Below are 461,373 nucleotides of genomic sequence, written 5' to 3'. Positions count from 1 at the left end.
ATGATCGGCGGCTACGCGCAGCTCTCTTACAGTTTTAACTACTACGGCACCGTCGGCTCAAATCGCGATGAGTTCGTGTTAGTGCGCAAGATGAAACACGTTGACTGGCTGGATGGTGAAGGCAATGACAGTGTTCAGAAGAACAGTGCTCAGGAGGCCGTGAAATGAAAATTCGTTCCCAGGTAGGCATGGTTCTCAACCTTGATAAGTGTATTGGTTGCCACACCTGTTCAGTGACCTGCAAAAATGTCTGGACCAGTCGCGAAGGTATGGAGTACGCCTGGTTCAACAATGTCGAGACCAAGCCCGGTATCGGCTATCCCAAAGAGTGGGAGAACCAGGCCAAGTGGAAGGGCGGCTGGATGCGCCGTAACGATGGTCGGATTGAACCGCGTATTGGTGGCAAATGGCGGGTGCTGGCGAACATTTTCGCCAACCCCGACCTGCCCGAGATGGATGACTACTATGAGCCGTTCACTTTCGACTACCAACACCTGCATACCGCCAAGATCGGTGAGCACCAGCCGGTGGCGCGTCCGCGCTCGCTGATTTCCGGTCAGCGTATGAAAAAGATCGAATGGGGCCCGAACTGGGAAGAGATTCTTGGCACCGAGTTCGCCAAGCGGCGCAAAGACGCCAACTTCGACAAGGTGCAGGCAGATATTTACGGCCAGTTCGAAAACACCTTCATGATGTATCTGCCGCGCCTGTGCGAGCACTGCTTGAACCCAACCTGTGTAGCGGCTTGCCCCAGTGGTGCGATCTACAAGCGGGAAGAGGACGGTATCGTTCTAATCGACCAGGACAAGTGCCGTGGCTGGCGTATGTGTATCTCTGGCTGCCCCTACAAGAAGATCTACTACAACTGGAAAAGCGGTAAGTCCGAGAAGTGTATTTTCTGCTACCCGCGTATCGAGGCCGGTCAGCCGACCATCTGCTCCGAGACCTGTGTGGGCCGCATTCGCTATCTCGGCGTGCTGCTGTATGACGCTGATCGGATCGAGGAAGTGGCAAGCTCCCCTGACGAGCGTGATCTCTACCACCGCCAGTGCGAGATTTTCCTAGATCCCAACGATCCGGAAGTGATTGCCCAGGCCAAGCGGGATGGCATCCAGGATAACGTCATCAAAGCCGCCCAGGCCTCACCGGTTTACAAGATGGCTATCGACTGGGGATTGGCGCTGCCGCTGCACCCGGAATACCGCACGCTGCCGATGGTGTGGTACGTGCCGCCGCTGTCGCCGATTCAGTCCGCCGCTGAGGCGGGGCATGTAGAGTTCGATGGCATCCTGCCCAAGATCGAATCACTGCGTATCCCGGTGAAGTACCTGGCTAACCTGTTGACAGCCGGTGAAGAGGAGCCCGTAGTATTGGCACTCAAGCGCTTGATGGCGATGCGTGTCTACATGCGCAGCAAGCACGTGGATGGCGCCCCTAATGCCGAGGTGCTCGACGCCGTAGGTCTGAGCGTAGCCCAGGTGGAAGAAATGTACCGCTACCTGGCCATTGCCAACTACGAGGATCGTTTCGTGATCCCCACCAGCCATCGTGAGATGGCAACCGAAGCTTTCCCCGAGCGGGGTGGATGTGGCTTTACCTTTGGTGATGGTTGCCACGGTGAGAGCCAGCCCAACCTATTTAACGGCCGTAAGCAGACCAGCGTTTTGGTAAAACCGGTAGAGGTCTTCGACCCGCAGCCACAACTTGAGGAGTCTCGTCATGACTGAAGCCGCTACCCAAGCGCCGACCCCGGTAGAGCCGTCGTTCGAACCGCTACAGGGTATGCGTAGCCTACGCGTACTGGCCCGCCTGCTCGATTACCCGACCCAGGAACTGCAGGATGCCAGCGGTGAACTCATCGAAATTCTCAATGCCGAGCGCCGCCTGGGGGCGGCTCTCAAATCGTCGCTAATGGAGTGGTGTCAGCGTCTCCAAGAGGGCGACCTGCTTGAGCTGCAGGCCGAGTACGTCGCCATGTTCGATAAGGGGCGGGCCACGTCGCTGCTGCTATTCGAGCACGTTCACGGTGAATCACGTGACCGTGGCCAGGCCATGGTGGACCTCATGGCCGAATACAGCGCGGCCGGTTTTGAGCTGGATGCCCGTGAACTGCCCGATCATCTACCGGTGTTTCTTGAATATCTTTCGCTGTGCGATGAAGCCGAGATCGGCCGCTGGTTGGGCGAAATACGCCATATTCTGGCGTTGCTGACGGCACGGCTGGAGGAGCGGGGGGCGGATCACGCGCTGGTACCGTTTTCACTATTGGCGTTAATCGGCGCCGAGGGTGATGTCGAAGAGCATCGGCCCCAGGTCAAGAAAGAAGTGCCTGATAACACCCCCGAAGCCTTGGACGCCGTATGGGAAGAAGAAGCGGTGCGTTTCTCGGCAACCTCTGACGAAGATTGCGCGCTGCAGTCTGCCGAAGGGCGTCGCTTGGCCGAGCGCAAACACACCGTTCAGAGCCAGCCGGTACGCATTATGCCTGCTCCGTCTTTAAATGCCTCTTCCGCTCCTTCCGCCGATCGTTAATAGGAGAATCACCATGTATGACGCGATTGCGCATTACTTAACCCATCTGATCTACGGTTACTACCCCTATCTCGCGGGCACGGTGTTTCTGCTTGGCAGCCTGCTCCGTTTTGATCATGGTCAGTACACCTGGAAGACCGGTTCTAGCCAGATGCTCTCTTCAAAGAATATGCGCCTGGGCAGCAACCTGTTTCATATCGGTATTATCGTGATTTTCTTCGGCCATCTGGTGGGCATGCTCACACCGCACTGGGTCTATGAACCGTTCCTGCACGCCGGTACTAAACAGCTAGTGGCTATCGTGGTGGGCGGTATTGCCGGTGCCATGTGCGTGGTGGGCGGCGCCATGTTGCTCTATCGTCGCCTGGCCAACCCACGCGTAAAGGCGTCGTCGAGCATGATGGATACCTTGATTCTGGGCTTGATCGTCTTACAGGCGTGCCTGGGTATGGTGACCATCATCTTCTCGTTGGGCCATATGGACGGCGAGATGATGCTGACACTCTCCAGCTGGGCGCAGTCGATTGTCTTCTTCAGCGGCGGTGCGGCGGACTACATGCAGGAAGTGTCATGGATCTACAAACTGCATATCTTTATCGGCTTAACCATCATCCTGCTGTTCCCGTTTTCGCGGCTGGTGCATGTGTGGAGCGCGCCGTTCGGCTATGTAACCCGGCGCTATCAGCTTGTCCGCCGTCGTGGCTAAAAACTGGCTTGTGCTCGGCCAGGCCTAGAGGAGAAATAACATGCAGATGATTGATATCGAACAGCTACCTGGGGGCGTCGCTGCGCCTCCGGTACGTGTCGGTGACACCCCTATCGATGAAGCAACGATTGCGTTGGAGATGCAGTACCACCCCGCCGAAACGTCGGGGGAGGCCCAGCTTCAGGCGGCCCGCGCCCTGGTGGTCAGGGAACTGCTGCGCCAGCGAGCCAACGTCCTGGGCCTATTGTCGAGGCAGGAAACTAACGAAGCACAGGAAGATGCGGCGATTGCTGCCTTGCTCGAACAGGAGCTTGAGGTGCCGGAACCGGGGGAAACAGATTGCCAGCGCTTTTTTGACACCCACCGCGAGCGCTTCAGCGAACCAGTGCAGTTACGCGTTAGGCATATCCTGCTCGCGGCCGCACCCGATGACTCCCAGGGCCGCGACGACGCTTACCAGCTTGGTGAAAAGCTACTCGAACAGCTTAAGCAGATACCCGAACGGTTTGCCGAATTTGCTCAACACCACTCCGCGTGCCCTTCAAAAGAGCTGGATGGTGATTTGGGCTGGCTGGTGTCAGGGCAGACTGTTCCGGAGTTGGATCGCGCTTTGCAGCACTTACCCGAAGGTCTACACGAGCGCCCCTTGGCGTCTCGCTATGGCTGGCATGTGGTGAGTATTGACGAGCGGCGAGACGGTAGGGCGTTACCTTTCGATCAAGTGATTGACCGGGTGCGCCATAGCCTACGGGAACAGGCAACTCGACGTGCGCTGCGTCACTATTTGCTGGCGTTAGAGAGCGAAATAGGCGTCGAAGGGATTGTTCTGGATGACGATGCTGGCGGCAGCTTGATGCAATAGCTTGAAGCAATAGCAAAGCTAATAGGAGAGGCTTGATGTCCCATGTTCCTGTAGATGCTCTTTTCACTCCGCTCGGCATCGCGGTGCTAACGGTTTCCGATACCCGTGGTTTCGACGAGGATGGTAGCGGTGACCTGCTGGTTGAACATCTGAGCGAAAGCGGCCATATCCTGGTCGAGAGGCGCATCGTTTCTGATGATATCTACCAGGTTCGTGCCGTGGTCTCGGATTGGATTGCTCGAACGGATGTCCACGCGATTCTGGTTAATGGCGGCACTGGCTTTACCTCCCGGGATACCACTCCCGAGGCGTTGATACCGCTGTTCGACAAAGCGATTGAGGGGTATGGCGAGCTGTTCCGCCACTACTCCCTGAAAACAATCGGCACAGCGACGATCCAGTCTCGCGCCGTAGCGGGGGTGGCCAACCGAACGCTGATATTTGCGATGCCCGGTTCGCCCAAAGCGTGTGCCTTGGCGTGGGACAGGATTATTGCTTTGCAGCTGGACTCCCGCACTCGGCCCTGCAACTTCGCCGCCATGGTGCTGCCTTCAGCGACCCCGTGTAGTGGACGTCACACAGCGACTTCTTCCAATGAGGTGGAGCGCTTATGAACTGTCACTGCGCAGAAATAGTCACGCCCGGCTTGTTAGATCTGTTTGATGCGCGCCAACGGCTTATCGACGCAGCCACGCCCATTAATGCAGTAGAAACCATCACCCTAGAACAATCGACAGGGCGAGTGCTGGCAGAAACGCTGGTCGCTCCTCTCGATATGCCGGGCGTGGACAATAGTGCTATGGATGGTTACGCGCTGTGTCTGGCTGATTACCAAGCGGCACCTCGCGGCGCAGGCTTACCCATTCTCCAACGCGTACCAGCTGGCGCAGGCGTCATGCTGCTACCGGAAGGAGGCTGCGCGCGTATTTTTACCGGCGCGCCGGTGCCCATGGGGGCAGATATTGTGGTGCCTCAAGAGCGGGTGACTCTTGATCCGCGCGGGCATATACACCTCGAGGGTAGCTTGGTGCTAGGCGCTAACATTCGTCGCCAAGGCGAGGAGACTCGCATAGGCACCCCGCTGCTCGCTGCGGGTAAGCTTCTTGATGCCGCGTCGATTGCGCTGCTGGCAAGCCATGGAATCAATGCCGTGACTGTCAAACGGCGTCTGAGGGTGGCGCTGCTTTCCACCGGCGATGAGCTGATTGCCCCAGGTACAGTGCGATCACCGGGACAGGTATACGACAGCAACCGCGCCATGCTTAACGCACTGCTAGCGCAAGCTCAGTGCGACGTGCTGGATTTGGGCATCATCGCTGATTCACCGCAGTCATTGCATCAGGCCTTTGAGCACGCACAAACCGTTGCGGATGTGGTGATGTGCACCGGAGGCGTTTCGGTAGGCGAGGAGGATCATGTACGCCCAGTGATCGAGCAGCGCGGTGGCTTACATTTTCATGGTGTCGCCATGAAGCCAGGGAAGCCCTTTGCGTTCGGTTATCTGGGCGCGGAGCCTGCCTCTTCCACACCGTTAATGGCGCTGCCGGGTAATCCTGTGGCCTCCCTGGTGGGCTGGCAGCTGCTGGCGCTGCCGTTTATCCATGCCATGCAAGGTAGAGCCGTAGCGGCTCTACAGCGTTATCCGGTAAAAGCGGGCTTTTCTCAGCGTGGCCCCCAGGGGCGCTGCGAGCTACTACGGGTGGTGATGGATTGGTCACAGGGGGCTCCCGTGGCGCAGCTAGCGGGCGGGCAGGGCTCACATATGCTCAGCGCGGCTAGCCAGGCCCATGGTTATTTAATGATTAACCCCGCCACGGAGGTAACTGAAGGGGCCACCTATCACTATTACCCCATCAATCAGTTCGCCGCTTGAACAGTTTTTCCTATCGTGGCCACTGACCTCGTTTTTTTCATAGGAGAGGGTATGTCTTCACAACACAAACCCCGCACACTGATTTATGCCTGCTCCGGCTGCTCTGATGTGGCGCAACTTGCCAATAGCGTTGCCCTGCGTCTTGACCATGCAGGAGAGGCAGAAATGTCCTGCATTGCTGGTGTGGGCGGTGGTGTGCCCGGTCTGGTGCGCATTGCCCGCTCCGGGCGCCCTATTGTAGCCATTGACGGGTGCCAGATGCACTGCGCCAGCCACTGTCTCGCCAAAGCGGATGTGATACCCACAGAGCACGTAAAGCTATATGAAAACGGCCTGCGCAAGCGGCGGGGCCAGTTTTATGATGAGCAAACAATCATCGACGTCACCGCAGAAGTAAAAGAACTCATTGCACGGCTGCCCGTTAATGCCAATACCCAAGAGGAACCCATGGAATGAGTGCGCTAGTCGATGGGTATGGCCGTACGGTGCGTTACCTGCGTATATCGGTAACTGATCGTTGTGATTTTCGCTGTGTGTACTGCATGGCTGAGGAAATGACCTTTCTGCCACGCGCCCAACTGCTTACCCTTGAGGAGATAGCCGCGCTTTCACAGGCATTTGTCGAGCTGGGCGTGGAGAAAATCCGTCTAACTGGCGGTGAGCCGCTGGTACGCCAGGGCGTACTCACGCTAGTGCAAAAACTCGGTGCATTGGAAGGTCTGCGCGAGCTGGCGATGACCACCAACGGCTCAGGGTTGGTCAAGCATGCCAATGCTTTGCGGCAAGGCGGGCTACATCGGCTCAATATTAGCCTCGACTCGCTCAAGCCCGAACGCTTTAAAGCATTAACCCGGACGGGGGATCTTGATCAGGTGATCGCGGGTATCCGTGCAGCGCGCCGCGCTGGCTTTCAGTCGATTAAGCTCAACGCCGTATTGCTCAAGGGGCGCAATGACGACGAAATTATCGACTTGGTAAACTTTGCCCGGGATGAACAAGTCGATATAAGCTTTATTGAGGAGATGCCGCTGGGCGCTATCAGCGAGCATAACCGTGGTGAAACCTTTCTTTCCACCGATGCGGTACGCGAGACCATAGAAAACCACTATCAACTCTTACCCACCACCGAGACCACCCTAGGGCCATCCCGTTATTACCGCATGGTAGACAGCCAGTCGAGGATTGGCTTTATTTCTCCCCATAGCCACAATTTCTGCGCTGCCTGTAATCGTGTTCGGGTGACGGCTGAAGGGCGACTACTCCTTTGCTTGGGCAATGAGCACTCGGTAGATTTACGCGCCGTAATGCGACGTTATCCGGGTGATACCCAGCGGCTTAAATCGAGCATTGTGGAGGCAATGAAGAAAAAACCTGAGCGCCATCACTTCACGACGGATGGTGAAGTTCAAATAGTGAGGTTTATGAATGCAACAGGCGGGTAATACGATTCGGTCAGCGTTCAAAGCTAGCAGGGGCTAGTGGTGAATAGCGCTTTCCGTTAAGCTCCTCGACAATTTTTTATTTTTGGTTGCGTTGAGGTGATTGTATGTGGAGCCTGCTAAGGCTGTCTGCAATATCACTATCAGTACTCATGATAGCTGGTTGCTCAGATCCCAAAATTGATACTAGCTCCATGCCTGCGTCGGTTGTCTCGGTTGAGAAAGTGCGTAACTCCTTGCCCACCTACAAGCGCGATGAGTTTGATCAAGGCTTGATCATTATCGCCACGTCGACGTCGTTTAGTGGTATCGATATTCTCAACCCCCACCGCATGAATGCCGCTGAGATTGCCGAAACTGCCAATGTGCAAATGCATGGGTTAACGGGGGATCAGGTGATTCAGCGTGCCGATCAAATTCTGCGCGAGCGTCGGGCACGCGAACGCGAACAGGCTATTCGCACCTTAAAGCGGCTGGAAGAGAAGCGTGCAAAAGCCACCAGTGATCAGCAGCAGTTAGCGCGGTTTACCATTGACAGTGCTCGCTATTACATTGGCTCAAGCCCTTATGGCGCTCCGGAACCTGTGATTGATCTTACAGTGACCAATGACACGGATCAGGCCATTTCTGAGCTTCTGTTGAGGGGCGTGGTGACGAGCCCTGATCACTCAGCAGCTTGGGTAGACGAAACGTTTTACTACGTTGTTCCTGGTGGCATTGAGCCTGGTGAAACACTGGAGTGGAGCCTTGCGCCTAACCGCTTTGGCCCATGGGGGAATGCTCAAATACCCAGCGATGCAGAGCTGACGGTCACCTTGCAAGGGTTGAAAGGGCTTGATGAGCAGCCATTATGGGACTCCCCTGAGCTAACGGAACACGAACTGGCCAGGCTTGAGCAACTGCAGAAGGAGTATGGTGGCATTGCTTTCTCCCGTTTGGAGTGAGTCTCGTGTGGACTAAGCTCTTTGTGGGGTAAGCGATGCAAAAACCACAGCGCCCTAGCGGTTATCCGATAGGGCGCAAACATTTCTACCAATTATCTTTTCGCCAAACGGGGTTACTTACTCTTTGGCTTCATGGTCGGCGAGGGCGGCAACAATTGCCTCTTCCCACTGCCCTTCGGTTAACCCCCAATGCTCCATTTCTGACTGATCGGCGCTGCCTGCCGACGCCTCTCGTAGTTTATCGACGCTGCTGCTTTCATAGCAGTGCTTGGCGAAATCTTTGGTTTTGACATCTTTTAGCTGATTAATCATCGACATGTTGAGTTCCTTTCAAGGTCAATAGTGAGGTAATGCTCACTCAGTGTAGCTATTCTGGCCGCTTTTACCTGACTTGGTTCTCAACACTGCTTAGCTGAAGTGAGAAAAAAAGCGTAGAAAAGGTTTTCCGTGGGCTAGCCAGCCATCAGCGTATCGATAAAAATTTTAACGGCGATACTTGCCAGCAACAGCATAACCAAATTATCAAACCAGCGGTGGGGCAGCCGATTGCCCAGGCGGGCGCCTAGGGGCATAGCGGCGAGTATCACCACAAGGGCAAGAATACTAAACAAAAAGCGTTCCAGAGTTAAAATGCCCGCGTTTAAAAGCGCCGGTATTTGAACACTGGTAATAGCGACGAAGAAGACCGAGATGGAGCCAATAAATACGCTTCGTTTCAACTGCATCGCATTGAAAAACGTAACCGAGGCTGGCGCCGACATGCCTGCAGCGCCTTGAAGCACGCCAGCGAGTAGGCCAATAGGGATCACTAGTCGCGCAGCGATATTAAAAGGCAGGGCGATACGACGTTTCATCACTTTGATGATCAGGTAAAGCACGATCACACCCGCGACACCCAGTGACAGTATTTCGGGAGATAAAACGACTAATCCCCAAGTGCCCAGAACGATGCCTAGCCCGCCAGCAATGGAGAAAGCTGCCAAGAAGCGCAAGGGTAATAGGTGGCGTCGATATTGCCATACCTGTAAAGCATTACTAAATAGGTTAGGCGCGACTAATAGAGCGATAGCGAGTTGAACGTCGTACAGCATGGTGAGAATGGGTACGACAATAACCGGGACACCTGAACCGATGGCGCCTTTGACGATACCTGCAACGAGTAGCGCTATAAACGCAATTAACAGCATAAGGTTACCGGCCCTTTTTAGCGCACAGCCGCCACGCAACCGGCAGCTGTGCGTATTGATTTCCTTCAGGATTAGGTTTTGTCTGAAAAGTCGGCGAGCGAAGGCCAGACAAGGCAAAAATCGGCGAAAAGACGGAGTTTACGTTGTGTAAATGAGTACTTTGAGCCGATTTTTAACGCCGTATGGTCGAGCGCAGCCAGTTTTCAGGCAGAGCCTAAACGCTGTTATTTCAGCACATAGCAGGGCACATAGTGCTGGCCGTCGAGTTTCATGCGCCCTTGGGCTACAAACGAGGTGAGTAGCTCGTCAAGGCGTTGCATTAGTTCGGGCTCTGCGGTCAGTACAAAGGGGCCATGAGCTTCAATGGCTCGAATGCCAGCCTCTTTGACGTTGCCTGCGACGATCCCCGAGAAAGCGCGGCGCAGATTAGCAGCGAGCTCATGGGTAGGCTGCTGGCGGTGGAGCGCTAAGCCACGCATGGCGTCGTGTGTCGGTTCAAAGGTTGCCTGGAAGTCGCGCGCAATGGTCAATCGCCAGTTGTAGTAGAAAGCATCCTGATGGGTGCGCCGGAATTCAGCGATCTCATCGATGCCGTGGCGCATGGTGCGTGCAACCGAGACCGGATCGCCGGTAATGATGGTGTAGTAACGGCGGATATCCTCACCGAGGGTATAGACCAGAAATTCATCAATTTTCTGAAAGTAGGCCGCAGAATCAGCAGGGCCAGTGAAAATTAACGGAAAAGGAATATCCTGGTTGCTAGGGTGCAGCAGAATGCCCAGCAGATAGAGAATCTCTTCTGCGGTGCCCACTCCGCCAGGAAACACAATAATGCCATGGCCCAGGCGCACAAAGGCTTCCAAGCGTTTTTCAATGTCTGGCATGACAACCAGTTCATTGACGATGGGGTTAGGCGCTTCGGCAGCGATAATGCCGGGCTCTGAAACACCCAAATAGCGGCCTTCTTTACGCCGCTGCTTGGCATGGGCAACGTTCGCGCCTTTCATGGGGCCTTTCATTGCGCCAGGGCCACAGCCGGTACAAATATCTAAATCGCGCAGACCCAAGTGATAGCCCACATCTTTGGTATATTCGTACTCTTCCCGGGAGATAGAGTGACCGCCCCAGCACACCACCAGGCTAGGGTCGCGGCCGGGTTTGAGCGTGCCCGCTTTGCGCAGAATATGGAAGACCGCATTGGTGGTGCCTTCTCCCGTACTCAGGTCAAAACGATTGTGGTGCTGAATCTCATTGTAGACGTAAACGATGTCGCGAATGATCGAGGATAGATGCTCGCGGATACCGCGAATCATGCGGCCATCTACAAAGGCTTCGGCGGGGGCGTTAGTGAGCTTTAAGCGAATGCCGCGGTCTTGCTGCAGCACTTCAATATCGAAATCTTTATAGGCTTCTAAAATCGCCAGGCTATCGTCGCTGGGATTACCGCAATTGAGTACTGCCAACGCACAGCGCCGAAGAAGGTCGTGCAGACCGCTTTGAGAAGTTTTATGCAGTCGATTAACTTCATGCTGAGAGAGTACTTCGAGGCTCCCCTCGGGGGAAATGATGCTGGAAAGAGTGGCGCGAGGTTGAACGTTTTCGGTCATTAGCGGGGCTGTCCCTAATCGTTTGATGTCTCTTGGCATATTACCACGCCCAAGCGGTGGGTACAGCGCAGCGGCTGGCTCGCCGGGGTGTGCTATTATGAGGTCTATTTTATAGGGCGGCGGCAATAGCGTTTTTTGTTAGTTACTAAACTGTTGCCTAAAGCGGGTTCTCAAAGAGAGCTGCTAAAGACCGTTATCAAAGACCATGGCGCTTCACTATGTTCAATGCCCACTATTTTCGTACCTTTATTACGCTTGTTGAAACAGGCAGTTTTACCCGTACGGCGCAACGTTTAGAAATGACCCAGCCGGGCGTAAGCCAGCATGTACGCAAGTTAGAAGACTATTTAAATAAAGAGCTGCTAGAGCGCAAGGGGCGTAGCTTTACATTAACCGAATCGGGGCGGCGTGCTTACGATTACGCTTTAAAGTTATTTGCTGAGCATGAACAGTTCCGTCACGGGCTAGACGATGACTCTTTGGATAGCGGTGACTGCCGCATTGCCTCGCCGGGTAGCGTTGGCCTGATGTTCTATCCGTATATATTGGGGCAGCAGCAAATGCACCCCAATTTAACGGTCAACTATAGCTTTGCGTTCAACCACGAAATCGTCAATGACCTGCTTGAAGGGCGTTATGACATCGGGATAGTCACCGAGGCAATGCGGCACCCTGAGCTTAGCTGCAGCATTTGGCATGAAGAACCGCTCTGCTTGGTGGTGCCTGCAGATTTTGCGGGCAGCACGTTATCAGATTTAATGGGCATCGGCTTTCTCAATTATTACGACGGCATTAACCATGCCAATGCACTGCTGCGAGCCAATTACCCCGACGAGTTTCGCTCAATGACCCATTTCCGCCATCAAGGCTTTACCAATGAAGTCAGCATGGTGCTGGATGCAGTGGCCAGGGGATTGGGCTTTAGCGTGGTATCGCGATTGGTATTGGAAACTTCGCCTTGGCAGCGCCAGGTAAAAGCGTTGAACCTGCCCAATGCGGTCAATGAAGTGCTCTATTTGCTGCGCCGCCGCGACTCGGTGCTGCCTAAGCGCTACGCGAAGCTGTTAGACGGTTTTCACGCTCAGCGTCTGCAAGAAAAAACGCCCTTGATGCCGTCTAATTGATTAGGCACCAAGGGCGTTTTCGTTACTTAGAGCGCTATCGCTTCACATCTTGCCAGCTTTGCCGCTAGTTGCGATATTCGTCGATGCTAGGGCAGGAGCAGATTAACTGACGGTCACCGAAAACGTTATCGACGCGGTTAACGGCGGGCCAGTATTTAGCGGCTTGAACAGCCGCGGTCGGGAAGGCGGCCAACTGGCGGTCATAAGGCCGCTGCCAGTCGCTATCCATTAGATCCGCCTGGGTATGTGGCGCATTGACCAGCGGATTATTATCCAACGGCCATTCGCCGCTCTCCACTCGGGCGATCTCGTCACGAATGGCAATCATCGCATCGCAGAAACGGTCGATTTCATACAGCGACTCAGACTCAGTCGGCTCGATCATCAGCGTGCCCGGCACTGGGAACGACATGGTTGGTGCGTGAAAACCGTAATCCATCAAACGCTTGGCGATATCCTCCTCGCTAATCCCAGAGGCCGCTTTGAGCGGACGAATATCGATTATGCATTCGTGGGCAACGGTACCGTTCTGACCGCGGTATAGAATCGGGAATGCCGCTTCCAATCGTTTGGCAATGTAATTGGCGTTTAGGATGGCAAGCTCGGTAGCTTCCCGCAGCCCGCGGGCACCCATCATCTTAATGTAGGCCCAGGAAATGGGCAGAATGGAAGCACTGCCGAAGGCAGCCGCGGAGACTGCACCGCTATCAGTGTTGACGCCGTTGATAGGTGTTACCACATGGTTTGAAACGTAGGGCACCAAGTGGGCTTTCACGCCGATAGGGCCCATGCCCGGGCCGCCGCCACCGTGGGGAATACAGAACGTTTTGTGCAGGTTAAGGTGAGACACATCGCCGCCAAAATCGCCAGGACGGGTTAACCCTACCTGGGCGTTCATATTGGCGCCATCGATATACACCTGACCACCGTTGTCGTGAACGATCTTGCACGCTTCGCGTACGCTGGTTTCAAACACCCCGTGTGTGGATGGGTAGGTCAGCATAATGGCGGAGAGCTTATCGCTATGCTGTTCAGCTTTAGCGCGTAAATCCGCTATGTCGATATTGCCGTTTTGATCGCACTCGACCACCACCACCTTCATTTGCACCATGGCTGCCGAGGCAGGGTTGGTACCGTGGGCAGAGCTTGGAATCAAGCAGACATCGCGATGACCTTCGCCTTGGGCCGCTTGGTAACGACGAATTGCCACAAGGCCAGCATATTCACCCTGAGCGCCGGAGTTAGGCTGCATCGAGAGGTGATCGTAACCGGTGACTTCGACCAGGAAGGCCGAGAGCTCGTCGATCATTTGATGATAGCCAGCCACCTGGTCGCGAGGTGCAAAGGGGTGAAGGTGCGCAAACGAGGGCCAGGAGACGGGGATCATTTCGCTGGTGGCGTTGAGCTTCATGGTGCAGGAGCCGAGCGGGATCATTGCATGGGCAAGCGACAGATCCTTATTCTCCAGACGCTTTAAGTAGCGCAGCATTTCGGTTTCGCTGCGGTAGCGGTTAAAGGTGGGATGGCTCAAGAAGTCGCTTTCGCGCTGGCATGCCGTGGGAATGCCGGAAGCGCCGCTAGCTACCACTTGCTCGTCCAATACTGCAACGGCAAGGCCGTGCTCATCGCCCAGCAGCACATCAAACAATGTGGCTACATCGTGGGCGGTGGTGGTTTCATCCAGGCTAATACCGACATCGCCATTGCCGAAGTAGTGCAGATTAATATCATGGGTCATGGCTCGGCCATGGATCTTACCTGCATCAACACCTGTCAGACGTAGCGTATCAAACCAGCTGTCATGAGCGAGCGATACGCCTGCCTGCTTAAGGCCTTCGGCAAGCAGGGTGGCTAGGCGATGAACGCGGCCGGCAATTTTGCGCAACCCTTCTGCACCGTGATAGGTGGCATAAAAGCCTGCGATGTTGGCCAGAAGCGCCTGGGCGGTACAGATATTGGACGTCGCTTTCTCGCGGCGGATATGCTGCTCGCGGGTCTGCATTGCCATGCGCAGGGCGGTGTTACCACGGCTATCTTTTGATACGCCGATGATACGCCCAGGAATCGAGCGCTTGAGCTTGTCGGATGTAGCAAAGAACGCCGCGTGAGGGCCACCAAAGCCCATGGGTACGCCAAAGCGTTGGGAGTTGCCCACCACAATATCCGCGCCCAGCTGGCCGGGTTCTTTAAGCAGCACCAGACTCAAAAGATCGCTGGCCACGCAGGTCATTATATTGCGCTCAGCCGCGGCGCTTAATAGCGGTGCCAGATCGCGCACTTCACCACTGGCAGAGGGGTACTGAACCAGGGCTCCAAACACATCGTGGCTGGCCAACTCTTCTGCAGGGCCGGTGATCAGCTCAAAGCCAAAGAACTCGGCACGGGTTTTAACGACATCCAGCGTTTGCGGGAAAACATCGTCGGCGACGAAAAAAGCGTTGGATTTGCTTTTCTTATTACCACGCTTACACAGCGCCATGGCTTCGGCGGCAGCGGTGGCTTCGTCGAGCAGCGACGCATTAGCCAGCTCCATGCCGGTTAAATCCATGACCACCTGCTGGAAGTTAAGCAAGCCTTCCAGGCGTCCTTGAGAAATCTCCGGCTGGTAGGGGGTGTAGGCCGTGTACCAGCCTGGGTTTTCCAATACGTTGCGCTGAATCACCGCGGGCATATGGGTGCCGTAATAGCCCTGACCAATATAGCTCTTAGCCACGCGGTTCTGCCGCGCGAGGTGCGCTAGGTACTCTAGCGCCTCTGATTCGCTGCGCGGTTCATCAAGCGCTAGCTCACGGCCAAGACGGATATCGCTCGGCACGGTCTGTTCAATCAGATCTTCCATGTGCTGCATGTTGAGCGCTTTTAACATGGTGGCCACGTCATCTTGACTTGGACCATTATGACGTTTGATAAAAGCATCGTGATCGGCCAGCTCGGCCAGACGGCGTGTTTCAAGAGACATGAAGAAGATTCCGGACGTTAAGAGAGAACCGTGCAGGGCGTTAAGCGAAGAGCCTGCGATAAAGGATAAAGGCAGGCCCTAATATATGATTCAGCTACCGCCTTTAGTCGTCGGCGCTTAGCGTTGATTGATAGGCATCTGCGTCGAGCAGGCCATCAAGTGAGTCGCTGTCTAAACGCACTTTCATAATCCAGCCGCCTTCGTAAGGCGCTTCATTGACTGTTTCAGGGGCGTCTTCAAGAGCGTCATTGACCTCAATGACTTCGCCAACAACCGGTGAGTAGAGATCAGAAGCAGCTTTTACCGATTCGATAACGCCAAACTCTTGCCCTTTGTTCAGCGCTGTTCCCACTTCAGGCAGTTCAACAAACACGACATCGCCGAGCGCCTGCTGGGCGTGATCAGTTATACCCACGGTCACGGTGCCGTCCTTATTATCCAGCACCCACTCGTGGCTTTCTGCGTAACGAAGATTGGTAGGAAGATTGCTCATGGTGTTTTCCTATATGAAACAGTTTTCTGGGCCCGAGCATACTAGCGGTTGCCGTTCGCCTTGGCGACTAGTGACTGGGGTAGATCGAGCGAATAAGCAAGCATGTTAACGTGTTTCCAATCGGAAACAAATTTCTTCGTTGCTTCAAAGCTTGCTTGGTAGCGTTATAGGTTCAGCTACTTTTCGCCGGGTTTGTGCAGAAGATCGGGTTATGAAAAAAGCGGTATCCTCTATGCACAAGCGACATCACCCTAGATGCTAGCTAAGTTTATGGTGTAAAACATTCAAATCGTGCGCTAACCAACAATAGCGTCGTTAGGACTAGCCCGTAATCGCAACAAGCCAATAATACACACCAATATTGCATACCAACAAAGCGAGGAGATGAACATGGAAGCATTAACTAGCCTCTTAGGGGCGATCAACGGCGTGGTCTGGGGGCCCGTCATGTTGATTCTGCTACTCGGTGTGGGGATCTACCTGCAGCTTGGCTTGAAACTGATGCCGATTAGAAAGCTCGGCATGGGCTTCAAGCTAATGTGGGCGGGGCGTGATGCGAAACCTGGGGTGGGTAAAGCGGCAGTTGCCAAAGAGGGAGACGAAGGGGAAATATCTCCTTTTAATGCCTTGATGACCGCACTCTCTGCGACCATCGGTACCGGTAATATTGCCGGTGTCGCCACAGCCATTGCGTTAGGTGGCCCTGGCGCTGTGTTTTGGATGTGGATTACCGCACTGGTGGGTATGGCCACTAAATTTGCTGAAGCGGTGCTGGCCGTGCGCTATCGTGAAACCGATAGCACTGGCTACCACGTGGGCGGGCCGATGTTTTACATCAAGAATGGCCTGGGTAAAAAGTGGCTATGGTTGGGCGGCCTGTTCTCATTTTTTGGCGCTGTCGCAGCCTTCGGGATCGGCAATACCGTTCAGTCCAACTCCGTTGCTGACGCCATGGACGCCACCTTCGGCGTGCCGCACTGGCTCACGGGGGTGGTCATTATGGTGCTGGCTGGCGCGGTGATTCTGGGCGGTATCAAGCGTATTGCTAAAGTGGCGGGCAAGTTGGTGCCGATTATGGGCATTGCCTACGTAGTGGCTGGCTTGTTGGTATTGATCGTCAATGCCGGGCAGATCGGTGAAGCTTTTGGTTTGATCTTCTACTATGCCTTCAACCCCATGGCGGCCGCAGGTGGTTTCGCGGGCGCCGCCGTCATGGCGGCGATTCGTTTTGGTGTGGCACGCGGGATCTTCTCCAACGAAGCGGGTTTGGGTAGTGCGCCGATCGCGCATGCGGCGGCCAAAACCAAAAATCCAGTGCGCCAAGGCTTAATCGCGATGTTGGGCACTTTTATCGATACCATTCTTGTGTGCACGATTACCGCGTTGGTGATTTTGACCTCAACGGTTTGGCAAGAGGGTGAAGCGGGGGCGTCGCTGACCGCGCTTTCGTTTGACGCTGCACTGCCTGGCTTTGGCAATCAGATTGTCGCCATTGCGTTGGCGATTTTTGCCTTTACCACCATCCTAGGCTGGTCATTTTACGGTGAGAAGTGCTGCCAGTTCCTGTTTGGCACTCGCTCTATTATGATCTATCGGGTGCTGTTCGTACTGGCCATCCCGCTGGGCGCCATCGCTCAACTGGGCTTTATCTGGCTCATGGCGGATACCTTCAACGCCATGATGGCGATCCCGAACCTGATTGCCTTGGCACTGCTTTCGCCGGTAGTCTTTAAGCTAACCAAGGACTATTTCGACGGCAAAGACGTATTGCCGGGTGAAGCACTGGATCACGACCAATAATACCCGCAGCGCGTTCATCGGCGCTGTAGGTGAACGTGAATAACAGGAGAGTCGGGAAGGCACTTAATCAGTGGCTTCCCGTTCTCTTTTTTGAGCGAACACTTTTAAGTGAGGAAAGCCCCTATGTCTGAATTAAAGCAAACGCCACTGCATGCGCTGCACCTCAAGCTAGGCGCCAAGATGGTACCTTTTGCTGGCTACGATATGCCGGTGCAGTATCCGCTGGGGGTCAAAAAAGAACATGAACACACCCGTCAAAAGTGCGGGCTGTTCGATGTCTCCCATATGGGGCAAATCAGCGTTTCCGGTGACGGCGTGGCCGAAGCCCTGGAAACCTTGATTCCTGCCGATTTGATGAGCCTTGAGAAAGGTGCCCAACGTTACGGGCTGTTCACCAACACAGAAGGCGGCATTATTGACGACCTGATGGTGGTCAATGCGGGTGATCACTTCTATCTGGTAGTGAATGCCGCCTGTAAAGATCAGGACTTGACTCACCTGCGCCTCAATTTGGCGTCAACCCATACCATTGAACCTTTGGATCGTGGCTTACTGGCGCTCCAAGGGCCTCAGGCGCGGGATGTCATGCAGCGGCTTTGCCCTGAAGCCTGTGAGCTTGTGTTTATGCAGCATGGCCGCTTCACCATTGCTGGGCAGGAGGTTTGGGTGAGCCGCAGCGGCTATACCGGTGAAGATGGTTTTGAAATTTCCGTCGCCGCCGATGCTTGCGAAGCCTTCGCTGAGCAACTGCTAGCTGAGCCTGAAGTCGAAGCGATTGGCCTGGGAGCGCGGGACTCGCTGCGTTTGGAAGCGGGTTTATGCCTGTATGGCCACGATATGGATGAGCAAACCACCCCGATAGAAGCAGGTCTAATTTGGGCGATTGGCAAGCCCCGTCGTCGTGGCGGTGATCGGCCGGGAGGTTTTCCAGGCGCCGATGTGATTCTTCATCAGGTCGATGCCAAAGATCACACCCGCAAGCGTGTTGGGCTGTTAGCTGAAGGTCGCGCGCCGGTGCGTGAGGGTGCGCCGCTTGTGGATGAGGCAGGCAATGAGATTGGAATCGTTACCTCCGGCAGCTTTGGTCCCAGCGTCGGTAAGCCTGTGGCGATGGGTTATGTCACTCGCGAGCAGGAAGCACCGCAAAGCACTGTATTCGCGGTGGTACGCGGTAAACAGTTACCTATGGTGGTAACTCCCACGCCGTTTGTAAAGCCGGGCTACTATCGCGGCTAGAAGCGTGTCCATCTACCCGCGGCCCCTGCTTAAGCTAGGGGCCGTTGCTTTATAAAAGACAGTATTACGAGGGATGGTTTCAAGCGAGTGTTTTAGCGCAGAACCTGCTTGGGATCGATGGGTTTGCCGCCTTGGCGCAGATCAAAGAGTAGATCATAGCGTTGGGTGGCACTGCTTTGACCTACCTCACAAAGTGGGTCTCCCGCGCTAACCTGTTTGCCTACCTCGACCAAAATGCGCTCGCAAAGGGCGTATACGGTTTGGAGGTTATTGGCATGGTGCACAATCACCACTTCACCCAACTGACGCATACCGTCGGCAAAGCGTACTTCGCCAGGGGCGACGGCTTTAGCCTGAGCGCCAGCTTGAGTAGCCAGCAGCATGGGCTGCAGGGTGCCTCGGCTGTCTGGCCCGAAGCGGCGAACCACTCGATAATCCTCCAGCGGCCAGGGCCAGCGCCTGGCTGATGAGGGTAGCGCCTGACTGGGAGCGCTGCTGGTAGGTGCAGCGGCAGGCTTGTTAGCGCTTGAAGAGCTGCTACTGTTTGCTGAGCTTCTAGATGAACTTCGCGCCGCTGAACCGCTAAGGGGGAGGCTGACTATTTGGCCAATTCTCAAATTAGTGGGAGAGGCACTAGGGTTGGCACTCTGAATGCGGCCACTGGTAGTGCCAAAATGTCGGGCGATGCTCGAGAACGTATCACCAGGACGGATTTGATAGCGGTAGGGGCCACCTGAAGGTGCCCGCTCCTGCTGGGTAGGAATTAATAGACGTTGCCCAATTTCCAGGCGCCGCGTATCGGCACCTGGGTTAAAGCGCTCCAAGCGTTCCAGTGGCACGTTAGCCCGGGCCGCCAGCTTACCCAGCGTGTCGCCACGCTGTACTTGCACCCAGTTGCCACTGATCTGGCTGGCGCTAGGAGCGGCTGCTCGCTGGGATGACGATGGAGGAGCGCTGGAACAGCCGGTCAGTAGTCCCGCTAACAGCCAAACAGTGAGCCAGCCGGCTAGGCGTGATCGGTTCGGCTGTCCAGCATGCCATCTTTTTCCAACCAGAGTGCATTGATCCATGTGTGGAAGCGTTCCTTATGCTGCTTTTCTTCGTGGTTTTCTGATGCGTACATCCACTCAGGAATGCTGAGTTGCCGTGCCTGTAATGTTATGGGCGCTTCCCTGCCGCATAAAAAGCCCCAAAACGTCGGCGAGGGGTTAGCGTAGCTGATCGTCACATCCAGGATACCATCCAATTGGTTGCCTAGCAGACTAAGTACTTGGGCAATGCCGCCCGCTTTAGGGCGTAATAAGTGGCGGTAGGGGCTCTGCTGGGCATCGCGTTTGGCAACCGAAAAGCGGGTGCCCTCGACAAAATTAAAAATCGCAATGGGCGAGAGCCTTGCCTGCTGGCACATCCGTTCGGTAGCTGCTCGATCAATGGTGGCCAGCTTAGGATTTTTAGCGACTTGTTCGCGGCTAAAGCGGCGCATAAAAGGAAATTCTAGCGCCCAAAAAGCCAACCCTACGATGGGGATCCAGATCAATTGACGTTTTAAGAAAAAACGTGGCATGGGGATACGCCGATGCAACGCCATCAACAGCATAAAGATATCCGTCCAACTGCGGTGGTTGGATATCACCAACCACCACTGCTGTGGACTCAAATTATCAGGTACGCTGGCGTGTAGCACGGGTTTGAGCCAGTGCCGCATCCACCAAAGATTAACGCCTATCCAGTTAAGCGCAACGCCATTCAGCCCCTGCAACACTAACTGTTTAAGCCGCTGCCCTGGGGCAATGACTTTAAGTAGCGTCAGCAGAATGAGAGGTACGCCCCAGAACAGCGTGTTGAGCGTTAGCAGCAGAGCGCTAATCAGCCCCTTTAAAATAGGCATACCACGTTTCCTTACCGTCAGACCAATAACGTAATACTGAATGCTAAATGATCCTAGCCACGCTGCCCAGCAGAAACCTACAGCAATTCATTAGCTTGATGATGCTTTAGACGAGCGGCAGTGAAGGGGCTTGGACGGTGTTCAAGAGAACGGTGCGCAGTGCATGGGCGGCTACGGAGAGCTCTTGGTGAGTCAAAATGCCGACCCGGCAGGAGATAGCGGGCGCTGTCAGCGGTATGCAGCGAGCGCCCAGTTCATGCATTTGACGAATGCACATGGAAGGCACAGCGCTGACGCCCAGGCCGTCGGCAACCATCCGCCCCACGGTGGAGAGCTGGTGGCTTTCAAAGGCCACAGTGAACTCCATATCCTGTTTGCTCAGCTCCTGTTCCAATAAACGACGTACCATGGAGGGGCGCTGAAGAGTAATGAAATCGTGGCTTAGCAGCGTCGACCAGGCGAGCTGGGTGCTCTGGGTTAACGGAGAGCCAGTCGGCACGACCGCCACAAAATGGTCTTCAAACAGCGGCGTAAAGAGCAGGCTGCCGGTACCCTCCGGAGAAAAAGCGACCCCCATCTCTACCTGTCGGGAGCGCACCATGGCGGTAACCTCTTCGTTGATGACATCGTGCACGGTTATGTTGATTTTGGGGTACTGTTGGCGAAATTTAACCAGCGCCGCAGGGAGTAAGTTACCGGCAAAGGCGGGCATCGCCGCCACGCTAAGGCGCCCCAGCTGGAGGGTGAAGCGCTGGCGCAAACGCTCCTCGGTATTGTCCCACTGGGCCAGCAGATGTTTGGCTAGCGGTAGTAGCGACTCGCCTTCTGGGGTTAATCTGACGCTGCGGGTGCTACGAATCAGCAGTTTGCCACCCAGGGACTCTTCCAGGCCTTTAATCGCCAGGCTTAGCGCTGGTTGGGATAAATGCAGGCGCTCGCAGGCTTGAGTAAAGCTGAGGGTTTGGGCGACCGCCAGAAAGGCGCGCAGCTGTTTGACGGTCATAAAGTACCTTTTATAAGTTTAAAAAATAAATTGATAAGAAAAACAAACTTAACAAATATATCATCTCGCACAACACTGGCACTATCGTAAGCTTCAGTTCGCGAATTTTTGACAGCACTCATCTACGATAATACTGATCATCAACAACAATGTGAGGCACAACAATGGCAGGATTCGATAAGCGTGTAGCTTCCTACGAAGAGGCTATGGAAGGCATCGAAAGCGGTATGACCGTCATCGCCGGTGGCTTCGGGCTCTGCGGTATTCCCGAAAACCTGATTGCCGAGATCAAGCGACGCGGCGTCACTGACCTTACCGTGGTGTCCAATAATTGCGGTGTCGATGGTTTTGGCTTGGGAATACTGCTTGAAGACCGCCAAATCAGTAAGATTCTGGCCTCTTACGTAGGTGAGAATGCCTTGTTCGAGAAGCAAATGCTCAACGATGAGATAGAGGTGGTGTTAACGCCTCAAGGCACATTGGCGGAAAAAATGCGCGCAGGCGGCGCTGGTATTCCCGCCTTTTACACCGCTACCGGTTACGGCACGCCGATTGGTGAGGGGAAAGAGGTTCGCGAGTTTAATGGCCGACACTGTATTTTAGAAGAAGCCATTGTAGGTGATTTTGCCATAGTGAAAGGCTGGAAGGCGGATCGCTATGGCAATGTAATGTATCGCCATACGGCGCAGAATTTTAACCCCATGGCCGCCACGGCGGGGAAAATTACCGTGGTGGAAGTTGAAGAGATCGTTGAACCGGGTGAGCTTGAGCCTAGCCAGATCCATACCCCAGGAATTTATGTGGATCGGATTATTCAAGGCACGTTTGAAAAGCGGATAGAGAAACGCACGGTGCGCAGCTAATACGCCGCGCCTTCAAACGCAACACTAGCTTCTCATTTAACGATTCAACAAGAGGAAGTCACCATGGCTTTAACACGAGAACAGATGGCTCAGCGTGTCGCCCGCGAACTTCAAGATGGTTTTTACGTCAACCTGGGCATTGGTATTCCCACCCTGGTTGCCAACTATATTCCGGATGGCATCGATGTCATGCTGCAATCCGAGAACGGTCTGCTGGGGATGGGCCGCTACCCCACCGAAGACGAACTTGATCCAGATATGATTAATGCGGGTAAAGAGACGGTGACGGCGCGCCCAGGCGCAGCGATTTTTTCTTCCGCAGAATCATTTGCGATGATTCGTGGTGGCCACGTGGATCTCACCGTGCTGGGGGCTTTCGAGGTGGATCAGCAGGGCAATATCGCGTCCTGGATGATTCCAGGGAAGTTGATCAAAGGCATGGGCGGTGCCATGGATCTCGTTGCCGGTGCCGACAATATCATTTGCACTATGACCCATGCCTCTAAGCACGGCGAATCCAAGCTATTGGAAAAATGCGAACTACCGCTGACCGGCGCAGGCTGCATTAACCGCGTGTTGACAGATTTAGCTTATCTTGAAATCAAAGACGGTGCCTTTATTCTCAAGGAGCGCGCTCCGGGCGTAAGCGTTGAGGAAATCGTCGAGAAGACGGCGGGCAAACTGATTGTGCCTGACCATGTTCCCGAAATGACGTTTGATGCCGAGTAAGTACGCTCCCATTAGCCCGAATGATAAACAGCCGAAGGTTAGAGGGTTAAATAAACTGCACAGTGAGACGCTAGCGCCATTACTGCTAGCGTCTCAGGCCATTTCACAGCGCGTATGGTGGGGTAGCAGTAAATCGGCAATACGCTCGTGATTATCTTCAACGTGCTTTTGGGCTAACGCCAGGCCGCCTAGGCAGAGGCGATGTTCATCGCCATTGGCGAAGACTGTTTTCTGTGGTGTGGTGGGGTAGAAGCGGTGATCAAGCAGTGATGATACCGTGAAGACACCGTTTTGCTGGCCCTCAAGGCTTGGCATGCCCACTTCACTTAGGCGTTGATCCAGCGTTTTCAAGGGCTCCCCCAACTGCCCACAATCAAAGCCAGCGTGATGCAATCGAGGGCCCATCACCGCTATCCAGGCAGCCAAGGGGTGAGCTTGCTGTAGCTGTTGATAAAGCGCCCAGCTAGGCATCGGCCAGGGGCGACCGCGGCAGAGCAAATTATGCCCCTTGCAATCCTGAGGGTGAGATTGTTGCACCAGCCCTTCAATGGCTTCCCGGGGCGCCTTGGACAATGTGCCTATTTGCAGTTCTGCCAGCACCAGCCAACTACTGCCGTCGCTTGGCGCGAGTAGTTGCACTAATAGGCCTTTATCGGCCATGGCGTAATGGCCCATGACGCGATAGCCCATATGAGCTAAATTGCCGGTAAGCGCGGCAGCGGCAAAGGGCCCGTAATTGAGCGTTACCAGCGTTAAATATTCAGCCGCCGTTGATAGTGGCCAAAGTCTAAGGGCGCCGATGTCGGGATGGGTATGTACATAGTCAAGCCACAGCTGCTGAACGAACTCCTGACGCTGCATGGTGAACTCCTTGCCTAAAGTGGCACACCTAGCGTGAGCCATTAAATAACTGCTCAGTATAGGCAAGCGGGGTAAGCAAGGGTTCAACGGCTATTAACGAGCGGTTAAACGGCAAGTAGCTGTTGATCGCGGACAAACTGATCAAATTCAGTAAAGCCGCCTACATGGGTTTGATCGACAAATACCTGCGGGACAGTGTGAATGGGTTTACCCGCTGTTTTGGCGATATCTTCTTTAGTGACGCCTTCAGAGGGCATATCCACATAGCGATAGCCTTCAATTTTTCCGACTTTTTCCAAATGCTCGGCCAGCTGTTTTGCGCGTACGCAGAAAGGACATGACATCCGACCAAAAATAACCACGAACATAGGTGGTGCTCCTTTACGATAAACTGAGTAAGTTATCAGGTAGACAGTAACTGAAGGGTAAATAGCCGTTTGGCTAAGCGATAAATTCGCGCCCATTGTGGCTGAGCAGAGCTCGTTTCGCCAATAGTAGCTCGCTACACGAACCATTAATGTCCGTTATCACCTGGGAAAACCAACAAGCCTATGCAAACGCTCACCGCTGACCAATACACCTTTCTTACTGATCTGTCGAAAGCGTACCGAGATAGGCACTTGCCATCCATTAAACGAAAAAGTGACTGGAACCCGCGTTTAGGGGTTGATGCGCTATGCTTCCAGCATCATGGCGCTAAGCACATGGTGGGGGCGTTGATTACGCCCTGCGAGCTGTGGCTGGTTGCAGTGCCTGACCACTCCCTGCTGACCGAGACTCTGGCGGATACGCTTACGCTTTCTCTGCCTTCAGGCACATACCCACTATCTCTTGAGCGCTTGCCAGGCGGCTACGGACTCTATAAGCGCGCCATTTTGCGAGATTTAAGCGAGCTGGAGAGCATGCAGGAGGCCGCGAGGCTGGCGCAGCAAATGATGGCGCGTTTAATGCAACCCGATGAAGGGCTCAACGCCTAAGTGCAGCCAGCTATACTGTCAGGATTTCTACAAACAGTATCTTCCATCCACGCAGTGAAAAAGGAAATTACCCATGACTTCCCAAGCCGTTACAACACCGCGAGTTGCGCTGGTAACCGGTACTAGCAGCGGGATCGGTGCCGCTGTGGTTAAGCACTTTTGCGAATTAGGTCATCAAGTGCTTGCCGTCGATTTTAATCCGGCGGGTAAGGCGGTCGCTGAAAAATCCGGCGCGGCGTTCTTTGAGGCGGATCTAACCGATCCCGACGCCTGCCGTGCGGCGGTGGCGGATGCGGTCAAGCGCTTTGGCGGTGTTGATATATTGGTCAATAACGCTGGGATTCAGCACGTTGCCCCGATTGAGACCTTCCCCGAGGAAAAGTGGCGTCAGATTATGGACTTGATGCTAACGGCGCCTTTCTTACTAACACAGGCGGCTTGGCCGCATATGCGTGAAAAGGGTTGGGGACGCATCGTTAACGTGGCCTCGATACACGCTCAGGTGGCTTCACCAGGGAAGGCGGCGTACATCAGTGCCAAACACGGCATGATTGGTTTGACCAAAACGGCGGCGCTAGAGGGCGGTGAACAAGGCATCACCGCGAATGCGGTATGTCCTGCCTATGTGAAAACCCCGTTAGTGGACAACCAAATCGCCGACCAAGCTAAATTGCACGGTATGGATGAGCAGGAGGTCATCGAGAAAGTCATGCTCAAACAGGCGGCCATCAAGCGCTTGATCGAACCTGAAGAGGTGGCGCAATTAGTCGCTTATCTGGCATCCGACGCAGCCGGTGCTGTGACTGGCTCAAGCTTTAATATCGATTTAGGCTGGACGGCGCATTAATTAATCAGTTTGGCCCCGCCAGTGACCTTGATGTGGTTGGCGGGGTGTTTTGTTGCAGGCTTTAACGACGTACGGGGCGTTTTTGTAGTTTGCGCTGCAGGGTGCGGCGGTGCATGCCCAGCGCTCGTGCGGTGGCGGATATATTGCCGTCGTGCTCCTGCAGCACTTTCTGAATATGCTCCCAGGTGATGCGGTTAATCGATGGCGGATTGTCTGCAAGCTCAATATCCGGGTCACCGCTTTGGCGCTCGAATGCGGTTAATACATCGTCGGCATCCACCGGCTTACACAGGTAGTTAACCGCGCCGAGCTTAATCGCCTCCACTGCGGTGGCAATGCTGGAGTAGCCGGTCAGCACCACAATGCGACACTGGGGCACGGTGGCAAGCAGCTCCGGAAGCAGTTTTAAACCTGAGCTGTTTTCCAGTTTTAAATCAAGGGTCGCCATGGTGGGTGAATGCTGCGCGGCCATGGTCAGGGCCTGCTCGGCATCGTGGGCAACTATAACGTCGTAACCGCGGCGCGTAAGGGCACGGTTCAGCACATGACAAAACATTTCATCGTCATCTATGATTATCAGGCGTTGCTCTCGCGTTTGCATGTTGTCCTCAATCCATAACTGGCGGTGCTTGGGGCGGGCGCGATTAAGTTGGCGCTGCGCAGCGGGGCAGCGTGACTTCCGTTAGCGTACCCCCTTCCGGGTGATTATACAGGCTTACACCACCACCAAAGCGATTGATGGTGGCATGGGTTAAAAACAAGCCGATGCCCATGCCTTTGCTTTTAGTCGAAATAAACGTCTCACCCAACTGGTCGGCGATCGACATGGCGACACCTGGGCCATGGTCACGAATATCGATCACCACGCTCTCACTCTGCCAGTCTAAGCGTATGGCAATGTGCTCAGGATTGGCGTCAGCGGCGTTATTGAGCAAATTGGTCAATGCTTGGTCGAGCGTGGCATCGACGGCCAGCCAAGGTCTTCCGCGTTTCTCTGCCACATCGAACTGATGGCTCACATCAGGACGGAGCACCAACCAGCGCTGAACAACCCCCGCTAACCACACTTCTGCATCGAGCACTTCGGGTTCTGCCATACGCCGCCGGTCAGCATTGGAGACCAAATTTTGTAGACGTGATTTGCATACGTCGACCTGCTGGCGCAATAAGTTAATGTCCTGATCAAGCGTCGAATCGGCGGGGGCATCGGCCTGCATCTCTTTGAGGAGGACTGCCATGGTAGAGAGTGGTGTGCCCAGTTCGTGGGCAGTGCCCGCGGCCTGGGTTGCGACCGCCAACACCTGCTCATTGCGCAGGGCCGCTTCCCGAGTGCGGGAGAGCGCCTGATCACGGCTACGCAGCGCGTGAGCCATTTTGTAGATAAAAAAGGTTACCAGCCCCGCAGAGAGGCCAAAGTTAAGCCACATGCCTAGTATATGCAGGCTCAAGGGGCTATCACTGTTGATATGGCCCAGTTGCGGGATGGGGTGGTAGGAGAACATTAAAAAGGTATAGCCCGCCATGGAGCATGCCGCGATGATCCAGGCATGGCGCCAGGGCAGTGTGGCGGCGGCGATGGTAACCGGCACCAGGTAGTAGGTAATAAAAGGGTTGGTGGAACCTCCCGAGAAATAGAACAGTAGTGTTAAGCCGGTGATATCGGCAAGTAAATGCAGCAAATACTCAAGGTGCGTCACCGCGCGGGGACGGCCCAGGCGCCACCAGGTGGCAATATTGAGTACGCCCATTGAAATGACCACGCTCACCACGGCGGTCACCGGTAAATCGAAGGCGAGCAGTTCAACGCCCACCACAATCGCCAGTAAAAAACCCGTCCAGGTGATGCCGCGCACAATAGTCAGTCGCACCAAGTTACGGTTGGGTGTAGAAAGCGGGAGGGGTAGGGCAGTCGGCATGATGGGCTTACTTGGTTTTGGCTTTAAAGCCATGAATGACAGATTTAATCAACAGGGTCATCACGTAGGTTGTCCAGCCAGCCGACGCCAATATATTGAACAGCAGCATTTTAGGCGGCAACCAGGCGCTACCCAATAACGCTTCAAGCATGATGTGGAGGAACATCGCCAGCAGCAACGGCAGAGCCAGGGTATGGATCCACATATCGGTGCGTCGCTTGCGAATATGGTAGCGGCGCAACAGGTAACGCAGTGGCCGATGAGCCCAGCAGAAAACCACTAGAGCACCAATCACCAATAAGCTAGCAAGAGTGGGTTCTGTGCTGCCGATATGAACGGAGAGCGAAATCGACCAAGCGAGGCTTAGCCACATCAATCCTTCCAGGCTGGCAATAATATCCGCATAGCGGCGCACGTTCTGCATAAACAACCGAATCCTTAGCGTCAAAAACTAACTTTTATAAACGACTGCAAAAACTAACCGTTAGATCTGGATCTTGAAAGAGCTGTGTCTCTAAAACAGCGCCGCCATAATACGATACTTGGGCTGGGGTGTGGGCACTTGAGGAGCGGATTTATCCCATCGCGCAATTGCGTATACTGTACATGGCGTATTTTACCCGACTTAACACCACTACAGGACATGCCGTGGACACTGTAACACTGACCCGCCCCGATGACTGGCACCTTCACTTGCGCGACGATGAGGCGCTCAACGCGGTGGTAGGCCATACCGCAGCGCAGATGGGGCGGGCGATCATTATGCCCAATCTCACCCCGCCGGTTACGACTACGGCTCAGGCGCTTGAGTATCGTCAGCGTATTCTTGCTGCCTTGCCAGCGGGCAGTACCTTCGAGCCCTTAATGGTGCTCTATCTCACCGATACAACTCCACCGGAAGAGATCGAGCGCGCGGCACAAAGTGGCATTGTCAAAGCGGTGAAGCTTTACCCGGCGGGTGCCACGACTAACTCCGATTCAGGGGTGACCGATTTGGCCCACTGTGACGCCACTATCGAAATGATGGCTAAGGTTGGCATGCCACTTTTGGTGCACGGTGAAGTCACCCATGCTGAGATCGATATTTTTGATCGCGAAGCGGTGTTTATTGAAACAGTGCTAAAACCGCTGCTGGAACGCCATCCGGCGCTGAGAGTAGTGTGTGAGCATATCACCACCCAGCAAGCCGCAGAGTTTGTTGCCCAGGCACCGGATAATGTGGCCGCCACCATTACTGCGCATCACCTGCTGTTTAACCGCAATAAGATGCTGGTGGGTGGGATTCGTCCTCACTACTACTGCCTGCCCATTCTAAAGCGTGAGCAGCATCGCCAGGCGCTGCTTAAAGCAGCCACCAGCGGTAGCCATAAGTTCTTTTTGGGCACCGATAGCGCGCCCCACTCCCAGGGGGCTAAAGAGTCAAGCTGCGGCTGTGCCGGTGCCTATACTGCCCCCGTGGCCATTGAGCTTTACGCCACCGCCTTCGATGAAATGGGTGCCCTGGATAAGTTGGAAGCCTTCGCCAGCCTGAATGGGCCGCGTTTTTATGGGTTATCGGCTAACGCAGACACCATTACGCTAGAGCGACGGGGTTGGACACTGCCGGAGAGTTATCCTTACGCTCAGGGAGAGAACATTATTCCATTGCTGGCGGGGGAGACGCTTAACTGGGCGGTTAGGTCTTAACAAGCCAGGTCTTAACAAGCGCCGTCGACGCTTTAACGGTCGACGGCTCCAAGCGCTTAGTAAGCCCTGTTAGACGTTGCCAAGTTGCTTAAGCATTTGGTCAACCATGCGCGATGAGTGGTCGGCGGCCACTTCCAGAAATTCATCGAAGGAGAGGTGGTTGTCGCCACTGCCAGGAATGTCAGAGAGCGCGCGGATCACCACGAAGGGGCACTGGTAGAGGTGGCACGTTTGAGCAATGGCTGCGCCCTCCATCTCTACCGCAAGCATGCTAGGGAACTGGGCACGGGTAGCGTCTACCCTTGCAGGGTCAGCCATAAAGGCGTCACCGGTGGCGATCAAGCCTTCGCGTACCTGGACTTCACCTAACGAGGCGATGGCATTACGCGCCACCTCTCGCAGCGATTTGTCGGCCAAGTAGGCGGCGGGCATCCCTGGCACTTGGCCTATCTCGTAGCCAAATACCACGGCGTCGACGTCGTGATGGCGTACTTCGTCTGAAATGATTACATCGCCAATGGCTAAATCGGCGGCAAAGCCACCGGCGGAACCGGTATTGATAATGGCATCGGGCTGATGGCGCTCTAATAAAATAGCCGTGCCTACTGCGGCATTGACCTTACCAATCCCTGACTGCAGCACAATGACCTCAAGGCCGTAACGCGTGCCGGTATGGAAGACAAAACCCGCGTGCTCGTAGCGTTGGGGATTGTCCAACTGACTCACCAAGGTGCTCACTTCCTGCGCCATTGCGCCAATAATACCAATACGCTTCACTGCGCCATGCTCCTACATTAAAAGTGGTGTTGTTTAACTCAGGCGTGCTCTAGGGGAGCTAAATCGTGCTTCTCGGCGGCTTCAAGGGTATTTTCCAGCAGAGTAGCTACGGTCATCGGCCCCACGCCGCCAGGTACGGGGGTGATAAAGCTGGCGCGTTCGGCGGCGGTGGCAAAATCAAGATCGCCTTTTAACGTGCCATCCTCCTGACGATTGATGCCTACGTCGATCACGATAGCGCCCGGCTTAATCCATTCGCCTTTCACGATACCCGGCTTGCCGACGGCCACGACCAGGATGTCGGCGCGGCTTACGTGATCTTCAAGGTTGCGGGTAAAACGGTGACATACGGTGGTGGTACAGCCTGCCAGCATCAGTTCCAGCGCCATAGGGCGGCCTACAATGTTAGAGGCGCCCACAACGGTGGCATCTAAGCCGCGTAGCGCAATATCGCTCTGTGCCAGTAGGGTCATGATTCCTTTCGGCGTGCAGGGGCGTAGGGCGGGCATACGCTGCGCTAAGCGGCCAATGTTGTAGGGGTGAAACCCATCGACGTCTTTGCCAGGCAGAATACGCTCTAAAATGGGCTCGGCATCGAGATGCTTGGGCAGTGGCAGTTGAACCAAGATGCCATCAACGGTCGGGTCGCTGTTGAGCTGATCAACCAGGGCTTCCAGTTCATGCTGTGAGGTTGTAGCGGGTAGGGCATGCTGAAAGGAGAGAATGCCAGCTTGTTCGCAGGCGCGGTGCTTATTGCTGACATACACATGAGAGGCGGGATCGTCCCCGACCACAACCACGGCTAGTCCCGGTGCCCGTCCGCCGGTTTGACGGCGTGCAGCGATCTTTTCGGCAACCTGTTGGCGGACAGTAGCAGCGATGGCTTTGCCATCGATTAGTTGGGCGGTCATGTAATGGAGTCCCTGTGAATGTTAAAAATAGCCTAGGCATTAAAGCGCTCAAGCCACAGCGCTTTAAAGGCGGTAATTTTCGCACGCTGGAGCATCCAGGCAAAGCGCCTTCACGAACAATCACTTTAATGGTTGACTTTAAAATTAAAAATAGTAATATATGCCTCGCTTGAGACGGGCAGCACGGTAGCGTCTAAGGTGATAAAAATCGGGATGTAGCGCAGTCTGGTAGCGCGCCTGCTTTGGGAGCAGGATGTCGGGGGTTCGAATCCCTCCATCCCGACCAATCACTTAGCATGAAAGGTAGTAGTTTGCTTTTCCAAGCTGCAGTTGTGGTCTAGTGCTCATCGGTATTCGTATTATATGAATACTATATGTGCGCCCATAGCTCAACCGGATAGAGCAACGGCCTTCTAAGCCGTAGGTTGCGGGTTCGATTCCTGCTGGGCGTGCCACCTAATTCAGTGGTAACAACCTGTCAGAATCATATCTTCAAGCGCATGCTATTTGTTCTACGTAAGATTGTCTTTGGTGGGTGTAGCTCAGGGGTAGAGCCCCGGATTGTGACTCCGGTGGTCGTGGGTTCAAATCCCATCATCCACCCCAGTGACAATATTTGCGTTTCCAGTTTTAGGTTGTGGTGGGTGTAGCTCAGTGGTAGAGCCCCGGATTGTGACTCCGGTGGTCGTGGGTTCAAGTCCCATCATCCACCCCATTACCCCAGCATATATCGCTTCTGCTATTTTTAATTTCCTTTTAGTTTACCCCTTCTTTTAGAGAGTATGCCCTTAACTGGGGTTTTTGTGTTTCTGGCTTTTAGACTCCCCCTTTATTGTAGCTAGCGCGGCATCACCTTAATGCGGTTACCCGCCATATGGGTGAGCGGCTCAGGCCTGCCCAGCAAATACCCCTGCGCGTAGTTGATTCCCATGTGGTGCAAAATATCCAGCGTTGCCTGGGTTTCCACAAATTCAGCAATGGTTTCAATTCCTAACGCCTTGCCGACGGCATGAATCGCCTCAACCATCGCCCGATCAATCGGATCCTGATGCACATTGCGGATAAAATTACCGTCAATTTTCAAATAATCGACGGGCAACTGCTTCAAATAACTAAAAGAGGAGAGGCCGGTACCAAAGTCATCCAGTGCAAAGCGACAGCCGTACTCTTTAAGGGTGACAATTATTTCACTCACGCTTGAGAGTTGGGCAATGGCGGTGCTTTCGGTAATTTCAAAGCAGAGCGTGCCGTGGGGCAGGCCTGCCATGGCGACCTGAGTAATAAGGTCGTGACAAAAATCCGCATCGGAAAGCGACGCACCTGAAAGATTGATCCCCCATAAGCTGTGAGGTGGCAGCGTCGCATGGCGGTTTTGATCCCCTAGCCAGGCTAGGGTGTTACGAATCACCCAGCGGTCAATGCGCTCCATAAAGTGATAACGCTCGGCAGCGGGTAGAAAGCTACCTGGCGCGATGATCTCTCCATGCTCTTCAAGTCGCAGCAGAATTTCCCGGTAGCCAGGGCCAGTGGCGCAAATGGCTGCAATGGGTTGGGCGAAAAGACGGAAGGTGTCGTTATCCAAGCCATTTTGCAAGCGTTGTACCCACTGCAGTTCGCCGTGTTTCTCCAGTAATGCATGATCGTCAGGCTGATAGCAGTGGATGCGATTGCGGCCTGCCTCTTTCGCGGCGTAGCACGCAGCGTCAGAGGCGTGGAGAGCCTGGCTCAACTGCATGGGCTGAGCGGCGTTGAGTTCAACCAAACCAATGCTTACGCCGATACCAAAGGTATGGCCCTGCCAAGAAAAACGATACTGCTCAATATCGCAGCGTAACGCTTCCGCAATCGTCAATGCTCGCTCTATACCGCAATCGGGTAGCAACAAAGCGAATTCATCGCCACCCAGGCGGGCGGCGATATCGCTGCTGCGCACATGGTCTTTAAATTTTAACGCCAATTGGCGCAGCAGCTCATCTCCAGCGAGATGGCCGCAGGTGTCATTGACGATTTTGAACTGATCGAGATCCAGGTAACACAGCACATGGTGGCCATCGTCGCGATTAAGTAGCGCAGTCAGTGCTGATTCGAAGGCGCGGCGGTTGAGCAGGTCGGTCAGGTTGTCATGGCTGACCTGATAGCTCAGCTGTTCGGTCAACTGGCGAGTGAGGCTAACATCCTGAAAAACGACCACTGCACCTAAGGTAATGCCGCTGCGCGAACGTATTGGTGAAGCGCTGTGTTGGATGGGGGTATGCGAGTGATCACGACTGACCAGTAGGCAGTGCTCGGTGGAGTGCACCGGAGTTAGTTGAGTGAGCACTTGCCGGGCCGGGTTGTTTAGCGGTTGGCCACTGGCTTCATCGAGTAGTTGATACACCACGTAAATGGGTTTATCCATGGCCTCTTCGAGTGTCCATCCGGTCAAGCGCTTAGCTTCCGCATTGATAAACGTTACGTTGCCACTAGCGTCGCAGGTAATAACGCCATCACCGATCGATGCCAGGGTAGTACGGGCAAGGTCGCGTTCGCGGTTTAACTGCTCCTGCAGCTGTTTGCGCTCGGTAATATCGCGCACCATCCCTGAGCGCTCTGACGCGGAACCGCTGGCTCCTTCGCTGACTTGTATTTCCAGGTGGCGCACCTGCATATCTGCGCAGCGGCGTTTAATTTCATGGCGTGCTCCGGGGCTGAGGGAGCGGGTTGGCAATAGCTGCGAGACAGGTTGGCCAATAATCTGTTTGGCGTCGACCTCGAAGAGTTGCTCCGCTCCAGGGTTAAGGCTGGTCAGGGTGCCGTCTGCCTGCCAGGTAATCACGCCATCGCGGAGATTGCGAAGCATCACGCGGGTATGTCCAACGGCGCTTTCAAGGGCAGCGGTTACGCGATTATAGCTCGCCGCTATTTCGCCCACTTCGGTAAACGGGTCGGCGTCAATTCGCTGGCGCATATCACCCTGCTGTTCATGCTGGCGCATATGCTCAAGCAGTTGGTTCAACTCATTTTTGGCGCCATGCTCGGCGAGATTGAGGCCCATCTTTTCTGCTTCAGGTGAGACGCGTATGGGCAGGAAGCGCCGGGTAATGCGGAACAGTAGCCAGGCGCTGCCAAAGCTCCAAACGCCGCACACCACAACACCGATCAACTGAACGCCAAACTGAGCGGATCGCGACAAGCCACTATCCATCAGTGTTAAGTCAGCGACCCAGGGCAGTGCTAGCGTACCCCATACGCCCGCGACGAGGTGCGAGGGTATGGCGCTGACTGCATCATCAATATGTTTGCTTATCAGCCATTCGCTGGTCAGTACCATCAGTACGCCACTAACCGCACCCAGCCCAAATGCCGCCGATAAGGAGATCACATGAGCGCTGGCGGTGACGGCGACCAAGCCCGCAATGGCGCCATTAATCGCATACATAACGTCGGCGTAGCGCCGAGTGCGTAGCCCCATCAGCATGCCCGAAAGGATGCCGCCGACGGCGCCCAAAACAGTATTGGCTATTATGCTGGGTATTTGCTCGGTAACGGCCAGGGTGCTACCGCCGTTAAAGCCAAACCAGCCTAAGATCATAAACAGTGCGCCTAACATGGCGAGGGGTAAGTTGCCTGAAGGGAAGGCAGTAGGTGGTTTACCGTGGCTGAAGCGTCCGCTGCGTGGCCCAATACACAGTACCGCTGCCAGGGCGACCCCAACCGCCTACGCTATGTACGACCGTGGAGCCCGCAAAGTCGACAAACCCTAGCGCCCCTAACCAGCCTTCCGCGCCATCCAAAAGCCCGCCCCATGCCCAATGCCCAAAAACCGGATAGATAACCAAGGCTATCCAGAGGGCCGTCCAGGTATAGGCTAAAAAGGGCATACGTTCTGCCACTGCGCCCGACACAATGGTAGCGGCGGTGGCGCAGAACATTGCTTGGAAAATAAAAACGGTAATCACCCAGTGGCTGGAGGCTTCTAATTGCCAACCAAACAGCGTTGTGCCGATTAAGCCGTGGTGAGAGTCGCCAAACATGAGACCAAAACCGACTAACCAAAAAATACTGACGGCAATGGCAAAGTCCGCTACGTTTTTCATAGCGACGTTGATAGCATTCTTGGTGCGCGTAGTGCCCGCTTCCAGGCAGAGAAAGCCAGCTTGCATCACAAATACCAGAGCAGCGGCCCAGAGCACCCAGAGCATATCGAGCAACGAGCTGTCCAAATTTAGCGTGGTAGGCATGGTGTTTTCCTTAGTATCTTTTGGTGCAAGTGCGCTTCTTTTTGGTGCTTTGTTTGTTTTAAGCGGAAGGAGGGGGAACCGTTGCACCGGTGCTAACTGACTGCTATTCAGGTTTCCTAATAGAAACTAAGCAATTGTTATGCCGCTAATAGTGAAGTCATCCTTTTTAACGCTAATGGCAGCATTAATTACTGATTTTTAGAAATAAAATAGCGTTTTCTACTGTGTTAATGCGCATTGATTGGTGATATTTTTCAATTAGTTATAGATCTTCAATTGTGGTTCATAAACGCTGAAAAGGGAGTGCATCAAGATGGCGCGTCAAACGGTAGTTTTGGGAGCAGGCATGGTCGGTGTCAGCATTGCCTGGCATCTGCGCCAGCGTGGGCATGAGGTGACCCTGGTAGATCGCCTTCAGCCTGGCCGCGAAACCTCGTTTGGCAATGCGGGTATCATTCAGCGGGAAGCGGTAAGGCCTTACCCTTTTCCCCGCGACGTTAAAACGCTCCTCAGCGTTTTACCTAACCGTCGGGTAGATATTCGTTACCGCCCCGCGGGTATGGTCAACGCCGCCTCCCCGCTATTGCGCTACTGGATGAACTCAGCGCCGAAGACTTACCAGAAAATCGTGCCGGAATACGCCTCACTGATTCAGCTTTCGCTAAAAACCCACGGCCCGATGATTGAAGCCGCAGGCGCTGATCACTTGGTGCGCAGGCAGGGGTGGCTTGAGCTATATCGCACGCCTGAAAAACTTGCTGCGCGGATAACCGAGGCCGAAGAAGCACGGCGCCTTTATGGCGTGCAGTTTGAGCAACTGGATAAGGCGGCTCTTGCGCAGAAAGAGCCCTCTTTGAGTGACACCATTATCGGCGCAATTCACTGGCTTGATCCCTGGACGGTTGCTGATCCAGGTGGATTGGTCGCGGCTTACGCCCAAGCGTTTAGTAATGATGGCGGGCGTATTTTGCAGTCGGATATCAAGTCGGTTCAGCAAATGGGTGATCGCTGGCAGGTCAATACCGCTGCTGAAGCGTTAGAAGTAGATGACGTCGTCGTGGCGCTAGGGCCCTGGGCGGGAAGCTGGCTAAAAGAATTGGGCTACCACTTTCCTACCTTTGTAAAACGTGGCTACCACATGCACTACGCGCCTCAAGCGCCAGCCAAGCTAAATTTCTGGGTTATGGATGCCGAGGTGGGCTACCTGCTGGCGCCGATGAACGCAGGGGTTCGCTTGACTACCGGCGCTGAGCTGGATCGCTTGGATGCGCCTGCTGATGTCAATCAACTGGGCGCCGCCGAGAAAGTGGCACGCAGCGTGTTCCCCTTGGGCGAGCGACGCGATGACGCCCCTTGGAAAGGCGCGCGCCCCTGTTTGCCCGATATGAAGCCAGTGATTGGGCCTGCGCCAAGGCATCCAGGGTTGTGGCTTGCCTTTGGCCATGGCCATCAGGGGTTCACTCTGGGGCCCGCCACTGGTCATCTAATGGCGGATATGATGGAGGGGCAGCCCACGGCCATCGATATGGCACCATTTCGTGCTGATAGGTTCTAACTAGCGCTTTATTTATTAATGATCAGGCGAGTTAGGCCGATAGTAATAGACGCTAGCACCAGTAATAGAGACGGTATCTTTGCGCGTGATCTAATGCTTTGCTAGTTTATAAGTACATTTGCACACCATGAGGTGGATATATGGATGTAGGCATCAGCAGTTCAGTCAGTGCATCGCTGTATATGAATCAGGCGCAAACCGCCGAACAGGCTCAAATGCAGGTTTTCAAAGAAGCTTTGGATACGCAAGCTGATCAAGTAACTGAAATAATGGCCTCTGCCGATACTGGCGCGCAACCAGATTTAGCTAAAGAGGGCACCCTAGGTACGCAGGTAAATACCTTCGCCTAGCCCCCGGCTTTGGTGGTGGTTAACATCGGCCTTGTGCCACTTTGTAAGATTAAAACGCTGACTTGTTCAGCGTTTTTTTTGGCCTTTTTCAAGAGCGTCACATTTGACGCCACCCGCGACAAAAGCCGCCTCCAAGCGTTACAATTGTCGCAATGGACATGGCTCAACGCGCGGTGGCCAGTTAGCGAAAGCTGCTGAGTGAGTGCTGCGAATGAGACCCTATATTTGAAGAGGCACAATGAAAGAGACTCAATTAGCCCGTGAAGCCGAGCTTCGCAGGACATTCGCTATTATTTCGCACCCCGACGCCGGTAAAACCACCATTACCGAAAAAATGCTGCTATTTGGGAATGCCATCCAGTTAGCCGGCTCGGTGAAGAGCAAGCGTAACGATCGCCATGCAACGTCAGACTGGATGAAGATGGAGCAGGAGCGGGGGATCTCGGTAACGACCTCGGTGATGCAGTTCCCCTACGGCGGCCGCATCGTCAATCTGCTGGATACACCGGGTCACGAAGACTTCTCTGAAGATACCTACCGTACGCTTACGGCGGTTGACTCTGCCTTGATGGTGATCGACGGCGCCAAAGGTGTTGAGGATCGCACCATTAAATTGATGGAAGTGTGTCGTCTGCGCACCACGCCGATCCTCACTTTCATCAACAAAATGGATCGCGATATCCGTGATCCCATTGAGGTGATGGATGAAGTTGAAACGGTACTGAATATCCAGTGTGCGCCGATGACCTGGCCGATTGGCATGGGTCGCCACTTTAAGGGCGTTTATCACCTTTATAACGACGTGATTCATCTTTATACCCAGGGGCAGGGTAGCCGCATTCCCGAGGATAAGCGCATTGAGGGTTTGGATAATCCCGAAGTGGATGCTGTGCTTGGAGAAGAGCAGGCCGAAGAGCTGCGCATGGAAGTCGAGCTGGTGCGCGGTGCCTCCCATGAGTTTGATCTGGATGCTTACCGGAGGGGTGAGCTTTCACCGGTCTATTTCGGTACCGCCATGGGTAACTTTGGTGTGCGTGAAATGCTTGACGGTTTTGTCGAGTACGCGCCGCCGCCCCAGGCCCACGAAACCGATACGCGGGTAGTCACATCTGATGATGAGCGCTTCACCGGCTTCGTGTTTAAAATCCAGGCCAATATGGATCCCAATCACCGCGACCGCATCGCTTTTTTGCGCGTCTGCTCGGGTAAGTACGAAAAGAACATGAAGATGCGCCATGTGCGTATCGGCAAGGACGTTAAGATTGCCGACGCCTTGACCTTTATGGCCTCCGACCGCTCCCAGGTAGAAGAGGCTTGGCCCGGCGATATTATTGGCCTGCATAATCACGGCACGATTCAGATCGGCGATACCTTTACCGTGGGCGAAGATATGCGCTTTACCGGCATACCCCACTTTGCGCCTGAACTCTTTAAGCGTGTGCGGCTGAAAGACCCGCTGAAAATGAAGGCGCTACAAAAAGGCTTGCAGCAGCTCTCCGAAGAGGGCGCTACCCAGGTCTTTATGCCCATGGACAACAACGACCTGATTCTCGGCGCCGTAGGTACCCTGCAGTTCGATGTGGTCGCCCACCGTCTCAAGGAGGAGTACAAGGTCGACTGCCTCTATGAAGGTGTCAATGTCCAGACAGCTCGCTGGGTCTACTGTGAAGATGCCAAAAAGCTGGAAGAGTTCAAGCGCAAGGCCAGTGCCAACCTGGCGATCGATGGTGGTGGTTATCTCACCTACATTGCGCCTACCCGGGTGAACCTGCAGATGACTCAGGAGCGTTGGCCGGATATTCGCTTCCAGCCGACCCGTGAGCACTAACATGTATAGGTAGTCCCATGCTGGTTGATGCCCACTGTCATCTCGATTTTACCCAGTTTGATAAGGATCGAGCGGAGGTGTTTGAGAGTGCCAAGGCAGTGGGTGTGGCGCACTTGGTGGTGCCGGGCACTACCCGTACCCGCTGGCAGCAGGTGCTGGCGCTTGGCGCACGATCGGATACCGCGGTATGCCTGGGGTTACACCCTTACTTTGTCGATGAGCATCAAACCGAGGATATTAACGCGCTTGATTCTCTGCTTGGCGAGCATCCTGAAGTGGTTGCCGTGGGTGAGTGCGGTATTGATGGTCGTTTTACCGATACCCTTGAAGCTCAGTGGTACTACTTTGATGTCCAGCTAAGATTGGCCAAACAGCATGCACTCCCAGTGGTGATTCACTGCGTCCACGCCAATGACAAGGTCGCGAAGCGCCTTCGCCAGCTTGCGCTTCCCAAAGCGGGGTTGATTCACGCCTTCTCAGGTTCCATTGAGCAAGCTAACAAGTTTCTCGACTTGGGTTTCAAGCTGGGATTGGGTGGCGTAGTCACCTACGAGCGCGCCAAGCGCTTACGTCGAACCGTTGCGGCGCTACCTGATGGTGCCTTTGTGCTGGAAACCGACAGCCCCGATATGCCGCTTAGCGGCTATCAGGGCATGCGTAATGAGCCATGTCGAGTGGCTGAGGTATGCAGCGTTGTTGCCGCACTGCGCGGGCAAACAGAGGAGCAGGTCGCAGCTCAGAGCAGTAATACCGCCGCGACGCTGTTTGGCTTGCCTTCAACCTAAATAACCTAGCAAGAAACGCCTAGCCCTAGAGAAAGCCTAGCCGTTAAGGCTAACCGCTAGCTGTTCCGGGTCAACGCGCTCAATTGCATAGGGCAATGGGAGAAGGGTAGCTGGCACCCCATCTAAATAAAGTTGCATAGTTTCTTCGGCGACTTTGGTGCTCATGACTGCCAGTAATTCGACGCCGCCTTGATGATTAAACGCACTGACCACCACTTCACCTACCGCTTTATCGTCACTATTAACCACGCTAGCACCTGCTGCGGGCAGTGAGTCGGCTTCTAAGCTAATACGCATCAAGCGCTTTTTCACCTGACCACGGAAGTGTGCTCGGGCGACGACTTCCTGGCCGGTGTAACAGCCTTTTTTAAAGCTAATGCCGCCCAGCGCTTCCCAGTTCAGCATTTGGGGCAGGAAGTGATCCTGTTGGGTATCGGTTAGCCACGCCAAACCGCTACGAATATCCTCAAGCTGCCAAGCGTTACGGCCCGCTTGGTCATCCTGAGCCGACGCTAAATCGACCTTGCTGTCGTTTGCGAAACACAATAGCCAGCGCGGTGTCTCACCAGGGTAGCGGATTGCGCAGGCCTGATCGTTGCTGGTATGGGTGCCTACTTGATCAGCTAGCGTCAGGCCCAGCTGATTCGCAAGCGATTGGGCCTCATCGCTGGCACCAATGAATACTAGGTCGCGTTGGCTGGTTAGTTCAGCACGGTAAAAAGCGGCGAATTTTTTAAGATGACTCTCTAGGCTATCCAATAGGGTATTACTGAGCAGTAGCCGATAATGCTCTTCGCCCAAGCGCATTAGCTGGGCGTTGGCCAGCATGCGGCCCTTAGGCGTGCAGAAACAGGTGAGCGGCGCAAAGTGCCCGTCGGCCAAGCTGACTTGGGCGCTGGTCTGGCCCTGTAGGAACTTTTCTGCATCCGCCCCCTTCACATCCAGCGCGGCTAAGTGGTTAAGGCGGACGCTGCCAAGGGCGGGGGTGCTAGCGGTAACGGTCGCCATAAAAACTCCTGCAAAAGTGGGAAAGCGTTCGATAGTGATGCATTCAGTACGTAAAAGTAAAAGTGCCTTGAATGCTATTAGGTGTGGGCAGTCGTCACTGATTGCAAGGCACCATTAGCGTGCTAGACTCTTTCTCTTGTATCAGTTTTGCACAGGGCAACAGGTAGGGAAACGCTATGGCACAGCAGTCGTTGACATTCCAGGGTGTTAAATCGGTCGATCAGGTGAACAAAATCACCACGGCGCTCATGATGCTTGATGGCGTTGATAGTGCCGAAGTGGGGCGCCATGGTGCCGATGTGGACGGTCGGGCAAAACGCGAGACGCTGATTAATGCCATTGAAAAACTCAAGCTAGGCGTAAAGGTATCCTAATGCACCCTCCCATTACCGTGATCAGTGAACGCAACCATGTCTTTAGGCAGCGAGTTGAAGTCAATGGCTTGGAAGATCTATATGCCGATGTGCCACCGATAGTAGGTGGCGAGGGCAGTGCCCCTGATCCCCACGACTATTTCGATATTGCTCTGGGTACCTGCAAGGCGGTTACCGTGCAGATGTACGCCAAGCGTAAAGAGTGGCCGCTTGAGGGTATTACCGTCACCGTGCAGCGGGACGATAGTCAGGAAAAAAAGGGCATCTACAAGCTAGACGTGGCATTAACACTGCACGGTATTGAAGACCCCGAACAGCGCGCCCGGCTGGAAGATATTAGCCACCGCTGCCCGATTCAACGCCTGATGACCCAGTCTACGGTCGAGATCGCCACCCGGTTAGTTTAAATTATATCTTTTATAGGAGCACCGATGAGCAAAGCCTTTCGATTGCAGTCAAAATTTCAGCCCGCTGGCGACCAGCCTGCTGCTATTAAAGGGCTGATTAGTGGCCTGGAATCTGGGCTTGCTCACCAAACGCTGCTTGGCGTGACCGGGTCGGGCAAAACCTTCACCATGGCCAATGTGGTGGAACAACAGCAGCGCCCGACCATCGTGATGGCGCCGAACAAGACCCTGGCTGCCCAGTTGTATGGCGAATTCAAGGCGTTTTTCCCGGATAACGCCGTAGAGTATTTCGTCTCCTACTACGACTACTACCAGCCGGAAGCCTATGTGCCTTCCTCGGATACCTTTATCGAGAAAGATGCCTCGATAAACGACCATATCGAGCAGATGCGGCTTTCGGCCACCAAGGCACTGCTAGAAAGGCGCGATGCGCTGATTGTGGTATCAGTGTCAGCGATTTACGGCTTGGGTGACCCCGACCAATACTTAAAGATGCGTCTGCACTTCACTCGCGGCGAGTTGATTGACCAGCGCGCTTTCCTGCGGCGCTTGGCAGAGCTTCAGTACACTCGTAATGATATGGATTTCCGCCGCGGTACTTACCGGGTGCGCGGCGATGTGATCGATATCTTTCCTGCCGACTCTGACGAGGAGGCGGTGCGGGTAGAGCTGTTTGACAGCGAAATCGACACTATCCGACTGTTTGATCCGCTCACTGGCGCTGTCCGCGGGGAGGTGCCAAGGATGACTATCTATCCAAAATCGCACTACGTCACCCCCCGGGAAACGATTCTGGGCGCCATTGATGCCATTAAAGAGGAGCTCAAAGAGCGACTGGAGTGGATGCGTAAGCATGAACGGCTGGTAGAAGCACAGCGTCTTGAGCAGCGCACACTTTACGATATTGAGATGATGCTGGAGCTGGGTTACTGCAACGGTATCGAAAACTACTCCCGCTACCTCTCTGGGCGTGCCCCCGGCGAGCCACCGCCTACTTTCTTTGATTACCTGCCCGATGACGCACTGCTATTTATCGACGAGTCCCACGTCAGCGTGCCCCAGGTAGGTGGTATGTACAAAGGCGACCGTTCGCGTAAAGAGACCCTAGTCGAGTATGGTTTCCGGTTGCCTTCGGCGTTGGATAACCGGCCCATGAAGTTTGAAGAGTGGGAGGCCATTTCACCACAAACCATCTTTGTTTCCGCCACTCCAGGCCGCTATGAGGGCGAACACGCTAGCCAGACCGTTGAGCAGGTGGTGCGTCCCACCGGGCTGCTGGATCCTGAAATTGAAGTGCGTCCGGCCAGTACCCAAGTAGACGATCTGCTATCGGAAATTGGACTGCGCACTGCAGTAGGTGAGCGGGTGCTGGTGACCACGCTAACCAAGCGTATGGCGGAAGACCTGACCGAGTATTTTGACGAGCACGGCATTCGAGTGCGCTATTTACATTCGGATATCGACACCGTCGAGCGGGTTGAGATTATTCGTGACTTACGCCTGGGCAAGTTTGATGTGTTAGTGGGCATCAACCTGCTACGTGAAGGCCTGGATATTCCCGAAGTATCGTTGGTGGCAATTCTCGACGCCGATAAAGAGGGCTTTCTGCGTGCCGAGCGCTCGCTGATACAGACTATTGGCCGTGCTGCCCGTAACGCCCACGGCAAGGCGATTCTTTACGGTGATCGGATTACTGACTCGATGCGCAAGGCGATTGATGAAACCGAGCGTCGTCGCGCCAAGCAGACTGCTCATAATGAAGAACACGGTATTACGCCAACAACGGTTACCCGCTCAGTGGCCGATATCCTTGAAGCCGCCCAGGCACCAGGCAAAAAGAGCAGTCGCCGCCGTGGCAATGAGCGCAAGGTGGCGGAAAGCGCCGCCGAGTATGATGTCACCACGATGAGCAAGCAAGATCTGCTGGGCGCTATCAGTAAGCTCGAAGACGCCATGTTTGAGGCAGCACAAAATCTGGAGTTCGAAGAGGCGGCCCGGCTTCGCGACCAGCTCCATCAAATGAAAGACAAACAGCTGGCGCTGGGCTAGCGGTATGCCAGAAGGCCCAGAAATTCGCCGCGCGGCGGATCGTATTGAGCAGCAGATAGGTGGACGGGTGATCGACGATGCCTGGTTCGCTTTTCCAGAACTTGCCGAGCAGGCAGCCTCATTTATTGGTGTTCGGGTTGCCCGAGTAGATACCTGGGGTAAAGCAATGCTGGTCCGGTTTGCCGATCAGCGCGTGCTTTATTCCCACAACCAACTTTATGGTGTTTGGAAGCTGCATAGCGAGGATAAGCCGCCTAATACCAAGCGAGCGCTGCGGGTTCGATTGAGCGCAGAAGGGCACTGCGCCAGCCTCTATAGCGCCTCCGATATTTCCCTCTGGCACGCAGAAACTCTCACCGAGCATCCTTTCTTAGCCCGCCTGGGCCCTGATTTGTTGAGTCAAGACGTGGCTCCCTCCGATGTGCAGCAGCGGCTGAATTTAAAGCAGTTTCATAAACGCAGCCTGGGGGCACTGCTGCTCGATCAGGGGTTGGTCGCCGGGATGGGCAACTATTTGCGCTCTGAAATCCTTTTTTTCTCCCAGCTTCCGCCAAGCGCTCGACCGGTGGATTTAACCCCAGAACAGCAGCAAACTCTGGCTGACTGCATCATTGATGTTACCCGGCAAGCATACCAAGCCGCAGGCGTTACTAATCGTGAGGCCTGGATTGTTCAGGCCAAAGCAGCGGGTGAGCCGCGCAGGCAGTGGCGTTTTGCGGTTTTCGAGCGGGCAGGGCTTGAATGCCACCGCTGTGGAACGGTGATTGAGCGTACAATGGTTGGGTCGCGAAGGCTCTATTTATGCCCATATTGTCAGTCGGCGTGAGTAGGGTTATACCGTTATCTTGCTTAAGAGATACCATCGACTAAAGCCCTAACCATAGTAGTCAGATAGGTGCCAGGGATTGCTGCTGCGTAAGTGCCAATACGGTATACTGGTAGCACGCTAAGACGGCACCTCCGCGGGCGCGGAGGGGAAGCCGCTGACTAGACGATAACCTAGGAGCTATTAGTCCATGACCGTGATTCGCCAGGACGACGTTATTCAAAGCGTTGCCGATGCTCTGCAGTACATCTCTTACTACCATCCTAAAGATTTCATCGACGCCATGGCCGCCGCCTATGAGCGCGAAGAGAACCCTGCCGCCAAAGACGCCATCGCACAGATTTTGATTAACTCACGCATGTGCGCCACCGGGCACCGTCCAATCTGTCAGGACACTGGCATCGTCACCGTATTCGTTCACGTGGGCATGAACGTTACCTGGGAAGCGGACATGAGCCTGGACGACATGATTAACGAAGGTGTTCGTCGCGCTTATTTGCTCCCCGATAATATCCTGCGCGCCTCGGTGCTGGCGGATCCCGACGGCAAGCGTGCCAATACCAAAGACAACACCCCGGCGATTATTCACCACTCGATTGTGCCCGGCGATACGGTCGATATTCACGTAGCGGCGAAGGGCGGTGGTAGCGAAGCAAAATCCAAGTTCGCCATGCTGAATCCCTCCGACAGTGTGGTTGATTGGGTGATGGAGCAGCTTCCGAAGATGGGCGCTGGCTGGTGTCCACCCGGGATGCTGGGGATTGGCATCGGCGGCACCGCCGAAAAGGCCATGCTGATTGCCAAAGAAGCGCTACTCGATCCTATCAATATTCAGGATCTACAGGCCCGTGGCCCCAGCAACCGTGCCGAAGAGCTGCGTTTAGAGCTGTTTGACAAGGTCAATAAGAGCGGTATCGGTGCCCAGGGATTAGGCGGCTTAACCACCGTGCTGGATATTAAAGTCAAAGACTATCCAACCCATGCGGCCAACAAGCCCGTAGCAATTATTCCCAACTGCGCGGCGACCCGTCATGCCCACTTTACCCTGGACGGTTCTGGCCCCGCGGTACTTGAAGCGCCGAAGCTTGAGGATTGGCCGGAAATCACTCGCGAGGCGGGTGAAAACGTCAAACGTGTCAACCTTGATACGGTGACACCTGAAGAGGTTAAAACCTGGCAGCCTGGTGATACGCTACTATTGAACGGTAAGCTGCTCACTGGCCGCGATGCTGCTCATAAGCGCATGGTCGATATGCTGGCCAAAGGCGAGCCACTGCCGGTGGATATGAAAGGTCGCTTTATCTACTACGTGGGCCCGGTTGACCCCATTGGTGACGAAGTCGTTGGCCCCGCAGGTCCAACCACCGCCACACGGATGGATAAATTCACCCGCACCATGCTGGAAGAGACTGGCCTGTTAGGTATGGTCGGCAAAGCAGAGCGTGGCCAAGCCGCCATTGATGCTATCCGTGACAATGAAGCAGTGTACTTAATGGCGGTCGGTGGGTCGGCTTATCTGGTCGCTCAAGCGATTAAGAAATCGCGGGTAGTGGGCTTCGAAGACTTAGGCATGGAGGCAATCTACGAATTTGAGGTTGAAGATATGCCGGTGACCGTAGCCGTTGATAGCCTAGGCACATCGGTACATCAAACCGGGCCTGCGAAGTGGAAAGAGATTATTGCCCAATCGGCGTAATGGAGTGGTAAGGTTGATTAGGCTTTAGACGCATAAGGGGCCTCGCTGACGGCGAGGCCTTGTTCTTTGTAAGGGCTTTATAAGGACGTGGCTATGACCTCCTGGTTGCTAGGGACCAGCATCTTACTGATACATCTGCTTGGTATCGTTTCAGCCATTATGGCGCTGATGTCTAGTCGCACCTCTCAGGGGGCCGTGGCATGGATCATCTCGCTACTGACGTTCCCTTATGTCGCGCTTCCAGCGTACTGGTTTTTCGGGCGTCCGAGGTTTTATGGCTATGTGTCTGCCCGCGGCCAGCGGGACACCGTGCTACGCCGGGTGCTAGTACACTACCGGGCTAACGTTCAACCTTACGTTGCGCCCTCTACCAACGCCGATATTCAGGCGGTCGAGCAGCTTGCCATGATGCCGTTAACCCATGGCAATCAAGCGACACTGCTCATTGACGGGCCAGCAACGTTTGAAAGCCTGTTCGATGGTATTGACCGTGCGGAACAGTATGCCTTGGTGCAGTTCTTCATTGTTCGCGACGACGCTCTCGGGCAACGTTTGAAGCACCATTTACAGCGTGCTGCCCGGCGCGGCGTGCGGGTCTATTTTCTTTATGATGAAGTGGGTAGCCGCAAGTTAGCCGATAGCTACCTCAATGATTTAATCAGCGATGGGGTGGCCGTCAGTGCCTTTCGCTCATCGCGAGGCTTTAAACACCGTTTTCAGCTTAACTTCCGCAACCATCGTAAAGTAACGGTAATAGACGGCAAGGAGGGCTGGATAGGGGGCTTTAATGTCGGCGTCGAATATCTCGGCGAAAATCCACGGCACGGGCCTTGGCGGGATACTCATCTCAAGCTTGCAGGACCCAGCGTACTGGGCTTGCAGGAGGCATTTTGGGAGGATTGGCACTGGGCGACGGATGAAGTGATTAGCCTGAACTGGATGGCCGATACGTGTTCCTCAGTGACCGACCACCATGTGGTGATCGTGCCTTCTGGGCCCGCCGACCGTCAGGACACCGCCAGCCTGCTCGTCCAGCAGGTCATTCATAGTGCCAAGCAGCGCCTGTGGGTGACCAGCCCCTATTTCGTCCCTGACCAGGGAGTTCAGGATGCGCTCCGGCTTGCAGCGATGCGCGGCGTCGACGTTCGGGTGATGATTCCGGAACGCCCCGACCACTTGTTGGTTTTCCTCTCTGCGTTCTCATTTCTACCCGATATGTTAAGGGCGGGTGTTAAAATATACCGTTATCTTCCTGGTTTTTTACATCAAAAAGTCATGCTGGTAGACGACGAAGCAGCCACTGTAGGGACAGTCAATTTGGATAATCGCTCGTTTCGGTTAAATTTTGAGATTACCGCGTTTATTCCTAGCCGCGATTTTGCTACCAGCGTCGAGGCGATGCTGGAAAAAGACTTTGCTCACTGTCGGCGTATCACCATCGATGAAATTAACCAGCGCCCGGTATGGATGAAAGTCGTTTCGCGGGCGGCCTATTTAATGGCCCCGGTTCAATAGATACGTCAGCCTAAAAGGAAAATCGAGATGCTCAAACGCAGGGTGAGACAAGGAGTCATGGGGTGAATCTTGAAACAAAATGGCTGGAAGATTTTGTAGCGCTAGCCAATACGCGCAGCTTCTCTGCGTCAGCACGCCAGCGACACGTGACCCAGCCGGCCTTTAGTCGCCGTATTCGCGCGTTGGAGCAGGCCGTTGATGTCACCTTGGTAGATCGTTCAACTACCCCCGTGGGGTTAACGCCCGAAGGGCAGCTGTTTTTGGTTACTGCGCGCAATCTGGTCGAACAGTTAAACGAATCGCTTAGCCATTTGCGTGGTCTCTCTATCGCCAATGAGGCGCTGGATATTGTCGCGGCGCACTCCCTGGCATTGAGTTTTTATCCGCCTTGGATCTCCCGCCTGCAGCAGGGCTTGGGCGAGTTGCCGACCCGCTTGGTCGCCATGAATGTGGGCGAAGCGATTCATGTGCTGCGGGAGGGCAACTGCGATCTGATGCTCGCTTATTACGACCCCTTTGCGACGATGCAGCTGGATGCTGAAGTGTTTCCCTCTTTTTCGATTGGTAAGGTTAATATGCTGCCCGTTTCGTTGCCAGACGAGCATGGGAAAGCAAAGTTTTCACTCCAGCACGACACCTCCATTCCCTATCTTTCGTACACCCAGGGGGCCTTTTTAGGGCGCAGTGTGCGCATGCTGCTGAAAAATGACCCGCTGCGTATGAAGCTGCGTACGGTATATGAAACGGCCATGGCTGAAGGCCTGAAGGGAATGGTATTACAAGGCGTTGGCGTCGCATGGATCCCCGACTTTTGTATTCGTGAAGAGCTGAAAAGTGGCCGTTTGGTGAGGGCAGGCGACCCTAGCTGGGATATCCCCCTGGAAATCCGCTTATATCGCTGCTCGATGGTGCATAAGCCCGGCGTAGAGCGTTTATGGCGGCAGATGATGAAGCTGCCGCGGGATTTCCTACAAGCCTAGGGCCTGTTGACGTTTAGCTACTGCCAAAATCTGCGGGTAGCCCTAAAAAGTTCTGAATGATGAAGAAGTGATCTTCAAACAGGCTGTCGGGCTCGAGATCTGCAAGTGCTACCCAGCGCGCATGATCACCGCCTTTAACGGGCTTTAGGCGTGGCAACTGCTGATCGGGGCGTAGCGCAAAATAGAAAGCTTCCGCCAAGGTGCGCCCGCGCCAGCTGCGATGGGGTTCATCAAACAGGCGTTGCCCACGCAGCGAGCCTTTGAGTACAGGCTCAGGAATCTTTAAGCGAATGCGTTCGCGAAGTTCACGCAAGCAAGCATCCAGCAGCCGTTCATGGGGGTTAATAAACCCTCCCGGCAGGGCATAAAGGCCTTTGCCCGGTGCCGCCGTGCGTCGTACCAGCAGCACATGGCCTGACTGCACGACCACTGCGTTGACCGTGACAAAAATAGGCGGGTAGGGCGCGTGAGCCCAGGCCTGACGGTACTGATCCAACAACTGCTGCTCTTCGATCAGGCGCTGATAGGCGCCCTCATTGCAAAAGTGTTTGACGCTCTCCACCACCCCTGGCGGTAAATCGTGGTAAGCGCCGGTACTCAGGTAGTCATTCGTTGAGCTCGTCGAGCGAAACAGTCGCTCACGTATTTGGCTGGCTGAAATCCCCTCCACCGACGGCACGCTGACAGACTCCCACTGAGGAAACAGTGAAAGGTAGTAGCTTGACTGGCCGCGGCTGGCTCCGATCAAGCCAATACGTGGTAGGCGAGCATTGGCAGGTGCAGCTAAATCGCGCACTTTGCGCTGCACATCGCGCACCCAAACATCGTCGTTATAGAGGGCGTCGAGTAGCGGGGTGATCTCCAAGCGTTGATTATCGGCGTCGTCAAATCCCGCGCGAAGCATGGCTTGTCGTTCGTCGAATCGCCAGGGGTTACGCAGTGAGCGAGCCTGCCAAGAAGAGCCTACCAACACAATGACCTGCCGTGCGCGTTTGAGCGCTTCACGAATGACCGCGAGATGCCCCAGATGTGGCGGCTGAAAACGGCCAATAAACACCAAACAGTCGAAATCGCAGGCAGTCGCAGAGCGCGAAGTATCAGTGGCCATCCAAGCTTCCTTTTTCGTTTGGTGAACTCAGAGATGCAACCTACCAGAAAACTGCGCTAAACGCTGTGGTTAGGTATGCTAGAAAAATAGGATGTTGATAACGCTTATAAAAAGCCCCGTTACCCAGAGCACAGGGAGTGAATATGATTAAACGCGCCGCTATCTTTTGGTGGAAAGTAGTCCAAGACGCCACGTCACTATGGTTGGAGCGTAATGCCTTTAGCTACGCAGGTTCGCTAGCGTTCTATACACTTTTCTCATTGGCGCCTACCATTATTATCGCTGTCACAGTTATCGGTGTCGTGATGGGAGAAGAGGCGGCTCAGGGACAAATTGTAGCGCAACTGCAAGGTACCTTAGGGGTTGACGCAGCTGTCGCTATTCAAGACGCCGTCGCTCAATCCAGGATTGAGGAGTCGGGTATCCTGCCAACGCTATTGGGCGTAGGAGCCCTGGTGATTGGTGCAACAACCGTTTTCGCCCAGATGCAATTTTCGCTCAATACCATTTGGGGCGTAACGGCAAAGCCCACTTCTAATAGCGCTTTACGCTTTCTTAAAAGTCGATTGCTATCGTTAACAGTGGTGCTCTCCATCGGATTCATACTGATGGTATCGCTGGTATTAGGTGTCGTTTTGCGCGGTATGCTCCAGGCCGCCGATAATTTGGTGCCTTATGCCAGCTTGCTGACAACGTCAGTTGAGTCGCTGGTCTCGCTGGCTGTCGTTACCTTACTATTTGCCACCATTTTTAAAGTACTTCCCGACGTTGTGTTGCGCTGGCAAGATGTGTTGATTGGTGCTGTCGTCACTGCCGTACTGTTTACTATTGGGCGCAGTGTAATCGCGATTTACCTGGCGTATACGGCTACAGCATCTACCTATGGTGCCGCCGGGTCGGTGGTCATGATTTTGCTCTGGGTCTACTACAGTTCACTAATATTGCTGTTTGGGGCGGCGTTCACCCGCTCACTGCTGTTACGCCGTGGCCGCCCGCTGATTCCGCGCAACAGCGCAGTGATTGTCAAACGCGAGTTTGTTTAACACTCCGTTAAGAAGCGCCAAGGTAAGGAGATAAGTATGAGTGATTGCTGTGTACGTGCCCTTGTGACCGGTAAGGTGCAGGGTGTCTGGTATCGCCGTGCCACCCAAGAGAAAGCTCTTCAGCACAGTATCACCGGCTATGCCAAAAACTTGCCCGATGGCCGGGTTGAAGTGTTGATGTGTGGTCACTCCGACGCAGTCAAGCTGCTAAGCGAATGGCTATGGCAGGGCTCAGAAGGTGCACAAGTTACCCATGTAGAGCTCGAGGTGCTGGATAACTGCCGCGCCCCGAGCCACTTTGCCACCCAGTAAAGCCTATTGGGAGCCTCTAATGAGACGGCAGGTCTCTATTGGGCACCTTTCCATTCAAGGATATTGTTAGCTGTCAGGCTAACAATATTCTGGCGCGCTTCTGGTGTAATCCAGGCGTTGTGAGGCGTGACGATTAAGTTTAGCGGCTCGCTGAGCGCATCCAGCAGTGGGTGCCCATCTCTGGGTGGTTCAGCGGGCAGCACATCAACGCCTAATCCACCCAGCTTGCCGCTGCGCAACGCCTCTAACGCTGCCACTTCATCGATAACCCCGCCGCGGGCGCAGTTGACCAGTAGTAGTGAGTTCTTGGCGCGCGCTAAGCGCTCCCGGTTGATCAAGTGCTTGGTGGCCTCGCTCAACGGGCAGTGCAGGCTGATAACATCGGCATCGGGAAGCAGGTCGTCCAGGGCAGGCCGCTTATCATTAGCTTCGTTGCCGGGGCGGGCGGCAAAGGTGACCTGCATGCCAAAGGCCTCCGCCAAGCGTGCTACTTCGGTACCTAGCTCGCCTTGCCCGACCATGACGAGCTGTTTGCCTGCCAGTTGGAGCGTTGGGTAATCCTGCAAGCAGAAGAAAGCGCTACGCTGCCACTCGCCTGCGGCAACATCGCGCTGATATTGGGGAAGACGATTGGCTAACGCGAGCATGAGCATCAAAGTGTGTTGGGAAACGCTAGCGGTGCCGTAAGCCGCCACGTTTTTAACGTCAATGTCGTGTTCTTTTGCACTTTCAAGATCGATATTATTGAGGCCTGTCGCCAATACGCATATCAGCCGCAGTTTTGGCAGTTGCTGCAGCGTTTCGGCGTCCAGCACGACCTTGTTCACGATCGCTATATCGGCGTTAGCAAGGCGTTCCCGCGCTTGTTGCGTGGTACTCTGCTCAAACACCTCAAGGTTTGAAACCGTCTCTTTAATGGCGGCCAAATTGATCTCGGGGCCGAGACTTTGCGCATCCAGTATCACCGCATGGGGCATTTTCTTCTCTCCATTAACCGCAGGGGGCTGTATAACCTTGCTCGTCAGGGGGCACAAAAGGGTATAATGGCGGCGCTTTATCAACCGCAGCCTTGGAATTTACCCCGACTGGCCACATATTGCAGCCTGGCAGCGTTTGTGTTCGCCATTGTTCTTTCTTTTCAGAACGAGTCTTTTAGATAGAACTGGATTTGTCAGAGCTGTTTCCTTAGAGCTGAGTCGTTAGAATCAGTTCTGTCAGAACTAAGCTTGTCAGGGTTGAGCTTATTAGGAGTCATTAAGATGCCCATCTATGAATATGAGTGCAAGGCCTGCGGCCATCGCATGGAAAAATTGCAGAAGATTAGCGCCGATCCTCTCAAGGATTGCCCTGCATGCCAAAGTGATGGCTTGGAACGGCTTGTCTCGGCAGCGGGATTCCGTTTGGCCGGCGGCGGTTGGTACGAAACTGATTTCAAAACGGGTAGCAAAAAGAACCTGGCCGCTGATGGCAAAACTGCCTCTGCAGATGCCGGTAAATCAAGCGATTCCAGCGCTACCGCTAAGAGCGACACTCCCAAAGACAAGGGCGCCGCGGCATAGCCGCGGCAGTCAGGGTCGGGACGCCCGCGACACACTCATTGCCACGTAACAGAACAGGATTTGACATGCGCAGCCATTATTGCGGCCAGCTAAACGAAACTTTGGTGGATCAAACGGTTACGGTATGCGGATGGGTTCATCGCCGCCGTGACCACGGTGGGGTAATTTTCCTCGATATGCGCGATCGCGACGGCATCGCACAGTTCGTGGTCGACCCTGATACCGCCGAGGCATTCGCTAATGCCGACCGTGCCCGCAGTGAATTTGTCCTGCGTATCACTGGTCGCGTTCGGCTGCGCCCAGAAGGCACCCAAAACGCCAACATGCCGACGGGTATGATTGAAGTGTTGGCAAAAGACGTTGAAGTGCTCAACACCGCCGTTACCCCGCCATTCCAGCTGGATGAGCATGGCAAGGTCGGCGAAGAAGTGCGCTTAAAGCATCGCTATATCGATCTGCGTCGCCCGGATATGATCGAGAAGCTGCGTCTGCGCTCGCGTATTTCGCATAACGTGCGCGCGTACCTCGAAAACCAAGGCTTCCTGGATATCGAAACGCCGGTACTCACCCGCGCTACGCCAGAGGGTGCTCGTGATTACCTGGTGCCTAGCCGTACCCACGCGGGTAGTTTCTTTGCACTGCCTCAGTCGCCGCAACTGTTTAAGCAGCTGTTGATGGTGGCGGGTTTTGACCGCTACTACCAAATTGCCAAGTGCTTCCGCGATGAAGACCTGCGCGCTGACCGTCAGCCTGAGTTCACCCAGATTGATATCGAGGCGTCGTTTGTGGAAGAGAACGACATCATGGGCATTACCGAAGCCATGATTCGTCAGCTTTTCCAGGACGTGCTAAAAGCCGAACTCCCTGAGTTCCCGCGCATGACCTGGCAGGAAGCGATGGATCGCTTCGGTTCCGATAAACCGGATCTGCGTATCCCGCTGGAACTGACCGATGTGGACGACCTGATGCAGCAAGTCGACTTCAAGGTCTTCTCTGGCCCTGCCAGCGCTGATGATGGTCGCGTCGCGGCGCTGAAAGTGCCCGGCGGTGCCAAGTTGTCGCGTAAAGAGATCGACGAGTACACCAAGTTTGTCGGCATCTACGGTGCCAAAGGGTTGGCGTGGATCAAGGTCAACGAGCGTGCTAAAGGGCTTGAGGGTCTGCAGTCGCCGATCGTCAAGTTTATGGAAAACATCGTTGAAGAGCTGCTCGACCGCGTGGGTGCAGAAGATGGTGACATCATCTTCTTCGGTGCCGATAAAGCCCGTATCGTTAACGAAGCCATTGGCGCGCTGCGCGTCAAGCTCGGTGCTGATCTGGAGCTCTATACTCAAGAGTGGGCGCCACTGTGGGTAGTCGACTTCCCAATGTTTGAAGCCGACGACAGTGGTCGCCTGAGCCCGCTGCACCACCCCTTTACCGCGCCTTCCTGCACACCGGAAGAGCTCAAGGCAGACCCCGCCAATGCGCTTTCACGCGCTTACGATATGGTGCTCAACGGTACCGAATTGGGCGGCGGCTCTATTCGTATCCACGATCAGACCATGCAGAGCACGGTGTTTGAGATTCTAGGCATCGGTGAAGAAGAAGCCCAAGAGAAATTTGGCTTCCTGCTGGATGCACTTCAGTATGGTGCACCGCCTCATGGTGGCTTAGCCTTTGGCTTGGATCGCTTGGTCATGCTGATGGTCGGTGCCAAAACTATTCGTGAAGTCATCGCCTTCCCGAAAACCCAAAGCGCTGCCTGTTTGATGACCAATGCACCGGGCGAAGTCAGCCCCGAGCAGTTGAAAGATTTGAACATCCGCCTACGTCAGAAAGTCAAAGCGGAACCCGCCGCCGAATAAATCGGTTTGGATGGCTGCTCAACACCGACGCCACGGCGTCGGTGTTTTTGTATGTTCTAGTCACACGAGTATCGACGCCATGGAAGAGCAAAAGCCCGTCGTACCCATTCGCATTTTGGGCATAGACCCTGGCTCCCGGGTAACCGGTTACGGGGTGATCGACATTATTGGCGTTAAACCCTGCTACGTAGCGAGTGGCTGTATCCGCACGGCAGAAGGGGCCTTGGAGCAGCGCTTGGCGCAAATTTACGCCGGTCTTAGCGAAGTCGTCGGCCTGCATCGACCCTCCCAGGTGGCCATTGAGCGGGTATTTATGGCCAAAAATCCCGATTCAGCGCTGAAGCTTGGCCAGGCTCGGGGGGCGGCAATGGTGTGTATGGCCAATCATGGCTTGAGCCTTGCCGAGTACGCCGCGCGGCAGATCAAGCAGGCGGTGACCGGCCAGGGCGGCGCGGACAAAGAGCAGGTGCAGCATATGGTGACCGCCATTCTGCAGCTCTCCGCTACTCCCCAGGCCGATGCCGCCGACGCGTTAGCCATTGCGTTAACCCATGCTTATAACGGCTCTGTGTTTAGCAGCCATGGCTTGCCCGCTGCGCCATCTCGGGGCCGCCGTCGCTCAACTGGACGCTGGCGGCTTTAATTCCCGCTGTACCGCTGGCTGAACTACTGGTCACCTGTACAGAGTCGCTTTATAGTAATCACCTGTTTTTCACTCTATTTTTTTCATTCCGGTGCGAGCGTATTTATGATTGGACGTCTGAGTGGTCAGCTAGTGGCAAAGCAACCTCCCTGGATTGTGATCGACGTTCATGGCGTAGGTTACGAACTGGAAACCTCAATGAATACGCTGGTCGCACTTCCTGCAATTAACGAGAGCGTCTCATTATTCACCCATTTAACCATTCGTGATGATGCCCACTTACTCTATGGCTTCGGCCGTGAGCATGAACGTGCTCTGTTCCGCGCCTTGATCAAGGTCAATGGCGTAGGGCCCAAGCTTGCACTCGCCATCCTGTCGGGTATGGACGAAGACGCCTTTATGCGCTGCGTCCGTGATGACGACAGCAAAGCGCTGACAACCCTGCCAGGAGTGGGTAAGAAAACCGCAGAGCGGCTGATTATTGAAATGCGCGACCGTTTTCCCGAGTGGGAAGATGGCAGCGACGCGCTACTGCCCCTTGAAGCCACCAATGGCCGTGCTTCTACCCGCGATAGTCTTGCCGATGCGGAAGCCGCGTTAGTTAGCTTGGGGTATAAACTGACTGAGGCGTCGAAAATGCTCGCCGATATCGACCCCAATCAGTCTACCGAAGCGCTGATTAAAGCCGCGCTCACCCAGCGCATGGGTGGCTAAGCAGGCAGCGGTGTGAGTACGAAATTGTGAGTAGTGGATAGACCTTTGTGAATAGACCTTTTGAATCGCCATAAAGAAGAGCACCTATGTTAGAGCACGATCGGCTGATCGCCGCTGAGCCTGAACAGGGGGAGGGGCGCATTGATTACGCGATTCGCCCCAAGCGGCTGGATGACTATATTGGCCAGCCGCGTGTGCGTGAACAACTGGAAATCTTTATCGGCGCCGCACGGCTGCGTGAAGAGAGCCTGGATCACACTCTGGTATTTGGCCCCCCAGGGTTAGGTAAAACGACCCTTGCGCATATTATTGCCACCGAGATGGGCGTCGGTATGAAGTCGACTTCCGGGCCGGTACTCGAGCGGGCAGGCGATCTAGCCGCCATGCTGACTAATTTAGAGCCTGGCGACGTACTCTTTATCGATGAAATTCATCGCCTGTCACCGGTGGTCGAAGAAGTGCTCTACCCGGCCATGGAAGATTTTCAGCTTGATATTATGATTGGCGAAGGGCCTGCGGCACGTTCGATTAAACTGGATCTTCCCCGCTTCACCCTGGTGGGCGCGACTACCCGGGCAGGATTATTGACCTCCCCGCTGCGTGACCGATTTGGTATCGTCCAGCGGCTTGAGTTTTATAACCTGGAAGAGCTAACAGAAATTGTCTCGCGTTCGGCGCGCTTGTTAGGCGTTGAAACCAGCCACGATGGCGCCATTGAAGTGGCCAAGCGTTCAAGGGGCACGCCGCGAATTGCCAACCGACTGCTACGCCGTGTGCGGGATTACGCCGAAATGAAAGGCAACGGCGTCGTCGATGTCGCCATGGCTGATGCGGCTCTCAATATGCTTAATGTGGATCACCACGGCTTGGATCATATGGATCGGCGGCTACTGCTGGCCATGATCGATAAATTTGACGGTGGGCCGGTGGGGATTGACTCACTCGCTGCGGCGATCAGTGAAGAACGTGACACGATCGAAGACGTTATTGAGCCCTATCTTATTCAGCAGGGCTTGATGATGCGCACTCCCCGCGGTCGGGTGGCCACCCGCCAGGCGTGGCTGCACTTTGAGCGCGTGCCCCACGAACAGGCAACCGATATGGAAGGAGAACGCCGTCCGTGAGTAGTTGCACAAGAGAAGGTTACCGACTGCCGCTGCGCGTTTATATGGAAGATACTGACGCAGGCGGCATTGTCTACTACGTTAACTACTTGAAGTTTATGGAGCGTGCGCGCAGTGAATGGCTCCGCCAGTTGGGCCTGAATCAGCAAACGCTGCTAGACGAAGGTACTCAGCTAGTGGTATACCGCTTGGCCTGTCACTACGCGAAACCGGCTTGCTTGGATGACGCGTTGGAAATTAGTGCTCATGTTACCGATGTTGGGCGCTGTCGGATGACATTTGAACAGCAGGTTTGGCGTAATGAGGAACTCCTATGCTCTGCCACAGTCGAGATAGCCTGCTTAAGCACCGAACGTTTACGGCCAAAAGCATGGCCAGCATCGCTTAAAGTTTTGACCCAGGCCTCTTAACCAAGAGGTCACTCACTGCGTCGGCAATCCCGACCCTAATAGATTGATGAGGGCACCTGTGAACGATAACACCATGTCCATTCCCCATTTGATAATGAATGCCAGTACTGTAGTGCAACTGGTAATGCTGCTGCTACTGGTGGGGTCGATCCTCTCTTGGGTAGTGATTTTTCAGCGCAGTATTGCGCTGGGCCGCGCCAAGAAAGAGTACAACCAATTTGAGGAGTCTTTTTGGTCAGGTGTCGACTTAAACGAACTCTATCGTGAGATTCCCGCCGATGACCCGCGCCACGGCGCCGAGCATATTTTTCAAGCCGGTTTTCGTGAATTTAACCGTTTGATGCCTAAAACCCGTGACCCGGATACCGTGCTGGAAGGCGTTCAGCGTAGCATGCGCGTAGCGTGGTCTCGGGAAGAGGATCGCTTAACCCAGCATTTAGTGTTTCTTGCCACGGTAGCCTCAGCTAGCCCCTATATCGGCTTGTTCGGCACTGTATGGGGCATCATGGGGTCGTTTCAGGCACTATCACTGACTCAGCAAGCGACCCTTGCTACGGTGGCTCCCTGGATTGCTGAAGCGCTCATTGCCACAGCCATGGGTCTATTTGCGGCGATTCCAGCGGTGATTTTCTATAACCGACTATCCAACTCGTCTTCTCGCCTGCTGGGCAAATATGAAGACTTTGCCGAAGAGTTTCACGCTATCCTGCACCGCAATTTGCAAGGTCGTGACGGCAAACCGAGCGCCAGCTAAGGGAGAGAGCCATGCAAGGACCATTCAATCGTAGCGGCAAAAGCAAGCCAATGGCGGAGATTAACGTCGTCCCTTTCATTGACATCATGCTGGTACTGCTGGTGGTCTTTATGATCACCGCGCCCATGTTGACCCAGGGCGTACAAGTTGAGTTGCCGCAAGTCACCTCTCAGCCCATTGATATCCAGGAGGATAATGATCCGATCATTATCTCGGTTGATAGCGACGGTGGGTACTTCATCACGCTTGGGGAAGACTCCACGTCGGTGTCGCTGGATGAGATGTCCTCACGAGTGACAACGATTATAGAGCGTCGCCCAGGCACACCGGTAATGGTACGCGGCGACCGTAATGTGGCCTACGGTCAGATTGTCGTCTTGATGAGCACTCTGCAAGGCGCTGGCGTGGCTAATGTGGGGCTGCTATCTGAGCCGTCAAAAGATGGGTAAGGGCAAGGCGCAGCACATGGCACTGAAATCCCCGCGCGATCCTCAAGACGTCGGCTATAAGTGGCCGACTGTTCTGGCGATAGGTGTGCACGTAGCGATTGTAGCGTTTAGCTTGATCAGCCTGCCTAATCGAGACGCAGAACCTGACAGCTCCTCGATCGTACAGGCAACGCTGGTAAGCACCGAAACCTTTACCGACCAGGCGCAGCAAGCAACGGAAGAGCAGGCGGCGATGAATGCGCCTGCTGAAGCCCCCACCGAGCCTGATGCACCGGAAGAGCCTTCAGCTAGTGAACAGCAGGCCGCAGAAGAAGCCGCCCAACAGGCGGCGGAAGCCGAGGCGCAGGCGCTAGAAGAAGCACGTGCGGCTGCGGAAGCTGAGGCCCAACGTAGAGCTGAAGAAGCGGCTGAGCAGGCCGAACAGCAGGCTGCTGAAGCGGCTGAACGTGAAGCCGAAGCGGAAGCTGCCGCAAAGCGCCAGCGTGAAGTGGAAGAGGCACAACGCCAGCAGGAAGCCGCCGAGCAGCAGCAACGCGAAGAGGCAGAAGCAGAACGCCAGCGCGAAGCCGAAGAACAGCAGCGCCGTGAAGCGGAAGAAGCCGAGCGTCAGCGCGAAGCTGAAGAGCAGCAGCGCCGTGAAGCGGAGGAGGCTGAACGCCAACGCGAAGCTGAAGAACAGCGATTGCGTGAGCAAGAGGAGGCTCAGCGAGAGCGAGAGGCCGAAGCACAGCGTCAGCGTGAAGCCGAAGAGCAGCAGCGTCGTGAAGCAGAAGCTGAGCGCCAACGCCAAGCCGCAGAAGCTGCCGAGGCGGCTATGCAGCGCCAACTGGACGGTGAGGCCGAAGCAGCTGCCAATGCCCAGCAGGCTGAGCAGGCTGCAAATAATTTCAGCAACATAATGAAACGAGCTATTGAACAAGCCTGGATAATTCCTGGTGGATCAAGTGATAGTATGCGGGCTTCTGTCAATGTGCGTCTGGGGCCTTCGGGGGAGGTATTATTAGTAAACGTAACATCATCGAGTGGCGATAGTGCCTTTGATCAATCCATTATTCAGGCGGTTGAGCAAGCGGCACCGTTTTCTGAGCTACTACAATTATCAGAAGATCAACAGCGTGAAATCCGACGCAATATCACTTTGAACTTTTCCCCAGGGGGAGTCCGTTGATGCAAACTCAAGTGTTAAAGAAATTTTGGTTATTGTGCTTGCTGTTCACTTTTAGCAGTGTGGCAAGTGCTAACTTAACCATTGAGATCACGCGGGGCAGCGATCAAGCGCTGCCGATTGGTGTCGTGCCGTTTGCCGGTTCAGACGGCCTGCCCGAAGATGTAGCACAGATTGTTCAAGATGACCTTGAACGCAGTGGCTATTTTGCCCCCTTGGCGCGCAGCGCTATGTTTGAGCAGCCTAGCCAATCTGACGATGTGCAGTTCGGTACCTGGCGTTCGCTGGACGTGCGCTATCTGGTCGTCGGCCAGGCAGAACAAACTGACGGTGGCTTTGAACTACAGTTTGAACTGATGGATATCAGTGGTCAGCGTCGAATGATCGGTGAAACCGTGACAGTGAGGGGTAATGACCTGCGCGGTGCTGCACACTATATCAGCGATCAAATTTTTGAAGAGATTACTGATATCCGCGGCGCGTTCTCCACCAAAATTGCTTATGTCACGGCCCAAGGTATCGGTGACGATATGCAGTTTGGTCTGTACGTTGCAGACGCCGATGGCCGCCGTAGTGAGCAGGTATTGACCTCTGATGAACCGATCATGTCACCGGCGTGGTCGCCCGACGGCACCAAGCTCGCCTATGTCTCCTTTGAGACTGAGCGTCCGGCGATCTATATCCAGGATGTGGCGACGGGCCAGCGCGTGCAGGCGACCTCCTTCGATGGCATTAACGGCGCGCCAGCATGGTCACCGGATGGGCGGCGTATCGCCATGTCACTGTCTAAAGATGGCCAGCCTGAAATTTACATTATGGATGTTGCCAACCGTTCAGTAGAACGTATTACCAATAACAACAGTATTGATACGGAGCCCGCTTGGGCGCCGGATGGACGCAGCCTGTTGTTTACCTCTGATCGTAGCGGCGGCCCCCAGCTCTATCAATATACACTGGGTGGCGGAGAGTCCCAGCGCCTGACATTTACCGGTAATTATAATGCGCGTGGCCGCTTCTCGCCGGATGGCGAGCAAATATTCTTGATCCATCGCTCTAGCCGTGGTTATCAAGTAGCAAGGCAAGACCTAAGCGGTGACCGCTTAGTGGTATTGAGTGAATCAACAAGAGATGAATCTCCTAGTGTTGCGCCGAACGGGACCATGGTAATCTTCGCTACCCAGCAGGGTAACAGTGGGGTACTAAGTGCTGTTTCTGCCGATGGTCGCTCTTCATTCAGGCTGCCGTCAGCACAAGGCGATGTTCGTGATCCAGCTTGGTCACCCTTCTTAAATTGATTAACATCAAAATTTCAGTTTTCAGGCAAGGAGTCTGATTATGCAACTTAAACCGTTGGCTCGCTCATTAGCAGCAGCGCTATCTATCGTGGTAATCGCTGGCTGTTCCAGCACCGGCGGAACCCAAGACGGTGACTCGTACGGTAGCCAGGATGGCAGCACGACTGGGTCTAGCACCTCGGGTACAGGCACGGGTAGTCAGTATGGTTCCACCTCTGGTTCAGGCGCTGGTCAGCAGGCTGATTCACGCATCCCAGAAGTACGCACCATCTATTTCGATTACGACCGCGATACAATTAAGAGCGAGTACGAATCCGTGGTAATGGCTCATGCGCGCTATCTGCGTGCTAACCCGAACGCTCAAGTGGTACTCCACGGGCATACTGATGAACGCGGTACCCGTGAATACAACATGGCGCTAGGGGAGCGTCGTGCGAATGCGGTAGAACGCTTCTTGAATATTCAGGGCGTCTCTCCTTCACAAATGAGCGTGGTTAGCTATGGTGAAGAGCGTCCGGCTGTCAATGGCCAAGACGAGAGCGCTTACGCTCAGAACCGCCGTGTTGTATTTAACTACTGAGCATTTAACGATTGAATGCTTAACCACTGATGAATTCGGCGTGCGGCTTATCGCACGCCGTTTACGTCTACGGAGTCATCATGAATCACAGTCTCAAGCGTTACGTTGAGAGGCTGTGCGGTGCGGGAGCCATAGTGCTCCCGCTGTCCGTATTGCCCCTAACGGCCACCGCTCAACAGCCGCTCGTTCAAGATCTTTCCAACTCTTCCAACAGCAGCTTTTACCAGCAAACGCAGCGCCAGGAAGCGTCCAGCGGTAACCTGGTATTGTTTAACCAGGTGCAGGAGCACCAGCAGGAGATCCAGCAGCTGCGTGGTCAAATTGAAGAGTTACGCCACCAGTTGGAACAGCTGCGTCGTCAATCCCAGCAGCAGTATCTCGATATTGAAGACCGCCTGATGAGCAGCGGCCCAACTCAGATTGAGCAGTCAACACCAGCAGTCGAGCCTGAGGCCGCTGAAGAAGTTGTCAACGCGCCTTCGAGCCGCAATGTCAGTGAGGACGCCCAGGCCGATTACCAAGCGGCTTTTGCGCATGTTCAAGCGCGCCGTTTTGATGAGGCGATTGCGGCCTTTGAGGCTTTTGTTAGCGACCATCCTGATACTAGTCTAACGGCTAATGGTCACTACTGGCTGGGCGAGCTATATGCTGCAGAAGGCGAGCTGGATGCCGCCGACCAGGCATTTAGCCGTGTGATCGAGGAGTACAGCGGCAGCAGTAAAGTGCCGGATGCGATCTATAAGCTAGGCTTAGTGAAAGCACGTAAAGGCGAAGCAGAGCGCAGCCGTGAGCTACTCGAGCAAGTGCGCGATGACTACCCGCAAAGCAGTGCCGCGGGCCTTGCCAATGACTTTTTACGCCAATCAGCAAGTTAATATCTTTTGCTTCAAGGAATCAGCATGAGCTGCAAGATCGACTATCAACCAGCGCCCAACCTATTGGAAAATCGCATCGTGTTGGTAACCGGCGCAGGGGACGGGATTGGCCGTGCGGCAGCTTTGAGCTATGCCCAACACGGAGCCACCGTGATTCTATTGGGGCGCACTATTGCCAAGTTAGAGCGCGTTTATGATGAAATCGAAGCGGCCGGCGGCCCCCAGCCAGCGATTTTTCCGCTCAACTTTGAGGGCGCTACGCTAAAAGATTTTCATGATATGGCGGAAACGCTGGATAAAGAGTTTGGCCGTTTGGACGGTGTGTTGCATAACGCTGGGTTGTTGGGTCGCATCACGCCTTTCGAGCAGTATAACCCTGAGCTTTGGCAGCAGGTGATGCAGGTGAATATCAATGGGCCCATCTGGATGACCCAGGCACTATTGCCGCTACTGCAGGCGTCTGACGATGCATCGGTGATATTCACCTCCTCCAGCGTTGGCCGTAAAGGCCGCGCCTACTGGGGAGCGTACTCGGTCTCTAAGTTTGCCACCGAAGGGTTTGTCGAGGTGTTGGCCGACGAATTGGATAGCCAGTCCACTGTACGCGTTAATTCACTCAATCCGGGTGCCACACGGACTCAAATGCGGCGTACCGCGTTCCCCGGTGAGGATCCCTTCACACTACGCACCCCGGAAGACATCATGCCTACCTACTTATGGCTTATGGGGCCAGACAGTGCAGGCACCAACGGTCAAAAGCTTGATGCCCAGCCGCCACGGGTATAGCGCTTACTTTTAAACCCCTTATCAGCACGTCGATGCCCGCCGGTACTTACGCTTGAAATTGTCGCTAGCGTCTGAAACCGTTAAGGGCATCGACCAGCGCGTGACACTCTCCAAACCATAAGTCAGCAGGCCACTGTTGATAGTCATCCTCTGCGCTGATATAGCCGTAGCCAACGGCCACGGCCGTCATCCCCGCAGCGACGGCGGCCTCGATATCCCGTGCATGGTCGCCGATATACCAGCACTGACCCGGCTCAACGCCTAGCCGCCGGGCAGCTTCCCAGAGCGGCTCAGGGGCTGGCTTTTTAACACTCAGGTCATCTGCACATAGTAGGGCGCCCGGCTGAAGCGCCAATGCGTCCAATAACGGTAGCGTATAGCGACGCGGTTTATTGGTCACAATCCCCCAGGGTCGTTGGTTGCCATGCCACTCTTTCAGCCATACATCGAGCGGCGAGAAGACCTGGCTGTGCACCGCGACCGCCTGCTCGTAGGCATCCAGCAAGAACTGGCGTGCTTGAGTATGTCCATCCGCTGTCGCTTCTAACCCTAGCGCCAGCGTCACCAGCGCACTACCGCCGTTAGAGACCTGGCGGCGGATCACTTCAAAGGGAAGTGGCTCTAAGTCGTGGTGAATACGTAGCGCATTGGTTGCGTGGGCTAAATCTGGAGCGGTATCGACCAGGGTGCCGTCTAGATCGAAGAGAATCGCTTGGGGCGCTTGCATCGGCATTTAATCGCTCACCTTACGGCAGTACATCATGTAGTTGACCGAAACATCATGGCTTACCAAACGATAGTGCCGGGTTAGCGGATTGTAGGTAAGCCCCGTCTGCTCACGCACTTCTAAGCCACAGTCGCGAGACCAGGCGGCCATTTCTGAAGGGCGAATAAATTTCGCGTAGTTATGCGTACCCCGGGGGAGCAGTCTAAGCACGTACTCGGCGCCTAGAATGGCAAACGCATAGGACTTGGCGGTGCGATTCAGCGTAGAGAAAAACACATAGCCGCCAGGGCGAACCAGGGCGCTGCAGGCACGAATGACGGAGGCGGGGTCGGGTACGTGCTCAAGCATCTCCATGCAGGTCACTGCATCGTAAAAACCGGGCTTTTGAGCCGCCATGGCTTCCACACTGATGTGCTGATAATCGATCTCGACACCGCGATCTTCCGCGTGCAGCCTAGCCACCGCTAAAGGTGCTTCACCGAGATCAATACCAGTTACTTTAGCCCCGCGGTTGGCCATTGATTCGCTCAAAATGCCGCCGCCACAGCCCACATCCAGCACTTTTTTTCCTGCCAAGCCCGCACGCGCATCAATAAAATCGAGCCGCAAAGGGTTAATCTCGTGGAGTGGTTTAAATTCACCCTGCGGATCCCACCAGCGGCTAGCAAGCGCTTCAAATTTGGCGACTTCTGCTGCATCGACATTGCCTTGATAGTGACCAGCAGTGCTATCCTGTGGTGTCGCTTGCATGTTGTGACTCCCATTGTCGTTACGCATTAAGCGAAGAGTTGACGCTTAGTTACTGGTTATTATCCATTTGCACTGGTTATCGTCCATTGGCGAGGTGGCATCCATCCACGCCTTCAGTATTATGGACATTCTAACCACTCCTGTGTCGGAACGCATGAAAAGGACCTCTTTATGATTCGCAAGGCCGTACTTCCTGTTGCTGGGTTTGGCACCCGCTGCTTACCGGCTTCGAAGGCTATTCCCAAGGAGATGATTACGATTGTCGATAGGCCGGTTATTCAATATGTGGTCGAAGAAGCCATTGCCGCGGGTATTCGTGAGATTGTGCTGGTCACCAGTAGTAATAAAAGCGCTATTGAAAACCACTTTGACACCCACGCCGAGCTAGAAGCCAGCCTGGAAGCGAAAGGTAAACACGAGCTTTTGGCGATGTTGCGCAATTTGGTGCCTGATGATGTCAGCATTATCAGTATTCGTCAGGGTGTACCGCTGGGGTTAGGCCATGCGGTGCTATGCGCTCGCCCGATCATCGGCGACGACGAACCTTTTGCAGTGCTGCTTCCCGATGTGCTGGTCGACAACAGCGCCAACCAAACGACCGACTTGGCCGGCATGTTGGCAGCTTATGATCAACAGCAAACGGCGCAGCTAATGGTGGAAGAGGTGGCTTGGGAGCAAGTTGAGAAGTATGGCATCGTGGCACCCGCTGGCGATGTGCCTGCACCTAACCAATCGGCAGATCTTGTGGGAATGGTGGAAAAGCCAAAGCGCGATGCAGCGCCTTCAAACCTAGCCGTGATTGGTCGCTACGCGCTGCCAGGCCATATTTTCTCCATTTTAGAAGCCACCAAGCCCGGTGCCGGTGGCGAAATTCAGCTCACTGATGCGCTGGAGACCCTGCGCGAACAGTCGGGGGTGCAGGCATACCGTATGCAGGGCACGACCTACGATTGTGGCCAGCCGCTGGGTTATCTTGAAGCCACACTTGCCTACGCGCGTCGTCACCCCGAGTTTGGTGAGGGTTTCCAAGCCCTGTTATCACGTTACCAACAAGGAGAGTAACCCATGCGGGTGTTGCTTTACGGTAGCGAATTGAGCGCAGCGACGGCCGCCGCTGCGTTGGCCTGGGTCGGGCATCAGGTGCAGTGGTTGCCGCACGCTGACGCCCCCTGGTCAGCACTTTCCCGAGTGGACTGGCTGCGCAGCGAACCTCAGCTGATGGCTCATCTGGAGCAGGGTTTGGCGGATGGGACACTGGAGGTCATTGAGCAGCTTAAAGAGGCGCGCACGCCTGAAGTGATCTGGCTGGCGTTATCTCCTGCGCAGCGTAGTTCAGCCAGTGCGTTGGTTGAAGACCCGCTATTGGTCGATCAGCAGGGCATAGTGCTTATCAATAATTCAACGTTTCCGGTCGGCGAGACCGAGCGCCTGCATGCACTGATGGGCATGCAGCACACCAGCGTGGCACTCCCAGATACGTTGGAAGAGGGGCGGGCGTGGGAGTCGTTTACCCGCCCCACTAGGCGGCTGCTAGGTTGCGATGATGCCACTGGTGAGCAGGTGACCAGGGAACTATTACGCGCCTTTAATCGCCGCAGCGAAGTATTTCAGTGTATGCCGCGCCGCGCTGCAGAGCTCACCAAGCTGGCAATTAACGGCATGCTGGCTACCCGTATCAGTTATATGAATGAAATTGCTGGCTTGGCTGATACCCTGGGGGTGGATGTTGAACATGTCCGCCAGGGAATGGGCGCTGACTCACGGATCGGGTTTGAGTATCTCTACCCCGGATGTGGGTTTGGCGGGCCGAATTTCTCCCGGGATTTGATGCGCTTGGCCGATGTGCAACTGCAAAGTGGTCGCTATTCAGCACTGCTTGAGCAGGTAATGGATATTAACGAGCAGAAGAAAGAGACCCTGTTTCGCAAACTGTGGGCTCACTTTGCAGGTGAGCTGGCGGGTAAAACCGTGGCGATATGGGGTGCGGCGTTTAAGCCCGGCACAGCGCGTATTGACCACGCCCCGGTATTAACGCTGCTAGAGGCGCTTTGGGCGCAAGGAATTAAAGTTCAGCTCCACGACCCAGCAGCAGTGCCAGCTCTTCATGCCTTGGTGGGCGAACGTGACGACCTGCGCACCTATACGCATGACCCTTACCAAGCCTGTGAGGGGGCCGATGTACTGATGCTGGTGACTGAATGGAAAACGTATTGGAACCCGGACTGGCACCGACTCGGCTCGCTTTTAAACGCTAAGCTCGTACTAGACGGACGCAATATTTACGACCCTGAGTTCGTTGCCAGCTGTGGATTAATGTACCGAGGTATTGGCCGCCGTGCCGACCCGAAGACTCTTTGAGGAAATGTCATGCCAGACGCTACCGCATCCTCTCGTATTGTGCCCGATGTGGATCAAAGCTTGACGGCGCAACACTTGCGTCACCGAAAGGGGCCCACGCTATGGCCACTATGGCTATGTTTGCTACTGATCATTGCGCTTATGGGCGCGGCGGCGGCTGGACTTTGGTATGAACGTGAACGACTGCTGGGTGAGCTACACCGGGTAAGTGGGGAAGTCTCCAATGTGCACGCTCGGTTGGATTCGGATGACACGGATGTACAAGATACGATAACCTTTGTACAAGCTCAGATGTCGACGCTTTTCCAAGAGCAGGAGCAGCTGTCAGTGTCGTTGGCCGCTACTCGGGAAGAGTTGTACGGTTTTCTCACTTCTAGCGAGGATACTGTCTCTAGTGATTCCATCAATACACTGTTGCGGCAGTTGTCTCAACTTAGAGAGCAAGCCGAACTGCGCGACAGTCAATTAATGGCGGTGAGGGAATCTCTTGACGCCTTGGAACAAACGGGTTCCTCGGGTCGTCAAAATCTTGTTGAGGAAGTCTCCCATCTGGAGCAATTGACCGAACGGCGCATCAATGGCCTGGATAGTCAGCTCAACAGTGTCAGTAGCGCTTGGGAAGAGCAGCTATCAGCACAAAGAGCAGCGTTCGAGGCACGCTTTAATGAGCTGGAAACATCCGTTGCAGAGATAGAAGCACCCGCAGATCAAGCAGCCCTGGAAGCATTGGAGCAGGAGTGGTCTCAACGGCTGAATTCGCTGGAAAGCGATGTGCGCCAAGTACGCCAGGCGCAGCTTGCTTTCAGTGCCCAGCTAGAGATGTTGCGTTAATAAGGCGCGACGGAAGTATGAGTGTGATTGCTTAATCTTTAACATGCTAATGCGTTGAAATGCTTAGGCGATGAAGCCGCTGATTTAGGTTGGGATAAAAATGTATGGGAAGACAACGGCGATGGACATCAGCCACAAAGCGCACCGTTACTGTTGTGCTACCGCTGTTATGCGTATCACCTAGCGCATGGGCATTAGAAGCGACTGTCACGGGTGTTACCGATGAGGTCGAAGGCAACATCCAAGCCTACTTACAGAATATCGATGCGGCACAATATACCGAGGTGCGTTTAGAGGGTGAGATCCGCCGACGCACCGAGGAAGCAATGCGTGTTTACGGCTATTACGAACCCGAGATAACCCTTGAGCGCGCCACTGATAAACGTGCGTGGCTGGAAATCGAGCCCGGCCCTCAGGTTGAAATTGAAATTCTGTCAATCAATGTGGAAGGCGATGCGAGTGAAGACCCACCTTTCCAACAGGCCGTAGAGGACTTTCCCTTGGAAGAAGGGGATGTGTTGCGGCACGCCCCCTGGGATCGATTAAGCAGCCAGTTTTCGGGGCTGGCTATTGAGCGCGGTTACTTTGACTGGGGGTTTACCGATCGACGCATGGAAGTGCGTCCGTATCTGCAAAGTGCGCGCCTGTATATGGATTTTGACAGTGGCCCACGCTACCAATTTGGTGAATCCTCCATTACCGGAAGCCATATTGAGCTTGATCGATTGCGTCGCATGCAGCCCTTCGAGCCGGGCGACCCCTATTTGGCGCAGACCCTGGCAGACTATAATCGGTCGCTTGCGGAAACCGGCTGGTTTAGCTCGGTCTCGGTGCGTCCGCGCCTTGAGACCGCCCAAGAGTTGGTTATTTCTCCTCCTGGCGGTGGTGCCCCCTGGTGGAGTGAAGCCACCGCCTCTCAGCCGGAGCGCCCGAGAGTCACCAGTGCTGCTTTGGCCAGCGCGCTAAGTCTTAATAAGCCCAGTGATACCCAATTGCCTATCGATGTCAGTGTTGAACCTGCTGATCGCCATCAGTTTGAAGTGGGTATTGGTTACGCCACCGATGTAGGGCCACGGCTGCGCTTTGGTTGGGATCAACCATGGATTAACCGCTTTGGTCATAGCCTTGATCACGACCTCTATTTATCTGCCCCAGAGCAGCGTTTTACCGGGGTATATAATGTGCCACTGGAAGACCCGCTTCGCGACAGCTATCGGCTTCAGTACGGGGTTCGTAATGTCGATGACAGCGACACCAAGTCGTTAGAAGGCACTGTCGAGCTAGCCCGGCGTTGGGAGTTTGATAACGATTGGGTGCAAACGATCTATTTCCGCACTACTTATGAAGACTTTGAACAGGGCGGCGAAGCGGATCAAGTATGGCTGTTTTATCCAGGTATTCAGTGGTCGCGTACGCGGACACGCCCTCAGCGCTTTCCGTTATGGGGTGATCGCCAGCAGCTCTCGTTAGAGTATTCGGATACCGTTTGGGGTTCGGATGCGACATTCGCTCGTATCACGGGGGATACGGAGTGGATCCGCATGATTGGCAACGATAACCGCTTCTTGGCACGTATTAGCTTAGGCGCCATTGAAACCGATGATTTTGCCAAAATACCGCCATCGCTGCGCTTTTTCGCGGGTGGCGACCGCAGTGTGCGTGGTTACTCCTATGAGAGCTTATCTCCCCGCAACGACGAGGGCCGACTGCGAGGTGGGCAGCAAATGCTCACCTCGACCCTGGAGTATCAGCGTCGCGTGACGGGGGATTGGTGGGGGGCCACGTTTATAGATAACGGCAATGCGTTTGATAACTGGGGGCCTAATGATTTGAAAACGGGCGCCGGGGTCGGGGTACGTTGGGTCTCGCCGGTGGGGCCAATTCGTTTTGACATCGCCCACCCTTTTGACCACGAAGACGATTGGCGTTTGCACTTTTCTATCGGACCGGAATTCTAGGAGAGAGACTTGTCTCAGGTTGAACCAGCTGCGTCTGATAAACGCCGTATGTTGTCTCCAAAGTATCGTGCCTGGCTACTGTTCTGGAGCCTTGTGCGTCTTGTAATCGTGTTGCCTATTTGGCTGTTCGGTATTGTGGCGCTGATTGTCGGGGTGGCGTTATCACCCTGGGGCACTGGGGTGCTGCTCTCGCAGGGGGAGCAGCGTGATTTTTTCTCCTACACGCATCATGAAGGCGGCTTGCTCGACCATTTCCAGCTCGAAGATTTCCAGCTACAGCTAGGCGAAACCCGTATAACCGTGGATGAGTTCGAACTCCAGTGGGCAGATGACTGTGTTCTGTCAGGGCGCCTATGCATCGACACACTGCGTGTGGTGGGCGCCGACATCCAGCTAGGCCCATCCAGTGAGCAAGCGCCACCTCCCGAAGAGGAAGAGAGCCCGCTGACTATTCGTTTTCCTTTCCCCATCGAACTACGTTCTTTGTTGCTGGACGATGTTAACCTCAGGCTTGCCGATGGTACCGAAGTAGCGTGGCGCTCGTTAAGCTCGGCAGCCACCGCTGAAGGAAACACAGTACGCCTCTCGCCAACCCATTTGGAGCAGCCTCGTGTCTATTTGCCACCTTCCCCAGGTGTTCTGCTAACCCAGGGCATTGAAACGCCGCTTTATGCTGAAGCCATCGATGCCGCTATCTTGCTCAACCAACCACCCCAAGAAGCCGTGGCGTCGGTGGAATCTCCAGAGCAGCAGCTTGAAGAACGCGAACGCCTGGAACTACCAGAGATCACGCTACCGGTTGATATCCAGATACCTGAATTCACGCTCAACGATTTTCGATTGGAAGGGGCTACCGAGTACCGCGTCGAGCGACTGCGGCTTGGGCTGTTAACCGAAGGTGATAACGTCGAAGTAACTGAGCTTTCCGTTGTTACCCCGGATGCTGAGGCGGAATTAACCGCGAACGCCACTCTAACCGGCAACTACCCACTCGAAGCTCGCTTGGGCGTCGAACTATTTTTACCTGAGATATACCCTGAGCTAAGTGGCGAAGCTTTAACCTTAACGCTGTCTGGTCCACTGGATGCGCTTGAAGCGCAGTTGGATGCCTCTGGCGCGGTCAATGCGTCCTTGAGGGGGCAAGTCGATGCACTCGCCCCGACGCTGCCGTTTCAACTGCAGCTACAAAGTGACCAAGTTCAGTGGCCGCTGCCTGTCAGCGCAGATGAGAGTAGCAATGAAAGCGTCGATGACAGCACTGAAGAAGAGACAGCCCAAGCCTATATAGTCGATGACCTGGATCTACAGGTCACCGGCAGCCTGAGCGATTATAGTGCTCAATTGGCTCTGGCGGTTGAGGGCCCGAGCCTGCCGCGCACTCAAATTAACGTTACCGGAGAGGGCGATCTCGAGCAGTTTAGCTGGCAACCGCTCACCCTCGCAGTCGACGAAAGCTCCCTGCGCAGCGAAGGGAACATCAGTTGGGTTGCACCGCTACAGGTCAACACCACTATTCGTCTGGATCAGTTTAACCCTGCCCACTTCGTGGATCAGCTTGAGGGTAATTTAAACGGCGACATCGAGCTTACGCTGAGGCAGCAAGAGGATCAGTGGGCAGTTAGCGTACCCAACTTAGCGATTGACGGTGAACTGCGCGACTACCCGCTAACCCTGCAAGCGGCCTTTGATGCTAACAGCAACCTGGAGCTGGAGATTGACGAGTTGCTGTTTACCCAGGGGGAGAATCGCTTAACAGCAGAGGGGCAAATTAGCGAACAGGCCATGTCGTTAAACGCGGACATTGCACTACGCCAGTTGCAGACACTATCGCCAGACTTGGCGGGCACTATCGTCGGTACGCTAGAGGCCAGCGGTAGTTTTAATCAACCGCAATTACTCGCCAGTTTACAGGGTGATGGCGTGCGTTTTGGTCAGAATCGTATTGAACGGCTTGTCCTGGATGCTGATGTACAGGGCATTGATGATCCTTCCCTCGACGTACAGCTCGCACTACAAAACGTCAATGCTGGGGGGCAGGCCCTTGCAAATATAGAGGCCAATTTGGCCGGGCGCCTCTCTGAGCATCAGCTTGAACTGACCGCCCAGGGCACAGATAACAGCGCTTTAAGCCGTGCGCTGATTGCCCTGGAAGGCCGCTTTGACCAGCAAGGCCAACTTTACCAAGCCCGCGTAACGCCACTGGAAGTTGATTCTGAGGCGGGGGATATTCGTCTTGAGGCGCCTCTGGACTTGCGCTACAACCTAGCCAATGGTCAGGCGCGCCTATCGCCGTTCTGCCTGCGCCGGGAGCAAGGTGGGCTAGTCTGTTCTGAAGAGGAGATCACTGCCTCTGCGCAACAGGGCAACGCCGTGCTTTCGGTACGTGAAGTGCCAATGGAAATGCTGGAGCCCTTTTTGCCTGAAGAGTGGCAGTTAGAGGGGGATACAACCGCGGATCTTGTTGCCAACTGGCGTCAAGGGGGTGCCCAGTGGCAGGCAGATCTACAAATTCTTAGCGAACTCGCCATTACCGCCGTTAATGATTATGGCCAGCCGGTGCAACTGCCAGAAGTCAGTTTAGACGCTCAGATCGAGGCCAACCAAGCCCAGGCGAATGCCAATGTGTCACTTTCGCTTGCCGAAGCAGGCGATATCAACTTGGACCTAGCGGTTAATGATCCCTTGGGGGCCGGCGCGTTAACTGGCGAGCTGCGTGCAGAAGATGTTTCGCTGCAACCCTATCGACCTATGTTGGTAGGAATGGAGCGACTGGAGGGCGATTTAACGGGCAGCGTCCAAATTACCGGCACCACCGCCGCGCCTGACTTGCAAGGCCAGCTTGGACTGCGCGGCATAGGGGTAAGTGGTCCGGATATTCCTGTCGATATTCAGGGTGGCGAACTGGTGGTCTCTTTCGACGGTGAACAGGGGGATATTGACGGCTACTTGGCCGCTGAGCGCGGGCGTTTGGAAATCACCGGTGATGCATATTGGCCAAGCGGTGATGATTGGCGGATTGGCGTCGATCTGAATGCTGTGCAGGAGCCTATCCTGGTCGTTTTGCCCCAGTTTGGACGTCTTGAAGTAGCGCCTGATATCCGTATCCGGGTCACGCCGGAAAGGCTGCAAGTGAGGGGGGATGTGAATTTACCCTGGGCACGGCTTGAAATTGGCGATATGCCCTCATCAGCAGTCACCCCAAGTGGCGATGAAGTGATTATTACCGAGCGCGACGATCGCCAGGCCGAAATTGAGGCTCAGCGAGCGGCTGCCAATGAGGATGATCCAAGTGCCGCGGACGAGCTTGCCGCCACCGGTATGGCCATTGACGTACTGGTGACCTTAACGTTGGGTAGCGATATGCAAATTTCAGCCTACGGCTTGGAATCTGGCTTGGGAGGCGCGCTGGAAATTCGCCAAAGCAGCGGCGCGTTACAGTTATTCGGCGACGTTAATTTGGTCGATGGTCGTTTCCAGGCTTTCGGCCAAGACCTGGTTATCCGCCGCGGTGAACTGCTGTTTAGTGGGCCACCCGGTCTACCTACGCTCGACTTCGAGGCCATTCGCAACCCTGACATTACCGAAGATGACGTTATTGCGGGCTTGCGGGTAACAGGTAGTGCCGAATCTCCGAACGTACTGATCTTTTCTGAACCGGCGATGGATGAATCCCGTGCGCTCTCTTACCTGTTACGGGGTCGCGCACCTGATGCTTCTGGGGGCGGTGTGGATAGCGCACTGACTACCGCGCTGATAGGCATGTCGTTAGGGCGCACCGGTGGGGCGGTTGGTTCCATTGGTGAAGCCTTCGGCATTGATGACTTAACTCTGGACACCACTGGGGCTGGCGATGATAGCCAAGTCGCTGTCAGTGGCCAACTCACCGATGATCTTAGAATTAGTTACGGTGTGGGAATTTTCTCACCAATTGCCGAACTAACACTACGCTACACGCTGTGGCGTAACCTTTATGTACAGGCCGTCTCGGGTACCAACCAAGCGGTGGACTTAATCTACATCTTTACCCGTTCCGGTAATCCTGAAATCATTCAGCAGCAATAAGTGAGGGTGATATGTCACTATTTTCAAACGCTAGCTCAGGTTCAGGCCGTGTACTGCCTGGACGTGATACGCCCATAGAAACCAGTCAGGTGCATACCATTAATGGGCACTCGATACATCCTCCGTTTCCCGAAGGCCACGAGGAGATCGTGCTAGGCATGGGGTGTTTCTGGGGCGTTGAACGCCTGTTTTGGCAGTTGCCAGGAGTCTATGTCACTGCGGCGGGGTATGCCGGTGGTGAGACACCTAACCCCACCTACGACGAGACATGCACGGGGCGTACTGGCCACACCGAAGTGGTACGGGTGGTTTATGACCCACAGCAAGTCGAGCTGGAAACGTTGTTGCAGGTTTTCTGGGAAGGGCACGACCCGACCCAGGGCAATCGCCAGGGGAACGATATTGGCTCGCAGTATCGCTCCGCCATTTTTACCACCAGCCAAGCGCAGCAAACGGTAGCCGAGCAGAGTGCGGCAGCGTACCAACAGGCGCTCGACAAAGCGGGCAGAGGGGCAATCACTACTGAGATTAAGCCGCTAGAAACATTTTATTACGCAGAGGCTTACCATCAGCAGTACCTGGATAAAAACCCTCATGGCTACTGCGGCTTAAAAGGTACGGGTGTCACCTGCCCGATAGGTTAAAACGTGCGCACTAAACCTTTGACTACCGAATCATCGACAGGAAGCCATTATGCAGCAACGCCATTACCTGAAGTGGGCTTCCCCCCGCGGCACGGCAGCCAGCGCTTTAGCATTAATGCTCTGCACGCCGCTGGCTTGGGCAGGCGAGGAAACGAGCGCTCTGGCCCTGCCCCAAGCCGTCAGCGACACGCCATTCGCAAGTGAGCGCGAAGCCGTGGTTTGGCGCCGAGAAGAGCTTAAAGATATTGAAAGTCTGGTGCGTCAGCTGCGCTTTGATCTAATCAATAATCAAGATCTTGAGGCTGCAATGCCGCGGTTACTTGAGCTGCAAGAGCGTGCCAGCGCTGATCGTTTGCTACCTGCGTTTATTGAGGGCACCCACGGCAGTGGTTCTGAAGCGCGGGCATCCATATGGGAAGAGTGGGGTGAGTTCGCCGCCGGTTTTAGCGATCTGGAGGATAAAATCGCTAATTTAATTGATGTAGCCGAGCAAGAGGATACTCGAAACACTGCCCGAGCGCTTTCAGAAGTGGGCGCGAGCTGTAAGAGTTGCCATCGTGCCTACCGCTACGACTAAGCGTAGCGGTAGGCATTGGGGGAGTGCTTAATCGCCTTGCTGGATGCGGTCAATACGGTAAAGTGTTTCCACTTGTTCTAAACCACTTACGGTGCAGTTAAGATCTTTAACGCGGCCATCGCTTAATCCGTAGACCCAGCCATGCACCGAAATCTGCTGACCTCGCTGCCAAGCGCGCTGCAAAATTTTGGTGCGGCACAAACTGTTTACCTGGGCTTTCACGTTGAGCTCGCACATGCGATCGATTTGATCTTCCAGTGGGAGGTGGTCAAGCGAATTCCTGTGATGGTTGTACTGTTCGCGCACTGAGTGCAGCCAGTAATCCACCACGCCACATTCGCCTCCCATCATGGCGGCCTTAATGCCCCCGCAGCCATAGTGACCGACAATCATGATATGGCTGACTTTAAGAACATCCACCGCGAACTGAACCACCGAGAGGGCATTCATATCGGTGTGGTGTAGCAAGTTGGCGACGTTGCGGTGTACGAAAACTTCCCCAGGCGGGAGTGCAATAATTTGATTCGCCGGTACTCGACTGTCGGAGCAGCCAATCCATAAATAATCGGGGTTCTGCTGGTTCGAAAGGCGCTTAAAGTAGTCGGGGTCTTCTTCGCACATACGCTCAGCCCAGGCGCGATTATTGTCGAGTAGCGTCGCAATAGGGTCAGACATAGCGTCTCCAGAAAAGTTAAAGGGCGTTAAGTCGCTGGTAGATAAGCGGGTTATCAAAGCCCTACTCAGGGTGGAATTAGGCCTTGTATAACCTAGGCCAGTACAAAATAGCAGCAGAAGGTTTTAACCTTCCCGGGTAGTCAGGTCAACCACTGCACTTGACCAATGGGCAACCCGATATTGATTCATACGAATTCTAACTCCCCAGGAGCAAATCATGGCAGACGTTTCTGAATACGAATATGACCTTCTGGTTATTGGCGCAGGCTCTGGTGGTGTACGCACCGCGCGTATGGCCGCGGCTACCGGCGCCAAAGTGGCCATTGCCGAAGATCGCTACCTGGGCGGAACCTGTGTCAACGTTGGCTGTGTGCCCAAGAAGCTTTACTCCTACGCTGCCCATTTCCATGACAGTTTTGATGATGCGGCAGGTTTTGGCTGGCAGCTGCCTGGCCCCGCCAGCTTCGATTGGGCCACACTGCGCGACAACAAAATCAGTGAAATCAAGCGCCTGAATGGCATTTATCAGCGCATGCTGGAAGGCGCTGGAGTAACGCTCTTCAATGCACGAGCACGCTTGGCCGATGCACACACGGTGACCTTAAGCGGCGAGCATGGCGATATATCGGTGACTGCACAAAAAATCGTTCTGGCTACTGGTGGATGGCCCTGGGTACCCGATTTTCCTGGCAGTGAACACGCACTGGATTCCAATCAGATTTTTGATCTAGATACTTTTCCTAAGCGCTTTTTAGTGCTTGGCGGTGGCTATATTGCGGTGGAATTTTCGAGTATCTTTAATGGTCTGGGCAGCGAGACGCACCTCATCTACCGTGGCGAGCTGTTTTTAAAAGGCTTTGATCAACAGGTTCGCGAGTTCACCTGCGCGGAAATGGAAAGAAAGGGAGTCAACCTCCATTTCAACACTAACATCGAGCGTATTGAGCGCAGCCAAGACGGCTACAATGTTCACCTTACCAACGGCAACGTGCTTGAAGTCGATGTGGTGCTCGCAGCCACAGGGCGCAAGGCGAATATCCGTGAGCTAGGGCTTGAAGCGTTGGGCCTATGCCTGGATGAGGCGGGTAAAATCCCCGTAAACGAGCGGTTTGAAACAGCGCTGCCTTCAATTTTAGCCTTGGGCGACCTGACGGCTGGGCCGGAATTAACACCGGTAGCACTGGCTGAGGCGATGCAGCTTGTCGACGCCCACTTTGCCGATACGGTTCCCAAGCCGTTGGACTACACTACGATCCCTACCGCCGTTTTTTGCCATCCCAACATCGGTACCGTGGGTCTTTCCGAGGAGGCCGCGCGGGAAAAATTCACCCATATTCGTGTGTATAGCACCGATTTTCGCGCCATGAAGCACACCCTATCAGGTAGCCAAGAGCGCACCTTAATGAAGCTGGTCGTGGACGATGCTACCGATGTAGTCGTAGGGGCCCATATGGTCGGAGATGACGCGGGTGAAATTATTCAGGGAATTGCTATCGCGGTAAGAGCTGGCCTTACCAAGCAGGACTTTGACCGCACCGTAGGCATCCACCCAACGGGGGCCGAGGAGTTCGTCACGCTGCGTACGCTGACACGCAGATAAGCATATTAAAAGTGAAGGCGTGCCCATGGGCGCGCCTTTTTTTGTAGGCTACTTGCACTATTCTAAAAGAGATAGCGGTGAGCGGTGGTTATGCTACTCGATCATAACAAAAAATTATGGAAAGCGAGGTGTAGAATAATATGATTTTTGAATTGCTCATAATCAGCTGTTATAATGAACATCAAATTCGCTACAGCGAAGCATAACTATGAGTACGCCGACACAACCTTTTACCCCCTCTGCTGACCTTGCTAGGCCAACGGTGGCTGATGCTGTTGTGGGTCATGCGGAGATGCCGCTGTTTATTCGCAAACCCAATGCGGATGATGGCTGGGGAGTTTACGAGCTGGTCAAAGCTTGCCCTCCGCTGGATGTGAATTCAGCCTACGCTTACTTGCTACTGGCGACTCAGTTTCGTGATACCTGCGCAGTGGCTACCAATGAAGAGGGCGAAATCGTTGGTTTTGTTTCTGGCTATGTTAAGGATAATGCTCCAGACACCTACTTTTTATGGCAAGTGGCTGTCGGTGAAAAAGCACGTGGTACAGGGCTAGCGCGACGCTTGGTCGAGGCTATTATGTCCCGCCCTGAGCTTGATGATGTGCATCACCTTGAAACCACCATCACCCCTGACAATCTAGCCTCTTGGGGCTTATTCCGTCGCTTGGCGGCACGCTGGCATGCGCCGCTCAATAGCCGCGAATACTTCTCTACCGAACAGCTCGGAGGAGAGCATGACCCGGAAAACCTGGTTCGTATCGGCCCGTTCCAAACAGATCGCATCTAATACGTCGTTTTGCTAGATACACGTATCGGACTTACCGTTTTTCCCGCTCATGTTGCTTCGGGCAAGTAATGCCTAAAGTTAAAATGATCAACCAAGGAGGTCGCTAATGCAGACCCAGACGCTTGAACGCATGGAATCCAATGTACGTACTTATTCTCGTTCGTTTCCGGTGGTGTTTACCAAAGCGCAAAATGCGCGTCTAACCGATGAGAATGGCCGTGAGTACATTGATTTCCTCGCCGGCGCGGGCACGCTGAACTACGGCCACAATAATCCGCACATGAAACAGGCGATGATTGATTACCTGTCGACTGACGGTGTTGTTCACGGTTTGGATATGTGGACCAATGCCAAGCGTGATTATCTTGAAACGCTGGAAGAAGTTATTTTCAAGCCACGCGGGCTGGATTATAAAGTGCATCTGCCTGGCCCAACCGGTACCAATGCCGTAGAGGCCGCTATCCGCTTGGCTCGTGTGGCTAAAGGCCGTCACAACATTGTCACCTTCACCAATGGTTTCCACGGCGTCACCATGGGGGCTTTGGCGACCACGGGTAATCGTAAATTCCGTGAAGCCACGGGTGGCATACCCACCCAGGGCGCTAGCTTCCTGCCTTACGATGGCTACATGGGTGAGCATACCGATACCCTGGATTATTTTGAAAAGCTGCTCAGCGACAAATCTGGCGGTTTGGATATTCCAGCGGGTGTCATCATTGAAACCGTGCAAGGCGAGGGCGGTATTAACGTTGCAGGCTTGGAGTGGTTGAAGCGTCTCGAAGGGATCTGCCGTGCCCACGACATTCTGCTGATTATCGATGATATTCAGGCAGGTTGTGGCCGTACAGGTAAGTTCTTTAGCTTCGAACACGCGGGTATTACGCCCGACATTATTACCAACTCGAAATCGCTTTCCGGTTTTGGCCTGCCATTTGCCCATGTGTTGATGCGCCCAGAGCTGGATAAATGGAAACCGGGTCAATATAACGGCACTTTCCGTGGTTTCAGCCTGGCGATGGTGACCGCCACCGCTGCGTTGAAAAAATACTGGACTAATGACACCTTTGAGCGTGATGTTCAGCGCAAAGGGCGTATTGTAGAAGAGCGCTTCCAGAAGTTAGCAGCGCTGTTAACGGAGCACGGCATGCCTGCCACTGAACGTGGTCGTGGCTTGATGCGCGGTATTGACGTTGTGTCGGGTGATATTGCCGATAAAATTACCAGTAAAGCCTTTGAGCATGGTCTGGTAATTGAAACCAGTGGTCAAGATGGTGAAGTGGTTAAGTGCCTATGCCCGCTAACCATTAGCGATGATGACCTGCTGGAAGGTTTGGATATTCTCGAAATGTGCGTTAAAGCTGTTGCTAGCGAATAACCTGGCGGTAGTATTAAGCGTTACGCTGAAGCAGTAGCTCACAGTTTTTTAGTTAGGGATATAGCGGCTGGTAGTCGCCAGTCGTTTTGCAACGGAGTACTCCTATGATCGTTCGTAATCTTGATGAAGCGCGTAAAACAGATCGCCTAGTGACCGCTGAAAATGGTAACTGGGACAGTACGCGCCTTGTTCTGGCCAACGATAATGCAGGTTTTTCGTTCCATATTACCCGCATTTTCCCAGGCACCGAGACACATATCCATTACAAAAATCACTACGAAGCAGTGTTTTGCTACGAAGGTGAAGGCGAAGTTGAAACCCTGGCTGACGGTAAAATCTGGCCGATCAAAGCAGGCGACATTTATCTACTCGACCAGCATGATGAACACTTGCTGCGTGGCAAAGAGAAGGGCATGACGGTTGCCTGTGTCTTTACTCCACCGATCACAGGTAATGAAGTTCACCAGGAAGATGGCTCGTACGCAGCCCCAGAGTAAATCGTGCTAGCGTGAGATAGACTACGTGATAGATCAGAAGGCAGCCTGCTAAATATGCGGGCTGCCTTTTTTGATCTGAATGGACGAGCGCAATTTTACCCATAGCGGCCTCACTGGTTCGCTTAATATATATTATGTTAAATTAGATAAAATAGGTGCTCCAAAAGCGATGATGGCGTTGGACACTAGACCCCCATCTCCTTATCATTCCCCAACCTATTGTCCAAGGATATCTCTCGTTATGCGCCCAGGTGTTTTGTGGCTTATCGCTGGCTTGTCGCTTTCGATCGCAGGCTGTGCAGCAACCCAGCCGGAAACGAATCAACCGCCCCCTTTAAGCGAAGCCTCATTCAATTCTCGTATCCTGGAGTTAGAGAGCCAGCTAACGCAACAATGTGACACCCGCATTAATTTGCAGCAACGCCAGCTTGATCACCAGCAGGCATTGACCGCTGATATGCGTGAAGTGGGCAGTTTATTGCGTTACCTCCGCCAAGACGTACAGCAATTGGAAGCTCGCGGTGAAGAGCCGGTCATCATACGTGAAGAGTGTGAGATTGATGAGAGCTTGACCACTAAAACGTTACTGGGCCGCAGCGAATGGGTTGGCTTACCAAGCCTTGGCACCTACCTCAAAGCGCGAGTCGATTCAGGAGCCAACACCTCGTCCCTTTCTGCTGCCGAGATCACTCGCTTCGAGCGTGACGGTGAAGATTGGGTGCGCTTCAAGTTGGCGCTGAACGACGACGACGTGGCGGTTGAGTCGCAGCGCGATGAGTGGGTTGAAGCGCCTATCGTGCGCCGAGTGCGCATTGTTCAAGCCTCTGGCGAAGAGTCACGTCCCGTCATTTCTCTGTTAATGACTCTAGGGCCGATTCGTGAAAATGTCGAATTTACCCTCAATGACCGCTCTCATCTCGATTATCCAGTGCTGCTAGGACGGCGCTTTTTGATGGATATTGCGGTAATTGATGTAGCCGATACTTACTTGCATGAGCGCCCCGAATTTCCTGGTGGCGAACCAGCGGACCAAGCTGCTGAAGATGAAGCAGTTGACGAAGACGATAGCGAAGAGTAACCGCTCTGACGCTTCACGAGGAAAGGAATCTCCATGTCACGGTTAATGTTCTATATTATTGTCGGCCTGTTGCTAGTCGCGGGCGTAGCGACCAGTGTGCACCGCCATGTGCAGTTTGAAATTCCATGGTTGCCTGGTGAACAGCGCCAGGTGTGGGAGATTGAGGCGGGCATTACCTTTAATGCTCAGGATGGCCCCGTCCAGGTCGACTTGGCGTTGCCTTCCCATCAGGCAGGCTACCGTGTACTGACTGAAAACACCGCATCATCAGGGTATGGGCTTGCTTATCAGGCGGATGATTTAGGCCGCACCGCCCGCTGGACTATTCGTGAAGCAGTGGGTAGCCAAACATTATACTACTCGGTTCAGATGCTGGTATCTCAAGATGCTCGCTCGCCGGTGCAGACACCCCCTGAAATCCCCGTCACAACGCCTTGGGAAAGCCCCTATGACACTGCGGCTAATCAGCTTATCGAACAAGCCTGGGCGCGCAGTGCCAATAACGCCACCTTCGCCCGTGAGTTAATACGTGATATTAACGGCGAGCGTCAATCTGAAAATGCTCGTCTGCTGCTGACGCAAGAGAATCCGGCGGCCTTGGTGGTGCGGTTGCTAAACCAGGCAGGCGTATTAGCGCGTGAAGTGAGCGGCCTGCTTCTGGAAGATGGTCGTCGTCGCCAAACGCTTAGCAGTTGGATTCAGGTATTTAACGAGTCAGGTGAAGAATGGTCAATTTTCCATCCACTGACGGGTGAGCAAGGTAAGCCTGACAACCTGCTGCTATGGGAAACCGGTGGTCGAGCGGTATTAGAAGTTCAGGGCGGCACCAACTCTCGGGTTTCTTTCTCAATGATGACCCATGACCAGCCTGCTTCGGCGGCGGTGCGCAACCACTACTCTGAAGATACGCTGCTGAACTTCTCCATTCACAGCCTGCCACTGGAGGAGCAAGCGCTATTCCAAACTATCTTGCTGATTCCCATTGGTGCGTTAATGGTGGTGTTTTTGCGTGTGCTGGTGGGCATCAAAACGTCCGGTACCTTTATGCCGGTGCTGATCGCCCTCGCCTTCATTCAAACCACCCTTCCTACGGGTTTGATTGGCTTCCTGCTTATCGTTGCCGTCGGTCTGATTATTCGTAACTATCTCTCCTACTTGAATTTATTACTGGTGGCCAGGGTCTCGGCGGTGATCATAACGGTGATTGCGATTATCTCGATCTTCACCGTATTGGCCTACCGCATGGGGCTCAGTGCTGGCTTAACGATCACCTTCTTCCCGATGATCATCCTGGCCTGGACCATCGAGCGGATGTCGATACTTTGGGAAGAGGAAGGCCCTAAGCAGGTGCTAATCCAAGGCGGCGGCAGTTTGATCACGGCTATCCTTGCCTACCTGGCGATGAATAACCCCTGGGTACGTCATATCACCTTCAACTTCCTGGGCGTTCAGTTGATATTGATGGCGTTGATCTTGCTGCTGGGCAATTACACCGGCTACCGTTTATTGGAGCTGCGTCGCTTCAAGCCGATCACTGACGATGAGAAGCCCTCATGAGTTGGCTGAAGAATTGGACGTGGCCCACGCGCCTGCGGGATAAAGGTATTATCGGCATGAATCGGCGTAATATTCGCTACATTGGCCGATATAATAGCCGCCGTCTCTATCCCCTTGTCGATGACAAGCTTAAAACCAAACTACTGGCTCAGCAGTATGGGATTACCACGCCCGAGCTGATTGGCACCGTAACAACCCAATTTGGCGTTAAGCATATTGGCGCCATGCTCACGGGGCACGCGGGCTTCGTCATCAAGCCTGCTAAGGGAAGCGGCGGTAAGGGCATCCTGGTGATTGAAAAGGTCGAAGATAACGCCTTTATCAAGCCTAGTGGTACCACGCTCTCTCTTACCGACGTTGAGCGACATGTGTCGAATATTCTGTCAGGGCTCTACTCATTGGGCGGCTCGCCTGATGTGGCGGTGATTGAAACACTGATTAATTTCGATGAAAGCCTGATGGATTACACCTATGAAGGTGTTCCTGATATCCGGGTTATCGTCTTCAAGGGTTACCCGGTGATGGCCATGATGCGCCTTTCCACCGCAGCATCCGACGGCAAAGCAAACCTGCACCAAGGGGCGGTAGGCGTTGGCTTGAACATCGCTACCGGGGCTGCCCTGCGCGCCGTTCAGTTTGACCGCCCTTGCTTTAGTCATCCGGACACGGGGCACGATCTGGCAAGTTTGGTCGTTCCCCAGTGGGAAACGCTGCTTAACTTAGCGGCGGGTTGTTATGAAATGACCGGTCTAGGTTACCTGGGTACTGATATGGTGCTGGATCGTAAATACGGGCCGATGCTGCTTGAGCTCAACGCCAGGCCTGGCTTGGCTATTCAAATGACCAATGGTGAAGGTTTGCGCCGTCGCCTCGATCTGATTGAACGTCAACCCGATGGCGTGCCCGCTAAACAACGGGTAGCTTTTGCCCAGCACCATTTTGCGCGACAAAGTGAGCTGGTAGACAGCGAATCGGTAGAAAGCTCTGACACCGCTTCCACCGGCGCGTAGACTACTAACGAGAGCCTAGGCTAACAACGTTCAACGAGTTGCCCATGACCCAAGCGAGTACACTACTACAGCAGGCGGAGTCTCAGTGCCATATCCGCGGCGTCCGCTTCACCCCTATTCGCCGACGCGTGCTGGAGATGATCGCCGAAAATGGCGGCGGGCTAAAAGCCTATGACCTGCTCGATAAGCTCTCTACTGAGCATGCGGCTGCCCGCCCCCCGACGGTTTATCGGGCGCTTGAGTTCTTGATTGATCAAGGCTTGGTGCATCGCATTGAGTCACAGAACTCCTACGTGGCCTGCGCTTGCCCAGAGCATGCGCATGGTTTTCAACTACTGATTTGCCGTCACTGCGGCTATGTCGAAGAGCTGCACTTGGACGAGATAAGCGATCAACTGGCGGCACTGGCAAAACGCCAGGGCTTTAACGTTGAGCGCCAAACCATTGAGCTTCAAGGGCTTTGTCAGGACTGCCGAACAGTTAGCGAGTAAATTTATGTCCCGTTTTGATCACGTCGCGCCGGATGCTCTGTTTAAGCAACTCGAGCGTGCTGCCCCAGAAGATAGTCTTCCCGCTGTGGCCACTTTGCTAGCCGCGGTGCGTTTTAATGCTGATGGTTTGATCCCTGCCATTGCTCAGCAGCACGATACTAACGAAGTGTTGATGATGGCCTGGATGAACCGTGAGGCGCTGGAAGAGACGTTAACCACCCAGCGTGTTTGCTACTATTCGCGCTCGCGGGGAAAACTGTGGCGCAAGGGTGAGTCATCGGGCCAGCAGCAGCAGCTTGTTTCTGCTGCGTTGGATTGCGATGGTGATACGCTGTTGTTGCAAGTTGAACAAACAGGGCCTGCTTGCCACACCGGGCGGCGCAGCTGTTTCTATATTGCCGTGGATGGAGAGCAGGCCTCGATTACCAGCAATCCGCTGATTGATCCTGACGACCTGTACGGCAAAAAAACCTAGTTCTGCCTATGCAAGCTATGACTCGGTTAATATCAGCCCTGCGCTCAGGCCCGCGTTGGGTATTGATGAAGGTGGTGATTGGCTGCGTTAGAGTCTATCAATATACGCTCAGCCCCCTTTTAGGCCCGCGCTGCCGCTTCTGGCCGAGCTGTTCGTCCTACACGATTGAAGCGATTCAGGTGCATGGGCCCATCAAGGGCGGCTGGATGGCCGTTAAGCGGATCGTTAAGTGCCACCCGGGCAATCCTGGCGGTATGGATCCGGTGCCCGGTGGCCGCAGCGAACAGCTTTGCCGCGAGGATGACGAAAAGGGATCGCCGCCCTCTTGCTGTGACCATCACCCTCGCTAGCTTGTTTTCCTACTTCTGCTGCGCTACCGCGTAGATCCTCTCCAGCATGGCATGCAGGCCGTTGCTGCGCGTAGGTGAAAGGTGCTTATCCAATCCCAGATCCGCCAAAAAGTGTGGCTCGGTAGCACGAATCTCAGCGGCGGTGCGTTCGCTGTAAATGCGCAGCAATACGGCAATCAGGCCGGATACGATGGCGGCATCGGAGGTCGCTTTGAACACCAGCTTATCGCCCTCCTCCTCATGGCGCATCCACACGTTTGACTGGCAGCCCTGTATCTTAAACTCTTCGAGTTTCCACTCTTCGGGAAAGTCAGGCAGTTGCTTGCCCATATCGATAATGTACTGATAACGATCCATCCAGTTATCAAATATTTCGAAATCTTCGATTAGCTCTTGCTGGGCCTGTTCGGCGCCGGAAGTGCTCATGCTATTTCCTTCTCTATTGGAATTGGCTGAATATTGGCGACTGACATTTTGCGTCATAGGGTTACTCATTGTGGCCATTATAACGGCTCGAAGGTGTCTTGAGGGAGGTTGTGTCGGAAACAGTCAATCGATGTCGCTGCTGTTCAAGATGCCACTCGTTGTCTTCGCTATGGAGATAGCGTGAGGTAGTGTCGAGGCGCGTGTGTCGGGCGCTTTCGGCCAGATGGCGCAGACTAATGCCCGATTGAGCCTGATGAGTAATCGATGTGTGCCGTAACCAGTGCGGCGTTGCCAGGTTAAGCGCGGTCACATGTTCCGGTGCTCCATCGATATCTTCAAGTGCTTGTGCCGCCTGCTGAAACGTAGTGCGAATAAGCCGATAAAGTTGGTTATGGCCCAGGCCACGCTGTCCATCTAGAGCGCGAAGCACCGGTGTTTCAGCTTCAAACTGCTCAGGGTGTTCAGGCAATCCCAGCGTATGGCGCCACTGGCGCAAACAATCAAGCATATCGTCAGGCAACGGAATGCGCGCCATCTTGTTTCCCTTGCCCACCACATGCCACCACCAGCGCCCTTCGCTGCGCTGGAAATCCCCCGTACGTGCATCGGCCATCTCGCTAATGCGCGGTGCCAGCAAATAGGCAAAGCCAAAGATAAAGCGCCGTCGTGCATGTTCAAAACGGGCACGACTGCCCTCCCCAGCCTCCAGCGGGCTATTCAGCCACTCCCACAGCCACGCCCACAAATCACTTTCCAAATAGCGCTCAACACGCGGCGTTTGATTATTCAGGCGCCGCGATTTATCGCGCATCAAGCGAAACGGATTGTGGTGAACCCAGCCTGCTTCCACCAACCAGGCAAACATCCCTTGCAGTATCACCAGGCTTTGGCGTTGGCTGGCGGGTGATAAACCGCCACGAAATGGCCGCCACGACGGGTGCGCGCGGGGTTTGGAGGGCCCTACCCATTGCTCGCTTGGCTGTGGGTCGGCGAGAAAGGCTTCAAAGCGGCGCAGGTTTTCGCGGTTGATGTCGGCCAGCGTGTGCCCTTGGCTGGCGAGCCAGAGCAGCAGCCGCTCCGCTTCGCGACGGTACGCTTTCCAGGTTTGTGGGCTATCCACGTACTCTTCAAGCCATGCTGTCACTGCCTGGGCATCGTTTTGGGCGCTAATACGTCCGCCATTCGGCGAATCTTTCAATATCTGTAGTTGACCAGTGGGTGTAATAACCTCGTTCGCCATGCCCGTCGCCACTCTCTTCTTTTTAGCCGATGTTTATATTATCTGGCCTTAAGTGTGCTCCTGTAGCCCTATAAATTCAAGATAAGACGGGTAATCTTGAATTTATGCACATTATCATAAATAAAATTACGTATTACATAATACGTAATTGTTGCCTTTTATAAGACAAGTCCCGACAATGGTGGTTACAGAAGCTCTCATCAAGGAAGGATCATTTCATGGCCCGCAACGGCATTCAGTACAGCGATGTTCAACAAGCCATTGATGCCCTGTTGGCCCGGGGCGACACGCCCAGTGTGCAGCGTATTCGCGATGTGCTGGGCACCGGCAGCTTCACGACGATTAGTGATCACTTCCGCTTGTGGCGCAGTGAGCGGGAGCAAAATCGCGACGTGCCGCCGCCCAAGGGTGTGCCGGAAGTCGTGGTGACCATGGCCAGCGAGCTATGGCGCGAGGCCCAGGAGGTAGCGAATCAAGCGCTGCTCCATTATCGCGAAGATGCCAATCGCCAAGTGGCAGAGGCCCAGCAGCTCGCGGAGGACGCTAAACAGCAGGCCGCTAACGCCGAACAGCGCGAAAGCGCCCTCGCCGAGCACTTGCGTCATATGGAGCAGCGCATGGAAGCGTTAAACCGGGAATTAGCCGCCAGTCAAACCAGCGAACATCACTGGCATCAACAAGCCGAAGCATCCCAAGAAGAAGTAACTCAACTGAAGCAGGTACAGCAGCAGCTAGAGAGCCAGGCAGATGCACAGCGCGATGCGCATAGCAATGCCCTCAGCGAGCAGCAGGTAGCGTGGGAGCAGCGTTTAGCACAAGAGGAGCAGCGCCATGAGGCGGCTGAAGGAAGACTGATGGCGATGCTGGATAGCGCTCAGCAGACGCGCGCCCAGGAAGAGAAGACTTTCCAAAAACGTCTGCAGCAGTCTGAGCAGCGTATTGAGGCATTGAGTCAGGGGCTAAAGGCAAAGCAGCAGGCCCTGCACACTCTGCAGCTGGAGGCTAGCCAGCGCGAACAACAGCTTGGTGAGCAGACGCAGCAAATTACATCGCTGGAGAAGCAGCAACAAGTGTTAACCGAGCAGCTAGATGAGGCGAAGGCAGCATTAGATCGCCAAGCCCAGCAGCATGCCGAGCGCGAAGCTGCGCTACAGCAAGCGTGGCAAGAGAAGCTTTGGAGCCGCATGGAAGCGCTGCAAACACAGCTAACGGCGCTACCCGATGCGCTTTCAAAACAGGGCAGTGAGCCAGGCCAGTAATCAACCTGGAGACGTAGTAAAAAAGCCCAGCGATTCAAGCTGGGCTTTTTGAGCCTTACTATCGCTTATTCAGCGGTAGTAAGCGTTGGTGGTGTCGCTGTGATCGGTAACGTCGCGAATACCGGCAAGCTCTGGAATGCGCTCCATCAGGGTTTTCTCAACGCCATCTTTCAGGGTTAAATCAACCGCTGCACAACCCTGGCAGCCGCCGCCAAAGGCTAAGACGGCGTACTGCTGTTCGGTGAGCTCAACCAGTTTGATTTCGCCGCCGTGGGCCGCCAGCCCAGGATTGATCTCGCTGTAAAGCACGTAATTGATACGGTCTTCCAGCGGGCTATCCGCATTGACCTTGGGCATCTTGGCGTTGGGCGCTTTGATCGTCAGCTGGCCACCCATGCGGTCGGCGTTGAAATCTACCACCGCCTCTTCCAAAAACGCCAGGCTGTTTTTATCGAGAAAGACGTTGATTTTCTCGAGTTCAAGCAGCACATCGGTGGGTTCTTCTTCGCCGGGGCGGCAGTAGGCTAGACACGTTTCCGCGTAGGGTGTGCCCGGCTGGGTAATGAAAATGCGTACGGCAATACCCTCAACGTTCTGCTTTTCCAGCAGTTCTGCCAAGTATTCTTGCGCACTGTTTGTAATATCAATACCTTGGGTATCGACACTGGTTTCTTTTTCGCTAGTCGTGGTCATGAGGGCTGTCTTCCTCCCGTGGTAGTGGCGGCGCCACTTCACATGTCATTTGTGTCTATGGTAAGCAAAACAGCGCGCTGACACAATCCCGACTGTTTTAGTCGGCTATTTTAAACAGCTCTTTTTACGAGCGACTATTAATTATCTTTCCTTATCTTGCGTATAGCCTCCGTAGGGGCGCCTTTTGCCATCCCTTTTGTTATCATTATGCGCCTTATAACGACAGATGCTGCTTTTCCGACGATAACAACATCCCCTTTGACGACTGTGACGCTGGAGAACTCCCCCTGCCATGGCTGATAGTGCTTTGATCGCGACCCTCACCCAACGCCTTGCCCAACGTATCCTGATTCTGGATGGCGGCATGGGCACCATGCTGCAGAATGCCCAGTTGAGCGAGGAAGATTTTCGCGGCGAACGGTTTAGCGACTGGCCCTCGGATCTCAAAGGCAATAATGATCTGCTCGCGCTAACCTGCCCCGAAGTGGTCACGCGGATTCACCGTGACTACCTGGAAGCCGGTGCCGACATTATTGAGACCAACACCTTTAATAGCACTCAGCTGTCACAGTCTGATTACGGCATGGAATCGCTGGTGGTTGAACTCAACCGTGAATCAGCGCGCCTGGCTCGTGAGGTCTGCGACGCAGTGGCCGCTGAAACCGGCGTGCCCCGCTATGTTGCCGGTGTGTTAGGCCCCACCTCGCGCACCGCGTCGCTATCGCCGGATGTGAATGATCCCGCCAAGCGTAACGTCACCTTCGATGAGCTGCGTGAGAACTACTATGAAGCCGCTGAAGCGCTGATTGCAGGCGGTGCCGATCTGATCATGATCGAAACCATCTTCGATACGCTTAACGCCAAGGCCGCGATCTATGCCCTGGAAGAGCTGTTCGATGACCGCGGCGAGCGCTTGCCGGTAATGATCTCCGGCACCATTACCGATGCCTCGGGGCGTACGCTTTCAGGTCAAACCACCGAAGCCTTCTGGAACTCGGTACGCCATGCTCAGCCGCTGTCGGTAGGCTTGAACTGTGCCTTGGGTGCCGAGGAGCTGCGCCCCTATCTGGAAGAGCTCGCTACCAAAGCCGATACCTTTGTCTCCGCCCACCCCAATGCGGGCCTGCCCAACGAGTTTGGTGAGTACGACCAAACGCCGGAAGAGATGTCGGAGATTGTCAGCGAGTTTGCTGCCAGCGGGTTGGTGAATATTATCGGCGGCTGCTGCGGCTCAACACCCGAGCACATTCGCGCCATTGCTGATTCGGTTCGCGATATGACGCCGCGGGTAATTCCTGAGCGCAGCCGCGCCTGCCGTCTATCAGGCCTAGAGCCGTTCAACATTGAGGCTGACTCGCTGTTCGTCAACGTCGGCGAGCGCACCAATGTTACCGGCTCGGCGCGCTTTAAGCGCTTGATTGTGGAAGAGGACTTCACCACCGCCTTGGAAGTCGCCCTGGAGCAGGTCGAAAGCGGTGCTCAGGTCATCGATATCAATATGGACGAGGGCATGCTCGAGTCCAAGGAAGCCATGGAGCGCTTCCTTAACTTGATCGCCGGCGAGCCGGATATCGCCCGGGTGCCGATTATGATCGACTCCTCCAAGTGGGAGATCATCGAAGCGGGCCTGAAGTGCGTCCAGGGCAAGGCGGTGGTGAACTCCATTTCACTCAAGGAGGGCGAAGCCGCCTTCCGCGAGCAGGCCACCAAGTGCCGCCGCTTTGGTGCCGCCATTGTCGTTATGGCCTTTGATGAAGAGGGCCAGGCAGACACCTTCGCCCGCAAAACTGAAATTTGTCAGCGCGCTTACCGCCTGCTGGTAGATGAAATCGGCTTCCCCGCGGAAGACATTATCTTTGACCCCAATATCTTTGCCATCGCCACAGGTATTGAGGAGCACAACAACTACGCGGTCGACTTTATCGAAGCGACCCAGTGGATTCGCGAAAACCTGCCCCACGCGATGATTTCTGGCGGGGTGTCTAACGTCTCTTTCTCGTTCCGTGGCAACAACCCGGTGCGCGAAGCGATTCACTCGGCTTTTCTCTATCACGCCATCCGCGCAGGACTCTCCATGGGTATCGTCAACGCGGGCCAGCTCGCTGTTTACGACGACCTCCCCGCCGAGCTACGCGACGCAGTAGAGGATGTGGTGCTCAATCGCCGCAGCGACGGCACCGAGCGCTTGCTGGATATTGCCGATAAGTATAAAGGCGACGGCAGCGGTGCCGCTAAAAAAGAGGATCTTGAGTGGCGCAGCTGGCCGGTTAACAAGCGTATCGAACACGCGCTGGTTAAAGGCATTACGGTGTATATCGAGGATGACACCGAACAGGCCCGCGCCGAGGCCGAACGCCCTATTGAGGTGATCGAAGGCCCGCTGATGGACGGCATGAACGTGGTGGGCGACCTGTTTGGCGACGGCAAAATGTTTCTGCCTCAGGTGGTTAAGTCCGCGCGGGTGATGAAGCAGGCCGTCGCCTACTTGATTCCCTATATCGAAGCCGAAAAGAGCGAAGAGACCAAAGCCAAAGGCAAGATCGTCATGGCCACGGTCAAAGGCGATGTCCACGATATCGGTAAAAATATCGTCGGCGTGGTCTTGCAGTGTAATAACTATGAGGTGATTGACCTTGGCGTCATGGTGCCTGCCGACAAAATCCTTCAGGCAGCCAAGGAGCATAACGCCGATATTATCGGTCTTTCCGGGCTGATTACCCCCTCTCTGGATGAAATGGTGCACGTTGCCAAAGAGATGCAGCGCAGGGGTATGGATCTACCGCTGCTGATTGGCGGTGCCACCACGTCAAAAGCGCACACTGCCGTCAAAATCGAGCCCCAGTATGAGCACCCGGTGATTTACGTGACCGACGCCTCCCGGGCCGTTGGTGTAGCGGGAAAATTATTGACGCCTGCTTTAAAAACACCTTACGTCGCCGAAATCCGTGAAGAGTACGAGAAGGTTCGCGAACGTAACGCCAAGCGCCGCCCAAAAGCGGCAGATCTTGACTACACCCAGGCGCGCAAGCGGCGTTTTCGCACCGACTGGAGTGTCCACACCCCTGCCAAGCCCAATATGCTGGGGCTGAAAACCTTCGATGATTACGACCTGGAAGAACTGATCGAACGCATCGACTGGACGCCGTTCTTTATGAGCTGGCAGCTAGCGGGCAAGTACCCCAAAATTCTCGACGATAAGGTCGTGGGGGAAGCCGCTCGCAACCTGTTTGAAGACGCCAAGATCATGCTGCGCAAGCTGGTCGATGAGAAACGCGTTCAGGCCCGCGGTGTTATCGGCCTGTGGCCCGCCAATAGCGTGGATGATGATGTCATCGAGGTGTACGCCGATGAGTCACGTAGTGAAGTCGTCGAACGTCTCTTCCATATCCGTCAACAGACCACCAAAGGCCGTGACGGTATCTGCTACAGTCTGGCCGATTTTATTGCCCCCAAAGAGAGTGGCAAAGCCGACTGGATTGGCGGCTTTGCGGTCACCACAGGGCACGGTGTCGATGAGCTCACCAAAGCTTATGAGGCGGCAGGCGACGACTACAATGCGATTATGGTGCAGGCGTTGACGGATCGCCTTGCGGAGGCCTTTGCCGAGCGCATGCATGAACGGGTACGCAAAGAGTTTTGGGGCTATGTACCGGAAGAAACGCTGGACAACGATGCCCTGATCGCTGAGAAGTATCAGGGCATCCGCCCTGCCCCCGGCTACCCTGCCTGCCCGGATCATACCGAAAAAGCCACGCTATTCCGGTTGCTCGATGCCACCGAAAATACCGGTTTGGCGTTGACCGAGAACTTCGCCATGTGGCCTGCGGCAGCGGTTTCCGGCTGGTACTTTGCCCATCCCCAGTCGAAATACTTCTCCACTGGTAAGATTACCCGGGATCAGGTCGAGGCCATTGCCGAGCGTAAACAGATGCCCCTTGAGGAGATGGAGCGCTGGCTCTCACCAGTACTCTCCTACGACCCGAGCTAATTAATGCTGTTTGTCCCCGGTCGCCATGGCAAGGTCATGCGCTTAGCTTTTCCGATCATGTTGGGCATGCTCTCCCAGAGCATGCTTAACTTGATCGATGCCGTCCTGGTGGGGCATTTAGGTGAGGTAGCGCTTGCGGGTGTTGGCGTGGGCGGTTACGCCATGTTTATGCTCAGTGCTCTTGTGTTTGGCCTCTCCTCCAGCGTGCAGTCACAAACCGCCCAGCGCGAGGGGGCTGCCCACGCGGATATTGCCCATCCGCTTAACTCGGGGCTGGTGATTGGGCTTGTGGTTGGCCTGCCGCTATCCGTCTGGGCTTGGTGGCAAGCACCGCTGCTGATTGGTTTGATTAGCCAAGCCGATGATGTTCAAAGCGTCGCCGTTGACTATTTTCGTTGGCGGGTGGTGTCACTAATGGCCATTGCGCTAACGCTCTGCTTTCGTGGCTACTGGAACGGTCGCCAGCAAACGCATCTCTACTTGCGTATCATCGTGGCGGTTCACTTGATTAATGTGGTGGCCAGTGCGGGGTTGATCTATGGATTCGCCGGGCTACCCAAAATGGGCGCGAGCGGTGCGGGTGCTGGCACAACACTATCGCTGTTTATTGGCTTGATTGTTTGGTGTTGGGTGAGCATAAAAAGCCCATTTACCCAACATTTTTTGACACGCATGCCTTGTTTAGCCACCCTGCGCACGACCCTGGTACTTGCCGCTCCTCACTCTTTGCAGCAGTTTTTATTTGCAGCGGGTTATGCGGTACTCATTTGGTTACTTAGCCAGCTAGGCACGGCCAGTGTCGCGGTTGGCCATGTGTTGATTAATCTTTCACTGCTGCTAATTTTGCCGGGGGTGGGGATTGGCGTTGCGGCGATGAGCTTAGTGGGTGAGGCATTAGGCCGAGATGCTCAGCACGAAGCCCACCGCTGGGGTCTGGATGCGCTGCGGGTCGCATGGCTACTGCTACTTGTGCTGGCGCTGCCGATGTTAGTGATACCCGAACAGGTACTTGGGATATTTTTCAGCAGTAGCGAGCTAGTAGCGCTGGGTAAACTCCCGTTGCAGATAACCGGCGTGATGATTGTGCTGGATGCCGCAGCTTTAGTGCTCGCCCAGGCCTTAATGGGCGCGGGCGCTCAACGCACGGTGATGATGTTGACCCTGGGGATGCAGTGGCTACTTTTTTTACCCCTGGCCTGGTGGGTCGGGATTGGTTTAGACCAGGGCTTATTAGGTATCTGGCTTATGCAACTGCTCTACCGGTTGATAAACTCAGTCGGCTTTTTATGGGTATGGCAACGACGCCGCTGGCTGGCCCCTGCTTTCTAACCGTCTGCCTGACCCGTAATTGGTGTTCTAAATAGCTTTTAGAGATAAAAAGATAATTATATATTCTTTTGAAGAATATGACGCCCGCGTTAAGGTGGCGCTACATTAACGTCCGTCTCAACGTGACCATTTCGCTTTTTAGCAGGATCGTGCCACATGTACCGTTATGATATTCACGACCAAACCCTGGTTGACGAGCGTGTCGCTCAGTTCCGCGACCAAATGGAACGCTACCGCGCCGGGCGTTTGGGAGAAGAGGAGTTTCGCCCTTTACGGTTGCAGAACGGCCTCTATATTCAACGCCATGCGCCTATGCTGCGTATTGCGATTCCTTACGGCATGCTGGCGGGTAGCCAGCTGCGTGCCCTGGCTGAGATCACCCGCCGCTATGACCGCGGCTACGGCCACTTTACCACCCGGCAAAATTTACAGCTCAACTGGCCTGCCCTTGAAGACGTGCCGGATATTTTGGCAGATCTCGCCAAAGTACAAATGCACGCGATTCAAACCAGTGGTAACTGCATTCGTAACACCACCAGCGACCAGTTTGCCGGCATCGCTAACGATGAAGTGGAAGATCCACGCCCCTGGTGCGAATTAATCCGCCAGTGGTCGACTCTGCACCCGGAATTCGCCTATCTGCCGCGTAAGTTTAAAATCGCGGTCAGCGGTGCTGCTCAAGACCGTGCGGCGATTCAAGTACACGATATTGGCCTGCGCCTATGGCACAACGCCGACGGCGAGCTGCGTGTTAAAGTGCTAGCCGGTGGCGGCCTTGGCCGTACTCCAATGATTGCAGACGTGGTACGTGAAGATCTGCCCTGGCAGCATCTGCTCACCTACCTGGAAGCCTGTGTACGGGTATACAACCAGTTTGGTCGCCGGGATAACAAGTTCAAGGCGCGGATTAAAATCCTGGTAAAAGCCCTGGGCATTGAGGAATTCCGTCGCCGGGTCGAGGAAGAGTGGGTGCATTTGAAAGACGGCCCGCAAACGCTTAACCAAGCAGCCGTCGATGCAGCCAAAGTTCACTTTCCCGAGCCTGATCGTCGCCCGGTTGCAGAGAGCGCTAACGAAGATTTTGACCGCTTGCGCGCTGAAAACCGCAGCTTCGCGCGCTTTGTCACCAACAACGTGACCGACCACAAAGTGCCCGGCTATAAGGCCGTAACGCTGTCACTGAAACGCCGCGAGCACGCGCCTGGGGATGTCACCGCTGACCAAATGGAAGCGGTCGCAGATTTAGCCGATCGCTACAGCTTTGGTGAAGTGCGTGTTACCCACGAACAGAACCTGGTGCTTTCTGACGTACCGGTCGATGAACTGGAAGCGCTGTGGGAAGAGCTTGAAGCGTTGGGTATGGCGAACCCCACCGTGGGCACGCTCAACGACATTATCTGCTGCCCTGGAGGCGACTACTGCAGCTTGGCTAATGCGGTCTCCATTCCCATTGCCCAGGCGCTGCAGGAACGTTTTGAAGACCTCGACTTCTTGTATGACCTTGGCCCGCTGGATCTGAATATCTCCGGCTGCATGAATGCTTGTGGCCACCACCACGTGGGTCATATCGGCATCCTGGGCGTGGATAAAAAAGGCGAAGAGTTCTATCAGATATCGATTGGCGGCAACTCCACCGACGATGCCTCGCTTGGTAAGATTTTAGGCCCGTCCTTTTTCCGCTCAGACGTGCCGGATGTGGTCGAAAAAGTATTGGAAGTCTATGTGTCACAGCGCCATGAGGACGAACGCTTCTTGGATACTTACCGCCGTATTGGCTTAAAACCCTTTAAGGAGCGTGTCTATGCCTAATAGCCCTGCGCCTAATAAACCTGATGAGACGCAAGCTGAAGCGGTTGAACAGACACCGGTTCATGTCGATCACTTAATTTTCAATGGCGAGCTTGCGGCGGAAAACGCTTGGTGTGTTTCCTACGATGTAGATACCCTTCCCGAGCAGCGCCCGGCGTTTGTGCCGCTGGCATTGTGGCAGGCCAATCAGGACGACGCTGAGCTGGCACCGCTACTCACCAGCGATACCGAGCTTAATGTTGAGTTAGGCCAACAGCTGAGTAGTGCTAGCGCAATCGCAGTTGATTTCCCTGCGTTTACGGATGGCCGGGGTTACACCATCGCCCGCCTGCTACGCGAGCGGTACGGCTATAGTGGCGAAGTGCGCGCGGTGGGTGATGTTCTGGTGGATCAGTTGGAGTATATGCGCCGCTGTGGTTTTACTGCCATGGCGCTGCGCGACGACCAGCATCCCGAGGATGCCCTGCGCGCGCTAAGCTTTATCAGCGTTCGCTACCAACCCGATGTTGAAGAGCGTCAGGCGCTGTTTGAGCGCCGTTTAGCCGATAATAAGTAGACGCAGAGCGTGAATGTTATAAACCCAAAAGGGCAGCTTAGGCTGCCCTTTTTATTTGTGACTGGCTCTATTATTAAACTGTTACCCTCGCCGCTTCTGCTGGCGCTCGCGGTTATTGGCTTTGGCGCGATCGCTTTTACGTAGCATTACCCAGGTCGCGCCCAACCCTCCTTCCGAAGCCTGTGCGGAGACGTATGCCTGCACTTCCTCAAACTGGCAGAGCCACTTGGCCAGGTATGAGCGCAGTACGTTGGCGGGGCTATCGATCTCTCGCCCGCGGCCATGTACGATCATAACGGAGCGTAAATCGTGGGCGTAGGCTTCTTGAATAAAGGGAAACAGCATACGGCGGCACTCTGTTAATGGACGCCGAAGCAAGTGGAGCTGCGACTGAACGCTATAGCCCCCGTGCTTTAATTTATCGACTACGCCCTGCTGAATGCCCTCGCGGCGATACTCCATGGGATCAAAGGGGGGCAGCAGATCGACAAAGTCGTCGGACAGAAAATTGCGCGCCCCCATTTCTTCCTCTGCCCACTCCCGCCGAGCCAACTGGGATTCAGAGGGGCTTTTGCGATTAGCACCTGGGTCAGCACGATTTCTCGGTGGCAGCGGTTTCACATCCCCTACGAGAGCACGAAAATCCAGATCATCACGAAGCGGCTGATTCATTGCAGGCTCCTACGGCAGGTTCTAATGAACACCCATTTTACATGCAGACTTTACCAGCATAGCCTAGCAAACCTGGGTAGTTTGCTTAAGCAGATTCAAACAGTCGATAACATAGAACTTGTCATCCTCTGTCTGTAGCGACAAGCTAAGCATCCGTTTTTTATCGCCCCATTCACATTCTTATCCTACATTGCGAGGCACCCTGGTGTGATTAAAATGGTTTGGCTAAAACGCCTTTTGATTTTAAGCGGTGTGGGGCTGCTTAGCTTAGCCGGGTGGCTCTGGTTAACCATGCTGAGCCCATGGTTTTATGACCGACCTGACGACCTTCCTACTATCGAACAGCGCACCCATCAGGTCTTTGTGTATGGCACGCTACGCTATGCCCCCGTTCGCTTAGTGGTCATGGGAAGTTTTGGTGCACCTAAAGATGCGGTTTTAGAGGGTTATCAACGTAACGGCCTTGACCTTTCACCCCAGCCAGGGAGCAACGTTGAGGGGCTACTGTTACGAGTAGATGCCGACGAGCTGTCTCGTCTTGATCGCTACGAACGACTGGGGATTCGTTACGAGCGCAGGACAATAACCCTCGACGATGGTACCCGGGCCTGGGTCTACCTGCGTTTACCTGAGCAACAAAATACGTTTGTACAGCACGCGGACTTCCCGTTCGCTCTGATACCATAGACACCATGCTGTGCCCTATTTTGCAAAACCCTCATGCAAAGCCCTATTGCCAGGACAACTTTTATGAACCCATTCAGGAATAGTGATGAGTGAAATGACACCGTACGTTTTGGTTCTGTACTACTCGCGCACTGGCGCGACCGCCACCATGGCACAGCAAATTGCGGCTGGTGTAGAAAGCGTGCCGGGTATTCAAGCGCGTTTACGCACAGTGGCGCCGGTTTCAACGACCTGTGAAGCCGTTGAGCCAGAAATACCTGCAGAGGGCGCTGTTTACGTTGAGCTAGACGACCTGCGCAACTGCAGTGCGTTAGCACTGGGTAGCCCCACCCGGTTTGGCAACATGGCCGCTCCGCTTAAGTATTTTATCGACTCCACCAGCAGTCTGTGGATGAACGGTGCCTTGATCGACAAACCTGCCAGTGCCTTCACTTCGACTTCCAGCCTGCACGGTGGGCAAGAGAGCACCCTGCTCACAATGCTGGTGCCGCTACTGCATCATGGCATGGTCTACGCAGGGGTTCCTTACAGCGAAACCACCTTGCTGGAAACGCGTACTGGTGGCACGCCCTATGGTGCAAGCCACTTAGCAGGAACGCGCAGTGACCGCTCTGTTGATGAGCACGAACGCGCGCTGTGTGTTGCCCAGGGCAAACGACTGGCACGACTCGCTCTAGCGCTGCACGCCATGCGTCAGGAGGCATTATGAGGCAGTGGCTGGAGGATGTAGAAGCACGCCATGGGCTTGATAAACTGACCCTTCGAAGCCGACAGGTGGTATTAGCCAGCTTTGCCATACTGCTGCTACTGGTTGTTTACCGTGGACTTGTACTTCAAGGCGACGAATTTAATTGGCGCCCTGTGGTCGCGTTCGTGCTTCCCCTGGTGCTGTTTTTACCCTCCATCATTGGTAAACGCGCACGCGGGCACGCATGGCTCGCTTTTGTCAGCCTGCTTTACTTCACCCAAGGCGTGATGTTAATAACCCTGCCTGGGCAAGGTCTGCGCGGAATCCTAGAGGCGGTTGTCGCGCTGGTGCTTTTTGCTGGCTGCATGGGCTATGCACGCTTTCGCAGTCGACAGTTGCGTCAACAGAAAACGAGGCAATAAAAACAAGTGCTTTAAAACCACAGCCATAGGACGACGCCAGCAGCAATAAATAAACTGCCGATGGCACGTAAACGCAGCGTGGCAGCATTATACGGTTCGTTACGCGCATCGACTGGCTGCTGGCGAAAGCGCTTGGTACCTACCAGCATTGCTGCTACTAGCGGTTCACCTAGCAGCCGATGTGCGATCAAGCCAGCCAGGTGCAGACCGATTAGAATGATGAGTAGATCACTATTGAGTTGATGCAGGGTTCTAAGCTGGCCACCTACCCCATCGCCAAATACGCCATAGAGCGGCGCCTGAAAAAAGATATCGTCACTTAAAAACAGGCCGCTCACTGCTTGGAAACTAAGCGAAAGCAGCATCAGCAGTACCATCCACCCGCCTAGCGGATTATGGCTGGCATAAGCGCCGGGCCGACGCTTTAGCAGCAATTGGGAATAAGCAACTGTTTCAACGGGTGGATATAAAAACGTTTTAAATCTCGCATACACGCTCCCCAGTAGGCCCCACAGCCATCGGAAAACGAGTAATCCGATTATGAGGTAGCCCGCTTGGGCATGCACTTCAATTGGAAATAGGAAAGGCGCTCCGCTAGTCTTGGTGGTATAAAATGAAATCAACACCGCCGCCACTAACCCCCAGTGAAACAGGCGAAGCCAGCCATCCCATACCTCAATCGCTACCTTGTCGCGCATAACATGTCCTCTCTCAGCAGTGATGAGCCCCCAGTGGTGAGATAGCTTCGCATTAATTGAGTCTTTCTCATAGAATGCGAGACAGTTAGCCGCAATCGTCAGTCGTAACGGTTAGTCGCAACACCGCCGAAAATATAAGCAGTGAGTCAACGCATTAAACATCCATTGATGTCGGTCACTTGAGCTTTAAAGACAGACCGGCGAACATGGATGAAACTCCAGGGAGAAGTATTCGATGACACGTAACATAGCCGATATCAGGCGTGATTATGAAGGCGGCAGGCTTGATGAGTCCCAGACACCCGACGATCCATTCGTGCTATTCGATGAGTGGTTTAGCCTTGCCCTGGAAAAAGAGGGCAAAGATGGCAACGCCATGACACTAGCCACCGTAGATAGCCAAGGCCGCCCTCACGCTCGGGTGGTCCTGTTAAAGGGATTTGATGAGCGCGGCATGGTTTTTTACACCAATTACCATAGTCATAAGGGGAGCGAGCTGAGCAATGTGCCCTTCGCGGCCATGACCTTCTGGTGGCCTTCGCTTTCACGACAGGTACGTATTGAAGGGCCTGTTGAGCAGGTTTCAGCCGATGAGTCTGATGAGTACTTTGCCAGCCGACCACGGGGTAGCCAATTGGGCGCATGGATTGCGACTCAAAGTGTGGTGATTCCCGACCGCAACTGGATCGAAGAGCGCCAAAAGCGCTTTGAGCAAGCCTATGATGGCCAGGATATTCCCCGCCCGATCCACTGGGGTGGCTATCGTGTCACGCCGGAAATGATCGAGTTTTGGCAGGGTCAGCCTAGCCGCCTCCATGACCGCCTACGCTTTGAGCGTCGTGACGGCGGTGAATGGGGCCGTTTCCGCATGGCGCCATAACGTCAGCAACAAGTTCACAATTTAGGCCTGCGTTTTATACGCAGGTCTTATCGTTTTTAAAGCTTTTCAAATGCCTAATCTGGTAGGCTCTCAAGGCGGTGCCGCTGCCATTCACTTTCGGGTTCGTTGAGGCGTAACACCGCATCAATCACCTGCTCTTCCATGTTATAGCGGCATTTAAAGCCTAAGTGCTTCATCAGCGCCCGCATCGGATGGTTGTCGACCATAATTTTGCCGATCATTTCCAGGGTGCCAATATTAGTGCAGTAATCGATCATCTTCTTCATCAACAGGCTACCAATGCCCAGACCTTGAAGGTCATCGCGAATAATGACCGAAAACTCGGTACGAATATTGTCCGGATCGTTCCATACCCGCACCACCCCTAGCATCTCTTTGCTGCCCTCATCGCCTAAATATTCCGCGATAAACGCCATCTGACGGTCGTAATTGATATGCGACAGGATCGACAAGTCACGCTGGGTCAGGTTGGACTTATTGTGGAAATAGCGGAAACGGATGCTCTCTTCCGAGAGCTGGCGATGGAAGGTGGTAATTAAGTGGGCATCTTCGGCACGAATGGGCCTCACCTCGACCTGCCAGCCGTTTTTCAACGTCACCCATTCACGTAGTTCTTCGGGGTACGGCATAATCGCAAAGCGCGATGGCGTACCGAGATCCATGGCAAAATCGACGGCGACCATACCGTCACGATTCAGCAGCAGTGGATTCACCTCTAAACCCCGCAGGTCGCTCAGATCGGAGGCCATTTGCGATAGCTTGACCAGCATTTGGCATAAGTGCTGAATGTCACGCTCTGGGTCGGCGGAGTGTTCACGAATTAATGAGGCGGCGTGGGTTCTCCCTACTACATCGGCAGCCAGGCTCATATTGAGCGGCGGCAGCGCGACCTGGCGGTCAGCCAGCACGTTGACCTTATAACCACCGATGCCAAAGACGATAAGTGGGCCGAACACCGGATCACGGGTAATGCCCGCGCAAATCTGCATCGAGTGCTTGCCACGCTGCATGGGCTGTAAACAGTACTCGCGGATCGCATACTCGGGAAATTTTTCAGCGACTTTTTCACCTAGCTGGCGAACGCCTTCCGCTACCTGTTCGGGTGTGTCCAAGTCCTGTAGCAAGCCTGCTGAAATTTTATGCGGGTGCTTGCGGTAGCGATAAGGACGACAATTGCCTTCATGAACCACTTTCAGCGCCTTGGTGCCAGGTATCTCTGCAGCGCGAGCAAGCGCCTCATCGGGGTTGGCCAAATACACGCTGGGTGCCGTGGGGATACCGTAGGCCTCGAGCACTTGGGCGGTTTCAGAGTGGGTCAAGGTTTGCCTGCCCTGCTCTTTTGCCTGCTTAATCAGTGTACGGCACTGGGCGCGTATTTCTGGACTGGTGGAAAATGGCAGGCTGGGTGGGATCTCTTGCAACAGCGCTTGAACGCGCTGATAAATCACCATATGCATAAACGCCTTAACGGCCTTTTCGGGTGAAATATAAGTCGGAATCCCGGCTAAATTACAGATGTGGCGCGCATTAAGCGCCTCTTTTAAGCCCATCCAACTGGTGAGCAGGTTGCGGCGAAATTTCTTGCGGTTATCGATCAGCGCCTGGGCAGTCACCAGCGATGGCGCCATCCGGGTGGGTGCATGCACCACCAATACAGCATCCACGTTGGCGTCAGCAGCGACAATCTCCAGCGCTTGGACAAACCGCTCGGGCGAGGCGTTGCCGCCCAGATCCACCGGGTTCTCGCCCGGCTTGCTCATATCGACCTCGCTACGGTGCAGCGCTGCCTGGGTTTCGTCGCTAAATTCAGCCAATTTACCGCCCGCGCTAATCAGCTTATCGATCGCCAGCATGGCGGGCCCTAAACCGTTAGAGACAATGGCCAGACGATCGCCCTTCAGGGGTTTCATGCGCGACAGGGTTTCCAGCGCATCAAGCAGCTCATCGGAATCATTTACCCGCACCACCCCTGCCCGAGCAAAAGCGGCATCAAACACCACGTCACGGTTAGCAATCCCAGGCGTGGGTGACATGCCGGATATATCCGATTCTGGGGTGCGGCCGCTTTTTATTGCCAGTACCAGACGATTACGTGATGCATCACGCACGGCGGTCATAAAGTGCTGGGCGTCGCTGATTCGCTCAAGGTGCAGCATAATGGCCTGAGCGGGCGAGAATTGATTAACATAATCGATCAGGTCTGGCAATAGCACATCGACACTGTCGCCAACGGTTATCAAGTGCGAAAAGCCCACATCACGCCCGGCGGCCCAATCAATCATCGCATTGGCCAGCATGCCGGACTGACCCAGGTAAGCGACGCGGCCCGCTTTCACCGGCTGACTGGCGTAAGAGGCGTTAAGCTTTTTGCCCGGTACAATTAGCCCCATGCACTCGGGGCCGAGTACACGAATACCCGAGACGCGTGCCGCACTCAACATTCGTTCGCGAATGGAACCCTGATTGCCTTTATCTCGATCCAGGTAAGCCCCGCCAGAGAGCACCAGGGCCGCTTTGACACCGTATTGCCCAAGCTTTTTAATCAGGCTGGGCACACCTTCAATCGGCGAGCAGACCACGGCTAAGTCGGGCACTTCGGGTAGCTCGCTTACGCGGCTGACGCACGGCACACCGAAGACTTGGGAGTAGCCTTTTAGATTGACTGCCCAGAGCGGCCCTTTAAAGCCACCCTCCTGAATATTTCTCAGCACTAGACCGCCCAACGACGCGGGTTTTTCAGAGGCGCCAAACACCGCTAGTGTGCGAGGTTCGAAAAAATGGTGTAAAAAGCGCGTACTCAAAATGCGTCTCCCCTGACATGAATCGCGGCTGTACGACTTATTGACACTGTCGCCCAGGCCCTGAAGGCGATTAAGGTGGCATCAATGATAATGGAGCGTTGGAATGATTACCGCCTACCTTACCCACCCAGACTGCTTATTGCACCACATGGGGCCGGAGCATCCTGAAAGCCCTCAGCGTCTGGAGGCTATTCGCGCTCGCCTATCGCTTGTTGGGTTATTACAGCAAACCATGCAGGCCGATGCCAAGGCAGCCTGCGAGGAGTCTCTTGCCAGAGTACACCCCTTGCGCCATTTGCGCTCCCTAGAGAAGTGCTTGCCCACCGAAGGCATCGTTACGCTAGATAGCGATACCATGATGAATCCTGACAGCTTACAAGCCGCACGGGTTGCAGCGGGAGCGGTTATTCGTGGGGTAGATCAGGTATTTAAGCGTCAGGCGGATAACGTCTTTTGTGCGGTTAGACCACCAGGCCACCATGCGGAAGCCAGCGACGCGATGGGATTCTGTTTTTACAATAATATCGCCGTGGGGGCGGCCCATGCGCGAGCCAAATATGGTGCCAAGCGTATCGCTATACTGGATTTTGATGTTCACCAGTGTAATGGCACCATCGATATCTTTAAAAATGATCCTGAGATACTGATCTGCACCAGTTTCCAGTATCCGTTTTACCCCTGGCGTTATTTGCGCAGCGAGTGGCAAAACGTTGTGAATACCCCGCTTGAAGTGGGCACCGATGGTCCAGAGTTTCGGCGCATCATCGAAAACCACTGGCTACCTGCCCTGCACGCCTTTAAACCTGACTTGGTGATGCTCTCCGCGGGTTTCGACGCTCACCGTGATGACCCCATGGGGGATATCTGTTTAGAGGATGAAGACTTCTACTGGATTACCCATCTAGCCATGGAGATCGCCACCCTGTATGCCGATAATCGCATTGTATCGGTGCTTGAAGGCGGCTATAACCCGAAGTCGCTGGCAAGTGGCGTTGAGGCACATCTAAAAGCGCTGTTGGGGCTGCCGTTTGCTGAAGTGCCCTAAGCAAGCGTCAGCGCTCTTGCTTCTGCCAGCCGTTCTTAGCCGCTTCTTTGCTGTGATATGATGTTCGTTTACGCGCGCCTATAGACACGCACCGTTAGACAACGCAGCCAATGTGACGACCTATGACCGCTACGACTGAAGAGCATGCCGCGCTGCGTATTGCATCGGGAAGCAAACCCTTTGTTGAGCCGTTGCGTTTAGGCGAGCGGCTCAAACAAATTCGTCTCGCTAATCAGTGGACGTTGGAAGAGGTTAGCCAGCGCACTGGGCTGGCCCGCTCAACGCTGTCTAAAATTGAGAACGATCAAGTCTCCCCCACCTTTAGCGTGGTGCAAAAACTCACTACCGGGCTCAACATCGACTTGCCTCAATTGCTCACGCCCCCCAAGCGGGAACGTTATACCATGGGGCGGCGCGATCTAACTCGTAAAGGCAAAGGGCAACTGCACCCCACGCCCACGTACGAGCACGAATTATTGGGCCATCAACTCGCCCAAAAACGTATGATTCCCTTCAAAACCATCGTACGTGCACGCAGCTTTGACGAGTATCACCAGTGGGTACGCCATGATGGCGAAGAGTTTTTGATGGTGCTGCATGGCGATATTATGCTCTACACCGAATTTTACGCCCCGTTAGTGCTAGCTGAGGGCGACAGCATCTATTTTGATAGTGATATGGGCCATGCACTGGTATCCACCAGTCCAGACGATGCCGTTGTTTTGTCGGTCTGTACGCGCGGTGATGTGGCTTAAGCTGTTCGAAAACCAGCGAGCCATTCACACGGGTTATAGGCAGTTGGTAGGCTTCGGCAAACCGGCCAGGCGGGCAATTCGCTTTGCCGGGCTGCCGGGGAAAAGCTGCATCAGGTAAATAGAACGCCCTTTCTCTTCACCCAGTGCGTTTTTGGTTGCTTTCACAAGCGGTCGCATCGCCGGAGCCATTTCGTAACGCTGATAAAATGCTCGCACGACTTTGATAACTTCCCAGTGTTCAGCGGTAAGTGTTAAACCCTCTTCTTCAGCCATTAAATGAGCGACAGATTCGTCCCACTCTGACTGGTTAACGAGATATCCTTCTGGGTCTAGCGGATATTTTTTTTGCGAATCAAGATAACGGTATATTTTCGTGTCAGACATCTTAGTACCAGGTAACTGTCTTTTCATACTGCTCGGTGAGCGCCACAAAGCCATCCATCTCTAGTGTGGGCAGCTCATTATCCGTGGCAATGCTGGCAAGCCCGCGGCTTATAAGGTCTTCCGATAGAAGGAATATGCGCGACTGACACTGCTGCCATGCCTGCCAGGAGGGATCAAGGGCAGCTGTTACCGCTTCTTCGATCAGCAGCACGGCATCCTGCCCCCCTATCGCTTGCTGCATTTGAGTAGCGACAATGCTATCAGGCGCTTTGGTGAGGATGTGTAAGATCATAATTCTCTCACTAGGCCTAAAAGTTAAGTATCTGGGTGTGCTGCTGTAACAGCCCTGGTATTTCCTGATCCGCTATCAGGGTGATGCCCTCTACCAGTGAATCGGCGGATAGATGCATCCCTTGCAGCGCTTCTTCGGTCACCCAAAGCTTGTCAATATCATACATTTCCAACATATCAATGGTGGGCAGCGTGGCTTTTTGCCCCGGCGCACCACTGCCCTGTTCTTTCAGCAGTGCCATTATACCCTGCCCCATAAACAGCAAATGCACGGGTTGTCCAAAGGCCGCCGCCACCAGTGCGGCATCTAACCCTTCACGTAACCAGTTTGAGCTGTGGGGCGCGTGGCGAATTATCACTAATAGCGCATCAGGTGTCGCCATTGGCTCTCCTTCAAGCAAAGGTAATCAGGCGATCAGCGCGTTGCTGTAGCTCAAGCAGTTGCCCTAGCCCTGTCAACTCGAAAGGAGGTGCTACATTAAAGGCCTGCTTGCCATGTCGCTGTGCTTCCGATTCACTCATCAATCCTCGCCGCAACGCAGCGGCAATACAGACATCTAACTGAATCGCATGCTGCTGATGCAGCTCAATCCAGGCTTCTCTGAGGTTGAGTTCATCCTGGGGAGGAGCCATCAGCGATGATGCATTATGAACGCCGTCGTGATAGAAAAAAACACCGGCAATCTGATGCCCTCGCGCTAGAACGGCATGGGCAAAACGCAATGCAGAGTGCGGTGCTGGGCTGCTATACGGCGCCCCCATCACCAATAAGCCGTACTGCATCATGATAATACCTGGTAACGGTTACCCTAAAAAAAGACAGGCCCTAGCAATAGGGCCTGTCATATCGTCTATCGTTTGCTTAGATCAATCGCTGCTCATAATACCCAAAATCGACAACAGGCTAACAAACAGGTTGTAGATGGATACGTAGAGCGTCACCGTAGCGAGAATGTAGTTCGTTTCACCAGCGCGATGAATGATCTCACTGGTTTGATACAGAATGGCTGCTGAAGCAAACAGCACAAAGCCAGCTGACACCATCAATGAAAGCGCCGGGATGTTAAAGAAGAACCCAGCCACCATGGCCAGAATCAACACGATGGCGCCCGCCATCAAGAAGTTGCTCAAAAAGCTAAAGTCTTTCTTGGTGGTTAGCGCTACCGCGGAAAGACCAACAAACGTCAGACCGGTCATGGCCAACGCGTTCATAATCAACGCACCGCCATTAGGCAGAGTCAGATAGGCAGAAAGAATCGGCCCAAGCGTGAACCCCATAAAGCCGGTAAAGGCGAACGTTGCCAATAAGCCGGCCGCAGAATTTGCGGTTTTATGTACCAGGAACATTAAGCCGTAGGCACCAATGAAGAACACGAAGATGTTCATCTGTTGGATGCCGAGGGCTACAGCAGCACCCGCGGTGACTGCTGAGAACAGCAGCGTCATTGCCAGTAGCGCGTAGGTGTTACGCAATACCTTGTTAGTGCTAACACTATTGGCAACGCCACTCGACTGAGGACGTGCCGTACGTAAATCGTTGTAAGCCATGTGTTCATGCTCCCTAATGGTATTTCCAACAACTGACAAGCATGCCGTTACCGAGTTCCAGACGCAAGCCTTTGTCTGTCTCGAGAACACCCCTTCACCAATGGTGATTCAACGTTGAAACCGCTTTGTAAACGTTGTCTATGCTGGTTAAGCACTTCGTTTGGACACCAAAATGATGAAAAAATTCTACTTACTGATCGTTTAAACCGCCCCTTTGGCGACGCCCAGCGCCGCCAAAGGGTTGCTAGCAAGGCTAGGTTATAGCTTCACCGGCTTCAAAAACCGGATCGAGGGTAACCACAGCTTAGCTTTGCACCTCTTCTTCGTCTTCTTTTTCATCTTTATGTGGTGTAACGGAGGTTACCGCCGTTTGACGCGCATCTTGAGGAGAATTATAGATACGAGCATCAATCACGTGCAGTACCGCCAATTGCGCAAACAATACCGCAAAACAGACGATCAAACCTTTTAACATGGCGGCATATCCAGAGATGGTGGGACTAACATCCGCATATTAGCCGATCACTAGCCAAACACAATCTATTTTGTACGCCTGAAAATCCTCTGTTTGAAAGCGTTGAATAGCGCGCAAAGCAGCTGTTCAGAACACGCCGCGGCTACTCCTTAACGGATACTTTGCGCAGATCCTCAACCATTACCCCCTCGGGTAAATCTGATTCCTCCGCGGGCAGCCATACGGGAGAGAGAGCGCTATCTTCCCGGCCATCTTCATACTGATGACCGGGAATGCGGTAAACGATCTGACTATGGTGGTGATCCCATGCAAATACACGATCCATATGCTTATCCTAAAAAATAAAACTTCAGCTATGACATTCAGGTTAAGCACGATGTTCCCTCGCATTACATCGACACATGCAACGCCTATAAGGTTAAATGTCGAATGGATTATTTGCTGACAAGGAGTCATCAATGAAAGCACTCATCGCCCTTTGCCAGGTTACCTTTATACTTGCAGGCTGCAGTTCAGGCCCCACTTCATCAAGAACCGCAGACTGTCGCCAACTGGCAGAGAAGGCTGGCGACACCATGGTCTACGGTGACGGCATACGCGGCACCCAAGTGAATAAGGCAGGATTTTAATACCACATTATTTTCACGTTGATTTTGCTGGATTAATGTCAGGTGATGGCTTGAAAGAACCTCATGGCGGTAAAGACCCACAAGAGGCCCTGCGTGCCAGGCTAACGAAAAGCTTACAAGAACGCAGGGCCTCGGCCCATCGCCGTAGAATCGGCGCCCGAGCGACTCGTCAACAGTTTTTAGAGGCGACTCGCAACGTTGGGGTCATTGTGGTCGCTACTTGCTTCACTGCTGGCTGGGTAGTCACTAACCCCAACCTGAATACCGATAACGTTTGGCTCGGTGTGGGGCTAGGTATAATCTTGATCTTTGTAGGGTCTTTCGGCTATGGTTACGTTGAGCGTGATAAAACCTCAGATGAGGATGATAAGCCATGAATGAACTTATCCTTGCTGGCATGTTGATGAGCCTAGCGGTCGTGTCAGGTGGCATGGTATGGAGCCAGCACCGAGAACACCACGGTAAAAAATCGCTAACCGATAGCGCATTTTCCTGGATTGCCAAACACTTTGCTTAATAAATCCAGTTAGCAAATATGAAAGGGTCGCGAATAGCGGCCCTTTTGTTTATTACGAGTACGCTAGCAGGCGCGTATTGTTTCGCTTCAACAGCTCATTTTTATTTTAAAGGTGATGATAGGGCCAGCGACAGCGAAGGAACCGGGCCACTCTTTTATCATCACTCAATTCTCATGCCGAAAACTGGGCTGACACACCATCACCGTAAGAGACCACCATGCCTGTTATTCAGCGACTGCTCCGCGTTCTTAAAGCCTCTACGCTACAAATTTCGTGGACATTTTTGCTTCTTATTGTGCTCGCCCATATGGGCACCACCTGGATGCTTTTCTCACTGGTCGGCGAATCGGTGGCCGACTCCGCTACCAACTGGGTTTATTTTTATGTCGTTGTTTCTAGCACCGTAGGTTTCGGGGATTTCAGCCCGACAACCGTGGCCGGGAAGTGGATCGCTACGATCTATCTCATTCCAGGCGGCATTTCACTGTTCGCTGCCTTGATCGGGAAAGCCACCGTCACACTTTCAAATTTTTGGAGATTACAGATGCAAGGTAAAGGCGATTTCAGCCACTTATCCGATCACACCCTTGTCATTGGCTGGCACGGCGAAACTACCGAGCGCATTTTGGACATTCTTAAAGCCGATAAGGGCCTGCCGGATGAAGTCGTGCTCTGTGTTACCAAAGAGATGAGTAACCCACGCCCTGCGGATTTAAAGTTTATTAAAGGGGAAAGTTTCTCCAATGCCGAGCTTCTCAAGCGAGCGGGTGTCGAAAGCGCCAGCCGCATCATCATTTACGACACCAGCGATGACCGGGTGGCCACCGTAGCGCTAAGTGCCTACAGCCTTAAAGCAAAAAACGCTCATATCGTTGCCCACTGCGCCAATCCCGACACCGCAGCGATGTTACGGCGCACTTTGCCCGGCATCGAATGCACCCAGGCCTTAGCGTTGGAAATGCTGGTACGCTCAGCCTCTGATGCGGGAATTTCGCGAGTCGTTAACGAACTACTCGCGGTTGATCGTGGCGCTACCCAGTACCAAACCAGGTTAAGCCAACCGCCTGCCGGCGCCACCTTTGGCGATCTATTTATGCAAGCAAAAAAGGTTTATAACGCCACCGTACTGGGGCTAGCCAATAGCAGTGGCGACGGCGAAGGTAATATGCTCAATCCCGCCAACGACCGCCCACTCAAAGATGGTGACATACTCTACTACATGGCTGATAGACGCCTTTCTCAGCAGCAACTGAGCGAGCTCCTCAGCGTGGAAATTTGCTTATGATAGTTCTGATCCACCGCTTACCTACTCATCCGGCGCTAACTCCTCACGTCTGGGCGGGCGCCCCACCTGCACTTCGCTAAGATCTTCTTGGGACAGGCCGCGGTATAACGCAAACATCATTGCAAACACCAAAATGAACATCGGTAGGCCAACAACGGTAATCACCTCCTGCAAAGCAGTAAGCCCGGCCTCGCCAGCAAGCACAATCAGCATCGCTGCCAGCATACCCTCCGAAACACCCCAGAAAACACGCTGATGCCATGGTCCGGGATCCGCACTGCCGGTACACAGCATATCGACAACCAGGGACGCAGAGTCTGATGACGTGGCAAAGAAGATCGCAACGATCACAACAGCCAAGCCCTGGATTAACGTAGCGGCCGGGAAGCTCTCGAAGAATGCGAACATAGCGAGGGGGATGCTTTCACCTACGGCGGCAGACAAGATACCTGCTTGCTCTCCCAGTGCTTCTCGAGCATCGGGCCCAATCCCGTCGATCTCCATTGCCGACCAACCAAAAATTGCAAACCAAACCAGTGTGAAGATAGAGGGGGCAAAAAGCACACCAAGGACGAATTCGCGGATTGTGCGCCCGCGTGAAATTCGCGCCACAAAGATCCCGATGAAAGGCGACCACGTCACTGTCCAGGCCCAATAGAATACCGTCCAGCTACCCTGCCACCCCCAGGCGCCGCCATCCCTGGAATAGCTTGCCAGCGTGTCATTCCAGAAAGCCATGGGCAGCAGGTTCGTTATGTAGAGACCAAAGGTTTCGACCACAGCGCGCAAAAGGAAAACGGTCGACCCGGTAAAGAGCACAAACAGCAACAGGCCGACGGCCATGGCGATATTGATATTAGAAAGCCGTTTCACGCCTGAATCCAGCCCCGCCACAATCGATCCCACAGCGACAGCCGTCAGCATGGCAATGATGAACACCTTGGTGATAACGGCATCTGGAATACCAAACAACTCCGTTAGCCCCGCATTGATCTGTTGGGTGCCCAGGCCAATAGAGACCGCTACGCCAAACAGGGTGCCAAGTATGGCGAAGACATCCAGAGATTTGCCGAGAGGGCCATAAATGCGCTCGCCTAACAGCGGATAGAATACTGAACTAAAACGCATCGGCAGATTATAGCGATAAATAAAGTAAGCAAAAGCCAGTCCGGGCATAGCGAAAATCGCCCAGGTATGTAGCCCCAGATGGTAGATCGAAAAACTCATGGCATCGTCGGCGGCTTCCACAGAGAAAGGCACAACATCCGGCCTGGGTGGATTAGAAAAGTGGGAAATGGGTTCGGCCACGCCCCAGAACATCAGCACCGTTCCGATGCCGCCTGCGAACAGCATGGTGAACCAGGAGATATTATTGTAGGCAGGTTTTGCATCATTGCCCCCCAAGCGGATCGCCCCGAACCGGCTAAGCGCCACCCACAGCAGAAACGCTACCCAACTCGTCACCCCTAAAATAAAAAACCAGCCAAGATTGGTAACAATCCATTCCCGCCCGGCACCAAAGGCTGCCCCGATGGGGCCCGGCGCAATCAGTAGCACCACAAGAAAAAGGATCATGATCCCTGCGGACGTGAAAAAAATGATGGGATCCGTCTTGAGGCCCAGTTTTCTCGCTAGTGCATCCATTATTATTCCTCCCGTGTCTTTCCACCAACATAGGAGTCATTGACCGATAACGCCAAGGGGTCAGCAAACCGTGATATTTTCCCAGGAGAAACTACGTATGAATAACCACTTACCTGATAGACGATAATCGATTATCTCAGCCGATAACCCACTCCAGTCAACGTCTCTATCCGCGCAGACTGGCTGCCAAGTTTGCGGCGCAAGGTGCGTACAATGGCATCAACCACATTGCTGCCTCCTTGATATCGGGTACCCCAGACATGCTGCAACAGCTCACGACGGGACACTGCCTTACCCTGGTGTTCGACCAAATAGCGCATGACACCGAACTCAAGGGGCGTCAGCGCAACGAAGCCTTCCGCCAACATCAGTTGCCGGGCTTCGACATCTAACAAGGCAGGATCACGCTTTATGCCCAGCTCGGCCGCGGCAAGCTCCGCCAGCCAGCCATCCACAGACTCCGGCCCGAAATCGAGCACCGCACTCGGATAGCAAACGCCATCCAGCTCCACCTCCCATCCGCCAAGGACTTCAAACCCCAGCCGCTGCGCCACTTGCCGGTAAGCGCCAAGATCGGTCGCCGTAAGATAGACCCGCCGCAGCCCAGGGCGCAGCTCCATATAGCTTCGCTTAAGATCCAGCCAGATAGCCGCCTGTATTTCACTGGGTGAATCGCCTTCCTTGAGACTTAGCCAGCGGCGACAAAATAACGCCACCTCGCCCGACCGCATAGGCGACTGTTCAAGATGGGAATACCACTGGGCGGTCACCGGGTCATTGAGCAACCAACTGGGTTCAACCTGGTCGGAGCGCAGTTTGCAATACAGTCCTTCTACTTCCCCGGTCACGCCCCGCACGATGGAAAACGCCTGGGGCATACGCCGCCACCATTGCAGCAGAAGCTCGCTGGCCTGACGGCCATCACGGGCGCGGACAATCCCGGTAAGGGCTTCATCGTCTTGAGGCTGTGCCGCTTCCACGCTGTGAAGCGTCGTCACGGTGGGGAAAAATGCCTCACGCACCACGGGGTTTTCAATCAGGTAGAGCATGTCCGCCGTATAGCGCCAGAGATCGTCGCTGGCCGCGAATTGCGACTCGCTAACCAGCTGTCGCCAGGCCGACCGACGATAGTCCAGGTAGCGGCTAGGGTCGCTGGCATGCAGGGAGCGGGCAAGCGGATCACGCACGGCCTCATGAATAATCAGCCCGTCATGCATGCCATCCACAAAAGGCAACCTGCGCAGCCGCTCGTAGGCATCCTGGGGATCTAGTTCCGGAAACAATGCCTGTAACAGAGAGACCGTCACCCGGCGTAGCACCACGGCGCCCTCCAGCACATGTCGGCTCGCTGAATCTTCCACATCGGCAAGAAACATCCGACTCAGCTCATCAACCGCGTGCTGTAGCACTGTCTCTTGCGGCCACGAACGGGCGTGGTTTTCCCGGCTGGCGGTGGCCGCCAGTTTCAGCGCCAGCGGATGACCATGGGCGGCCCGGATCAGGGATGCCGCATCTTCCTCCTGTATGCCATGCAAATTAAGGAGCACTTGAGCCTCCGTCGGGCTCAACGGCTGTACCGGCACACTCTGAACCAGGCGCCCCCAGTCCGGCGCCGCAAACCAGACATCCAGAGGGCGTTGGCGACTGAAAAAGACGATGCGTACGTTATCCGGCAACAACGGGACAAATACCTGACGCAGCCAGGTATCGAGCAGCCTGAACACTTCGTAGGTATCCAGCGCAAGAAGAACTGTGGGGCCCAGCAGGCCCAATCGCTCCACCAGCGTATCCACCCCCGATCCGCCATCCCCAATGGCGACACCTAGCGCATGTAAAAATCCAGGTTCGGTGGGCTCTATGTGGCGACAGTCCAGTCGGATGACGCTAGCACCTGCGTCCTCCGCCTCGGCCGCCAATATGTCCAGCAGCGCCGTCTTACCAATGCCGGTAATACCGTAGACATGCGCCACCCGAGGCCCTGCCGTCGCAAGCACACCGCGAAGAGTATCAAGCTCATTAGTGCGGCCAACGAAACCCTGATAGGCCCGGTTGGTCGTCAAATCCGACGTCCATTGCCACATGGCTGGTTTCTCTACGTGTCAGGCTTAGCTGATACCTGAGTTCAGCATAGCTACAAATACCACCCGACACAGTAGTTGCGCGCCGAACGATGACACTCAGATGCAATTCTCACGTAATTCTCATCAGTTCCTCACATCCCGCGAGCGATTCAGCGCTATAACAAGAGATACCCAAAAAGAAATATCACAAAAGCCATCCAACGACGTTAGGAGGAGACGACATGAATCCCCAATGGAGCCTGAAAGGCGACTACCTCGAAAGCTGCAATTGCAAAGGTGCCTGCCCGTGTATCTACCTCGGCAGCCCTACCGAGGGTGAATGTACCGCCCTGGTGGGCTGGCACATTACTCAAGGCCAGTTCGAGGCAGTGGATCTCGGCGACAGGAATGTGGCCATCGCCCTGCATTCCCCCGGCCCCATGGCCGAGGGCAACTGGAAAGTCGTGCTGTATATCGACCAGCGAGCAGACGAGGCCCAACAGGAAGCACTAAGTAGCATATTCGGCGGCCAGGCCGGTGGCCACCCGGCGCTGTTGGCCACCTTTATTGGCGAGGTACTCGCGGTAGAGCACCTTCCCATCCAGTTTGAAGTGGAAAAGGGGCGTCGACATTTGAAACTTGGCCAATCCGCCAACACGGAAATTACCGCTCTGGAAGGCCAGAACGGCGCTGAGGTGACCATTCATCATCACCCATTTGCGGTGGCGCCGGGCGAGTCTCTAGTGGTGGCCAAGTCGCAATCGTTGCTGCACCGCGCTTACGGTATCAACTTTGATCTCAGCGAACGCAGTGCATCTTATTCAACCTTCGCTTACAGCGGGTCTTGAGGGGGCATTGGCGATGGAACTGACGATGAGCACTCTCCATGCCCGGGAACGCTTACTGACCTGGTTAGCGCTGATAACCCTGTCAATACTGGCGTGGGGTTACCTGATTATGCATGGCATGCACGCGCAAATGCCGATGAATGGGGAGATGGCCAGCACAGGCGACGACGGCATGAGTTTACTGGTCACGGTCACGCTGATGTGGAGCGTGATGATGGTGGCCATGATGCTACCCAGCGCTAGCCCCATGCTGCTTACTTTTCTGCGCATCCACCAGCAGCGCGAACGCGAGGCAGGTGCCAGCGCAGCCACCTGGGTTTTCATAGCAGGTTACCTTGCCGTGTGGCTGGCGTTTGCGGTGGCAGCCGCCATCATGCAATGGGCATTGCAGCAGAGTGCGCTGTTAAGCTCATCCATGGGCCACGTCACCCCACTGTTGGGAGGCGCCCTGCTGGTAACCGCAGGTGCTTTCCAGTTCAGTGATCTTAAACAGGCCTGCCTGAACAAGTGTCGTTCGCCCTTAAGCTTTCTGATGACCGAATGGCGCGAAGGCAACGGCGGAGCGCTGATCATGGGGCTCCGCCATGGCGCCTACTGCACCGGCTGCTGCTGGGCCTTGATGCTGCTGATGTTTGTCGGCGGCGTTATGAGCCTAGTTTGGATGGCGGGGCTAGCCCTTTATTTTCTAGCAGAGAAGCTACTCCCCCAAGCAGAACGGATTAGCCAAATCAGCGGGTTCCTGCTTGTTGGTGTAGGCGTCATTATTTTGCTGTCTGCTGCCTATTAAATCGTGCCTGGGATAATTACCTTGGCCTTTTGGTGGAGCCACTCCCGCAACGTTGGCAAAATAAAGGGCGCCTATATCAGTATCGGGATTATGGAGTACTCCTGACACTTATATACGCGCCCATAACTCAGCGTATTGCGCTATCGAACGTTAGACGTAAAAGTCCAGATCCTCTTGGGCTTTTAGCAGATCGCGCATCTTGATGGGATCGTCGCCAAAGAAGAAGATGAGCCCCCAATGAGTCCCGAAAGCAGACCGGTCAGGCACTGTCTCTTCTGCCGGTGCGACCAGTTCGTGTGACTCGAAGTACGGGTGATTAATCGTCTCTTCAGGCATTTCCAGCTTGCTGACAACACGACGGCGTGGGTACACACCGAAACAACCTGCGTAACCCTTCGCATCGACTACTTCGCGGGGGAAGAACGCCGCTACTTCTTCTTTCGTGCTTTTCGGGTCGAACACCAACATTGACGCTTGATAGGCGTTGAAACCGTAGGCTTTTTCGATCAGCTCGAAAGCTTTGAAGCCGGGTGGGCGGTAGGCAACTTCGCCAAAGTACATCTCACCGTCAGCTGTCACGAAGTACTCGGGGTGAATCAAGCCGAACTGGATGTCGAAGGTTTTGATCAACAGCTCGATCTGTTTGGTGATCGCATTGCGCCAGCTCTCAAGCTCCTGGGTAGCAGGCACGAACACCGAGTAGCCTAACGTCACGTATTCCGAAATATTCAGGAACTGAATTTTGCCATCGTGTATCCAGGCTTCAACGGCAAACTCCCAGCCGCTCAAGTGACTCTCCATCAGCAGCGGATACTCTTCATCCGGAATGTTATCAATTTCTTCTAACGTGCGGATCATCCGGTGGCCAAGACAACCGGCTTTATCGAATGCTTTGACGTGTATCGGGTCATCCGGATCACCATCAAGCTTGAGCAGCGTTTGATTGACGCGCTTCATAAAGCGGACGATGTCTTCTTTTTCGTGCGCCTCTTCAAATATCCCAACGCGGATACCGCCAAGCTGGGCACGGCGCTTCATCAAGGCCTTATCACGGAATAGAATTGACTGACCAAACATGCGTGGGCTGTCGAGAAGCACGGAGTTGATGGCACCTGACCACTCAACGGTTTCTTCAAACAGTGGGATGGCGACGTCGACGCCTTCAGCCTTCAACTTTTCGGCAATCTCCATGGAGCGATCATTCAAGCGAATAAAATCCCAGGAGATGAACGGTATATTGTTCGCGGCACAGAAATCCTCAGCCCATTCAGGAGCAACGACGATATAGCGACGGTCAAACTTTTGCGCCGCCTTAATCGCGTTAATACTCCATCCAAGTAAGGCAATGTAACCTTTGTTCGGATCTTTGGGGGTCTCGGTACCTTTCACCGAGTCCATTTCCGGATCACGCCAGGCCGCTACTGCTTCGGGTAATTGCTTTTCTGATGTTATCGACATTTGATGTCCTCCTTGCTGGTTAACCCAAATTGACTGGGCTGAAACTGGAGCGCACCAAGTGAGCCAAGCCGCAGTCAGTGGTGTTCAGAAACGATTGAGTAAGCCAGCATTAGGGTTTTTTTAGCGCACCCGTCGTAACTAAGCTAGTCGATACGGTTACAAATGGCAATTAAACTGTAAAACTTCTGTTAAATTTCTGTAGAAGTTATCTTGCTAAAAAGATGGGGATAATTTCTAAGAGAAAGGTTAAATAGCAGTTCACAGCCAGCCAATAGCCTGTAGTTACCCAGCTGGTGCTTAGCGACCTATCTCAGTTATTCTACACGCAGTGTTTGCGTTCCATGACCGAAGGATAGCCGTATCTATGTTGGGATTCCTGCAGGGATTTTCCTATGGCCTGTTTATGACCTGCCTGCCCTGGCTACTGGTCGGCCTCTTCAATCCTGGCCTGGCGCTTCCAGTATCGACTACCAGTCGTCTCCAGGTAATCGCCCGCTATTGCCTAGTGGTTCCCTTCATCAGCATGCTGCTATGGCTGACCTCCCTATGGGGTGGTTTCAGCCCCAGCCTGTTTGGCTGGTTGACAGGCATCGTCGCCATTCCTGTAGCACTTCCTATCGAGCGAACGCTACGCGGCTGGCTGGCCCGCCGCCGCGTGCGTCGCCATGAGGCTCAACGAGAGGCCGCAGCACAGCAGCGCCGTGCTCAAGAGGAGCGCAACGCCTATGAAACGGGTGTGTCGGTGCTCGACCCCGCAAGGCCACCCGTGGGGGCCGACGATCTAGTCTTGGCCATGTGCCGGGCCAAGCAGAACTTGCTCGATGTGCACCGTCCCGACTTGGCAATCCTGACAGACCGCCTATACAGCCGCTACCGCCATGTGATGGACGTACTAGGCGACCGATTCCATACTGGCGAGCTGGCTTTCGAGCGCTCGCAAGGCTTGGTCACTCAAGTCTGTTTCGGCGCGGTGGATACGTTGACGACCATGGCCTCCCAAGCACGTGGTGTGGTTAGCGTGGACGGTAATTACGTACGAGGTCGACTGGAGCGGGAAGGCAAACGATTAAGCGATGAAGAGCGTGCTGCCCTGGTGCGTCGCCTCGATTTGCTAGTGGAAACCGAGCACCGGCTGAACAAGCTCTCTGCCCGAATCGAATCCGCCTTGACAGTGCTCGACGATACCGCTGTTTCCATGGCGCGCATCGAGACGGCTCGCCCCCAGGCGTCGGTCACCACCGAAAAAGCGCTGGAAGATCTGCGCCGCTTCGTCGAAGGGGCCGATCGTTATGGCCGCAAGGATTAAGCTGACAGGCAATGCTAATGTGCAATTTTCACTCTGTTGTATTTAAACCGTTTTATTTCATTGCATTTTTAATAGCTTTATAGCCCAGGAGATCTCTATGGCTCAGCAATCCGATGACAAACGACGCCTCTCCCTGCCACCGGTGGACGAGATCGCTGACCAGTTGGGAGCTAGTCGATTGGGTGCAAGTCAGGCTGAATCGGTAACCCCCGATGAGCGTGATATCGACCCTGAGCTTGAGGCGATGGCCGACCGCTTTGTCGAGGATATCCTCGCCGAAGGTGATGAGGAGTCAGTAGTTCGCCAGCGCCGTGCCGTGGATGAGATGGGCCTTGAACTGCAGCAGCAGGCTGCCCATCGCAGCGCCATGCTGCAAACACCGCTGCGTAAGTTGGCCCACCAAGGCGACGAAGGTGGGCCGGTTGCCAAGGCACTGACCGATCTGCGTGGGCGCATGGAAGGGCTCGACCCTGCACGCCATCGCCTGGCGCCGACTACATTGGATCGCGTTCTGGCGGTCATTCCCGGCTTGGATAGCCGCTTGCAGCGCTACTTTCGTAAGTTCGAGAATACCCAGCAGGCCTTGGATGCGATCATCGAGGATCTGGAAAGCGGACGAGACATGCTGCATCGTGACAACCTCACCCTGAACGATGACCAGCAGGCGTTAACTAAAATCCTTGGCGAGCTGAACCGCCAAATTGCGCTGGGCCGCATGATCGACCACCGCCTGCAAGATGAAATAGCCGCTCGCGATGGCGATGATCCGCGACGTCAATTTCTTGAGGAAGAGCTGCTCTTTCCTCTTCGCCAGCGCATTGTCGACCTACAGCAGCAACTGGCGGTAAGTCAGCAAGGTATACTGGCGCTAGAGGTGATCATCCGCAACAACCGGGAATTAATGCGCGGTGTGGACAGGGCCATTAACGTCACCGTCTCGGCGCTCACCGTTGCGGTCACGGTGGCCATGGCAATGGCTAATCAGCGCCTGGTGCTGGATCGCATCGAAGCCCTCAATACGACCACATCGCAGATGATTGGCGGCACTGCCAAGGCTCTGCGACAGCAAGGCGTGGACATCCAGAAGCGTGCCTCCTCCGCAATGCTCGACATGCAAGTGCTTGAGGAGGCTTTCAGCGAGGTGATGGGCGCCATCGACGATCTATCAAGCTATCGGCAAGAGGCCCTACCCCGCCTGGATGAGCAGATCGACCGCCTGGCGACCCTGGCAAAGCAGGGAAATGCGTCCATCGCGCGTCTTCAAGAAGGCAGCGAATCGCAACCACAAAATGGCCGCGACCCCAGCTAACTGTTCAGACTTGGGGTAACTGATAAGCTACTTGAAACGAGAAGAGGCATCCCGGAAGGCTTTACGCATCAACTCCCACGAGTCTTCCATACCTTGGCGGACAGTCTCCCAGGCCGCTTCGCTGGCATGCTGAAGCTCATCGAGCCTTTGCTGAGTCTCCGCCTGGCGCTTCTTGAGTCGCTCGATGTCCTCTTGGTACTTGACCCTCGCTTCGTCGCTCGCCTGACGAGCCTTGGCAGTCAGCTTATCGATATCAGCATTCCACTCGTCGAGCCTGGCTTTCATTTCTTCAACGAATTCGTCACGCTGTCTCATTGTGATATCTCCCCTTCAGTAACGGGCTCCAGTTCGAAGCGGATATCCCCCTGCTTCCAATCCGAGTCATATGTCAGCCCTCTTAGCAGTTGGTATACCCTCGCTATGAATCACTCAGGCGAAACAGGGCTCTAGGACTCGCATCAAGAATGTACTGACGATCATCAGCATCTCTAACCCAGTCATTGAGCCATCCGTAAGTATCGCGGTAAGTGTGTTTATTCTCATGGCGCGTCCATGGCCAGTCACTGCCCCACACTAACCGATCACGTCCAAGATGATGCAACAATGCCTGGACATGCGGTCTGAGGTCAAACACAGGGGAACGATAGGGGGCTGAGAGCTTCACCCAGGTTCGTTCTGCCTGTCCTGACTCAAGCAGAAGACGACAGCCTGGGTCTTGCATAGGAACGTCGTCGACTGGCAGCCCAATATGATCAATGACTAACTTCACGCCATGCTCATGTAATGCTGGAAAAATTTCAGGTAACCGGTTCCCTTCCAGATGCAGCTCAAGATGCCAGTCCATAGCTTTAAGATTATCTAGAAAGTCTATCCATTGAGGATCCTTGAGGTTTGGCAATGCGCTGCGCCCCTCAATGAGATTCCATCGCACCCCTACAATACCTGCAGCATCAAGGGCGGCTATCTCCTCTAGCGTCGTCTCCTTGGCTAGCTGAACGACCCCGCGATACGCATGATTAAGCCTGGAGAGAATTTCGAGCAGCTGCCGGTTGTCGTTTCCCAAAAAGCTCGGTTGCACCAGTACCCCGCCTCTTAATTTGCAGCTTTCTAGGTTTTCTTGCCAATTCAAAAGTGGTGCAGGACGGGATGGACTGTAGTTAGACCCGTTGGCTTCCTTAACAGCCCCGTAGACATGAGCATGACAATCAAAACCTAATTTCACTTTTGGCACCTCATTACGTTCTGACTGGGGATTTCGTATCCCTAAGTTGTTATACATAAGTCTAGTTCTCTAGAGAACTGGTTGACTGGAAGTATACACGGGTCTTCAATGACCTCAAGAAATCAAGATAACCACTGGGTGACCCTATGCAAGCCAAGTTCTCTGCTAATACGGACGGAAGATTACCCCTGTACGCCAAACTCCGTGATCAATTAGGCTCAAGGATCGCCAATGGTGAGTGGAAACCAGGCGACATGATTCCCTCGGAGAACCGTTTAGCCGAAGAGTATGGCGTTGCTTTAGCAACTATGCGGATGGCCCTGAAGCAGCTGGTTGATGAGGGGCTGCTGGATCGGCGGCGAGGTACCGGCACTTTCGTTAAGCAACCCGCCTTCCGAGCCGATCTGTTTCGTTTTTTCCATGTACATGATGTGGAAGATCCCGATGTACCCGTTATTCCGGAAAGTCGAATTCTCAGTCATCAGGAAGTCGCCCTTCCCGCCGACGTAAAGCAGGCCTTCGGCGAAGAATCAGTCAGCCACTGTATAAAGCTGGAACGTGTACGCCTTTGGTCAGGCGACCCACTGCTGTTTGAAGAAATTTATCTACGCTTACCCGATTTCAACGGGCTCATGTCGCTGAATCCAAAAGCGATGGGTCCTTTGTTGTATCCCGTATTTCTGGAGGAATTCGGGATTTTGATCTCGTCGGCAACCGACGAGCTGTCGTTCGGCACCGCCACCAAGGCCAGTGCAAAGCATCTAGAACTAGCCACTGGGGCACCGGTCGCCGCCATCCAACGCATTGCCCGTAATCCTGCAGGCAGAGTCATCGAGTTTCGACGAGTACACGGAAGGCCAGAGCGGTTCCGCTACCGTGTCACGCTCGGTGATCAACCTGCTTGAGATCGCATTAAATGCACACCTCATCACCCTGCATTTCAAAGAAAGGTAACTAACAATGAAAACATTACAGCTTACGTCTTTAGTTGCGCTATCAGCGTTTACCGCTATGCCTGTCATGGCTGACGACTATCCGAATCGTCCCATCGAAATAATCGTACCGGCACCAGCCGGCGGCGGCACTGACAACGTTGCGCGCATGCTCAATCAGTACCTGCAAGAAGAGCTAGGAGAGTCACTTGCTGTGCTTAATGTCGCTGGTGGAGGTGGTGCTATTGGGGTCAACCAGATTGCCCGTGCCAAGCCCGATGGCTACACGCTGCTTTCTACCTGGAATAGTCCTATCACTACCGTACCGCACATGCAGCGTGTTCAGTACTCTTACGAGACATTGACCCCGATCACCAGCACTTCGCAGAGTGCCTACACCATGTGTGTATCCCCCGGCTTTCCAGCTGAAACAGGAGAGGAATTCCTTGCCGAGCTGCAGAATAACCCCGGTCAGTACACCTACGGCAATGACGGGGTCGGTGGAACCATGCGCTTGGCAGCAGAGCGTATCTTTGAAGCCTATGACATTGAGGCCCGCCCTATTCCTTTTGGCGGCGCTGGTGAGACCCTCCAAAACTTCCTGGGTGGACACGTGGATATCTACGGTGGCTCCATCACACCCGCACTTCCCTATGTAGAGGATGGCAAGGCGAAGTGCCTACTCGTGACCTCAGCCGATGATAACGAAGCACTACCCCAGGCATCAGGCCTAGCAGCACTCGGTCATCCCGAACTGGAAACAGTGCTATGGCGCATGATGCTGGCACCAGAGGGTATGGATGAGCAGCGCGTTAACGTCATCGCCGATGCCGTAGCTAGCGCCGTCGAGCATCCTGAGTTCCAAGCGTTCCTGACAGCTCAAGGAGAGACGCTGAATCTCGTACGAGGTGAAGAGCTCCGTGAGCGTCTGCATCAGGAAACCGTAGCGATTGGTGAGACACTCGAAAAGCTTGGGCTTAAGAAAAACTAATTCATGACTGAATGGACGGTAACTTGCTCATGAACTTCAGAGATATTATCTCTGGCATCGCCTTCCTCATCTTTGGCTGCACGGTGGTCTGGGTGGGGAGTGGCTTTGATGCCGGCGCCGCTTACGTGCCCATGGGAGTTGGCATTCTGATGTGTCTTTTCTCACTTCCTCTGATCGTTAAGGGCGTGGTGCAAACGCAGCAAAATGGCGGTTTGAGCAGCGCCGCCGCCTTAATCGATCATCCGGGAAGGTTTATGGCGACAGTCGCCTGTTGCCTGATCTACTACTTAGCCATGCCAACCGTGGGTTTCTACTCCACTAGCACCCTTTTCATCATCCTGCTGGCTCTGGTACTGGGTGAAAGGCGCCCCATCGTAGTTTTAGGTATTACGGTGGGCTTCATCATCCTCTTATACGGGCTTTTTGCGATGGTGCTAAAACGACCCTTGCCCGTCGAATTTTTCCTGGTTTCCTAAATAGGGTTACACGATATGTTTGATTCCCTGTTCAACGCACTACCTGTGGCCTTGCAATTTGGCTCCGTAGTCAGCCTTTTCGTCGGCACCTTGGTGGGTATCTTGATCGGAGCCCTACCAGGGCTCAACCCGGTCATGGCCATCGCTCTCATGCTCCCACTGACGTATGGGTTCGATCCTGTAATTGCTCTAGGGTTGGTAGCAGGTATCTATAATGGCTCAATGTACGGTGGAGCTATTCCCGCCATCTTACTAAAAATCCCAGGAACGCCAGCTGCAATCGCGACAACATTCGACGGTTACCCTATGACACGTAACGGCCAGGGCGGGCTGGCTCTCAAGACTGCGTGCTGGTCGTCCGCCATCGGTGGAATTATTAGCGCCATAGCGTTGATGACGCTAGCCCCCCTTTTGGCACAGGTCACGCTTGCCTTTGGGCCGACTGAGTATTTCTGGGTGGCCGTTTTCGGACTTGTAAGCATCGCCGTATTGGTGGGCAGTGATATCAGCAAAGGCATGCTCAGCGCCCTGTTGGGCGTTATCATCGGCCTTGTAGGCGTTGACACAATCAGTGGAGCGGAACGCTATACGTTCGATTCGCTTTATTTAAGTGGGGGGTTCGACCTGATCATTGTGCTCATCGGCCTCTACGCGATACCGCCAGTACTGGAGATGGCGGAGAAAAGCAACGCGACTTACTATGATGCAGGAAGCTTCAAGGTTGATGCTAGCGGCAACGCACTCGGACTGATACGTCAGCACTGGCGCACTTGGACTCGCTCGTCGCTGATAGGCGTTAGTGTAGGTATCTTGCCAGGTGCCGGTGGCAATCTGGCAGCATTGCTGAGTTATAACGAAGCGAAGCGCAAGTCCACGAACCCCGAATCTTTCGGCACGGGTAATCCTGTGGGGGTTGCAGCAGCTGAATCAGGTAATAGTGCCGACAATGCTTCTGCGATGATTCCATCCCTAACATTAGGGATTCCTGGCAATTTGGTTGCAGCCTTAGTGCTCGGCGCGCTGATGATTCATGGACTTCAGCCCGGCCCACAACTGTTTACGAAGTCGCCTGATGTGGTCTTCGGTTTCATGTGGCAAATGCTGTTTACTGCGATGCTACTCCTGTTACTAGGAGGCATGGTGGCCACCCGCCTATTCGCTCAGGTCTTGCGCATGCCCACCGCACTCTTGGTACCAACGACGTTGGTGCTCATGGCCGTGGGTGTTTATACCGTCAAAGGGAACATGACAGACCTCTATGTAATGCTAGCCTTTGGGTTGCTCGGTTATTTACTCCATCGACTAGCCTTCCCGCTTGCACCAGTAGTGCTGGGTGTACTGTTAGGTCCAATGGCGGAACAAAACTTACGTTTGGCAATGCTGATTTCCCAGGATAACTGGGGATCTCTATTTACTCGCCCTATTTCGCAGGGAATCATCGCACTACTGTTGATGGTGTTATTCACCCAGGCCTGGAAAATACTAAAAAAAGGGCGTCAGAATTAACAACGCGATGAAAGTAATCCCACAGATTTATTGACGAAGGTTGTGCATGGCAGTCAGGCAGCATTCCTGCCTGGCTGCTCTGTATCAGCCAGAAGCGGTCATGGATTTACTGCATATTCAAAGACAGCATTAACTAGCTAACAACTTCGACATCGATAGGGTCACAACTTAAGGATCGAGTTGCCAGAAGTGTGCACATCAATGCACCAAGCAGCGATTTCTTTAAGCTGCCGCCCTCGTGAACACCACGAATAAATCCCATCGTGAACGTCAGGATGGCCACCAAAGTGATGGGCAAGAAATCCAGCAGCCCTTGCCAGAAGTTGGGGTCTCTGCCATTCATAGGGCGTTTCTCTTTTCGTCTTGGATTCATGGCACACCTCTCGGGCGGACCTCGTCAGTTAATCGATGGAAATGCCGCCAGCCGCTTCATAAACACTCAGCAGCTCATCTGTCGCCAGTTCTCGTTGGCCATAGTCAGCACCTAGCAGGCTCGCCCAGATTTTGCGGCAAGCATGGATGTGGCATCACGGATACGGCCGTCATGGATCAATGCAAGCGCTTTGCACTGGCGGATAAGGTTAACGGCGCCTAGGATCTTGGCTAGCAGGCGTGAAGTCAGGCAAATGGCACCGCTCGACCAGGTCATCCCATGTACGCATAAGGAACTGGTAGCGCCCCGCTGCGCTTGAGTGGATTTGATAAGCAGGAAGCCAAACAAGCTGGCGCGGATGATCGTCGTAGCTGTTGAATGTCTTGCCGCCAACAATCACATTTAAACCGTCCTGATCTCCAAAGCGTGGCGTACCTTCGGCAAAGACCAATGTGTCGAGGAAGGCGGCCACGTTGCCGGCGCGTGTATCGTTTGGCGGTGCTGGCTCAACGCGCAGTAATTCCGCCTCCTCAAGCCAATGAGTAGGAGAATGAGCAGACATGACGACCTCACGAATGGAAAGCCAGAAACGTAAAAGCCCCACCGGGTGGCCGGCAGGGCTTCAAGAAGTGATGGCTAATCGCGCAGCTAGCGCAGCCTAGATAAAATAGTGCCCGATTCACGACACTGAATCAAATAATTTATTTACCCAGCTATTTCGTTGGAAGCAGTGACGAATTTGAGTTTCCCAATGCGCCAAATGAAGCCTATATTAATTAATACTCAGAGGCCGTTACCGATCCAAAACAACCATGCTGGGAAATACTGCAGGCGCGCGAGTTTTGGCTATACGGCCTAATGGGAAATAATAGCCCGAAGGATCATAGGCTTGGGAGAATCGGGAAGGCTGCATTTGCTGGAAAAAAGTGCCAGCACGTTCATTCGATCATAGAACGCGCCGCCTCATATGCTGTTATGCAGCGAGACCATACTGCAGGAGGGGAATATGGAAATCGAAATTGGGTCGGTGATACTTGAAGGGTTTAAAACCATTAAGGATATCCCCGGTGTCTTAGAGAAATATCAAAGACTATTTGATCGACTGACAGGGAATGTTGCTTCAGGTAATACAGTGATCACTGCGCCAGCTTTGATAGGTAGGGTAGTTAAAGGTGAAAGTGATAAACTCCTGAGCCTTATAAACAAATACTATGCTATTGACTCGGACGATAAATACTATGATATTGAGAAAGATGCTTTCAGAAAGAAAATAGCGGCACAAATATGCGCAATATTAACGGCGATAGATCCAATTAAAGATCAGATTCCAGACTATGATAATTTGGTTGAGCTGTTTTGTAACTCATTCCCTAGTCTATTTGCAACAGCATAACAATTGCGGTCAAGGGACGCTCCTGACGTCGCGCCCCTGCCGCTGGCGTTGTTAAAGCGCTATAACAATGGCTGCTAAAAAGCTGCTTATGGCCGAAAACAGCCCTTTCTATCCCACTTAGAAAAGGCATTAAGATAGTAAGCGCGTTGGCCATTATTCTTGGCCAACGCAATCCAATCTATGCCTGTCCGACCTCCCCCACCGCCAACGTCTGCCACAACCGCTTACGCTTACCCGCCAGTTGAAACGCCTCCACACTCTCACAGTGCCTAACAGCCTCATTTAACCCCACTGCCCTGAGCAACACCTCCTGCCGCTTAACCCTCTGCCTGGCAGTTACCATCCAAATGCTATGACTCATCTTCTCCGGAAGGATCCGGGCGGCCTGCATCAGCAAAGCCGCGGCCTGGCGTTTGGGCAGTTGATCGAGCAGTAAACCGCAGGCTTTATGCCACTCGCTTTGAGGGGAGTAGCGCAGGGCGGCAAGAATGGCCTGGTCACTGCACCCACCGCATCCAGGTACCTCACCTGCTAGAGCAGTCACACTGAGCGGCTGGAAACCAGGGTTATCGTGACGGTAAAGGAGAGTGAGCAGACATAGAAGCCTCAGAAATTGGTGACGTGAAGTAAACGGGCAGAAAGGATCAAACAAACAGGAATGGTGAGGAGTCAGCAGCGCCGAATAATGTTACAAGGGCTAGTCAGTCTTGGATGTCTGGGCTATAGCCTAATGGTAAGACGCACATACACCTCTCAAATGGAACCAGGAGGATCGCATGAAAAAATGGATTATGATGGCGGCCGCAAATTGGCTGCGTAAGCCAGAAAATCAGCAGAAATCTAAATCGGCATGGAACGCGTTTCGAGATCGCAAACCTTCGGAACAGACACCACAATCCCAGCCCACGTCGCGCAATACCACTGAGCGCCGACCTAGCGAGCACCCTGATAGGCAGCCTTAACCCCTACTGCCCAGGCGGTGCCAACCTAGATGCGGCGAAAAAATGAAACCTAGATACGCAAAAGCCCCACCGGGTAACCGGCAGGGCTTCAAAAAGTGATGGCTAATCTCGCAACTAGCGCATACCAAATGAAACACTGCCTCAACCACGACACTTAGGCAAATAATTTTTTACAAAGATCTTTCGATGCAAGCAGTGGCGAATCTGAGTTTACCAATACGTCGAATTGATCTTATATTGAGTTAACTGATAGTCTGTTACCGATCCCAAAGTAGACGTAAAGACAAAGGCCTTATGCACGCCTATCAGGCATATGCAGCTTGCACGATGTTTGGTCTTATATTGCCGAAAAATATTATATTACCAGCCATTTCAATTAGTTAATACTTGGATTTCACGCTAGATAACATGTTTTATCATGCTGGCACGTTCATCCTGTATAACAGCGCTCCACCTACTCATTGTTAGCAAAAGATATTAAAGGAAAATAAGATATGAAAGTAGTAACTGAAGAGCATGAAAGAGTCAAACATGGTGAATCCAAAGCAGGAATCGTAATGCACAACTTTTTAACTTCTTTTGATGAGACTTTCAATAAATCTAGCCATACCTTATTCTCTGACTTCTTCAAAAAAAATGAGGATGTATCAAAATGGATGATCTTTAGCGACTACGTATTAAACGACAGAAACAAGCCAAATGATGTAATCACATTTTCTATAATTCCATACTCAGAGGATTTTAAAAGGCTTGGAGAAAAAATAAATGATTTATCTTTTAAGGATATTAAAAATTTATCAAGAGTAAATACAGAGTTTTTAGAGTTTATCAACGAAAGTGAGATTTTGAATATATCCATACTCTTAGATAAAAATATGGTATTGGATCCAATTAATGAGCGTGAGGCACTAAAGACATGTTACAAAACGGCGATTAATCAAGTAAATTACTGGATAAAAAATGAGAGTAAAAACGAAAATTATTCACGTATAAAAAAAGCTTACAACGTCATGCTCCAAGAGGTTTCAAAGCAAGGAGTAAATTTAAGAAATATAAGAAACATTGAAATAGTGTCGAATTTTATTGCATATATAACATTTCAGGTTTGCCTTTTATTAAAGGTGGATATTATTGGTTGGTTTTCGGATAGAGATTCTATGCTAACCCATAAGGCCGGAAGATTCTCTATACCAGTAATCTTTGACTTAGCATATAATTTATTTCATACTCTGATGTTATCAAAAGATAAAGATTACGTCGAGAACTTTGTTTTTGGACTGCCTGAACAGACAGGTGATCTATGGTATGAATCATTCAATAGAATACCAGATTTAATTGCTGCAACGCTTGCAGACTATGACTATGAAAACAACATTTCTAGCCATAGCAAGTTTTTTCCCGTAATTGAGAATATCATTACCAATAAAGAAAAGAATTTAATATATAAGATTTCCACTTTGGAAAATGGCTTTGAAGCTGCATATTTAACTTTTACTCGACAGGAAGCCAAGATGCCGTTGTCGGAATGTGATTTCGCTGCACTCTGTTGGCATCCTTTATCATTGGCTTTAATAAGATCTTACTCAAAGTTCGCTCCTTGGCCGAAAAGCAGCACCTAATGCACACTTCGCCAATACATTAACATATTTACAAAAAGAACATATACCCGCTAACAATGTGATTAACAGGACAATAACACCGCTCCGCTGCCGCCAAATACCACTAGCTTTAAATAAAAGGAACTTACATGAGAGAGCCAGACCTGAGAAAGAAGTACTTAGAATCGAAGCTAGGCGATTTAGCTGCCTATGCCGGCATGATTGGTAGTGAGTTCTCTTCAAAGCTTGATCGTTTGTCTCAAATCATCGGAACATCTCATTAGCTAAGTGTAGGAGAGTATAAAGAGTCGCCACTAAAAAGTTGTTTGAGTAATTTTCTGCCAAAAAGGTACTTTGTCGGGACAGGATTTATCGTTTTCATTAATGATAATCATGATCTAAAAGGTCTACACCCAAATAATACTGAATTTCTAAACCTGAAAAGCCACTCAACATCGCACCAACTAGATATTGTCATTTATGATAATACTAACTATGCGCCTATATTTAGAGATGGTGATTTTGTAGTCTTAAGACCCGAATCCGTCAGATCGATTATTGAAGTAAAAGGTTTTTTAAGCGACTCAAATGTAAGTGAATGCGCAACTAAATTTATTTCGCTTGGTCGGCTTTGGAAAGAATATTCGGATCGCTATGACTTATACGAGAGCTATTTCGACGAAGGTAGAAAGCTTCATAAGCCGGGCTTATTCATTATGGGATGGAATGTCGCCGTAGACAAAAATGAAAAACCGCGATGCACAGGTAAATCCTTGCGAAGGAAAATAGTTTCGACATATCGTAAAGAATTCTCGAAGGATGAACAAATTGATCAAAAAATACCGATGATTAATACCGCGTGTATTTATGACGACTGTGTCGTATCTGCGATTACTTATATCGATGAAGACGAAGTTGGCCATGGATACATTACTATGAGGGGCCGCTTTGTAAGGTATGATGAAAAAGGAAGCCCATTTTTAGATAGAGACTGTACCGTTTGGAGCTTGCTATCTTCAATTTACGTACATTTGGATTCTCCTTTCAATCCGGACTATGTATATTTTGATCAAAGTATGACGCTTTCCGTTCTGCCTCATGAGCATTGCGGTACAACGGATCTACTTACTGGGAAGGATAAGAATGATTAGGCTTAACAAGGTGCAGTAGTTCGCGACCAATGGTCGCCTCTGTGCTTCGTGTTATATCAGTGTCGCCTAAAAGACAGCGCCTTACCAAAAGCAGTCCTTAATGCACTACTTTGCTAGGGCATCGAGGTAGTAAGTGCGTTTACCATTATTTTTTGGCCAACGCAATTCAATCTATGTCTCCCCTACCTCACCCACCGCCAACACCTGCCACAGCCGCTTACGCGCACGCTTACCCGCCACCTGCAACGCCTCCACACTCTCAAAATGCCTAACGCCCTCATTCAGCCCCAGCGCCCTAAGCAACACCTCCTGCCGCTCAACCATCTGCCTGGCAGTCACCATCCAAATGCTATGGCCCATCTTCTCCGGACGGATGCGGGCGGCCTGCATCAGCATCGCTGCAGCCTGGCGTTTGGGTAGCTGATCCAACAACCAACCACAGGTCTTATGCCATTGGCTTTGAGGGTGGTAGCGCAACGCAGCTAGCATGGCCTGGTCACTACGCCCACCGCCTCCAGGTATCTCTCCCGCCAGGGCCGTCACACTGAACGGCTGGAAACCAGGGTTATCGTGACGGTAATCCAGCTGCAGTTCCAGCATGGTGTCTATGATGCGTGATACTGCAGCATCACGCGCTCGTTCATCACTCTTCGCAGCCTCTACGACACGCCAGGGGTTTGCTACCCGCTTCCAATCATCAAACTGCATCTGGCTCCCCTTCTGCTGTGTCATTACCCCTTCCTCCACTCGGTACCACTCTCCAGCGCCAGCCGCTTACCACCTATTTGCGTTCGGGGCCAACTGGCGTATTCCCTGAGCACTTCCTTGGCCTCCTCAAGCCCTAGCGCCAGCACCGCGCAATAACCTTCGTACTCGCTGTCTTCCAGCCACTCGAATTGGCTATCGGCTAACGGCGCATCCTTGGGCGGGGTGGCCTTGAATTCCAGGTACAGGCCAAACCAGCCTCCGCGGGCCTGACGCACGGGAAGATCGCTCACGCCTGCCTTTACACCCTGGCGCTTGAGGTCGATCGCGGTTTTCTTATTGCGGTGGCCACCGTTGGGCACATGGAAGGTGGCGTCGAACAACTCGCCTACCGGATGGCCGCGCATCTTCTCGCCATACAGCCAACGGATCAGAACGGTTTGCTCCTGCCCTTCCCAATCAACGGGCTTTGCCCGGGGCGCGCCGCTTTTGGTCAGCGCTCGAGGACGGCGTAGCTTTTTGGCCGTGGTTTGCTGGCGCCAGCTCATGCCAACACCTCCCGGGCATTGATCAACGTCAACCGGCCCGTATTAAAGGCACCGGTGTCGATATAGAACACATTGCCCAGCCAAGTAGGCTGCTCAACAATGGTGTGCCCGACCACTACAGCATCGATGCCGACCACTGGCGCCGTGTCCCTACGCTTTATACGAGTCCGGCCCCATATCATTTCCACTTTGCCTGCATCATCCGCCATCTCAACCTGCGACCAGTCCGCAGGCGGCTCGGCATGAACGATGCCAACCTGCTGCCCCAAAACATCTATCTGGCGGGCGTAAGGCAGATACTTCAGCGCCTCACGAAGAATTTGCCGGACTTCGATCATATTCTCAGTGATCGCCCAAGTGCCACCGTTGATCATCCAAAGGTCTTCCGCGTCTCCACCATGCTCAAGCGCATTAATGGCCAACATCTCGTGATTGCCACGCACGCCAAAAAACCAAGACTCAAAGGCTAGCGACAAGCACTCGAAAGAATCCATACCCCGGTCGATCAAGTCACCCACACAAAACAACCGATCCTTTGACTTATCGAAGTCAACGCGCGCCATGGACTCAAGCAGCAGGTCGTACTGCCCATGAATGTCACCAACGATAAAATCTCTTCCATCCATGTTCTGGCCGTGCTTTTGAATCAAGCTCATAGCCCTAGCTCCTGATCGAGTTCCCAATCCACAAAACGATGATAAATCACCTTCCAAACCCTTCCGCCTTCACGCCATCCCTCCAGCGATCTGATCGAGCATTCGTTGCTGGCGCTCCCAGCGTTGGTAATCAGCCACTATCCGCTCCAGCATGGCACGCGCCGTATCGTTATGATCCAGCTCGGCGCGTCTTTGGATGCGACACGAATGACGGATGAAATCAGCGCAATCCTCCAGGCTGTGGGTACCATCGGGCAATTGCTGATATTCAAGCGCCTTTGCCTGACGGCGACGGCAATCGAGGTACAAACCGAATCGCACGTTTTGGTACAGCGCCTGCTGCCCACCTTTCTCGGTCATAGAGCACCTCCGGCCACAAACATTAGGCGGTTTTTTAAAACCAGTCCTAAACTAGAAATGACCACTCCCTCCTTAACATTCTGTAACGGAGAGAAACAATGAAATTTCAAAAGAGATGCCAAGCAGGAGAATGGGATCCTCCGGGCCAAATCCCATGTGTTCCACCGATAAGGATTCCCAGACCAGAACCTCGTTTTCCTGATGATCCAGACTTTCCTGAAGACGAAGTCTGCATACGCTCCTAGTAGGGATTTAATGACATGAAAGATGTAAGCCTTCCCAGTATTCCTGAAAGGCACGACCCAATGTCGTTCGAGGAGGCTATTGATGGCACCTGTTACATGGTTAGGTATATGCAACTACAGCAAAGGCTTTTTAGCAGGATGGCCAACGTGTTCACGTTCACCAGTCTTTTTGGCGGTAGTGCTGCTTTTGCAGGAGTCATCACTGAGCACACGGTTTTGACCGCTACCAGTGGTGTCATTGTTGCAGTAAGTACCATGCTGGATTTTGTAATAGATCCCAAAAAGCACGCAGCTCAATGTCGCAAGGCAAGGAGACGCTTTCAGAAGCTCTACATGAAGAAAGCGGCTTACAGCTTTGAAGAATACGAATGTGAAACGTGCAGGATCGCTTTGATCGACTTCCCCGATATAGAAGGCCTTCGTAGGCCTGCTTTTAACGATACCTGTGTGCAGCTCGGGCGCACAAAAGGAGTGGTTGTTCTCAACAAGTGGGAACGCTTATTGAAGCTGATCACTTAGAGCTTGATTTAAAACGAACATTACCCTCCATCGCTTGGGGAGCATTGCATTACTTCCCATGTGATATTGGTGAATAGGCGGAGCCTTTATCATAGCAATTCCCAGAAATAGAAAGCCCAGCCTCAGGCCAAAGAAGAATTGAGCAAAGTCACCCAATATCGCTATATTGGTGGCTTCTAAACTAGGGATGATAAGGGGAAAGCGTTGGACAAGGCCGCCTACCACAAGCGCTGGGATCAGCTCGAGCAGATGCAGCGGGAATACAGCAATCTGCCAGAGTCGGGCGTCGAAAACCTCGAAGCACTGCACAAAATGCTGGTTAACACTTTCCGAGAGTTTGTCGTTGCTTGTTATTGCGACCACTGGCGTGACGCCTACCAGGGCGCTGCGTTCCCCCTCGGCTCTGATCGAGATGTACTAATAGCCCGCGCCATCAAAGCTCACCACTGGACACCGGGGATTGCCACCAGCCTCTCCAGCTACGACCTTGCCCTTTCTCTCATTGATGAGCTGGCGACATTCACACTGACAGAAATGGCCGTTCACGTGTCGTATATGAACCTGCAGGCACTGCCCAAGGCGGATTACCAAGCACTCATTCAACCGCATGAATGACAGTTGATCTGCATCAGTCCCTCGGACGCTTGCTCGGGAATAGAAAGCCACGCCAGTGCCCGTTACAGTGGTAATTGCCGCACCACCCACCCATAGAAAAACATCGACATATGCTGATCAACGGCAACTCTCGGGTCATTGATTAGCTCCACCTCTTCAAAATACCAAAGCCTAGACATTGGTCTTAATCCCATTGATTCGTTTTCAAATAGAGAATAGCTTTAGAAATGTTGACGTCAACATAAAGGATTTCAGTCCACTCGGCATGTGCCTTGGAGATGAATCAGGGACGAGTAAGCACAAAAGTTGATCCTGCTCATCAGATACACCTCGGGATCATTCACAAGCCACTCCAGAAACCAAACGGCCTCGTCAATCGAGGAACCTGAATATAGGAGATTATAAGATGACCAATGAACTCACTGGAAAAGTTGCTGCCGTTACTGGCGCAGCATCAGGTATCGGGCTTGCCACTACCAAGGCCATGATTGACGCTGGTGCCAAAGTGGTCATGATTGATAGAGATGAGGCTGCGCTGAAAACCATCTGTGAAGAACTTGGCGAAGCTGCATTTCCCCTAGTTATTGACCTACTTGACCCACAGGACTGCGACACTCTCCTCTCACAAATCTTAGAGAAGGCAGGACAGTTAGATATCTTTTATGCTAATGCGGGTAGTTATATCGGCGGCGATTTGATCGACACCTCCCCTGCCGCCATCGACAGAATGCTGAACCTCAATGTTAATGTGGTGATTAAAAATGTCCATAACGTCTTACCCTACATGATCGAACGTCGCACGGGCGATATTATGGTGACAAGCTCCGTTGCGGGGCACTTTCCGGTTCCCTGGGAGCCAGTCTATGCTTCCTCCAAGTGGGCCATCAATAGCTTCGTTCAGACTACTCGTCGTCAGATCAACAAGCACGGTATCCGCATGGCGTCGGTGTCTCCCGGGCCTGTAAATAGTGCATTGCTCGCCGATTGGCCAGAAGAAAATCTACGCAAGGCAAAAGAATCCGGCAGCATTATCGAACCAACGGATGTATCTGATGCGATTATGTTCATGCTTACTCGCCCCCGAAATGTAACCATCCGAGATATGGTTGTTTTGCCTAGCAACTTTGATATGTAGGAAGTATTCAATCCAGCAACTATTAAGGTGTTTCTTTAGCTTAATCAGATCAACCAGCCTTACAACCTCTTACAGTTTTGAATAAACACTTCGCATGAACGCTTTGATCATTTGTAAAATCCTAGAGGAATAGACATTGGTCGTATGACCGTTGACCAACCTCTAAAGGGCACATAGTCTTCAAATTGTTGACGTTAACATTAAGAGCTTTGTCAACATTGAAAAACCTTTAAGAGAAACAATAACAATCACGGAGTTAACAATGAAAATTAATAAGATCACCGCAAATTTTCGCAAAACGGCTCTTGTCGCCGCCTGCGCAGCCGCCTTTGTAGCAGGAACCGCAGCAGCCGATGAGCATACTCTGACAATCGGCATGTCCTTCCAGGAGCTCAACAACGAGTATTTTGTGACCATGCAGGAGGCACTCGAGACCGCCGCAGAGAGCCTGGGGGCTGAGGTGATTGTCACCGATGCACGCCACGATGTCTCCAAGCAGGTCAGCGACGTAGAGGACATGATCCAACGTGGCATCGATATCCTGCTGCTCAACCCTGCCGACTCCGTCGGGGTTGAAACGGCGGTGTTGTCTGCCCGAGAAGCAGGCGTCACCACGGTCGCGATCGATGCCCAGGCAGAGGGCCCAGTGGATGGCTTCGTGGGTTCCAAGAACTATGACGCCGGCTACTTAGCCTGCGAATACCTCGCCCAACAACTCGATGGTGAAGGTCAGGTAGCCCTACTGGATGGCATTCCGGTTGTGCCGATCCTGCAACGTATTGAAGGCTGCTCCGACGCGCTTAATGAGTACGATGGCATCGAGATCGTAACCAAACAGAATGGCCGTCAGGAGCGTACCCATGCGATGACAGTCACCGAGAACATCATCCAGGCAAACCCGGATCTAAATGGTCTCTTCAGCGTCAACGATATCGGCGCGCTGGGCGCTCTGATAGCCATTGAGGCCAGTGGTCAGGACATCAAGCTGGTCAGCGTCGACGGTCATCCCGAGGCAGTAGCGGAGATCCAGAAGGCTGATTCCTCGTTCATTGCCACCTCAGCGCAATATCCCGCAGACATGGTGCGTGTAGGGCTCGGCCTGGCGCTGGCTAAGCACTGGGGTGCAGAAACTGCGCCCGCGGAAATTCCCATCGACGTACAACTGATCGACCGCGACAAGGCCGCTGACTTTAGCTGGTAACCCCTCCCACCGACGATGATGACGTGTGCTGCCCCCGACGGGCAGCGCACGAGGGTATCCCTATGACTCCATTACTTTCCCTGAGACACATCTCGAAGTCATTTCCCGGGGTGAGGGCCCTCACGGATGTATCGCTCGATGTCCATGCTGGCGAGGTGCATGCCCTGCTTGGCGAAAACGGGGCCGGCAAGTCGACTCTGATGAAAATTCTCTGCGGCATCTACCGACAAGATGAAGGTGAGATCAACATCAATGGCGAGGTATGCAATTTCCATGGCTACCAAGACGCCCTCAACGCGGGCATCGGTATCATCTTCCAGGAATTCAGCCTGATCCCCGACCTGGACGCCGTGGATAATATCTTCCTTGGGCGTGAATTGCGTAACAGGTTCGGGCTGCGAGACCGGCGCAGCATGATCGCCGAGGCGCAGCACCTGCTAGACCGCCTCAAGGTCTCGATCCCCTTAGACCGCCCCATCGCCGACTTGAGTGTCGCCGACCAGCAGTTCATCGAGATCGCCAAGGCCCTGTCACTGAAAGCGCGCATCCTGATCCTCGACGAGCCGACAGCAACCCTCACGCCTAGCGAAGCAGATCACCTGTTCACCATCATGCGAAAACTGCGCGAGCAACAGGTCGGCATGGTATTCATATCACACCACATGGAAGAGATATTCACCATCTGTGATCGTGTCACCGTGATGCGTGACGGTGAGAAGGTCGACGACTGCGACGTCGTCTCGACTACCCCCGACGACCTAATCGAGAAAATGGTCGGCCGCCGTGTTGAGAACCTTTATCCCGAACAGCGTAGCGATGCCGATTATAACGATGTGGTACTAGACATTGAATCCCTGCGCCTTGATGTCAATGGCCCCGAACACTCATTGAAGCTCTACCGCGGCGAGATCCTGGGCTTTGCTGGCTTAGTGGGGTCGGGCCGCACAGAACTGGCTATGGGGCTGATCGGTGCGACGCGCCCCGTGCATGCCAAAATCCTTATGGAGGGCAAGCCAACTAAACTCCTACACCCCGCCACCGCCCTGAAGCAGGGGATCGGCCTCCTACCGGAAAGCCGAAAGATCCAGGGATTGATCCTGCCGTTCTCGTGTCGCGAAAACATCACCCTGAACAATCTGACACAATTTCAGAGTGCTTTGCCACTGATCAAGCGCCGCCAAGAGTCCAGTACTGCCGCCGATCTGATGAAGGCAGTCCGCGTCAAGGCTCCCAGCCCCGAAACCCCAGTGGGCAATCTCAGCGGCGGCAACCAGCAGAAGGTTGTTATCGCCCGCTGGCTGGGCCACCAGTGTAAGGTGCTGATCTTCGATGAGCCCACCCGCGGCATTGACGTCGGCGCCAAGTCAGAGATCTACGCCTTAATGAAAGAGCTCACTGCCCGAGGCGTGTCGATCATCATGATTTCGTCCGAACTCCCGGAAATTCTTGGCCTATGCGATCGCGCAGCGGTCTTCTACCAGGGACAGATCGCCGCCGAACTACAAGGCAACGATCTCAATTCACAATCCATCATGCATCACGCCACGGGGGGACTCAGCTCATGAGCCAGCTCGACTCAATACCCGGCAACACCCACCAGCCCCTCAAGATGCGGCTGGCCAGTTGGCGCCGTACTCCAATCTTCTACCCGCTGATCGGTTTCATCGTCGTTTTCATTGCCATGTCGACCATCAACGACAACTTTCTAACCATAAGCAACCAAGCCAATCTGGTGCGTCAGACCTCGATCATCGCCATCATAGCTGTGGGGATGAGCCTAGCTATTCTCACCGGCGGCATCGACCTCTCCGTGGGCCCGGTAATGGCCTTGTCGGGAACGGTAATGGCTGGGCTGATGGTGGCGGGGGTTCCTCCGTCGCTAGCCATCCTGCTAGGCGTATTGGTAGGTGCAGGTTTCGGAGCTTTCAATGGTTTTTTTGTTGCTTTTGCCGGCATGCCACCCATCATCGTCACCTTGGCCACCATGGGGATTGCCCGCGGGCTTGGCTTGATATACACCGGAGGCTACCCAATTTCCGGCCTCCCCCCGGAATTTGCCTTCTTTGGTCGTGGCAGTTTGGCCGGCATCGAAACCCCGATACTGATCATGATCAGCGTCTACGCACTCGGCTTTTTGCTGCTCCACCATACTGCGATCGGACGCTACCTGTATGCTATTGGCGGCAATGAGGAGGCGACTCGGCTATCCGGTATCCGAGTGTCCCGCTACAAGTTGCTGGTCTACACCCTGAGTGGCACGACTGCGGCCATTGCCGGGTTGATCTTGACCTCTCGGTTGATGAGCGGCCAACCCAACGCCGGGATCGGCTTCGAGCTCGACGCCATCGCCGCCGTAGTACTGGGCGGCGCCGCTATCACTGGTGGGCGAGGAATGATTCTAGGCACACTGGTAGGCGCCATGCTGCTTGGCGTGCTCAACAACGGCCTTAACCTGATGGGGGTATCGCCCTACCTCCAAAACGTCATCAAGGGCCTGATTATCCTGTTGGCGATCTATATTAGCCGCAAGCGGACTCCCTGAGACCCTGCTCATGCCGATCATGCATCGGCTAAATGCCAATCACAAATCGAGCGAGTGACGCCACATCATGAACTTCGAACTCCACAACCAACGTATCCTCGTTACGGGAGCGACCAGCGGCATCGGCCTCGATATCGCGCGGTCTCTGGCTGAACTCGGTGCCGAACTGGTGCTGTTTGGTCGCAACCGGGATCAGCTAGCCACACTCGAGAAAGAGTTGGGGGCACGCACCCTGGCCGTCGACATCACCGATGAAGCCGCAGTTGTCGCGGCCTTCGCCGAGATGCCCGTCCTCGATGGCCTGGTCAATTGTGCCGGTATCTCGATCCTCGACGATGTCTTGGATTTCAAGGCGAAGGATATCGAGAACATTATGAACACGAACGTCACTGCCAGTGCCGTGGTGACACGGGAAGCGGCTCGCCACATGATCGCGCACGGCCGTCAGGGCAGCATTGTCAACGTCTCAAGCCAAGCATCCATGGCCGCTCTGCCCGGCCACCTAGGCTATTGCGCGTCTAAAGCAGCCATGGATGCCATGACTCGTGTGCTGTGCCTCGAGCTGGGTTCCAAAGGCATCCGCGTCAACAGTGTCAACCCGACGGTGACCCTGACCCCCATGGCCGAACGTGCCTGGGCCGATCCCGCCAAGCGCAACCCGATGCTGGCCGCCATTCCCCTAGGGCGCTTTGCCACTCCCAGGGAAGTCGCCCTTCCGGTTGCCTTCCTTCTCAGCCCGGCCGCGTCGATGATCAGCGGAGCCTGCCTGCCGGTCGATGGTGGCTTCACGTCTCACTAGCCCCTTGTGTTAAAAGGAACCTGACATGCATATCGGTGTGGACTGTGGTGCTCAGAGCCTATTGACGAGAACTCCAAACCCGACCGCATCGCTGCCTATGACCAGGCTTATGCCCATTACTGTCAGGCCTTGGCCAATCATTACGGCTGAACACCCATCCCTATGCCTTACATAACCGACCACTTATTCTAGGAAGATACTTCATGACCCAACGACTCGACGCCCTTCGTCAGCACTCCATGGTGGTCGCAGACACCGGCGACCTTGACGCCATCAAACGCTATCAACCCCATGATGCCACCACCAATCCCTCGCTAATCCTCAAGGCTTTCGATCTGCCGGCCTACCAAGCACTGATCGATCAGGAACTCGCGGCGGTCAAGTCCGAGGATAACGGCCGGCGAGAAGCGCATGCCGTAGATCGCCTTGCCGTGGCCATGGGTAGCGAGATCGCCAAGCTGGTGCCCGGCCGTGTTTCCACCGAGGTAGCCGCCAAGCTGTCCTTCGACACCCAGGCCAGCATACGCAAGGCCCATGAGCTGATCGAGCTCTACGAGCAACGCGGCGTGTCCAAGGATCGAGTGCTGATCAAGCTGGCATCAACCTGGGAAGGCATCTGCGCCGCCGAGGTGCTGGAGAAAGAGGGCATCAACTGCAACCTGACGCTGCTGTTCAGCGACGCCCAGGCCAAAGCTTGTTTCGATGCTGGTGTTTTCCTCGTCTCACCGTTCGTCGGCCGTGTCACTGACTGGTACAAAAAGGAGACTGGCCAGGATTTTCCCCCCGAGAACGACCCTGGAGTGCAATTCGTACGCGGCGTCTGCGAACGGGTCAGCCAGGGCGGCTTCGACACCGTGGTGATGGGCGCGAGCTTTCGCACTGTCGACCAGGTGCTGGCACTCGCCGGCTGTCCCCGACTAACCATCTCACCTACGCTGCTTGAGGAACTCGCTACCGCAACGGGCGCGGTGGAACCCAAGGTGTTAATGACACGCAACGGTGGCCCCCGTCCTACCCCACTCTCAGAGTCCGCCTTCCGTTGGGATCACAACAAGGATGCCATGGCCAATGACAAACTGGCCGAGGGGATACGGCGCTTCGCCGATGATCAGGAACGCCTGGAGGAACTGATCGCCGACCGTTTGGCGACTCTCTAAGCTCGTAACCTGAACTGCAACTAGCCGCCGATTGGGAATCCTTACGCCAAGTCCGGCCAACCCGCTATGGGCCAACCGCGACCGCTTCGTGCTCTCCGAGGGTATGATGCAAGACGAAAGCTGATGACTATCAGTTACCGCCGGAGGATATAAGTGTGGCGGAGATCACGACCTCACGACTGGCGGCCATGGGATCCTCAATCTGTTCAAAGAGTATGCGAAATGCCTCGTGCCCTAATCGGTAGGTGTCATGCGCAGCACAAGGCACTGACACCTCGAAGATATCAGCATAAGGCAAACGGTCAACACCCAATACCATCACATCGTCCCGAGACACACGTGCATCATGCAGGGCACGCATGGCGCCCAAAGTAATCAGCTGATTGAACCCAAACACGGCTTCGGGGAGTTTTCCCTGACGTAGGTAATCGGCCATATCGCGATAGGCCGGTTGCAAGGTGTAGTCTCCGGGGCGCTGCTCCACCACTAAGGAGACGCCCGCCACGTCAAAGGCTGTCTTCAGGCCGATCAGCCGGTCTTGGGTGATCCGCGAGTCACGCGGCCCCGTCAACGCAAGCACCCGGCGGATGTCCTTCTTCACAAGCAGTTCACCAAGCAGACTTCCGGCAAGATGGTTGTCCAGTACCACACGGCTGAAGTCGGATACATTCAAGGTACGATCTAGCATAACCACTGGTAAGCGGGTAGCACGCAAGCGATCAAGGTAAGCGGGGCGATAGGCGGCAGCGTCGGAGACGGGCGAAAGGATGATGCCGGCTACCTGATAGCTGAGCAGGGTTTCGATCGCCACTTCCTCGCGCTGCGGCGAGCCATCTGTATCAATCAGAATGATGGTGTAGTCACGCTCCTCAGCCGCACGAGAAACTGCCTTGATCACCTCGCTATAAAAGGGATTATCCACGCTTGCCGTGACCAAGCCAATCAGTCGGTTCTTACGACTCCGAAGATGGCTCGCAAAAGCATTAGGGACATACCCCAGTTCCTTCGCAGCGGCGAGGATCTTCTCCCGAGTCGCTACTTTCACCTTGTCAGGATTATTCAAGGCACGCGACACCGTCATATTGGTCATGCCCACATGTTCGGCGATGTCGGTGATAGTAACCTTGTGGCGACTTACCATACTTTACTCTGTTGTGAATTTTGTCGTTTTGATATGCCCTCTCGCTGTACCCAACGAAGTAGCACCAGCGTCGTAAGGATACTACGCAAGGTCTGCTCACGAAAATGGAGATGATTTATGGATATAACCTACCGACAGGGATCCGAACCCTGGATAGGCTATTAACCTATGCCGGTTTTCAACACACCGAGGCTATGCTGCCACTTAATCTAACCAACTGATAATTTAATGTTTATCCGTTTGGTGCAACGTGACTCAATGGCATAAAAGGCACATTTCGCTCGCGCTTGTGGCGATGTCGTCAGGCGAACAAATCGACCTTGACGACCCAACGCGTAGATTTATTCATCCTATGCTCCCTTCCGTAATGGGATCAGCCAGTGGTGCTGCTCGCTTGCTGCCACGCATGCAGCAGGCCCAGCGAATAAACCCCACGATCAAATAACGTTAGAGAATAGTCAGGCGCACTGGCCATCAGGTCTGTCGTCAACTCCATTTGACACACCATCCGCACGGCCAAACAAAAGAACGCCTAGCAGCCGCTGCCGAGCTAAATGAGCCCGAGTGGATAGGCGCGGATCGAGCTCAAGAGCCGGAAACGGTCACCATAAGCCGCGCTGAATACGACCAGCTGCTAGCCGATCAAGCCAAGCTGCGCGCCCTGGAAGCCATGGGCGTCGATAACTGGTCTGGCTATAGCGATGCCATGGAGCAATTGGCCGCTTAAGTGTTTCCTTGTTTAATACTGTTTTATTGAGGCAATTCGCATGCAAGCAGTAAATTAAGCTATTCTTAGCCCTCCCCCTTTTACATAACTGGAGAGAAATATGCTACGGAAGAGCCTAATTGCCACACTGCTGGTAACAGCTTCGCTGCCTGCTTGGGCTTTTGAATTGAAGCCAGGTCTATGGGAACAGACCATTGAAAGCAATGCTCTTGGTGGTGAGACGCCGCAGGAAATGACCGATCAGCAATGTATTACAGAAGAGGAAGCTAAAAACCCTGAAGCGGCATTTCGCAATGACTTCAGTGAGGCTGGATTTACTGATATTGAGTTCACGCAGAGCGGCAACACAGTTCATGCTTCTGCGTCTAACTCATACGGTGATCAAGATGTTGAGATTAATATCACCATTACGCAGCATAGCGAAGAGCACACTACCTCCAAGACCGAGCTGATTAGTAGCGAAACAATTACAACGACCCAAGAAAACCATTGGATTTCAGAAGACTGCTAACGCAGCATTATCGTTTAATTCGCGCTGAAGAAAGGCCATCCATTGAGGTGGCCTTTTTAATGCCTGCAATTCACACCCATCCACTCTAAGAGTACTCCCATGTCACACCCAACCGATGTGATCAAGTTCCTAGAGGACTTGGACGGCGGCGTATTGGCTGAACGCCTGGGTAAAGTCCTTAGCCATGCAGCAGCGTCGGCAACGGACAACCCGAAAAAGAAAGCCAAAGTGTCGATTGGCCTGACAGTCGAGAACATTGGCTCAGGTGCCCGGGTCGGCGTTACTCATAAGCTTGCCTTCAAGATTCCGACCGAACACGGCACACAGTCGGAAGAACACACCACCGAAACGGTCATGTGCGTGAACACCGGTGGAGAAATGACGCTGGAACCCAAAAACCAGCTCGACATGATCGGCCACCCACACCGCGATAAAGACCCGTACCAGGAGAAACACTAATGTTTTTGACCAAAGAAGCCCTGCAGCACACATTGAAGCTAGCCATAAAACCGGTACCGAAGCCGCCGAAGGTCACGCGCTGATCGTCGGCGTGGTGGATATGGAGAAGTACCAAGACCAGCGCCGCCGCTTTCGCGGGCAATTCAAAACAAAGGGGCTGAAAGACTTTATTGCCTATGTGGCGGGTCGCCAGAGTGAAGCCCCTGTATTCATCGACCGCGACGCCATGGCGGCATGCTCTTATATGGATATCGGCATTACTGAGCGCCCTGGCCACTGCGATCATTCCGCTATTTTGAACCTGCCCAAAACACCAGAGTTCACTGCCTACCTAAATGCCGAAGGCAGCACCTTCGACCAGGAGGAAATGGTCGAGCTGGTAGAAGATTGGGGCCACCTGCTGGCGTTTGAAAACAGCAAAGGCGAAGCGCTGGAGCGTAGCAAGGTGATTCATGCCTTCCGCAAAGTCAGCCTAGAAGATCTCACCAACATTGAGAGCGAATAGCAGGAGCATTCCAGCCGTGTTGGCGTCATGAACAGCGTCACCGTAAAGAACGCCGAACGCTTGCCTGCCATTATCTACTGGAAGCTAACTCCCTACGAGGGCTTAACAGAGCGCACGCTGGCAATGCGCGTATCCAGCAAGACCAAAGGCGGGCCATCGTTTGGATTACGCGCTATCGCGTTGGACGCAGCCAAAGAAGAGGTCGCCGCCGAGTTCGCCAAGCTGGTGACAGACGGCTTACCTGAGAGCGAATGCTTGCTTGGCACCTTCCAGCCCTAACAGCAGTACCCAACCATAGAGGACCTTCGGGCCCTTTTCATTTGGAGGTCACATGGCCCGAGGAATTAACAAAGTCATTTTGATTGGCAACCTGGGCCAAGACCCAGAAGTACTCTTCACCCAGGGCGGTACCGCTGTCGCCAATCTCAACATTGCTACCAGTGACAGCTGGCTAGACCGCAATAGCGGCCAGCGACAAGAGCGCACTGAGTGGCATCGCGTCATCTTATTCAAAAAAACAGCAGAAATTGCCCAGCAGTACCTACGCAAAGGCTCAAAGGTCTATATCGAAGGTCGACTGCAAACCCGTAAATGGCAAGATCAGAACGGTCAGGATCGCTATAGCACCGAGATTGTCGCTAACGACATGCAAATGCTGGATGGCTGCACCGGTGATTATCAAGGCGGCCAGCAAGGCGGCTACCCCCAGCAAAACCAGAATTCACAGCAGAATCGCCCACCCCAAACCCAGCAGAACGCCCCGCAAAATAACTACGGCGCTCCTGATCCAGGCAACTTCAACGACTTTGACGACGAGATACCGTTCTGAAGCCGACCGGTCGGTATATTTCAAATCTGAAATATTTCTCACAAAAAGTCCAAAAATATCCACCAAATGTCCATTAAAATTTACAGACATTAGCTAGTGTTAATGTTTGCACTAGAGATAATTGGCAGGCGCATCAACTGGATGCGCGTAGAAGCGCGACATGCAGCGTGCTGTTCGCTGGACTATGCGTCTCATCAACTTATGAGGCGATATATGCCAGTACTAAGAAACCAAAACGTTCACGCAATGATGTCCAAGCCGATGACGTTTACTCCCGTTAATAACGAAAAAGCTAAAGGGAGCGAGCCAACTGTTAGCAAGCTGCTTAATCAAATCGCTAATTCACAACGGACAATGAGCGTCGCTGACCGTCAGAAGCTGTACACAGGATGGATAAACGACAAGGAGATCTCAGCGTACATTAATGACAATCCAGCGCTGCAGGAGGCATTAGAGAAAGATGATGCGTGGCTGAAGGCCCTAGAAGAGGCAAAGAACGGAAAATTAAGAATAACAGCACGCTCTAACCTTTCGACAGCGCTCAATAACCTCAATAAGTTCACCCAAGTAAACGGCCAATCTGTTTCCAATGGTGGATCAGGGACTTATACAAGCAATGGCACCATCCACTTCGACCTCAATCCGTTGAAAAAGCCGGGGTCTAGCGGATCTATCATAGTCAATCTCAACGGCTCCGTTAGCGTTAGAGCTTAGAGACACAAATTAAACAGGAGGAGGCCACCCAAGCGGTGGCCTTTTTCATATCTGACGCCCCAGCGATGTTTTTTTATTGGGAGAGAATGATACAGAGCTATAAAGATTCACTGCCCCGCCCAGGCAGCCCCAACGCTCTTTGGGCCAAGCATGGCTACACGGTAGAGCGGCAGCCTCGCCTCTTGGGTAGGTCAACAATACGCACGATACGCCACCCGGCGGGAGAGGTTGTTCTGCATGACGTCAGTCTCTCCGAGGAGTTTGCGTGGATTTGAGTTCATTTGCAGGCTGATAAAACCGGCTCGTCTATCGTGGGCCCGAGCGCAGACAGATACATAATTACTGGAGAGTCACATGGAACGAAATGCTGAATGCTTGGAGCAGATTATCGACAAGCTTGCTGACCGAAACGAAGAGCTTGAAAAAGAAAAGCTGGAGCGTCTGAACGATTACGATGAAAGGCTAGTGAATTGAATCGCTGATTTGAATAACGAACCAGAGAAGAGAATATGCGCCTGCTATTGGCCCCTGCCAGAAACGCAGTGTTAATTTTTCCCACCGATCCACCGATAAGTAGACCGCCAAATGGCGGTTTTTTTGTGCCCACAGGCCCTACCTGGGCCTCGCTGTCCACCAAGGGAGACGCCATCATGGACCTGTTATTAACGCTAGGTGAGATAGAAACCCTGACTGGCCGCAAGCGAACCAAGGAGCAATGCGCCGCGCTTGATGCCATGGGGTGCGCTGGAAGGTCAACGCTAGCGGCGCGCTGATCGTGGGTCGCCGGCACGTTGAGCAAGTGCTGTGCGGCGAGAATGTCAGCCAAACACCAGAAACCAAGCGACCTAATTTCGAGGCCTTACACGCATGACGCTAGAAAACCCAGGCATACCCCGGGTGTATTGGAAAAGTGGCGCATGGCGCTATAAATGCAATGCCCGCCAGAAGGCGCTGGTGGGCAAAAGCTGGATACGCTTGGGAGAAACAGCCAAAGAAGCCCAAGTCGCCTATGAACAGTGGCAGGAGCGGCTTTTCCCCAAAGCGGGCATGGGCTGCATATTCGACCGCTATGAAGCTGAGATCATCCCCGCCAAACCTGCTGAAGCGACACGACGATCCAACCTGCAGGAGCTTAAAAAGCTGCGTTCTGTGTTTGCCGAGTGTGAGCCAAGCGATATAACGGTTCACGACATTTATCGTTATATGGACGCCCGCGGCGTCCAGTCCAAAACTCAGGCCAACCATGAGTTGGCTTTGCTCAAGCACATCTTCCGGTATGCCCAGCGCTGGGGAATTGTCGAGCACAACCCCGCCGATCCGGTGACCAAGTTCAAACTTAAGCCACGTGATCGCTATATCACTCACGCTGAGTTTAGCCGCTTCCTGAAATTTACTTCCCCCTGGGTGCGCCGCTATGCCCTGCTGAAGTATAAAACCGGCCTACGCCAACGCGATCTTCTCACCCTGCGCCTAGACCAACTTACTCCAGACGGCATCGTTTTACGCAGCAGCAAAGCAGGCAAACAAGCTGTGATCCCCTGGGATGATGAGCTGAGGCGTTTAGTGCAGGAAATAAAGGCCGACAATCTCGGCCGGGGTAAGCAAGGCCCTACGCTGTTCTGTAAGCGGGACGGCATGCCTTACAACAAGGATAAGTTTCACAGCCGTTGGCAGTACGGGATGCGTAAGGCGATGCATGAGGGCCAGGTTTACCGAACATGATATACGCGCCAAGCACGCAACCGATGCAGATGACCAAGGCTATGACGCCATGACCAATTTGCAGCACAGCGACCGGCGAACGACTGAGGTCTATCTACGCGCTAAGCGAGTGCTGACGGTAAGCACGCTGGGGGCGGGAGAGTTCTTAGAAGATTAGACATTAGTCTATTATGCACTAGTCTGGCTGGAGCAGTATAACGGTAGGTGTTCCCCTCGTTATATTTTCGCCCTTTTCCGATGCCCAGACATAAAAAAAGGAACCAGCTAAGTAGCTGATTCCCTTGAATAAGTGGCGGAGGGACAGGGATTCGAACCCTGGATAGGCTATTAACCTATGCCGGTTTTCAAGACCGGTGCATTCAACCGCTCTGCCATCCCTCCGGCTTATGGGTGCGTATACTAACAGCTTTTCCTTGGAAGTCAACGCCTTTTAGTACAAACGTAACCCGACGCGGGTAATCTTTCCACCTTCTATATCGCTGACCACCCAATGAATGCCGTGCCAATCTACGTCGTCCCCGATAACCGGGTGGCCACCCACGCGCAGGGCGATAAATTCCGCCAGTGTCATGTCCTGTTCACCGGGGCTGAGCGTTAGGCCATAGGCTTGGGCGATATCCTGCATTTGCGCGCTGCCATCCAGAGTAAAGGTACCGAAGAAGGCACGCTCCTGCTTGAGCTTGGCATCGCCATTGAATAGTCGGTTAAGCGCGTACAAGTCCTCTGAGCGACCGATCACACAAATCACATCACCCAGCTTCAAGCGTGTGCTGCCCTTGGGGTGCAACATGGCGTGGTCGCGGAACAGCGCCGAAATCAAAGCACCTGATGGAAAACGCAGCAGCCGAATGGGCACGTCCTCTAAATCCTGGTTCTCGACCCCGTACACAAACAGCTCAAAGTCGTTTTCCGGCAGGATGCCCAGCGGGCCGCGCCGGTTAGGCACGGTGCCTACCGGCACTTCCACCTTCAACCACTTGGCCATCAGCGTCAGTGAGCCGCCCTGAATCAGTAGCGACATCAATACCACGGCGAAGGCCACATTAAAGTAGAGCGAGGCGTTTTCTACCCCACCGATAACCGGGAAAATAGCCAGCACGATAGGCACCGCCCCTCTCAAGCCCACCCAGGCAATGAAGAAGGTTTCCCGCCAACGGAATTTGAAGAACGGTTTGATGGTGATCAGCACCGCCAGCGGGCGGGCAATAAAGATAAGCGCCAGTGCCACCAAACCCGCGGGGAGCGCGACGTCCCATAGTTCACTGGGCGTCACCAGCAGGCCAAGCACCAGGAACAGGCCGATTTGACTTAACCACGCCAAGCCGTCGTGCACCGGCAGAATAAAGTTAAGGTGGCGCCCAGGCTGATTACCAATCATCAAACCAGCAAGGTAGATCGCCAAAAATCCGCTACCGCCCAGCACGCTGGTTAAACCGAATACGCTGAACCCCAGCGCCAGCGCCAGCATGGCGTAAAGACCCGGTGCTAAATCGAGCCAGCGCAGCAGCTTGGCACTCAGCCAACCGCCCCCTAGGCCGACAACCAAACCAATACCAAACTGGGAAAGGAAAAACAGCAGGGTTTCAACGGGGCCGCCAATATCACCAACAAGCAGCTCAACCAGCATCAGGGTCAGGAAAATTGCCATCGGGTCGTTGGTACCCGACTCGATCTCCAGCGTCGCCCCTACCCGTTCGTTGAGATTAACGCCGCGACCGCTAAGCATGGAGAAAACCGCAGCGGCATCGGTTGAACCTACGATGGCGCCAACCAGCAGGCCCTGTACTATCGTTAGGTCAAAAATCCACATCGCGATAACGCCAACAATGGCGCTGGTGATAAAGACGCCAAAGGTCGCGAGGGAAAGCGCGGGTTTAAAACCCACTCGGAAGGTTTTGAGGCGAGTACGTAAGCCACCGTCTAACAAAATCATGGCCAGCGCGAGGTGGCCGATGGCAAAGGCCATGGAGTAATCGTCAAACACTACGCCCAGTACGCCCTCTTCACCTGCTAGCATGCCTAGCCCAAGGAAGATCAGCAGCAGCGGCACACCCATCATCGACGATAAGCGGCTGGCCAAAATGCTGAGGGCCATAAGAGAACCGCCTACCAAAAAGAACGTATAAATTGTGTCCATGACTCTCCGTCTCTACATCAATACAGCGCTATTATTGCATGTAACCGTTGAATTTACTGTCTCTTCTCAGCGCCCCCTTATGCTCAAGGGGCTGGTCAGAAGCTTTCCCAGGCGGCTACACTTCGCCGTTACAACCCCTGGAGTTACTGACTATGTTGCGTTGCCTCTTACGCTGTTGGCACCCTATCCTGTTGAGTCTTATCGTCACCTTATTGTTTTCTAATTCAGTTATTTACGCAAATGAAGAGCGCGAAGAAAGCCCTTCAGAAACGGCCCCGCTGACGCTAGATACAGATGTTGAGGTGCCGGAAGCATTTTGGCGAAACATTGACAGCGAAAGCGTCGAGGAAGTGCCCACCACGGCGCAAACCCCGGCACCGCCGCTCGAACCACCGCCGGTTAAACACATCACGCTAATGCTGGATTGGTACTTGAGCCCGCAGCACGCAGCCTTGGTGATTGCTAAAGAGCGAGGGCTGTACGCTGCCCAAGGACTTGAAGTGGAGATTCAGTCACCGGCCGACCCCTCCATCGCTATCAAGCTGCTAACCGCAGGTGAAGTCGATTTGGCGCTGACCCGCCAGCCGCTGCTTCATATGCAGGCTCATAACGGCGCGCCAATCGTCCGCATCGCGACACTGATCGAAACCTCGCTGACGGCGGTCATTGTGGCGGGCGAGGAGCAGGCGGAAACCGAAAATACCTTGGCAGGGTTACACTATGGTTATACCACCGGAGAAGGTCGCGACCTGAGCATCCCGCGTTTACTCCCCCGCTCGGTACAGCAAACCGATGATTTCACCCCGCCCATCAACCTGCACTTCGCCCCCATTCGAGCAATGCGGGAGGGTCAGATTGACGCGGTCGCCGATGGCTTTTACCACTACCTTCCTCAGCAGTTGGCGACTGAAGGCATTAACACCCACGTCATTCGCTTCGATGAGTTAGATATCCCCCGTAATGACGGCCTGGTGGTATTGGCCAATAGCGATACGCTTGCGCGCCGCGCTGATACCTGGTCTCGGTTTGTGCTTGCCGTTGAGCAAGCGAGCCACTGGATTATCGACAACCCTGACGCCGCCTGGGAACTGCTGATTAGCGCGCACCCTGTGCTCGATAATGACATTAACGCCAACGCCTGGGAGGACATCCTGCGCCGCATGGCGCTGAGCCCCGCGGCGTTAGATAGCCGCCGTTACGCTGACTTTGAAACCTTTCTACACAAAATGGGCCTTACTGACGAGACGCTGCCCGTATCGCGTTTAGCAGTAGATCCACACACTTTATAACCAAGTATTAATAGCTCTCCATCCACTACCATGGCGGCCCATGAGCGAAACAGCTTTAATTTTTGCAAAAGGTAAGGGGCGTTGTTTTGCCAATCAGGTGGGCAAGTGCCGTGGCGCGTGCAATGGTCAGGAGTCGATAGCAGCGCATACCCAGGGGGCGCAGGAAGCGCTCACCCAGCTTCAGGTCAATGTTTGGCCGTGGCCGGGCAGCATTGCTATTGAGGGGCAGTCAGCGGGCGCTACAGCAGCGCCCGCAAGCGTTGATGTGGATAGCTACCGAATTTTGAACCGCTTCTTGCGTTACCCAGAGCAGCACGGTTTAACGGTCACACCACTGTGATAAAACAGCGCTTCTTAAGTTATCTACTAAACACGCATCTACTGCGCGTCTAGAAACGCCGTCACTGCCTGCTGGAAGGCTTCCGGCTGGTCGGCGTGTAGCCAGTGGCCGGCATTTTTGAGCGTTACCACACGAGCGCGGGGTAACACTTCACGCAGCGCGGGGATCATATCGTCAGCCACATAGTGAGAATCGCCGCCGCGTAGCACCAACGCCGGGCCTTCAAAAGGCTGCTCGCCATCGGGCACGCCGATAATGTCGCTATAACCGCGCTTGATCTGATCTAAGCCCACCCGTATCGCCATCACGTTATCGTCATTGCGCACCAGATTAGTGGCCAAGAACAGCCGTGTGGGTCGCGACTCAACATGCTCGCCCAGCAGATCATCGGCTTCACGACGACTTTTGGGTTGACCTTCCCGCACATTATCGAGCGCGGCAAACACATCATCGTGGCCATGCTCATAAGCCACCGGGGCAATATCCGCCACAATCAACGACGCCACCCGCTCAGGCGCCAAGCGCGCCAAACTGATCGCCACTTTGCCACCCATGGAGTGGCCCAGCACATGAGCGCGCTCGATCGAGAGCTTGTCCAATAGCGCTATCACGTCATCCGCCATGGTGGCGTAACGCATTCCCTCTGCATGGGGTGAGCGGCCATGGTTACGCAGATCCAGCGCAATCACCCGGCGGCTGCCCTGCCACACTTTTAAGTGCGAACGCCAATTATCGGCACTCCCCAGCAAACCATGAATCACCACCAGCGGAGGTGTATCTGCGGCGGCTTCGTCGGCGGGCATATCGATAAAGTGGAGATCAACGGTGGCAACGTCAGTCATGCTAGCTCCTCAGCCTTGCGGACTCTGTGTGTTTACGCGATTACGCCGTACGGGGCTCGGCATCCACCTGGCCTGTCCAAACCACCAAGCGGCGCGTTAGCCAGGCAAGCAGCAAGCCATACAGCGGAAGGAAAAACAGCAGGCTGATAGCGAGCTTAATGGCATAGTCAACGGCGGCGATTTCTATCCAATTGGCGGCCATAAAGGGGTCTGGGCTGTTATAGAACGCCGCCGAGAAGAATGCAAAGGTGTCAGCCAGGTTACCCAACACCGTTGAGCAAACGGGTGCTACCCACCATGCCCACTGGCGCAAGCGGTCAAACACTTGTACATCCAGCAACTGGCCAATCACATAGGCCAGGAAGCTGGCGAGGGCGATACGGGCGACAAACAGGTTCCACTCCGAAAGTGCCTCAATCCCGGCAAAGCTGCCGCGGGGAAATACCACGGATACCACATAGGAGACCAGCAGTGCGGGAAGCATAACGCGCAGAATAATCGATCGCGCCGGCCCTTTGCCAAACAGACGTACCGTTAGGTCGGTGGCTAGAAAAATAAACGGGAAGCTAAACGCGCCCCAGGTGGTATGAAAGCCAAACAGCGTAAACGGCAACTGAACGAGATAGTTACTGGCGGCAATAATGCCGATATGGAAAGCCACCATCACCATTAGGCAACGGCGGTGTTGAGTCTCACTCAATGCAAACATGCGGGTAGACCTTTTTTTAATAGATAAGAGGGGTTAGGGAACCCTCGGGGTAGTATGCGCATCGCCAAATCAACGTTGATAAAACTGGCGCTGTTCTGGGGAGCGCATTATACGGCTTATACATGATATTAAAAGCCAAGGGATGGAAGCCGCCACCCCTTGGCAATCTGCATGCCCTCGCACTTGGCTAATAAAAAGTAGCCGCATCAATCCAGCGGTGTGGCTCTATCAGCGGCACCTACCGAGCGTTCACGCATGACGGCGTGAACATCGGTCAGGCTGGTGGGGTCATCAATGGTGGAGGGAATACCAAACTCTTTGCCATCGGCAATCGTGCGCAGTAGCTTGCGCAGAATTTTACCCGAACGGGTTTTGGGTAAGCGGTCGACCACTAACACCTGCTTGAAGCAGGCAATTGGGCCAATATGCTCGCGAACCCGCGCAATGAGCTCGGCCTCCAGTGTCGCTTCATCGCCATTAAAACCATCTTTAGGAATCACCAGGCCAATCGGCAATTGCCCTTTAAGATCGTCATGAATCCCAATCACCGCGCACTCGGCCACCGCGGGATGGGCGCCAACCACCTCTTCCATTTCACCGGTCGAGAGTCTGTGCCCTGCCACGTTAATGACGTCATCGGTACGGCCCATAATGAACAGATAACCCTGCTCATCAAAATAACCGCCATCGCCGGTCAAATAATAACCGGGGAACGCCGCCATATAAGCGCTATGAAAACGCTTCTCGTCGCGCCAAACGCCGGTCAAACAACCTGGCGGCATGGGCTGTTTGATCACTACACTGCCCTGCTCCATGGGTTTGGCCTGTTCACCATCACGGTTGAGCACCTGCACATTGAAGCCAGGAACGGGGAACGTTGCGGATCCCGCTTTGGTGGGCACGGCCTCTATGCCGGGCAAGTTGGCGGCGATGGGCCAGCCGGTTTCAGTTTGCCACCAGTGATCAATCACCGGCACGTCCAAAAGGTCATCCAGCCAGTGAAACGTGGGTGGATCGAGGCGTTCTCCGGCCACATAGAGGTGCTTTAGGCTGCTGATATCGTAGTTCAGTAACAGTTTAGCATCAGGATCCTCTTTCTTAATCGCACGGAAGGCCGTGGGCGCAGTGAAGAAACTCTTCACCCGGTACTCCTCGATCAAGCGCCAGAAGCTGCCCGCATCGGGAGTTTTTACCGGCTTCCCTTCGTATACCACCGTGGTGCAACCAAGTAGCAAGGGGGCGTAAACAATGTAGGAATGCCCAACGACCCAGCCCACATCCGAGGCGGTAAAGAACACTTCACCGGGCTCCATGGCGTAGATCGCCTGCATCGAATAGGCCAGCGCTACCGCGTAGCCACCCGTATCGCGCATAACACCTTTGGGTTTTCCGGTGGTGCCTGAGGTATAGAGGATATACAGCGGGTCGGTTCCCTTCACCGGCACGCATTCAGCAAACGGCGCCTTCGCAACCAACTCTTCCCAGTCGTAATCGCCCTCCTCCAGTTCAGCCCGGTGCGCTTCACGCTGATAAACGACGCAGGCATCCGGCTTATGGGCGCTTAATTCAACGGCTTGGTCTACCATTGGCTTATAGGGCAACACCTTGCCCAGCTCGATACCGCAGGAAGCGGCAACCACCACTTTAGGCTCGGCGTCTTCAATCCGCGCCGCCAGCTCATGGGGGGCGAAGCCACCAAATACCACCGAGTGAATAGCGCCAAGCCGCGCGCAGGCGTACATGGCCACCAGCGCTTCGGGGATCATCGGCATATAAATCACCACGCGATCCCCCTTAGTGATGCCTAGTTGCGTTAGCGCCCCCGCGAAATACGCCACTTTATCGCGCATTTCGCGGTAGCTAAGGGTGAGCTTGGCTTGTGCGGCAGGCGAATCCCAGAAAATCGCCGCCTGATCACCGCGCCCATTTTCGACATGATAATCCAGTGCAGCGTAGCTAAGATTCATTTCACCGTCGCTGAACCAACGAGCATGCTCTTTCCCAGGGCTCTGCTCATCGTAGCTGAGAATGGTTTTGGGCGGCGTATACCAGGGAATACGTTTGGCCTGCTCGGCCCAGAACGATTCAGGGTGTTCGATGGAGCGTTGGAAGGTGTGTTGGTAGCGGTTCATGGTATCCCTATCTTTTTTGTAGTAACGATCAAGGAGAATTGTTGACACTTTATAAAGGAAACCGATATTTCGCCCTCATACTATGGGCTAAATAGCGACCAAAGCGGTAGACAGGCACCAACATTGTCGACAAGATGTCGAATGACTACCATTGATTAACCGTTAAACAGAAGTTTGGACAAAACTCGCTAAATTACTGATCATTAAACAACATGGTCCTCGCGACGCGACGATGCCTCGACAACGTACAGCAATGCCTTTAAAACGACGCCTTTAAAACAATGCTTATAAAACGCTGATGTAACAGTGTAGGCAAGGAGATCATTATGTCTGCTTCTACAAGCGCCGCTACACGCCTGCTTGAACATAACTGTCGCGCTATTGAGGCGGGAACCAACCTGCTAAAAGCGTTGGCCAATGAAAAACGGCTGCAAATCCTCTGCCTTCTTGCCGAGAAAGAGCTGTCAGTGACGCAAATTAATCAACAGCTTGCGTTAAGTCAGTCGGCACTTTCGCAACATCTGGCTATTTTGCGGCGTGATGAGCTCGTCGATACCCGACGGGAGTCACAAACCATCTATTATTCGTTAAGCAGCGAAAGCGCCAAGGCCGTGATTGACACCTTGGCACACCATTACGCTGCATAACGCTTCAGGGTTTAATCTCAGCGCCGCTGCCACCCAGCGGCGTCGATTAGACCAAGCGCTTTCAGCGCTGCTTTTTCAACACCTTCTGAAATGGCCAACCCCAGTTTACGACTGACGGTTTTAGGGGCTTCTAGCTTCACTGTGAATACTTGCGCCTCGGTCATACGTTCTACCAGATAGGCTTCGCTAGTCCCTACGCTGTCGACAAGCTGTAAAGATAGCGCCTCGCTACCGTACCAAATCTCGCCTGTGGCGAGGGTGTCAATATCCATGCTGGGACGCCGTTCTGCCACATAGCCTTTAAACAAGCGGTGCGTATTCTCTAAATCCTCCAAGAACTTCGCTTTACCCTCTTCGGTATTTTCACCCAGCACGGTTAAGGTACGTTTGTATTTACCGGCGGTAAGCAGTTCGACGTCAACATCATGGCGCTTAAGCAGGCGATGAATATTGGGAACTTGTGCCACCACGCCGATGGAACCAATCACTGCGAAAGGCGCGGCCTTGATGTGCTGTGCAGTACAGGCCATCAGGTAACCACCGCTTGCCGCCACCTTGTCGATACAGACGGTTGTGTTTAACCCCGCCGTACGCAGCCGGTCTAACTGCGCCGCTGCCAACCCATAGGCATGCACCAGGCCACCCGCGGACTCAAGACGCACCACTACCTCGTCTTCCTTAGCGGCGACACCGATGATGGCCGATACCTCTTGAGCAAAATGCTCGGTTTGCGAGGCTTTCAGATCGCCATGGAAGTCGAGCACCCAAACCCTTGGCGCTGAGGCGCCGTCTTGCTCCGTTTTGTGCTCCTTGTGACGCTTTTTATCTTCACTGCGAAATAGTTTCAGCAGTTTTTTGCGCGCACCAGGGAGCGTGGCAGCCAGCCGCAAACGCCGGACACGGCGGCGTCGTTGATCGTTAAGTGGCTCGATCGTGAGTTTCAGCTCGCTCTCTTTGTCCTGCTTGGTTCGTGCAATCAGCAGCAGGCCAAAGCCTATCAGCGCCATCACGATGGTGGTTTGCACAACAAAGGTGCCTATCTCTGCTACCCATTCACTCATTGACGTTCTCCATTAGAGGATTAATTCCTTTATAGCTCGTACGTTGTATATGCGTATGCTGATAGTGACTAGCGCGCTTGATTGGAACGCCCGTATGAAATAACCTCGCTTGCCTTTACGATTGTTTCTTTTGGCTCTGGTCGCTAGCCTTAGCCTGATCTACTTAACCGAGAGATATGTTATGTCAAACAACACCCTTGAGAAGTTAAAAGCGCGTTTTAATCCGGAAGCGGCAAAGGGCATGGATGAAGTTTTCCAGTTTCACTTTACCGATGCGGGCAGCTACTACTTAAATATCCAAGATGGCACGCTGGACGTACAAGAGGGTGAGCACGACGATCCTTCTGTCAGCTTAAGCCTAACCACTGACACGCTAAAAGGCATTATGAGCGGTGAGATCAATGGTATGACGGCCTTTATGACCGGTAAGCTAAAAGCGACTGGTAATGTCATGCTGGCCACTAAGCTGACTAGCTTATTCCCTAGCGAGTAATCGTCATATCGGCACGCGGCGCCGCTTACTCTTCGCGCCAGCGTGCCAAATGGGTTTCGATTAGTTCGCGGGATATCGAGTAAGGCGGCGGCAGAGAGGGCAACTGACGAGGTGAAAACCACGCCGCATCGCTAATTTCCACCCCATCGATGCGAATGCGCCGGGTGGTGGCTTCGGCGAAGTAACCAAACATCAACGAGTGCGGGAATGGCCACGCCTGACTTTGGTGATAACGCAGTTGATCGATATGCACGCCCACTTCCTCAAACACTTCACGATGCACCGCCTCTTCCGCTGACTCCCCAGGCTCGATAAAACCCGCCAAGGTGGAGTAGTGCCCGGGTGGAAAGCGCGGACTGCGGGCAAGCAGCATCGCCTCCCCGCTGGTCACCAGCGTGATAATACACGGTGAGATACGCGGATAGTTGCGGTGCCCACAGGCGTGGCAGTGCATAGCAAATTCCGCAGTTAGCTTGGTGGCCGGTGCACCACAGCGGCCGCAGAAACGGTGATTCTCTAACCAAGCACCTACCTGCAGCGCCGTGGAAAGCAGGCTAAACCAAACGGTTGAAAGCTCGCTCATCCATTGACGACCATCAATCCAATCGTTTCCAGCTTGGGATTCCACAAGCAGCGCCACCGGTTCATCATCCCAGTAACACAGCGGCTGCATCTGCTCTGTCCAGGGTTGATAGGGCTGCAGCGGGGTCAACTCTTCACTACCGTTTAACGGTGCGGGCGCCAATAGGCTACGCGACAGCCGAATAACCCGACCAGCTTGTTCGTGATGGGGGATTTCTCGCCTAAGCATCGCTGGCCGCACCCTCCTCAAACCAGTTCAATTGATGCGCCTCGCACTTGGCCTGATGGGCCGCTCGCTCTTCGTCTGTTGGCCGCACCACGCGCAACTGGCCCGGCGTTAAAGAAAGCCGCTGAATCGACATTCCTTCATTGGAGGTATCCGCCTGCTCCTGTTCCGCTGCGGAGGCCGCGTCCAAGGTCAGCGCGGTCTGTCCACCGGTCATCGCCAGGTAGACTTCGGCGAGGATTTCAGAATCTAACAGTGCGCCGTGCAGTACCCGGTGGCCATTGTCGATATCGTAGCGTTTGCACAATGCATCAAGACTGTTGCGCTGACCGGGGTGCATCTTCCGCGCCATGGTCAGCGTATCTAATACGCCACAATGATCGCTTACCGGCCCCAACACAGGGGATTTACGCTGCCGATTCAACATGCCCAGCTCGTGGTCAATAAAGCCCACATCGAAGGGGGCGTTATGAATCACCAGCTCTGCGCCTTCAATAAATGCCCAAAACTCATCGGCAATTGCCGCGAAGACCGGCTCGTCAGCGACTTTGGCGTCATCAATCCCGTGAACGGCGACTACTTCAGCATCGATATGCCGCTCAGGATTGATGTATTGGTGATAAGTGCGACCAGTGAAGCGTCGATTGACCATCTCAATAGCACCAATTTCGACTAGGCGATGGCCATCTTTGGGGTCAATACCCGTGGTTTCAGTATCCAAGATCACCTGACGCATCATGCTCTCCTCTTTTGGTGCTCATCAATCGCTTCATTGGCCAGCGCATCGGCGCGCTCGTTGCCAGGGTGGCCGCTATGCCCTTTTACCCAGTGCCACTCGACTTGGTGGCGCTGGGTCTCTTCGTGCAGGGTCTTCCACAGTTCGGCATTTTTGACCGGCTGCTTGGCAGCGGTTTTCCAGCCGCGCTTGATCCAGTTATGAATCCACTGGGTAATCCCCTGGCGTACATATTGGGAGTCAGTCCAAAGCGCCACTTCACAAGGGGTATTGAGGGTGCGTAGCGCCATAATCGCAGCCATTAACTCCATGCGATTATTAGTGGTATCTGCTTCATAGCCTTTCAAGGTTTTCTCATGCTCGCCACTCGCCAGCACGACGCCCCATCCGCCGGGCCCTGGGTTGCCCCTACAAGCCCCATCGGTATACACCGTTACCCGAGGTAGATCTCCCGCCGCCTCTTTAGTCAATCTCCTGATCCCCCGGTCTATGTAAAACAGATTTATGTAAAACAGGCTTCTGTGGATCAGCTTTATTTGAATCAGCTGTGTGCCTATCCGTTTGCCGTGTTTTGGCTTGCGATGTTCTAGCGGGAGGCGTTTGATAAGCTTGGTAGTGGGTGGATGAGCCTGAGCGGGTAACTCCCAACGACGCCGGGGACACTGGCGCCTTCAAACCAAATTTCAAACGCTGCACTGGCGCTTGGCGCTGCTGTCGGCGTGCTTGAATCATATAACTTTCGCCCAGCGGCAGGTTATGCCGCCGCCCTAACGACTCCCAATACTCACCGCACTTGGCGTTCATCCGCCCCCTGAAACAGCAATAGTCTACCCGCTCCACCTCAAAGTCGACAAACGCCAACCAGTCCCGCAGGCGGCTAGCCGAGCGCCAGGTACCGCTCAAGGGAAACGTCTGTTGGCGCTTTCGCAACTGCCGGGTAAGACCACTCACACCGACAGGGTTAAAACCAAACAGCACCATAATGCCGTTGTCAGCAGTGACACGCGCAGCCTCCTGAAGCGTAAAGTGGGCATCGGTTAAGTGCTCAAGCCAGTGGTGGATGACCATCACATCTAAACAGCGATCCGGCAGCGCAAGCTGATCCGGTGGGCATACCAAGGTGCTATCGTTTTCGGCTAACTGACGCGTAGGCAACCAGCGTATGGGGTGCGCAATGGCCGACATGGTCATCAGTGCCGGCCCCATGCTCATTTCCAAGCTGTGGCCGCCCACACGCGATTCCACAACGGGCCCTAAGCAGGCACGCTGTGTTTCCCACAGCGAACGCCCCGCCTCTGTTTGCCAATAAGGCTGGCTACTTTGTAAGCGCTTAGCCAGTGTCGTGGCCATCGTCGAATTTGACATGAACAGCGCTTCCCTCCACAGTAACGGCTTTTTAACGCCTTTTACGCACCGATTTAGCGCTAATAAGCGCAATGTTTGATGTGTTTTTTCGTAACTTAAAGGATCTCGCCGATGATGAGCGTGACACCGATCCCCGCCCTTAGCGACAACTATATTTGGCTATTAAGACAAGATACCAGTCAAAGCGTTTGTGTGGTGGATCCCGGTGAAGCTGCCCCGGTGATCGAGTTTCTTGAGCGTGAGTCGCTCACCCTAAGCTGCATTCTGATTACTCACCATCATCATGATCATACCGGTGGTTTAGCAGAATTAATTAAACGCTACTCTCCGCACGTTATCGGCCCCGACAATCCCAAGATTGAAGGCATCGATGAAACCGTGGGTGATGGCGACGAAGTCCGCATTATGGGTCGCTTGTTTGACGTCATGGCGACCCCCGGCCATACGCTGGATCATATCAGCTACTTCACAGCGGGTATCCCTGCACTACTGTTCTGCGGTGATACCCTTTTTTGCGCGGGTTGCGGTCGTTTATTCGAGGGTACCCCGGAGCAAATGTACACCGCGCTGAAAAAATTTGCGGAACTCCCTGAAGATACACTGGTCTTTGCAGCCCATGAGTACACTCAGGCAAACCTAACGTTTGCCCGTGCTGCGGATCCTGAAAACGAAGACGTCAAACACGCCTTGCAGGAGTGTGAAAAGGCGCGGGCATTGGATCGCCCCACCTTACCCAGCACGATAGGACGCGAGCTGAAAATTAATCCCTACCTCCGTGTGGGCACTGATAGCGTGCGCCAAGCGGCAGGCACCCAGGGTGTTAATAATGATGATCTCGCTACGTTCACCACTCTACGCGAGTGGAAGAACCGTTTTTAAGAACGCTATCGAAACCAAACGAATGCAACTATGACCTATCGAACGATTCGCCAGCGCTTGATGCTGAGCGCTGGCAGTACCGTAATAATGGGCCTAATGTTAGCCGCTGCGGCAAGCTCACAAGCCTCTGCGACAGCCTATGAAGGATCTACGGCATCAACCAGTAAATCAGTAGACGCTACAAAACCACGCCCCACGCCGTTCCGAATCCATTTTTGGGAGGCGCTGGAGCTGGAACCTCAGGACGCTTGGACAACGCTGCGTAAAAGCTTTCAGTGGCAAGAGAAGTCACTGCCAGACGAGGCCCAAGCACGGGTAGACGAATGGGTTGAGCACTACCGTTCCAGCCCCGAAAACATTGCTACTATCACCGAACGCGCCTCTCCCTGGCTTGCCTGGATTACCCAGCAAGTTAGCGAGCGTGGCCTGCCTGGTGAAGTCGCGTTAATACCCTTCGTCGAGAGCTCCTTTGACCCAGGCGCGCGAAGTCATCGCGGCGCTGCTGGGCTATGGCAGTTTATGCCCGGCACTGGTGATGCATTGGGTTTGGTACGCAACGGAAACTACGATGGCCGGTTAGACGTTTTAACCTCCACCGAAGCGGCGCTGGACTACTTGGAAATGCAGGCCGATCAGTGGTATGAAGGCGATCTGATGCTTTCATTAGCGGCTTATAACGCCGGCGCAGGCACCGTTAACCGCGCTCGACGCCAGGCCCAAAGCCAAGGCCTAAACGGTGATTACTGGGATCTCTCGCTGCCCTATGAAACCATGCAGTATGTGCCCAAACTGAAAGCCATCGCGACCATCATTAACGACCCTGAGCAGTACGGTGTCAGCTTGCCGGAAATACATGTTGATCCGGCCTTCGCTAAAGTTAAGTTGGCCCAAGCAGTGACGCTCTCAGAAGCCTCTCAACTGCTGGGTGTCAGCCAAACCGCGTTAGCCGAATTAAACCCTGGCTTGCTCAATGGCAGCATTGACCCCCGTAGTGCTCAGACACTGCTGGTACCTGAAGAAGTGGATACCCAGATGCTAGCGCAGCTTTCTCAAGGCGGCAGTCAAACACAAGACAGCAACCAAGCGCTTGCGCAAAACAGCCGTGGCAATACCCACCGCGTTGAAAGAGGCGACAGTCTCTCTGCGATTGCGGCCCGGTATAATATTGACCAGCAAGACCTTATACGCTGGAATGCGATTGACCGCCCCAGCACTCTGCAACCAGGCCAACTGCTGACACTTTCAGGGCGTTAAACCGGGTTAACTAGTTGGCTTTGTTCACATGGGATGTCTCAAATGCCGCGTGGTTTGTTTTTTGCGAAAACGCTTCTACTCATCAGTGGCCTGCTGTCCAACGTTTCAATACTGGCTTCAGACGCCGAAACAATAGCGTCAGAGTCGACGTCTATCACCGCCACCAACACTAATGTGGTGGGTGATTTGAACACCGACGCAAACAACGTGGTTCCTATTGAAACAGTTCATGGGTTATCGCTTTACGATAGCCCCGAGCTGCCAGCCGACTTCCCCTACTTCCCTCACGTAAACCCACAGGCCCCCAAAGGCGGCACCATTACCCATACCGCCGTGGGGAGCAGCTTTGACTCGACCAATCCGTTTATTATTCGCGGCACGCCAGTTACCGGCATTTCACAAATTTATGACACCCTTATGGCCAGCAACCCCAATGAGCCCTTTAGCCTCTACGGCTTGCTGGCCGAAGGCGTGCGCCTTGACCCTGACAGGGAGTGGATTGAGTTCGACCTGCGCCCTGAAGCGCGTTTTCAAGATGGGGAACCTGTCACGGCCTACGATGTGGTGTTCTCGCTTAATCTGCTCCGCGAAGAGGGAAATCCGTTTTACGCCAGTTACTACGCGGGAGTGGAAGAAGCCATCGCCCTCAATGAGCATCAGGTACGGTTCACCTTCAACGACACTCAATCCCGAGAGCTGCCGTTAATCGTCGCCCAGTTACCCATACTCCCCCGCCACTACTGGGAGCCCCGCGAATTCACCTCCCCCACCCTTGCGGCACACCCAGGCTCCGGGCCCTATCGCATTAGCGAAGTAGACCCAGGTAGGCGAATTGTTTATCAGCGCGATGAAGATTATTGGGGTAAAGATTTGCCGGTCAACGTTGGCCGATACAATATTGATCGCATCATTTACGACTACTACCGTGACCGCGATATTGCCTGGGAAGCTTTTAAAGCGGGACTGACGGACTTCCGTACCGATGCACGCGCCGCCACCTGGGCGATTGGCTATAATTTTCCAGCCTATGAAGAGGGCTTGGTTAAGCGGCTAACAGTGCCTGATGTTAACCCCTCTATGATGCAGGCGTTTGTCTTCAACCTGCGTAAAGAGAAATTTCAGGATCCGAGGGTGCGGGAAGCACTGAGCCTGACCTTTGATTTTCCGTGGCTCAACACCAATATTTTTTACGGCACTTACCAGCGCACCAAGAGTTTTTTCCAAAACTCTGAAATGGAAGCCACCGGCTTACCCTCTGAAGAAGAACTGGCACTATTGGAGCCTTTTCACGAAGCGTTAATAGCCTCTCACGGCTCTGACCGTCTCTTTACCGAGCCGCTGCCCATTGAGCAGCCCACTGATTTGCGCGAGAGGCTGCGCAAAGCGCTCGACCTGCTGCGTGAGGCAGGTTATCGCGTAGAGGACGGCGTGCTAGTCAATCAGGAGACTGGACGGCCGTTAAGCCTCGAAGTATTGCTCTATGACTCAGGCCTTGAACGGGTCGTTCAACCCATGCTTCGCAACATGGCCCGCTTGGGGGTGCAGACATCGCTGCGTATCGTTGATATTAATCAATATTTAAACCGGCAGCGTAATTATGACTATGACATAGTGATCAGTCATTTCCCTCAGTCGAACAACCCGGGCAATGAACAGCGCGACTTCTGGACCAGCGCCGCCGCCGAGGCACCGCAAAGCCGTAATCGGATGGCGCTGGCACATCCGGCGGTCGATGCGTTGGTGGAGGAGATCATTAGTGCTGGTGGCCGTGAAGAGTTGGATACCGCCACGCGCGCGCTGGATCGGGTGCTGCGCTGGGGGTTTTATGTGATTCCCCACTACCACTCTGGGGAGACACGCATCGCCATTTGGGATAAGTTCGGCTACCCCGAACCCTTCCCTAAATACGCCATGGATCTGGATGCGTGGTGGGTAGACACCGACCGTGAAGCAGAGCTGCAGCGCCGCCAGCGCGGCCGTTAACTTTGGTCCAATTATAGCTGCTTAAGCGCAACGGCTTGTCCTCAACGGATTCATCGTCATAAACCTCGGAGTGCTCTGTGGCCCGTTATACCCTACGCCGACTGCTGCTAATGATTCCGACCCTTTTCGGGATCATGCTACTCAATTTTATTATTGTTCAGGCGGCGCCGGGCGGGCCAATTGATCAGATGCTGGCGCGTTTTGAAGGCGCCGACGCCATGGCCAGCACTCGCTTGGATATGGGGGGCGCCGATGTCCAAGTCAGCGATGACTCCCGGGGAGCCCGAGGTATTGACCCACGCTTTATCGAACAGCTAGAGCAGCAGTTTGGTTTTGACAAACCCGCCCATGAACGCTTTATCGGCATGATGGCGGATTACCTCACCCTCGATTTTGGCACCAGTTTCTTCCGCGACCGCCCGGTCACCGAGCTGATGATTGAGCGTCTGCCGGTATCCATATCTCTAGGGCTCTGGACGACACTGCTGGTCTACTTAATCTCCATCCCGTTAGGCATTAAAAAAGCGCTACGCCACGGCTCCCGGTTTGACGTCTGGTCTTCGGGGTTAGTGATTGTCGGCTATGCCATTCCGGGCTTCCTGTTTGCCATCCTGCTTATTGTGCTGTTTGCCGGAGGCACCTACTGGGACTTATTCCCTTTACGCGGTTTGACCTCACCCGACTTCGACCAGCTTTCAGCCTGGGGCAAGGTCAAAGACTACTTCTGGCATATCACACTGCCGGTTATCGCCGCCTCGATTGGCAGCTTTGCCACGCTGACGATGCTAACCAAAAACAGCTTTCTCGATGAGATTCACAAGCAGTATGTAATTACCGCCCGCGCCAAGGGGGCCGACGAGCGGCGCGTGCTTTACGGCCATGTGTTTCGCAATGCCATGCTGATTATTATCGCGGGCCTACCCGCCGCCATGATCGGTATTTTCTTCACCGGCGCGCTGCTCATCGAAGTAATCTTCTCCCTAGATGGGCTAGGCCTGCTCGGTTTTGAAGCGGTCATGCAGCGGGATTATCCGGTGATATTTGGCACCCTCTTCCTGTATACCGTAATCGGCTTAATCCTCAAGCTGATTTCCGATTTGACTTACGTGTGGGTCGACCCGCGTATCGATTTTTCGACCCGGGAGTCGTGATAATGGCCTCGTTATCGTCACGTTTATCACCCATTACTCGCCGGCGACTGGCGGCTTTTAAAGCCAATCGTCGTGCCCGGGTGTCCCTCTGGCTATTTGCCGCGCTGTTTATCCTTAGCCTGTTTGCCGAGCTGATTGCCAACGACAAACCAATCATTATGCAGTACGACGACCAGTGGTACTTCCCCATGCTAGTGGACTATCCGGAAACCGAATTTGGTGGCTTCCTACCCACCCGCACGGACTATCTGGATCCCTTTGTGCAGCAACAGATTAAAGACCACGGCTGGGCGCTGTGGCCCATCATTCCTTTTTCCTATCAGACCCTGGATATGAATATGACCCGCCCCTCTCCGGCCCCGCCGGATAGCCGCCACTGGCTGGGCACCGATGACCAGGGGCGGGATGTAACCGCACGGGTGATTTATGGTTTCCGGCTTTCGGTGGCCTTTGCCCTGGTACTCACTGCCGGGTCATTAGTGATGGGTGTAGCAATAGGCGGTGTACAAGGCTACTTTGGCGGCAAAATTGATTTGATCGGTCAGCGGTTCACCGAAATTTGGTCTGGCTTGCCGGTGCTGTTCCTGCTGATTATTTTGGCCAGCTTTGTGCAACCGGGATTTTGGTGGTTGCTGGGGATTATGCTGCTCTTCTCGTGGTTGGGCCTGGTCGACATCGTACGTGCCGAGTTCCTGCGTGCGCGCAATCTGGAGTATGTGCGCGCGGCCAAAGCCATGGGTCTGCCGTCTCGCTTGATTATGTGGCGTCACGTGCTGCCCAATGCCATGGTGGCCACCCTGACGTTTATTCCATTTCTGTTTACCGGCGCCATTGGCACGCTCACCGCACTGGATTTCCTCGGTTTCGGCCTGCCCCCCGGCGCTCCCTCGCTAGGCGAACTGGCAGCCCAGGGCAAAAATAATCTTCATGCTCCGTGGCTGGGTATTACGGCGTTTATGACTCTGGCCATCATGCTCTCTCTGCTGGTCTTTATCGGCGAAGGCTTGCGCGATGCCTTTGATCCCCGTCACGTGCAGCAGCGCCAAGCGGGTACTGCCCAGGAGACTCAGCATGCCTAATCCCCTGCTGCGCATTGAACATCTTGATGTCGTTTTTGATGGCAACCCGGTGGTGCAGTCACTCTCGCTTACCCTCAATGCGGGCGAAACCCTGGCCATTGTCGGTGAGTCCGGCTCCGGCAAATCCGTATCGGCGTTGGGCATGGTAAATCTGCTACCCAGTAACGCTAGCGTTGAGGGTGAACGCTGGCTGGGTGATACCAATCTGGCCAATTTAACCGAAGCCCAGTGGAACGCTATACGCGGTAATCGCGTCGGCTTTATCTTTCAAGAACCGATGACCTCTCTTAACCCACTCCACCGCGTGGGTAAGCAAATTGGTGAAGCGCTCCGCCTTCATCAGGGGCTGCGTGGCGAGGCCGCCCGCCAACGCAGCAAAGCGCTATTGGAACAGGTGAAACTGCCGCGACCTGATGAGCTGTTGGATGCCTGGCCCCACCAGCTTTCGGGGGGGCAGCGCCAACGGGTGATGATTGCCATGGCGATTGCCAATAACCCATCGCTGCTGATTGCCGATGAGCCGACAACAGCGCTGGACGTCACCGTGCAACAGGACATTCTCGCCCTGCTGCGTGAACTACGCGATCACCATGGCATGGGTATGCTGTTTATCAGCCACGACTTGAATCTGGTGCGCCGTTATGCGGATCGTATCTGCGTCATGTATCAGGGCCGTATTAAGGAGATCGGCCCGGTGGAGCAGGTCTTTCAACACCCGCAAAGCGATTACACGAAGGCGCTGCTAGCCGCAGAACCGGAAGGTAGGCCCCAGCATATTGAGCAGACCGCCCCGCTACTAACAGCGCGTCAGTTGAGCGTCAGTTTCAAGCGGCCTAAAACCAGCCTGTTCAAGCGTCAGCCGCCCGCTTTCGTGGCACTTCAACCCACTGATTTCCACATTGCGCCGGGAGAAACCCTGGGCATTGTGGGTGAGTCCGGCTCGGGTAAAACCACGCTAGCGTCAGCGGTCATGCGGCTGGTCACTAGCCAAGGCGATGTTACCCTTGGCAAGGATAAACTAAGCGCCCTAACCGGCGATGCGTTACGCCGCCACCGCCATCGCCTGCAAATGGTGTTTCAAGACCCCTATGGCGCGCTTTCACCGCGTATGCCAGTGTTTGATATCGTCAGCGAGGGGCTGCGCTTTCACTACCCCCATCTCACCACTGAAGAAGTCACCCAGCGGGTTAATCAAACGCTGCACGAGGTAGGTTTGCCCGAGAGCTGTGCCGCGCGCTACCCCCACGAGTTCTCCGGCGGTCAGCGCCAGCGCATTGCCGTGGCAAGAGCGATTATCTTAGAACCGGAACTATTGGTGCTGGATGAGCCAACCTCGGCGTTAGACCGTACCGTGCAGAAGCAGCTAGTCGCCCTGTTGCGCGATTTGCAGGCACGCCGTCAGCTATGTTATTTATTCATAAGCCATGACTTAGCCGTTGTGCGTGCCATGGCACACCGTATTATGGTGCTCAAGGATGGCGAAGTGGTCGAACAAGGCCCCTGCCTAGAGGTGCTTTCAGCGCCACAGCACGCTTATACTCAAGCGTTGATTGCCGCTGCGCATCTGACTCACTAGTTCTGACTTACTAACTTTATCGAGTCACGATACTTGCTATTGTTGGTGGCAGAACTAAGATAACGGTATAAATATCCAGATAAAATAAAGCCGCTTACCCTTTTGGGAAGCGGCTAATAGAGACCTTAAGCAAGGACTCAGAAAAGCGCGATTTCGTCGGCGGTTAATTCTCGCCACTCGCCGGGCGCCAGGTTGGCATCCAAAGCCAAGTCACCGATAGAGCTGCGGTGCAGTGAGTTCACGTGATTACCCAAAGCGGCAAACATACGCTTCACTTGGTGATAGCGCCCTTCGGTAATGGTGAGTTCTGCCTGGGTGGGCGAAAGCAGCCTGAGTGTTGCGGGTTGTGTCGGGGTCTCCTCTCCATCCAGCATCAGGCCATCGGCGACTTGACCAATCGCCCACTCCGCCGTCGCACCTTCCATCGGTTCCGCTAGCTCGGCGATATACACCTTGGCGCAGCGATGGCGCGGTGACGTGACACGGTGCGACCACTGGCCATCATCGGTTAATAGCAGCAGTCCCGTGGTATCCACATCCAACCGCCCTACCGGCTGTAACCGATCGGCTTTGGGCAGATCTATCAGATCTATCGCGCGCTGATAGAGTCCGCGGCGGGCATTGCATTCAACGTCGACGGGCTTGTGCAGCATAATGTAGCGCAAGCCAACCAGCGCCAACCGCTCGCCGTTGAGCACCACCACATCGTTATCGGTATCGATCTGGGTCGCCGACTGCTTGATCGGCTCGCCGTTGAGGGTTACCTCACCATTTTTGAGTGCCCGCTTAGCCAGGCTACGGGTTAATGGCGTGGTTTCACTCAAAAAGCGATCAAGGCGCATCATTAACCCACTCCTGGCAGCAGTTGAAAGTGGTCGGCATCTTGCCAGGCAGGAAATTTTTCACGAAAAGCATCAAGGGCAGTTTTATCCAGCGTGCCCGTTTCTATAAACGGGGTATGGGCAGGTTGATCAATGAGCGGTTCGCCTTTGAAGTCCACCAACAGGGAATCGCCACTATAGGCAAGCCCTTTGGCATCTTCTCCAACGCGATTAACGCCAATCACATAGCTTAGGTTCTCGACCGCACGGGCCTGCAGCAGCGTGCGCCAAGGGTGACGACGGGGTGCTGGCCAGTTGGCGATACACAGCAGCGCATCATACTCGAAATGCTCCCCTTCTGCTGGCTGCTGGCGCATCCAGACCGGAAAACGCAGGTCGTAGCAAACGCTCAGCAGCAGCTTAAAGCCATTGAGCTCTACCACTTTACGCTCACTGCCCATACCGTAGCGCTCATGCTCACCGGCCATACGGAATAGGTGACGCTTATCGTAGTGGGTTAACACCCCCTCCGGCGTTGCCCAAATCAAGCGGTTATAAAACTCACCGTCCTCTTCGATCGCCACGCTGCCGGTCATCACACAGTTGCGTGCCTTCGCTTGGGCCTGTAGCCAGGCAACGCTTTGACTTTCCGCCATCGGCTGGGCCATTTCGCGGGAATTCATGGTAAAGCCAGTGGCAAACATCTCAGGCAATACAATAAGATCCGTGTCGCGGCTATCCAGCTCGCCCAGCAACTTCTCAAGATGAGCGTGGTTGGCCTGGGGATCTTCCCAGCGCAGATCACACTGCACTAGCGTGTTCCTAAGTTGACTCACTTAACACCTCCAATTCGTCAGTCTCAAGACAACGTTTATGCTAGATTAGCATCTTTAAATAATGAGGCTGCTATGCTTCCTACTCCAACACGCGACCCTGATGCCGTCAAAGGCGTTATGTATGGGCTAACCGCCTACACCATGTGGGGCTGCTTTCCGCTATTTTTTGCCCTGTTTGACGGCATTCCCGCCTTTGAAATATTGATTCACCGTATCATTTGGGCGTGTCTATTTCTGGTCGGCTTGATTACCCTTCTGCGCCGCTGGCCGCCCGTTGTCACCGCATTGGGGGAACCCAAGCGGCTTGGTCGGGTGTTGGCCTGTGCGCTATTGATTGCGTTTAACTGGGGTATCTATATTTATGCAGTGGAGTCGAAGCAGGTATTGCAGGCGAGCCTGGGCTACTTCTTAACGCCATTAGTGAACGTCGCGCTAGGCATGCTGGTACTTCGGGAAGTGATGGCCAAGCTGCAGCTGGTCGCCTTGGGCTTGGCCAGCGTGGCCATTGCCACGCAGTTTGTGATGCTGGGTGAACTGCCCTGGCTTAGTCTACTACTGGCGTTAAGCTTCGGCAGTTACGGCCTGTTTCGTAAGCAGGTGCCACTGGACGGATTATCGGGACTGTTTGTGGAAACCCTGTTGCTATTCCCACTCGCCCTGATCGCCTTGACCTGGTTAAGCTGGAACGGCAGCTCGCATTTTCTTCAAGATACGTCATCGACTGGCCTGCTGATCGCCAGTGGGGCTTTGACCGCGCTGCCGTTAATGGCCTTTGCCGGCGCGGCACGCCGGTTGCGTTTGGCAACCCTGGGCTTTTTGATGTACATCAACCCCAGCATTCAGTTTCTGATTGCCTTAACCGTGTTCGGCGAGCCCCTGGGCCTTATTCAGTTGGCAACGTTTGTGCTTATTTGGATCGGGCTCGCGCTCTACTCCTGGTCGGCGTGGCAGTCACGCCCGCGCTACGCTGCGGCTAGTTAGTGCAAGCGGTGGCACTGGGGCGGCCTCTGACTGCAACGCAGGGGGAGTCGCTATATCACGCTCAGGCTGGTAGCCAACCCGGAATCCGCCCCAGTGCTTACCCTGCACATACACCGGCACAGAGAGGTCGTGCATGATTTCGCCGGTATCGCGCTTGTAAGTTTGCAGTAGCAGCGGCTTTTCATGAGCCCCACATCGGCTGCCCGTCGGGTCATCGAAAATGCGTTTGTTGCGGCAGAACTTTAAATCGTGCGCGTAGTCACCGGTTGGTGCAAGACTGACCGCTTTGTTATGGGTCGGCACATAGCCTTTACGGTCACAGGCAATGGCATAGCTTAAGCTTAGCTGCGTGAGCAAAGGCTCTTGCAAATCGGGCAGGTACCTATCAGTGAAACTATCAAAGCCGGTTTTATATTGCGGCGGCTGCGTACCCGGAATCTGTTCATAATGAGGCTGGAACAGGTGGGTGTCTGAAAGCTCCCCGCGGGCAATCGCTTTTTCCAGCAGCTTACCCAACTTATCGGCGGTTAATCGTGCAGCGTGGAATACCTGCTGGTGGCGACCCTCCAAATGCTGTTGAGCCAGTTCACCATCGACCCCTTCGGCAGCCTCCATCAATGCCCGGGCCTGCTCGGCCAAATCATGCATATTACGATTGCCTTCATCGACATCATCTTCCAACTGGCTCAGGCTGTCCGCCACGGTTTGACTATGTTGGCGAGTGTTTTCCATGGCATCGGCAACACGGGTAATTTCCCTCTGCACTTGGTCGAATTCTTGAGTCATCGTACCCAGACTGTTGCCGACCACTTGTAGCCCCTTGGAGCGCTTGCTGATACGGGTCATTAACTGGCCCATAGTGGCGACGACCGACTGGCCGCTCTGATGCATATCCTTAACCAGCTCATCGACACTTTGCGTTGCGGTAGAGGTCTTGAGTGCCAGGTTGCGCACTTCGCCGGCGACGACTGCAAACCCTCGCCCGTGTTCACCCGCTCGGGCCGCTTCAATTGACGCATTGAGCGACAGCAGATGGGTTTGTTCGGCGATATCCTCAATCATGGAAGTAACGTTACGTACACGCTCAATTTTATCGTTCAGCGCGGTCAGCATTTCCAGCGCTTGGTTTGAGCGGTCGGCAACATCGCTCATGTCCTGAATAATATCGTCCAGTTCAGCATGGTTGTGATGACTGGCCTCCCGGGCGCTCTCTGCCAGCGCTGCCACTTGGCTGGCGCTGGCACTCACCTGCATAATGGCTGCATTAATGGCCGTCATGCTCGATGAAGCTTCACGAGCCATGGTTTCTTGCTTTGAGAGGCGCTGATCCATCAGATCGGCATAGTGCGACACTTCTGCCGAGGCAATCGCTGTGCTGCTAGCGCGGTTCATTAACCTGTAGGCCATGGCGCGAAGCGAACGGTAATCACGCAGCGGCTTAAAGCCAAGCCGATGCTGTTCCAGGCGACGTTGGTCGGCTCGGTAGACGCCTTCCAGTACGCTGAGTAGCATAGCGCCACCGCCTAGCGCGGCGAATAGAAGTGCCAGATAACGCCAGAGCCCTCCTTGTATGGCAAGCCCTATCGACAGCACTACAAACAGCACCGGAACACACAATCGCAGTAAGCGCATGAGCTGTACTCTTTTATTGATGTTATTGAGTATCGAAAATACTACTTCTGAGGGGTTCAACCCCCTTTGCGACTAAGCTTAGCGTGTAACGCTTATGAAAGAAGTAGCACTTTGGGGGAAGGAAGTAGCACTTTTGGAGAAGACACAAATCCTATAAGCGCTTGGTCATCATTGGGTTACCGCAGTAAAAATGAATATAAGCACTGCAATGAAATGGAATATCCCTTACTCTCTTGGTTCTGCCACTTCTACAACACCAGGACCCCATGCTAAAGCGCTACTTGCCGATCCTGACATGGCTCCCCCACTACCATAAACGCCTATTGGGGGCAGACCTTTTGGCGGGCTTGATCGTCACCGTGATGGTCATTCCCCAATCGCTGGCCTATGCGCTGCTGGCCGGGTTACCCGCGGTGGTAGGCCTGTACGCCAGCATCCTGCCTCAACTGATCTATACCCTGTTTGGCACCAGTAAAACCCTCGCGGTCGGGCCGGTGGCAATCATCGCGCTGATGACCGGTGCCGCGCTCTCCTCAGTAGCAGCCGCGGGTACGGAGACCTACTTACAGGCAGCGCTGATCCTGTCACTGCTTTCCGGTGGCATGCTGGTCGTGATGGGGCTGCTGAAAATGGGCTTTTTCAGCAACTTTTTAAGCCACCCGGTTATCTCCGGCTTCTTAACGGCGTCGGGTATTTTGATTGCGGCCAGCCAGCTTGGCAGCCTACTGGGGGTTGAGAGCAGTGGCTTTACCCTGGTGGAACGTCTTATCACCCTGGTACCAAACTTAACCACCTTTAACTTACCCACCCTACTGATTGGCAGTGGAACCCTGCTGTTTTTGATTGCCATGCGGCGCCACGGTAAAGCCGCCCTGCTCACGCTGGGCCTGCCACGCACTCTGGCGGACTTGATCGCCAAAGCGGGGCCAGTCTTTGCGGTCGTGATTACCACCCTGGTGACCTGGCATTGGCAGTTGGCCGATAAAGGCGTCTCCGTAGTAGGGCAAATTCCCGGTGGTTTACCCTCGTTAAGCTTTCCTTGGGCGGACTACTCGCTATGGCGGGCACTGCTAATCCCAGCGCTGCTGATTAGCCTGGTCGGCTTTGTGGAGTCGGTCTCCATGGGCCAGATGTTGGCCGCTAAACGGCGCCAGCGCATCTCTCCCAATCAGGAACTAGTGGGCCTGGGCGCCAGCAATTTAGCCGCCGGGTTTTCCAGTGGTATGCCGGTAACCGGTGGTCTGTCCCGCACCGTTATTAACTACGATGCGGGTGCGCAAACACCTGCCGCCGGTGCCTTTGCGGCGCTAGGTATTGCGCTGGTCACCATGTCGTTTACCGGTTGGCTCTACTATCTGCCCATCGCGACCCTGGCCGCAACAATCACCGTCTCGATTTTGACACTGGTAGACATCCCCATGCTGCGCCAAACCTGGCGCTACTCCCGCAGCGACTTTGCCGCCATGGCGGTGACGATTCTACTCACGCTGTGCGAAGGCGTTGAAGCCGGCATCATTAGCGGTGTGACACTTTCTATTGCGCTATTTTTGTACCGCACCAGCCGCCCCCATAGCGCCTTGGTAGGTCGTGTGCCCGGTACCGAACATTTTAGAAACACTACCCGCCACGATGTCGAAACGGTCAATACCGTTGCCCTCTTGCGCATCGATGAGAGCCTCTACTTTGCCAATGCACGCTATTTGGAAGACACCGTTTATAACCTGGTGGCGAGCCAACCCGAGCTTGAGCACGTTGTGCTGATCTGTTCGGCGGTCAACCTGATCGATGCCTCGGCGCTAGAGAGCCTGGATGCGATCAACGCCCGTTTAAAAGACTCCGATGTAAAACTGCATTTATCCGAGGTCAAAGGCCCGGTAATGGATCAGCTTAAGAAGAGTGACTTTCTGGATGCACTGACCGGACGGGTATTTCTAAGCACCTACGCCGCTTGGCGTGAGTTTTCTTAACAGTATTGCTCTCGCTACCGCTCTGAAAAACCAGGCTTTTGCCTGGTTTTTTTATGCCTGTTGTTTACTAACGGACACCTCTGATGACAACGGCATTGACAGCCACCCAGCGGCTTCTCTACTATCACCCGACCATTAAGCAAAATACAATACCGCACAGCAAAACACATTCAATCAAATAACCAGCAACTAAACGTCACCATCAACGTCACTACAACCACAATAAAGGAGCATCCCAATGCGTCCCTTCGCTCAACGCCTACTTATTGCCGCCTTACCTCTATCGCTACTCGGCGCAGCCGTCAGCCACGCCAACGAAATTGAACTGCCCGGCACCATGGCCTGGACGGCCTATGGCACCAACTCAAGCGGCTATGCCCAAGCCGTCGCCATCGGCAATATGTTGCAGAACAAATACGATTCGTCTGTACGTATTCTGCCGGGTGATAACGATGTATCACGCATGACGCCGCTCAAGCAGGGCCGCGTTGACCTTTGCGCCTGTGGGATCGCCAGCTACTACGGAGCGGAAGGTGTGATGATGTTTGCCGACCGTGACTGGGGCCCTCAGCCGCTGCGCGTGATTACCACTTCCACCGCCTCTTTTGGTCTTTCCCTTGCGGTCGCGGGCGACCTGGATGTTGAAACGCCCGCTGACTTGGCGGGCAAACGCATCGCCTATATCCGTGGCGACGATGCGCTCAATAAAGGCACAGAGGCGTACCTCGCCTTTGGCGGTTTAACCTGGGATGACGTAGAGCGGGTTGATTACCCCGGCTACGGCCGCTCGTTCGACGGCATTATCGCTGGCGATGTGGATGCCTCCTTTACCACAACGGTCACCCCGCCCGCCCAGCAGTTGGCCAGTAGCCCTCGCGGCATTAGCTGGCCAGTGCTAGACCCCAACGACGAAGCCGGCTGGGAGCGTATGGCTGCGGTGGCGCCCTACTTCCGTCCTCACGAAGTCACTTCCGGGGCAGGCGGCATCAGCGCCGAAAACCCGGTGCCTAGCGCTAGCTACCCTTACCCTATTGTTGTCGCCAACCAAGACCTGGACGACAACGTGGCTTATGGCCTGATCAAGGCCATGCAGGAAAACTTTGATGACTATAAAGACAACGCTCCAGGCGCACTTGGCTATGCACTAGAGCAACAAGATCTTCAATGGGTAGTGCCGTTCCACGATGCGGTCGTGGAGTACTACAAAGAAATCGATGTATGGACTGATGAAATGCAGGCTCATCAGGACAAGCTCGTTGAGCGTCAGAACGTGCTTTTAACCGCCTGGGAAAGCTTTATGCAGGACGCACCCAGTGAAGATGAGGCATTTACTACCGGCTGGATGGAAGCCCGTGCCACCGCGCTGAGCGATGCCGGTTTCGAACCGATCTTCGAGTGATACACCACGGGGCGGCACTTGCCGCCCCCTGCTGATTGACGGATGTCCCCCCCATGACCACAGATACCTCGCCTGCCAATAATCAGCAGGTTAAAGAAAAGATCAGCCAAATTCGTCAGCTTCCTACTGCACTGCGCTGGATTCCCGCCACGGTCACCGTCATTTTGATGGCGATGACGCTGGATTATCTTTTCAACGTTGGCTTACTGACGTTCGTAACCGGCTTGGAAACGCAGTTCTACTATGCCGTTGTGGCGCTGCTGCTACCGCTGGTGTTTTTGCTTTGGCCCATGCGCAGTCGCCAACAAGAGCAGCCTATTCCCTGGTACGACTACACATTGAGCGCCATCACGCTTATCGTTGGCGGCTATTTTGTTTACAACGCAGTACCTATTTTGGAGCGCGGCTGGGCCTTTTCAGCGCCCGAAATCGCCATTTATGCCAGCTACGCCTACTGGCTGCTGATTGTCGAAGCAGCACGCCGGGCGGGTGGTTTACCCATTGCGATTATTGCCGGGGTATTCTCGCTCTATCCGCTGGTGGCCGATATCGTCCCTGGCCCGATCCAGGCGTTTCCTTCCACCCTTGAACAAACCGCCATGTACCACACCATGAGCACCGAAAGCATCATGGGGGTGCCGCTGCAGGCGTTCGCGGGCCTGGTGATCGGCTTTTTGGTCTTTGGTGTCGTGCTGCAGAAAAGCGGCGGCGGTAAGTTTTTTATTAATCTGGCCTTTGCGCTCCTGGGTCATGTACGCGGCGGCCCTGCTAAGGTGTCGATTTTCTCCAGTGGCCTGATGGGCTCCATGAGCGGCAGCGTGATCAGTAATGTATTGACCACCGGCGTGCTATCGATTCCCGCCATGCGTCGTATCGGTATGAGCCGCTCCTTTGCGGGCGGTGTAGAAGCCTGCGCCTCAACCGGCGGTGTATTGATGCCCCCTGTTATGGGTGCCACCGCTTTTGTCATGGCGATGTTTTTGGACATTCCCTACTCCGCTGTGGCGCTGGCCGCCGTGATTCCTTCGATTCTGTATTTCCTGGGTCTGTTTATTCAGATTGATGCCTACGCGGCCCGCCAAGACATTAAAGGCTTGCCCGCCGTTGAGCTGCCTTCACTTTGGCAAACCCTCAAAGAGGGTTGGTATTTTATTTTTGTCTTCGCGTTATTAGTCTGGATGCTGCTGATTATGCAGCGCGAAGCCGTAGCGCCTTTTTACGCTACCGCGCTGCTGTTAGTGCTGAACCAGCTTTCCAAGCATAACCGCTGGGGTTGGAAGGATGTGGCCGACACGCTGTCATCTGCCGCCAAGCTGTTTGCCGAACTCATCGCTATTTTGGCCGGCGTGGGCATGCTGGTCGGTGCGCTTTCGATGACCGGCCTTTCCGGCACCATCGCTAACGACTTTATCAATATTGCCGGTGGCAGCGTGCCGCTGCTACTGATTATGGGCGCCGTGACCAGTTTCGTACTCGGCATTGGCATGACCGTGACTGCCGCCTATATTTTCCTTGCCGTTGCGCTAGCCCCCGCGCTGATTCAAGGCGGAGGGCTGGATCCCATGGCGGTGCATATGTTCATCCTTTACTGGGGCATGCTGAGTTTTATTACTCCGCCGGTCGCACTCGGTGCCTTTGCCGCCGCCACCGTGGCCGGTGCCCGGCCCATGGAAACGGGCCTGCAGGCCATGCGCCTGGGTAGCGTGATCTATTTTATCCCCTTCCTCTTTGTGCTTAATCCGGCGTTGATTATGCAGGGCGCACCGCTGGTGATCGTGGCCGTGTTTATCCAGGCCGTGCTCGGCATCATTCTGTTTGCCTCCGCCATGCAGGGCTACCTGATGGGCATTGGCCGATTGGGCTATGGGGCACTGCAGGAGATCATTATTCGCGCTCTGGTACTGATCGCAGGACTGTTGCTGGCGCTGCCTGGCGGTGGAATGGTACCCCTTAGCCAGTGGGAACTGATCGGCCTCGCGCTTGCCGCGCTAGTGCCCGGCGTGTTGATGGCACGCTTAAGCCAGCGCCACCATCGGCGATCGCATAGCGCCTCTGCTGCTTAGCAGATGGAACGCCAAGGTTATTTTTCAATTCACTATCATGCGAAATACGAGAGCCTAACTATGTCCGTTCACTACCAGCGCCACGGTGATATAGGCGTTATCCAAATTGCTAACCCGCCGGTTAATGCCTTGGGGCACGCCGTGCGCAGCGGCTTAGTCAACGCGCTCAAAGAGGGTATTGCCGACGCAGATGCTAAAGCGCTGGTCGTGCTCGCCGATGGCCGCACCTTTATTGCCGGGGCAGATATTCGTGAGTTTGGTAAGCCGCCTCAAGCCCCTCTGCTGCCCGATGTGATTAACCAACTGGAAGCCTGCCCAAAACCGCTGATTGCCGCCCTGCACGGCACGGCCCTGGGCGGCGGTTTGGAAGTGGCCCTCGGTTGCCACTACCGCGTCGCGCTGGCGGGAACCCGCGTAGGGCTTCCAGAGGTAAAGCTTGGCCTCCTGCCTGGCGCCGGTGGCACCCAGCGTTTACCACGCTTAGTGGGCGTTGAGCGCGCGTTAGAGATGATCACCAGCGGTCGCTTTGTGGAGGCTGAAGAAGCGCTTGAGGCAGGTATTATCGATGCTATCAGCAATGCCCAAACGCCTCTTGAAGCGGGTTTAGCGGCCGCCCAGGAAGTGCTGGCAGGCGCCCAAACGCCCCGTATCACCGGCCAACTTCCTGCCCCGGCGGCGAACCCCCAGGCCATCACTAAGACGTTGGATCAGCTTAACCAAAAGTCTTCCGAACTGTTCTCGCCGTTTCGCATTGTCGAAACGATTCAGGCCTGCGTGGATGCCGAGTCACTGGAGGCTGGGTTACGCCGCGAGCGGGAGCTGTTTCTAGCCTGTATGGACTCCCCCCAGCGCGCCGGGCTTATTCATCTGTTTTTTGCCGCACGCAGCCCGCACCTAGTGCCCGACGTTGAGAAAGCCAGTGCTTTTAAACACGTTGCGCTGATTGGTGAGCATCCGCTCTTTGAACGCCTGCAAAAGGCCGCGCAAAAGGCAGGCATTAGCTTAACCAACGCATCCAACGAGGCCACCGAGCTTTGCCTACTGGGGCCAAATACGACTCAGGATTCCCTCGCGAATTGCCCGGTTGTTGCACTGGAAGAGATTGGCAGTGCCTGCTCCACCGCTAGTGCACTAAGCCTGATCATTGCTGAAAATGGCCAAATAGGTGAGTTAGTCAATGTAAGCGCAGAGCCACTTACTCAGCAGCGAGCCGCACTGACCCTTAAAGCATTGCGGCTAAACATCGTGGTCAGCCAACAAAAAAGCATACTTCGCGCGATGCATGCTGCCATTCAGCAAGCTTCAGCCAGTGAAAAGCAGTCAGCGCTTGAACAGGCAAGTATCAATATAGCGGAACAGGGCTTCTGCTACCGGGAAAGTGACATCGATTTACTCGCGGTGGAAGCGTTTGGCTACCCGCGTCACCTAGGAGGGCCACACCGCCAGGCCACGCTCTCAACTGCTGCTAAGGATGTATAGCCCATGAACCTCACCTTTAGCCCCGAAGAGCAGGCATTTCGCGAACAGGTACGCCGCTTTCTAGCCGATGCACTGCCCAGCGATATCAGCCAGCGCGTGCGCTTGGGCCGCCATCTGCGCGCTGATGACTACCTGCGCTGGCAGAATATTCTTAGCGAACAGGGTTGGTTGGCGTCTAACTGGCCAAAAGAGTTTGGCGGCCCAGGCTGGGGGCCAGTACAGCGGCATATTTTCGACGAAGAGTGCGCCGCGGCCCATGCCCCTACGGTCGTTCCCTTCGGCGTTAATATGGTGGCCCCCGTCATCATGAAATTCGGCAGTGTCGAGCAGCAACAGCACTATCTGCCGCGCATTTTGAGCAACCAGGATTGGTGGTGCCAAGGCTACTCAGAGCCCGGCGCTGGCTCTGATTTAGCGGGTCTAAATACCCGCGCCGTTCGCAATGGCGACCACTATATCGTCAATGGTCAGAAAACCTGGACTACCCTGGGACAGCACGCCAACATGCTGTTCTGCCTGGTGCGCACCGACCCAGACGCCAAGAAGCAGGCGGGCATCAGCTTTCTACTCATTGATATGCAGACACCGGGTATCACCGTGCGGCCAATTATTACCCTTGATGGTGCCCACGAAGTTAACGAAATCTTTTTAGATAACGTGCGCGTACCCGTCGACAACCGCGTCGGTGAAGAGGGCCAGGGCTGGACCTGCGCTAAGTTCCTGCTCACCCACGAACGTACGGGGATTGCGGGGCTTGGTCACGCCAAGCAGGCGCTGCGCCACTTGAAGTCGCTGGCGAGCCGGATTCAGCATCGCGACAAACCGCTGCTGGAGCTACCCAGCTTCCGTCAGCGGGTGGTGAAAGCGGAACTCGAACTAATGGCGCTGGAAGTGACTAACCTGCGCGTGATTGCCGCTGCCCGAGATGGCGGTGTACCCGGCGCAGAGAGCTCGCTGCTAAAAGTACGCGGCTCGGAGCTTCGCCAGGAGCTAAGCGAGCTTACCCGGCGCGCCCTGGGCCCTGCTGCGCTGCCATTCTTTCCCGACTTCCTGCATGGCGACGACAGCCTGGATGAGGAACGCGCCCAAAACGCTTCCTCCAGCGCTCAGTATTTCAATCGTCGCAAGCTGTCGATTTATGGCGGCGCCAATGAAATACAAAAAAGTATCGTCGCCAAAACCATTCTAAATATGTGAGGTCACCATGGATTTTGCTTTAACCGACGAGCAGCGCATGCTCGAAGAGACGCTCACCCGTTTGGTGGCCGACCAGGTTTCCGCCGAGCAGCGCCGCGCTATGCTGGCCGCTGCTCCAAACCGCGATTCTGCACTATGGCGCACCTTTGCCGAGCTGGGTTTGCTGCATATGCCCTTCAGCGAAGACATGGGCGGGCTAGGGGGCGATGGCACCGACCTGATGATTATTATGCAGGCACTGGGACGAGGCTTAGTGCCCGAACCCTATCTGGCTGGCCTAGTGCTGCCCGGACAATTACTGGCGCTTACCGCCAACAGCGAACAACAAACCCGGTGGCTAGCCCCACTGCTTGAAGGTGAGCATCAGTTGGCGCTTGCTTGGCAGGAGATTGGCGCCCGCTACGACGCCTTTACGGTAGCTACCCAAGCTACCCAGCAAGGCGACCAATGGCAGTTAAATGGTAAAAAATACGTGGTACTTAACCTTGAAGCCGCTGCGGCTACGCTGGTCAGCGCTCAATTAGCCAGCGGCAAGCTAGGGTTATTTATTGTGCCAGCGGATGCACCGGGCACATCTACGCACCTATATCGCACTATCGACGACCAGCCCGCCGGCGATCTGACCCTGGACAGCGTCACGCTGCCGTTAACCAACTGCCTGAGTGAAGATGTTAGCGATGTGCTAGCGGAGGTACTGGCTGTTGGTCGCGCAGCGCTCTGCGCCCAAGCCATCGGCGCAATGGAGGAGGCCTGCGACCAAACGCTCGCTTATTTAAAAGAGCGCAAGCAGTTTGGCGTACCGCTTTCGACCTTTCAGGCCCTGCAGCACCGCATGGTGGATATGCACTTGCACCTGGAGCAGTCCCGCTCCATGGCGATTTTAGCCGCCACTAGCCTCGCGCTCCCTGCAAGCGAACGGGATTACAAAATTGCCGCGGCCAAAGCCTACTGTGGTGAATCAGCTCGCTTTATTGCCGAACAGGCGATCCAGCTGCATGGGGCGATGGGTATGACCGAAGAGTGCTATGTCGCTAACTACGCCAAGCATCTGGTGATGTTCGATCACTACCTGGGCGACAGCGACTACCATCTCGAAACGGTCAGCGAGCTGTTAAAGGTTGCCTGAGAACGTTGCCAGAAAAGTTAATTAGGGAGCGATACATGCCAGATTACGTCGGCAAGTTAGTGACTGTCAGCGCTATTGAAAACGGTATCGTCGAAGTCGCCATTGCACGTCCAGAAGTACGCAACGCTCTGAATGAAGCCACCGCCCTGGCCCTCAATGAGGCGCTGGCGGCGGTGGCAAACAATGAGCAAGTTCGCTGTGTGATTCTGCGAGGTGAAGGTAGTGCGTTTTGCGCCGGCGCTGACCTGGCAGAGTTTGTGAAGGCAACGTCTCAGCCTGCGAGCGAACGGCTGGAAACGCTCTTTCTGCCCGCTCTGCGCAGTTTAATGGCAATGAATAAACCGGTGATTGCAGCGGTTAGCGGTGCGGCTGCGGGCATCGGTGTTTCCTATGTTCTCGCCAGCGATATGGTGGTGATGGGCCGCTCCGCTTACCTGAAGCTTGCTTTTATCAATATTGGGCTCATTCCCGACGGCGGTGCCTGCTGGCATCTGGTGCGCAAGCTTGGCCATGCCCAGGCATTCGAGATGGCCGCCTTAGCGACCCCCATTTCGGCAGAGCGATGCGTGATGCTGGGCTTGGCCAATCGGGTTGTCGAAGATAACCAAGTACTAGACGAAGCTCGGTCGTTGGCGCAAGCACTGGTGAGTCAATCGCCCCAGGCGTTAAGCGCTACCAAACGCGCCTTACGGGAAGCTGCCCAGCGCCCGCTAAATGACACGATGCAATTAGAGGGCGAGCTTCAAGATCAGTGCAAGGCGTCGGAAGATTTTCACACCCGGGTGGCGGCGTTTCGTCAAAGCCGCCGTAAATGATCTAACGCTTTCTGGTAATCCTGGCGCAGCGTGGCCACTTCTTCGGCCACGCTGTGCATAGAGGCAATAGCGCCTACGCCCTGCCCCGCGCCCCAGATATCCCGCCACGCTTTTGCCTTACTGCTCCCCCCTGAGCCATAACGCATAGCGGTTTTATCACCTTCAGGCAGCGCATCAGGATCCAATCCCGCCTGCTCGATACTTTGCCGCAGATAGTTACCGTGCACGCCGGTAAACAGGTTGGTATAGACAATGTCGCCTGCCGCTGCGTCCAGCACCATCAGTTTATAGGCCGCTTGAGCGTTTGCCTCTTGGGTGGCGATAAAGCGCGTGCCCATATACACCAAGTCCACGCCTAGCGCCTGGGCGGCAACGATCTGTTCACCTTTGCTAATCGCCCCCGCCAGCACTAACGGGCCATCGTAAAAGCGGCGCACCTCCGCCACAAACGCAAAGGGGTTTAACCGCCCGGCATGGCCGCCCGCGCCGTGGCAGACCAGTATCAGCCCATCAACTCCCGCATCGATCGCTTTCTTGGCGTGCCTCAACGTGGTCACATCGTGAAACACCAGCCCGCCATAGGCATGCACCTTTCCCACCACTTGATTAGGCGCGTGCAGACTAGTGATGACCAGCGGCACCTTGAACTCGGCGCATAACGCGACATCGTGCTCTAGACGATCATTGGTGGGGTGCACAATTTGGTTCACCGCAAAGGGCGCTGAGGGTTGTTCGGGGTACTGCGCGTCATAGTCGGCCAGGGTTTGAGTGATCTGCTGTAACCACTCACGTAATACGTCAGCAGGTCGGGCGTTGAGCGCGGGGAAAGCACCCAGAATGCCCGCTTGGCACTGGGCAATCACCAGTTCTGGCCCGGAGACGATAAACATGGGTGAACCGATCACCGGCAGGTTTAATGAAGCGGTTAGACGCGTTAGCATGGGAAACTCGCTGGTTGTTATTGTGAGGCAATACTGCAAAAGGCTCCACTGAGCCTTTCAAGAAGATGTCACACTACAATGGCATGGTCGGAACAACCCTACGCGGGGGCGCTGTGAACCCATCCATGGGCGCTACTTTCGCCATCCCTGGCGAAAGACCCCCGCTACGGGTTGTTCCGACCAATACGTGGATGCCAGAAGCATTTACAGCTTGCTCTCAAGCTCGGGCAGGATCTCAAACAGATCCCCCACTAGGCCGTAATCCGCCACCTGGAAAATCGGTGCTTCGTCGTCTTTATTGATCGCGACGATCACCTTGGAGTCTTTCATGCCCGCCAGGTGCTGAATGGCACCGGAAATACCCACGGCGATATACAGATCTGGGGCAACGATCTTGCCGGTCTGGCCAACCTGCATATCGTTGGGCACAAAGCCTGCGTCTACCGCGGCCCGGGAAGCACCAATGGCAGCCCCCAGCTTGTCGGCAATGCCGTCGAGCAGCTTGAAGTTTTCGCCGTTGCCCATGCCGCGGCCGCCGGAGATCACCACCTTGGCTCCGCCCAATTCGGGACGATCTGACTGCGCCAGCTCCTCTTTGACAAAGCTGGACTGGCTGTTGTCCACCACTACGTCGACGGCTTCCACCGTCGCGCTGCCGCTGGTGCCAACCGCATCAAAGCCGGTGACGCGCACGGTGATGACCTTGAGGGCATCGTCACTTTTCACCGTCGCAATGGCGTTACCGGCGTAGATCGGACGCTTAAAGGTATCGGCGCTGTCCACGGCGATAACGTCCGACAGCTGGCTAACATCTTTTAGCGCGGCTAAACGTGGCAGCACGTTTTTGCCGGTAGTGGAGGCGCTGGCCAGCACGTGGGTGTAGCCATCGGCCAGTTCGACCAGCAGCGCGCCCATGGGCTCGGCGAGCTGGTGGGCGTAAACGGCGTTATCCGCGACGCGGACTTTGCTTACGCCGTCGAGCTTGGCGGCGGCCTCGGCGGCGGCTTGAACGCCTTCACCGGCCACCAGAACGTCAATATCGCCACCGATGGCTTGGGCGGCCGCCACGATGTGGGCGGTGGCGCCGGCCAGTTGGCCTTCGTGTAGATCCGCAAGTACCAGAATGCTCATGGCATCAACTCCTTTCAAAGCTCTTTTCTTAAAGTACGGTTTTCAAAGCACTTATCTTAAAGAGCTTATCTCAAAGAACTTTGGCTTCGTTTTTCAGTTTGTCGATCAGCTCGTCTACCGAGGCGACTTTGACGCCGCCTTTGCGCTCGGCGGGCGACTCTACTTTGAGCAGACTGACCTTGGAGGCGACCTCGATGCCGTAGTCGGCGGGGGTTTTCACATCCAGCGGCTTCTTCTTGGCCTTCATGATGTCGGGCAGCTTGGCGTAGCGAGGCTCATTCAAACGCAGGTCGGTGGTGACAATCGCCGGTAGCGTCAGTGCGATGGTTTGCAGACCACCGTCGATTTCACGCGTCACGTTCACCTTGTCACCGTCCACTGCAACTTCCGAGGCAAAAGTGCCTTGGGGCAGACCGGTCAGCGCGGCGAGCATTTGGCCGGTCTGGTTGTTGTCGGTGTCGATGGCCTGCTTGCCCAGCACCACCAACCCCGGCTGCTCCTCTTCGACCACTTTGGCCAGCAGCTTGGCCACGGCCAGGGATTCGGCGCGCTCGTCGGTTTCGATATGGATGGCGCGGTCAGCGCCCAGCGCCAATGCCGTACGCAGCTGCTCTTGGGCGGCTTTGGGCCCTACCGTGACGGCGACGACTTCTGTCGCCACGCCCTTCTCTTTCAAGCGTACCGCCTCTTCCACGGCAATTTCGCAGAAGGGGTTCATGGCCATTTTGACGTTGGTAAGATCGACATCCGAATGATCCGCCTTAACGCGGATTTTGACGTTATAGTCGATGACGCGTTTCACCGCGACGAGTACTTTCATAAGGCGTGCTCCTGGCGATTAAAAATATTTAATCTAGATAATTTCGCATAGCAGAATTATATTTCACTTTATAAAAAGAACAATAAAAAAACACTGCACAAAGGTCAAGCGCTTCCTCATTCTTACCCCCCTTTAAAAGGGTGCCCATACAAACCACGCTGCCAATAGCGGAATCGAGGCGACCAGAAATCTGCCGTTCCAGCGGTAGCCGATACGCGTGGCGGGTACACCGGTAAATCGGGACAAAATCAGCATTGATGCGGTCATCGGCGACGACATTAGCGCCAGCGCCCAGCCTACCATCAGCGATGCACCTATCAGCGCAGGCGTTAGCCCCTCAATGGCTAGCTGTGGTAGCAGCCCCACCAGCAGCGTTACCGTCACGATAGGATTAACGCCTACCTGGGCTAGCCCCACTACCATCAGCATCGCCAGCACGGCATTGAAGGCGCCCCACGGGTTCAACACCGTTAGTAGCGGCGCCAACTGCTGAGTGTCCACCAGCCCAACGCATAAATGCCCCAAATAGCCCGCCGCCCCTAGCACCACGATCTCATTGGCACTGGGCGAAAGCAGCCACGGCAACTGACGATGCACCGCGCTAACCGCTGCAGGCAGCCCGCCGAAGCCAAGCCTGCGCCGCTGCCAGGCAAGCCAAATCAGCGCCCCCGTGGGCGCACCTAACAGCGCGGCAATGGGTAAGCGCAGTGTTAATAGCCAGGCAAGGCTAAACACCAGCGCCACAATTCCCAGCAGCAACACGCTGAACTGAGCCAGCGGGCGTAACGAAGGAGCAGCTACCGGGGCTTTATTGGCAGGTGGATGCGGGCCGGTGAGAAAATCTACCGCCCATCCGGCCAGAAAAATTAGCACAGCGGCACCCAAAATATACGGCGCAAGCTCAAGCCAAGTGACCTGGGGAAGGCTCGACAGTACGACGGCAACGCCGATACCCATGGGCGAAATAAGCGGCGCCAGTGAAAACCCGCGCAGCAGCGCCAACATCATGCGCCGCTGACGAGCCTCTCGCACCCAGGCACGCCCCTGGGCCGCGCCTAGGGTGTTACTCTTCTCAATCATGGCAGCAAACAAGTTAAGCACGCCGATATTGAGAATAATGCCAAACAGTGCTGAACCGAGCGATAAAATTGGGTAGCGGCGGCTAGGCGGTTGAAGCAGCATGCTTTGCCCACAGCGGCGCACCAGGCGTGAACGGTAGGCAGGCAAACGTAGCATGCTCAACGCCACCACAAAGGTAGCAAAAAACGCAAAACGCCCACTGGCTTCAAACAGCAGTTGGCCTGGGTTCGACGAGTGCCAGAGCGCTAGCAGCGACACTATCCCCGCGGCTAGCAGTAACCCTTTGGCCATCCGCGTTAGCTTGCCAACAAGCGTTAATAGATAGAGCGCCAGCGCGGCAATGCCGACGGCTTGCCAAAACAGGCTGCCAACCACCAGATGAAACAGCGTTGCCAAGGTGACCAGCAGTAACAGAGAAACCCGCAGGCGGGCTGGGCTCACTCAGTTGGCTCCCGGGGTTTGTTTTCTGGAAATCCCTCTGTGGATTCACTGCCACTGCGACGCCGAAAGGAGCCTTCTCCCATGGCCACTAAGCTGCCCTGCTCATCGACTATCTCACCGCTGCTCATATAGGTTTTCTGTCCGCCGCCGCGAACCGTGCCGATTGCCTTCAACACACCTTGCCGGGCAGGGCCCACAAAGGTCGTGGTTAATGAGAGTGTCATTCCTCGGCGAATATTGCCCGGTACATCGCAGTGCAGACCGGCAAGGCTTAAAGCGCTATCCAACATGGAAGCTAATACACCGCCATGTACATTGCCGCTGCGGTTAAGATGTTTTGGCTCAATGGTCAGTTCAACGACTACTCGACCCTCTTCCCACTCAACGACGTGCATGCCCAGCAGTTCGTGGTAGCCCATTAACGCTTGCTGAGGTGAATGACTCATGAGCCGCTCTCCTGCTGGGCTAAATCGCGCAATCGTCCTTTAAGAATTTTGCCGCTGGCGGTGGAAGGTAGCGTATCCATCAATACAATTTGAGTAGGCCGTTTGTAAGGCGCCAACCGCTCGGCAATAAACGCCTTGAGCTCCGCCATATCAACGTCAACACCCGGCTCGCACTGCACAAACGCCACGACTTCTTCGTTTCCGGCGATTTGACGCCCCACTACGGCGGTAAGCGTTACCGCAGGGTGTTCGTTAATCACCGCTTCCACATCCGGCGGGTAGATATTGAAGCCGGAGCGGATAATCAGCTCTTTGCTACGCCCTACAATATAGAGTTGATCCTGGCGATCAAGCTTGGCGATATCGCCGGTATTGAGCCAACCATCGTCAGTTAGAGTGGCCCGAGTGGCTTCCGGCTGACGAAAGTAGCCTTTCATAATGTTAGGCCCGCGCACCCATAGCTCACCTACTTCATCTCCAGGCTGCTCGGTAGTTCCGCTGTCGCTAAGCGGTTCCAGGCGGTACTCAAGTAAAGGCAATACCCGGCCAACGGTGCTAGTTGCATGGTGGTCATCGATGCGGGTCTGGCTGATGGTAGGGCTGGCCTCGGTTAAACCGTAGCCGTTATGCAGCGTCAGCCCAAAGGCTGCCTCTACCCGCACTTTGGTGTCGCTATCTAACGGTGAACCTCCTGCTGACATATAAATTAGATCAGGCGCTTCTAACGGGCGCTGTTCACGTTTTAAAAACTCTAACGCCCGGGCATACATCGCCGGCACTCCCTGGAGAACGGTAATGTGCTCCTGCTTTAGCGTCGCCAACATATGGGCGGCATCGAAGCGCGGCACGGTATACAGGCAGGCGCCGTTATAGAGCGACCCCATACATACCGAAGAGAGGCCAAACACATGAGACATGGGCAGCACGCCGTAGACCCGCTGCCCTTCGCTTAAATGACGCATGCCCCCAGAGATTGAGGCAATATACAGAATGCCACGATGGGTCAGCATGACGCCTTTAGGTGTGCCAGTGGTGCCTGAGGTGTAGATCATCGCCGCCACCTGCTCGGCCCCGCTCGCGCAGACCGGCTCGGGCTCACTGTCATACAGCGGCGAAATGGCCAGCCCACCCAACTGAGGGTGTTGGTAGCGGTCAGCCGCGTGGCGCTCGGCGTGCTGGCACGCCTCTGGGGATGCTTCACAGGTATAGAAGACTCGCCGGGGCAGGCAGTTGCCCTGAATCAGGTCAACTTCCTGTACTGACAGGCGCGAGTTCACAATCGCTACCCAGACATCCAATTCACTGGCGGCCAGCAGCAGCACGACCAGAGCGCGACAGTTTTCACTCACCGTCATAATCCGGTCGCCAGGGCGAATGCCCAATGCGCTTAACCAGCCATAAGCGGCGTGTATTTCTTGACCAAGCTCCGCATAACTCCAGCGCACAGTGCCATCCACTATAGCCGGGTGCTCGCCAAGCAGCTTGGCATTTTCAAGCACGCGGGTACTGAGGCGCTCGGGAAGCTCGGCCACCAGCTCGCTGGCAAGGCGCCCAAAAATAGCCTCGTCCGGCGCTTGGTAGGAAACCGATAAAGCCATTAGGACGCCTCCCGCACCATGTTGCGAGCAATGACGATTTGTTGAATCTGGGTGGTGCCTTCGTAAATACGGAATAGCCGCACATCGCGGTAGAAACGCTCAACCGCGTATTCCGACATGTAACCCGCCCCACCGTGAACCTGCACCGCGCGGTCTGCGACACGGCCCACCATTTCGGCGCAGAACAGTTTGCAGCAGGAGGCCAGTGTCGAAACATTTTCGCCATTGTCTTTACGCCGTGCAGCGTCCATCACCATGGTTTTGCCTGCATAGGCTTCGGTTTTGCTATCCGCCAACATGGCTTGGATCAGCTGATGCTCGGCAAGCGCCGCGCCAAACTGCTTACGCTCCATGGTGTAGCGCAGCGACTCTTCCACTAAGCGCTCGGCCACGCCTACACAGACCGCCGAAATATGCAGCCGCCCACGATCCAGCACCTTCATCGCCGTTTTAAACCCTTGTCCCTCTTTCCCGCCAATAATATTTTCAGCGGGCACCCGGCAGTTGTCGAAAATAATATCGCAGGTATGGGCGCCCTTCTGGCCCATCTTGTTATCCGCAGGGCCGCGTACCAGCCCTGGCGTGTTACCTTCGACGATAAAGGCTGAGATCCCGCCCGCACCTTTATTCTCTGGGTCAGTACGCGCCATCACGGTAAACAGATCGGCTTCTGGGCCGTTGGTGATATAGCGCTTGGTGCCGTTCAAGATATAGTCATCGCCATCCCGCACCGCCGTCGTGCGCAGGCTGGCGGCGTCGGAGCCGGAATCGGGCTCGGTGAGACAAAACGAGCTAAGAATCTCGCCCGTGGCCAAGCGTGGCACATACTTGGCTTTCTGCTCATCAGTACCATCAATCAAAATACCCTGGGCGCCAATGCCATTATTAGTGCCAAACACCGAGCGAAAGGCAGGCGAGGTTTTACCAATCTCCATCGCCACCAGCGCTTCTTCCTCCATCGTCAGGCCTAGGCCGCCGTACTCTTCTGGAATCGATAGCCCGAAAAGCCCCATCTCTTTCATTTCCGCAAGAATTTCCGGGGGCACCGCATCCTCTTCGGCTAGGCGTGCCTCATTAGGAATTAAGCGCTCACGGACAAAGCGGGCGATGGTATCGACAAGCTGGTTAATCAATTCGGGATCGCGAATCATGACGGCTCCTGGTGGCAACGGGTTTTATGGTTAGAGTTATCATTCGAAGTAGCGCTGGGCGTGGACAGTACATGCATTTTGCATAGCAAAACTATTGTCCACTATTCTTGTCAGGCACTTTTGCATAGCCTAGGATGGCAGTCAATAATTGAAACACCATTTTGCAATGCAGAATAACAATGCTAAATATACACCCATTTGCAGAGAGGACTTAGCGTATGGCTAGCGAATCAACACCTTCCCCCTTTACCACGCTTGGCATCGTCGGCACCGGCGCCATGGGGCGTGGCATCGCACAGTTGGCTGCCCAGGCCGGTCTAGACGTCATGCTTTTTGACGTTAAAGAGGGTGCCGCACAAGAAGCGAAAGCCTTTATTAATGGCTTATGGCAGAGAAGTGTCGAAAAGCAGCGCATTAACGCAGAACAGGCGCAGCACTATAGTGAACGGTTGATTGAAGCCAGCGAGCTTGCCGCGCTCGCTCCCTGCGATATTGTGGTGGAAGCCATTGTCGAGAAGCTGGAGGCCAAGCAGGGGCTGTTTAGCGATTTAGAAGCAATCCTCAGCCAGCAGGCTGTGTTGGCGACCAATACCTCTTCACTCTCCGTCACGGCCATTGCCGCCGCCTGCCAGCACCCTGAGCGGGTTATTGGCTTTCACTTCTTTAATCCAGTGCCGCTGATGAAGATTGCCGAGGTCATCCCTGGCTTGCGTACCACCGATGAGGTGACTCAGCGGGTCAATGCTCTAGGACAAGCCATGGGCCACTTTACGGCCCAAACCACCGATACACCTGGGTTTCTGGTTAACCATGCCGGTCGTGCCTTCGGCACTGAAGCGCTGCGACTGCTAGGCGAAAGCGTCGCTGACCCGGCCACTATTGACCGTATTATGGTTGATCAGGGCGGATTCCGGATGGGGCCCTTTACCCTGCTTGATCTTACCGGGCTGGACGTTTCCCACGCCGTGATGGAGTCGGTGTATCACCAGTATTATGAAGAAGCGCGTTTTCGCCCTTCACCGTTAACCCGACAGCGCTTGGCCGCGGGCTTGCTGGGGCGTAAAACCGGCGAAGGCTTTTACCGCTATGTGGAAGGCAAACAGCAGATGCCGGATGAGCCGGTCATCAAGCCTGCCTCACCTTGCCCGGTATGGATTAGCCAGGAAGACCCCGAGAGTGCCAAGGCACTCACCGCGCTGGTGCATGCGGCGGGCTGGCCATTAGAAACTGACCCACTACCCACTGCCCAAGCGCTATGCCTGCTGACTCCCTTTGGAGAAGATGCCACTAGCTGCGCCCTGCGCCAGGGGCTAGACGCTGAGCAGTGTGTAGCGGTGGATATGCTCGCAGGGCTCGATAAACGCCGCAGCCTCATGGCCACGCCAATCACCCACTCCGCTTTCATTCAAGCAGCGCAAAGCCTGCTCAATCATGACGGCACGCCGGTAAGTACTCTGCAGGACAGCAACGGCTTCGTTCTTCAGCGCATTATTGCCTGCATCGTCAACGTCGGTGCCGACATTGCCCAGCAAGGCGTGGCAGAACCCACGACTATCGACCGAGCGGTTGAGCTGGGTTTGGGCTACCCTTTCGGCCCGCTACGCATGGGCGACCATTACGGAGCCACGCGCATCATGACGATATTGACCAACCTGCTTGAGGCCACCGGCGACCCACGCTATCGGCCTAGCCCCTGGCTGCGCCGCCGCGCCGCGCTGCAAATGTCGTTAACCGCCGCTTAACCCTACCAATAACAAGGAGCATCACCATGCAAGACGCCTATATTTACGACGGTTTACGTACCCCTTTTGGTCGCCACGGTGGCAGCTTAGCGGCTATTCGCCCAGATGAGCTGTTGGGGCTGACGCTTAAAACACTGGTAGCCCGCAACCCATTCGCGCCAGCAAGCTATGAAGAGGTGCTGGCAGGCTGCACCAACCAAGCGGGGGAAGACTCCCGAAACGTAGCCCGTCACGGCGCACTGTTGGCAGGTCTGCCCATCGAAGTGGCAGGGCAAACCGTTAACCGGCTTTGCGGCAGTGGCTTGGCAGCGATGATGGATGCGGCCCGGGCGGCACGGCTAGGTGAAGGCGAGCTGTTTTTAGCAGGCGGCGTTGAGTCCATGTCCCGTGCACCTTATGTGTTGGGTAAAGCGGACTCCCCCTATGCCCGCAACCAGCCGCTGTACGACACGGTGATTGGCTCACGCTTTCCCAACCCCTGGATTGCTAAGGAGTACGGCAGCCACAGCATGCCGGAAACTGCTGATAACATTGCCCACGACCTGAATATTAGCCGCGATGAAAGCGACACCTTTGCCGCCCGCTCTCAGGCCCGCTACGCCCAAGCGCTGGCCTCAGGTTTCTACGACGGCGAGATGTTTGGCGTAGAGGTGCCCCAAGGGCGTAAACAGCCGCCACTGTTGGTGGAAAAAGACGAACACCCCCGCCCACAAAGCAGCGAAGACAAACTGGCCCGACTGGGCTCGCTATTCGAGGGTGGCGTGGTCACCGCCGGAAATGCCTCGGGCCTGAATGACGGCGCCGCTGCCATGATTGTCGGCACCAAGGCTGCCGGTGAACGTGTGGGCCTAGCGCCGCGCGCGCGCATTGTCGCCAGCGCCGTTGCCGGTGTGGCTCCGCGGGTTATGGGGTTAGGGCCAGTACCCGCTTCACAAAAGGCGTTGGCGCGTGCAGGGCTTACCCTTGAGCAGATGGATGTGATTGAAATCAACGAAGCGTTTGCCGTTCAGGTGCTTGGCTGCGTGCAGCAGTTGGGTCTCTCCGTTGATGATCCACGCTTGAACGCCAACGGCGGCGCTATCGCCATTGGTCATCCTCTGGGGGCATCAGGAGCACGCTTGGCGCTTACGGCTCTCCGACAGCTTGAAGCGACCGGTGGGCGCTATGCGTTGGTTACCATGTGCATCGGCGTCGGTCAGGGCATTGCCACGATTATCGAGCGTCTGGACAGCTGATTTAGTGTCAAACAGCCGCTATTTCGTTGAGAGGCATGAACGCTGCGTCTAAGTAGATATGCGATACTGGGCGCCATAAGCCACCTATTGTTGGGATATTGAATGCACCCCACCGACACTGATGCTGACGACCCGCAGTTGCCAGGAAAAGATCGTAACTTTGTGACTGCCCTCGCGCGCGGTTTAGAGTTACTGCGCGCCTTTGGCGCAGGTGAAGAGTATTTAGGCAATGCTGAGCTCTCCAACCGTACGAGTATCCCTCGCCCGACGGTGTCACGTTTAACCTATACCCTGACGCAGTTGGGCTATCTCCAACACAATACCCACCTGGAAAAGTACCGCCTTGGGCCAGGTGTCTTAGCCTTGGGATATCGCTTTCTCGCCAATATGGGCATTCGCGAAATTGCTCGCCCGCATCTGCAGAAATTTGCTGATGCCACCGACTGTAACGTTAGCCTGGGCGGGGCCGACCGCAGTGACATGGTTTATTTGGAAACCTGCCACGGCCATGGCCCGCTAATCATTCGCCTGGACACGGGCTCCCGCCTGCCCATTGCCACTTCCGCCATTGGTCGTGCCTGGCTATGCGGTTTGTCTGACGAACGGCGCCAGCAGGTGCTCCAAGAGTTGGCCAGCGAGTATGGTAGCGACTGGCCGCGTTATGAAGCGGGTATACAACAGAGTTTCAAAGACTATGCACAGTACGGTTTTTGTCTCTCTGAGCAGGATTGGCAGCGCGATATTAGCGCGGTGGCGATGCCGCTAATTTTAGAAGATGGCGCCGAGGTCATGGCGATTAACTGCGGCGGCTCCAGCCTGCGCTTGGATCACGACCGCTTGGTTAATAACTTAGGCCCACGTCTCAAAGAAGTCGCTAATCAGATTAAGCAGGAACTAGCGCCAAGAAACCGCTCGGCAAGGTAAATTCAAGCTAGGGAGACTTTAACTAACGCCCGTTTGAATGCATCATAGACTTCTAAACAAGCGCAGCGATACCAAGAGCGCCGAGGAGTGGGGATGCCAAGCGAGTGGATAGCGCGTCATGATCAAACAGTCACCCTTAAAGGCGAGTGGACACTTGCCAATTACCGCTATATCAAAGCGGCGCTTAATCACAGTGAAACTCGAACCGAACTTGGCAAGCCAACGGGTGCGACGGTTTCGTTAGACGCAATAACTCGCCTTGATACCGCCGGTGCCATACTCATTGTAGAGCTGATTGGCGTTGAGAAAGCACAGGCGGTAGCGGATTGGGCAGCAGAACTGCCGAAAGAGCAGCAGGCGCTGCTGGTGCGTATTGCCGAAGCCATGGAAGCGCCGCTTGACGTTGATCCCCCCTCCTATTCGCGTATTAGCCAAGCGCTTGCCAGCGTGGGCCAACACATGGCGGGGCTTTGGTCTCAGCAGCGCCAGCTGCTGGCCTTTATTGGTCTCGTCGTGGCTACCCTATTCCATCTGGCATTGCGGCCACGCCACTGGCGCCTAACGGCCACCGTTGCCCATATTCAGCAGAGCGGTCTTAATGCCGTACCCATCGTCGCGCTACTCACCTTTATGGTGGGTGCCGTTGTGGCTTTCCTTGGCGCTACCGTTTTGCAGGATTTTGGCGCCACGATTTATACCATCGATCTTGTTGCGTTCTCATTCTTACGAGAGTTCGGCGTTCTGCTTGCTGCAATTTTATTAGCGGGACGAACCGCCAGCGCCTTTACTGCCCAGATCGGCGCCATGAAATCCAATGAAGAGATTGATGCCCTGCAGGCCCAAGGGCTAGATCCTATCGAGCTTTTGGTGCTGCCACGGGTAATGGCGATGTTAATTAGCCTGCCCATGCTAGCGTTTGTGGGCATGCTCAGCGGCTTAGCGGGTGGTGCCATGGTCACCTCTTTGTCACTGGATATTTCACTTACCCAGTTCATGGCCACGCTGCAAAAAGACGTATCGGTGACACACTTTTTGGTAGGGCTTAGCAAAGCACCGGTGTTTGCCTTTGTGATCGCCGTTATCGGCTGCCTTGAAGGCTTTAAGGTCAGCGGCAGTGCGCAGTCGGTGGGAGAACACACTACGTCAAGCGTCGTTCAGTCGATTTTTATGGTGATTCTGATTGATGCCGTCGCCGCGCTATTCTTTATGGAGATGGGCTGGTGATCAATTCAGATAAACCGACAGAGCAAAACGACCTACCGGTCATTAAGGTTCGAGGCTTGGTGAACCACTTTGGCGCTCATGTGGTTCACAAAAATTTAGATCTGACCCTTGAACGCGGGGAAATCCTCGGCGTTGTAGGCGGTTCTGGTACCGGCAAATCAGTGCTGTTACGCAGCATCGTTGGTTTGAAGCGCCCCAATGACGGCACGGTTGAAGTCCTAGGCACAACCCTTAACGAGCTTAACGAGGCACAGCGCAGTCAAATAGAGCGGCGCTTTGGTGTACTGTTTCAACGCGGTGCGCTGTTCAGCTCGTTGAACCTGCAAGAAAATATTGCCCTACCGCTAATTGAACACGCCAGGCTACCCCGTGAAGACGCCGAGCATCTTGCCAGGGTAAAGCTAGCGTTGGTCGGGCTGCCGCCACAGGCCGCGCTGCAGTTTCCTGAGTCGCTGTCTGGCGGCATGGTCAAGCGCGCCGCCCTTGCCCGTGCCTTAGCGCTTGATCCTGACATCCTGTTTCTTGATGAGCCCACGGCGGGGCTTGACCCTATTGGCGCTGCGGCCTTCGATCAGTTGCTGGTCACCCTTCGCGATGCGCTGGGTTTCAGCGTATTCCTGGTCACCCATGACTTGGATACGCTCTACGCCGCCTGCGACCGGGTAGCGGTACTCTCACAAAAACGCGTATTAGTCGTAGATACCATTGATAAAGTGGCGGACACCGACGACGAGTGGATTCAAGACTACTTTCACGGCCCGCGTGGTCGAGCCGCTCAGCGTGCTCATACCGGCTCTTCAAATAATGCAAACGTCCAGGAGTGACTGCACATGGAAACACGGGCGCATCACGTTTTAATCGGTCTCTTCACGCTGGCCACTGCCGCTGGCGCGCTGCTGTTTGCACTTTGGATGAGCTATGCAGCGGGCGAACGTAGCTACCAGCCTTATCGTATTCTATTTGAGCGCAGCGTTAGCGGCTTATCGGTCGGCAGCCGAGTGCAGTATAACGGTATTGAGGTGGGGGACGTCACCGAGCTTAACCTTAATCCTGATGACCCTCGGCAAGTGATTGCCCATATCCGCGTCTACGATGACGCACCGATTAAGACAGACACCCGGGCAAAACTTGCCTTTGCCAGTATCACCGGCAGCATGTCCGTGCAACTTCACGGCGGCACCCCTGAAGCCCCACTGCTAATTGACCAAACCAATATCGAAGCACCGTTTATAAACGCAGACCCTTCGCCCATCGCTACGCTGTTTGATGAGGGCGAAGATATGATCGAAAACATCAATTCAATCCTGCAAAACGTCAACGAACTGTTTGACGATAATAACCGTGACCAGGCAGGCAGTATTTTAACCAACATTGCTCAGATCACCGAAATGATTGCCGCCCAGCAGAACGCCCTAGACCAGAATATGGCGCTTTTCGGCGAAGCCACTCGCCAGGCAACTAACACGCTTAGCAGCATCGACGAACTTAGCCAGGAAGCGACACAGCTACTGCGTCAAGATGGCCGGCTGGTAATGGAGAGCGCCGCTGATGCGAGTCGCGATGTGGCCCGGGCAGCTCAACGCATTGAGCAGTTAGTGGAAACTAACGCTGGTGCCATCGAAGGCAGCCTGCAGGGCGCGCAAGATATTGCCCCAGCGCTCTCTTCGCTACGCTCCACGCTCGATACATTGGATCGTATTACCCGCCAGCTAGAGGAGAGCCCAACAGACTTTTTCCTGGGCCGTGATCAGGTAGAGGAGTTCCGCCCATGACATTACGCTCCACCGCCATCGCTTTAGTTAGCGCTGCGCTGCTACTCAGCAGTGGCTGTTCGATTCTGCCCGAAAGTAAGCCAGCGACGCTGTATCGTCTGCCCAGTAGCGATATACAGCCCGTCACATCAGATTCTATGACCACCCGCCAACGCCTGGCGGTGGCGGCCCCACAGGCGGGGCATTTACTGAGTAGCAACCGCATTTTAGTCTACCCGGAGGGCAATATTGTTAATGTCTACGAAGGTGCCCGCTGGCAAGAGAATGCCCCTGCTTTACTCCAATCGCGCTTGATCACTGGGTTACAGCAGAGCCGCCTATTCGCCAGCGTGGGTAGCGATAGCCTGCCTTCCGAGCTATTGCTACTGAGTGAACTACGTCACTTTCAGAGCGACTACGCTACCCGTCCGCCCACGGTGAAGGTTCAGCTCGATGTTCAGCTCGTCAGCACTCAAAACCGCGCTTCAATCGCTACTCAGAGCTTTACCACCAGCGCACAATCTATAAGCACCAATATTCCTGATGTGGTTGATTCATTTGGTGCTGCTAGCGACGAACTTACTGAGCAGCTGGTCAACTGGCTGGCCAATCAGCAGGAAGCCACCATTGACTAAGCTAGAACTGACTAAACCAGACCTAACTAAGCCATGTAATTAGGACGTTGTTGCCCTTCGGACATACTCCCGCGGGTCGCGGGGGTAGTAGCGCTCTGGCTGGCTTTCCAGGTGCGCAAAGTAGCGGGTATCCTTGTAGGGCATTTTCATGTAGCCCGAGACGCCTAGGCCCTCGATTTGGTCTACCGAGGCGAGAATGCGCGCCAGCAGCGTGCGGAACTCGCCCTCTCGAGCCGGATCCAGCAGACGATAGTAGCTATGTATTTTGAGGTGTTGTGGCAGCGCTTCAAAAATGATCATGCCGGTATGGTGAATGTCATTGAGCTGCTGCAGCACATGCATAATCGCCTCGGGCAGCACCAATAGCTCTTCTGGGTCGGGGCCATCTTCGAAGTAGCTGTGCTGACGGGTGCGATCCTCAAGCTCCGGTACTGCGCTCAACTCGTAGCCTATCGCCATGCTGGGTTCGCTTACGAAGGCTTCATCCACGGAAGTACGTTCTAAGTGCAGTGTTTGGCGGGCATTAAACAAGCAGCTTTTAAACACGCCCTGACGATGAATCGCCCGCGCCAAGTGCACCATATTATTGACCGCTTCAATAAAGGCGGGCTTCAGCGTCGGGTCGTGTAAATTTAACGACGAGTCGATATACACACCTTCCCGCTCCCAGCGTACCGCCAAGCCCCCCACTACCGGATATTTTCCCAGGCGGCTGACCGATGCCAAAAAGGCTTTTTCTGTTTCACCCATACCCTGCATAAACTGCTTGTAGTAGCGGTCTAACTGCACATCATTGACATCATTCAGGGTTTCCTGTGCATTCGCTTCGCGTAGAAAGGCTTTGCGCGAGCTATATACCACGGTATCGATCTCCTGATGCGCAGGACGCGCCCATACCGGTACCAGCGGGACACTGAGCGATGTGGGCAGATCGATCATTACTACCCTGGCCATTCGCGGCATGTTTTTTAAAAAGTAGTCGCCCGCTTTGCGCCGCACCTGAGGGTTAGGGTCGAGCATGCCATCCAGGGTGCGGGCAAACTCCATTGGCAACCCCAGCGAACTGGCGGGAATCGCCCGATGGCCAAATCGACACGACTGCGCCGACGCCAGCGCATACAGGGTACCCGCCGCGCCCTGCTCGTCGAATCGCGGCGATGACAGTGCGCCGTTCAACTGCTCTTCGCCGATAAAGTAAACATCACCCAGGCGGGCATTGGTTTGCTGCAAATTATCCGACATCAGCTCCATCACGTTGGCGCCCACAAACTGCAGCTGCGCGTCTAGTTGGGCAAATACCGATGAGCCCCAGTCGATTAGCGCAATAGACTCCTGCTCGGCGTCATACACCAAGTTAGAAGGCTTAATATCTCCATGCACCACCGGACGTGCCTGGGGGCCTGACTCCCGCCGCAAGGCAAGCAGGATGTCGGCCAACTGCTCCGCAATGCGCACAATCAAGCGTGGAGAGAGGCGCCCCTGCTTAAGCGATACCTGCTCTAAATTCCAGCCGGGGGCACGCTCCATTACCAGAATGGACTGCCCCCGGGAGCGCTGGTAAGCAATAAGACCTGGAATGCGTGGATGGGACACCTGTTCCAGCATAAACGCCTCTTCTTCGAGGCGCTCCTGCAAGTGCACAGGTAGGGTAATGCGGGAGAATTTAAAGACATAATGCGCTTTAGCGCCTTGGTGGACGGTGCTGCCGGCAAATACAAAACCGTAGGCGCCCTTGCCAATGAGCTCGATGCCCTGATAGCCCAACTGGGAGAGCTGCGCCTGGCATAGCGCCACCCAGTCTTTAAGCTTACGGGCATCGTGATGGCTCAGCAGATAGACCGACTGCTCTTCAGGTATATAAAACTGCTGAAGCGGTGCCTGGGACATAAGTCGCCTTGCTAGCCCAAGTGAAGCAGCATGGTTTCAGGGGCTTCGAGAAAGCCTTTCCAGACATTACAGAAACGCGCAATGGTACCACCGTCAATAAAGCGGTGATCGCCCGCCCAGGTGATAGTCATGATCGCCCGGCGCTGCACCGCACCCTGCTCATCAAAGCGCGGTAGCCACTGGGTTTTACCAATTGCCACAATGGCGGCCTCTGGCGCGTTAATGATCGGCGCGGCGTAGGTACCTCCCAACGCCCCAATATTGGAAATACTAATGGTGCCTCCTTTTAGATCCACCTGATCAACCCGCCCATCCCGCGCCGAGGTGGTTAGCCGGCCGACTTCCCGGGCAATTTCCAACAGGGTTAAGCGCTCAACGTTTTTAACATTGGGCACCATCAGGCCCGTCTTGCTATCCACCGCCATACCGATATTGCACTGAGGGTAGTAGTACAGCTCATCCCCCGCGGCATTTAACTGGGCATTAACGATGGGCTCTTCAGCGACGGCTAGCGCCATGGCTTTCATAAAAAACGGCATTAGCGTCAGCCGTTCGCCCTGAGCCTCGGCTAGCGGCTTTAAGCGCTCCCGCAGCGCCAACAGTGCAGTAACGTCGATCTCTTCACCGTAGTGAAAATGGGGAATGGTGCTGGCTGCCTCGACCATGCGCTTGGCCATGACCGCCCGCACACCGCGGAGGGGCTCCACTCTGGGTGCCTGAGTTTCAGCTTGGTTCTTAACAGTTTGGTTGTTAACAACGGTTTGGCTAAATGAAGCTTGGGGTGCTTGGTCGAGATGCGCCAACACGTCCTCTTTTAGCACCCGACCGTCTTTGCCGCTGCCAGCGATCTCCGTGAGCTGTAGAGAGTGTTCACGCACTAGGCGTCTAACGGCGGGGCTGGCTGGCACCTTGTCATATAAGCGGCCAGCAGCCGGAATACCTGTAGGGTTGGACGATTCTGTCGTCTGTGCCATTGGCTTTTCACTGGCGGCAGATTGCGCACCGTCTGGCTCAGCCTCACTATTATTGTTACTAGCCCCATCTACTTGATAGGCATACAGCGGCGCATGCACTTTGGCAATTTGGCCCTGGGCCACATACAGCTTGGTCACCACACCGGCTTCGGGGGCGGTAATCTCCACCAGCGCCTTGTCGGTCATGACTTCAACGATAGGCTGATCTTCTTCAATTTGATCGCCTTCAGCGACGCGCCATTCGACGACTTCGCACTCGACAATACCCTCGCCAATATCAGGCAATAAAAAATCGCTCATTGTTTTTCTCCCCATGCGTACTTAGGCATTAATAGCCACTAAAAGTTGACGCTTTCGCGAATCGCTTCAAAAATCTTCAGGTGATCAGGCAGATACTCTTTTTCCAGCACCAGTGGAAAAGGCGTATCCAGACCCGTCACCCGGGCAATGGGCGATTCCAGGTAGAGAAAACAACGCTCTTGAATAGTGGCAGCGATTTCACCGGCAAAGCCACCGGTTAACGGGGCTTCATGGCTCACCACCAGTCGGCCGGTTTTTAACACCGATTCAGCCACCGTATCCGCATCCCAGGGCAGCAGTGAGCGCAGGTCGATCACTTCACAGGCGATGCCCTGCTCTTCGGCTAGCTCGACCGCTTTGCCGATCACCTCCATCTGCGCGCCCCAGCCTACCACGGTAATATCCGTGCCCTCCTTGGTGATTTCGGCTTCGCCAATGGGAAGCTGGTAATCCTCTTCGGGCACTTCACCGACTGAAGCACGATAAAGACGCTTAGGCTCCAGAAAAAGCACCGGATCCGGGTCGCGAATAGCGGCAAGCAGTAGCCCTTTAGCCTGGTATGGGTTGCGCGGCACCACCACCTTTAATCCAGGTGTATGGGTGAAATAAGCTTCCGGTGATTGAGAGTGATAAAGGCCACCAGCGATACCGCCACCGTAAGGAGTGCGAATCGTCAAACCACCAACGTTAAACAGATCGCCTGAGCGGTACCGGAACTTGGCGGTTTCGTTAACGATCTGGTCAAACGCCGGAAAGATATAGTCGGCAAACTGTATTTCTGCCACAGGCACCGAGCCTTGGGCTGCCAAGCCGTTGGCAAAGCCGATAATGCCCTGTTCGACAAGTGGCGTATTGAAACAGCGCGCTTTGCCGTACTTCTCCTGCAGGTGACTGGTGGCCCGAAATACGCCGCCAAAAATACCCACATCTTCACCAAAGCAGATGACTTTTTCATCCTCTGCCATGGCGATATCCAGTGCATTATTAATTGCCTGGAGCATGTTCATGGTAGCCATGTTACGCCTCTCCCTGAGTATCAGTCTCGGTGCCCACGTCTAAATCCAACGACTGCGCCCCGCGGGGATAAGCCTCTGGGTAGCGACGGATATGGCGTTTTAACTGATCGAATTGGCGCTGCAGCGATGGGGTTATATCGGCATACACATCGCTGATCAGGCTCTCTAGCGGCGGCGATGAGCGCTTCTCAGCCCGCTTCATGGTTTCCAGTACTTCACGGCGCAGGGTTTCCTGCTGGGTAGCCTCCTCCTCTTCGCTCCACCACTGTTTCTTCAAGAGCCATTTTTGCAGCCGCAGCAGTGGGTCTTTGGCGCGCCACACCTCCTCCTCATCTTTCGAGCGATAGCCAGAGGGGTCGTCGGAAGAGGAGTGCGCGGCAAGGCGATAGCTCATGGCCTCGATCAATACCGGCTGATTTTTCTCAACCGCGATCTTGCGTGCCTGCCGCGTCGCTTCGTAGACCGCCAGCACATCGTTACCATCTACCCGGATCACGTGCATGTGGTAGCCAAAGGCTCGGGGGGCGATACCGTCGGCGGCAAACTGCTCGACGGCAGGCGTGGAAATGGCATAGCCATTGTTACGGCAGAAGAATATCACCGGCACCTGATGCACTGAGGCCATATTCAGCGCGGCGTGGAAGTCTCCCTCGGAGGCAGCGCCTTCACCAAAAAACGTTAACGTGCAGTGACCGTTACCAGCCAATTTTTGGCCGTAGGCGTAGCCCGTGGCCTGAGGAATCTGAGTCGCTAAGGGGGACGAGATGGTCATGTAGTGCAGCTTGCGCGACCCATAGTGAATCGGCATTTGGCGGCCTTTGCCGTAGTCCAGCTCGTTGCCGAACAGCTGATTCATGAATTCGTCGATCGAGAAGCCGCGATACATTAAAGCGCCCTGCTCGCGGTACTGCGCCATAATCATATCGGCGTCATTTAGCGCAGCAGTGGCGCCCACTACGGCGGCCTCTTCCCCGGTACACTGCATATAAAAGCTCAACCGCCCCTGGCGCTGAGCAGCCATCATACGTTCATCGAGAATACGCGTGGCCAGCATCGCCTGATAGATACGCCGGGCGTGATCACGCTCAAGCGCGGGCTCATCAGCGTCGCTATGCAGCTCACCTTCTGGGTTAAGCAGGCTGAAAGTAGGAATTGAAAATTCGTCGCCGGTCATGAAGTCCGGCTGGTGTACGTACTGTGTCATCATTATTGTCCTTGTTTTGCCCCTTTTGAGGGCAGTGTTGTTGGTATTGACCGTTTATGCCAGTGGATTTATCTGTCATAGGTCAACGCAACATCTATCTACCACAACATTTAGGACAATAACGCAGCGCAAGGACTTTAGGGATGCTACTTAAGATGCAGAGAGGTTAAAACGCAGAAAAATCAGTCATCAGAGATACGCGCACGTAGTTGACGCTGCAACACTTCGAACAAGCTATCAATCGTCAGGGCCAACAATGCAATGGTCAGCGCCCCTTGAACCACATAGGCCATATTGCCGTTCACGATGCCGGAGATAATCGGGTCACCAAGGTTACTTGCTCCCACGGTAGCCCCTAACGCGGCAGTGGCAATATTGATGGTCACCGAGGTTCGGATGCCCGCCAGAATGACCGGTGCTGCCAGAGGGAGCTCAACTTGACACAGGATTTGCGTTGGCTTCATGCCCATAGCGTGAGCAGCCGTTTTAATATCGCCTTCGACGCCCTGCAAACCAGCAAGAGTATTGCGCACGATAGGCAATAGCCCGTAGAGCATTAAAGCGACAATAATGGGCAAGGTGCCAAACCCCAGAACGGGTACCGCCAGCGCCAGAACCGCCACTGGAGGAAACGTTTGCCCTAGTGATGCCAACTGGGCCACCAGTGGTAGAAAATCACTCCCCCACCTGCGGGTAACGGCGATACCCGCCGCGACTCCCACGATAATGGTCACCACCGCTGCAATGCCGACGACAAAGAGGTGGCGGCCTAGCAAAGTGACAAAACCGGCGCGATCGTAGATGACTTGCCGGGCATCGGGCTCAATCCAGCGAAATAGGGGCTCGGCAGCCGACATGGCAAAGACGCTCATCATTAGCAGCGCCCCCCAAAGCAGTGGCCATAGCCATTGTGGGGCTTTTTTGTGGGGCTGGGCGACGCTTAGCGAGTTACTCACGCGGGTTTCCATTGTCCAGTTGAGCCTCCTTGATAATTCTCCGCAACGATAGCTCACCGACCGGCACATCATGTTGGTCAACAACGGTCAACCGGTCGCTATGATCGCGCAGCATCATGGAAAGCGCCTGACGTAGCGAGAAAGTCCCAGGGATGCGCGACTGCGCGGGCAAGGTAGGCCCCATAGAGGTCATATGATCTTTCACACGGGTTAACGCGGCTTGTTTAAGGCCTCTTTCCAGCCCACCTAAAAGCGACTCGACAAAAGGGTCGGCAGGGCTTTGTAATAGCGCCAGCGGTGAACCTTGTTGCACGATTCGACCTTCGCGCATCACCACTAAGTGATCCGCCAGCTTAAGCGCTTCATCCATATCATGGGTCACAAACACTACGGTTTTATGCAGCCGTGCTTGTAGCTTGGCCAGCTCATCCTGTAGCTTTTCACGGGTAATAGGATCAAGCGCGCCGAAGGGTTCATCCATCAACAAAATATCCGGGTCTGCCGCCAGGGCACGCGCAACACCCACTCGCTGCGCCTGCCCCCCTGAAAGCTGATGCGGGTATTTATGCCCAAACTCATCCACTGGCAAACCGAGCAAATGCATTAGCTCGGCCACCCGTGACTGGACGTCCGTTGCTGACCACTTCAATAACCGTGGCACCAGACCGATGTTGCGCGCAACGTTCCAGTGGGGAAACAGCCCGGTGTGCTGTATCACATAGCCAATCCGGCGACGTAGTTTTACAGGGTCATACGCGTCTATCGCCTGCCCATCGAGGATGATGTCGCCTTCGCTGTGCTCAATTAAGCGATTGATCATGCGCAAGGTGGTCGATTTACCACAGCCCGAGGTACCCACTAACGCACAGAATTTACCCTTCGCCACCCGTAGAGAAATATCGTCCACCGCGGTTTCATCCCCAAACCGCTTGGATACGTGGGATAGTTCGATCATCTTGTTCCTCCGGGGCGCAGCGCTTCTGCCAAGGCACCTAAGCCCGCATCCACCACCAGAGCCAGCATTAAAATAGGCAGTGCGCCAAGCAGCACCATATCCATGGCGGCCTGACCTAAGCCTTGAAAAATAAAAGTACCTAACCCGCCCGCACCAATCAGAGCGGCAACGGCGGTAAGCCCAATGGCCTGAACAGTGGTAATTCTCACCCCTTCCAACAGCACCGGCAGCGCCAGCGGTAACCGCACCTGCCAAAAACGCTGCCCGGCACGCATGCCCATGCCTTTGGCGGCTTCTAATGTATCGGGACTGACTTGTTCAAGCGCGGTATAGGTGTTGCGCACAATGGGCAGCAGGCTGTAGCCAATCAGTGCAATTAAGGCGGGCGTAGTGCCAATACCGCTAACGCCAAGCTGGGCTAAAAAAGGCACGTTGGTGGCAAGCCAGGCTAGCGGCGCCAGCAGTAGACCGAATAGCGCCAAACTGGGAATGGTTTGAAGAAAATTGAGCACAGCAAACGCGCCCTTCTGCAGCCGGGCATAGCGGCGCATCAGCATGGCAAGTGCCAGCCCAAGCACAATGCTGACACTGACGGCGATACTGACCAGCTTAATGTGCTGCGCGACGGCGCTTAGAAACTGTTGATCACGGGCTTTAAATTCTTGAACGAGGGCAAGCGTCTCCAGCCCAAAAGCTGCACAGAGCCACCACATCAGCGCGACACCACATAGCAATAGCGTGGGCCATACCCGCGTGAGGTTTAAGCGCAAGCGTAGTTCTACTAAACACAGCAGCAGTACAAACAGAACAACCCAATACGCCGCTCCCATGCCTAAACGCGCTTGAGGCATCTCAGGGTCAATCAGTAAATAGCTGCTCGCCATCAACCCCACTGGCATTAGCGCCATGATCACTATCACCGCCGCTAACAGCGCTCGGTAGTGACGATGGGTTGGCTGGCACGCGAGAATACCGATAAAGGAGAGCAATAGCGTTGCCAATAGCGCACCTGGCCAGCCAAAAGCCTCCAGTGCGCCATGCCCCGTCCCCAACACAATCCGGTTGGGGGCCATGCTGACCACATCAAGTAACCAGAATGCAGCCAGCATAATAAGGCTCAGGCTAACGAGCACAACGTTAGGGTGCCACCCTTCCCAACGAAGCCGCGGGGTGGGCAGTGCATCCATCAACGACATTAATTAGTTATCCCGAGCGTTAGCATTAAATTATAAGATTACCAGGCATTAATTATTAAGCGAATCGAGGTAGTCGCTGGCCACTTGGGATGGAGACAGCCCGTTAACGGCGACATCGGCATTGAGCGTTTGCAGAGTGACCAGATCAAGGCTAGTGAAAACCTCATTGAGCAACGCTTCTATTTCTGGATAGGCTTCAAGTACGCTTTCACGCACCACGGGGGCAGGCTGATACACCGGTTGCACGCCCTTGGTATCTTCCAGCACGACCAGCCCCAGCGCACTTAAGCCACCGTCCGTGCCATAGGTCATGGCGCCATTAACGCCGCTGGTCTGTTGGGCTGCAGCACGCATGGTAGCAGCGGTATTACCACCAGAGAGCACCAACAGTTGATCATCACTCAACTCAAAACCGTAGGCTTCCTGAAATGCGGGCAGTGCTTGTGAAGACTCGACAAACTCAGCGCTTGCAGCAAATTTGAACTCGCCGCCGTCAGCCAAATAGGCGGCTAGATCTTCTAGACTCACCAGCTCATTTTCCTCGGCAACATCCTCGCGGACGCTCATTGCCCAAGTGTTATTAGCGCTGGCAGGCTGCAGCCATATCAAGCCTTGCTGCGCATCACGCTCGCGCACTGTTTCATAAGCCTGATCTGCATTATTCCATACTGAACTGTCGGTCATATCGAAAAAGAACGCGCCATTACCCGTGTATTCTGGATAAAGGTCAATCTCGCCCGCTTCAAGCGCAGTGCGGACAACGCTAGTGCCGCCCAGCTGTAAGCGGTTTTCGGTCGCAATGTCATTGCGCTCCAGGGTCTGAATAATCAGCTCGCCCAGAACAGAGCCTTCTGTATCGATTTTGGATGACACCACCACAGGCTCGTTAGCGCTGACTTGCGAGAATGCCGCGAGGGATACGGCACAAGCAGCGATTAAGGGCTTAGCAATGAAAGAATTGGCTGAAAAGCGCATCTTTGAATTCCTTTTGAAGTGGGCTTTAAACGACCGAGGCTCTTATAGTCATTATAAGAGCCATCAGCGTTTAAGTTAGCGCATAAGCCACCAACGAGAGATGAAGGTTTTTGGGTTAAGGTGCTTCTAATACCCAAGACGTGCCTTCTCGGGAGTCCTTGAGAATAATCCCTAAAGAGGCAAGCTCATCGCGGATCGCATCCGCTTGGGCGAAGTCTTTATTCGCCTTAGCCTCAATGCGCTGAGCAATTTTCGCTTCGATCTCGCTCTCGCTGAGCGGCATACCCTGCTGCTGCGTGCCTTTTAAGAACGTTTGTGGCTCTTGCTGAAGAAGCCCCAAAACTGACCCAAGCTGCTTTAACTCGCCCGCCAGCTTGGCAGCTTCATTAGGCTGTTCTTGCTTGGCGCGATTGACCTCGCGAGCCAGCTCAAACATCACCGCCAAAGCTTCGGGGGTATTGAAGTCATCATCCATTACCTGAGTAAAGCGCTCACGGTAAGCCGAAGCGTCATCACTATTTGCCGCGCCTAGCTCAAGACCTTCCAGCGCGGTGTACAAGCGCGTTAGCGATTTACGCGCCTCGGTCAGTGAATCAACCGAGTAGTTGATCGGGCTACGGTAGTGACTCGCCACCAGCAGAAAACGCACCACTTCTGGGTCGTGCTCGGCCAGCACGTCGCGAATGGTGAAGAAGTTGCCCAGGGATTTGGACATCTTTTCCTGGTTCACCCGCACAGCGCCGGCATGCATCCAGGTATTGACGTAGGTTTTACCAGTGGCCGCCTCGGATTGAGCGATCTCATTTTCATGGTGCGGAAAGGTTAAATCCGGCCCGCCGCCATGAATGTCGAAAGTGTCACCCAGGCAGCAGGTCGACATCGCCGAGCACTCGATGTGCCAGCCAGGCCGGCCGTTACCCCAGGGCGACGCCCAGTGCGCCTCCCCCGGTTTGGCTGCCTTCCAGAGCACGAAATCGAGCGGGTCTTCTTTATGAACATCCACATCAACCCGGCTGCCTGCACGCATATCGTCTAACTGGCGGTTATTGAGCTTGCCGTAATCAGCGAATTTGCGCACCCGATAGTAGACATCACCGTTATCGGCCGCGTAGGCAAAGCCTTTTTCAATCAGCGTTTCAATCATTGCCACGATATCGTCGATATGGCCGGTGGCGCGGGGCTCATGGCTGGGCGGCAATACAAATAGGCGCGCCTCGTCTTCGTGCATGGCATCAATCATGCGCTCTGTCAGCGCAGTGATACTTTCGCCATTTTCGTCGGCACGCTTGAGTATCTTGTCGTCGATATCGGTAATGTTGCGCACGTAGTTAACGTCATAGCCGCGTTCTCGAAGATAGCGGGTGATGACATCAAAGGCGACCATTACGCGAGCGTGCCCTAGGTGGCAGTAGTCATACACCGTCATGCCGCAGACATACATGCTCACTTTACCCGCTTCCAGTGGGGTGAAAGGTTCTTTGCGGCGCGTCAGCGTATTGTAAATATGCATATGGCTATCCATGTTTGTTTTAGCCCTTCTGCTTGATTTTAGCCCAGCTATCTTTCAACCCCACGGTACGGTTAAACACCAAATGCTCTGGCGTAGAGTCGTGACGGTCAGCGCAGAAGTAGCCGACGCGCTCGAACTGGAAGCGTGACTCGGGCGTTGCGAAGGCTAAGCTTGGCTCTCCGATGGCTTGGCAAACGACCAGCGACTCCGGATTAAGATGCTCTAGAAAATCGACATCTTTATCGCGATCCGGCTGTTCAACGGTGAACAGATTGTCGTAAAGACGCACTTCCATCGGCACGCCGTGTGCAGCGCTAACCCAGTGAATAACACCTTTGACCTTACGTCCTTCGGGATTTTTACCCAGCGTATCGAAATCCACCGAACAGTGCAGTTCGCTGATCTCACCGGCGGCGTCTTTGATCACTTCGTCACAACGAATCACGTAGCTATTGCGCAGGCGTACTTCTTTACCTGGTGCCAAGCGGAAGAACTTTTTAGGCGCGTCTTCCATAAAGTCGTCTTGGTCGATATACAGCTCGCGGCTGAACGGCACCTGACGCACCGTCATATCTTCACGGGCGGGGTGACCAGGGACTTCGTACATCTCCTGGTGATCTTCCGGCACGTTGGTGAGCACGACTTTCAGCGGCTTTAACACACACATGGCGCGCGGGGCATTGTCTTCAAGATCCGAGCGAATGGCGTGGGTCAACATGGCGATATCCACCAAGCCACCGTCGGCACGAGTAACGCCAATCATCTCGCAGAATTTACGAATTGACGCTGGCGTATAGCCACGGCGACGCATGCCGGAGATCGTCGGCATACGTGGATCGTCCCAGCCATCGACAATTTTTTCGTCAACCAGCAGTTTCAGTTTGCGCTTGGAGGTCAGGGTGTAGTCGAGATTCAGCCGTGCAAACTCGATCTGGCGCGGTTTCGCGGGAACCGGCAGATTATTTAAAAACCACTCGTACAGCGGGCGGTGATCTTCGAATTCCAGGGTGCAGATCGAGTGGGTAATACCTTCAATAGCATCCGACTGACCATGGGTGAAGTCGTAAGAGGGATAGATTTTCCACTTGTCGCCAGTCTGGTGATGGCTGGCATGACGAATACGGTAAATAATCGGGTCGCGTAGATTGATATTGGGTGAGGCCATGTCAATCTTGGCGCGCACGACCTTTTCACTTTCGCCAAACTCACCTTCACGCATACGCGCGAGTAGATCCAGGTTCTCTTCGGCGCTGCGTTCGCGGTAAGGGCTAGGCTTACCCGGCGCTGTCAGGGTGCCGCGATACTCGCGGATTTCATCCGGCGACAGGTCGTCAACGTAGGCTTTGCCTTCTCGCATTAAGTGCTGCGCCCAGGCATAGAGCTGATCGAAGTAGTCAGACGCAAAACGCACCGGGCCTGCCCATTCAAAGCCTAGCCAGCTGACGTCCTCTTTGATCGCATCGATGTAAGCCTGCTCTTCTTTGGCAGGGTTGGTGTCGTCAAAACGTAGATGACACTCGCCACCCAGTTGCTCCGCCAACCCGAAATTTAGACAGATCGACTTCGCATGGCCGATATGCAGGAAGCCATTGGGCTCCGGGGGGAAGCGCGTCACGATTTTAGTGACCTGGCCGTCCTCGATTTCGTCGCGTACTTGGTTGCGAATGAAGTTCGGCGCTGGGGTGGTCTCGTTGGTCATGATGGTGTTGATAACCTCGTGGTGGATGGCGTGCTGCGCCGTGAGGACATAGGATACTCCTATGGCCCTTCGCGGTGCAGGGCAAAACCGCTATTATAACGTGACGCCGATGCACAGCGCCAAGGCGAACGCCTTTATTGAACAGGAATTTATCTATGATCGTATTACAAACGAACCACGGTGACATCACCATCGCTCTTAACCACGAAAAAGCGCCAATTAGTGCGGCGAATTTTGAACAGTATGTGCGCGACGGGTTTTATGATGGCACCCTGTTCCATCGCGTCATTGACGGCTTCATGGTGCAAGGGGGTGGTTTCGATAAGGAGTTCAACCAAAAGCCGACCCGCGACCCTATCGACAACGAAGCCGACAACGGCTTGAAAAATACCGTTGGCACCCTGGCCATGGCACGCACCCAGGATCCCCACTCTGCCACTGCGCAGTTTTTTATCAATGTGGGCGATAATAGTTTTCTTGATCACAGCGGTAAAAGCCTTCAAGGCTGGGGCTATGCGGTATTTGGCGAAGTCGTTGACGGGATGGATGTGGTCAATGAGATTAAAAACGTAGCCACGTCTCGCCGCGGCATGCACGCCGACGTCCCCTCCGAAGATGTCATTATCGAGCGCGCGTACGTCAAAGACGCGGAATAACGCCGGGAGCCTTATGCGCACACTGCTTGTTGCCGACCTTCATCTAAGTAGCGATACCCCCGAGATCAATCAGGGGTTTTACCGCTACTTAGAGCACACTGCTCCAGGAGCCGACGCGCTTTATATTCTTGGGGATCTTTTCGATGCCTGGATTGGCGATGATCTACTGGACGCCAATACACATCCGCTTAGCGTTGTTGCACATGAAGTAATTCGCCATTTGCGCAGACTTAGCAGCGACGGTACTGCGGTGTACCTAATGCACGGCAACCGAGACTTTCTGCTGGGCGAACGCTTTATAAATGCGTGCCAGGCATTTCTGCTACCGGATATTGAGGAAGTGGAAATCCAAGGCATTCCCGTTTTACTGCTACATGGCGATAGTTTGTGTACTCAGGATGAAGCGTATATGGCTTTCCGCAAGCAGTCGCGCAATCCAGAGTGGCAGGCGCAGATGCTTGCGCTACCTTTGGAACAACGTGTAGCACTTGCGCAAAGCTTGCGTACTCAATCTGGCGAAGCCAATGCTAATAAAGCTGAAGCGATTATGGATGTGACGCCACAAGAAGTCATTGCGCTGATGGAGCACCATGGCTTGACTACCATGATCCACGGTCACACCCACCGCCCCAGAGTACATGACTTGACGGTTGAAGACGTGCCTGCCAAGCGCTATGTACTAGGCGACTGGGATGCCCAGCACGGCTGGGATATTATCATTGAGCGCGCCGACCATACTGCGCCCCGACTACGTCAGTTCTCTTTAACGGAATTACCTGATTCCTGACCGCAATTTACGAGTATAAAAAAGCCGATCATGTGATCGGCTTTTTTGCTCTTGCTGTTTTTAACTTGGGCTTAAGCGACTCTAGCGCTCTATATCGGCATCGCTGCGCAGGTCATCAATCAATCCCTGCAATACCGATTGGGCACGCAACTGCTCGGCCATTTGCGCAACAAATGTCTCCATCTGCTCATCGACCTCACCTACACTGACGCTATCAAGCGCTACCACAGCCACTCCTTGCGGCAGTTCAACCGTGCGATAGACGCTCTCACCCTCTTCAGGGCGCTCCATGCGGAAGGCTTCCTGAACAATCAGCTGAGGCACAGTGCTATCGGCTTGGCGGCTTACGCTGTTGGCTTCTAGCCAAGCAACATCTGCCGACTGACCGTCTCGCAAACTTGCAACCAGTGCCTGTGCCTCTTCACGCAGCGCCTCTTGCTGCTGTTCTGCGGCCACTGACATTTCAACGTCCTCGCGCACTTCATCAAGCGGCAGCAGAGTCGCATCACGCTGCTCAGCAACCCGCAGTACCAGGCGACGATCCTGATCCAGCTCAATCACTTCGCTGTTGTAGCCCTCTTCAAATACGTCGTTGCTAAAGGCCGCCGACATTACCCCAGGCTCAGATAGCACTCCGTCAGCCTCATCATCACGAGCAAGCCAATCGCTCTCCTGCAGCGTTAGACCGAGCTCATCGGCAACGCTCTGCAAGTCGTCGGCAGCGAAGCTCTCGTCGATCAGTTGTTGAACCCGCTGGTTAAACTCATCATCAATGTCACGTAGTGCCACTTCCCGCGCTAGCTCATCGCGCTGCTCTTCAAAAGTAGGGCCCTGAATATCCGTCACCTGGATAATGTGGAAAGCGTTATCCAACTCAACAGGCTGGGATACATCACCCTCTTCGAGACCAAAGGCCGCTTCATCAAAGGCCTCACCAAAGAAGCCACGGCTGATCACACCAAGATCACCGCCCTCTTCTGCGCTGGCCGTGTCGTCAGAATAGCGCAAGGCGGTATCTGTAAACGAATCACCGCTGTCCAGTGCTTCCCGAGCGGTCTCGGCTAATTGCTGCGCTTCATCGCGGGTGCGCTCATTACCAAAGGTGATCATGATATGCGACACACGGCGGTCAGCATTGCGATTTTTCTCACGCCAGGCGTCACGCAGGGCCTCTTCATCCACGTCACGGCCCTCTGCCATGGCCTGACGGTCAATCAGCACATACTCAAGACGCACCTGTTCCGGGCGTTCATAGCGCTCCTGGTGGGCATCGTAATATGCTTGGAGATCGTCATCGCTAACGCTGATATCAGCGTCCACATCGTCGCCATCCAAAACTATATAGCGGAAACTACGCTGCTGGCGCTGTAATTCGGCCAGGCGCTCTTGCTCGTTCGGCAGGCTAAAATCACTGAAGGCTAAGCCTTGCTGTAAATGCTGGCGCTGGATATCGACGCGCAACTCTTCACGAAAGGAGATCGGCGTATAGCCAGCACCGGCGAGACGATTTCGGAACATCTCTGCAGAGAAACGGCCATCCTGATCATGAAATTCCGGCAGGCTGACAATTAACTGATCCAACTGCTGTTCAGAAACGGCAAAACCACCCTCTTCTGCATACTGGGACAGCAGTTGCTGCGTGATAAGCTGGTCAAGTATATCGTTGCGCAAGGCACGCTCTTGCTCAGGCGGCACTTGTCCTGAACGCAGCGCGCGCTGAACCTCTAGCTCAACTTGCTGACGCATAATCGGCTGTCCGTTGACGCTCGCCACTTCGTCCGGATCGCTGCCAAAAAGCCCAAACAGTGACTCAATCCCGAAAAGTGCCATGGCCGCGACCATGACACCGATAATAATTTTGGCACCCCAGCTCCTGGAGCCATCTCGAATACTTTGCAGCATGCTAGCCTCAGATAGTCACAGCCAAACAGATCGGCCCGCTCAACCCAAATAAAAAGTGGGCCAGAAAATAACATGGGCGCATCGCCAATGCGATGCGCCCATTAGGTTACAGCAAACGCGGTCAAATTAGTTGACGGCGTCTTTCAGCGCTTTACCTGCTTTGAAGCTGGGTACTTTGGCGGCACTGATCTGGATTGGCTGACCCGTTTGTGGGTTACGGCCAGTACGAGCAGCACGCTCTTTGATCGCGAAGGTACCAAAACCTACCAGAGATACGCTTTCGCCTTTCTTAAGGCTATCGGTGACAGACTCCACCATGGCATCCAATGCGCGGGTTGCCGCTGCTTTCGGAATATCTGCAGACGCGGCAATGGCTTCAATCAGCTCGGACTTATTCACTCTTCACCCCTTGACTGTTTCAAAAAATGGCTCTGAACGGCATGGTCACCGATGGATACGGCGATCAAAGCATAGCTGCGTTTTATAGCAATGCCTTGAAACATCTGTCAAGCAACCATGCCGCGAGATACCCGCTACCCAAAGCAGCGGGCACATATTAAGTAAAATTAAAGACCAGCGAGGACTTTAACAGCTTAATGGGTACTAGCAACAACGGTATTACTAAACGATGCTTCGGTACTTTTCAATGGCGCACCGTCTTCTACCTTATCAGCTAGCGCTACGGCTAAGACATCATCTATCCAACGTACCGGACGAATATCCAATGCACCTTTGATATTGTCAGGTACTTCCTTGAGATCACGGCGGTTTTCCTCAGGAATTAGCACTGTCTTTATACCACCGCGGCGGGCTGCCAGCAATTTCTCCTTCAATCCGCCTATCGGTAATACCTCACCGCGCAGATTGACTTCACCGGTCATTGCCACGTCGCAGCGTACCGCACGCTGGGTGTATGCGGAAACAATCGCCGTCACCATGGCAATACCTGCACTGGGCCCATCTTTAGGTGTTGCCCCTTCAGGAACGTGGATATGCAGGTCCTCTTTTTCGAACCGTTCGGGGTCAATGCCATACGCTTCTGCCCTGGCGCGCACTACCGTATGAGCGGCACTCACCGACTCTTTCATTACATCGCCAAGTGAACCGGTCTTGTTAATTCGCCCTTTACCCGGCGTCACGACAGACTCGATGTTGAGTAACTCGCCGCCCACCGATGTCCAGGCAAGGCCTGTCACTCGGCCGATCTGGTCGTCTTGCTCTGCCAAACCGTAACTATAGCGACGTACGCCCGCGTAGTGCTCAATTTGCTCAGCCGTTAAGCTCTGCCCTGTTTGGGCGGCTTGCGGGTCACGCTCTTTCTCAAGCCGCTCACGCAGTACCTTCCGCGACACTTTGGCAATCTGCCGCTCCAGCTCACGCACACCCGCTTCGCGGGTATAGTAGCGAATAAGCTCTAAAAGCGCGCTGTCTTCGAGCGTTAACTCATCGCCTTTTAAACCGTTCGCGGCTAGTTGCTTAGGCAATAAGTAGCGCTTAGCGATCGCCAGCTTCTCATCTTCGGTGTAACCCGGCAGACGAATAATCTCCATACGGTCAAGCAAGGCGCTGGGGATATTCATCGAGTTAGCGGTACAGATGAACAGCGTCTCGGAGAGATCGTAGTCAAGCTCCAGATAGTGATCGCTAAAGCTGTTGTTCTGCTCAGGATCAAGCACTTCGAGCAGCGCAGAGGCAGGGTCACCGCGATGATCCATGCCCAGTTTGTCGACCTCATCCAAAAGAAATAACGGGTTTTTAACCCCTGCTCTGCTCATCCGCTGCATCAACTTGCCTGGCAATGAACCAATATAGGTGCGCCGATGGCCGCGAATTTCCGACTCATCGCGTACCCCACCCAGGGCCAAACGCACATATTTGCGATTGGTGGCACGGGCAATGGACTGGCCAAGCGAGGTCTTGCCCACCCCGGGCGGCCCAACGAGACATAGCACTGGGCCTTTCATCTTGCGCACGCGCTTCTGTACGGCAAGATATTCCAGGATGCGCGCCTTAACCTCCTCCAGGCCGTAATGATCTTCATCGAGCACCTGCTGCGCTCTGACGAGATCATGCTTTACCCGGGTACGCTTTTTCCATGGAACAGCGACTAACCAATCCAGGTAGGAGCGCACTACGGTCGCTTCAGCGGAGTTTGAGGCCATCATTTTAAGCTTATTGAGCTCTTGAGTCGCTTTCTCGGACGCCTCTTTCGGCATACCGGACTCTTTAATCGCCAGCTCATACTTCTCAGCCTCGTTGGGCACATTATCCAGCTCACCCATCTCTTTCTGGATAGCTTTCATCTGCTCATTGAGGTAGTACTCGCGCTGAGTCTTCTCCATCTGCTCTTTGACCCGCGAGCGGATGCGCTTCTCTACTTGCAGTAGGTCGATTTCAGATTCGATCAGCGCCATCAGGTGCTCAATACGATCGCGCACCCGATCCATCTCAAGCAGCTCTTGCTTGTCGCCAATTTTAAGCGACAGGTGGGCACAAATGGTGTCCACCAAGCGGCTTGGATCTTCAATCCCCGACAGCGAATTAAGCACTTCGTTGGGGACTTTTTTGGAGAGTTTGACGTACTGCTCGAACTGATTGAGCAACACGCGTACCAGTGCTTCCTGCTCACGACTGGTCAGCGGTTCACTCTCTCGGGGCGTTAAATACGCCTGGGTGTAGCCTGCGGCATTCTCTTCGACATTGAGAACATCCGCTCGGAAATTCCCCTCAATGAGTACCTTGACCGTGCCATCAGGCAACTTAAGCAGTTGCATGATATCGGCCACGGTGCCCATAGCGTAAAGATCCGCATTGTCAGGCTCATCTTGAGACGCTTCACGCTGAGCCACCAGTAGCACACGTTTATCAGCCTCCATCGCCGCTTCGAGCGCCTGGATAGACTTTTCACGACCTACAAAAAGGGGGATGACCATTTGCGGATAAACAACCACATCGCGCAATGGCAAAAGGGGTAGACATTGTGTCTGTTCGGCGTTCTGCTGCATCGCAGACGTTCCTCGACAAATCGGATGAGTACTTAAAAGAGTACTTAGAAAAGTACTGCACACTTTTCAAAATGCTGGCGTTTAGACGTTAGCATTGAATAGGCTAGGCAGTAACACTTCACGAATTAGGCTTTATAACTCTCTCGCTAGATAACCAGGCTTCACAACACGCTTTATAAGGGCTCTCTACAGCAGAGCCCTAGAACATCTACAACAACAAGGGGTCGCCTTGGCGACCCCTTGATTTAGCGCAAGCGGTTGAAGCTGGGCCGCGATACTCGACTAGCCACTAACCATCAGTGCCGTCGACACGTGCATCTTCCTGCTGAGAGTAGATCAACAGAGGTTCGCTTTCTCCGGCTATCACAGATCCGTCGATGACGACCTTGCTAACACCTTCAAGCGAAGGAATTTCGTACATGGTATCCAACAGTACCGACTCTAGAATAGAGCGCAGTCCGCGAGCACCTGTCTTACGCTCCATGGCTTTTTCAGCCACTGCACGTAACGCTTCATCTCTGAACTCTAGCGTTACATCTTCCATTTCAAACAGCTTGGCGTACTGCTTAACTAGCGAATTCTTCGGTTCTGTAAGAATCTGCACCAGGGCGTCTTCAGTGAGCTCCATCAGTGTTGCGATGATGGGCAAACGACCCACAAACTCTGGAATCAAGCCAAATTTAACCAGATCATCAGGCTCTACGTCGGCCAGCAGTTCACCCACCCCACGGGAAGACTCTTTGCTTTTCACCGCCGCATTGAAGCCGATGCCGCCTTTCTCAGCACGGTCACGGATAACTTTATCCAGCCCTGCAAAAGCACCGCCTACGATAAACAGAATGTTGCCCGTATTGACTTGGACAAACTCCTGCTGGGGGTGTTTGCGTCCGCCTTGAGGCGGCACGGAAGCCGTCGTACCTTCAATAAGCTTCAGCAGTGCTTGCTGAACGCCTTCACCCGAGACATCACGGGTAATAGAAGGGTTATCCGACTTGCGTGAAATCTTGTCGATTTCATCGATGTAAACAATGCCACGCTCGGCTTTCTCGACGTCGTAGTCGCACTTCTGCAACAGCTTCTGGATGATGTTTTCGACATCTTCACCGACATAGCCGGCTTCCGTCAGCGTGGTTGCATCCGCAATGGTAAAAGGTACATTCAGTAACCGTGCCATGGTTTCCGCAAGCAGCGTTTTACCGCTACCGGTGGGGCCAATCAGCAGAATGTTTGATTTACCTAGCTCTACATCGCCGTCGCGTACATCTGTTTTCAAACGCTTGTAGTGGTTATATACCGCTACGGAAAGCACCATCTTGGCGCGATCCTGTCCGATAACGTAGTCATCAAGCGTATGACGTATTTCGCGTGGCGTAGGTAAACGCTCCTCATCGCTCTCGGCATCGGCTTCGAGAACTTCCTCGCGAATGATGTCATTACACAAGTCGACACACTCATCGCAGATATAGACGGATGGGCCCGCAATCAGCTTACGTACTTCGTTTTGGTTTTTGCCGCAAAACGAGCAGTAGAGCAGTTTGCCACCTTCGTCTTTGCCTTTGCCGTCGGCCATTCGCATACCTCTATCACTGCGGCGGCTTTCGCCGCCGGAAAAGCTCGTTAGAAAAGCAGAATCCTATCACGCTATCAGGATGTAGGCCGCTTATCCAGCACTGCATCAATCAGGCCATACTCTTTGGCTTGATTGGCGCTCATGAAATTATCCCGATCAGTATCACGTGAGACAGCTTCAATTTCCTGACCCGTGTGGTGGGCAAGAATTTGGTTCAGTTTCTCGCGAATACCCAGAATCTCACGGGTATGAATTTCAATGTCAGACGCTTGGCCTTGGTAACCACCCAGCGGCTGGTGAATCATGACGCGTGAGTTGGGAAGGCAATAACGCTTGCCAGCAGCACCCGCTGTCAATAACAGCGCACCCATGCTGGCCGCCTGACCAATACACACCGTAGAGACATCTGGTTTCACAAACTGCATAGTGTCATAAATCGACATACCCGCAGTGACCGATCCACCTGGCGAGTTAATATACAGGTGAATATCTTTATCGGGGTTTTCCGATTCCAGGAACAGCAGTTGGGCAACAACCAAATTAGCCATGTAGTCTTCTACAGGGCCTACCAAAAAGATCACACGCTCTTTTAACAGGCGTGAGTAAATGTCGTAGGCTCTTTCCCCTTTGGCGCTCTGCTCAACCACCATGGGCACTAAACCGCCGGCGTTTTGAATATCAAACTCACTCATTCAGGTGATTCCTTGCGTCCGGGAAGGGAAAGGCGCACCGACATATTAGGTGCGCCGCGTTCCAGGGTGTTAGGCGCTCGCTTGCTCGCCCTCTTCAGCACCCTCATCTTGCTCTGCCTGCTGTTGCGCAGCGGCAAGGGCTTGCTGATAAGACATTTCAACGTCTTTAATGTTCGTTTGTTCGAGCAGCTTAGCTACCGCTTTCTCTTCGAGAATGGCAGATTTTACTTGGGTTTTCATCTGCTCGTTACCCATGTAGTAGCTAACCACCTCATCAGGATCTTGGTACTGCTCAGCAAGCTCGGTCACTTTTGCTTTGATAGCATCATCGTCAGCATCGAGTTCGTTAGCTTTGATTACTTCAGCCAGCAACAAGCCGACCTGAACGCGGCCTTTGGCCTGCTCTTCAAACAGTTCGTTGGGCAACTGGCTGACATCAAAATCTTCGCCTAGACCAAACTGCTGCGCCGCTTGGCGCTTCATGCCGTCAGTCTCTTGTTGAACGAGCGCGCTAGGCACAGGAATTTCGTTAACCTTTTTCAGCGCATCGAGCACTTGCTGCTTAACCCGGTTATCAACGGCTTGCGACGCTTCACGGGTCATGTTCTTCTTGATTTCAGCGCGGAATTTTTCCTGATCGCCGCCTTCAACGCCAAAACGCTCGATAAACTCAGCGTCTACTTCGGGCAACTTCTGGCTGCTGACCTTATGTACGGTTACCTTGAAGGTGGCTTCTTTACCGGCTAAATGCTCGGCCTGGTAATCCTCAGGGAAGGTGACGTTAAGGGTCTTCTCTTCGCCCGCTTTGGCGCCAATTAACTGCTCTTCAAAACCAGGAATAAAGCTATTGGAACCAATGACCAGCGTGTGGCCTTCGGCGCTACCGCCTTCAAACGGCTCATCACCAATATAACCCTGGAAGTCAATAGTGACCTGATCGCCGTCAGCTGCAGCAGCGTCCACTTCTTCCCAGGCTGCATTTTGCTTACGCAGCGTATCGATCATCTCATCGACATCCGCATCACTCACCGAAACCACCGGGCGCTCAATCTCTGTACCTTCGATAGAGTTAAGCTCAACCTGCGGGTAGATCTCCATAACCGCAACGAACTCTAGGTCTTTACCAGACTCATTGACCGATGGCTCAATTTGCGGGAAGCCAGCAGGGTTCAACCCTTCTTCGGTAATAGCGCGCACATAACGCTCACGCATTACTTCGCTGACAACCTCGTTACGTACGTCTTGGCCGTAGCGCTGCTGGACTACTGCCATTGGCACCCGGCCTTGGCGAAAACCATTCAAGCGAACGTTCTTCGCAGTGTCTTTCAAGCGAGCGCTAACGGCCCCGTCAATTTCGGCCGCCGGCACTTGAATGGTAATGCGGCGTTCGATCTGGGAGGTCGTCTCGACAGAAACTTGCATGAATTGTCCTCTAACGGCTGGGCGTTGTGTTGATTGCATATAATAAGTTCAAGGGGGCAATTTTAAGAACCCCAACGCATAGTGGCAAGCGCCATGCTCGCAACATGGGGGCAGTGATTTTAAAAACAAGGCAATAAGCGAGCAATTAACCACTTTAAGGCGTGTTTAGCTTCATTATTCGCCCCACGTTGCGTAATTTTTACCATTCTACTGCTTTGTGCGTCTTGCAGCGACTTTTTCAATCACTACCGCAAAAAAAGCTAACCTGCATGACGCTCACCCGACCACCATAAGCTCAGCGCATGAAGAAGCACCCCAAGCGTAGCACCATGAGAAATGAATACCTGCCAACTGATCCAGTCCGTAAACAGCGCATGCCAGCCACCCATCACCACCATTCCCAGCAGCAGCATAACGACTAACCGTTTACATAGTTGTGGCAGACGACGACGCGCCTCCACGGCCAGTAAGCGCCACTGAACAATAGCCGCAAAAGCCACCAGCGCTAAGGCGAAGATAATCAGCGTCTGGCGGGTTTCATGCCCTCCCGCCATGTAGCGCGGCAAAGTTGCCAGCATAACGACACATAAGCCCAGCGCAACGCTGATGCGCTCAGGCGAGGTGGGGGCTCGCTGCATCGCTCAAGCCACCTCTAATTGCTGGGCAACGATCCACTCTTCCACCCAGGGCACAGCAGCATCGTCGGCCATAAAGGTCTCCATGGCATCGATCTCTAGGCGCTCCCCTAAACGCGTCGCGCCATGATCCGCCAGCAGCTCATCAAGCGCGCGGCCAGCGCCACAAAATGTATCACCATACGAGCTATCACCGAGTGCAATGAGTCCGTAGCGAAGTGTGGTAAGCGCAGGACTTTGGTCACGCAACTGCCGGACAAAGGGCACAAAGCTGCCGGGAAAATCACCACTACCAGTGGTCGATACACAAAAAAGCGCCAAATCGGCGTCACCGCTGACAATATCATCAACAGATGGCTGTTCAATAATCTCCACAGCGTAACCGGCCTGTTCAAATAGGGGTTTCACCTGCTCTGCCACATCAAGGGCACCGCCATACATGGTACCCACCAAAATATTTAGCTTCGGCATCGTCACTCCCCTGTCAAAGTGTCACAGTGCCAACCGTCAAGTCGACAAATACCTGATGAATTTGCTCAAATATTAACATGGCTGGTTAGAATGAGACACATCGCCCAAACGGGTGACCCACACGCAGCGCACAGGAGTGGCTATGCAGCAAACCTTCGAGGCTTGGATCACCCCGCTAATGATTAGCGGCCTGATCATATTTATGTGTTTTATTATCTGGGATTTGGCCAAAAAATCGAACGCAGGCAAATTTGGTACCATCATGCTGTTTGTGGTGCTCGGCGCAGGCATGCTTGGTTACGTCATTAAGGTGGTGATTACCTGGCTAATCGAAGGTGGCGGCATGCAGGGGTAGCAAAAGCCATCACTCCACAGGCGCGCTTATCACTATACTCATCACAACAACGCCCATCATAAAAGAGAAAAGGAGCGCCCGAAGGCACTCCTTTTTTATGAAGGGGAGTCTTGCATGACACGAGAGCAGCTACTGAACTGAGAGTACCAGCATTTCTCAAACCAAAAGACTATTCACCGCCTTCATAGTGTTCAACCTGCTGCTTAAGCTTTTGCCCTGGGCGAAACGTCACGACTCTTCGAGCAGAAATGGGAATTTCTTCACCGGTTTTGGGGTTACGCCCTGGTCGCTCGCGCTTATCTCGCAGATCAAAGTTACCAAAACCCGATAGTTTTACCTGTTCGTTCTCACGAAGGCAGGCTCTAATCTCTTCAAAAAAAGCTTCGACCATAGCCTTCGCTTCTCGTTTGGACAGGGCTAGCTCTGCATGCAAATGTTCGGCTAGCTCTGCTTTGGTCAACGCACCCATAAGGCTTCTCCTTATCCTTGAAGCAAACACAGCAACAAACGCTCTGTACCAAACGTACAGTAGCAAACGCATTGCCAAGAACGTGATAAGCATCGTGGCGTAGCCCAGGCACTCACATAGCTACTTAATTAGCCGCGCAGCTCAGCATCTAACTTGACACGCACTTGTGTCACAATTGAATCAACCAACTGATTGATTTCCTCGTCGTTTAGCGTGCGCGATGGATGCTGCCAGGTCAAGCCCAAAGCAATACTCTTGTGCTCTTCGGCCACACCTTTACCTGAATAGACGTCAAATAGCTTGATATCTTGCAGATACTCACCTGCTTGCTGCTTGGCGCAATCCAACAGCGCCTGCACAGGAGTCGCCTCTTTGAGTATAAACGCCAAATCACGGCGCACCTCAGGAAAGCGTGATAACGGTTCAAAGGCAGGAATACGGCCTTGGCTAAGCGCATCCAGACGCACTTCGAAGAGCACCGCATCCATCTTCAAGCCAAGCGTTGCGCGCACCTGAGGGTGCAGGGTACCGATCCAACCCGCAGGCTCTCCACGATGCAGCAGCTGCGCACACTGCCCCGGATGAAGGGCCGGGTGCTCTGCAGGCTCAAAGCGCCATGCGTCAGCGTCACCGCCCAAGGCCAGGACACTCTCCAAATCGCCCTTTAGATCGTAGAAATCCACCCGCCCTTTCGCATCACTCCAGCCCTCTGCTTCCCGCGCACCACAGACCAGAGCACCAAGCATCGGGACTTGTGACAACTCATCCAGTTCGCCGTTGAAAACCAGCCCGGTTTCAAACAGCCGCACGCGGGTTTGCTGACGGTTAAGATTATACTCCATGGCGCGCACCAAGCCGGGAAACAAACTAGCACGCATCACCGACAAATCAGCCGAGATAGGGTTAGCTAGTGCGGGGCTTACAGCATCGGGCAGCATGGTCGCTTGCAGCTCAGGAGCCACAAAGCTGTAGGTAATCGCCTCTTGGAAGCCGCGGGCAACCATCTGGCGGCGCAGCCGTGCCTGGGTAAGCGTTGCCTCGTCTGCTGAACGGAGCGCCAAGCGTGCCGCCGGCCGGCGCACCGGCAAATTATTGTAGCCATGGATACGCGCTACTTCTTCGATGAGATCCTCTTCGATGGCCAGATCAAAACGCCAACTCGGCGCAGTGACTGCCCAGCCGGCATCCTGCACGCTGACTTCAAGCCCTAGGCGTTGCAAGATATCAGTTACATCATCACTATCGAGAGCCTTGGAAAGCGCTTTTTCTAACCGTTCACTGCGCAAGAAAATAGCGCGCTCAGCAGGCATACGCTCAGCACTTTGCGCTTCAACAAGAGGCCCTGCTTGGCCGCCGCAGATATCAATCAAAAGCTGTGTGGCGCGCTCAACGGCAACTGGTGTCAATTGCGGATCGACGCCGCGCTCAAAACGGTGCGATGCATCTGTGTGTAGCCCGTAGGAGCGCGCCTGCCCCGCAATGGCAAGCGGAGTGAAGAACGCTGATTCAAGGAAAATAGTCTGGGTATTTTCATTAACGCCGGAGTTTTCCCCACCCATCACACCTGCCATGGCTAGCGGGCCTGAGCTGTCGGCAATGATCAACGTTTCGGGGCGCAGCGCCATATCACTACCATCAAGCAGTGTTAGCCGTTCGCCCGGCTTGGCCATGCGAACCACTATGCCCTCTTGCAGGTTGTGGCGGTCAAAGGCGTGCATCGGCTGGCCCAATTCCAGCATGACGTAGTTGGTAATATCCACCACTGGGTCAATCGAGCGCACGCCACTGCGGCGAAGACGTTCTACCATCCACAGCGGTGTTTCAGCCTTAACATTAACGCCCTTGATTACGCGACCAATATAGCGCGGGCACTGCTCTGGTGCCTCTACGCTCACCGCGAAGCTATCCTCAACCTCCGCGGCCACCGGTGCGATTACGGGCCCGTTAACCGGCAAACGGTTAAGCACGCCGACCTCTCGCGCCATCCCCTTAATACTCAGGCAGTCTCCCCGGTTGGGCGTCAGATCGACCTCAATCGTCATGTCATTAAGATGCATGAACTCTCTGAAATCGCCCCCCACCGGCGCAGATGACGACAGCACCAGGATGCCGGGCGAGGTCTCTTCTTCAAGCCCCAGCTCCGATGCAGAACAAATCATCCCGCGCGATTCAACGCCGCGTAGCTTGGCTTTTTTGATTTTAAAATCACCTGGCAGCACGCCACCCACCTGGGCAAAGGGGATTTTCTGACCAACATCAACATTGGGTGCACCGCAGACAACCTGCACAGGCTCGCCACTACCGTCATCAACGGTGCACACATTGAGCTTATCCGCGTCAGGGTGCTTCTCTTTACTCAGCACCTCAGCCACCACTACACCGCTGAATGCGGCGGCTACCGGCTCAATAGCGTCGACTTCCAAGCCCGCCATGGTGATTTGGTCGGCCATTGCCTGCGTTTCAAGCTGCGGCGAAACCCACTCACGCAGCCACTGTTCTGAAAATTTCATCGTTGATCCTGTATTCGGCGGCGGTCTTAAGCGAATTGACGTAAAAAACGCAGATCGTTTTCAAAGAACAGGCGTAAATCATTCACGCCGTAGCGCAGCATTGCCAAACGCTCAGCCCCCATTCCGAAGGCAAAACCGGTATAGCGCTCGGTATCAATACCCGAGTGACGAAAGACTTCAGGATGCACCATGCCGCATCCCATCACTTCCAGCCAGCCGCTGTGGGAACAGACACGACAACCTGATCCACTACACATCACACACTGAATATCCACTTCGGCGGAGGGCTCAGTGAATGGAAAGTAGGATGGACGGAAACGCACCGAAAGGTCGTCGCGCTCAAAAAATGCCTGCAGAAAGTCTTCGATCGTTCCTTTAAGGTCGGCAAAGCTAACCCCCTCATCGACCAGCAAGCCCTCCACTTGGTGGAACATGGGGGTGTGAGTCAAATCTGAATCGCTGCGATAGACCCGCCCCGGGCAAACGATACGGATAGGTGGCTCACTACTTTTCATAGTACGCACTTGCACCGGCGAGGTGTGAGTACGCAGCAAGCGCGTGGCGTCAAAATAGAAGGTATCAGCCATACCGCGAGCGGGATGGTGCGCGGGAATGTTGAGGGCTTCGAAGTTGTGATAATCGTCTTCAATTTCAGGCCCTACCGCCACGTCATAACCAATACGTGTGAACAGCCCCTCTATGCGCTCAAGCGTACGCGTGACGGGATGCAATCCACCGCTGGCCTGACCACGCCCTGGCAATGTGACATCGATACTTTCAGCGGCCAAACGGGCATTCAGCGCCTCACTTTCAAGCTGTTCGCGCTTAGCATCAATTTCGTCGGCCAGCGTTTGCTTGGCTTGATTAATACGCTCGCCTGCTGCCGGGCGTTCTTCGGCTGACAGCTTCCCCAGGCCCTTCAGCAAGGCAGTTACCTCACCTTTCTTACCTAAGTAGCGTACTCGTAACTCGTCTAGTGCGGCGACACTCTGCGCAGCCTGAATGGCGTCGCGAGCCTCAGATACCAGAGTAGGAAGGTGATCCATCCGTTTCACTCCGAATTAAGCGGTGTCCATCCGTGAAGATGGCGTGGCACGTTGAAGGTGACAAAAAAACAGGGGAAGAGCGGCTGCTCTTCCCCTGGATGGGTCACTCTGAAATGACCTCAGGCACGTAACACGGGCACAAGCCCTGTGCATATTACCTTATTGGGCAGCCTTGGCTTTTTCCACGATGGCAGCAAATGCAGCCTTCTCGTGTACTGCCAAATCGGCCAATACTTTACGGTCGATTTCAATACCGGCTTTCTTAAGACCGCCAACAAAGCGGCTGTAAGACATACCGTTAACACGCGCACCAGCGTTAATACGCTGGATCCATAGCGCGCGGAACTGGCGCTTACGATTGCGACGGTCACGGTAAGCGTACTGACCAGCTTTGATTACAGCTTGCTTGGCAACACGGAAAACGCGTGAACGGGCACCGTAGTAACCTTTGGCAAGCTTCAATACTTTTTTATGGCGACGACGCGCTACTACGCCACGTTTAACTCGAGTCATAACACACTCCTGACTTTAAGGCTGAGGCAAAAAAATTGTGCACTCAGAAAAACGAAAACCCGACTTATAGATTCGGCAGCATACGCTGGATGAGCGCTTTATCAGACGCGTGGATCTGCTTCATTCCACGCAATTGACGCTTACGCTTGGTCGATTTCTTGGTCAAGATGTGGCTACGGTGAGACTGCTTGTGCTTAAAGCCATTAGCAGTCTTCTTGAAGCGCTTGGCAGCGCCGCTGTTGCTTTTGATTTTCGGCATGAGGAAAACTCCGCTCGATATTTTTTAGAAAACCCAGGGCCGACCACCGGTTTAACGGTGGCCCGTTGACATCGCCGTTGGATCACTTCTTTTTCGGGGCAATAATCATGATCATCTGGCGGCCTTCCATTTTAGGAAAGGCCTCTACCACTCCGATCTCTTCCAGGTCTGCCGCGATCCTTTCCATCAGCTTACGGCCGATATCCTGGTGCGCCATTTCACGACCACGGAAGCGCAGTGTGACTTTGCCCTTGTCACCACCTTCCAAAAAGCGCGTCAGGTTTTTAAGCTTGACCTGATAATCGCCTTCATCGGTGCCAGGACGGAATTTGACTTCCTTAACCTGGATTTGCTTCTGCTTCTTCTTTTGAGCCGCTTTCTGCTTCTTGGTCTCAAAAACGAATTTGCCGTAATCCATAATCTTACAGACGATGGGATCGGCATTCGAAATTTGCACGAGATCTAAGCTTTCAGATTCAGCACGCTCTAGCGCTTCGGTGGTGGGCACAACGCCCAACTGCTCACCGTCGCTACCAATAAGGCGTACTTCTTCTTCGACAATTCGCTCGTTCATTGGTGGGCGTTTGTCTGCTGGACGCCCGCGCTGGTTGCTTCTCTTGATCGTTCCGTCTCCTTAGGCCATTGACGATGTCGCCAGGGCTGCTCTCTCGGCAGTATGGCGTTCAATAAATTCATCGACCGTCATTGTACCGAGGTTTTCGCCGCTGCGTGTTCGCACGGCCACTGAGTCAGCTTCGACTTCCTTATCTCCCACCACAAGGAGATAGGGAACTTTCTGTAATGTATGCTCACGGATTTTAAAGCCGATCTTCTCGTTCCTCAAGTCCGCTTTAACACGCAAGCCACTTTTTTGCAGACGTTTCTCCAATTCAAGCGCATATTCACGCTGCGAATCGGTGATAGTCATGACAACCGCCTGCTGAGGCGCAAGCCATAATGGCATAGCGCCCGCATAATGTTCAATCAAGATGCCAATGAAGCGCTCCATGGAGCCTACAATAGCACGATGCAGCATTACCGGCGACTTACGCTGACCTTCTTCAGTCACATACTGAGCCCCAAGCCGCTCTGGCATCATAAAATCGACCTGCATAGTGCCGACCTGCCATTCACGCCCCAGACAGTCTTTCATATGATATTCAATCTTGGGGCCGTAGAACGCGCCTTCGCCAGGAAGTTCCTGCCACTCGACGCCACAAGTTTTCAATGCGCTACGCAGCGCATCTTCTGCCCGATCCCAAACCTCATCACTTCCAATGCGCTTTTCCGGGCGAAGAGCAATTTTAATAGCTATATCTTCAAAGCCGAAATCACTATACACCTTTAGCGCTTGGCGATGAAAATCAGTCACTTCAGGCTCAACTTGAGCTTCAGTACAGAAAACATGGCCATCATCTTGCGTAAATGCCCGCACACGCATAATGCCGTGTAAAGCACCTGAAGGCTCGTTACGGTGGCATCCACCAAACTCACCAAAACGAACGGGCAATTCGCGATAGCTACGCAAACCAGAATTAAACACCTGAACATGTCCAGGGCAGTTCATCGGCTTAAGAGCATACTCACGCTTTTCGGATTCAGTAAAGAACATGCCGTCCGCGTAGTTATCCCAGTGCCCTGATTTTTTCCAAAGCGATACGTCCATAATCTGAGGACAGCGTATTTCTTGATAACCACCCTCTTTATAGACGCCCCGCATATATTGTTCGATCTGCTGCCATAGCGCCCAGCCGTTTGGATGCCAGAATATCATCCCCGGCGCCTCTTCCTGCATGTGGAAGAGATCCAACCGACGCGCCAACTTACGGTGATCGCGTTTCTCCGCCTCTTCGAGACGTTTGACGTAAGCCTTCAGCTGTTTTTTATCACCCCACGCGGTGCCGTAGATACGCGTCAACATAGTATTTGCAGCGTCACCGCGCCAATAAGCACCGGCCAACTTGGTCAACTTAAAGGCTTTTAAGTGGCGGGTATTTGGCACATGAGGCCCGCGGCACATATCGGTGTATTCTTCGTGATGATAAAGCCGGATGGTCGCGTCATCGGGAATATCGCGAACAATTTCCTGCTTATAAGGTTCATCGCGGTGTAAAAAAGTCAGCATTGCCTGGTCACGATCAACATACTCGCGTACCACATCGTACTCACGCTCTATCAGTGACTGCATACGCGCTTCGATGGCTTCCAGGTCTTCCGGTGTGACAGATTGACCAAACTCAATATCGTAGTAGAAACCATCTTCAATAACTGGCCCGATGGCCATTTTGGCCTCGGGGTACATCTGCTTAACCGCATGACCAATGAGGTGAGCGCAGGAGTGGCGAATAATTTCCAGCCCTTCAGCGTCACGGGCAGTAATTATCGCCACCGTTGCGTCTTGCTCGATCAGGTCAGCGGCATCTACCAGCACACCATCGATCTTTCCAGCGATACAGGCCTTAGCCAAACCAGGGCCAATGGATTCTGCGAGCTGCATAATGGTTAGCGGTGCTTCAAACGTCTTTTGACTGCCGTCAGGCAGAGTAACAATAGGCATTCAGATTCCTTGAGCGCAGTGGTGATCCATACCAAGGATCACATATCGCTATCAATGGTCTTGGGAGAGGTGTAAATGTACCAACATAAAACAGCAGCAAGACTAGCAGACTTGCCGACCGCTTAAAATAAAAACGGGAGGCATAAGCCTCCCGTTTCTTTACCTGTGGATTGCCGCTAGCACTTTATAACCAAACCGCAAACCTCAGATGATAAGTGAACTTAGTTCCACTCATCCAGTTCAACGCGACGGTTCTGGAAGCGACCTTCTTCAGTCTCGTTAGAGGCGACCGGACGCTCTTCACCGTAACCTACCGCACGCATGCGGTTAGCTTCTACGCCACGGCTCGCCAAGTAGTTAGCAACAGATTGAGCACGCTCTTGTGACAAGTTTTTGTTGTACTCGTCAGAACCGCGTGAATCAGTGTGGCCTTCGATGCTTACGCGAACATCAGGGTTGCTGACCAAGCGCTCTGCAACACCGTTAAGCACGCTCTGAGCGTTAGAGGTTAACTGAGCAGAATCAAACTCGAAGTTAACATCTTCCAGAACTACGCTATCCGGGCAACCCAGGGCGTTCACTTCTACACCAGCAGGAGTGTTCGGGCACTGATCACGGTAATCGGGCACACCGTCGTTATCGGAGTCAAGCGGGCAACCGTTGGCATTAACTTCAACGCCAGCGGGAGTGCCTGGGCACTGATCGCGGTAGTCCGGCACGCCATCACCGTCAGAATCTAACGGGCATCCCTCGGCGTCAACTGCGACACCAGCAGGCACTTCGCCATAGCTCGGGCACTGAGGTGCAACCGGCTCAGGCGTACGATCAGCACATAGCAGACCGCCGATAGCAGCACCAGCTGCGGCACCAGTAGCAGCACCGCTCTCTTCATCAGAACTACTGCTGGTGGCGTAGCCAATGCTGCCACCGATAACGCCGCCTGCCAGACCACATACCGCAGGGTGCTGGTACCAGCTGCGGTCGCTGCTAGCGCTTGCTTGGCCGGAAGACTGTGAGGCCGAGCTGGCACAGCCAGATAGACCTACTACCAGTGCGGAACCGATGAGCAAGCCAGTCGTTGATTTTTTCATGCAAGACTCCTTCTTGATCCAATGCTGAAATGGCCATAAGTGACCAAATCTATCCAATGCTTCTTATTGCGAGAGCATCCATTTTTCGCCTGCTCCATATCGCTGTTGATAGTATCAAGCTCCCAGTACCAATAATCACGTACTAATTACTCAACACCCAGTCGATATAGAGCGATGTGCCTATCATTCACGCTTAAGCGCAGGAAGGCAACAATGCCAAGATATCAACTTCTTGCCAATACCGACATCCTTCAGCATAGCAAAATTGCCGCAATGGGCACTAAAAATTAGCTTGCTATGCTTTTGGGCGGTTTAAACCGCTCAAAACCTGTCATTAATGCAGCGCTTTTCTGCCTTGGGCACGCCATTTCAGCACTGCCCGAGCTGCCTCCAATACGGCATCGCGCATATCATTTTCTACCATCAGCCGCTCTTTGTCTTCCTGCATACGCTCTCGGGGGGACAACTGTTGACGAGCGGTATGGGTATTCAGGTGTTGAGTGCGGCTGTAGTGCTCGGCAAATGCCTTAAATTCAGTTCGTTCCGTTAAACTAGGATCAATGATTTCCAGTAACACCTTGCACCGCCAGGCGCCTTCGGTAATATCGACCTGCTCCTGAACCAGTGCGCTTGCTACATAATCGAGGTTTTCTAAGCTATTTTGTTGGGCGCGAGCGTCTTCATCGCGACGATAAGCTTCTCGACGACTCACCTCTTTGCGTAACGACCATGCGTAGAAACACAACCCTACAATGACTGCAATCGCCACGGCGAGTAATACCAGCGCTACCGTTGAGCTCATGAAACTCCTCATTCAGCGGATAAATTGCTTGACGAAAATTGTACACCCTTATACCACTATTCTGCCAATAGCATCTAGGCTTGCTTCTCTTCTGACTGCATAGCTGTCCAACTCTTGTTTGGATCACCAAGCAAGCGCCGCAGCGTAGTGATCAAGTAATAGCGCCCCAAAAACACCTAATAAATAGCGAATTGAGAACCAGAATGCGCCGATAGGAGCAGCAGGATCCTGACCACGCCACACTCGCCAATTCCACACCATGAAGCGCGCATTCAGGCACAGCACGACCACTAGGTAGAGCGCGCCGCTCATGCCTATCATCACCGGCAGTAAGGTGGCTAACACCGTTAACCACCCATACAGCCAAATTTGCAGCCGCGTAAAAGGAATGCCGTGGGTAACGGGCAGCATAGGGATACCAGCCCGGGCATAATCATCGCGCTTGTGAATGGCCAGCGCCCAAAAATGGGGCGGCGTCCAGGCAAAAATAATCAGCATTAAAAGCAAAGGCTCGGGGGTAATTTGCCCAGTAATAGCGACCCACCCCAGCAGTGGCGGCGCAGCGCCAGCAACGCCTCCAATGACGATATTTTGCGGTGTCGCCCGCTTTAAAAAAGCGGTATAAATCAGCGCATAACCAATTAGGGAGGCAAAGGTTAGCGCAGCCGTTAAATGGTTAACCTGCCACACCAATAGCGCAACACCTGCGACTGAAAGCAAGCACGCCCAACCTAGAGCGATTGCCACGGGTAGACGTTTACTTGCCAAAGGACGACGAGACGTTCGTGTCATTACCGCGTCCAAGTGGCGGTCGATGACATGGTTAAAAGCCGCCGCACCGCAAGAGGCCAAGCCGATACCGGCTAGCCCAAGGACTACGTTCGTCAATGGTGGTAGGCCCGGGGTGGCTAATGCCATTCCTACGGCAGCACACACCAACATAACGGCAACAACTTTCATCTTGCACAGACCAAGGAGCTCTTTCCAGCCCCACACCATAGAAGGCACTGCCGTGGGTAGCGTCATTGTTATATTTCGCATGGCATGCTTCCCTTTTATTGAACGATAACGTTGTTATAAGGTGAATGAGTCGTCGTTGAGTAAACGCCAGCCTCATGATAGCGCCAACGCCACCAGGCCCAAACGAGCCCAACGGCCAACGCAATGGCGCCCGCTGTGTGCAGTAGCGCCAGCCAAAGCGGCAACCAAAGCACCACATTGGCCACCCCCAATGCAGCCTGCAGCACATACAAACCGACGACAATCGCTAGCGGCCTTACCACACTCTGCCACTGTCGATAACGCCACCAGAGCACTATTAGCCCGACACCAAGCAACAATGCCCCCAGGCGATGTACCACTTGAATCGCGGTACGTGCATCGGCATGTAAATGCCCATGTAGGTAATTGGGCCCCACGGTCTGGGTAAGATGGAAGCCCTCGCTGATATCCATCGCGGGCATCCACTGGCCATTACAAGTAGGAAAACCTTGGCAGGCAATACCGGCATAATTGCTGGACACCCACCCACCTAGAGCCAATTGCACTACCAGCAAACATGCCGCAATACCCCACCACGCATTCACTCGCCGAGGCTCACTTGTTGGCTTGGGCGCCACAGCGAGGCGTAAGCGAAGATGCAGCCAAAAGAGCAGCAGCAGCACACTCAACCCGCCCAGGAGGTGAAGGGTAACGACTTGAGGCCATAACTTGAGCGTAACGGTGAAGGCACCAAAGGCGCCCTGGAGCAAAATAACCACCAGCAGCATCAAGCTTAGGTGCCATGGGTAATCGCGACGATGACGCAACGGCCAGCCCAAGGCTACAACGCTAACGATCACCAATCCCAGCAGCGTCGCGATATAGCGATGTACCATTTCTACCCACGCTTTAAAGGGCTCCAACGGGACATCGGGATGATGAAGCGTGGCAAGATCATTATCAGGAACTAATAGCTTGCCGTAGCAACCCGGCCAGTCAGGGCAGCCTAAACCAGCATCGACTAAACGCGTCCAGGCGCCTACCAGCATCACTACGGCAGTAAATAGAGTACCTACCAGCGTTAATCGCACTAACCAGCGCAAGCGGCGCTCAAATGAATCGTGCATGGCGTTTCCTTAACAGCAGAGGCTAGCGCGCTTTATTGAGGATTCACTTTAAGTAGATGCTGGATATCCTCGAGCACATCCTCAGTGGCTACGTTGGCCTCAAAGGCCAGTGCTGGTCGCCCCATTGGATCAAGCAGCCAAGCCGAGTTGGCTTGACGCCACGGAGGTAAGTGCTGCCATTCGCTGGTCATTTCTCCTGGCAGCGATTTGGGATCCCCACCAATCCGTAAGCGAGTTAACCTCGGCGCTTCGCGCCCTAAAGCACGGTGTAAACGCCAAAACTCATCCTTACGCTGCTCACACTGCTGAGAGCAGTCAAAGGCCAAGACCCACTCCTCTTGGCTATTGACCGCAGCTATTGTTAAAGGCCACTCGTCAAGCATGGGCAATTCCAGCTCCACATTTCCGTGAGCAGTATGGCGATCGGGAATACCGATGCGTAACTCGACCATTCCCCAAGCAGCGACCATGGGCGCCGCAAAAACGACAAAAATAAGGATTAACTTGAGCCGCTGACGGCGAATATGTCTGGCGTCCTGCATACTTTTCACCTCTGTTTATTTTTATTAACTAAAGCTTTTTTATCAGCGCCATCGCGACGCAGTTTATATCCGCCAATAAACATCACCATCAAGGCCGCCAGTGCCAGCCCCCACCATTGAAAGGCATAGCCCATATGCCGACTGGGCGGCATCACATTGGCTTCCCACCATGGGATTAAGACCCCATCGCCTTCGCTGGCGTGCAACCAGCCTGGGTAACTAAACGCGCCTAGCGAAGCGTGCCAGGGTTCAAGGCTAAGCTGCTGCAGCCTTGCCCCTTCTCTATTTTCCCCATATAGCGGCCCGCCAGACTGTACCTCCTGCCACTCGCCAATCACTTCGACCGTACCGCTGGGTGTGGTTGTCTGCGGCGTTTCGCGACGCGGCCCGGTGGCTAAAAAGCCACGCTGTACCAGCCAAAGCTGCCCGAAACTATCACGCAGCGGGGTTAGTACGGCCACCCCCACTCTTCCGTCTACAACGCGATTATCCAAATAGAGCGTTTGCTCCGCCAAATACTGCCCACGCAACGTTACCTGGGCGCCTTGCGCTGGCTGCTCGGTAGGCTGCACTAAGGTAGGGGCTGCATCGCGAACGGCGATGGCCAACCGCTTGTCATCTGCCCGTTCCCACTGCCATAGTCCTAAACTAATACCTAACGCCACCAGCAAACTCCAAAACAGATACCAACTATAAAAACGCCATTGCCGAGAGGGATTCATCATGTGGTTACAACTACTCATTGCCGCCGTGTTTATTGCGATGGTTATCAGCTTGGCCGTAGGCGCCATTTTCCTGATTAGAGATAACGTCTCTTCCCGCCGCCTACTACTCTCTCTCAAATGGAGAATTGGATTAGCCTGTCTGCTCATGGCCCTCATTATTTTCGGCTATTGGTCGGGCCAGTTAGGCTAATGCGGTTATAAGACGTAGACAAAAATAAACAGCCCAACCCACACCACATCAACAAAGTGCCAGTACCAGCAAGAGGCTTCAAAACCAAAATGGTTTTCGTCGCCAAAGTGGCCCTTGATAATGCGTACCAGCATGGTGGCTAAAATCAGCGTGCCGATAATCACGTGCACACCATGAAAGCCGGTCAAAATAAAGAATGTTGCCCCGAAAATTCCGGCTTCCAAGGTAATGCCATAATGGGCGTAGGCCTCGTAGTATTCGACACCCTGGATCATGATAAAGCAGCAACCCAATAGCACCGTTCCCGTTAGCCAGTTGCGGCAAGTCTTCCGGTCACCCACTTTTAAAGCTTCGTGAGCAACGGTGAGCGTGATGCTGGAAGTTATCAAAATCAGCGTGTTGACGAGAGGCAGTTGCCACGGGCTAAAGACTTGTTCAGGGCCGGCAATGGATGAGTCCGGTGGATTCAACAACGGCCAAGTGGCGACAAAGTCAGGCCATAGTAATGCGGAAACACCTTTTGCCCCCTCTCCCCCTAACCATGGAATAGCAAACATGCGTACGTAAAACAGCGCGCCAAAAAAGGCGGCAAAAAACATTACTTCCGAAAAAATGAACCAGCCCATCCCCCAACGAAATGAGCGATCCATCTGCTCATCATAAAGCCCTCCCCGAGACTCACTAATGACGTCACGGAACCAGAGCCCCATCACCGCAAGAATGCCTACCACACCGATTAACACCAGCGGTAACCCGGTGTCATAAACGAGTTTAATGCCCGTGCCGACCATCATGGCGCCTAGGGCAACCGAGCCGAGAACAGGCCATCGGCTACTCGCCGGAACATAATAGCTACCACTGCTCATATCGCTTCTCCCGCCGCTTTATTGTTTTTAGGCGTGTTACTGAGATTGTTTATAGGGTCGTTTATAAGCTCGTTGTTAGCGCTGCTCTTAAGCGTATTATCCAATGCAGCATTTTGAATCACATGCTCTATCGGGTAGAGGGTATACACCAGCGTAATAGTATTAATATCGTCGGGCAGATCACGCGCTAGCTGGAATACCAACGGTATGGTTAACCGCTCATTACCCTGCAACTGCTGCTCCTGAAAGCAGAAACAGCTGATTTTACGTAGATGCGTCGTGGCAGTAGAGGGAGACACACTGGGCACTGCTCTCCCCCAGCTTTCGCTACTGCTATTATTGGTGAAGGTAAAATCGACTTCCGCCATTTGCCCGGGGTGCACACTCATCTGGCGCATTTCAACGCTCATTTGCCACGGCAGGCCGGGGCTGCCGCGGGTGATAAATTGCACATTTATATAGCGCGACTCATCGACTTCTTCGTGCACGACGCTCTTCGCAGTGGCGTCCACCTTGCCGTTAATACCAGTAATGCTACAAAAAACGTCATAAAGCGGCACTAGTGCAAAGGCAAAGCCAAACATGCCTATCAATACGGCGATTGTTCTAATAACCGTGCGGCGCACACCTACCCTTGCCTGCTCTTGGCTATCCATAACACCTCTTAGGCCAGTGACCCATGTGCTTTATGTCATTGCTAGTGGGACGTACGATGAAACACTGGCGGCGTTTCAAACGTATGCAGTGGTGCTGGACTAGGCACCGTCCATTCTAAATCCTCGGCCCCCTCCCAGGCTTTTGCTGGCGCTTTTTTGCCACCGCGCACGCACAGTATGACGCCCAATACAAAGAGCAGTTGAGATGCGCCAAAGAAGAAGGCACCGATGCTTGAGAGTAAATTAAAGTCCGCAAACTGAAGGGCGTAGTCAGGGATCCGCCGCGGCATTCCCGCCAAGCCTGCGAAGTGCATGGGGAAGAAGGTTAGATTGACACCAATAATCGAGAACCAGAAGTGCCACTGGGCCAGCTTCTCATTGGGGTAATGCCCGGTCCATTTAGGCAGCCAGTAATAGACCCCCGCCATAATCGCAAAGATTGCCCCCGGGACTAGCACATAGTGAAAGTGGGCAACGACGAAGTAGGTATCGTGATACTGAAAATCCGCCGGTGCAATCGCCAGCATAAGCCCTGAAAAACCACCAATGGTAAACAGCACCACGAAAGCCAGAGCAAACAGCATCGGCGATTCAAAACTAATCGAGCCGCGAAACAGCGTGGTTACCCAGTTAAATACCTTCACGCCGGTTGGCACGGCGATCAGCATGGTGGAATACATAAAGAACAACTCTGCCACCAAAGGTAGACCCACTATAAACATATGGTGGGCCCAGACTAAAAATGACAGCAGTGCAATGGCCGCAGTGGCGTACACCATGGAAGCGTAACCAAACAAAGGCTTACGCGCGAAGGTGGGGATAATCGCTGAGACAATACCAAAAGCTGGCAGAATCATAATGTATACTTCGGGATGCCCAAAGAACCAGAATAGATGCTGGAACAACACCGGATCCCCACCACCTGCCGCATCAAAGAAGCTGGTGCCAAAGTTGATATCCATCAACATCATCGTGATGACACCCGCTAGCACCGGCATTACCGCAATTAATAGGAAAGCGGTAATCAGCCATGTCCATACGAATAGCGGCATATCCATTAAACGCATACCCGGCGCACGCATATTTAAAATGGTCGCGATGATGTTGATGGCACCGAGAATAGAACTAATACCGGCAATATGTAGCGCAAGAATAAAGAAAGTTGTCGAAGGTGGAGCAAAATTCGTCGACAGCGGTGCATAAAACGTCCAACCAAAATTAGGGCCGCCGCCGGGCATTAGTAGCGTTGAAAGTAGCAGTGTGAATGAAACAGGAAGAAGCCAAAAACTGAAGTTATTCAACCGAGGTAACGCCATATCTGGCGCGCCAATCTGTAGCGGTATCATCCAGTTGGCTAAACCGGTAAAAGCAGGCATTACCGCACCAAACACCATGATCAAGCCATGCATGGTGGTCATCTGGTTGAAAAATTCAGGCTCGACCAGCTGCAGGCCGGGCTGGAAAAGTTCCGCCCTAACCACGAGGGCGAATATCCCCCCGATGAAAAACATCGTCAGCGAAAAAATCAAATAAAGGGAGCCAATCTCTTTATGATTGGTGGTCAGTAGCCAGCGAAAAATGCCTTTCGGCGGCGCAGCATGACCATGGGACTGCCCATCGGCGACGGCCGTGGTGCTATGTTGCAGCGGTGGCTGAGGAGGTAGTTTGGGCGCCATGTGTCTCTCCGAAATATTGTTGTCTAATTGAGTGGCAAACCAACATCACTGGGCAATTAACTCAGCTACTGCAGAGGGCTGCACGACATCACCCGTATCATTACCCCAGGCGTTACGCGTATAGGTGACCACAGCCGCTATCTCAACAGGGTTTAAGGTGCTACGGAAAGCAGGCATAGCAGCACCCGATACACCGTTGACGACCCTATCTAGATGCCAATCCACATCATTGATGAGCTGTTCGTTATTTGCCAACGCGGGAAAGGCGGGTGGAGAACCTTGGCCTTCGGCCTGATGACAAGAGGAGCAGATCGATTGATACACTGATTCGCCGCGCTCAACTAGCTCATCCATTGCCCATTCACGGTCAACCCCCATGGCTTCCTGCTCAGCAGCCTCTTTGCGCTCAGCTAGCCAGCCATCAAACTCCTCCTCCTCCACAGCGTGCACCACCACAGGCATAAAGCCGTGGTCGATACCGCACAGCTCAGCGCACTGCCCGCGGTAAATACCCGGCTCGTTGATCTTCACCCAATTCTCATTGATAAAGCCGGGAATCGTATCCTGCTTAACCGCTAAATCCGGCACCCACCAAGAGTGAATAACGTCATCTGAGGTCATTAGAAAGCGCACTTTACGATTTATCGGCAGCACCAGCGGCTCATCAACCTCTAATAGGTAGTGCTCTCCGCGAGTTTCTTCTCCGCTGATTTGCGTTCTCGGCGTACTCATATTGGAGGTGAATGCCACATCTTCCCCCAGGTATTCATAGCGCCAACGCCACTGCTGGCCGGTAATCATTACATCCAACTCGGCGTCTGATGAGTCATACATGTTTTTTAAAGTTGCGGTGGCGGGCACCGCCATACCTACCAGGATCAAGATAGGGATAGCTGTCCATAACACTTCCACACTAGTGTGCTCATGAAAGTGGGCGGCCTTTGCACCTTTGGAATGGCGATAGCGAAACAGGGAGTAGAACATTGCCCCAAATACCACCAATCCAATCACGACACATATCCAGAATATGGTCATGTGCAGGCCGTAAATATCGCTACTCACATCGGTAACGCCGACAGGCATGTTCCAACCGTTCGTTTGAGCCTGCGATCCACTTGCAGCAAGGGATACGGCCATTAGCCACCACCGTGAACGCATAGAGACCTCCAGTTTTATTGTTGTTATTTCTTATCGTTAGATTAGGGTAGGATGAAATTAGATATTAGCAGTATAGAAAATATGTGCGATTCGTCACGCTTTGCTTATTTAACGCTATCAACGCTTTTCAGCGGGCCGCAAACATGGCCAAAAAAACAAGCATCAAAACGAACAGTAGCGTGATCACCACCCCCGTAACGAGGTAGGCTGCGGGCCTGCCACTGCTAAAGTCCTCTTCCCGCTTTTGATTACTTTGAACGCCTAGTAGGGCTGCTAACACTGACTTGACTACAGACCACATACCACCTCCGGTTTTCTTTGGCTCTCGTATCAGTCTAAGGCTGAAGGGTTAGCCACTATTATCATAGACCTACATAAGCATTTACAGCCACGTAAATGACCACTTATAGTTTCTCAATGTGAGATACTCAGCCAATTCTCAGGATCAGCGCCACCCAATGGAGTGCCTTATGCTCAAGCGCCACCTCGCCTTACCCATCACACTGTTTTTGATCATTCCACTGCTGCTGGCAGGCTGCACGACTTACACTTGGCCGGATGGGTCTAAGGAAACCGTCATCGGCGTAGTGCCTGAAGAAGAGAATCAACGCTATGAGGAAGAACGCGTAGATGGCGTGCGCTATCGCATTCCCGATGAAATCCCGGAAAAGCGCAGCGAGTAATTATCGGAGTCGAAGCAGCGAAACCGGTCACGCCTTTCGCTTGGTATGCGCAGTGGCGGGTGCTGTCAGTGGGTCTTCAGGCCAGGGATGCTTTGGATAGCGACCGCGCATCTCTTTGCGTACTTCAGGATAACCCTTCTGCCAAAAGCTAACCAAGTCCTGGGTGACTTGCAACGGCCGACGCGCGGGAGAAAGCAGGTGAATCATTACGGCAACGGCACCATCGACAACGGTGGGCGTTACCCGCCAGCCAAAGGCCTCTTGCAGTTTCAACGCTAACACAGGCGGCCGCTGGGAGAGACACGGCAGGTAGTCTAAGCCAACCTGCTTGCCGCTAGGAACCTCAAGCGCTAATGGGACTAACTGCGCAAATTCACGTTGTGCTTCCCAGCTCAGTGAATTGAGCAAATAGCGCTCTAGCGGCAATTTCTCAATTTGGCTCAACCGTTTAATACCGATTAGGTAAGGGGCTAGCCAGCTCTCTAATGAGGCTAATAGCGTTGGCTCGGACCAGTCGGGCCACTCGTCCCCCTGGTACTTGCGAAGTAGCGCCATTCGCCCGCGCAACTGCTGTAAATTATCGCCAAATAACTGCTCGGGCCGCTGGCGTAGTGCATTCAATAGCGCCCCTTTCACCGCCTCCTCGGGTAAGTGTGCTAAAGGTCGTTTGGCAATGACGAGGCTGCCGTGTGCTTGTACCTCTTCACCGATTAAACGGCCCTGTTCTTGCGACCACGCCACTCGTGGCTGCCATTGGCGAATATCAGGATATAGCGAAAGCAGCGACTCAAGTGATAGCGGTTCGCCTGAAATGATCCGCGCCTGATCACCAGCCGCACTATTTAATGCGACAGCAACAACGTAGGCTTGATGCGCCAACGTATCGTTTAACGGCAGCGTAGCGGTTTTGCCATTGGCAAGCCGAAACTTACCCGGCTCAATTGACTGGCCAAGGCGCTCAGGGTACGCCAGCGCTAAGAGTGGCCCAAGCGGCACTAGCACGGCGTCATTAAGCGCCACTCCTGCTCGTTTAGCCAGCCTAAGTGCTTCACGCTGCCAACTGGGGAAGCGTTTAGGCTGACGCAGACGCAGTGCTAACGCATCGTGCAGGGATCGCTCGTTGCTGTCGCGCTCTTCAAGGAGCGCCGCTACCCCACAGGCTAGAGACATAGCATTGAAGTCTGAAGCCCGCTCTAGCATCACGGCAATTCTCGGTTCAACTGGCCACTTGGCACAGCGGCTACCTAGAGGGGTAAGCCTGTGCTCGTGATCTAACACGCCTAATTGCTCGAGCAGCGATTGGCCACTGCGCCAGGCACCCTCCGGCGGCGATGTTACCCAGCTTAGCGCTTGGGGTGATGCGACGCCCCAGCACGCCAGTTCGAGCACTAGTGATGAGAGATCCGCTTGCTGAATTTCAGGCTCACCATAAGGCGCCAACGGCTGCTCCTGGGCCCAGAGCCGAAAACAACTGCCTTCCCGCTGACGCCCTGCACGCCCCCGACGCTGATCGGCACTGGCGCGATTGATCCGCCGGGTCGTTAAACGGGTTAGCCCGGTACGCGGCTGAAAAAGTGGCACCCGCTCCAGGCCACCGTCAATCACCACATTCACACCATCCACGGTAATGCTCGATTCGGTGATGGCGGTGGAGACGATAATGCGCTGTTTCGATGTATTCGCCGCCAAGGCTGCCTGCTGTTCAGCAATGCTCATTCTGCCGTGCAGCGGCCGAATCGCCAGATGGGGCAGCTTTTTTTCCAGCGCCTGAACCAAGCGATTAATTTCGGCGACACCGGGCAAGATTACCAGTATGCCTTGAGTACCAGGCAGTGATAGCGCTTCCTCAACCACCCGAAGTGCGTGGCTAATGCTCTCCTCACCACTCAGGGAAGGACGATAAGCCGTCGCCACAGGATACTGACGCCCATGGCACTCAATAACAGGTACTTGCTCGCCCAACACCCGCTTGAGCGCTTCGACATCCAAGGTTGCAGACATCACCAGTAGGCGCAAATCATCGCGAATACTGGTCTGCACATCCAGCGTTAGCGCCAATCCCACATCAGCTTCTAAACTGCGTTCATGGAACTCATCAAAAATGATCCCGGCAACGCCTTCTAACAGCGGGTCATCTTGCAGCATGCGAGTGAGTACGCCCTGGGTCACTACTTCCAAGCGGGTTTGCGCGCTCACACAGCTATCACCGCGCATGCGATACCCCACCGTTTGGCCAACGTCTTCACCCAATTGCCGGGCCATAAAGCTGGCTGCCAAACGCGCAGCTACACGACGAGGCTCAAGTAACAGTAGTTTTTGCCCTTTGACCCACTCTTCTTCAAGTAAACAGAGCGGCACGCGGGTGGTTTTACCCGCCCCCGGCTGGGCAATCAGCATCAGCCGATTATGGGTAGTCAAGATGGTTTTAAGCGGATCAAGATACTGATCAATAGGCAAAGCGCTCATGTGAAGGTCACTTTTCCACACTGTGAGCGTCTGCACTGCTTTTAGGTGCAGAATTATTGGGCGCGGGTGAAGTAACGCCGCAGCCTTTTAGAATAACGTGCTCAAGAAAGCTGGAGATGGATTCAAGGTCATCCTCGGTTAACGCATCGCGGCCTAGAATACCGCTGACCTGGGCACTATATTCAGTGTAGTGCTGGGTGGCAGACCAAATCAGGAAAATAAGCCAGCGCGGATCGACAGCATCCATTTTTCCCTGGGCTGACCACTGGCGAATGATCGCGGCACGAGAGGAGACCCAATCGCGTAACTCACCGCCCAGATAATCACTTAAGAAGGGAGCACCGGCTAAAATTTCCGCCGCAAAAAGTTTTGAGCCTTCGGGATAGCGCTGCCCCAGCACCATTTTAGTGCGAATAAAGTCACTGAGTACCGTCGCGGGATCACTATCAGGAGTAATGTCTTCAAGCACTTCGTTCCAGCGGCGCATCATGCGGTTAAGCAGTCGCACATAAAGCGCTTGCTTACTGCCCATGTAGTACAAAATATTGGCTTTGGGGAGACCGACTCGATCAGCGATCATTTGCAAGCTCGCCCCGCGGTAGCCGTGCTGAGAGAACACCTCCTCAGCGGCCACCAGAATACTTGTTTCTATTCTTTCCCGGCTAGGGCTTTCATGAGTGGCAGAGACGGCGGTCATTAACAGTATTCCCCAATAGCGTGAGTGATTGTTAGCTTGAATGTTTAGTTACACATGAATGCTTAGCTGGGTGAGAAGATAGACTGGGCTGCCCCAAAAGTTAGCATTTCACACCAGCTTGCCCCACTCCTGTGCAGTGAGCAAATACTTGCAAGGTAGGGCGTTTTGTCCCAAGCTCAACCTATATTGACCGATCGGTCAAAAAATTCCGGTCTATACAATAACAGTGGAGTTCGGCATGGCAACGATGACGTTCCTGCTCAATGGTACCCCTCAGCGGTGTAACGTTTCACCCGACGCCAGTATTTTAACGCTACTGCGCGAGCATTTGGCCCTAACGGGCACCAAAGAGGGCTGCGCTTCCGGTGACTGTGGCGCCTGCACCGTGGCGATTGGCGAGTCAACGGCTGGTAGCCAAAAGTTTACCAGCGCTAACGCCTGTATTACGCCCGCTCACCAGCTACAGGGCAGGCACTTGGTCACCGTTGAAGGGTTATCGGAAAAAGGTCTCCTACACCCAGCCCAGGAAGCGATGATCGAATGCCATGGCAGTCAGTGTGGTTTTTGTACGCCAGGTATCGTTATGTCGCTTTTCACCTTGCATAGCGATCTTACTCAACGCCCTACTCCCCTTTTACAAGAACTATCACCTGAACGCCTAGAAGCCGCTCTGGGCGGTAATTTGTGCCGCTGCACCGGCTATCGCCCTATTCGAGATGCGGCGCTGCGTATGAATGATACGCCCTATGAGCGCCCTCAGTGGTTCGACGCGACGCTGCCAGCGCCAGAAAGCGACACTCAGACCGCCGATTCGGCAGGAACTGCGCCATTTTTTGCTCAGCCAGCGTCTTTGGAAGAGCTAACGCAATTGCGTCGCGCAACTCCCCAGGCGCGCTTGGTGGCAGGCGGTACTGATCTTTGGTTGGAGATCACTCAGCGCTTGGCGCCGCTTGATCAGTTGATTGACGTTTCCCGGGTTGCCGAGCTATTGACAGTTGAAGAGGCTACCCATGGACATCAAACCGGCTGGTGGATAGGCGCCGGGGTTACCTATACCCAGCTCGAACCGCTATTTGAAAAGCACTTTCCTGCGTTTGCTCACCTGCTGCACCGGCTTGGCTCCCAGCAAATTCGTAATCGGGGAACGCTGGGTGGCAATATTGCCAATGCCTCACCTATTGGTGATACGCCACCCGTGCTACTTGCCTTGGGAGCTCAGGTGGAACTTGCCAGCACAAACGGCAAGCGTTGCTTAGCGCTGGAGGATTTCTTCCTCGATTACAAAAAGACCGCTTTGGCGGCTGATGAAGTCGTTTCGCGGATTTTCATTCCGCAGCCGGTTGAGGACAGTCAATTACGCGTTTGGAAGTTATCCAAGCGTCGCGAAGATGATATCTCTGCGCTACTCAGTGCCTTTAGCTACCGCATTGAACAAGGCACCTTGCACGATGTACGCATCGCTTTTGGGGGAATGGCCGCTACTCCCAAACGCGCGAAAGCTGCTGAAGCAGCGCTGGAAGGGTGCACCATCAGCGTGGAAGCTTTTCGCGCCGCTCAGCAGGCACTTGATGACGACTTCCAGCCCATGAGTGATGTGCGGGGCAGTCAGCATTATCGCCGGCAAGCTGCCAAGAACCTGCTTGAACGTCTCTATCTTTCTCTCTTAGCGCCCGACCACGAGGTGATGCTCCATGCGTACGCTCACTAAACTGGACGGCGATAGTAGCCGTGCCCGCCGTGAACTACACGACCACATCCAAGGCTCTGGCCCCTTAGCGCGCCATACGGTGGACAGTAATGGCCAGCGACAGGCGGGAAGCGCAAGTTTTCACGAAAGTGCTGAAAAGCACGTCACCGGCAAGGCCGCTTATATTGACGACTTGGTACTCCCCGCAGACGCCCTGCATGTGGCGCTTGGCCTATCGCCCGTCGCCCACGGCACCTTAACGCAGCTTGATTTTAGCAAGGTGAAAGAGGCACCAGGGGTAGTCGATGTGATTACCTTTCATGAAGTGCCAGGGCATACCGATATCGGGCCGGTCTTTCCGGGCGATCCCATTTTTGTCGATCAAGCGATCAGCTACGCAGGCCAATGCCTCTTCGCCGTTGCCGCAACGTCGCTGCAGGCCGCACGTCGTGCCGTCAAGCTAGCCGCCATTAGCATAGACGAGCAACCTGCCAGTTTAGATCCGGTGGCCGCAACGGAGCGTGAGGAGTTTGTGCGCCCGACTCATGTGCAGACCCGTGGTGATTGGCAGCAGGCGCTTGATCAAGCGGAACAGCTGATTGAGGGTGAGCTATTCGTCGGTGGCCAAGAGCACTTCTATCTGGAAGGCCAGGCCTGCGTGGTTCACCCCACCGAGGATGAGGGCGTTGTCGTCCATACCTCCAACCAGCACCCCAGCGAAACCCAGAAGCTGGTGGCGGAGGTGCTCGATATTCCTTTTCATGCTGTGACCGTAGAAGTGCGCCGTATGGGTGGTGGCTTTGGTGGCAAAGAGACTCAGGCCTCCCCCTGGGCGTGTATCGCCGCGATTATTGCCCGCCGCACAGGCAAGACGGTGCGACTCCGCTTACCGCGCAGTGAAGATATGCGCGCCACGGGTAAACGCCACCCTTTCCATAACCGCTACCGACTCGCCATTGATGCTGAGGGCGTTATTCAGGGTGGTGAGATTACGGTGATCGGTGACTGCGGCTACTCGCCGGATCTTTCCGACGCTATCGTTGATCGCGCTATGTTCCACGCCGACAACGCCTACTCGCTGGGGGACGCCCAGGTAGTCGGTCATCGAGCAAAAACCCATACCGCCTCTAATACCGCATTTCGGGGCTTCGGTGGCCCCCAAGGAATGATGATTATCGAAGCGGCCATGGATGATATTGCCCGCCAGATTGGCGAAGACCCACTGACCGTACGTAAGCGCAACTTCTACCGCGATGGCCGCGAGGTGACCCATTACGGCCAGCAGGTCGACCAGCGACAACTCCTGCATACGCTCGTTGAAACCCTCGAAAGCGACAGCGATTACTGGACACGGCGCAAAGCGGTCAGTGACTTCAACGCCACCAGCCCTATCATTAAAAAAGGACTGGCACTTACCCCGGTTAAATTTGGCATTTCGTTTACCGCCCAGCACCTTAATCAGGCGGGTGCTCTTCTGCATGTTTACACTGACGGCAGCGTGATGATCAATCACGGCGGTACCGAGATGGGCCAAGGGCTACATACTAAAATTTGTCAGGTAGTGGCTCGGGAGCTGGGCCTGGATCTGGAGAAGGTACGCATTACCGCTACGCGAACCGATAAAGTCCCCAATACCTCCCCTACCGCTGCCTCTAGCGGTGCTGACTTAAACGGTATGGCCGCGCGGGATGCCGCCAGTAAACTGCGAGAACGCCTATTTGATTTTGCCGCCGAGCACTATTCAGAGGGCTTGGATCGCGAAGGGATGCGCCTGGAAGATGGCATGCTAGTGGCCGGGTTCGGCGAAAGCGAGCGCCGCATACCTTGGGGTGAGTTGGTGCAAACAGCTTACCTCAATCGCATATCGCTATCTGAAAAAGGCTTCTACGCCACACCGCTTATTCACTATGATCGTTCAGTTGGTCAAGGTCGGCCCTTCTACTACTACGCATTTGGCGCGGCAGTGGCAGAAGTAAGCGTGGATACCTTGAGTGGGGAGTATCAGGTCGATCGTGTCGATATCTTGCACGACGTGGGAGACTCACTAAACCCAGCCATTGATATTGGTCAGGTGGAGGGCGGTTTTATTCAAGGAATGGGCTGGTTGACCAGTGAAGAGCTTAAGTGGAACGACAAAGGCGTGCTTGTCAGCGATGGCCCGGCGACCTATAAAATCCCTACCTTTGGCGACCTACCGCCCGTCTTCAATGTCGCGCTAATGGAAGGCCATCCCAATTCGATGGCCAGTCTCTACCGTTCAAAAGCAGTCGGTGAGCCCCCTTTAATGCTCGGCATCAGTGTGTGGTCAGCGCTGCGTGATGCGCTATCCAGCCTTACTGGTTACGCCATCTCTCCTCACTTAGATACACCGGCCACACCAGAGCGGGTCATGCTGGCAGCCAACGCTATCAGGAAGAAAGTGCTGTGAGTTCTAGTCAAAACCCAGAAAGCTGGCATGCGGCGTTACACCGCCTACAGCGCGACGGCATACCGCATGTATTAGCCACTCAGGTAACCAGCGCAGGCTCCACTCCCCGGGAGCCTGGCGCACGCATGGTGATCACCAACGATGCGATCTTCGATACACTAGGTGGCGGTACCTTTGAGTGGCAAACCATTACCGCTGCACGTGCTTGTTTGACAGAAAAACGCTATGGCCTCAGTTTGGAAGCCTTCTCTTTGGGCGGACGAAGCGGCCAGTGCTGTGGTGGGTTCGTTAATATCCTATTGGAAGCCTTTCCAGGCACTACAACGCACATAGCGATCTTTGGTGCAGGGCACGTAGGGCAGCAACTGGTAAAGCTAAGTGCGCCGCTTCCCTGGCAATTACACTGGTACGATAGCCGAAGCGATGCGTTTGCCGAGCAGTACCATCAGCAGCAGCCGCGACTTAGCTGTTATTCACTCCAAGATGCACAGCAAAGTGTTGCCGCCTTACCTGCTGATAGCCACGCACTGGTATTGACGCACAACCATGACGAAGACTATGCGCTGATCAAAGCGCTGATCGCGCGCGATGGCATCGCGTCGATTGGGCTAATTGGTTCTGACAGCAAATGGGCAAGCTTTGAAGGACGCCTTAAGCGCGATGGTTACTCCGCCGATCAAATTGCGCAGGTGCGATGCCCTATCGGCCACATCCACGCCACTAAGCTGAGTAATAAAACGCCCTATGCGATTGCTTTAACGGTGGTGGCTGAACTGCTTTGGCTAACGGACACGCCCTCTTCGCAAGAAAACCGTGGCCTTGACCCCCAGGCAGTGCGAACGCTAATGACCGATTCTCCGACGACCCCGAGTTGATATGACTTCTTCTACCGATACGTTCATTCGTGCTGAATTGATTAGTTTTGCCCGTGACCCTGGCGATGGCAATACACCTGAACCGGGCAGCTTAGAGCATTACGGCGACGGACTGCTCTGGTTGAAAGGCCAGCATATTCATGCCGTCGGCCATTTCACCGAACTCTCACCTTTGCTACCCAAAGGGGCTGACGTTCTTGATTATCGTGACAAGCTGATTATGCCGGGGTTTATCGATACCCATGTGCACTATGTGCAGCTGGATATCATGGCTTCTTATGGCCGCCAACTGCTTGACTGGCTAAACGACTACACCTTTCCTGAAGAGTGTCGCTTTGCTAATCATGTCCATGCTGAAGCGCTGTCTAATGCTTTTTTGGATGAAATGCTACGTGCGGGCACTACCACTGCCCAGGTATTCGGCTCTAGCCACCCCGGCTCCGTAGATGCATTTTTCACCGCCTGCCAAAAACGCCAGCTGCGCATGCTGGTGGGTAAGGTATTGATGGATCGTAATGCGCCAGAGGCGCTGATGGACGGTGCATCTGGCATTGCTGACAGCGAGCGACTGATTGAAGACTGGCACGGCAATGACCGCCTGGGCTATAGCGTCACACCGCGTTTTGCGCCGACTTCAACTAAGACGCAAATGGACGCTGCCGGCGCTCTCTTACGTAATGATCCTAGCCTTTGGTTACAGACCCACTTAGCTGAAAACAGTGGCGAGTTAGACTGGGTAGCCGAACTTTTTCCTGGTAGCCGCGACTACTTGGCTGTGTATGAGGAGGCAGGCTTAGTCGGGCCCCGCAGCACCTTCGCTCATGGTATTCACCTCGATAACGGCATGCGCAAACGCTTGGCGGATCGAGGAGCCAATATTGCCTTTTGCCCCAGCTCCAATCTTTTTCTGGGTAGCGGGTTATTCGACCGCGAAGCAGCCAAACAGACGGGCATGGCATATACGTTTGCCAGCGATATCGGCGCAGGCACTGATTTATCAGGATTTGGAACGCTTAAAGCGGCCTATCAAGTGGGTCAACTAGGCGGACAGCCCCTTACCGCATGGCAGGGCTTTTATGGCTTAACCATGGGTAATGCAAAAGCTCTCTCGTTGGATAGCCACATCGGTCAGTTGGCGCCTACCCTTGAGGCTGACTTTGTGGTGATTGACACCCAGGCAACATCGCTACTCTCTCGACGAATCAATCACTGCACCACGCTTGGTGAGCGGCTGTTTGCACTCATGATGCTGGCGGACGACCGCGCTATTTATGAAACCTGGGCAGGCGGGCAGTGCCAGCATCGAAGGGATGTATAAAAGTGAGGCGTGAGGCGTGAGGCGTGAGGCGTGAGGCGTGAGGCGTGAGGCGGAACAGGATATTCGGGAGATAGCCATTCACCAACGTTTCCTACTCACGATTCACGACTTACCCTTTACTGCCCACCCTTTACCCCTCACACCTCACCATTTTCCCCTCACAACCTCCCCCACACGCAAAAAAATCCCCCAAGGCATCAGCCCTGGGGGATTTTTCATAATAAGTGCCTGACGATGACCTACTCTCGCATGGGGAGACCCCACACTACCATCGGCGCTAAGCGGTTTCACTTCTGAGTTCGGCAAGGGATCAGGTGGTTCACGCGTGCTATGGTCGTCAGGCGTAACTGTTAATGTACATCATGCTGACTCTAGCGTTGCTTGCTAATTGTGTGCGTCTCATCGCCTGTCGCCCTGGCGTTATGTCGCTTGGGCCACACGCTGCGTATCCGGTTTTCATTGACGTCATCATCGCGACCAGACCCCTTGGGTGTTATAGGGTCAAGCCTCACGGGCCATTAGTACACGTTAGCTCAACGCCTTGCAGCGCTTCCACACCGTGCCTATCAACCAGCTGGTCTCGCTGGGCCCTTCAGGAGGCTCTAGGCCTCAGGGATGTCTCATCTTGAAGGGGGCTTCCCGCTTAGATGCTTTCAGCGGTTATCCCGTCCGACCATAGCTACCCGGCAATGCCACTGGCGTGACAACCGGAACACCAGAGGGTCGTCCACTCCGGTCCTCTCGTACTAGGAGCAGCCCTTCTCAAACATCCAACGCCCACGGCAGATAGGGACCGAACTGTCTCACGACGTTCTAAACCCAGCTCGCGTACCACTTTAAATGGCGAACAGCCATACCCTTGGGACCGACTTCAGCCCCAGGATGTGATGAGCCGACATCGAGGTGCCAAACACCGCCGTCGATGTGAACTCTTGGGCGGTATCAGCCTGTTATCCCCGGAGTACCTTTTATCCGTTGAGCGATGGCCCTTCCATACAGAACCACCGGATCACTAGAACCTGCTTTCGCACCTGCTCGACGTGTCTGTCTCGCAGTCAAGCACCCTTATGCTCTTGCACTCATTGCACGATGTCCGACCGTGCTGAGGGTACCTTCGTGCTCCTCCGTTACTCTTTAGGAGGAGACCGCCCCAGTCAAACTACCCACCACACACTGTCCTCGATCCGGATAACGGACCTGAGTGAGAACGCCAATGATGCCAGGCTGGTATTTCAAGGTTGGCTCCCTCCGAACTGGCGTCCAGAGTTCTAAGCCTCCCAGCTATCCTACACAGGCAACATCAGCGTCCAGTGTGAAGCTATAGTAAAGGTTCACGGGGTCTTTCCGTCTAGCCGCGGGTACACCGCATCTTCACGGCGATTTCAATTTCACTGAGTCTCGGGTGGAGACAGCGTGGCCATCATTACGCCATTCGTGCAGGTCGGAACTTACCCGACAAGGAATTTCGCTACCTTAGGACCGTTATAGTTACGGCCGCCGTTTACCGGGGCTTCAATCAAGAGCTTCGCCTTGCGGCTAACACCATCATTTAACCTTCCGGCACCGGGCAGGCGTCACACCCTATACGTCCGCTTGCGCGTTAGCAGAGTGCTGTGTTTTTAATAAACAGTTGCAGCCACCTGGTATCTTCGACCGGTTCGGGCTAGGAGAGCAAGTCTCTTCACCCTACGCCGGCGTGCCTTCTCCCGAAGTTACGGCACCATTTTGCCTAGTTCCTTCACCCGAGTTCTCTCAAGCGCCTTGGGATTCTCACCCTGACCACCTGTGTCGGTTTGGGGTACGGTCGCACATGATCTGAAGCTTAGAGGCTTTTCCTGGAAGCGTGGCATCAGTGACTTCCTGACCGTGGTCAGTTCGTCTCGTGTCTCGGCTTTAAGACCCCGGATTTACCTAAGGTCTCGGCCTACTCACTTTCACCAGGACTACCAACGCCTGGCTCACCTAGCCTTCTTCGTCCCCCCATCGCAACCATGTCCGGTACGGGAATATTGACCCGTTTCCCATCGACTACGCCTTTCGGCCTCGCCTTAGGGGCCGACTCACTCTGCTCCGATTAGCGTCGAACAGAAACCCTTGGTCTTCCGGCGAGGGAGTTTTTCACTCCCTTTATCGTTACTCATGTCAGCATTCGCACTCGTGATACCTCCAGCGAACTTCTCAATTCACCTTCATTGGCTTACACGACGCTCCTCTACCGCGAATTCCTATCGAAATAGAAACTCACCCGTAGCTTCGGTACCTGGTTTAGCCCCGTTACATCTTCCGCGCAGGCCGACTCGACTAGTGAGCTATTACGCTTTCTTTAAAGGATGGCTGCTTCTAAGCCAACCTCCTAGCTGTCTGAGCCTTCCCACATCGTTTCCCACTTAACCAGGATTTCGGGACCTTAGCTGACGGTCTGGGTTGTTTCCCTTTTCACGACGGACGTTAGCACCCGCCGTGTGTCTCCCACGCTCTACTCACCGGTATTCGGAGTTTGCCTCGGGTTGGTAAGTCGGGATGACCCCCTAGCCGAAACAGTGCTCTACCCCCGGCGGTACTACGTGAGGCGCTACCTAAATAGCTTTCGAGGAGAACCAGCTATCTCCGAGCTTGATTAGCCTTTCACTCCGATCCACAAGTCATCCAAATCTTTTTCAACAGATCCTGGTTCGGGCCTCCAATTGATGTTACTCAATCTTCACCCTGCTCATGGATAGATCGCTCGGTTTCGGGTCTATATCCAGCGACTGTGTCGCCCAGTTAAGACTCGGTTTCCCTACGGCTCCCCTATACGGTTAACCTCGCCACTGAATATAAGTCGCTGACCCATTATACAAAAGGTACGCAGTCACAGAACAAGTCTGCTCCTACTGCTTGTACGCACACGGTTTCAGGATCTATTTCACTCCCCTCTCCGGGGTTCTTTTCGCCTTTCCCTCACGGTACTGGTTCACTATCGGTCAGCCAGGAGTATTTAGCCTTGGAGGATGGTCCCCCCGTCTTCAGTCAAGGTTTCTCGTGCCCCGACCTACTCGATTTCACATGATCAGATTTTCGACTACGGGGCTATCACCCGCTACGGCCACGCTTCCCAGCGTGTTCGCCTAATCAGTCTCATGCTTAAGGGCTGGTCCCCGTTCGCTCGCCGCTACTAGGGGAATCTCGGTTGATTTCTTTTCCTCAGGGTACTTAGATGTTTCAGTTCCCCTGGTTCGCCTCGTACACCTATGTATTCAGTGCACGATACTCATCTTATGATGAGTGGGTTTCCCCATTCAGAGATGTCCGGGTCACAGATTGTTGCCACCTCACCGAACCTTATCGCAGGCTACCACGTCTTTCATCGCCTCTGGCTGCCTAGGCATCCACCGTGTGCGCTTCATTGCTTGACCCTATAACCCGAAGGAGTCTGGTATCTCGCAATGATCACGTTTCATTTTGCCGGATACGCTGACGCGTATCACAATTTAAGAAGCACTTCTTACGAAGTGTTCTTGTCAGCATGATATACATTGTTAAAGAGCAGCTGTTCAATGAACAGTGATAAAGCAGTGTGCGATACCTAAAACAACAGCACAGTGACTTATCAGTGGTCACAAAACATTCACAAACGGTATTGAAGGTTAAACAGGGTAGTAACGTAATGGTGGAGCCAAGCGGGATCGAACCGCTGACCTCCTGCGTGCAAGGCAGGCGCTCTCCCAGCTGAGCTATGGCCCCAATACTAAATTCACGCAAATTTCTGTAAGACAAGGCAAAATGCGACGACGTATAGTCTGCTATACGAGGAGCATTTTAACGCAGTATTACAGGAATTTGGTGGGTCTGGGCAGACTTGAACTGCCGACCTCACCCTTATCAGGGGTGCGCTCTAACCAACTGAGCTACAGACCCATTTACTTACTACTCTTACGACCGCGTCGGCTGGCCGACCTCACCCTGCTTTCCATTTAAGGTCAGGGGGTGCGCTCTAACCAACTGAGCTACAGACCCAAGAGGGGATCGTGCTTTTACCGTTTGCTCTATATCTGATCAGGTAATTCATTGTGGACGCTTACCGACTGTGACGCATCGTTTAAGGAGGTGATCCAGCCGCAGGTTCCCCTACGGCTACCTTGTTACGACTTCACCCCAGTCATGAACCACACCGTGGTGATCGCCCTCTTGCGTTAGGCTAACCACTTCTGGTGCAGTCCACTCCCATGGTGTGACGGGCGGTGTGTACAAGGCCCGGGAACGTATTCACCGTGACATTCTGATTCACGATTACTAGCGATTCCGACTTCACGGAGTCGAGTTGCAGACTCCGATCCGGACTGAGACCGGCTTTAAGGGATTCGCTGACTCTCGCGAGCTCGCAGCCCTTTGTACCGGCCATTGTAGCACGTGTGTAGCCCTACCCGTAAGGGCCATGATGACTTGACGTCGTCCCCACCTTCCTCCGGTTTGTCACCGGCAGTCTCCTTAGAGTTCCCGACATTACTCGCTGGCAAATAAGGACAAGGGTTGCGCTCGTTACGGGACTTAACCCAACATTTCACAACACGAGCTGACGACAGCCATGCAGCACCTGTCTTACAGTTCCCGAAGGCACACCAGAATCTCTTCCGGCTTCTGTAGATGTCAAGGGTAGGTAAGGTTCTTCGCGTTGCATCGAATTAAACCACATGCTCCACCGCTTGTGCGGGCCCCCGTCAATTCATTTGAGTTTTAACCTTGCGGCCGTACTCCCCAGGCGGTCGACTTATCGCGTTAACTTCGCCACAAAGTGCTCTAGGCACCCAACGGCTGGTCGACATCGTTTACGGCGTGGACTACCAGGGTATCTAATCCTGTTTGCTACCCACGCTTTCGCACCTCAGTGTCAGTGTCAGTCCAGAAGGCCGCCTTCGCCACTGGTATTCCTCCCGATCTCTACGCATTTCACCGCTACACCGGGAATTCTACCTTCCTCTCCTGCACTCTAGCCTGACAGTTCCGGATGCCGTTCCCAGGTTGAGCCCGGGGCTTTCACAACCGGCTTATCAAGCCACCTACGCGCGCTTTACGCCCAGTAATTCCGATTAACGCTTGCACCCTCCGTATTACCGCGGCTGCTGGCACGGAGTTAGCCGGTGCTTCTTCTGCGAGTGATGTCTTTCCTACCGGGTATTAACCGATAGGCGTTCTTCCTCGCTGAAAGTGCTTTACAACCCGAGGGCCTTCTTCACACACGCGGCATGGCTGGATCAGGGTTGCCCCCATTGTCCAATATTCCCCACTGCTGCCTCCCGTAGGAGTTCGGGCCGTGTCTCAGTCCCGATGTGGCTGATCATCCTCTCAGACCAGCTACGGATCGTTGCCTTGGTAAGCCATTACCTTACCAACTAGCTAATCCGACATAGGCTCATCCAATAGCGGGAGCCGAAGCCCCCTTTCTCCCGTAGGACGTATGCGGTATTAGCCTGGGTTTCCCCAGGTTATCCCCCACTATCGGGCAGATTCCTATGCATTACTCACCCGTCCGCCGCTCGTCAGCGGGTAGCAAGCTACCCCTGTTACCGCTCGACTTGCATGTGTTAGGCCTGCCGCCAGCGTTCAATCTGAGCCATGATCAAACTCTTCAGTTTAAGATCTATGTGATCCTTACATGTCACCCGAAGGCAACAAAAGCGGATCAAACTTGGCTCAAGGTTCAAACGAATTCATTCAAAACAGATATCAAAGGACGAATCCTTTAAAACCTTAATTGCTTGAGTCGCTTGCCTTGATATTTGGTGATTTGTCACCAACATCAGCAAGCGCCCACATGAATTACCTGATCAAATTGTTAAAGAGCTAGTCGATGAGGCCGTGCCCCGTTGACGTGTGCGTATACTACCCGATTCACCGCCAGGGTCAACAGCGATTTGAATATTTATGAGTAAAAACCTAGCACTGCATCTGATTAAAACAGCGCCTAGTCTGTGTGACTAGGCGCTGTAATGCTATACCCCAGCTAAACGAGCGAGAAGTTCTTCGCGTCGGCCTGGGCTAGTAAAGGCTTCCTCAATGGCGTTGCGGGTTATCTGACGAAAAACCGCCTCATCCCAGTCAAACGCATCGGCGCAAGCAATGTGATTGGTCAACATACCGCCACCAAAATAGGCGGGGTCATCCGAACTAATGGTTACTTTGAGCCCTTCAGCCAAAAGCTTGGGCAGCGGATGATCACGCAAATCCTCTACTACCTTTAAGCTGACGTTTGAAAGTGGGCAAACCGTTAGAACAATCTGTTCACTGCGCAAACGCTCAACTAGCACATCACTTTCTAAACAGCGCACCCCGTGATCAATGCGCTGAACATCAAGGATATCCAGGGCTTCTTTAATATAGTCTGCGGGGCCTTCCTCCCCGGCATGGGCCACGCGCACAAGCCCAAGCTGCTTAGCGCGCTTAAACACCTCAACAAATTTTACCGGTGGGTTGTTTTGTTCAGCGCTATCCAGACCGATGGCATCTAGCATTTTCCAATAGGGAGCGGCTTGCTCAAGTACATGCAACGCCTCCTCTGCGGGACGGTCGCGGAGAAAAGCCATAATCATGCCGATAGAGAGGTCGAGGTTATCCTCTGCCTCCTGCTTAGCTTTTAATAGCCCAGCCATTACCACTTCAAGCGGCACACCACGCTGTAGGTGCGCCTGGGGGTCAAAGTGCATGTCGATATGCACAACACCCTCCTCCCGCGCGCGCTTGAAATAATCCATCGCCAGGTCGTAAAAATCTTCCTCGTTACGCAGCACGCTCATGCCCTGAAAATAGAGATTCAGGAACCCCTGCAGATCATTGAAGTGGTAAGCATCTTTGGCTTCTTGAACTGTCGTATAGGGCAGCTCAATCCCATTACGCTGTGCTAGTGCAAACATTAGCTCTGGTTCCAGCGAGCCTTCGATATGCAAATGGAGCTCTACTTTAGGAAGATTGCGTAAAAATTCGTGCATGGAGGGCTCCTGGCTATCTCTTATCAATTAATCAATATCGCTCATTACCGATTCTTTAAGTGCGAACTGGCTAAGTCTACCGGCATCTAAATGCCAGTGGTACTCGACCCCAGGCAATGGGTTCAGTGAACCAACTTGATGGACAAAGAATATAACCGTTCGATTAAGCAGCCATTGATCCAGGGAAGCCGCAAGGTGGTTTGCCGTCACCGCATCAACGCCTGCAAATGGCTCGTCAAGAATCACCACTTGAGGACTGCAAAGCATTAGCCGTGCTAATGCCAAACGCCGACCTTGACCACCCGATAGCTGCTGGCCTTTTTCGCCCACCGACGTGGCTAAGCCTTTCGGCAGTTGCTCAACCCAACCATCCAAGGCAACGGCCTTCAATACCTCCCAGAGGTTTTCATCGCTTGCGGTGGGGTTGGCAATACGCAGGTTCTCAGCAATAGAGGCATCAAACAGATCCACCTGCTGAGTGAGCATAGCAAAGTGATTAGCACGGCTTTCGACCGAGAGCTGCCACACTGGCACGCCACCCACCATCGCCTCACCCTGAGTTGCTTGTAAGCGTCCCATCAACACACTGGCTAAAGACGATTTTCCGGCACCAGAATTGCCGGTAATCACCGCTCGCTTTCCAGCGGGTAGTTGAAAATTAATACACCTTAGCGCGGGCTCTAATGTTTGCGCATAGCGCAGAGAGAGCTGATTAACCTGAACGCTGAGATCAACATCTTCAGGTAGCGTAACAACAGGGGCAGCCGACGATGAATCGCTGGTTAGCGCATTTAACCGACGCACCGCTGCATAGCTAGCGCCCAGCTTGATAAAGCTAGCAGGTAGTGCGATAAACGCCTCATTCACCCCCAGCACTATCAATGCAACCATCACCAAAACAGGGCCCGTGACCAGCTGCTGGCTAAATACCAGGCTAGCGAACCACATAACTGCCACTACCATTAATCCGCTTATGACACTCACCAGGCAGTTTATTAGCGCCGCTTTACGCCCCAAGCGGCGCTGATTGCCGAACGCTTGCTGCTCTTGAGTCGCGATCATCGTCCGGTGCCACTGGGTCGTTTGATAGCTCATCAACTCAGCCGAGGCCTGTACTTGGTCGACCACTAGGCGGCGCAACGACTGCTGGTCAACCACCTGCTGATAGCTTTGCGAAAATCCCCAGGCAGCCGCTAACAAGGTCGCTACCAGCCAGAGCAAGCCCAGCGTCACCGCCATCAGCACGGCAATGCTGGGTAACCAAATAGCCACAAAAAGCGACACAGCCAATACACCAAGCAGCGCCACCAATGGTGGCACCAAGAGTCGCAGATAAAAATTATCCAGGGTGTCGATATCAGCCGTTAAACGGCTCAGCCAGTCGCTGGCACGCTCACCCTGCAAGCGAGCGTCGTCGAAGCGTGTTAAATGGCCGAATACCCGATAACGCAAGTCGGCAAGCAGCGTTAACACCGTATTATGGTTATAGAGACGCTCGACATAGCGCGCGATAGTGCGCGCCAAGGCGAAGAAACGAATGCCACCACCGGGAACATAAACATCGAGCCGCGCAGGAATACCCAGCGCTAAAGCGATACCGGTCAAAGCACTAGCGGTAATAAACCAACCCGACAACCCCAGCAGCGCAAGCCCGGCCATCAGGGTGACCCAAACCAGCAAGGCGCCCACCAAAAAGCGCCTGCGGCGGCGCACTAAGAGCAGCAGCCAAGGGCGGAAGTCACGGTAAATAGCCATCATGAGTCCACCTCTACCAGTTCACCCTGTTCAAAAGCCAGATGGCGTTGAGCGGCGGCGATCACGGCCGGATGGTGGGTCGCTATGACCAGGGTGCGCCCCTCTTGGGCAAGCTCAAGCAAAGCAGCCATCACGAACTGCTCTGTCTCTTGATCTAAACTCGCCGTCGGCTCATCTAACAGCACCAACGGCGCATTGCTAAGATACACTCGCGCGAGGGCAAGGCGTTGAGCTTGGCCACCCGATAACCCTACCCCACGCTCGCCGATTAACGTATCCAGACCCTCGGGTAGCTGAGTTAACAGAGGCCCAAAACCAGCGCGATGGAGTGCGGCAAGCATTTCTCCACGGGAAGCTTCGGGCGCCGCCAACCGTAGGTTATCGATCAAACTGCCGTGCAAGAGACAGGGCTGCTGATCCAGCCAGGCATAGCGGCTACTTTCTTGTCGAAGGTACTTGCCAGCGCTTGGGGCGATAAAGCCCGCGAGCAGCGCTAACAGCGTTGACTTGCCGCTACCGGAGACACCGCTAAGCACCACTACCTCACCCTGCTGAATGGTGAGATCGATAGGGCCTATCACTTGCCCACGGCTAGGATAAGCAACGCAAGCAGCCTTTAACTCAATGGCCGACCTATCTGACCGCGGAGCCATATAGTGATGCCCACTCACCAAACTTGGCTGATTGAGGATATTCACCACGCTCTCGGCGGCACCGAGTGCCGCCGCGCGATCATGGTAATGCTGAGAAAGCGTGCGCAGCGGTTGGAAAAATTCAGGCGCGAGCAGTAACACCGCTAAGCCCGAAAAAAGCGTCAACGATGCTGCCGGCCCGTACTCGATGTAGCCCAGCAGGCCGAAACCGACATACATAGCCACAACCGCAATCGCGACCGAGGAAAAAAACTCCAGCACTGCCGATGAGAGAAAAGCCAACCGAAGGGTACGCATGCTAAGACGTCGATAACCATCCGTGGCATACCAAACATCCTGCTGTGCGGCTGACGTACGGCCAAAAAGCTGCAGTGTGGTCATACCGCGCACACGGTCAATAAAATGCGCTGACAATCGCGATACCGCAACGAACTGGTCGCGATTAAGGCGCTCAGCTCCCATGCCAACCAATGCCATAAAAAGTGGAATAAGCGGTGCAGAAAGCAGCAGGAACAGCGCCACCAGATAATCCAGCCAACCCGCCACCGCCAGAATCAATAGCGGCAAACAGAACGTAATGCGCAGTTGAGGGTAAAAACGCGCGAAATAACCTTCCAGCGCATCTATATGCTCAACCGCCTGATTTGCCAGCGAGCCGCTATGCTGATTGGTAAGCCACACCGGGCCCAAGGCAGACAGTTTATCCAACAGCTGAGCTCTGGCACGCTGTCGAATTCGCAGGCTCGCCTCCAGGCTTAATGTTTCATGCCCCCACTGAAAGGCAGCGCGTAACAGCACACTGCCCACCAGAAGGGAAAATATCGGTAATAGAGAAATGGGTGATCGATGATGCACCACTAGCTGATCAATAAGCCACGCAAGCCCAACCACCACGACTATCGTTTGACTACCTGCCAACACGCCACAAAGCGCTGAACCAAGTAGACGTTTACGCTCTCCCTTAGCCAACGCTTGCAGCCAACTGCGCGGCGTAAGAGAAAGCGTGTCTTCAGTTACCATGAATCAGTGGTATCCCTCGCCTACACGTACCTTGCCGCGGAACACCCAATAGGTCCAGGCGGTATAGGTCAATATAATCGGGATAACGAATACCATACCTACCAGCAGGAACAGCTGTGACTCCGGCGAAGAAGCCGCATCCCACAGCGTATAATCCGGCGGCACGATCACCGGCCATTTACTGACGATCAGGCCTAAATAGGTGAAGACATAAATGCCGATAGTGGCCAGGAAAGGCACCCCTTCACGCCGTTTTTGCACCGAACGGAAAACCACAAAAGCGCAAGCCAAGGCAGCAAATGGGAAAACCCAAATCAGTTGAATATTGCCGAACCAGCGCTCCCAGACCAAAGGATTCACAAACGGCGTCCAGAGGCTAATCACCGCAAAAACAAACAGCACCAGTGCCAGCAGCAGTGGAGTGATTTTATAGGCCCAATCCTGCACATGCCCCTCTGATTTCAGTATTAGCCAAGTTGCCCCTAACAGCGCGTAGCCTGCCATCAAGCCAAGCCCCGTTAGCACCGAGAAAGGCGTTAGCCAGTCAAAGGCACCGCCCACATAGGCAAAATCTTCAACCGGAAAGCCCTGGATATAGGCCCCTACCACGGCACCTTGCGCAAAGGCGGCAACCGCCGACCCCCAGCAAAAAGCGCGGTTCCACCAGCGGCGGTTACGGCGAGATTTAAAGCGAAACTCAAAGGCTACGCCACGGAAGATCAAGCCTGCTAACATTAAGAAAACGCCGATGTAAAGCGCAGGCAAGAACACCGAGTAGACCAGTGGGAAAGCGCCTAATAGCCCAGCCCCGCCGAGCACTAGCCATGTTTCATTGCCGTCCCAAATTGGCGCCACCGAATTCATCATCACATCCCGGGCATCTTCATCGGGAGCAAAGGGGTAGAGAATACCCAACCCCAAATCAAACCCATCCATAAGCACATACATCATGATGCCGAAACCGATGATGAAGGCCCAAACTAACGTTAGATCAAACATTTCCATGTCTAGCTCCTCACCGGGTCAACGTCATCATCAAAAGGTGTATGCGCCGCCGACATAGGCCGCATGGGGCGCTTGAAGTTCTCGTCGGTGGTTTCGCGTTCCTCTTCCGGCAGCATGCCGTTACGCACCACACGGGTGAGGTAATAAATGCCCGCGTAAAACACCACGCCGTAGACCAAGGCATAGCCAATCAGCGTAAACAGCGCCATAGGGCCGGTGAGCGACGGGGTTAAGCCCTCGGCATGGGTCATCATGCCGTACACCAACCAAGGAGAACGGCCTGACTCTGTGACGATCCAGCCCGCCAAAACAGCCACAAACGGCATGGGAATCATTGCCGTCAGGCCTTTTAAGAATAGACGTTTGTCATAGATACGCCCTTTGCGGCGCAACACCAGCCCCGTCAGCGCCACCGCAATCATTAGCAGACCAATCCCTACCATAACTCGGAAGCCCCAGAAGACGATCAGCACTGGCGGCTGCTCTTCAGGCGCCGCTTCATTAATCCCCGGCACCTCCCCATCAACAGAGTGAGTCAAGATAATGCTGGCCAAGTTCGGAATAGCCAGCTCAAAGTGGTTGGTTTGTGCTTCCTGATCAGGAATGGCAAACAGCAGCAGCGGCACATTGCCAGAGGTTTCCCAGTGCCCTTCCATGGCAGCCACTTTAGTCGGCTGGTGCTCCAGGGTGTTTATGCCATGAAAATCGCCGATGACGGCCTGAGTCGGTGCCAAAAAAAGCAGCAGCCAGAGGCACATAGAGAGAGCTCGGCGATTCGCTTCCGGGTCTCGATCGCGCAACAGAAACCAAGCACTCACCCCAGCGACAACGAAGCCACCGGTCAAGAATGAGGCAACGGCCATATGCATAAAGCGGTAAGGAAACGACGGATTAAAGATCGCCTCGCTCCAGGAGGTCACGTGGAAGCGGAAGTCAACTAACTCTACGCCCGCAGGGGTATGCAACCAGCTGTTAGCGGATAGAATCCAGAAAGAAGAAATAAAGGTGCCCACCGCCACCATAATGGCAGCAAATAAATGAACCCCTTGAGGCACCTTACCGCGGCCGAATAGCAGGACGCCCAGGAAGGCTGCCTCTAAGAAGAACGCGGTGACAACTTCATAGCTGAGCATGGGGCCGAGGAAATTCGAAGAGGCCTGGGAAAAGTTGCTCCAGTTAGTGCCAAACTGGAATGACATAACGATGCCTGACACCACCCCCATCCCAAAGACAACGGCAAACACCTTTGTCCAGAATAGCGAGAGGCGATCCCATGCAGGGTTCTTCGTTGTGAAGAACAGACCATGGAGCAGCGCAATATAAGACGCTAGACCAATCGTAAATACGGGGAAGATAGCGTGAAACGACACAACGAATGCAAATTGCAATCGCGATAAAACCAGCGGATCAAGTTCCATTTCACTCTCCTAAGACCTAATCGATATCCCATCAATGGGCTAACACAAGCTTAGTTGAGCCTTTATGGCAGTGCACTTTTAGTTATAAGCACTAAGCTTATTTCTTTACGCTAGTTTTTTACACTACTATTCCTGCGTTACTTTGCTTCACGCAACTTAGCTTCCGTCACTAGCGCCCCTCTTGGACAGCCATTGTATTACAGTAGCCGGATGTCCAAGATGGGTCGCATTGACGCACCAATTACCCTTGCGGTGCGGTATGGCAAAGTAGGCACTATCGCGACATAATAACGACGCTGACCATATAGCTGGTGTACGCGACAAACAGCGCCAGCAGAATCCCCCCCTCCAAGCGATTAATGCGCCGCGGACGACCACGCCAAGAAAACGCAAACAGGATCATCAGCAGCGTCATACCGGTCATCACGCTCCAGTCGCGCACGAGCACCTCTCGCCCTGCCTCAATCGGCGCAATGACACCGGCGAGGCCGACCACCGCCAAGCTATTAAACAGGTTAGACCCAACCACGTTGCCTAGCACCATATCGTGCTCTTTTCGACGCAGGGCAGTAATCGAGGAAGCAAGCTCAGGGAGCGACGTCCCGATGGCGACTACGGTCAAACCAATAATCAAATCGCTCACACCAAAGCGCAGTGCAATTTCAACGGCTCCCCACACCAGAAGCCGCGAACTAGCGATAAGCAGCACCAACCCCACCAACGTCCACATGATGGCTTTACCGCGAGACATCGGCTTGCTATCCAGGGTTTCAGCGACCTCAGACACCAGCGCATCGTCGGACTGATTGCGAGAACGCAGAATGCTCACAACGATAAAGACAACCAATGCCAGCAACAGGCCAACGGCCTCCCAACGCGCGACGAATCCATCCAGCAGCATTAGGCCCGTTGCTAACATGACCAGCATCAATATCGGCATCTCTTTACGGATAACGCTAGAGTGCACCGACAGTGGTGCAACAAGGGCTACCAAGCCGAGAATTAAACCGATATTGGCAATATTTGAGCCATAAGCATTCCCCACCGCCAAACCTGGATTTCCATCCAGCGCCGCCAGCACGGATACCATCATTTCCGGCGCCGAAGTACCAAACCCAATCACCAGCATACCGATCAATAGGGGTGACAAACCAAGCCAACGAGAGGTTGCCGCCGCGCCGTCGATAAATTTCTCGGCGCTCCAAACCAGTAAGATCAATCCAACTACAACTGCTAATGTGGGAAGCAACATTTCATTTCCTTCATGACATAATGATCGGTACTGTTTTATAGGTTGTGCTTCTGAGCAACACTTCATTGCAACGGCAGTAAGATGCTATTACTAGCAATGCCTGCCACTATATGGCGACACTAGCACGTAAACCTGACGCGGAAGTACGCGGCCAATCAGGTCGAATCTAACTGTTCGCCATTGCGCCGCAGCATCGTTGTCTAAACTAACCCATTGGTCAAGCGGCCAGACTATGTTTTTAAACATTATTTCAGTGACATAGACTTGCTAAAATGCGTGTTTGACATGCTTAATCCGCCACATCCTAGTAGTTTTGCTAGGGGTTCGCACTGAGAGTTTTGGTTTTTGCGCCCACAAAAATTGATTAAGCGCCGTCCACTGCCCGTCAACGCCCCCATTGTTGACAGCTTGCCGCCTGAGGTTAGAACTCAGCGACGGCGTTTGCGTGCCTGCCACGAATGCGATTGGGTATCCGCGCTACCGCCGTTAAATTCTGGCGAGAAAGCAAGCTGTCCACGCTGCTCACACGTGTTGGTTAAGCGCCATCGCTACCCCGCTCAGCGCAGTATGGCCCTGGCCATCGCCTCGCTTGTCGCACTAATGCTGGCAGTGTCGTTTCCGTTTATTAGCTTTACGGTCAGCGGAGTAAGCAACCGCATCGAGCTGACCCAGACCGCCACCACACTGATTGGCTTTCACCAACCCGTGGTGGCTATCGCCGTCATTATGACCATAGTGGTGCTGCCAGCCGTGTATTTGCTTGGCGTTCTTTGGCTTCAATTTGGACTACTTCGCGATCGCCCCCTGCCGTTTAGTCGCGATATTGCACGCTCACTGGCGCATTTAACGCCGTGGATGATGGCCGATGTCTTTATTATTGGCGCCTTGGTAAGCCTGATAAAAATAGCGGGCCTGGCCGATGTGGAAATAGGTATCTCCTTCTGGGCGTTTTGTGCATTTGCGCTGCTGCTGTTGATGACAAGCCAGTCCCTGGATGCCGATTGGATGTGGTTCTCGCTTGAGGGAGAACCACTGGCTCCCGAAGGTACCCGGACAGGCCTACCCGCTGGTGAACAAGGGCTGACCGGCTGCCCAACCTGCGGACTGATTAACCGCCTATCGCCCCAGGGCCATGGGCATTGCATTCGCTGCCATGAAAAGCTTCATCAGCGGCTTCCTAACAGCTTGCAACGCACCTGGGCACTGCTGGGCGCCTCTGCCATTATGTATATTCCAGCCAATATCTACCCCATTATGACTACTACTAGCCTAGGCAACTCCTCGCCTTCGACGATTATTGGTGGCGTTGTTCAACTGATCCAGATGGGCTCCTGGCCGATCGCAGCGGTTATCTTTATCGCCAGTGTTATCGTACCTGTAGGTAAACTCGTTGCGCTAACTTGGCTTTGTTTGGTGGTTAAGCGTAGCAGTGCGCTCAACGCTCAAAGTCGCACGCGGCTGTATCGTCTAACAGAATTTATTGGTCGCTGGTCAATGGTCGATGTCTTCGTGGTGGCTATCTTAGTGGCACTGATTCGCGCTGGCTCCCTGATGTCAATTACGCCAGGCCCTGCGTCGCTCGCCTTCGGCGCCGTGGTTGTGTTAACCATGCTTGCAGCAATGACCTTTGACCCGCGCTTAATTTGGGATACCCCTCTTCCACATCGTCACCCTCTTCTTCGCCGTAAAGCGGCCACCAAGGAACCTGTTGATGGCTAACGAAACAGAATCGTCAAACACTGACCCGATTAACGATCAGGAGCTAAATAAGGCCAAAATATCGCACCAGACCAGATTATCGCCCATTTGGGTGGTACCGATCGTCGCGATTGCTATTGGGTTATGGCTGGTTTACGACAATTACGCTAGTCGTGGAACCCAGGTGACGCTGACCATGGAGAGTGCTGAGGGCATTGAGGCGGGCAATACGCTGATTCGCAGCCGTAATGTTGAAGTAGGCCGCGTACAAAGCGTGCGCCTGTCTGACGACCTTTCCCATGCAGTGCTGACCGCTCGTATTCAGCCGGAAGTGGAGGACCTTCTGCGCGAAGATACCCGCTTTTGGGTGGTTAAACCGCGCATTGGCCGTGAAGGCATTAGTGGGTTGGGTACCGTGCTCTCTGGCGCTTATATACAGCTTGAGCCAGGCACAGAGGAAGCACCACGGCGAGAATTCCCCGTTAGCGATATCCCCCCTGTTGCACCCGCTGGCCAAGCGGGACTGCGTCTTAGCTTGACGAGCCAGTTAGGTAACTCACTACGCGTCGGTGACCCGGTCTCCTATCAGGGCTACACAGTGGGACGCATCGAAGAAAATAGTTTCGAGCCTGAGTCACGCACCATGCAACATCAGCTATTTATTGAGGAGCCATATACAGACTTAGTCACCGACAGCACTCGCTTCTGGACCTCTAGTGGTGTCGATTTCCGCTTAGACGCCGACGGCGTTCGGGTTAACGTTGAGTCATTGGAAGCGCTGCTGGGTGGCGGCGTTACTTTCGGCGTGCCCGAAGATCTGCCCATGGGTCAGCCGGTTGAAGCCAACACACGGTTCACTCTCTACGCTGATGAGGATGCCGCTCGGGAAGGAACCTTTAATCGTTATTTGGAGTATGTACTGCTGGTCGATGAAACGGTACGCGGACTCTCCAAAGGCGCACCGGTAGAGTTTCGCGGGGTACGCATGGGCACCGTTGCCGCCGTACCCTGGAACTTTACCGCTCCGCAGCCCGACTCACGGGCACGCTTTGCCATCCCCGTACTGATCAGAGTCGAACCTCAGCGCCTAGGGATCGAAAATAGCGATATTAACCTGGAAGAGTGGAAGGCGAGATTCCAACGCATGTTCGGCCTCGGACTACGCGCCTCGCTAAAAAGTGGCAGCCTGTTAACGGGCGCTCTGTTTGTAGACTTGAACTTCCACCGCGACCTTGCCGATGAGTATGTCGCCGAGCGCTTCTCAGATCGAGATGTCTTCCCCACCGTAGCAGGCGGCTTTGCTCAGATACAGGCCCAGGTAACCGATCTACTTGAGAAACTAAACGCCCTTGAGGTTGAACCGCTGTTAACCGGTTTGGATAGTAACCTTCAAGCTTCTGAGAGCATGCTGAATGAGGTTCGCGACGTGAGCGCCTCTCTTAATCAATTGCTCAATGATCCTGAAACCCAGGCTGTGGGCGGCAACCTCAACGCAACCCTGGAGGAATTGCGCAGCACGCTACAGGGGCTATCGCCGTCATCGCCGGCCTATCAAGAGCTGACAACCGCCATTGAGCGACTGGATCGCTTGATGCGTGACCTGCAGCCTTTGACTCGCACGCTCAACGACAATCCCAGAGCACTGTTGTTTGATAATCTGGATGCTCAAGACCCCATACCGCGTGCGCCACGTGATTAAGGAGCGAACGATGTTTACATGGATGAGATATTCACTGCTGCTGATCTGCTTGTTGCTATCCGCCTGCGCCAGCAGTGTCACGCCCCCCGCTCGCTATATGCTGCCAAGCGACCCATTGGCTAGCACACCCCGCCAGCCCGAGGGTACGCTTATAGTGAGCGCACCACGGCTAGCCCACTACCTGGATGTCGACGGCATTGTGATGCAGCTAGACGACATTACACTGAATGCCGCTCGGGAACACCAGTGGGCAGAAGGCTTAGGCAGGCAATTAGAGCGGAGAGTGCGCGCCAATCTATCCAAAGCGTTGCCAACACTTAGGGTTATGCGTGGTGAAGGTGATCAATCCAACGCCCTCACCCTGCGCCTGAACGTAGATCAATTCCAGGGCCGCTTTGATGGTATCGCCGTGGCTAGCGGCCAATGGCAATTGCTAAACGATGCCGGCGAGCTGTTAGAGATGGAAACTTTCTATGCCGAAACGCCTCTTTCAGAAGATGGCTATCCCGCCCTGGTGCGTGCATTAAGTGATAGCTGGGATCAAGCTGCCGAACTTATCGCCACTAAAATACGTCAGGGCGATTATTTTGATTAATCAGTCCTTTTCTAAACTGAGTTTGCTGCACTACGCTTAATGCTAACCCTCTCAGGGATGTCAATATGCCAGCTGAACCAAGCCAGACCACAGGTCTGCCCGCTGAACAACTACGCGATGCCATTAACGCCCTAATGCATACCGCAACGGCACTGCTTGAGGGCGAACCGACTCAAGGAGTCCTCGAGACGGCTTTAAATAGCCACGATGCCCTGCGCGATCAGTTAGCAGCCCAGGCTCACGATGCCACAACGCTAGCCGCGCTTCAGCGCATTGAGCAGTTTATTACTATTCAAGCTGGGCACTATTATCAAATGGCTAGCGTCGATTTTGATGAACAGCAAAACAGTCGTTTTATCACCCTCTTTGCGCGACAACTACTGGGGCTCGACGGCATAGGACCAGCCACGGCCCGCCAACTGTTTCAACTTGGTGTTTTCACCCCTGAGCACTTTTTTACATTAGCCCCCAAGGAAGTGGCCCAGCTTGATTTGCCTGCGGCTACTTTAGCGCGGTTAATCCCACTGCATGCCCAGGCCCCATCGCCGGAACGATTCAGCGAAACAAGCTGAGGCCCTATAACCGTGTTACACTACTCGGCTTATTACTGACACGTAGTTTTCTGGTGTGTCCGTGCACACCAGGATGATAGTGCTGCTTGGCGCTATAACCTTCACGTCTCCTGTCACGGTCATCCACGGCTACCCAACGACCATCGCGGCACACTGAATTATCTGGCACACTTCGCTGCCGCGAAGGTGAATCAACCTCGCTTTTTGAACATTACATCTAGTGATAACAGCCACTTACCGGTATTAACTCACTAGGTGACTGCGGAGAACGCATGAGCTTTTCTGAACTTGGCCTGCACGCCGATTTATTACGCGCTGTTACAGCGCAAGGTTACACCGAGCCTACCCCGATACAACGACAGGCTATCCCCGTCGTACTAGAAGGTCGTGACATGCTGGCCAGCGCCCAAACCGGCACGGGTAAAACCGCTGGTTTTACGCTGCCAATGCTGCAACGTCTAAATACTGGCAAACGACCTACAAAGCGTCAGGTACGTGCACTGGTGCTAACCCCTACCCGTGAGCTTGCCGCTCAAGTAGGCGAAAGCGTGTCGACCTACGGTCAACATCTGGCACTGCGCTCCCACATTATTTTTGGTGGCGTTGGCCAGCAGCCTCAAATCGATGCCCTAAAAGCCGGTTTGGATGTACTTGTAGCTACCCCTGGCCGCCTGCTGGATCTTCACCAGCAGGGGCATGTGGATCTCTCCTGCGTTGAGATTTTAGTGCTTGATGAAGCTGACCGTATGCTGGATATGGGCTTCATTCACGACATTAAGCGCCTGCTGCGCCTGGTGCCTAAAAAGCGCCAAAACCTGCTGTTCTCGGCGACATTCTCTAACGAGATCCAAACCCTGGCACAACAGTTGCTGGATAACCCGGCGATGATTGAGGTAGCGCCACGGAATGCCACAGCCGACAAAATTGAGCAGGCCATTTACCGTGTCGACCGCGAGAAGAAGCGCGAACTGCTGGCTCACTTAATTCAACAGAACGGCTGGTTCCAGGTTCTGGTATTTACGCGCACCAAACATGGCGCTAACCGCCTTGCAGAGCAGCTCTCCAAGCAGGACATCCCTTCCATGGCTATCCATGGCAATAAAAGCCAGGGAGCTCGCACTCGCGCGCTAACGGCATTTAAGAGCGGCGACCTGCAGGTACTCGTGGCCACCGATATCGCTGCTCGCGGCCTGGATATCAATGAGTTGCCCCACGTCGTCAATTTTGACCTACCCAACGTGGCGGAAGATTATGTCCACCGCATTGGCCGCACCGGCCGTGCGGGCAGCAATGGCGAAGCCGTTTCGTTGGTGTGTGTCGATGAAGATGCCCTGCTGGGCAATATTGAGCGGCTAATCAAGCAGAAGCTAACAAAGCACATTGAACCTGGCTTTGAGCCCGACCCCAGTATCAAACCTGAGCCCATCGAGAATGGTCGACGCAACCAACGTCAGCCTCGCGCCAAACGCAAGCCCGAAGGCCAGAGTGCCAATACCGGCGGCGAGCGTAAACGCCGCGCGCGGCGCTAGCTCAGAGCGCAGGAATATGCGAAGGTGTCGCCTTTGCATATTCCAAGCCGCTGTTTCCAGCAGCTATTTTAGCCAATACTTTTCACGGAGTGATTATGGCGTCTTCTCAACTGATGGCCGAGTATCGCCAATGGCTGACGTTCCAACGTCAAGAGCAGCTCAGCCGCGAACATCAAGGGATCGTGCAGCGTTTAGAGGACGCCCGTGCGTCAGCTAATCAGGTGCTTCAAGCCTACCGCAGTATGGCTGAAAAGGCCTCGATCGAAGGGGCCTGCTACCGCACGATTTTCTTGCGCCAACGGGATGACAACCACGCCCTCCCCTGCGAAGGCTGGCTTTTTGTACGCCGAGTACTGAGCGAAGGCAATAGCACCCGCGTACGTGTCACCCTGCTTGAAACTTTTACCCTTGAAGATGGCATCATGGCGCCGGGCGATAAACCTGCTCGCAAGCTTACTTTAGAAATATTTGACCAGTTGAATATGGATAAAGGCATGCGCACAAACGTCAGGGTCGACTGCCTGGATACTCCCCAGGATTACCACTTCATTACGCTACTCGATGCCGTTCGCGGAGACTTGCGTCCCCACCTCAAGTAAGCACTAGCATGGCAACGCGTCGCTCGGTTACGTTTATTTTGCTGATGGTCGTGGTGGGGCTTAATTTACGCCCCGCCATGTCTTCGGTTGCCCCACTGCTTACTCGCCTGCAAGAAAGCGCGGGGCTTTCCGCTACCGCTGCGGGGTTACTCACCACGCTCCCCGTGCTGTTTTTAGGCCTCTCCGCCCCGCTTGCCCCTGCCCTGGCTAGACGTATAGGCAGTGAACGGGCGCTAAGTTCGGCACTGGCACTACTGGCTGCGGGGTTGGTTTTACGTGGTTTACCTTTCCCCGGTGGGCTCTTTATTGGCTCGGCGATGGCAGGCTGTGCGATCGGCATTGGCGGCACCCTGCTACCGGCCCTGGTTAAGCGTGAACTTCCCGATAGTGCCGACCTGCTTACCGGTTTATACACCATGGCACTCTGCTTAGGTGGCGCCTTAGGGGCTGGATTTAGCGTCCCATTAACGCAACTGCTCGGCAGTTGGCAGGCGAGTTTGATGAGCTGGTCACTGCTGGCGCTGTTCGCACTGGTGCTTTGGCACTTCCAAATGCCCCGAACCACAATGGCCAACACGCCGACAGCGCCCAAAAGCGGTATTTTACGGCTTCTTAAGCAACCGCTTACCTGGCACGTCATGCTGTTCATGGGCATTCAGTCGTCCATGGCGTACATCGTATTTGGCTGGCTGCCTACTCTGCTGGTTGATCGCGGTTATAACGAGGCCGATGCGGGCTGGACAATGGCGGTTTCTATTATGTGCCAGCTAGCCTCCGCGCTAGGCGCCCCCTGGCTTGCACGTATGGGGCGTGACCAGCGTCCCGCGCTATTGGCTGTGCTGCTTAGCACCGCCATTGGCCTATGGATGCTACTTATTGCGCCATTAGTGTGGCAATGGCCAGGCGCCGCTTTACTGGGTATCGGTCAAGGTGGCAGCTTTAGCCTGGCACTGAGCCTACTCGTCTTACGCACGGCCAACTCCCGCCTTGCCGGTCAGCTTTCTGGGCTGGTTCAGGGCGGTGGTTATACACTGGCAGCACTTGGGCCTTTTGGTGTGGGAGTTATGCTGCAAACAGGCGCCAACACATCACAAATCGCTTGGTTATTGATTATTCTGATCACGGTTTGTTGTGGCTTTGCGCTACTGGCGGGCCGTAATCAGCGTCTAGATGACCAGAGCGGCGAACTTTTGATACAGCGCGTAAGACCCACTTAGCAGGTTTCGCACAAAGCCCCAGGAGATGGCGATGATCCCTCACTCCCCTCTTGCCAGCAGCGTTCCCGCCCAAGAGCGAATATTAGTCATTTACACCGGCGGCACCATCGGTATGCAACAGCATGCTGAAGGGCTTGCGCCTAGCGGTGACTTTGCCACTCGCATGGCAAAGGCCCTGAGCCAGCTACCGCTTGCCCAACAGCAATCCCTTCCACCTTATAAGGTCGTCAGCTACACCACGTTGATTGACTCAAGTGCGGCCACTCCTCTCACTTGGCAACAGCTCGCCCACGACATTAACGACCAGCTAACGGCCTTCGCCGGTTTCGTGATTATTCATGGCACTGACACACTCAGTTGGACCGCTGCCAGCCTTGCCTATCAACTCCAGGGGCTAGATCGGCCAGTAGTCGTCACGGGCTCGATGTTGCCACTAGAATCGCCCGACAGCGATGCCTTGCACAATTTGCACGGCGCGCTGCAGTTCGCTGACAAGCCTGAGCTCCAAGAAGTGGCGATTTACTTTGCAGGGCAATTGCTGCGGGGTGCCCGCGCCATTAAGCAGCACAGCGAAGCAGCCAACGCCTTCGCAAGCCCTAACTACCCACTGCTCGGCGAGCGGGTAGGCGACGATTTCGTTTATTACCCCAGCCGTGGGCTTGGCCTGCAGCAGCGTGGCGCGCCACGTTTCGAGCTCCCCGACTACCGCCTGGTCAATCAGGGAGAGATCGTGCGCATCGCTCTTTGGCCGGGCGTAGCAGCCTGGCAGCTGGATGCTTGGTTGAGTGATTCACGGGTAAAAGGGGCGTTACTTCAGCTCTGGGGCGCGGGCAACCTCCCCGACGATCCCCACTTGCTTAACGTACTTGCCAGAGCCACCGGCGAAGGCAAACTGCTTGCCGCCATTAGCCAGTGCCCGCAGGGCAGTGTCCACCTGGGTGCTTATGCGGCAGGTCACGGCCTGAGCGATGCAGGCGTTGTGGCAGGCGATGATATGACGCCGGAGGCGGCGTTCACCAAGCTAGCCCATTTACTGGCCCAGCCACTCGCGTTAGAAGATCAACGACAGCGCTTTTTAACACCACTGGTTGGCGAACGTTGATCAAACAAAGGCTTTTGTGTGCTGGCGCAGACTGAGAATCAAGCTATGTTATAGGGAGCATTCTAACCGTTTGAAGGAGCAACAGATTATGGAAAAGCCGGTACACCATTTCAGCGAACTATTCGAGCAGTTGGGATTGGCATCTGATGCAGCTTCAATCGAGCGCTTTATCCAGCGCAACGCCCCACTTCCGGAAACGATGCCATTGTCTGAAGCTCCCTGCTGGAACGAGGGCCAGGCAGAATTTCTGAAAGAAGCCGTAGATGAAGATGCCGACTGGGCAGAGGTCGTTGACCACCTTGACGCCTCAATGCATAAACCACAATAAGTCGGTGGCCTGATCACCAATGCGCTGCTAAGCGGCGCTACTGATTTAAACGTGCCTCAACGCGCTCAAGAATTTGTCGGCTGACTTTGCCGACTAGTGGCTTGGCCGCTTTGTTGACGGCTTTCTCCATTAAGCGGTTGCGAATTTCATAGCTCAACGTTAATGCCACTTCGGTACCTTCTGGCACCTCGCGAAGGCGATAACGTCCCTGGTTCTTCACACCATCCAAGGACTCCCAGGCAAGCACATAAGGCGGCTGAACCTCGGTAACCATGACATCAAACGCCCAGTCCATGCCCACGGCACGTACGTGCCAGCGGTAACGGTTTTCGCCCAGCGTTTCTATTGAGCGAATCAGATCCGAGTAATCGGCAAAATCCTCGACACGACGCAATAGTTCAAACACTCGTTCGGGCGGAGCGTTAATGATTTCACTATGTTCAATAGTTGCCATTGGTTCGCCTCTAACGACATGGATGGATAGCGTAGCATGTTGATATTCATGCTGCCCCGCCTACGCACTTTTTTTACTTCAATCAGGTACATGGTCAGCACTAGAACTGGTCAGACTAACGTCTATTGCGTAAACTGCCGCCCTTCCGGACCGGACCCCGGAACGCCGCGTCAGCTAAACGCTGCTCGCGATTAATAAATTCTCCGACAAAGAGTGTTTTCTCATGTCATCAATACCCCCAGTGGCGGCTGATACAGCCACCACAACCGTCGTTATCTATTCCGGTGGAATGGACTCTTTTACCGTGCTTCATCGCGCGCTGCGAGAAGGGCTTAGCGTACACGCGCTTTCGTTTGACTATGGTCAGCGGCATGCTCGCGAACTCGACACTGCACGCCAAGTGTGCGCCTCGCTGGGGCTACCCCATCAAGTAGTCGATATTCGCGCCATACACGGCCTGATTGATAATTCGGCGCTCACCAATCCAGACCAAGCAATGCCCAAGGGCGACTATGATGCGGACAACCTGCGCGCTACCGTCGTACCCAATCGCAATATGATCTTGCTCTCCCTGGCGATTGCCAAGGCTGTGAACATTGGCGCAGAACGAGTCGACTACGGCGCCCATGGCGGCGACCACATTCTCTACCCCGACTGCCGCCCCGAATTCGTCGAGGCAATGAACCATGTCGCGGGCATCGCCAACTTCGAGCCAGTGAAGCTACACGCCCCTTATCTCAAAGTAAGCAAGGCCGACATACTGCGTGAAGGCCTGGCAATGGGATTGGATTACCGCCATACCTGGACCTGCTACGAAGGCCGTGAACTTGCCTGCGGCGTATGCGGCAGCTGCCGCGAGCGGCTGGACGCCTTTGCCGCCAACGGTGTTACCGATCCATTGGCTTACAGCGTAGACAGCGCAGTAGGTCAGCGCTGATGTATCAGGTCAAAGAAGCCTTTTACACCCTCCAGGGGGAAGGTGCCCAAGCGGGCAGAGCGAGCGTTTTCTGTCGTTTCAGCGGCTGCAATCTGTGGTCGGGCCGTGAAATTGATCGGGCGACGGCTAAATGCACCTTTTGCGATACTGACTTTATTGGCACTAACGGCACCAATGGCGGCAAGTTTGCCACTGCCACCGCCCTCGCTGAACACATTGCCGGACTCTGGCCCAGCCAACTCGGTGACGCCAAGTCGCACGCGACGCCCTATGTGGTGTTTACCGGCGGCGAGCCACTGCTGCAGCTTGACACAGCGCTGATTGCCACACTGCATAGCCATGGGTTTGAGGTGGCCGTCGAGACCAACGGTACGCTGGCTCCGCCACCAGGTATTGACTGGCTATGTGTCAGCCCTAAGGGTAGCAATCCGCTAGCCATTACCCAAGGCGACGAGTTAAAGCTTGTCTACCCTCAGGTGGACGCTCCCCCGGAGCAGTTTTCAGGCCTAGGGTTTCGCCACTTCTTTCTACAGCCGATGGATCTTGCCCCTCTCAATCAGGATAAGACCACCGTTGCTGAAGCGACCGCCTACTGCATGGCTAACCCCCAGTGGCGCCTATCGCTACAAATGCACAAATTAGCAGGCTTTGATTAATGTCCCTATTCGTAAACCAACTGACCCATATTGACGTTTCCCTTTGGTGTTCCGAGCGCGGCTTAGTGGGCTGTAGCTGGCAGGTGGACGCAGTGCTGGATGGCGAGCTGGGTGAAGATGGCATGCTGTTCGATTTTGGGGAAGTCAAACCGTGGATCAAACGCACGCTAGACAGCGGCCTCGATCATACTCTGCTGGTACCTACTCAGGCGCCTGGGGTCACGGTGACGGAGTGCCCCGAAGGTGTGTGCGTGCGAACCACCACGCCCTATCCGATGGAAGTGCGCGGCCCCAAGGAGGCGTTTAGCCTGCTGCCGTGGCAAACCATTGAGCTTGACACGGTCGCGGAGCACTTAAGTCAGCAGCTGACTGAAGAACGGCCTGAGAATGTCCATCAGGTTACCCTTACGCTTAGCGACGAGGCCATCGATGGCGCTGCCTATGGCTACTCGCACGGCCTGAAGCGCCATTTAGGCAACTGCCAGCGTATCGCTCACGGCCACCGTTCACGGCTACACATCTTTCAGCAAGAGCTGCGTCAACCTACGCTCGAACAACAGTGGGCCGCATGGCTGGAAAATCGCTACCTGCTTGAAGAGGCGGATATCACCTCACGGGATAACGATTTCCTTACCTGCGGCTATCGCGCCGCCCAAGGTGATTTCTCCATTACGCTGCCACAGTCGCTATGCGCAGTCCTCCCCGGCCCCACCACGGTAGAAAATATCGCCGCCTGGCTGGCAAAAGAGGTTGCCACGCAAAGCGGCGTAACCACGCGTATCCAGGCCTTTGAGGGCATCAACAAGGGCGCGATTGCCGTATGTTCACCTAGTCCAAGTGCTAGGCTATGAGTGAAGGGTGTCGTGCGGGGTGTGGCGCCTGCTGCATCGCGCCTTCAATTAGCTCAGCTATTCCCGGCATGCCTGAGGGCAAGCCGGCGGGCGTTCGCTGCGTGCAGTTAGACGAGGATAACCTGTGCCGTTTGTTCGGGGATCCGAGCCGCCCCAGGGTCTGCGAGCGGTTTAACTTTGACGCTAGTGTGTGCGGCGAGAACCGGGAAGAGGCGCTCGCCACGTTGACGTGGCTGGAGCAGGACACCCGTTAAAGAGCACCCTGCTTTAGCTTATCAACCTTCAGCGCCTACCGGCCGAGGCAAACGGCGATCCAACAAGCTGATCCAACGGGTTAGCACCGGCGCATCGCTGTGGCTAACTTCGCTCAATAGCTGCCTAAAACTCTCTTTCGCCTGCTGGTCGTTGGGCTCAATACGCGTCAGCCATAGTTCAAGGGCCGCTAGCTCCTGGTGGCGATTGCCGTGCTCGCGGGACTGGTTTATCGCCATCTCAGCCAATGCCTTGACTTCATTGACGGGGTGTCCAAGCAGATCACGCACTTTAGCCAGTTGGGTGGCTAATTCGGGCAAAAATAGCGTGGTACGCTCACGGGCAATCACCAAGCACTGATCGAGGTACTCCTCTGCGGCATTTAACTCGCCTAGTTCAATGCAGGCATCCGAGTACCACAGCACCGGCCGCTGGTAGCGGTCACGGCCGTTCAGCTCCACCATCTGATCCAGGCTATCGCGTAACTGAGTCAACCCGGTAGTATCACCTGCCAGAGCTCGTTGCCAACCAAGAATACACTGGCTGGAGATTTGCCACAGCTGTAAATCGGGCGTTCCGGTCATTGCCGCCGCCCGCTCCGCATGCCGCGCGGCCAAATGGACGTGGCCCAGCTGACGATAGAGCGCAGCGGCAAATAGCAGCGCCAGCGCCAAGGTACCGGGGTGGGCAATCTTCTCCGCCAGCCGAATAGCCGCCGACACTTGCCGCTCGGCACGCTGATAATCACCACGCAGGCAGAGCGCCCAGCCCTGAAAGCAGGCGGCCGAAACTTGCGGATGATCGGAGAACGGTAGCCACTCGATCATCATTTGCGCATTGAGCGGATCGATTTCATCTAAATGGTCGTGAGCCTGCTGAATGCGACCCGCCCAGTACTCGCAGTTAGCGCGGGCATAGTCGGCCAAACGACGATAGCGAGGGTCTTCAAGGCGTGAAGCGAGATCAGCGAGCGTCGACGCCAGTGCAAAGGCATCGGCATGAGCATAGCGCTGACTACGCCCCACCCAAAGCCCCCATTTGACTAGGAATATCTGCTCAAGATCTTCTGGATCCTCCAATCTATCGGTACCCGATTCGCGCAGCAGTTCCCTCGCACGCACAAAGCTTTCGTGAGCGGTAGGCGAGCCGTGACCCTCAAGCGAGAACGCCGCCTGACCGCGCACGGTGAGCAGACTTACTTCACGCTCAATCTCATGCTCGACGTGGCGCAAGCTCGCCAAACCGAAATCGGCCATGCGTAGCGCGGTTCGGTTGGCACTCACCTTGAGCGCTTCACGGGCGGCCAATTCGAAATAGCGTGCACCACGGGCATAATGACCGCTCCGGCGCAGGTGAGTGGCAAAATCGCCGGGGTGGCGACTAATCCAGACAGGGAAGCGCTCCTCTATTAGGGTCACTACCTGTTGGTGCAGCTTGACCCGCACATCCCGCGGGCAAGAAAGGTAGGCAGCTTCTTGCAGCAACTGGTGGCTAAACTGATATTCGTGCTCGCCGCTCTCTTTATCGACCGGCTCGACAATCTCCAGCGCCCGCATATGTTCGAGCGCCTGGTTAAGTCGCCCTTTTTCCCAGCCGCTACACTCCAGTAGGAAATCCAACCGGAAACGCTTACCCAGCACTGCCGCTACGTGGGCAATTTCGCGGTCACCCTCAAGCTGATCAATACGGCTTGCCAGCAGCCCTAACAATCCTTTGGGCAGTTCATCGAACTGGACACTACGCCCTTCGCGACGATCCATATCCAGACGCCGACAAATTTCCTGCATATAGAGCGGCACGCCATCGCAGCGCTCAATAATCTGGTTACGTAACCGTGGGCTCAAATGAATGCGGTAGCGCCGTGACAGCTGTGACAATAGCCGTGAAGACTGCTGCGGATCCAGATTCCCCAAACTAATCTGTTGATCCCAATGCAGCTTCACCGGCAGCAGTTCTCGGCCGTGGTGGCTAGCCACCAACATGAAGGCGGTATTGATAGGTAAACGTGCCTGAAGCCCCGCGAGCACTTTAAACGACGGCTCATCAAGCCACTGTAAATCATCGACCATCAGCACCAGGGTATGAGTGGTCGCCTGGCGCTCGATTAAGCGGTGCAGCAACATCACCACCAATTCAACGGCTTCACCGCTTTGGGCAAGCTGGGTGATCTCCTGAACTTCGTGCACCCCAAGCGCCTCTTCCAACAGGTGCTGACGCTCGGGCGTGAGCTGGTCAAACTCAAGCGTTGCCTGTAGCTCGTGAATCGCCTCGATAGTCAGCGGTTGCTTGAGATACCAGCCCACCAGAGTCCGGGCAACGCCGTAGGGATCTAGCACCGACAGCCTCGTGGTGGGCTGCCAGCAAATTGCCGCATCGCGACTAAGTTCTAACTGGCGGAAACCGACCATCAGCGCCGATTTGCCCATGCCAGATGCCCCGCGAACTAACACGCTTTGACGCAAACCTATACCTGCCCGCGCCAACGCGTCGCGCAGCGTACGCAGCGAGGTTTCACGCCCGACCAGGCTAGGCGGCAGTGCATCGCGACCGCCTTCGTTTAGGCCCAGCACTAAAGCGCGCAGTCGAACGCGACCATCGCTAGCCACCAAACGCGATACCAAGCGTGGCTGTAGATCAAGCGCGGGCGGCATGTGCTGACTGGCTTCTTGTGAGATCACTAGCTCACTGCCTTCAGCTGCGCTCATTAGCTCCAGCGAGGTTTGGGTGACTTGCCCCAGCGGGTCCGCCAATTGCCGCTCGGGCAAGTAGACGACTTGCCCACTGTGCAAACCAGCAGCTAACTCAAATTGCGGCACTTCGCCTTCGCCAGACCAGTGGCGAGCACTCTCCTGGGGAAGCGCCTGACGGCAGTGCTCATAGAGCGCCACTAACTCAGCCAGTTGGTGAGCAGGCCCATGGGTACCGAAACACGCCAGCCCCAAGCCACCAGTGGCGCCAGGCAGCCAGAAGCCGCCCAAGTGATGGCACTGCTGCTCTAGCCATCGCAACAGCTCTAACTGCAGAGTGAGGCAATGTCGGGTCGCGGCTCGGTCTTGCCACTCCCCTTTCAGGCGCAGCCGGATAGCCATCACGGAAAGTTGGCGCAGCTCAATCTCATCTTCACGCAGCGGTTTACTGTCTGCCGCCAGCGCGCGGGAAAACGCGCCCTGGGGACTCATCATCCGGGGGTCATGGTGGCCGTCAGACCAGTAGCTTGCCAACTGTAAGAAGCTAGGTTCAGGCTGCTGGCCTGACAACGCCAGTAGCTGCAAGTAGCTATTATACTGCTCGTGCGCGGCGGCCATTTGATTCTGTTCAGCCAGTTGGCGAACCAAGCGCTCATGAAACGGGCCATAGCCGGAAAAGCGACTGACCAGTGTTTCCAGGATCAGGTCAGGCACATCGGTATGTGCTTCGAGTACTTGTTCAGCAAAACGAATGACGCGCTGGCGCCACTCATTCCGCACCTGGACTAACCAGCGCTGAAACTCACTACAGGTGGCCAATTGAAGTTCTTCAATCAGGTCACCTTGGTAACAGGTCATCAGTGCTTCCAGGGTATCCAAGTCGCGCGGCCCTTCAAGCAGTTGTTGCAGTGTATGCAGGTCGACTTTCCAATTGGCCGGAAGCTGGAAGGCAATCGTTTGCCGTGAGACGCTTAATACTTGGTCGGCGCTCTCCCCCAACGACTGGCGTAAGCAGTGCAGCGCGTGACGCAGGTTAGTTCTGCCTGAGGATAACCCTTGGTCAGGCCACAGCAGTTCCGCCAGCGCGGCGCGGTTAACCGGCTGACGATGCAGCAGCAGATAAACGAGCAGCGCCTTCACTTTGTCATAGCTAAAGTGGGTTAATACGTCTTCGCCCTGGGTAAGCGAAAAGTGACCAAAGAGAGTTAACTGGTCTGTCTCACGAGCATCGCGCATGATAAACATCCTGCCGGGCTAAGCGGGTTAAGCTGGCACACCGCTATGGAAACGAAAAGCCGTATCGGGCGTAGTAATCAGCTCCGCTTCACGCGCTACAAAAAAAGCGATCCGCTCATCAATAGAGCCCGATGTCTGCTGGCGAGCCAGTAATAGGTAGTCCTCAAAGTGACGGCCTTCTGACTTCACCAGGGTGCGATAAAACTTGGCGAGCTCTTCATCTAAATACGGAATCAAGCAAGCGAATCGTTCGCAACTACGCGCTTCGATAAGGGCGCCAATGATGAGCACATCGATTAACCGTTCGGGATCATTGCTGCGCAGGTGTCGCCTAAGGCCTTCCGCGTAGCGTGAAGCGGTCAAGTGTTGGTAGGTCACCCCACGCGCCTCCATGAGCGCAACCACTTGCTCGAAATGGAGCAACTCTTCGCGCGCCAATTGCGACATTTTGCTTAGCAGAAGTGGCTGATCGACGTAGCGATAGAGCAAACTCATGGCGGTGGAAGCGGCTTTTTTTTCACACTGAGCGTGGTCGACCAGCAGCGTTTCAGGATTCTCTAACGCCCATTGCAGCCACGCCTCAGGTGTTGCACAGGCCAAAAACTGGTGCAAACTTTCCGGCAGCAGATCATCCGCTTTCACCGCATGATCAGCCGTTTGTAAGGCATTCTTTTGTTTAGAGGGCGGAAGTGTACCGGGTTGTATCAACATAACACCATTACCGAGCTTATATCTCACTATTGTACAACATATAAGCGCGCAAGGCGCTTACAGTTCCCTGTTGAATTGCGTTCTTCATACCCTGAATCGCTTATTACTAATGTAGTTGCGCGCTTAAAAATGCTCCACACACTTTTAATCAGCTCGCTTACGTAAGTACCACAGCAGTTAGATAGCGCTAAGGTCATAAAGTGAGGACTATGGTAACGCGCTGTAACGACAATCACACCTGCACAACCTGTGGTTAGCCCGTAAATGGGGAAAAAACTTTCCTGTTTTTACGCCAATAGGCTAATAAAAAGCGTTTTTTTGATCCGTTTAAATCAAGGTATCAACATAAAGTACAAGAGTCGTCTTTGCTTGCCAGCTTAACATTGTCGACAGTTTGCCGTAGAATCGCAGCCATCCAACCACACGCTGTTTGTCAAGCGTATGTCATATGTGATCGGCTCCACTCTACACCCACTGCGCGGCCACCACCGTGCACCGTGCAGGCCATCACCATAAAGTAAATGAAACGTGAATGAGAGGGCCCCAACGTGCTTGAAGCTTACCGCCAACATGTCGAGGAACGTGCAGCTGAGGGCGTCCCGCCCAAACCCCTAAACGCCGAACAAGTAGCCTTACTGGTTGAGCTGCTGAAGACGCCACCGGCCGGTGAAGAGGAGTTTATCCTCGACTTAATCACCAACCGCGTTCCGCCGGGCGTTGACGAGGCAGCTTATGTAAAAGCAGGCTTTCTTACCGCCATTGCGAAAGGTGAAGCGAGCTCTCCGCTGATCGACAAGATTCACGCCGTCAAGCTACTGGGTACCATGCAGGGTGGCTACAACATCGTTTCAATGGTAGAGCTACTCGATAACGAGGAGCTTGCCCGAGAAGCAGGCGAGCAGCTCAAGCACACACTGCTGATGTTCGACGCCTTCCATGATGTGGAAAGCCGCGCCAAGAACGGCAACAGCGTCGCTAAAGAGGTTATTCAGTCCTGGGCAGACGCCGAGTGGTTCCTGTCTAAGCCGGCACTGGCTGAAAAAATCACCTTGAGCGTGTTTAAAGTCCCGGGCGAAACCAATACCGACGACCTGTCTCCCGCGCCGGATGCCTGGTCACGTCCGGATATTCCGCTCCATGCCAACGCCATGCTCAAAAACGAGCGCGACGGCATTGAGCCAGTGGTTCCAGGTACCACTGGCCCGCTCAAGCAGATCGAAGACGTTAAAGCCAAAGGCTTTCCCGTCGTTTATGTAGGCGACGTGGTCGGCACCGGCTCATCGCGTAAGTCAGCCACTAACTCGGTACTGTGGTTCTTCGGCGACGATATCCCCTACGCTCCTAACAAGCGCGCTGGCGGTTTCTGCTTTGGTAGTAAAATTGCGCCTATTTTCTTTAACACCATGGAAGATTCGGGCGCCTTGCCGATTGAGATGGACGTCACCAATCTGAATATGGGCGATGTCATCGATGTTTACCCCTACGCAGGTAAAGTGTGCAAGCACGATAGCGACGAGGTAATCACCACCTTCGAGCTTAAAACGCAGCTGATTCTGGATGAAGTACGCGCTGGCGGCCGTATTCCCCTGATCATTGGCCGTGGTTTGACTGGCAAGGCGCGTGAGTCACTGGGCCTGCCCACCTCTGACGTTTTCCGCCTACCTGACCAGCCTAAAGATACCAGCAAAGGCTTCACCTTAGCGCAGAAAATGGTCGGTAAAGCGTGCGGTTTAGAGGGCGTTCGTCCCGGCATGTACTGCGAGCCCAAGATGACTACCGTTGGCTCGCAAGACACCACCGGCCCGATGACCCGTGATGAGCTGAAAGACCTTGCCTGCCTGGGCTTCCAAGCCGACCTAGTCATGCAGTCGTTCTGCCACACCGCGGCTTATCCGAAGCCCGTAGATGTGGATACTCACCACACCCTGCCCGACTTCATCATGAACCGTGGCGGCGTTTCGCTGCGCCCCGGTGACGGTATCATCCACAGCTGGCTCAACCGCATGCTGCTGCCTGATACGGTGGGCACCGGCGGTGACTCGCACACCCGTTTCCCGCTCGGCATCTCATTCCCGGCGGGTTCAGGCCTGGTAGCGTTTGCCGCGGCCACCGGCGTTATGCCGCTGGATATGCCGGAGTCGGTACTGGTTCGCTTCAAGGGCAAGCGCCAGCCTGGTGTTACGCTACGCGATTTGGTTCACGCTATTCCGCTCTACGCCATCAAGCAAGGCTTGCTGACCGTTGATAAATCCAACAAGAAAAATGCCTTCTCCGGGCGTGTGTTGGAAATCGAAGGACTTGAAGATTTAACCGTTGAGCAAGCCTTCGAGCTTTCTGATGCATCCGCCGAGCGCTCCGCCGCTGGCTGTACCATTACGCTGTCTGAAGAGAGCGTTGCCGAGTACTTGAAGTCCAACATCACCCTGTTGAAGTGGATGATGGGCAACGGTTATGGCGATGAACGCACCATTAGCCGTCGTATTGAAGGCATGGAAGCGTGGCTGGCCAACCCCAGCTTGATGCGTGCCGACCAGGATGCCGAGTACACCGAAGTTATCGAAATTGATCTGGCTGAAATTAAAGAGCCGGTTCTTTGTGCACCGAATGACCCGGACGATGCGCGCCTGCTGTCTGAAGTCGCTGGCCAGACAATCGACGAAGTCTTTATCGGTTCATGCATGACCAACATCGGCCACTTCCGGGCTGCTGGCAAACTGCTTGAGAAGCAGCCTGCCGGTAGCTTAAAAACCCGGCTGTGGCTGGCACCACCGACGAAAATGGATCAGCATCAGCTGACCGAAGAGGGCTACTACGGTATTTATGGCCGTGCCGGTGCCCGTATGGAGATGCCGGGTTGTTCATTGTGTATGGGTAACCAGGCCCGCGTTGCCGCTAAGAGCACCGTGGTGTCTACGTCTACACGTAACTTCCCGAACCGTTTGGGTGACGGTGCCAATGTGTACCTCGCCTCTGCGGAACTGGCGGCCGTTGCCGCAGTAGAAGGACGCCTACCCAGCGTTGAAGAGTATCAACGCTATATGGGTGAGTTTGACGCTATGGCGGGCGAGATTTATCGTTATATGAACTTTCACGAGATTGAGGAGTATCAAAAGATAGCCTCAAACGTGATTCCGGTCGCTCAAGAAGCCTAACGCTTGTTAAGCACTTAAGATAGACCGCCCCATCGCCGATGCTCGCACCATCGCAGAAGATGTGACACGTTGCATTTTCTGAGTCGATGACCGAACGCCCCGCCACTGTTTTACAGGGCGGGGCGTTTTTTATGCTCTACCTTTCTAAACTGTCCGGTAATCCAACAGTGTTTACCCTTAGGAGCTTGTGATGACGAAGTCGATTGATATAGTGACGCCCGATCTCTGCGATGCGCATCCAGAAGTTGCGGTGCTTGACCCGTTATTTGCCAATTTTGGCGGGCTTGAAGCTTTCTATGGCCCTATTCGTACAATCAAATGCTTTGAAGATAACTCCATGGTGAAACAGGCCGTTGCCGAGCCGGGTAACGGCGCGGTGCTGGTGGTGGATGCGGGTGGTTCGCACCGCTGCGCCATGCTGGGGGATATGCTCGCCGAGCAGGCCGTCGCCAACGGCTGGGCAGGGATCGTTATGTACGGCTGCGTGCGCGATGTGGATATACTCGCCGCCCTGCCGATTGGCGTTCAGGCGCTAGGCAGCCATCCGCGCAAAAGCGAAAAACGCGGCGAAGGACAACGCGATATTGACGTCACCTTTGCTGGTGTTACTCTTCAGCCTGGACAGTGGCTGTATGCAGATAACAACGGCATTATTGTTGCCGAGCAAGAGCTGCCACTTTCCTAACAAAGACCTCCGTAGTCATTAAATTTGTCTTAAAAGAGCCTCTTGCCAGGTGTGGCGGTTACTGCCACCCTGGTGGCTCATTCTTACCGTTTAATAACGATGCAGCCTTTGACCTACCTTGGCTCTGCCTTACTACGCACGCTGCGCGATCATCTTCGCCCACTGATCGCCTACCACCTGTTTTTTACCCTGCTTGCCTCAGCCTTGCTGCTGCCAGCGATCACCTGGATGACACGCTGGCTGCTTGCCCAACTCAACCGTACAGTGGTCACCAACGATGAATTGATCGCACTACTGTTTAGCCCGCTGGGTTTGGTAGGCATGCTGGTAGGGCTTGGGTTCGCTTTTTTGATTATTTACTGGCAGCAGGCAGGCATGCTGCAGGTCGCCGTCAGGCCCCGTGACAATCACTATCGGCTGGCCCTTGAAGCACTCTGGCTAAGCACCCGTCGGCTACCTGCCCTCGCGGGTCTTGTCATACTCCAGGTAGGCACCCACTTACTACTGCTCGTGCCCTTTATGGCTGGGCTCGCGTGGCTTTACGATTTCTGGCTGAGTGGTATAGACCCCTACTATCTTCAGCGCGTGCGTCCCCCTGCACTGTGGTATTTCATGGCGTGCGCGCTGCCACTGATTATTGCCTGGGTATGGGTAGCGTCATGGCTCTACCTGCGCTGGCTATTGGCGCTCCCCCTCGTTGCGTTGGAAAGCTGTAACCCCTGGCAGGCACTTAAACGAAGCGTTAGCTTAACCCGCGGCTGGCGCCGCTCCATTGGCGCTGCGGTACTTCTGCTATTGGTCGTGATCGTTAGCCTGCCGCTACTGGTGACACTGCTCTTTGACCGCCTATTCACGCCACTTCTGTGGTGGCTGCCTGAGCATAATGCCGTGCTCATCCCAGCCATGCTGGCCTACTTACTCGGCTATGTGCTGATCACCCTGGCCATTACCTTCATCGGTATTGCCACCAATGCGCTGCTTTCCGCCTGCCTCTATATGCAGCTGGCCCACAGAGAAGCTCGACCCGCACCGCCACCTGAGGATTTTAATGCAGGCAAACTGGCCTGGGCGGTAGAGCTTAGCGTACTCATTTTTGCCGGCCTTCAAGCATGGTGGATACTCAATAGCTTTGAGATACATGACAACGTCGCGGTGATTGCCCACCGTGGAAGCTCCATGGTGGCCCCCGAAAATACCCTTGCCGCGCTGGAGCAGTCACTACTTGATGGCGCCGACTATATCGAAATAGACGTACGCTTGAGCCGTGACCAACAGGTTATGCTTTACCACGATCGCAGCATGGCGCGGCTAACCGGCGATCCTCGTGAGTTTGGCGAGCTAACCAGAGAAGAACTCAGCCAATTCGATGTAGGAAGCTGGTTTGGTGATGCTTATCAAGGTGAGAACATTCCAGGCTTGGATGAAGCGCTGCAAAGAGTGCGCGGAAAAGCCGGACTAATGATCGACATCAAGCCTCTGCCGGGGCAAGAACAGGCGCTAGCCGATGCCGTTATCGAGACTTTGAATGCAGAGAGTGACGTGCGCTATCGCTGCTGGGCAACCCAACAAAGCGCTTTTGACGGCTATACAGCGTGCGGTTTTCCCAATGCGCTAATGGATATGCGCATGGCTACCATGTCCCCATCATTACTTAAACATATCAAAGCCCAAGCACCTGAATTGCGCGTTACCTTACTGGCCCAGCTTATACTGCCCGGCACGCTAAACCGGCGTGACTTTGATGCCCTTGGGCTACGCCATAACCGCATCACGGAAGGGGAAGTTCGCTTAGCGCGACTATATGGTTACGAAATACACGCCTGGACCGTCAATGACCGAGCTCGTATGTCAACGCTGATTGATCTGGGGGTCGATGCGATTATCACCGACTACCCAGATCGTTTAAACGAACTTATTCAAGTCCGCCGCGAATTAAGCGACGGTGCACTAATGCTAGTGAAGCTGCGCAACTGGCTTCGCCAATAGAGGTTGGACTAATCGCCCATTACCACCCCTTCGCGCCGAGGGTCAGCACCACCAAACAGAGTGCCATCTTCAAGGCGCATAATGGCCTGAAGGCCGCTGGTTAGCTCCCGCTCGCTGACCGTATGACCACGCTCACGCAGTGATTCTATGGTTGCCTCAGGAAAACGCCCCTCTTCCACATAGACATCCCCACCCAAAGTAATAGCATGGGGAAGGTTGAGCGCCTCTTGAGCGCTTAACCCCCAGTCGCGCAGTGCGACTAATGTACGGGCGGTGTAATGAATAATGGCGGCGCCACCTGGGGAGCCCAAGCTGGCTACCAGCTCGCCGGTTTCTTGATCAAATACCAGGGTCGGGCTCATGCTGGAGCGGGGACGCTTGCCGGGCTCTACCCGGTTCGCTACGGGCTCGCCATCCACTTCAGGGGTAAATGAAAAATCGGTGAGCTCGTTATTGAGCAGGAAACCACCCGCTAGCCCCGTGCCACCGTCGGACATAATTCGCGAGCCAAACGCCTGCTCGATGGTGGTGGTCATAGCCACCGCGGTGCCCTCCTCATCGACAATACTGATATGGCTAGTACCGTACTCGGGCTGTTCGGGCTGGCTAGCCCAGCTCACGTCAAGCTCCCCAGGGTTACCCGGTTCAGCGCTGTCGCCCATGCTCATCTCTTCGATAAGTGCACTGCGCTGCTCCAAGTATTCCGGGGCTAGCATCAATGACCAATCGCCTCCCGGCGCCTCGACAAAGTCAGGATCGGCGATGTAACGGCCACGATCCGCAAAGGCCAGGCGTGAGGCTTCCAAGAATTGATGCAGCCACCCACTGCTTGCAGCACCACTGTCTAACGGGGCTTCAAGCAGTGGCTGCTGATCAAGCATGCCTAAAATCTGCATCACGGTCAGATGACCCGATGAGGGTGGCGGGAAACCACATACTTCCCACTGTTGCCAAGGCGTACACAGCGGTTCTCGGTTAAGCGCCTGGTAGCCACTCATATCCTCAAGCGTCAAACTGCCTGGACGCTCAGGGTGGTTCTGAACGCGCTCAACGATGTCTTGTGCCACGGCTCCTTCGTACAAGGCGACGCTGCCTTGCTCAGCGACGCGGCGAAGAACGGCTGCCAACGCTGGGTTTTTGAGCGTTTCACCAACGGCGATAGGCTCACCGTCTGAATCATAATAAAACTGGCTCGCTACCAGGTCTTGGCGCAGAAACTCATCACCAGCCAAGCTGGTATGCAACCGATTGCTAACCTCAAAGCCCTCCTCGGCCAGGGTGATTGCCGGGATAAACAGCTCTTCCCAGGCCAGCTCACCGTGCTCAGCGTGGGCTTTCTCAAGCATACGCAGCGTGCCTGGCACTCCCACTGAGAGGCCGCTAACCACTGCTTCATTAAACGCCAGCGGCTCGCCATCCTGCATAAACAGCTCACCGTTAACGCCTTGGGGCGCGGTTTCACGACCATCGTAGGCACGCACTTCATCACCATCGAAGTACATCAAAAAAGCACCACCACCAATACCACTGGACTGAGGCTCAACCAGGTTCAACACCATCTGCACCGCAATGGCCGCATCAATGGCGTTACCACCGGCTTTAAGTACTTGGTAACCGGCATCGGTGGCGAGCGGGTTAGCTGCTGCCACCGCAAATGACTCGGCTTCCCAGCCGGGCTTCTCTTCATAGCCCGATTCGCTTTCAGGGGAAATGGAGGGTGTCTCATAGCTAAACCCCCAACTATACAATGGCGCTACCAGCAGAACAGGTAGCGCATACTTAACCGATTTTGGTGACATCTCAGCGCTCTCCATGACAAGTTAAAAAACCACTCCAAAAGAGTAGCCTATTAAAACATCAACGCCCGGCACAATGGCCGGGCGTAAAGTAAAAACTAGGGTAGGCTCGATTAGTCGATTTTTTGCCCTGCCAGCATAAACCAGGTTTCCAGCACCGCATCGGGGTTGAGTGATACAGAATCGATACCCTGCTCCATCAACCATTTAGCCAAGTCAGGATGGTCTGACGGCCCCTGTCCGCAGATACCAACATATTTGCCCTTCGCCTTACAGGCTTGAATGGCCATGGCCAGGAGCTTTTTAACCGCCCCATTACGCTCGTCAAACAGATGCGCCACGATGCCGGAATCACGATCCAAACCTAACGTTAGCTGGGTCAGGTCGTTTGAACCAATGGAGAAACCATCAAAATACTCAAGGAACTCATCGGCCAGCAGTGCGTTGGCGGGCAGCTCGCACATCATAATCACTTTAAGCCCTGTGGGGCCGCCACGTTCGAGGCCATTAGCCGCCAACAGCTCTACCACCTCACGTGCTTCGTCGGTGGTACGCACAAAGGGCACCATGATTTCGATATTCTCGAAGCCCATCTCTTCACGCACCCGCTTGAGCGCTCGGCACTCGAGTTCAAAGCAGGGCCTGAACGCCTCTGAAATGTAGCGCGATGCCCCCCGGAAACCGAGCATGGGGTTCTCTTCCCCCGGCTCATAGAGTTTGCCGCCAATCAGGTTTTCGTATTCGTTGGATTTAAAGTCGGACAGCCGCACGATGACGCGCTGGGGATGAAACGCTGCCGCTAGCGTGGAGATACCTTCAACCAGTTTATCGACATAGAAGCTGACCGGGTCGGTGTAACCTGCAGTACGTAAATCGATCACCTGCTGTAAATCAACCGGCAGCGTGTCGTACTCCAACAGCGCTTTAGGGTGGACGCCGATCATGCGGTTAATGATAAATTCCAAACGCGCTAAACCCACGCCTGCGTGAGGCAGACTGGCAAACCCAAAGGCGCGGTCAGGGTTGCCCACATTCATCATAATTTTAAAGGGGATTTCCGGCATCGCATCGACGCTGGAGACTTTGCAATCAAACTCCAACAGCCCTTCATACACATTGCCGGTGTCGCCTTCCGCACAAGAAACCGTGACGTCGATACCCTCTTTTAACTGGGTAGTCGCATCACCACAGCCAACGACAGCGGGAATACCCAACTCACGGGCGATAATCGCCGCATGACAGGTACGCCCACCGCGATTGGTGACGATCGCGGAAGCACGTTTCATGATCGGCTCCCAATCCGGGTCGGTCATATCGGTGACCAGGATATCGCCATCATGGATCTTATCCATGTCATCAGGGCTGAGCACGACTTTGACGGTACCCCGGCCAATACGTTGACCAATCGCTCGGCCGGTTATTAACGTACGACCCTTTTCACGCAGCTGGAAGCGCTCGAGTTTACCGCCCTCCTGCTGAGAGATCACCGTTTCAGGACGCGCCTGGACGATGTAAAGCCGACCATCATCGCCATCCAACGCCCACTCAATATCCATGGGCCGCTGGTAGTGCTGCTCGATAGTCATCGCCTGTCGGGCCAGATCCATCACTTGCTGATCGTTGATACAGAAGCGGCCGCGGTCGGCATGGGGCACATCGACGGTCTCAACCGATTTACCGGCGCTGGCATCCTGCCCATAAACCATCTTGATCAGCTTGGAACCTAAATTACGGCGCAGCACCGCCGGGCGGCCCGCCGCCAGGGTCGGCTTGTGCACGTAGAACTCGTCGGGATTGACTGCACCCTGCACCACGGTTTCGCCCAAGCCCCAGGAGCCAGTGACAAAAACGGCGTCTTTAAAGCCGGATTCGGTGTCCAGGGTAAACATAACGCCTGCCGCACCGGTCTCTGAACGCACCATTTTCTGAACGCCCGCCGACAAGGCAACATTTTCGTGGGCGTAGCCACGGTGCACTCGGTAGGAGATCGCACGATCGTTAAACAGCGAGGCAAAAACCTCGTGCACTGCACGCTTGATATTGTCGAAGCCTTCGATATTCAGGAAGGTTTCCTGTTGGCCTGCAAAGGAAGCGTCGGGTAGATCTTCCGCGGTGGCTGAGCTGCGCACGGCTACTTTCAGTTGCGGGTGCTGTTGCTGCAGCTGGCCGTAGGCATCGCGCAGGGCCGATTCAAAGGTAGGAGGTAGCGGCGTATCGATGATCCATTGGCGTATATTGCGGCCCGCCTCAGCCAGCGCTTTAACGTCATCGACGTCCAGACGGGCCAGGGTGGCATTAATGCGCTCGTTTAATCCTTCGTGGGAGAGAAATTCACGATAAGCGTGGGCGGTGGTGGCAAAACCGCCAGGAACCGTCACGCCAGCACCGGACAGGTTAGAAATCATTTCACCCAGCGAGGCGTTTTTACCACCTACGCGTTCGACGTCCGCCATGCCCAGCTGATCGAACCACAGAATGTACTCTTCCACGTAACCCCCTCGCTCATAGATATCTGCATGACCTTGACGATCATGGATAATTGATTGAGACACCCTAGCACCACGCCAATATATTCGCCATTGGTCTAATAGCGAAGAGAGTGGAGGATTTTTACAACAGCAGGGCTTTTTGGGCTATTTATGTAGTCAGATACATTTGAGCCCGCCAAAACGCCCAATGATGACACGTTGTGCTGACAAACAGCTCGGCTCACAATAGCCGTATCACTCACCCGTGGACTTAGTTATGAAACGTACGGCTTTTTTTATTTCAGATGGTACCGGCATCACGGCGGAAAGTTTAGGACGTAGCTTGCTGGCCCAGTTCAGCGATGTTGAGATCGATATGCAGACCAAGCCCTATATCGATACGTTGGAAAAAGCGCAGGCGTTAGCAGCGATTATTGAGTCGACAGCCAACCGGGATGGTCATCGCCCCATTATCATTGACACCATTGTGGATCAACAAATACGCGACGTTATTCGTAAGGCGTCCGGCTTTAAGGTCGATATTTTTTCCACCTTTCTGGAGCCCTTAGAGCAAGAACTAGAGACCCACTCCTCCTACAGCGTTGGGCGCACTCACTCGATAGGCAGCGATGATGTCTACATGGATCGTATCCACTCCGTCCACTTCGCGCTGGATAATGATGACGGTGCACGCACCCACCAATACGATAAAGCGGATATCATCCTGGTTGGCGTCTCGCGCTGCGGCAAAACACCTACTTCGCTTTATCTGGCGCTGCAGTTTGGCATTCGGGCGGCTAACTACCCGCTGACGGAAGACGATTTAGACGAAGATGGCATGCTGAAGCTACCCAAGGCGCTCGTGCCCCATCGGCAAAAGCTGTTTGGGTTAACCATCGATGCGCGACGCTTGTCGGCAATTCGCAACGAGAGACGCCCCAATAGCCGCTATAGCTCGATGGATCAGTGCCTACAAGAAGTGGAACAGGCCGAGTCGCTCTACCGCACCATGCACATTCCCTTCATCGATGCGACGCGCTTCTCGGTGGAGGAGATTTCAACGCGGATGATTGCTGAAACCGGCTTAGCGAGGCGTTTCTCGCCCCGCTAATGTAAAAACTACTACAAAAACTACGCAAGCCCCCAGTGGATTACATGCCTTTGGGGGCAAAAATTCCCGGCGCGTTGCGCCAGTAGCCTTTGTAATCCATACCAAAGCCAAACACATAGCGGTCGGCAACTTCCAGGCTGCAGTAGTCGGCTTTCAACCCAGGCACTGCTTTGCGGTTGTGCTGTTTATCGACCAACACCGCGGTGGTAACGCTGGCGGCCTGGGCCTCTTCGCAGTAAGCCAAAATGGCCGCCAGGGTCGCCCCCTCATCCAGGATATCGTCAACAATCACTACGTGACGGCCCGCCATGGGCACTTCAGGGGAAACGCGCCAAAAAAGCTCACCGCCGCGCAGCTCGTTGCGGTAGCGAGTGGCATGCAAATAATCTACTTCCAACGGAAAGCCCAAGCGGGTAAGCAGATGACCGGTGGTAATCAAGCCACCATTCATTACGCAGTAAAAAACCGGCAGTTTATCGCCTAAATCCCGAGTAATCTCTTCCGCCATACGATCCAGCGCCCGCTCTACCTCTTGCTGAGAAATTAGGCAGTCGGCGTTATCCATCAGCTCACGCATCGAGTCCAGCGACTCTAATGCTTCTTTATCCAACTTTGACATCTACCAACTCCACGGCGGGTTAAAACTTCATTTATTTAAGTAAGAGATTTATTCAGCGCTGGGCTTACTCTGCTTCCGCACTGGGCTTACTCGGCTTCCGCGCTGAACTGGGGCTTATCCGCTAGCGCTTCCAGCTTAGCGTGGGTACGACGCCAACGGCCCAATGCACTCAGCGCATCTAGGTCTGGGCGCGCACGGCTATAGCGCAACTTAGCGGGGCGCTTAGAATTGATTCCGTGGCATGCCTCCATCACTTCAAGCGCGGAGGCTCGGTCATTACATACCAGCAGCATATCGCAGCCTGCTGCCAGCGCTGCCTGGGCACGCGCTTTGGGGTCTCCCGCCTCGTGGGCGCCGGCCATACTCAGGTCATCTGAAAAAATGCAGCCTTTGAAGCCTAGCGATTCCCGCAGCATGCCCAACCAGTTGGGTGAAAAGCCTGCTGGGCGCGTATCAAAAGCACTATAAATAACGTGTGCAGGCATAATCCCATCTAACTGTGAAGCTAACTGGGTAAAGGGCACAAGATCGTGCTGTTTCATCACTTCTAGCGGGCGATCGTCTATCGGCAATGCAACGTGTGAGTCCGCCGCGACACCACCGTGGCCGGGAAAGTGCTTACCCACAGCGGCCATACCGGCATCGTGAAGCCCCTGAATAAATGCATTGCCCAGCTGGGCTACGTGCTGTGGGTCACTGCTGAAACTACGATCACCAATAACGCTGGATAGACCGCTCTCCACATCAAGTACCGGGGCGAAGCTCAGATCCAGACCGCAGGCAGCCATCTCCATCCCTAACAACCAGCCGGCATCTTTAGCTAACGCCAGCCCCTCTCCCTGGGCAGCGCGGTAACACTCGCCGATACGCGCCATGGCAGGCAGGCGTGTTAACCCCTCTTTTATGCGCTGAACGCGACCGCCTTCTTGATCCACGGCAAGCAGTAAATCAGCACGCACACGGCGAATATCGCTGCAGAGCTTGCGAACCTGATAGCCATTTTCAACGTTGCGGGCAAACAAAATTACGCCCCCTACCGTCGGTTCTAGCAGCAAGCGTTTTTCTGCAGCCGTCAATTTTGGGCCTTCAAGGTCAAGCATGACCGGGCCTAACGGTTGAGTCATCGTGATAGGTCCATGAAAAGGGGCGATGATTCTAGACGATCGTCTAGCGGTGTCAAAATCTGATCAATCAAAGGACTGGCGGCCACCGTGCAACCAAACAGGGGTACCCGGCAACGCTAACGAAAAGATATAGAGCAGATCAGGATTGCGTAAACGAATACAGCCGTGGGACGCAGCAACGCCCATGGGCTCGTCAGGCGGCGTCCCGTGCAGGTAAATATAGCGCCGTTGCGAGTCCACCTGACCACCGCGGTTCACGCCCTTTTCCAAGCCACACAGCCACAGTATGCGGGTCAGAATCCAGTCACGCTCTGGATGCTCTTCGGCGAGTTCGGGCGAAAATGTCTCGCCCGTCCAGCGGCGACCTCGAAACACCGCATTTTCGGGCATATCACCGCCAATGGCCGCGCGCACATAGTGCCACCCGCGAGGGGTTTTACCACTGCCGTTGCGCTCCCCGCTTCCGGCAGCACCGGATGAAATAGAACACTCATGGAGCACTTTTGGCCCTCGCCAACAGCGCAGCAACTGTTCGGTAGTATCGATCTCCAGCCAGATATGTTCCGTTGGAGGTAGCTCAGCTAGCGTAGGAGTTCGCATGTTTTCCTTCTTCTGGCTTGGCACCGTCAAGGGCTATGGGTAACGGCGCATTCATAGCAGCCACCACTACCGGGAGCAATCGCCTGACCAAATCACGCACAGAGACCTGCTCGTGGTAATCCTTCTCCGCGATATCGCGTAGCGCATCGAGGCCAGACAGGGTAAAGATTACCGTGCCGAGCACAAAGTGTAGCCGCCAAAAACGCTCGGCGTCAGGCAGATCCGGCGTTGCTTTGCGCACAAGCTCGGTGAAGCGTGTAAACACATCGCCATACTCTTCCTGGATATAACGTCTTAGATGTCCCTGTGCTTGACTGTAGGCAAGACCCAGCAGGCGCATAAACACTTTCAAACTATTGCGCTCGGCGGGCACCGCGAGAACGGTAGTTGCCATGGTCTCGAGCAGTGTTTCCAGCGGGATAACGCGCCCGGCGTGTTGGCCCTCGAGCTCATCTAGAGCAGTATGAAAGCGCTGACTAAACGGATCCAGGTAGCGGGCAAAAACGGCCTGAATCAAGGCTTTTTTGGAACCAAAATGGTAATTAACAGCGGCTAAGTTAACCCGCGCTTTGCTAGTGATGTTGCGCAGCGAAGTTTCAGCAAAACCCCGCTCTGCAAACAGCACCTCGGCGGTGTCGAGTATACGGGTCACCGTATCAGATTGAGCCATGTCGCTCTCCAGGGAAACAGGTGTTTAAAACATAGCAAAATACTATGCCATAACGTAGGCGGGCTCAACGCTTGATTTATTGACAAAATGTGACGTATTAAATAAGCAGAAACTTAGTTTCAAACGATTAGAAAAATTGCATAGACATCGGCAATAGGCACTGACAAGCCATATACTGGACAGAGGAACATACTGTATACTTAAACACTTATTGATTAAGTCGACATTTAACTTGTTACTGTCTATTCACTATTTATGGAGTCTGGTATGTCGCGTCCGCTAACCGCTCGCCAACAGCACGTGTTTGATTTTATCGTTAAGACCATGGGCGAATTTGGCTACCCTCCTACCCGCGCCGAGATTGCCAAAGCACTTGGCTTCCGCTCACCCAATGCGGCTGAAGAGCACCTGCGCGCGCTGGAACGCAAAGGTGTTATTCGCATTATCCGCAACACCTCTCGCGGCATCCGCCTGCCCAACCAGGAACCTCAAGAAGTCCTGGATAGCGCAGTCACCGCCTTACCCACAACCAACGTGGAAGCCCCACCCACTGGCCTGCCTGTGATCGGGGAAGTAGCTGCCGGCAGCCCCATTTTGGCCGCCGAACATATTGATCGCTACTGCCCGCTACCGGCCGAGTACTTCACTCCCAAAGCTGACTATCTGCTGCGCGTACGCGGCCTTTCCATGAAGGATATTGGCATTTTGGAAGGTGATTTACTGGCGGTTCATCGCACTGACCGGGTTCGCGATGGCCAGATCGTGGTTGCCCGCCTGGACGATGAAGTAACGGTTAAACGCTTCAAACGCCAGGGGCACCAAGTGACGCTGTTTGCAGAGAACCCTGATTTTGCGCCCATTGAAATCGACCTGCGCTCTCAAGCGCTCGATATTGAAGGCGTTGGAGTCGGCGTAATTCGTGGTGGCAACGGCCAGGCACTCGGCTAATAAATCCGCTACTGCAGGTCGATATAGCGGTGGTCATTGAAGGTGGCCACCCAGTTTGGGTGATAGACCAGCAGGATGCTCAGCAGCATGCCAGTAATAAATGCCTCTGAAGGCATTAGCAGTGGTAAAAAACGCGCATACTCCTGGGCGAGATAGATCGCCTCAGGGTCTGTACCCGCGACGATAATCAGCACTACCGCCGCCAAGCCTCCTCCCAGCGTTGCCAGCGCCGCGCCAAAAAAGCCGCAGGCAAACAGAAATACCATCAAGTTATCCGGCAGGCGGCGATCTACCAGCCGCCATACCGTGCCAATAACGGCCGCCGGGACGATCCCGGTAACCAGCACATTTGCCCCCAGCAACATCCACTCATTGCGGCCAATCACCACCATGGCAATGTTGATCAGCACGTTGCTAATCAGCGCTAATGGCGCTTTAAAAACGAGTGTCATCAATACTGTAAAAACAAGGTGTAGCGTTAGCCAATCAACAGCCTGGGCACGAAGCTGCCACATCAGCATCACCGCCAGCGTAGCACCCAGCCAGCGGTGCTGAAGCGCTGAATCCGCTATCAACACCTGCCAGGGCCGCCCCCAAAGCGCCCATGCGATCACTGCTAACGAGAGTAGCCAGGTGAGCAGCAGCGCCCAGGGCGCTAATACACTTTGCGCAAATGACATGGCGGCCTCTCAGGTTGATGGGCGGGCATTATAGAGTACTTAGCTAAATACCACTGTCTTGTTGCCATGCACCAACACACGATCCTCTAAGTGCCAACGCAAACCTCGAGCGAGCACGGCTTTCTCCACATCACGACCAAAGCGGACTAGATCAGTAGGCGTATGACAGTGGCTAACGCGATGGATATCCTGTTCGATGATGGGGCCTGCGTCGAGTTCCTCGGTCACATAGTGGCAGGTAGCGCCAATCAGCTTAACCCCCCGCTGGTAGGCCTGGTGGTAGGGCTTAGCCCCGGCAAAAGAGGGCAAAAAGCTGTGGTGAATATTGATCACTCGCCCCGCATAGCGCGCGCACAGCTCAGGGGGCAGTATTTGCATATAGCGCGCCAGCACCACGCAGTCGGCGCGGGCACTGTCGATTTCGGCCTGAACCTTGGCAAACGATGCTTGCTTATTGTCGGGGTCGACCGGTACATGGTGATAAGGAATACCGTACCACTCCGTCAGCGAACGCATATCATCATGGTTGGAGATAACCCCGACAATGTCGCAATCCAGTTCCCCCGCCTGCCAGCGGTAAAGTAGATCTACCAAGCAATGTGACTCCCGCGACACCATCAGCACTACGCGCCTACGCTGCTGGGTATCCACCAGCGACCACTGCATATTGAATTCGCTGGCTATCGGTTCAAATGCCGCGCTCAGCGCTTCCGCCGACATACCTACCGAATCCGCCAGAATTTCGTAGCGCATAAAAAAGCAGCCGGTTTCTAAATCGGAGTGCTGGCTAGCTTCGGTAATGGAGCCACCCTGCTGGGCAATAAAGCTCGATACCCGTGCAACAATACCCACCCGGTCAGGACAGGAAACTACTAAACGATAATAATGAGACATGTGAGCTACTCTTGACCTATTGCTAAGTTAATTATGACAAACCAGCGGCTTAGGTCGCATAGTGTATCGGAAGGCCATGGATGATTGTTAGCTGCCCCTGCCTTCCCGTATAGTTAAGTCACTACTTTTTAGGTTTTTCATAACAGATGCATTCACCACGCGTTCAAATTCGTCCCCGTCGTCGTCCACCGCTGCGCATGTTGCCGCTGGGGGGATGCGGTGAGATTGGAATGAATCTAACGCTATACGGCTATGACGATCACTGGATAGCCGTGGACTGCGGCATGATGATCCGCCAGGATCTTCCCAACTCGCCACTGCAGGTACCCAATCTTGATACGCCGAAAGCACTAGGGATCATGCCCAAAGCGCTATTTATCACCCATGGTCACGAAGACCACATTGGTGCCGCAGCCTGGCTATGGCCGATGTGGAACTGCCCCATTTACGCCACCCCGCTGGCGGCAGGCCTGTTGCGGCTAAAATTTGCCGAGCATCAGCTTAGCAGTGCGGCTATCCATGTCATTGAACCTGGCGAGGCCCTAGAGAGCGGTCCATTCACGCTGCGCTATTTACTTTTAACCCACTCCATTCCCGAAAGCTGTGCGCTAATAATGATGGCCGGTGGCTATCGCGTTTTACATACCGGCGACTGGAAACTCGATCCTGAACCGATTATCGGCACGCCGATCAGTGCAGCCCTCTTCAAGTCCCTTGCCCCGGTTGACTTGGTAGTGGGCGATTCCACTAACGCCCCCATGCCCGGGCACTCCGGCAGCGAGGGGGACGTCGCCCGCGCCCTGACAAAAACCCTCAGCAACTGCCAGGGCCGGGTGGTGGTCTCCTGCTTTGCCAGTAACCTTGCCCGGGTGTTAGCGATAGGGCGCGCCGCTCAGAAGTGTGGCCGACGCATTAGCTTGATGGGCCGTTCAATGGAGCGCATGGTCAGCGTTGCCCGGGGGCTCGGCTATATGGATGATTTACCGCCTTTGGTGCCCAATCATGACTTAGGCTATCTTCCCCCGGATGAAGTGGTGATTATCGCCACCGGTAGCCAGGGTGAGCCCCGAGCTGCGCTACAGCGCCTCGCCCAGGGTCGCCACCCTTTTGTGGATCTTCAGCCGGGCGATAACGTTATTTTTTCGGCTAAAGCCATTCCTGGCAATGAACGCCCCATTGAACAGCTTAAAAAGCGTTTGGCGCACTTAGGTGTCAACCTCTACGACGAGTTCAACCACCCTGAACTGCACGCTACCGGGCACCCCGCTCAGGATGAACTGATCAAGCTGTATCAGTGGGTCAGGCCAAAACATCTCATACCGGTGCATGGCGAAGCCCGCCACCAACAGGCTCATCAGACTATTGCCAAACAGCTAGGCATTAGCGCTCCATTGACGCCGGTGAACGGCGATCTAATTTGCTTTGACAGTCACGGGCTGCGCTGTGAGTCGCGCTATCCGCAGCCGCCCTGCATAGTCAGTCAAAACAGCGTGGTGCCCCACCCTGGCCTTGAGGTGCACGACGCCAACAAGGCCCGTCGCGGCAGCTTATACTTAGCGCTGCCGGTGACAGCTACTGACACTGGATGGGCGCGTATTGGCCGTTTGATGCTGGATGCCTCGGGGGCCAGCCCGCTGGATGAAGATAGCTTTAATGATTGGCTGGATGATCAGCTTGAGGAGATTGCAGCAGAGACGCTTGCCGACTTGCGCCAAGCATTACAGCCTCGCATGGTGCAGTGGCTGGCGGAGCATATGCAGCACCTGCCCGATGTACATCTACAGATTATGGCCGCCGAAATGCCCGAACCTGCTGCGTATGAAAGTGCCGCTAACCGTTAGAGCGGCATCATTCAACGACGGCTATAAAACCCAGATTGCTTCACTGCGTTCGCAATGACAGTTTCGTGTCAGTGCAACGAGCACAGTGACGCGGCACTTCACTCCCACCGCGCTGCGTCCTGTTGATCAGAGTGACGCTCTTTGACCCAATACTCGCCCTGGGCAGAGTGCTCTTTCTTCCAGAAAGGCGCCTGGGTTTTCAGGTAATCCATAATAAAATCGCAGGCTTCGAACGCCTCACGCCGGTGTGCGCTGGCTACGAGTACGCGCACAATCGGATCGCCTGGCCCCAGGTAACCGACACGATGAATAATCCGCACCGCTTGGAGCGACCAGCGCTGCCAAGCCTGTTCACCAATCTCCGTCAGCGTACGCTCGGTCATTCCCGGATAGTGTTCCAGCGTTAACCCTGTGACGTCTGGCGTTTCATTAAAATCACGCACTAAGCCGGTAAAACACACCACCGCGCCAATATCACTACGCCCCGCCAAGGCATCGTCATAGCCGTAGTCCATTGGAAACGGGGCTGCTTGAATCGTTACTTTAATATCCAGCTTATTATCCACCCTCACCCCCCTGTTACTGGCGGGAAAAACGCCACTTCGTCATCATCGGTCACTAACGCCTCGTCATTGGCCATGACCTGATTAATCGCACACAGCGTACGCTGGTCGGTGAGTTGTTTAAAGCGACTATCCTGCTCGGCCAGCGCGGCTTTTAATCCACTAATGTCGCGGCTAGCCAGTTGATCGAGACTCACGACGGTCTCACTTTCGCCTACCCGCTCGCGCAGTTCGGCTAAAAACTTAACCCGCACGCAGGGTGAAGGGCAGCGCTCGCCCAAGCTGACTTCTCCGGCTACGCCGTCACCGGTAACAATCGGCGCCTGGGTGCTCATACGCTGGTAGTCGCCACGCTGACCACCTTGCTTGCTGTCGAGTTGTATAGCCTCGATACGCATACCTTTATCGACCGCTTTGCACATATCGTAAAGCGTCAAACAGGCTACCGAAACAGCGGTAAGGGCTTCCATTTCGACCCCAGTGCGTCCATTCAAGCGACACAGCGAGGTCACATGAACGCAGGATTCGGCCACATCAATATCGAACTCAACAGAAACCTTGGAGAGCGCCAGTGAGTGACAGAGAGGAATCAGCTCATGAGTACGTTTGGCCGCCTGAATACCAGCGATACGCGCGGTGGCCAGCACATCACCCTTGGGCAGTTCACCATCGCTAAGCAATTTCAGCGTTTCAGGCTGCATTATAATGCGCCCGGAGGCGACTGCTTCGCGGCGGGTTTCCAGCTTATCGCCGACGTCCACCATATTGGCTTCGCCACGGGTGTTAAGGTGGGTCAGATGCATGTTGTCACCATTGCTGTTTTGAAGACATACGTTTTGAAGACGTATTTTTTGAAGACATCGTATCGTTTTTAGCGCTTAACCAGGTCACTACCCATTGTGCAACCGCTTCGCTATCGTCTAGATCTAACTGAGCCACCGAAGCCGCCAGGTCGATAGGCGGTGGCGCACTGAGCGCGACTGCCTCAACCCATCGGCCGGTTAAAATAGCCGCATCGCCAATCCCATCGCGGTATAGCACCAGCTTGGGAATCGGCCAAGCCTTGAAGCCTTCGACAATCACCAAATCGGGATCGTGCGGCGCCATCATGGCAATTAGCTGGGCTAAATCAGGCTCTCCCTGGTCAGGGGTTTCCTGCATCAGCGCAAAGCGCTGACGGGAAGCCACCAGTATCGGTGCGGCACCTGCGCTACGCAGCTTATAGCTATCCTTGCCGGGCTGGTCGACATCAAACGAGTGGTGCGCATGCTTGATGACAGCGATGCTCAAGCCATACTCCCCTAATCGTGGCAACAGCTTCTCTAGCAGCGTCGTTTTTCCGGTACCGCTCCAGGCAGCAATCCCCAGTATGGGAAAAGGTGCGGTTAGTTCGTTTTCCATGCTGCCGAAACTCCTGATGATCACTCACGCTACCATTCTAACGATTCACACAGCGTTATAGAGGATGACTCTACTCGCCCTCTTGCTCACGGGGTAATAGCCAGTTCAACGCAATACCCACCAAAGCGGCCAGGCTAACGCCCTGCAGCGTAAACTGGCCTCCACCAAACTGCATGCCGCCAATCCCGAACACCAGTATCAGCGAAACCACGACCAAGTTGCGCGGCGCCGTCAGCGACTGTCCTGCACGTACCAGTGTGTTCATACCGACCACCGCAATGGAGCCAAACAACAGCGTCATTATACCGCCCATTACCGGGCCAGGAATGGTCTGCAGCAACGCGCCAAGCTTGGACACAAACGCCAGCACAATGGCAATAATCGCGGCAACAATCATGTACTTGGGATTAAATGCCCGAGTAAGCGTTACCGCCCCGGTGACTTCCGAGTAAGTAGTATTCGGCGGCCCGCCGAACAGCGCTGCTACGCTGGTCGCCAGCCCATCGCCTAACAGAGTTCGATGCAGGCCAGGCTTTTCCAGGTAGTTTTTGCGGGTCACCGAACCAATGGCCACCATATCACCAATGTGTTCTACCGCTGGGGCAATCGCGACCGGAATCATAAACAGAATGGCAGCCCAGTGAAAACTGGGTGCGGTAAAGCCGGGTATCGATAACCAAGCCGCCTCATGCACTGGCGTAAAGTCGACTACCCCCATCAGCAACGCTAAAAAATAGCCGGTGATAATGCCCCCCATAATCGGCACTAGGCGAAGTAGCCCGCGACCAAAAACGGCCAACACAAGAGTGACTAGCAAGCTGGTCATTGATAAGAAAATCGCCGCGCCATAGCCGATATTGTCGCTGGTTTCACCGGTCGCCATGCTTACTGCCACCGGCGCCAGCGCCAGGCCAATCACCATAATCACCGGGCCCACCACCACAGCGGGCAGCAAGCGATGCAGCCAAGCGGTGCCTTTTAAGCGCACAACCTGAGAGATCGCCACATAGACCAGCCCCGCTGCCATTAGCCCGCCCATGGTTGCCGAAACGCCAAAGCTCGCCACAGAGCCTTGAATAGGCGCTATAAAGGCAAACGATGAGGCTAAAAACACCGGCACGCTCTGCTTGGTGACCCCATGAAATACCAAGGTTCCCACCCCAGCCGTGAACAGCGCAACGCTTGGGTCGAGTCCTGTCAAAAGCGGTACTAACACCAAGGCGCCAAACGCCACAAATAGCATTTGTGCGCCGGTTAAAATGACTTTTGGCCACGACTCAGCCTGACTGGCAGCTTCACGCATAAGTGAATTCCTAGTGATTATTGATTTGATAGCAGGTATACAAAAAAATGCCCCTGACGCTGGGCGTAAGGGGCAATGTCAATAACGATGCTTAGCGCGTTCCGAAAATCTTATCGCCAGCGTCACCTAGTCCGGGGACGATGTAGCCATTTTCATCGAGGCGGTCATCGATTGAGGCGGTGTAAATTTCGATATCGGGGTAAGCGTCCTGCACCCGCTTGATACCTTCAGGTGCGGCAACGAGCACGATCACCTTCATATGCTCACAGCCACGCTCACGCAGCATATCCAGTGTTGCTACCATCGAACCGCCGGTAGCCAGCATGGGGTCTATCACGATCGCCATGCGCTCTTCGATATCGTTGGCAAACTTGGCAAAGTAAGGCACCGGCTGTAGCGTCTCTTCATCGCGATAAAGACCTACAACGCTTACCCGCGCACTCGGGATTAGATCCGTTACGCCTTCCAGCATGCCGAGCCCGGCACGCAGAATCGGTACGACGGTGACTTTTTTACCTTTTAATCGGCGCGTTGCAATCGGCTCACCGTTCCATCCCTGGATTTCATGATCTTCCAGCTCAAGACCTTTAGTTGCTTCATAGGTCAGCAGCTTGGCGACTTCACCTGCCAGTTCACGAAAGCTCTTAGTGCTCAGGTCAACTTCGCGCATCAGACCCAGCTTATGTTGTACAAGCGGATGGTTAATGGCGTAAACACTCATGGGACTTCCTCACTGCAGGGGATTCAGAATGGCAACCAAGGTTGCATCAGCTAGGCACAAAATTGCGCGTATTCTACCCGCAACCACTTACGAGGTTAAGGGGTTTCAGGCAATTGCCATTCGATAGGTGCTCGCCCTTGCGCCTGAAGAAATTGATTGGCTTGGGAAAAATGCCGGGTACCAAAAAAGCCCCGATGCGCAGAGAGCGGTGATGGGTGCGGGGCTTCCAGTATTAAATGGCGCCTTTGGTCGATTAACGCCTTCTTCTGGCGCGCATGACTACCCCACAGCAGAAACACACACGGCGGCGCGTGCTGGCTGACGGTTTCAATCGCGCGGTCAGTGAAGGGCTCCCATCCCTTACCGCGATGAGATGCCGCATTGCCCTGCTCCACAGTCAGCGAAGTGTTTAACAACAACACGCCCTGCTTGGCCCATGCTTCCAGATGGCCGTGGCGCACGGGGGTAAAACCAACATCAGTGGCCAACTCCTTGTAGATATTGACCAGCGACGGTGGCACGGGTACGCCGGGCTGCACGGAAAAGCATAAACCGTGAGCCTGATTGGGCCCGTGATAGGGATCCTGGCCTAAAATAACCACCTTCACTTCGTTCAACGGGGTCAGTTCAAAGGCACGAAACCACTGCGTTGAGTGGGGATATATGATCTTCTTCGCAGCTTTTTGCTGCGCCAAAAAATCTTTTAGCGCCAGCATATAGTCAGCCTGAAACTCATTACCCAGCCACTGACTCCAATCGTCGGGAAGTGGATTGGCCATTATTACCTCTTCATTTGATCAACAAGCGGCTCAACGTATGCAACACCCATATCCCAGGGGAACTGAATCCAGCACTGCTGGGCAACTTCGGTCAGGTATTGATCCACCAAGGGACGACCATCCGGCTTGGCATAGATAGTCACAAAGTGAGCTTTAGGCAGCATTTTACGTACTGCCCGCGCTGTTTTGCCAGTATCCACCAAGTCATCGACCAGCAACCAACCTTCACCGTCATGATCGACGCCCTTCATGATATCCAGACCGCCCTGATCCATATGGTCGTAGCTTTTAATACACACGGTATCGATCAGCCGGATATTAAGCTCCCGAGCAATCAGCGCGGCGGGAATTAAACCGCCGCGGGTAATCGCTACGATGCCTTTAAAATCACGCTCGATCATTTGATGGCATAGGGTGCGCACATCACGGTGCAACTGATCCCAGGAGACAGTGAAGTGTTGGTGGTAGCGATCGCTGCTCATGGGGCATTACTCGTCTTCGTTGAAAGAACAAACTGCGAATACACTGAAACCAGCATCGCGAATTTTCTGCGATCCGCCCAGCTCAGGCAGATCAATAATGGTGGCGGTCTCAACCACCTGACCACCGCTGCGCTGAATGAGGTTGGCCGCGGCCAGCATGGTGCCGCCGGTGGCGATGAGGTCATCCATCAGCAGGATACGGTCATCTTTCTGGAACGCATCGGAGTGCAGCTCCACTTCTGAATGTCCGTACTCCAGCTTATAAGTCTCGCTGATGGTCTTGAAAGGCAGCTTGCCCTTCTTACGCACCGGTACAAAGCTGCAACCCAACTCATAAGCGAGCGGCGCACCAATAATAAAGCCACGCGCATCAATGGCCGCGATGGCATCCAGGTTCATTTCCTGATAGCGGTGAACGAAGCTATCGATCAGCTTGCGAAAGGCCGCGCTATTTTGCAGCAACGGGGTGATGTCGCGAAAGTTCACGCCCTGTTCAGGCCAATCGGGAACCGTGCGAATGACGGACTTAATGTAGTCGCCGTAGATGCTCATCGCGTCTCTCATTGAGTAATAAAAAGTGGTAATGATCAATCAAACCAAGAAAAGGTATCTTGTCGCAAACAGCAACGCCAAAATAATCACCGCCGGATTCAGGTCGGCAAAACGGCCCGACAACGCCTTGATCGCTACATAGCTAATAAAGCCAAGCGCAATACCTTCGGCAATCGAGAACGTCAGCGGCATCGCCAGGGCGGCAATCAGTACCGGCGCGGCGTCGGTGGGGTCTTCCCAGTTCGCGTGAGCCAAACTTCCTGCCATCAATACCGCCACATACAGCAGCGCACCTGCGGTAGCGTAGGCCGGAATAGAACCCGCCAGCGGAGCGAAGAACAGGCTGATCAGGAACAGAACACCAACCACTACCGCCGTTAACCCAGTACGGCCACCCGAAGCGATACCCGCCGTCGATTCAATGTAGCTTGTGGTGGTGGAAGTACCCAAGGCGGCACCCGCCATTGACGCGGTGCTGTCGGCCATCATGGCGCGACCAATGCGCGGTAACTTGCCATCCGCGTCCAACAGCTTGCCGCGGTGAGCAACGCCTACCAGGGTGCCGGAGGTATCAAATAGATCCACAAACAGGAAGGCAAAGATCACGCTAAGCATCGCCACATCCAGCGCGCCCATCAAATCCATCGCCATAAAGGTAGGTGCAATAGAGGGTGGCATCGACATCAGGCCCCCATACTCATTATGGCCGAGCACCATTGCAACAATAGTAATCCCCAAAATCCCGATCATGACGGCACCAGTCACTCGCAAGTAAGAGAGCGCGGTAATCACAAAGAAGCCCAGCAGCGCATAAATAGCCGCGGGTTGGGAAAGATCACCTAAGGAAACAAAGGTCGCGGGGTTGGCAACCACGATACCGGCGTTCTTAAGCGCTATCATTGCCAGGAAAAGGCCAATACCAGCGGCGATCCCCAACCGTAACGTCATAGGAATGGAGTTAATGATCCACTCGCGAATTTTAAAAATACTCAACAAGAAGAACGTTAGACCTGAGAAGAACACCGCCCCCAGCGCAGCTTCCCAGGTATAGCCCATCCCCAGCACCACGCCGTAGGTGAAAAAGGCATTCAAACCCATGCCTGGCGCCTGAGCTATCGGGTAGTTAGCCCACATCCCCATGACGAAACAGCCAATCGCTGCCGCTAGGCAAGTGGCGACGAACACTGCGCCGTAGTCCATCCCCGCTTCAGACAAAATGCTCGGGTTGACAAAGATGATATAGGCCATCGTCAGGAAGGTGGTGATCCCGGCGATAACTTCTGTCTTCACGTTGGTTTTGTGCTCGGAGAGCTTGAAATAGTTATCCAGAAGTTTCATGAATCTTTTTATCCTTAGCGCTAACACCGCATGAGTATGCGTTCTGGTGCTGAGAAAAGCCGCACATACTACCGAAACGCTCGCTGTGATGCGAGCGCCTCAGCGTAGCGACCAATGTTGGCGGAAATCGCCCGCCGCCTAATGTCTAGCAATCTTTAGGCCATGAACTAACCGATCGGTCAACCCATTAACCAAAAAAGCTGATTATTGCCATTGCCGCGTCACTTACTAAACGCCGCTTTTTTGAGAAAGCACTCGCTCAACGGTTTCAACGATCACCTGGGTTTGCGGGTCAATTTCAATATTGACCTGATCCCCGGGGGCTCGATCCTGAAGCGTGGTACGCGACAGTGTCTCAGGAATTAAATTGACGCTGAACTCCACATCCCCACTTTCAGTGGGGCGTACATCCCCAATGGTCAAACTAATACCGTCCACCCCGATATAGCCCTTTTCAAACACGAATCGGCCTAGTCGTTCCGGCAGCGAAAACCATAGCCGACGGTTGTTGGGCGCCTCTTCGATGGCCACCACTTCTGCCATGGAAATGATGTGGCCTGACATGGAGTGTCCGCCTATCTCATCACCAAAGCGCGCCGCGCGCTCTATATTGACGCATTGCCCAGGGGTGATTGCACCAAGATTAGTCAATCGCAGCGTTTCACGCATCAAATCAAAACTAACGCTATCCCCCTCTATGGCCGTTACCGTCAAGCAAACGCCGTTATGAGCAACAGACGCTCCGACCTCAAGCCCTTCGCGCATCGCGGGGGGCATTTCCAACACATGCACGCGAAAATCATCCAGCTCGCGTACCGCCACAACCCTGGCTACCCCTTGCACAATGCCAGTAAACATAAGGCGCTTTCTCCTCATCTAATAAAAAAGCCGTATAATTCAAATAAGTCGTAAAGAGCAAGTAGCAAAAGCGCTCAATGAATGGCGCAAGCTTCCTACTGCTCCCTCACCGCCGTGCATTCTGCCTTGAGGGTTTCTTGATCCCGCCATTCTACGCCATTGACTTTTCTATGGCTGCTTTCAACTCAAGGTAACTTCATCCAGCTGCACATCTTTAAAAACGCACGCACAGAACTAAAAACTTAAATATTTATAAAAATCAGAAAATAATGCTGACTCGGCGACTTACAACATAAAATCAGATGGATAAAATTGACAAGGCAGCGACCTATCTCTAAAATTTTGCCGCAAATGTAATGACGCCGATTTGTACCCAGATTGCGGGCGTCCACCTAGTCTATGGCTTAGTATCTAGCCTAATGATTGAGTGAAGTGCAGCTAAACGGGTGTGTCCAGCGTTGATGGCCACCCATTGGGGTGGCCTTTTTTATTTTCTATTCGATACTGGCCCTCCCCCCAGCTCGCATCCCGCACTCCGTCTTCGGCCTACCTTTAAGGCAGACGCTATGATTGAACTTAGCAACGTCAGTAAAACCTATTTCAGTAACAACAAGGGCAGCGGCGCAAATGCCGTCCATGCACTCAAAAATGCCACTCTCAGTGTGCCCAAAGGCACTATTCACGGCGTCATCGGCCTCTCCGGCGCAGGTAAATCAACGCTAATTCGCTGCGTTAATCTCTTAGAGCGCCCCACGAGCGGCAGCGTCACGGTCGATGGTCAGGAAATGACCCAGCTGAGTAACGCCGCGCTTAATCGTGCGCGTCACCGTATTGGCATGATTTTTCAACACTTTAATCTATTGACCACACGCACGGTGTTCGACAACGTTGCCCTGCCTCTAGAACTAATGGGGCAAAAACGCCACACCGTCCGCGATCGCGTTATTCCGCTCCTGGAGATGGTAGGCCTGGCAGATAAGGCCAACCAGTACCCTGCTCAGCTTTCCGGCGGTCAAAAACAGCGTGTGGCGATCGCCCGGGCGCTAGCCAGCAAGCCGCAGGTGTTGCTCTGTGATGAGGCAACCTCTGCGCTAGACCCACAAACCACCAGTTCAATACTGGAACTGCTGCGCGATATTAACCACCAACTGGGCATTACCATCCTGCTGATCACCCACGAGATGGAAGTGGTCAAATCGATTTGCCACCGGGTGAGTTTGATCTCGGACGGCGAACTGGTGGAAGACGCTGAAGTCGGCGACTTCTTTACCGCTCCGCGTACCCAGCTTGGTCGTGAGTTTCTTAACGACTTCCTCCAGCTAACACCGCCCAAAGAGCTGATTGAGAGACTCCTTGATGCCCCAGGCGAAAACACCCACCCTGTGGTACGCCTAACCTTCTCTGGCGATGCAGTCTCGACGCCGCTGATTTCCCGCCTTGCTCGAGAGTGCGGGGTCGATGTCAGCATTTTACAAGCAAAAGTAGAGTCGATTCAGGAGCGCACCCTGGGCCTGATGATTGCGGAACTACTCGGCTCTCCGACGCAAACCCAGCAAGCCATGCACTATCTCGAATCTCATCAACTGCAAGTGGAGGTACTCGGCCATGTCCAGCGCAATGATTGATCTCATTTTACAGGCCACGCTGGATACCCTTTATATGGTGGCCGTTTCAGGGCTTATTTCTACCCTCGTCGGCTTGCCCCTTGGGGTAATGCTGTACGTTACACGCCCACGGCAAATATTGGCGAAGCCCGTACTTAATCAAGTACTGAGCATTATTACCAACGTTGGTCGCTCCATCCCGTTTATTATTTTGATGGTAGCGATCATTCCTTTTACGCGCATGTTGGTGGGCACCTCGATTGGCATTAATGCCGCGTCGGTACCGCTCACGATTGCCGCTATTCCGTTTGTCGCTCGGCTTATCGAGGCTGCACTTAATGAAATCTCGCCAGGATTAATTGAAGCCGCCCAAGCCATGGGCGCAACGCCTTGGCAAATTATTCGCAAGGTACTGATTCCGGAAGCTCGCGGCGGGATCATGACGGGCTTAACCATTACCGTTGTCACACTGGTAAGTTACTCCGCCATGGCCGGCGCAGTGGGCGGTGGCGGTCTCGGCGACTTAGGTATCCGCTATGGCTATAACCGCTTCAACCCAACCATCATGTTGATTACCGTGGTGATTTTGGTCGTCATGGTGCAGGGTTTTCAGAGCTTGGGCGACTACTTGGTACGCAAAAGCGATCGCAAGTAACCACTCGTTTATTTGCCATCCATTATAACCAAAATGCATTAGACAACAGTTTTTTATTGCCGCATCATTGCACCATCTATCAAAATGCCACTGGAGAGATTCATGCAAAAACTGATTATTGGCAGCCTTACCGCCCTGGCGCTTGCCGTTAACGTCGCCAATGCTGAAACGCGCAGCATCAAAATGGGCACCGTTGCGGGCCCTGAAACAGAAGTGATGGAAGTTGCGGCGCGCATTGCCAAAGAAGAGTACGACCTTGATGTAGAAATCATCGAGTTCACTGACTACGTTACCCCGAACGCAGCCCTTGCAGACGGCAGCCTAGATGCCAATGCCTACCAGCATGAACCCTATTTGCAGTCGATGGTCGACGATCGTGGCTATGACCTGGCAATCGCTGGTTACACCTTCGTGTACCCGATTGGCGCTTACTCAGAAAAATACGACAGTATCGACGACCTGCCTGACGGCGCACAAATTGCACTGCCCAATGATCCTTCAAATGAAGGTCGCGCGCTGATCCTGATGCACAACGAAGGCCTGATCACCCTTAACGATCCAGAATTTCTCGAATCAACACCGATCGATATCGCTGAAAACCCCCGCGACTTCCGTTTCCGCGAAATTGAAGCCGCCCAGCTCCCCCGCGTGCTGCCCGATGTCGACATGGCGTTCATCAACAACACCTTCGCTCAGCCTGCTGGCCTAAGCCTGGATGACGCCTTGATCAAAGAGGGCCCCGAGTCTCCTTACGTCAACCTGATCGCGGTTCGCGGCGGTGACGAAGAGCGTGAAGAGATTCGTCAACTGGTCGACGCCTATCAGCGTGATGAAGTGATCGAGAAAGCCGAAGAACTATTCAAAGGCGCAGCAGTTCCTGGCTGGATCGAGTAATACCGCAAGCCATCAATAGATGACGTCAGGCCGACACGCATAGGTAACCCCAAATGCAAAAGTGTCGGCCTGTTGCGTTTGTAGCAAAGGATCCCTCATGCAAAACAGTGTTGACTACCCTCTTCTCAATCGACAGCTTGAAGCGCTGCTCGATACACGTGATTGGCTCACCAACAGCGCGCAAACCTGTGCGTTTATTCACCAACAGCTTAGCGACTTAAACTGGGTAGGCTTTTACCTTCAACGCCAGCCTGATGTGTTAGGTCTAGGCCCTTTTCAGGGGCAGCCCGCCTGCCACCCGATTCCCTTTAGCAAAGGCGTATGCGGCGCGGCTGCTCGCCAACAAACTACCCAGCGAGTGGACGACGTACACGCGGTTGCCGACCATATTGCCTGCGACGCCAACTCTCGCTCTGAACTGGTGATTCCCATCGTAGTCGATGGCAACCTATGGGGCGTACTGGATTTGGATAGCCCGCTGGAGGCGCGCTTCACACAACAAGACCAAGCAGGCATTGAGGCCCTGGTAGCAACGTTTATGCGCCAAACTGACCTGCCCGACCTAATTCAAAGAGCTAGTTAAAAGCTATAGTCTACAAAATAAAAAACGCCATATAAAACCCACACAAAAACGCCCCAAGCATCACTGCCTGGGGCGTTTCTGATAAAAGCTGGTAGGACCAGGCGGATTTGAACCGCCGACCTCCACGATGTCAACGTGGCGCTCTAACCAACTGAGCTATGGTCCTGAAAAGAGGTGTGGCATAAGGCTGGTAGAACCAGGCGGATTTGAACCGCCGACCTCCACGATGTCAACGTGGCGCTCTAACCAACTGAGCTATGGTTCTATTGCGCTATCTGTTCTATTGCACTTTCTGAGATGGGCTATTGGATAGCCGCGCGCCTTGCAACGGATGCATATCTTACGCTCTTATCACTGAATTGCAAGTTCTTTTCCATTGCGCGCCCTCTCCCGCCAGCCTTAAACCCATTACGAATAGAGGCTCAATTCGACACCTGTGACCTTCTAGCGCTAGGCTTAGCGCTTCAAGGTGCTGGGTGTTCTATAGGGAGATAAACCATGCTGGGTATTTTGCTAGGAAGCATAGCGATCGTACTGTTATTGGCGACGCTGATTGCAAGAATACATTTACACTGGTGGTGGATCCGCAGTTTTGAATTTCCACGCCTGCAGATCGCTTGCCTAGCTTTAATCACTTGGCTATTAGCCGCTATCTTCGTTGAGCCTGGCCCTTGGCTATGGGTAGCCCTGCTCGCCTCAGGCATCACTTTACTGTTTCAAGTCTACTATATTCTGCCCTGGACACCGCTGTGGCCGGTGCAGGTCAAGGCGGCGAAGAGTAACGATTCAGATAAAACGATCACGCTACTGATCGCTAACGTACTGACCCCTAACCGGCAGGCCCAAGCGCTGATCGATATGATTAAACAGCATCAGCCCGACATAGTACTGACCCTGGAGTCAGACCAGTGGTGGCAAGATCAGTTAGATCCGGCTCTCGCAGAGCAGTGGCCGCACAGCGTTAAAATCCCGCTCGACAACCTTTACGGCATGCACCTTTACTCGCACCTGGAGCTCTCTAACACCTCGGTGGAGTGGCTAATTCAGGACGACATCCCGTCTATTCACACCCGAGTGACGCTTGCTAACGGCGATAGCATTCGCTTTTACGCGTTACATCCCCGTCCACCGGCCCCCAGTGAGAGTGAAAAATCCCTTTGGCGGGATGCTGAACTGCTATTGGTCGGCAAGAAAATTCATGAAGATCCCCAAGCAACGTTGGTCGCCGGGGATCTGAACGATGTAGCGTGGTCGCGCACTACGCGACTTTTCTGCCGCGTTGGCGGCATGCTCGACCCACGCCGGGGACGTGGTTTATTCAGCACCTTCCACGCCAAATATCCCGTGTTGCGCTGGCCCCTTGACCACATTTTTGTGACCGAACACTTCACCTTAGTCGGCATGCAGCGCCTGAGTTACTTCGGCTCCGACCACTTCCCGATACTGGCCACCTTTTGCTACCGCCCTTCGCGTCAAGACGAGCATGAAACGCCCGAAGCCGATGCTGAGGAGCGCAGTGAGGCCAGCGAAACGATTCAGGAAGGTAAAACCGAAAAGCAGGAAACCTGAACGCGGTTGGCCTAAAGATAGCTGACCTTAAACGTGTTACTCAGGAATGCCTCCGTGCGTTAACGCGACCGGATCCAGCAGCCGCTCTAGCGTCTCCCGGTCAAGGTCAGTTTTCTCCTCCGCCACATCAATAATTGGCCTCCCCGCCTGGTAAGCCTCTTTGGCGACAGCGGCGGCGGCGTTATAGCCAATCACGCCATTTAGCGCCGTTACCAAAATGGGATTTCTGGCCAGCGGGCCTTCCAGGTTATCTTCACGAACCTTAAAGGTGGCAATCGCACGATCAGCCAGCAATCGAGCGGTATTACTCATCAAGCTTATAGATGTTAATAAGTTGGAAGCCACCAACGGCAACATCACGTTCAGTTGAAAGTTACCACTCTGCCCGGCCACGGTAATCGCGGTATCCAGGCCAATAACCTGTGCAGCGGCCTGGGCGGCTGACTCAGGAATAACAGGATTAACCTTCCCAGGCATAATTGAGCTACCGGGCTGTAACGCCTCGAGCTCAATCTCGCCCAGCCCCGCCAGCGGCCCCGAATTCATCCAGCGCAGGTCGTTGGCTATTTTCATAATCACGCAGGCTAAGCCTTTCAACTGCCCCGAGAGCTCTACCGCCGCATCCTGAGACGAGAGGCTGGCAAAGAAGCTGTCATTAGGGGTAAACATCAACCCGGTCTGTTCGCTCAGCTCTTGGGCGACCTGCTCAGCAAAACCGATAGGAGCGTTAATGCCGGTCCCCACGGCCGTGCCACCTTGAGCTAATCGGCACAGCCGTTTCATGGCACTATCAAAGCGCTCAATGGCCTGACCTAGTTGGCTAGACCAAGCACCCAGCTCTTGATCCATACGCAGCGGCATGGCGTCCATGAGGTGAGTACGACCGGTTTTTACCACATGGCTCAGCTCACTGGCCCGCTTGTCGATAGTGTCACGCAGGTGGACAAGGGCTGGGCGCAACGATTCGTGCACCGCGATGGCAGCCGACAGGTGAATGGCCGTGGGAATCACATCATTGCTGGACTGCCCCATATTGACGTGATCGTTCGGGGTTACCTCAACGCCTTCACGGCTTGCCAATGTAGCCAACACCTCGTTGACATTCATATTGGTGGAGGTACCTGAGCCAGTTTGAAACACATCGATAGGAAAGTGCTGGTCATGCTTGCCCGTTAACACTTCCCGCGCCGCTTTTTGAATCGCTTCCCCCCGCGCACTATCAAGCCCTCCTAGCGATTGATTAGCCCGGGCTGCCGCTAGCTTGATACGCGTGACAGCGTGAATAAAGGCCGGGGGCATGGGCGAATGAGAGACAGGGAAGTTATTGATTGCCCGCTGGGTTTGTGCCCCATAAAGAGCCTCAGAAGGCACTTCCAACTCGCCCATGCTATCGCGTTCCATCCGTGTTGCCATTGCTCTTTCTCCCATCAGTAAGATTAATGGTGATGCTTATCTGAGCGCATAGCCGACCTATCGTTCACTCGCTAAAGCCACATCCACTGCCTTCAAGCTAGCTGGTTAGACCATAGGGGTAAACAGGCTCTTGCCCCGTGCACTTTAAAATGCCAAAAACCAAATGTTGCACTGCACAAAAACAATTGCTATGCTGCACTGCAAGATAGCTTATAAATAAAGCTACCCAATTAAATAAGCAGCGCCAACCTCTGGATAGCTGCTTTTGGTAAGACTAACCCCAGGAGGGTATGACGATGCGTACATTAAATACTAACGAAATGACTCAGCAGTTTGACAACATGTTCATGGCGCCAGTACGCGCTTACATGGCGCTGAGCATCGATTACAGCGAAAAAATGATTAACGCTCAGATGGACGCCAGCAAAGCTTATGCCGACACCGGCATTGCGCAAATGCGCCAAATGATGGAAGTAAAAGACGCAGAGGGCCTGCGTAGTTACATGGAAGGCCAGCAAAAGGTAGCTAAAGAGTTGGCTGAGCGTGTTAAAGGCGATACCGATAAAGTCGTATCTCTGCAGCAGGACTTTATCCAGAAAAGCCAGAAAATTACCGAAGACAACGTTAAGCAGGCGCAAACCGCTGCTAGCAAGTTGAACAAAACCGCTTAATCGCTTATTGAAACAGTAAGCTAGCAAGCATGTTTTATAAAACGCCCCTGTCGGCTCTTGCTGACAGGGGCGTTTTAGTCGTTGCCTTTAGCATTTCTGTACCAGCCGTTTCACCAACCGAGGGCGGATTTCACAAAGGGAATAGTAAGCTTGCGCTTGGCTGAGAGCGATGCTTTATCCAGAGTCTCCACCGCGCGACACAGCTCACCTAACTCGCGGGGGCCACGATGCAAGATATAGCGCCCAACATCATCGGGGAGCTGCATCCCTCTCACACTGGCGCGCAGCTTTAGCGCTGCCAAACGCTCTTCGTCATCCTCCAAAGGGTGAACATGAAACGTTACCCCCCAGGTCAGGCGCGAAGCCAAGTCCGGTAGCACCACGTTTAATTGACGCGGTGAAGCACTGGCGGCAATCACTAATTTCTTGCCAGCATCTCTTAGCCGGTTAAAAGCATGGAACAGCGCTTCCTCCCAGCGCTTGCGACCAATCACACACTCCAGGTCATCAATGGCGACCAGATCCAGGCGCTCGATGTCTTCCAGCATTAATGGCGGAAAGTGGCCCAAGTCATCCAGGGGGAGATACAGTGCTCGTTTATCTGCATCGGACGCCGCATGACACGCCGCCTGTAAAAGATGGCTACGCCCTACCCCTGGCGCGCCCCACAGATAGAGGAACTGCTCCCCCTCCGGGGTAAGCTGCTGGGTAAGGTGTTCTACCAGCGGCGTATTTGCACGCGCCACATAATAATTATCAAAGGTCGCGTCATCACGCAGACCAATTCCCAAGGGAAGCTGTGCCGGTGCTCGGCTCATGGTGACTCCCGTCCATCATGATGGCCCAGCTCATCGTTATGTGAAGAGCTGACCTCAATGATTGGCGTATGTTTATCAGTATTTTGTTCGTCGTATAACTCGCTATGCTGATAGCGAACTTTTACTTCTTTTAGCAGCACTAGAATCACCGCGGCAACAGGCAGAGCCAACAACACCCCTGTTAGGCCAAACAGATTCCCCCCCGCCAGTACGGCGAATATAACCGCGACCGGATGCAGGCCAATCTTATCGCCCAACAATTTAGGCTGGAGAATCACACTCTCGGCCATTTGGCCAATACTAAACACCAGGATAACGCCTAACACCGCCCACCAGGTGGCGTACTGGAACAGCGCCACAACAAGGGCAATCACCAAGCCGACAATAAAACCCAGGAACGGGACAATGCTCACCAGTCCGGACACAAAGCCGATCAATAGGCCAAAGTTGAGCCCCATCAACGTTAAGCCCACCGCATAAATAATCCCTAAACAGAGCATTACCAGCAGCTGGCCGCGTAGAAACGATGACAACACTTCATCACAGCGACGCGCCAACCGGAAGGTATCATCCGCCCACTGGCGTGGCACGAGATTGGCAATATTGGTCAGCAGGCGGTTCCAGTCCAAAAGCAAATAGAAGGTCACCACAGGAATAAGTGCCACATAGGTGATCCAAGAGGCAAACGCCATACCGGAGCGGCCAATTTGGCCTAGCGCCTGGGCTAGGTAGCCACCAGCATCGCGCCAGTTTTCGACCAGCGTCTCGCGCGCGTTGGTTAACTCCGCGGTCAAGTCATAACCTGTCCACTCTTGTACCTGAGGAGCAAGCGTATTTTCTACCCAATTGAAGATACCCGGAATAGCTTCGCCCAGCTGTTTAAGCTGCTGAACAAGCAGCGGGATCAATATCAACAGGCTCGCCACGAGGACGACCAACAGTACTAAAAACACACTGCTCACCGCGAACGGCCGATTCATGCCCCAGCGCTGGAAACGGTTAGCCAGCGGGTCAGCTAAGTAAGCGAGAATCATCCCAGCAATAAAAGGCATCAGCGCCGCGTCTAACAAATAAATTAAACCGCCTATTACCACCAAAAATAGGACGCCCCACCAAGAATTCCGCATAGTTCCCTCTCAAACGTGGATTTAATCCGCTAAATATCACTGATCGTTACTATGGCACTGATCACGACACACTTTACTTATCACTACTAACTTTCATCCGCCACTACTATGCCGCAAATGAACGAAAGTCGCGCGTCTGCTTTTCATCCTGCGCGACGGCGGTGCGGCCAGCGTCGCTGAGTGTTACAATCCGCCAAAGTTAAGCCCAGCACTGGCCAATTCGCCAGCACTACCAGCACCGCTATTTGCTTCACAGGATCTGTCATGACCGAGACCTCTTCTTCTTCGGCTACTCCTTCCCTCAGCTATAAGGATGCAGGCGTCGATATCGATGCCGGTAACGCCCTTGTTGACCGCATTAAACACGTTGCCAAACGCACGACTCGCCCCGAAGTCATGGGCGGGCTTGGCGGCTTTGGCGCGCTATGCGAGATCCCCGCGGGCTATCGGCAGCCCGTGCTCGTCTCAGGTACCGATGGCGTCGGCACCAAGCTGCGCCTGGCAATGGATCTTGGCAAGCACGACACCATTGGTATTGATTTGGTCGCCATGTGTGTCAACGACCTTATCGTGGCTGGCGCCGAACCGCTGCTATTTCTTGACTACTATGCCACGGGTAAGCTCGATGTGGATATTGCTGCTGACGTTGTCACCGGCATTGGCGCTGGTTGCGAATTGGCTGGCTGCGCCCTGGTAGGCGGCGAAACCGCCGAAATGCCGGGTATGTACGAAGGCAGCGACTACGATTTAGCGGGCTTTTGCGTGGGCGTGGTTGAAAAAGCAGATATTTTAGATGGCAGCAAAGTGGCCGAAGGCGACGTCATATTGGGGCTTGCCTCATCCGGGCCACACTCCAACGGCTACTCATTGATTCGTAAAATCCTTGAGGTCAGCGACGCTTCGCTAGAGACCGACATCGCCGGTAAAACCCTTGGCGATGCGCTGATGGCCCCCACCCGCATCTATGTCAAATCACTGCTCTCCTTGATGCGCGGTAGCGAGATTGCCGTGCATGCGTTATCACACATCACCGGTGGCGGTTTGCTTGAAAACATTCCTCGCGTACTGCCGGACAACCTCGCTGCGCATATTGATATTGCCAGTTGGCAGCGACCAGCCGTGTTTGATTGGCTACAGGCCAATGGAAACGTGAATGAAACTGAAATGCACCGCGTGCTCAATTGCGGTATTGGGATGGTCGTTGTGGTGCCGCAGCATCAAGCAAAACAGGCAATGGCTCACCTGGAAGCCGAAGGCGAATCCGTTTATCGTCTAGGGCAGATCGTTGAACGCCAAGGGGACGCCGTTATTTTGGAGAACCTCTCGGCATGACCAATACGGACTACCAGAGCGATACCATTAAAGACGTAACACCAGAGCCTCTCGGTGCACGCCGCATTGTCGTGCTTATCTCTGGCAGCGGTAGCAATCTTCAGGCGCTGATTGATGCTCAGTCCCACGACCGCTTAGGCGGCGGTGAGATTGTCGCAGTGATTTCCAATATTGCTGACGCCTATGGTTTGAAACGCGCACACGAAGCGGGCATTGAAGCGGTTGCCCTCCCCCACAGGGAGTATGATAGTCGCGAAGCCTACGACGGCGCCTTGATCAAAGTCATTGAGCGTCACGAGCCGGATCTGATTGTACTGGCGGGCTTTATGCGCATTTTGACGCCTCGCTTTGTGCAGCGCTTCCTGGGCCGTATGCTGAATATCCATCCTTCATTGCTGCCAGACTACCAAGGGCTCAACACTCACGCCCGCGCCCTGGCAGACGGTGTTGCCAGCCACGGCTGTAGCGTTCACTTCGTCACCGAAGAGCTAGACGGTGGCCCAGTGGTACTGCAAGCGGAGCTGCTGGTCAACGCGGACGACACGGCTGAAACACTGCAAGAGAAGGTTCGCTCCCGGGAACACCTAATCTACCCAATTGCAGTGCAGTGGTTTTTGGAAGGCAGGCTGCAGTTCAGTGCCGAAGGCGCCAAAATGGACGGTCATCTGCTACCGGAACACGGTATGCGGCTTTCCCACGCTGATGCTGCAGAAGAGCTTGATGAGGAGCTCGACGAAGAGTCGCAGGATTAGCATGAAAACGTCATCATAAGCATTGAAAAGCGCCTTACGTTTTTGCCGTAAGGCGCTTTTTTGTAGCAATGTACTTCGTATAACTAGGTACGCGGCAAGGTTACCCCACGCTGCCCCATATACTTTCCGCCCCGGTCTTTATACGAGGTTTCGCATACTTCGTCGGACTCTAAGAACAACATCTGGGCGACGCCCTCATGAGCGTAGATTTTTGCCGGCAGGTTGGTGGTGTTAGAGAATTCCAGCGTAACGTGGCCCTCCCACTCGGGCTCCAGCGGCGTCACGTTGACAATAATGCCGCAGCGCGCGTAGGTGGATTTCCCCAGGCAAATAGTCAGCACGTTACGGGGAATACGGAAATACTCCACCGTGCGCGCCAGCGCAAAAGAGTTCGGCGGAATAATACAGACATCGCCTTTAATATCGACGAAGCTGTTCGCGTCAAACGCTTTGGGATCAACAATCGCTGAGTGAATATTGGTGAAGACTTTGAATTCGTCTGAGCAGCGCACATCGTAACCGTAGCTTGAGGTGCCGTAGGAAATCACGCGCTGTTCGTTCACGTAGCGCACTTGCTCGGCTTCAAACGGCTCAATCATCGCGTCGCTTTTGGCCATGCGACGAATCCAATTATCAGATTTGATACTCATTTATGTCGTTATCACTCACTAAAGGAAATAGTTGGGCCGTCGCCTTGATTCGCGCTAACCGCTTCAGCGACTTTTTGGGCAATAGTCGCAAAGGTTTGACTCACCGCCCCGTCAGGTTCGGATACCACACTCGGGCGTCCCGAATCTGTCAGCTCTCGGATGGAGAGCGTCAGCGGCAGGCGTCCAAGTACTTGGGTATCGTACTCCTGGGCGATATTATCGCCACCACCTGTGCCGAAAATAGCCGCTTCATGTCCGCACTTTTCGCAGTGGTAGAGGCTCATATTTTCCACCACGCCAAGCACCGGCACGTTGACCTTGCGGAACATTTCGATCCCTTTACGGGCATCTAACAGCGCAATATCCTGTGGGGTGGTCACAATCACCGCCCCTGCCACCGGCACTTTCTGGGCCAGGGTCAGTTGGATATCGCCAGTACCTGGGGGCATGTCGATCAATAGAAAATCGAGATTATCCCATTGGGTTTGCGTCAGCATCTGCTGAAACGCGCCCACTACCATCGGCCCGCGCCACACCATTGGCTCACGGGTATTGACCATAAATGCCATCGACATAGCCTGAATGCCATGGGCCTGGAGCGGAAGGAATTTGTCATTACTTGCCGCCTGGGGGCGCGTACCCTCTTTAACACCGAGCATTTGTGCCTGGCTGGGTCCATAGATATCCGCATCCAGGACACCCACGCGATAGCCCTGTGCTGCCAGCGCTAATGCCAAATTCACGGTGACGGTGGATTTTCCCACGCCTCCCTTGCCCGATGCCACTGCAATAATATGTTTAACCCCATCCATTCAATGGCACTCCTCGTTTTAAGCTCTTAATAACTGAATTAACGTTGAGTGAATGATACGCCTCACAGCCAAAATCATAAACCAACAACAAGTGGGCGGATGCCGGTTCCCCGACATCCGCCCTTACTTTTCTAACGCGAAAGGTGCGTTACAGCATTACTATCCCGCCACTTATTAGCCAGCGTTTTGCTGCGACTCTTCACTGCCACCATCGCTGTCATTGGCACTCTCACTTGAAGAGTTCCCATCTGACGAGCCCCCATTCGACGAGCTATCAGAAGAGCTATCAGAAGAGCTGCTCGGGGAAGATGATGCAGCCTCACCCGCTGACTCTTCTGCATCGGCCAAACGGCTGTCTAACGTCGACAGCTCATCGCGCCATTCACTTAACTGGCTCTCTAAACGCTCTAGCTGGCTTTCACGCTTTTCGATATCACTCTCAACGCTGGCCACTTCTTCACGCCCAATATCCAGGGCAACCATGACGTCATCCAGCTCACTGCGCACCTGACTCAAGCTCTGCTCTTCTTCTTCGCGCAGCGCCGTTAGCGAATCAACATCACTTTGCAGCTCATCGCGTTCGCTGGCGAGTGAGTCACGCTCATTTTTTAGCTCACCAAGCTCGCTCTGGACACTCGAAATTTCCTCTTCTAAGCCACTTAGCTGTTCATTTGACTGGCTAATCTGATCTTCCAGCGAGGACAACTCATCTTCGGTATTGCCCAGCTCTTCGATCGCTTGCTGACGCTGCTGCTCCGCTTCCTGACGGGCAGCCTCAGCCTCCTGGCGGGCTTCTTCAGCACTAGAGCGCGCTTCTTCTACTTGCTGGAGGGCACTTTCCGCCTCATCCCGAGTGCTGGTGATTTGATCACGCTCTTCGCGCAACGCAGTCATCTCGCTTTCAGCGCTCTCTACCTGCTCATTAAGAGAGGCAATTTCTTCTTCCAGCGCATCGCGCTCGGACTCAAGCTCTTCTAAACGCGACTGCACATCGCTGACATTGCCTTGGGCACTCTCAAGCGACGAGCTGGCCTCTTGCTGTTGAGCCTCAAGGGACGCCATCTCCTCTTGCAGCGCGGCTAAATTGGTTTCAGCTTCCTCAATTTCGCTAATGCGCTGGCTCATTTGGCTATTTTCCTGCTCAGCGCTGGCGAGCTGCTCTTCTAAGCTATCGACACGATCCTGGCGAGAACCTGCATTAGACTGCGCCATAATGGCCCAGATAACGGCAATGGCGGCGATACCAGCAATCGCTTTTACCCGGTTATCTTGAAAGAGGGTTTTCATGTCCGACTTTTTAGCCGGTTCTGGCTTGTTGGCAGGCGACTGGTGATCCGAGTGGTTTGCTTCCGACATTATGCGTTCCTCTATGGTCTTAGCTAACGTTTGTCCAAGCTAACAAAAATCAGTTGCGCGATGATCAAGTACATAGGTAATGCGCTAACCGTGAATGCTCTCCCCCTTCAGCATACACAGCTCACTGTATCTAGCCAGTCTGTTTGCAAAATCGTGTACAAATGTTGCTACTGCGTTACCAGACATGTAGGAACGATTATTATTTTAGCCAGAAGGAGGATGCTTTCCCTCATGAAAACCAGAGGCCTCTCCGCTCAGCGCATCAAACCAATCCAGTGTGGTATGCAGTGACACTACGCTGCCCACTATTAGCAGCGTAGGCGGTTTAATGTGGCCCGCCAAGAAAGTATCTGGTAATCCAGATAACGTCCCCACGTGGGTACGCTGTCGGCGGGTCGTGCCCTGTTCAATCAGCGCCAGCGGTGTGTCTGGCGCTAAACCATGCTTAACCAGCGCCTGGCTGATCACCTTTACGGTGCCCAGCCCCATATAAAACACCAAGGTTTGCCCAGGCCGCGCTAACGCATCCCAATCAAGCTCACACTCCCCCTGCTGTAAATGCCCGGTGATGAAACGCACCGACTGGGCATGGTCGCGATGGGTCAAAGGAATGCCCGCATACGCCGCGCAGCCTGATGCCGCCGTCACCCCTGGGATGACTTCCACGCTCACTTGTGCTGCCACCAGCGCCTCAAGCTCCTCTCCGCCACGGCCAAAAATAAACGGATCACCCCCTTTAAGGCGCACGACACGCTTACCCTGCTGAGCCCACTTTACAAGCGCTTGATTAATCCCCTCTTGAGGGACGCTGTGCAGAGAGCGTGCTTTACCCACATAAAATCGCTGCGCCTGTGGCGGTATAAAGGCGACTATTTCACCGCTAACCAAGCGGTCGTACAGCACCACTTCAGCGGACTGCAGTCGCTTATACGCTTTTAGCGTCAATAACTCCGGGTCGCCAGGGCCCGCGCCCACTAGACTTACCAAGCCGTATGGCTGAGCCGTTTGCTCTCGTCCTGCTTCCAAGAATCCACCCCAGGAATAAAAAAGTTTTTTAATATGCAAAAAAGTAATTAATTTTACCACTAAATGCCAATAACACCTTGTCTATTGCTTATAATGCAATCGAATATATATAAATAGAACATATATATTCTAAAAAAATATAGATAATAGCCATTTTGTCTGCAATGGCTTACATCCTGATTACGTATTTAGGGCTAATCTTCACGATCGAATTTAAATTGGCATATGTTTGGAGATTCACGCATGCCCGTGAATGATATAGACGCACCAGAGCGAGTCAGTGCAGACCACCTCGTACCCCACATACCCGGCGTTATCTTTCAGTTTCATCGCGCGCGCAATGGCCATATGCGGTTCCCCTACTTGGAGGGCGGCGGCGTGGCTCTCAAACATATTGACCGGGAACTGCTCGCCGAAAATGCAGGGCAGCTAGTTGAGCAACTGACCGGCAACGACCACCCCAAGATAATGTCCGCTATCGAACGCTCAGCCCGCTGGATGTTGCCTCTCACCACACGCTTTAGGCTACCGTTTCCACAAGACAAACCACACTGGATTGCGGTTAGCGCCAAACCCAAGCCCGTCGTCGATGGCGTGCAGTGGAACGGCATAATGATGGATATTAGCGATCAAGTCAGCGAAGAGCAGCGGCTGCGCAAACTATGCGATACAGACCCCCTGACTCAACTCCCCAATCGACGCAAGCTCATGATGCACTTAACCCATGTTGCATCGCTTAGCGCCCGCCACGGCACACCGCTCTCCATCATGATGATCGATATTGATCACTTTAAGCGGCTTAATGATCGTTGGGGACATCTGCACGGGGATGATGTGCTTAAACAGTTGGCAACCTACGCCCAGTCGCTGCTGCGTTGCGAAGACATGGTGGCTCGGTTGGGAGGAGAAGAGTTTATGGTCGTGCTGCCGCTTACTCCGCTGCAGCAATGCCATGCACTTGCCGACCGCTTACGCCAGGCTATCAGTGTACGCGACTTCGGTATGGGGCCAGGCCAAGTGACGCTGAGTATTGGGGTTGCCGAATATCGCTGTGGCGAACCCCTCACGAGTCTGATCGAGCGGGCCGACCAGGCGCTGTATAGCGCCAAAGACGTTGGTCGTGACTGCGTTTGCCATCTACGCTGATAAAGCATACTCAATTGCAGGAGCCAAACAATGACAAGGCTAGCCGACGCCATTTGTGAACCGTGCAGCAAAGATGCTCAACCTTTAAGTAAAGATGAAGCCCAAGAGCGGCTAAAAAGCCTCAGCCAGTGGCAGATTGTCGAGCACGATGGCATCATGAAGCTGTCGCGAAGTTTTAAATTCCGTGACTTTGCCAGCGCATTGGCATTTACCCAAGGCGTTGGCGATATTGCAGAGCAGGCTGGCCATCACCCCGTTATCGTGACCGAGTGGGGCAAAGCCACCGTCACGTGGTGGTCTCACGCTATTAAAGGCCTGCATCTTAATGACTTCATTCTTGCCGCCAGAACCGACGAGGTAGCCGAATAAATGTTTGAGCATATTGAGCGAGTCCCAGGAGATGCCATTCTCGGGCTGATCGAAGCTTTCAAGAAAGATACCAATCCGCAAAAGGTGGATTTAGGTGTTGGTGTTTACCGCGATACCCAAGGCAATACGCCGGTAATGCGCGCCGTTAAGGAAGCAGAAGCTCGCCTGCTCAAGAATGAAACGACGAAAACCTATATCGGTTCTCACGGCGCGCCCAGCTATGGTGAAGTAGTACTTCCCATGGTATTTGGCGCTGAGTCACCGGTACTCAAAGCCAACCGTGCCAGCGCTACCCAGTCGCCTGGCGGCACCGGCGCCCTGCGCCTAGCAGCCGACTTCATTTCCACTCAGTTGCCGGGCAAAGGTATCTGGGTAAGCGACCCAACATGGCCCAACCACCACGGTATTTTTACCGCCGCGGGTATTGAGCTGCACAAGTACCCCTACGTTGACCCCGACAACCGTCTCGACTTCGACGGTATGCGTACAGCGCTAAAAAGCATTCCAGAAGGCGATGTAGTCGTACTCCACGCCTGCTGCCATAACCCGACCGGGTTTGACCTTTCCCACGACCAGTGGCAGGAAGTATTAGAGATCGTCCGTGAGCGCAAGCTGCTGCCGCTGATCGACTTTGCCTATCAGGGCTTTGGCGAAGGGCTGGACGAGGATGCTTACGGCGTTCGCTTACTGGCGGAAAACCTCGACGAAGCGATCATCACCAGCTCCTGCTCCAAGAACTTCGGTATTTATTGTGAGCGTACCGGCTGCTTGATCATGGTGGCAAAAGACAGCGAGCAGATGGACAACATTCGCTCACAGGTCGCGATCGTGGCACGGGAAAACTACTCAAACCCGCCTGCACACGGCGGCTCTATCGTCAGTGAGATCCTCCACGATCCAGAGCTGACTGCGCTATGGCGTGAAGAGCTCACCGAAATGCGTGACCGTATCAATACTCTGCGTCGCGATTTCGTTGAAGCACTGAAACCCTATGGCCTGGACGAGAAGTACGCCTGCGTAGCTGAACAGCGCGGTATGTTCTCCTACACAGGCTTAACGCCGGAACAGGTAGATCGGTTGCGCGATGAGTTTGGCATCTACATGGTACGCTCGGGTCGCGCTAACGTAGCGGGCTTCTCCCATGAGAACCTGCCCTACCTGGCCAAAGCGATTGCCGCTGTCAACGACTAGCTAGCAAGCATTGCCGCACTACAAACGCCCAGGCCTACCTGGGCGTTTTTGTGTGCTGAATACTTGACCGATTAGTCAACACTTCGGCACACTCAGCGTTGCCTTGTATACAACACACCATAATCAAGAGGCCTAACATGGCGGCTGCCAGCACCCACTACCCCTGGTACAAAAAAGAAGACACCGACGCGTTCTTCGCCCTGTTCCAAAACAATATTGCCAACTTTGTCATTATTGCCATCACCATGCTGGGCATGGGATTCCCCTCTTCCATTGTCTATGGGCAGGTGCTGCCAGGCGCGGCAGTAGCGGTAATGGTCGGTAATTTCTACTATGCCTGGAGCGCGGCAAGACTGGCCCGCAAGGAGAACCGTGCCGATGTAACGGCGCTCTCTTACGGTATCTCAACGCCGGTTATGTTTGTGTTTCTATTCGGCGTACTGCTACCCGCCAAACAGCTCACCGGTGATGCAGAAATGGCCTGGAAAGTAGCCGTCGCCGCCTGCTTTATCAGCGGCGCCATCGAAGCCGCAATCAGCATAATTGGCCGCTGGGTGCAGTACCACCTACCGCGCGCTGCCATGCTGGGCGCCGTTGCGGGTGTCGCACTGACGTTTATCGCCGGTGAAATGCTGTTCAAAACGCTGGAAATGCCGATTATTGGTCTACTGGTGCTAGCGATCATTATTGTTGGGCTGGTCGCACGAGTGAGTATGCCGTTTAAACTCCCCACCTCACTATTCGCCATTATCGTCGGTACCGCCATGGCCTATTTAATTGGCGACGCCGGCACCGAGCGCTTTAGCGATGCGTTCACGCACTTGGGCTTTTATCCATTACTTCCCAACCTAGCCTGGTTTGAAGGGCTGGGATTACTGCTGACCAGTATGCTGGCGGTACTCACCGTGGTGCTGCCGATTACGCTCTATAACGCCATTGAGACGATGAACAACGTCGAGGCGATGGAGGCCGCAGGCGATAAGTACGATGTGCGGGAGTGTCAGGCGGTTGATGGCGCAGGCACCATGATTGGCGCGCTGTTTGGCGGCGTCTTTCCTACCACGGTCTATATTGCCACCGTAGGGGCCAAGTGGATGGGCGCAGGCCGGGGCTACAGCCTGCTCAACGGCGCGGTATATGCGCTGGCTACCATGTTCGGCTTAATCGCTGCCCTAGCCGCAATCATTCCCGTTTCAGTGGTCGCACCGATTTTGGTCTTTGTCGGTATGTCGATGATTGCCACCGCGTTTCAGTCCAACGACACACGCTACTATCCTGCCGTGGCGTTGGCCATGCTACCCTACTTCGCCAACTACGTGATGACGCGCTTTAACCGCGGGGCTGGTGAGGTCGTCACCGATATATCCAGCGCCATTGTGGTGATGGGCCAAGGGGCTATGTTTATGGCCATTCTGTTGGGCGCTATGACGGTATCGGTGATTGATCACCAGTTCCGACGCGCGGCCGCCTTCGCTGCCATTGCCGCGGGCTTTTCCTTCGTTGGGCTGATGCACGCCCCCGAACTGTCATTCAATGCTGCCCCCGAGTTCGTGATGGGCTACTTAGGGATGGCGCTGCTGTTTATCTACTTCTCCTTTCAGGAAGCTGGGCGCCTGCGTTAATTAACGAATCCCGCCTGCCGATGCGGGCGGGAAAGAATGCGCCGCATGACTTGCCACGCCATCAATCCTGCCAGCAGGTTGCCTACGGCGGCGCCCGCCGCCAGCCCCCACCAACCGAAGAGCTGTGAACCTAACCACAGGCAGGGTAAATAGCAGATAAACAGCCGTGCGCTGGATAGCAGCATCGCTCGCAGCGGCCAACCTAGAGCATTGCCCGCCGAAACCACTAACATACAAACGCCCAGCGCTGCGTAGCTTGGCAGCAGAAAGCGAATCAGCAGGGTCAGCTCGTTTTGTACCTCTGGATTGCCTGCTAAGGCCATGGCTAGCCAGGGAGCCCCCAGGGCCAGTAGCACGCCCAGACTAAGCTGCCAAACCAGCGCGACCTTTACCGCCAAACGCATAAGCTGCTGAATTTGCCCCCAATCTCCGGCACCATAGCAGCGTCCTAACCACGGCGGTAGCGACATGGTCATAGCCAGAATAACCATCAGGGAAAGCGTTTCCAAACGGCTCGCCAACCCCCAGGCCGCTACTTCACTTTCACCCAGACCCGCCACCACTGAGATTGCCAGCATCGCAGCCAAGGGCGGCATCAGTTGGCTGACCATCGCGGGGGCGGCAATGCCAGTAAACGGCCGCCACGACTGCCTCGCCTCTAGCCATAGGCCTTGCTGCGATGCCCACTGGCGTTTGAGCAGTTTACGTGTAGTGACCAACAGACCCACTGAGAAGGCAATTGCAGTTGCCCAGGCAGCACCGGGCAATCCCCAACCCTCCCAATCGCCGACACCAAAAATCAGTAGTGGATCGAGCACCAGGTTCACAACACTACTGAGAACCATCATTTTACCTGGTAAACGGGTATCGCCATGGGCACGGAAAATGCTGTAGCTGAAATAGAGCAGTGCTCCCAGCCAGGCGGACAACAGTTGCGGCCCCCAGTAAATATGGATATAGGAAAGCGTCGTTTCATCGGCGCCAAGGAGCTGAAAAACGGGCACATGGAACACCCACAAGGCAAACGCCAACAGACCAATCACTCCGCCACCTGCCATTAATACCAGGCTGCTCAAGCGCCTCGCTCGCTCCCCTTCCCCTGCGCCGAGCGCCCGGGAAATAAGTGCCGCAATGGCGATACCCATACCCACTTGAATGCCGATAATCAGAAATGACAGCGGAAAGGTGAACGACTGCGCCGCTAGCTGTGCGGTACCCAAACGGGCAATAAAGGCGCTATCAACAAGTTGAAAACCCAATAGCGCCAACACCCCGATGGCCATTGGCCAGGTTTGCCGCCATAGGGTTATCGCCAACTCGCGTTGCTGCATCACAATTGCCAAGCCAACTCTCCTTTTATTCGCCTTAAACGCAAAAACGCCACCACCCCTAGCGGAGTGATGGCGCTTAACTAAAAGTACTCTTTACTGACGAATACCTTCAAACGTGACGTACAGCTCAAGCTCATGCATGGATTCTGGAAAATCGCTCATGTCGATTCCGTAATCACTCAACGTCAGCGTAGTGCTGCCTTCGAAACCAGCACGGTAGTTACCCCAAGGGTCATCACCCTCACCCATCAGTGTAACCGGCATTTCAATCTCTTGGGTTTCGCCATGCAGGGTCAGATCACCAGTCAAGACGCCTTCATTTTCACCCGTTGATTCAAAGCCTGTGGAGCTAAATGTGGCGGTAGGGAACTCACCGGCATTAAGGAAATCTTCGCTCAAGATATGGCGATCACGCTCGGCGTGATTGCTGGTCAGGCTATCAACCTGCACTTCGATTTCAGCAGAAGACGCGTCGAGATCTTCAGGATCATAGGCAAACTGACCATCGAACTCTTCAAAGCTGCCGAGAATGTAGGAGAAGCCCAGATGTGAAATTTTAAACTGGACAAAAGCGTGCTGACCTTCGGTATCAATCTGATAATCAGCTGCCTGCGCTTGGCTCAAAGGTACCAGCGCTACAGCGGCGATCGCGGATGCAAATGCTGTCTTCTTGAACATATTGAATTGCTCCTTGCTTTACTTAATAGGCACCGCGGGCAGTCAATTATCTTACCCGCAGTGTTTAGAAAAACGTGTATACAGACAACGTCATTAACTTGGTGCGTTTTAATTGCCAGCTTGGCTATGCGCTGGGTTTAACATGCGTACCAAGGTTTTATGCCGACCTAACCAATGGTGCTTAACAGCAGCAAGGGCGTGGCCCGCTGCCAGGATCATCAACGCCAGGGCGCTGTACCAGTGTACGGTGCCCGCCTGGTTTGCCTGATTGGGCAAGTCATATAGCAACGCCGGCACCTCAAACCAACCAAACACACTAATACCACGTCCATCAGCAGTAGAAATTAAATAACCGCTCACCATAACGACTATTAGAAGCACATAGAGCGCAATATGACCGAGATGGGCAGCAATAGTTTCTAATCGACTCCCCTCGGCGTAGGGCGTCGGCTGTACGAAGCGCCATACCAAACGCGCAAAGGTAGCAAACAATAGCAAGATGCCAATCGAGCGGTGTACCCACGGCCCCTGATTATACCAAGGGTCATAATAGCCCAGGTCAGTCATCCACCAGCCCAGTGCAAACAGACCAATAATGGCCAGCGCGCTTAGCCAATGAAACAGAATACTAATCAATCCCCAACCGTTGCGACTGTTACGCCACATTGTGCTATTCCTCATTTTATCTATGGCTGCTTCAACTTAGCCAACGCGCTTATCAGATCTTGGATTACGCTATTCGTCCACGCCCAGAACCTTACCGCTAGAAGCTAATAAAAACCGCTGAAAAAAGCAGGATATTTCATTCGTAAAAACCATTGAATAACCAGGTAACAATTTTTACGCAGTTCGTCTTTCTAAAAAGACAAAGCCAATCCATTCTATAAAATCGAACAAAAAAAGCAAATATAACCAATTTTATAATTTTGTTTGCACGCTTACTATTAATGCATGTCCTAAAGGACATCCAGCAATGACCGAAAAACGGTACATAAACTTTCTATTAGAGAGCGCCAATCATGAAAAAAATGACCCTTATCACCGCTATTGCCATGACATTGACTTCTACTGCCGTTCTAGCTGAACAGGGATCTGGCGAGCTTAACCAGATTATTCAGCCTAGCTCTTCAGCGAATTACAGCACTGACAGCGTGCACCTGACACCAGCTGATTTGCCTTTGGTCAACGGCGATGCAAAGAACAACACCGTTGTTGCTCCGAGCTCTCACATCAATCACTCTTCCAGCAATGAAGATCAGGTTGCGCTGTCAGACCTGCCTCACCGCAACGCTTCTTGAAACAAATAAGGGGGCTTTGTTTGCACAGCATATGACCCATTAGGTTTCAAAAGTACGAAAAACCCACCTTCAAAGGTGGGTTTTCGTGACTGTGTAGGATTGCTTAACATCAATTAGCCAGCCAGAACATCCAAGCCACGAGCAAGATCGCGCTGGATATCCTGCTGACTCTCAAGCCCTACCGCCACGCGGATCAGCCCTGGCGCAATACCCGCCGCTTCTTTCTGAGCATCAGACAAACGCCCATGGGTAGTGGTGGCCGGATGAGTAATAGTGGATTTAACGTCACCCAAATTCCCTGTTATCGAAAGCATTCGGGTTGCATCGATCACCTGCCACGCACCCTCTTGTCCTCCTTTCACTTCAAAACCCAGCACCGCGCCAAACCCTTTCTGCTGCTGTTTAGCCAAATCGTGCTGAGGATGATTCTCCAGGCCGCTATAAAACACATGCTTAACCGCCGAGTGGGCATCCAGCCAACGCGCCAGGGTCAAGGCGTTTTCACAGTGAGCTTTCATACGCAGCGACAGGGTTTCCAGGCCCTTGGTAAAAATCCACGCGTTGAAGGGGCTCAAGCAAGGCCCGCAGGTGCGCACCACGCCGAACACTTCCTCAAGCAGCGCATGACTACCTACCACGGCACCACCAACTGCACGGCCTTGGCCGTCCAAATACTTGGTCGCTGAGTGAATAACCAAGTCAGCACCTAACGCCAAGGGCTGCTGAAGTGCCGGGGTAAGGAAGCAGTTATCTATCGCCAGTAGCGCATCGTGACGTTTTGCCAACGCAGACAGGGCCGAAATATCGGCAATTTCTGACAGTGGATTTGAGGGCGTTTCGGCAAACAGTAGCCGCGTTTTGGGAGTAATCGCCGCTTCCCAGGCAGCAACGCTGGAAAGTTCCACATAGCGCGTGGTAATACCCAGCTTACCTAGATACTTATCGAACAGACTAACCGTCGAGCCAAATAGCGACCGGGAGGCCACAATCTCGTCCCCTGCGGAAAGCAGTGCCAGCGCAGTGGAGAGAATAGCGGACATACCCGAGCTGGTGGCCACACAACGCTCGCCACCTTCAAGGGCCGCCAGGCGGCGCTCAAAGGTATGCACTGTCGGGTTGGTAAAGCGCGAGTAGACGTTGCCCGGCTCCTGCCCACCAAATTTACGCGCCGCTTCTGCAGCGCTTTCGTAGACAAAGCTTGAGGTCGGAAAAATAGGCTCCGAGTGTTCTTGCTCGAAGGTGCGCTGATGGCCCGCACGGATAGCCAGCGTCTCTAATGACCACTCATCCTGGTGACCGTCTTCCTGATGATTATCATCATGCATAAGACTTCTCTCCTAATCGTCCAGGTCATCGTCCTGATTGTGCATATCGACCAGGGCATGATCACCGGCACTTTGATCCTTGGCGGAATCATTACGGCTAGCTTCCAAGGCGGCCAGGTAGGCGTCGTCGATATCACCAGTCACGTAATTGCCGTCAAACACCGAGCAATCAAACTCTTCCATTTCCGGGTTCACTTCGCGACAGGCCGCTTTTAGATCCTCTAGGTTTTGATAGAAGATACGGTCAGCGCCAATCAAATCCCCTACTTCCTCTTCGCTGCGGCCATGAGCAATCAGCTCAGACGCTGCAGGCATATCGATGCCATACACGTTGGGGAAACGTACCGGGGGCGCCGCCGAGGCAAAATAGACCTTGCGTGCCCCGGCATCGCGGGCCATTTGAATGATCTGCTTACAGGTCGTGCCGCGCACAATGGAGTCGTCCACCAACAAAACGTTTTTGCCTTTAAACTCAACGTCTATCGCATTGAGCTTTTGGCGTACCGATTTTTTACGCTGAGTTTGCCCCGGCATAATAAAGGTACGGCCAATATAGCGGTTCTTCATGAACCCTTCGCGGTAGGTCACCCCGAGGTGCTGCGCCATTTCAAGGGCGGAGGTACGCGACGTATCAGGGATCGGGATGACCACGTCGATATCGTGATCCGGCCACTCGTTGAGAATGCGATCCCCCAGCTTGCGACCCATCTGCATACGGGTGCCGTAAACATAGGCGCCGTCCAACAGTGAATCGGGACGCGCTAGATAAACGTGCTCAAAGATACACGAACGTAGCTCGGGGCGGTCAGCACATACCTGGGTGTGAATATTGCCTTCGATGTCGACAAAGATGGCTTCACCAGGCGATAGGTCACGCTCCAGTTCAAAACCGCCCACATCCAAGGCGACGGATTCGGAGGCGATCATCACCGCCTGCCCGTTCTCCTCTTCGCGGGTACCAAACACCACGGGGCGAATACCGAAGGGGTCACGAAATGCCACCATGCCAAAGCCATTAATAATCGCGACAGCGGCATAACCACCCTTGCAGCGACGGTGAACACGACGCACGGCGTCGAAGATATCTTCCGCTTCCAGGTGCAAACCCTGCTTGCCCAGCTCGTGAGCGAAGACGTTAAGCAGCACTTCAGAATCGGAGCTGGTGTTGATGTGACGCAGATCGGTAGAGAACAGCTCCTGCTTCAACTGCTCAGAGTTGGTCAGGTTACCGTTATGCGCCAGCGCAATGCCGTAAGGAGAGTTAACATAGAACGGCTGTGACTCAGCTTCACTTGAAGAGCCTGCCGTCGGGTAACGCACGTGACCAATGCCTAGGTTACCTTTTAGGCGGGCCATATGACGGGTGTGAAATACATCACGTACCAAGCCGTTACTCTTGCGCAGTAGGAAGCGTCCCTCGCTCCATGTCATCATGCCGGCAGCGTCCTGGCCACGATGCTGAAGTACGGTCAGGGCATCGTAGATTCCCTGATTTACCGCCTGCTTGCCCAGAAGGCCCACTATACCGCACATTCACGTTACCTCGCTTAATGCCATGGCTTACCTAAGTCACATACCTAAGAAAGCCCGAACGTTCGTAGAATCGACTTCAGTAGCAGGTCAATCACCTGCCGGGATAACCTCACGCTCCGTCGCACTAGGCAGACGCAGTTCAGGTAGAGAGATGTCGCGCAGCGACGATGGCGCCTCAGGCAGCTCACGATCCCACTGATCTAACTGGCTCACCGCCCAATCGCGCAGTTGAATAAAGGTCGGTCGCAGCTCGGCTTGTTGCCACGCCTGCAGTTCCGCCAGCGGTGTGAGGGTAATCAGCACGGTAGCAATAAGCAAAATAACCGCCCCACGAGCAACACCAAAAGCGGCCCCCGCCACACGGTTCAAAAGCCCCATGCCTACCCACTCAATCGCCGCATGCACCAAGCGAATGACTATGCCGCAAAGCAAAATAACGGCAAAGATCACCAGTATAAAAGCGAGCACTAGGCGGGCATCAAAGCTATCGATAAACCCGCTCATCAGTTCGGCCACCGGTTCGGCGAGGACTCGGGCAACCATTAAGGCAACGACCCAGGCGGCCAAACCCAATGCCTCGCGAACAAATCCCCGGACGAATCCGGCTAGCATTGATAGCGCCAGCACGGCCAAGAACACCGCATCAATCCAGGTTAATGCCATCGTTTAGTCTCTTACCCGAACAAGCAGGCCCTGCACATTGGCCCGCTCTTTAATCGAGGACATGGCAGACTCCCCCTCCTCAGAAGTGGCATAAGGGCCCACAAAGACAGTGGTCATATTGTTATCGCGCTCACGCTGATAAACAGTAAACCCTTCACCCGAAAGCTGCTCGCTAAGGCGCTGCGCATTACCGGGCTCTCCAAAGCTGCCGACTTGCACCGCCCACTCTCCCTGAGCACTTGCTGAGGGGGTGGATGAGCTAGATGAGGAGCTTTGCGATGAACGTTGTGAAGAGCCCTGTGAAGAGCCTTCACTGCTGTTTTGACCGCTGCCACTATTGCTGGCAATCAGGTCAGCAATAGGGTCGCTATCGGAGGTCGCCGGCTCTTCATCCGGTTCACTGGATCCCGCCGCCTCGGGACTCGAGGGCGACTGATTAGCAGCAGTAATTTGATCGGTTTCCGGCAACCTCGGATCGACGTCAATAGGCATATCGCCCTCTTCATTACGGGGCGCTGACGATAGAGACGGCTCGCCGATGGTTGAAGGCCTTTCCGGTACAGGAACGTCACGGCGCTCCACTTCAACGGGCTGCTCGATCACAAAGTTCGGCTGGGGACGTTCTTCCCTTGGTGCGGGGTCGCTCATTAGCCACGGCACAAAGATCGCCAGTAGCGCGAGCAGAATCACAATACCGCTAATGCGTTCCGTTTTACCGTATTTCATTTCCGTCTCCATCAAGCGACGCAGCGCCTGTTGGCAGTGGCCGAGCTAACAGTGCCGCTACTGTAAAGAACGACCCGGTGGCCAAGACACGATCATTGGGCGTTAACATTTGCGCGAGCCAATCGACGCCTGCTTGCGGCGAATCGGCGCGAAAATGCACCCGCCCTCCCTGAGCTATAATACGTTGCGACAACTCGCTTGCCTGGCAACCTCGCTCGCCACCAAGCGACACGCACACCCAATCATTAATGCGGGCCGCTAACACCTGTATGACACCGTCAATATCCTTATCATTCAACATGCCGATAAGACCCCACTGGCGACCACCTTCCGGCGGTGATGGCAAATGGCGCACGACATACTCGGCGGCATGAGGATTATGCCCCACATCCAGGCACCAGGGGCCAACCCATTGCAACCGTCCTGCCAACTGCACCGAACTAAGCGCTGCTTGCACACGTGATTTTTCTAACTCAAGCCCGGCAAGCACAAGCGACTGTAAAGCGCTGGCAGCGTTATCAACAGGCAGCCCAGGATCGGGAAGTTCCTCAATAACAATGGGTTGACCATCCAGATACTGCCCCTGCCAGCGCCATTGGGAGCGTTCACCCGCCATCGCCTGATAGGTAAATTGCTGGCCCAAACTAAACGTGGGCGCGGTAAGCGCCTGGGCACACTCAGCAACGCTTTCTGGCAACGTTTGACTACCTAACACAGCGGGCCGATTGGGCCGAAAAATACCGGCTTTTTCACGCCCTATCTGGGCTAAGTCGGTGCCCAAAAAGTTAGCGTGATCCTGAGCGATGGTGGTGACGATAGCCACATCCGCATCAACAATATTAACCGCATCTAGGCGCCCACCCAGCCCGACTTCCAGTACCGCAAGATCAAGCTCTGCATTGACCAGGCACCACAGACCACACAGCGTACCCGCTTCAAAATAGGTGAGGCTGATTTCACTATCCTGCAAGCGCGCACGCTCCACCTGCTCAAACCCCTGCACAAGCAGTTGGTCGTCGGCTTCCTGACCGTCGATTTTAACGCGTTCGTTGTAGCGCAATAAATGGGGGGAAGTATAGGTACCCACACGCCAACCATGGGCACGGGCAACGCTATCAATCATGGCAAGGGTTGAGCCCTTACCATTGGTGCCTGCTACCGTAATAACGCGAGGGGCGATGGGGCTTGCGAGCAGCCCCATACGTTTTGCCACCTCAGAGACCCGCTCCAGGCCCATATCAATCCCCACCGGGTGCAGGGATTCCAAATGCTGGAGCCACTGCTGTAAAGAGTATGGCTGTAGAGCGTGTGGTTCTAGAGAGTCAGGCATTGCGTGAATGATCATCACTCTTAGCGGAAGTGGTATCCTGCTTGGTCGCATCGACCTTTTCAAAAGTGACGTTAGCAGTATCCGCTAAGGTAGCTTCCTCGACGATCGGCTCAACAACGTCAGCATCATCAGGGGTTATCGAACTCACCGGGGTCGCATCGTGGTGCGTTAGCTTACGCAGCACACTGCCCACGCGAGCACGCATTTCATGGCGATGGACGATCATATCGACGGTGCCGTGTTCGAGCAGGAACTCACTGCGCTGGAAACCTTCCGGCAAGGTTTCACGCACCGTTTGTTCGATAACCCGCGGGCCAGCAAAACCAATCAAGGCATTGGGTTCGGCAATATTCAAATCACCCAGCATTGCCAACGAGGCTGAAACACCGCCAAAGACGGGATCAGTGAGCACCGAAATGTACGGCACACCCGCTTGCTTGAGCTTTTCGAGCGCGGCGGAGGTTTTAGCCATCTGCATCAACGAGAACAGCGCTTCCTGCATGCGCGCACCACCAGAGGCGGCAAAACACACCAGCGGGATATTCTCTTCCAGGGCCAGGGTAGCGGCGCGAATAAATTTCTCGCCGACCACCGCCCCCATTGAGCCACCCATAAAGGTGAACTCAAAGGCAACGGCGACCACCGGCAGACCATCCAACTCACCGCGCATAGCGACCAGCGCATCTTTCTCGCCAGTGTCTTTTTGCGCCGCGGTCAGGCGGTCTTTGTACTTTTTAGAGTCGCGGAACTTCAATCGATCAACAGGTTCGATTTCCGCCGCTATCTCTTCGCGTCCTGCTTTATCCAAGAACCAGTCCAAGCGTTTGCGTGCCGTCAAGCGCAGGTGATGATCGCACTTGGGGCATACGCTGTTATGTTTCTCTAGCTCAGGGAGATAGAGAACCGCTTCGCACTTGGGACATTTACGCCAGAGGCCGTCGGGCACGCTAGCGCGACGGTCTTTACGCTGGATACGACCCATGGAGGGTACGATCTTGTCTAACCAGCTCATATCAAAAAGGCTTCCGTTATACGTCAACGCCCGGCAAAACCAGGCTTGATGAGTGTCGTTAATCTATTCAGTATAGGCGATAAAGCGTGCTGCTTTAGGCATCCATCGCCGTACGCATCTCTGCTAATACACTTTTCAACTGGCCTGCAATGGTTTCCGGCGCATCGACACTTTCAGCAATGCGGTTAACCAAAGCGCTGCCTACAATCACACCATCGGCGACTTTAGCGACTTCCGCAGCAGTCACACCATCGCGGATGCCGAAACCAACACATAGCGGCAAATCGGTCATCCCCCGCAGCGGCGCCAGGTGCTCGGCTACATCGTCTGCGTTCAGGGTGGCGGCACCGGTCACGCCTTTCAGCGAAACATAGTAGAGGTAGCCTTCACCATGGGCGCATATTGTAGCGGCACGCTGGTGCGAAGTGGTAGGCGCAACGAGAAAAATCGCTGCTAAATGCCGAGATTTCAGCAGCGGCCCAATCTCTTCGGCCTCTTCCGGGGGCATATCCACTATTAGCACGCCGTCAACGCCTACGCTGGCGGCTTGATCGGCAAAGTTCTCGTAACCAATCCGCTCAATAGGATTCAAATACCCCATCAACACCACCGGCGTGGTGGTATCGGTTTGGCGGAATTCTTTGACCATTTGCATGAGGTCAACCAGCCGTGTGCCCTGCTTTAAAGCACGTTCACAGGCTTTTTGAATCACCGGGCCATCGGCCATGGGGTCGGAAAAAGGCACGCCTAGCTCAATCACATCGGCGCCTGCTTCCACCAATGCATGCATAAAGCCCACGGTGTACTGCGGCGCCGGATCCCCTGCGGTAATGTAAGGGATCAGGGCCTTGCGACCCTGCTGCTTAAGTTCACTGAAACGCTGATCAATACGGTTCATGCTCGCCCTTAAAATTCGATGCCATCAATCTTAGCAACTGTCATGATGTCTTTGTCGCCACGCCCGGAGAGGTTGACGACGATATGCTGGTCAGGACGCATGGTAGGCGCCAATACCTTGGCGTGAGCCAACGCGTGAGCTGACTCAAGGGCGGGCATAATACCCTCCATGTGGGTCAGCTCGCGGAACGCTTCGAGCACTTCTTTATCGTTAGCGGCCACATAGGAGACCCGACCCACGTCTTTCCAAAGCGCGTGTTCGGGGCCTACGCCAGGATAATCCAGGCCAGCTGAAATGGAGTGCGTATCCGACACCTGCCCGGCTTCATCTGACATTAAGTAGGTGCGATTGCCGTGGAGCACGCCACGCGGCGCATTGGATGCCAGCGGCGCCGCGTGGCGGCCGGTTTCGACGCCATCGCCACCGGCCTCCACGCCATACATGGCCACGTCGTCATCTTCCACAAAGGGGTAGAACAGACCCAAAGCATTAGAGCCACCGCCCACGCAGGCAATCAGCGCATCGGGAAGACGGCCGATCTGCTCCAGCGACTGGCGGCGCGCTTCACGCCCCACCACCGCGTTGAAATCGCGCACCAGCAGCGGATAAGGGTGCGGGCCCGCCACGGTACCGATGATATAGAAGGTGTTGTCAACGTTGGTGACCCAGTCACGCAGCGCTTCGTTCATGGCGTCTTTGAGGGTGCGGGTACCGGACTCTACCGGAATGACCCGAGCGCCCAGTAGGCGCATACGGTAAACGTTAAGCTTTTGACGCTGTACGTCTTCAGCCCCCATATACACGTCGCACTCAAGCCCTAGGCGAGCAGCAACGGTCGCCGAGGCAACGCCATGCTGGCCCGCTCCGGTTTCAGCGATAATGCGTGGTTTGCCGGTTTTTTTGGCCAGCAGTGCCTGACCAATGGTGTTGTTTACCTTGTGAGCGCCGGTATGATTCAGATCTTCCCGTTTCAACCAAATCTGTGCGCCCCCAAGACTCGCCGACCAGCGTTTGGCGTGGTAGAGCGGCGATGGACGTCCCACATAGTGGGCAAGATCGTAGTCAAACTCGGCCTGAAAGTCGGGGTCATCACGCAGGCTTAAGTACGTTTTCTCCAACTCTTCCAACGCAAAGCTCAGGGTTTCTGACACAAACCGACCGCCGTAAGGGCCAAAATGACCACGGGCATCCGGCATTCGGGTCAGATCGCTGAACTTGGTTTTTGGTGTAGGCGTCGCAGAAACAGTCACAGGGATACCTCACAAGATCGCCAGAGCAGGCAAACAATAAATGAATCGACGTAAACACGTAGCTCGATAAAATACCCATAAGCAATACGCATAAATTACACAAAAACTAGGCTTACATAAACTTATGCGGGGAACGCTAGTGGGTGTCGGCTAACGCCACATGACGCACGAAAGACGCCATTTTGTCAGCATCTTTACAGCCGTGAGAGGCTTCAATACCACCGGACACATCCACTGCATAAGGCGCTACCTGACGCACAGCGTCAGCAATGTTATCAGCACTCAGCCCACCGGCGAGGATAACAGGTTTTGCAAGATTTGCGGGAATTCTAGACCAATCAAAGGTCTCCCCCGTGCCCCCCGGCGTCCCCGGTCGATACGCGTCTAGCAGCAGCGCCTGAGCATGATGATAGCGCTCTGCCTCATGGGTAAGATCTATCTCATCGCGCATGCGCAGCGCTTTCATCCAGGGTAGCGAAAAGCGCTGGCAATCATCGGGCGTTTCATTGCCATGAAACTGAAGCATATCGAGATAAGGCAAGCACTGCTCAATGAGCTCAGCAGGCTGGTCGACAAACAGCCCCACACGGGTCACAAAGGGAGGCACACGGGCAGAGAGCGCCGCCAGTTGTTCGATATTCACGCTGCGCGCACTTTTTGGCCACATAACGAAACCCAAGGCATCCACGCCCAGCGCCACGGCGAGATCAATATCCTCACCACGCGTAAAACCACAGAACTTGATTCGGGTGCGGGTTTGCGGAGCAGCACTCATGACGACGCCTCCTGTTTAGGGGTAGCTGCCGGGTTACACAACGAGCGATTGCGTCGATAGGCCACCCGTGGCGTATCAGGAAGCTCGCGCTCTCCCGTCCACTCTCCAGTAAATGAGAGCAGATGCGGCCCCAACGGCTCTTTAGGCAGATCAAAGCGCTCATCGTAGACCGAATCGACAAAATGCAGCCCGCAGGCGGGTGCCGTCACATCCCCTTTGCGACGGTTTTTAAGCGCTAAAAGTTCACCAATATAAGCTTCATCTTGGGCACCGCGTCCGACGCTCACCAGCGCCCCGGCAATGTTGCGAATCATGTGGTGTAAGAACGCGTTGCCTTGAATATCGATCATCACCAACTGGCCGTAGCGCTTTACGTCCACAAAGTGCATATGTCGCCAGGGGGTTTTGGACTGACACCCAGCGGCCCGGAAGCTGGAAAAATCGTGCTCGCCTACCAGCGCCTGGGCAGCCCGGTGCATGGCATCGGCGTCTAACGGATCCCGGCACCAGGTCACATTGGCCCGCTCTAATACGGGGCGACTAATCTGGTTCAGCAGCACGTAGCGGTAACGGCGCCCCAGGGCACACAGGCGTGAGTGGAAGTCGTCGCCTACGGGCTTTACCCAGCGCACGGCGATATCGCGGGGCAACTGGGTATTAGCGCCAAAGATCCAGGCTTTTTCAGAGCGCCCCACCGGCGGGTCAAAATGAACGATTTGGCGCGTCGCGTGCACACCCGAATCTGTGCGCCCGCTAGCGTTCACCCGAATGGACTCATTGGCCACCTTGGACAGCGCATCCTCTAGCGACGCCTGAACCGATGCGGCGTGGTTTAAGCGCTGAAAACCGCAGTAGCGGGTACCGTCGTACTCGATACCCATTGCCAAGCGGCCAGTAAGCGGAATTTTCTCATCGAAGTGATAGAACAGCGTCATCAAGCCACATCATGTTGAAGAGTTTGAAGGATCACTATTATCCAGCCCTCGCGGCTTGAATGCTACCTCTTCAATTTCCCACTCCTCCTCGACCGGCCGACGCGGGTGTTTCGCCGGAGGCACCGGTTCCGCATGCGGCTCACTGGCAAACGCTACCGTGGGCTGCATTGGGGTCTCAATGCGAGGGCCATCCTGACTGCCTGAAAAGCTATTTGAAGGGCTATTGGAAGCGCTGTTTAAGATCGGCGGATGGTAATCGATAAAGCGATGGCTGGGATCCTCAGCGGCAACCGATGGCTTCTCGGTTGGCTGCGCAGCCACCGCTGGTTCAGACGCGGGTAAACCCGTACCGATAGAAGCCAGCCGCTGGCTCATAGGGACAGCACTCGGCGGAGGCGCCAATGCAACGCTTTCAGAGCTGTCAGTGGCCACGGCATGCAGCCCGAACCGTCGCTGACGCCCCTGCTCAGCCAGTCCCGACGCTTGGCTTTTTTCATAGCGTAGAGTGTCATCTTGCGCTGGCATCTGCGCTTGATCGTCGACCAGCCACTGGTCGATATCTAATGTCTGCTCGTCGTTAGTGGCCGGAGCATCGGCGGCCTCAGCCTGGGGCTCTGGTTCGTTGTCAGGCTGAGGCGCGGCGCTGGGCGACACCGTTGGCTTCACCACTGGCTCAACAAGCGGGACGTCATCCCAGGTCTCTTCCCGGCGTTTACGTAGCCACACTAATAGCGCTACCAGCAGTGCAATGGCCGCCAACGCCAGCGACCACTGGTAGCGTTCAATTAAAGCAGCGATACCCGGGCCATCCGTCTCGTCCCTGTCCACAACATTCAAAGTGGCAGCGAGTGGCTCTGGCGATGGCTCTTGAGCCGCCAATGCCTCGCTTAGCGCCTGGGTCAGCGAGGTGACCTCGCCACGCAGTTCGTTAAGCTCTGCGCGCATCAACTCACGCTCTTCGAGAACCTGCTGTAATGTCGCTTGGCTTAGGTGCAGTTGCTCGGTCAGTTCCGAACGAGATAATGCTTCAGGCTCGTCGACTTCTTCTTCAACCCCAGCTTGGTCGGCGGCTATGGAGGTAGCAGAAACAGGCGTGGCGGCTTCAACCTTCGGTAGCATTACTGTTTGCAATGAGCCAGGGCGGCGTTGCTGCCAGGCTTCATTCATCGCTTTGATGGCAGCATCGGCATCACCGTGAGAGCGCGCCAGAATGCGTTCAGAATTGGGCACCCGAAGTGTTTGCTCTGCACGCATGTCATTTATATTGCCCGATGGAAAGACCTCAGAGTTGGCCTCCAGCAGCGCCAGCATCATCTGCTGTACGCTCACCTCGTCAGGTTTAATACGCTCGGCAACGCTCCATAGGGTATCGCCGCTCCCCACATAGGCACTCGATGGCGGCGTCGAACTGGGCTGAGCAAGCGGAGACGTGACGGCACTGCTTACTGCTGACGAGCTGGGGGCAGCATTTTGAGCAAGCGCTTGATTCTGAGCATAGCCTCGGGGATCAAACAGTAGTGTTATGTCACGAAACTGCTGCCCGTCTGGCAACTCCACCGTTAACAGCAAATCAAGCCAGGGCTCCTGCATCGTTTTATCAGAGCTTAAGCGTACCTGTCGGCGCCCCTGCTGCTCTTGAATCTGGACGCGCACGCTGGCCGCTAATGGCGTCCATTCAAGGCCTGCTGAGGCAAAGGCTGGAGGCTCGGCAACGCTGATATGAATCTCGTCGAGGGCGTAATCACTGCTTTCGAGCAGAGGGATCGAAGCATCTAAAGGCGCATCCAGATATGAGCTGACACTCGCCTGCCCAAAACCAACGGCCAGCGCAATCGGACTTACTGCACTCAACGAGAGCCATGCAATCCATGTCAGTGATTTTTTCATGAATGTTCCCTGATCACCTACTTACTTTTAACGACTGATACCAAATAATTTTACTAAGTCTTTTTTGTCATAACTTAACGAAATAACGGTGTTATTCCCACTATCAAGATGACTAGCCGAAAAAAACGGGAAGCTGCGAACAGCTTCCCGTTTTCGACTGGCGTACAACAATAAACAATTACTGTTCGCGAAGAATCTTCAACATACGCTTCAGCGGCTCTGCGGCGCCCCACAGCAACTGGTCACCCACGCTAAATGCTGAGAGGTATTCGCCGCCCATTTGCAGTTTACGCAGTCGCCCAACCGGCACTTGCAGCGTGCCAGTGGCAGCCGCAGGCGTTAGACCAGCAATGGTGGCGTCTTTGTCATTAGGAATCAGCTTGACCCACTCATTGTGCTTGGCGATGCGATCTTCGATCTCATCAAGCGGCACATCGTGCTTCAGCTTGATAGTGAACGCCTGGCTGTGCGAGCGCATCGCGCCGATACGCACACACAGGCCATCGATGGGGATCGGGTTGTTGTCGAGCCCGAGAATCTTATTGGTCTCAACGCTGCCCTTCCACTCTTCGCGGCTCTGGCCGTTGTCTAGCTTGGTATCGATCCATGGCAGCAAGCTACCTGCCAGCGGCGCGGCAAAGTTATCGGTCGGGAAGTCACCGCTGCGCATGGCAGCCGTTACTTTGCGGTCGATATCCAGAATCGCGCTTGACGGATCTTTTAGCTCTTCGCCGACGCTGTCGCGTAGTTGGCCCATTTGGTTGAGCAGCTCACGCATGTGCTTAGCGCCCGAACCAGAAGCCGCCTGGTAGGTCATGGAGGTCATCCACTCGACCATATCGGCTTCAAACAGACCGCCCAAGCCCATCAGCATTAGGCTCACGGTACAGTTGCCGCCCACAAAGGTTTTAGCGCCCTTGGCTAGCTGGTCGTCGATAACCTTGCGGTTGACTGGATCCAGCACGATCGTCGCTTCATCTTCCATGCGCAGGGTACTGGCGGCGTCAATCCAGTAGCCCTTCCAACCTGCGCTGCGAAGATCTTTATAAACTGGCTTGGTGTAGTCACCGCCCTGGCAGGTGACAACAACATCCAACGCTTTGAGCGCTTCAATATCAAAGGCATCTTTCAGCGGAGGTACGTCGACACCGATGTCGGGGCCGGGCTGGCCTACCTGGGAGGTGGTGAAGAACACCGGCTCGATGCCGTTGAAATCACCATCTTCCTGCATGCGCTGCATCAGCACTGAGCCCACCATGCCACGCCATCCCACGAAACCGACTTTCAACATATGAAGTCCTCCTGCAAAGAATGAGTACTCACATTATACACACTTCTTTACGGTGATTTTGAAACCAGGAGATAGGTCAAGGGCTACCCCTGCGACAGGCCTATGAGGGGGCGCTGTGAACCCATCCCTGGGCGCTACATTTGCCATCCATGGCAAATGACCCCCTCTACGGCCTGCCCCAGGCGCCCTTAACACAGACGCATTACCAATACTTTACTGCTTAGCAAACGCCGCCAATACCGCATCGCCCATAGCGTCGGTGCCAATGGTCTGCATACCTTCAGAGGCAATATCCGCAGTGCGCAGGCCGTCATCCAGCACGCTGCCGACGGCGGCTTCAATGCGCTCTGCCATGGCCTGCTCGTTTAATGAGTAGCGCAACATCATGGCCACCGAAAGCATCATGGCCAGCGGGTTAGCCACGTTCTGGCCGGCAATATCCGGCGCGCTGCCGTGGCATGGCTCGTACATGCCCTGCCCGCTTTCGTTTAGCGAAGCAGAAGGCAGCATACCGATGGAGCCGGTCAGCATAGCGGCAGCGTCGGAAAGAATGTCGCCAAACATATTGCCAGTCACCACCACGTCAAACTGCTTGGGTGCGCGCACCAGTTGCATGGCGGCGTTATCGACGTACATATGGGAAAGCTCAACGTCCGGGTATTCGGGCGCTAAACGCTCCATCACTTCACGCCACAATATGGTTACTTCCAGCACGTTAGCTTTATCTACTGAGCAAAGTTTCTTGCCACGCTTCTGGGCCATTTCAAAGGCAACGCGGCCAATACGCTCAATTTCGCTTTCAGAATAGATATAGGTGTTAAAACCGACCCGCTCGCCATTTCGTACTTCAATGCCACGGGGCTGGCCGAAGTAAATGCCGCCGGTGAGTTCGCGAACGATCATAATATCCAGCCCGGCCACCAGTTCCGGCTTCAGGCTAGAGGCGCTGGCCAACTGCGGGTAGAGCATTGCCGGGCGCAGATTGCCGAACAATCCAAGGTTTTTACGCAGCCCCAGCAGGCCTTTTTCCGGACGCTTGGAGAGATCTTCAATTTTGTCCCACTTGGGGCCACCCACTGCGCCCAACAAAATCGCACTGGCTGCTTTAGCTTTTTCCAGGGTTTCTGCGGGCAGAGGCTCGCCGTGGACATCATAGGCAGAGCCGCCCACCAGCGCCTCTTCTACTTCAATATCCAAGCCCGCTTCCTGGCACGCCTTCAACAAGCGTGCCGCCTGTGCGGCAATCTCGGGGCCAATACCATCACCCGGCAGCAATAAAACTTTATGCGTCATGCTGAATCCTTAACGTGTTAAAGAGCGACTTTGGCCGCTTGGCGCATTGCAATGGGGTTGCAACGCGCTATCAAACTTACTGTGAGAACTGAAAACCCTTTAGGCTGACTGACGGAACAGCCAAGGGCGTGCGGCTTTATGCTTCTGCTCAAACGCACGAATGGCGTCTTCGTCTTTTAGCGTCAGACCAATATCGTCCAGCCCTTCCAGCAGGCAGTGTTTGCGGAACTCATCCACTTCAAACTCTAAAATCTCACCGCTCGGGGTAATGACCCGCTGGTTCTCCAAGTCCACATCCAACTGGTAGCCTTCATTGGCATCCACCTCGGCAAACAGGCGATCTATTACATCTTCTGGGAAGGTAATCAGCAAAATGCCGTTCTTGAACGAGTTGTTGTAGAAGATATCGGCAAAGCTAGGCGCAATCACTACCTTAAAACCGAAATCTTCCAGCGCCCAAGGCGCGTGCTCACGAGAGCTGCCGCAACCAAAGTTGCGCCGAGCAAGTAGCACTTCCGCGCCTTTGAAACGCGGCTGGTTCAAGACGAAATCAGGGTTCAGCGGGCGCTGTGAGCAGTCCTGCCCCGGCTGGCCTTCATCCAAGTAACGCAGTTCGTCAAACAGGTTAACGCCAAAGCCGGTGCGCTTGATCGACTTCAAAAACTGCTTCGGGATAATCAAGTCGGTGTCGACGTTGGCGCGGTCAAGGGGTGCTACCACGCCTTCAAAACGTTCAAATTTTTTCATGGTTTAGGCCTCCTGAGCGTGAGTGGCGTCGTTAGCGGGCAAGCTGCGAACATCAACAAAGTGACCGGCAATCGCCGCTGCCGCTGCCATGGCTGGACTGACCAAGTGCGTGCGGCCACCGTAACCCTGGCGCCCTTCAAAGTTTCGGTTAGAAGTAGAGGCGCAGTGTTCACCGGCACCCAGCTTATCCGCGTTCATGGCCAAACACATGGAGCAGCCCGGCTCGCGCCACTCAAAGCCTGCTTCAATAAAGATCTTATCCAAACCTTCCGCTTCAGCTTGGCGCTTCACCAAGCCAGAACCCGGCACCACCATGGCCAGCTTGATGGAATCAGCTACCTTTTTGCCCTTGGCGACTTTGGCGGCTTCACGTAAATCTTCAATACGCGAGTTGGTGCAGGAGCCGATAAAGATTTTATCCAGCTTGATATCAGTGATTTTCTGATTGGCGTGAAGGCCCATGTACTCTAAGGCACGAGTGTGGCTGCGCTGAACGGTTTCATCCAGCGCAGCGCTGGGATCGGGCACTTGGCCGGAAATACCGGTGACCATTTCCGGGCTGGTACCCCAGCTCACCTGTGGCTCGATCTCTTCAGCCTGCAAAGTAACCACTTTATCGAACTGCGCATCATCATCAGAGACCAGATTGCGCCAGTCGGCTACTGCGGCTTCCCACTGTTCTGCGGTCGGCGCAAAGGGGCGCTTACCAAGATAATCGATGGTGGTGTCGTCTACGGCGATCAGACCGACCCGTGCGCCCGCTTCAATGGCCATGTTGCACACGGTCATGCGCCCTTCCATAGAGAGCGAAGCAATCGCGCTACCGGCAAATTCAATGGCATAACCGGTGCCGCCAGCGGTACCGATCTTGCCGATAATCGCCAACACCACATCTTTTGCTGTTACACCCAGACCCAGCTCGCCCTCTACGCGCACCTGCATATTCTTCATTTTTTGCGCCAGCAAACACTGGGTCGCCATTACGTGCTCAACTTCCGAGGTACCGATACCGTGGGCCAAGGCGCCAAAGGCACCGTGGGTAGCGGTATGGGAGTCGCCGCATACCACGGTCATACCCGGCAGCGTTGCGCCCTGCTCTGGGCCGACCACGTGCACGATGCCCTGACGCGGATCGTTGATTTTGAACTCTTCGATGCCGTACTCAAGGCAGTTATCGTCCAGGGTTTGCACCTGAATCAGCGACACCGGGTCTTTAATACCGCTGTTGCCCTCGGCGCGCTCTTTAATGGTTGTCGGCACGTTATGGTCGGGCGTAGCCAAGTTGGCATCCAAACGCCACGGCTTACGATTAGCTAAACGCAGGCCTTCAAACGCTTGAGGCGAGGTCACTTCGTGAAGCAGCTGGCGGTCGATGTAGATCAACGCAGTGCCGTCATCGCGCTGCTTTACCAAGTGCTGATTCCAGAGTTTGTCGTAAAGGGTTTGACCTGACATGTGGCTCTCCTGGGCAGTGCCCTGCTAGTTCGGTATGGCAGCCTCTTCGTGCTGCTTATATGGCGATAGCACGAGTGTTACGCGACTCGCGCATAAAAGCAATTCATGTTATTCATAGATTAGATTCCAAACAGGAATACTTATTCAAGGATTCATAAGTGGATACCCAAAGCCTACAAGCCTTTCTGGCTGTCGCCGATACGCAAAGTTTCTCCCGCGCGGCGGAGCAGCTTTATCTTACCCAGCCCGCCGTTAGCAAACGCATCGCTACCTTGGAGTCTCAGGTAGGTGCACGGCTGTTTGACCGCATTGGTCGACGTATTGCGCTAACCGAAGCCGGTAATGTCTTACTGCCCCAAGCGAGGCGCATCCTGTTTACCGTTGAGGACAGCCGCCGGGCACTAGCCAACCTGTCTGGCCAAGTGGGCGGCAAGCTTACCCTGGCCACCAGCCACCATATTGGCCTGCACCGCTTACCACCACTATTAAAGCAGTACACTCAGCGCCATCCGGAAGTCGAACTCGACCTGCACTTTCTGGATTCTGAGCAGGCTTACCTGGGGGTGCTGGATGGCACTCTGGAAATGGCGGTGGTGACTCTCGCCCCCCACCCTCATGAACAACTGCAGGTCGTAGAGCTCTGGCGTGATCGGCTCTGTTTTACCTGTGCGATTGACCACCCACTTGCCAACCAAGACCCGGCACCTCAAAGCCTCCGGTCATTGGCCGACCTGTGTGAATTCAACTGCGTAATGCCGGGGGCGAAGACCTTTACAGGGTCACTTATTGCGAAACGTTTTAACGAAGCTGGTCTTCAATTGCCTGTAAGCATGGCGACCAACTATTTAGAAACGCTAAAAATGATGTGCAGCGTAGGATTAGGCTGGAGCCTGCTGCCGGAAAAGATGATCGACAGCGAACTGGTAGAGCTAAAGGTAGACACCCCGCCTATTTACCGACCGCTGGGCTATTTGGTGCATACCAATCGAACGCTTTCTAATGCAGCGCGCCGAATGATTGAGGAGCTGGAGAATACGCGGCGTGATAGTGCTATAAAATAAGCTCAAGTGCACCCGCGGCAGCGCAGCGGTGCTAAAGCTGCCCCCTACTAAGCAGAAGCAGCAGCCTCCACTCAGCTCTCATGCATGCGTCAGCTAAACAATTGGCGCTACAGCTAGTCTACTGGATCAATGGTTAAGCGTTGAGCCAGAGCTTGGTGGAGGGTATGCCGGGCTGCTTCGTCGAACAGCACAAAGCGGATCAGGCGCACTTTATGCAAGCTGGGCAGTATGGCTTCGAGGGTAGCCGCACACACCTGAGCGGCTTCTTCCGCCGGGTAGCCGAAAGCACCGGTAGACAGTGCCGGGAAAGCAAGCCGTTCAATACCGTGCTCGTCGGCCAGTTTCAGCGCATTGCGGTAACAGTCCGCCAGCAGTTGATCCTCCGGCTTGTCGACGCCGTATACCGGGCCCAGGCAGTGAATCACCCAGCGGTTGGGCAGATTATGACCGCCGGTGAGTACCGCTTGGCCCGGGTTGATGGGCGCCATTGACTGCCCCTCTTCGGCCAAGCCGGACCCAGCAGCGCGATGAAGTGCCCCGGCAACGCCCCCACCGGTTCTCAATTGTGCATTGGCGGCATTAACCACGGCATCTACATCGGACTGTCGAGCGATATCGCCCACCACGCACTGCAAGCTGATTCTGCTCTTGTCGCTCATAAGCTCCCCCGTCGATTACCACACATTACGTAGCGCCCGCTGATGAAGGCTCTCTCCTTGCCAAGTCAAGTGATGCCGGTTATAACCCTTATTTTGGCAAACCCAAGCTCCGGTTCAAGCCAGCATTAGTAAGAGAGTGGAATTGGTGCACCATGAACTGAGCCTCTACTGCTCCCCAAATTGAGCAAACACTTCTTCTCCCGTCAGTTGCTTGGTTTTTTCTGCTAGTGAATAGTAAGGGGGCTTTTGGTCGATAAATATCTGTTCGGTTATTTTCCAATCATCCGCGCTATCAAGAAGGCCAACGGGAAGCGCGTAATGTCCACCCTGCTTTAAGCGATAGAAAAGGTGGGTGCCACACTGTTGGCAGAAACCACGCTCAGCCCATTCTGAGGAACTGAAGGTAGTTATATGCTCCGAGCCGTTAAAATCCACATCACCGGCAAACTCCACCGCAAACAGCGGCCCCCCACCCCACTTTCTGCACATCGAGCAGTGACAAACGCCGACGTGGTTGCTTTTGGTGGTAACGGTGACGCTGACAATCCCGCAAAGACAAGCCCCATGAAGCTCTGTGTTGGTTACCATGTGTCTCTCCTTCAGTTCTGATCGTGTTTAACCGTCAAAAGCCAAAATAGCTACGAGGTTTCTCAGCAACATCCACCAAGATAGCTCAAAATTAGACTCTCCATTTAAGGCATGAGCGCACAGCTAGTTTGTTGGATCGATGGTTAAACGTTAAGCCAGGGCTTGGTGGAGGGGATATAGGCCCGCTGCATCGAACGCTTGTCGAGAAAGTAACTCTCGGTCTTCTCAAGATCGTTAACCACCAGCACATGTTGGGTTGCTTTTACCTCAAACACTTACGGCTCCTTTTAGCCAGATGGATACTTATAATGCCAAGCACTAAGGCGCGAGTTTAGAAGCGCTCGGAGGCTGCAAGCCACGTGCTGTTTCGCTTTATTAAGATTTGTTAAGCCTCGTCAGGCCATACTTCAAACTTATTATCATTTACGATAATTGCTTGTGCATTACTAATTGGACAAAGGCCTATTTTCTCTTTATAACTGGAGATGATGCTCTCAACGGATTCTTTGAATGGAAAATTGGTATGGTGTGGGACTGGATAAAAATCAACGAGACCTAGCGAGGAAAAAGAGCCTACGTTAGGTGCTGCCGTAAAATCATCCATGTCCTTCACATACTCAATATCGCGCGACACAACAATAGAACCGGCTGACTCACCTATATACATCTTCCCTGAATTTATTTGTTCTATTATGGCTTTATCTGCACCTGTTCTTTTTAGCTCTTGAAGTAAAAAGAAAGTGTTTCCACCAGTGATATAGATATAATTATTTTTTTGAAGCTTTCTCTCTATTTCATCTTTAGACGCCGTTGAAATTTCAAGTTCATCAACCATAACACCTAGCTTTTCGAGGGCTTCCTTGCCAGCGGACACATAAAACCTCACCTCTTCCACGAGGCTCGCCGTGGGAATGAAGGTAGCCGTTTTGCCAGCGCATTTCCCCCCGGTAAATTTTAAAAATAGATCCACCACATCCGCAAACGATGAAGTTAGAAACATTTTCTTCATTAACGATCCTTATTACCTGAAAACTGTGACTCTAGAAACTTAATTTGAAGCAAAGCGATGCTCTGTCAAAGACGCCCGTTGGCTGCAAGTGTGCACCGCTGCGCATTGTTATGATCAGAAGGTAGTATCCGCAACGGCGTACATTTTCCATCCATCGGCCGTCTTGGTGAAAGCATAGAACCCATGAACACTCTCAATTTTCGAACCATCTTTTCTGCATCTGACAGCAGAGGCAACTGCATGAGCTTCACTATCATTGACAGCTGTCACCTCAAACTTCCAGTCGACAGAATGATCCCAACCCTTTTCCTTTTTAAGGCTTTTGGGATCTATCGGATAGGAATCACACATTATCACCGAGCCATTTTTAATATATGCGATTGGGTATTTGACCATTTTATCGATCAGCGTTACGTCGTTGCTCTTAAATCCAGCAACATAGTATTCCATGTAGGTTTTATGCACTTCAGACCGTAACTCTTCGAACGACATACCACCTCCTCAACACGTACCATAACACCTGAATAAACGGATCCAGTCATGCTTGTATGGCGTTTAAGCATGCATATAGCGACACTTCAAAGCCTTGATCGACTAAGCCACGACGCTTTCCTCACTACGTGCGGGGTCGGCTCAACAGATAGTCGAGATGCGCACGCACCTCTGGCCATTCGCCCTTATGCAGGCTATACATCACCGTATCGCGAATAGTACCGTCTCGGCGCAACACGTTGCCACGGATCACGCCGTCCTTTTTCGCGCCTAGTCGCTCAATTGCACGCTGACTGGTAAAATTGAAGTTGTCAGTACGCCAGCCGACTACATTACATCCCAGCGTCTCGAAAGCGTGTGTCAATAGCAGCAGCTTGCAAGTGGTGTTGACATGCGTGTGCTGCACTCGCTTGGCGTACCACGTGTAGCCAATTTCCACTCTTTTTACGTCAGGCAAAATATCATGGTAACTAGTAGAGCCAAGCACCGTACCACTGGCCTCTTCAATGACGGTAAAGGCAAAGCGGTGGCCTTCCTCTCGGGCTTTCAAAGCAGTATCAATATAGCGGTGCGTCTCGTCAGGCGCTGGTACCGATGTAATGCGCAGGTTCCATAGCTCCCCGTCCGCTGCGGCAGCGCGCAGACCGGCTTCGTGGTTGAGTGTAAGCGGCACGATTTTTACGCTGCGCGCAGATAGGGTGACGGGTTCAATAAAGGCCATATGTGTACTCAAATATCTTCTGTAGGCGGTCAAGGGAGAAGCTGAACGATGAGCGTAAACAGCTGGATTTAAAGCAGCCAGGTCGCATTGACGTTTTTATTAACCAAAGAGGCCAAGCATTGGGAGGCCTTAAAGAATCCTCGTCTGCTTGTAGGATTACAGCTTGAGTTTCATTCCTTCGTGAGACGCTACAAAGCCAAAGCCCTCATAAAAGCGTAATGCATCCGGCCTCAACTTGTCAGTTGTGAGCTGAACCAGAACACACCCTCTTTCTTTAGCGCGATTTATGGCCCACTCAAACATAGCGCGACCAATTCCAGATGACCGGATTTCCTTGGATACGCGAACGCCCTCTATCAGTGCTCGCCATCCCCCCTGGTAGGTTAGATATGGAATGAAGGTAATTTGAAGCACGCCCACAATATGATGATCTGTAACTGCAACTACCAACTCATTGTTAGGATCAGCATCGATAGCTTCGAAGGCCATATGATAGGAACGAGACAGAGGACTTGAAGGATCTTCACGCTTTAGACCAAGGCTATCATCGGCTAGCATCTGAACGATAGCTTGCAGATCTTGGCGAGTGGCCACGCGAAACGAAACGCTTTTCTCTAGAGTCTCACACATCTCAATTCCTCCTTCCAATGGCTAAAGCTGAGTGTAAGGGCAGCCTGCAATGTGCAGTTTTTTTGTGCACAGCTAGGAGCACAGCGACCACACAAAAAATGTGCATGTTGTAAGCTGGCCTTCGGAATGAATGGTTAGATTACAACGCACCGGTCTTGCTTATGGTTCCAAGAGAAACCGCAACCAGCTTCTCCTCGCCATTTCCTTGCGAGTATACTTTACACTCACAAGTAGACTGGTGCTTACCTGAGTATAAAACTGTAGATCTAGCAACCAACCGATCTCCGACAGCAGGCCGAACATAGTTTACTTTGTATTCTGAGGTAACGCAGCTTCCTAGTACTGACGCGCCAGCAAAGGTGATGCAGTTATCAGCCAAATAGCTAACGATACCACCATGCGCAAAACCGTTGTTTTGCTTAAACTCTTCTCTCATTTTAAGGCTTATTTCAGCAAAGCCAGTTTCAAATACTTCCAAGTTTGCACCCAACAGCAAGCTGAAGGGCTGCTGGGATAGAATTTCTTTTCCTTTCTCTAACATGCTGGCCAAGTTGGTGCTCCTTAATTTCGCACACTGAACATTTTATACCCATGACCACAGCGTATTATTCATTCATAGCAATGAAGAGCAATTTTTCCGCGCCAGTATTTTTAATAATTCATCTGCACCTTTATTTGTTCTAATCATATAGATGTCAATATCTCTTCCTACTGAGTTCAAGGTTAGATCATCTTTAAACCCAAACACCTCATCATACATAAAAGACTAATAAAGCGATGAAAAATTAAGCTTATCTCGAATAGCTACTCGATAGACTCTTAGCCAACGTGGCGGCTTCATACATACAAGAACGGTAGCTCTAGATGCTCTATCCGAATAGGTTCTGGAGTTTCCTCCTTCAATGATCCATTGATGTTTTGATGCCCAGGACCTTACTGTGCAATCAATTTCAGAGTTTGGCCGAAGCTTCCCCTTCTCGTCATGAACGGCCTCATCAACACAATAAACAGCTATGTCAAGAACTCTCGACAGTCTAAGAGCCAACCTGGATTTACCTGCGCCAAGGCCTCCGAAGATCATTATTCGTGTCGCGCTCATCCCTTCTCTCTTTGTACCTAGCGCTGAATTAAACCGAACTGCTTTGCGGTGTCGGTTTAAATGAATTATTAAACCTTACCGCTCAGTCAGAGCGAGCTGTAAGCCTAATCCCGCGAACGCCGCTGAGAAGCTTCTGCGCAACCAATTCTGAATCTTCGGTGACTCAATAACGGCTGCTCTAAACGCATGGGCAAGCTGCCCGTAGATGACGAAGACAACAAAGGTCATCGCCATGAAAATAGCACTCAGTCCAAACAATTGTCCTAATGATGACTGGGCGTCAGTTGCAACGAACTGCGGCAAGAAGGCCAAGAAGAAAATGGTCAGCTTGGGGTTGAGGATATTCAGCAGAAACGCCTTGCTCATAAGCGAAACGGCATCACCCTTTCGCTTCACCTCATGAACAGAGAAAGCGCTTCGGTCACGCCAAGTAACAACGGCAAGGTAAAGAAGATACGCGACACCCGCATACTTGAGCACCTGAAATGCTATCGCGCTCGTATGCATGATGGCCGCAAGGCCCAGAACAGTAGCCAGTAGGTGCGGCACAATACCAAGTGTACAACCGAGAGAAGCATAGAGGCTTGCCAGACGCCCATACATTAAGCCAATGGAAACGGTAAAGATAACACCTGTGCCTGGAATAAGTACGACAACCAACGAGGTAAGCAAGAATTCAGCAGAGAACATGAATGACGACTCCTCTATCAGGTACGCCGCAGCCCAATGCAAAGCAGCGCAGTAGGATCCAAGTCCGCAGGCAATCTCAATACTTCCTTCACCCTTGGATCGTCGAAACCTGCCACTAAAACACAACCAACTCCGAGCGCTGTACTCTGAAGATGAACATTTTGTGCTAGAGCCCCCGTTTCCATATAGACATAGCGAGCGCCGCGCTCTCCCTGGGGTGGCTGAGCTTCAAAGTGCCGAACTGCCTCTCCCAGTTTCGCGGCAACTCCAATGACGAGAGCCGCTTCTTCCAACCATGGTTGCTCGCCAATCCCTAGCGCTTGCACTGCCCCTTCCGGAACACGGTTCCCAATTAACTTTAACGAATGGTTATCAACCTGATACTCATAGATACCGGGCTCAAGTTCCGATACCCGTTGCACCAAAATTTTTAGGTGCAGCGGGTATAACCCACCTGCCGATGGCGTTGCTCTTTTTTTATCCGGCCCTGTTACGCCCTGGGCCGACCAAAGCAATTGAGACAAAACACCGATAGGGAGCGGTGCATCCGTGTACTCCCTCACGCTGCGCCGAGCCGCAATACTGCCAACCAATGACTTGGAGCCTTGCTGTTCTGGTGCAGGTAAGTCGAAGACCATACGTTTACTCCCTATCTATAACAGTGATTATGCGATGCTAATCGACAACGAACAACGTAGCTCCCTGCTCCGTCGAAGAACGATGAAGTTCTGCATTGTCGGCAACTTGATAGCTCGAACCAGGCGTGAGAACAAACCACGCCCATCGTCTAGCTCAGTAAGAAGCTCACCTTCGAGGCAGAGCAATATGTGCCCTTTAGCACACCAATGATCCGCCAGATAGCCAGGACTGTACTCAACCATACGAACCCGGATATCCCCGAAATTTCGAGTCTTCCAATAAGCAACACCGTATTCTCCGGAGTGCTCAGTCCTCTCAACTTCAGACCAATCCGTGACCCCGAAAGATAAATCTGTAATGTTCAAATTACTTCTCCATCAGCACATACCGGAGCTTGAGCTGCGCAGAAGCGCGCAGTAATCAGTTCGAAGCGCTGGTTAGATTGCACTTTGTTTCACTTTTGGCATCAGGTGAAGCATATAATCTTTTTTACCGATCGGCACTCCGACACTGCGCAATATCGAGTAAGTCGTGACCAGGTGAAAGTAGAAGTTGGGCAGCAAGAAATCCGCGACATACTCCTCGCCTGTTAGGTCTGCGTATATTCCACCGCCCAATTCCAGGTGCTTGCGTTCGGAGGTGATTGAAGTGCAGCGTGAATTGCTCCGCTGCAGCCGATTGATGTGTGCTGAACCACATTCTTCAATACTGCATTTATCCTTGTTTTTGCGCATACTCCTGGAGTAATTCTGGGAATTTCTCCTGTGGTGGAAACTTAACGAAACTATGCTCTGCACCAGTAATCGCCCACTCCAGCTTTTCATCCGTGTAAGTTTCAATGAATGGCTTATAGGTTCGAGAATTCTCTAGCAACGTTGAGCGCACATTAACAAAGTCATCCATACCTTCAGGACGTGTGAATAGCCAGCTCATGCAATGCTCACAGAAAAAGTGGTGTGTATGACCGTGCAGCCCTCCGATAACGGGCTCTCCAGATGTAATCGAAAAGGCAGCGCTAGAAAATAGCGAACTAAGGCTAAACGCGCTTGAAGTCATTTGCTGACAGCCTGTGCAGTGACAAGCCATTGTGATCATGGGCTTTGAGCTAACCTCAAATTCAACCTGGCCACAACGACACCGACCTTTAATATTATGAGACGCACTGTTCACCGTATTCTATCTCCGAGTTTAATATTTTAGAGCTTTATCCGTTCCTTAGCCTGAGACTTGGCCACAAGCCAGTACAGGATAAGTAACAAGGCTCTAGTAAAACCAAATTTCGATCTACCTCATATTTCCTACTGTCTTAATTTATTTTCTGGACAGTCTGCCGCGGGCATTTCATTAGAATCAACCACATCGCACATCGAAATCAACATGCATCCAAAAGCTATTAGTTTGCCCGGCAACAAAGGTTCGAAAACTGGGGCCGCAGGTACTGAGATTTGTCAGATGCGAGTCGCCATAACCAAGCGAGATAGGCAGATCTTCACCGGCCGCAGCCTCAACTTTGTCCGCTAAACCGGAGTGTTGTGATCGAGTGCTAGGCGGTCGGCATGCGACAAGCTGAGATCATCAGCATGAGTGACAACTCACGTTTGCGGGGCTCGCGTCATACTCATCGTGGCGCCGAACCCAGTCCATGATTTCCTTCTCGTTGCGGCCTTTCGGCGTGATGTCGAGATAAACGAAGGCGCCAATGACCTCCTCATTGCCACGGGCGTAGCAGGAGTAGGTGTGGAACACGGCCCCGCTTTCGTCCCTATAGAAAACACTAAGACCGGGCAGCTCTTCGCTGAAGTATTTCGGATCCTTGATAGCTTGGTAATTGTAGTAGAGCCGACCAGCCTCAAGATCCTCCCGTGCGAAAGAGACCTGAAAGTCAAAATTGAAATCGCTGCCCTGGGAGGACACCCACGTGGCAGTCCAACCCATGCGCCTCCTGTAGGCTTCCAGCTTTTCCAGCGGCGCGCGGGATACACGAACGTAACTGACATCGTGATTGGCGAGGTGGACAATAGCGCCTTCGGCATGATCCGCCTCCAGCGAGCAGCTCGGGCAGCCCACATTCCAGTCAGGGCCGAACATGAAATGGTGAATGACCAGTTGACTGGTTGTGCCGAATAGTTCGGTAAGCGTCTTCTTCCCTTCCAGCGTGTCGAAGACGTATTCCTTCTCCATCTTGACCCATGGCAGCTCACGCCGTTCACGGGCGACCAGATCGCGCATGCGGGTGAGCGCCTTCTCGTTCTTTAGGTGGGCTTTGCGTGCCTGTAACCATTCCTCTTTGGAGACAACTCTAGGTGATTTAATCTGGCTCATGACGGACTTCCTCGCGTGGATTCAGCATTGTTCCGGGTTGCAGCACCGCAATAATGCGTTTTGCATAGAGTAGTCGTTCGCCACTGATCAAAATCGACAACACCGCCGCAATTAATGACAAGAAGCATCGCGACTAACATTTCTCTCCCCGAGAGAATGGGCCAGCCCCGAAGGGCCGATAACAGCCACTAGTTATGCATTAACTCGTGTGTCGTTAGCGATATCCGCCTGAACGCCTGCCAATGTTACTGCTTCTTGGAGAAAAGCTGATTGAAAAGTCGCTCTGATGCCTGAAGCCCCTCCTCTGTCAAAACGACTGACTTCGCTTTATTGACAGGATCAGCAATGAACCCCTTTTCGTGAAGCCTATTTAGCGACTCCCAATCAAAAGTCTTCCACGCGCGAGCACCGTCATGCAATGTCAGGTAGAGAAGAGCCAAAACAGTATCGTCGACCTTGTTTTCATCGATTTCCACGGTGTCACCCTCGCCCGGGCTACATCTCAGTGTCCAGTTTAGGAAACCACCTAACCTTCAGCTATATCTCTTTCGATTTATCGTAAAAGCTAGCCATCTTGGTGGAACCCTCTGGCTCATTCTCGCCAGCTTGGTAGCGCTGAATATTGATGAACTATGAACCAGGGAATAGTGAAGTATAGAACTTGATTGCCTGTTCGGCCTTCACGGCTTGCTCTCCTACAAACATCAGCGAGGTCGTAATGGACTTCATTTATACCTCCGTTCCAATTGATACACATAACGCTGAGTTTTGCGCCCTCGTAATGGAAGCGAAGCCACAATGAAAGGGCGTCTGGCGGCCATCGGCCGTACTATAGCGACTTGTTAATGTTAGTTTCGGGCCGTGCTGTAGCTCAGACTAACAACTCGCTAAACAGCGCTGCACGTAGATGTGCTTTACTAGGCTGCATCCGATGAAATCATGTACAGAGACGCTTCAATATCTATGCCAGTAGCCATATATGTTGGCACAACAGAATTGTTCATAGATATCAGCATACGCTGAAGGCAATTCTTTTAGCTTTGGCAAAAGTGGGCGGCGGGTCAAACATCGCCTATAGCGATTTGTTGGGCATCATGCCTTCAGCCCAGCAATTGGCCTAATCGACACAGCCAGCTCATATTCAGCTAATGCGACATCTGGCAACCCAGCACAAGCCAGACTAAGATCTTCACTAATGTTTTTCGCGACGATTACACCTCTAACACGCTGGCCTTCGTCAGCTTGGTTTATCTTAATCCAGTTCATGTACCGAAGGAGCTGGCCGACTACTCGATCATAGCCCTTAGACACCTTTAGTTCGATTACGACGTAATTTCCAGATGAATCAACTGCCAATAGATCGATGAATCGACCGCCGACGGGAAACTCTACACCAGTGATGCCCTCATCGGTGTACAAGGTAAGGCCCGGCTCAAGAAGTTGAAGGTTTCTCGCTAGGAAATCTCGAAGGTCATGCTCATAGGCAAACTCGCCAGTTCCGTCAGAGGGTGATTCAGGTGGCTCTTCAGGAGCAGGGGTGGATTCCGAGATCGGAGTGGGGTCTCTTCCTGGTTCGTACAGTCGAAAAGTGCTGCTATCGATCTTGTAGAAGTGATCATCCGATCCATCGGATCGCACGCTATACTGCAACCTCGTCGGCACGTTTGTAGAGAGGCGGATCAAATGCGCGGCAACGGTACCTTGTTTGATCTTTGGATAGTTTTCAGCGAACCAATGAACAGCTTGCTCCCGCGTGAACGTACCGCCAGGAGATATGCCAAGTGCGGGGATCATGTCCTGCATCAACATGCGAACGGGTTTGTCATACATCGTTGGCATTAAATTCTTCCCCTATGACACCCAACGCCGCCAACACGCGTGGCGTTGTAGTAAAGGCGAAGCCGCAACGGAAAAGCCGTCGCCGTGCCTAGCCTAGCCTAGCCTAGCCTTGATAAATTTTTATAGCGCCATATGTAGCAGCGGATAGGCTTTACCCTGCCCATCAACCGGAGAGCGCCCCGTCACTTTAAAGCCAATATGCTGGTAAAAACCTAGCGCCTGCTCATTCTGTTCATTAACGTCGACTTTTGTCGCTCCCTGCTCTTTGAGAGCATGGGCCGCTAACAATGAACCAATACCTTTTCCGCGCGCATCAGGTGAGATGAACAACATTTCAATATTACCGTCATGTACACCGCAGAAACCCAGTATTTCACCATTGCCGTTTTTAGCACACCTTAAATCAACAGCGTCAAAGTACTGTTCCAGAATTAAAGGCTTTAGCTCCTGTAGATCATCTTCAGCCAAAAAATCGTGGGTTGCTCTGACCGATGCTTCCCAAATTTCTATCAGCTTAAGGTGACCTGCTTTTTCAACAATCTCAATATTCATCACTTAACTCGATTGAAAATTTAACGCCGCTTGCACCGGTGCGAGCTTGCGAGTTTTTAGCCGCAAAATGGGCAGAAAGCCACGCTGATTCTTACAGACTCGATTATCTGTCCCTCGTACTCTAGATAATGGATCGCCTCAGAGTCTTCATCTCCTCTGTCACCACCCCATTCAGGTTGAGGTAAACATCGGAATCACCTTCTTCAAACCATACCTCAGCGAGTGAGCAAGAAGAGCAATCATGAATCAAAATCCGAACCTCTTTGAGCTCTCACGCCACCCTCGAACTGCCGAGTATGCTCAACACAGCTATTAAGATTATAATCACGGACTAAGACAAGCCCATTCGACTATTGAACGCCAAGCCTCAGGCCTATTACTGTGAACACCGTCCACCGAAGTGAAAATAGCCGAACCAAGCCTGTTCGCAAAGGCCTGCACCCGAAGAATCTACACAACCAAGGCTATGACTTCCCAGTGCTCGTAAAGAGCCACCCACCACTAGCCCCCTATGTGAAGCCGAACGCTTATGGCGAACTTTCCATCGATTTCGCAGACCCACTGGCAGTAAAAACGCTCAACGCCGCGTTATTAAACCGATACTACAATATTGTCGATTGGGATATTCCAGAGGGCGCGCTTTGCCCCCCGATCCCAGGCAGAGCCGACTATATTCATCACATGGCGGATTTATTGGAGTTTGGGCTTGGACATGAACAGCCCAGCATCAAGCTGCTCGATATAGGGACAGGAGCCAATGGCATCTACCCACTACTGGCCTGCCAAATTTACGGCTGGCAGTGTGTTGGTAGTGACATTAACCCTCAATCGCTTGAGAACGTCGCCACAATTATTACCAACAACCCCAAGCTCAAGGATCGCTTCACGCTACGCACACAGCACGATAAAAACCATATTTTTGAAGGGATCATTCAAGATGGGGAGTTTTTTGACGTCAGTGTATGCAACCCACCCTTTCACGCCTCGCTCGATGAAGCACTTAAAGGTAGCCAGCGTAAATTCAATAACCTTGCTCGTAGTCGCGGCGAACTAAAAGCCACAACCCAATCGCCTACGCTGAACTTTGGCGGGATGGGCGCAGAGCTCTGGTGTAAGGGGGGCGAACAGCTGTTTCTTAAAAAGCTAATAAGAGAAAGCCAGGAGTATGCAACTCAATGCCGCTGGTTTAGCAGCCTGGTTTCAAAAGCTGACAATGTTAAGCCTGCCAAGAAGCTGATTCGTAAGCTCGGTGGGGTTGATGTACGGGAAATAGAGATGAAGCAGGGAAATAAGATCACGAGGATATTGGCCTGGACATTCATGTGAGCCGTTCCCGAGATGGCGCATGATTATGCGAAGTCTACCGTGACATTGTGGGCTCTAGCTCAGGAATAGGCAGCTATGCTACGGCCGCTTTCAGATCCCACCGCCGCCACGAAAGGCGCTACCCGCCCTATGCAAGGGCGGTTTTGCTGACCAGCACGACACCGAAGGCGATCAGCATCAGCAACACCACTTTGCGGAAGGTGTCGGCATCCATCCGCTGGCGCACGATACCGCCGATCTTGGTGCCGACGTAGACGGGTATTAACCCCAACAGCGAGATCCAAATCGATTCGACCGTCATGAGTCCCAGCTTCGCCAGGCCCACGGCCATGATCAGGCTCGAAAGGGTAAAGGAGATATTGATCGCCTGGATAAACCGCTTGGGATCGAGTTGAAGCGCCAGCAGGAACGGCAAAACCGGCATGACTTGCGATCCGGTCATGCCATTCACCAGACCGGTGAGAAAACCGGAAACCGGCGCAAGTTTGCGGCCCAGGCTCTCCGACATCGGTTGGCCAGGGCGAAGCAGCGTGAAAGCGCCGTAGCCGATAAGCACCAGGCCCAGTATCGCGCCGGCGACCAGGCTACCGATCAGATCCAGCACGGCGAGGCCAATCAGCAGGCCGGGAATGGTGGCGAGAAACATCGGCCAGAAGCGCTGCACCGTCTCCCCAAAGTGCCCTGCCTGCATCATCACGATGGCGTTACTCACCAGCGAGGGAATGATGACCAGCGGTATGGCGGATTTGAGGCCCAGCCCAAGCGCGAGGATGGGTAGCGCGGATGTTGAGAACCCCAGACCGGTCGCCCCTTTGACGAAGGCAGCCACAAGATAGGCACAGGCGATGATCAGAATCGTCTCGAAATTCACGGTGCATCCATACGGTAACCCTCACAGATTGGTCTTAGGTCGACTTACGTCCAGAAACGAACGTTCAGCCAGAACAGATATAACGTAAAGCACAATGGCACGAGCTTGCGAGTGTCCGGCACCGAAGGTGCAGATTGGCGCGTCTTGTTATGAGCCTCCGCACTGGGCTATCGCGTCATCAAAACCAACCTCGGCAGTGAATGACTTATAGGTTTTTGGCATACCTTTTGGGAAGTTTAAATTGGGTTTGAGCATTGCGTGGAGAAGGCGCTCCAACGCACGAACAAACTTTCTACCTTTACCATTGGCGTCGATGAGCAGGATAGAATATTGGCCAATCTGAGATAGAGCGGTCACGTAGTGATCATATCCATTATCCGCGCTGGGCTTTAAGTTCAAACCGTTTACCACTCGTCGGAGAAATGTATTCATACCGTATTTCGGAGACATGCCAAAATGCCCCCCGATTCTGTGGGCAAAATGACTAGAGCTGCACATGCCCACGTATACGCACTCGCCTTCTTGGTTGAAGAATATATATACGCCGTGGCGTAGGGCCTGATTTGAACCATCAGTTAAGAGCAAATCAAACAGCCGGAGCTGTTCAAGACTCTTCTTGGGCGCCAAGTCGATAGATTCAATCACTTCGCCAATATCCATCGTTCGAAAACCATCAACTTTTATCACGTGACTCAACTGCTTTCCTCATATAACGTCCGCCATCACCGGTGACAAAACCATAGCGAAGCGGAGGGTTTGGCATCCGGTGCATGGTCTGGTTATAAGCCAATATATCGAAAGGCCACATCGGCTTCAGTATAATCTCGAATCGATTGAGAGCTAGAAATACGGTTTCCGACTGAGACAAAGTTGTAGCCCAGTGCTTCAGATGCTTTCTGATCCCAAGGCCCGTCTCCAAAATAGGTTATAGCGTCATAGTAGTCGTTACCCGCGCGCCTTTCGGCCAATCGCATAATCTCTATTCTGCTGTAGTGATCTGAGGACGAGGCCAGTGGTATAGATGGAAAGCTGAGACCTGCAGCAGCAAGCTTCATTCTCGCGGATTCACTCCAACCACCAGTGGCAAACGCGACCGCGATATTCTGACGTCCAGCGAGCTGCGACAAAAACTCATAGGCTCCGGAGATCGACGATACATCGTGACAAGAGATATAATCCGCTACTCGACACACGAACCGTTCTTTAACTTCCTCTGTGATTCGCTCGCTGTCACTTTGAAGACCCAATTCTTCAATCACCTCGGTGAGAATTCCAGAATCGGTCACGTGATGATAGCGGCTCCAGTCGGGGCCAATAGTCACACCCAATACATCCTTGGCAGCTGCTTGAAAGCATTCCGTATCGAAATCGTATGACTCGACCAGCGTTCCGTCTATGTCGAATAAAACTAGGTGCACAACCTACCCCTTGGCTTATAACGCCGCAATCACGCGCATTGCTTTGTTAGCATCTCCTTGCTTCATACACTGAGACGCTGAATGATTCTTGGGATATCACAATATTCTTTATACCAAACAGGATCAACACCAATAGCTCTAAGGCGCTTGGTTTGATTTATAACGTATTCTTCATTCTCCACTTTCATAAGAGCATAGTGCCAATTCAAAACGCCAGCTTCTCTTGCCTTTTTCAATAATCTAATGATATTCGGGTCTGTCATTGACATTCCCACGAATAACACAGTTTTTGCCATCAACATAGACAGCTGAATCAAGTTAGTTAAGCAGTAATGTTGATGATATAGATCCTCGTAGTCTGACTTAGACAAGATGATTTTGCTTCTCTGCTGCTCTTTCTTTGAGTCAAAGCGGCCTAAATATCCATGTGGGTGAAATATCGTTACATGGTCGTTATTAAGGTTAAATTTCTCGCCATTCAAGACCACTCTGTGTTGAATACATTCGGATTGATAAATTTCTTCCATAACGTCGTCAAAGTTGAAGCAAACCATGCTTCTTACGCCTGACTTTACTATAGCTAAAGCGCTTTCGCTTATTTCTAGTCCGTCTCTATATAAACAATCCGCCACAACGGAGTTAAAGCTCTCTGCAAAGACAGCTCGAGCCATATTAGCCACATCATCGTCATCAGCGTAGTGAGCTTCTCGAGCATCAGCAACTTCATGTAAGGAAGTTAGTAGGCCTCCCCAATCTGGTAACCCACAACTCACCGATATACCTGCTCCCAAAAAGATTGAAAGCTTACCTTTTCTATTTAGTCCCTTTAAATGTGGAGCTTGCTTCTCGATTGTGTAGGGCTGGATTCTTCTTTTCTTTTTCTTTGATTTTCTCATATGACCTCAAGTCAGATAATTTCTAACACAGAGTGCAGCTGCATTTTGGTTGGTGTGGAGTTTTGTGTAAAATGGCAAAGCCATACACAAAAGGAGCGCCGACCAAAATGTCAGCTGGCACGTGTTGTTAGGCAAAACCTGCACCAACAATCATTGTTATATGAGCAATCATATGTGCACCGATGGCACACTCTAAACCATACTTCCAATACAAGTAACCCGCTATAAAACCAAAAGCGGAATCACCTAAAATAATATAAGCAACAAGCGGAGTAGTAGTCTCAGGCGAGAGCGAAAAAGCTACAGGCAAATGAGCAAGGCCAAATATTAAAGCTGATATGATAATTGAAAAAATGTAGTTATGCGCACGAATATCCGAACCATTTTTTTGAGTCAAACGATATGACCCCCAAACGAAAAATGACATTAAGCCCCAACGAATGAGCAACTCTTCTGTGATACCACCGTATAACATTTTGGTATACCAAGGTGGTGCCAGCTTCTCACCAGCACTGAGAAACTCTTTTGGAAGATAACTAGACAATGCACCTAGAAATACAAGTATAAATATTCCACCGATGATCCCGCCGATCAGTGCGGGTATTATTTGTTGCTTTAATTCCTTTAAAGCACTTTCCGAGCGAGCTAAAGCAAAAATAACTGGCGCTGTTAAACCTACCTTTTTGGAAAAAACGGAACCAATCCAAACCATAAGCAGCAGCAAAACTGATGGCTGTGCCACTGATATTATTTGAATCATCTCTACTGATAAAGGTAATACCTCTGATTGGAACGATAATAATTGAGGTATTAAAGGAACAATAGAAATTATGCCCAAAAATCCGATAAAGAATAACAAAATGCTAGGTTTCAAATTCATTTTGATATTCATATACTCCGAAACTCCTTGGTTTTCCTAACGAGGCTGTAGAATAAATCTGACAGCCAAATTTAACTAAAAATCAAGCTCCTGAAATCTATCCTAAGAACTTTTAAGTCACTAGGTAATGCATTTTGCCCCCATAAAACAAGCTGTTTTTATTAAAAAAGAGTAATTCAACAGCCTCAACGAGGCTGTAGAAAAACCCGATTTCGAGCCGTTTCCACCGCCTGTTGTCCTTATTCATTTACCCAGCCGGTCATCTGGCTGGGTAATCTTAATATCGGCATTTAGCCACTTGAGCGCCCAGCTAAAGCCTGTTGAAGACGACCTTTTGCTCTTAAAAAGCAACTTACCCCGCTCTAAGCCCTTCATGACGCGGCCATGTGGCCATAATTCGCTAACTTCTCAATATTGTGCACCAGGCAGTAAAGCTGCCACTGGCCCTGTACTTTCTTCTTGCCCCGCAGACTAAAGCGGCTCAGCCTTTTCGTCGTGCAGAATTCGAATACCGGTTCTACAACTGACATGCGATGGCTGTAAATTTCTTTGCCCTGGGGGCTATCGACTCGGTGCTTCATCCAGTCAGTATAATTGGGTAAACGTTTGTTCTCGATGATAAAAGACACCTGTCGCCCAGCACCGTTGCGATGGTCAGCCGAGCTTGGGTTCTGCATGCATCGGTATTTCTTTGGGCAGTGCCGACATTGCAGCAAACGCCCTTCAAAGTGTACCCGGATCTTGCCATTGTCTGTTTCTCGTTGCCCGCGATAGGACAGCTTTTACCGGTGGGGCAGATACACGTTAGGTTTACAGGATCAAACTGGAACGCGCTGGCGGGCGTCGTCTCTCGCCAGCCTTTGTCCGGCAGGTTCTGGTGGCGCTTGCCGTATTTGTCTTTCTGGTCGGTGAATTTCGGATCTCGGCTGCGGAACTGATTATCGGGGATGTAGCCATTAATCCGTCGCTCGTGAAGGTACTTCATATTGGCTTCATTGGCGAAGCCGGTATCCGCGGTGACGACGGTGCCTTTCTGGTAGATGTTTTCCGCAATGCCCAGTTTCTTAAAACGGGCTTCGACCGTTTCCAGTACGGGCTGCAAGGTGTGATGTTCCTGGCCTTCGCCGAAGGCCTGAGCGTCAATGACGATCTGGTGCTTTTTATCCACCGTGGCGACGCCGTTATAGCCCTGGATCGTGCCCTTGCTTGTCGTCATTTTGGCACTTTCGTTATCGGTCAGATTGCTCTTCACTTCCTTGATTCGCTTCCCCCGGCCCATCCTTGAGCTGTGCGTCTTTAGGAAACGATCCACTTTGTTCATGGCGGCATCTAGCGAGAGAATCGTCTTGGCTCGTCGGATATCCCTATCCAGATCGGCTTCCGTCTCGGCCTCATCACGCGCGTAGTGCTCCAGTAGGTGATGCCGAATCAGGCCTCTAAGTTTCTCACGTTTCTCATCCAATTCTTTGAACGTGCCAGACCACTCTTTGGAGGCATCGGAGGACATCTTGCCGCCATCAATCGCAAAGAGCTCGTTACCCAACAAGCCTTGTTCGTGGCACACCAGCAGCACTTGTTCGAACAGCGCTTCAATCTCATCGGCATGCCGACTGACGAAGCTTGCCAGTGTGGTGAAGTGGGGCACGGTATCGCAGGAAAGGGCTTTGAAAATAATATTGGTCTCGCAGCTCCACTGCATCTCGCGACTGGAGGTGATGCCTTTTGAGTAAGCAAACAGGATAATCTTAAGCAGGATAGCCGGATCATAGGCCAGCCGACCGGTCGCATCGTTGCGGTACTTGGGATGGAAAACGGATAAGTCGGGCTTGTGCTCGATCAGGTAGTGCACCGCGTGTTCAAAGGTGCCTGGCTGGAGCTGATCCTGGTAGTTGATCACCACCATGGCGTTCTGATCGTAGTTATAAGCCTTGAAGCGCGGCATGCTGACCACTCCTCGTCTGTTTTTCCCGATCCTACCAAAGCCTAGCCGTCAAAAGGTTTTTTCTACAGCCTCAACGCTCGCGTAATAGGCGCGAGCTCGCGAGCGTCCTAATTGACGCGCTTGTTATACGATCATTCATCGATGACGAACTCTTGCTTTGCCTTTTGGATTGTTTTTGGGCCAACACCTGAAATTTTGGATAGAGACTCACAGTCTAGTGCTCCCTCTTTAACTCGATACTTAAATATTTCTTTGGCTATATTTCTATTCACACCCAAAAGAGCCTCTATCTCATCGATGGTTGCTAAATTAATATCTGGCTTGCCAGCTGACTCTGGTTTTTCTTCCATGTATTCCAGAATATCTGCAATCATTAAGTAAGTATGAAATACGGCCTTAGTAGCTTCGAACTGGCCTAACTCAGCATGCACACCCTTATTAGATAACTTATTGACCTTCTCTAACCATGAACCCAGAAAATCTACGTGAGCCTTTGCAAGCTCTTTATTACTTCGAGATTCAATCGACGCATCCATAAACGCCCAAATTCTATTTACATATTGGGTTTTTCCCAACGCTCTTCCATTGCCTTTTTCATTACTGGCTGGATAAAGTTGATCAGCTAATGCTTCTATTAGCCTGCGACAAGTCATTAGAGCTTGAGACCACTCCTCTTCTTTACTTGAGGATACAGATTTAAACGCAAGCATAAGTTGTTCAGATATAACAGGATTTAAATCTAGCAGTTTATCGTCAACTGCATCTTTCAATAAGTCAAAACAATTTCTAACAGTTCCAGAAAACTTGAGCTGCTTATACAAATCTGATGCAAGCTCATGCGCTTTCTTTTTTACGTAATTTAAGTGCTTATTTAGATGATTCTTGTAATATGTACCATCATTTCCTTTCTTAAGCCTTACAAGATCAGCGTAACGCTCCTCAACAAATCCAATGTTGACATATCCACCACCGCTAGCATCCAACTTTACGTTTAGCTCTTCATTCGTAAAGTGAACTTCATGGGTTAAACCAAGTTTTTCTAGGATTTTGATATGCTTCGAAAGCCCTTTCTGGTAAGCACTCGTTGAAGGGTCTTGATTCTCAACCAAGAAATCAGACAAATCTTTTAATGGTTGGATATAAGTAGGGTCACCGAGCTGAATTGAACACCAGAGCCTTTTTTCCTCATCTCCAACAATTGACGCAGATCTTTGTAACTTTTGAATAGCAGACAGGAGAGAACCTTTAGGTGACTCCAACTCCTTTAAAGATTCCTCAATTACTTGTAATGCTACTTTCTTTTCCTGCATATCGTTCTCGATCCACTAATTCGTATAACAGGTATTAGACGGCACGTCCTTGATTGGATGAACGCGTCAGCATGTTTACTTAGTAAATGTAGCCTACCTTTTCGTGCATAACCACATGATTTTAAAATAAATTATATTAATTAGGCTGCATTTTCAAAATTCGGATGCTTGCGCGTTTTGCCAAGCTCAATAATACTGTATGCATATCCATTATCAGGAGACAGACACCAAATGGATATGCAAAGCAGGCCTCCGAAACTAATGGATCGTGTGTAAAGCTGTTATGCTGGTAAAGCGCTATAGCCCGCGTACTGAAAAAACATACTGTTACTGGATACGTTACTTCATTCGTTATCATGGGGTGCGACACCCTGCCAGTATGGGCCCTTCTGAAGTCCAAGCTTTTCTGGAGCACCTTGCCGTAGAGCGATATGTGGCTGCGGCACAAAACCAAGCGCTTAATGCTTTAGTATTTCTGTATCACCATATCCTTGATATGCCATTAGGTGATATTGGTACCTTTTCACGAGCTAAACGCCCGCGTCGATTACCTGTCGTGCTTTCTCACGAAGAGGTTATGCACGTGTTAAATCGAGTGTGTGGGTCTATGAATTTGATAGCCACCCCCTGACCTGAGGAAGGAATTTGCAGGTGTGCGCAGCCCTTTAGGCTAATGAGCTAAAACGAAACCACGCTACCGCCACGGCACACCTGGGTTACGTTAAAACGCTCCAGTTGAGACCGAGTCTGACTAATTAACCATACCTTATTCATAAATTTGGATTAGGTCACGTATCGATGAAAAAAAGTGTTTCCTCTCTTAGGGCAACGGCTCGTTAGTTGCGTGGATCTGGCATCGCTGCGCGATGCTCCCGCGGGTGCCTCATTTGCTCGTTCCTCGCAGATTCGTTACCACGCGCTACGAAATGTGGCTACGCACGCAATGGTGCCAGTGTACGAAGTGCTCTTGCTTCATAACGCGTTGCTGCTGGCCTTCCTTTGCAAATCCGATTAGCCTGCTAATTCACTATTAAGGGTTTGGCATGCAAGAGACGACTTCTCGGCAGCGCTTGGCGGGCGTGCTGATTTTGCTTGGGCTTATCGCACAAATTATCGGTTTTACCAGTTGGTTGAGCACTGCGAATGCGGTGAGCTATTTGCTGTGGGCGGCGGTTGTGTTGCTGTGGCGGGATATTCCCCGTCGTTCGCGGATTCAGGCGGCCGTACTAATCGCACTCGGTGCGGGCATGCTGCTGGTGGCGTGGTTTGTGTATGGCGCCGAGGTGGATTGGCCCGCTATGTTGCAGGGCAATTCGTTTGTGGCGGCGATGCTGGTAGGCGTTAGTTTTATTTCGCTGATTGGTAAGCAAGGTAATAAGGGCGCGACGGGAAGTCGAGTGACCGGAGCGGGTGGCGTGCTGCGTACCTGGTTGGGCGTTCACTTCCTGGGTACGATTTTAAATCTCTCTACCGTGTTTATGGTCGGCGATAAGCTGGCCCGGCGTGGGCCGCTCACTACGCCGCAGCTGTTGGCGCTTAATCGCGGGCTCTCTAGCGCGGCGCTGTGGTCGCCTTTTTTTGCCTCCATGGGCGTAGTGATCGCGCTAGTACCCGACGTTGAGTACGCGCAAATTGCCGTGGTGGGTTTTCCCATGGCGATGCTGTCGGGGCTGTTAACCACGCTAGAGCTGCGGCGCCGGTTTGATCTCAGCGAGGTGGATGGCTACTCACTGGCACCACGTAGCCTATTGATGCCGGTAGGTATGGCAGCGTTGGTGATGCTTTTTCACTTTGTGCTCACCCCTGCCCTTACCATTGTCAGCATTATTACCTTTCTGCTGCCCAGCGTGGCGGTATTGAGCAACCTACCCCATGGGCCCCGTTTTACCCTGCGACGTATTCGCCAGCACACCACCACGCGGCTACCCGCCATGCGCGGGGAAATTTCGCTGTTTTTAGCCGCGGGGCTATTAACGATTGGGCTTTCAACACTGGTAACAGCCGCGGCAGGCAGCGACTGGACGCTATTCACCCGCTTTGGCACACCTCAGGCGATGCTTAGTTTTGCAGCGATTACCCTGAGCGCACTGGCAGGGCTTCATCCCATTATTGGGGTGTCGGTGCTGGCCTCGATACTGAACTTACAGAACGGTGAGCAAACCGTATTTGCATTTGTGGCATTAACGTCGTGGGCAGTGGGCACCAGCGTGGGCCCGCTTTCGGGGATCAACCTGTCACTGCAGGGGCGCTACGGGGTGAGCGGCTACCGCATGATGAAAAATAACCTGCTCTATGCAGCAGTCATGAGCCTGCTCTCGCTAGGGGCGATCGCAGGCGTCAGCTTACTGGTTTCCTAATCGATCAGGTCTCAATGATTTTATTGGGAAAACGGTAGAAGTAGCGATGGCCACACTGATGGCAAGGCTCCAGGCGCGCAACGGTAGGCAGCATCACCTGAGCATCGCAGTGGGTGCAGGCCATTAGGCCAGGCGCCGCCATCTCACCTTCGCAGTAGTCGGCGCGGGCAGCTTCTAAATCTTCCTCGAAGCGCTCGCGTTCGACCACGCTACGGTCAGCAATTGAAAGCAGCGACTCCGCCACGCGGCGCGAAAGGCCGTCAATGTCGATGCCCAGCCAGCTGGCTACCTGCTTGCCGGTGTCTGCCATGTAGTAGCGCATATCTTTCAGGTCACGCTCGACCCAGGCGCGCAGCAGGGCTAGCTCATCTTTGGTGTACTCCTCTAGCTCCGCTTCAAACTCGACCGCGTCGTCCAAATCCTTCTGCAGGTTTTCCCAGGTTAGCTCGTTGGCGCCCCCCTGCATCCGCTCCAGCAAGCGCTCATAGCCTTCGCGTAGGCGATTGTCATTTTGCTGTTCACTCATGGTGCCTCTCCTTTTATCGACGCGTGCAGTTACCTATCATCGGCTTACCGTTCAAGGATACACCTGCATAGGATACAATCGACCTCACTTATCTGACAGATGTCATCTAACATTCACTTTGCGCCCCTTTTGGGCGAATACGCCAAGGCATTAATAAACCGATGGACGCACACTACAGCCCTCGTGAAATCGAACGCGACGCCCAGCAGTACTGGGACAAACATCAGTGCTTCAAAGCCGTAGAGGACGCGAACCGCGAGAAGTTTTACTGCCTCTCCATGTTCCCCTACCCCAGCGGCAAGCTGCACATGGGGCACGTGCGTAATTACACTATCGGTGACGTTGTCTCACGTTTCCAGCGCATGCAGGGTAAAAATGTCATGCAGCCCATGGGCTGGGACGCTTTCGGCATGCCCGCGGAAAACGCCGCCATCCAGAATCAGGTGCCGCCCGCCAAGTGGACGTACCAAAATATCGACTACATGCGCAATCAGTTGAAGGCACTGGGTTTTGCCTATGACTGGAGCCGCGAGTTCGCCACCTGCGATACCAGCTACTACCGCTGGGAGCAGTGGTTCTTCACCAAGCTGGTAGAAAAAGGCTTGGTGTATAAGAAGATGTCGACGGTTAACTGGGATCCGGTGGATCAAACCGTCCTCGCCAATGAGCAAGTTATCGAAGGCCGCGGCTGGCGCTCTGGTGCCTTGGTTGAGCGTAAAGAGATCCCGTTGTGGTTCTTGAAGATTACCGATTACGCCGATGAACTGCTGGCTGACCTGGATAAAGTGGAGTGGCCAGAACAGGTCAAAACCATGCAGCGCAACTGGATTGGTAAATCCCGCGGTGTCGAGCTGACCTTTGATGTCAAAGGCGCTGATGGCCAAGCCAATGAGCCGCTGGCGGTTTATACCACTCGCCCGGATACGCTGCTGGGCGTTACTTATGTGGCGGTTGCAGCTGGCCACCCGCTGGCCAAGCAGGCGGCCGAGCAGAACAGCGAGCTAGCTGCATTTTGCGACGAGTGCGCCAGGGGTGGCACCTCCGAAGCAGAGATGGCCACCAAAGAGAAAAAAGGCATGCTCACCGGCCATAGGGCGGTTCACCCGCTAACCGGCGATGAAGTGCCCGTTTACGTGGCAAATTTCGTGCTCATGGAGTTTGGTACCGGTGCCGTCATGGCGGTACCTGGCCACGACCAGCGCGACTGGGAGTTTGCCACCAAGTACGGCATTGCCATCAAACCGGTCATCGCCGATGAAAGCGGCCAGCCTGCCGACGTTTCTGAGGCGGCCTACGCCGAATACGGCAAGCTGGTTAATTCAGGTCAGTTTGATGGCCTTGATTTTGAACAAGCCTTTGATGCCATTGCCGCCAAACTGGCGGAGCTTGGTCGTGGCGAAGTCAAAACCAACTACCGCCTGCGCGATTGGGGCGTTGCCCGCCAACGCTACTGGGGCGCACCGATTCCGGTGAAATACGGCCCGGAAGGTCAAACCGTTCCGCTCACCGATGATGAACTGCCGGTATCGCTACCCATGGAAGTCACCGTAGACGCCTCCGGCTCGCCGCTGAAAAAGATGCCGGCGTTTTCTGACCTGGGCGATGGCTGGACGCGCGAAACCGACACCTTCGACACCTTTATGGAGTCGTCTTGGTACTACGCGCGCTTCTGCTGTGCGGATAACACCGAAGCAATGCTGGATGAGCGCGCAAACTACTGGCTGCCGGTTGACCTCTACATTGGCGGTATCGAGCACGCCATCCTGCACCTGTTGTATGCGCGTTTCTTCCACAAGCTGATGCGTGACTTTGGCTTGGTGGATTCCGACGAGCCCTTCCAGCAGTTGCTGACCCAGGGCATGGTCATTGCGGAAACCTTCTACCGCTCTACCGATAACGGCGGTAAGCAGTGGTTTAACCCTGCCGATGTTGAAGTGAAGCGCGACGAGAAAGGCCGCCCGCTAAGCGCTATCCTTATGAGCGACGGCGAGCCGGTGGAAATGGGTGGCATCGAAAAGATGTCCAAATCGAAAAACAACGGCGTTGATCCGCAGTCGATGATCGACAAGTTTGGTGCCGATACCGTACGCCTGTTTATGATGTTTGCCGCCCCCCCCGAGCAGTCCCTGGAGTGGTCGGATTCAGGTGTAGAGGGCGCGCACCGCTTCTTGAAGCGCCTATGGCGTCAAGTCAATGAGCACTTGGCAGCGGGCACGCCCGGCACGCTGGACGTCAATGCACTTAACGACGATCAAAAGGCGCTGCGCCGGAAAACCCACGAGACTATCAAGAAAGCCAGCGACGATATCGGCCGCCGCACCACCTTCAATACCGCTATTGCCGCGGTGATGGAGCTGTCCAACGCTATCGGTAAGTTCGACGATAGCTCTGAACTTGGCCTGGCGGTTAGCCGTGAAGCGCTGGAAGCCTGCGTACTCTTGCTCTCGCCGATTACGCCGCACCTGTGCCATAGTCTCTGGGAAGCGTTTGGCCATTCAGGCCCGGCCATTGAAGCAACCTGGCCGGTAGTAGATGAATCCGCCCTTACCCGCGACAGCATCGAGCTGGTGGTACAGGTCAACGGTAAACTGCGTGCTCGCCTTGAAGTACCGGCAAGCGCAGATAAGGCGTCTATTGAAAAGCTGGCGATGGAGCATGAAAACGTTCAGCGCTTCCTCGAGGGCAACACCGTACGTAAAGTGATCGTGGTGCCCGGCAAACTGGTTAATATCGTGGTGAGTGGATGAACCGACGCACATTTTTAACCGCTAGCATCGCCGCCTCGGCGGCGGTGCTGGTCAGCGGCTGTGGGTTTCGGCTACGCGGCTCTGAATCGCTGCCTACGCTGCCCCCCCTTGCTTTAGAAGGCGACACCAACAGTGCCGTCGCTCAGCAGATCGCCTCTCGTCTTCAGCAGTTAGGCACCCAGGTAGCCGCTGGGGCGCCTTGGAGGGTCACGTTGGGCACGCCTGTTTTAACCGAGCGTCGACTCGGCGGTGATGGCAGAGCAAGCCGCGAGCACGAGCTAACGCTCAGCGCCAGACTCTCAGTTCAGGAGCGAGCATCGAATGCCTATCACATCAATAATGAAACGCTGTCGACGGATACCCGCATTCGCGTTAGCGATGACGACCTCCTTAACCGCGAAACGCTAATGATGGAAGCAGAACAGACGCTTGCACGCCAGTTGTCTCAGCAAATCATTGAGCGCCTTACTTACGTTGAGGGCATGCAGTGAAGGTATTTGCTGATCAGCTACCCGCTGCGTTAGCAAAAAAGCTACCCCGCGTAGTGATCGTAGCGGGGGATGAGCCCTTACAGCATCGCGACGCCTGCGATGCTGTAAGGGCCGCAGCTCGCCAGGGTGGTGTCGAGGAGCGTGAAGTACTCGATGTCGAGCCCAATTTTGCCTGGGGTCGCTTGATGGAAATGTCGAGCAACCTCTCGCTGTTTGCGACCAGCAAGCTACTGGAGTTGCGCTTAGGCAATCACAAGTTAGGGCAAGAAGGCAGTAAAGCGTTAGCGCAGTACGCCGAAACCCTGGATAACAGCGATGATGTTCTACTGATTGGTATGGGCAAGCTAGATGCCAAGCAGCAAAAAAGCGCCTGGTTCAAAGCGCTGGATAAGCACGGCCTGTTTGTTCCCGTGTGGCCCGTGGACGCTTCCCGCTTAGGCTACTGGCTACGGGATCGTGCTTCATTGCACGGTCTACAAATTGATCTGGAAGCCGCTCGCCTGCTGGGAGAGCGCACCGAAGGCAATCTTTTGGCCGCTGACCAAGAGTTGCAAAAGCTGGCGCTGATTCACCCCCAAGGCACCCGCTTGAACGTGGAAAGTATTGCCCAGGGAGTAGAAGACAGCACCCGCTTTGATGTCTTCAATTTGGCCGATGCCTGCCTGAAAGGCGAACCCAGCCGCGCTTCGCGCATTGTGAATGGCTTACGCAGTGAAGGCGTTGAGGCGCCTATCGTGCTGTGGGCGCTTAGCCGAGAGCTACGCACGCTGCTCTCGCTGCATCAGCACCTGGATCAAGGGCAGAGTTTTGAGCACGCCTGCAAAACCCAAAAGCCGATGATTTTTGATAAGCGCCGCCCCGCTTACCAGAAAGCCATTGGCCGCCTGCCCATGAAGCGCTTACATAAATTGCTATTAATGGCCCAGCGGCTCGACTTAGCCGTCAAGGGGGCAGCAGCGGTGCCACTATGGCCCGGCTTACACGATTTAGCCATGACCATGGCCGGGGGCCGCGGGCTGCTCTCAGAATCCGCCTGGACCTATCGCATTAGTGCAAATAATTAGCACTTTGCATATTACGCTTAAAAATCAAACCATTTGTTTCTATACTCATTCCTTACCACCCCGACTAGTCTATAAGGAAGAAGACGATGAAAACATTGCGTGCTTACCTCTCTACCCTACTGATTGCAGCGCTGGTTATTACCAGCTTACCCGTTGCCGCTGCACCCACTGCGCCCCAATCAATGGATTTAGTCTCCACCCAATCTGTTTTGGCAGCTGACCGTGCTGGCGCTGATCGCGAACGGATTAACGAGATCCTGGCCCGCGCCGATGTGCAAGATCAGCTGGTAAAACAGGGTGTTGATCTGGACGAAGTCGAGGCTCGCGTTGCATCACTCAGTGATGCTGAAGCACAGCAAATGGCCGATCAGCTTGAGCAACTGCCAGCCGGTGCCGGCGTTGTAGGCGCTTTATTTGCCGTTTTCATTATTTTGCTGGTAACCGACATTCTCGGCCTAACCGACGTTTACCCGTTTACTCGCTAATACAAGGCCGCTCATGACCTACCTGTTTTCCAACGCCCGCTTTGCGGGCGTTTTTATTATGCTACTACTGCTCAGCGGCTGTGCGCGAAATCCGGTATTACTGCAAAGCACCTATCAAGCCCTACCGCCCCATACAGAAATCACCAGCGTACCGTTTTACGCCCAAACAGAATTTCAGTGCGGCCCTGCCACGCTGGCAATGGTACTCAATCACCAGGGTGTCGACACCGACGTTGAGGAGCTGATTCCTCAAGTATTTCTGCCCGGACGCGATGGCAGTGTGCAGCCAGAAATGCTGGCAACGGTGAGACGGCATGAGCAGCTCGCGTTTCCTATTCGCGGCACCATGGACGCCCTATTAAACCATTTGGCAGCGGGCGACCCGGTGGTCGTTATGCAGAATTTGTCGCTGCCGATTTATCCAATGTGGCACTACGCTGTGGCCATTGGTTACGATTTGCCCAGTGAAACGCTTATTCTGCGCAGCGGCGAGATTGAGCGCCATACCATGTCGTTCAGCCGTTTCGATGCCACTTGGGCACGCACAGAGCGCTGGGGATTTGTGGTGGCCGAACCAGGTACTTTGCCTACAGGTATTACTGCCCGCAACGCCTTAGAAGCGCTTAGCGCCTACGAAGAGGCCCATGGGCCACGCGCCACGCTTTCAAGCTGGCAAGCGTTTGCAAAACGCCATCCCACTAACGCTATGGGGCAGTTTACGTTAGGCAATGCGCTTTACGCAGATCAACAACCCGACAACGCACGCAAGGCGTTTGAACGGGCAACCGAGCTGGATGAGTCAATGGGCGCTGCATGGCTAAATCTAGGCCTTTTACTACTGCAAAGCGATGCGCCTGAAGACGCGCGCGAAGCATTAACCCACGCTGCCTCCCTTGATGGTAGCTGGCGAGAAAAAGCAAGCTTAGCCTTAGACTCTCTAAATAACGATTAAATATCAATCACTAACAGCGTTATTAATAATAACGAGCACAAGTATGATCCTGCAATTAGTAAAGTTGTGGGATGGCAGACTCGGCGGGTGAGTGCTTAAGTTGCATAAGGATGAAGTCTTTAAGCTGTTCATTGGATTACCTACCCATTAACGGAGAGGTGCCATGCAGAACTGCCCTTTGCAACGGAAGCACTCTTTTGATGATTACGTGTTTTTACCAAACGTACTCTCGCCTGCTCGGCAGTATACAGAGAGGGGCGGCATCACTGCCTGCTTGCTGATTATCTCATGATGATGCGCCACTTTCTTCGTCAGCCCGGTGGGCGCTTAGCATCCATTTTTGCCGTCCTTCTTTGCGCTATGTCCGCAGTAATGGGCAGCTATGTTTACAGTGCGTGCCAAAAAGCTAGCGCCGATTACACCACGCTAGTGAGTGATATTGTTCTAGCCCAACAGGCCACGCCTCAGTTACGGGCCGCATTAGAGGAAGGCAGCCGCCAGCCTAGCAGCGAACACATTAAATACATCGATTATTTTATTTCACTTTCCAAACAGCATTTAAATAACATACAGAGCAGTATTGAACGCCACCGATATCTCATCTCGGACGTTGAATACCTGCATAATCACTTCAGCGAGCTTAACAATCGCCTTTCAGACTTAACCCAGCAGTCACAGCAAGCCCAACAGCGCCCAGAGCTGATTGATCCGTTACAACGGGTTGCCATGGAGGTAGGCGGCGCTCAGGCTTGGCTATACAACCAGCTGCTAGAAGAAGTGCGCGACACCTCTGTTCAGCAACGTTTGGTGATGCAGCGACTCTCGATTGCGGTGAGTGCGCTATTGGTGTTAATGGTCAGCGCTGCAATTACACTCTGCCTAGCGGTTATTCATCTCCACCGTCAGCGCAACGTCATGCATCAGCTAATGCTAACCGATGAACTGACCGGGCTATATAACCGGCGCCATTTGGTCAATATAGCATCCGCTGCGCTTACCCAAGCCCAGCGCGATCGAGCACCGCTTAGCCTGCTGCTGTTAGATCTTGATCACTTCAAGCAAATTAATGATACCTACGGGCACCCAACCGGCGATGAGGTACTTCGCCAGATCAGTAAGCAGCTTCGCGAGCTTAGCCGTCCATCGGATACATTAGCGAGGATTGGTGGAGAGGAGTTTTGTTTATTGATGCCCAACACCGCTACCCATGATGCACTTCAGGTAGCAGATCGGCTGCGCCGAGAGGTCGAAGTTAATACGCTGAGCGGTATAGAGCAGCAAACCAACCCGACTATTAGCATTGGCGTGACGACGTGCCAAGTCGGCTCGCTGACGTTTGAGCAGCTTTATTCGTTTGCCGATAAAGCGCTCTATCAAGCTAAAGCACTGGGGCGCAACCGCGTTGAAAAACTGTTGCCCCCCACTGAGCCGTCACCTGATAACAAACCACAAGCTTACGGCCATACGCTTATTCGCGAATCCAGTGACTCTTAAACGTCTACGACAAAGGCAACTTCTCGGATTAGACGCCTGACAAAGCCCTCGCTAAAGCTGTGGCTAGAAAACCCGGTTTAAACCATTCTGCGCAGCCACCCGGTACGCTTCTGCCATGGTCGGGTAATTAAACGTGGTATTTACAAAGTACTTGAGCGTGTTGGCATCGCCCTCTTGCTGCATGATCGCTTGGCCGATATGCAAAATCTCAGACGCCTGGTCGCCAAAACAATGAATACCGAGTATTTCCAGGGTGTCTTGGTGGAACAGAATTTTAAGCATACCCACAGTATCACCGGTAATTTGTGCCCTGGCGGTATCTTTGAAGAAAGCTTTGCCTACTTCATAGGGCACTTTGGCTTCGGTAAGTTCACGCTCATTGGGGCCGAACGAGCTAATCTCAGGGATGGTGTAGATTCCGGTAGGTACATCACTCACAAAGCGATACTCTTTATCGAGCAACTCATTGCACGAGTTCAAGCCTTGGTCGTAAGCCGCGCTCGCCAAACTCGGCCAGCCAATTACATCGCCCGCTGCGTAGATATGGGAAACCGCAGTGCGGTAGTGCTCATCAACGCTTAGCTGGCCACGCCCATTGGCGGTTAAGCCAATGTTCTCAAGGCCTAAGCTGTCGGTATTACCGGTTCGCCCATTGGCCCACAAAAATGCATCAGCGCGAATTTTCTTGCCTGACTTGAGACGCACGACGACGCCTGACTCATCGCCCTCAACGCTCTCGTATTCTTCATTATGGCGAACCAGCACACCGTGCTTACGCAAATGGTAGGAGAGTGCATCGCTAATCTCATCGTCCAGGAACGACAGCAGGCTGTCACGGTTATTAATGAGATCAACTTTGACGCCCAAGCCCGAAAAGATCGATGCATATTCACAGCCAATCACCCCGGCGCCAAAAATTACCAGCGTGCGCGGGGTATGCGAGAGGCTTAATATGGTGTCAGAGCAGTAAATACGCGGATGGCGGAAGTTAATATCCGCCGGGCGGTAAGGGCGAGAACCAGTGGCAATCACGATTTTCTTCGCCACCAGTTCTTCCATGCCTTCCTGGCGGTCACGCACCAACAAGGTGTGCTCATCTTTAAATCGGGCGACGCCATGAAACAGATCAATGCGGTTGCGCGCATAGAAGGTGGTACGCATCTCTACCTGTTTATCGATGGTACCCCTTGAGCGTTCCATCACTTTGGGGAAGGAGAACCAGCGCGGCTCACCAATATCGCGGAACATACGGTTGGTGTTGAACGCCATGATCTGTTTCACCTGATGGCGCAGCGCTTTGGAAGGAATGGTACCCCAGTGAGTACAATTGCCACCTACCTGAACCTGTTTCTCAATAATCGCTACACGCTTGCCATGCTTTGCAGCGTTGATAGCAGCGCTTTCTCCTGCAGGCCCCGTACCGATCACCACAACATCGTAATTGTGAACCGCCATGCTCTCTGCGTCCCCTTGCTATTTTTGGTCAATCATCCCGTTGCATACAACGCAGTCTTGTTAGCGACGTGTAGCATCATAGCCCAAATCGGCACCACGGCTTTCATCGCTACGGCGGCGCACACCTCCGCGCTTGCGGTTCTCTTCTTCACAAACCTCATCTTTGCCACCGCAAATATCACAGCCATCTTTCATGCCGATTTGATTCAAACCGCCGCAAGAACCGGCAATTGGTTTGCGGCCCATGATGACGCCCACAGCCATCGCACCCATAATCAGTGCCATGAAACCGAATACCAGTAGCCAAATAGTCATATCAACCTCCCCGCTTCACATTGCTTCGCTTTAAATTATTGGTCTTACCTGACGACAACAGTCGTCGTGATAAGTGCCTCACGGTCATTCATCATTAAAGTGATTATACCTTAGCCAAGCCCCTCTTATCAGCGCGGTGATAAGTCATTCCCTTCACAAGGTTATATAAACAAACGGGGCCAGCCCAAAAGGCCAGCCCCGCTTAACGCTACTATCGACTTACGCCGACCGTTTAGCCACCGAAATCATCCAACAGGATATTTTCCGGCTCAACGCCCATATCAAGCAACAACTTGATAACCGATGCGTTCATCATCGGCGGCCCACACATGTAGTACTCGCAATCTTCAGGTGCTGGGTGATCCTTCAGATAGTTTTCGTACAGCACATTATGGATAAAGCCTGTCGGCCCTTCCCAATTATCTTCCGGCTGAGGATCAGATAGCGCCAGGTGCCACTCAAAGTTAGGGAACTCTTCGGCTAACTGGTCGTACTCTTCGTTGTAGAAGGTTTCACGCCAGGAGCGAGCACCGTACCAGAAGGTAATCTTGCGATCAGACTTCAAGCGCTTCAACTGATCGAAGATGTGACTACGCATCGGTGCCATACCCGCACCACCACCGATAAAGATCATCTCGGCGTCAGTATCACGGGCAAAGAACTCACCGAACGGTCCCATTACGGTGACCTTATCGCCCTCTTTAAGGCTGAAGACATAAGTCGACATCAAGCCAGGCGGATGGTCAGTGCCGGGAGGCGGCGTGGCAATACGGATGTTAAACTTGAGGATACCCTTCTCGTCTGGGTAGTTCGCCATGGAGTATGCGCGAATCACTTCCTCGTTGTTCTTGTGGGAAATTTTGAACATATCAAATTTTTCCCAATCACCCCGATACTCCTCGTCGATATCAAAATCAGAGAACTTGATATCGTAAGGCGGTGCAACGAGCTGTACATAGCCACCGGCGCGGAAGGCGACTTCTTCGCCCTCTGGCAGTTTCAGGTTTAACTCTTTGATAAAGGTGGCAACGTTGGGGTTGGCAATAACCTCACATTCCCACTTCTTCACCCCAAAGACTTCTTCAGGCACTTCGACTTTCATGTCCTGCTTCACAGGTACCTGACAAGAGAGGCGCCAGCCCTCTTTTTTCTCACGCATCGTGAAGTGCGACTCTTCGGTCGGCAGAATAGAGCCGCCGCCCTCTTCAACCCGACACTTACACTGGGCACAAGAACCACCGCCACCGCAGGCGGACGAGAGGAAAATGCCGTTAGCGGCAAGCGTGTTTAGCAGCTTACCACCGGCCTGGGTCTTCAAAGTGTGCTCAGGGTCGCCGTTGACCTCAATGGTCACGTCCCCGCTACTCACAAGCTTGCTGCGCGCTGCCAGAATGATCGCCGTCAAGCTAATAACGATGACCGTGAACATGACAACACCGAGCAAGATGACTGTTGTATCAACCATGTCGGTTTCCTATTGCTGGAGGTTTTCTATTACCCGGCGATGTTTGCCACCGCCGGGAAAAACCGGCTCCGATTAAAGCTGAATGCCCGAGAAGGACATAAAGCCCAACGACATCAGCCCCACGGTGATGAAAGTAATGCCCAGCCCTTGAAGGCCACCCGGCACATCGCTGTACTTCAGCTTTTCACGAATACCCGCCAGGGCGGCAATGGCCAATGCCCAACCGGTGCCCGCGCCAAAGCCATAGACCACGGCTTCGCCAAAGTTATAGCTACGCTCCACCATAAACAGTACGCCACCCAGGATGGCGCAGTTAACGGTAATCAGCGGCAGGAAGACCCCTAGCGCGTTGTAGAGCGACGGTACGTACTTATCAAGGAACATTTCCATGATCTGTACCAGCGCCGCAATGACACCGATGTAGGAGAGCAACCCAAGGAAGGAGAGGTCGATGTTTTCAGCACCGCTAATACCGGTCCAGGTCAGCGCACCTTCCTGTAGCAAGAAGGTATAGACAAGGTTGTTAACCGGCACGGTGACGGTCAATACCACAATCACCGCAATGCCCAAGCCAATCGCTGAGGAGACCTTTTTGGACACCGCCAAGAAAGTACACATCCCCAGGAAGAAGGCCAGTGCCATGTTTTCAACAAACACCGAGGCAACAAAAAGACTCAGATAATGTTCCATGTTACACGGCCTCCTTGGGCTTGGTGTTTTCCTTCATTTTGAACTCATTATCTTCTACTTGCTCAGGGTTAACGGAACGCATTACCCAGATCAGTAGACCGATAATAAAGAACGCTGAAGGCGGTAGTAATAGCAAGCCGTTAGGCACGTACCAGCCACCATTTTGCACGGTCTGGAGGATGGTAATGCCAAATACGCTGCCCGAACCCAGCAGCTCACGGAAGAAACCCACCACCATGAGTACAAAGCCATAGCCTAGGCCGTTACCAATACCGTCTAAAAACGACATGCCCGGCGTATTGGACATCGCAAAGCCTTCAGCGCGGCCCATGACGATACAGTTAGTAATGATCAAACCCACAAATACCGAGAGCTGCTTAGACATCTCATAGGCATACGCCTTGAGAATCTGATCAACCACGATAACCAGCGAGGCAATAATGGTCATCTGCACGATGATACGGATCGAAGAGGGAATATGATTCCTGATCAACGATACGAACAGATTTGAGAATGCCGTTACGAAAATAACCGCCAGCGCCATAACGAGCGATACGCTCATACTGGTGGTTACCGCAAGTGCCGAACAGATCCCCAGAATTTGCAGCGCAATAGGGTTGTTCTGGAAAATCGGCGCTGTTAAAACGCCTTTTGCATTTACGTCCGCCATGATCAGGCCCCCTCAACGTCTTCGAAGTTGGTATCGGTCTCTTCGGCATCTTCCGGCTCAGTGCCACTGCGGAATTTAGCCAAATAGGGACCGAAAGCTTCTTCGCTCAACCAGAACTGCAGCATGTTAGTCACGCCGTTACTGGTCAGCGTAGCGCCAGATAGCGCATCGACTTCGTATTCGTCACTGGCGCCGCCTTTGGTCAGGTGAATCTCCGGTGAGAGGTCGCCCTCTTCATCGTAAATTTTCTTGCCTTCCCACTGGGCTTGCCAGCGCGGGTTGTTAACTTCTGCGCCCAAACCTGGCGTTTCACTGTGCTCGTAGTAGGTGATACTGACAATAGTATTGCCATCACCCTCTACGGCCAGGAAGCCACGCATCAAGCCCCAAAGCCCCTGACCACGAATCGGCAACACGATCTGTTCCGGATCGTCTTCACTGCCGACCAGATAAACAGTCGCGTAGTTTTCAACCCGTGAAAGGCCCGCGATGTCTTGATCGCCAGAAAGCGTGCGACCCGAGGCCGGGTCACGGGCAGCCTCAAAACTATCGTAGGTATCGGGATCGAACTCATCGGAGTACTCACCCGTATCCAGGTCAACGACCCGTGCGATGATCTCATCGCTAAACACCTCTTCAACGTCCATACCCGGCTCATAAAGCTTGGCAACGTTCAAGATGTTGGTTTTACGGTCGAGTTCCTGGTTAAGCTGCTGCATGGGTCGCAAGGCGACCGCCGCGGTCGAGACAATGACGGAGCACACGATACACAGTGCAAACGCCACAATCAGGACTTTCTTGATGGAGTTGTTACCTTGTGCCATTAGGCAGTCTCCTCGGCCGGTACGGCGGTTCGCTTCACGCGACGCTTGATGTTGGCCTGGACGAAGAAATGGTCAATCAGCGGTGCAAACAGGTTAGCGAACAGAATCGCCAGCATGATGCCTTCCGGGAAAGCCGGGTTCACAACGCGAATCAAAACAGTCATCACACCAATCAGCGCACCAAACAGCAGACGGCCTTGATTGGTCATCGACGCCGACACCGGATCGGTTGCCATGAAGACCATACCGAAAGCGAAACCGCCGATCACCAGATGCCAGTACCACGGCATGGCAAACATTGGGTTGGTATCAGAGCCGATTAGATTAAACAGCGTACTGGTCACCACCATGCCCAGGAGTACCCCCAGCATGATTCGCCAAGAGGCAATTCCCGTCCACAGCAACACAGCGCCGCCGATAAAGATGGCTAGTGTCGAGACTTCCCCGATCGAGCCAGGGATAAAACCGATGAAGGCATCCCACCAGCTAAAGGTGTCGGTCAACGCAGACATACCGTCCTGGAACGCTAGCGAGAGTGCCGTCGCACCAGTATAGCCATCAGCGGCAACCCATACAGAGTCACCAGAGATTTGCGCGGGATAGGCAAAGTAAAGGAATGCACGACCGGTCAGCGCGGGGTTCAAGAAGTTTTTCCCCGTGCCGCCGAAGATCTCTTTACCGATCACCACACCAAAGGTGATACCCAAGGCAACCTGCCAAAGGGGAATGGTGGCGGGCAGTACCAGCGCGAAGAGTACGGAAGTGACGAAGAAGCCTTCGTTGACTTCGTGACCGCGCTTGATAGCGAACAGCACCTCCCAGAAACCACCGACCACAAAGGTGACCAGGTAGATAGGTAGGAAGTAGGTAGCGCCAAGGACAAAGTTAGCCCATAGGCTATTCGCATCGTGACCGGACGACAGCGTCATCATAATCGCTTCGCGCCAGCCTCCCATAGAGGCATAGCCCGCATCAATTGCCGTGTTGGCCTGCCAACCAGCGCTCCACATGCCGAAAAACATCGCCGGGAAAGTACACATCCACACGGTAATCATGATGCGTTTAAGATCGATACCGTCACGCACATGCGCGGTGGTTTTAGCCACGCTCGGTGGCGTGTAAAAAATAGTATCTACCGCTTCAAACAGCGGATAGAACTTTTCGTACTTTCCGCCTTTGTGGAAATGCGGCTCGATATTTTGGAGTGTCTGTTGAATACCCATTATCAGGCCTCTTTCTCGATCATGGTGAGATTATCACGCAGGATGGGGCCATATTCGTATTTGCCAGGGCAAACATACGTGCACAGCGCCAGATCCTCTTCGTCCAGCTCCAAACACCCAAGCTGCATGGCAACCTCAATGTCGCCCACGATCAACGAACGCAATAGCTGAGTCGGCATGATATCTAGCGGCATCACCTGCTCATAGGCACCTACCGGCACCATAGCACGCTCGGAACCATTGGTAGAGGTCGTCGGAGCATAGTTGCTGAGCCCCTTAATCTTGGAGATATAAATACCCAAGACCGAGTGACGATTAGCACCAGGAGACAACCAACCCATAAACGTGCGCTTGTTGCCCTCTTCCAGCAAACTCACTTGATTGCTGAAGCGGCCAAGGTAGGTCAACTTACCTTCAGCGGCAAAGCCAGAGAATACCGAACCAGAAATTACGCGAGTGTCCTCGGGTTTGATGACTTCGTTGGTCAGGAGTTCATCTGTACTAGCGCCGACACGGGTACGAATCAGACGCGGATTTTCAGCACGCGGGCCACCAATGGCAACCACACGGTTCATATCCAGCTTCCCTTCTACAAACAACTTACCGAACGCAATAACGTCCTGGTAGCCGATATGCCACACTTTTTTGTGCAGTGCGACTGGAGAAAGGTAGTGAATATGCGTGCCGACAAGTCCCGCAGGATGAGGGCCGGCAAAGCTTTCGGTTTTTACGCCGTCAACATCGCCACCCGGGACTGAGGCATTTTCGCCCGTACATAAGAAGACGTTGCCCTCGGTCAGGCGCGCTAACACCTTGAGGCCATCCTCGAATGCCTGCGACTGCTCGTTAATGATCAACGCAGGGTCAGGGCTAAGTGGATGGGTATCCACGGCGGTTACAAAAATATCGGCCGGGGTGCTATCAATGGCCGGGGTGCGCGAGAAAGGACGAGTGCGCAATGCAGTCCAGAGTCCCGATTCTACCAGTTGGTCGACAACGACCTGACGTTCAAGCTGCGCTAAGGCATTACGATCATGAGCAGCGAATTCGACCGCTTCCTCAGTTTCGTCTACTTTAATTACGACAGACAGCAAACGACGTTTTTCGCCACGGTTTATTGCAAGCACTTCACCGGCAGCGGGCGCTGTATAGCGCACACCAGCAATTTTCTTATCGGTGAAGAGCAATTGGCCCAGTTTGACCTTATCCCCTTCCTGGACTTCCATCGTCGGCTTCATGCCAACGTAGTCGGTACCCAGGATTGCCACGTGGCGCACAGGCCGCGCATCTTCAATACGCTGCTCGGGCGCTCCCGTGATGGGGAGATCCAGGCCTTTTTTGACTTCGATCATAGTCTCGCCCAGTTGTTGGATCGGATATACGAAGGTATGGGGTTCGAATGCTTATTTTCTGCTCAGCGAATTGTTATTTTCTGCTCAGATTGTTACCAGTCCGGCCCAAGCAGCACTTGAACCACCCCGAAAAATCCATCGTATTATAAAGATAAGCGCGTCCAATGACCACATCCCTGATGACCACCAAAAGTGCTATATACATTGGCAAAAGATGAGATTGAGACCAAAAAAACGCCACCCGAAGGTGGCGTCAACGCATTCTCTTAGCTCTAACACCCGGCATGCGGGCTTTGCTAAGTTTAACTAGCGAGGAAGTTTTAAAAACCGTACGTTAGACATTTGCTGCAAAATACGTACAACCTGGCAGCTATAACCGAACTCATTGTCATACCACACATAAATGACCGCATGATGGCCGTTGGCGATGGTAGCTTTAGCATCCACGATACCGGCATGACGATTGCCCACAAAGTCTGACGACACCACTTCTGCTGAATCGACAAAGTCAATTTGCTTCTGGTAGGCGGACTCGATCGACATACGGCGCAAGTAGTCATTTAGCGCTACAGCATCTGTCGCTTTATCCAGGGTCAGATTGAGAATGGCCATAGAGACATTAGGGATTGGCACACGAATGGCGTTGCCGGTCAGCTTTCCCTCTAGCTCAGGTAGCGCTTTCGATACGGCCTTGGCTGCTCCTGTCTCGGTCAATACCATATTCAGCGCCGCACTACGGCCACGACGGTCACCTTTATGGTAGTTGTCGATCAAGTTCTGGTCGTTGGTATAGGCATGCACGGTTTCCACATGCCCGTTCACCACACCGTACTCGTCGTTGAGTACCTTCAATACCGGAACGATCGCATTGGTAGTGCAAGAGGCAGCAGAGACGATGAGATCGCTGTCGCCAATGGATTCATGGTTAATACCGTAAACGATGTTTTTAATATCGCCTTTACCCGGTGCCGTTAGCAGCGCTTTGGCAGCGCCTTTACACTTCAGGTGCTGGCCCAAGCCCTCTTCATCGCGCCAGATACCGGTATTATCAACAATCACCGCGTTATCGATATCATACTCAGTATAGTCAATCTCACTGGGCGAATCGGCGTAAATAACCTGAATAACATTGCCGTTGACCGTCAGCGTGCGGGCCTCTGCATCGACCATGATGGTGCCGTCAAAAGGCCCATGTACTGAGTCACGACGCAGCAGGCTGGCGCGCTTCTCAAGGTCTTTAGCCACATCGCCACGGCCACGCACCACAATAGCGCGCAAACGCAGCAGATTACCGCCCCCGGCCTTCTCTATCATCACTCGTGCCAGTAAACGACCAATACGACCAAAACCGTAGAGCACCACGTCTTGCGGCTCACCGGTGCTAGCCCCCGGCTGGTAGCCATCAATAATCTCTTGCAGCTCTTTACGCAGGAAGGCTTCGACATCGCCACCGCCTCGGTTCTTGAACATCACCGCCAGCTTACCTACATCCACATGGGCGGGGCCAAGGTTCAAGGCGACCATCCCCTTCACGATAGAGTAGGTATCCTCAACGGAGAGCTCAGTCCCTTCTATTTTACGCACGAAGCGATGGTCTTTAAGAATGCGGATGACCGACCGTTTAATAAGTGAACGCCCGAACATGGTGGCAACGACGTTATTCTGACGATAGAGCTGCCCTACTAACGGGATCATCTGCTCCGCCAAGGCTTCGTTGCCTTGCCATTCTTGAAAAACGTTTTCGAGCGCTTGCTGACTCACGTGCGGCCTCATCAGGTAGTGGGAACGGAGAGTGTATTATCCGGGGCAAGCGCAGCGGTCGCAATGACTGGATAGTCGCACAACATGTAGGGGTATTACAGAAATGCCAATCTCACTACAAAACCTCTTTCAGTACAGATTAACCCGCTACCTTAAGCCGCGGCACTCTAACTGAAACGGGTGATCGTGTATGATCTCCCTTCCGTTTCAGCGCAAAACGATATCTTGCTTATGCCGACATTCTCTCTGCTCGAACCGCCCCAGCCCCAAGGGACTCGCGATACGCTCTACTGGACATCGCCGCCGGGTAGCGCGACTGCGCTGGCACTCTCCCGCGTTGCTGCGAAAGCTCCGCTATTGGTGATCACTCCCAATACGGCCAGCGCGCAGCGTCTTGAACAAGATCTCTATTTTTATAGCGACGTACCGGTACTGTCCTTCCCCGACTGGGAAACGCTGCCCTACGACAGCTTTTCACCCCATCAGGATATTGTCTCGGCGAGACTGCGTACCCTGCGCCAACTGCAAGATGGCGTGCGCGGCATTGTGCTGGTGCCGATCAACACGTTGATGCAGCGCTTGCCCCCGGTTGAGTACATTGCCGGGCGGGTCATGACACTCAAAACTGGCGAGCGCTTGAATCGCGAAGCGTTTCGGGAATCGCTCTCCCGAGCGGGCTATCGCGCTGTCGAAACGGTCTATGAGCCCGGCGAATACGCCATGCGCGGCGCGCTGATTGACCTGTTTGCGATGGGTATGGATGAGCCGATCCGTATTGATCTGTTCGATGACGAGATCGATTCGCTGCGCCACTTCGACCCTGGCAGCCAGCGCTCGACTGATAAGCTTGAATCGCTAGAATTGCTACCCGCCCACGAGTACTCGCTAAGCCGCAGCGCGATTGCCTGTTTTCGTGAGCAGTTTGAAACCCTGTTCGACGTTGATCCGCGGCAATGCCCTCTTTATAACGATGCGTTGAAAGGCATTCCTTCACCGGGGCTTGAGCACTATTTACCACTGTTTTTTGAACACACCGCATCGCTGTTTGACCACCTGACCGACGATACACGAGTCGCACTGCTGCCGGGAGTTTTTGCTGCCGCCGAGCAGCACTGGCAGTCGATCGACGCTCGCTACGTAAACTTGGGCGTTGACCCAACCCGCCCGCTGCTGCCACCGCACCGAGCGTTTTTCCCGGTCAACGATGTATTCTCGGCAATCAAAGCCTGCCCGCGAATAGAGCTAACTGAGGATAGCGAGCAGCGCCATGCGCAACAGCCTGAAGCCGCACCGCTTCCCACACTCTCTATTAATGCCCGCGCCAAGCAGCCATTGGCGGAGCTGTCAGCATTTTTGCACTCCCATGCCCAAACCCGGGTGCTGTTTGTGGCGGAGTCGCGGGGGCGCCGGGAAGCCCTGGAAGAGATCCTGTCGCCACTTCAGCTCTCGCTTCCGCATACCGATAGCTTCCACGACTTTCTCGCTAGCGATCATACCTATGCAATTACGGAAGGTTTGGTCGACAGCGGCTTATGGCTAAATAATCCAAGTATTGCGGTAATTAGTGAAACCGAGCTGTTTGGTGACGTGGTACGTCAGAGCCGTCGGCGCGAAAAAGCCACGGATGACAATGAGCTTGCAGTACGCCACTTGTCGGAGCTGCGCGAAGGTGCGCCAGTGGTTCACCAGGCCCACGGCGTGGGCCGCTATTTAGGGCTGGAAACCTTAGAGGCCGGTGGCCAGGCAAATGAGTTCCTGGCGCTCTCCTACGCCGATGGTGCCAAGCTTTATGTGCCTGTCGACAGCCTGCATATGATCTCCCGTTACAGCGGGGCCGGTGACGAACTGGCCCCGCTGCATAAGCTCGGTTCGGACCAGTGGGAAAAAGCCCGCCGCAAAGCCGCCGAAAAAATTCGCGATACCGCTGCAGAGCTGCTGGATGTCTACGCCCGCCGGGAAGCCCAGCAAGGGGTGGTCTATGAGGCGCCAGGCGAGGAGTATCTGCGTTTTGCGGGTAACTTCCCATTTGAAGAGACCGCTGACCAGCACGCGGCGATTGAAGCGGTCATCAGCGATATGACCTCCCCGCAGCCCATGGATCGCGTGGTGTGCGGCGATGTCGGCTTCGGCAAAACCGAAGTGGCCATGCGCGCGGCATTTTTGGCCGTACAGTCTGGCCGCCAAGTGGTGGTATTGGTGCCCACTACGTTGTTGGCGCGCCAGCACTTCGAGAACTTCCGCGACCGCTTTGCTGACACCGCCGTCAATATTGGCCTGATCTCGCGCTTTACCAGCGGCAAAGAGGTCACCCAGACACTAGAGAGCATTAAAAGCGGCCAAACGGATATCGTCATCGGCACCCATAAACTGCTCGCCAAAAGCGTTGAGCTGCCCAAAATGGGCCTGCTGATCATCGATGAGGAGCACCGCTTCGGGGTGGCGCAAAAAGAGAAGCTCAAAACGCTGCGTGCCGAAGTCGATATTTTGACGCTGACCGCGACCCCTATTCCGCGCACGCTCAATATGGCCATGAGCGGCATCCGTGATCTGTCGATTATCGCTACGCCGCCCGCCCGCCGTCTGTCGGTTAAAACCTTTGTTCAGCAGCACGACACCAGTATCATCAAGGAAGCCCTGCTACGTGAAATACTGCGTGGTGGGCAGGTCTATGTACTGCATAACGAAGTCAAAACCATTGAAAACAGTGCCGAACAGATTCGTGAACTAATCCCCGAAGCGCGGGTAGCGGTTGCCCACGGCCAGCTTCCCGAGCGCAGCCTGGAACGCATTATGTCGGACTTCTACCACCGACGCTTTAACGTGCTGGTGTGTTCGACCATCATTGAAACCGGCATTGATGTACCCAGCGCCAACACCATTATTATCGAACGTGCTGATAAATTTGGCTTGGCCCAGCTGCACCAGCTGCGGGGCCGGGTCGGCCGTAGTCACCATCAGGCGTACGCCTACCTATTAACGCCACCGCCCAAAGCGATGACCCGTGATGCTATCAAGCGTCTGGAAGCAATTAGCGCTTCGGATGATCTAGGCGCTGGCTTTACCCTGGCCAGCCACGATATGGAAATCCGTGGCGCGGGTGAACTGCTGGGGGATGAACAGAGCGGCCAGATGGAAACCATCGGCTACACCCTCTATATGGAGATGCTGGATCGAGCGGTGAAGGCCATTCGCGCGGGTAAAACGCCCAATATCGATGCGCCCTTCAATACCGGCGTGGAAATCAACCTCAACCTGCCTGCGCTGATTCCAAGTGATTATATTCACGATGTTCAGCAGCGCCTGGTGATGTACAAGCGGATTGCCAACACCCAGAGCGATAGCGAACTTAAAGAGTTACAGGTTGAGCTGATCGACCGCTTTGGCTTGCTGCCCAACCCGGTGAAAAACCTGATTCGCCAGACCAAGCTGCGCCACCGTGCCGAGCAACTGGGAATCAGCAAAATCGAGGCTGGCGAGAGCCGCGGTAGAGTATTGTTTGATAGCAGCACCCAGGTGGATCCCTTAACCCTGGTGACCCTCATTCAGACGTCACCAAAGCACTATCGTTTAGATGGCTCTGACACCTTACGGTTTGAATTACCAATGGAAAGTGTCGACAAGCGCTTCCAGCAACTTGAAAACCTACTTAGCACCCTTAACCAAAAAGTAGCGGCGGCGTGAAGCTTGGGGCAAACTTGCCAGTAGCCATGGCCCAGTTGATCAACAGCCGTTTATTGATCCCAGTGGCCCAGCAACGCGCATCAGCAGTGAATTAACACATTAGGAACGATCATGAACATTCGCAATACCTTTACCCTTTGGGGCCCTACCAGCTTGGCCGTGCTACTCGCTGCTAGCCTGATGAGCCCCGCTTTTGCGCAACCAGCTAACGAGCAAGCCGACAGCCCAACACAGGCGCAAGAGCAGCAGACTCAAGAAAGCTCAGAAGAATCGCCAAAGGCGCAAGCACAGGAAATCAGCATAGACGCCGTCGATAGCGCCGCTCAGGTTGCTGATCAGGATGAGCTACCCCGTGGTCACTTCCGCCTACCCGAAGAAGGCGATGTCATTGGCGAGCGCTACACCGTCGTTGTCGAAGATCCCAAGCAGACGCTGATCGATATCGCCCGACGCCACAACATTGGCTATGAAGAGATTCGCATGGCCAACCCGGGTGTCAGCCTCTGGGTACCTGGCGTAGGTACCGAAGTGGTGATCCCCGCCCAATACATTCTTCCGCCTGCGCCGCGGGAAGGCGTTGTCATTAACCTTTCTGAGCTACGTCTCTACTACTACCCTGCCGACAAACCCGGCATCGTCGAAACCTACCCGGTTAGCGTGGGGCGTGAAGAGTTCGCTACCCCCGTAGGCATCACCCGCACCACGGTTAAGGTTAAAGACCCCGCCTGGGCTCCACCGGCATCTATGCGTCGCGAAGCAGCCGAACGCGGCGAACCAGCGCCTTCCGTGGTACCGCCCGGCCCTAACAACCCCTTGGGCGAGCACGCAATTCTGCTGGCCATGCCGAGCTATCTCATTCACGGTACCAACCGCCCTGATGGCGTCGGTATGCGCGTTAGCCGTGGCTGTATCCGCATGTACCCGGAAGATATCAAATCGCTCTACGAGCGTTTGCCTAGCGGTACTCAGGTCAACCTGATGGATGCACCGTTCAAAGCGGGCTTTGCAGCCGATGGCACGCTGTTTGTGCAATCTTTCCCACAGCTGGAAGAGAACGCGGAAGGCTTTGAGCCACTGCTTAATGCCCTTGAACGCGTCACTGAGCTAACTGGCAGTGACGTTGAAATAGACGCGGATCAGATTCAGCGCGCCGTAGAAGCTCCTGACGGCCAATTTATCGCGCTATATGGCCCTCAGGCTCCCGAGCCAGAACCAGAGCCTGTTGAGCTGATTGACGAGCTTAAGCTCAGCGCCGCCACTGACGATAAAGACGCTTAACCGAACACCTAGCAACAAAAAACCCCGCCTTGGCGGGGTTTTTGCGTAGCTAGTATCAAAACCTACTGGTCTGACGCTTTAACGTACAGCGCCTTACTACGGCATATTAACTAACTACAGCTTTCTTCCAGCAGCTGCTGAGAGAGTCAGACGACTCCCTCAGCAGCCCAAGCAGAATTACTTCTGCATGGAACGCTGGAACATACGGTTCATTTCTTCACGGTTCTGCTCAGACATCTGCAGAGCAGCCTGCGCGTCGCGCTGGGCTTGGTTTGCAGTGTTCATAGCTTGTGAAGCCATGCTGCGTGCTTCTGCAGCGTCAGCCTGTGCAGATTCTGCAGTCATGCGAACTTCTTCCAGCGCGCTGGTAGAAGCACAACCAGCAAGAATTGCCAGAGAAGCGGCAGCAGCAGTCATCTTCAGAGTAGTTTTCAGAGTCATAATGTTCTCCTTGAGTCGTCCTTGGGTACTACGTTAAGGGTATGACAAAGGTAAGGCTAGTCACTTAAATTAGAATAAGTTCTTAGCTTAAATTTGTCTACCTGCGGTGCAGGTTCTTTTCAGTGACTTGTGCTGCAAAGCACGCAAGTCAAACGCTGTTTTATAATAGACCACAGCGGTTGTCTATAGCCACTTGTTTAAAACCTCGAACTTCCATCAACGGCGTTAGCTTAACGGATCACTACCCGAGTGCCAACACCCACTAGCGCTGCCAGGCGATCGATTTGATCGTTGGTAACGGCAACACACCCCTGAGTCCAGTGATAGCGCCCATGAATATCGGGGTCTGCGCTACCCAGGCCATGAATTCCAATCGCCCCACCCAGTGCGGTATCTTGCGGGGGGCGACCGTAACGTCGATAGTAGTCGAAGTAGTCATCATAATCAGCTTGGGAATAAATCCCTTTTTCCAGCGCCATTCTAGCGTGCGCTGGGGTTGGGTAATCAATACCTATGAAGGTACGCCACTGGCTTTCGTAATTAAAACGGTTGACATGAAACTCCCCCATGGGAGTCACATTATCGCCGCGAACCCGTTGGGTTTTAGCCCCAGCACGGCCAAGTGATATGGGCGCAAACCGCTCCAGCAGCGCGTTACCCCGAAACACGCTAAGGGTGGCCTCTTTGTCGTCCACCAGCACCCACAGTTCGTTGCTATGACGCGGCACATGAGCGCGACTCAGTATCGTTTCTACGAGATCGGTGGCGGTATCCTGACTGGGCGCAGTAACAGCAGCACTGGCCACGGCTGGCAAGCTCAACACCATGGCTAAAAATCGACGGCGATTAACTAAAAACATGACAGCTCTCGAAACAAGTTAGCCCGCGATTGACCGACTCGGCGCATCTGGTGGCTGTTATACCCTATTCCCACATTCGCCGTTAGCAATTTCGTCATGTACACGACTGACGCCCCGAAGAGCAGTAACCGATAATCCACTAGTAGAGACCCCATCAAACGCCCTGAAACTCTTCCATACTCGCCATTATATTGCGTATCTCGGAATTATGTCCTTGAGCCAGGGCATTGAAAAACTCCTCTTCAGGCTCAATTTTCGCTCGTGCCGCGCGATGCTCGTAGAGCGCTTGAAGGCGCTGATGCGACGATGTGGCAGTTCTCATCGCATCCTCTATCGAGCCGGTGATGGTTTGTTCCGACAAGCGATCCAACTCAGGCGGCTGGGGGAAATCGCTGGAATCATCGAACCATAACTCCAGCACTTCTGAATGGTCAGAGCCATCGTGGAAGAGATCTTCAAGCCCCGTTTTCATTTTTAGCTCACGGCTGGCCAAGTAATTAAACGCCATCTCTAAGCGCTGATTCTCAGCATCCTCAGCGGCTTCGCTATACTGTCGCGCCATCCGGGCATGAAAACCCGCCGCCCATTCGATTAAATCTTTCACCTGGTTATAGCGCATCATGATCTCCTTTCTTAACGACTTGAGCGATGCATAACAATAAACACTACCACTCCAGGCTGGTTTCGCGCAGCGCGCCTATTTCACGCTTGGCCGCCTGAAGATTATCCAGTAACTGCTGGCGCAAACCGGCCTGGTTACCCACGGCAATCATAGCGGGGTTGTGAGTTTCGCGCCGCGCAGCACCTTCGTCACTATGTAGGCGCTCAAGTTGCCCCTCCAACCAGCTCAGCCAGCTTTCCGGCTGGGCTTTCAAGTCGCGCAGACGTTGCAGCTCGGCCAAGGCAGGGCCATCCTGGGCCAGCAATACAGTCCAGCGATGCTCCGACAGCCGAGCGTGTTCAGTAACTTCGCGCAGTAACGACTCAAGCGCCAGCTCAAAAAGCGCCAGCGCACTCTCTTCCAACGCCATCTGCCGCGCAGAAGCATGCTCATCACTTCCTGCGGGCAAGGTGACTAATAGCTCCGCCTGATAGAGCAGCTGGTTGGTTCGTGACCGTGCATTCACTTGCGTTTGTCCTCCACGTGCCATTTACCGGCATCAAACATGGCTTTCCAGCCTGTGGCCTTGCCCTCCTCGTCGGTCATCACGTACTGCTCTTTGCTCTTCCGCGAGTAGCGGATTTGCGCCGGGCGACCATCCGGATCTTCACTCGGCGCTTTAAGAATGAAGTGATACTTTTCGGGCAGCTCATCGGCGTGCGCTTTCAGCTCTTTCACCAGCGGCGGCCGTGTTTCACGATTTTTAGGGAACTTGCTGGCAGCCAAAAACAGCCCGCTTGCGCCATCACGCAGCACGTAATGGTCGTCAACTTTTTGGCAAGCCAGTTCCGGCATCGGGATCGGGTCCATTTTTGGCGGCGCCACTTCGCCGCTTTTCAATAGCTTACGGGTGTTTTTACATTCGCTATTGGTACAGCCAAAATACTTGCCAAAGCGGCCTGACTTCAACTGCATCTCAGAGCCGCACTTATCGCACTCGATGATCGGGCCGTCGTAGCCTTTGATCTTGAATTTGCCGCCTTCAACTTCGTAGCCGTCACAATCGGGGCTGTTACCACAGATGTGCAGCTTACGCGTTTCATCGATTAGGTAGTTGTCCATCGCCGTGCCACACTTGGGGCAGCGACGCTTGGCACGCAGCGCATTGGTTTCGGCCTCTTCTCCCGCGTCTTCGGCCACCGCCTCTTCACCAGGAATCAGGTCAATGGTGGTTTTACAACGCTCTTTGGGCGGCAAATTGTAGCCACTACAACCCAGGAAAACCCCGGTGGAAGCGGTACGAATTTGCATATGACGACCACAGCTTGGGCAGTCGATATCCGTTGGCACCGGCTGATTGGGGCGCATGCCATCTTCGCTCTCAGCCTTGGCCAGCTCTTCACGGAATTCTTCGTAGAAGGCATCCAGCAGCGCCTGCCAGTTGCGTTCGCCTTCGGCGACCTCATCCAGACTATCTTCCATGCGGGCAGTGAACGAGAAGTCCATCAAATCAGGGAAGGACTCTTTCAACCGCTCGGTGACGATATCGCCCAGCTTTTCGGCATAGAAACGACGGTTTTCCAGCTTCACATAGCCGCGATCCTGGATCGTTGAGATGATTGAAGCGTAGGTTGACGGTCGGCCAATGCCCTGCTTTTCAAGCTCTTTGACCAGGCTTGCTTCGGTGTAGCGTGGTGCTGGCTTGGTAAAGTGCTGCTGAGGATCGAGCGCTTCCAGTGCCATAGGCGTACCTTTTGGCAAGTCCGGTAAGCTCTGATCTTCATTTTTACCACTAGGCTTCATCACCCGGGTATAACCATCAAACTTCAGTACACGTCCTTTGGCACGTAGCTCGTAGCCATCGACTTCAACACTCAGCGTGCTTGAAAGGTACTCTGCAGGGGTCATTTGGCAGGCCACAAATTGACGCCAGATCAGCTCGTAGAGACGCTCGGCATCCCGCTCCATTCCGGCCAGATCGGAAGCCTTACGCTCGACACTGGAAGGGCGAATCGCCTCATGGGCCTCTTGAGCACTCTCTTTGCTGCTATAACGATTAGGTGCTTCGGGCAGGTAGCGTTCGCCGAACTCTTCACCGATATAGCTACGCACACCCTCAACCGCATCTTTCGATAAGTTGGTGGAGTCGGTACGCATATAGGTGATGTAACCCGCCTCATAGAGGCGCTGAGCCATGGTCATGGTTTTCTTCACAGAAAAACCTAACCGGCCACTCGCCGCTTGCTGCAGCGTAGAGGTAATAAAGGGTGCCGTGGGCTTTGAACTGGTGGGTTTGTCTTCCCGTGAGGTAATCGCCAGCTTGGCTTTTCTAAGCTGCTCAATACGCGCAAGGGTGTCTTTTTCGGAGGTAGGCTTAAAGGCCTTGCCATCCTGACGAACCAGGGCAAAACGCACCAGTTCACCCTCAGGAGAGGCCAAATCCGCGTGCACATCCCAAAACTCTTCAGGAATAAAGGCACGGATTTCGCGCTCGCGCTCAACAATTAGACGTACCGCGACTGACTGTACGCGGCCAGCCGACAGCCCGCGCGCTACTTTCGCCCACAGTAGAGGCGAAAGCATAAAGCCCACAACGCGATCCAGGAAACGCCTTGCCTGCTGCGCCTCTACCCGGGGGATATTGAGCGCGCCAGGCGCCTTGAAAGCGTCTTGAATCGCGTTTTTGGTGATTTCGTTGAACACCACGCGTTTGTAACGGCTGTCATCGCCACCGATGGTCTCGCGCAGGTGCCAAGCAATGGCTTCCCCTTCGCGATCCAAATCCGTTGCGAGGTAGACAGCGTCAGCCTTCTCAGCCAGCTTCTTTAGCTCGGCAACGACTTTCTCTTTTCCGGGCAGCACCTCATAGCGGGCTTCCCAGCCGTTGTTGGGGTCAATCCCCATCCGCCGAATCAGCTGATCTTGGCTTTTACGTTTTTTATATTCTTCTTTCTCTTCCGCCGACATCTTGCGTGTCGCTGCGGCCTGGCGCGCGCGCTCCTTGGGGTCGGAGGCTGCCTTACCTGAGCCGCTGGTCGGCAGGTCACGAATGTGGCCCACGCTCGACTTCACGATGAAATCGTTGCCGAGATATTTGTTAATCGTCTTCGCTTTCGCTGGCGACTCGACGATGACCAGTGACTTGCCCATAGTGCTCCACTTTCCTAATGCACGGACTGTCTAGCGCGTGCTCTGAATTCGGTGCCGTATCGACGGGCTGAAACTGCCCGTTAAAAAAGATACGGATGAAAAAATGCGCCTACCCTACCCCAGCCCTTAGCTAAGCGCCAGTGGCAACCAAGCCGTAGGGAGAATCCATAGACTTTAGACAACCAGGGTTATATTTCAGACAAATAGTAGCTAGACACTAGACTGCCACCGACATTACAGCAACCCAAAAGGTAATCAGGCAAACAAAGCGCCCCCACCAAATAGGCGGGGGCGCAATGAGCTAATGTACTGATTTAGCGTTTAGGCGGCGTCTTTTTACGTCTGGTAGTGCTGGTGGGTTTAGCCGCCGGCTCACTGGCCGACTCGCTAGTCGCAGCAGATTTAGACGATGACTCCTTAACCACAGACTCCTCATTCACCACGGGCTGCTCCTTGGCCACTGGCGCAGACGAAGTCGTTTGCGTTTCGGCCAGCTTAGCAGTAGCAGCTTTGGGCTTAGCAGTAGCAGCTTTGGGCTTAGCGGCAGGCTTAGTTGTCGCAGCCGCTTTGCTGGCCGTCGGCTTGCTCGCAGCCGGCTTATTCGCTACCGATTTGCGGGGTCTTGCCTTATCAAACAACACTTTAATTTGAGCAAAGCGCTCAGCAGCATGCTCTGAAAGATCGCCGCTGGCGGCAAACACATGCTCAAGGTGGCTAATATAGCCATCGACATCATCGTTGCTGCTACCTGCTAGCAAAGTAGGCAGCGAATTCAACGCCTGCTCACGATCCAGCTTCAAGATAAAGAACTGCTCGCGCACCAAGTTTTTAAAATCACTCAGTTCGATACCAGGCTCAAGCTCCGCACGGGAGGCGCGTAGCCGCTTAAAGTTACGCTCATCTGTAGCTGGGGCGCCACCGAGCACATAGATAAGCGAGCGCATAACCGCTTCATGGGCACTGCCCTTAGCAATTTTCTCTCGCAGTTCTTCCTGACGCTGTTCAATAAAGCGACGGTGCTCGGGCTCTGCCCCTGGACGGCGGCGGTGTACATGGGCATCGCCATACAGACCGACAGCAGCCTGCAATAGCGGCTGGCCGTAGATATCCATAAACATTTTTTCGGTGCTGCTATCCCGCAAATCGCGCATCGCATTGAGGCTGGCGACCAGTTGATCAGACCCCATGGTTTCAAGCGTTTTGAACAGATTATCTTTTGATACTGGGTGACGATTTTTGCGCACTGCTTCCGCCATTACCGGTAGCGGCACCGAAAGTGGATTACGATCAGAAAGCAGTTTGTAGCCCAAACGAATAGGGTGCATACGACGGATCAAGCGGGCAGCCTCCGGTGTCATGATGGCTTTTAGCCACGGCTGCAAAAAGAGCCGATACATCCCCAAATTGATTTCTGAGATCCGCGCCACGGTGGCAAAACGACGATCATCCTCTGGCTTGTGCATTACTGCCTGGTCTAACTCTTCAAAGTTACGCGGCATAAATTCGAGCAGATAATCCCGCTCGAACAGCTCAGCGTCTTCACCCTTCTCTGCCGGAGATATGGAGGTTTCGTACAGCCCAGGCGGCAGTACGTCGATGTAATCCATATTGGCGGTGAATTCGGTATGCTCTTTGCGCGATACGCTGCCCGAAACAAATATACCTAGATGGCCGGTCGTATCATGCTGGCAATAGACGATGGTTTGCTCATTGGCAATGATGTCATCGGTGTTTGTATATAAATCACGAATCCACCCCAATGCTTGAGGCGGCGGAGTAATGTCATCCCCACGCGAACAGAACACAACCACCGGCGAACGCACATTACGCAGGTCGATTCGGCGGCCATCATGGGTGACCAGCTGCGCGGTAGAGAGCCGATTACCGACAAATAGATTATCGACGATATACTGAATCTCTTCACCGCCTAATACGACGTGACCACCCCACCAACGCTCAAAATCGAGGTATCGGCCCGCTTCGGTATCGATATTGTCGTAAAGGTGATACTGCTTTTTCCAGTAGGTATTAGCCGGGTTGAGGCGCTCGAAGTTCTGCACCAGCCACGCCCCGTCAAACAGGCCGTCGCCAATATCACTGGTGAGTGCCGTAATCCAGCTGCCTCCCGCCATCCCGCCGGTATAGCGCATGGGGGCTTTGCCGTGTTCACCAGCCCAGTAGGAGAGTGGCGCGCCAGCAATCAGGATAGGGCCAAAAACGTCAGGCTCCAAGGCAGCCGCCATCATGATCTGCCAGCCCGCCTGGCAATTGCCCACCACCATCGGTTTTTCAGTCGTTTCGGGGTGCAGCTCAATCACATGGCGCAAAAAAGCGATCTCCGACTCGACCACATCCTCAACGGTTTGGCCTGGCTCAGGAAACGGCAAAAAACCAATAAAGTAGCAGGGGTGCCCCGCTTTAAGCGCCACGCCCAACTCACTGTCCGGCTTAAACCCTCCAATCCCTGGCCCATGCCCCGCACGTGGATCAACCACTACAAACGGGCGCTTTTGCAGATCAATTTCTGTCCCTTCGTGGGGCAACACACGCAACAGTTCGTAGTTGGTTGGCCGCGGCAGCGTCCGACCATCCATCAGCACTTCGGTATCAAACCCCAACACATTGGGCTTGGTTTGCTCCATATGCTCGAGGTACTGATTACCGCGTTCGCGCATAACGTCCAGATAGAGAACGCTGCGCTCCATGCTATCGCGCCAGTAACCAAAGGCTGCACGCCCAAACCCGAAAGGATCGAATAATGAAGCGATCGCCTCACTTCCAGGTATGGCTGTGGAATCATTTTGTTGCTTCAACCATGCGCTAGTGAAAGCGTTAGCAGGAAACATAGTCTTGGCGAGTGGGTTAGCAAGAAAGTTCATAGGGTCTCCCGTTGGGTTGATGCACAGGCATCAGACCCGAAAGCAATGATGCTGCAATGCAATATAGTCTAGGCCACTATGCGCACGGCGTCGATCTTTAACCCTGGCAATTACGCCTTATGTGACTAATGAAGTCCTGTTTAGGCAGTCTAAAAGATTCAGTGTTAGCATGCTTTGCCCTGGCGATGAAGCCTGATTTTGATATTAGTTAAAGGGTGCTCACTACGAGGTTTTTATGTCATCCCCCAATCTGCTCAATCGCCTAACATTTCGGCAACTCCAGGTCTTCCAGGCGGTGCACCGGCAGCGCTCCTACTCTCGTGCAGCTGAGCAACTGGGACTGACCCAGCCAGCAGTCAGCGCGCAAATACGGCAGCTTGAGTTGGCACTGGGTCAGCCTCTGTTTAATTATGCGGGTAAAACGCTTCACACGCTTCCCGCCGCCGATACCCTCGCCCACTCAGCGCGCGAAATTTTTGGCCAACTGTCACGGCTGGAAATGAACCTATCGGATATTAACGGCAAAATAAGCGGCGAACTCAACATCGCAGCGGTTTCCTCAGCCCAATATGTGGTGCCTTATTTACTTGCCCGCTTCCGTGCTCACTATCCCGAAGTACATGTCCGCTTAAAGGTATGCAATCGCTGCCAGGCACTCGATCGATTGGCTGAGCAGCAGGACGACTTGGTTATCATGGCCATGGTGCCTGAAGACGATCGCTTGGTAGTGATGCCGATTATTGATAACGAACTGATCGCCGTCGTCTGGCCCGAGCATCCGCTACTTTCGATGCCGCAACCCTCCTTAGCAGACTTTGCGCGCCATTACGTGCTAATGCGCGAACCCGGTTCCGGCGTACGCAACGCTTTTGAGCAGATGGCGGCCAGTCAGCAGGTCGCCCTTCCCCACTGTATTGAGTTAGGTACCAATGAAGCGATTAAAGGGGGCGTCATGGCTCACTTAGGTGTTGCCGTGCTGCCGCGTTTGGCGGTGCAGCTGGAGCTTGAGCAGGGGTTACTGTTTGAGCTGGGGTTGCCCGACTTTCCAATCCACCGCTCTTGGTGCACGGTCTATACGCGGGAGCGCTTACCCACTCCGGTCGCCGAGCTATTTTTGAGTTTCATCCGTGAACACTTACCCGACTATCGCCGTCACTTTCAGGCGCCCGCCAGCCCCTTACCCAGCCATGGGGTAGCCTGTTTGCCGATACTTCCCTCCTGAAGGCGAGTGATGGCTTACGGTGTCTTGTTGGCAGCGAGATATGTTACATTAGCCATCATTAGCACGATAAAATATTGAGCAAACTTCGTATTAACCAGGTATCAATAGGCAGGCTTGGAACAGGGTTAAACCTTTTTTACGCCTTCGGCCTACCGCACAGAAGAGAGGCTCTGTCACTATGAGCAATAACCCCTCGCAGCGCGTGTCCAGCGGTGAAAAATACCGTAATGAACATGGCATGTCGGTGATCAAGGATGGCATGAAGCAGCGCAAAGCGCAGCCAGAGGCCCCTTCTGTTGAGCTTGAGCGCAAACCCAAGTGGCTGCGAGCACAGATTCCAGGTGGCGAGCGTTTTGAAGCGGTCAAGAAAAACGTCGCGACCCATCGATTAAGCACTGTTTGCGCTGAATCCCACTGCCCCAATATGGGCGAGTGCTGGAGCAACGGCACGGCCACTATCATGCTGATGGGCTCGGTATGTACCCGCGCCTGTCGGTTCTGCGCAGTAGACACCGGCAACCCCCAGGGCTGGCTTGACCACGAAGAGCCTGAAAACACGGCCAAATCTGTAGAGCTCATGGGGCTGCGTTATATCGTACTGACTTCAGTTGACCGTGACGACCTCGACGATGGCGGCGCAACCCACTACGCCAACTGCATTCGCGCGATCAAAGCGCGCACACCCGAGGTGGTAGTCGAAGCCTTGACGCCCGACTTTGATGGTGACCTTGCCGCTATCGAACGCGTCGTCGATTCAGGCCTACAGGTATTTGCCCAAAATGTGGAGACCGTGGAACGCCTGACAGGCCGAGTGCGTGACCGGCGGGCAGGTTACCGCAAAACCCTCGATGTCCTTGCTCATGCCAAGCGCTACCGCCCAGATATCATCACCAAAACCAGCCTGATGCTGGGCTTGGGTGAAACCGACGAAGAGATTTTGCAAACGTTTGATGATTTACGTGAGATCGGCGTCGATATTGTCACGCTTGGCCAGTACCTTCGCCCGACCAAAAATCACCTGTCGGTGGAGCGCTGGGTAACGCCTGAAGAGTTTGATCGCTACCGCGTGATTGGCCTGGAAAAAGGCTTTATGGAAGTGCCCTCTGGCCCGCTGGTACGTTCAAGCTACCGCGCTGATCGCGTGTTTGAGAAAAACAACCTGGGGCTCGCCTCACCTGCCGCGATTCCCGGTCAGGAGCAAGAAGCAAACCCCAATATTATTCCAGCGCTCAACGTAGGATAGGCTTAAATTAAGCGTTCTACGGGGCTTGCTACTATGTATGGAGCGGGTTTTAAGACCCGCTTTATAAGCCTCGTTTTTTTGAACCGTTTTTTAATAACGGTGACCCAATTTTTACAGTGGCGTGTTCTCGACACTGACCAATTCGCGGTTTAGCCGTTTAGCTAGCGCCTCGGCCAGCTGCTCACCCACCCGATGATCCCCTGGCAACGAGACGAGGTCAGCCAACTTCGCCATGGGCATACCTGCATAGCCGCAGGGGTTAATGCGCAAAAAAGGCGTCAGGTCACCGTTTACATTCAGCGCCACGCCGTGAAAGCTCGCCCCCCGCCGAATACGCAGACCCAGTGAGGCAATCTTCGCCTCACCCGCTTCTGTCATCACATAAACCCCTGGAGCATCGGGCCGAGCTCGGGCGCTCACGCCATAGTGGCTCAAGACGTCAATCACGGCATTCTCCAATGCAGTGACTAAATCGCGCACGCCAATTTTTCCCCGCCGTACATCCAGCAGCGGGTACAGCACCACCTGCCCTGGCCCGTGATAAGTGACTTGCCCCCCCCGATCAACGTGCACCACCGGAATATCGCCGGGCAGCAGCAGGTGTTCGGGCTTGCCAGCCTGGCCTTGGGTAAACACCGGGTCATGCTCGACCAACCAGAACTGATCAGGGGTTTGCGCATCCCGTGTATCGGTTAGCGTGCGCATAGCTTCCCACACTGGCAGGTAGGCTTGGTGACCCAAATCGTGCAACTCAATCGGCACGGTGTTTTCCACGGTTACACCACCATATGCACACGGCCAGTAGCCTTGAGGTCGTCGAACAACTCTTTAATATGCTGCTCTCCGGTCGCTCTAATCACCACACGTACCGATTGAAAACGGCCATTGCGGCTATCGACCACCTGCATTGCCGTTGCATCGAAGTCAGGGTCATGGCGCACAATCACCTGGCACACACAGGCAGGAAAATCTTCGGCCGCATCGCCGACAACTTTTAACGAGTAATCACATGGGAAAGTGATTTTAGGCGGCTCCTGAGCCGCCGGTTGGCGCAAATCACGAAGTCCCGGAGCACCTTTTTTCATAACAAACCTATTTCGTAAAGACTGATTTTCACAAAGACTGGGTTCATCACAGATATACGCTAGAACCCATCAACCTACCGGCTGTAAGTCTATAATCAATCCGTAAAATTACTAATCAGATTACTAAAGAAGCGCTGCACCTGATCGAACAAGCGCTTAAAGAGACCACCCTCTTCGATGTTTTCCAGCGCCACTAAGCGGCGCTCACCGACCACTTCATCACCTAAATGCACTTCCAGCGTACCAACCTCGTCGCCAATGGCAATCGGTGCCTGTAGGTCTGGATTGAGGTTTAGGCGCGCACGCAGCTCTTCGTTGCGGTTGCGTGGCAGGGTCATAAAGACTTCTTCATCGACACCAACACGCAGCTCATTGATATCGCCGCCCCAAACCCGCGGCGTTGCCAATACGGCACCGCGCTCATAGAGCTTCATGGTTTCGAAAAAGCGGAAACCGTAGCTGAGCAGCTTTTGGGTTTCTTGAGCGCGTGCTTCATCAGAGTTGGTGCCCATCACTACGGAAATCAAGCGCATATCGTCACGCTTAGCTGAAGACACCAGACAGAACCCCGCCTCCGTTGTCCAGCCGGTTTTCAGGCCATCCACCGAAGGGTCACGCCACAGCAAACGGTTGCGGTTGGGCTGATCAATACCGCCATAGGAAAACGTACGATGGGAGTAGATTTCGTAGTGATCAGGGTAATCATTAATAATGTGCTGGGATAAACGCGCCAAGTCATGGGCCGTTGAGTAGTGATTGTCGGCGGGCAAGCCAGTGGCGTTCTGGAAGTTGGTGTTATTCATGCCCAACCGCGTGGCATGCTGATTCATCAGATCGGCAAAGGGCACCTCACCGCCCGCCAAATGCTCTGCCATGGCGACACTGGCATCGTTGCCCGACACAATTATGATACCGTGGAGTAAATCATCCACCGAAACCTGATCACCCACCTCAATAAACATTTTCGAGCCGCCGGTGCGCCAGGCATTCTCGCTAATATTAACCATATCAGTGAGCTTAATGGTGCCACGATTGAGCTCACGCTCTACCAAATAGGCGGTCATCAGCTTGGTTAAACTTGCTGGTGGCAAACGTTCATCGGAATTATGCTCGGCCAAGATACGGCCACTGTTAGCATCCATCAGAATCCACGAACTTGCCGCTAACTGAGGGGCTGAAGGGATAATGGTTTGCGGCTGCGGAATTACCGGCTGAGGCGTTGGCTGGGCACTGGCAGGCACAGCAACCGTCGCCATGGCAGCGAAGAGGCACAGGCGTGCAGAGCGACCAATGGATGTAAACACGTTCATAACGTCAGTCTCACTTACTTGAAAGCTTACTTGAAAAGCTTATTTTAAAAAACGGCGGCGCGTAAGGCGCGCCACCGGAAATAAACAGGGGGTGAATTATCGCACAACAAAGACCTGGGGGAACCCTGCTTGGCGCAGTGTTTCTCGCGCTTGAGGTTCTTGGCTCGGAGCGATGGGCCCCACTTGAACACGATAAACGTCAGCGTCGTTCATAATACGCACCGCATGGGGCTGCTCACCTTGTAAACGCTGCTGCAACTGCTGAGCGCCTTCCGGATTACCCAGTGCCGCGATCTGCAGATACACTGCGTCGCCAGCTTCCCCTTCGTTTGGCGGCTGCGCTGTTTGTGTCTGTGGTGAAGGATCAGCCGCAGATGCAGCAGACGCCGCCGGCGGAACGGGCATAGAAGAAGCATTTGCAGCAACCCGCTGTGCCTCGGCTACGCGAGGCTGGGGGGAAGCGCCGCCACCGCCCTTGCCGTGCTCGGCTAGCCACTGCTCAGGGTTGATCGCTTCCACTTTCACGGAACCGGTACCATTGTCGAGGAAGCCTAGCCGGGCGGCTGCCGCGTAGGAGAGATCGATCTCACGGTCACTGTGGAAGGGGCCACGGTCGTTCACTCGCACAATGACCGATCGCCCATTATCCAGGTTTGTGACTCGCGCAAAGGTGGGTAGAGGCAGCGAACGGTGTGCCGCCGACATCTTATACATGTCGTAGATTTCACCGTTTGAGGTCGCGTAGCCATGGAATTTTTCGCCATACCAGGAGGCCGTACCACGTTTCTCATAACCCGTTGCATCAGGCAGCACTTGATAGGTTTTCCCCCACACTTCATAGCTAGAGCGGTTGCCCGCTCTGGAAGGCTGCTCGATGCGGGGCTCTGCATCAGGCACCTTGGTAACATCCGGCGGCTCGAGCGGATAGGCATCACCACTCATGGCATAGCGGCCACCACTAGTGTTGGCCGCCGTTGAAGCGGGAGCCGCCGTTTGATTCGCGGAACCGGAGGCATCTACCCGCTGAGTGTCATTGCTGGCACAGCCGCTGACCAGCGCCAGTAAGGCAATCGCGCCAACCGCCCGCTGGCTAATCCTCAATTTGCTCTTCATCCCTCATCCTCGTGCAGCTCAGCAATCGCTTCTGCCAACTCGGCTACGGCCATGGCATAGAGGTGACTATGGTTGTAGCGGGTAATCACGTAAAAATTATACTCGCCAAACCGGTAACGGGTCTCTCCATTGGCGAACTCAAGCGCCAACGGCACCACTGGCAAATTATCATCAAGTGGCTCGCTGGGCTCAATCCCATGAGTGGCCAACTGAGCAATGCTCACTGCAGGAGGTGAGGTTTGGTTAAATGAGAGTTCCTGGAGTAACTCTACGGGCATTACGTCTGGCCCAGTGGCCTGGTGGTAGATATCGGCTCCCGGCTTCCAGTTATGCTCGGCAAAGTAATTCGCGACGCTGCCAATCGCATCAACCGGGTTCTCCCAAAGATCACGTCGTCCATCGCCATCAAAATCCACGGCATAGGCTTGATAACTGGTGGGAATAAACTGCGGGTAACCCATCGCACCGGCATAGGAACCGCGCAACTCGGTAGGGTCGACCTGCTGTTCGTAGGCAATACGTAAAAAGGCCGCTAGCTCACCGCGAAAAAAAGCCCCCCTTGCCGGATGATGAAACGCCAGTGTGGCTAGCGAATCCAGCACGCGATGCTGGCCTTTATGGCGACCATAGTAAGTTTCAACGCCAATAATAGCGGTAATGATTTCAGCGGGCACACCATAGGTGCTTTCCGCGCACGCCAAGGCGTCGGCATGAGCATCGATGAACTCCACGCCCTCTTCAATGCGCTGCTGGGTCAGAAAAATAGCACGATATTCGTACCATTTCAGACGCCGCTCAGCAGCTCCTTCCATGGCATCTAATACGCTTTGGGTATAGCTCGCCTGACCCAGCGCTTCTGCCAACCAGTCTTGCGGCAACCCTTGCTCGACCAGCTCTTCCACCAGCGCTTGGCTGTCAGCATTTTGCTGGGGAGCAAAGTGGTGAGGAGTCTCAAACTGAGCCTGCGGTGAAGGCTGATCAGCAAACGCCATAGGGGTCACCCAGCACATCAGCGCGGCCAACACATAGCTGCTCGTCTTCCCTTGAACCTTGTTCATTGGCTCTCCACTCCTGAGCTATTCAATCCTGAATTATCCATTACCGAGCAACATTAGCGTCTGAAGCAGACAGCGTCGCTAGCGCGACAGTAACCGACGATGCGCATGTATCGACATGAGAATACCGAAACCCGCTAACAAGGTCACGCTAGAGGTGCCGCCATAACTAACCAATGGCAGCGGCACCCCCACCACGGGCAAAATGCCACTCACCATGCCCATATTGACGAACACGTAGATAAAAAAAGTTAAAATGATGCTGCCTGCCACCAAACGCCCAAAGGTATCCTGCGCGGAGCTAGCCATCCACAAACCTCGGCTGACAATCAATAGATATAGGAACAGCAGCACAAGCATACCCACCAAACCAAACTCCTCGCCCAGGACGGCAATGATGAAATCGGTGTGTCGCTCAGGTAAAAACTCTAGTTGGGACTGGGTACCCTGCAGCCACCCCTTGCCCCATAGCCCGCCACTACCTATGGCCGTGGTCGACTGAATAATATTCCAGCCTGCCCCCAACGGATCGCTTTCAGGGTTGAGAAACGTCAATACCCGCTGACGCTGGTAGTTATGCATATTCATCCAGAGCAGCGGCACTGCGGCAGCCCCCAGCGCGGTAATAAATCCAATCAAACGCCACGACAAGCCCGCCAGTAGCACGACAATCAGGGCCGCGCTAGATACCAGCAGCGAAGTACCCAAATCAGGTTGGATCGCGGTTAGCACCACAGGCACGCCAATAATGACCCCGCACACGACAATATCGCGCAGGCGGGGCGGTAGTTCGCAGCGATTTAGATAGGCTGCAACCATTAACGGGGCTGCTAACTTCATCATTTCCGATGGCTGAAAACGTATCACACCAGGAATCACTAGCCAGCGCTTCGCTCCCATGCCCACATCACCCACTACATCAACGGCAATCAGCATGGCTACGCCAATGCAATAGGCCAATGGTGCAAAGCGCAAAAAGGTTGAGGGCGAGAACTGGGCAATAATTACCATGCCTACCAGCGCGATAAGAAAACGCATGCCTTGGCCAATCACTGCATCAATAGATTGTCCGGAAGCGCTGTAAAGAACGATTAAACCGCTCCCCATCAGCAGCAATAGCAAACCTAGCAGCCAAGGGTCGAGATGGATTCGCTCCCAGATACTTTTCCGCCGGGCGATACCACTCTCAGGCGGGCGAACAGGATGGCCACGCATCGAACGGGCTATATAATGCCAAGGCATGGCTTAGTTTCCCTCCACATTGGCATCATCTTCTTCCAACACTTCACGCACTTCCTCTACGTCGGGGGCCTCATCCTCAAGTAACCAGGCATCGGTCATTGCACGGGCCAGGTGCGCTGCGTGGGTACTGCCACCACCGGCATTCTCAACAATAACCGACACGGCAATCTGGGGGGCATCCAACGGCGCAAAGGCCACAAACAGAGCGTGGTCGCGCAGTCGTTCGGCCAGCTCATCGGCGTTGTAGCGCTGATCCTGCCCCAGCGAAAATACTTGTGCGGTGCCTGATTTGCCGCCCATGCGGTACTCAAGGCCCACACCGGTTCGCCGGGCAGTGCCTTCCGTGCCACTAACCACCTTTTCCATGCCGCTGAATACACGATCCCACCAGCTATCATTGGCGAGCACAATATCATCTAACGTATCCGGCAGATCACGCGGCACAGGGGTATCACCAATCTGTCGGGCCAGCCTTGGTTTCACCCAATGGCCCCGATTGGCCAGCGTTGCCGTAGCACTGGCTAGCTGGAGAGGTGTTACCTGCCAATAGCCTTGTCCAATCCCCACCGAGAGGGTTTCCCCAGGATACCAGGGCTGGTTAAAGCGGCCACGCTTCCAATCTCGCGAAGGCATCAAAGCACCACTCTCTCCCTGAACGTCATGGGCTACACGCCGGCCAAAGCCAAAATTACTCATTTGATCATGTAAATCATCAATGCCTAAATCGTGCGCAAGGGTATAAAAATAGGTGTTATTAGATACCGCTAAAGCTCGTTCTAAATCGACCCGCCCGTGCCCCCAACGCAGCCAGTTGCGATAGCGTCGGGAATCATTAGGCAATTGGTAGTAACCAGGGTCGTTTATGGTGCTGTCTGGAGTGATTACCCCTTCCACCAAACCCGCGAGCGCTAGAAAGGGCTTAATCGTAGAGCCGGGAGGATAGTGACCGCGAGTCGCGCGGTTAAACAGAGGGAGATCAAGGTCTTGCTGCAAAGCGCGATAAGACGCAACATCAATACCGGTGACAAACTGGTTACTGTCAAAACCCGGTGTCGATACCATGGCGAGGATCTCACCAGTGCCCGGCACGATAGCCACAATGGAGCCACGACGACCATCCAGCAATTCGTAAGCCAGTGTTTGCAGCGACTTATCCAGGGTTAGGGTTAGGTTCTTCCCAGGCACCGGATCGGTTCGCCCAAGCTCCCGCAAGACTCGCCCGCGAGCGTTTGTCTCAACTTTGCGCAAGCCTGCCTGACCGTGCAGCTCCTCTTCGTAAAAACGCTCAACCCCCGTCTTACCGATAAAATGAGTCCCTGCGTAGCGACCCGCGTCCAGGGTTTCCATCTCTTCGGCGTTAATCCGCCCAACGTAGCCCAGTGTGTGTGCCATGATTTCGGCATCGGGATAGTAGCGCAGCGGCTGAGCCTCTATTTCGACTCCAGGCAGACGATGACGATTAACCGCCAAACGGGCAATTTGTGCTTCGCTTAAGTCACTGGTAAGGAGGGCTGGCTGGAAAGGACGCTGGCGTTGGCGTGAACGCACATTGAACGCCTCGATCTCCTCTTCAGGCAGTTCAAGCAGGTCGACCAATAGTGCAAGGGTTTCATCTAGGTTATCGACACGCTCGCGAACCAGCGTGAGGTTGTAGGTGGGACGGTTTTCAGCCAGCAGCACCCCGTTACGGTCATAGATCAAACCGCGGTTCGGCGGCAGCGGCTCGACGCGAACACGGTTGTTTTCGGAGCGCGTGCTGTACATATCATGCTGGACGATCTGCAAATAAACCAAGCGACTCGTTAGCAAGCCTGCAAGCGTAAAAACCACTAACACCGCGAGTAGCGCTCTAACACGAAAAATACGCAGTTCTTGCTCGGAGTTTTTTAGCGTGTTGGGGCGCTTGAGCATGGTAACGATGACTCTCAAATCAAACAATCAAATCAAACAAAAGGCGCAGCGGGCCATAACAGTGATCGCTCACCATCTCAGTTAGCCGTCAGCGGTGATAAGGGTGACCTACCAGTAGTGTCCAGGCACGGTAGAGCTGCTCGGCCAGCATAATCCGCACCAGCGGGTGAGGCAGCGTCAGCGGGGAGATCGACCAGGTTTTGTCAGCCGTCGCAGAGAGTGAGGGCTCGAGACCGTCTGGCCCCCCCACAAGCAGGACAATATCTCGCCCGGCCATGCGCCAGGCATCGGCTTCTTGCGCTAACTGTTCGGTGGTCCAAGGCTTACCTTTGACTTCCAGCGCGACTAGATACTCGTCGCCACGCAACTTATCGCGAATTCGCTGCGCCTCTTGGGCACGCGCCTTCGCGATATCTGCATTTTTGCCACGCTGACCGAGGGCAATTTCTTCTATCTCGAGATTAAAATCTCTCGGTAGCCGCTTGCGGTAAGTATTGACGCCCTCTTCTACCCAGCCAGGCATTTTGCTTCCTACCGCTAACAGCCGGATCTTCATGACATGCCGGCTCGCTCTTGGAAGCGCTCAAGAGAGTCGCCAATGGCACCCGAGTCGCTGGGCAGATCGGCCCACAGCCGCTCTAAGTCATACAGGGTGCGTGCCTCGGGCATCATCACGTGGACAACGACATCCCCCAGGTCGACCAGTACCCAATCGGCGTTATCGCCACCTTCAACGCCCAGCGGGCCAAGCCCTGCAGCCTTGGCTTTTTCCACGACGTTTTGCGCCAGGGCAGCCACATGGCGGGTCGAAGTACCACTGGCAATCAGCATGAGGTCGGTAACCTCGGTTAATTTGGCAACATCCAACTGTGTAATGTCACGTGCTTTCAGTTCTTCTAGCGCGTCAACCGCTAGATTTTTCAATGTATCGATGTGCATGACTCCTAAAAGACAACCTTATTGGTTAATCGGTCAATAAAGCCGGCCATTGTAACGGCTTCTTTGATGACTGCCAGCGCTATTCGCGTTGTCGATAAAGTCCGTGCTGCGTAATGGCCAATTCAACGGCTTCTGGCAGTAAATAGCGCACGCTTTTCCCGGCCTCTAAACGCTCGCGGATATACGTCGCCGAGATCGCCATCAGTGATGGCAGTTCCAATGGCAGATAGCCGCCGCAAGGCCGCTGCATCAATGCGTCTACGCTATCGACTCTGCGATGCGCTACCAGTTCCATTAATGATGCCGGTAACGGATCGTCATAGCCCGGTCTGGCAATCACCACTAGATGGGCAAACTCAAACAAGCGCTCCGGCTGGTGCCACTGGGCGAGCCGCAAGAAGGCATCAAAACCAATCGCCATCACCAGACGGGCCTGTTCGCCAACTTCCCCTCGCAGCTCAGCCAGTGTATCGACGCTATAAGAGGGGCCGTCACGGCGCAGCTCGCGGTCATCGGCGATCAGCCCAGGCGTCGCACCGATACCCGCTTCTAATAGCGCTAACCTCTGTTTCGCCGAGACTTGGGGGCGCCCGCGTAGCGGTGGCTGTTGAGCCGGTATCATATGTAGCCGATCAAGCGACAGCGCCTCATGCAACTCTACCGCGCTGCGCAAATGCCCCAGATGAACAGGGTCAAAGGTGCCGCCCAACATGCCGATACGCTGCTCCGTTTGACTCATGCCACCCCTATTCACGCACCTGGCCATCGCCAAATACGACGTATTTCTGAGTGGTTAGCCCTTCCAAACCGACAGGCCCACGGGCGTGAAGCTTATCGGTTGAAATTCCGATCTCAGCGCCAAGCCCGTACTCAAAACCATCGGCAAACCGGGTAGAGGCATTCACAATCACCGAACTGGAGTCGACTTCCGCCATAAAGCGGCGTGCGAGTGAATAATCCTGGGTGACAATCGCATCAGTGTGGTGAGAGCCGTACTGTTCAATATGGGCAATCGCTTCATCGATACCATCGACCACTTTGATTGCCAGCACGGGGGCCAAATACTCGGCATACCAATCGGCTTCTTCAGCAGCTGCCGCCTGTGGCAACAATGCCTGCGTACGCTGGCAGCCACGCAGTTCAACTTCATGTTCGGCATAAGCGCGGGCCAGTTCCGGCAGCAGCAGGTCAGCAATCGGCGCATCAACCAGCAACGTTTCCATGGTGTTACAGGTGCCGTAGCGATGAGTTTTCGCATTGACGGCGATGGCTAGCGCTTTGGCGGGATCAGCGGTGGTATCGATATACACATGACAAACACCGTCGAGATGTTTGATAACCGGTACGCGGGCATCACGGCTGATACGCTCAATCAACGACTTTCCACCGCGGGGGATAATCACGTCGACATATTCCGGCATGCTAATCATTTCACCCACCGCCGCGCGATCAGTGGTGGCGACTACCTGCACACTACCCGCTGGCAGGCCTACATCAGCTAACCCCGTTTGGATACAGGCGCTAATGGCGGCATTTGACTGGCTGGCTTCCGACCCGCCGCGCAAAATACAGGCGTTGCCCGACTTCAAACATAGGCTGGCGGCTTCCAGGGTTACATTTGGGCGCGACTCGTAAATAATCCCGATGACGCCCAGCGGGACGCGCATTTTGCCCACTTGGATGCCGCTAGGCCGATAACGCATATCGCCAATTTCGCCCACCGGGTCAGGCAAGCCCGCTACCTGCTGTAGCCCTTCAATCATGGCGTCGATACGCGCGTCGTTCAGAGCTAAGCGATCCAGCAGCGCGCTTTCCAAACCGTTCTCGCGGCCACGCTGTAAATCCTCGGTGTTGGCATCCAGTATTTTGGCTCGCGCCTCGGTCAAGCGCTGCGCCATAGCCATTAGCGCACGGTTTTTCAACCCGGTATCCGCCCGCCGCAGTTCACTGGCGGCACGGCGCGCCGCTTGCCCCAAGGCCTGCATGTAGGCGGGCACATTCCCGGCAATTAAGTGCTGATGGGCCTCGTCTTGGAACGGTGTTGAAGCGCTCATAGTGTCTCCGTACGGAAGGATACTTTAATTTTTTAATTAACCATGTATCGCGTTTTACATGTTTTGCTTATGTTACGTCATTTCATCGTTATACTGGGGACGATTAAGGCACTAATATGTCTCGCGTACATTTATTATCCTACAATTACTTTACTTGATGAGATACATCTGGTCATTCAGGACGAATAGTAAGTCACCATGCAAAGCAAGTACAAAATCCGCCTGCTACGTGCCAATCTTTTAGCTGCTGCCGTCGCTTTGGCACTATGGACACCCGCTACACCCCCTGCTGCTGCCCTAGTGCTGTGGCTATCAGTCGGCTGGTTACTCATCACCGCACTGATGCTTGATTTTAGCCACCGTCGTTCGCGAGGATTGCCATGGCAAATTGTACCGGGTGCACTGCTATTGGGTTTAATTGCCACTGCTCCAGAACGACACGGCATTTTAATCTGGGCGTGGGCCGCAATGCTGATGCTGCCCCAAAACAATGGGGTCGCCGCTTTTAACCTCAGCGCTGCACTGATTAGCGCTGTAATGGTAGCACCTCAATTGGAGGCGTCAGCGCTTGTGCTGCTGATTTGTTCACTGCTGGTGCTTGGTCTGCTGGCCTTATCCAGAGCACAGCAGCTTATTGATATGAACGGTTCCATTCGCCAACGCCTGCGATTGATTCCCGGCCTTAACCTTTGGGCCGGTGAGCAGTTGCTGCGCGATATCGCCCGGGAACAAACGCGCTGCGAGCGTGAAGGCGTTCATGCGGAACTGTTTATTCTGCACGTAAAACGCCACCAACTGTGGCCAATGGCGCAAAAGCTGTGCGAATTAACCTATGATTTTGAAAACGTTTACCGCTTAAGCAGCACAACGCTGGTGACACTCATTCTTGCCCGCTCACCTAGAGAAGCCGCTCAACGACGCAGCCTACTACTCGCCGACTTACCCGACAATATTACCAGTGAACACCTTGAATTAATCGATATCGAACCGGCAACGCTTTCGGTGTTTGAGATCAGCAAACTTCCGGCTGAGCGGGTGCGGGAGACGGTATGATCGAGTACCTCCCCAAACGATTAATGACCCTGGCTTATACTTCCAGTATCGCGTTGATGGTGGGTTACGCGCTATGGCTGTATGCCATGGGTGACTACCGCGACCTGCTGATTCCCACCTTTATGACCCTGCTGCTAATGGCCGCCCTGCTGATGCATATAGGGCAGGGCGTAAAAAGCTACCTGCCGCGCATTATTTTACTCTGCAGTACCTACTCGGTAGTGCTCGGCGCTTTCTATTTTCAGCCGCAGGTATCACCTCTATGGTTAGGCCTGCCGATTACCGCCGCGTTTTTACTGCTACCGCTATGGGCTGCAATGCTGATTAATATTGCCATTGGGCCATTGTGGTGGCTGCTTCCTTCGGTCGCCTCCGCGCCACCGGCGATTATCGTGGGCTATGCTGCTTTAACACTGTTACTTGCCCTCCCCCGCTGGGAGCATGCTCGTCGCCGCGCACTCTTAAGAGCTACCGACCCCAACGACAGCGACTGCGAAGCTTTCCATATGGACACGCTAAAAGAGCGTTTACACAGCGAGTTCCAGCGCGCTGCCATGCTCAATCAGCAACTGGCAGTGCTGGTACTGCATTTACCGCAGTTGGATATGGCAGCAGAGCAGTTTGGCCATCGTGCGCAAACGGCGCTGCTGGGAGCGCTATGCGGTGAAGTGAATAGCCGTTGTCGCGATCATGATGTGCTGGGGCGCGCGGACAGCGCCACTTTTTGGCTGGTTCTACCTGACACTAGTGAAAGCGGCGCTCTGTTGGTACGCGAGCGTTTACAAAGAGCTCTTTCACAGCGTGTACTGGTAGAAACCGGTCAACTGGAAGCGCGCATTGCCGCCTGCTTACCCAGTCGCACCGAGCACTTTGCACACTATGTAAAGCGCCTGGAAACCCGCGGCGCCGCCCTCGCCAACCTCTAATCTGCCTTTTCAATGTCTCTTATCTGACGCTGGAGTACTCTCCTTGCCGCTAGCCGATCTGCTCCACTCATTAACGCCATCGCCTGCGTTGATCGTCTGTCTGGTGCTGGCGATTTCATTAGTAGAATCACTTGCCTTGATCGGGCTGCTGGTGCCGGGCGTGGTGTTAATCACTACCGCAGCCTCCCTGGCGGGACATCAGGATCTTGGCTTGGCATGGTTAATCGGTGCTGCCTTCATAGGCGCTATTTTAGGCGACGGCGTCAGTTTTTCGCTGGGCTTTAAACATCACGAGCAGGTCACTCAGAGATGGCCCCTTTCCCTGCATCCCGAATGGTTGGGCCGCGGGGCACGGTTCTTTGAGCGCTATGGCATTTGGTCAGTGTTTATCGGCCGCTTTGTCGGTCCGGTGCGACCGATTATTCCCTTGGTAGCAGGCATGATGCGTATGCCACCACGCACCTTTATTTGGGCTAACGTCACTTCTGCAGCACTGTGGGCGCCTGCCTATATACTGCCCGGCTATTTGTTGGGGCGTACCTGGCAGCACCATTTGAATCTACCGCCAGGCATAGAGGCTGCGCTGCTTATCCTCGCAGCGATCATTGTCGTGCTCGCGGTGATTTTCTCCTGGGGTCGGCATCAGGCGACACGGCATGGGCGACTTTACCGGGCTATTGCTGTCAGCGTTCGCCGTATGCCGCTACTACGCAGGCCATGGCTGGCCATGAGTCAAACCGGCGATGTTCCCTTGGCTTCACTACTGTTACTGGTCATAGCGCTAGGCAGTCTGTCTGGCTGGACACTGCTGGTCATCGCCCACCATGAACCGCTTGAGATTGATCTGTTCATTCAGCAACTGTTCTCCTGGCTGCAGAGCGATGTTTTGTACCGAGCGGGGAATGTTTTTGCACGCATTGGCGACACCCTAGGCATTATCGCTTTAACACTGCCTTGGGCAGCATGGATGCTGGTGAGCAAGAGATGGGAGGCTTTACTGCACTGGAGTGGCGCCTTTGCCAGCGTCGCCCTGCTAAACACAGTAGGCAAAGGGCTGTTTGGTCGTGCTCGCCCAGAGACACCGGACTACTTAATGGGCTCGTTCTCCTACCCCAGCGCCCACACTTCCACCGCCGTGGTGCTCGTTGGCCTTACAGCGGCGTTCGTTGCGGCCGAGATACCCCGTCAAAAACGCTTTTGGGTGTACTGGATAGCACTAGCGCTTGCACTGCCCATGGCGCTATCAAGACTGGTGGTGGGCGTGCACTGGTTCAGTGATCTGGTGGGAGGCGCGCTACTCGGCTTGGTCGTTTGCGCACTCACGCTACTTCATTGGCAGCAGCAGTCGCGCCCGTCGATGCGCCCCTGCCCGTGGCTTCTGCTCAGCCTGGCATCGCTAGTGCTTATCAGCGCTCGCGTCGGCTTCTTCCCACCGGTTTAGCTTTAAATCGACACCGCTTTACCCCAAGGCAAGCCACAGGCCTACCCCAATCATCAGTGTTCCGGCGATGCGATTCAGGAGCCGGACATTGCCGCTTTTACCGAGCACATTGCGTAGCGTTTTGCCGCCGGTGGCATAGACCAGCATGCTGACAAACTCAATGGTCAAAATGACCGCTATCAGCAGGCTGAGCTGCCCCGGCAATGGGCGACTACTATCCAAAAAAGGCGGCAGCAGCACCATAAAAAATGCCCACCCTTTAGGGTTTGCCACCGCGGTAACAAACCCTTGCATGGCTAACTGCAGGGGGCTAGCGGGTGGGCCCGCATCAAGCTCGTTAGGAATCGCCATGCGCCCACGGGAACGCCACATCATAATACCCAAATAACCCAGGTAAGCGCCGCCCACCCACTTAAACAGCACAAACAGCTCTGGCTGACGCAGCATTAACGCCGCCACGCCTGCGCCAGCGGCCGCCGCCACCAAGCCCACGCCGAGCAACTCGCCAATCATCATCCACAGCGTGCGTTTGACGCCTTGGGTCATGCCCAGCACCATGGCGAGGGTCATGCACATACCTGGGGTTAGCGAGACAAACAGAAACGTTGGCACAAAAACCGACAGCGTGGCCCACGACATCATAGATCACTCATCCTTATCTCCGACCTCTCCCCAGCGAGGCACCAGCGAATGCTCGATTCCCAACTGGTTGAGAATACGCGCGACAATAAAATCAATCAGATCATCAATGCTTTGCGGGCAGTGATAAAACCCAGGAGCCGCCGGCAAAATGACCACTCCCAAGCGACTCAATGCCAACATGTGCTCCAAGTGAATCGGTGAAAATGGGCTTTCCCGCGGCACCAGCACCAGCGTTCGGCGCTCTTTAATCGCCACGTCCGCCGCCCGCTCAATCAGATTATTGCTAGCCCCCGTTGCAACGGCAGAAAGCGTGCCGGTAGAGCACGGGCACACCACCATGGCGGAGGGCGCGCCAGAGCCTGATGCCACCGGCGCCATCCAGTCTTCGCGACCAAAGCAGCGAATCTGACCAGGCTGCGCCCCACTGCGCTCACTCAGCGCCTCGGCTAAACGCTGGGGCTGGGCGGGCAGCTCAATATCTGTTTCTGTGGCGATGACCATGTGGGCGGCTTTCGAAATCATGACCCACACTTCATGGCCTGCGGCGACTAGTACATCGATCAAGCGCAAACCGTATTGAGCCCCGGATGCGCCGGTGAGTGCCACGGTAATTGGCTTTTTGAACGATGCGTCGGCTCTATCTGTCACGCATTCCCCTCCTTGGCTGCGGCTAATGCGGCGAGCAAGCGTTCATGCACGCCCTCAAAGCCACCGTTGGACATCACCACAATGCGATCCAACGGTGACGCTTGAGTGACCACTGCTGCCACCAGCGTATCAATATCGCTAAACAGCTGGGCATGCGCACCTTGCGTGGCAACCAGCTCGTCCATCGACCAGTCGAGCCCGGCGGGCTGAAACCAAAAAACGCCATCAGCGTCAGCCACGCTCTCGAGTAACCGCTCGCGCAGAGCACCTAAACGCATGGTATTGGAGCGCGGCTCGATGACCGCCAGCAGGCGTCCTTTCGTGGTGGCCGCACGTAGACCTTTGAGCGTCGCGGCAATCGCCGTGGGGTGGTGGGCGAAATCATCGATCACCTGAATGCCATTGATTTCGCCGCGCACCTCCTGGCGCCTTCTGGGTGTTTCAAAACGCGCCAGCGCCGCACAGCCACGGGCTAAATCAACCCCACACAAATGCGCCGCCGCCAGCGCTGCCAACGCATTGCGGGCGTTATGCTCGCCGGTTAGCGCCCACTCGACGACCCCGTCCTCCTCTTGTCCATGGGTATCCTGACCAGACTCGCCAGCGCTATAAATCACCTGGAAACGACTGGCGTCGTCGCGCTCTAATTTCAGTTGCCACTCGCTCGCATCCCGATCACCAAAGTGCGCTACCGGCGTCCAGGCGCCCTGGCTCAGAACACGTTCAAGGGCGGGCTGCTCATCAGCAACTAATAGGTGCCCCTGGCTTGGGACGGTGCGCACCAGGTGATGGAACTGGCGCTCAATGGCTGCCAGGTCGGGGAAGATATCGGCGTGGTCAAACTCAAGGTTGTTGAGTATGGCGATATGCGGACGGTAGTGAACAAACTTGGAACGTTTATCAAAGAACGCCGTGTCGTACTCGTCAGCTTCCACCACAAACGGCGCTTGCGGATCACCCACGCGCGCCGACACGCCAAAATTACGCGGCACGCCACCAATCAAAAACCCCGGCGCTAAGCCGGCACTCTCTAAAAGCCAGGCTAATACACTGGCGGTGGTGGTTTTACCATGGGTACCTGCCACGGCAATGACGCGTCGGCCGGGCAGCACGTGCTCCGCCAACCACTGCGCCCCCGAGGTATACGGCAGGCCGCTATTGAGTAACGCTTCAACCTCTTCATTGCCCCGTGACAAGGCATTGCCCACCACGACAAGATCCGGCGCTGGCGACAGATGCTCGGCGTGGTAGCCCTCCATTAAGGTGATGCCCGCATCAACCAACTGGGTGCTCATGGGTGGGTAAACATTCTGATCGGAGCCACTCACCTGGTGCCCCATTTCACGCGCCAGCAGTGCCAGGCTACCCATAAAGGTGCCGCAGATACCCATAATATGCAGATGCATGGCTCTCGCCCCGTTAATCGCCCATAAACTAATTTACTAAAAGCCAAAAAATGGCGTAAAAATAGCCACCGGTTTAAAAAATAGCTAAGCAGCCTAGCATGTTGAGGCTATTTGCTCATCTATTCATCGCCATAAACGCTGACAAAGCACCACTCAAGTGACAAATCTCTTTAGTTGTTGCAGGATGCGGCCACTGTTTACTTATGATGACTACCCCTTTCTTCCCACTTGTCACGCTGATGTAAGCCAACATCTCAGCACAGGAGCCTTTTTCGATGCGCATTTTAATTCGCTATTTCTTTCGTGGTCTTCGCTTGGTGCTCGCCCCGGTCATGCTGATTTCCGAGAAGCTTTCCACGCCTAAGTCAGTAGAGCGTACGCCTGAAGAGCAAGCCAAGGTGGATCAAGCGTGCCAGAACCTTGCGCTGTACCAATTTCGCACCTGCCCTTTCTGCATCAAGGTGCGCAAAGAGATAGCGCGGCTGGGTTTAAACATTGAGGTACGTGATGCTCAACTTGATCCTGCCCATAAGCAGGCGCTCTTGGAAGGGGGTGGCAAAGTCAAAGTGCCCTGCTTGAGAATCACCCACGACGATGGGCGTGAAGAGTGGATGTACGAATCTGACACTATTAATGCCTGGCTGCACCAGCAGTTCGGTTAAGCGCTTTTGATGGACATGGATAGCCACTGAGGTCTTGTCACCAGGTCGGCAAACGTCGACCTGGGCATTAGAACTCTACTTTTTGCGCCTCTACATCGAACACCACGTCGATCTCAATGCCCTCTTCCTGGCTTGGCGGTTCACCTAGCTCGACTTGCAGTCCCAGCGCCCCCTCAATTTTCCCAGCTACGCGAACCGTTTGGCTGGTACGGTCATAGTGAGTCAGTGTTACTACTACTTCCCCCCCTTCAGAGGTGAACAGCGGCGGGGCAATAGAAGCCCCAATGGAATAAATAACCACTGCATTGATCAACTGCCCTTCGTGCACGGTCAGGCTAATAGAGAGCGCCTCCTCGCCGTCCCACTTCTCATCGTCAACAGAGCCAGCGATATCAATATTGATATCGTCGCCTAGCTCTACGAATGAGGCATTTGAGTCATTACCATGGCGTAAAATAAACCACTCCCGCAACTCATCATCCAACGACCCTGCTATTTCAGGCGCCGCGCGCTCAGAGCCACCTTGAGGAGGACTTTGCCCCACAGGCTCAGTGGCAAAACCAGTGATAGGTAGCCAAACCCCCATCAACGCTATCCCAATTTTTTTCCACATAAGATTTTCCGCCCTATTATGTGTCGCTTTTCGCTTACTACTTTCGTCTTAAAACAAGCCTTCAGCATGCCGCTATTAGCCCCATCATTCAGTAGACGAATGATGCCTGTCATTATTTCGATTGTATGACGCGATAGGCACTCTCTATGTTGTAAGCCTAGGTTGTGCGCTTGTGTTGTAAATAGGCTTAACAACTGACCGTGTCTGTTTTGCCGACGCTTTCCTGGCGGGAAGGGTGCTTCTAGCCAAGAAAACGGCGGTAAAACGAAAAATAAACAATGATTTAAGGGAACGATGATGACGCTCAAGAAAACCTTACTGGCTTCCGTTATTGGTGCAGTGGTTGCGGGTACGACGTTACTACCGATGACCGCAAGTGCTGAAACGCTGCGTATTGGCTACTCCGCCGACCCTGAAACCCTCGATATCCACGAGCAGCTTTCTGGCGGCGTCTTGCGCTTTTCTCATATGGCATTTGATCCGCTGGTGCGCTGGACAAAAGATTTTGAGTTTGAGCCGCGCTTAGCCACCGAGTGGGAGCAGGTCGACGAAACCACCATGCGCATGACCTTGCGTGAAGGCGTTACCTTCCACTCAGGTAACGAATTCACCGCCAAAGACGTGGTATGGACCATTGAGCGTCTGAAAGAGAGCCCTGACTATCGCGCTATTTTTGAGCCAGTGGCCAGCGCCGAAGCCGTTGATGACTACACCGTTGAAATTGTCACCACCGAACCTTACCCGCTGCTACTCAACCTGGCTACCTACATCTTCCCGATGGATAGCGAGTTCTATAGCGGTGAAACCGAGGGCGGCAACGACAAAGGTGAGATCGTTAAAGCTGGCAACTCCTTTGCTTCGCGCAATGTTTCCGGTACTGGTCCGTTCATGGTGACTGACCGCCGTCAGGGTGTACGGGTAGATTTTGAGCGTTTTGAAGATTACTGGGATACCGAAAGCGAAGGCAATGTCTCTAATATCGTGCTGACACCCATCGCTGAGAACGCCTCACGGGTTGCCGCCCTGCTCTCTGGCGGTGTCGACTTTATTGATGCCGTGCCTCCCAACGATTTGGATCGCGTACGCGAGGCCGACGGCGTTAATCTGGTTGAGGTTGACGGTACGCGTATCATTGGCTTCCAAATGAACGAAGACCGCGTTGAAGCCTTCCAGGATGCCCGCGTTCGCCAAGCGGTTGATCTGGCTATTAACCAGGAAGGCATTGCCGACCGCTTAATGCGCGGCTTCGCGACGCCCGCCGGACAGATATCACCCAAAGGTTACTCCGGTCACAACCCAGACTTAACGCCACGCTACGATATTGAACGCGCCAAAGAGCTAATGGCCGAAGCGGGCTACGCAGACGGCTTCAGCGTTGAAATGATTGCCCCCAACAATCGCTACGTAAACGATGCCCAGATCGCCCAAGCGGTCGCCAATATGCTGGCACAAATCAATATTGACGTTGACCTGCGTACCATGCCCCTGGCGCAGTACTGGCCTGAGTACGATACCCGCCAATCGGATATGGCGATGATCGGCTGGCACGCGGATACCGAAGATACCGCTAACTTCTTCCAGTATCTAACCTTCTGCTTCGATGAAGAGACCGGTGCTGGCCAATACAACTACGGTGGCTACTGCAACGAAGAGATCGACGCACTCGTCACCGAAGCCGATAGTGAAACCGATTTGGAAAAACGCAACGAAATGCTGCGCGAAGCCGAAGCCATGCTCTATGAAGACGTCGGCTATATCACACTGCACTGGCAGAACCTTGCTTACGCGGCCGCTGAAGGGGTTGAGATTGAGCCTGTAGTCAACGCCCTTGACTTCCCCTACCTGGGTGACTTGGTCATTAATCGCAGCGACGATTAAGCGCTCACAGCGCTGATTGATTAAATGCCTAGAAAAGAGTCACTACAGCGTTAACAGCCAACAAGTAAACCGCAAGGATGCTTCGCTCCCTAAGCGTTTAGGGGGCGAAGCCTTTTAGCTGGCAGTTCGCGTCTGTGAGAACTCTGCATAACATGCCCCTACTCCCTTTGATGAACCCCTCATATAGGTGGCGTACGCCATGATTGCCTTTTTAATCAAGCGGCTGATGCACGCGATTTTGGTGATGTTTGTCATCAGCGTGCTGGCCTTCGCCATTCAGGATAACCTGGGTGACCCCATACAGCAGATGGTTGGCCAGTCAGTGCCTGAGAGCGAGCGTGAAGAGATTCGCGAGCGCTTTGGCCTCAATGACCCCTTCCTGGTGCAGTACGCTCGTTTTGCTAAAAACGCCGTTCAAGGCGATTTCGGCTACTCGTACTTTTATCGCGAACCGGCGTTAGAAGTAATTGCTCGCCACTTACCCGCCACCCTGGAGCTGGTATTTGCCGCGACGCTGATTATTGTGCTGCTTTCGGTACCCATTGGGGTATATAGCGCCATCAAACCGCGCTCACCGATTTCACGCCTGTTTATGGGTATATCGATTATCGGTATCTCAATTCCAGTGTTCTTGACCGCGATCGTACTGATTCAAATCTTCGCCATCGGCGTCACTGTCACACTGTTCCCCGAAAGTACCGGCTGGGGCGCATGGCTGAATGACTTCTTCTCCACCGAAGGCAATATGCCCTCCTTCGGCCGTGGTTATGATCTCGTTAACGTGGTGGGCAACTGGGACACCAACCTGGCAACTTGGAACGGTTTACAGCATCTAGTGCTGCCGGCGGTTTCACTGGCCTCCATTATGCTACCGCTGTTTATCCGTCTGATTCGCGCCGAAATGATGGAAGTCCTGCAGTCGGAGTACGTCAAGTATGCCCGCGCTAAAGGCATCTCTATGCGCCGGGTGTATTTCGTTCACGCCCTTAAAAACACCATGCTACCAGTGATTACCGTGGGCGGCGTACAGATCGGCACCATGGTGGCCTACACCATTTTGACCGAGACCGTTTTCCAATGGCCCGGCATGGGTTTGATGTTTTTGGATGCGATCAACCGCGCCGATATACCGCTGATTGTGACCTACCTGATGATCGTCGGCGTGATCTTTGTCGTCACTAACACCATCGTGGATCTCATCTACGGCATGGTGAACCCCACCGTTAAACTGACTGGGAAGCCCGCATGAGCACCACCAACAATTCCTCCCCAGCGAGCGCCTCACCCAGCCGCTGGGAACGCCTGCGCGACTCCTATATATGGTACAGCTTCAAGCGTGACCGCACCGCCCAGCTCTGCCTGGCTGTGTTTATCTGCATGGTTATCGCCGCCTTTGCCTCACCGCTGCTGGCGCCCACGAACCCTTACGACCTATCCCAGATAGACATTATGTCATCTGAACTGCCGCCCTTCTGGATTGACGGTGCAGATGAGCGTTACGCGCTAGGTACCGATGCCCAGGGGCGCGACTTATGGTCGATTGTGCTATATGGCACCCGCGTATCGCTGCTGATTGGTTTCGGTGCGGTTATTTTGCAGGCGCTGCTAGGGGTCACCTTCGGCCTAATGGCGGGCTACCTGGGCGGCCGTGTCGATACGATTTTGATGCGCCTGGCAGACATTCAGCTGTCATTCTCGACACTTATGGTCGCTATCGTGGTGGGCGCTTTGGTCAAAGCGACCATGGGTAGCGCCTTCTATAGCCAGTACGCGGTGATGATGCTGATCCTGATTATCGGCCTGGCCGAATGGCCCCAGTATGCCCGTACCGTGCGCGCCTCAGTGTTGGCAGAGAAAAACAAAGAGTACGTTGATGCCGCCCGCGTGATGGGCCTACGCAGCAAACGGATTATGTTCCGCCACGTGCTGCCCAACACCATGTCACCGATATTCGTTATCTCTACCGTGCAGATCGCCAACGCGATTATCTCTGAAGCGGCGCTGTCGTTTCTGGGACTGGGGATGCCAGAGACCCACCCCTCGCTTGGCTCACTGATCAAATCGGGCTTTGACTACATCCAGTCCGGCTCCTGGTGGATCACCTTGATCCCGGGTGCAGTTCTGGTGGTACTGGTGCTGTCGATCAATCTACTAGGCGATTGGCTGCGTGATGTCATGAACCCACGACTCTACAAAGGCTGAGGACACCATGGCACTACTTGAAGTCAACAACCTCGATGTACGCTTTGCGCTGCGCCAGGGTGAAGTGCACGCCCTGCGCGATATCTGTTTCAGCCTTGAGCGCGGTGAGCGCCTGGGTATTGTCGGTGAGTCCGGCGCAGGCAAATCGGTTGCCGCGTTTTCGCTGCTCAACTTGATCGCCAAACCAGGCTTTATCGCCGGCGGTACGGTGACGTTTGACGGTCAGGTGCTTAACCGCATGTCTGAGCGTGGCCTGCGTAAAGTACGCGGCAACCGCGTTTCGATGATCTTCCAAGACCCAATGATGACGCTTAATCCGGTGCTCTCCATTGGCGAGCAGATGGTCGAGTGCTTAAAAGCCCACCGGCGCATCTCTTCCAAAGAAGCCCGTGCGATCGCCCTGGACAAACTCCAACAGGTGCAAATCCCTTCGCCGGAAACGCGCCTGGATCAGTACCCTCACGAGCTTTCAGGTGGTATGCGTCAGCGGATTATTATTGCCATTGCGCTGCTCCTCGACCCGGACATTATCATTGCCGACGAGCCTACTACGGCGCTTGATGTGACCATTCAGGCCGAGATCATGGCGCTGCTGCTTGACCTCTGCGAGCAGCACAATGTGGGGCTTATTCTGATCACCCACGACCTGGGCGTGGTCAGCCAGGTCACCCAGCGCATGCTGGTCATGTACGCTGGCCGAGTCATTGAGCAAGGGCCAACACGGGAGATTATCAACGACCCGCAGCACCCTTACACTCAGGGGTTAATCAACGCCCTGCCTCAGATGGCAACGCCGGGTGAAAAGCTCAATCAGATTCGCGGCAGCATGCCGTCACTCTCTAACCTGCCCAGCGGCTGCGCGTTTCATCCGCGCTGCGATTTTATCAATCGTGCCGATGGCCAGCCCCGCCCCGCCTGCACCCAGCAGGTGCCTGAATTTGTCGAATCCGGCAATTGCCGTGTGGCGTGTCATATGGTCGCTGAAATGCTCGAAGATCGCCGTTTGAAAGAGGAAACCTCATGAGTGCGCACGCTGAGGCTATAACGGACAGCCATACTCCTACTCCACGTCAGAACGAACAGAGCGCTGATTCGCTACTGCAGATTCGCGATCTAAAAAAGCGCTTCTCGCTCTCTGGGGATTTTCTCGATCAGCTGCGCTTTAAGGGCGGTAAGCTGGTTCGCCACCAAGAGCACGTTCACGCCATTAATGGTGTGAATCTGGATATCAAACGCGGTGAAGCGCTGTGCGTGGTCGGTGAGTCGGGCTGCGGTAAGTCCACCGTGGCGCGAACTGTCATGGGGCTGCTGACCCCCACAGAGGGTGAGATTCGCTACGACGGCAACCGCATCGATAACTTAAGCTCGCGCCAACTGCTGCCGTATCGCAAGCGGATGCAGATGATCTTCCAGAACCCTTATGCGTCGCTCAACCCGCGCATGACTATTCAGCAAACCCTGGAAGAACCGCTACGCCTGCACCACCCTGATTGGAAGCGACCGCAAATTCTCGACAAGGTAGAGGAAGTGATGCGCTCAGTGGGCATTGACCCGGACTGGGGCAAACGCTTTGGCCACGAGTTCTCCGGCGGCCAGCGGCAGCGTATTGCCATTGCCCGCGCCCTGGCCGTTGACCCTGAGTTCATCGTTGCCGACGAGCCTATCTCCGCACTGGACGTCTCGATTCAAGCCCAGGTGCTCAACCTGCTGATGGAAGCCCAGCAAGAGCGCAATCTGACCTACCTGTTCATTACCCACGACCTAGCCGTCGTGGAGCACTTTGGCACCCGCGTGGCGGTGATGTACTTAGGCACGGTGTGTGAAGTTGCCACCACCGCGACACTGTTCGATAAGCCGCGCCACCCCTATACCCAGGCGCTGCTCTCGGCCATTCCACGCTTGAAGGATGACCGGCCCCAGCATATTCGTCTCACCGGCGAAGTGCCGACCCCAGTTAACCTGCCTAGCGGCTGCGTGTTTCATGGCCGCTGCCCCCATGCCAATGCGCGCTGTAAGCAAGAGATCCCCTTGCTGCAAACACAGGATGACGGAACCCGAGTGGCGTGCCACGCTGTTGAGGAGGGACGCCTATGAAGCGGGCGTCGTATTCGATACAGCGACCCCAGGCGCTGAGAGGTAGAGCATGGAAATTCGCTGGCTAGAAGATTTTATCGCCCTGGCCAGAACGCGGCACTTCTCACGCGCAGCAGATGATCAAAACGTTACGCAACCCACCTTCTCCCGGCGGATTAAACTGCTTGAGGAGGAGATGGGCGTAACGCTGATTAATCGTCAAACGCTGCCGCTCTCACTCACCCCGGCCGGGGAGGAGTTTTTGACCCTGTGCGAACAGGTGACCGACCGGGTGCGGCTGACCCGTGACCGGGTGCGCGAAATTAACGCTGGCCAGCAGCGGCGCATTATGGTCGCAGCACCGCAGAGCCTATTGCCGCATTTTTTACCGGAATGGTTGGCGTCTACGGGGTGGCAAGATCGCGTACAGCCGTATTTGCGGGCGACCGGCTGGGTGGCCAATGACTACTTTCAAGCCTTAGCGCGTGCCGAGTGCGACCTGGCTATCTGTTACTGGCCAATTGGGCGCTGCGACCTGGAGATCGACACCAGCGCCTGCAATTATCGTGTGATTGGGCATGAACGGCTGATTCCAGTGACTGGGTTAAACCCAGAGGGAGAACCTCACGCACTGCTGCCTGGCTCGCGCCATCAACCGCTGCCTTGGCTTGCCTACCCCAAGCGTGGGTTGTTGGGGTCTGCGGTTAAAGCACACCTAGCCAGGCTCCCCCAAACCACCTATTTAACTGCACAGAGTGAAAATCTCTACGCGGCCGGTATTAAAGAGCTGGTGCTACTTGGCTACGGCATGAGTTGGCTGCCTGAACGCAACGTCGCGGCAGAGCTTGCTCAAGGCACGCTGGTAAGAGCGGGCGATAGTCGCTGGGATGTGCCCATGGAGCTACGGCTATACCGTCATCAAAATCATCGCCACGCTGAGCTGGATAGCCTGTGGAGCGAACTTGCGCCGCCCCGTGTATGACCCCCATTTGAGAAACCTTACTTAAGAGAGGGCACAGCTTTGTATGTCAACCACCCTATTTAACCTGCAACGCGAGCATATAGCGCACCTACAGCGTGCTTATTCGGATATTTTGACCGACCACGGGCTCGATAGCCTGGCAATTTACAGTGGCCATGCCAGCGACCATTTTGCAGATGACCACGCTCCTCCTTTTCAGGCTTACGGGCATTTTATGCACTGGGTGGGTTTAGCCGATGTGCAGCATAGCTGGCTGATTATTCAGCCGGGAGAGCGCCCCCAGCTCTACTTGTATGCGCCCGCAGACTTTTGGCACTTGCCCACTCAGCTACCCGATGAGCCCTGGGTAGAGACGTTTGATATCCACTTATGCAGCGAGAAAGTCTCCCCATCGCTTTCGGGAAATGCCGTCGTTATTGGAGATATCGAGCGTCTTCCCATCAGCATCCAACAGGCGCTAAAAGCTGAACATCACCCTGAACGCATAGTGCATGCCCTTGATGAATTACGGCTGTTTAAAACGCCCTATGAGATTGCCTGTCTCCGTGAAGCCAACCGTTTAGCGATAGCGGGCCATCAGGCATCCCAGGCCGCCTTTATCGGCGCCGCCGGTGAGCTGGATATTCAGCTGGCGTACTTAGCAGCGAGTCGCCAGCGCGAATCAAACGTGCCCTACCAAAATATTATTGGTTTAAATGAGCATGCTGGCGTGCTGCATTATCAACACTACGACCTTAACGCGCCTAAACAGCGCTATAGCTTGCTAGTGGATGCGGGTCGCCGCTTTCGAGGTTACTGCGCCGATATTACCCGCACATACGCTGGCCCCGATGCCCCCGTCGCGTTTGGCGAACTGGTCACCGCCATGCATGGGCTGAAAGATGAGTTAGTCAAAGGCGTAGCCCCTGGCGTTAACTTTTTAGCACTGCACGAGCAGATGCATCACCACCTGGGTGAAATATTGGTGGCTAATGATCTGTTTAAAGGCACCGCAGAACAAGCGGTTGCCGAGGGCGTTACGCGGGCATTCTGCCCTCATGGACTGGGGCACTCGCTGGGCCTTCAAGTGCATGATGTGGCCGGGTTACGCCACCCGGATGGCACGCCCGCCCCTGCGCCAGAGCAGCACCCAGCGCTACGGCTGACGCGCATGCTGCGCCCTGGCATGGTCGTTACCATTGAACCCGGGCTCTATTTTATCGCCATGCTGCTCGACCCGTTGCGCAACACCTCACTGCCCATTAACTGGCCGTTGGTCGACCAACTCTCATCCTGTGGCGGTATTCGTATCGAAGATAACGTAGCAGTGACAGAGAGCGGCTTTGATAACTTAACACCATAAGCCCTTTTTAACGTCTTGCTAATCGACTCTCTACAACGCACTACGCCCGGCTCAAGGCCGGGCGTAGTGATATTTCAGAAGACTTAACAAAGCTAAAACCTAGGCAAAGCTAAAATCCAGTAAAGCTAATGTCTAGTAAAACTTAGAAGCGGTAAGTAACACCACCGCCAATGGTGACGGGTTCGATGTCAACTTCACCACCGACGTTGATATCTGCGTTCACGTCAGCGTAGCTTGCGTAACCATTGAGCATAATATTATCAGTCACAGCCAGATCAACCCCTACTTGGCCGATCGCGCCGTAGCTTTCATCAACATTCACACCACTCGGCTCACCAGAGAAGCGTGTGTAGTTAAGGCCAGCACCAACGTAAGGCTGTACACGTGAATCCAGGCCACCCATCGGGTAGTAATTCACGAGTAGATTAACAGGTAGACGATCAACACTACCCACATCGCCTAAGGCAGAGGTGTTCAGATCGTGCTCGAACTTCTCAGAGCTGTTGAGTTCAACGCCAACCTTATCAGTAAACAGGTAACCAGCACCAAAAGTGAAGCCGCGAGCGCTCTGCACGTTCAGTGAATCACCATTCAGATTGCCATTACCTGACCCCGTATCCGTTTGGGCAACACCACCACGAACGAATACATCGCCAGCGTTATAAGCGAGAGCCGCTTGGCTTGCCAGTGCGAAACCGGCAGTGATTACAGCAGCAGAAATCAGTTTCATATTACTCATAAGGGTCATCCTCTATGCAGCGCGCAGTTCCTTGCGCTTGGGGATTGCGGTACTTGCTATCCAACTTACCTGTACAGGGTATAGTATACGAACACTGTTTCCAAATTGCTTGTAAAATATTGTTATAAGAAACTGCACCCTGATAGTTTTTCCTATGCGTAAAGTTCTGGCATAAAACTCAGGCATAAAATCCAGGCACAAAAAAAAAGTCCCCCGAAGGGGACCAGGTGGAGCACGCCAGCTCACTCGGTTTGTTGCTACCAGCCGGTAGCAACGTGGATGAAGAAGGAAAAGAAGCCAGATAGTTAATTACGCCTCTCTATTCACTCATCCTTTGCCATATACATTGCGATCTGCGTGCCACTTTTTTAAATATCATTAAAAATCATATAGTTAATAAAAAATCACTTCACTGACATCAACCTCCGACGCACTGCAGCAAACAAAATGCACCAGCATTGCGCACTTTGAGGCCTTTTTGCATCACAAAGCATCATATGCGTTTGTTTACGCTTCGGAATCCTCAGATTAGTGGTTGGGTGTCACGATGATTTTCACTTGAGCTTTGTCGTTTAGAAGCGCCTCAAAGCCCTCCTCCACGATATCCGCCAGTGGAATGCGCTGAGTCACCATGTCCTCGGCGCGGAAGTAGCCCCGCTGCATCAGTGCCATTACCGCTGGGTACACATGGCGATAGGCAATAATGCCCTTCATGGTGCGCTCTTTGATGACTAGGTCGTTAGGCTGGAAGCTGGCCTCGCCTTCCCAGATACTCACCACCACCACTTCGCCCCCTTCGTGGGTGCTGTGCAACGCCTGATTCAGCACGTCAGGAATGCCGGTGACTTCAAACGCCACGTCTACCCCGCCACCGCTCAAGGCTTGTAATTTCGCCACTGGATCCTCCTGTTGCGGATCAACCACAGTGGCCCCTAGCGCTTCAGCTTTGGCCTTACGAGATGGTGCCACTTCCACTGCATAAATCTGCGCAGCTCCTGCGGCCTTAAGAGCCTCAATAGTCATCAAACCGATTGGTCCAGCGCCAAATACTACCGCGCTATCCCCGGCTTTCAGGCAGCTTTGGCGCACCGCATGCAGCGCTACCGCCGCGGGCTCTACCAGTGCACCCTGCTCGAAGCTGAGGTCATCTGGCAGCTTGTGCACCATATGTTCCCCCATCACGGTGAACTCGGAAAAGCCGCCGCCACCGCCCGAAAGGCCGTGAAAGCCCAGCAAGGGCGTGAGGTTGTAGCGCTCCATCTGATAAGCGCCATCCTTGTTGGGGGAAAGGATCGGCTCAATCGCCACGCGGTCGCCTACCTTCACCCGCGTGACTTTCTCGCCGACCTCTACCACTTCCCCAGCGAACTCATGGCCCATAATGATCGGCGCCTGTTCGCCGCTAATGGGGTGCGGCTTGCCCACCGGAATAAAAATCGGCCCGGCAGCATACTCGTGTAAGTCACTGCCGCAAATACCACAGGCAGCCACTTTCACTTTCACTTCATGGGGGTCGCTGATAGAGGGAACCGAAACTTGCTCAACGCGTAAATCTTTTGCTGCGTACCAAACCGCTGCCTGCATGCTTGACTGACTCATGGGTTACCCTTCCTGTTAAGACGTATGATGAACCGGCTGCAGCCCATAGACAGGCGTTTCCAGCCCCTCCATGCGTGCCTTTAACTGCAGCGCTAAATAGTGTGAGTAGTGCCGCGACTGGTGCAGGTTGCCGCCGTGGAACCACAGCGCCTCTTGCTGGGTGGGTTTCCACATATTACGCAGTTCGCCCTCCCAAGGGCCGGGGTCTTTGGTGGTGTCAGAGCCCAGGCCCCAGCACTTGCCGACTTTATCCGCCACTTCCTGAGAGATAAGCCGCGCCGCCCAGCCATTCATGGAGCCATAGCCGGTGGCGTAGACGATCAAATCTGCCTCTAGCTCACTGCCATCGGTAAGTGTGATGGAGTGGGGGTTAATGCGCTCAATGCCCACACCGCTTCGCAACTTGATATCACCGTTAGCCACCAAGTCGCAGGCGCCTACGTCGATGTAATAACCTGAGCCCCGGCGTAGATACTTCAAAAACAGCCCCGAGTCATCGTCACCGAAATCGAGCAGAAAGCCCGCGTCTTCCAGCTTCTGATAAAACTCGGCGTCGCGCTGTTTGATTGCCTCAAACGCCGGGCGCTGAAAGTCCGGCAGCACCTTGTAGGGGATCGAGGCAAAAATCAGATCAGCCTTGTCGTGGGTTAAGCCATTGGCCACCGCCTCTTCGGAGTAGAGCGGCCCCAGCACTTCCTCCATCAAAGAGTCCGACTTCACAATATGGGTGGATGAACGCTGCAGCATGGTCACATCGGCGTCGTGCTCCCAGAGTGCCGCGGCAATATCGTGAGCAGAGTTATTCGAACCCACAATCACACACTTTTTACCCGCATAAGCATCTGGCCCTGGGTGTTGGCTGGAGTGCTGCTGCTCACCAGCGAAGCTCTCTGCGCCGGGAAATGTCGGCACATTGGGCATACCCGACATCCCGGTGGCCATCACCAGTTGCTTCGGGCGTAGCGTGATCTCTTCGCCGTTGCGCTTAACGTTAACCACCCACTCGCCTGCGGCTTCGTCATAACGTGCATTCTGACACTCAGTGGAACTCCAATAATTGAGCTCCATCACTTTTGTGTACATCTCCAGCCAATCGCCCACCTTGTCTTTGGGGGCAAACACCGGCCAGTTTTCAGGGAAAGGAATATAGGGAAGGTGGTCGTACCAGACTGGATCATGCAGGCAGAGGGATTTATAGCGCTTGCGCCAGGAGTCACCGGCTCGCTCGTTGCGCTCTATGATGATGGTCGGCACGTCCATCTGCTTCAGCCGCGCCCCAAGGCCAATCCCACCTTGGCCTCCGCCGATGATCACGCAGTAAGGCTGTTGGGTGTAGCCAAGCTCTGCCTCTTCGCGCTCCCGTGACTCTAACCAGGTTTCACGCTGTTTGTTGGCCCCGTGCTCAGCTCCTTTTGGGCGGTTGTGATTACGCGGCTCGGGGAAGTCGTGCAATGCCTGCATGGTGGTTAACAGCGTCCAGCATTTGCCCTCTTTAAGACGCAGATAGCCTTTACCGCTGGCGACCGCGGTCTCAAAGGTAAACCACGCCTCACTGATATCGCCGTTTTGGGTAGCTTCGCCTTCTAGCTGCCAGTTCGAAGGACGTGTGTTCTCCAGGGTGGCATTGAGCAAGGCCTGAATAGCATCTTTTCCCTCACAGGTTTTTAAATTCCAGGTAAAGGTTACAAAGTCGCGCCAGTAGCACTCCTCATTAAATAGCGACAAAACACGCTGAATATCCTGGGCTTGCAGCGCTTTATCAAAATCACTCAGCCACCCTTGGACAGTCGCCGTGGCGGTTTGATGTGTTTGTGTCGGTGTCTGTGACATAGCGAGAACTCCATCGTTTGTTATTGTTGAATTGCTTGTGAGACACCCAACTCCAAGCATCCGCCGTGCCAAAACACACAAAGCCACTACAACCAACTGAAAGATAACGTTATTTAATAAAACGAAGCGGCGATAAGACGTAGTGAGGAGGTGGACACCTGTCACACTGTTTACAGCTAGGTGTTACAGGTGTAACGCACGACTAACGGCGTAATAGCACTGCGTTGACACCCACGCCAGAGCGCATAGGCTGGAAGGACAATAACAATCCCTACGGTGAACTACGCCATGCCTACTCAATCGCCTCTGCCTGCACGGCTGCAATCCGTCCAGCGCCAGCATATTGAGCATATTTTCCAGCTCGGCGAAGGCCTGGAAGTTCCGCAGCTACCGGCCCAGCAAACCATTCGGCGTTCCTGGCTGCGCTGCCTAAACGAGTACCAGCTCGATCCCACCCAGCCACGCCCAGCCCGGGTAGTGCCCCAGCAAATCCTGATTGAGCACCGGGAATCCGTGGATGAACTCCTGCATGTGGCAAGAGCCGGGGTTGACCAGCTTTATCAGCAAATTGCGCAACTCGGCTACGTGCTACTGCTCACCGACCACCGCGGGATAACCGTTGAGTTTCGTGGCGATCCCAACCAAGACCAGCAACTGCGCAAAGCAGGCCTTTATCTCGGTGCTGACTGGGACGAACGCTTTGCGGGCACCTGTGCCGTAGGCACCTGCCTGCATGATCGCCAGGCGATTATCTGCCACCGCCAGGAGCACTTCGACGCCTCGCATATTTCGCTTACCTGTACTGCCGCCCCCATCGCCGACCCACAAGGCAACGTCATGGCCGTGCTGGATATCTCCGCGCTGCAATCGCCTACCCAGCATGAGAGTCAAAATTTCAGCCTCTCGCTGGTAACGCTCTACGCACGCATGATTGAGGACGCCTATTTTCTCCAGCGCTACCGTGACTGCCTGATGGTGCGGCTGGATACCTCGCGAGAGTTCGTGCATGTAAACGGGCGCGGACTCATCGCCATTGAAGAGAACGGGCAAGTGATTGCTGCCAACGCAGTGGGTCGTGATCTGATAAGTGAACACCAGCGCCGTTGGCCACCCTGGTCAGCCCATCACACCCCAATGCTGGGGGAGCTATTCGAGTGCGAGATCGCCGATGTACTCAGCATTAATAGCGCCACCGACGATCAACTGCGTGCTTTTCGCGCCAGGGTCGATAACACGATCTACTTTATTAGCCTGCTGGAGCCACGCCGCCCGCGCCCTGCTCAGCAAGCACAACCTCTCGCCTCCAGCCTGCCGGAACCACTGGTACGCCTCGGCGCCGACGACCCCGCCATGCGCAAAGTGCAGAAACTGGCTGAACGGTTGCGCAACGAAGCCAGCGTCAATGTGCTGATTAGCGGAGAAACCGGCACCGGCAAAGAGGTCGTTGCCCGTGCTCTGCATGACAGCGGCAACCGATCTAAAGGCCCCTTTATCGCAGTAAACTGTGCCGCCATTCCCGAAGCGCTGATCGAAAGCGAGCTGTTTGGTTACGAGCCCGGCGCCTTTACCGGCGGGCGCGCCAAAGGCATGCGCGGGCTGATTCCCCAAGCCCACGGCGGCACACTGTTTTTAGATGAAATCGGCGATATGCCGCTGGCCCTGCAAACCCGCCTACTGCGCGTACTGGCCGAGCGAGAAGTGATGCCTCTTGGGGCCAATAAGCCTGAAAAGGTTGATATTCGGGTGATTACCGCCACTCATCGCAATATCGATTCGATGATCCAGCAGGGTGAGTTCCGCGAAGACCTCTATTACCGCCTTAACGGGGCTCAACTGCGCCTGCCCGCGCTACGCGACCGCGCCGATAAGCTCTACGTTATCCGCCGCGTATTTGATGACATCATCCAGGAGCGAGCCTCCAGCCAATCACCGCGCCTGCGGGCCGATGCCATTAGCGCCCTACTAGCTTACGCCTGGCCCGGTAATATCCGTCAGCTAAAGAATGCGCTGGCCTTTGCACTGGCCACCTCAGAAAACGAAGAAATCACCGTTCATGACTTACCTGAGCAGTGCCTAAGTCAACGCATCACTCGGCAAGCAACTCCCCTGCCTGCAGACGCTGGTAGCGACAGCGATCACACATTGCTGGAAATGCTCAAGGAGCAGCACTGGAACATTAGCGCCGTGGCTCGCGCTCTCGGGGTTTCAAGGCCCACGATATACCGGCAAATGCAGCGCCAAGGCATAGTGCCGCCGAATTGGCAGGGGTGATAAAAAGCTACTTCAAAGCTTTTGATTGGGAAATAACTGCAACATATCTTGAGAACACGGTGCGAGGGCAGGTTGAAGCGAGGGTCTTTCGCAAGTCATCACTACCTCTTGGCCTTGAGGGTGACCCTCACGTACACTTGTTTGAATCCGTTTATCCTTTTATAAACCCGCTTTCGACAAGCCGAGGCCCTCCCATGGCGTTTGACTCCACTTCTTCCTATATCGCAACCGATGCGCTTAAGCAGGCGGTGAATGCTGCCGTGGTGCTCGAGCGGCCGCTGTTGATCAAAGGCGAGCCGGGTACCGGCAAAACCCTGCTGGCTGAAGAGCTGGCTGAATCTCTCGATACTCAGTTGATTACCTGGCATATCAAATCCAGCACCAAGGCGGCCCAGGGCTTATACGAGTACGATGCAGTCAGCCGCCTGCGGGATTCTCAGCTAGGCGTTGAAGGCGTGGAAAACGTCGCCAACTACATCAAACCCGGCAAGCTGTGGGAAGCCTTTACCGCCAATCAACGGGTGGTGCTACTGATCGACGAGATCGACAAGGCCGATATCGAATTCCCCAACGACCTCCTTCAAGAGCTGGATCGTATGGAATTCCACGTTTACGAAACCGGCGAAACCATTCGCGCCGAACAGCGCCCGATTATTGTTATTACCTCGAATAATGAAAAAGAGCTGCCAGACGCGTTCCTACGCCGCTGCTTTTTCCACTACATTGAGTTCCCTGACCGCGAGACCATGCAGGCGATTGTCGATGTGCACTTCCCGGATATCGCCCCCAAGCTGGTCAGCGAGGCCTTAGAGGTATTTTTCGAGCTACGTAAAGCGCCAGGCCTCAAGAAAAAGCCTTCCACATCTGAACTAGTCGACTGGCTCAAGCTACTGATGGCTGACAATATTGCTCAAGAGGCGCTCTACAACCGCGATCCGTCCAAAGCACTTCCACCCATGGCCGGCGCCTTGGTCAAAAACGAGCAGGACACCCAACTGCTGGAACGCCTGGCGTTTATGATCCGTCGCCAAAAAGGCACAGGCCGCTAAGCCATGTTTATTGGCCTATTCGAAACACTAAAGCGTGCGGGCGTTCCGGTATCGCTACGTGAGCTGCTGGATCTTCACGCCGTGGTGGAACGCGGTGTGGTGTTCGCCGATATGGAAGCCTTCTATCAAGTGGCCCGCACGGTGATGGTCAAAGACGAACGCCACTTTGACCGCTTTGATCGTGCCTTTGCCGCCTGGTTTAAAGGCCTGGAGGACATGGACGCCGCCATTGAAGCGCTGATCCCCGATGACTGGCTACGCCGGGAATTTGAGAAGCAGCTAACGGATGAAGAGAAAGCCAAGATCGAATCCCTGGGCGGCCTCGAAGAACTCATTGAGACGTTCAAAAAACGCCTGGAGGAGCAAAAAGAGCGCCACGCGGGCGGCAATAAATGGATCGGCACCGGCGGCACCAGCCCCTTTGGCGCCTACGGCTACAACCCGGAAGGCATTCGCATTGGTCAGGATGGCTCCCGCCACCGCCGCGCCACCAAGGTCTGGGACGAGCGACGCTTCCGCGATTACGATGATTCTCTGGAATTAGGCACGCGCAATATCAAAATGGCGCTGCGTCGCCTGCGCAAGTTTGCCCGCCAAGGGGCGCTAGATGAGTTTGACGTGGATAGCACTATTCGCGAAACTGCCAAGGACGCCGGGCTACTCAACGTTCAGATGCGCCCGGAGCGCCATAACGCCGTTAAAGTGCTGCTATTTTTGGATGTGGGCGGCTCGATGGATGATCATATTCGCGTCTGCGAAGAACTGTTCTCTGCCGCCCGTTCAGAGTTCAAGCATCTTGAGCACTACTACTTTCATAACTGCCTTTACGAAGGGGTTTGGCGAAACAATATGCGTCGGGGTAACGAGCGGATCCCGACCATGGATGTTTTGCACACCTACAGTGCGGATTACCAGGTCGTGATTGTCGGTGACGCGGCCATGTCGCCCTATGAGGTCACCCACCCCGGCGGTAGCGTAGAGCACTTTAACGACGAAGCGGGCGGCGTGTGGCTGAAGCGTTTATGCGAAACGTTTCCCCGCCTGGCGTGGCTTAACCCGATGCCACCCCGGGCATGGGAGTACACCTACTCTACTCAACTAATCCGCGAGATCATTGATGACCGCATGTACCCCATGACCATGGAGGGTTTGGAAACCGCCATGCGCGAGCTAGCAAAGAAGTAGTCTGATTATCTGGCCATGCGCGTCAGCACGTCGTGGTGAGTCAGCTTGCGATGCAAAATGGCCATCACGATGTGCCCTACGATCAACGCTAACAATGTCCAGCCTAGCTCACCGTGGAGCAAACCGCCCAGATCTGTCATCCAGGTGATTTCCTCGCCTTCAAAACCTGACATCAGCGTAAAGCCAAACACCTCAAGCGAGCGGCCCGAACCGTACTGGCGAATAAGCGCAATCGTCGGAATCACCATCATCAAGCCGTAGAGAACAAGATGGCCCAACTTTGCCATAACGCTCACCGATGGCGGACGGCGCGATGCATTGGCCAACGCCCATATCGCTCTCAGTACGACTAAGGTCAGTAGCAATACACCCACTGGGTAATGGGTTCCCCAGAAGAACTCTTCAAAGGGTGTGTCCGGAAAAAGCCAGTGCGCCGTGGCACTCGTAAACTGCCAAGCAAACAGTAGCGCCATCCCCCAATGCAACAAGCGGCTAATCGCACCGTAACGTTGACTGTTATCCATTATCGGTAATGCCATGCAGCTTCTCCCTTCTTTTAATAAGCTAGTCGTGATGCTTATTTTATCGGGGCAACACGTAAATAACATGGCAACAACGTGCAACTTGATTGCACAAACTGGAACGCAGCGTTTCCTAAGGGCTATTAAAGCGACTGCGGGAAATCGTTTAAGCCCTTCAAAAATGCCTGTTTGGCCGTTTCAAACGCCTTAGGGTCATGTTTAAAGCGACGCAGGATAAGCGCTTCATCCAACACTAGGGTAGGCGCTAATTCGCGAATACTCTTGGCAGGGTGGCGAGCGCCCAAGCCAATACGCTTTCCATCCACCCCGCCGAACCAGCGCTTAATGCCACTTTTTTGATAGAACGCTTCTCGTTCGGCGTTATCCACTTCGACCCGTAGCGGCGCTTTCAGAGTAAGCTCGCTGATCAAACGCTGCTGGGCATCTGTCTGGTCAAGTGCGCAGGCGTGGGTCACCGTCATACCCTCGCCTTCTTCGTCCAGCACTAGCAGCGCTAGCGCTTGGGGTTTACCCTGGCCGTCAACGACAGCAAACAGTCGCGCGGCTTCCTGAGGGAATAACACACTGCAGGTGCCGGTGAACACAACCAGCGGCGTTAGACCAGCCTGTTGCCCGTATACCTCAGCGCATAGTCGCGCCAGACAGGCGTTGCGCTGGGCCTCTGCGTTAACGTGTACGACCTTCATATGAATCATCCTCACCGACTAAAAAGCCGCAAGCCTAGAGTAATTATCACCGTTTTGACAGCGCGACATGCCTCACGCGTCCTCTATTCATTTTTACTGATACTGAACACTACTGTTAACAATCTGTCGAAAAGAATTGTAAGTGTGAACATCACCTAGAAGGAGCTAGTATGCCCACCTTTATGAATGACCCTACCATGCCCACACCAAGCTTCCCCGGTAGCCACATGGTAGTCGATGATCACTATGTGTTTATTTCAGGACTGACCGTTGACGATCTCTCCAACGGCCACGCAGTCAAAGGCGACGTTAAAGAAGAGACTCGCCTTGTGATGCGCGCACTCTCGCGCATGCTTGAAATGGAAGGCGGCAGCTTAGCGGATATAGTGCGGGTGGATATCCACCTCACGGATCTACACGCCATCCAAGACATGGACACTGTTTACGCGGAGTACTTTGAGCCTAGCCGCTACCCTACCCGCACCTGCACCGAATCCCCTAACCTCTACGGCGGAAGCAGTATTGAAATCACGGTGATGGCGAAGCGCCAGCTTCAAACAGAGCAATAACCGCCTCAATATCGATATGGGCTTCCAGCATATCGGCTAAACGGTCAAGCTCACGTTCTCGGTGAGCTTGATAATCGCTCTGCTCTCCATTAACGAGTCCCAACTGCTTCAGTAGGGCTTGGCAGGCCTCCGGGTGGTCAAATAACCCGTGCAGGTAAGTACCGATTATTTGGCCATCCTCACTGACGGCGCCTTCTGGTCGGCCTTCTATGTCAAATAATGGCGCGTTAAGCGCCTGCCCTTCACTTACGCCGTTATGAATTTCATATCCGGTGACGGTTACCCCTTCAGCAACGGTCACGCCGCGAACATTGCGTAGCTGTTTGCCTGCCACCATTCGGGTGGTCAGCGGCAACAAGCCCAAGCCCGCCACTTTTACTGGCTTACCCTCCAGGCCATCAGGGTCATCCACCCATGCGCCCAGCATTTGAAAGCCACCGCAAATACCTAACACCTTGCCGCCGTAGCGCAGGTGGCGCTGAATGGCGTTATCCCAGCCCTGTTGCTTTAACCACGCCAAATCGCTCGCGGTACTTTTACTACCGGGCAGAATGACCACATCGGCGGCGGGTATCGGCTGGCCGGGCCCCACAAAGGTCAGCGATACCTGTGGGTGCAACCTCAGCGGATCGAAGTCAGTATGGTTACTAATGCGCGGTAGCGCCGGAACGATCACGTTAAGTGTCTGGCTAGCCTTTTCGGCGTGGGTTAAACCAATGCTATCTTCAGCATCGAGTACTAGCCCCTGCAGATAAGGCAGTGTTCCGAATAGGGGTTTTCCCGTACGCTCCTCCAACCATTCAAGCCCCGGTTTAAGCAGCGCTATATCACCTCGAAAGCGGTTGATAATAAAACCCTTGGTGCGCGCCTGTTCGCTCTCGCTCAACAGCGCCAGCGTACCTACCAGTTGGGCAAATACACCACCGCGGTCAATATCACCCACCAGTAATACCGGGCAATCTACCGCTTCGGCAAATCCCATATTGGCGATATCGCCTTTACGCAAATTGATTTCAGCCGGGCTGCCCGCGCCTTCGGCAATAATCACATCAAAGCGGCTTTCTAACGCATGCCACGCGGCCATTACACTCTCTTTGGCGGTGCGTTTAAAAGCGTGGTAATCCAGCGCATCCATATGGCCATGCACTTTGCCGCGTAAAATCACCTGGGCGCCACGATCGGTTTCTGGCTTTAACAGTACCGGATTCATATCACTGTGGGGCGCTAAATAGCAGGCTTGGGCCTGTAACGCAGTGGAACGGCCAATCTCGCCGCCATCCTCGGTCACGGCGCTATTCAGCGCCATATTCTGGGGTTTAAATGGCGCCACTGATACCCCACGCCTTGCCAGCGCGCGGCAAAGGGCTGCCACCACGGTGCTTTTACCCGCATCCGAGGTGGTGCCTTGAATCATCAGTGTGGCCATAAAGAAGTCTCGTCCAGGTGAACAAGAGCGAGACTTTAGCGGGAGGGGCTAAGCGGTGCAATGTGTTCGATCTCCGCTTAAGCACGCTGCTACCCTTAATAATCAAAAATACTTTTTATTGCCATCAATTCGTCATACGCCATCTCTAGGCTGATACCTAATAAATGAGATCGATCTCATTGCATTCATAACAGGTATTTCCATGGCAGATTTACTTAGTGTGGCCAAACTCGCAGGAGTCTCTCGGGCAACCGCGGCGCGGGCTTTTTCAAACCCCGATTTGGTACGCCCAGCTACCCGAGAACGCGTTTTTAACGCTGCCCGGCAGTTGGCGTTTAGGCCTAATAAAATCGCCCAACAGCTTCGCTCTCAAGCGACGCAGATGATTGGCGTGATGGTGCCCAGTCTCGATAACCCAGTGTTTGCCGAGCAGCTACAAGCCATGGAAGTAGCAGCCAGAGCGGCTGGTTACTCACTGATCGTTACCACCAGTGAATACTCACCCAGCCGCGAGGGTGACATTGTTGAGGAGATGCTGCGCCAGCGCGTGGATGGCTTGGTGCTGACCGTGGCTGAAGCGGATAACAGTGCCGTGCTGAACACGCTGCGCTTGGAAACCACCCCGTGCTTACTAGTTTACAACCCGCCAGGGAAAAGTGGTTTTCCCTCTATTGGCGTCGATAACCGCGCTGCCAGCGCTGATGCCACCCGCCATTTAATCACCCTGGGTCATGAGCGAATTGGCATGGTTGCTGGCCCACTGCTGCAATCAGACCGCGCTCGACAGCGTTTTGACGGTTACTGCCACGCTATGGGCGAGGCAGGCCTGATCGCCCGCTCATTGGTTGAGATGACCCGCCACACCCAAGCTGACCTGAAAAGCCTGATACCTGCACTGCAAGGCCCAGAGGCTCTCAGCGCAGTGATTTGTACCAATGACCTGCTTGCCATCAGCCTGATGGGCGAACTGCAACGCGCAGGCTTTAGCGTGCCTGGCGAACTTTCCGTGATGGGCTTTGATGGTATTGCCTTGGGCAAGCATCTATATCCATCGCTCTGCACCATTGAACAGCCTCGCGCCGAGATCGGGCGCGCGACGGTTCACACCTTGCTAGCCATGATTCGGGGAGAAAAATGCACACCCGCTCCCCTGCCCCACGCACTGCGTAAGGGCGAAAGTGTCGGAACCCCGACATCCCGCAAGTCCACGTTAAGCACTTTATAGAGGAACTTGGTATGAGTCTTAAACGCATGAACCTTAAGCGTCTGTATCAAGCGTTACTGGCCACGGCGGTTATCAGTGCGTCAGGGGTCGCTACTGCCCAGTCAAGCGACAACGCTATCTGCTACAACTGCCCGCCTGAGTGGGCGGACTGGGGCACTCAGTTGCGTTTGATCGAACAGGAGACCGGCATTCGCGTGCCGCAGGACAATAAAAATTCCGGCCAGTCATTAGCTCAGTTAGTTGCCGAAGCCAGTAGCCCGGTGGCCGATGTCGTTTACTACGGGGTGACCTTCGGCATTCAAGCCATGGAAGAGGACGTAGTGACGCCCTACCAGCCCGAACACTGGGATGAGATTCCTGAAGGTCTAAAAGACCCCGAAGGCAACTGGTTTGCCATTCACTCTGGCACCCTCGGTTTTATGGTCAACGTTGATGCCTTGGATGGCGCGCCGGTGCCCACTTCCTGGGAAGATCTGCTCAAGCCCGAGTATCGCGGCATGGTGGGTTACCTTGACCCGGCCAGCGCCTTTGTTGGCTACGTCGGTGCTGTGGCGGTCAACCTAGCCATGGGTGGCGATCTTAATGACTTCACTCCGGCGATCGACTACTTCAATCAGCTCGCCGACAACGACCCGATTGTGCCCAAGCAAACCAGCTACGCTCGAGTACTTTCTGGTGAGATCCCGATTCTTCTCGATTACGACTTCAACGCTTACCGCGCACGCCATAGCGATGGTGCCAACGTAGAGTTTGTGATTCCCGAGGAGGGCAGCGTGGTAGTGCCCTATGTTATGAGCCTGGTAAAAGATGGCCCTAAACCCGAAAACGGTCAGCAAGTGCTTGATTTCGTGCTCTCTGACCAAGGCCAAGCGGTATGGGCAGATGCTTATCTACGTCCCGTGCGCGCCAGCGCCATTTCCCCTGAAGCACGCGAAGTCTTTCTGCCCGATAGCGAGTATGCCCGCGCCGAAGCACTTGACTACCCCGCTATGGCGGCTGCTCAACGTAGCTTCTCTGAGCGGTATCTGTCGGAGGTTCGTTAATCATGACAGCGGCATCCAAGCAGCCCTCCGGGGCTGCTTCTTACCTAAGTCGACCATCGACGATGGTAGGCCCAGCCCGGCGTAAACGCCTTATCGCGTTGTTCGCCTTACTGCCTGCCCTGGTGATTTTCTGCGCCTTTTGGCTACTGCCTTTTTCGCGTCTGATCATGATGGGCGCCGAGGCTGATCCAAGCAGCGGTATTAGCGCTTACCTGACTATTCTTACCCACCGTCAGTACTTAATCAGCCTGGCGACCACCGTTGGTCTTTCGCTGGTAGTGTCACTGGTAGCGGTTGCTATTGCGGGCGTTGCCGGATTTTTTCTCGCCCGCCAGCGTTTTTTTGGCAAGTCCATACTAGTGGCTATCCTCACCTTTCCGCTGGCTTTCCCAGGCGTGGTGGTGGGCTTTTTGGTCATCATGCTGGGAGGGCGTCAAGGTGCCTTGGCGCAGACCAGCCTGTGGCTGTTTGGCGAGCGCTGGATGTTCGCCTACTCACTGGCCGGGCTATTTATTGGTTACCTTTACTTCTCCATTCCTCGCGTTATCACCACTGTGATGGCTGCCTGCGACAACCTGGATAGAAGCCTTGAAGAGGCAGCTCGCTCGTTAGGTGCTAACACCTGGCAGGTCACCAAAGACGTCATCGTACCCGGCATTGCTCCCGCGCTGCTCTCAACCGGTGCCATCTGCTTTGCCACCAGTATGGGCGCCTTTGGTACGGCGTTTACCCTGGGCACGCAGTTGAGCATTCTACCGCTCAATATCTACGGCGAATTCACCAACTACGCTAACTTCGCCATGGCAGCCGCGCTTTCAGTGGTATTGGGCGTGATCACCTGGATGGCATTGAGTCTTGCCCGCAGGCTGGCTGGCGGCAACTTGGGAGCCTCGGTATGAAATCTCGCCTACGCTTCACGCTGCAATTGGGCTTCACCCTGCTGGTGTGCCTGTTCATGATCGTGCCCGTCGCCATGTCGGTCATGGCGGGGCTGACCGAAAACTACTTTGTCGGCCTTGAGAGTGGCCTGACCCTGCGCTGGGTGGATGAGGTGTGGCAGCTCTACGCCGATACCATCTGGCTCTCAATTAAACTGGCGCTGGCCTGCTTATTGATCACTATCCTGATTGGCGTACCCGCCGCCTATGGCCTGCTGCGCAGCCGTCGCCGCTGGGCCAATGCGCTTGAAGAACTCCTACTGCTACCAGTTGCCGTGCCTGGGCTGGCCACCGCGCTTGCCCTACTGCTTGCCTATGGCAGCTACCGTGAATTTCGTGGCAGCTGGCTATTTATTCTTGTTGGCCATGTGCTGTTTACCCTGCCCTTTATGGTGCGCGCGGTGCTCTCCGTGATGCAAACCGCCAAGCTTCCCCAACTGGAAGAAGCCGCCGCCAGCTTAGGCGCCAGTTTTCGGCAACGCTTTTTCGGGGTGGTCATCCCCAACTGTATGAGCGGTATTTTGGCGGGGGCGCTGATGGTGGTCACCCTATCGATCGGTGAATTCAACATTACCTGGATGCTGCATACCCCATTAACCAAAACGCTACCGGTCGGCTTAGCCGACAGCTATGCCTCGATGCGCCTTGAAATCGGCTCAGCCTACACGCTGATATTTCTGGTGATGGTGGTGCCCTTGCTAGTGGCGATTCAGTGGGCAGGCCGACTCACCGAGCAGCGCCGCTAAGTTTTATTATTTGAGAATCCGTTATGAGTTCATCTGTCAGCATTACGCTACACCAATGCAGCCGCACCTTCGCTGGCGGCAACACAGCGCTCCAGCCGCTTGATTTACAGGTCGATGCGGGCGAAACCCTGGTACTGCTGGGCCCTTCCGGCTGCGGTAAAACCACCACCCTGCGCATTATTAGCGGCCTGGAAAGCCCCGACAAAGGCGGGCAAGTAATGTTTGGCGAGCGTGATGTCACCGCTCTGCCGATTGAGCAGCGCGACGTGGGAATGGTGTTTCAAAACTACGCGCTATTTCCCAACATGAGCGTTGCCGACAATATTGCCTACGGCTTGAAAATACAGCGTTTGCCACGTGCCGAGATCGCCCATCGGCTTGACGAAGTCATGCATATGGTCGACTTACAAGGCTTTGGTGATCGGCGCATCGACGCCCTCTCCGGCGGCCAAAAGCAGCGCGTCGCTCTCGCCCGTGCGATTGCTGTTCGCCCCAAGGTACTGCTGTTTGATGAGCCGTTGGCAGCTCTAGACGCGAAACTGCGCGACCGCTTACGCATCGAGATTGGCCAGCTTCTACGGGAGCTAGGCACCACGGCGGTCTACGTCACCCACGATCAAGATGAGGCGATGGCCTTGGGTGACCACATCGCGGTAATGCAAGCCGGACGCATTGCGCAGTTGGGCACCCCCCAAGAGATTTATCATCAGCCGGCCAACGCCTTTGTGGCCGATTTTATTGGTGCGGTTAACTGCCTGGAGGTGATCAGCACACGCGCCGATGGAGGATTGGTCGTCCATGGAGGTGAACTCATCGCTGCCCATTTGCAGGGAGTATCCACTGTCTACTGCCGTCCAGAAGATATCCAGGTGGTTTCCGTTGACCAAGCCGATGTAAAGGGGAAAGTGGTACAAAGCATTTTCCTGGGCCAGACCCAGCGCCTGATGGTGGACACCGGCGGCGCTTCGCCGCTCCAGATTGAGGCACCCTCTCGCCAGCGCTGGCCAAACGGTACCGCGATTGGTTTGTCCCTCGCTTCTAACGTGCTTTTTCATCCAGATAAGCCCACTGCCCCTGTTAATGCCAAGGAGATGGCCAATGGCTGATCAAGGTTTAAACATTCAGAAAGCCCCTCATGCCCAGCAATGCCTTATCGCCCAGATTAGCGATCCGCATATCAAGGCGGGCGGGAAACTCTCTTACCGCCAGGTAGATACCGCCAATGCGCTGCGGCAAGCAATCAGCACGCTCAATCAGCTAGCGCCGCGGCCCGACCTGGTACTGATTAGCGGTGACTTGGTCGATTTTGGCCACCCTGACGAATACGCCACCTTTAAGCAGCTTCTGGCTGAGTTAACGCTGCCCGTGTACTTAATTCCTGGCAATCATGATGACCGCCAGCACCTGCGCGCCGCCTTTCCTGAGCACCGTTACCTGTTTCAGCATGAACACTATCTGCAATGGGTGGTGGATGACTACCCGGTACGCATTGTAGGGCTCGACTCGTCGGTACCCGGCAAGCCTCATGGTGAACTAAGCAATGAAAGTCTGCAGTGGTTAGACACCACCCTGGCAGAACAACCCGAGAAACCAACCTTGGTCTTGGTGCATCATCACCCTTTTGTTAGTGGCATCGACCATATGGATCGCCAGCCGCTGAAGCGACCAGACGCGCTAGCCGACGTCATTGGCAGACATGCCCAGGTCGAGCGCGTGCTTTGCGGGCATCTGCACCGTTCGATCCAGGCCCGCTTTGCTAACACTTTGGCGATTAGCTGCCCTGGGGTTTCCCATCAGGTAAGTTTGGATCTCACCCCAGACGGCCCCGCCCACTTTCAGCTAGAGCCCCCCGGTTACCTGCTACACCAGTGGTCGGCAACTAACGGCATGGTGACTCACCAAGGGTTTATCGAGCGCTACCCTGGCCCTTTCCCATTTTATGATGCTAATGGGCTGATTGATTAGGTCGTTAAACTGGGGGCGTGCGCTGTGTTATCTGTGTGAGCCAGCGCCAGCTCCCAGGCTTGTACCATCTGCTTTTTCTCTAATCCCCAGCGGTAACCACCGAGTGCACCGCTTTGTTGAATCACCCGGTGGCAGGGGATCCATAACGCGATGGGGTTAGCGCCCACTGCATTGCCCACTGCTCGGGACGATTTAGGTGATCCCAGCGCCTGAGCAATATGGGAATAGCTGGCAAATTGCCCCTCGGGGATCGTTAACAGCGCTCGCCAAACCGCTATTTGGAAGTTGGTGCCAGTGACGTGTAGCGAGACAGCGGTAGCCCCCTCTTCAGGCTCAGTAAACAGCCTTTCCACCGCATAGCGAGTGGACTCAGTGTTATGTTGAAAGGTGCTGCGCGGCCACTCCTTGGCCAACCTTGCCAGTAACTCCTCTGAATTAGTCGTATCGACAAACCCCATTCGGCAGATACCCCGGGGCGTTACCGCGACGAATAGGCGACCTAAAGGTGTTTCGTGAACGCCATAAGCGATCTCCACTCCTTCACCCTGGCGCTTATACTCGCCGGGCGTGACCGCCTCTAACTGAACAAAGTGGTCGTAAAGCCGCGAGCCACCGCTCAGCCCCAGGGTATGGGCGATATCCAGCAAAGAAGTGGACGAATGCATCAACTGCTTACCGCGCTCTAAGGTGAGTGCCTGCAAAAAGCGTTTGGGACTAATCCCCGCATAACGACAAAACAGCCGCTGGAAGTGGAAGGCACTCAAATGAACATGAGCAGCCACCGTTTCCAGATTGGGCTGTTCCGCCGCATGAGCCACCATATAGGCCATGGCTTTTTCGATACGCTCATAGTCATTCATTGGGTTATCTCTCTGGCCGTCGGGGTCGGGGCTGCTTAGTTCCTTTCAGCCTAAGCCTTCACGGGCGAGCTGCCGACCCGAATCTTGCGCACCGGCGGGTGATCAGACAGTTTATGTTTAAAAGAGGCGTTATGTTTAACAGACATTTCCACCAGTTTTCGCTAGGGTAATGCCCCGCCTCCATTGACGGTACACGATACGCCCATGCAAGACTTGATCAATGACATTGCAGCAGCCATGGCAAACGCCGAAGAACGCGGTAAGGTCGCAGACTATATTCCCGAGCTTGGCCATGTTGACCCACAGCAGTTTGCCATTTCGCTCGCCACGGTGGATGGCAAAGTGTACTCGGCAGGTTGTGCTACCACGCCCTTCTCGATTCAAAGTATCTCTAAAGTATTTACGCTGACCATTGCACTTGGGCAAGTGGGTGATTCGCTGTGGTCAAAAGTAGGCCGCGAGCCCTCAGGGGATCCCTTCAACTCCATCGTGCAACTAGAGCATGAAAGCGGCAAACCGCGTAACCCGTTTATCAATGCCGGGGCCATTGCGGTAGTCGATGCGATCATGATGGGCCACGAGCCCAAAGAGACACTTGGCGAGATTCTTAGCTTTGTGCGCTATATCGCCGATGACGACAGCATTTACTTCGACCACGCGGTGGCCGCTTCAGAAATGGCCCACCGCGACCGCAACGCCTCACTGGCGCACTTTATGAAAGCCTTTGGCCGCCTACGCCATGATGTCGATAAGGTGCTAGGCACCTATTTTCACCAGTGCGCTATCGCCATGAGCTGTGAGCAGTTGGCCCATGCCGGGCTATTTTTGGCCTCGGATGGTATCAACAAACCCAGTGGCATTCGCGTGGTAGCCCCCCAGCGCGCACGGCGTATCAATTCACTAATGATGATGTGCGGGCACTACGACGCCTCGGGAGAGTTCGCATTTCGCGTCGGCCTGCCTGGCAAAAGTGGCGTGGGCGGTGGCATTCTGGCGATTGCACCCGGCCATGGCTCCATCGCAGTTTGGTCGCCGGGGCTGGATGCCTACGGCAACAGTTTTCTGGGCACCCAGGCGCTCGAAATGTTTGTGCAGCACACCGGCTGGTCGGTTTTTGGGCATTAGCAGGGCAACGCTTTAAGCAACGATCTCAATTTTGTTCAATACCGCCCACAAGCGCTACTGCATTCTCCTTGCATTATCTGAGGAGAATGACAATGAGCGCTTCACCCCTGCTATCTTTGCTGCTACCCATGTCCGCCTTTGCCCTCGCAGCGTCTATTTCGCCGGGGCCGGTCAACATCGTTTGTTTGAGTAGCGGTACGCACTACCCTATTGCTAAAGGGCTTGTTTTTGTAACCGGCGCCACGCTCGGGTTTATCGCGCTATTTTTAGCCATCGGCGCGGGGCTTTACTCCGTGCTGAATGTGCTGCCGCTGCTGGAAGAGTTTTTGCGCTGGGCAGGCATTCTGTTTTTACTCTATCTCAGCTATCAACTTTTACAGCACGATGGGCGCTTGCAGGAGCGAGGCGGCGTCAAAGCGCCAGGGTTTATGACAGGTGCCATGATGCAGTGGCTCAACCCCAAGGCGTGGCTGGCGTCTGCCGCTGGCATTGGCGCCTACACCACTGCTAATGAGCCCCATCTGCTATGGCTGTTCGCCGGCCTCTATCTGCCTATTTGCTGGCTATCGCTGGCCAGTTGGGTATATGCAGGCGCTTTTCTGAAACGCTATGTTCATCGTCCGATTGTCTTACTGACGATTAACCGCGCACTCGCTATCTGCCTGGCGGCTAGCGCTATTGTCTTACTGGTTGAGTAGCGGGTAGCGGTACTGGTTGGGTGTCGCTGCTACCAGCCGCTTGAACGTCCTTTGAAAGTGGGGCTGGTCATTAAAGCCAGCGTTCAAAGCCGCCTCAACGATAGGTTGCCCTTGTTTTAACGCTTGCTGCCCCAGCTGAATGCGCTGATTAATCAGGTAAGCATGGGGTGTTAGTCCGAAGTGCTGTTTAAAGGCGCGAATCAGGTGCCCAGCACTATAGCCGGACTGCTCACATAGGCGTTCTAGCGATATATCAGCGCTACAATTGGCACGCAAATAGGCCGCGACCTGTTCTAGCGCACTGGGCGCTTGGGGCAATACCGCGGGGGATTCCTGAGCAAGCACTTGCATCATGATGGACAAGTATTCGACTAGCGCCGTTTGCTTATCGCTAATCTCGCGATGTTCATCCAGCAAACAAGCAGCCATATCGCAGTACCCGGCATAAAGCGCTGGCTGGGTAATGACGGCGGTGGCGATATCTTGCCAATACGGCGTATTCAACAGGCCCAATTGGTAACGCAATTCACTCAGCCACTCGGTATCGACGTAGAGCATCATGTACGCCCAGGGCTGGTTCTCGATGGGGTTGCAGGCATGCACCCAGTAGGGGTTCATCATAACGATGTCACCCGCACTAATCTGATGCGTCGCATCGCGATAGCAAAAAGTGCTTTTACCTGCGGTAATGGCCCCCAGCGACCAATGCGTATGGCTGTGCGGCGCATAGCAAACTTGTCGCGCGTCGCTAATCTTGCGCAGCTCCACATAGGGCATACGCGCATCGCGCCAGAAGATAGGTGACGAAATGGTACTCATGCTCTGCTCGCAATAGTTAAAAATAGCGATTCATTACCTACGCTGAACAATAGCACAGCACAAGCACAGTATGGGCCGCTATACTGCTCTATACGCTAGATTGCATAGGAATGCGCAACGCCATATTAGTCAGGAGGACGCCATGGCCAACAGTATGAAAAACCGCAACCACAGGGATGCAATTACCCTTTATGCCCGCATGGGTTATGCCTCCCGCGGCATTGTGTATGTATTAGTGGGTAGCCTAGCAGCGCTGGCAGCATTTGGACAAGGCGGCCAAACAGAAGGCAGTCGTGGCGCCTTAGAACGTTTGCTCACCGCTCCCTTCGGTAAAGTCTTGTTAGCCATTATGGCCATCGGCTTGGTGGGCTACGCTATGTGGCGAATCATCCAGGCGGTTAAAGACACTGACCATCACGGCAACGGCGCCAAGGGGCTGGCAATTCGTGCGGGCTTATTGGCGAGCGCCATTACCCACACGTTGTTGTCTTTTTTTGCCGCCACGCTCATCTTTCAATTTGCGGGCTCTTCAGGTGATTCTGGTGGCGGTTCGCAAGGTGTCGCGGGCTGGCTGATGCAGCAGCCTTTCGGGCGCTGGCTGGTCGCTGGGGTTGGCCTCATCATGATAGGGGTAGGTATGGCCCACGCGCTTAAAGGCTACAAGGCCAAATTCGACAAACACTTCGCTATGCCACCACAAACGCAACAATGGGCCTACCCTATTTGCCGTTTCGGCTTAGTGATTCGTGGTGCTGTGTTTGTGATCGTGGGTAGCTTTTTTATCATCGCCGCTTATCAAATCAATCCCAATCAAGCAGGCGGTATGAGCGAGGTGTTTAGCACCCTGCGAAGCCAGCCCTTCGGTCAGTGGTTGCTTGGTTTTGTCGCGCTGGGACTTTTTGCGTTTGGCCTTTACAGCCTATTAGCGGCTGTCTATCGCCGCATTAATCCCGAAGTGTAAGACCTGCATGGCCATAACATCCAAATGCACTAAGTAGTGGTTTGAGCGCATTAACCGCTCGAAGAATATGCTGTGTCTACTCGCCACCCTCTCCTTTCTGGAGACTATTCTTCTGTCCATTCCTATTGAACTGGTATTGACACCCCTGTTGCTGGTGGTGTAAGCCGTGAATCGGTGGCAACCAGCTAAATACCGTAATCTCGCTCGACTTTGGCGAATACGGGTTTTGAAGTGCTGGTACCACTGCTGATGGCCTAGCCGCTGAGCTTCTTGATGCTCAGCATGGGCTTTCCACGCTTTAATAGATGCCAAATCGGCCCAGTAAGAAACTGTTACACCCACCTCATTACGGGCAGACTCCACCCCTAAAAACCCCGGCTGCTGTGCTGCAAGCTCAACCATTCTTGCGGCCATTGCGTCATAGCCGTTATCGACCTCGGTGCGTAGTGAAGTGAAAATAACGGCGTAGTAAGGCGGTTCAAGGGTAGTGGCAATCAGGGACATGGCATCACCGGGATCCTTGGATCAGAGGCTTCGAAGCATATCCCATGAAACAAAAAATGTATTCAGGGAGCCCACTGCCAGTTGCTGCCAAACCGTACCACAGGCAGTGGGAAGAGCTGTGAGCCTAGGCGTCATCCTGCGCCTTACCAGGCGTCGCTGCCGTATGCTTGGCTTTCATATCCTTGAACGCTTCCATAATGTCCATTGGTAATGGGAAGACAATGGTTGACGCGTTTTTATTGCTCATGTCGCTCATGGTTTGCAGGTAGCGCAGTTGCAGCGCGGCAGAGTTTTCCTGCATGACATTGGCCGCCTCGACCAGTTTCTTGGATGCTTGCAGTTCCCCTTCGGCGTGAATCACCTTAGCGCGACGCTCACGCTCCGCCTCTGCCTGGCGCGCAATGGCGCGAATCATGCTCTCATCCAAATCTACATGCTTAATTTCAACATTGGCGACCTTGATACCCCACGCTTCGGTTTGGGTATCGATGATTTCCTGGATATCGTCGTTGAGCTTATCGCGCTCGGAAAGCATCTCATCCAGATCATGCTTACCCAGCACGGAGCGCAAAGTGGTCTGTGCTAGTTGACTGGTCGCCTGGGTAAAATTCTCGACTTGAATGATCGCCTTTTCTGGATCGACGACGCGGAAATAAAGCACCGCATTAACTTTAACGGTGACGTTATCCTGAGAGATTACGTCCTGTTCCGGCACATCCATGGTAATGACGCGCAGATCCACCACCTCCATCTTCTGAATGGCGGGGATCACAATGACTAGCCCAGGCCCTTTCACTATCTGATAACGCCCCAGAAAGAACACTACGCCGCGTTTATATTCTGGCAGTATGCGAATAGAGGCGGCGATCAACATCACCACCAGCACGACAGGAACTAAATACGAAATAATCATTGGACACCTCGTTTAGCTGTGGGTCGGTTATGTCAGAAAGTGGGCACTAGCGGGGCGTCACATATACCGTTAAGCCATCAAGGCGCACCACCACAAGCTTTTCACCTCGTTTGACTGGCACATCGCTCACTGCGTTCCAGCGCTCGCCATGCAGCCTTACATGGCCGCTGGTCTCAAAATCATCCAGTGCAACCGCATCTGCGCCGATTAACTGCTCCGCGCCAGTGTGTGCCGGACGACGGCGCAGCGTTGCAAAGCGTGTTAACGTCCATAGCATTAGCCCCCCGGACACCAATGCCACACCACCGATTAGTGGTAGCGAAATGGCAAGATGCTCCGCGTCCATCAGCATTACCGAACCAAGTACAAAGGCAATGATGCCGCCAACCCCCAGCACGCCGAAGCTAGGCATAAATGCCTCACCCACCATCAACGCCAGCCCGACCACCATCAGCGCAAGCCCGGCGTAGTTAATCGGCAGCACCTGAAACGCAAACAGGGCGAGCAGCAAGCAAATCAAGCCAATGGTGCCGGGGAACAGGCTGCCGGGATTGGCCAGCTCGAAAACCAGCCCGTAAAAGCCGATGACCATCAAGAAGAAGGCTATGTTGGGATTAGTGATCAGCGATAGCACCTGGGTGCGCCAATCAGGGTCGAAGCGTTCAATGGTGAGGCCTGCGGTCTCAAGCGTAGCATCGCCACTTTCCATGACCACGCTCATGCCGTCAATCTGCTCAAGGAGATCGTCAAGATCGCGCGCCACCACATTGATGACGTTCTGCTCCAGCGCCTCGCTGGCAGTGAAATTGACCGCATTGCGCACGGCCTCTTCAGCCCAATCGGCATTGCGATCATGGCGTTCCGCTAGGCTGCGGATAAAGCTCACCGCATCTTCCATCACCTTGCGTTCCATGGCGCTGCCCTCGCCATCCGACTCCTCAGCCGAATTATCTTCTTCGTCTTCATCGCTGCCGAGCAGCCCACCGCCCATCTGTACCGGCGTGGCCGAGCCGAGATGCGTCGAGGGGGCCATGGCAGCCACGTGGCTACCGTAAAGTAGATAGGTGCCCGCGCTTGCCGCTCGCGCACCACTGGGGAAAACGTACATCACCACGGGAATGTCAGCGTTGAGCATCTCGCGAATCATGTCGCGGGTGGTGTCGACCAACCCGCCGGGGGTATCGAGCTCGACGATCACCACCTCACTGCCCTGCTCGCGGGCTTTATCCAGCCCACGCTCAAAGTAGTCCTTGGTAGCCGGGCCGATGGCGCCTTCAATATTAAGCACCAGAACGCTTGGTGAAGCGCTTTGTGCCATGGCCTGCCATGTAAACGACATAGTAGCCATTAGCAAACTGGCAACCATCAACCAGAGCCAGTGCGGTTTGAGAGAAAGGGTTTGCATACCCACTCCTCGCATTCAACGCCTTGAACATTCCCGTCTGAATCTGCAGCCTATCCATAGCAACATACACAAGGCTATCTACTCAACGTAGCAGCCAAATTGAGCTTCGTCATGAACAACGTGATGGCAGGATTCGAGGGGAAAAGGAGCCTGAACCAAGGCAATGCTGCAAACCAGAGGTGGTTGCAGTATTTTTGAGGAGTCGGTTAGTTCAAGTAATAACCACTAACTTTCCACGTGCCCTCTTCCAAGTGAGGAGTGATGGTTTCCGTAATCTGCGATGATCTGTTTTCAAAACGTGTTTGGAACGTCAAAACCGCGTAGTCATCTCTTGGAGCCCCAGGCATAGAGGTTTCGCGGACAACGCTTACTCGCCGACGCGACTGAACCGCACCAAAGTCACGACGCGCTGCACCAATCGTCCGTTCTAACATGTGCGGTGAAAGCGGCTTTTTTAGTAGTGAAGATGACGATTCCCATGCCTGCTCATACTGACCGCTATCGATGGCTTCTAGCCACGCCAACGCCGCCGCCTCTGCCGCACTCGAGTTTGCCTGCGCTTGGTTAGACAGAATGAGAAGCAAGGTGATGATAAAGATCAGCATTTTCGGCATAACGGGCACTCTCGGCATTTAGCAACGACCAGAGAAATCTCGATGGTCTTAGGTATATATCGGTCATCGTCAGAGTTTCTTTAGGGCTGCAAGATGTATTTGCGTAATCGTTAAACTCCAAGCTGTGCCTGCTTCTCAAACCCTACTCGCTCGTTTACTATGCGCCACCCACCCTATTTCAGTTGCCACTATTAGGTCACTATGTCCGTCAATGCCCTCTATACCGACCTTTCTGGCTACTACGATTTGATGTGCGTGGATATCGACTATCAAGCGCAAAGCCACGCCATTCGCAGGCTGCATCAGATTTTCGGTAACGGCGGAACGACACACCTAGATTTAGCCTGTGGCACCGGCCCACACGTGCGCCATTTTATTGATTTTGGATACGCCAGCAGCGGGCTTGATATTAATCAACCCATGCTGGATATTGCCGCCACGCGTTGTTCAGAAGCACACTTCACGTTGCAAGATATGAGTGACTTCAAGGCCAACGAGCCTCAAGACTTAATCACCTGCTTTTTATACTCAATCCACTACAACGATGGGATTGAAAAGCTAAAAGCGTGTATATCCAGTACTCATTGTGCCCTCAAGTCTGGTGGTATTTTCTGTTTTAACGCAGTCGATAAAGACAAAATCGATAACGCTTTATCTGTTAAACACAGCGCCCAACAAGAAAGCGATTTATTCACGTTCCGCTCGGGATGGCACTACAGTGGCCAAGGTGAAAAGCAGTCGCTTAGGCTCAGCATTGAAAAAGCCAACGCTGAAGGAACACAGCTATGGAACGACGAACACCCCATGGTAGCCGTCAGCTTTGCGGAGTTAAGCGCACTCTTAGCGCCTCACTTTGAGGTTCATGTGTTTGAGCACAACTATGAAAAAATCATCCCCTGGGATAACGCCTCTGGAAACGCTATTTTTGTCTGTGTGAAGGTTTAGTCGTCTTCGACTAGCGGTTCTCCACTTTCTCAAGAAATATCACTGATAACCCCGCTGCAATGAACATTGCTCCAGCGCCCATATTCAGGCCTTGAATTACGCGCGGACGACTCTCCAACCAGCGCGCAAACATAGATGAAAAGAGACCCAGCACGGCGAATATAGCGAATGCCATAAAAGCAAACCAAGCACCTAGCAATAGCGTTTGCAACGCAATCGATCCCTGCGCCGGCGATACAAATTGAGGAATAAATGCCAAGATAAATAGCGCGGGCTTCGGATTAAGCACGTTGGTTAGAAACCCAGTGGTTAAAACCACGCGGTAAGACAAACGACGATGCGATGAAAATGCAATCAAGTCTCTGGAACGTAATGCTTTAATACCTAACCAAATCAAATACCCGGCCCCAATCAATTTAACGGCGCTAAAGGCAACGGCAGAGGTCTGGATAAGAGCCGCCAAACCAAGAAAAGCGACAACCACATGCACCATCAGCCCCATTCCAGCTCCTACGCTGGAGACACAAGCCGCTAGACGCCCCTGGCTAAGTCCACGACTAACGGCGAGTATATTATCAGGCCCCGGCACTAGAATTATTAAAACGCATGCGGCAGTGAAAGCCATCCATGTTTCGATTGGTATCATGTCTCTCTCCTATCCCAAAACTTACGCTTACCCGTATTAATGGCAAAACCGTGCGTGCGCATCGGATGGGGCGTTATGCATTGAACCCTACCTGATACCTCTGCTTGCTTGGGCTGAATCCTGAAGACTCGTAGAACCTGTGTCGCGGGGTCTTTAGACCTCGTCATAAGCGCCGCTTTATAACAGCCAGCTTGCTGGGCAAAGTCTATAGCACACCTAAGATTGGCCTTACCGATACGTTGCTTGCGGTGATCCTTGGAAACAATCACATTTTCAATGATTGCATGCGGTCGACCAGACCAATTCAAATTAGCACACATATTTACGGTACAGGTACCCATCATGCCATTATCAGTGAAGGTACTAACGATGCATCCCCCCTTTATGATATTGAACCAAAGACCCGCGGCAATTCCTCATCCACTACTGAAGTTGCCTCATCCCTGCAAATAAAAATTAATTCACTGCGTCTGTGACCAATGGTCATTTCTCTTTGAATCTAGGAGCCAGTATATGAACGTTCTGATTCAGAAAGGCTTTAACCTTGAGAAGGCTGGGCCTGTCGCTAAGCTATATGAAGAAGCTTTCGGCGCTAAATTCGCGAGCGCAATACCTGACAAGGCTAAGCGCATTCAATTACTCTCCGACTGTTTTGTCCCTGAATTTTCCTTTACTGCCATCTTTGAAGATGAGGTCATTGGGCTAGCAGGGTTTCAGCAGCCCAATGGTTCGCTAACGAGCGGAATCGGGATGAAACAGCTGATAGGCAAGCTTGGAACATTGAAAGGGCTCTGGGCATGTCTGGTGTTCAGCTTATTCGAGCGCAAGCCAAAATCTCAAGAATTGGTGATGGATGGGATTGCTGTCGATAGCCGATTCCGAGGGCGAGGCATAGGTTCCAGACTCTTGGATAGCATTATTGCACATGCCGTGGATAATGGTTTCGAGACGATCCGCTTAGACGTTATCGATAGCAACCCGAGAGCAAGGAGGCTGTACGAGTCCAAGGGATTTATCGCCGTAAACGAAGAGCATTTTCCCTACTTGAAATGGTTAATCGGCTTTTCTGGGTCAACAACCATGGTGTTGAAGGTAGCAAGTTTAACTTAGCAGACAATTCTCGCCCTCTCGAAAGCATATCCCTTCAGAGGTGAGAGCCTAGCGCCTAGATGATTCATAATCGCCATTGTCAGATATTACCCTTCGGCCACACATGGCCGAAATTGCCCCCTTTGTGACCGCTTAACGCATCGTTGGCAGAATGCGTAACAGCTAATCTGTAACCTCACTTCAACACGGTGAGATTAGCCATGACCCAGCCTAAAACCGCATTACTATTAATTGATGTTCAAGCCTCGTTCCCTGCCCGCGATTACTGGGTAGAATCACTGGCTCAGGCGTGGCGTCCCAAGCAGCGTGCGGTGCTGAACGCAGCCCAGACCAACGATATACCGGTTGTGCGCATTCTGCATGAGGCACCTGGCAGCCAAGGGGCTTTCGACCCTGACGGTGGCCTTATTCGTCCGCTTGATGACTTTAACGATGAAGTGGCGGTAACCTTTCAGAAACGTGCGCATAACGCGTTCAGCGATACCTCACTAGAAAGCTGGTTACGGGAGCGAGGCATTGAACGGCTGGCGATTAGCGGTATTCGTACCGAGCAATGCTGCGAAACCACCGCACGGGTGGCGTCGGATTTAGGGTTTAGCGTCGACTTTATCAGCGATGCTACCCTAACGTTCCCCATGACACGCCACGGCATCACCTGGTCAGCAGATGATATTAAGGCGCGCACCGAACTGGTACTTGAAGACCGCTTTGCGCGTATTATCAGCACACAAGACATGATCAACGAATGGCAACCCCCCCGTGAGTGAAGAGCAACACAATAGCCAACCGCCATCCACAAGAGCCACCACCTTGCGGGTGGCGGTACTGATGATGCCCGGCCAAGTGCCACTTGATTTGGTTGGCCCACTTCAGGTCTTACAGTGTGCTGACCGGCTTTCGATAGACATTCAGGTGCGCTATCTCGGCCCCAAAGCGGCCATGCAGTGGCTAGGGCCGCTGACCCTTAGCGGCATCGATCCCTTGCCTGAACAGCTTCCTACTCAAGATTTACTGCTTATTCCTGGGCAGTACCGCAATAGCCTTGAGCCATTAGCGCAGCAAGAGTGTGTTGCTTGGCTCAAAGCGAATGCCCACTATGCAGATACGCTGATGACCGTTTGCTCAGGCACGCTATTACTGGCAGACGCGGGCCTGTTAAAGGGAAGACGCTGTACCACCCACCACACGCTAATCGAGCAGTTACAAGCCAAAGCCCCACAAGCAAAGGTACAAAGTGATTGTATCTTTACCGAGGACGGGCGCTATTTAACCAGCGCGGGGATTTCGACCGGCATTGATACCATGCTGTACTGGCTTACCCGTGCTTGTGGCCATTCACTGGCCTTGGCGGTAGCGCGAGAGATGGTGCTGTATCTTCGTCGCAGTGGCCAGGAGCCTCAACTGGGGGCCTGGCTTGAGGGCCGCAATCATGTGGATGCACGGCTGCATCGCGTTCAAGATGCAATATGCGCCGCCCCTTCGCAAATCTGGCGTGTCGAGACATTGGCGGCTCAGGCAGCCATGAGTGAGCGTCATTTTCGGCGCCAATTCAAAAGCCTCACCGGCATGCTGGTGGGCGACTACATTATGGGGTTGCGCCTGCAGCGAGCCAAAGCGTTAATGACCGAAACGACATGGACGCTAGCACGTATCGCCGAAGCATCCGGATTCGGGGATGAGCGGCAGCTAAGGCGCAACTGGGCTCGCCAGGAAAAAGCGCCGCCTAGTGTATGGCGCCGGGCCAGCTCCCAGACGCTGCGTGATTGAGTTAATGTGCGCCATCATTAAAAAACATACCATTGGTTGACGCCATGACCGAATTCATCTTGCCAAGCAACGCCAACTATCTTAATTTTCGGCATCGCCTGCCTGATAAATGCTTAGCCCCATGGGTTCAGTGCCTTTGGTCAATGGGTCGCCCAGGGCATCTCACTGAATCAAGAACCGAAAAGTTCTACCCAGATGCCGGTGCTAGCCTCAGCATCAAGCTCACCAGCCCCCACCCCATCATCACACTCTGTTTTAACAAAACCACGTTGATAGAGACACTCGACACCACCGCACCCTGTCTGGGCATTCGTTTTAAAGCAGCCGGCGCCCACTGCTTGCTGGGCTTGCTACCCGAAGCATTCACAGATACACACTACCGCTTGGATAACGAGCTTGAACCACTAGGATTGCAAGGATTAATACCTGTGGTAGAGCGCCTCTACCAGTCGGACTCGCAACAGGGTTTACGCCTGCTGGAAACATGGTTGTTACATCGACTAGAAAGCCAGTCACCCGCCAATAGCCGTATCACTACGATTGTTCAAGCCATTGGAGAACTACAGCTTCCCCCCCAACAGTTAGGTGCCACGCTAGGGTTTACTCGACGTACTCTGGAGCGCAAATTAAAACGTGAAGTGGGCGTTACCCCAGGCCAATTAGTGGCCTATGCCCGACTGAACCGAGCCCGCCATGGACTGCTTGCAACCACGCTGCCCCTAACGGAAATAGCCCTGCAATGCGGCTACTATGATCAAGCTCACTTCACCCATGCCTTCCAATCACTTGCCTATGAAACGCCCGCCGCCTATCGCAAGCGCAAACTGTCGCAAATTTACAAGGCGTAAAAAAACCTCGACGTTAAGCTGAGCTCTCAACTTACTCACCGAGGTCACCCACATGTCTACTCGTATGTCTCAACAGTCTGTATATCGCCTTTGCCCCCGCCTAGCTAAGCACCTGACGGCACTAGGCGACGTTGCCCCAGACTCAACGGTTAATCGCTCGATAATCCACTTGGTCAACCTACGTGTTTCGCAAATTAATCACTGCTGCTTTTGCCAGCACATGCATTCTCAAGAGGCCAGAGACGATGGAGAGCATCAGGTTCGCCTGGATGTATTGCCTGCTTGGCGTGAAGCGCCCTGCTTCAGCACACAAGAGCGCGCCGCACTCGCCTGGGCCGAAGCACTAACACTGGTCAGCCAGCAAGCGGTGAGTGACAACGACTATCAAAACGCCCTAGCTGCGTTTGGTGAGCAGGGGCTAATTGACCTCACCGCCATTATTGTCCAAATCAACAGTTGGAATCGGGTATCGGTGGGCTTTCAGTTTGCACCGGACATCAGTATTTAAGCACTGTGAGGCTCTTGAAAGTAATATTTCAGATAAGGAAATAAAATGAACAGTGAGATGGCGCAGCATCAACAGCTACCCAACCTACTCGGTCTCTTATCAAGCTTATTTTTCTTCTTTGGCAGCCTTTTATTTCTTCCCGCTTTTGCGAGCTACGCAACCGTAGGCGTATGGTGTTTTGTAATGGGCTCACTGATCATGTTCATTATTTACGTGATGAGTATGAAAGATACTGGTAAGCAGCGCGGCTAATAGAGCACACATACGAAAGTAAGAAACGTCGGTTATAGCCGCTGGGTTAGCTACCCAGCGGATTGCTGACTGTAATGCCTTTCAATATTGGCTGAAACCTTACCCCAGGCGGAGGATTTCACTCTAGATTGATGTCGCTCAAAAGCGTCTCGGTCAATGAACTCTTCATACAC

The 461,373-nt window shown here is 54.0% G+C and carries 442 protein-coding genes, 9 tRNA genes, 3 rRNA genes and 5 pseudogenes (2 of these 459 cut by a window edge); 220 read left to right on the top strand and 239 right to left on the bottom strand.

The genetic code is table 11. The annotated features are described in order from the left end of the window. From HZS52_RS17280 to HZS52_RS17235, 10 genes are all read left to right on the top strand, one after another. Positions 1-168, top strand: partial view of a nitrate reductase subunit alpha gene (locus HZS52_RS17280; RefSeq protein WP_190373227.1) — the end only. It extends 3,630 nt beyond the left edge of the window; only the last 168 of its 3,798 coding nucleotides appear in the window; the start codon falls outside the window, past its left edge; the stop codon is at positions 166-168. Next, complete coding sequence (gene narH / locus HZS52_RS17275) at positions 165-1,727, top strand: nitrate reductase subunit beta (protein WP_190373226.1); 1,563 nt, start codon at positions 165-167, stop codon at positions 1,725-1,727. The genes HZS52_RS17280 and narH overlap by 4 nt, the downstream gene beginning before the upstream one ends. Beyond that, on the top strand, positions 1,720-2,532 hold the full coding sequence (narJ, locus tag HZS52_RS17270) for a nitrate reductase molybdenum cofactor assembly chaperone (RefSeq protein WP_190373225.1): 813 nt from the start codon (positions 1,720-1,722) through the stop codon (positions 2,530-2,532). Before narH ends, narJ begins: the two co-directional genes overlap by 8 nt. 13 nt (positions 2,533-2,545) lie before the next feature. Beyond that, positions 2,546-3,238, top strand: coding sequence for a respiratory nitrate reductase subunit gamma (gene narI / locus HZS52_RS17265; RefSeq protein WP_039858452.1), 693 nt, complete (start codon positions 2,546-2,548; stop codon positions 3,236-3,238). Positions 3,239-3,278: 40 nt separating this feature from the next. Next, complete coding sequence (locus HZS52_RS17260; protein ID WP_027959391.1) at positions 3,279-4,100, top strand: peptidylprolyl isomerase; 822 nt, start codon at positions 3,279-3,281, stop codon at positions 4,098-4,100. Between the two features lie 35 nt (positions 4,101-4,135). Next, positions 4,136-4,714 (top strand): molybdenum cofactor biosynthesis protein B, encoded by a 579-nt coding sequence (gene moaB, locus HZS52_RS17255; protein WP_190373224.1) that lies wholly within the window; start codon positions 4,136-4,138, stop codon positions 4,712-4,714. Then, complete coding sequence (locus HZS52_RS17250) at positions 4,711-5,973, top strand: molybdopterin molybdotransferase MoeA (RefSeq protein ID WP_190373223.1); 1,263 nt, start codon at positions 4,711-4,713, stop codon at positions 5,971-5,973. The genes moaB and HZS52_RS17250 overlap by 4 nt, the downstream gene beginning before the upstream one ends. Positions 5,974-6,024: 51 nt before the next feature. After that, entirely contained in the window at positions 6,025-6,429 is a 405-nt protein-coding gene (locus HZS52_RS17245; RefSeq protein WP_009286657.1) for a putative zinc-binding protein, read from the top strand. Continuing rightward, the gene (gene moaA, locus HZS52_RS17240; protein WP_190373222.1) at positions 6,426-7,415 is read left to right on the top strand and encodes a GTP 3',8-cyclase MoaA; all 990 of its coding nucleotides are present in this window, start codon (positions 6,426-6,428) and stop codon (positions 7,413-7,415) included. The genes HZS52_RS17245 and moaA overlap by 4 nt, the downstream gene beginning before the upstream one ends. 104 nt (positions 7,416-7,519) lie before the next feature. Next, the gene (locus HZS52_RS17235) at positions 7,520-8,356 is read left to right on the top strand and encodes a DUF6694 family lipoprotein (RefSeq protein ID WP_009286659.1); all 837 of its coding nucleotides are present in this window, start codon (positions 7,520-7,522) and stop codon (positions 8,354-8,356) included. Between the two features lie 117 nt (positions 8,357-8,473). Here the strand turns inward: HZS52_RS17235 and HZS52_RS17230 are convergent, their stop codons facing one another. The 3 genes from HZS52_RS17230 to ppnN form a co-directional block, all read right to left on the bottom strand. Then, a complete protein-coding gene (locus HZS52_RS17230; protein WP_022523524.1) occupies positions 8,474-8,674 on the bottom strand; it encodes a hypothetical protein in 201 nt (66 codons plus the stop codon). Positions 8,675-8,808: 134 nt separating this feature from the next. Further along, positions 8,809-9,543: a sulfite exporter TauE/SafE family protein gene (locus HZS52_RS17225; protein ID WP_423250059.1), complete on the bottom strand. Its 735-nt coding sequence runs from the start codon at positions 9,541-9,543 to the stop codon at positions 8,809-8,811. 224 nt (positions 9,544-9,767) lie between these two features. After that, complete coding sequence (ppnN, locus tag HZS52_RS17220) at positions 9,768-11,150, bottom strand: nucleotide 5'-monophosphate nucleosidase PpnN (protein ID WP_022523522.1); 1,383 nt, start codon at positions 11,148-11,150, stop codon at positions 9,768-9,770. 218 nt (positions 11,151-11,368) lie between these two features. Here ppnN and HZS52_RS17215 point away from each other — a divergent pair, with 218 nt between their 5' ends. Continuing rightward, positions 11,369-12,274, top strand: a complete 906-nt coding sequence (locus HZS52_RS17215; RefSeq protein ID WP_009286662.1) for a LysR family transcriptional regulator — start codon at positions 11,369-11,371, stop codon at positions 12,272-12,274. Between the two features lie 64 nt (positions 12,275-12,338). Here the strand turns inward: HZS52_RS17215 and gcvP are convergent, their stop codons facing one another. Together gcvP and gcvH are read right to left on the bottom strand one after the other, a co-directional pair. Beyond that, positions 12,339-15,233, bottom strand: a complete 2,895-nt coding sequence (gene gcvP / locus HZS52_RS17210) for an aminomethyl-transferring glycine dehydrogenase (protein WP_190373221.1) — start codon at positions 15,231-15,233, stop codon at positions 12,339-12,341. Between the two features lie 103 nt (positions 15,234-15,336). Further along, a complete protein-coding gene (gcvH, locus tag HZS52_RS17205) occupies positions 15,337-15,726 on the bottom strand; it encodes a glycine cleavage system protein GcvH (RefSeq protein ID WP_190373220.1) in 390 nt (129 codons plus the stop codon). A 390-nt stretch (positions 15,727-16,116) separates the two neighbouring features. Here gcvH and HZS52_RS17200 point away from each other — a divergent pair, with 390 nt between their 5' ends. Continuing rightward, positions 16,117-17,526, top strand: coding sequence for an alanine/glycine:cation symporter family protein (locus HZS52_RS17200; RefSeq protein WP_027959396.1), 1,410 nt, complete (start codon positions 16,117-16,119; stop codon positions 17,524-17,526). Between the two features lie 123 nt (positions 17,527-17,649). Then, a complete protein-coding gene (gene gcvT / locus HZS52_RS17195; RefSeq protein ID WP_022523518.1) occupies positions 17,650-18,762 on the top strand; it encodes a glycine cleavage system aminomethyltransferase GcvT in 1,113 nt (370 codons plus the stop codon). A gap of 92 nt (positions 18,763-18,854) precedes the next feature. Here the strand turns inward: gcvT and HZS52_RS17190 are convergent, their stop codons facing one another. The 3 genes from HZS52_RS17190 to HZS52_RS17180 all read right to left on the bottom strand — a co-directional run bounded on the left by HZS52_RS17190 (position 18,855) and on the right by HZS52_RS17180 (position 21,653). After that, positions 18,855-19,652, bottom strand: a complete 798-nt coding sequence (locus tag HZS52_RS17190; RefSeq protein WP_027959398.1) for a LysM peptidoglycan-binding domain-containing protein — start codon at positions 19,650-19,652, stop codon at positions 18,855-18,857. A gap of 116 nt (positions 19,653-19,768) precedes the next feature. After that, on the bottom strand, positions 19,769-20,650 hold the full coding sequence (locus HZS52_RS17185) for an acyltransferase (protein ID WP_027959399.1): 882 nt from the start codon (positions 20,648-20,650) through the stop codon (positions 19,769-19,771). A gap of 106 nt (positions 20,651-20,756) precedes the next feature. Then, complete coding sequence (locus HZS52_RS17180) at positions 20,757-21,653, bottom strand: LysR family transcriptional regulator (protein WP_190373219.1); 897 nt, start codon at positions 21,651-21,653, stop codon at positions 20,757-20,759. 164 nt (positions 21,654-21,817) lie between these two features. On the opposite strand from HZS52_RS17180, the gene HZS52_RS17175 reads away from it, so the two are divergent. Next, positions 21,818-22,516 carry a CoA transferase subunit A gene (locus HZS52_RS17175; RefSeq protein WP_009286666.1) on the top strand — a complete coding sequence of 233 codons (699 nt, stop codon included), beginning with the start codon at positions 21,818-21,820 and terminating at the stop codon, positions 22,514-22,516. Positions 22,517-22,579: 63 nt separating this feature from the next. After that, complete coding sequence (locus HZS52_RS17170) at positions 22,580-23,245, top strand: CoA transferase subunit B (protein WP_022523514.1); 666 nt, start codon at positions 22,580-22,582, stop codon at positions 23,243-23,245. A 93-nt stretch (positions 23,246-23,338) separates the two neighbouring features. Here the strand turns inward: HZS52_RS17170 and HZS52_RS17165 are convergent, their stop codons facing one another. Together HZS52_RS17165 and HZS52_RS17160 are read right to left on the bottom strand one after the other, a co-directional pair. Then, complete coding sequence (locus HZS52_RS17165) at positions 23,339-24,106, bottom strand: VOC family protein (RefSeq protein ID WP_027959401.1); 768 nt, start codon at positions 24,104-24,106, stop codon at positions 23,339-23,341. A 104-nt stretch (positions 24,107-24,210) separates the two neighbouring features. After that, positions 24,211-24,474, bottom strand: a complete 264-nt coding sequence (locus HZS52_RS17160) for a GrxA family glutaredoxin (protein WP_022523512.1) — start codon at positions 24,472-24,474, stop codon at positions 24,211-24,213. A gap of 183 nt (positions 24,475-24,657) precedes the next feature. Here HZS52_RS17160 and hybE point away from each other — a divergent pair, with 183 nt between their 5' ends. Both hybE and HZS52_RS17150 read left to right on the top strand, forming a co-directional pair. Beyond that, a complete protein-coding gene (hybE, locus tag HZS52_RS17155) occupies positions 24,658-25,083 on the top strand; it encodes a [NiFe]-hydrogenase assembly chaperone HybE (protein ID WP_190373218.1) in 426 nt (141 codons plus the stop codon). Between the two features lie 73 nt (positions 25,084-25,156). Beyond that, a complete protein-coding gene (locus tag HZS52_RS17150) occupies positions 25,157-25,930 on the top strand; it encodes a 3-hydroxybutyrate dehydrogenase (RefSeq protein ID WP_022523510.1) in 774 nt (257 codons plus the stop codon). A gap of 61 nt (positions 25,931-25,991) precedes the next feature. Here HZS52_RS17150 and HZS52_RS17145 read toward each other — a convergent pair whose 3' ends face one another. The 3 genes from HZS52_RS17145 to HZS52_RS17135 are packed head-to-tail and all read right to left on the bottom strand — an operon-like array spanning position 25,992 to position 28,270. Then, a complete protein-coding gene (locus HZS52_RS17145; RefSeq protein WP_138801027.1) occupies positions 25,992-26,531 on the bottom strand; it encodes a response regulator transcription factor in 540 nt (179 codons plus the stop codon). A 43-nt stretch (positions 26,532-26,574) separates the two neighbouring features. Next, positions 26,575-27,846 (bottom strand): ATP-binding protein, encoded by a 1,272-nt coding sequence (locus HZS52_RS17140; protein WP_027959404.1) that lies wholly within the window; start codon positions 27,844-27,846, stop codon positions 26,575-26,577. 7 nt (positions 27,847-27,853) lie between these two features. Continuing rightward, on the bottom strand, positions 27,854-28,270 hold the full coding sequence (locus tag HZS52_RS17135) for a hypothetical protein (RefSeq protein ID WP_022523508.1): 417 nt from the start codon (positions 28,268-28,270) through the stop codon (positions 27,854-27,856). A gap of 224 nt (positions 28,271-28,494) precedes the next feature. On the opposite strand from HZS52_RS17135, the gene pyrC reads away from it, so the two are divergent. Next, on the top strand, positions 28,495-29,532 hold the full coding sequence (gene pyrC / locus HZS52_RS17130; RefSeq protein ID WP_022523507.1) for a dihydroorotase: 1,038 nt from the start codon (positions 28,495-28,497) through the stop codon (positions 29,530-29,532). 69 nt (positions 29,533-29,601) lie between these two features. Here pyrC and mtnN read toward each other — a convergent pair whose 3' ends face one another. Both mtnN and folD read right to left on the bottom strand, forming a co-directional pair. After that, entirely contained in the window at positions 29,602-30,309 is a 708-nt protein-coding gene (gene mtnN, locus HZS52_RS17125) for a 5'-methylthioadenosine/S-adenosylhomocysteine nucleosidase (RefSeq protein ID WP_009286676.1), read from the bottom strand. Between the two features lie 38 nt (positions 30,310-30,347). Next, positions 30,348-31,220 (bottom strand): bifunctional methylenetetrahydrofolate dehydrogenase/methenyltetrahydrofolate cyclohydrolase FolD, encoded by an 873-nt coding sequence (gene folD, locus HZS52_RS17120; protein WP_009286677.1) that lies wholly within the window; start codon positions 31,218-31,220, stop codon positions 30,348-30,350. A gap of 209 nt (positions 31,221-31,429) precedes the next feature. On the opposite strand from folD, the gene HZS52_RS17115 reads away from it, so the two are divergent. The 4 genes from HZS52_RS17115 to HZS52_RS17100 all read left to right on the top strand — a co-directional run bounded on the left by HZS52_RS17115 (position 31,430) and on the right by HZS52_RS17100 (position 31,935). Continuing rightward, positions 31,430-31,506, top strand: a tRNA-Pro gene (locus HZS52_RS17115). Between the two features lie 92 nt (positions 31,507-31,598). Then, positions 31,599-31,675: transfer RNA gene (locus HZS52_RS17110), tRNA-Arg, on the top strand. 76 nt (positions 31,676-31,751) lie between these two features. Beyond that, positions 31,752-31,826: transfer RNA gene (locus tag HZS52_RS17105), tRNA-His, on the top strand. 34 nt (positions 31,827-31,860) lie between these two features. Beyond that, positions 31,861-31,935 (top strand) — tRNA-His (locus HZS52_RS17100). 123 nt (positions 31,936-32,058) lie between these two features. Here HZS52_RS17100 and HZS52_RS24470 read toward each other — a convergent pair. Both HZS52_RS24470 and HZS52_RS24660 read right to left on the bottom strand, forming a co-directional pair. Then, positions 32,059-34,884 (bottom strand): EAL domain-containing protein, encoded by a 2,826-nt coding sequence (locus HZS52_RS24470; RefSeq protein ID WP_263366058.1) that lies wholly within the window; start codon positions 34,882-34,884, stop codon positions 32,059-32,061. Continuing rightward, on the bottom strand, positions 34,850-35,440 hold the full coding sequence (locus HZS52_RS24660; protein ID WP_263364935.1) for an ammonium transporter: 591 nt from the start codon (positions 35,438-35,440) through the stop codon (positions 34,850-34,852). The genes HZS52_RS24470 and HZS52_RS24660 overlap by 35 nt, the downstream gene beginning before the upstream one ends. 313 nt (positions 35,441-35,753) lie before the next feature. On the opposite strand from HZS52_RS24660, the gene HZS52_RS17090 reads away from it, so the two are divergent. From HZS52_RS17090 to HZS52_RS17075, 4 genes are all read left to right on the top strand, one after another. Continuing rightward, the gene (locus tag HZS52_RS17090; RefSeq protein ID WP_190373217.1) at positions 35,754-36,995 is read left to right on the top strand and encodes an NAD(P)/FAD-dependent oxidoreductase; all 1,242 of its coding nucleotides are present in this window, start codon (positions 35,754-35,756) and stop codon (positions 36,993-36,995) included. A 140-nt stretch (positions 36,996-37,135) separates the two neighbouring features. Then, the gene (locus tag HZS52_RS17085) at positions 37,136-37,345 is read left to right on the top strand and encodes a putative motility protein (RefSeq protein WP_022523503.1); all 210 of its coding nucleotides are present in this window, start codon (positions 37,136-37,138) and stop codon (positions 37,343-37,345) included. 238 nt (positions 37,346-37,583) lie between these two features. Further along, positions 37,584-39,173: a peptide chain release factor 3 gene (locus tag HZS52_RS17080; protein WP_138801030.1), complete on the top strand. Its 1,590-nt coding sequence runs from the start codon at positions 37,584-37,586 to the stop codon at positions 39,171-39,173. A gap of 17 nt (positions 39,174-39,190) precedes the next feature. Next, positions 39,191-39,958: a TatD family hydrolase gene (locus HZS52_RS17075; RefSeq protein WP_190373216.1), complete on the top strand. Its 768-nt coding sequence runs from the start codon at positions 39,191-39,193 to the stop codon at positions 39,956-39,958. Between the two features lie 36 nt (positions 39,959-39,994). On the opposite strand, the gene ygfZ is transcribed toward HZS52_RS17075, so the two are convergent. Next, the gene (gene ygfZ, locus HZS52_RS17070) at positions 39,995-40,966 is read right to left on the bottom strand and encodes a CAF17-like 4Fe-4S cluster assembly/insertion protein YgfZ (RefSeq protein WP_138801032.1); all 972 of its coding nucleotides are present in this window, start codon (positions 40,964-40,966) and stop codon (positions 39,995-39,997) included. A 176-nt stretch (positions 40,967-41,142) separates the two neighbouring features. On the opposite strand from ygfZ, the gene HZS52_RS17065 reads away from it, so the two are divergent. From HZS52_RS17065 to HZS52_RS17035, 7 genes are all read left to right on the top strand, one after another. Next, positions 41,143-41,340 (top strand): hypothetical protein, encoded by a 198-nt coding sequence (locus HZS52_RS17065; RefSeq protein ID WP_007114205.1) that lies wholly within the window; start codon positions 41,143-41,145, stop codon positions 41,338-41,340. Then, entirely contained in the window at positions 41,340-41,747 is a 408-nt protein-coding gene (locus HZS52_RS17060) for an OsmC family protein (protein WP_022523500.1), read from the top strand. Before HZS52_RS17065 ends, HZS52_RS17060 begins: the two co-directional genes overlap by 1 nt. Positions 41,748-41,771: 24 nt before the next feature. Then, complete coding sequence (gene uvrB, locus HZS52_RS17055) at positions 41,772-43,796, top strand: excinuclease ABC subunit UvrB (protein WP_138801033.1); 2,025 nt, start codon at positions 41,772-41,774, stop codon at positions 43,794-43,796. A gap of 4 nt (positions 43,797-43,800) precedes the next feature. After that, positions 43,801-44,622 carry an endonuclease VIII gene (gene nei, locus HZS52_RS17050; protein ID WP_190373215.1) on the top strand — a complete coding sequence of 274 codons (822 nt, stop codon included), beginning with the start codon at positions 43,801-43,803 and terminating at the stop codon, positions 44,620-44,622. Between the two features lie 190 nt (positions 44,623-44,812). Next, positions 44,813-46,318 carry a fumarate hydratase gene (locus tag HZS52_RS17045; protein WP_190373214.1) on the top strand — a complete coding sequence of 502 codons (1,506 nt, stop codon included), beginning with the start codon at positions 44,813-44,815 and terminating at the stop codon, positions 46,316-46,318. Between the two features lie 93 nt (positions 46,319-46,411). Next, the gene (gene cls / locus HZS52_RS17040) at positions 46,412-47,833 is read left to right on the top strand and encodes a cardiolipin synthase (protein ID WP_190373213.1); all 1,422 of its coding nucleotides are present in this window, start codon (positions 46,412-46,414) and stop codon (positions 47,831-47,833) included. Between the two features lie 62 nt (positions 47,834-47,895). Next, positions 47,896-48,813 carry a LysR substrate-binding domain-containing protein gene (locus HZS52_RS17035; protein WP_009286686.1) on the top strand — a complete coding sequence of 306 codons (918 nt, stop codon included), beginning with the start codon at positions 47,896-47,898 and terminating at the stop codon, positions 48,811-48,813. Between the two features lie 13 nt (positions 48,814-48,826). Here the strand turns inward: HZS52_RS17035 and HZS52_RS17030 are convergent, their stop codons facing one another. Continuing rightward, on the bottom strand, positions 48,827-49,921 hold the full coding sequence (locus HZS52_RS17030; RefSeq protein WP_190373212.1) for a bifunctional nicotinamide-nucleotide adenylyltransferase/Nudix hydroxylase: 1,095 nt from the start codon (positions 49,919-49,921) through the stop codon (positions 48,827-48,829). A gap of 143 nt (positions 49,922-50,064) precedes the next feature. Between HZS52_RS17030 and HZS52_RS17025 the strand changes: the two genes are divergently transcribed. Together HZS52_RS17025 and HZS52_RS17020 are read left to right on the top strand one after the other, a co-directional pair. Next, positions 50,065-50,964 carry a YihY/virulence factor BrkB family protein gene (locus HZS52_RS17025; RefSeq protein WP_027959413.1) on the top strand — a complete coding sequence of 300 codons (900 nt, stop codon included), beginning with the start codon at positions 50,065-50,067 and terminating at the stop codon, positions 50,962-50,964. Between the two features lie 36 nt (positions 50,965-51,000). Next, positions 51,001-51,276 (top strand): acylphosphatase, encoded by a 276-nt coding sequence (locus HZS52_RS17020; protein WP_027959414.1) that lies wholly within the window; start codon positions 51,001-51,003, stop codon positions 51,274-51,276. A 35-nt stretch (positions 51,277-51,311) separates the two neighbouring features. Here the strand turns inward: HZS52_RS17020 and HZS52_RS17015 are convergent, their stop codons facing one another. Beyond that, positions 51,312-52,253: a D-2-hydroxyacid dehydrogenase gene (locus tag HZS52_RS17015; protein WP_190373211.1), complete on the bottom strand. Its 942-nt coding sequence runs from the start codon at positions 52,251-52,253 to the stop codon at positions 51,312-51,314. 282 nt (positions 52,254-52,535) lie between these two features. Here HZS52_RS17015 and HZS52_RS17010 point away from each other — a divergent pair, with 282 nt between their 5' ends. The 13 genes from HZS52_RS17010 (at position 52,536) to HZS52_RS16950 (ending at position 63,477) form a co-directional block, all read left to right on the top strand. Further along, entirely contained in the window at positions 52,536-52,835 is a 300-nt protein-coding gene (locus tag HZS52_RS17010) for an FmdB family zinc ribbon protein (protein ID WP_133732523.1), read from the top strand. Positions 52,836-52,900: 65 nt separating this feature from the next. Beyond that, complete coding sequence (aspS, locus tag HZS52_RS17005) at positions 52,901-54,682, top strand: aspartate--tRNA ligase (protein WP_022523491.1); 1,782 nt, start codon at positions 52,901-52,903, stop codon at positions 54,680-54,682. Between the two features lie 79 nt (positions 54,683-54,761). Then, on the top strand, positions 54,762-55,325 hold the full coding sequence (ruvC, locus tag HZS52_RS17000; protein ID WP_027959417.1) for a crossover junction endodeoxyribonuclease RuvC: 564 nt from the start codon (positions 54,762-54,764) through the stop codon (positions 55,323-55,325). A 105-nt stretch (positions 55,326-55,430) separates the two neighbouring features. Then, positions 55,431-56,039: a Holliday junction branch migration protein RuvA gene (gene ruvA / locus HZS52_RS16995; RefSeq protein WP_009286690.1), complete on the top strand. Its 609-nt coding sequence runs from the start codon at positions 55,431-55,433 to the stop codon at positions 56,037-56,039. Positions 56,040-56,125: 86 nt separating this feature from the next. After that, complete coding sequence (gene ruvB, locus HZS52_RS16990) at positions 56,126-57,163, top strand: Holliday junction branch migration DNA helicase RuvB (protein WP_190373210.1); 1,038 nt, start codon at positions 56,126-56,128, stop codon at positions 57,161-57,163. Then, positions 57,160-57,573, top strand: coding sequence for a tol-pal system-associated acyl-CoA thioesterase (gene ybgC, locus HZS52_RS16985; protein WP_190373209.1), 414 nt, complete (start codon positions 57,160-57,162; stop codon positions 57,571-57,573). The genes ruvB and ybgC overlap by 4 nt, the downstream gene beginning before the upstream one ends. 58 nt (positions 57,574-57,631) lie before the next feature. Then, on the top strand, positions 57,632-58,327 hold the full coding sequence (tolQ, locus tag HZS52_RS16980) for a protein TolQ (RefSeq protein ID WP_007114222.1): 696 nt from the start codon (positions 57,632-57,634) through the stop codon (positions 58,325-58,327). Between the two features lie 11 nt (positions 58,328-58,338). After that, positions 58,339-58,776: a protein TolR gene (gene tolR, locus HZS52_RS16975; protein WP_022523488.1), complete on the top strand. Its 438-nt coding sequence runs from the start codon at positions 58,339-58,341 to the stop codon at positions 58,774-58,776. Between the two features lie 16 nt (positions 58,777-58,792). Next, positions 58,793-59,944 (top strand): cell envelope integrity protein TolA, encoded by a 1,152-nt coding sequence (gene tolA / locus HZS52_RS16970; RefSeq protein WP_223827949.1) that lies wholly within the window; start codon positions 58,793-58,795, stop codon positions 59,942-59,944. Further along, entirely contained in the window at positions 59,944-61,236 is a 1,293-nt protein-coding gene (tolB, locus tag HZS52_RS16965; RefSeq protein WP_022523486.1) for a Tol-Pal system beta propeller repeat protein TolB, read from the top strand. The genes tolA and tolB overlap by 1 nt, the downstream gene beginning before the upstream one ends. A gap of 40 nt (positions 61,237-61,276) precedes the next feature. Beyond that, positions 61,277-61,816 (top strand): peptidoglycan-associated lipoprotein Pal, encoded by a 540-nt coding sequence (gene pal, locus HZS52_RS16960; protein WP_009286695.1) that lies wholly within the window; start codon positions 61,277-61,279, stop codon positions 61,814-61,816. Between the two features lie 80 nt (positions 61,817-61,896). Then, a complete protein-coding gene (ybgF, locus tag HZS52_RS16955; RefSeq protein ID WP_022523484.1) occupies positions 61,897-62,691 on the top strand; it encodes a tol-pal system protein YbgF in 795 nt (264 codons plus the stop codon). 24 nt (positions 62,692-62,715) lie between these two features. Then, positions 62,716-63,477 carry a YciK family oxidoreductase gene (locus HZS52_RS16950; RefSeq protein WP_190373208.1) on the top strand — a complete coding sequence of 254 codons (762 nt, stop codon included), beginning with the start codon at positions 62,716-62,718 and terminating at the stop codon, positions 63,475-63,477. Positions 63,478-63,541: 64 nt separating this feature from the next. On the opposite strand, the gene HZS52_RS16945 is transcribed toward HZS52_RS16950, so the two are convergent. Beyond that, positions 63,542-64,210, bottom strand: coding sequence for an HAD-IA family hydrolase (locus HZS52_RS16945; protein ID WP_022523482.1), 669 nt, complete (start codon positions 64,208-64,210; stop codon positions 63,542-63,544). Next, positions 64,211-64,954, bottom strand: coding sequence for a bifunctional 2-polyprenyl-6-hydroxyphenol methylase/3-demethylubiquinol 3-O-methyltransferase UbiG (ubiG, locus tag HZS52_RS16940; RefSeq protein WP_022523481.1), 744 nt, complete (start codon positions 64,952-64,954; stop codon positions 64,211-64,213). It abuts the gene before it with no gap. A gap of 171 nt (positions 64,955-65,125) precedes the next feature. On the opposite strand from ubiG, the gene galU reads away from it, so the two are divergent. From galU to HZS52_RS16905, 7 genes are all read left to right on the top strand, one after another. Next, entirely contained in the window at positions 65,126-66,016 is an 891-nt protein-coding gene (galU, locus tag HZS52_RS16935; RefSeq protein WP_022523480.1) for a UTP--glucose-1-phosphate uridylyltransferase GalU, read from the top strand. 3 nt (positions 66,017-66,019) lie between these two features. Then, positions 66,020-67,312 (top strand): nucleotide sugar dehydrogenase, encoded by a 1,293-nt coding sequence (locus HZS52_RS16930; protein WP_022523479.1) that lies wholly within the window; start codon positions 66,020-66,022, stop codon positions 67,310-67,312. 9 nt (positions 67,313-67,321) lie between these two features. After that, positions 67,322-68,143, top strand: coding sequence for a hypothetical protein (locus tag HZS52_RS16925; protein ID WP_022523478.1), 822 nt, complete (start codon positions 67,322-67,324; stop codon positions 68,141-68,143). Between the two features lie 104 nt (positions 68,144-68,247). Next, the gene (gene tamA, locus HZS52_RS16920; protein WP_190373207.1) at positions 68,248-70,101 is read left to right on the top strand and encodes an autotransporter assembly complex protein TamA; all 1,854 of its coding nucleotides are present in this window, start codon (positions 68,248-68,250) and stop codon (positions 70,099-70,101) included. Between the two features lie 9 nt (positions 70,102-70,110). Then, the gene (gene tamB / locus HZS52_RS16915) at positions 70,111-74,163 is read left to right on the top strand and encodes an autotransporter assembly complex protein TamB (protein ID WP_190373206.1); all 4,053 of its coding nucleotides are present in this window, start codon (positions 70,111-70,113) and stop codon (positions 74,161-74,163) included. 11 nt (positions 74,164-74,174) lie between these two features. Next, the gene (gene msrA / locus HZS52_RS16910) at positions 74,175-74,807 is read left to right on the top strand and encodes a peptide-methionine (S)-S-oxide reductase MsrA (RefSeq protein WP_141441103.1); all 633 of its coding nucleotides are present in this window, start codon (positions 74,175-74,177) and stop codon (positions 74,805-74,807) included. A 49-nt stretch (positions 74,808-74,856) separates the two neighbouring features. Next, complete coding sequence (locus HZS52_RS16905; RefSeq protein WP_190373205.1) at positions 74,857-75,384, top strand: cytochrome c; 528 nt, start codon at positions 74,857-74,859, stop codon at positions 75,382-75,384. Positions 75,385-75,411: 27 nt separating this feature from the next. Here HZS52_RS16905 and can read toward each other — a convergent pair whose 3' ends face one another. Continuing rightward, a complete protein-coding gene (can, locus tag HZS52_RS16900) occupies positions 75,412-76,059 on the bottom strand; it encodes a carbonate dehydratase (protein ID WP_022523472.1) in 648 nt (215 codons plus the stop codon). Between the two features lie 217 nt (positions 76,060-76,276). Here can and gorA point away from each other — a divergent pair, with 217 nt between their 5' ends. The 10 genes from gorA (at position 76,277) to yidD (ending at position 85,279) form a co-directional block, all read left to right on the top strand. Beyond that, complete coding sequence (gene gorA / locus HZS52_RS16895) at positions 76,277-77,659, top strand: glutathione-disulfide reductase (protein ID WP_009286705.1); 1,383 nt, start codon at positions 76,277-76,279, stop codon at positions 77,657-77,659. Between the two features lie 208 nt (positions 77,660-77,867). After that, positions 77,868-78,446: a diaminobutyrate acetyltransferase gene (ectA, locus tag HZS52_RS16890; protein WP_009286706.1), complete on the top strand. Its 579-nt coding sequence runs from the start codon at positions 77,868-77,870 to the stop codon at positions 78,444-78,446. A gap of 106 nt (positions 78,447-78,552) precedes the next feature. Next, entirely contained in the window at positions 78,553-79,821 is a 1,269-nt protein-coding gene (gene ectB, locus HZS52_RS16885) for a diaminobutyrate--2-oxoglutarate transaminase (protein ID WP_022523471.1), read from the top strand. 104 nt (positions 79,822-79,925) lie between these two features. After that, positions 79,926-80,318, top strand: a complete 393-nt coding sequence (locus HZS52_RS16880) for an ectoine synthase (RefSeq protein WP_022523470.1) — start codon at positions 79,926-79,928, stop codon at positions 80,316-80,318. 241 nt (positions 80,319-80,559) lie between these two features. Beyond that, positions 80,560-81,396: an ATP-dependent zinc protease family protein gene (locus HZS52_RS16875; protein WP_022523469.1), complete on the top strand. Its 837-nt coding sequence runs from the start codon at positions 80,560-80,562 to the stop codon at positions 81,394-81,396. 33 nt (positions 81,397-81,429) lie between these two features. Then, entirely contained in the window at positions 81,430-82,953 is a 1,524-nt protein-coding gene (locus tag HZS52_RS16870) for an inactive transglutaminase family protein (protein WP_009286710.1), read from the top strand. After that, positions 82,950-83,963 (top strand): alpha-L-glutamate ligase-like protein, encoded by a 1,014-nt coding sequence (locus HZS52_RS16865; protein ID WP_009286711.1) that lies wholly within the window; start codon positions 82,950-82,952, stop codon positions 83,961-83,963. The genes HZS52_RS16870 and HZS52_RS16865 overlap by 4 nt, the downstream gene beginning before the upstream one ends. Positions 83,964-84,007: 44 nt before the next feature. After that, positions 84,008-84,454 (top strand): transcriptional repressor, encoded by a 447-nt coding sequence (locus tag HZS52_RS16860; protein WP_027959426.1) that lies wholly within the window; start codon positions 84,008-84,010, stop codon positions 84,452-84,454. A gap of 4 nt (positions 84,455-84,458) precedes the next feature. After that, positions 84,459-84,929, top strand: coding sequence for a phosphoribosyl-AMP cyclohydrolase (gene hisI / locus HZS52_RS16855; RefSeq protein ID WP_027959427.1), 471 nt, complete (start codon positions 84,459-84,461; stop codon positions 84,927-84,929). Between the two features lie 17 nt (positions 84,930-84,946). Continuing rightward, a complete protein-coding gene (yidD, locus tag HZS52_RS16850; protein WP_190374932.1) occupies positions 84,947-85,279 on the top strand; it encodes a membrane protein insertion efficiency factor YidD in 333 nt (110 codons plus the stop codon). A gap of 9 nt (positions 85,280-85,288) precedes the next feature. Here yidD and HZS52_RS16845 read toward each other — a convergent pair whose 3' ends face one another. Both HZS52_RS16845 and HZS52_RS16840 read right to left on the bottom strand, forming a co-directional pair. Beyond that, entirely contained in the window at positions 85,289-85,705 is a 417-nt protein-coding gene (locus tag HZS52_RS16845; protein ID WP_027959429.1) for a SufE family protein, read from the bottom strand. A 61-nt stretch (positions 85,706-85,766) separates the two neighbouring features. After that, positions 85,767-86,945, bottom strand: coding sequence for a tyrosine-type recombinase/integrase (locus HZS52_RS16840; protein WP_223827948.1), 1,179 nt, complete (start codon positions 86,943-86,945; stop codon positions 85,767-85,769). Positions 86,946-87,163: 218 nt separating this feature from the next. Between HZS52_RS16840 and HZS52_RS16835 the strand changes: the two genes are divergently transcribed. Further along, entirely contained in the window at positions 87,164-88,204 is a 1,041-nt protein-coding gene (locus HZS52_RS16835) for a DNA-binding protein (RefSeq protein WP_190373203.1), read from the top strand. A gap of 69 nt (positions 88,205-88,273) precedes the next feature. On the opposite strand, the gene nfuA is transcribed toward HZS52_RS16835, so the two are convergent. Then, complete coding sequence (gene nfuA, locus HZS52_RS16830) at positions 88,274-88,897, bottom strand: Fe-S biogenesis protein NfuA (RefSeq protein ID WP_027959432.1); 624 nt, start codon at positions 88,895-88,897, stop codon at positions 88,274-88,276. Between the two features lie 292 nt (positions 88,898-89,189). Between nfuA and metH the strand changes: the two genes are divergently transcribed. The 4 genes from metH (at position 89,190) to HZS52_RS16810 (ending at position 96,579) form a co-directional block, all read left to right on the top strand. Next, positions 89,190-92,885: a methionine synthase gene (gene metH, locus HZS52_RS16825; RefSeq protein ID WP_138801052.1), complete on the top strand. Its 3,696-nt coding sequence runs from the start codon at positions 89,190-89,192 to the stop codon at positions 92,883-92,885. Between the two features lie 3 nt (positions 92,886-92,888). Beyond that, the gene (locus HZS52_RS16820; protein WP_022523461.1) at positions 92,889-94,214 is read left to right on the top strand and encodes an MATE family efflux transporter; all 1,326 of its coding nucleotides are present in this window, start codon (positions 92,889-92,891) and stop codon (positions 94,212-94,214) included. Between the two features lie 156 nt (positions 94,215-94,370). Further along, positions 94,371-96,023 (top strand): nitrite/sulfite reductase, encoded by a 1,653-nt coding sequence (locus tag HZS52_RS16815; protein ID WP_022523460.1) that lies wholly within the window; start codon positions 94,371-94,373, stop codon positions 96,021-96,023. Further along, positions 96,016-96,579 (top strand): DUF934 domain-containing protein, encoded by a 564-nt coding sequence (locus HZS52_RS16810; protein WP_190373202.1) that lies wholly within the window; start codon positions 96,016-96,018, stop codon positions 96,577-96,579. Before HZS52_RS16815 ends, HZS52_RS16810 begins: the two co-directional genes overlap by 8 nt. An 81-nt stretch (positions 96,580-96,660) precedes the next feature. Here the strand turns inward: HZS52_RS16810 and smrA are convergent, their stop codons facing one another. Beyond that, the gene (gene smrA, locus HZS52_RS16805; RefSeq protein ID WP_138801599.1) at positions 96,661-97,251 is read right to left on the bottom strand and encodes a DNA endonuclease SmrA; all 591 of its coding nucleotides are present in this window, start codon (positions 97,249-97,251) and stop codon (positions 96,661-96,663) included. Between the two features lie 216 nt (positions 97,252-97,467). Between smrA and HZS52_RS16800 the strand changes: the two genes are divergently transcribed. The 3 genes from HZS52_RS16800 (at position 97,468) to HZS52_RS16790 (ending at position 99,048) form a co-directional block, all read left to right on the top strand. Beyond that, positions 97,468-97,938 carry a gamma-glutamylcyclotransferase family protein gene (locus HZS52_RS16800; RefSeq protein WP_035537470.1) on the top strand — a complete coding sequence of 157 codons (471 nt, stop codon included), beginning with the start codon at positions 97,468-97,470 and terminating at the stop codon, positions 97,936-97,938. An 85-nt stretch (positions 97,939-98,023) separates the two neighbouring features. After that, on the top strand, positions 98,024-98,647 hold the full coding sequence (gene wrbA, locus HZS52_RS16795) for an NAD(P)H:quinone oxidoreductase (protein WP_027959437.1): 624 nt from the start codon (positions 98,024-98,026) through the stop codon (positions 98,645-98,647). Continuing rightward, positions 98,644-99,048 carry a DUF2069 domain-containing protein gene (locus HZS52_RS16790; protein WP_027959438.1) on the top strand — a complete coding sequence of 135 codons (405 nt, stop codon included), beginning with the start codon at positions 98,644-98,646 and terminating at the stop codon, positions 99,046-99,048. Before wrbA ends, HZS52_RS16790 begins: the two co-directional genes overlap by 4 nt. A gap of 11 nt (positions 99,049-99,059) precedes the next feature. On the opposite strand, the gene HZS52_RS16785 is transcribed toward HZS52_RS16790, so the two are convergent. Beyond that, positions 99,060-99,746 (bottom strand): cytochrome b/b6 domain-containing protein, encoded by a 687-nt coding sequence (locus HZS52_RS16785; protein WP_027959439.1) that lies wholly within the window; start codon positions 99,744-99,746, stop codon positions 99,060-99,062. A gap of 235 nt (positions 99,747-99,981) precedes the next feature. On the opposite strand from HZS52_RS16785, the gene pdxH reads away from it, so the two are divergent. Further along, positions 99,982-100,626 carry a pyridoxamine 5'-phosphate oxidase gene (gene pdxH, locus HZS52_RS16780; protein WP_009287866.1) on the top strand — a complete coding sequence of 215 codons (645 nt, stop codon included), beginning with the start codon at positions 99,982-99,984 and terminating at the stop codon, positions 100,624-100,626. A gap of 74 nt (positions 100,627-100,700) precedes the next feature. Here the strand turns inward: pdxH and HZS52_RS16775 are convergent, their stop codons facing one another. Beyond that, on the bottom strand, positions 100,701-103,448 hold the full coding sequence (locus HZS52_RS16775; protein ID WP_138801601.1) for a bifunctional acetate--CoA ligase family protein/GNAT family N-acetyltransferase: 2,748 nt from the start codon (positions 103,446-103,448) through the stop codon (positions 100,701-100,703). Positions 103,449-103,551: 103 nt separating this feature from the next. On the opposite strand from HZS52_RS16775, the gene HZS52_RS16770 reads away from it, so the two are divergent. Next, the gene (locus HZS52_RS16770) at positions 103,552-104,493 is read left to right on the top strand and encodes a histone deacetylase family protein (protein ID WP_190373201.1); all 942 of its coding nucleotides are present in this window, start codon (positions 103,552-103,554) and stop codon (positions 104,491-104,493) included. A gap of 122 nt (positions 104,494-104,615) precedes the next feature. Then, positions 104,616-105,248, top strand: coding sequence for a helix-turn-helix domain-containing protein (locus HZS52_RS16765; RefSeq protein WP_009287864.1), 633 nt, complete (start codon positions 104,616-104,618; stop codon positions 105,246-105,248). A gap of 33 nt (positions 105,249-105,281) precedes the next feature. Here HZS52_RS16765 and HZS52_RS16760 read toward each other — a convergent pair whose 3' ends face one another. The 7 genes from HZS52_RS16760 to HZS52_RS16730 all read right to left on the bottom strand — a co-directional run bounded on the left by HZS52_RS16760 (position 105,282) and on the right by HZS52_RS16730 (position 108,271). Beyond that, the gene (locus HZS52_RS16760) at positions 105,282-105,632 is read right to left on the bottom strand and encodes a TusE/DsrC/DsvC family sulfur relay protein (RefSeq protein WP_022523451.1); all 351 of its coding nucleotides are present in this window, start codon (positions 105,630-105,632) and stop codon (positions 105,282-105,284) included. 1 nt (position 105,633) lies between these two features. Continuing rightward, positions 105,634-105,924 carry a sulfurtransferase complex subunit TusB gene (gene tusB, locus HZS52_RS16755; protein WP_041159476.1) on the bottom strand — a complete coding sequence of 97 codons (291 nt, stop codon included), beginning with the start codon at positions 105,922-105,924 and terminating at the stop codon, positions 105,634-105,636. A gap of 16 nt (positions 105,925-105,940) precedes the next feature. Further along, positions 105,941-106,306, bottom strand: coding sequence for a sulfurtransferase complex subunit TusC (gene tusC / locus HZS52_RS16750; protein WP_041159477.1), 366 nt, complete (start codon positions 106,304-106,306; stop codon positions 105,941-105,943). Between the two features lie 10 nt (positions 106,307-106,316). Next, positions 106,317-106,706, bottom strand: coding sequence for a sulfurtransferase complex subunit TusD (gene tusD / locus HZS52_RS16745; RefSeq protein WP_027959443.1), 390 nt, complete (start codon positions 106,704-106,706; stop codon positions 106,317-106,319). A gap of 84 nt (positions 106,707-106,790) precedes the next feature. Continuing rightward, positions 106,791-107,471, bottom strand: coding sequence for a Bax inhibitor-1/YccA family protein (locus HZS52_RS16740; protein ID WP_027959444.1), 681 nt, complete (start codon positions 107,469-107,471; stop codon positions 106,791-106,793). A gap of 304 nt (positions 107,472-107,775) precedes the next feature. Then, positions 107,776-107,946: a hypothetical protein gene (locus HZS52_RS16735; protein ID WP_022523446.1), complete on the bottom strand. Its 171-nt coding sequence runs from the start codon at positions 107,944-107,946 to the stop codon at positions 107,776-107,778. A 142-nt stretch (positions 107,947-108,088) separates the two neighbouring features. Beyond that, a complete protein-coding gene (locus HZS52_RS16730; RefSeq protein WP_027959445.1) occupies positions 108,089-108,271 on the bottom strand; it encodes a hypothetical protein in 183 nt (60 codons plus the stop codon). 133 nt (positions 108,272-108,404) lie between these two features. On the opposite strand from HZS52_RS16730, the gene HZS52_RS16725 reads away from it, so the two are divergent. The 4 genes from HZS52_RS16725 (at position 108,405) to HZS52_RS16710 (ending at position 110,378) form a co-directional block, all read left to right on the top strand. Next, the gene (locus HZS52_RS16725) at positions 108,405-108,575 is read left to right on the top strand and encodes a hypothetical protein (protein WP_155705848.1); all 171 of its coding nucleotides are present in this window, start codon (positions 108,405-108,407) and stop codon (positions 108,573-108,575) included. 50 nt (positions 108,576-108,625) lie between these two features. Further along, positions 108,626-108,952: a hypothetical protein gene (locus HZS52_RS16720; protein ID WP_159176799.1), complete on the top strand. Its 327-nt coding sequence runs from the start codon at positions 108,626-108,628 to the stop codon at positions 108,950-108,952. Continuing rightward, entirely contained in the window at positions 108,949-109,092 is a 144-nt protein-coding gene (locus HZS52_RS16715; protein WP_159176800.1) for a hypothetical protein, read from the top strand. Before HZS52_RS16720 ends, HZS52_RS16715 begins: the two co-directional genes overlap by 4 nt. A 218-nt stretch (positions 109,093-109,310) precedes the next feature. After that, positions 109,311-110,378 carry an ion channel gene (locus HZS52_RS16710; RefSeq protein WP_159176801.1) on the top strand — a complete coding sequence of 356 codons (1,068 nt, stop codon included), beginning with the start codon at positions 109,311-109,313 and terminating at the stop codon, positions 110,376-110,378. Positions 110,379-110,399: 21 nt separating this feature from the next. On the opposite strand, the gene HZS52_RS16705 is transcribed toward HZS52_RS16710, so the two are convergent. Together HZS52_RS16705 and HZS52_RS16700 are read right to left on the bottom strand one after the other, a co-directional pair. Beyond that, positions 110,400-112,022, bottom strand: a complete 1,623-nt coding sequence (locus tag HZS52_RS16705; protein ID WP_041159481.1) for a BCCT family transporter — start codon at positions 112,020-112,022, stop codon at positions 110,400-110,402. Positions 112,023-112,153: 131 nt separating this feature from the next. Beyond that, positions 112,154-114,103 (bottom strand): winged helix-turn-helix domain-containing protein, encoded by a 1,950-nt coding sequence (locus HZS52_RS16700; RefSeq protein ID WP_190373200.1) that lies wholly within the window; start codon positions 114,101-114,103, stop codon positions 112,154-112,156. Between the two features lie 221 nt (positions 114,104-114,324). On the opposite strand from HZS52_RS16700, the gene HZS52_RS16695 reads away from it, so the two are divergent. Together HZS52_RS16695 and HZS52_RS16690 are read left to right on the top strand one after the other, a co-directional pair. Next, the gene (locus HZS52_RS16695) at positions 114,325-114,930 is read left to right on the top strand and encodes a DUF1326 domain-containing protein (protein WP_027959450.1); all 606 of its coding nucleotides are present in this window, start codon (positions 114,325-114,327) and stop codon (positions 114,928-114,930) included. 25 nt (positions 114,931-114,955) lie between these two features. Beyond that, entirely contained in the window at positions 114,956-115,717 is a 762-nt protein-coding gene (locus HZS52_RS16690) for a DUF2182 domain-containing protein (protein ID WP_190373199.1), read from the top strand. Between the two features lie 150 nt (positions 115,718-115,867). Here the strand turns inward: HZS52_RS16690 and HZS52_RS16685 are convergent, their stop codons facing one another. Next, positions 115,868-117,175 (bottom strand): ATP-grasp domain-containing protein, encoded by a 1,308-nt coding sequence (locus HZS52_RS16685; RefSeq protein ID WP_009287860.1) that lies wholly within the window; start codon positions 117,173-117,175, stop codon positions 115,868-115,870. Positions 117,176-117,539: 364 nt separating this feature from the next. Between HZS52_RS16685 and HZS52_RS16680 the strand changes: the two genes are divergently transcribed. Together HZS52_RS16680 and HZS52_RS16675 are read left to right on the top strand one after the other, a co-directional pair. Further along, positions 117,540-118,481, top strand: coding sequence for a hypothetical protein (locus HZS52_RS16680; RefSeq protein ID WP_022523438.1), 942 nt, complete (start codon positions 117,540-117,542; stop codon positions 118,479-118,481). 97 nt (positions 118,482-118,578) lie between these two features. After that, positions 118,579-119,790: a toxic anion resistance protein gene (locus HZS52_RS16675; RefSeq protein ID WP_190373198.1), complete on the top strand. Its 1,212-nt coding sequence runs from the start codon at positions 118,579-118,581 to the stop codon at positions 119,788-119,790. Positions 119,791-119,817: 27 nt separating this feature from the next. On the opposite strand, the gene HZS52_RS16670 is transcribed toward HZS52_RS16675, so the two are convergent. Both HZS52_RS16670 and HZS52_RS16665 read right to left on the bottom strand, forming a co-directional pair. Beyond that, positions 119,818-120,105, bottom strand: coding sequence for a sll1863 family stress response protein (locus tag HZS52_RS16670; protein WP_027959459.1), 288 nt, complete (start codon positions 120,103-120,105; stop codon positions 119,818-119,820). Between the two features lie 103 nt (positions 120,106-120,208). Further along, entirely contained in the window at positions 120,209-121,069 is an 861-nt protein-coding gene (locus HZS52_RS16665) for an amidohydrolase family protein (RefSeq protein ID WP_190373197.1), read from the bottom strand. An 89-nt stretch (positions 121,070-121,158) separates the two neighbouring features. Between HZS52_RS16665 and HZS52_RS16660 the strand changes: the two genes are divergently transcribed. From HZS52_RS16660 to HZS52_RS16645, 4 genes are read left to right on the top strand one after another with little or no spacing between them, the layout of a single operon-like run. Then, on the top strand, positions 121,159-121,917 hold the full coding sequence (locus HZS52_RS16660) for a GntR family transcriptional regulator (protein WP_009287856.1): 759 nt from the start codon (positions 121,159-121,161) through the stop codon (positions 121,915-121,917). Between the two features lie 55 nt (positions 121,918-121,972). Continuing rightward, a complete protein-coding gene (locus tag HZS52_RS16655; protein ID WP_190373196.1) occupies positions 121,973-122,935 on the top strand; it encodes a Bug family tripartite tricarboxylate transporter substrate binding protein in 963 nt (320 codons plus the stop codon). A 29-nt stretch (positions 122,936-122,964) separates the two neighbouring features. Then, positions 122,965-123,411, top strand: a complete 447-nt coding sequence (locus HZS52_RS16650; RefSeq protein ID WP_223827947.1) for a tripartite tricarboxylate transporter TctB family protein — start codon at positions 122,965-122,967, stop codon at positions 123,409-123,411. Positions 123,412-123,426: 15 nt separating this feature from the next. Further along, positions 123,427-124,917: a tripartite tricarboxylate transporter permease gene (locus tag HZS52_RS16645; protein ID WP_041159491.1), complete on the top strand. Its 1,491-nt coding sequence runs from the start codon at positions 123,427-123,429 to the stop codon at positions 124,915-124,917. Positions 124,918-125,050: 133 nt separating this feature from the next. On the opposite strand, the gene HZS52_RS16640 is transcribed toward HZS52_RS16645, so the two are convergent. Then, complete coding sequence (locus HZS52_RS16640) at positions 125,051-125,290, bottom strand: phage holin family protein (protein WP_190373195.1); 240 nt, start codon at positions 125,288-125,290, stop codon at positions 125,051-125,053. A gap of 208 nt (positions 125,291-125,498) precedes the next feature. Beyond that, complete coding sequence (locus HZS52_RS16635; protein ID WP_223827946.1) at positions 125,499-125,852, bottom strand: lysozyme family protein; 354 nt, start codon at positions 125,850-125,852, stop codon at positions 125,499-125,501. Between the two features lie 444 nt (positions 125,853-126,296). Here HZS52_RS16635 and HZS52_RS16630 point away from each other — a divergent pair, with 444 nt between their 5' ends. Then, entirely contained in the window at positions 126,297-126,683 is a 387-nt protein-coding gene (locus tag HZS52_RS16630) for a hypothetical protein (protein ID WP_190373194.1), read from the top strand. A 178-nt stretch (positions 126,684-126,861) separates the two neighbouring features. Here HZS52_RS16630 and HZS52_RS16625 read toward each other — a convergent pair whose 3' ends face one another. Next, positions 126,862-127,227, bottom strand: a complete 366-nt coding sequence (locus HZS52_RS16625; protein WP_190373193.1) for a hypothetical protein — start codon at positions 127,225-127,227, stop codon at positions 126,862-126,864. A 232-nt stretch (positions 127,228-127,459) separates the two neighbouring features. Between HZS52_RS16625 and HZS52_RS16620 the strand changes: the two genes are divergently transcribed. The 3 genes and pseudogenes from HZS52_RS16620 to HZS52_RS16610 all read left to right on the top strand — a co-directional run. Beyond that, positions 127,460-127,645: a hypothetical protein gene (locus HZS52_RS16620; RefSeq protein WP_190373192.1), complete on the top strand. Its 186-nt coding sequence runs from the start codon at positions 127,460-127,462 to the stop codon at positions 127,643-127,645. A 494-nt stretch (positions 127,646-128,139) separates the two neighbouring features. Beyond that, positions 128,140-129,264 (top strand): hypothetical protein, encoded by a 1,125-nt coding sequence (locus HZS52_RS16615; RefSeq protein ID WP_190373191.1) that lies wholly within the window; start codon positions 128,140-128,142, stop codon positions 129,262-129,264. A gap of 284 nt (positions 129,265-129,548) precedes the next feature. Further along, positions 129,549-130,394: pseudogene (locus tag HZS52_RS16610) on the top strand (DUF6602 domain-containing protein); the annotation flags it as partial. A 171-nt stretch (positions 130,395-130,565) separates the two neighbouring features. Here HZS52_RS16610 and HZS52_RS16605 read toward each other — a convergent pair. The 4 genes from HZS52_RS16605 to HZS52_RS16590 all read right to left on the bottom strand — a co-directional run bounded on the left by HZS52_RS16605 (position 130,566) and on the right by HZS52_RS16590 (position 132,663). Further along, a complete protein-coding gene (locus tag HZS52_RS16605; protein WP_190373189.1) occupies positions 130,566-131,126 on the bottom strand; it encodes a hypothetical protein in 561 nt (186 codons plus the stop codon). Next, positions 131,126-131,647, bottom strand: coding sequence for a VRR-NUC domain-containing protein (locus HZS52_RS16600; RefSeq protein ID WP_223827945.1), 522 nt, complete (start codon positions 131,645-131,647; stop codon positions 131,126-131,128). The genes HZS52_RS16605 and HZS52_RS16600 overlap by 1 nt, the downstream gene beginning before the upstream one ends. Continuing rightward, a complete protein-coding gene (locus HZS52_RS16595) occupies positions 131,644-132,303 on the bottom strand; it encodes a metallophosphoesterase (RefSeq protein ID WP_223827944.1) in 660 nt (219 codons plus the stop codon). Before HZS52_RS16595 ends, HZS52_RS16600 begins: the two co-directional genes overlap by 4 nt. Positions 132,304-132,372: 69 nt before the next feature. Beyond that, a complete protein-coding gene (locus HZS52_RS16590) occupies positions 132,373-132,663 on the bottom strand; it encodes a hypothetical protein (RefSeq protein ID WP_190373187.1) in 291 nt (96 codons plus the stop codon). Between the two features lie 260 nt (positions 132,664-132,923). Between HZS52_RS16590 and HZS52_RS16585 the strand changes: the two genes are divergently transcribed. The 8 genes from HZS52_RS16585 (at position 132,924) to tal (ending at position 140,876) form a co-directional block, all read left to right on the top strand. After that, positions 132,924-133,427, top strand: a complete 504-nt coding sequence (locus tag HZS52_RS16585) for a hypothetical protein (protein ID WP_141441081.1) — start codon at positions 132,924-132,926, stop codon at positions 133,425-133,427. A 204-nt stretch (positions 133,428-133,631) separates the two neighbouring features. Further along, positions 133,632-134,042, top strand: coding sequence for a hypothetical protein (locus tag HZS52_RS16580; protein WP_138801686.1), 411 nt, complete (start codon positions 133,632-133,634; stop codon positions 134,040-134,042). A gap of 406 nt (positions 134,043-134,448) precedes the next feature. Then, the gene (locus tag HZS52_RS16575) at positions 134,449-135,177 is read left to right on the top strand and encodes an SDR family oxidoreductase (RefSeq protein ID WP_190373186.1); all 729 of its coding nucleotides are present in this window, start codon (positions 134,449-134,451) and stop codon (positions 135,175-135,177) included. A gap of 262 nt (positions 135,178-135,439) precedes the next feature. Next, entirely contained in the window at positions 135,440-136,378 is a 939-nt protein-coding gene (locus HZS52_RS16570) for an ABC transporter substrate-binding protein (protein ID WP_190373185.1), read from the top strand. Positions 136,379-136,440: 62 nt separating this feature from the next. Beyond that, positions 136,441-137,943 carry a sugar ABC transporter ATP-binding protein gene (locus tag HZS52_RS16565; RefSeq protein WP_027959477.1) on the top strand — a complete coding sequence of 501 codons (1,503 nt, stop codon included), beginning with the start codon at positions 136,441-136,443 and terminating at the stop codon, positions 137,941-137,943. Then, positions 137,940-138,920, top strand: a complete 981-nt coding sequence (locus HZS52_RS16560) for an ABC transporter permease (RefSeq protein WP_190373184.1) — start codon at positions 137,940-137,942, stop codon at positions 138,918-138,920. The genes HZS52_RS16565 and HZS52_RS16560 overlap by 4 nt, the downstream gene beginning before the upstream one ends. Positions 138,921-138,987: 67 nt before the next feature. Continuing rightward, positions 138,988-139,719, top strand: coding sequence for an SDR family oxidoreductase (locus HZS52_RS16555; protein WP_190373183.1), 732 nt, complete (start codon positions 138,988-138,990; stop codon positions 139,717-139,719). Between the two features lie 203 nt (positions 139,720-139,922). Further along, positions 139,923-140,876 (top strand): transaldolase, encoded by a 954-nt coding sequence (gene tal / locus HZS52_RS16550; RefSeq protein WP_190373182.1) that lies wholly within the window; start codon positions 139,923-139,925, stop codon positions 140,874-140,876. Positions 140,877-141,006: 130 nt separating this feature from the next. Here the strand turns inward: tal and HZS52_RS16545 are convergent, their stop codons facing one another. Next, positions 141,007-142,017: a LacI family DNA-binding transcriptional regulator gene (locus tag HZS52_RS16545; protein WP_190373181.1), complete on the bottom strand. Its 1,011-nt coding sequence runs from the start codon at positions 142,015-142,017 to the stop codon at positions 141,007-141,009. 275 nt (positions 142,018-142,292) lie between these two features. Further along, a pseudogene (locus HZS52_RS24460) lies at positions 142,293-142,483 on the bottom strand (IS4 family transposase); the annotation flags it as partial. 30 nt (positions 142,484-142,513) lie between these two features. Here HZS52_RS24460 and HZS52_RS16540 point away from each other — a divergent pair. The 9 genes and pseudogenes from HZS52_RS16540 to HZS52_RS24455 all read left to right on the top strand — a co-directional run bounded on the left by HZS52_RS16540 (position 142,514) and on the right by HZS52_RS24455 (position 147,641). Further along, positions 142,514-142,744, top strand: a complete 231-nt coding sequence (locus tag HZS52_RS16540) for a hypothetical protein (RefSeq protein ID WP_190374970.1) — start codon at positions 142,514-142,516, stop codon at positions 142,742-142,744. Positions 142,745-142,844: 100 nt separating this feature from the next. Beyond that, complete coding sequence (locus HZS52_RS16535) at positions 142,845-143,255, top strand: DUF3617 domain-containing protein (protein ID WP_190373180.1); 411 nt, start codon at positions 142,845-142,847, stop codon at positions 143,253-143,255. A 99-nt stretch (positions 143,256-143,354) separates the two neighbouring features. Then, a complete protein-coding gene (locus HZS52_RS16530; RefSeq protein ID WP_190373179.1) occupies positions 143,355-143,714 on the top strand; it encodes a hypothetical protein in 360 nt (119 codons plus the stop codon). A gap of 100 nt (positions 143,715-143,814) precedes the next feature. Continuing rightward, a pseudogene (locus HZS52_RS16525) lies at positions 143,815-144,498 on the top strand (DUF2303 family protein). A gap of 52 nt (positions 144,499-144,550) precedes the next feature. Then, the gene (ssb, locus tag HZS52_RS16520; protein ID WP_190373178.1) at positions 144,551-145,048 is read left to right on the top strand and encodes a single-stranded DNA-binding protein; all 498 of its coding nucleotides are present in this window, start codon (positions 144,551-144,553) and stop codon (positions 145,046-145,048) included. A gap of 213 nt (positions 145,049-145,261) precedes the next feature. Next, complete coding sequence (locus tag HZS52_RS16515) at positions 145,262-145,762, top strand: hypothetical protein (RefSeq protein ID WP_190373177.1); 501 nt, start codon at positions 145,262-145,264, stop codon at positions 145,760-145,762. A gap of 650 nt (positions 145,763-146,412) precedes the next feature. Next, positions 146,413-146,535 (top strand): DUF4224 domain-containing protein, encoded by a 123-nt coding sequence (locus HZS52_RS16510; RefSeq protein WP_190373176.1) that lies wholly within the window; start codon positions 146,413-146,415, stop codon positions 146,533-146,535. 94 nt (positions 146,536-146,629) lie between these two features. Further along, a complete protein-coding gene (locus tag HZS52_RS16505) occupies positions 146,630-147,484 on the top strand; it encodes a tyrosine-type recombinase/integrase (protein ID WP_223827943.1) in 855 nt (284 codons plus the stop codon). After that, positions 147,459-147,641, top strand: coding sequence for a site-specific integrase (locus tag HZS52_RS24455; protein WP_223827942.1), 183 nt, complete (start codon positions 147,459-147,461; stop codon positions 147,639-147,641). Before HZS52_RS16505 ends, HZS52_RS24455 begins: the two co-directional genes overlap by 26 nt. Before the next feature lie 133 nt (positions 147,642-147,774). On the opposite strand, the gene HZS52_RS16500 is transcribed toward HZS52_RS24455, so the two are convergent. Continuing rightward, positions 147,775-147,865 (bottom strand) — tRNA-Ser (locus HZS52_RS16500). 49 nt (positions 147,866-147,914) lie between these two features. Then, positions 147,915-149,621, bottom strand: a complete 1,707-nt coding sequence (locus HZS52_RS16495; RefSeq protein ID WP_190373175.1) for a potassium/proton antiporter — start codon at positions 149,619-149,621, stop codon at positions 147,915-147,917. Positions 149,622-149,773: 152 nt separating this feature from the next. On the opposite strand from HZS52_RS16495, the gene HZS52_RS16490 reads away from it, so the two are divergent. Together HZS52_RS16490 and HZS52_RS16485 are read left to right on the top strand one after the other, a co-directional pair. Next, positions 149,774-150,910: an ABC transporter substrate-binding protein gene (locus tag HZS52_RS16490; RefSeq protein WP_190373174.1), complete on the top strand. Its 1,137-nt coding sequence runs from the start codon at positions 149,774-149,776 to the stop codon at positions 150,908-150,910. Positions 150,911-150,950: 40 nt separating this feature from the next. Then, complete coding sequence (locus HZS52_RS16485) at positions 150,951-151,250, top strand: hypothetical protein (RefSeq protein ID WP_223827941.1); 300 nt, start codon at positions 150,951-150,953, stop codon at positions 151,248-151,250. 38 nt (positions 151,251-151,288) lie between these two features. Here the strand turns inward: HZS52_RS16485 and HZS52_RS16480 are convergent, their stop codons facing one another. The 3 genes from HZS52_RS16480 to HZS52_RS16470 form a co-directional block, all read right to left on the bottom strand. Then, complete coding sequence (locus HZS52_RS16480; RefSeq protein WP_022523356.1) at positions 151,289-152,092, bottom strand: alpha/beta fold hydrolase; 804 nt, start codon at positions 152,090-152,092, stop codon at positions 151,289-151,291. Between the two features lie 40 nt (positions 152,093-152,132). Further along, entirely contained in the window at positions 152,133-152,801 is a 669-nt protein-coding gene (locus HZS52_RS16475; RefSeq protein ID WP_009287831.1) for a 7-cyano-7-deazaguanine/7-aminomethyl-7-deazaguanine transporter, read from the bottom strand. Between the two features lie 206 nt (positions 152,802-153,007). Next, positions 153,008-154,981, bottom strand: coding sequence for a propionyl-CoA synthetase (locus HZS52_RS16470; RefSeq protein ID WP_263364928.1), 1,974 nt, complete (start codon positions 154,979-154,981; stop codon positions 153,008-153,010). A gap of 278 nt (positions 154,982-155,259) precedes the next feature. Here HZS52_RS16470 and HZS52_RS16465 point away from each other — a divergent pair, with 278 nt between their 5' ends. Further along, on the top strand, positions 155,260-155,580 hold the full coding sequence (locus tag HZS52_RS16465) for an ArsR/SmtB family transcription factor (protein ID WP_022523354.1): 321 nt from the start codon (positions 155,260-155,262) through the stop codon (positions 155,578-155,580). Between the two features lie 17 nt (positions 155,581-155,597). On the opposite strand, the gene sohB is transcribed toward HZS52_RS16465, so the two are convergent. Then, complete coding sequence (gene sohB / locus HZS52_RS16460; RefSeq protein ID WP_022523353.1) at positions 155,598-156,641, bottom strand: protease SohB; 1,044 nt, start codon at positions 156,639-156,641, stop codon at positions 155,598-155,600. 181 nt (positions 156,642-156,822) lie between these two features. Here sohB and HZS52_RS16455 point away from each other — a divergent pair, with 181 nt between their 5' ends. After that, positions 156,823-157,134, top strand: a complete 312-nt coding sequence (locus tag HZS52_RS16455) for an SCP2 sterol-binding domain-containing protein (protein ID WP_022523352.1) — start codon at positions 156,823-156,825, stop codon at positions 157,132-157,134. A gap of 25 nt (positions 157,135-157,159) precedes the next feature. Here HZS52_RS16455 and nudC read toward each other — a convergent pair whose 3' ends face one another. From nudC to HZS52_RS16435, 4 genes are read right to left on the bottom strand one after another with little or no spacing between them, the layout of a single operon-like run. Beyond that, positions 157,160-157,945, bottom strand: coding sequence for an NAD(+) diphosphatase (gene nudC, locus HZS52_RS16450; RefSeq protein ID WP_190373173.1), 786 nt, complete (start codon positions 157,943-157,945; stop codon positions 157,160-157,162). Then, positions 157,938-158,678 (bottom strand): DNA polymerase III subunit epsilon, encoded by a 741-nt coding sequence (dnaQ, locus tag HZS52_RS16445; protein ID WP_138801557.1) that lies wholly within the window; start codon positions 158,676-158,678, stop codon positions 157,938-157,940. Before dnaQ ends, nudC begins: the two co-directional genes overlap by 8 nt. After that, positions 158,678-159,148 carry a ribonuclease HI gene (gene rnhA, locus HZS52_RS16440; protein WP_022523349.1) on the bottom strand — a complete coding sequence of 157 codons (471 nt, stop codon included), beginning with the start codon at positions 159,146-159,148 and terminating at the stop codon, positions 158,678-158,680. The genes dnaQ and rnhA overlap by 1 nt, the downstream gene beginning before the upstream one ends. Further along, positions 159,141-160,043 carry a class I SAM-dependent methyltransferase gene (locus tag HZS52_RS16435; protein WP_138801556.1) on the bottom strand — a complete coding sequence of 301 codons (903 nt, stop codon included), beginning with the start codon at positions 160,041-160,043 and terminating at the stop codon, positions 159,141-159,143. Before HZS52_RS16435 ends, rnhA begins: the two co-directional genes overlap by 8 nt. A 111-nt stretch (positions 160,044-160,154) precedes the next feature. Between HZS52_RS16435 and gloB the strand changes: the two genes are divergently transcribed. The 6 genes from gloB (at position 160,155) to HZS52_RS16405 (ending at position 167,965) form a co-directional block, all read left to right on the top strand. Beyond that, the gene (gloB, locus tag HZS52_RS16430; protein ID WP_009287828.1) at positions 160,155-160,922 is read left to right on the top strand and encodes a hydroxyacylglutathione hydrolase; all 768 of its coding nucleotides are present in this window, start codon (positions 160,155-160,157) and stop codon (positions 160,920-160,922) included. Positions 160,923-160,952: 30 nt separating this feature from the next. Beyond that, a complete protein-coding gene (locus tag HZS52_RS16425) occupies positions 160,953-162,176 on the top strand; it encodes a transglycosylase SLT domain-containing protein (RefSeq protein WP_009287827.1) in 1,224 nt (407 codons plus the stop codon). A 42-nt stretch (positions 162,177-162,218) separates the two neighbouring features. Next, complete coding sequence (locus HZS52_RS16420; RefSeq protein ID WP_190373172.1) at positions 162,219-164,159, top strand: extracellular solute-binding protein; 1,941 nt, start codon at positions 162,219-162,221, stop codon at positions 164,157-164,159. A gap of 77 nt (positions 164,160-164,236) precedes the next feature. Continuing rightward, entirely contained in the window at positions 164,237-165,310 is a 1,074-nt protein-coding gene (locus HZS52_RS16415; protein WP_007114307.1) for a microcin C ABC transporter permease YejB, read from the top strand. 2 nt (positions 165,311-165,312) lie between these two features. Continuing rightward, positions 165,313-166,389: an ABC transporter permease gene (locus HZS52_RS16410; RefSeq protein WP_190373171.1), complete on the top strand. Its 1,077-nt coding sequence runs from the start codon at positions 165,313-165,315 to the stop codon at positions 166,387-166,389. Then, on the top strand, positions 166,382-167,965 hold the full coding sequence (locus HZS52_RS16405; RefSeq protein WP_190373170.1) for an ABC transporter ATP-binding protein: 1,584 nt from the start codon (positions 166,382-166,384) through the stop codon (positions 167,963-167,965). Before HZS52_RS16410 ends, HZS52_RS16405 begins: the two co-directional genes overlap by 8 nt. Positions 167,966-168,102: 137 nt before the next feature. Here the strand turns inward: HZS52_RS16405 and HZS52_RS16400 are convergent, their stop codons facing one another. Together HZS52_RS16400 and HZS52_RS16395 are read right to left on the bottom strand one after the other, a co-directional pair. Continuing rightward, on the bottom strand, positions 168,103-168,807 hold the full coding sequence (locus HZS52_RS16400) for a pseudouridine synthase (RefSeq protein WP_027959554.1): 705 nt from the start codon (positions 168,805-168,807) through the stop codon (positions 168,103-168,105). A 2-nt stretch (positions 168,808-168,809) separates the two neighbouring features. Continuing rightward, a complete protein-coding gene (locus HZS52_RS16395; protein ID WP_027959555.1) occupies positions 168,810-169,622 on the bottom strand; it encodes an amidohydrolase in 813 nt (270 codons plus the stop codon). A 72-nt stretch (positions 169,623-169,694) separates the two neighbouring features. Between HZS52_RS16395 and rarD the strand changes: the two genes are divergently transcribed. Further along, positions 169,695-170,603, top strand: a complete 909-nt coding sequence (gene rarD, locus HZS52_RS16390) for an EamA family transporter RarD (RefSeq protein WP_141441058.1) — start codon at positions 169,695-169,697, stop codon at positions 170,601-170,603. Here the strand turns inward: rarD and HZS52_RS16385 are convergent. After that, positions 170,574-172,235 carry a methyl-accepting chemotaxis protein gene (locus tag HZS52_RS16385; RefSeq protein ID WP_022523339.1) on the bottom strand — a complete coding sequence of 554 codons (1,662 nt, stop codon included), beginning with the start codon at positions 172,233-172,235 and terminating at the stop codon, positions 170,574-170,576. The two genes, rarD and HZS52_RS16385, sit on opposite strands and share 30 nt — an antisense overlap. A gap of 266 nt (positions 172,236-172,501) precedes the next feature. Between HZS52_RS16385 and HZS52_RS16380 the strand changes: the two genes are divergently transcribed. The 7 genes from HZS52_RS16380 (at position 172,502) to HZS52_RS16350 (ending at position 182,281) form a co-directional block, all read left to right on the top strand. Beyond that, positions 172,502-174,202, top strand: a complete 1,701-nt coding sequence (locus tag HZS52_RS16380) for a SulP family inorganic anion transporter (protein WP_027959558.1) — start codon at positions 172,502-172,504, stop codon at positions 174,200-174,202. A gap of 238 nt (positions 174,203-174,440) precedes the next feature. After that, a complete protein-coding gene (locus HZS52_RS16375; RefSeq protein WP_027959559.1) occupies positions 174,441-175,601 on the top strand; it encodes a TAXI family TRAP transporter solute-binding subunit in 1,161 nt (386 codons plus the stop codon). 53 nt (positions 175,602-175,654) lie between these two features. Further along, positions 175,655-177,664, top strand: coding sequence for a TRAP transporter permease (locus HZS52_RS16370; RefSeq protein WP_190373169.1), 2,010 nt, complete (start codon positions 175,655-175,657; stop codon positions 177,662-177,664). A gap of 60 nt (positions 177,665-177,724) precedes the next feature. Continuing rightward, a complete protein-coding gene (locus HZS52_RS16365) occupies positions 177,725-179,143 on the top strand; it encodes an enoyl-CoA hydratase/isomerase family protein (protein WP_190373168.1) in 1,419 nt (472 codons plus the stop codon). 3 nt (positions 179,144-179,146) lie between these two features. Next, the gene (locus HZS52_RS16360) at positions 179,147-180,340 is read left to right on the top strand and encodes an acyl-CoA dehydrogenase family protein (protein ID WP_190373167.1); all 1,194 of its coding nucleotides are present in this window, start codon (positions 179,147-179,149) and stop codon (positions 180,338-180,340) included. 7 nt (positions 180,341-180,347) lie between these two features. After that, the gene (locus tag HZS52_RS16355) at positions 180,348-181,466 is read left to right on the top strand and encodes an acyl-CoA dehydrogenase family protein (protein ID WP_190373166.1); all 1,119 of its coding nucleotides are present in this window, start codon (positions 180,348-180,350) and stop codon (positions 181,464-181,466) included. A gap of 35 nt (positions 181,467-181,501) precedes the next feature. After that, positions 181,502-182,281 (top strand): enoyl-CoA hydratase/isomerase family protein, encoded by a 780-nt coding sequence (locus HZS52_RS16350; RefSeq protein ID WP_190373165.1) that lies wholly within the window; start codon positions 181,502-181,504, stop codon positions 182,279-182,281. On the opposite strand, the gene HZS52_RS16345 is transcribed toward HZS52_RS16350, so the two are convergent. The 7 genes from HZS52_RS16345 to HZS52_RS16315 form a co-directional block, all read right to left on the bottom strand. Beyond that, positions 182,263-183,222, bottom strand: a complete 960-nt coding sequence (locus HZS52_RS16345; RefSeq protein ID WP_190373164.1) for an NAD(P)H-dependent flavin oxidoreductase — start codon at positions 183,220-183,222, stop codon at positions 182,263-182,265. The two genes, HZS52_RS16350 and HZS52_RS16345, sit on opposite strands and share 19 nt — an antisense overlap. Positions 183,223-183,426: 204 nt before the next feature. Next, positions 183,427-184,353 carry an electron transfer flavoprotein subunit alpha/FixB family protein gene (locus HZS52_RS16340; RefSeq protein ID WP_138801545.1) on the bottom strand — a complete coding sequence of 309 codons (927 nt, stop codon included), beginning with the start codon at positions 184,351-184,353 and terminating at the stop codon, positions 183,427-183,429. Positions 184,354-184,423: 70 nt separating this feature from the next. Then, positions 184,424-185,173: an electron transfer flavoprotein subunit beta/FixA family protein gene (locus HZS52_RS16335; protein WP_009287816.1), complete on the bottom strand. Its 750-nt coding sequence runs from the start codon at positions 185,171-185,173 to the stop codon at positions 184,424-184,426. A gap of 132 nt (positions 185,174-185,305) precedes the next feature. Next, positions 185,306-186,694: a hypothetical protein gene (locus HZS52_RS16330; RefSeq protein WP_159176833.1), complete on the bottom strand. Its 1,389-nt coding sequence runs from the start codon at positions 186,692-186,694 to the stop codon at positions 185,306-185,308. Next, complete coding sequence (locus HZS52_RS16325; protein WP_027959569.1) at positions 186,691-187,140, bottom strand: PaaI family thioesterase; 450 nt, start codon at positions 187,138-187,140, stop codon at positions 186,691-186,693. Before HZS52_RS16325 ends, HZS52_RS16330 begins: the two co-directional genes overlap by 4 nt. Continuing rightward, the gene (locus tag HZS52_RS16320) at positions 187,137-188,738 is read right to left on the bottom strand and encodes a class I adenylate-forming enzyme family protein (RefSeq protein ID WP_190373163.1); all 1,602 of its coding nucleotides are present in this window, start codon (positions 188,736-188,738) and stop codon (positions 187,137-187,139) included. The genes HZS52_RS16325 and HZS52_RS16320 overlap by 4 nt, the downstream gene beginning before the upstream one ends. Beyond that, entirely contained in the window at positions 188,738-189,889 is a 1,152-nt protein-coding gene (locus HZS52_RS16315) for an acyl-CoA dehydrogenase family protein (protein WP_022523327.1), read from the bottom strand. Before HZS52_RS16315 ends, HZS52_RS16320 begins: the two co-directional genes overlap by 1 nt. Positions 189,890-190,107: 218 nt before the next feature. On the opposite strand from HZS52_RS16315, the gene HZS52_RS16310 reads away from it, so the two are divergent. From HZS52_RS16310 to HZS52_RS16280, 7 genes are all read left to right on the top strand, one after another. After that, the gene (locus HZS52_RS16310; protein ID WP_009287811.1) at positions 190,108-191,631 is read left to right on the top strand and encodes a 3-hydroxyacyl-CoA dehydrogenase; all 1,524 of its coding nucleotides are present in this window, start codon (positions 190,108-190,110) and stop codon (positions 191,629-191,631) included. Between the two features lie 26 nt (positions 191,632-191,657). Beyond that, on the top strand, positions 191,658-192,866 hold the full coding sequence (locus HZS52_RS16305) for a 3-oxoadipyl-CoA thiolase (RefSeq protein WP_009287810.1): 1,209 nt from the start codon (positions 191,658-191,660) through the stop codon (positions 192,864-192,866). A 102-nt stretch (positions 192,867-192,968) separates the two neighbouring features. Beyond that, the gene (locus HZS52_RS16300) at positions 192,969-193,790 is read left to right on the top strand and encodes an IclR family transcriptional regulator (protein ID WP_027959572.1); all 822 of its coding nucleotides are present in this window, start codon (positions 192,969-192,971) and stop codon (positions 193,788-193,790) included. A 93-nt stretch (positions 193,791-193,883) separates the two neighbouring features. Then, the gene (locus HZS52_RS16295; protein WP_022523323.1) at positions 193,884-195,014 is read left to right on the top strand and encodes an MlaE family ABC transporter permease; all 1,131 of its coding nucleotides are present in this window, start codon (positions 193,884-193,886) and stop codon (positions 195,012-195,014) included. After that, positions 195,014-195,838: an ABC transporter ATP-binding protein gene (locus HZS52_RS16290; protein ID WP_190374930.1), complete on the top strand. Its 825-nt coding sequence runs from the start codon at positions 195,014-195,016 to the stop codon at positions 195,836-195,838. Before HZS52_RS16295 ends, HZS52_RS16290 begins: the two co-directional genes overlap by 1 nt. 6 nt (positions 195,839-195,844) lie before the next feature. After that, positions 195,845-196,786 (top strand): MlaD family protein, encoded by a 942-nt coding sequence (locus HZS52_RS16285; protein WP_041159455.1) that lies wholly within the window; start codon positions 195,845-195,847, stop codon positions 196,784-196,786. Beyond that, positions 196,783-197,400 carry an ABC-type transport auxiliary lipoprotein family protein gene (locus HZS52_RS16280; RefSeq protein ID WP_190373162.1) on the top strand — a complete coding sequence of 206 codons (618 nt, stop codon included), beginning with the start codon at positions 196,783-196,785 and terminating at the stop codon, positions 197,398-197,400. The genes HZS52_RS16285 and HZS52_RS16280 overlap by 4 nt, the downstream gene beginning before the upstream one ends. 39 nt (positions 197,401-197,439) lie before the next feature. On the opposite strand, the gene HZS52_RS16275 is transcribed toward HZS52_RS16280, so the two are convergent. The 10 genes from HZS52_RS16275 to HZS52_RS16230 all read right to left on the bottom strand — a co-directional run bounded on the left by HZS52_RS16275 (position 197,440) and on the right by HZS52_RS16230 (position 210,072). Beyond that, positions 197,440-199,287: a protein kinase domain-containing protein gene (locus tag HZS52_RS16275; protein WP_190373161.1), complete on the bottom strand. Its 1,848-nt coding sequence runs from the start codon at positions 199,285-199,287 to the stop codon at positions 197,440-197,442. 11 nt (positions 199,288-199,298) lie between these two features. Next, positions 199,299-200,561: a 2-oxo acid dehydrogenase subunit E2 gene (locus HZS52_RS16270; RefSeq protein ID WP_041159458.1), complete on the bottom strand. Its 1,263-nt coding sequence runs from the start codon at positions 200,559-200,561 to the stop codon at positions 199,299-199,301. 38 nt (positions 200,562-200,599) lie between these two features. Continuing rightward, the gene (locus tag HZS52_RS16265; RefSeq protein ID WP_009287805.1) at positions 200,600-201,577 is read right to left on the bottom strand and encodes an alpha-ketoacid dehydrogenase subunit beta; all 978 of its coding nucleotides are present in this window, start codon (positions 201,575-201,577) and stop codon (positions 200,600-200,602) included. A gap of 1 nt (position 201,578) precedes the next feature. After that, a complete protein-coding gene (locus HZS52_RS16260; RefSeq protein WP_027959577.1) occupies positions 201,579-202,781 on the bottom strand; it encodes a thiamine pyrophosphate-dependent dehydrogenase E1 component subunit alpha in 1,203 nt (400 codons plus the stop codon). Between the two features lie 182 nt (positions 202,782-202,963). After that, complete coding sequence (locus HZS52_RS16255) at positions 202,964-203,749, bottom strand: ABC transporter permease (protein ID WP_041159461.1); 786 nt, start codon at positions 203,747-203,749, stop codon at positions 202,964-202,966. Continuing rightward, positions 203,730-204,692 carry an ABC transporter ATP-binding protein gene (locus HZS52_RS16250; protein WP_022523315.1) on the bottom strand — a complete coding sequence of 321 codons (963 nt, stop codon included), beginning with the start codon at positions 204,690-204,692 and terminating at the stop codon, positions 203,730-203,732. Before HZS52_RS16250 ends, HZS52_RS16255 begins: the two co-directional genes overlap by 20 nt. Beyond that, positions 204,689-205,888 (bottom strand): ABC transporter permease, encoded by a 1,200-nt coding sequence (locus HZS52_RS16245; protein ID WP_039859820.1) that lies wholly within the window; start codon positions 205,886-205,888, stop codon positions 204,689-204,691. The genes HZS52_RS16250 and HZS52_RS16245 overlap by 4 nt, the downstream gene beginning before the upstream one ends. Positions 205,889-205,936: 48 nt before the next feature. After that, positions 205,937-206,863 (bottom strand): glycine betaine ABC transporter substrate-binding protein OsmF, encoded by a 927-nt coding sequence (osmF, locus tag HZS52_RS16240; RefSeq protein WP_009287804.1) that lies wholly within the window; start codon positions 206,861-206,863, stop codon positions 205,937-205,939. A gap of 115 nt (positions 206,864-206,978) precedes the next feature. Then, positions 206,979-208,373, bottom strand: a complete 1,395-nt coding sequence (cysS, locus tag HZS52_RS16235; protein WP_190373160.1) for a cysteine--tRNA ligase — start codon at positions 208,371-208,373, stop codon at positions 206,979-206,981. A gap of 19 nt (positions 208,374-208,392) precedes the next feature. Beyond that, positions 208,393-210,072: a glutamine--tRNA ligase/YqeY domain fusion protein gene (locus tag HZS52_RS16230; RefSeq protein WP_190373159.1), complete on the bottom strand. Its 1,680-nt coding sequence runs from the start codon at positions 210,070-210,072 to the stop codon at positions 208,393-208,395. Positions 210,073-210,227: 155 nt separating this feature from the next. On the opposite strand from HZS52_RS16230, the gene HZS52_RS16225 reads away from it, so the two are divergent. Both HZS52_RS16225 and HZS52_RS16220 read left to right on the top strand, forming a co-directional pair. Beyond that, positions 210,228-210,728, top strand: a complete 501-nt coding sequence (locus HZS52_RS16225; RefSeq protein ID WP_022523310.1) for a peptidylprolyl isomerase — start codon at positions 210,228-210,230, stop codon at positions 210,726-210,728. Between the two features lie 13 nt (positions 210,729-210,741). Beyond that, the gene (locus tag HZS52_RS16220) at positions 210,742-211,515 is read left to right on the top strand and encodes a UDP-2,3-diacylglucosamine diphosphatase (protein ID WP_022523309.1); all 774 of its coding nucleotides are present in this window, start codon (positions 210,742-210,744) and stop codon (positions 211,513-211,515) included. Positions 211,516-211,596: 81 nt separating this feature from the next. Here HZS52_RS16220 and HZS52_RS16215 read toward each other — a convergent pair whose 3' ends face one another. The 8 genes from HZS52_RS16215 to HZS52_RS16180 form a co-directional block, all read right to left on the bottom strand. After that, on the bottom strand, positions 211,597-213,417 hold the full coding sequence (locus tag HZS52_RS16215; RefSeq protein ID WP_190373158.1) for a SurA N-terminal domain-containing protein: 1,821 nt from the start codon (positions 213,415-213,417) through the stop codon (positions 211,597-211,599). Between the two features lie 126 nt (positions 213,418-213,543). Beyond that, positions 213,544-213,816: an HU family DNA-binding protein gene (locus tag HZS52_RS16210; protein ID WP_007114333.1), complete on the bottom strand. Its 273-nt coding sequence runs from the start codon at positions 213,814-213,816 to the stop codon at positions 213,544-213,546. A gap of 194 nt (positions 213,817-214,010) precedes the next feature. After that, a complete protein-coding gene (lon, locus tag HZS52_RS16205) occupies positions 214,011-216,422 on the bottom strand; it encodes an endopeptidase La (RefSeq protein ID WP_190373157.1) in 2,412 nt (803 codons plus the stop codon). 289 nt (positions 216,423-216,711) lie between these two features. Further along, a complete protein-coding gene (gene clpX, locus HZS52_RS16200; RefSeq protein ID WP_022523306.1) occupies positions 216,712-217,992 on the bottom strand; it encodes an ATP-dependent Clp protease ATP-binding subunit ClpX in 1,281 nt (426 codons plus the stop codon). 74 nt (positions 217,993-218,066) lie between these two features. Then, a complete protein-coding gene (gene clpP, locus HZS52_RS16195; RefSeq protein WP_009287800.1) occupies positions 218,067-218,684 on the bottom strand; it encodes an ATP-dependent Clp endopeptidase proteolytic subunit ClpP in 618 nt (205 codons plus the stop codon). A gap of 69 nt (positions 218,685-218,753) precedes the next feature. Beyond that, on the bottom strand, positions 218,754-220,106 hold the full coding sequence (gene tig, locus HZS52_RS16190) for a trigger factor (protein WP_022523305.1): 1,353 nt from the start codon (positions 220,104-220,106) through the stop codon (positions 218,754-218,756). Between the two features lie 260 nt (positions 220,107-220,366). Continuing rightward, positions 220,367-220,744, bottom strand: a complete 378-nt coding sequence (locus HZS52_RS16185; protein ID WP_022523304.1) for a hypothetical protein — start codon at positions 220,742-220,744, stop codon at positions 220,367-220,369. Positions 220,745-220,747: 3 nt separating this feature from the next. Next, positions 220,748-221,212 (bottom strand): flavodoxin, encoded by a 465-nt coding sequence (locus HZS52_RS16180; protein WP_022523303.1) that lies wholly within the window; start codon positions 221,210-221,212, stop codon positions 220,748-220,750. A 142-nt stretch (positions 221,213-221,354) separates the two neighbouring features. Here HZS52_RS16180 and HZS52_RS16175 point away from each other — a divergent pair, with 142 nt between their 5' ends. Further along, positions 221,355-221,567 carry a DUF2788 domain-containing protein gene (locus HZS52_RS16175; protein ID WP_022523302.1) on the top strand — a complete coding sequence of 71 codons (213 nt, stop codon included), beginning with the start codon at positions 221,355-221,357 and terminating at the stop codon, positions 221,565-221,567. 169 nt (positions 221,568-221,736) lie between these two features. On the opposite strand, the gene HZS52_RS16170 is transcribed toward HZS52_RS16175, so the two are convergent. The 13 genes from HZS52_RS16170 to HZS52_RS16110 all read right to left on the bottom strand — a co-directional run bounded on the left by HZS52_RS16170 (position 221,737) and on the right by HZS52_RS16110 (position 234,189). Continuing rightward, on the bottom strand, positions 221,737-222,036 hold the full coding sequence (locus HZS52_RS16170) for an integration host factor subunit alpha (protein ID WP_022523301.1): 300 nt from the start codon (positions 222,034-222,036) through the stop codon (positions 221,737-221,739). Between the two features lie 128 nt (positions 222,037-222,164). Then, positions 222,165-224,546 (bottom strand): phenylalanine--tRNA ligase subunit beta, encoded by a 2,382-nt coding sequence (gene pheT / locus HZS52_RS16165; RefSeq protein WP_039859814.1) that lies wholly within the window; start codon positions 224,544-224,546, stop codon positions 222,165-222,167. A 26-nt stretch (positions 224,547-224,572) separates the two neighbouring features. Continuing rightward, positions 224,573-225,592, bottom strand: a complete 1,020-nt coding sequence (gene pheS, locus HZS52_RS16160; RefSeq protein WP_022523299.1) for a phenylalanine--tRNA ligase subunit alpha — start codon at positions 225,590-225,592, stop codon at positions 224,573-224,575. A gap of 159 nt (positions 225,593-225,751) precedes the next feature. Beyond that, positions 225,752-226,105 carry a 50S ribosomal protein L20 gene (gene rplT / locus HZS52_RS16155; protein WP_007114344.1) on the bottom strand — a complete coding sequence of 118 codons (354 nt, stop codon included), beginning with the start codon at positions 226,103-226,105 and terminating at the stop codon, positions 225,752-225,754. A 64-nt stretch (positions 226,106-226,169) separates the two neighbouring features. Next, the gene (rpmI, locus tag HZS52_RS16150) at positions 226,170-226,364 is read right to left on the bottom strand and encodes a 50S ribosomal protein L35 (protein ID WP_027959586.1); all 195 of its coding nucleotides are present in this window, start codon (positions 226,362-226,364) and stop codon (positions 226,170-226,172) included. An 82-nt stretch (positions 226,365-226,446) separates the two neighbouring features. Continuing rightward, positions 226,447-226,938: a translation initiation factor IF-3 gene (gene infC / locus HZS52_RS16145; protein WP_009287797.1), complete on the bottom strand. Its 492-nt coding sequence runs from the start codon at positions 226,936-226,938 to the stop codon at positions 226,447-226,449. 60 nt (positions 226,939-226,998) lie between these two features. Further along, a complete protein-coding gene (thrS, locus tag HZS52_RS16140; protein ID WP_009287796.1) occupies positions 226,999-228,921 on the bottom strand; it encodes a threonine--tRNA ligase in 1,923 nt (640 codons plus the stop codon). Positions 228,922-229,142: 221 nt separating this feature from the next. After that, positions 229,143-230,012, bottom strand: coding sequence for an OmpA family protein (locus tag HZS52_RS16135; protein ID WP_022523297.1), 870 nt, complete (start codon positions 230,010-230,012; stop codon positions 229,143-229,145). 334 nt (positions 230,013-230,346) lie between these two features. After that, positions 230,347-230,814, bottom strand: coding sequence for a DUF2489 domain-containing protein (locus HZS52_RS16130; RefSeq protein ID WP_022523296.1), 468 nt, complete (start codon positions 230,812-230,814; stop codon positions 230,347-230,349). 123 nt (positions 230,815-230,937) lie between these two features. Next, positions 230,938-231,855, bottom strand: coding sequence for a heme o synthase (cyoE, locus tag HZS52_RS16125; RefSeq protein WP_022523295.1), 918 nt, complete (start codon positions 231,853-231,855; stop codon positions 230,938-230,940). A gap of 14 nt (positions 231,856-231,869) precedes the next feature. After that, a complete protein-coding gene (locus HZS52_RS16120) occupies positions 231,870-232,922 on the bottom strand; it encodes a COX15/CtaA family protein (protein ID WP_190373156.1) in 1,053 nt (350 codons plus the stop codon). Positions 232,923-232,954: 32 nt separating this feature from the next. Beyond that, positions 232,955-233,464, bottom strand: a complete 510-nt coding sequence (locus HZS52_RS16115) for a hypothetical protein (protein WP_190373155.1) — start codon at positions 233,462-233,464, stop codon at positions 232,955-232,957. 5 nt (positions 233,465-233,469) lie between these two features. Next, the gene (locus tag HZS52_RS16110) at positions 233,470-234,189 is read right to left on the bottom strand and encodes an SURF1 family protein (protein WP_041159466.1); all 720 of its coding nucleotides are present in this window, start codon (positions 234,187-234,189) and stop codon (positions 233,470-233,472) included. Here HZS52_RS16110 and HZS52_RS16105 point away from each other — a divergent pair. Then, the gene (locus HZS52_RS16105; RefSeq protein WP_022523292.1) at positions 234,188-234,379 is read left to right on the top strand and encodes a DUF2909 family protein; all 192 of its coding nucleotides are present in this window, start codon (positions 234,188-234,190) and stop codon (positions 234,377-234,379) included. The two genes, HZS52_RS16110 and HZS52_RS16105, sit on opposite strands and share 2 nt — an antisense overlap. Before the next feature lie 5 nt (positions 234,380-234,384). On the opposite strand, the gene HZS52_RS16100 is transcribed toward HZS52_RS16105, so the two are convergent. The 5 genes from HZS52_RS16100 to HZS52_RS16080 form a co-directional block, all read right to left on the bottom strand. Then, positions 234,385-235,245, bottom strand: coding sequence for a cytochrome c oxidase subunit 3 (locus HZS52_RS16100; protein ID WP_022523291.1), 861 nt, complete (start codon positions 235,243-235,245; stop codon positions 234,385-234,387). Beyond that, positions 235,242-235,901, bottom strand: a complete 660-nt coding sequence (locus tag HZS52_RS16095) for a cytochrome c oxidase assembly protein (protein ID WP_009287789.1) — start codon at positions 235,899-235,901, stop codon at positions 235,242-235,244. The genes HZS52_RS16100 and HZS52_RS16095 overlap by 4 nt, the downstream gene beginning before the upstream one ends. 41 nt (positions 235,902-235,942) lie before the next feature. Then, entirely contained in the window at positions 235,943-237,577 is a 1,635-nt protein-coding gene (gene ctaD, locus HZS52_RS16090; protein ID WP_009287788.1) for a cytochrome c oxidase subunit I, read from the bottom strand. Positions 237,578-237,622: 45 nt separating this feature from the next. Continuing rightward, the gene (coxB, locus tag HZS52_RS16085; protein WP_009287787.1) at positions 237,623-238,735 is read right to left on the bottom strand and encodes a cytochrome c oxidase subunit II; all 1,113 of its coding nucleotides are present in this window, start codon (positions 238,733-238,735) and stop codon (positions 237,623-237,625) included. A 127-nt stretch (positions 238,736-238,862) separates the two neighbouring features. Beyond that, positions 238,863-239,036, bottom strand: coding sequence for a DUF2970 domain-containing protein (locus HZS52_RS16080; RefSeq protein WP_081742603.1), 174 nt, complete (start codon positions 239,034-239,036; stop codon positions 238,863-238,865). A gap of 169 nt (positions 239,037-239,205) precedes the next feature. Here HZS52_RS16080 and HZS52_RS16075 point away from each other — a divergent pair, with 169 nt between their 5' ends. Beyond that, positions 239,206-239,418 carry a hypothetical protein gene (locus tag HZS52_RS16075; RefSeq protein ID WP_022523287.1) on the top strand — a complete coding sequence of 71 codons (213 nt, stop codon included), beginning with the start codon at positions 239,206-239,208 and terminating at the stop codon, positions 239,416-239,418. Positions 239,419-239,445: 27 nt separating this feature from the next. On the opposite strand, the gene hrpB is transcribed toward HZS52_RS16075, so the two are convergent. Then, a complete protein-coding gene (gene hrpB / locus HZS52_RS16070; protein WP_039859810.1) occupies positions 239,446-241,884 on the bottom strand; it encodes an ATP-dependent helicase HrpB in 2,439 nt (812 codons plus the stop codon). Between the two features lie 7 nt (positions 241,885-241,891). Further along, positions 241,892-242,581 carry a TetR family transcriptional regulator C-terminal domain-containing protein gene (locus HZS52_RS16065; protein WP_022523285.1) on the bottom strand — a complete coding sequence of 230 codons (690 nt, stop codon included), beginning with the start codon at positions 242,579-242,581 and terminating at the stop codon, positions 241,892-241,894. Between the two features lie 238 nt (positions 242,582-242,819). Here HZS52_RS16065 and xdhA point away from each other — a divergent pair, with 238 nt between their 5' ends. From xdhA to guaD, 4 genes are read left to right on the top strand one after another with little or no spacing between them, the layout of a single operon-like run. Beyond that, positions 242,820-244,289 carry a xanthine dehydrogenase small subunit gene (xdhA, locus tag HZS52_RS16060; protein ID WP_190373154.1) on the top strand — a complete coding sequence of 490 codons (1,470 nt, stop codon included), beginning with the start codon at positions 242,820-242,822 and terminating at the stop codon, positions 244,287-244,289. Next, entirely contained in the window at positions 244,273-246,696 is a 2,424-nt protein-coding gene (xdhB, locus tag HZS52_RS16055) for a xanthine dehydrogenase molybdopterin binding subunit (protein ID WP_039859807.1), read from the top strand. The genes xdhA and xdhB overlap by 17 nt, the downstream gene beginning before the upstream one ends. Continuing rightward, positions 246,693-247,571 (top strand): xanthine dehydrogenase accessory protein XdhC, encoded by an 879-nt coding sequence (gene xdhC / locus HZS52_RS16050; protein WP_190373153.1) that lies wholly within the window; start codon positions 246,693-246,695, stop codon positions 247,569-247,571. Before xdhB ends, xdhC begins: the two co-directional genes overlap by 4 nt. 1 nt (position 247,572) lies before the next feature. Further along, on the top strand, positions 247,573-248,889 hold the full coding sequence (gene guaD, locus HZS52_RS16045; RefSeq protein WP_027959593.1) for a guanine deaminase: 1,317 nt from the start codon (positions 247,573-247,575) through the stop codon (positions 248,887-248,889). Between the two features lie 226 nt (positions 248,890-249,115). On the opposite strand, the gene rrf is transcribed toward guaD, so the two are convergent. From rrf to HZS52_RS15990, 11 genes are all read right to left on the bottom strand, one after another. Next, a 5S ribosomal RNA gene (gene rrf, locus HZS52_RS16040) occupies positions 249,116-249,231 on the bottom strand. Between the two features lie 155 nt (positions 249,232-249,386). Further along, positions 249,387-252,284: ribosomal RNA gene (locus tag HZS52_RS16035) — 23S ribosomal RNA — on the bottom strand. Positions 252,285-252,536: 252 nt separating this feature from the next. Further along, positions 252,537-252,612 (bottom strand) — tRNA-Ala (locus HZS52_RS16030). Between the two features lie 97 nt (positions 252,613-252,709). Continuing rightward, positions 252,710-252,786: transfer RNA gene (locus HZS52_RS16025), tRNA-Ile, on the bottom strand. A gap of 182 nt (positions 252,787-252,968) precedes the next feature. Next, positions 252,969-254,501: ribosomal RNA gene (locus HZS52_RS16020) — 16S ribosomal RNA — on the bottom strand. Together the 16S, 23S and 5S rRNA genes with 2 tRNA genes alongside form the textbook arrangement of a ribosomal RNA operon. 357 nt (positions 254,502-254,858) lie before the next feature. After that, on the bottom strand, positions 254,859-255,851 hold the full coding sequence (locus HZS52_RS16015; protein ID WP_027957439.1) for an adenosine deaminase: 993 nt from the start codon (positions 255,849-255,851) through the stop codon (positions 254,859-254,861). 27 nt (positions 255,852-255,878) lie between these two features. Further along, positions 255,879-257,609 carry a thiol reductant ABC exporter subunit CydC gene (gene cydC, locus HZS52_RS16010; protein WP_009286905.1) on the bottom strand — a complete coding sequence of 577 codons (1,731 nt, stop codon included), beginning with the start codon at positions 257,607-257,609 and terminating at the stop codon, positions 255,879-255,881. Further along, positions 257,606-259,279 (bottom strand): thiol reductant ABC exporter subunit CydD, encoded by a 1,674-nt coding sequence (gene cydD / locus HZS52_RS16005; RefSeq protein WP_009286906.1) that lies wholly within the window; start codon positions 259,277-259,279, stop codon positions 257,606-257,608. The genes cydC and cydD overlap by 4 nt, the downstream gene beginning before the upstream one ends. A 3-nt stretch (positions 259,280-259,282) precedes the next feature. Further along, complete coding sequence (gene cydB, locus HZS52_RS16000; protein WP_009286907.1) at positions 259,283-260,284, bottom strand: cytochrome d ubiquinol oxidase subunit II; 1,002 nt, start codon at positions 260,282-260,284, stop codon at positions 259,283-259,285. Between the two features lie 2 nt (positions 260,285-260,286). Beyond that, positions 260,287-261,702 (bottom strand): cytochrome ubiquinol oxidase subunit I, encoded by a 1,416-nt coding sequence (locus HZS52_RS15995; protein ID WP_009286908.1) that lies wholly within the window; start codon positions 261,700-261,702, stop codon positions 260,287-260,289. Between the two features lie 274 nt (positions 261,703-261,976). Further along, complete coding sequence (locus HZS52_RS15990; RefSeq protein WP_027957440.1) at positions 261,977-262,954, bottom strand: calcium/sodium antiporter; 978 nt, start codon at positions 262,952-262,954, stop codon at positions 261,977-261,979. A 345-nt stretch (positions 262,955-263,299) separates the two neighbouring features. Here HZS52_RS15990 and HZS52_RS15985 point away from each other — a divergent pair, with 345 nt between their 5' ends. The 9 genes from HZS52_RS15985 to HZS52_RS15945 all read left to right on the top strand — a co-directional run bounded on the left by HZS52_RS15985 (position 263,300) and on the right by HZS52_RS15945 (position 272,293). After that, positions 263,300-264,673, top strand: a complete 1,374-nt coding sequence (locus tag HZS52_RS15985; protein ID WP_009286909.1) for a paraquat-inducible protein A — start codon at positions 263,300-263,302, stop codon at positions 264,671-264,673. Then, a complete protein-coding gene (gene pqiB / locus HZS52_RS15980) occupies positions 264,666-266,351 on the top strand; it encodes an intermembrane transport protein PqiB (protein WP_039859017.1) in 1,686 nt (561 codons plus the stop codon). The genes HZS52_RS15985 and pqiB overlap by 8 nt, the downstream gene beginning before the upstream one ends. 10 nt (positions 266,352-266,361) lie before the next feature. Then, a complete protein-coding gene (locus HZS52_RS15975) occupies positions 266,362-266,946 on the top strand; it encodes a PqiC family protein (RefSeq protein WP_039859019.1) in 585 nt (194 codons plus the stop codon). A 65-nt stretch (positions 266,947-267,011) separates the two neighbouring features. After that, positions 267,012-267,518: a helix-hairpin-helix domain-containing protein gene (locus tag HZS52_RS15970; RefSeq protein ID WP_190373152.1), complete on the top strand. Its 507-nt coding sequence runs from the start codon at positions 267,012-267,014 to the stop codon at positions 267,516-267,518. Positions 267,519-267,790: 272 nt separating this feature from the next. Beyond that, positions 267,791-269,047, top strand: coding sequence for a DEAD/DEAH box helicase (locus tag HZS52_RS15965; RefSeq protein ID WP_009286911.1), 1,257 nt, complete (start codon positions 267,791-267,793; stop codon positions 269,045-269,047). Positions 269,048-269,142: 95 nt separating this feature from the next. Next, on the top strand, positions 269,143-269,646 hold the full coding sequence (locus HZS52_RS15960; protein ID WP_027957443.1) for a hypothetical protein: 504 nt from the start codon (positions 269,143-269,145) through the stop codon (positions 269,644-269,646). Between the two features lie 8 nt (positions 269,647-269,654). Continuing rightward, positions 269,655-270,863: a CynX/NimT family MFS transporter gene (locus HZS52_RS15955; protein WP_039859021.1), complete on the top strand. Its 1,209-nt coding sequence runs from the start codon at positions 269,655-269,657 to the stop codon at positions 270,861-270,863. Positions 270,864-270,888: 25 nt separating this feature from the next. Beyond that, complete coding sequence (locus HZS52_RS15950; protein ID WP_190373151.1) at positions 270,889-271,965, top strand: asparaginase; 1,077 nt, start codon at positions 270,889-270,891, stop codon at positions 271,963-271,965. 88 nt (positions 271,966-272,053) lie between these two features. Beyond that, complete coding sequence (locus HZS52_RS15945; RefSeq protein WP_022523268.1) at positions 272,054-272,293, top strand: DUF2789 domain-containing protein; 240 nt, start codon at positions 272,054-272,056, stop codon at positions 272,291-272,293. A gap of 37 nt (positions 272,294-272,330) precedes the next feature. On the opposite strand, the gene HZS52_RS15940 is transcribed toward HZS52_RS15945, so the two are convergent. After that, entirely contained in the window at positions 272,331-272,747 is a 417-nt protein-coding gene (locus HZS52_RS15940) for an SRPBCC family protein (RefSeq protein ID WP_022523267.1), read from the bottom strand. A 223-nt stretch (positions 272,748-272,970) separates the two neighbouring features. Here HZS52_RS15940 and queC point away from each other — a divergent pair, with 223 nt between their 5' ends. Genes queC through HZS52_RS15920 form a run of 4 tightly spaced genes read left to right on the top strand, consistent with a single transcriptional unit; the run spans position 272,971 to position 275,445 of the window. Continuing rightward, positions 272,971-273,684 carry a 7-cyano-7-deazaguanine synthase QueC gene (queC, locus tag HZS52_RS15935; RefSeq protein WP_190373150.1) on the top strand — a complete coding sequence of 238 codons (714 nt, stop codon included), beginning with the start codon at positions 272,971-272,973 and terminating at the stop codon, positions 273,682-273,684. Then, the gene (queE, locus tag HZS52_RS15930) at positions 273,684-274,340 is read left to right on the top strand and encodes a 7-carboxy-7-deazaguanine synthase (RefSeq protein WP_159176846.1); all 657 of its coding nucleotides are present in this window, start codon (positions 273,684-273,686) and stop codon (positions 274,338-274,340) included. The genes queC and queE overlap by 1 nt, the downstream gene beginning before the upstream one ends. Beyond that, positions 274,340-275,191, top strand: a complete 852-nt coding sequence (locus tag HZS52_RS15925) for a 6-carboxytetrahydropterin synthase (RefSeq protein WP_159176847.1) — start codon at positions 274,340-274,342, stop codon at positions 275,189-275,191. Before queE ends, HZS52_RS15925 begins: the two co-directional genes overlap by 1 nt. Continuing rightward, positions 275,188-275,445, top strand: a complete 258-nt coding sequence (locus tag HZS52_RS15920) for a YkgJ family cysteine cluster protein (RefSeq protein WP_022523263.1) — start codon at positions 275,188-275,190, stop codon at positions 275,443-275,445. The genes HZS52_RS15925 and HZS52_RS15920 overlap by 4 nt, the downstream gene beginning before the upstream one ends. Before the next feature lie 21 nt (positions 275,446-275,466). On the opposite strand, the gene HZS52_RS15915 is transcribed toward HZS52_RS15920, so the two are convergent. Next, entirely contained in the window at positions 275,467-279,366 is a 3,900-nt protein-coding gene (locus tag HZS52_RS15915; protein WP_190373149.1) for an ATP-binding protein, read from the bottom strand. Between the two features lie 27 nt (positions 279,367-279,393). Further along, positions 279,394-280,077, bottom strand: a complete 684-nt coding sequence (locus HZS52_RS15910; protein WP_022523261.1) for a MiaE family protein — start codon at positions 280,075-280,077, stop codon at positions 279,394-279,396. A 548-nt stretch (positions 280,078-280,625) separates the two neighbouring features. On the opposite strand from HZS52_RS15910, the gene acnB reads away from it, so the two are divergent. The 3 genes from acnB (at position 280,626) to HZS52_RS15895 (ending at position 285,900) form a co-directional block, all read left to right on the top strand. Continuing rightward, positions 280,626-283,229, top strand: a complete 2,604-nt coding sequence (gene acnB, locus HZS52_RS15905; protein ID WP_190373148.1) for a bifunctional aconitate hydratase 2/2-methylisocitrate dehydratase — start codon at positions 280,626-280,628, stop codon at positions 283,227-283,229. Positions 283,230-283,419: 190 nt separating this feature from the next. Continuing rightward, positions 283,420-283,914: a ribonuclease E activity regulator RraA gene (rraA, locus tag HZS52_RS15900; RefSeq protein WP_022523259.1), complete on the top strand. Its 495-nt coding sequence runs from the start codon at positions 283,420-283,422 to the stop codon at positions 283,912-283,914. A gap of 42 nt (positions 283,915-283,956) precedes the next feature. Continuing rightward, a complete protein-coding gene (locus tag HZS52_RS15895; RefSeq protein ID WP_190373147.1) occupies positions 283,957-285,900 on the top strand; it encodes a glycerophosphodiester phosphodiesterase family protein in 1,944 nt (647 codons plus the stop codon). Between the two features lie 8 nt (positions 285,901-285,908). Here HZS52_RS15895 and ggt read toward each other — a convergent pair whose 3' ends face one another. Together ggt and ppsA are read right to left on the bottom strand one after the other, a co-directional pair. Then, a complete protein-coding gene (ggt, locus tag HZS52_RS15890) occupies positions 285,909-287,699 on the bottom strand; it encodes a gamma-glutamyltransferase (protein ID WP_190373146.1) in 1,791 nt (596 codons plus the stop codon). Between the two features lie 110 nt (positions 287,700-287,809). Next, entirely contained in the window at positions 287,810-290,185 is a 2,376-nt protein-coding gene (ppsA, locus tag HZS52_RS15885; protein WP_190374929.1) for a phosphoenolpyruvate synthase, read from the bottom strand. Between the two features lie 256 nt (positions 290,186-290,441). On the opposite strand from ppsA, the gene ppsR reads away from it, so the two are divergent. After that, positions 290,442-291,275: a posphoenolpyruvate synthetase regulatory kinase/phosphorylase PpsR gene (ppsR, locus tag HZS52_RS15880; RefSeq protein WP_022523255.1), complete on the top strand. Its 834-nt coding sequence runs from the start codon at positions 290,442-290,444 to the stop codon at positions 291,273-291,275. A 40-nt stretch (positions 291,276-291,315) separates the two neighbouring features. Here ppsR and HZS52_RS15875 read toward each other — a convergent pair whose 3' ends face one another. The 4 genes from HZS52_RS15875 to HZS52_RS15860 all read right to left on the bottom strand — a co-directional run bounded on the left by HZS52_RS15875 (position 291,316) and on the right by HZS52_RS15860 (position 294,288). Beyond that, positions 291,316-291,894 (bottom strand): hypoxanthine-guanine phosphoribosyltransferase, encoded by a 579-nt coding sequence (locus HZS52_RS15875; RefSeq protein ID WP_009286922.1) that lies wholly within the window; start codon positions 291,892-291,894, stop codon positions 291,316-291,318. A gap of 86 nt (positions 291,895-291,980) precedes the next feature. Then, positions 291,981-293,018 (bottom strand): beta-N-acetylhexosaminidase, encoded by a 1,038-nt coding sequence (gene nagZ / locus HZS52_RS15870; RefSeq protein ID WP_022523254.1) that lies wholly within the window; start codon positions 293,016-293,018, stop codon positions 291,981-291,983. Positions 293,019-293,081: 63 nt separating this feature from the next. After that, positions 293,082-293,618 (bottom strand): L,D-transpeptidase, encoded by a 537-nt coding sequence (locus HZS52_RS15865; RefSeq protein WP_027957457.1) that lies wholly within the window; start codon positions 293,616-293,618, stop codon positions 293,082-293,084. Next, positions 293,596-294,288, bottom strand: a complete 693-nt coding sequence (locus HZS52_RS15860; RefSeq protein ID WP_022523252.1) for a TetR/AcrR family transcriptional regulator — start codon at positions 294,286-294,288, stop codon at positions 293,596-293,598. Before HZS52_RS15860 ends, HZS52_RS15865 begins: the two co-directional genes overlap by 23 nt. Before the next feature lie 267 nt (positions 294,289-294,555). On the opposite strand from HZS52_RS15860, the gene lexA reads away from it, so the two are divergent. After that, a complete protein-coding gene (gene lexA / locus HZS52_RS15855; protein WP_022523251.1) occupies positions 294,556-295,236 on the top strand; it encodes a transcriptional repressor LexA in 681 nt (226 codons plus the stop codon). 8 nt (positions 295,237-295,244) lie between these two features. Here lexA and HZS52_RS15850 read toward each other — a convergent pair whose 3' ends face one another. Both HZS52_RS15850 and purU read right to left on the bottom strand, forming a co-directional pair. After that, positions 295,245-295,916: an energy-coupling factor ABC transporter permease gene (locus tag HZS52_RS15850; RefSeq protein ID WP_009286924.1), complete on the bottom strand. Its 672-nt coding sequence runs from the start codon at positions 295,914-295,916 to the stop codon at positions 295,245-295,247. 39 nt (positions 295,917-295,955) lie between these two features. After that, on the bottom strand, positions 295,956-296,810 hold the full coding sequence (gene purU, locus HZS52_RS15845) for a formyltetrahydrofolate deformylase (RefSeq protein WP_009286925.1): 855 nt from the start codon (positions 296,808-296,810) through the stop codon (positions 295,956-295,958). 230 nt (positions 296,811-297,040) lie between these two features. Between purU and HZS52_RS15840 the strand changes: the two genes are divergently transcribed. After that, positions 297,041-298,651, top strand: coding sequence for a ribonuclease J (locus HZS52_RS15840; protein ID WP_190373145.1), 1,611 nt, complete (start codon positions 297,041-297,043; stop codon positions 298,649-298,651). Between the two features lie 98 nt (positions 298,652-298,749). Here HZS52_RS15840 and moaE read toward each other — a convergent pair whose 3' ends face one another. From moaE to HZS52_RS15790, 10 genes are all read right to left on the bottom strand, one after another. After that, positions 298,750-299,217 (bottom strand): molybdopterin synthase catalytic subunit MoaE, encoded by a 468-nt coding sequence (gene moaE / locus HZS52_RS15835; RefSeq protein WP_223827940.1) that lies wholly within the window; start codon positions 299,215-299,217, stop codon positions 298,750-298,752. A gap of 2 nt (positions 299,218-299,219) precedes the next feature. Then, complete coding sequence (gene moaC, locus HZS52_RS15830; protein WP_009286927.1) at positions 299,220-300,017, bottom strand: cyclic pyranopterin monophosphate synthase MoaC; 798 nt, start codon at positions 300,015-300,017, stop codon at positions 299,220-299,222. A gap of 4 nt (positions 300,018-300,021) precedes the next feature. Then, positions 300,022-300,615, bottom strand: coding sequence for a molybdopterin-guanine dinucleotide biosynthesis protein B (gene mobB / locus HZS52_RS15825; RefSeq protein ID WP_190373144.1), 594 nt, complete (start codon positions 300,613-300,615; stop codon positions 300,022-300,024). Positions 300,616-300,685: 70 nt separating this feature from the next. Beyond that, complete coding sequence (locus HZS52_RS15820) at positions 300,686-301,918, bottom strand: uracil-xanthine permease family protein (RefSeq protein ID WP_022523245.1); 1,233 nt, start codon at positions 301,916-301,918, stop codon at positions 300,686-300,688. Between the two features lie 91 nt (positions 301,919-302,009). Then, positions 302,010-302,639, bottom strand: a complete 630-nt coding sequence (gene upp / locus HZS52_RS15815) for a uracil phosphoribosyltransferase (protein ID WP_009286930.1) — start codon at positions 302,637-302,639, stop codon at positions 302,010-302,012. Between the two features lie 95 nt (positions 302,640-302,734). After that, positions 302,735-303,418: a uracil-DNA glycosylase gene (ung, locus tag HZS52_RS15810; RefSeq protein WP_009286931.1), complete on the bottom strand. Its 684-nt coding sequence runs from the start codon at positions 303,416-303,418 to the stop codon at positions 302,735-302,737. A gap of 2 nt (positions 303,419-303,420) precedes the next feature. Continuing rightward, a complete protein-coding gene (gpt, locus tag HZS52_RS15805) occupies positions 303,421-303,900 on the bottom strand; it encodes a xanthine phosphoribosyltransferase (RefSeq protein WP_009286932.1) in 480 nt (159 codons plus the stop codon). Between the two features lie 6 nt (positions 303,901-303,906). Beyond that, complete coding sequence (locus HZS52_RS15800) at positions 303,907-304,452, bottom strand: adenine phosphoribosyltransferase (protein WP_022523244.1); 546 nt, start codon at positions 304,450-304,452, stop codon at positions 303,907-303,909. 39 nt (positions 304,453-304,491) lie between these two features. Further along, positions 304,492-305,790 (bottom strand): NCS2 family permease, encoded by a 1,299-nt coding sequence (locus HZS52_RS15795; RefSeq protein ID WP_190373143.1) that lies wholly within the window; start codon positions 305,788-305,790, stop codon positions 304,492-304,494. 228 nt (positions 305,791-306,018) lie between these two features. Further along, positions 306,019-306,648: a riboflavin synthase gene (locus HZS52_RS15790; RefSeq protein ID WP_022523243.1), complete on the bottom strand. Its 630-nt coding sequence runs from the start codon at positions 306,646-306,648 to the stop codon at positions 306,019-306,021. A 566-nt stretch (positions 306,649-307,214) separates the two neighbouring features. Between HZS52_RS15790 and HZS52_RS15785 the strand changes: the two genes are divergently transcribed. From HZS52_RS15785 to HZS52_RS15770, 4 genes are all read left to right on the top strand, one after another. Beyond that, positions 307,215-308,273: a methionine ABC transporter ATP-binding protein gene (locus tag HZS52_RS15785; RefSeq protein WP_022523241.1), complete on the top strand. Its 1,059-nt coding sequence runs from the start codon at positions 307,215-307,217 to the stop codon at positions 308,271-308,273. Next, entirely contained in the window at positions 308,254-308,907 is a 654-nt protein-coding gene (locus HZS52_RS15780) for a methionine ABC transporter permease (RefSeq protein WP_041158653.1), read from the top strand. Before HZS52_RS15785 ends, HZS52_RS15780 begins: the two co-directional genes overlap by 20 nt. Positions 308,908-309,009: 102 nt before the next feature. Then, the gene (locus HZS52_RS15775) at positions 309,010-309,801 is read left to right on the top strand and encodes a MetQ/NlpA family ABC transporter substrate-binding protein (protein ID WP_007114419.1); all 792 of its coding nucleotides are present in this window, start codon (positions 309,010-309,012) and stop codon (positions 309,799-309,801) included. A gap of 97 nt (positions 309,802-309,898) precedes the next feature. Then, on the top strand, positions 309,899-310,384 hold the full coding sequence (locus HZS52_RS15770) for a GAF domain-containing protein (RefSeq protein WP_138801492.1): 486 nt from the start codon (positions 309,899-309,901) through the stop codon (positions 310,382-310,384). A gap of 89 nt (positions 310,385-310,473) precedes the next feature. Here the strand turns inward: HZS52_RS15770 and HZS52_RS15765 are convergent. Further along, positions 310,474-310,550: transfer RNA gene (locus tag HZS52_RS15765), tRNA-Val, on the bottom strand. A 22-nt stretch (positions 310,551-310,572) separates the two neighbouring features. After that, positions 310,573-310,649, bottom strand: a tRNA-Val gene (locus HZS52_RS15760). A gap of 233 nt (positions 310,650-310,882) precedes the next feature. Between HZS52_RS15760 and HZS52_RS15755 the strand changes: the two genes are divergently transcribed. Continuing rightward, complete coding sequence (locus tag HZS52_RS15755; RefSeq protein WP_009286938.1) at positions 310,883-311,953, top strand: endonuclease/exonuclease/phosphatase family protein; 1,071 nt, start codon at positions 310,883-310,885, stop codon at positions 311,951-311,953. 36 nt (positions 311,954-311,989) lie between these two features. Here the strand turns inward: HZS52_RS15755 and HZS52_RS15750 are convergent, their stop codons facing one another. Continuing rightward, positions 311,990-313,366, bottom strand: coding sequence for a class II fumarate hydratase (locus tag HZS52_RS15750; RefSeq protein ID WP_027957468.1), 1,377 nt, complete (start codon positions 313,364-313,366; stop codon positions 311,990-311,992). A 296-nt stretch (positions 313,367-313,662) separates the two neighbouring features. Between HZS52_RS15750 and HZS52_RS15745 the strand changes: the two genes are divergently transcribed. Next, on the top strand, positions 313,663-314,037 hold the full coding sequence (locus HZS52_RS15745; RefSeq protein WP_039859040.1) for a phasin family protein: 375 nt from the start codon (positions 313,663-313,665) through the stop codon (positions 314,035-314,037). A gap of 110 nt (positions 314,038-314,147) precedes the next feature. Here the strand turns inward: HZS52_RS15745 and hda are convergent, their stop codons facing one another. The 3 genes from hda to HZS52_RS24655 all read right to left on the bottom strand — a co-directional run bounded on the left by hda (position 314,148) and on the right by HZS52_RS24655 (position 316,248). After that, positions 314,148-314,855 carry a DnaA regulatory inactivator Hda gene (hda, locus tag HZS52_RS15740; RefSeq protein WP_009286940.1) on the bottom strand — a complete coding sequence of 236 codons (708 nt, stop codon included), beginning with the start codon at positions 314,853-314,855 and terminating at the stop codon, positions 314,148-314,150. Next, the gene (locus tag HZS52_RS15735; RefSeq protein ID WP_009286941.1) at positions 314,852-315,982 is read right to left on the bottom strand and encodes an AI-2E family transporter; all 1,131 of its coding nucleotides are present in this window, start codon (positions 315,980-315,982) and stop codon (positions 314,852-314,854) included. Before HZS52_RS15735 ends, hda begins: the two co-directional genes overlap by 4 nt. Before the next feature lie 143 nt (positions 315,983-316,125). Next, positions 316,126-316,248, bottom strand: a complete 123-nt coding sequence (locus HZS52_RS24655) for a hypothetical protein (protein ID WP_255200381.1) — start codon at positions 316,246-316,248, stop codon at positions 316,126-316,128. Here HZS52_RS24655 and purM point away from each other — a divergent pair. Next, positions 316,247-317,314: a phosphoribosylformylglycinamidine cyclo-ligase gene (gene purM / locus HZS52_RS15730; RefSeq protein ID WP_027957471.1), complete on the top strand. Its 1,068-nt coding sequence runs from the start codon at positions 316,247-316,249 to the stop codon at positions 317,312-317,314. The two genes, HZS52_RS24655 and purM, sit on opposite strands and share 2 nt — an antisense overlap. Further along, positions 317,311-318,066 (top strand): phosphoribosylglycinamide formyltransferase, encoded by a 756-nt coding sequence (gene purN / locus HZS52_RS15725; RefSeq protein WP_009286943.1) that lies wholly within the window; start codon positions 317,311-317,313, stop codon positions 318,064-318,066. Before purM ends, purN begins: the two co-directional genes overlap by 4 nt. Before the next feature lie 83 nt (positions 318,067-318,149). On the opposite strand, the gene dcd is transcribed toward purN, so the two are convergent. The 4 genes from dcd to cobA all read right to left on the bottom strand — a co-directional run bounded on the left by dcd (position 318,150) and on the right by cobA (position 321,910). Then, positions 318,150-318,716, bottom strand: coding sequence for a dCTP deaminase (gene dcd, locus HZS52_RS15720; RefSeq protein ID WP_009286944.1), 567 nt, complete (start codon positions 318,714-318,716; stop codon positions 318,150-318,152). 11 nt (positions 318,717-318,727) lie between these two features. Further along, entirely contained in the window at positions 318,728-319,528 is an 801-nt protein-coding gene (apbC, locus tag HZS52_RS15715; RefSeq protein WP_009286945.1) for an iron-sulfur cluster carrier protein ApbC, read from the bottom strand. Positions 319,529-319,702: 174 nt separating this feature from the next. Then, positions 319,703-320,884 carry a coiled-coil domain-containing protein gene (locus HZS52_RS15710; RefSeq protein WP_190373142.1) on the bottom strand — a complete coding sequence of 394 codons (1,182 nt, stop codon included), beginning with the start codon at positions 320,882-320,884 and terminating at the stop codon, positions 319,703-319,705. Between the two features lie 204 nt (positions 320,885-321,088). After that, entirely contained in the window at positions 321,089-321,910 is an 822-nt protein-coding gene (gene cobA / locus HZS52_RS15705) for a uroporphyrinogen-III C-methyltransferase (protein ID WP_051430467.1), read from the bottom strand. 243 nt (positions 321,911-322,153) lie between these two features. Between cobA and HZS52_RS15700 the strand changes: the two genes are divergently transcribed. From HZS52_RS15700 to HZS52_RS15685, 4 genes are all read left to right on the top strand, one after another. After that, positions 322,154-323,056: a GGDEF domain-containing protein gene (locus HZS52_RS15700; RefSeq protein ID WP_022523231.1), complete on the top strand. Its 903-nt coding sequence runs from the start codon at positions 322,154-322,156 to the stop codon at positions 323,054-323,056. A gap of 30 nt (positions 323,057-323,086) precedes the next feature. After that, on the top strand, positions 323,087-323,425 hold the full coding sequence (locus HZS52_RS15695) for a 4a-hydroxytetrahydrobiopterin dehydratase (RefSeq protein ID WP_022523230.1): 339 nt from the start codon (positions 323,087-323,089) through the stop codon (positions 323,423-323,425). Continuing rightward, positions 323,426-324,616, top strand: a complete 1,191-nt coding sequence (locus HZS52_RS15690; RefSeq protein WP_138801594.1) for an amino acid aminotransferase — start codon at positions 323,426-323,428, stop codon at positions 324,614-324,616. 137 nt (positions 324,617-324,753) lie between these two features. Then, entirely contained in the window at positions 324,754-326,238 is a 1,485-nt protein-coding gene (locus HZS52_RS15685) for an NCS2 family permease (RefSeq protein WP_138801595.1), read from the top strand. Here the strand turns inward: HZS52_RS15685 and HZS52_RS15680 are convergent. The 3 genes from HZS52_RS15680 to HZS52_RS15670 all read right to left on the bottom strand — a co-directional run bounded on the left by HZS52_RS15680 (position 326,235) and on the right by HZS52_RS15670 (position 328,913). After that, the gene (locus HZS52_RS15680; protein WP_190374928.1) at positions 326,235-327,569 is read right to left on the bottom strand and encodes an MATE family efflux transporter; all 1,335 of its coding nucleotides are present in this window, start codon (positions 327,567-327,569) and stop codon (positions 326,235-326,237) included. The genes HZS52_RS15685 and HZS52_RS15680 overlap by 4 nt on opposite strands. Positions 327,570-327,662: 93 nt before the next feature. After that, positions 327,663-328,247 (bottom strand): YceI family protein, encoded by a 585-nt coding sequence (locus HZS52_RS15675; protein WP_022523227.1) that lies wholly within the window; start codon positions 328,245-328,247, stop codon positions 327,663-327,665. A 108-nt stretch (positions 328,248-328,355) separates the two neighbouring features. After that, on the bottom strand, positions 328,356-328,913 hold the full coding sequence (locus HZS52_RS15670) for a cytochrome b (RefSeq protein ID WP_190373141.1): 558 nt from the start codon (positions 328,911-328,913) through the stop codon (positions 328,356-328,358). A gap of 353 nt (positions 328,914-329,266) precedes the next feature. On the opposite strand from HZS52_RS15670, the gene HZS52_RS15665 reads away from it, so the two are divergent. Then, entirely contained in the window at positions 329,267-329,545 is a 279-nt protein-coding gene (locus tag HZS52_RS15665; protein WP_022523225.1) for a hypothetical protein, read from the top strand. A gap of 113 nt (positions 329,546-329,658) precedes the next feature. Here the strand turns inward: HZS52_RS15665 and HZS52_RS15660 are convergent, their stop codons facing one another. From HZS52_RS15660 to leuC, 15 genes are all read right to left on the bottom strand, one after another. Continuing rightward, a complete protein-coding gene (locus tag HZS52_RS15660; RefSeq protein ID WP_041158508.1) occupies positions 329,659-330,870 on the bottom strand; it encodes an O-succinylhomoserine sulfhydrylase in 1,212 nt (403 codons plus the stop codon). A gap of 12 nt (positions 330,871-330,882) precedes the next feature. Continuing rightward, positions 330,883-332,403, bottom strand: a complete 1,521-nt coding sequence (purF, locus tag HZS52_RS15655; protein WP_009286952.1) for an amidophosphoribosyltransferase — start codon at positions 332,401-332,403, stop codon at positions 330,883-330,885. A gap of 87 nt (positions 332,404-332,490) precedes the next feature. Beyond that, positions 332,491-333,066, bottom strand: a complete 576-nt coding sequence (locus HZS52_RS15650) for a CvpA family protein (RefSeq protein WP_009286953.1) — start codon at positions 333,064-333,066, stop codon at positions 332,491-332,493. Between the two features lie 3 nt (positions 333,067-333,069). Then, positions 333,070-333,792: an SPOR domain-containing protein gene (locus tag HZS52_RS15645; RefSeq protein WP_190373140.1), complete on the bottom strand. Its 723-nt coding sequence runs from the start codon at positions 333,790-333,792 to the stop codon at positions 333,070-333,072. Then, entirely contained in the window at positions 333,779-335,122 is a 1,344-nt protein-coding gene (gene folC / locus HZS52_RS15640) for a bifunctional tetrahydrofolate synthase/dihydrofolate synthase (RefSeq protein WP_190373139.1), read from the bottom strand. The genes HZS52_RS15645 and folC overlap by 14 nt, the downstream gene beginning before the upstream one ends. After that, positions 335,115-336,134, bottom strand: coding sequence for an acetyl-CoA carboxylase, carboxyltransferase subunit beta (gene accD / locus HZS52_RS15635; RefSeq protein ID WP_035579698.1), 1,020 nt, complete (start codon positions 336,132-336,134; stop codon positions 335,115-335,117). The genes folC and accD overlap by 8 nt, the downstream gene beginning before the upstream one ends. 94 nt (positions 336,135-336,228) lie before the next feature. Beyond that, the gene (gene trpA / locus HZS52_RS15630) at positions 336,229-337,032 is read right to left on the bottom strand and encodes a tryptophan synthase subunit alpha (RefSeq protein ID WP_035579702.1); all 804 of its coding nucleotides are present in this window, start codon (positions 337,030-337,032) and stop codon (positions 336,229-336,231) included. Between the two features lie 8 nt (positions 337,033-337,040). Then, positions 337,041-338,228 (bottom strand): tryptophan synthase subunit beta, encoded by a 1,188-nt coding sequence (trpB, locus tag HZS52_RS15625; protein ID WP_171051224.1) that lies wholly within the window; start codon positions 338,226-338,228, stop codon positions 337,041-337,043. 190 nt (positions 338,229-338,418) lie between these two features. Next, a complete protein-coding gene (locus HZS52_RS15620) occupies positions 338,419-339,057 on the bottom strand; it encodes a phosphoribosylanthranilate isomerase (protein ID WP_190373138.1) in 639 nt (212 codons plus the stop codon). Next, positions 339,054-339,992 carry a tRNA pseudouridine(38-40) synthase TruA gene (gene truA, locus HZS52_RS15615; protein WP_190373137.1) on the bottom strand — a complete coding sequence of 313 codons (939 nt, stop codon included), beginning with the start codon at positions 339,990-339,992 and terminating at the stop codon, positions 339,054-339,056. Before truA ends, HZS52_RS15620 begins: the two co-directional genes overlap by 4 nt. A 9-nt stretch (positions 339,993-340,001) precedes the next feature. Continuing rightward, complete coding sequence (locus HZS52_RS15610) at positions 340,002-341,879, bottom strand: FimV/HubP family polar landmark protein (protein WP_190373136.1); 1,878 nt, start codon at positions 341,877-341,879, stop codon at positions 340,002-340,004. A 178-nt stretch (positions 341,880-342,057) separates the two neighbouring features. Then, positions 342,058-343,170, bottom strand: coding sequence for an aspartate-semialdehyde dehydrogenase (gene asd / locus HZS52_RS15605; protein ID WP_022523215.1), 1,113 nt, complete (start codon positions 343,168-343,170; stop codon positions 342,058-342,060). A gap of 213 nt (positions 343,171-343,383) precedes the next feature. Continuing rightward, positions 343,384-344,463: a 3-isopropylmalate dehydrogenase gene (gene leuB, locus HZS52_RS15600; RefSeq protein ID WP_022523214.1), complete on the bottom strand. Its 1,080-nt coding sequence runs from the start codon at positions 344,461-344,463 to the stop codon at positions 343,384-343,386. A 99-nt stretch (positions 344,464-344,562) separates the two neighbouring features. Further along, positions 344,563-345,210 carry a 3-isopropylmalate dehydratase small subunit gene (gene leuD, locus HZS52_RS15595; protein WP_009286958.1) on the bottom strand — a complete coding sequence of 216 codons (648 nt, stop codon included), beginning with the start codon at positions 345,208-345,210 and terminating at the stop codon, positions 344,563-344,565. A 3-nt stretch (positions 345,211-345,213) separates the two neighbouring features. Further along, positions 345,214-346,665, bottom strand: coding sequence for a 3-isopropylmalate dehydratase large subunit (gene leuC / locus HZS52_RS15590; protein ID WP_138801671.1), 1,452 nt, complete (start codon positions 346,663-346,665; stop codon positions 345,214-345,216). 158 nt (positions 346,666-346,823) lie between these two features. Here leuC and HZS52_RS15585 point away from each other — a divergent pair, with 158 nt between their 5' ends. Next, the gene (locus HZS52_RS15585) at positions 346,824-347,726 is read left to right on the top strand and encodes a LysR family transcriptional regulator (RefSeq protein ID WP_190373135.1); all 903 of its coding nucleotides are present in this window, start codon (positions 346,824-346,826) and stop codon (positions 347,724-347,726) included. Between the two features lie 113 nt (positions 347,727-347,839). Here the strand turns inward: HZS52_RS15585 and HZS52_RS15580 are convergent, their stop codons facing one another. The 17 genes from HZS52_RS15580 to HZS52_RS15500 form a co-directional block, all read right to left on the bottom strand. After that, a complete protein-coding gene (locus HZS52_RS15580; protein WP_022523211.1) occupies positions 347,840-348,385 on the bottom strand; it encodes a macro domain-containing protein in 546 nt (181 codons plus the stop codon). Positions 348,386-348,550: 165 nt separating this feature from the next. Next, complete coding sequence (locus HZS52_RS15575) at positions 348,551-348,973, bottom strand: GFA family protein (RefSeq protein ID WP_022523210.1); 423 nt, start codon at positions 348,971-348,973, stop codon at positions 348,551-348,553. A gap of 143 nt (positions 348,974-349,116) precedes the next feature. Continuing rightward, entirely contained in the window at positions 349,117-349,248 is a 132-nt protein-coding gene (locus HZS52_RS24650) for a hypothetical protein (protein WP_263364910.1), read from the bottom strand. A 110-nt stretch (positions 349,249-349,358) separates the two neighbouring features. Further along, on the bottom strand, positions 349,359-349,982 hold the full coding sequence (locus HZS52_RS15565) for a peptidase E (RefSeq protein ID WP_190373134.1): 624 nt from the start codon (positions 349,980-349,982) through the stop codon (positions 349,359-349,361). A 114-nt stretch (positions 349,983-350,096) separates the two neighbouring features. Then, positions 350,097-350,474 (bottom strand): hypothetical protein, encoded by a 378-nt coding sequence (locus HZS52_RS15560; protein WP_190373133.1) that lies wholly within the window; start codon positions 350,472-350,474, stop codon positions 350,097-350,099. 124 nt (positions 350,475-350,598) lie between these two features. Continuing rightward, positions 350,599-351,195 (bottom strand): GNAT family N-acetyltransferase, encoded by a 597-nt coding sequence (locus HZS52_RS15555; protein ID WP_190373132.1) that lies wholly within the window; start codon positions 351,193-351,195, stop codon positions 350,599-350,601. Between the two features lie 156 nt (positions 351,196-351,351). After that, the gene (locus HZS52_RS15550) at positions 351,352-351,825 is read right to left on the bottom strand and encodes a GNAT family N-acetyltransferase (RefSeq protein WP_027957491.1); all 474 of its coding nucleotides are present in this window, start codon (positions 351,823-351,825) and stop codon (positions 351,352-351,354) included. A gap of 139 nt (positions 351,826-351,964) precedes the next feature. Beyond that, the gene (locus tag HZS52_RS15545) at positions 351,965-352,366 is read right to left on the bottom strand and encodes a PaaI family thioesterase (RefSeq protein WP_190374927.1); all 402 of its coding nucleotides are present in this window, start codon (positions 352,364-352,366) and stop codon (positions 351,965-351,967) included. Positions 352,367-352,999: 633 nt separating this feature from the next. After that, a complete protein-coding gene (locus tag HZS52_RS15540; RefSeq protein ID WP_027957494.1) occupies positions 353,000-353,614 on the bottom strand; it encodes a LysE family translocator in 615 nt (204 codons plus the stop codon). 17 nt (positions 353,615-353,631) lie between these two features. Then, on the bottom strand, positions 353,632-354,252 hold the full coding sequence (locus HZS52_RS15535; RefSeq protein ID WP_190373131.1) for a SagB/ThcOx family dehydrogenase: 621 nt from the start codon (positions 354,250-354,252) through the stop codon (positions 353,632-353,634). Between the two features lie 27 nt (positions 354,253-354,279). Further along, complete coding sequence (locus HZS52_RS15530; RefSeq protein WP_223827938.1) at positions 354,280-354,618, bottom strand: DHCW motif cupin fold protein; 339 nt, start codon at positions 354,616-354,618, stop codon at positions 354,280-354,282. A 72-nt stretch (positions 354,619-354,690) separates the two neighbouring features. Further along, on the bottom strand, positions 354,691-354,987 hold the full coding sequence (locus tag HZS52_RS15525) for a DUF1993 family protein (protein WP_200890250.1): 297 nt from the start codon (positions 354,985-354,987) through the stop codon (positions 354,691-354,693). After that, a complete protein-coding gene (locus HZS52_RS15520; protein WP_041158523.1) occupies positions 354,968-355,423 on the bottom strand; it encodes a GFA family protein in 456 nt (151 codons plus the stop codon). Before HZS52_RS15520 ends, HZS52_RS15525 begins: the two co-directional genes overlap by 20 nt. A gap of 405 nt (positions 355,424-355,828) precedes the next feature. Beyond that, positions 355,829-356,575 (bottom strand): DUF899 domain-containing protein, encoded by a 747-nt coding sequence (locus tag HZS52_RS15515; protein ID WP_041158524.1) that lies wholly within the window; start codon positions 356,573-356,575, stop codon positions 355,829-355,831. Between the two features lie 245 nt (positions 356,576-356,820). Beyond that, positions 356,821-357,051: a DUF6429 family protein gene (locus tag HZS52_RS15510; protein ID WP_190373130.1), complete on the bottom strand. Its 231-nt coding sequence runs from the start codon at positions 357,049-357,051 to the stop codon at positions 356,821-356,823. 616 nt (positions 357,052-357,667) lie between these two features. Then, complete coding sequence (locus tag HZS52_RS15505) at positions 357,668-358,414, bottom strand: endonuclease NucS domain-containing protein (protein ID WP_041158526.1); 747 nt, start codon at positions 358,412-358,414, stop codon at positions 357,668-357,670. A 120-nt stretch (positions 358,415-358,534) separates the two neighbouring features. Beyond that, positions 358,535-358,966 carry an acetyltransferase gene (locus tag HZS52_RS15500; protein ID WP_041158527.1) on the bottom strand — a complete coding sequence of 144 codons (432 nt, stop codon included), beginning with the start codon at positions 358,964-358,966 and terminating at the stop codon, positions 358,535-358,537. A 381-nt stretch (positions 358,967-359,347) separates the two neighbouring features. Between HZS52_RS15500 and rlmF the strand changes: the two genes are divergently transcribed. Then, positions 359,348-360,292, top strand: a complete 945-nt coding sequence (gene rlmF / locus HZS52_RS15495) for a 23S rRNA (adenine(1618)-N(6))-methyltransferase RlmF (protein ID WP_190373129.1) — start codon at positions 359,348-359,350, stop codon at positions 360,290-360,292. Positions 360,293-360,419: 127 nt separating this feature from the next. Here the strand turns inward: rlmF and HZS52_RS15490 are convergent, their stop codons facing one another. The 8 genes and pseudogenes from HZS52_RS15490 to HZS52_RS15460 form a co-directional block, all read right to left on the bottom strand. Next, on the bottom strand, positions 360,420-361,163 hold the full coding sequence (locus tag HZS52_RS15490) for a sulfite exporter TauE/SafE family protein (RefSeq protein WP_190373128.1): 744 nt from the start codon (positions 361,161-361,163) through the stop codon (positions 360,420-360,422). A gap of 147 nt (positions 361,164-361,310) precedes the next feature. Beyond that, on the bottom strand, positions 361,311-361,859 hold the full coding sequence (locus tag HZS52_RS15485; protein WP_190373127.1) for a GIY-YIG nuclease family protein: 549 nt from the start codon (positions 361,857-361,859) through the stop codon (positions 361,311-361,313). A gap of 83 nt (positions 361,860-361,942) precedes the next feature. Further along, entirely contained in the window at positions 361,943-362,581 is a 639-nt protein-coding gene (locus HZS52_RS15480; protein ID WP_190373126.1) for an HAD family hydrolase, read from the bottom strand. Positions 362,582-362,643: 62 nt separating this feature from the next. Then, positions 362,644-363,477, bottom strand: a complete 834-nt coding sequence (locus tag HZS52_RS15475) for an SIR2 family protein (RefSeq protein WP_190373125.1) — start codon at positions 363,475-363,477, stop codon at positions 362,644-362,646. 127 nt (positions 363,478-363,604) lie between these two features. Beyond that, entirely contained in the window at positions 363,605-364,369 is a 765-nt protein-coding gene (locus HZS52_RS15470) for a CPBP family intramembrane glutamic endopeptidase (protein ID WP_190373124.1), read from the bottom strand. 359 nt (positions 364,370-364,728) lie between these two features. Further along, the gene (locus HZS52_RS24450; RefSeq protein WP_263364907.1) at positions 364,729-365,073 is read right to left on the bottom strand and encodes a transposase; all 345 of its coding nucleotides are present in this window, start codon (positions 365,071-365,073) and stop codon (positions 364,729-364,731) included. Positions 365,074-365,312: 239 nt separating this feature from the next. Continuing rightward, positions 365,313-366,260, bottom strand: a pseudogene (locus HZS52_RS24445) (transposase); the annotation flags it as partial. Between the two features lie 170 nt (positions 366,261-366,430). Further along, the gene (locus HZS52_RS15460) at positions 366,431-367,609 is read right to left on the bottom strand and encodes a ComEA family DNA-binding protein (protein ID WP_190373123.1); all 1,179 of its coding nucleotides are present in this window, start codon (positions 367,607-367,609) and stop codon (positions 366,431-366,433) included. 283 nt (positions 367,610-367,892) lie between these two features. Here HZS52_RS15460 and HZS52_RS15455 point away from each other — a divergent pair, with 283 nt between their 5' ends. Further along, positions 367,893-368,240, top strand: coding sequence for a phage integrase N-terminal SAM-like domain-containing protein (locus HZS52_RS15455; protein WP_190373122.1), 348 nt, complete (start codon positions 367,893-367,895; stop codon positions 368,238-368,240). Positions 368,241-368,652: 412 nt separating this feature from the next. Next, a complete protein-coding gene (locus HZS52_RS15450; protein WP_190373121.1) occupies positions 368,653-369,966 on the top strand; it encodes a hypothetical protein in 1,314 nt (437 codons plus the stop codon). Between the two features lie 4 nt (positions 369,967-369,970). On the opposite strand, the gene HZS52_RS15445 is transcribed toward HZS52_RS15450, so the two are convergent. After that, positions 369,971-370,492: a zinc ribbon-containing protein gene (locus HZS52_RS15445; RefSeq protein ID WP_009286975.1), complete on the bottom strand. Its 522-nt coding sequence runs from the start codon at positions 370,490-370,492 to the stop codon at positions 369,971-369,973. Positions 370,493-370,653: 161 nt separating this feature from the next. Here HZS52_RS15445 and leuS point away from each other — a divergent pair, with 161 nt between their 5' ends. From leuS to HZS52_RS15415, 6 genes are all read left to right on the top strand, one after another. Beyond that, positions 370,654-373,239: a leucine--tRNA ligase gene (gene leuS, locus HZS52_RS15440; protein WP_190373120.1), complete on the top strand. Its 2,586-nt coding sequence runs from the start codon at positions 370,654-370,656 to the stop codon at positions 373,237-373,239. Next, positions 373,236-373,730 carry an LPS-assembly lipoprotein LptE gene (locus HZS52_RS15435; RefSeq protein ID WP_190373119.1) on the top strand — a complete coding sequence of 165 codons (495 nt, stop codon included), beginning with the start codon at positions 373,236-373,238 and terminating at the stop codon, positions 373,728-373,730. Before leuS ends, HZS52_RS15435 begins: the two co-directional genes overlap by 4 nt. Further along, on the top strand, positions 373,727-374,794 hold the full coding sequence (gene holA / locus HZS52_RS15430; protein ID WP_009286978.1) for a DNA polymerase III subunit delta: 1,068 nt from the start codon (positions 373,727-373,729) through the stop codon (positions 374,792-374,794). Before HZS52_RS15435 ends, holA begins: the two co-directional genes overlap by 4 nt. An 86-nt stretch (positions 374,795-374,880) precedes the next feature. Further along, positions 374,881-375,279, top strand: coding sequence for a PA2779 family protein (locus HZS52_RS15425; RefSeq protein ID WP_009286979.1), 399 nt, complete (start codon positions 374,881-374,883; stop codon positions 375,277-375,279). Between the two features lie 13 nt (positions 375,280-375,292). Continuing rightward, positions 375,293-376,231 carry a PA2778 family cysteine peptidase gene (locus HZS52_RS15420; protein WP_138801269.1) on the top strand — a complete coding sequence of 313 codons (939 nt, stop codon included), beginning with the start codon at positions 375,293-375,295 and terminating at the stop codon, positions 376,229-376,231. Positions 376,232-376,519: 288 nt separating this feature from the next. Next, complete coding sequence (locus HZS52_RS15415; RefSeq protein WP_027957526.1) at positions 376,520-377,725, top strand: GGDEF domain-containing protein; 1,206 nt, start codon at positions 376,520-376,522, stop codon at positions 377,723-377,725. A gap of 63 nt (positions 377,726-377,788) precedes the next feature. Here HZS52_RS15415 and sthA read toward each other — a convergent pair whose 3' ends face one another. From sthA to HZS52_RS15370, 9 genes are all read right to left on the bottom strand, one after another. Next, on the bottom strand, positions 377,789-379,180 hold the full coding sequence (gene sthA / locus HZS52_RS15410; protein ID WP_009286982.1) for a Si-specific NAD(P)(+) transhydrogenase: 1,392 nt from the start codon (positions 379,178-379,180) through the stop codon (positions 377,789-377,791). Positions 379,181-379,240: 60 nt separating this feature from the next. Continuing rightward, positions 379,241-379,495, bottom strand: a complete 255-nt coding sequence (gene nqrM / locus HZS52_RS15405) for a (Na+)-NQR maturation NqrM (protein WP_022523176.1) — start codon at positions 379,493-379,495, stop codon at positions 379,241-379,243. 232 nt (positions 379,496-379,727) lie between these two features. Then, the gene (gene nqrF / locus HZS52_RS15400; protein WP_009286983.1) at positions 379,728-380,960 is read right to left on the bottom strand and encodes an NADH:ubiquinone reductase (Na(+)-transporting) subunit F; all 1,233 of its coding nucleotides are present in this window, start codon (positions 380,958-380,960) and stop codon (positions 379,728-379,730) included. Positions 380,961-381,032: 72 nt separating this feature from the next. Continuing rightward, on the bottom strand, positions 381,033-381,650 hold the full coding sequence (nqrE, locus tag HZS52_RS15395) for an NADH:ubiquinone reductase (Na(+)-transporting) subunit E (RefSeq protein ID WP_009286984.1): 618 nt from the start codon (positions 381,648-381,650) through the stop codon (positions 381,033-381,035). Between the two features lies 1 nt (position 381,651). Further along, complete coding sequence (locus HZS52_RS15390) at positions 381,652-382,320, bottom strand: NADH:ubiquinone reductase (Na(+)-transporting) subunit D (RefSeq protein ID WP_009286985.1); 669 nt, start codon at positions 382,318-382,320, stop codon at positions 381,652-381,654. Positions 382,321-382,322: 2 nt separating this feature from the next. After that, positions 382,323-383,144, bottom strand: a complete 822-nt coding sequence (locus tag HZS52_RS15385; RefSeq protein WP_009286986.1) for a Na(+)-translocating NADH-quinone reductase subunit C — start codon at positions 383,142-383,144, stop codon at positions 382,323-382,325. Beyond that, a complete protein-coding gene (locus tag HZS52_RS15380) occupies positions 383,144-384,367 on the bottom strand; it encodes an NADH:ubiquinone reductase (Na(+)-transporting) subunit B (RefSeq protein ID WP_022523175.1) in 1,224 nt (407 codons plus the stop codon). The genes HZS52_RS15385 and HZS52_RS15380 overlap by 1 nt, the downstream gene beginning before the upstream one ends. A 2-nt stretch (positions 384,368-384,369) precedes the next feature. Then, positions 384,370-385,719: a Na(+)-translocating NADH-quinone reductase subunit A gene (locus HZS52_RS15375; protein ID WP_027957530.1), complete on the bottom strand. Its 1,350-nt coding sequence runs from the start codon at positions 385,717-385,719 to the stop codon at positions 384,370-384,372. A 306-nt stretch (positions 385,720-386,025) separates the two neighbouring features. Next, positions 386,026-387,480 (bottom strand): glyceraldehyde-3-phosphate dehydrogenase, encoded by a 1,455-nt coding sequence (locus tag HZS52_RS15370; RefSeq protein WP_190373118.1) that lies wholly within the window; start codon positions 387,478-387,480, stop codon positions 386,026-386,028. A gap of 231 nt (positions 387,481-387,711) precedes the next feature. Between HZS52_RS15370 and mfd the strand changes: the two genes are divergently transcribed. Next, a complete protein-coding gene (gene mfd / locus HZS52_RS15365) occupies positions 387,712-391,161 on the top strand; it encodes a transcription-repair coupling factor (RefSeq protein WP_190373117.1) in 3,450 nt (1,149 codons plus the stop codon). A gap of 111 nt (positions 391,162-391,272) precedes the next feature. Then, on the top strand, positions 391,273-392,439 hold the full coding sequence (locus tag HZS52_RS15360; RefSeq protein ID WP_190373116.1) for a L,D-transpeptidase family protein: 1,167 nt from the start codon (positions 391,273-391,275) through the stop codon (positions 392,437-392,439). Positions 392,440-392,616: 177 nt separating this feature from the next. Here HZS52_RS15360 and HZS52_RS15355 read toward each other — a convergent pair whose 3' ends face one another. From HZS52_RS15355 to HZS52_RS15330, 6 genes are all read right to left on the bottom strand, one after another. Beyond that, complete coding sequence (locus tag HZS52_RS15355; protein WP_022523170.1) at positions 392,617-392,880, bottom strand: Lpp/OprI family alanine-zipper lipoprotein; 264 nt, start codon at positions 392,878-392,880, stop codon at positions 392,617-392,619. A gap of 230 nt (positions 392,881-393,110) precedes the next feature. After that, a complete protein-coding gene (locus HZS52_RS15350) occupies positions 393,111-393,740 on the bottom strand; it encodes a L,D-transpeptidase family protein (protein ID WP_027957534.1) in 630 nt (209 codons plus the stop codon). Between the two features lie 154 nt (positions 393,741-393,894). After that, on the bottom strand, positions 393,895-394,359 hold the full coding sequence (locus HZS52_RS15345; protein ID WP_022523168.1) for a ferritin family protein: 465 nt from the start codon (positions 394,357-394,359) through the stop codon (positions 393,895-393,897). A 46-nt stretch (positions 394,360-394,405) separates the two neighbouring features. Then, complete coding sequence (locus HZS52_RS15340) at positions 394,406-394,867, bottom strand: DUF6586 family protein (RefSeq protein WP_190373115.1); 462 nt, start codon at positions 394,865-394,867, stop codon at positions 394,406-394,408. Further along, positions 394,864-397,491 carry a type I DNA topoisomerase gene (topA, locus tag HZS52_RS15335; RefSeq protein WP_190373114.1) on the bottom strand — a complete coding sequence of 876 codons (2,628 nt, stop codon included), beginning with the start codon at positions 397,489-397,491 and terminating at the stop codon, positions 394,864-394,866. Before topA ends, HZS52_RS15340 begins: the two co-directional genes overlap by 4 nt. A gap of 314 nt (positions 397,492-397,805) precedes the next feature. Further along, the gene (locus HZS52_RS15330; protein ID WP_190373113.1) at positions 397,806-400,370 is read right to left on the bottom strand and encodes a DUF3141 domain-containing protein; all 2,565 of its coding nucleotides are present in this window, start codon (positions 400,368-400,370) and stop codon (positions 397,806-397,808) included. 235 nt (positions 400,371-400,605) lie between these two features. Between HZS52_RS15330 and HZS52_RS15325 the strand changes: the two genes are divergently transcribed. Together HZS52_RS15325 and lipA are read left to right on the top strand one after the other, a co-directional pair. After that, positions 400,606-401,592, top strand: a complete 987-nt coding sequence (locus tag HZS52_RS15325; RefSeq protein WP_027957536.1) for a LysR family transcriptional regulator — start codon at positions 400,606-400,608, stop codon at positions 401,590-401,592. Positions 401,593-401,770: 178 nt separating this feature from the next. After that, positions 401,771-402,835, top strand: a complete 1,065-nt coding sequence (gene lipA, locus HZS52_RS15320) for a lipoyl synthase (RefSeq protein ID WP_022523163.1) — start codon at positions 401,771-401,773, stop codon at positions 402,833-402,835. Positions 402,836-402,946: 111 nt separating this feature from the next. Here the strand turns inward: lipA and lipB are convergent, their stop codons facing one another. From lipB to HZS52_RS15265, 11 genes are all read right to left on the bottom strand, one after another. After that, entirely contained in the window at positions 402,947-403,609 is a 663-nt protein-coding gene (gene lipB, locus HZS52_RS15315; RefSeq protein ID WP_190373112.1) for a lipoyl(octanoyl) transferase LipB, read from the bottom strand. 2 nt (positions 403,610-403,611) lie between these two features. After that, positions 403,612-403,920, bottom strand: a complete 309-nt coding sequence (locus HZS52_RS15310) for an HP0495 family protein (RefSeq protein ID WP_022523161.1) — start codon at positions 403,918-403,920, stop codon at positions 403,612-403,614. A 95-nt stretch (positions 403,921-404,015) separates the two neighbouring features. Beyond that, positions 404,016-405,230, bottom strand: a complete 1,215-nt coding sequence (locus HZS52_RS15305) for a D-alanyl-D-alanine carboxypeptidase family protein (protein WP_022523160.1) — start codon at positions 405,228-405,230, stop codon at positions 404,016-404,018. A gap of 96 nt (positions 405,231-405,326) precedes the next feature. Beyond that, positions 405,327-406,343 carry a septal ring lytic transglycosylase RlpA family protein gene (locus HZS52_RS15300; protein ID WP_022523159.1) on the bottom strand — a complete coding sequence of 339 codons (1,017 nt, stop codon included), beginning with the start codon at positions 406,341-406,343 and terminating at the stop codon, positions 405,327-405,329. Then, complete coding sequence (gene mltB / locus HZS52_RS15295; protein ID WP_190373111.1) at positions 406,340-407,401, bottom strand: lytic murein transglycosylase B; 1,062 nt, start codon at positions 407,399-407,401, stop codon at positions 406,340-406,342. The genes HZS52_RS15300 and mltB overlap by 4 nt, the downstream gene beginning before the upstream one ends. 78 nt (positions 407,402-407,479) lie before the next feature. Then, positions 407,480-408,640: a rod shape-determining protein RodA gene (gene rodA / locus HZS52_RS15290; RefSeq protein WP_190373110.1), complete on the bottom strand. Its 1,161-nt coding sequence runs from the start codon at positions 408,638-408,640 to the stop codon at positions 407,480-407,482. Between the two features lie 3 nt (positions 408,641-408,643). After that, positions 408,644-410,551, bottom strand: coding sequence for a penicillin-binding protein 2 (mrdA, locus tag HZS52_RS15285; RefSeq protein ID WP_190373109.1), 1,908 nt, complete (start codon positions 410,549-410,551; stop codon positions 408,644-408,646). Between the two features lie 88 nt (positions 410,552-410,639). Beyond that, on the bottom strand, positions 410,640-411,107 hold the full coding sequence (gene rlmH, locus HZS52_RS15280; protein ID WP_009286999.1) for a 23S rRNA (pseudouridine(1915)-N(3))-methyltransferase RlmH: 468 nt from the start codon (positions 411,105-411,107) through the stop codon (positions 410,640-410,642). Beyond that, positions 411,104-411,490, bottom strand: a complete 387-nt coding sequence (rsfS, locus tag HZS52_RS15275; protein ID WP_022523156.1) for a ribosome silencing factor — start codon at positions 411,488-411,490, stop codon at positions 411,104-411,106. Before rsfS ends, rlmH begins: the two co-directional genes overlap by 4 nt. Positions 411,491-411,569: 79 nt before the next feature. After that, the gene (gene nadD, locus HZS52_RS15270; RefSeq protein WP_190373108.1) at positions 411,570-412,229 is read right to left on the bottom strand and encodes a nicotinate-nucleotide adenylyltransferase; all 660 of its coding nucleotides are present in this window, start codon (positions 412,227-412,229) and stop codon (positions 411,570-411,572) included. A 7-nt stretch (positions 412,230-412,236) separates the two neighbouring features. After that, positions 412,237-413,544, bottom strand: a complete 1,308-nt coding sequence (locus HZS52_RS15265) for a glutamate-5-semialdehyde dehydrogenase (RefSeq protein WP_022523154.1) — start codon at positions 413,542-413,544, stop codon at positions 412,237-412,239. Between the two features lie 198 nt (positions 413,545-413,742). Between HZS52_RS15265 and HZS52_RS15260 the strand changes: the two genes are divergently transcribed. Genes HZS52_RS15260 through HZS52_RS15250 form a run of 3 tightly spaced genes read left to right on the top strand, consistent with a single transcriptional unit; the run spans position 413,743 to position 416,964 of the window. Next, positions 413,743-414,597 carry a hypothetical protein gene (locus tag HZS52_RS15260; protein ID WP_009287000.1) on the top strand — a complete coding sequence of 285 codons (855 nt, stop codon included), beginning with the start codon at positions 413,743-413,745 and terminating at the stop codon, positions 414,595-414,597. Further along, complete coding sequence (locus tag HZS52_RS15255; protein ID WP_041158542.1) at positions 414,594-415,523, top strand: diguanylate cyclase domain-containing protein; 930 nt, start codon at positions 414,594-414,596, stop codon at positions 415,521-415,523. Before HZS52_RS15260 ends, HZS52_RS15255 begins: the two co-directional genes overlap by 4 nt. 43 nt (positions 415,524-415,566) lie before the next feature. Next, complete coding sequence (locus HZS52_RS15250) at positions 415,567-416,964, top strand: bifunctional DedA family/phosphatase PAP2 family protein (protein WP_161463573.1); 1,398 nt, start codon at positions 415,567-415,569, stop codon at positions 416,962-416,964. An 18-nt stretch (positions 416,965-416,982) separates the two neighbouring features. Here the strand turns inward: HZS52_RS15250 and HZS52_RS15245 are convergent, their stop codons facing one another. Genes HZS52_RS15245 through mpl form a run of 3 tightly spaced genes read right to left on the bottom strand, consistent with a single transcriptional unit; the run spans position 416,983 to position 419,660 of the window. Continuing rightward, positions 416,983-417,606, bottom strand: a complete 624-nt coding sequence (locus HZS52_RS15245; protein ID WP_190373107.1) for a LysE family translocator — start codon at positions 417,604-417,606, stop codon at positions 416,983-416,985. A gap of 3 nt (positions 417,607-417,609) precedes the next feature. After that, a complete protein-coding gene (locus HZS52_RS15240) occupies positions 417,610-418,254 on the bottom strand; it encodes a flavin prenyltransferase UbiX (protein WP_141440967.1) in 645 nt (214 codons plus the stop codon). Further along, positions 418,251-419,660 carry a UDP-N-acetylmuramate:L-alanyl-gamma-D-glutamyl-meso-diaminopimelate ligase gene (gene mpl, locus HZS52_RS15235; protein ID WP_141440966.1) on the bottom strand — a complete coding sequence of 470 codons (1,410 nt, stop codon included), beginning with the start codon at positions 419,658-419,660 and terminating at the stop codon, positions 418,251-418,253. The genes HZS52_RS15240 and mpl overlap by 4 nt, the downstream gene beginning before the upstream one ends. Positions 419,661-419,935: 275 nt before the next feature. On the opposite strand from mpl, the gene HZS52_RS15230 reads away from it, so the two are divergent. Next, entirely contained in the window at positions 419,936-420,322 is a 387-nt protein-coding gene (locus HZS52_RS15230) for a glutaredoxin family protein (RefSeq protein WP_022523151.1), read from the top strand. 67 nt (positions 420,323-420,389) lie between these two features. Here HZS52_RS15230 and HZS52_RS15225 read toward each other — a convergent pair whose 3' ends face one another. Next, complete coding sequence (locus HZS52_RS15225; protein ID WP_190373106.1) at positions 420,390-420,935, bottom strand: hypothetical protein; 546 nt, start codon at positions 420,933-420,935, stop codon at positions 420,390-420,392. Positions 420,936-421,232: 297 nt separating this feature from the next. Between HZS52_RS15225 and HZS52_RS15220 the strand changes: the two genes are divergently transcribed. The 7 genes from HZS52_RS15220 (at position 421,233) to pepQ (ending at position 429,412) form a co-directional block, all read left to right on the top strand. Continuing rightward, entirely contained in the window at positions 421,233-422,813 is a 1,581-nt protein-coding gene (locus HZS52_RS15220; protein WP_039859107.1) for an ABC transporter substrate-binding protein, read from the top strand. Between the two features lie 199 nt (positions 422,814-423,012). After that, positions 423,013-424,062 (top strand): ABC transporter permease, encoded by a 1,050-nt coding sequence (locus HZS52_RS15215; RefSeq protein WP_039859109.1) that lies wholly within the window; start codon positions 423,013-423,015, stop codon positions 424,060-424,062. Continuing rightward, positions 424,059-425,015, top strand: a complete 957-nt coding sequence (locus HZS52_RS15210; RefSeq protein ID WP_009287008.1) for an ABC transporter permease — start codon at positions 424,059-424,061, stop codon at positions 425,013-425,015. Before HZS52_RS15215 ends, HZS52_RS15210 begins: the two co-directional genes overlap by 4 nt. Before the next feature lie 7 nt (positions 425,016-425,022). Continuing rightward, positions 425,023-426,039, top strand: a complete 1,017-nt coding sequence (locus tag HZS52_RS15205) for an ABC transporter ATP-binding protein (protein WP_009287009.1) — start codon at positions 425,023-425,025, stop codon at positions 426,037-426,039. Continuing rightward, a complete protein-coding gene (locus tag HZS52_RS15200) occupies positions 426,036-427,109 on the top strand; it encodes an ABC transporter ATP-binding protein (RefSeq protein ID WP_141440965.1) in 1,074 nt (357 codons plus the stop codon). Before HZS52_RS15205 ends, HZS52_RS15200 begins: the two co-directional genes overlap by 4 nt. Positions 427,110-427,158: 49 nt before the next feature. Beyond that, positions 427,159-428,070, top strand: a complete 912-nt coding sequence (locus HZS52_RS15195) for a LysR family transcriptional regulator (protein WP_009287010.1) — start codon at positions 427,159-427,161, stop codon at positions 428,068-428,070. 43 nt (positions 428,071-428,113) lie between these two features. Then, positions 428,114-429,412, top strand: a complete 1,299-nt coding sequence (gene pepQ / locus HZS52_RS15190; protein WP_141440963.1) for a Xaa-Pro dipeptidase — start codon at positions 428,114-428,116, stop codon at positions 429,410-429,412. Positions 429,413-429,554: 142 nt separating this feature from the next. Here the strand turns inward: pepQ and HZS52_RS15185 are convergent, their stop codons facing one another. From HZS52_RS15185 to HZS52_RS15175, 3 genes are all read right to left on the bottom strand, one after another. Next, positions 429,555-430,151 (bottom strand): OmpW/AlkL family protein, encoded by a 597-nt coding sequence (locus HZS52_RS15185; protein WP_027957556.1) that lies wholly within the window; start codon positions 430,149-430,151, stop codon positions 429,555-429,557. A 528-nt stretch (positions 430,152-430,679) separates the two neighbouring features. Beyond that, positions 430,680-431,750 carry a 2,3-butanediol dehydrogenase gene (locus HZS52_RS15180; RefSeq protein WP_276316030.1) on the bottom strand — a complete coding sequence of 357 codons (1,071 nt, stop codon included), beginning with the start codon at positions 431,748-431,750 and terminating at the stop codon, positions 430,680-430,682. Between the two features lie 15 nt (positions 431,751-431,765). Further along, entirely contained in the window at positions 431,766-433,580 is a 1,815-nt protein-coding gene (locus tag HZS52_RS15175) for an NAD(P)/FAD-dependent oxidoreductase (protein ID WP_190373105.1), read from the bottom strand. A 288-nt stretch (positions 433,581-433,868) separates the two neighbouring features. Here HZS52_RS15175 and HZS52_RS15170 point away from each other — a divergent pair, with 288 nt between their 5' ends. The 3 genes from HZS52_RS15170 (at position 433,869) to HZS52_RS15160 (ending at position 438,085) form a co-directional block, all read left to right on the top strand. Next, positions 433,869-435,851: a sigma-54-dependent Fis family transcriptional regulator gene (locus HZS52_RS15170; protein WP_190373104.1), complete on the top strand. Its 1,983-nt coding sequence runs from the start codon at positions 433,869-433,871 to the stop codon at positions 435,849-435,851. A gap of 194 nt (positions 435,852-436,045) precedes the next feature. Further along, on the top strand, positions 436,046-436,900 hold the full coding sequence (locus HZS52_RS15165) for an AAA family ATPase (protein WP_089692014.1): 855 nt from the start codon (positions 436,046-436,048) through the stop codon (positions 436,898-436,900). A 3-nt stretch (positions 436,901-436,903) separates the two neighbouring features. After that, entirely contained in the window at positions 436,904-438,085 is a 1,182-nt protein-coding gene (locus HZS52_RS15160) for a vWA domain-containing protein (RefSeq protein ID WP_190373103.1), read from the top strand. Between the two features lie 5 nt (positions 438,086-438,090). Here the strand turns inward: HZS52_RS15160 and HZS52_RS15155 are convergent, their stop codons facing one another. Together HZS52_RS15155 and HZS52_RS15150 are read right to left on the bottom strand one after the other, a co-directional pair. Continuing rightward, the gene (locus HZS52_RS15155) at positions 438,091-438,624 is read right to left on the bottom strand and encodes a cytochrome b (protein WP_022523135.1); all 534 of its coding nucleotides are present in this window, start codon (positions 438,622-438,624) and stop codon (positions 438,091-438,093) included. A gap of 125 nt (positions 438,625-438,749) precedes the next feature. Beyond that, positions 438,750-439,313 carry a hypothetical protein gene (locus HZS52_RS15150; RefSeq protein ID WP_190373102.1) on the bottom strand — a complete coding sequence of 188 codons (564 nt, stop codon included), beginning with the start codon at positions 439,311-439,313 and terminating at the stop codon, positions 438,750-438,752. Positions 439,314-439,483: 170 nt separating this feature from the next. Here HZS52_RS15150 and HZS52_RS15145 point away from each other — a divergent pair, with 170 nt between their 5' ends. After that, complete coding sequence (locus HZS52_RS15145; protein WP_190373101.1) at positions 439,484-439,882, top strand: RidA family protein; 399 nt, start codon at positions 439,484-439,486, stop codon at positions 439,880-439,882. Here the strand turns inward: HZS52_RS15145 and HZS52_RS15140 are convergent. Further along, positions 439,842-441,308, bottom strand: a complete 1,467-nt coding sequence (locus HZS52_RS15140) for a cobyric acid synthase (RefSeq protein WP_190373100.1) — start codon at positions 441,306-441,308, stop codon at positions 439,842-439,844. The genes HZS52_RS15145 and HZS52_RS15140 overlap by 41 nt on opposite strands. A 202-nt stretch (positions 441,309-441,510) precedes the next feature. On the opposite strand from HZS52_RS15140, the gene HZS52_RS15135 reads away from it, so the two are divergent. From HZS52_RS15135 to HZS52_RS15110, 6 genes are read left to right on the top strand one after another with little or no spacing between them, the layout of a single operon-like run. Then, the gene (locus HZS52_RS15135; protein WP_190373099.1) at positions 441,511-442,533 is read left to right on the top strand and encodes a LacI family DNA-binding transcriptional regulator; all 1,023 of its coding nucleotides are present in this window, start codon (positions 441,511-441,513) and stop codon (positions 442,531-442,533) included. An 11-nt stretch (positions 442,534-442,544) separates the two neighbouring features. Further along, positions 442,545-443,576 (top strand): ABC transporter substrate-binding protein, encoded by a 1,032-nt coding sequence (locus tag HZS52_RS15130; protein ID WP_190373098.1) that lies wholly within the window; start codon positions 442,545-442,547, stop codon positions 443,574-443,576. 2 nt (positions 443,577-443,578) lie between these two features. Further along, the gene (locus HZS52_RS15125; protein ID WP_190373097.1) at positions 443,579-444,475 is read left to right on the top strand and encodes an ABC transporter permease; all 897 of its coding nucleotides are present in this window, start codon (positions 443,579-443,581) and stop codon (positions 444,473-444,475) included. Next, positions 444,472-445,260 (top strand): ABC transporter permease, encoded by a 789-nt coding sequence (locus tag HZS52_RS15120; protein ID WP_022523128.1) that lies wholly within the window; start codon positions 444,472-444,474, stop codon positions 445,258-445,260. The genes HZS52_RS15125 and HZS52_RS15120 overlap by 4 nt, the downstream gene beginning before the upstream one ends. A 23-nt stretch (positions 445,261-445,283) precedes the next feature. Then, a complete protein-coding gene (locus tag HZS52_RS15115) occupies positions 445,284-446,366 on the top strand; it encodes an ABC transporter ATP-binding protein (protein WP_190373096.1) in 1,083 nt (360 codons plus the stop codon). Continuing rightward, positions 446,359-447,225 (top strand): phosphodiesterase, encoded by an 867-nt coding sequence (locus HZS52_RS15110; RefSeq protein WP_190373095.1) that lies wholly within the window; start codon positions 446,359-446,361, stop codon positions 447,223-447,225. Before HZS52_RS15115 ends, HZS52_RS15110 begins: the two co-directional genes overlap by 8 nt. Here HZS52_RS15110 and HZS52_RS15105 read toward each other — a convergent pair. Next, the gene (locus HZS52_RS15105) at positions 447,222-448,085 is read right to left on the bottom strand and encodes a bifunctional transcriptional activator/DNA repair enzyme AdaA (RefSeq protein ID WP_190373094.1); all 864 of its coding nucleotides are present in this window, start codon (positions 448,083-448,085) and stop codon (positions 447,222-447,224) included. The two genes, HZS52_RS15110 and HZS52_RS15105, sit on opposite strands and share 4 nt — an antisense overlap. A 204-nt stretch (positions 448,086-448,289) precedes the next feature. Here HZS52_RS15105 and HZS52_RS15100 point away from each other — a divergent pair, with 204 nt between their 5' ends. Then, positions 448,290-449,210 (top strand): glutaminase, encoded by a 921-nt coding sequence (locus tag HZS52_RS15100; protein WP_190373093.1) that lies wholly within the window; start codon positions 448,290-448,292, stop codon positions 449,208-449,210. A 92-nt stretch (positions 449,211-449,302) separates the two neighbouring features. Beyond that, positions 449,303-449,908, top strand: coding sequence for a LysE family translocator (locus tag HZS52_RS15095; RefSeq protein ID WP_190373092.1), 606 nt, complete (start codon positions 449,303-449,305; stop codon positions 449,906-449,908). Here the strand turns inward: HZS52_RS15095 and HZS52_RS15090 are convergent. Next, entirely contained in the window at positions 449,894-450,727 is an 834-nt protein-coding gene (locus HZS52_RS15090; RefSeq protein WP_009287024.1) for an AraC family transcriptional regulator, read from the bottom strand. The two genes, HZS52_RS15095 and HZS52_RS15090, sit on opposite strands and share 15 nt — an antisense overlap. A 142-nt stretch (positions 450,728-450,869) precedes the next feature. Here HZS52_RS15090 and HZS52_RS15085 point away from each other — a divergent pair, with 142 nt between their 5' ends. After that, on the top strand, positions 450,870-451,688 hold the full coding sequence (locus tag HZS52_RS15085) for a DUF1206 domain-containing protein (protein WP_190373091.1): 819 nt from the start codon (positions 450,870-450,872) through the stop codon (positions 451,686-451,688). A 185-nt stretch (positions 451,689-451,873) separates the two neighbouring features. Here the strand turns inward: HZS52_RS15085 and HZS52_RS15080 are convergent. From HZS52_RS15080 to HZS52_RS15065, 4 genes and pseudogenes are all read right to left on the bottom strand, one after another. Then, positions 451,874-452,192, bottom strand: a pseudogene (locus HZS52_RS15080) (antibiotic biosynthesis monooxygenase family protein). Between the two features lie 124 nt (positions 452,193-452,316). Next, complete coding sequence (locus tag HZS52_RS15075) at positions 452,317-453,105, bottom strand: slipin family protein (RefSeq protein ID WP_009287026.1); 789 nt, start codon at positions 453,103-453,105, stop codon at positions 452,317-452,319. Between the two features lie 46 nt (positions 453,106-453,151). Beyond that, entirely contained in the window at positions 453,152-454,510 is a 1,359-nt protein-coding gene (locus HZS52_RS15070; RefSeq protein ID WP_041158564.1) for an NfeD family protein, read from the bottom strand. 206 nt (positions 454,511-454,716) lie between these two features. Further along, positions 454,717-455,124 (bottom strand): DUF4019 domain-containing protein, encoded by a 408-nt coding sequence (locus HZS52_RS15065; RefSeq protein WP_022523117.1) that lies wholly within the window; start codon positions 455,122-455,124, stop codon positions 454,717-454,719. 201 nt (positions 455,125-455,325) lie between these two features. Between HZS52_RS15065 and HZS52_RS15060 the strand changes: the two genes are divergently transcribed. After that, positions 455,326-456,069, top strand: a complete 744-nt coding sequence (locus HZS52_RS15060; protein ID WP_041158565.1) for a class I SAM-dependent DNA methyltransferase — start codon at positions 455,326-455,328, stop codon at positions 456,067-456,069. A gap of 10 nt (positions 456,070-456,079) precedes the next feature. Here the strand turns inward: HZS52_RS15060 and HZS52_RS15055 are convergent, their stop codons facing one another. Together HZS52_RS15055 and HZS52_RS24755 are read right to left on the bottom strand one after the other, a co-directional pair. Further along, the gene (locus HZS52_RS15055) at positions 456,080-456,694 is read right to left on the bottom strand and encodes a LysE family translocator (protein WP_208797191.1); all 615 of its coding nucleotides are present in this window, start codon (positions 456,692-456,694) and stop codon (positions 456,080-456,082) included. 17 nt (positions 456,695-456,711) lie between these two features. Continuing rightward, positions 456,712-457,086 (bottom strand): GNAT family N-acetyltransferase, encoded by a 375-nt coding sequence (locus tag HZS52_RS24755; RefSeq protein WP_414727640.1) that lies wholly within the window; start codon positions 457,084-457,086, stop codon positions 456,712-456,714. A gap of 142 nt (positions 457,087-457,228) precedes the next feature. Between HZS52_RS24755 and HZS52_RS15045 the strand changes: the two genes are divergently transcribed. The 6 genes from HZS52_RS15045 (at position 457,229) to HZS52_RS15020 (ending at position 461,200) form a co-directional block, all read left to right on the top strand. Continuing rightward, positions 457,229-457,825, top strand: coding sequence for a GNAT family N-acetyltransferase (locus tag HZS52_RS15045; RefSeq protein WP_022523113.1), 597 nt, complete (start codon positions 457,229-457,231; stop codon positions 457,823-457,825). Between the two features lie 200 nt (positions 457,826-458,025). Continuing rightward, positions 458,026-458,592, top strand: coding sequence for an isochorismatase family protein (locus tag HZS52_RS15040; RefSeq protein WP_041158566.1), 567 nt, complete (start codon positions 458,026-458,028; stop codon positions 458,590-458,592). Continuing rightward, positions 458,585-459,592: a GlxA family transcriptional regulator gene (locus HZS52_RS15035; protein WP_190373090.1), complete on the top strand. Its 1,008-nt coding sequence runs from the start codon at positions 458,585-458,587 to the stop codon at positions 459,590-459,592. Before HZS52_RS15040 ends, HZS52_RS15035 begins: the two co-directional genes overlap by 8 nt. Positions 459,593-459,636: 44 nt before the next feature. Then, positions 459,637-460,440: a helix-turn-helix transcriptional regulator gene (locus HZS52_RS15030; protein ID WP_223827937.1), complete on the top strand. Its 804-nt coding sequence runs from the start codon at positions 459,637-459,639 to the stop codon at positions 460,438-460,440. A gap of 52 nt (positions 460,441-460,492) precedes the next feature. After that, complete coding sequence (locus tag HZS52_RS15025) at positions 460,493-460,948, top strand: carboxymuconolactone decarboxylase family protein (protein WP_161463552.1); 456 nt, start codon at positions 460,493-460,495, stop codon at positions 460,946-460,948. A gap of 45 nt (positions 460,949-460,993) precedes the next feature. Then, positions 460,994-461,200 carry a YrhK family protein gene (locus HZS52_RS15020; protein WP_190373088.1) on the top strand — a complete coding sequence of 69 codons (207 nt, stop codon included), beginning with the start codon at positions 460,994-460,996 and terminating at the stop codon, positions 461,198-461,200. A 50-nt stretch (positions 461,201-461,250) separates the two neighbouring features. Here the strand turns inward: HZS52_RS15020 and HZS52_RS15015 are convergent, their stop codons facing one another. Next, positions 461,251-461,373 carry the final stretch of a putative quinol monooxygenase gene (locus HZS52_RS15015; protein WP_190373087.1) on the bottom strand. Its footprint extends 159 nt past the window's final position, so only the last 123 of its 282 coding nucleotides appear in the window; the start codon falls outside the window, past its right edge — the gene reads right to left on this strand; its stop codon occupies positions 461,251-461,253.

The organism is Vreelandella titanicae (assembly GCF_014697095.1).
GTDB lineage: Bacteria > Pseudomonadota > Gammaproteobacteria > Pseudomonadales > Halomonadaceae > Vreelandella > Vreelandella titanicae.
The sequence above is the reverse complement of the archived record's forward strand: the minus strand, read 5'-3'. Positions and strand labels throughout refer to the sequence as shown.

Bases quoted from the DNA above. Each gene is read 5' to 3' on its own strand.
- narH (WP_190373226.1), top strand. From the start codon at position 165: ATGAAAATTCGTTCCCAGGTAGGCATGGTTCTCAACCTTGATAAGTGT.
- narJ (WP_190373225.1), top strand. From the start codon at position 1,720: ATGACTGAAGCCGCTACCCAAGCGCCGACCCCGGTAGAGCCGTCGTTC.
- narI (WP_039858452.1), top strand. From the start codon at position 2,546: ATGTATGACGCGATTGCGCATTACTTAACCCATCTGATCTACGGTTAC.
- HZS52_RS17260 (WP_027959391.1), top strand. From the start codon at position 3,279: ATGCAGATGATTGATATCGAACAGCTACCTGGGGGCGTCGCTGCGCCT.
- moaB (WP_190373224.1), top strand. From the start codon at position 4,136: ATGTCCCATGTTCCTGTAGATGCTCTTTTCACTCCGCTCGGCATCGCG.
- HZS52_RS17250 (WP_190373223.1), top strand. From the start codon at position 4,711: ATGAACTGTCACTGCGCAGAAATAGTCACGCCCGGCTTGTTAGATCTG.
- HZS52_RS17245 (WP_009286657.1), top strand. From the start codon at position 6,025: ATGTCTTCACAACACAAACCCCGCACACTGATTTATGCCTGCTCCGGC.
- moaA (WP_190373222.1), top strand. From the start codon at position 6,426: ATGAGTGCGCTAGTCGATGGGTATGGCCGTACGGTGCGTTACCTGCGT.
- HZS52_RS17235 (WP_009286659.1), top strand. From the start codon at position 7,520: ATGTGGAGCCTGCTAAGGCTGTCTGCAATATCACTATCAGTACTCATG.
- HZS52_RS17230 (WP_022523524.1), bottom strand. From the start codon at position 8,674: ATGTCGATGATTAATCAGCTAAAAGATGTCAAAACCAAAGATTTCGCC.
- HZS52_RS17225 (WP_423250059.1), bottom strand. From the start codon at position 9,543: ATGCTGTTAATTGCGTTTATAGCGCTACTCGTTGCAGGTATCGTCAAA.
- ppnN (WP_022523522.1), bottom strand. From the start codon at position 11,150: ATGACCGAAAACGTTCAACCTCGCGCCACTCTTTCCAGCATCATTTCC.
- HZS52_RS17215 (WP_009286662.1), top strand. From the start codon at position 11,369: ATGTTCAATGCCCACTATTTTCGTACCTTTATTACGCTTGTTGAAACA.
- gcvP (WP_190373221.1), bottom strand. From the start codon at position 15,233: ATGTCTCTTGAAACACGCCGTCTGGCCGAGCTGGCCGATCACGATGCT.
- gcvH (WP_190373220.1), bottom strand. From the start codon at position 15,726: ATGAGCAATCTTCCTACCAATCTTCGTTACGCAGAAAGCCACGAGTGG.
- HZS52_RS17200 (WP_027959396.1), top strand. From the start codon at position 16,117: ATGGAAGCATTAACTAGCCTCTTAGGGGCGATCAACGGCGTGGTCTGG.
- gcvT (WP_022523518.1), top strand. From the start codon at position 17,650: ATGTCTGAATTAAAGCAAACGCCACTGCATGCGCTGCACCTCAAGCTA.
- HZS52_RS17185 (WP_027959399.1), bottom strand. From the start codon at position 20,650: ATGCCTATTTTAAAGGGGCTGATTAGCGCTCTGCTGCTAACGCTCAAC.
- HZS52_RS17180 (WP_190373219.1), bottom strand. From the start codon at position 21,653: ATGACCGTCAAACAGCTGCGCGCCTTTCTGGCGGTCGCCCAAACCCTC.
- HZS52_RS17175 (WP_009286666.1), top strand. From the start codon at position 21,818: ATGGCAGGATTCGATAAGCGTGTAGCTTCCTACGAAGAGGCTATGGAA.
- HZS52_RS17170 (WP_022523514.1), top strand. From the start codon at position 22,580: ATGGCTTTAACACGAGAACAGATGGCTCAGCGTGTCGCCCGCGAACTT.
- HZS52_RS17165 (WP_027959401.1), bottom strand. From the start codon at position 24,106: ATGCAGCGTCAGGAGTTCGTTCAGCAGCTGTGGCTTGACTATGTACAT.
- HZS52_RS17160 (WP_022523512.1), bottom strand. From the start codon at position 24,474: ATGTTCGTGGTTATTTTTGGTCGGATGTCATGTCCTTTCTGCGTACGC.
- hybE (WP_190373218.1), top strand. From the start codon at position 24,658: ATGCAAACGCTCACCGCTGACCAATACACCTTTCTTACTGATCTGTCG.
- HZS52_RS17150 (WP_022523510.1), top strand. From the start codon at position 25,157: ATGACTTCCCAAGCCGTTACAACACCGCGAGTTGCGCTGGTAACCGGT.
- HZS52_RS17145 (WP_138801027.1), bottom strand. From the start codon at position 26,531: ATGCAAACGCGAGAGCAACGCCTGATAATCATAGATGACGATGAAATG.
- HZS52_RS17140 (WP_027959404.1), bottom strand. From the start codon at position 27,846: ATGCCGACTGCCCTACCCCTCCCGCTTTCTACACCCAACCGTAACTTG.
- HZS52_RS17135 (WP_022523508.1), bottom strand. From the start codon at position 28,270: ATGCAGAACGTGCGCCGCTATGCGGATATTATTGCCAGCCTGGAAGGA.
- folD (WP_009286677.1), bottom strand. From the start codon at position 31,220: ATGACCGCCCAACTAATCGATGGCAAAGCCATCGCTGCTACTGTCCGC.
- HZS52_RS24660 (WP_263364935.1), bottom strand. From the start codon at position 35,440: ATGCCTACCACGCTAAATTTGGACAGCTCGTTGCTCGATATGCTCTGG.
- HZS52_RS17090 (WP_190373217.1), top strand. From the start codon at position 35,754: ATGGCGCGTCAAACGGTAGTTTTGGGAGCAGGCATGGTCGGTGTCAGC.
- HZS52_RS17085 (WP_022523503.1), top strand. From the start codon at position 37,136: ATGGATGTAGGCATCAGCAGTTCAGTCAGTGCATCGCTGTATATGAAT.
- HZS52_RS17080 (WP_138801030.1), top strand. From the start codon at position 37,584: ATGAAAGAGACTCAATTAGCCCGTGAAGCCGAGCTTCGCAGGACATTC.
- HZS52_RS17075 (WP_190373216.1), top strand. From the start codon at position 39,191: ATGCTGGTTGATGCCCACTGTCATCTCGATTTTACCCAGTTTGATAAG.
- ygfZ (WP_138801032.1), bottom strand. From the start codon at position 40,966: ATGGCGACCGTTACCGCTAGCACCCCCGCCCTTGGCAGCGTCCGCCTT.
- HZS52_RS17065 (WP_007114205.1), top strand. From the start codon at position 41,143: ATGGCACAGCAGTCGTTGACATTCCAGGGTGTTAAATCGGTCGATCAG.
- HZS52_RS17060 (WP_022523500.1), top strand. From the start codon at position 41,340: ATGCACCCTCCCATTACCGTGATCAGTGAACGCAACCATGTCTTTAGG.
- uvrB (WP_138801033.1), top strand. From the start codon at position 41,772: ATGAGCAAAGCCTTTCGATTGCAGTCAAAATTTCAGCCCGCTGGCGAC.
- nei (WP_190373215.1), top strand. From the start codon at position 43,801: ATGCCAGAAGGCCCAGAAATTCGCCGCGCGGCGGATCGTATTGAGCAG.
- HZS52_RS17045 (WP_190373214.1), top strand. From the start codon at position 44,813: ATGACCGTGATTCGCCAGGACGACGTTATTCAAAGCGTTGCCGATGCT.
- cls (WP_190373213.1), top strand. From the start codon at position 46,412: ATGACCTCCTGGTTGCTAGGGACCAGCATCTTACTGATACATCTGCTT.
- HZS52_RS17030 (WP_190373212.1), bottom strand. From the start codon at position 49,921: ATGGCCACTGATACTTCGCGCTCTGCGACTGCCTGCGATTTCGACTGT.
- HZS52_RS17025 (WP_027959413.1), top strand. From the start codon at position 50,065: ATGATTAAACGCGCCGCTATCTTTTGGTGGAAAGTAGTCCAAGACGCC.
- HZS52_RS17020 (WP_027959414.1), top strand. From the start codon at position 51,001: ATGAGTGATTGCTGTGTACGTGCCCTTGTGACCGGTAAGGTGCAGGGT.
- HZS52_RS17015 (WP_190373211.1), bottom strand. From the start codon at position 52,253: ATGCCCCATGCGGTGATACTGGATGCGCAAAGTCTCGGCCCCGAGATC.
- HZS52_RS17010 (WP_133732523.1), top strand. From the start codon at position 52,536: ATGCCCATCTATGAATATGAGTGCAAGGCCTGCGGCCATCGCATGGAA.
- aspS (WP_022523491.1), top strand. From the start codon at position 52,901: ATGCGCAGCCATTATTGCGGCCAGCTAAACGAAACTTTGGTGGATCAA.
- ruvC (WP_027959417.1), top strand. From the start codon at position 54,762: ATGGAAGAGCAAAAGCCCGTCGTACCCATTCGCATTTTGGGCATAGAC.
- ruvA (WP_009286690.1), top strand. From the start codon at position 55,431: ATGATTGGACGTCTGAGTGGTCAGCTAGTGGCAAAGCAACCTCCCTGG.
- ruvB (WP_190373210.1), top strand. From the start codon at position 56,126: ATGTTAGAGCACGATCGGCTGATCGCCGCTGAGCCTGAACAGGGGGAG.
- tolR (WP_022523488.1), top strand. From the start codon at position 58,339: ATGCAAGGACCATTCAATCGTAGCGGCAAAAGCAAGCCAATGGCGGAG.
- tolA (WP_223827949.1), top strand. From the start codon at position 58,793: ATGGCACTGAAATCCCCGCGCGATCCTCAAGACGTCGGCTATAAGTGG.
- tolB (WP_022523486.1), top strand. From the start codon at position 59,944: ATGCAAACTCAAGTGTTAAAGAAATTTTGGTTATTGTGCTTGCTGTTC.
- pal (WP_009286695.1), top strand. From the start codon at position 61,277: ATGCAACTTAAACCGTTGGCTCGCTCATTAGCAGCAGCGCTATCTATC.
- ybgF (WP_022523484.1), top strand. From the start codon at position 61,897: ATGAATCACAGTCTCAAGCGTTACGTTGAGAGGCTGTGCGGTGCGGGA.
- HZS52_RS16950 (WP_190373208.1), top strand. From the start codon at position 62,716: ATGAGCTGCAAGATCGACTATCAACCAGCGCCCAACCTATTGGAAAAT.
- HZS52_RS16945 (WP_022523482.1), bottom strand. From the start codon at position 64,210: ATGCCGATGCAAGCGCCCCAAGCGATTCTCTTCGATCTAGACGGCACC.
- ubiG (WP_022523481.1), bottom strand. From the start codon at position 64,954: ATGCAAGCGACACCACAGGATAGCACTGCTGGTCACTATCAAGGCAAT.
- galU (WP_022523480.1), top strand. From the start codon at position 65,126: ATGATTCGCAAGGCCGTACTTCCTGTTGCTGGGTTTGGCACCCGCTGC.
- HZS52_RS16930 (WP_022523479.1), top strand. From the start codon at position 66,020: ATGCGGGTGTTGCTTTACGGTAGCGAATTGAGCGCAGCGACGGCCGCC.
- HZS52_RS16925 (WP_022523478.1), top strand. From the start codon at position 67,322: ATGCCAGACGCTACCGCATCCTCTCGTATTGTGCCCGATGTGGATCAA.
- tamA (WP_190373207.1), top strand. From the start codon at position 68,248: ATGGGAAGACAACGGCGATGGACATCAGCCACAAAGCGCACCGTTACT.
- msrA (WP_141441103.1), top strand. From the start codon at position 74,175: ATGTCACTATTTTCAAACGCTAGCTCAGGTTCAGGCCGTGTACTGCCT.
- HZS52_RS16905 (WP_190373205.1), top strand. From the start codon at position 74,857: ATGCAGCAACGCCATTACCTGAAGTGGGCTTCCCCCCGCGGCACGGCA.
- can (WP_022523472.1), bottom strand. From the start codon at position 76,059: ATGTCTGACCCTATTGCGACGCTACTCGACAATAATCGCGCCTGGGCT.
- gorA (WP_009286705.1), top strand. From the start codon at position 76,277: ATGGCAGACGTTTCTGAATACGAATATGACCTTCTGGTTATTGGCGCA.
- ectA (WP_009286706.1), top strand. From the start codon at position 77,868: ATGAGTACGCCGACACAACCTTTTACCCCCTCTGCTGACCTTGCTAGG.
- ectB (WP_022523471.1), top strand. From the start codon at position 78,553: ATGCAGACCCAGACGCTTGAACGCATGGAATCCAATGTACGTACTTAT.
- HZS52_RS16880 (WP_022523470.1), top strand. From the start codon at position 79,926: ATGATCGTTCGTAATCTTGATGAAGCGCGTAAAACAGATCGCCTAGTG.
- HZS52_RS16875 (WP_022523469.1), top strand. From the start codon at position 80,560: ATGCGCCCAGGTGTTTTGTGGCTTATCGCTGGCTTGTCGCTTTCGATC.
- HZS52_RS16870 (WP_009286710.1), top strand. From the start codon at position 81,430: ATGTCACGGTTAATGTTCTATATTATTGTCGGCCTGTTGCTAGTCGCG.
- HZS52_RS16865 (WP_009286711.1), top strand. From the start codon at position 82,950: ATGAGTTGGCTGAAGAATTGGACGTGGCCCACGCGCCTGCGGGATAAA.
- HZS52_RS16860 (WP_027959426.1), top strand. From the start codon at position 84,008: ATGACCCAAGCGAGTACACTACTACAGCAGGCGGAGTCTCAGTGCCAT.
- hisI (WP_027959427.1), top strand. From the start codon at position 84,459: ATGTCCCGTTTTGATCACGTCGCGCCGGATGCTCTGTTTAAGCAACTC.
- yidD (WP_190374932.1), top strand. From the start codon at position 84,947: ATGACTCGGTTAATATCAGCCCTGCGCTCAGGCCCGCGTTGGGTATTG.
- HZS52_RS16845 (WP_027959429.1), bottom strand. From the start codon at position 85,705: ATGAGCACTTCCGGCGCCGAACAGGCCCAGCAAGAGCTAATCGAAGAT.
- HZS52_RS16840 (WP_223827948.1), bottom strand. From the start codon at position 86,945: ATGGCGAACGAGGTTATTACACCCACTGGTCAACTACAGATATTGAAA.
- HZS52_RS16835 (WP_190373203.1), top strand. From the start codon at position 87,164: ATGGCCCGCAACGGCATTCAGTACAGCGATGTTCAACAAGCCATTGAT.
- nfuA (WP_027959432.1), bottom strand. From the start codon at position 88,897: ATGACCACGACTAGCGAAAAAGAAACCAGTGTCGATACCCAAGGTATT.
- metH (WP_138801052.1), top strand. From the start codon at position 89,190: ATGGCTGATAGTGCTTTGATCGCGACCCTCACCCAACGCCTTGCCCAA.
- HZS52_RS16820 (WP_022523461.1), top strand. From the start codon at position 92,889: ATGCTGTTTGTCCCCGGTCGCCATGGCAAGGTCATGCGCTTAGCTTTT.
- HZS52_RS16815 (WP_022523460.1), top strand. From the start codon at position 94,371: ATGTACCGTTATGATATTCACGACCAAACCCTGGTTGACGAGCGTGTC.
- HZS52_RS16810 (WP_190373202.1), top strand. From the start codon at position 96,016: ATGCCTAATAGCCCTGCGCCTAATAAACCTGATGAGACGCAAGCTGAA.
- smrA (WP_138801599.1), bottom strand. From the start codon at position 97,251: ATGAATCAGCCGCTTCGTGATGATCTGGATTTTCGTGCTCTCGTAGGG.
- HZS52_RS16800 (WP_035537470.1), top strand. From the start codon at position 97,468: ATGGTTTGGCTAAAACGCCTTTTGATTTTAAGCGGTGTGGGGCTGCTT.
- wrbA (WP_027959437.1), top strand. From the start codon at position 98,024: ATGAGTGAAATGACACCGTACGTTTTGGTTCTGTACTACTCGCGCACT.
- HZS52_RS16790 (WP_027959438.1), top strand. From the start codon at position 98,644: ATGAGGCAGTGGCTGGAGGATGTAGAAGCACGCCATGGGCTTGATAAA.
- HZS52_RS16785 (WP_027959439.1), bottom strand. From the start codon at position 99,746: ATGCGCGACAAGGTAGCGATTGAGGTATGGGATGGCTGGCTTCGCCTG.
- pdxH (WP_009287866.1), top strand. From the start codon at position 99,982: ATGACACGTAACATAGCCGATATCAGGCGTGATTATGAAGGCGGCAGG.
- HZS52_RS16770 (WP_190373201.1), top strand. From the start codon at position 103,552: ATGATTACCGCCTACCTTACCCACCCAGACTGCTTATTGCACCACATG.
- HZS52_RS16765 (WP_009287864.1), top strand. From the start codon at position 104,616: ATGACCGCTACGACTGAAGAGCATGCCGCGCTGCGTATTGCATCGGGA.
- HZS52_RS16760 (WP_022523451.1), bottom strand. From the start codon at position 105,632: ATGTCTGACACGAAAATATACCGTTATCTTGATTCGCAAAAAAAATAT.
- tusB (WP_041159476.1), bottom strand. From the start codon at position 105,924: ATGATCTTACACATCCTCACCAAAGCGCCTGATAGCATTGTCGCTACT.
- tusC (WP_041159477.1), bottom strand. From the start codon at position 106,306: ATGGCGACACCTGATGCGCTATTAGTGATAATTCGCCACGCGCCCCAC.
- tusD (WP_027959443.1), bottom strand. From the start codon at position 106,706: ATGCAGTACGGCTTATTGGTGATGGGGGCGCCGTATAGCAGCCCAGCA.
- HZS52_RS16740 (WP_027959444.1), bottom strand. From the start codon at position 107,471: ATGGCTTACAACGATTTACGTACGGCACGTCCTCAGTCGAGTGGCGTT.
- HZS52_RS16735 (WP_022523446.1), bottom strand. From the start codon at position 107,946: ATGTTAAAAGGTTTGATCGTCTGTTTTGCGGTATTGTTTGCGCAATTG.
- HZS52_RS16730 (WP_027959445.1), bottom strand. From the start codon at position 108,271: ATGGATCGTGTATTTGCATGGGATCACCACCATAGTCAGATCGTTTAC.
- HZS52_RS16725 (WP_155705848.1), top strand. From the start codon at position 108,405: ATGAAAGCACTCATCGCCCTTTGCCAGGTTACCTTTATACTTGCAGGC.
- HZS52_RS16715 (WP_159176800.1), top strand. From the start codon at position 108,949: ATGAATGAACTTATCCTTGCTGGCATGTTGATGAGCCTAGCGGTCGTG.
- HZS52_RS16710 (WP_159176801.1), top strand. From the start codon at position 109,311: ATGCCTGTTATTCAGCGACTGCTCCGCGTTCTTAAAGCCTCTACGCTA.
- HZS52_RS16705 (WP_041159481.1), bottom strand. From the start codon at position 112,022: ATGGATGCACTAGCGAGAAAACTGGGCCTCAAGACGGATCCCATCATT.
- HZS52_RS16700 (WP_190373200.1), bottom strand. From the start codon at position 114,103: ATGTGGCAATGGACGTCGGATTTGACGACCAACCGGGCCTATCAGGGT.
- HZS52_RS16695 (WP_027959450.1), top strand. From the start codon at position 114,325: ATGAATCCCCAATGGAGCCTGAAAGGCGACTACCTCGAAAGCTGCAAT.
- HZS52_RS16690 (WP_190373199.1), top strand. From the start codon at position 114,956: ATGAGCACTCTCCATGCCCGGGAACGCTTACTGACCTGGTTAGCGCTG.
- HZS52_RS16685 (WP_009287860.1), bottom strand. From the start codon at position 117,175: ATGTCGATAACATCAGAAAAGCAATTACCCGAAGCAGTAGCGGCCTGG.
- HZS52_RS16680 (WP_022523438.1), top strand. From the start codon at position 117,540: ATGTTGGGATTCCTGCAGGGATTTTCCTATGGCCTGTTTATGACCTGC.
- HZS52_RS16675 (WP_190373198.1), top strand. From the start codon at position 118,579: ATGGCTCAGCAATCCGATGACAAACGACGCCTCTCCCTGCCACCGGTG.
- HZS52_RS16670 (WP_027959459.1), bottom strand. From the start codon at position 120,105: ATGAGACAGCGTGACGAATTCGTTGAAGAAATGAAAGCCAGGCTCGAC.
- HZS52_RS16665 (WP_190373197.1), bottom strand. From the start codon at position 121,069: ATGTATAACAACTTAGGGATACGAAATCCCCAGTCAGAACGTAATGAG.
- HZS52_RS16660 (WP_009287856.1), top strand. From the start codon at position 121,159: ATGCAAGCCAAGTTCTCTGCTAATACGGACGGAAGATTACCCCTGTAC.
- HZS52_RS16655 (WP_190373196.1), top strand. From the start codon at position 121,973: ATGAAAACATTACAGCTTACGTCTTTAGTTGCGCTATCAGCGTTTACC.
- HZS52_RS16650 (WP_223827947.1), top strand. From the start codon at position 122,965: ATGAACTTCAGAGATATTATCTCTGGCATCGCCTTCCTCATCTTTGGC.
- HZS52_RS16645 (WP_041159491.1), top strand. From the start codon at position 123,427: ATGTTTGATTCCCTGTTCAACGCACTACCTGTGGCCTTGCAATTTGGC.
- HZS52_RS16640 (WP_190373195.1), bottom strand. From the start codon at position 125,290: ATGAATCCAAGACGAAAAGAGAAACGCCCTATGAATGGCAGAGACCCC.
- HZS52_RS16635 (WP_223827946.1), bottom strand. From the start codon at position 125,852: ATGTCTGCTCATTCTCCTACTCATTGGCTTGAGGAGGCGGAATTACTG.
- HZS52_RS16630 (WP_190373194.1), top strand. From the start codon at position 126,297: ATGGAAATCGAAATTGGGTCGGTGATACTTGAAGGGTTTAAAACCATT.
- HZS52_RS16620 (WP_190373192.1), top strand. From the start codon at position 127,460: ATGAAAAAATGGATTATGATGGCGGCCGCAAATTGGCTGCGTAAGCCA.
- HZS52_RS16615 (WP_190373191.1), top strand. From the start codon at position 128,140: ATGAAAGTAGTAACTGAAGAGCATGAAAGAGTCAAACATGGTGAATCC.
- HZS52_RS16605 (WP_190373189.1), bottom strand. From the start codon at position 131,126: ATGACACAGCAGAAGGGGAGCCAGATGCAGTTTGATGATTGGAAGCGG.
- HZS52_RS16600 (WP_223827945.1), bottom strand. From the start codon at position 131,647: ATGAGCTGGCGCCAGCAAACCACGGCCAAAAAGCTACGCCGTCCTCGA.
- HZS52_RS16595 (WP_223827944.1), bottom strand. From the start codon at position 132,303: ATGAGCTTGATTCAAAAGCACGGCCAGAACATGGATGGAAGAGATTTT.
- HZS52_RS16590 (WP_190373187.1), bottom strand. From the start codon at position 132,663: ATGACCGAGAAAGGTGGGCAGCAGGCGCTGTACCAAAACGTGCGATTC.
- HZS52_RS16585 (WP_141441081.1), top strand. From the start codon at position 132,924: ATGAAAGATGTAAGCCTTCCCAGTATTCCTGAAAGGCACGACCCAATG.
- HZS52_RS16575 (WP_190373186.1), top strand. From the start codon at position 134,449: ATGACCAATGAACTCACTGGAAAAGTTGCTGCCGTTACTGGCGCAGCA.
- HZS52_RS16570 (WP_190373185.1), top strand. From the start codon at position 135,440: ATGAAAATTAATAAGATCACCGCAAATTTTCGCAAAACGGCTCTTGTC.
- HZS52_RS16565 (WP_027959477.1), top strand. From the start codon at position 136,441: ATGACTCCATTACTTTCCCTGAGACACATCTCGAAGTCATTTCCCGGG.
- HZS52_RS16560 (WP_190373184.1), top strand. From the start codon at position 137,940: ATGAGCCAGCTCGACTCAATACCCGGCAACACCCACCAGCCCCTCAAG.
- HZS52_RS16555 (WP_190373183.1), top strand. From the start codon at position 138,988: ATGAACTTCGAACTCCACAACCAACGTATCCTCGTTACGGGAGCGACC.
- tal (WP_190373182.1), top strand. From the start codon at position 139,923: ATGACCCAACGACTCGACGCCCTTCGTCAGCACTCCATGGTGGTCGCA.
- HZS52_RS16545 (WP_190373181.1), bottom strand. From the start codon at position 142,017: ATGGTAAGTCGCCACAAGGTTACTATCACCGACATCGCCGAACATGTG.
- HZS52_RS16535 (WP_190373180.1), top strand. From the start codon at position 142,845: ATGCTACGGAAGAGCCTAATTGCCACACTGCTGGTAACAGCTTCGCTG.
- HZS52_RS16530 (WP_190373179.1), top strand. From the start codon at position 143,355: ATGTCACACCCAACCGATGTGATCAAGTTCCTAGAGGACTTGGACGGC.
- ssb (WP_190373178.1), top strand. From the start codon at position 144,551: ATGGCCCGAGGAATTAACAAAGTCATTTTGATTGGCAACCTGGGCCAA.
- HZS52_RS16515 (WP_190373177.1), top strand. From the start codon at position 145,262: ATGCCAGTACTAAGAAACCAAAACGTTCACGCAATGATGTCCAAGCCG.
- HZS52_RS16510 (WP_190373176.1), top strand. From the start codon at position 146,413: ATGGACCTGTTATTAACGCTAGGTGAGATAGAAACCCTGACTGGCCGC.
- HZS52_RS16505 (WP_223827943.1), top strand. From the start codon at position 146,630: ATGACGCTAGAAAACCCAGGCATACCCCGGGTGTATTGGAAAAGTGGC.
- HZS52_RS24455 (WP_223827942.1), top strand. From the start codon at position 147,459: ATGAGGGCCAGGTTTACCGAACATGATATACGCGCCAAGCACGCAACC.
- HZS52_RS16495 (WP_190373175.1), bottom strand. From the start codon at position 149,621: ATGGACACAATTTATACGTTCTTTTTGGTAGGCGGTTCTCTTATGGCC.
- HZS52_RS16490 (WP_190373174.1), top strand. From the start codon at position 149,774: ATGTTGCGTTGCCTCTTACGCTGTTGGCACCCTATCCTGTTGAGTCTT.
- HZS52_RS16485 (WP_223827941.1), top strand. From the start codon at position 150,951: ATGAGCGAAACAGCTTTAATTTTTGCAAAAGGTAAGGGGCGTTGTTTT.
- HZS52_RS16480 (WP_022523356.1), bottom strand. From the start codon at position 152,092: ATGACTGACGTTGCCACCGTTGATCTCCACTTTATCGATATGCCCGCC.
- HZS52_RS16475 (WP_009287831.1), bottom strand. From the start codon at position 152,801: ATGTTTGCATTGAGTGAGACTCAACACCGCCGTTGCCTAATGGTGATG.
- HZS52_RS16465 (WP_022523354.1), top strand. From the start codon at position 155,260: ATGTCTGCTTCTACAAGCGCCGCTACACGCCTGCTTGAACATAACTGT.
- sohB (WP_022523353.1), bottom strand. From the start codon at position 156,641: ATGAGTGAATGGGTAGCAGAGATAGGCACCTTTGTTGTGCAAACCACC.
- HZS52_RS16455 (WP_022523352.1), top strand. From the start codon at position 156,823: ATGTCAAACAACACCCTTGAGAAGTTAAAAGCGCGTTTTAATCCGGAA.
- nudC (WP_190373173.1), bottom strand. From the start codon at position 157,945: ATGCTTAGGCGAGAAATCCCCCATCACGAACAAGCTGGTCGGGTTATT.
- dnaQ (WP_138801557.1), bottom strand. From the start codon at position 158,678: ATGCGTCAGGTGATCTTGGATACTGAAACCACGGGTATTGACCCCAAA.
- HZS52_RS16435 (WP_138801556.1), bottom strand. From the start codon at position 160,043: ATGTCAAATTCGACGATGGCCACGACACTGGCTAAGCGCTTACAAAGT.
- gloB (WP_009287828.1), top strand. From the start codon at position 160,155: ATGATGAGCGTGACACCGATCCCCGCCCTTAGCGACAACTATATTTGG.
- HZS52_RS16425 (WP_009287827.1), top strand. From the start codon at position 160,953: ATGACCTATCGAACGATTCGCCAGCGCTTGATGCTGAGCGCTGGCAGT.
- HZS52_RS16420 (WP_190373172.1), top strand. From the start codon at position 162,219: ATGCCGCGTGGTTTGTTTTTTGCGAAAACGCTTCTACTCATCAGTGGC.
- HZS52_RS16410 (WP_190373171.1), top strand. From the start codon at position 165,313: ATGGCCTCGTTATCGTCACGTTTATCACCCATTACTCGCCGGCGACTG.
- HZS52_RS16405 (WP_190373170.1), top strand. From the start codon at position 166,382: ATGCCTAATCCCCTGCTGCGCATTGAACATCTTGATGTCGTTTTTGAT.
- HZS52_RS16400 (WP_027959554.1), bottom strand. From the start codon at position 168,807: ATGCGCCTTGATCGCTTTTTGAGTGAAACCACGCCATTAACCCGTAGC.
- rarD (WP_141441058.1), top strand. From the start codon at position 169,695: ATGCTTCCTACTCCAACACGCGACCCTGATGCCGTCAAAGGCGTTATG.
- HZS52_RS16385 (WP_022523339.1), bottom strand. From the start codon at position 172,235: ATGCGCTTACTGCGATTGTGTGTTCCGGTGCTGTTTGTAGTGCTGTCG.
- HZS52_RS16380 (WP_027959558.1), top strand. From the start codon at position 172,502: ATGCTAAAGCGCTACTTGCCGATCCTGACATGGCTCCCCCACTACCAT.
- HZS52_RS16375 (WP_027959559.1), top strand. From the start codon at position 174,441: ATGCGTCCCTTCGCTCAACGCCTACTTATTGCCGCCTTACCTCTATCG.
- HZS52_RS16370 (WP_190373169.1), top strand. From the start codon at position 175,655: ATGACCACAGATACCTCGCCTGCCAATAATCAGCAGGTTAAAGAAAAG.
- HZS52_RS16365 (WP_190373168.1), top strand. From the start codon at position 177,725: ATGTCCGTTCACTACCAGCGCCACGGTGATATAGGCGTTATCCAAATT.
- HZS52_RS16360 (WP_190373167.1), top strand. From the start codon at position 179,147: ATGAACCTCACCTTTAGCCCCGAAGAGCAGGCATTTCGCGAACAGGTA.
- HZS52_RS16355 (WP_190373166.1), top strand. From the start codon at position 180,348: ATGGATTTTGCTTTAACCGACGAGCAGCGCATGCTCGAAGAGACGCTC.
- HZS52_RS16350 (WP_190373165.1), top strand. From the start codon at position 181,502: ATGCCAGATTACGTCGGCAAGTTAGTGACTGTCAGCGCTATTGAAAAC.
- HZS52_RS16345 (WP_190373164.1), bottom strand. From the start codon at position 183,222: ATGCTAACGCGTCTAACCGCTTCATTAAACCTGCCGGTGATCGGTTCA.
- HZS52_RS16340 (WP_138801545.1), bottom strand. From the start codon at position 184,353: ATGAGCATTCTGGTACTTGCGGATCTACACGAAGGCCAACTGGCCGGC.
- HZS52_RS16335 (WP_009287816.1), bottom strand. From the start codon at position 185,173: ATGAAAGTACTCGTCGCGGTGAAACGCGTCATCGACTATAACGTCAAA.
- HZS52_RS16325 (WP_027959569.1), bottom strand. From the start codon at position 187,140: ATGAGTCATTCACCTCAGCAAGCGTTAATGGGCTACCACGAACTGCTG.
- HZS52_RS16320 (WP_190373163.1), bottom strand. From the start codon at position 188,738: ATGGCTTTATCGGTTTCCTACCAAGCGCCGGACGAGGCTATTTTTGGG.
- HZS52_RS16315 (WP_022523327.1), bottom strand. From the start codon at position 189,889: ATGATTCGCGATCCCGAATTGATTAACCAGCTTGTCGATACCATCGCC.
- HZS52_RS16310 (WP_009287811.1), top strand. From the start codon at position 190,108: ATGGCTAGCGAATCAACACCTTCCCCCTTTACCACGCTTGGCATCGTC.
- HZS52_RS16305 (WP_009287810.1), top strand. From the start codon at position 191,658: ATGCAAGACGCCTATATTTACGACGGTTTACGTACCCCTTTTGGTCGC.
- HZS52_RS16300 (WP_027959572.1), top strand. From the start codon at position 192,969: ATGCACCCCACCGACACTGATGCTGACGACCCGCAGTTGCCAGGAAAA.
- HZS52_RS16295 (WP_022523323.1), top strand. From the start codon at position 193,884: ATGCCAAGCGAGTGGATAGCGCGTCATGATCAAACAGTCACCCTTAAA.
- HZS52_RS16285 (WP_041159455.1), top strand. From the start codon at position 195,845: ATGGAAACACGGGCGCATCACGTTTTAATCGGTCTCTTCACGCTGGCC.
- HZS52_RS16280 (WP_190373162.1), top strand. From the start codon at position 196,783: ATGACATTACGCTCCACCGCCATCGCTTTAGTTAGCGCTGCGCTGCTA.
- HZS52_RS16275 (WP_190373161.1), bottom strand. From the start codon at position 199,287: ATGTCCCAGGCACCGCTTCAGCAGTTTTATATACCTGAAGAGCAGTCG.
- HZS52_RS16270 (WP_041159458.1), bottom strand. From the start codon at position 200,561: ATGAGCGATTTTTTATTGCCTGATATTGGCGAGGGTATTGTCGAGTGC.
- HZS52_RS16265 (WP_009287805.1), bottom strand. From the start codon at position 201,577: ATGGCTACCATGAACATGCTCCAGGCAATTAATAATGCACTGGATATC.
- HZS52_RS16260 (WP_027959577.1), bottom strand. From the start codon at position 202,781: ATGACACAGTACGTACACCAGCCGGACTTCATGACCGGCGACGAATTT.
- HZS52_RS16255 (WP_041159461.1), bottom strand. From the start codon at position 203,749: ATGGAAACCCGCGTGAGTAACTCGCTAAGCGTCGCCCAGCCCCACAAA.
- HZS52_RS16250 (WP_022523315.1), bottom strand. From the start codon at position 204,692: ATGATCGAACTATCCCACGTATCCAAGCGGTTTGGGGATGAAACCGCG.
- HZS52_RS16245 (WP_039859820.1), bottom strand. From the start codon at position 205,888: ATGTCGTTGATGGATGCACTGCCCACCCCGCGGCTTCGTTGGGAAGGG.
- osmF (WP_009287804.1), bottom strand. From the start codon at position 206,863: ATGCGCTTTTCAGCCAATTCTTTCATTGCTAAGCCCTTAATCGCTGCT.
- cysS (WP_190373160.1), bottom strand. From the start codon at position 208,373: ATGCATATTTACAATACGCTGACGCGCCGCAAAGAACCTTTCACCCCA.
- HZS52_RS16230 (WP_190373159.1), bottom strand. From the start codon at position 210,072: ATGACCAACGAGACCACCCCAGCGCCGAACTTCATTCGCAACCAAGTA.
- HZS52_RS16225 (WP_022523310.1), top strand. From the start codon at position 210,228: ATGATCGTATTACAAACGAACCACGGTGACATCACCATCGCTCTTAAC.
- HZS52_RS16220 (WP_022523309.1), top strand. From the start codon at position 210,742: ATGCGCACACTGCTTGTTGCCGACCTTCATCTAAGTAGCGATACCCCC.
- HZS52_RS16215 (WP_190373158.1), bottom strand. From the start codon at position 213,417: ATGCTGCAAAGTATTCGAGATGGCTCCAGGAGCTGGGGTGCCAAAATT.
- lon (WP_190373157.1), bottom strand. From the start codon at position 216,422: ATGCAGCAGAACGCCGAACAGACACAATGTCTACCCCTTTTGCCATTG.
- clpX (WP_022523306.1), bottom strand. From the start codon at position 217,992: ATGGCCGACGGCAAAGGCAAAGACGAAGGTGGCAAACTGCTCTACTGC.
- clpP (WP_009287800.1), bottom strand. From the start codon at position 218,684: ATGAGTGAGTTTGATATTCAAAACGCCGGCGGTTTAGTGCCCATGGTG.
- tig (WP_022523305.1), bottom strand. From the start codon at position 220,106: ATGCAAGTTTCTGTCGAGACGACCTCCCAGATCGAACGCCGCATTACC.
- HZS52_RS16185 (WP_022523304.1), bottom strand. From the start codon at position 220,744: ATGCAGCGAGCCCCCACCTCGCCTGAGCGCATCAGCGTTGCGCTGGGC.
- HZS52_RS16180 (WP_022523303.1), bottom strand. From the start codon at position 221,212: ATGCCGAAGCTAAATATTTTGGTGGGTACCATGTATGGCGGTGCCCTT.
- HZS52_RS16175 (WP_022523302.1), top strand. From the start codon at position 221,355: ATGCAGCAAACCTTCGAGGCTTGGATCACCCCGCTAATGATTAGCGGC.
- HZS52_RS16170 (WP_022523301.1), bottom strand. From the start codon at position 222,036: ATGGGTGCGTTGACCAAAGCAGAGCTAGCCGAACATTTGCATGCAGAG.
- pheT (WP_039859814.1), bottom strand. From the start codon at position 224,546: ATGAAATTTTCAGAACAGTGGCTGCGTGAGTGGGTTTCGCCGCAGCTT.
- pheS (WP_022523299.1), bottom strand. From the start codon at position 225,592: ATGGATCACCTTCCTACTCTGGTATCTGAGGCTCGCGACGCCATTCAG.
- rplT (WP_007114344.1), bottom strand. From the start codon at position 226,105: ATGACTCGAGTTAAACGTGGCGTAGTAGCGCGTCGTCGCCATAAAAAA.
- rpmI (WP_027959586.1), bottom strand. From the start codon at position 226,364: ATGCCGAAAATCAAAAGCAACAGCGGCGCTGCCAAGCGCTTCAAGAAG.
- infC (WP_009287797.1), bottom strand. From the start codon at position 226,938: ATGAACGAGCGAATTGTCGAAGAAGAAGTACGCCTTATTGGTAGCGAC.
- thrS (WP_009287796.1), bottom strand. From the start codon at position 228,921: ATGCCTATTGTTACTCTGCCTGACGGCAGTCAAAAGACGTTTGAAGCA.
- HZS52_RS16135 (WP_022523297.1), bottom strand. From the start codon at position 230,012: ATGAAAAAATCAACGACTGGCTTGCTCATCGGTTCCGCACTGGTAGTA.
- HZS52_RS16130 (WP_022523296.1), bottom strand. From the start codon at position 230,814: ATGAGCTCAACGGTAGCGCTGGTATTACTCGCCGTGGCGATTGCAGTC.
- cyoE (WP_022523295.1), bottom strand. From the start codon at position 231,855: ATGCGAAATATAACAATGACGCTACCCACGGCAGTGCCTTCTATGGTG.
- HZS52_RS16120 (WP_190373156.1), bottom strand. From the start codon at position 232,922: ATGCACGATTCATTTGAGCGCCGCTTGCGCTGGTTAGTGCGATTAACG.
- HZS52_RS16115 (WP_190373155.1), bottom strand. From the start codon at position 233,464: ATGCAGGACGCCAGACATATTCGCCGTCAGCGGCTCAAGTTAATCCTT.
- HZS52_RS16105 (WP_022523292.1), top strand. From the start codon at position 234,188: ATGTGGTTACAACTACTCATTGCCGCCGTGTTTATTGCGATGGTTATC.
- HZS52_RS16110 (WP_041159466.1), bottom strand. From the start codon at position 234,189: ATGATGAATCCCTCTCGGCAATGGCGTTTTTATAGTTGGTATCTGTTT.
- HZS52_RS16100 (WP_022523291.1), bottom strand. From the start codon at position 235,245: ATGAGCAGTGGTAGCTATTATGTTCCGGCGAGTAGCCGATGGCCTGTT.
- HZS52_RS16095 (WP_009287789.1), bottom strand. From the start codon at position 235,901: ATGGATAGCCAAGAGCAGGCAAGGGTAGGTGTGCGCCGCACGGTTATT.
- ctaD (WP_009287788.1), bottom strand. From the start codon at position 237,577: ATGGCGCCCAAACTACCTCCTCAGCCACCGCTGCAACATAGCACCACG.
- coxB (WP_009287787.1), bottom strand. From the start codon at position 238,735: ATGCGTTCACGGTGGTGGCTAATGGCCGTATCCCTTGCTGCAAGTGGA.
- HZS52_RS16080 (WP_081742603.1), bottom strand. From the start codon at position 239,036: ATGTGGTCTGTAGTCAAGTCAGTGTTAGCAGCCCTACTAGGCGTTCAA.
- HZS52_RS16075 (WP_022523287.1), top strand. From the start codon at position 239,206: ATGCTCAAGCGCCACCTCGCCTTACCCATCACACTGTTTTTGATCATT.
- hrpB (WP_039859810.1), bottom strand. From the start codon at position 241,884: ATGAGCGCTTTGCCTATTGATCAGTATCTTGATCCGCTTAAAACCATC.
- HZS52_RS16065 (WP_022523285.1), bottom strand. From the start codon at position 242,581: ATGACCGCCGTCTCTGCCACTCATGAAAGCCCTAGCCGGGAAAGAATA.
- xdhA (WP_190373154.1), top strand. From the start codon at position 242,820: ATGGCAACGATGACGTTCCTGCTCAATGGTACCCCTCAGCGGTGTAAC.
- xdhB (WP_039859807.1), top strand. From the start codon at position 244,273: ATGCGTACGCTCACTAAACTGGACGGCGATAGTAGCCGTGCCCGCCGT.
- guaD (WP_027959593.1), top strand. From the start codon at position 247,573: ATGACTTCTTCTACCGATACGTTCATTCGTGCTGAATTGATTAGTTTT.
- HZS52_RS16015 (WP_027957439.1), bottom strand. From the start codon at position 255,851: ATGCACGAATTTTTACGCAATCTTCCTAAAGTAGAGCTCCATTTGCAT.
- cydC (WP_009286905.1), bottom strand. From the start codon at position 257,609: ATGATGGCTATTTACCGTGACTTCCGCCCTTGGCTGCTGCTCTTAGTG.
- cydD (WP_009286906.1), bottom strand. From the start codon at position 259,279: ATGGTAACTGAAGACACGCTTTCTCTTACGCCGCGCAGTTGGCTGCAA.
- cydB (WP_009286907.1), bottom strand. From the start codon at position 260,284: ATGGAAATGTTTGATCTAACGTTAGTTTGGGCCTTCATCATCGGTTTC.
- HZS52_RS15995 (WP_009286908.1), bottom strand. From the start codon at position 261,702: ATGGAACTTGATCCGCTGGTTTTATCGCGATTGCAATTTGCATTCGTT.
- HZS52_RS15990 (WP_027957440.1), bottom strand. From the start codon at position 262,954: ATGTTGCTTCCCACATTAGCAGTTGTAGTTGGATTGATCTTACTGGTT.
- pqiB (WP_039859017.1), top strand. From the start codon at position 264,666: ATGGCTAACGAAACAGAATCGTCAAACACTGACCCGATTAACGATCAG.
- HZS52_RS15975 (WP_039859019.1), top strand. From the start codon at position 266,362: ATGTTTACATGGATGAGATATTCACTGCTGCTGATCTGCTTGTTGCTA.
- HZS52_RS15970 (WP_190373152.1), top strand. From the start codon at position 267,012: ATGCCAGCTGAACCAAGCCAGACCACAGGTCTGCCCGCTGAACAACTA.
- HZS52_RS15965 (WP_009286911.1), top strand. From the start codon at position 267,791: ATGAGCTTTTCTGAACTTGGCCTGCACGCCGATTTATTACGCGCTGTT.
- HZS52_RS15960 (WP_027957443.1), top strand. From the start codon at position 269,143: ATGGCGTCTTCTCAACTGATGGCCGAGTATCGCCAATGGCTGACGTTC.
- HZS52_RS15955 (WP_039859021.1), top strand. From the start codon at position 269,655: ATGGCAACGCGTCGCTCGGTTACGTTTATTTTGCTGATGGTCGTGGTG.
- HZS52_RS15950 (WP_190373151.1), top strand. From the start codon at position 270,889: ATGGCGATGATCCCTCACTCCCCTCTTGCCAGCAGCGTTCCCGCCCAA.
- HZS52_RS15945 (WP_022523268.1), top strand. From the start codon at position 272,054: ATGGAAAAGCCGGTACACCATTTCAGCGAACTATTCGAGCAGTTGGGA.
- HZS52_RS15940 (WP_022523267.1), bottom strand. From the start codon at position 272,747: ATGGCAACTATTGAACATAGTGAAATCATTAACGCTCCGCCCGAACGA.
- queC (WP_190373150.1), top strand. From the start codon at position 272,971: ATGTCATCAATACCCCCAGTGGCGGCTGATACAGCCACCACAACCGTC.
- queE (WP_159176846.1), top strand. From the start codon at position 273,684: ATGTATCAGGTCAAAGAAGCCTTTTACACCCTCCAGGGGGAAGGTGCC.
- HZS52_RS15925 (WP_159176847.1), top strand. From the start codon at position 274,340: ATGTCCCTATTCGTAAACCAACTGACCCATATTGACGTTTCCCTTTGG.
- HZS52_RS15920 (WP_022523263.1), top strand. From the start codon at position 275,188: ATGAGTGAAGGGTGTCGTGCGGGGTGTGGCGCCTGCTGCATCGCGCCT.
- HZS52_RS15915 (WP_190373149.1), bottom strand. From the start codon at position 279,366: ATGCGCGATGCTCGTGAGACAGACCAGTTAACTCTCTTTGGTCACTTT.
- HZS52_RS15910 (WP_022523261.1), bottom strand. From the start codon at position 280,077: ATGTTGATACAACCCGGTACACTTCCGCCCTCTAAACAAAAGAATGCC.
- rraA (WP_022523259.1), top strand. From the start codon at position 283,420: ATGACGAAGTCGATTGATATAGTGACGCCCGATCTCTGCGATGCGCAT.
- ggt (WP_190373146.1), bottom strand. From the start codon at position 287,699: ATGTCACCAAAATCGGTTAAGTATGCGCTACCTGTTCTGCTGGTAGCG.
- ppsR (WP_022523255.1), top strand. From the start codon at position 290,442: ATGAAACGTACGGCTTTTTTTATTTCAGATGGTACCGGCATCACGGCG.
- HZS52_RS15875 (WP_009286922.1), bottom strand. From the start codon at position 291,894: ATGTCAAAGTTGGATAAAGAAGCATTAGAGTCGCTGGACTCGATGCGT.
- nagZ (WP_022523254.1), bottom strand. From the start codon at position 293,018: ATGACTCAACCGTTAGGCCCGGTCATGCTTGACCTTGAAGGCCCAAAA.
- HZS52_RS15865 (WP_027957457.1), bottom strand. From the start codon at position 293,618: ATGCGAACTCCTACGCTAGCTGAGCTACCTCCAACGGAACATATCTGG.
- HZS52_RS15860 (WP_022523252.1), bottom strand. From the start codon at position 294,288: ATGGCTCAATCTGATACGGTGACCCGTATACTCGACACCGCCGAGGTG.
- lexA (WP_022523251.1), top strand. From the start codon at position 294,556: ATGTCGCGTCCGCTAACCGCTCGCCAACAGCACGTGTTTGATTTTATC.
- HZS52_RS15850 (WP_009286924.1), bottom strand. From the start codon at position 295,916: ATGTCATTTGCGCAAAGTGTATTAGCGCCCTGGGCGCTGCTGCTCACC.
- purU (WP_009286925.1), bottom strand. From the start codon at position 296,810: ATGTCTCATTATTATCGTTTAGTAGTTTCCTGTCCTGACCGGGTGGGT.
- HZS52_RS15840 (WP_190373145.1), top strand. From the start codon at position 297,041: ATGAATCTAACGCTATACGGCTATGACGATCACTGGATAGCCGTGGAC.
- moaC (WP_009286927.1), bottom strand. From the start codon at position 300,017: ATGCATCTGACCCACCTTAACACCCGTGGCGAAGCCAATATGGTGGAC.
- mobB (WP_190373144.1), bottom strand. From the start codon at position 300,615: ATGGAAAACGAACTAACCGCACCTTTTCCCATACTGGGGATTGCTGCC.
- HZS52_RS15820 (WP_022523245.1), bottom strand. From the start codon at position 301,918: ATGCGTGAAGCTGCCAGTCAGGCTGAGTCGTGGCCAAAAGTCATTTTA.
- upp (WP_009286930.1), bottom strand. From the start codon at position 302,639: ATGAGTGTTTACGCCATTAACCATCCGCTTGTACAACATAAGCTGGGT.
- ung (WP_009286931.1), bottom strand. From the start codon at position 303,418: ATGGCCAATCCACTTCCCGACGATTGGAGTCAGTGGCTGGGTAATGAG.
- gpt (WP_009286932.1), bottom strand. From the start codon at position 303,900: ATGAGCAGCGATCGCTACCACCAACACTTCACTGTCTCCTGGGATCAG.
- HZS52_RS15800 (WP_022523244.1), bottom strand. From the start codon at position 304,452: ATGAGCATCTACGGCGACTACATTAAGTCCGTCATTCGCACGGTTCCC.
- HZS52_RS15795 (WP_190373143.1), bottom strand. From the start codon at position 305,790: ATGAAACTTCTGGATAACTATTTCAAGCTCTCCGAGCACAAAACCAAC.
- HZS52_RS15790 (WP_022523243.1), bottom strand. From the start codon at position 306,648: ATGTTTACTGGCATTGTGCAAGGGGTAGCCAGGGTTGTGGCGGTACGC.
- HZS52_RS15785 (WP_022523241.1), top strand. From the start codon at position 307,215: ATGATTGAACTTAGCAACGTCAGTAAAACCTATTTCAGTAACAACAAG.
- HZS52_RS15780 (WP_041158653.1), top strand. From the start codon at position 308,254: ATGTCCAGCGCAATGATTGATCTCATTTTACAGGCCACGCTGGATACC.
- HZS52_RS15775 (WP_007114419.1), top strand. From the start codon at position 309,010: ATGCAAAAACTGATTATTGGCAGCCTTACCGCCCTGGCGCTTGCCGTT.
- HZS52_RS15770 (WP_138801492.1), top strand. From the start codon at position 309,899: ATGCAAAACAGTGTTGACTACCCTCTTCTCAATCGACAGCTTGAAGCG.
- HZS52_RS15755 (WP_009286938.1), top strand. From the start codon at position 310,883: ATGCTGGGTATTTTGCTAGGAAGCATAGCGATCGTACTGTTATTGGCG.
- HZS52_RS15750 (WP_027957468.1), bottom strand. From the start codon at position 313,366: ATGGCAACACGGATGGAACGCGATAGCATGGGCGAGTTGGAAGTGCCT.
- HZS52_RS15745 (WP_039859040.1), top strand. From the start codon at position 313,663: ATGCGTACATTAAATACTAACGAAATGACTCAGCAGTTTGACAACATG.
- hda (WP_009286940.1), bottom strand. From the start codon at position 314,855: ATGAGCCGAGCACCGGCACAGCTTCCCTTGGGAATTGGTCTGCGTGAT.
- HZS52_RS15735 (WP_009286941.1), bottom strand. From the start codon at position 315,982: ATGCGGAATTCTTGGTGGGGCGTCCTATTTTTGGTGGTAATAGGCGGT.
- purM (WP_027957471.1), top strand. From the start codon at position 316,247: ATGACCGAGACCTCTTCTTCTTCGGCTACTCCTTCCCTCAGCTATAAG.
- HZS52_RS24655 (WP_255200381.1), bottom strand. From the start codon at position 316,248: ATGACAGATCCTGTGAAGCAAATAGCGGTGCTGGTAGTGCTGGCGAAT.
- purN (WP_009286943.1), top strand. From the start codon at position 317,311: ATGACCAATACGGACTACCAGAGCGATACCATTAAAGACGTAACACCA.
- dcd (WP_009286944.1), bottom strand. From the start codon at position 318,716: ATGAGTATCAAATCTGATAATTGGATTCGTCGCATGGCCAAAAGCGAC.
- apbC (WP_009286945.1), bottom strand. From the start codon at position 319,528: ATGGATGGGGTTAAACATATTATTGCAGTGGCATCGGGCAAGGGAGGC.
- HZS52_RS15710 (WP_190373142.1), bottom strand. From the start codon at position 320,884: ATGTCGGAAGCAAACCACTCGGATCACCAGTCGCCTGCCAACAAGCCA.
- HZS52_RS15700 (WP_022523231.1), top strand. From the start codon at position 322,154: ATGCCCGTGAATGATATAGACGCACCAGAGCGAGTCAGTGCAGACCAC.
- HZS52_RS15695 (WP_022523230.1), top strand. From the start codon at position 323,087: ATGACAAGGCTAGCCGACGCCATTTGTGAACCGTGCAGCAAAGATGCT.
- HZS52_RS15690 (WP_138801594.1), top strand. From the start codon at position 323,426: ATGTTTGAGCATATTGAGCGAGTCCCAGGAGATGCCATTCTCGGGCTG.
- HZS52_RS15685 (WP_138801595.1), top strand. From the start codon at position 324,754: ATGGCGGCTGCCAGCACCCACTACCCCTGGTACAAAAAAGAAGACACC.
- HZS52_RS15680 (WP_190374928.1), bottom strand. From the start codon at position 327,569: ATGCAGCAACGCGAGTTGGCGATAACCCTATGGCGGCAAACCTGGCCA.
- HZS52_RS15675 (WP_022523227.1), bottom strand. From the start codon at position 328,247: ATGTTCAAGAAGACAGCATTTGCATCCGCGATCGCCGCTGTAGCGCTG.
- HZS52_RS15670 (WP_190373141.1), bottom strand. From the start codon at position 328,913: ATGTGGCGTAACAGTCGCAACGGTTGGGGATTGATTAGTATTCTGTTT.
- HZS52_RS15665 (WP_022523225.1), top strand. From the start codon at position 329,267: ATGAAAAAAATGACCCTTATCACCGCTATTGCCATGACATTGACTTCT.
- HZS52_RS15660 (WP_041158508.1), bottom strand. From the start codon at position 330,870: ATGCATGATGATAATCATCAGGAAGACGGTCACCAGGATGAGTGGTCA.
- purF (WP_009286952.1), bottom strand. From the start codon at position 332,403: ATGTGCGGTATAGTGGGCCTTCTGGGCAAGCAGGCGGTAAATCAGGGA.
- HZS52_RS15650 (WP_009286953.1), bottom strand. From the start codon at position 333,066: ATGGCATTAACCTGGATTGATGCGGTGTTCTTGGCCGTGCTGGCGCTA.
- HZS52_RS15645 (WP_190373140.1), bottom strand. From the start codon at position 333,792: ATGAAATACGGTAAAACGGAACGCATTAGCGGTATTGTGATTCTGCTC.
- folC (WP_190373139.1), bottom strand. From the start codon at position 335,122: ATGCCTGACTCTCTAGAACCACACGCTCTACAGCCATACTCTTTACAG.
- accD (WP_035579698.1), bottom strand. From the start codon at position 336,134: ATGAGCTGGTTAGACAAGATCGTACCCTCCATGGGTCGTATCCAGCGT.
- trpA (WP_035579702.1), bottom strand. From the start codon at position 337,032: ATGAACCGTATTGATCAGCGTTTCAGTGAACTTAAGCAGCAGGGTCGC.
- trpB (WP_171051224.1), bottom strand. From the start codon at position 338,228: ATGCCGGATGCCCGTGGTCATTTTGGCCCTTACGGCGGTCGGTTTGTG.
- HZS52_RS15620 (WP_190373138.1), bottom strand. From the start codon at position 339,057: ATGAGTGCTGCTCCGCAAACCCGCACCCGAATCAAGTTCTGTGGTTTT.
- truA (WP_190373137.1), bottom strand. From the start codon at position 339,992: ATGACGCTGTTCTATCACTTCGATGAGAAAATTCCGCTTACTGGCCGC.
- HZS52_RS15610 (WP_190373136.1), bottom strand. From the start codon at position 341,879: ATGAAAAAATCACTGACATGGATTGCATGGCTCTCGTTGAGTGCAGTA.
- asd (WP_022523215.1), bottom strand. From the start codon at position 343,170: ATGTTGAAAGTCGGTTTCGTGGGATGGCGTGGCATGGTGGGCTCAGTG.
- leuB (WP_022523214.1), bottom strand. From the start codon at position 344,463: ATGACGCATAAAGTTTTATTGCTGCCGGGTGATGGTATTGGCCCCGAG.
- leuD (WP_009286958.1), bottom strand. From the start codon at position 345,210: ATGAAAAAATTTGAACGTTTTGAAGGCGTGGTAGCACCCCTTGACCGC.
- leuC (WP_138801671.1), bottom strand. From the start codon at position 346,665: ATGTCAGGTCAAACCCTTTACGACAAACTCTGGAATCAGCACTTGGTA.
- HZS52_RS15580 (WP_022523211.1), bottom strand. From the start codon at position 348,385: ATGAGCGACAAGAGCAGAATCAGCTTGCAGTGCGTGGTGGGCGATATC.
- HZS52_RS15575 (WP_022523210.1), bottom strand. From the start codon at position 348,973: ATGGTAACCAACACAGAGCTTCATGGGGCTTGTCTTTGCGGGATTGTC.
- HZS52_RS15565 (WP_190373134.1), bottom strand. From the start codon at position 349,982: ATGAAGAAAATGTTTCTAACTTCATCGTTTGCGGATGTGGTGGATCTA.
- HZS52_RS15560 (WP_190373133.1), bottom strand. From the start codon at position 350,474: ATGTCGTTCGAAGAGTTACGGTCTGAAGTGCATAAAACCTACATGGAA.
- HZS52_RS15555 (WP_190373132.1), bottom strand. From the start codon at position 351,195: ATGGCCTTTATTGAACCCGTCACCCTATCTGCGCGCAGCGTAAAAATC.
- HZS52_RS15550 (WP_027957491.1), bottom strand. From the start codon at position 351,825: ATGTGTGAGACTCTAGAGAAAAGCGTTTCGTTTCGCGTGGCCACTCGC.
- HZS52_RS15545 (WP_190374927.1), bottom strand. From the start codon at position 352,366: ATGTTAGAGAAAGGAAAAGAAATTCTATCCCAGCAGCCCTTCAGCTTG.
- HZS52_RS15540 (WP_027957494.1), bottom strand. From the start codon at position 353,614: ATGTTCTCTGCTGAATTCTTGCTTACCTCGTTGGTTGTCGTACTTATT.
- HZS52_RS15535 (WP_190373131.1), bottom strand. From the start codon at position 354,252: ATGGTCTTCGACTTACCTGCACCAGAACAGCAAGGCTCCAAGTCATTG.
- HZS52_RS15525 (WP_200890250.1), bottom strand. From the start codon at position 354,987: ATGCGCAAAAACAAGGATAAATGCAGTATTGAAGAATGTGGTTCAGCA.
- HZS52_RS15515 (WP_041158524.1), bottom strand. From the start codon at position 356,575: ATGAGCCAGATTAAATCACCTAGAGTTGTCTCCAAAGAGGAATGGTTA.
- HZS52_RS15505 (WP_041158526.1), bottom strand. From the start codon at position 358,414: ATGCCAACGATGTATGACAAACCCGTTCGCATGTTGATGCAGGACATG.
- HZS52_RS15500 (WP_041158527.1), bottom strand. From the start codon at position 358,966: ATGAATATTGAGATTGTTGAAAAAGCAGGTCACCTTAAGCTGATAGAA.
- HZS52_RS15475 (WP_190373125.1), bottom strand. From the start codon at position 363,477: ATGAGAAAATCAAAGAAAAAGAAAAGAAGAATCCAGCCCTACACAATC.
- HZS52_RS15470 (WP_190373124.1), bottom strand. From the start codon at position 364,369: ATGAATATCAAAATGAATTTGAAACCTAGCATTTTGTTATTCTTTATC.
- HZS52_RS15460 (WP_190373123.1), bottom strand. From the start codon at position 367,609: ATGCAGGAAAAGAAAGTAGCATTACAAGTAATTGAGGAATCTTTAAAG.
- HZS52_RS15455 (WP_190373122.1), top strand. From the start codon at position 367,893: ATGCTGGTAAAGCGCTATAGCCCGCGTACTGAAAAAACATACTGTTAC.
- HZS52_RS15450 (WP_190373121.1), top strand. From the start codon at position 368,653: ATGCAAGAGACGACTTCTCGGCAGCGCTTGGCGGGCGTGCTGATTTTG.
- HZS52_RS15445 (WP_009286975.1), bottom strand. From the start codon at position 370,492: ATGAGTGAACAGCAAAATGACAATCGCCTACGCGAAGGCTATGAGCGC.
- leuS (WP_190373120.1), top strand. From the start codon at position 370,654: ATGGACGCACACTACAGCCCTCGTGAAATCGAACGCGACGCCCAGCAG.
- HZS52_RS15435 (WP_190373119.1), top strand. From the start codon at position 373,236: ATGAACCGACGCACATTTTTAACCGCTAGCATCGCCGCCTCGGCGGCG.
- HZS52_RS15425 (WP_009286979.1), top strand. From the start codon at position 374,881: ATGAAAACATTGCGTGCTTACCTCTCTACCCTACTGATTGCAGCGCTG.
- HZS52_RS15420 (WP_138801269.1), top strand. From the start codon at position 375,293: ATGACCTACCTGTTTTCCAACGCCCGCTTTGCGGGCGTTTTTATTATG.
- HZS52_RS15415 (WP_027957526.1), top strand. From the start codon at position 376,520: ATGATGATGCGCCACTTTCTTCGTCAGCCCGGTGGGCGCTTAGCATCC.
- sthA (WP_009286982.1), bottom strand. From the start codon at position 379,180: ATGGCGGTTCACAATTACGATGTTGTGGTGATCGGTACGGGGCCTGCA.
- nqrM (WP_022523176.1), bottom strand. From the start codon at position 379,495: ATGACTATTTGGCTACTGGTATTCGGTTTCATGGCACTGATTATGGGT.
- nqrF (WP_009286983.1), bottom strand. From the start codon at position 380,960: ATGGTTGATACAACAGTCATCTTGCTCGGTGTTGTCATGTTCACGGTC.
- nqrE (WP_009286984.1), bottom strand. From the start codon at position 381,650: ATGGAACATTATCTGAGTCTTTTTGTTGCCTCGGTGTTTGTTGAAAAC.
- HZS52_RS15390 (WP_009286985.1), bottom strand. From the start codon at position 382,320: ATGGCGGACGTAAATGCAAAAGGCGTTTTAACAGCGCCGATTTTCCAG.
- HZS52_RS15385 (WP_009286986.1), bottom strand. From the start codon at position 383,144: ATGGCACAAGGTAACAACTCCATCAAGAAAGTCCTGATTGTGGCGTTT.
- HZS52_RS15380 (WP_022523175.1), bottom strand. From the start codon at position 384,367: ATGGGTATTCAACAGACACTCCAAAATATCGAGCCGCATTTCCACAAA.
- HZS52_RS15375 (WP_027957530.1), bottom strand. From the start codon at position 385,719: ATGATCGAAGTCAAAAAAGGCCTGGATCTCCCCATCACGGGAGCGCCC.
- mfd (WP_190373117.1), top strand. From the start codon at position 387,712: ATGCCGACATTCTCTCTGCTCGAACCGCCCCAGCCCCAAGGGACTCGC.
- HZS52_RS15360 (WP_190373116.1), top strand. From the start codon at position 391,273: ATGAACATTCGCAATACCTTTACCCTTTGGGGCCCTACCAGCTTGGCC.
- HZS52_RS15355 (WP_022523170.1), bottom strand. From the start codon at position 392,880: ATGACTCTGAAAACTACTCTGAAGATGACTGCTGCTGCCGCTTCTCTG.
- HZS52_RS15350 (WP_027957534.1), bottom strand. From the start codon at position 393,740: ATGTTTTTAGTTAATCGCCGTCGATTTTTAGCCATGGTGTTGAGCTTG.
- HZS52_RS15345 (WP_022523168.1), bottom strand. From the start codon at position 394,359: ATGCGCTATAACCAGGTGAAAGATTTAATCGAATGGGCGGCGGGTTTT.
- topA (WP_190373114.1), bottom strand. From the start codon at position 397,491: ATGGGCAAGTCACTGGTCATCGTCGAGTCGCCAGCGAAAGCGAAGACG.
- HZS52_RS15330 (WP_190373113.1), bottom strand. From the start codon at position 400,370: ATGAACTTTCTTGCTAACCCACTCGCCAAGACTATGTTTCCTGCTAAC.
- HZS52_RS15325 (WP_027957536.1), top strand. From the start codon at position 400,606: ATGTCATCCCCCAATCTGCTCAATCGCCTAACATTTCGGCAACTCCAG.
- lipA (WP_022523163.1), top strand. From the start codon at position 401,771: ATGAGCAATAACCCCTCGCAGCGCGTGTCCAGCGGTGAAAAATACCGT.
- HZS52_RS15310 (WP_022523161.1), bottom strand. From the start codon at position 403,920: ATGAAAAAAGGTGCTCCGGGACTTCGTGATTTGCGCCAACCGGCGGCT.
- HZS52_RS15305 (WP_022523160.1), bottom strand. From the start codon at position 405,230: ATGAACGTGTTTACATCCATTGGTCGCTCTGCACGCCTGTGCCTCTTC.
- HZS52_RS15300 (WP_022523159.1), bottom strand. From the start codon at position 406,343: ATGAAGAGCAAATTGAGGATTAGCCAGCGGGCGGTTGGCGCGATTGCC.
- mltB (WP_190373111.1), bottom strand. From the start codon at position 407,401: ATGAACAAGGTTCAAGGGAAGACGAGCAGCTATGTGTTGGCCGCGCTG.
- rodA (WP_190373110.1), bottom strand. From the start codon at position 408,640: ATGCCTTGGCATTATATAGCCCGTTCGATGCGTGGCCATCCTGTTCGC.
- mrdA (WP_190373109.1), bottom strand. From the start codon at position 410,551: ATGCTCAAGCGCCCCAACACGCTAAAAAACTCCGAGCAAGAACTGCGT.
- rlmH (WP_009286999.1), bottom strand. From the start codon at position 411,107: ATGAAGATCCGGCTGTTAGCGGTAGGAAGCAAAATGCCTGGCTGGGTA.
- rsfS (WP_022523156.1), bottom strand. From the start codon at position 411,490: ATGCACATCGATACATTGAAAAATCTAGCGGTTGACGCGCTAGAAGAA.
- nadD (WP_190373108.1), bottom strand. From the start codon at position 412,229: ATGAGTCAAACGGAGCAGCGTATCGGCATGTTGGGCGGCACCTTTGAC.
- HZS52_RS15265 (WP_022523154.1), bottom strand. From the start codon at position 413,544: ATGAGCGCTTCAACACCGTTCCAAGACGAGGCCCATCAGCACTTAATT.
- HZS52_RS15260 (WP_009287000.1), top strand. From the start codon at position 413,743: ATGCAAAGCAAGTACAAAATCCGCCTGCTACGTGCCAATCTTTTAGCT.
- HZS52_RS15255 (WP_041158542.1), top strand. From the start codon at position 414,594: ATGATCGAGTACCTCCCCAAACGATTAATGACCCTGGCTTATACTTCC.
- HZS52_RS15245 (WP_190373107.1), bottom strand. From the start codon at position 417,606: ATGATGTCGTGGGCCACGCTGTCGGTTTTTGTGCCAACGTTTCTGTTT.
- mpl (WP_141440966.1), bottom strand. From the start codon at position 419,660: ATGCATCTGCATATTATGGGTATCTGCGGCACCTTTATGGGTAGCCTG.
- HZS52_RS15230 (WP_022523151.1), top strand. From the start codon at position 419,936: ATGCGCATTTTAATTCGCTATTTCTTTCGTGGTCTTCGCTTGGTGCTC.
- HZS52_RS15225 (WP_190373106.1), bottom strand. From the start codon at position 420,935: ATGTGGAAAAAAATTGGGATAGCGTTGATGGGGGTTTGGCTACCTATC.
- HZS52_RS15220 (WP_039859107.1), top strand. From the start codon at position 421,233: ATGACGCTCAAGAAAACCTTACTGGCTTCCGTTATTGGTGCAGTGGTT.
- HZS52_RS15215 (WP_039859109.1), top strand. From the start codon at position 423,013: ATGATTGCCTTTTTAATCAAGCGGCTGATGCACGCGATTTTGGTGATG.
- HZS52_RS15210 (WP_009287008.1), top strand. From the start codon at position 424,059: ATGAGCACCACCAACAATTCCTCCCCAGCGAGCGCCTCACCCAGCCGC.
- HZS52_RS15205 (WP_009287009.1), top strand. From the start codon at position 425,023: ATGGCACTACTTGAAGTCAACAACCTCGATGTACGCTTTGCGCTGCGC.
- HZS52_RS15200 (WP_141440965.1), top strand. From the start codon at position 426,036: ATGAGTGCGCACGCTGAGGCTATAACGGACAGCCATACTCCTACTCCA.
- HZS52_RS15195 (WP_009287010.1), top strand. From the start codon at position 427,159: ATGGAAATTCGCTGGCTAGAAGATTTTATCGCCCTGGCCAGAACGCGG.
- pepQ (WP_141440963.1), top strand. From the start codon at position 428,114: ATGTCAACCACCCTATTTAACCTGCAACGCGAGCATATAGCGCACCTA.
- HZS52_RS15185 (WP_027957556.1), bottom strand. From the start codon at position 430,151: ATGAGTAATATGAAACTGATTTCTGCTGCTGTAATCACTGCCGGTTTC.
- HZS52_RS15180 (WP_276316030.1), bottom strand. From the start codon at position 431,750: ATGAGTCAGTCAAGCATGCAGGCAGCGGTTTGGTACGCAGCAAAAGAT.
- HZS52_RS15175 (WP_190373105.1), bottom strand. From the start codon at position 433,580: ATGTCACAGACACCGACACAAACACATCAAACCGCCACGGCGACTGTC.
- HZS52_RS15170 (WP_190373104.1), top strand. From the start codon at position 433,869: ATGCCTACTCAATCGCCTCTGCCTGCACGGCTGCAATCCGTCCAGCGC.
- HZS52_RS15165 (WP_089692014.1), top strand. From the start codon at position 436,046: ATGGCGTTTGACTCCACTTCTTCCTATATCGCAACCGATGCGCTTAAG.
- HZS52_RS15160 (WP_190373103.1), top strand. From the start codon at position 436,904: ATGTTTATTGGCCTATTCGAAACACTAAAGCGTGCGGGCGTTCCGGTA.
- HZS52_RS15155 (WP_022523135.1), bottom strand. From the start codon at position 438,624: ATGGCATTACCGATAATGGATAACAGTCAACGTTACGGTGCGATTAGC.
- HZS52_RS15150 (WP_190373102.1), bottom strand. From the start codon at position 439,313: ATGAAGGTCGTACACGTTAACGCAGAGGCCCAGCGCAACGCCTGTCTG.
- HZS52_RS15145 (WP_190373101.1), top strand. From the start codon at position 439,484: ATGCCCACCTTTATGAATGACCCTACCATGCCCACACCAAGCTTCCCC.
- HZS52_RS15140 (WP_190373100.1), bottom strand. From the start codon at position 441,308: ATGGCCACACTGATGATTCAAGGCACCACCTCGGATGCGGGTAAAAGC.
- HZS52_RS15135 (WP_190373099.1), top strand. From the start codon at position 441,511: ATGGCAGATTTACTTAGTGTGGCCAAACTCGCAGGAGTCTCTCGGGCA.
- HZS52_RS15130 (WP_190373098.1), top strand. From the start codon at position 442,545: ATGAGTCTTAAACGCATGAACCTTAAGCGTCTGTATCAAGCGTTACTG.
- HZS52_RS15125 (WP_190373097.1), top strand. From the start codon at position 443,579: ATGACAGCGGCATCCAAGCAGCCCTCCGGGGCTGCTTCTTACCTAAGT.
- HZS52_RS15120 (WP_022523128.1), top strand. From the start codon at position 444,472: ATGAAATCTCGCCTACGCTTCACGCTGCAATTGGGCTTCACCCTGCTG.
- HZS52_RS15115 (WP_190373096.1), top strand. From the start codon at position 445,284: ATGAGTTCATCTGTCAGCATTACGCTACACCAATGCAGCCGCACCTTC.
- HZS52_RS15110 (WP_190373095.1), top strand. From the start codon at position 446,359: ATGGCTGATCAAGGTTTAAACATTCAGAAAGCCCCTCATGCCCAGCAA.
- HZS52_RS15105 (WP_190373094.1), bottom strand. From the start codon at position 448,085: ATGAATGACTATGAGCGTATCGAAAAAGCCATGGCCTATATGGTGGCT.
- HZS52_RS15100 (WP_190373093.1), top strand. From the start codon at position 448,290: ATGCAAGACTTGATCAATGACATTGCAGCAGCCATGGCAAACGCCGAA.
- HZS52_RS15095 (WP_190373092.1), top strand. From the start codon at position 449,303: ATGAGCGCTTCACCCCTGCTATCTTTGCTGCTACCCATGTCCGCCTTT.
- HZS52_RS15090 (WP_009287024.1), bottom strand. From the start codon at position 450,727: ATGAGTACCATTTCGTCACCTATCTTCTGGCGCGATGCGCGTATGCCC.
- HZS52_RS15085 (WP_190373091.1), top strand. From the start codon at position 450,870: ATGGCCAACAGTATGAAAAACCGCAACCACAGGGATGCAATTACCCTT.
- HZS52_RS15075 (WP_009287026.1), bottom strand. From the start codon at position 453,105: ATGATTATTTCGTATTTAGTTCCTGTCGTGCTGGTGGTGATGTTGATC.
- HZS52_RS15070 (WP_041158564.1), bottom strand. From the start codon at position 454,510: ATGCAAACCCTTTCTCTCAAACCGCACTGGCTCTGGTTGATGGTTGCC.
- HZS52_RS15065 (WP_022523117.1), bottom strand. From the start codon at position 455,124: ATGCCGAAAATGCTGATCTTTATCATCACCTTGCTTCTCATTCTGTCT.
- HZS52_RS15060 (WP_041158565.1), top strand. From the start codon at position 455,326: ATGTCCGTCAATGCCCTCTATACCGACCTTTCTGGCTACTACGATTTG.
- HZS52_RS15055 (WP_208797191.1), bottom strand. From the start codon at position 456,694: ATGGCTTTCACTGCCGCATGCGTTTTAATAATTCTAGTGCCGGGGCCT.
- HZS52_RS15045 (WP_022523113.1), top strand. From the start codon at position 457,229: ATGAACGTTCTGATTCAGAAAGGCTTTAACCTTGAGAAGGCTGGGCCT.
- HZS52_RS15040 (WP_041158566.1), top strand. From the start codon at position 458,026: ATGACCCAGCCTAAAACCGCATTACTATTAATTGATGTTCAAGCCTCG.
- HZS52_RS15030 (WP_223827937.1), top strand. From the start codon at position 459,637: ATGACCGAATTCATCTTGCCAAGCAACGCCAACTATCTTAATTTTCGG.
- HZS52_RS15025 (WP_161463552.1), top strand. From the start codon at position 460,493: ATGTCTACTCGTATGTCTCAACAGTCTGTATATCGCCTTTGCCCCCGC.
- HZS52_RS15020 (WP_190373088.1), top strand. From the start codon at position 460,994: ATGAACAGTGAGATGGCGCAGCATCAACAGCTACCCAACCTACTCGGT.